399 protein-coding genes, 5 tRNA genes, 3 pseudogenes and 1 riboswitch (2 of these 408 running past the window's edge) are annotated in these 461,373 nt (G+C 59.1%); of the genes and pseudogenes, 235 read left to right on the forward strand and 172 right to left on the reverse strand.

Going from position 1 to position 461,373, the window contains the following annotated elements; genetic code table 11:
* The 4 genes from cmk to aroA form a co-directional block, all read right to left on the reverse strand.
* On the reverse strand, positions 1-642 hold the 5' portion of the coding sequence (gene cmk, locus WNZ14_RS05010) for a (d)CMP kinase (RefSeq protein ID WP_342867491.1). 6 nt of this gene lie to the left of the window's left edge; the window shows 642 of its 648 coding nt (coding positions 1-642); the start codon lies at positions 640-642; its stop codon lies off the left edge, out of view.
* 9 nt (positions 643-651) lie between these two features.
* A complete protein-coding gene (locus tag WNZ14_RS05015; RefSeq protein ID WP_342867492.1) occupies positions 652-1,287 on the reverse strand; it encodes an FMN-binding negative transcriptional regulator in 636 nt (211 codons plus the stop codon).
* 82 nt (positions 1,288-1,369) lie between these two features.
* Positions 1,370-2,011 (reverse strand): 2-hydroxychromene-2-carboxylate isomerase, encoded by a 642-nt coding sequence (locus WNZ14_RS05020; RefSeq protein ID WP_342867493.1) that lies wholly within the window; start codon positions 2,009-2,011, stop codon positions 1,370-1,372.
* Positions 2,008-3,363, reverse strand: coding sequence for a 3-phosphoshikimate 1-carboxyvinyltransferase (aroA, locus tag WNZ14_RS05025; protein ID WP_342867494.1), 1,356 nt, complete (start codon positions 3,361-3,363; stop codon positions 2,008-2,010). Before aroA ends, WNZ14_RS05020 begins: the two co-directional genes overlap by 4 nt.
* 220 nt (positions 3,364-3,583) lie before the next feature.
* Between aroA and WNZ14_RS05030 the strand changes: the two genes are divergently transcribed.
* The 7 genes from WNZ14_RS05030 to WNZ14_RS05060 all read left to right on the forward strand — a co-directional run bounded on the left by WNZ14_RS05030 (position 3,584) and on the right by WNZ14_RS05060 (position 12,246).
* A complete protein-coding gene (locus tag WNZ14_RS05030) occupies positions 3,584-3,982 on the forward strand; it encodes a TIGR02300 family protein (protein WP_342867495.1) in 399 nt (132 codons plus the stop codon).
* Positions 3,983-4,155: 173 nt separating this feature from the next.
* Positions 4,156-4,231: transfer RNA gene (locus WNZ14_RS05035), tRNA-Ala, on the forward strand.
* A 229-nt stretch (positions 4,232-4,460) separates the two neighbouring features.
* Positions 4,461-5,900, forward strand: a complete 1,440-nt coding sequence (locus WNZ14_RS05040; protein ID WP_342867496.1) for a UbiA family prenyltransferase — start codon at positions 4,461-4,463, stop codon at positions 5,898-5,900.
* Between the two features lie 5 nt (positions 5,901-5,905).
* Positions 5,906-7,243, forward strand: coding sequence for an FAD-binding oxidoreductase (locus tag WNZ14_RS05045; RefSeq protein ID WP_342867497.1), 1,338 nt, complete (start codon positions 5,906-5,908; stop codon positions 7,241-7,243).
* A 105-nt stretch (positions 7,244-7,348) separates the two neighbouring features.
* Positions 7,349-8,341 (forward strand): NAD(P)H-dependent glycerol-3-phosphate dehydrogenase, encoded by a 993-nt coding sequence (locus WNZ14_RS05050; protein ID WP_342867498.1) that lies wholly within the window; start codon positions 7,349-7,351, stop codon positions 8,339-8,341.
* A gap of 150 nt (positions 8,342-8,491) precedes the next feature.
* A complete protein-coding gene (locus tag WNZ14_RS05055) occupies positions 8,492-10,747 on the forward strand; it encodes an AGE family epimerase/isomerase (RefSeq protein WP_342867499.1) in 2,256 nt (751 codons plus the stop codon).
* Between the two features lie 80 nt (positions 10,748-10,827).
* Entirely contained in the window at positions 10,828-12,246 is a 1,419-nt protein-coding gene (locus tag WNZ14_RS05060; protein WP_342867500.1) for a phosphomannomutase, read from the forward strand.
* 47 nt (positions 12,247-12,293) lie between these two features.
* Here WNZ14_RS05060 and WNZ14_RS05065 read toward each other — a convergent pair whose 3' ends face one another.
* The 4 genes from WNZ14_RS05065 to WNZ14_RS05080 form a co-directional block, all read right to left on the reverse strand.
* Positions 12,294-13,589 carry a TRAP transporter large permease gene (locus WNZ14_RS05065; RefSeq protein WP_342867501.1) on the reverse strand — a complete coding sequence of 432 codons (1,296 nt, stop codon included), beginning with the start codon at positions 13,587-13,589 and terminating at the stop codon, positions 12,294-12,296.
* Positions 13,586-14,149 carry a TRAP transporter small permease subunit gene (locus WNZ14_RS05070; protein WP_342867502.1) on the reverse strand — a complete coding sequence of 188 codons (564 nt, stop codon included), beginning with the start codon at positions 14,147-14,149 and terminating at the stop codon, positions 13,586-13,588. The genes WNZ14_RS05065 and WNZ14_RS05070 overlap by 4 nt, the downstream gene beginning before the upstream one ends.
* Before the next feature lie 36 nt (positions 14,150-14,185).
* Positions 14,186-15,190, reverse strand: coding sequence for a TRAP transporter substrate-binding protein DctP (gene dctP, locus WNZ14_RS05075; protein ID WP_342867503.1), 1,005 nt, complete (start codon positions 15,188-15,190; stop codon positions 14,186-14,188).
* A gap of 141 nt (positions 15,191-15,331) precedes the next feature.
* Positions 15,332-16,000, reverse strand: a complete 669-nt coding sequence (locus tag WNZ14_RS05080; RefSeq protein WP_342867504.1) for an FCD domain-containing protein — start codon at positions 15,998-16,000, stop codon at positions 15,332-15,334.
* A 238-nt stretch (positions 16,001-16,238) separates the two neighbouring features.
* On the opposite strand from WNZ14_RS05080, the gene WNZ14_RS05085 reads away from it, so the two are divergent.
* Positions 16,239-17,276 carry a Gfo/Idh/MocA family oxidoreductase gene (locus tag WNZ14_RS05085; RefSeq protein ID WP_342867505.1) on the forward strand — a complete coding sequence of 346 codons (1,038 nt, stop codon included), beginning with the start codon at positions 16,239-16,241 and terminating at the stop codon, positions 17,274-17,276.
* Positions 17,277-17,333: 57 nt separating this feature from the next.
* Entirely contained in the window at positions 17,334-18,173 is an 840-nt protein-coding gene (locus WNZ14_RS05090; protein WP_342867506.1) for a shikimate dehydrogenase, read from the forward strand.
* Positions 18,174-18,204: 31 nt separating this feature from the next.
* Here the strand turns inward: WNZ14_RS05090 and WNZ14_RS05095 are convergent, their stop codons facing one another.
* The gene (locus WNZ14_RS05095; protein ID WP_342867507.1) at positions 18,205-19,407 is read right to left on the reverse strand and encodes an O-antigen ligase family protein; all 1,203 of its coding nucleotides are present in this window, start codon (positions 19,405-19,407) and stop codon (positions 18,205-18,207) included.
* A 556-nt stretch (positions 19,408-19,963) separates the two neighbouring features.
* On the opposite strand from WNZ14_RS05095, the gene WNZ14_RS05100 reads away from it, so the two are divergent.
* The 7 genes from WNZ14_RS05100 (at position 19,964) to WNZ14_RS05130 (ending at position 35,289) form a co-directional block, all read left to right on the forward strand.
* A complete protein-coding gene (locus WNZ14_RS05100; RefSeq protein ID WP_342867508.1) occupies positions 19,964-20,887 on the forward strand; it encodes a hypothetical protein in 924 nt (307 codons plus the stop codon).
* A gap of 173 nt (positions 20,888-21,060) precedes the next feature.
* Positions 21,061-24,420, forward strand: a complete 3,360-nt coding sequence (locus WNZ14_RS05105; protein ID WP_342867509.1) for a hypothetical protein — start codon at positions 21,061-21,063, stop codon at positions 24,418-24,420.
* A gap of 10 nt (positions 24,421-24,430) precedes the next feature.
* A complete protein-coding gene (locus WNZ14_RS05110; RefSeq protein WP_342867510.1) occupies positions 24,431-25,249 on the forward strand; it encodes a hypothetical protein in 819 nt (272 codons plus the stop codon).
* 15 nt (positions 25,250-25,264) lie between these two features.
* Complete coding sequence (locus WNZ14_RS05115; RefSeq protein WP_342867511.1) at positions 25,265-26,776, forward strand: hypothetical protein; 1,512 nt, start codon at positions 25,265-25,267, stop codon at positions 26,774-26,776.
* Between the two features lie 5 nt (positions 26,777-26,781).
* Entirely contained in the window at positions 26,782-29,622 is a 2,841-nt protein-coding gene (locus WNZ14_RS05120) for a penicillin-binding transpeptidase domain-containing protein (RefSeq protein WP_342867512.1), read from the forward strand.
* A complete protein-coding gene (locus WNZ14_RS05125) occupies positions 29,619-33,014 on the forward strand; it encodes an FtsW/RodA/SpoVE family cell cycle protein (RefSeq protein ID WP_342867513.1) in 3,396 nt (1,131 codons plus the stop codon). Before WNZ14_RS05120 ends, WNZ14_RS05125 begins: the two co-directional genes overlap by 4 nt.
* A gap of 37 nt (positions 33,015-33,051) precedes the next feature.
* Positions 33,052-35,289: a hypothetical protein gene (locus WNZ14_RS05130; RefSeq protein ID WP_342867514.1), complete on the forward strand. Its 2,238-nt coding sequence runs from the start codon at positions 33,052-33,054 to the stop codon at positions 35,287-35,289.
* A gap of 150 nt (positions 35,290-35,439) precedes the next feature.
* Here the strand turns inward: WNZ14_RS05130 and WNZ14_RS05135 are convergent, their stop codons facing one another.
* The gene (locus WNZ14_RS05135) at positions 35,440-36,468 is read right to left on the reverse strand and encodes a hypothetical protein (RefSeq protein ID WP_342867515.1); all 1,029 of its coding nucleotides are present in this window, start codon (positions 36,466-36,468) and stop codon (positions 35,440-35,442) included.
* 79 nt (positions 36,469-36,547) lie between these two features.
* Here WNZ14_RS05135 and WNZ14_RS05140 point away from each other — a divergent pair, with 79 nt between their 5' ends.
* Positions 36,548-39,097, forward strand: a complete 2,550-nt coding sequence (locus tag WNZ14_RS05140; protein ID WP_342867516.1) for a hypothetical protein — start codon at positions 36,548-36,550, stop codon at positions 39,095-39,097.
* 213 nt (positions 39,098-39,310) lie between these two features.
* A complete protein-coding gene (locus WNZ14_RS05145; protein ID WP_342867517.1) occupies positions 39,311-39,616 on the forward strand; it encodes a hypothetical protein in 306 nt (101 codons plus the stop codon).
* A gap of 264 nt (positions 39,617-39,880) precedes the next feature.
* Here WNZ14_RS05145 and WNZ14_RS05150 read toward each other — a convergent pair whose 3' ends face one another.
* Positions 39,881-40,381 (reverse strand): isoprenylcysteine carboxylmethyltransferase family protein, encoded by a 501-nt coding sequence (locus tag WNZ14_RS05150; RefSeq protein ID WP_342867518.1) that lies wholly within the window; start codon positions 40,379-40,381, stop codon positions 39,881-39,883.
* 747 nt (positions 40,382-41,128) lie between these two features.
* Between WNZ14_RS05150 and WNZ14_RS05155 the strand changes: the two genes are divergently transcribed.
* Genes WNZ14_RS05155 through WNZ14_RS05170 form a run of 4 tightly spaced genes read left to right on the forward strand, consistent with a single transcriptional unit; the run spans position 41,129 to position 44,578 of the window.
* Positions 41,129-41,887 carry a glycosyltransferase family 25 protein gene (locus WNZ14_RS05155; RefSeq protein WP_342867519.1) on the forward strand — a complete coding sequence of 253 codons (759 nt, stop codon included), beginning with the start codon at positions 41,129-41,131 and terminating at the stop codon, positions 41,885-41,887.
* A 60-nt stretch (positions 41,888-41,947) separates the two neighbouring features.
* Positions 41,948-42,739 (forward strand): FkbM family methyltransferase, encoded by a 792-nt coding sequence (locus WNZ14_RS05160; protein ID WP_342867520.1) that lies wholly within the window; start codon positions 41,948-41,950, stop codon positions 42,737-42,739.
* A complete protein-coding gene (locus tag WNZ14_RS05165; RefSeq protein ID WP_342867521.1) occupies positions 42,740-43,609 on the forward strand; it encodes an alpha-1,2-fucosyltransferase in 870 nt (289 codons plus the stop codon).
* A 51-nt stretch (positions 43,610-43,660) separates the two neighbouring features.
* Positions 43,661-44,578 carry a hypothetical protein gene (locus WNZ14_RS05170; RefSeq protein WP_342867522.1) on the forward strand — a complete coding sequence of 306 codons (918 nt, stop codon included), beginning with the start codon at positions 43,661-43,663 and terminating at the stop codon, positions 44,576-44,578.
* Positions 44,579-44,632: 54 nt separating this feature from the next.
* Here WNZ14_RS05170 and WNZ14_RS05175 read toward each other — a convergent pair whose 3' ends face one another.
* The 6 genes from WNZ14_RS05175 to WNZ14_RS05200 all read right to left on the reverse strand — a co-directional run bounded on the left by WNZ14_RS05175 (position 44,633) and on the right by WNZ14_RS05200 (position 51,571).
* The gene (locus tag WNZ14_RS05175) at positions 44,633-45,817 is read right to left on the reverse strand and encodes a DegT/DnrJ/EryC1/StrS family aminotransferase (protein ID WP_342867523.1); all 1,185 of its coding nucleotides are present in this window, start codon (positions 45,815-45,817) and stop codon (positions 44,633-44,635) included.
* Positions 45,814-46,755: a GDP-L-fucose synthase gene (locus WNZ14_RS05180; protein WP_342867524.1), complete on the reverse strand. Its 942-nt coding sequence runs from the start codon at positions 46,753-46,755 to the stop codon at positions 45,814-45,816. Before WNZ14_RS05180 ends, WNZ14_RS05175 begins: the two co-directional genes overlap by 4 nt.
* Positions 46,756-46,788: 33 nt before the next feature.
* Positions 46,789-47,847 (reverse strand): GDP-mannose 4,6-dehydratase, encoded by a 1,059-nt coding sequence (gmd, locus tag WNZ14_RS05185; protein WP_342867525.1) that lies wholly within the window; start codon positions 47,845-47,847, stop codon positions 46,789-46,791.
* On the reverse strand, positions 47,844-48,746 hold the full coding sequence (locus WNZ14_RS05190; protein WP_342867526.1) for a glycosyltransferase family 10: 903 nt from the start codon (positions 48,744-48,746) through the stop codon (positions 47,844-47,846). The genes gmd and WNZ14_RS05190 overlap by 4 nt, the downstream gene beginning before the upstream one ends.
* 648 nt (positions 48,747-49,394) lie before the next feature.
* Positions 49,395-51,395, reverse strand: a complete 2,001-nt coding sequence (locus WNZ14_RS05195; RefSeq protein WP_342867527.1) for a serine protease — start codon at positions 51,393-51,395, stop codon at positions 49,395-49,397.
* 89 nt (positions 51,396-51,484) lie between these two features.
* Positions 51,485-51,571: transfer RNA gene (locus WNZ14_RS05200), tRNA-Leu, on the reverse strand.
* A gap of 251 nt (positions 51,572-51,822) precedes the next feature.
* On the opposite strand from WNZ14_RS05200, the gene WNZ14_RS05205 reads away from it, so the two are divergent.
* The gene (locus WNZ14_RS05205; protein WP_342867528.1) at positions 51,823-52,764 is read left to right on the forward strand and encodes a DMT family transporter; all 942 of its coding nucleotides are present in this window, start codon (positions 51,823-51,825) and stop codon (positions 52,762-52,764) included.
* Positions 52,765-52,869: 105 nt separating this feature from the next.
* On the opposite strand, the gene lepA is transcribed toward WNZ14_RS05205, so the two are convergent.
* Positions 52,870-54,678, reverse strand: a complete 1,809-nt coding sequence (gene lepA / locus WNZ14_RS05210) for a translation elongation factor 4 (RefSeq protein ID WP_342867529.1) — start codon at positions 54,676-54,678, stop codon at positions 52,870-52,872.
* Positions 54,679-55,085: 407 nt separating this feature from the next.
* Here lepA and WNZ14_RS05215 point away from each other — a divergent pair, with 407 nt between their 5' ends.
* From WNZ14_RS05215 to WNZ14_RS05260, 10 genes are all read left to right on the forward strand, one after another.
* Positions 55,086-56,639, forward strand: coding sequence for a Gfo/Idh/MocA family oxidoreductase (locus tag WNZ14_RS05215; RefSeq protein ID WP_342867530.1), 1,554 nt, complete (start codon positions 55,086-55,088; stop codon positions 56,637-56,639).
* Positions 56,636-57,685, forward strand: a complete 1,050-nt coding sequence (locus WNZ14_RS05220) for a glycosyltransferase family 2 protein (protein ID WP_342867531.1) — start codon at positions 56,636-56,638, stop codon at positions 57,683-57,685. The genes WNZ14_RS05215 and WNZ14_RS05220 overlap by 4 nt, the downstream gene beginning before the upstream one ends.
* A complete protein-coding gene (gene asnB, locus WNZ14_RS05225; RefSeq protein WP_342867532.1) occupies positions 57,685-59,586 on the forward strand; it encodes an asparagine synthase (glutamine-hydrolyzing) in 1,902 nt (633 codons plus the stop codon). The genes WNZ14_RS05220 and asnB overlap by 1 nt, the downstream gene beginning before the upstream one ends.
* On the forward strand, positions 59,586-61,148 hold the full coding sequence (locus WNZ14_RS05230) for a hypothetical protein (protein ID WP_342867533.1): 1,563 nt from the start codon (positions 59,586-59,588) through the stop codon (positions 61,146-61,148). Before asnB ends, WNZ14_RS05230 begins: the two co-directional genes overlap by 1 nt.
* Positions 61,145-62,329 (forward strand): DegT/DnrJ/EryC1/StrS family aminotransferase, encoded by a 1,185-nt coding sequence (locus WNZ14_RS05235; protein ID WP_342867534.1) that lies wholly within the window; start codon positions 61,145-61,147, stop codon positions 62,327-62,329. The genes WNZ14_RS05230 and WNZ14_RS05235 overlap by 4 nt, the downstream gene beginning before the upstream one ends.
* Before the next feature lie 106 nt (positions 62,330-62,435).
* Complete coding sequence (locus WNZ14_RS05240; RefSeq protein ID WP_342867535.1) at positions 62,436-63,212, forward strand: class I SAM-dependent methyltransferase; 777 nt, start codon at positions 62,436-62,438, stop codon at positions 63,210-63,212.
* Positions 63,209-63,787 carry a formyltransferase family protein gene (locus WNZ14_RS05245; RefSeq protein ID WP_342867536.1) on the forward strand — a complete coding sequence of 193 codons (579 nt, stop codon included), beginning with the start codon at positions 63,209-63,211 and terminating at the stop codon, positions 63,785-63,787. Before WNZ14_RS05240 ends, WNZ14_RS05245 begins: the two co-directional genes overlap by 4 nt.
* A gap of 20 nt (positions 63,788-63,807) precedes the next feature.
* Positions 63,808-64,824 carry a lysylphosphatidylglycerol synthase transmembrane domain-containing protein gene (locus WNZ14_RS05250; protein WP_342867537.1) on the forward strand — a complete coding sequence of 339 codons (1,017 nt, stop codon included), beginning with the start codon at positions 63,808-63,810 and terminating at the stop codon, positions 64,822-64,824.
* Positions 64,808-66,121 (forward strand): hypothetical protein, encoded by a 1,314-nt coding sequence (locus tag WNZ14_RS05255; RefSeq protein ID WP_342867538.1) that lies wholly within the window; start codon positions 64,808-64,810, stop codon positions 66,119-66,121. Before WNZ14_RS05250 ends, WNZ14_RS05255 begins: the two co-directional genes overlap by 17 nt.
* 308 nt (positions 66,122-66,429) lie before the next feature.
* Positions 66,430-67,482, forward strand: a complete 1,053-nt coding sequence (locus WNZ14_RS05260) for a DUF2793 domain-containing protein (protein WP_342867539.1) — start codon at positions 66,430-66,432, stop codon at positions 67,480-67,482.
* A 130-nt stretch (positions 67,483-67,612) separates the two neighbouring features.
* Here WNZ14_RS05260 and WNZ14_RS05265 read toward each other — a convergent pair whose 3' ends face one another.
* The 7 genes from WNZ14_RS05265 to WNZ14_RS05295 all read right to left on the reverse strand — a co-directional run bounded on the left by WNZ14_RS05265 (position 67,613) and on the right by WNZ14_RS05295 (position 74,321).
* Positions 67,613-68,311, reverse strand: a complete 699-nt coding sequence (locus WNZ14_RS05265; RefSeq protein ID WP_342867540.1) for a sugar transferase — start codon at positions 68,309-68,311, stop codon at positions 67,613-67,615.
* A 14-nt stretch (positions 68,312-68,325) separates the two neighbouring features.
* The gene (locus tag WNZ14_RS05270) at positions 68,326-69,243 is read right to left on the reverse strand and encodes a transketolase C-terminal domain-containing protein (protein ID WP_342867541.1); all 918 of its coding nucleotides are present in this window, start codon (positions 69,241-69,243) and stop codon (positions 68,326-68,328) included.
* Complete coding sequence (locus tag WNZ14_RS05275) at positions 69,236-70,087, reverse strand: transketolase (RefSeq protein ID WP_342867542.1); 852 nt, start codon at positions 70,085-70,087, stop codon at positions 69,236-69,238. Before WNZ14_RS05275 ends, WNZ14_RS05270 begins: the two co-directional genes overlap by 8 nt.
* A complete protein-coding gene (locus tag WNZ14_RS05280; RefSeq protein ID WP_342867543.1) occupies positions 70,087-70,848 on the reverse strand; it encodes a class I SAM-dependent methyltransferase in 762 nt (253 codons plus the stop codon). The genes WNZ14_RS05275 and WNZ14_RS05280 overlap by 1 nt, the downstream gene beginning before the upstream one ends.
* Positions 70,845-71,990, reverse strand: a complete 1,146-nt coding sequence (locus WNZ14_RS05285) for a DegT/DnrJ/EryC1/StrS family aminotransferase (RefSeq protein ID WP_342867544.1) — start codon at positions 71,988-71,990, stop codon at positions 70,845-70,847. Before WNZ14_RS05285 ends, WNZ14_RS05280 begins: the two co-directional genes overlap by 4 nt.
* A gap of 189 nt (positions 71,991-72,179) precedes the next feature.
* Positions 72,180-72,974 carry a class I SAM-dependent methyltransferase gene (locus WNZ14_RS05290; protein ID WP_342867545.1) on the reverse strand — a complete coding sequence of 265 codons (795 nt, stop codon included), beginning with the start codon at positions 72,972-72,974 and terminating at the stop codon, positions 72,180-72,182.
* 84 nt (positions 72,975-73,058) lie between these two features.
* Entirely contained in the window at positions 73,059-74,321 is a 1,263-nt protein-coding gene (locus WNZ14_RS05295; protein WP_342867546.1) for a nucleotide sugar dehydrogenase, read from the reverse strand.
* Between the two features lie 287 nt (positions 74,322-74,608).
* On the opposite strand from WNZ14_RS05295, the gene WNZ14_RS05300 reads away from it, so the two are divergent.
* From WNZ14_RS05300 to WNZ14_RS05320, 5 genes are all read left to right on the forward strand, one after another.
* Complete coding sequence (locus WNZ14_RS05300) at positions 74,609-75,772, forward strand: glycosyltransferase (protein WP_342867547.1); 1,164 nt, start codon at positions 74,609-74,611, stop codon at positions 75,770-75,772.
* 160 nt (positions 75,773-75,932) lie between these two features.
* On the forward strand, positions 75,933-77,048 hold the full coding sequence (locus WNZ14_RS05305; RefSeq protein WP_342867548.1) for a DegT/DnrJ/EryC1/StrS family aminotransferase: 1,116 nt from the start codon (positions 75,933-75,935) through the stop codon (positions 77,046-77,048).
* A 433-nt stretch (positions 77,049-77,481) separates the two neighbouring features.
* Positions 77,482-78,936, forward strand: a complete 1,455-nt coding sequence (locus WNZ14_RS05310) for an O-antigen ligase family protein (RefSeq protein ID WP_342867549.1) — start codon at positions 77,482-77,484, stop codon at positions 78,934-78,936.
* Between the two features lie 183 nt (positions 78,937-79,119).
* Entirely contained in the window at positions 79,120-80,481 is a 1,362-nt protein-coding gene (locus WNZ14_RS05315) for a hypothetical protein (RefSeq protein WP_342867550.1), read from the forward strand.
* A 125-nt stretch (positions 80,482-80,606) separates the two neighbouring features.
* Positions 80,607-82,670: a hypothetical protein gene (locus tag WNZ14_RS05320; protein ID WP_342867551.1), complete on the forward strand. Its 2,064-nt coding sequence runs from the start codon at positions 80,607-80,609 to the stop codon at positions 82,668-82,670.
* Between the two features lie 185 nt (positions 82,671-82,855).
* Here WNZ14_RS05320 and WNZ14_RS05325 read toward each other — a convergent pair whose 3' ends face one another.
* Positions 82,856-84,127, reverse strand: coding sequence for a DCC1-like thiol-disulfide oxidoreductase family protein (locus WNZ14_RS05325; protein WP_342867552.1), 1,272 nt, complete (start codon positions 84,125-84,127; stop codon positions 82,856-82,858).
* 5 nt (positions 84,128-84,132) lie between these two features.
* Entirely contained in the window at positions 84,133-85,203 is a 1,071-nt protein-coding gene (locus WNZ14_RS05330) for a hypothetical protein (protein ID WP_342867553.1), read from the reverse strand.
* A 225-nt stretch (positions 85,204-85,428) separates the two neighbouring features.
* Between WNZ14_RS05330 and wecB the strand changes: the two genes are divergently transcribed.
* Complete coding sequence (wecB, locus tag WNZ14_RS05335) at positions 85,429-86,517, forward strand: UDP-N-acetylglucosamine 2-epimerase (non-hydrolyzing) (RefSeq protein ID WP_342867554.1); 1,089 nt, start codon at positions 85,429-85,431, stop codon at positions 86,515-86,517.
* A gap of 86 nt (positions 86,518-86,603) precedes the next feature.
* On the opposite strand, the gene WNZ14_RS05340 is transcribed toward wecB, so the two are convergent.
* Together WNZ14_RS05340 and WNZ14_RS05345 are read right to left on the reverse strand one after the other, a co-directional pair.
* Complete coding sequence (locus tag WNZ14_RS05340) at positions 86,604-87,923, reverse strand: SulP family inorganic anion transporter (protein ID WP_342867555.1); 1,320 nt, start codon at positions 87,921-87,923, stop codon at positions 86,604-86,606.
* Between the two features lie 47 nt (positions 87,924-87,970).
* Positions 87,971-88,807, reverse strand: coding sequence for a lipo-like protein (locus WNZ14_RS05345; RefSeq protein ID WP_342867556.1), 837 nt, complete (start codon positions 88,805-88,807; stop codon positions 87,971-87,973).
* A gap of 123 nt (positions 88,808-88,930) precedes the next feature.
* Here WNZ14_RS05345 and mbfA point away from each other — a divergent pair, with 123 nt between their 5' ends.
* The 3 genes from mbfA (at position 88,931) to WNZ14_RS05360 (ending at position 93,383) form a co-directional block, all read left to right on the forward strand.
* Complete coding sequence (gene mbfA, locus WNZ14_RS05350; protein ID WP_342867557.1) at positions 88,931-89,914, forward strand: iron exporter MbfA; 984 nt, start codon at positions 88,931-88,933, stop codon at positions 89,912-89,914.
* A 276-nt stretch (positions 89,915-90,190) separates the two neighbouring features.
* A complete protein-coding gene (locus WNZ14_RS05355) occupies positions 90,191-92,095 on the forward strand; it encodes a nucleoside-diphosphate sugar epimerase/dehydratase (protein WP_342867558.1) in 1,905 nt (634 codons plus the stop codon).
* A 55-nt stretch (positions 92,096-92,150) separates the two neighbouring features.
* Complete coding sequence (locus WNZ14_RS05360) at positions 92,151-93,383, forward strand: MFS transporter (RefSeq protein ID WP_342867559.1); 1,233 nt, start codon at positions 92,151-92,153, stop codon at positions 93,381-93,383.
* 31 nt (positions 93,384-93,414) lie between these two features.
* Here the strand turns inward: WNZ14_RS05360 and WNZ14_RS05365 are convergent, their stop codons facing one another.
* Positions 93,415-94,023: a transglutaminase-like cysteine peptidase gene (locus tag WNZ14_RS05365; protein ID WP_342867560.1), complete on the reverse strand. Its 609-nt coding sequence runs from the start codon at positions 94,021-94,023 to the stop codon at positions 93,415-93,417.
* A gap of 217 nt (positions 94,024-94,240) precedes the next feature.
* Entirely contained in the window at positions 94,241-95,038 is a 798-nt protein-coding gene (locus WNZ14_RS05370) for an alpha/beta hydrolase (protein ID WP_342867561.1), read from the reverse strand.
* A 192-nt stretch (positions 95,039-95,230) separates the two neighbouring features.
* Between WNZ14_RS05370 and infC the strand changes: the two genes are divergently transcribed.
* The 6 genes from infC (at position 95,231) to pheT (ending at position 100,900) form a co-directional block, all read left to right on the forward strand.
* Positions 95,231-95,767 (forward strand): translation initiation factor IF-3, encoded by a 537-nt coding sequence (infC, locus tag WNZ14_RS05375; RefSeq protein WP_342868515.1) that lies wholly within the window; start codon positions 95,231-95,233, stop codon positions 95,765-95,767.
* A 262-nt stretch (positions 95,768-96,029) separates the two neighbouring features.
* On the forward strand, positions 96,030-96,230 hold the full coding sequence (rpmI, locus tag WNZ14_RS05380; protein WP_267654905.1) for a 50S ribosomal protein L35: 201 nt from the start codon (positions 96,030-96,032) through the stop codon (positions 96,228-96,230).
* Positions 96,231-96,267: 37 nt separating this feature from the next.
* Entirely contained in the window at positions 96,268-96,669 is a 402-nt protein-coding gene (gene rplT, locus WNZ14_RS05385; RefSeq protein ID WP_342867562.1) for a 50S ribosomal protein L20, read from the forward strand.
* Between the two features lie 177 nt (positions 96,670-96,846).
* A complete protein-coding gene (gene pheS / locus WNZ14_RS05390; protein ID WP_342867563.1) occupies positions 96,847-97,929 on the forward strand; it encodes a phenylalanine--tRNA ligase subunit alpha in 1,083 nt (360 codons plus the stop codon).
* 28 nt (positions 97,930-97,957) lie between these two features.
* Positions 97,958-98,470 carry a hypothetical protein gene (locus tag WNZ14_RS05395; RefSeq protein WP_342867564.1) on the forward strand — a complete coding sequence of 171 codons (513 nt, stop codon included), beginning with the start codon at positions 97,958-97,960 and terminating at the stop codon, positions 98,468-98,470.
* 18 nt (positions 98,471-98,488) lie between these two features.
* The gene (gene pheT, locus WNZ14_RS05400) at positions 98,489-100,900 is read left to right on the forward strand and encodes a phenylalanine--tRNA ligase subunit beta (protein WP_342867565.1); all 2,412 of its coding nucleotides are present in this window, start codon (positions 98,489-98,491) and stop codon (positions 100,898-100,900) included.
* A 114-nt stretch (positions 100,901-101,014) separates the two neighbouring features.
* On the opposite strand, the gene WNZ14_RS05405 is transcribed toward pheT, so the two are convergent.
* Positions 101,015-101,638, reverse strand: coding sequence for a metal-binding protein ZinT (locus WNZ14_RS05405; RefSeq protein ID WP_342867566.1), 624 nt, complete (start codon positions 101,636-101,638; stop codon positions 101,015-101,017).
* 291 nt (positions 101,639-101,929) lie between these two features.
* Between WNZ14_RS05405 and WNZ14_RS05410 the strand changes: the two genes are divergently transcribed.
* Positions 101,930-103,315, forward strand: coding sequence for a nicotinate phosphoribosyltransferase (locus WNZ14_RS05410; protein ID WP_342867567.1), 1,386 nt, complete (start codon positions 101,930-101,932; stop codon positions 103,313-103,315).
* 38 nt (positions 103,316-103,353) lie between these two features.
* Here WNZ14_RS05410 and WNZ14_RS05415 read toward each other — a convergent pair whose 3' ends face one another.
* Complete coding sequence (locus WNZ14_RS05415; protein ID WP_342867568.1) at positions 103,354-103,740, reverse strand: GtrA family protein; 387 nt, start codon at positions 103,738-103,740, stop codon at positions 103,354-103,356.
* A 255-nt stretch (positions 103,741-103,995) separates the two neighbouring features.
* Here WNZ14_RS05415 and WNZ14_RS05420 point away from each other — a divergent pair, with 255 nt between their 5' ends.
* Together WNZ14_RS05420 and WNZ14_RS05425 are read left to right on the forward strand one after the other, a co-directional pair.
* Positions 103,996-104,982, forward strand: coding sequence for a Gfo/Idh/MocA family oxidoreductase (locus tag WNZ14_RS05420; RefSeq protein ID WP_342867569.1), 987 nt, complete (start codon positions 103,996-103,998; stop codon positions 104,980-104,982).
* 223 nt (positions 104,983-105,205) lie between these two features.
* Positions 105,206-106,597 (forward strand): hypothetical protein, encoded by a 1,392-nt coding sequence (locus WNZ14_RS05425; RefSeq protein WP_342867570.1) that lies wholly within the window; start codon positions 105,206-105,208, stop codon positions 106,595-106,597.
* A 170-nt stretch (positions 106,598-106,767) separates the two neighbouring features.
* Here WNZ14_RS05425 and WNZ14_RS05430 read toward each other — a convergent pair whose 3' ends face one another.
* Positions 106,768-107,799: a glycosyltransferase gene (locus WNZ14_RS05430; RefSeq protein ID WP_342867571.1), complete on the reverse strand. Its 1,032-nt coding sequence runs from the start codon at positions 107,797-107,799 to the stop codon at positions 106,768-106,770.
* A gap of 106 nt (positions 107,800-107,905) precedes the next feature.
* Here WNZ14_RS05430 and WNZ14_RS05435 point away from each other — a divergent pair, with 106 nt between their 5' ends.
* From WNZ14_RS05435 to WNZ14_RS05465, 7 genes are all read left to right on the forward strand, one after another.
* The gene (locus tag WNZ14_RS05435) at positions 107,906-109,759 is read left to right on the forward strand and encodes a hypothetical protein (RefSeq protein WP_342867572.1); all 1,854 of its coding nucleotides are present in this window, start codon (positions 107,906-107,908) and stop codon (positions 109,757-109,759) included.
* 203 nt (positions 109,760-109,962) lie between these two features.
* A complete protein-coding gene (mepA, locus tag WNZ14_RS05440) occupies positions 109,963-111,030 on the forward strand; it encodes a penicillin-insensitive murein endopeptidase (RefSeq protein WP_342867573.1) in 1,068 nt (355 codons plus the stop codon).
* A gap of 144 nt (positions 111,031-111,174) precedes the next feature.
* Entirely contained in the window at positions 111,175-111,552 is a 378-nt protein-coding gene (locus WNZ14_RS05445; RefSeq protein ID WP_342867574.1) for a methylglyoxal synthase, read from the forward strand.
* 71 nt (positions 111,553-111,623) lie between these two features.
* Positions 111,624-112,649: a glucokinase gene (locus WNZ14_RS05450; RefSeq protein WP_342867575.1), complete on the forward strand. Its 1,026-nt coding sequence runs from the start codon at positions 111,624-111,626 to the stop codon at positions 112,647-112,649.
* 149 nt (positions 112,650-112,798) lie between these two features.
* Complete coding sequence (locus WNZ14_RS05455) at positions 112,799-114,580, forward strand: ABC transporter ATP-binding protein (RefSeq protein ID WP_342868516.1); 1,782 nt, start codon at positions 112,799-112,801, stop codon at positions 114,578-114,580.
* Positions 114,577-115,407 carry a 4-hydroxy-tetrahydrodipicolinate reductase gene (gene dapB, locus WNZ14_RS05460; RefSeq protein ID WP_342867576.1) on the forward strand — a complete coding sequence of 277 codons (831 nt, stop codon included), beginning with the start codon at positions 114,577-114,579 and terminating at the stop codon, positions 115,405-115,407. The genes WNZ14_RS05455 and dapB overlap by 4 nt, the downstream gene beginning before the upstream one ends.
* Before the next feature lie 45 nt (positions 115,408-115,452).
* Positions 115,453-116,088, forward strand: coding sequence for a 2,3-bisphosphoglycerate-dependent phosphoglycerate mutase (locus WNZ14_RS05465; protein ID WP_342867577.1), 636 nt, complete (start codon positions 115,453-115,455; stop codon positions 116,086-116,088).
* Positions 116,089-116,105: 17 nt separating this feature from the next.
* On the opposite strand, the gene WNZ14_RS05470 is transcribed toward WNZ14_RS05465, so the two are convergent.
* Positions 116,106-116,990: a bifunctional helix-turn-helix domain-containing protein/methylated-DNA--[protein]-cysteine S-methyltransferase gene (locus WNZ14_RS05470; RefSeq protein ID WP_342867578.1), complete on the reverse strand. Its 885-nt coding sequence runs from the start codon at positions 116,988-116,990 to the stop codon at positions 116,106-116,108.
* A 78-nt stretch (positions 116,991-117,068) separates the two neighbouring features.
* A complete protein-coding gene (locus WNZ14_RS05475; RefSeq protein ID WP_342867579.1) occupies positions 117,069-117,560 on the reverse strand; it encodes a DUF2244 domain-containing protein in 492 nt (163 codons plus the stop codon).
* A 43-nt stretch (positions 117,561-117,603) separates the two neighbouring features.
* Here WNZ14_RS05475 and nth point away from each other — a divergent pair, with 43 nt between their 5' ends.
* The gene (gene nth / locus WNZ14_RS05480) at positions 117,604-118,416 is read left to right on the forward strand and encodes an endonuclease III (protein WP_342867580.1); all 813 of its coding nucleotides are present in this window, start codon (positions 117,604-117,606) and stop codon (positions 118,414-118,416) included.
* A 229-nt stretch (positions 118,417-118,645) separates the two neighbouring features.
* Here nth and WNZ14_RS05485 read toward each other — a convergent pair whose 3' ends face one another.
* The 5 genes from WNZ14_RS05485 to WNZ14_RS05505 form a co-directional block, all read right to left on the reverse strand.
* Complete coding sequence (locus WNZ14_RS05485) at positions 118,646-119,458, reverse strand: enoyl-CoA hydratase (protein ID WP_342867581.1); 813 nt, start codon at positions 119,456-119,458, stop codon at positions 118,646-118,648.
* Positions 119,459-119,480: 22 nt separating this feature from the next.
* On the reverse strand, positions 119,481-119,930 hold the full coding sequence (locus WNZ14_RS05490) for an OsmC family protein (RefSeq protein ID WP_342867582.1): 450 nt from the start codon (positions 119,928-119,930) through the stop codon (positions 119,481-119,483).
* 28 nt (positions 119,931-119,958) lie between these two features.
* Positions 119,959-121,122, reverse strand: a complete 1,164-nt coding sequence (locus WNZ14_RS05495) for a glycine cleavage T C-terminal barrel domain-containing protein (protein WP_342867583.1) — start codon at positions 121,120-121,122, stop codon at positions 119,959-119,961.
* A 163-nt stretch (positions 121,123-121,285) separates the two neighbouring features.
* Positions 121,286-121,942: an Lrp/AsnC family transcriptional regulator gene (locus WNZ14_RS05500; protein WP_342867584.1), complete on the reverse strand. Its 657-nt coding sequence runs from the start codon at positions 121,940-121,942 to the stop codon at positions 121,286-121,288.
* A gap of 160 nt (positions 121,943-122,102) precedes the next feature.
* The gene (locus WNZ14_RS05505) at positions 122,103-122,840 is read right to left on the reverse strand and encodes a sulfate transporter family protein (protein WP_342867585.1); all 738 of its coding nucleotides are present in this window, start codon (positions 122,838-122,840) and stop codon (positions 122,103-122,105) included.
* Positions 122,841-123,076: 236 nt separating this feature from the next.
* On the opposite strand from WNZ14_RS05505, the gene WNZ14_RS05510 reads away from it, so the two are divergent.
* From WNZ14_RS05510 to WNZ14_RS05660, 31 genes are all read left to right on the forward strand, one after another.
* Complete coding sequence (locus tag WNZ14_RS05510) at positions 123,077-124,189, forward strand: GNAT family N-acetyltransferase/peptidase C39 family protein (RefSeq protein WP_342867586.1); 1,113 nt, start codon at positions 123,077-123,079, stop codon at positions 124,187-124,189.
* Positions 124,182-125,639 carry a RimK family protein gene (locus WNZ14_RS05515; protein ID WP_342867587.1) on the forward strand — a complete coding sequence of 486 codons (1,458 nt, stop codon included), beginning with the start codon at positions 124,182-124,184 and terminating at the stop codon, positions 125,637-125,639. Before WNZ14_RS05510 ends, WNZ14_RS05515 begins: the two co-directional genes overlap by 8 nt.
* 129 nt (positions 125,640-125,768) lie before the next feature.
* Complete coding sequence (locus WNZ14_RS05520; protein WP_342867588.1) at positions 125,769-128,618, forward strand: [protein-PII] uridylyltransferase; 2,850 nt, start codon at positions 125,769-125,771, stop codon at positions 128,616-128,618.
* 7 nt (positions 128,619-128,625) lie between these two features.
* Positions 128,626-130,191, forward strand: coding sequence for a murein biosynthesis integral membrane protein MurJ (gene murJ / locus WNZ14_RS05525; protein WP_342867589.1), 1,566 nt, complete (start codon positions 128,626-128,628; stop codon positions 130,189-130,191).
* A 113-nt stretch (positions 130,192-130,304) separates the two neighbouring features.
* Complete coding sequence (gene trpS, locus WNZ14_RS05530) at positions 130,305-131,369, forward strand: tryptophan--tRNA ligase (RefSeq protein WP_342867590.1); 1,065 nt, start codon at positions 130,305-130,307, stop codon at positions 131,367-131,369.
* 116 nt (positions 131,370-131,485) lie between these two features.
* Complete coding sequence (locus tag WNZ14_RS05535) at positions 131,486-131,977, forward strand: universal stress protein (protein WP_342867591.1); 492 nt, start codon at positions 131,486-131,488, stop codon at positions 131,975-131,977.
* Between the two features lie 126 nt (positions 131,978-132,103).
* Positions 132,104-132,667 carry a NifU family protein gene (locus tag WNZ14_RS05540; RefSeq protein WP_342867592.1) on the forward strand — a complete coding sequence of 188 codons (564 nt, stop codon included), beginning with the start codon at positions 132,104-132,106 and terminating at the stop codon, positions 132,665-132,667.
* A 96-nt stretch (positions 132,668-132,763) separates the two neighbouring features.
* Positions 132,764-133,447 carry a tRNA (adenosine(37)-N6)-threonylcarbamoyltransferase complex dimerization subunit type 1 TsaB gene (gene tsaB, locus WNZ14_RS05545; RefSeq protein WP_342867593.1) on the forward strand — a complete coding sequence of 228 codons (684 nt, stop codon included), beginning with the start codon at positions 132,764-132,766 and terminating at the stop codon, positions 133,445-133,447.
* On the forward strand, positions 133,447-133,938 hold the full coding sequence (locus WNZ14_RS05550) for a GNAT family N-acetyltransferase (protein ID WP_342867594.1): 492 nt from the start codon (positions 133,447-133,449) through the stop codon (positions 133,936-133,938). Before tsaB ends, WNZ14_RS05550 begins: the two co-directional genes overlap by 1 nt.
* A 66-nt stretch (positions 133,939-134,004) precedes the next feature.
* Positions 134,005-134,430, forward strand: a complete 426-nt coding sequence (locus WNZ14_RS05555) for a Fur family transcriptional regulator (RefSeq protein ID WP_342867595.1) — start codon at positions 134,005-134,007, stop codon at positions 134,428-134,430.
* 48 nt (positions 134,431-134,478) lie between these two features.
* Entirely contained in the window at positions 134,479-135,276 is a 798-nt protein-coding gene (locus WNZ14_RS05560; RefSeq protein WP_342867596.1) for a lysophospholipid acyltransferase family protein, read from the forward strand.
* 42 nt (positions 135,277-135,318) lie between these two features.
* Entirely contained in the window at positions 135,319-136,728 is a 1,410-nt protein-coding gene (miaB, locus tag WNZ14_RS05565; RefSeq protein WP_342867597.1) for a tRNA (N6-isopentenyl adenosine(37)-C2)-methylthiotransferase MiaB, read from the forward strand.
* A gap of 15 nt (positions 136,729-136,743) precedes the next feature.
* Positions 136,744-137,805, forward strand: a complete 1,062-nt coding sequence (locus WNZ14_RS05570; RefSeq protein WP_342867598.1) for a PhoH family protein — start codon at positions 136,744-136,746, stop codon at positions 137,803-137,805.
* On the forward strand, positions 137,802-138,317 hold the full coding sequence (gene ybeY / locus WNZ14_RS05575) for an rRNA maturation RNase YbeY (protein ID WP_342867599.1): 516 nt from the start codon (positions 137,802-137,804) through the stop codon (positions 138,315-138,317). The genes WNZ14_RS05570 and ybeY overlap by 4 nt, the downstream gene beginning before the upstream one ends.
* Before the next feature lie 13 nt (positions 138,318-138,330).
* A complete protein-coding gene (locus tag WNZ14_RS05580) occupies positions 138,331-139,473 on the forward strand; it encodes a hemolysin family protein (protein ID WP_342867600.1) in 1,143 nt (380 codons plus the stop codon).
* 197 nt (positions 139,474-139,670) lie between these two features.
* A complete protein-coding gene (gene lnt, locus WNZ14_RS05585; protein ID WP_342867601.1) occupies positions 139,671-141,266 on the forward strand; it encodes an apolipoprotein N-acyltransferase in 1,596 nt (531 codons plus the stop codon).
* 151 nt (positions 141,267-141,417) lie between these two features.
* Positions 141,418-141,837: a helix-turn-helix domain-containing protein gene (locus WNZ14_RS05590; protein ID WP_342867602.1), complete on the forward strand. Its 420-nt coding sequence runs from the start codon at positions 141,418-141,420 to the stop codon at positions 141,835-141,837.
* 208 nt (positions 141,838-142,045) lie between these two features.
* A complete protein-coding gene (metK, locus tag WNZ14_RS05595) occupies positions 142,046-143,287 on the forward strand; it encodes a methionine adenosyltransferase (protein WP_342867603.1) in 1,242 nt (413 codons plus the stop codon).
* A 28-nt stretch (positions 143,288-143,315) separates the two neighbouring features.
* Positions 143,316-144,020 (forward strand): tRNA (guanosine(46)-N7)-methyltransferase TrmB, encoded by a 705-nt coding sequence (trmB, locus tag WNZ14_RS05600; protein WP_342867604.1) that lies wholly within the window; start codon positions 143,316-143,318, stop codon positions 144,018-144,020.
* Between the two features lie 288 nt (positions 144,021-144,308).
* Positions 144,309-144,938 carry a ribosome maturation factor RimP gene (gene rimP, locus WNZ14_RS05605; protein ID WP_342867605.1) on the forward strand — a complete coding sequence of 210 codons (630 nt, stop codon included), beginning with the start codon at positions 144,309-144,311 and terminating at the stop codon, positions 144,936-144,938.
* Between the two features lie 113 nt (positions 144,939-145,051).
* Positions 145,052-146,665, forward strand: coding sequence for a transcription termination factor NusA (gene nusA, locus WNZ14_RS05610; protein ID WP_342867606.1), 1,614 nt, complete (start codon positions 145,052-145,054; stop codon positions 146,663-146,665).
* A gap of 38 nt (positions 146,666-146,703) precedes the next feature.
* Positions 146,704-147,318, forward strand: coding sequence for an RNA-binding protein (locus WNZ14_RS05615; RefSeq protein WP_342868517.1), 615 nt, complete (start codon positions 146,704-146,706; stop codon positions 147,316-147,318).
* Positions 147,319-147,411: 93 nt separating this feature from the next.
* The gene (gene infB / locus WNZ14_RS05620) at positions 147,412-150,096 is read left to right on the forward strand and encodes a translation initiation factor IF-2 (protein ID WP_342867607.1); all 2,685 of its coding nucleotides are present in this window, start codon (positions 147,412-147,414) and stop codon (positions 150,094-150,096) included.
* 90 nt (positions 150,097-150,186) lie between these two features.
* Positions 150,187-150,633, forward strand: a complete 447-nt coding sequence (rbfA, locus tag WNZ14_RS05625; RefSeq protein ID WP_342867608.1) for a 30S ribosome-binding factor RbfA — start codon at positions 150,187-150,189, stop codon at positions 150,631-150,633.
* Between the two features lies 1 nt (position 150,634).
* Positions 150,635-151,570: a tRNA pseudouridine(55) synthase TruB gene (truB, locus tag WNZ14_RS05630; RefSeq protein ID WP_342867609.1), complete on the forward strand. Its 936-nt coding sequence runs from the start codon at positions 150,635-150,637 to the stop codon at positions 151,568-151,570.
* 98 nt (positions 151,571-151,668) lie between these two features.
* Positions 151,669-152,022, forward strand: coding sequence for a hypothetical protein (locus WNZ14_RS05635; protein WP_342867610.1), 354 nt, complete (start codon positions 151,669-151,671; stop codon positions 152,020-152,022).
* Between the two features lie 200 nt (positions 152,023-152,222).
* A complete protein-coding gene (gene rpsO / locus WNZ14_RS05640; RefSeq protein ID WP_290774628.1) occupies positions 152,223-152,492 on the forward strand; it encodes a 30S ribosomal protein S15 in 270 nt (89 codons plus the stop codon).
* Between the two features lie 336 nt (positions 152,493-152,828).
* Complete coding sequence (gene pnp, locus WNZ14_RS05645; protein WP_342867611.1) at positions 152,829-154,949, forward strand: polyribonucleotide nucleotidyltransferase; 2,121 nt, start codon at positions 152,829-152,831, stop codon at positions 154,947-154,949.
* A gap of 225 nt (positions 154,950-155,174) precedes the next feature.
* Entirely contained in the window at positions 155,175-155,978 is an 804-nt protein-coding gene (locus WNZ14_RS05650) for a helix-turn-helix transcriptional regulator (RefSeq protein ID WP_342867612.1), read from the forward strand.
* Between the two features lie 133 nt (positions 155,979-156,111).
* Positions 156,112-159,294, forward strand: coding sequence for an autotransporter domain-containing protein (locus WNZ14_RS05655; protein WP_342867613.1), 3,183 nt, complete (start codon positions 156,112-156,114; stop codon positions 159,292-159,294).
* A gap of 97 nt (positions 159,295-159,391) precedes the next feature.
* The gene (locus WNZ14_RS05660) at positions 159,392-160,057 is read left to right on the forward strand and encodes a flavodoxin reductase (RefSeq protein WP_342867614.1); all 666 of its coding nucleotides are present in this window, start codon (positions 159,392-159,394) and stop codon (positions 160,055-160,057) included.
* Positions 160,058-160,133: 76 nt separating this feature from the next.
* On the opposite strand, the gene fabI is transcribed toward WNZ14_RS05660, so the two are convergent.
* The 3 genes from fabI to fabA all read right to left on the reverse strand — a co-directional run bounded on the left by fabI (position 160,134) and on the right by fabA (position 162,760).
* The gene (fabI, locus tag WNZ14_RS05665; RefSeq protein ID WP_342867615.1) at positions 160,134-160,949 is read right to left on the reverse strand and encodes an enoyl-ACP reductase FabI; all 816 of its coding nucleotides are present in this window, start codon (positions 160,947-160,949) and stop codon (positions 160,134-160,136) included.
* Positions 160,950-160,954: 5 nt separating this feature from the next.
* Positions 160,955-162,175 carry a beta-ketoacyl-ACP synthase I gene (gene fabB / locus WNZ14_RS05670; RefSeq protein ID WP_342867616.1) on the reverse strand — a complete coding sequence of 407 codons (1,221 nt, stop codon included), beginning with the start codon at positions 162,173-162,175 and terminating at the stop codon, positions 160,955-160,957.
* 69 nt (positions 162,176-162,244) lie between these two features.
* A complete protein-coding gene (gene fabA / locus WNZ14_RS05675; protein WP_342867617.1) occupies positions 162,245-162,760 on the reverse strand; it encodes a 3-hydroxyacyl-[acyl-carrier-protein] dehydratase FabA in 516 nt (171 codons plus the stop codon).
* A 235-nt stretch (positions 162,761-162,995) separates the two neighbouring features.
* On the opposite strand from fabA, the gene irrA reads away from it, so the two are divergent.
* A complete protein-coding gene (gene irrA, locus WNZ14_RS05680) occupies positions 162,996-163,427 on the forward strand; it encodes an iron response transcriptional regulator IrrA (RefSeq protein ID WP_342868518.1) in 432 nt (143 codons plus the stop codon).
* Between the two features lie 191 nt (positions 163,428-163,618).
* On the forward strand, positions 163,619-165,451 hold the full coding sequence (gene ilvD / locus WNZ14_RS05685; protein ID WP_342867618.1) for a dihydroxy-acid dehydratase: 1,833 nt from the start codon (positions 163,619-163,621) through the stop codon (positions 165,449-165,451).
* Between the two features lie 143 nt (positions 165,452-165,594).
* Here the strand turns inward: ilvD and WNZ14_RS05690 are convergent, their stop codons facing one another.
* Positions 165,595-166,170 carry an SH3 domain-containing protein gene (locus WNZ14_RS05690; protein ID WP_342867619.1) on the reverse strand — a complete coding sequence of 192 codons (576 nt, stop codon included), beginning with the start codon at positions 166,168-166,170 and terminating at the stop codon, positions 165,595-165,597.
* Between the two features lie 278 nt (positions 166,171-166,448).
* On the opposite strand from WNZ14_RS05690, the gene WNZ14_RS05695 reads away from it, so the two are divergent.
* Positions 166,449-167,453, forward strand: a complete 1,005-nt coding sequence (locus tag WNZ14_RS05695; RefSeq protein ID WP_342867620.1) for a D-glycerate dehydrogenase — start codon at positions 166,449-166,451, stop codon at positions 167,451-167,453.
* 23 nt (positions 167,454-167,476) lie between these two features.
* On the opposite strand, the gene WNZ14_RS05700 is transcribed toward WNZ14_RS05695, so the two are convergent.
* The 7 genes from WNZ14_RS05700 to mutM all read right to left on the reverse strand — a co-directional run bounded on the left by WNZ14_RS05700 (position 167,477) and on the right by mutM (position 175,369).
* Positions 167,477-168,235 carry a molybdopterin-synthase adenylyltransferase MoeB gene (locus WNZ14_RS05700; protein ID WP_342867621.1) on the reverse strand — a complete coding sequence of 253 codons (759 nt, stop codon included), beginning with the start codon at positions 168,233-168,235 and terminating at the stop codon, positions 167,477-167,479.
* A gap of 46 nt (positions 168,236-168,281) precedes the next feature.
* Complete coding sequence (gene recF, locus WNZ14_RS05705; RefSeq protein ID WP_342867622.1) at positions 168,282-169,457, reverse strand: DNA replication/repair protein RecF; 1,176 nt, start codon at positions 169,455-169,457, stop codon at positions 168,282-168,284.
* A gap of 63 nt (positions 169,458-169,520) precedes the next feature.
* On the reverse strand, positions 169,521-170,639 hold the full coding sequence (gene dnaN / locus WNZ14_RS05710) for a DNA polymerase III subunit beta (protein ID WP_342867623.1): 1,119 nt from the start codon (positions 170,637-170,639) through the stop codon (positions 169,521-169,523).
* 219 nt (positions 170,640-170,858) lie between these two features.
* A complete protein-coding gene (gene dnaA, locus WNZ14_RS05715) occupies positions 170,859-172,316 on the reverse strand; it encodes a chromosomal replication initiator protein DnaA (RefSeq protein WP_342867624.1) in 1,458 nt (485 codons plus the stop codon).
* A gap of 888 nt (positions 172,317-173,204) precedes the next feature.
* Entirely contained in the window at positions 173,205-173,471 is a 267-nt protein-coding gene (rpsT, locus tag WNZ14_RS05720; protein WP_342867625.1) for a 30S ribosomal protein S20, read from the reverse strand.
* Positions 173,472-173,665: 194 nt separating this feature from the next.
* Positions 173,666-174,439 (reverse strand): enoyl-CoA hydratase, encoded by a 774-nt coding sequence (locus tag WNZ14_RS05725; protein ID WP_342867626.1) that lies wholly within the window; start codon positions 174,437-174,439, stop codon positions 173,666-173,668.
* Between the two features lie 33 nt (positions 174,440-174,472).
* The gene (mutM, locus tag WNZ14_RS05730; protein WP_342867627.1) at positions 174,473-175,369 is read right to left on the reverse strand and encodes a bifunctional DNA-formamidopyrimidine glycosylase/DNA-(apurinic or apyrimidinic site) lyase; all 897 of its coding nucleotides are present in this window, start codon (positions 175,367-175,369) and stop codon (positions 174,473-174,475) included.
* Between the two features lie 192 nt (positions 175,370-175,561).
* Here mutM and ubiE point away from each other — a divergent pair, with 192 nt between their 5' ends.
* From ubiE to WNZ14_RS05755, 5 genes are all read left to right on the forward strand, one after another.
* Positions 175,562-176,338 carry a bifunctional demethylmenaquinone methyltransferase/2-methoxy-6-polyprenyl-1,4-benzoquinol methylase UbiE gene (gene ubiE / locus WNZ14_RS05735; RefSeq protein ID WP_342867628.1) on the forward strand — a complete coding sequence of 259 codons (777 nt, stop codon included), beginning with the start codon at positions 175,562-175,564 and terminating at the stop codon, positions 176,336-176,338.
* Positions 176,339-176,343: 5 nt separating this feature from the next.
* Positions 176,344-177,927: a 2-polyprenylphenol 6-hydroxylase gene (gene ubiB, locus WNZ14_RS05740; RefSeq protein ID WP_342867629.1), complete on the forward strand. Its 1,584-nt coding sequence runs from the start codon at positions 176,344-176,346 to the stop codon at positions 177,925-177,927.
* Positions 177,928-177,929: 2 nt separating this feature from the next.
* Positions 177,930-178,361, forward strand: coding sequence for a GNAT family N-acetyltransferase (locus WNZ14_RS05745; protein ID WP_342867630.1), 432 nt, complete (start codon positions 177,930-177,932; stop codon positions 178,359-178,361).
* A gap of 236 nt (positions 178,362-178,597) precedes the next feature.
* The gene (locus WNZ14_RS05750) at positions 178,598-179,035 is read left to right on the forward strand and encodes a peptidylprolyl isomerase (RefSeq protein WP_342867631.1); all 438 of its coding nucleotides are present in this window, start codon (positions 178,598-178,600) and stop codon (positions 179,033-179,035) included.
* A gap of 184 nt (positions 179,036-179,219) precedes the next feature.
* Complete coding sequence (locus WNZ14_RS05755) at positions 179,220-179,501, forward strand: plasmid stabilization protein (protein ID WP_342867632.1); 282 nt, start codon at positions 179,220-179,222, stop codon at positions 179,499-179,501.
* Between the two features lie 3 nt (positions 179,502-179,504).
* Here WNZ14_RS05755 and WNZ14_RS05760 read toward each other — a convergent pair whose 3' ends face one another.
* A complete protein-coding gene (locus WNZ14_RS05760; protein ID WP_342867633.1) occupies positions 179,505-179,888 on the reverse strand; it encodes a hypothetical protein in 384 nt (127 codons plus the stop codon).
* Positions 179,889-180,036: 148 nt separating this feature from the next.
* Between WNZ14_RS05760 and coaBC the strand changes: the two genes are divergently transcribed.
* A complete protein-coding gene (gene coaBC, locus WNZ14_RS05765; protein WP_342867634.1) occupies positions 180,037-181,515 on the forward strand; it encodes a bifunctional phosphopantothenoylcysteine decarboxylase/phosphopantothenate--cysteine ligase CoaBC in 1,479 nt (492 codons plus the stop codon).
* A gap of 266 nt (positions 181,516-181,781) precedes the next feature.
* Here coaBC and WNZ14_RS05770 read toward each other — a convergent pair whose 3' ends face one another.
* The 6 genes and pseudogenes from WNZ14_RS05770 to WNZ14_RS05795 all read right to left on the reverse strand — a co-directional run bounded on the left by WNZ14_RS05770 (position 181,782) and on the right by WNZ14_RS05795 (position 186,358).
* A complete protein-coding gene (locus tag WNZ14_RS05770; protein WP_342867635.1) occupies positions 181,782-183,326 on the reverse strand; it encodes a hypothetical protein in 1,545 nt (514 codons plus the stop codon).
* 72 nt (positions 183,327-183,398) lie between these two features.
* Positions 183,399-183,512, reverse strand: a pseudogene (locus WNZ14_RS05775) (SEC-C metal-binding domain-containing protein); the annotation flags it as partial.
* 413 nt (positions 183,513-183,925) lie between these two features.
* Positions 183,926-184,303 (reverse strand): response regulator, encoded by a 378-nt coding sequence (locus WNZ14_RS05780; RefSeq protein WP_342867636.1) that lies wholly within the window; start codon positions 184,301-184,303, stop codon positions 183,926-183,928.
* Between the two features lie 320 nt (positions 184,304-184,623).
* Positions 184,624-184,878, reverse strand: coding sequence for a hypothetical protein (locus WNZ14_RS05785; protein ID WP_342867637.1), 255 nt, complete (start codon positions 184,876-184,878; stop codon positions 184,624-184,626).
* Positions 184,879-185,326: 448 nt separating this feature from the next.
* Positions 185,327-186,136, reverse strand: a complete 810-nt coding sequence (locus tag WNZ14_RS05790) for a class II glutamine amidotransferase (protein ID WP_342867638.1) — start codon at positions 186,134-186,136, stop codon at positions 185,327-185,329.
* A 6-nt stretch (positions 186,137-186,142) separates the two neighbouring features.
* Positions 186,143-186,358 (reverse strand): DUF6356 family protein, encoded by a 216-nt coding sequence (locus WNZ14_RS05795; protein WP_342867639.1) that lies wholly within the window; start codon positions 186,356-186,358, stop codon positions 186,143-186,145.
* A gap of 109 nt (positions 186,359-186,467) precedes the next feature.
* Here WNZ14_RS05795 and WNZ14_RS05800 point away from each other — a divergent pair, with 109 nt between their 5' ends.
* Positions 186,468-186,953 (forward strand): Lrp/AsnC family transcriptional regulator, encoded by a 486-nt coding sequence (locus WNZ14_RS05800; RefSeq protein ID WP_342867640.1) that lies wholly within the window; start codon positions 186,468-186,470, stop codon positions 186,951-186,953.
* 25 nt (positions 186,954-186,978) lie between these two features.
* Here the strand turns inward: WNZ14_RS05800 and WNZ14_RS05805 are convergent, their stop codons facing one another.
* Positions 186,979-187,194, reverse strand: a complete 216-nt coding sequence (locus tag WNZ14_RS05805; protein ID WP_342867641.1) for a hypothetical protein — start codon at positions 187,192-187,194, stop codon at positions 186,979-186,981.
* 264 nt (positions 187,195-187,458) lie between these two features.
* Here WNZ14_RS05805 and WNZ14_RS05810 point away from each other — a divergent pair, with 264 nt between their 5' ends.
* From WNZ14_RS05810 to WNZ14_RS05820, 3 genes are all read left to right on the forward strand, one after another.
* The gene (locus WNZ14_RS05810; RefSeq protein ID WP_342867642.1) at positions 187,459-188,370 is read left to right on the forward strand and encodes a pirin family protein; all 912 of its coding nucleotides are present in this window, start codon (positions 187,459-187,461) and stop codon (positions 188,368-188,370) included.
* A gap of 145 nt (positions 188,371-188,515) precedes the next feature.
* On the forward strand, positions 188,516-189,166 hold the full coding sequence (locus WNZ14_RS05815; protein ID WP_342867643.1) for a hypothetical protein: 651 nt from the start codon (positions 188,516-188,518) through the stop codon (positions 189,164-189,166).
* 332 nt (positions 189,167-189,498) lie between these two features.
* The gene (locus WNZ14_RS05820; protein WP_342867644.1) at positions 189,499-189,978 is read left to right on the forward strand and encodes a MarR family transcriptional regulator; all 480 of its coding nucleotides are present in this window, start codon (positions 189,499-189,501) and stop codon (positions 189,976-189,978) included.
* Here WNZ14_RS05820 and WNZ14_RS05825 read toward each other — a convergent pair.
* Entirely contained in the window at positions 189,959-190,168 is a 210-nt protein-coding gene (locus WNZ14_RS05825; RefSeq protein WP_342868560.1) for a hypothetical protein, read from the reverse strand. The genes WNZ14_RS05820 and WNZ14_RS05825 overlap by 20 nt on opposite strands.
* Here WNZ14_RS05825 and WNZ14_RS05830 point away from each other — a divergent pair.
* Together WNZ14_RS05830 and WNZ14_RS05835 are read left to right on the forward strand one after the other, a co-directional pair.
* Positions 190,124-190,489: a MarR family transcriptional regulator gene (locus tag WNZ14_RS05830; protein ID WP_342868519.1), complete on the forward strand. Its 366-nt coding sequence runs from the start codon at positions 190,124-190,126 to the stop codon at positions 190,487-190,489. The two genes, WNZ14_RS05825 and WNZ14_RS05830, sit on opposite strands and share 45 nt — an antisense overlap.
* A gap of 460 nt (positions 190,490-190,949) precedes the next feature.
* Complete coding sequence (locus tag WNZ14_RS05835; RefSeq protein ID WP_342867645.1) at positions 190,950-191,414, forward strand: MarR family transcriptional regulator; 465 nt, start codon at positions 190,950-190,952, stop codon at positions 191,412-191,414.
* Positions 191,415-191,533: 119 nt separating this feature from the next.
* On the opposite strand, the gene WNZ14_RS05840 is transcribed toward WNZ14_RS05835, so the two are convergent.
* Together WNZ14_RS05840 and WNZ14_RS05845 are read right to left on the reverse strand one after the other, a co-directional pair.
* A complete protein-coding gene (locus WNZ14_RS05840) occupies positions 191,534-192,061 on the reverse strand; it encodes a GNAT family N-acetyltransferase (protein WP_342867646.1) in 528 nt (175 codons plus the stop codon).
* Between the two features lie 6 nt (positions 192,062-192,067).
* Positions 192,068-192,616 (reverse strand): XRE family transcriptional regulator, encoded by a 549-nt coding sequence (locus WNZ14_RS05845; RefSeq protein WP_342867647.1) that lies wholly within the window; start codon positions 192,614-192,616, stop codon positions 192,068-192,070.
* Positions 192,617-192,771: 155 nt separating this feature from the next.
* Here WNZ14_RS05845 and WNZ14_RS05850 point away from each other — a divergent pair, with 155 nt between their 5' ends.
* Entirely contained in the window at positions 192,772-194,160 is a 1,389-nt protein-coding gene (locus WNZ14_RS05850; protein ID WP_342867648.1) for an HD domain-containing phosphohydrolase, read from the forward strand.
* 3 nt (positions 194,161-194,163) lie between these two features.
* Here WNZ14_RS05850 and WNZ14_RS05855 read toward each other — a convergent pair whose 3' ends face one another.
* Positions 194,164-194,931, reverse strand: a complete 768-nt coding sequence (locus tag WNZ14_RS05855; RefSeq protein WP_342867649.1) for a hypothetical protein — start codon at positions 194,929-194,931, stop codon at positions 194,164-194,166.
* A 155-nt stretch (positions 194,932-195,086) separates the two neighbouring features.
* Positions 195,087-196,127 carry a zinc-dependent alcohol dehydrogenase family protein gene (locus WNZ14_RS05860; protein WP_342867650.1) on the reverse strand — a complete coding sequence of 347 codons (1,041 nt, stop codon included), beginning with the start codon at positions 196,125-196,127 and terminating at the stop codon, positions 195,087-195,089.
* Positions 196,128-196,554: 427 nt separating this feature from the next.
* Here WNZ14_RS05860 and WNZ14_RS05865 point away from each other — a divergent pair, with 427 nt between their 5' ends.
* Complete coding sequence (locus tag WNZ14_RS05865; RefSeq protein WP_342867651.1) at positions 196,555-200,202, forward strand: hypothetical protein; 3,648 nt, start codon at positions 196,555-196,557, stop codon at positions 200,200-200,202.
* 773 nt (positions 200,203-200,975) lie between these two features.
* Here the strand turns inward: WNZ14_RS05865 and WNZ14_RS05870 are convergent.
* Entirely contained in the window at positions 200,976-202,565 is a 1,590-nt protein-coding gene (locus WNZ14_RS05870) for a peptide chain release factor 3 (protein WP_342867652.1), read from the reverse strand.
* 93 nt (positions 202,566-202,658) lie between these two features.
* On the opposite strand from WNZ14_RS05870, the gene dut reads away from it, so the two are divergent.
* The 3 genes from dut to cysK all read left to right on the forward strand — a co-directional run bounded on the left by dut (position 202,659) and on the right by cysK (position 205,276).
* Positions 202,659-203,153, forward strand: a complete 495-nt coding sequence (gene dut, locus WNZ14_RS05875; protein WP_342867653.1) for a dUTP diphosphatase — start codon at positions 202,659-202,661, stop codon at positions 203,151-203,153.
* Positions 203,150-204,154, forward strand: coding sequence for a proline racemase family protein (locus tag WNZ14_RS05880; RefSeq protein ID WP_342867654.1), 1,005 nt, complete (start codon positions 203,150-203,152; stop codon positions 204,152-204,154). Before dut ends, WNZ14_RS05880 begins: the two co-directional genes overlap by 4 nt.
* A 150-nt stretch (positions 204,155-204,304) precedes the next feature.
* On the forward strand, positions 204,305-205,276 hold the full coding sequence (cysK, locus tag WNZ14_RS05885) for a cysteine synthase A (RefSeq protein WP_342867655.1): 972 nt from the start codon (positions 204,305-204,307) through the stop codon (positions 205,274-205,276).
* Between the two features lie 127 nt (positions 205,277-205,403).
* On the opposite strand, the gene WNZ14_RS05890 is transcribed toward cysK, so the two are convergent.
* The gene (locus WNZ14_RS05890; protein WP_342868520.1) at positions 205,404-206,936 is read right to left on the reverse strand and encodes a YifB family Mg chelatase-like AAA ATPase; all 1,533 of its coding nucleotides are present in this window, start codon (positions 206,934-206,936) and stop codon (positions 205,404-205,406) included.
* Between the two features lie 317 nt (positions 206,937-207,253).
* Between WNZ14_RS05890 and WNZ14_RS05895 the strand changes: the two genes are divergently transcribed.
* Both WNZ14_RS05895 and WNZ14_RS05900 read left to right on the forward strand, forming a co-directional pair.
* Positions 207,254-207,976, forward strand: coding sequence for an outer membrane beta-barrel protein (locus tag WNZ14_RS05895; protein ID WP_342867656.1), 723 nt, complete (start codon positions 207,254-207,256; stop codon positions 207,974-207,976).
* 92 nt (positions 207,977-208,068) lie between these two features.
* Complete coding sequence (locus WNZ14_RS05900; RefSeq protein WP_342867657.1) at positions 208,069-208,371, forward strand: YciI family protein; 303 nt, start codon at positions 208,069-208,071, stop codon at positions 208,369-208,371.
* A 25-nt stretch (positions 208,372-208,396) separates the two neighbouring features.
* Here WNZ14_RS05900 and gshB read toward each other — a convergent pair whose 3' ends face one another.
* The 6 genes and pseudogenes from gshB to WNZ14_RS05930 all read right to left on the reverse strand — a co-directional run bounded on the left by gshB (position 208,397) and on the right by WNZ14_RS05930 (position 212,576).
* Positions 208,397-209,344 (reverse strand): glutathione synthase, encoded by a 948-nt coding sequence (gene gshB / locus WNZ14_RS05905; RefSeq protein WP_342867658.1) that lies wholly within the window; start codon positions 209,342-209,344, stop codon positions 208,397-208,399.
* Between the two features lie 421 nt (positions 209,345-209,765).
* Positions 209,766-210,065: a hypothetical protein gene (locus WNZ14_RS05910; protein ID WP_342867659.1), complete on the reverse strand. Its 300-nt coding sequence runs from the start codon at positions 210,063-210,065 to the stop codon at positions 209,766-209,768.
* A gap of 109 nt (positions 210,066-210,174) precedes the next feature.
* Positions 210,175-210,368: pseudogene (locus WNZ14_RS05915) on the reverse strand (transposase); the annotation flags it as partial.
* Between the two features lie 130 nt (positions 210,369-210,498).
* Positions 210,499-210,867 (reverse strand): YraN family protein, encoded by a 369-nt coding sequence (locus tag WNZ14_RS05920; protein ID WP_342867660.1) that lies wholly within the window; start codon positions 210,865-210,867, stop codon positions 210,499-210,501.
* On the reverse strand, positions 210,864-211,823 hold the full coding sequence (gene rsmI / locus WNZ14_RS05925) for a 16S rRNA (cytidine(1402)-2'-O)-methyltransferase (RefSeq protein ID WP_342867661.1): 960 nt from the start codon (positions 211,821-211,823) through the stop codon (positions 210,864-210,866). Before rsmI ends, WNZ14_RS05920 begins: the two co-directional genes overlap by 4 nt.
* 120 nt (positions 211,824-211,943) lie before the next feature.
* On the reverse strand, positions 211,944-212,576 hold the full coding sequence (locus WNZ14_RS05930; RefSeq protein WP_342867662.1) for a LysE family translocator: 633 nt from the start codon (positions 212,574-212,576) through the stop codon (positions 211,944-211,946).
* A 134-nt stretch (positions 212,577-212,710) separates the two neighbouring features.
* On the opposite strand from WNZ14_RS05930, the gene WNZ14_RS05935 reads away from it, so the two are divergent.
* Complete coding sequence (locus tag WNZ14_RS05935) at positions 212,711-212,929, forward strand: DUF6500 family protein (protein ID WP_342867663.1); 219 nt, start codon at positions 212,711-212,713, stop codon at positions 212,927-212,929.
* Positions 212,930-212,955: 26 nt separating this feature from the next.
* On the opposite strand, the gene WNZ14_RS05940 is transcribed toward WNZ14_RS05935, so the two are convergent.
* Entirely contained in the window at positions 212,956-213,765 is an 810-nt protein-coding gene (locus WNZ14_RS05940; protein WP_342867664.1) for a sulfite exporter TauE/SafE family protein, read from the reverse strand.
* 155 nt (positions 213,766-213,920) lie between these two features.
* Here WNZ14_RS05940 and WNZ14_RS05945 point away from each other — a divergent pair, with 155 nt between their 5' ends.
* Positions 213,921-215,861 (forward strand): EAL domain-containing protein, encoded by a 1,941-nt coding sequence (locus tag WNZ14_RS05945; RefSeq protein WP_342867665.1) that lies wholly within the window; start codon positions 213,921-213,923, stop codon positions 215,859-215,861.
* A gap of 180 nt (positions 215,862-216,041) precedes the next feature.
* On the opposite strand, the gene WNZ14_RS05950 is transcribed toward WNZ14_RS05945, so the two are convergent.
* The 4 genes from WNZ14_RS05950 to rph all read right to left on the reverse strand — a co-directional run bounded on the left by WNZ14_RS05950 (position 216,042) and on the right by rph (position 221,075).
* Positions 216,042-218,216, reverse strand: coding sequence for an EAL domain-containing protein (locus WNZ14_RS05950; RefSeq protein ID WP_342867666.1), 2,175 nt, complete (start codon positions 218,214-218,216; stop codon positions 216,042-216,044).
* A gap of 272 nt (positions 218,217-218,488) precedes the next feature.
* A complete protein-coding gene (gene hemW / locus WNZ14_RS05955) occupies positions 218,489-219,694 on the reverse strand; it encodes a radical SAM family heme chaperone HemW (protein ID WP_342867667.1) in 1,206 nt (401 codons plus the stop codon).
* Positions 219,691-220,344, reverse strand: coding sequence for a non-canonical purine NTP pyrophosphatase (locus WNZ14_RS05960; RefSeq protein WP_342867668.1), 654 nt, complete (start codon positions 220,342-220,344; stop codon positions 219,691-219,693). Before WNZ14_RS05960 ends, hemW begins: the two co-directional genes overlap by 4 nt.
* A gap of 5 nt (positions 220,345-220,349) precedes the next feature.
* Positions 220,350-221,075, reverse strand: a complete 726-nt coding sequence (gene rph / locus WNZ14_RS05965) for a ribonuclease PH (protein ID WP_342867669.1) — start codon at positions 221,073-221,075, stop codon at positions 220,350-220,352.
* A gap of 197 nt (positions 221,076-221,272) precedes the next feature.
* Between rph and hrcA the strand changes: the two genes are divergently transcribed.
* The 3 genes from hrcA to WNZ14_RS05980 all read left to right on the forward strand — a co-directional run bounded on the left by hrcA (position 221,273) and on the right by WNZ14_RS05980 (position 223,886).
* Positions 221,273-222,358, forward strand: coding sequence for a heat-inducible transcriptional repressor HrcA (gene hrcA, locus WNZ14_RS05970; protein ID WP_342867670.1), 1,086 nt, complete (start codon positions 221,273-221,275; stop codon positions 222,356-222,358).
* Between the two features lie 208 nt (positions 222,359-222,566).
* A complete protein-coding gene (grpE, locus tag WNZ14_RS05975) occupies positions 222,567-223,220 on the forward strand; it encodes a nucleotide exchange factor GrpE (RefSeq protein WP_342867671.1) in 654 nt (217 codons plus the stop codon).
* A 30-nt stretch (positions 223,221-223,250) separates the two neighbouring features.
* Positions 223,251-223,886, forward strand: coding sequence for a trimeric intracellular cation channel family protein (locus WNZ14_RS05980; protein ID WP_342867672.1), 636 nt, complete (start codon positions 223,251-223,253; stop codon positions 223,884-223,886).
* A 37-nt stretch (positions 223,887-223,923) separates the two neighbouring features.
* Here WNZ14_RS05980 and WNZ14_RS05985 read toward each other — a convergent pair whose 3' ends face one another.
* The 3 genes from WNZ14_RS05985 to mutS form a co-directional block, all read right to left on the reverse strand.
* On the reverse strand, positions 223,924-224,556 hold the full coding sequence (locus WNZ14_RS05985) for a LysE family translocator (RefSeq protein ID WP_342867673.1): 633 nt from the start codon (positions 224,554-224,556) through the stop codon (positions 223,924-223,926).
* A gap of 20 nt (positions 224,557-224,576) precedes the next feature.
* The gene (locus WNZ14_RS05990; RefSeq protein WP_342867674.1) at positions 224,577-225,569 is read right to left on the reverse strand and encodes an adenosine kinase; all 993 of its coding nucleotides are present in this window, start codon (positions 225,567-225,569) and stop codon (positions 224,577-224,579) included.
* 89 nt (positions 225,570-225,658) lie between these two features.
* The gene (gene mutS, locus WNZ14_RS05995) at positions 225,659-228,427 is read right to left on the reverse strand and encodes a DNA mismatch repair protein MutS (protein ID WP_342867675.1); all 2,769 of its coding nucleotides are present in this window, start codon (positions 228,425-228,427) and stop codon (positions 225,659-225,661) included.
* 909 nt (positions 228,428-229,336) lie between these two features.
* On the opposite strand from mutS, the gene WNZ14_RS06000 reads away from it, so the two are divergent.
* Positions 229,337-231,622: an NADP-dependent malic enzyme gene (locus WNZ14_RS06000; protein ID WP_342867676.1), complete on the forward strand. Its 2,286-nt coding sequence runs from the start codon at positions 229,337-229,339 to the stop codon at positions 231,620-231,622.
* A 32-nt stretch (positions 231,623-231,654) separates the two neighbouring features.
* On the opposite strand, the gene mntR is transcribed toward WNZ14_RS06000, so the two are convergent.
* Positions 231,655-232,089: a manganese-binding transcriptional regulator MntR gene (mntR, locus tag WNZ14_RS06005; protein ID WP_342867677.1), complete on the reverse strand. Its 435-nt coding sequence runs from the start codon at positions 232,087-232,089 to the stop codon at positions 231,655-231,657.
* Positions 232,090-232,299: 210 nt separating this feature from the next.
* Between mntR and WNZ14_RS06010 the strand changes: the two genes are divergently transcribed.
* Positions 232,300-233,595: an Nramp family divalent metal transporter gene (locus tag WNZ14_RS06010; RefSeq protein ID WP_342867678.1), complete on the forward strand. Its 1,296-nt coding sequence runs from the start codon at positions 232,300-232,302 to the stop codon at positions 233,593-233,595.
* 58 nt (positions 233,596-233,653) lie between these two features.
* Here WNZ14_RS06010 and WNZ14_RS06015 read toward each other — a convergent pair whose 3' ends face one another.
* The gene (locus WNZ14_RS06015) at positions 233,654-234,391 is read right to left on the reverse strand and encodes a TylF/MycF/NovP-related O-methyltransferase (RefSeq protein ID WP_342867679.1); all 738 of its coding nucleotides are present in this window, start codon (positions 234,389-234,391) and stop codon (positions 233,654-233,656) included.
* Positions 234,392-234,811: 420 nt separating this feature from the next.
* Between WNZ14_RS06015 and WNZ14_RS06020 the strand changes: the two genes are divergently transcribed.
* Complete coding sequence (locus WNZ14_RS06020) at positions 234,812-235,582, forward strand: glycosyltransferase family 25 protein (protein WP_342867680.1); 771 nt, start codon at positions 234,812-234,814, stop codon at positions 235,580-235,582.
* Positions 235,583-235,619: 37 nt separating this feature from the next.
* Here the strand turns inward: WNZ14_RS06020 and WNZ14_RS06025 are convergent, their stop codons facing one another.
* The 7 genes from WNZ14_RS06025 to WNZ14_RS06055 all read right to left on the reverse strand — a co-directional run bounded on the left by WNZ14_RS06025 (position 235,620) and on the right by WNZ14_RS06055 (position 243,783).
* Complete coding sequence (locus WNZ14_RS06025) at positions 235,620-236,543, reverse strand: class I SAM-dependent methyltransferase (RefSeq protein WP_342867681.1); 924 nt, start codon at positions 236,541-236,543, stop codon at positions 235,620-235,622.
* A 172-nt stretch (positions 236,544-236,715) separates the two neighbouring features.
* The gene (locus WNZ14_RS06030; protein ID WP_342868521.1) at positions 236,716-237,537 is read right to left on the reverse strand and encodes a GNAT family N-acetyltransferase; all 822 of its coding nucleotides are present in this window, start codon (positions 237,535-237,537) and stop codon (positions 236,716-236,718) included.
* A gap of 292 nt (positions 237,538-237,829) precedes the next feature.
* Entirely contained in the window at positions 237,830-240,055 is a 2,226-nt protein-coding gene (locus tag WNZ14_RS06035; RefSeq protein ID WP_342867682.1) for an ATP-binding protein, read from the reverse strand.
* Positions 240,056-240,210: 155 nt separating this feature from the next.
* A complete protein-coding gene (locus WNZ14_RS06040) occupies positions 240,211-241,215 on the reverse strand; it encodes an MDR family oxidoreductase (RefSeq protein ID WP_342867683.1) in 1,005 nt (334 codons plus the stop codon).
* 77 nt (positions 241,216-241,292) lie between these two features.
* Entirely contained in the window at positions 241,293-241,802 is a 510-nt protein-coding gene (gene lspA, locus WNZ14_RS06045) for a signal peptidase II (protein ID WP_342867684.1), read from the reverse strand.
* Positions 241,799-242,665 carry an RNA methyltransferase gene (locus WNZ14_RS06050; RefSeq protein WP_342867685.1) on the reverse strand — a complete coding sequence of 289 codons (867 nt, stop codon included), beginning with the start codon at positions 242,663-242,665 and terminating at the stop codon, positions 241,799-241,801. The genes lspA and WNZ14_RS06050 overlap by 4 nt, the downstream gene beginning before the upstream one ends.
* A complete protein-coding gene (locus tag WNZ14_RS06055; protein ID WP_342868522.1) occupies positions 242,662-243,783 on the reverse strand; it encodes a class I SAM-dependent methyltransferase in 1,122 nt (373 codons plus the stop codon). The genes WNZ14_RS06050 and WNZ14_RS06055 overlap by 4 nt, the downstream gene beginning before the upstream one ends.
* Positions 243,784-244,034: 251 nt before the next feature.
* On the opposite strand from WNZ14_RS06055, the gene WNZ14_RS06060 reads away from it, so the two are divergent.
* Positions 244,035-244,490 (forward strand): carbon monoxide dehydrogenase subunit G, encoded by a 456-nt coding sequence (locus WNZ14_RS06060; RefSeq protein ID WP_342867686.1) that lies wholly within the window; start codon positions 244,035-244,037, stop codon positions 244,488-244,490.
* Between the two features lie 115 nt (positions 244,491-244,605).
* On the opposite strand, the gene WNZ14_RS06065 is transcribed toward WNZ14_RS06060, so the two are convergent.
* Together WNZ14_RS06065 and WNZ14_RS06070 are read right to left on the reverse strand one after the other, a co-directional pair.
* On the reverse strand, positions 244,606-245,145 hold the full coding sequence (locus WNZ14_RS06065; protein ID WP_342867687.1) for a thermonuclease family protein: 540 nt from the start codon (positions 245,143-245,145) through the stop codon (positions 244,606-244,608).
* 210 nt (positions 245,146-245,355) lie between these two features.
* Positions 245,356-245,766 carry a helix-turn-helix domain-containing protein gene (locus tag WNZ14_RS06070; RefSeq protein ID WP_342867688.1) on the reverse strand — a complete coding sequence of 137 codons (411 nt, stop codon included), beginning with the start codon at positions 245,764-245,766 and terminating at the stop codon, positions 245,356-245,358.
* A gap of 195 nt (positions 245,767-245,961) precedes the next feature.
* Between WNZ14_RS06070 and WNZ14_RS06075 the strand changes: the two genes are divergently transcribed.
* Complete coding sequence (locus WNZ14_RS06075) at positions 245,962-247,608, forward strand: hypothetical protein (RefSeq protein ID WP_342867689.1); 1,647 nt, start codon at positions 245,962-245,964, stop codon at positions 247,606-247,608.
* A 46-nt stretch (positions 247,609-247,654) separates the two neighbouring features.
* Here WNZ14_RS06075 and WNZ14_RS06080 read toward each other — a convergent pair whose 3' ends face one another.
* The 6 genes from WNZ14_RS06080 to sppA all read right to left on the reverse strand — a co-directional run bounded on the left by WNZ14_RS06080 (position 247,655) and on the right by sppA (position 251,895).
* Complete coding sequence (locus WNZ14_RS06080; protein WP_342867690.1) at positions 247,655-248,770, reverse strand: PHB depolymerase family esterase; 1,116 nt, start codon at positions 248,768-248,770, stop codon at positions 247,655-247,657.
* 29 nt (positions 248,771-248,799) lie between these two features.
* Entirely contained in the window at positions 248,800-249,216 is a 417-nt protein-coding gene (locus WNZ14_RS06085) for a CopG family transcriptional regulator (protein WP_342867691.1), read from the reverse strand.
* A 198-nt stretch (positions 249,217-249,414) separates the two neighbouring features.
* Positions 249,415-250,056, reverse strand: a complete 642-nt coding sequence (locus WNZ14_RS06090) for a LysE family transporter (protein WP_342867692.1) — start codon at positions 250,054-250,056, stop codon at positions 249,415-249,417.
* Between the two features lie 124 nt (positions 250,057-250,180).
* The gene (locus tag WNZ14_RS06095; protein WP_342867693.1) at positions 250,181-250,531 is read right to left on the reverse strand and encodes a LapA family protein; all 351 of its coding nucleotides are present in this window, start codon (positions 250,529-250,531) and stop codon (positions 250,181-250,183) included.
* Between the two features lie 158 nt (positions 250,532-250,689).
* Entirely contained in the window at positions 250,690-250,980 is a 291-nt protein-coding gene (locus WNZ14_RS06100; RefSeq protein ID WP_342867694.1) for an integration host factor subunit beta, read from the reverse strand.
* A 12-nt stretch (positions 250,981-250,992) separates the two neighbouring features.
* Positions 250,993-251,895, reverse strand: coding sequence for a signal peptide peptidase SppA (gene sppA / locus WNZ14_RS06105; RefSeq protein ID WP_342868523.1), 903 nt, complete (start codon positions 251,893-251,895; stop codon positions 250,993-250,995).
* Positions 251,896-252,259: 364 nt separating this feature from the next.
* On the opposite strand from sppA, the gene lptC reads away from it, so the two are divergent.
* The 6 genes from lptC to ptsN all read left to right on the forward strand — a co-directional run bounded on the left by lptC (position 252,260) and on the right by ptsN (position 257,499).
* Positions 252,260-252,940, forward strand: coding sequence for an LPS export ABC transporter periplasmic protein LptC (lptC, locus tag WNZ14_RS06110; protein ID WP_342867695.1), 681 nt, complete (start codon positions 252,260-252,262; stop codon positions 252,938-252,940).
* 1 nt (position 252,941) lies between these two features.
* The gene (locus tag WNZ14_RS06115) at positions 252,942-253,496 is read left to right on the forward strand and encodes an LptA/OstA family protein (RefSeq protein ID WP_342867696.1); all 555 of its coding nucleotides are present in this window, start codon (positions 252,942-252,944) and stop codon (positions 253,494-253,496) included.
* A 20-nt stretch (positions 253,497-253,516) separates the two neighbouring features.
* Positions 253,517-254,299 carry an LPS export ABC transporter ATP-binding protein gene (lptB, locus tag WNZ14_RS06120; RefSeq protein WP_342868524.1) on the forward strand — a complete coding sequence of 261 codons (783 nt, stop codon included), beginning with the start codon at positions 253,517-253,519 and terminating at the stop codon, positions 254,297-254,299.
* Positions 254,300-254,537: 238 nt separating this feature from the next.
* Positions 254,538-256,091, forward strand: a complete 1,554-nt coding sequence (gene rpoN, locus WNZ14_RS06125; protein ID WP_342867697.1) for an RNA polymerase factor sigma-54 — start codon at positions 254,538-254,540, stop codon at positions 256,089-256,091.
* A 246-nt stretch (positions 256,092-256,337) separates the two neighbouring features.
* The gene (gene raiA / locus WNZ14_RS06130; RefSeq protein ID WP_342867698.1) at positions 256,338-256,910 is read left to right on the forward strand and encodes a ribosome-associated translation inhibitor RaiA; all 573 of its coding nucleotides are present in this window, start codon (positions 256,338-256,340) and stop codon (positions 256,908-256,910) included.
* 124 nt (positions 256,911-257,034) lie between these two features.
* Complete coding sequence (gene ptsN / locus WNZ14_RS06135) at positions 257,035-257,499, forward strand: PTS IIA-like nitrogen regulatory protein PtsN (protein WP_342867699.1); 465 nt, start codon at positions 257,035-257,037, stop codon at positions 257,497-257,499.
* 112 nt (positions 257,500-257,611) lie between these two features.
* On the opposite strand, the gene WNZ14_RS06140 is transcribed toward ptsN, so the two are convergent.
* Together WNZ14_RS06140 and WNZ14_RS06145 are read right to left on the reverse strand one after the other, a co-directional pair.
* Positions 257,612-257,869, reverse strand: a complete 258-nt coding sequence (locus WNZ14_RS06140) for a DUF1150 family protein (RefSeq protein WP_339764685.1) — start codon at positions 257,867-257,869, stop codon at positions 257,612-257,614.
* A 55-nt stretch (positions 257,870-257,924) separates the two neighbouring features.
* Positions 257,925-258,356, reverse strand: a complete 432-nt coding sequence (locus WNZ14_RS06145; RefSeq protein WP_342867700.1) for an Hsp20 family protein — start codon at positions 258,354-258,356, stop codon at positions 257,925-257,927.
* A 163-nt stretch (positions 258,357-258,519) separates the two neighbouring features.
* Here WNZ14_RS06145 and WNZ14_RS06150 point away from each other — a divergent pair, with 163 nt between their 5' ends.
* On the forward strand, positions 258,520-259,458 hold the full coding sequence (locus tag WNZ14_RS06150) for a nucleoside hydrolase (protein WP_342867701.1): 939 nt from the start codon (positions 258,520-258,522) through the stop codon (positions 259,456-259,458).
* A gap of 5 nt (positions 259,459-259,463) precedes the next feature.
* Here WNZ14_RS06150 and WNZ14_RS06155 read toward each other — a convergent pair whose 3' ends face one another.
* Together WNZ14_RS06155 and rmuC are read right to left on the reverse strand one after the other, a co-directional pair.
* Positions 259,464-260,363 carry a ribokinase gene (locus tag WNZ14_RS06155; RefSeq protein WP_342867702.1) on the reverse strand — a complete coding sequence of 300 codons (900 nt, stop codon included), beginning with the start codon at positions 260,361-260,363 and terminating at the stop codon, positions 259,464-259,466.
* Between the two features lie 100 nt (positions 260,364-260,463).
* On the reverse strand, positions 260,464-261,696 hold the full coding sequence (rmuC, locus tag WNZ14_RS06160) for a DNA recombination protein RmuC (RefSeq protein ID WP_342868525.1): 1,233 nt from the start codon (positions 261,694-261,696) through the stop codon (positions 260,464-260,466).
* Between the two features lie 166 nt (positions 261,697-261,862).
* Between rmuC and def the strand changes: the two genes are divergently transcribed.
* The 5 genes from def (at position 261,863) to WNZ14_RS06185 (ending at position 267,499) form a co-directional block, all read left to right on the forward strand.
* Positions 261,863-262,381, forward strand: a complete 519-nt coding sequence (gene def, locus WNZ14_RS06165; RefSeq protein WP_342868526.1) for a peptide deformylase — start codon at positions 261,863-261,865, stop codon at positions 262,379-262,381.
* 66 nt (positions 262,382-262,447) lie between these two features.
* Positions 262,448-263,386 carry a methionyl-tRNA formyltransferase gene (gene fmt, locus WNZ14_RS06170; protein WP_342867703.1) on the forward strand — a complete coding sequence of 313 codons (939 nt, stop codon included), beginning with the start codon at positions 262,448-262,450 and terminating at the stop codon, positions 263,384-263,386.
* Positions 263,386-264,144 carry a tRNA pseudouridine(38-40) synthase TruA gene (truA, locus tag WNZ14_RS06175; RefSeq protein WP_342867704.1) on the forward strand — a complete coding sequence of 253 codons (759 nt, stop codon included), beginning with the start codon at positions 263,386-263,388 and terminating at the stop codon, positions 264,142-264,144. Before fmt ends, truA begins: the two co-directional genes overlap by 1 nt.
* A gap of 395 nt (positions 264,145-264,539) precedes the next feature.
* Positions 264,540-267,023: a methyl-accepting chemotaxis protein gene (locus tag WNZ14_RS06180; protein ID WP_342867705.1), complete on the forward strand. Its 2,484-nt coding sequence runs from the start codon at positions 264,540-264,542 to the stop codon at positions 267,021-267,023.
* Entirely contained in the window at positions 267,023-267,499 is a 477-nt protein-coding gene (locus WNZ14_RS06185) for a chemotaxis protein CheW (RefSeq protein ID WP_342867706.1), read from the forward strand. Before WNZ14_RS06180 ends, WNZ14_RS06185 begins: the two co-directional genes overlap by 1 nt.
* A 121-nt stretch (positions 267,500-267,620) precedes the next feature.
* On the opposite strand, the gene WNZ14_RS06190 is transcribed toward WNZ14_RS06185, so the two are convergent.
* From WNZ14_RS06190 to dapD, 4 genes are all read right to left on the reverse strand, one after another.
* Complete coding sequence (locus WNZ14_RS06190) at positions 267,621-268,223, reverse strand: hypothetical protein (protein WP_342867707.1); 603 nt, start codon at positions 268,221-268,223, stop codon at positions 267,621-267,623.
* Positions 268,224-268,225: 2 nt separating this feature from the next.
* Positions 268,226-269,434: a succinyl-diaminopimelate desuccinylase gene (gene dapE / locus WNZ14_RS06195; protein ID WP_342867708.1), complete on the reverse strand. Its 1,209-nt coding sequence runs from the start codon at positions 269,432-269,434 to the stop codon at positions 268,226-268,228.
* Between the two features lie 62 nt (positions 269,435-269,496).
* Positions 269,497-269,877 (reverse strand): DUF805 domain-containing protein, encoded by a 381-nt coding sequence (locus WNZ14_RS06200; protein WP_342867709.1) that lies wholly within the window; start codon positions 269,875-269,877, stop codon positions 269,497-269,499.
* A gap of 6 nt (positions 269,878-269,883) precedes the next feature.
* On the reverse strand, positions 269,884-270,738 hold the full coding sequence (gene dapD / locus WNZ14_RS06205) for a 2,3,4,5-tetrahydropyridine-2,6-dicarboxylate N-succinyltransferase (RefSeq protein ID WP_342867710.1): 855 nt from the start codon (positions 270,736-270,738) through the stop codon (positions 269,884-269,886).
* Between the two features lie 147 nt (positions 270,739-270,885).
* Between dapD and WNZ14_RS06210 the strand changes: the two genes are divergently transcribed.
* Entirely contained in the window at positions 270,886-271,740 is an 855-nt protein-coding gene (locus WNZ14_RS06210) for an LOG family protein (RefSeq protein ID WP_342867711.1), read from the forward strand.
* A 58-nt stretch (positions 271,741-271,798) separates the two neighbouring features.
* Here the strand turns inward: WNZ14_RS06210 and WNZ14_RS06215 are convergent, their stop codons facing one another.
* Both WNZ14_RS06215 and WNZ14_RS06220 read right to left on the reverse strand, forming a co-directional pair.
* Entirely contained in the window at positions 271,799-272,401 is a 603-nt protein-coding gene (locus WNZ14_RS06215; protein WP_342867712.1) for a hypothetical protein, read from the reverse strand.
* Positions 272,402-272,565: 164 nt separating this feature from the next.
* Positions 272,566-273,273, reverse strand: a complete 708-nt coding sequence (locus tag WNZ14_RS06220; RefSeq protein ID WP_342867713.1) for a pyrimidine 5'-nucleotidase — start codon at positions 273,271-273,273, stop codon at positions 272,566-272,568.
* Between the two features lie 151 nt (positions 273,274-273,424).
* On the opposite strand from WNZ14_RS06220, the gene WNZ14_RS06225 reads away from it, so the two are divergent.
* The 3 genes from WNZ14_RS06225 (at position 273,425) to WNZ14_RS06235 (ending at position 276,707) form a co-directional block, all read left to right on the forward strand.
* Positions 273,425-274,240 (forward strand): GGDEF domain-containing protein, encoded by an 816-nt coding sequence (locus WNZ14_RS06225; RefSeq protein WP_342867714.1) that lies wholly within the window; start codon positions 273,425-273,427, stop codon positions 274,238-274,240.
* 160 nt (positions 274,241-274,400) lie between these two features.
* Positions 274,401-275,303 (forward strand): EamA family transporter, encoded by a 903-nt coding sequence (locus WNZ14_RS06230; RefSeq protein WP_342867715.1) that lies wholly within the window; start codon positions 274,401-274,403, stop codon positions 275,301-275,303.
* 87 nt (positions 275,304-275,390) lie between these two features.
* Positions 275,391-276,707, forward strand: a complete 1,317-nt coding sequence (locus WNZ14_RS06235; protein ID WP_342867716.1) for an alpha/beta hydrolase — start codon at positions 275,391-275,393, stop codon at positions 276,705-276,707.
* Between the two features lie 7 nt (positions 276,708-276,714).
* On the opposite strand, the gene WNZ14_RS06240 is transcribed toward WNZ14_RS06235, so the two are convergent.
* Positions 276,715-277,137: a carboxymuconolactone decarboxylase family protein gene (locus tag WNZ14_RS06240; protein ID WP_342867717.1), complete on the reverse strand. Its 423-nt coding sequence runs from the start codon at positions 277,135-277,137 to the stop codon at positions 276,715-276,717.
* Complete coding sequence (locus tag WNZ14_RS06245) at positions 277,134-277,520, reverse strand: MerR family transcriptional regulator (RefSeq protein ID WP_342867718.1); 387 nt, start codon at positions 277,518-277,520, stop codon at positions 277,134-277,136. Before WNZ14_RS06245 ends, WNZ14_RS06240 begins: the two co-directional genes overlap by 4 nt.
* Positions 277,521-277,831: 311 nt before the next feature.
* Between WNZ14_RS06245 and WNZ14_RS06250 the strand changes: the two are divergent.
* Positions 277,832-278,311, forward strand: a pseudogene (locus WNZ14_RS06250) (methylated-DNA--[protein]-cysteine S-methyltransferase); the annotation flags it as partial.
* Between the two features lie 28 nt (positions 278,312-278,339).
* On the opposite strand, the gene argB reads toward WNZ14_RS06250, so the two are convergent.
* Positions 278,340-279,236, reverse strand: coding sequence for an acetylglutamate kinase (argB, locus tag WNZ14_RS06255; RefSeq protein ID WP_342867719.1), 897 nt, complete (start codon positions 279,234-279,236; stop codon positions 278,340-278,342).
* 177 nt (positions 279,237-279,413) lie between these two features.
* Between argB and WNZ14_RS06260 the strand changes: the two genes are divergently transcribed.
* From WNZ14_RS06260 to msrB, 4 genes are all read left to right on the forward strand, one after another.
* Complete coding sequence (locus tag WNZ14_RS06260) at positions 279,414-279,953, forward strand: sigma-70 family RNA polymerase sigma factor (protein WP_342867720.1); 540 nt, start codon at positions 279,414-279,416, stop codon at positions 279,951-279,953.
* A complete protein-coding gene (locus WNZ14_RS06265) occupies positions 279,950-280,651 on the forward strand; it encodes an anti-sigma factor (RefSeq protein WP_342867721.1) in 702 nt (233 codons plus the stop codon). Before WNZ14_RS06260 ends, WNZ14_RS06265 begins: the two co-directional genes overlap by 4 nt.
* A gap of 122 nt (positions 280,652-280,773) precedes the next feature.
* Positions 280,774-281,340, forward strand: a complete 567-nt coding sequence (locus WNZ14_RS06270) for a fasciclin domain-containing protein (RefSeq protein WP_342867722.1) — start codon at positions 280,774-280,776, stop codon at positions 281,338-281,340.
* 201 nt (positions 281,341-281,541) lie between these two features.
* A complete protein-coding gene (msrB, locus tag WNZ14_RS06275; RefSeq protein WP_342867723.1) occupies positions 281,542-282,048 on the forward strand; it encodes a peptide-methionine (R)-S-oxide reductase MsrB in 507 nt (168 codons plus the stop codon).
* 55 nt (positions 282,049-282,103) lie between these two features.
* On the opposite strand, the gene yihA is transcribed toward msrB, so the two are convergent.
* From yihA to rpmH, 4 genes are read right to left on the reverse strand one after another with little or no spacing between them, the layout of a single operon-like run.
* Positions 282,104-282,781 carry a ribosome biogenesis GTP-binding protein YihA/YsxC gene (gene yihA, locus WNZ14_RS06280; protein WP_342867724.1) on the reverse strand — a complete coding sequence of 226 codons (678 nt, stop codon included), beginning with the start codon at positions 282,779-282,781 and terminating at the stop codon, positions 282,104-282,106.
* A gap of 22 nt (positions 282,782-282,803) precedes the next feature.
* On the reverse strand, positions 282,804-284,618 hold the full coding sequence (yidC, locus tag WNZ14_RS06285; protein WP_342867725.1) for a membrane protein insertase YidC: 1,815 nt from the start codon (positions 284,616-284,618) through the stop codon (positions 282,804-282,806).
* A 3-nt stretch (positions 284,619-284,621) separates the two neighbouring features.
* A complete protein-coding gene (gene rnpA / locus WNZ14_RS06290) occupies positions 284,622-285,065 on the reverse strand; it encodes a ribonuclease P protein component (protein ID WP_342867726.1) in 444 nt (147 codons plus the stop codon).
* A 35-nt stretch (positions 285,066-285,100) separates the two neighbouring features.
* Positions 285,101-285,238: a 50S ribosomal protein L34 gene (gene rpmH, locus WNZ14_RS06295; protein ID WP_007199880.1), complete on the reverse strand. Its 138-nt coding sequence runs from the start codon at positions 285,236-285,238 to the stop codon at positions 285,101-285,103.
* A 347-nt stretch (positions 285,239-285,585) separates the two neighbouring features.
* Here rpmH and WNZ14_RS06300 point away from each other — a divergent pair, with 347 nt between their 5' ends.
* The 6 genes from WNZ14_RS06300 (at position 285,586) to WNZ14_RS06325 (ending at position 299,441) form a co-directional block, all read left to right on the forward strand.
* Positions 285,586-286,401 carry a DUF547 domain-containing protein gene (locus tag WNZ14_RS06300; RefSeq protein ID WP_342867727.1) on the forward strand — a complete coding sequence of 272 codons (816 nt, stop codon included), beginning with the start codon at positions 285,586-285,588 and terminating at the stop codon, positions 286,399-286,401.
* A 162-nt stretch (positions 286,402-286,563) separates the two neighbouring features.
* Complete coding sequence (locus tag WNZ14_RS06305; RefSeq protein ID WP_342867728.1) at positions 286,564-287,331, forward strand: TVP38/TMEM64 family protein; 768 nt, start codon at positions 286,564-286,566, stop codon at positions 287,329-287,331.
* A 54-nt stretch (positions 287,332-287,385) separates the two neighbouring features.
* On the forward strand, positions 287,386-288,816 hold the full coding sequence (locus WNZ14_RS06310) for an FAD-dependent oxidoreductase (RefSeq protein WP_342867729.1): 1,431 nt from the start codon (positions 287,386-287,388) through the stop codon (positions 288,814-288,816).
* A 23-nt stretch (positions 288,817-288,839) separates the two neighbouring features.
* Positions 288,840-290,309 (forward strand): HAMP domain-containing sensor histidine kinase, encoded by a 1,470-nt coding sequence (locus tag WNZ14_RS06315; protein ID WP_342867730.1) that lies wholly within the window; start codon positions 288,840-288,842, stop codon positions 290,307-290,309.
* A gap of 210 nt (positions 290,310-290,519) precedes the next feature.
* Positions 290,520-290,596 (forward strand) — tRNA-Arg (locus WNZ14_RS06320).
* A 682-nt stretch (positions 290,597-291,278) separates the two neighbouring features.
* Complete coding sequence (locus WNZ14_RS06325) at positions 291,279-299,441, forward strand: hypothetical protein (protein WP_342867731.1); 8,163 nt, start codon at positions 291,279-291,281, stop codon at positions 299,439-299,441.
* A 175-nt stretch (positions 299,442-299,616) separates the two neighbouring features.
* Here the strand turns inward: WNZ14_RS06325 and WNZ14_RS06330 are convergent, their stop codons facing one another.
* Positions 299,617-300,285 (reverse strand): GntR family transcriptional regulator, encoded by a 669-nt coding sequence (locus WNZ14_RS06330; protein ID WP_342867732.1) that lies wholly within the window; start codon positions 300,283-300,285, stop codon positions 299,617-299,619.
* Between the two features lie 175 nt (positions 300,286-300,460).
* Between WNZ14_RS06330 and dctP (WNZ14_RS06335) the strand changes: the two genes are divergently transcribed.
* The 9 genes from dctP (WNZ14_RS06335) (at position 300,461) to WNZ14_RS06375 (ending at position 309,960) form a co-directional block, all read left to right on the forward strand.
* Positions 300,461-301,426 carry a TRAP transporter substrate-binding protein DctP gene (gene dctP / locus WNZ14_RS06335; protein ID WP_342868527.1) on the forward strand — a complete coding sequence of 322 codons (966 nt, stop codon included), beginning with the start codon at positions 300,461-300,463 and terminating at the stop codon, positions 301,424-301,426.
* Positions 301,427-301,505: 79 nt separating this feature from the next.
* Positions 301,506-302,003, forward strand: coding sequence for a TRAP transporter small permease (locus WNZ14_RS06340; protein ID WP_342867733.1), 498 nt, complete (start codon positions 301,506-301,508; stop codon positions 302,001-302,003).
* Complete coding sequence (locus WNZ14_RS06345; RefSeq protein ID WP_342867734.1) at positions 302,000-303,316, forward strand: TRAP transporter large permease; 1,317 nt, start codon at positions 302,000-302,002, stop codon at positions 303,314-303,316. Before WNZ14_RS06340 ends, WNZ14_RS06345 begins: the two co-directional genes overlap by 4 nt.
* Positions 303,313-304,635, forward strand: coding sequence for a malonyl-CoA decarboxylase (locus WNZ14_RS06350; RefSeq protein ID WP_342867735.1), 1,323 nt, complete (start codon positions 303,313-303,315; stop codon positions 304,633-304,635). Before WNZ14_RS06345 ends, WNZ14_RS06350 begins: the two co-directional genes overlap by 4 nt.
* A complete protein-coding gene (locus WNZ14_RS06355; protein WP_342867736.1) occupies positions 304,632-306,185 on the forward strand; it encodes a malonyl-CoA synthase in 1,554 nt (517 codons plus the stop codon). The genes WNZ14_RS06350 and WNZ14_RS06355 overlap by 4 nt, the downstream gene beginning before the upstream one ends.
* Positions 306,186-306,463: 278 nt before the next feature.
* A complete protein-coding gene (locus WNZ14_RS06360) occupies positions 306,464-306,844 on the forward strand; it encodes a GtrA family protein (protein WP_342868528.1) in 381 nt (126 codons plus the stop codon).
* Complete coding sequence (locus WNZ14_RS06365) at positions 306,841-307,818, forward strand: glycosyltransferase family 2 protein (RefSeq protein ID WP_342867737.1); 978 nt, start codon at positions 306,841-306,843, stop codon at positions 307,816-307,818. The genes WNZ14_RS06360 and WNZ14_RS06365 overlap by 4 nt, the downstream gene beginning before the upstream one ends.
* On the forward strand, positions 307,799-308,554 hold the full coding sequence (locus WNZ14_RS06370; RefSeq protein WP_342867738.1) for a ChbG/HpnK family deacetylase: 756 nt from the start codon (positions 307,799-307,801) through the stop codon (positions 308,552-308,554). Before WNZ14_RS06365 ends, WNZ14_RS06370 begins: the two co-directional genes overlap by 20 nt.
* A complete protein-coding gene (locus WNZ14_RS06375) occupies positions 308,551-309,960 on the forward strand; it encodes a glycosyltransferase family 39 protein (protein ID WP_342867739.1) in 1,410 nt (469 codons plus the stop codon). The genes WNZ14_RS06370 and WNZ14_RS06375 overlap by 4 nt, the downstream gene beginning before the upstream one ends.
* Before the next feature lie 38 nt (positions 309,961-309,998).
* Here WNZ14_RS06375 and WNZ14_RS06380 read toward each other — a convergent pair whose 3' ends face one another.
* A complete protein-coding gene (locus tag WNZ14_RS06380) occupies positions 309,999-310,451 on the reverse strand; it encodes an RbsD/FucU family protein (RefSeq protein ID WP_342867740.1) in 453 nt (150 codons plus the stop codon).
* A 204-nt stretch (positions 310,452-310,655) separates the two neighbouring features.
* On the opposite strand from WNZ14_RS06380, the gene WNZ14_RS06385 reads away from it, so the two are divergent.
* A complete protein-coding gene (locus tag WNZ14_RS06385) occupies positions 310,656-311,684 on the forward strand; it encodes an aldo/keto reductase (protein WP_342868529.1) in 1,029 nt (342 codons plus the stop codon).
* Positions 311,685-311,716: 32 nt separating this feature from the next.
* Here the strand turns inward: WNZ14_RS06385 and WNZ14_RS06390 are convergent, their stop codons facing one another.
* Entirely contained in the window at positions 311,717-312,451 is a 735-nt protein-coding gene (locus tag WNZ14_RS06390) for a GntR family transcriptional regulator (RefSeq protein WP_342867741.1), read from the reverse strand.
* Positions 312,452-312,524: 73 nt separating this feature from the next.
* Here WNZ14_RS06390 and WNZ14_RS06395 point away from each other — a divergent pair, with 73 nt between their 5' ends.
* Positions 312,525-314,051 carry an altronate dehydratase family protein gene (locus WNZ14_RS06395; RefSeq protein WP_342867742.1) on the forward strand — a complete coding sequence of 509 codons (1,527 nt, stop codon included), beginning with the start codon at positions 312,525-312,527 and terminating at the stop codon, positions 314,049-314,051.
* Positions 314,052-314,103: 52 nt separating this feature from the next.
* On the opposite strand, the gene WNZ14_RS06400 is transcribed toward WNZ14_RS06395, so the two are convergent.
* Complete coding sequence (locus WNZ14_RS06400; protein WP_342867743.1) at positions 314,104-314,748, reverse strand: hypothetical protein; 645 nt, start codon at positions 314,746-314,748, stop codon at positions 314,104-314,106.
* 196 nt (positions 314,749-314,944) lie between these two features.
* Between WNZ14_RS06400 and WNZ14_RS06405 the strand changes: the two genes are divergently transcribed.
* The 3 genes from WNZ14_RS06405 to WNZ14_RS06415 are packed head-to-tail and all read left to right on the forward strand — an operon-like array spanning position 314,945 to position 320,746.
* Positions 314,945-315,856, forward strand: a complete 912-nt coding sequence (locus tag WNZ14_RS06405; RefSeq protein ID WP_342867744.1) for a hypothetical protein — start codon at positions 314,945-314,947, stop codon at positions 315,854-315,856.
* A complete protein-coding gene (locus WNZ14_RS06410) occupies positions 315,840-317,366 on the forward strand; it encodes a DNA polymerase Y family protein (protein ID WP_342867745.1) in 1,527 nt (508 codons plus the stop codon). The genes WNZ14_RS06405 and WNZ14_RS06410 overlap by 17 nt, the downstream gene beginning before the upstream one ends.
* A complete protein-coding gene (locus WNZ14_RS06415; RefSeq protein ID WP_342867746.1) occupies positions 317,363-320,746 on the forward strand; it encodes an error-prone DNA polymerase in 3,384 nt (1,127 codons plus the stop codon). Before WNZ14_RS06410 ends, WNZ14_RS06415 begins: the two co-directional genes overlap by 4 nt.
* Before the next feature lie 22 nt (positions 320,747-320,768).
* On the opposite strand, the gene WNZ14_RS06420 is transcribed toward WNZ14_RS06415, so the two are convergent.
* Positions 320,769-321,797: a LacI family DNA-binding transcriptional regulator gene (locus WNZ14_RS06420; RefSeq protein WP_342867747.1), complete on the reverse strand. Its 1,029-nt coding sequence runs from the start codon at positions 321,795-321,797 to the stop codon at positions 320,769-320,771.
* 112 nt (positions 321,798-321,909) lie between these two features.
* On the opposite strand from WNZ14_RS06420, the gene WNZ14_RS06425 reads away from it, so the two are divergent.
* The 10 genes from WNZ14_RS06425 (at position 321,910) to WNZ14_RS06470 (ending at position 331,296) form a co-directional block, all read left to right on the forward strand.
* A complete protein-coding gene (locus WNZ14_RS06425) occupies positions 321,910-322,140 on the forward strand; it encodes a hypothetical protein (RefSeq protein WP_342867748.1) in 231 nt (76 codons plus the stop codon).
* The gene (locus WNZ14_RS06430) at positions 322,137-323,288 is read left to right on the forward strand and encodes a TRAP transporter substrate-binding protein (protein ID WP_342867749.1); all 1,152 of its coding nucleotides are present in this window, start codon (positions 322,137-322,139) and stop codon (positions 323,286-323,288) included. Before WNZ14_RS06425 ends, WNZ14_RS06430 begins: the two co-directional genes overlap by 4 nt.
* 112 nt (positions 323,289-323,400) lie before the next feature.
* Positions 323,401-323,916 carry a TRAP transporter small permease gene (locus WNZ14_RS06435; RefSeq protein WP_342867750.1) on the forward strand — a complete coding sequence of 172 codons (516 nt, stop codon included), beginning with the start codon at positions 323,401-323,403 and terminating at the stop codon, positions 323,914-323,916.
* A gap of 9 nt (positions 323,917-323,925) precedes the next feature.
* Complete coding sequence (locus WNZ14_RS06440; RefSeq protein WP_342867751.1) at positions 323,926-325,254, forward strand: TRAP transporter large permease; 1,329 nt, start codon at positions 323,926-323,928, stop codon at positions 325,252-325,254.
* Positions 325,255-325,267: 13 nt separating this feature from the next.
* Positions 325,268-326,584: a histidinol dehydrogenase gene (gene hisD / locus WNZ14_RS06445; RefSeq protein ID WP_342867752.1), complete on the forward strand. Its 1,317-nt coding sequence runs from the start codon at positions 325,268-325,270 to the stop codon at positions 326,582-326,584.
* 1 nt (position 326,585) lies between these two features.
* The gene (locus tag WNZ14_RS06450) at positions 326,586-327,344 is read left to right on the forward strand and encodes an SDR family oxidoreductase (RefSeq protein WP_342867753.1); all 759 of its coding nucleotides are present in this window, start codon (positions 326,586-326,588) and stop codon (positions 327,342-327,344) included.
* Entirely contained in the window at positions 327,341-328,336 is a 996-nt protein-coding gene (locus WNZ14_RS06455) for an alcohol dehydrogenase catalytic domain-containing protein (protein ID WP_342867754.1), read from the forward strand. The genes WNZ14_RS06450 and WNZ14_RS06455 overlap by 4 nt, the downstream gene beginning before the upstream one ends.
* A gap of 205 nt (positions 328,337-328,541) precedes the next feature.
* Positions 328,542-329,543, forward strand: coding sequence for a putative sulfate exporter family transporter (locus tag WNZ14_RS06460; RefSeq protein ID WP_342867755.1), 1,002 nt, complete (start codon positions 328,542-328,544; stop codon positions 329,541-329,543).
* Positions 329,544-329,724: 181 nt separating this feature from the next.
* Positions 329,725-330,804: a dipeptidase gene (locus WNZ14_RS06465; RefSeq protein ID WP_342867756.1), complete on the forward strand. Its 1,080-nt coding sequence runs from the start codon at positions 329,725-329,727 to the stop codon at positions 330,802-330,804.
* 75 nt (positions 330,805-330,879) lie between these two features.
* Positions 330,880-331,296 (forward strand): hypothetical protein, encoded by a 417-nt coding sequence (locus tag WNZ14_RS06470; protein WP_342867757.1) that lies wholly within the window; start codon positions 330,880-330,882, stop codon positions 331,294-331,296.
* A 38-nt stretch (positions 331,297-331,334) separates the two neighbouring features.
* Here WNZ14_RS06470 and scpA read toward each other — a convergent pair whose 3' ends face one another.
* From scpA to WNZ14_RS06505, 7 genes are all read right to left on the reverse strand, one after another.
* Complete coding sequence (gene scpA, locus WNZ14_RS06475; RefSeq protein ID WP_342867758.1) at positions 331,335-333,473, reverse strand: methylmalonyl-CoA mutase; 2,139 nt, start codon at positions 333,471-333,473, stop codon at positions 331,335-331,337.
* Positions 333,470-335,476 carry an acetyl/propionyl/methylcrotonyl-CoA carboxylase subunit alpha gene (locus tag WNZ14_RS06480; RefSeq protein WP_342867759.1) on the reverse strand — a complete coding sequence of 669 codons (2,007 nt, stop codon included), beginning with the start codon at positions 335,474-335,476 and terminating at the stop codon, positions 333,470-333,472. Before WNZ14_RS06480 ends, scpA begins: the two co-directional genes overlap by 4 nt.
* Before the next feature lie 147 nt (positions 335,477-335,623).
* A complete protein-coding gene (locus WNZ14_RS06485; protein ID WP_342867760.1) occupies positions 335,624-336,001 on the reverse strand; it encodes a hypothetical protein in 378 nt (125 codons plus the stop codon).
* Entirely contained in the window at positions 336,001-336,921 is a 921-nt protein-coding gene (yghU, locus tag WNZ14_RS06490; protein ID WP_342867761.1) for a glutathione-dependent disulfide-bond oxidoreductase, read from the reverse strand. The genes WNZ14_RS06485 and yghU overlap by 1 nt, the downstream gene beginning before the upstream one ends.
* A 125-nt stretch (positions 336,922-337,046) precedes the next feature.
* Positions 337,047-337,442, reverse strand: a complete 396-nt coding sequence (locus tag WNZ14_RS06495; RefSeq protein WP_342867762.1) for a cupin domain-containing protein — start codon at positions 337,440-337,442, stop codon at positions 337,047-337,049.
* Positions 337,443-337,470: 28 nt separating this feature from the next.
* Positions 337,471-339,003, reverse strand: a complete 1,533-nt coding sequence (locus WNZ14_RS06500; RefSeq protein ID WP_342867763.1) for an acyl-CoA carboxylase subunit beta — start codon at positions 339,001-339,003, stop codon at positions 337,471-337,473.
* The gene (locus WNZ14_RS06505) at positions 339,003-339,131 is read right to left on the reverse strand and encodes a hypothetical protein (protein WP_342867764.1); all 129 of its coding nucleotides are present in this window, start codon (positions 339,129-339,131) and stop codon (positions 339,003-339,005) included. Before WNZ14_RS06505 ends, WNZ14_RS06500 begins: the two co-directional genes overlap by 1 nt.
* Positions 339,132-339,264: 133 nt before the next feature.
* Here WNZ14_RS06505 and WNZ14_RS06510 point away from each other — a divergent pair, with 133 nt between their 5' ends.
* The 9 genes from WNZ14_RS06510 (at position 339,265) to WNZ14_RS06550 (ending at position 348,206) form a co-directional block, all read left to right on the forward strand.
* Positions 339,265-340,707 (forward strand): short-chain fatty acyl-CoA regulator family protein, encoded by a 1,443-nt coding sequence (locus WNZ14_RS06510; RefSeq protein ID WP_342867765.1) that lies wholly within the window; start codon positions 339,265-339,267, stop codon positions 340,705-340,707.
* A 126-nt stretch (positions 340,708-340,833) separates the two neighbouring features.
* On the forward strand, positions 340,834-341,280 hold the full coding sequence (gene aroQ, locus WNZ14_RS06515; RefSeq protein ID WP_342867766.1) for a type II 3-dehydroquinate dehydratase: 447 nt from the start codon (positions 340,834-340,836) through the stop codon (positions 341,278-341,280).
* 62 nt (positions 341,281-341,342) lie between these two features.
* Positions 341,343-342,488, forward strand: a complete 1,146-nt coding sequence (locus tag WNZ14_RS06520) for a benzoate/H(+) symporter BenE family transporter (RefSeq protein ID WP_342867767.1) — start codon at positions 341,343-341,345, stop codon at positions 342,486-342,488.
* A gap of 108 nt (positions 342,489-342,596) precedes the next feature.
* Positions 342,597-343,631, forward strand: coding sequence for a polyphosphate kinase 2 (gene ppk2 / locus WNZ14_RS06525; RefSeq protein ID WP_342867768.1), 1,035 nt, complete (start codon positions 342,597-342,599; stop codon positions 343,629-343,631).
* Between the two features lie 182 nt (positions 343,632-343,813).
* Positions 343,814-344,239, forward strand: coding sequence for a YeeE/YedE thiosulfate transporter family protein (locus WNZ14_RS06530; RefSeq protein WP_342867769.1), 426 nt, complete (start codon positions 343,814-343,816; stop codon positions 344,237-344,239).
* A 3-nt stretch (positions 344,240-344,242) separates the two neighbouring features.
* On the forward strand, positions 344,243-344,683 hold the full coding sequence (locus tag WNZ14_RS06535; RefSeq protein WP_342867770.1) for a DUF6691 family protein: 441 nt from the start codon (positions 344,243-344,245) through the stop codon (positions 344,681-344,683).
* 79 nt (positions 344,684-344,762) lie between these two features.
* Positions 344,763-345,647 carry an MBL fold metallo-hydrolase gene (locus tag WNZ14_RS06540; RefSeq protein ID WP_342867771.1) on the forward strand — a complete coding sequence of 295 codons (885 nt, stop codon included), beginning with the start codon at positions 344,763-344,765 and terminating at the stop codon, positions 345,645-345,647.
* A gap of 145 nt (positions 345,648-345,792) precedes the next feature.
* The gene (gene sulP / locus WNZ14_RS06545) at positions 345,793-347,580 is read left to right on the forward strand and encodes a sulfate permease (RefSeq protein WP_342867772.1); all 1,788 of its coding nucleotides are present in this window, start codon (positions 345,793-345,795) and stop codon (positions 347,578-347,580) included.
* Positions 347,577-348,206 (forward strand): peroxiredoxin, encoded by a 630-nt coding sequence (locus tag WNZ14_RS06550; RefSeq protein ID WP_342867773.1) that lies wholly within the window; start codon positions 347,577-347,579, stop codon positions 348,204-348,206. The genes sulP and WNZ14_RS06550 overlap by 4 nt, the downstream gene beginning before the upstream one ends.
* An 84-nt stretch (positions 348,207-348,290) precedes the next feature.
* On the opposite strand, the gene WNZ14_RS06555 is transcribed toward WNZ14_RS06550, so the two are convergent.
* Positions 348,291-349,610 (reverse strand): hypothetical protein, encoded by a 1,320-nt coding sequence (locus tag WNZ14_RS06555; protein ID WP_342867774.1) that lies wholly within the window; start codon positions 349,608-349,610, stop codon positions 348,291-348,293.
* Between the two features lie 294 nt (positions 349,611-349,904).
* On the opposite strand from WNZ14_RS06555, the gene WNZ14_RS06560 reads away from it, so the two are divergent.
* Both WNZ14_RS06560 and WNZ14_RS06565 read left to right on the forward strand, forming a co-directional pair.
* Positions 349,905-350,864: a nitronate monooxygenase family protein gene (locus WNZ14_RS06560; protein WP_342867775.1), complete on the forward strand. Its 960-nt coding sequence runs from the start codon at positions 349,905-349,907 to the stop codon at positions 350,862-350,864.
* 140 nt (positions 350,865-351,004) lie between these two features.
* Positions 351,005-351,080: transfer RNA gene (locus tag WNZ14_RS06565), tRNA-Thr, on the forward strand.
* A gap of 175 nt (positions 351,081-351,255) precedes the next feature.
* Here the strand turns inward: WNZ14_RS06565 and WNZ14_RS06570 are convergent.
* Genes WNZ14_RS06570 through WNZ14_RS06580 form a run of 3 tightly spaced genes read right to left on the reverse strand, consistent with a single transcriptional unit; the run spans position 351,256 to position 354,046 of the window.
* Positions 351,256-352,254, reverse strand: coding sequence for a LacI family DNA-binding transcriptional regulator (locus WNZ14_RS06570; RefSeq protein WP_342867776.1), 999 nt, complete (start codon positions 352,252-352,254; stop codon positions 351,256-351,258).
* Between the two features lie 47 nt (positions 352,255-352,301).
* Entirely contained in the window at positions 352,302-353,294 is a 993-nt protein-coding gene (locus WNZ14_RS06575; protein WP_342867777.1) for an ABC transporter permease, read from the reverse strand.
* Positions 353,295-353,305: 11 nt separating this feature from the next.
* A complete protein-coding gene (locus WNZ14_RS06580) occupies positions 353,306-354,046 on the reverse strand; it encodes an ATP-binding cassette domain-containing protein (RefSeq protein ID WP_342867778.1) in 741 nt (246 codons plus the stop codon).
* A 159-nt stretch (positions 354,047-354,205) separates the two neighbouring features.
* On the opposite strand from WNZ14_RS06580, the gene WNZ14_RS06585 reads away from it, so the two are divergent.
* The 7 genes from WNZ14_RS06585 to WNZ14_RS06615 all read left to right on the forward strand — a co-directional run bounded on the left by WNZ14_RS06585 (position 354,206) and on the right by WNZ14_RS06615 (position 362,323).
* Positions 354,206-355,186: an NAD(P)-dependent oxidoreductase gene (locus WNZ14_RS06585; RefSeq protein WP_342867779.1), complete on the forward strand. Its 981-nt coding sequence runs from the start codon at positions 354,206-354,208 to the stop codon at positions 355,184-355,186.
* Between the two features lie 37 nt (positions 355,187-355,223).
* Positions 355,224-356,219 (forward strand): substrate-binding domain-containing protein, encoded by a 996-nt coding sequence (locus tag WNZ14_RS06590; RefSeq protein ID WP_342868530.1) that lies wholly within the window; start codon positions 355,224-355,226, stop codon positions 356,217-356,219.
* A gap of 149 nt (positions 356,220-356,368) precedes the next feature.
* Positions 356,369-357,316 carry a sugar-binding protein gene (locus tag WNZ14_RS06595; RefSeq protein ID WP_342867780.1) on the forward strand — a complete coding sequence of 316 codons (948 nt, stop codon included), beginning with the start codon at positions 356,369-356,371 and terminating at the stop codon, positions 357,314-357,316.
* 90 nt (positions 357,317-357,406) lie between these two features.
* Positions 357,407-358,912, forward strand: coding sequence for a sugar ABC transporter ATP-binding protein (locus WNZ14_RS06600; protein WP_342867781.1), 1,506 nt, complete (start codon positions 357,407-357,409; stop codon positions 358,910-358,912).
* Between the two features lie 12 nt (positions 358,913-358,924).
* Positions 358,925-359,917 carry an ABC transporter permease gene (locus WNZ14_RS06605; protein WP_342867782.1) on the forward strand — a complete coding sequence of 331 codons (993 nt, stop codon included), beginning with the start codon at positions 358,925-358,927 and terminating at the stop codon, positions 359,915-359,917.
* Between the two features lie 111 nt (positions 359,918-360,028).
* Positions 360,029-361,015, forward strand: coding sequence for a Gfo/Idh/MocA family oxidoreductase (locus WNZ14_RS06610; protein ID WP_342867783.1), 987 nt, complete (start codon positions 360,029-360,031; stop codon positions 361,013-361,015).
* 246 nt (positions 361,016-361,261) lie between these two features.
* Positions 361,262-362,323 carry an aminopeptidase gene (locus tag WNZ14_RS06615; protein ID WP_342867784.1) on the forward strand — a complete coding sequence of 354 codons (1,062 nt, stop codon included), beginning with the start codon at positions 361,262-361,264 and terminating at the stop codon, positions 362,321-362,323.
* 53 nt (positions 362,324-362,376) lie between these two features.
* Here WNZ14_RS06615 and WNZ14_RS06620 read toward each other — a convergent pair whose 3' ends face one another.
* Positions 362,377-363,261 (reverse strand): DMT family transporter, encoded by an 885-nt coding sequence (locus tag WNZ14_RS06620; protein ID WP_342867785.1) that lies wholly within the window; start codon positions 363,259-363,261, stop codon positions 362,377-362,379.
* A 301-nt stretch (positions 363,262-363,562) separates the two neighbouring features.
* Here WNZ14_RS06620 and denD point away from each other — a divergent pair, with 301 nt between their 5' ends.
* Entirely contained in the window at positions 363,563-364,546 is a 984-nt protein-coding gene (gene denD / locus WNZ14_RS06625; RefSeq protein WP_342867786.1) for a D-erythronate dehydrogenase, read from the forward strand.
* 19 nt (positions 364,547-364,565) lie between these two features.
* Here denD and WNZ14_RS06630 read toward each other — a convergent pair whose 3' ends face one another.
* Both WNZ14_RS06630 and WNZ14_RS06635 read right to left on the reverse strand, forming a co-directional pair.
* Positions 364,566-364,949 carry a RidA family protein gene (locus WNZ14_RS06630; RefSeq protein ID WP_342867787.1) on the reverse strand — a complete coding sequence of 128 codons (384 nt, stop codon included), beginning with the start codon at positions 364,947-364,949 and terminating at the stop codon, positions 364,566-364,568.
* 29 nt (positions 364,950-364,978) lie between these two features.
* Positions 364,979-365,845 (reverse strand): branched-chain amino acid aminotransferase, encoded by an 867-nt coding sequence (locus WNZ14_RS06635; RefSeq protein ID WP_342867788.1) that lies wholly within the window; start codon positions 365,843-365,845, stop codon positions 364,979-364,981.
* A 241-nt stretch (positions 365,846-366,086) separates the two neighbouring features.
* On the opposite strand from WNZ14_RS06635, the gene WNZ14_RS06640 reads away from it, so the two are divergent.
* Both WNZ14_RS06640 and WNZ14_RS06645 read left to right on the forward strand, forming a co-directional pair.
* Positions 366,087-366,740, forward strand: coding sequence for a haloacid dehalogenase type II (locus WNZ14_RS06640; RefSeq protein ID WP_342867789.1), 654 nt, complete (start codon positions 366,087-366,089; stop codon positions 366,738-366,740).
* A gap of 202 nt (positions 366,741-366,942) precedes the next feature.
* Positions 366,943-367,713 (forward strand): L,D-transpeptidase, encoded by a 771-nt coding sequence (locus tag WNZ14_RS06645; RefSeq protein WP_342867790.1) that lies wholly within the window; start codon positions 366,943-366,945, stop codon positions 367,711-367,713.
* A gap of 55 nt (positions 367,714-367,768) precedes the next feature.
* Here WNZ14_RS06645 and WNZ14_RS06650 read toward each other — a convergent pair whose 3' ends face one another.
* Positions 367,769-369,361: a helicase HerA-like C-terminal domain-containing protein gene (locus tag WNZ14_RS06650; protein WP_342868531.1), complete on the reverse strand. Its 1,593-nt coding sequence runs from the start codon at positions 369,359-369,361 to the stop codon at positions 367,769-367,771.
* A gap of 345 nt (positions 369,362-369,706) precedes the next feature.
* Between WNZ14_RS06650 and rfbF the strand changes: the two genes are divergently transcribed.
* From rfbF to WNZ14_RS06675, 5 genes are all read left to right on the forward strand, one after another.
* Positions 369,707-370,477: a glucose-1-phosphate cytidylyltransferase gene (gene rfbF / locus WNZ14_RS06655; RefSeq protein WP_342867791.1), complete on the forward strand. Its 771-nt coding sequence runs from the start codon at positions 369,707-369,709 to the stop codon at positions 370,475-370,477.
* On the forward strand, positions 370,474-371,562 hold the full coding sequence (gene rfbG / locus WNZ14_RS06660; RefSeq protein ID WP_342867792.1) for a CDP-glucose 4,6-dehydratase: 1,089 nt from the start codon (positions 370,474-370,476) through the stop codon (positions 371,560-371,562). Before rfbF ends, rfbG begins: the two co-directional genes overlap by 4 nt.
* A 29-nt stretch (positions 371,563-371,591) precedes the next feature.
* The gene (gene rfbC, locus WNZ14_RS06665) at positions 371,592-372,128 is read left to right on the forward strand and encodes a dTDP-4-dehydrorhamnose 3,5-epimerase (protein WP_342867793.1); all 537 of its coding nucleotides are present in this window, start codon (positions 371,592-371,594) and stop codon (positions 372,126-372,128) included.
* The gene (locus WNZ14_RS06670) at positions 372,125-373,357 is read left to right on the forward strand and encodes a class I SAM-dependent methyltransferase (protein ID WP_342867794.1); all 1,233 of its coding nucleotides are present in this window, start codon (positions 372,125-372,127) and stop codon (positions 373,355-373,357) included. Before rfbC ends, WNZ14_RS06670 begins: the two co-directional genes overlap by 4 nt.
* Before the next feature lie 306 nt (positions 373,358-373,663).
* Positions 373,664-374,518 carry a D-amino-acid transaminase gene (locus WNZ14_RS06675; protein ID WP_342867795.1) on the forward strand — a complete coding sequence of 285 codons (855 nt, stop codon included), beginning with the start codon at positions 373,664-373,666 and terminating at the stop codon, positions 374,516-374,518.
* 37 nt (positions 374,519-374,555) lie between these two features.
* Here WNZ14_RS06675 and WNZ14_RS06680 read toward each other — a convergent pair whose 3' ends face one another.
* Positions 374,556-375,344, reverse strand: coding sequence for an SDR family oxidoreductase (locus tag WNZ14_RS06680; protein WP_342867796.1), 789 nt, complete (start codon positions 375,342-375,344; stop codon positions 374,556-374,558).
* Between the two features lie 124 nt (positions 375,345-375,468).
* Here WNZ14_RS06680 and pyrC point away from each other — a divergent pair, with 124 nt between their 5' ends.
* The 3 genes from pyrC (at position 375,469) to WNZ14_RS06695 (ending at position 378,260) form a co-directional block, all read left to right on the forward strand.
* On the forward strand, positions 375,469-376,506 hold the full coding sequence (gene pyrC / locus WNZ14_RS06685) for a dihydroorotase (protein ID WP_342867797.1): 1,038 nt from the start codon (positions 375,469-375,471) through the stop codon (positions 376,504-376,506).
* A 92-nt stretch (positions 376,507-376,598) separates the two neighbouring features.
* On the forward strand, positions 376,599-377,297 hold the full coding sequence (locus WNZ14_RS06690) for an orotate phosphoribosyltransferase (RefSeq protein WP_342867798.1): 699 nt from the start codon (positions 376,599-376,601) through the stop codon (positions 377,295-377,297).
* 39 nt (positions 377,298-377,336) lie between these two features.
* On the forward strand, positions 377,337-378,260 hold the full coding sequence (locus WNZ14_RS06695; protein ID WP_342867799.1) for a carbohydrate kinase: 924 nt from the start codon (positions 377,337-377,339) through the stop codon (positions 378,258-378,260).
* A 10-nt stretch (positions 378,261-378,270) separates the two neighbouring features.
* On the opposite strand, the gene pgi is transcribed toward WNZ14_RS06695, so the two are convergent.
* The 4 genes from pgi to fumC all read right to left on the reverse strand — a co-directional run bounded on the left by pgi (position 378,271) and on the right by fumC (position 384,244).
* Entirely contained in the window at positions 378,271-379,917 is a 1,647-nt protein-coding gene (gene pgi / locus WNZ14_RS06700; protein WP_342867800.1) for a glucose-6-phosphate isomerase, read from the reverse strand.
* A gap of 99 nt (positions 379,918-380,016) precedes the next feature.
* Positions 380,017-381,699 (reverse strand): long-chain fatty acid--CoA ligase, encoded by a 1,683-nt coding sequence (locus WNZ14_RS06705; protein ID WP_342867801.1) that lies wholly within the window; start codon positions 381,697-381,699, stop codon positions 380,017-380,019.
* Between the two features lie 212 nt (positions 381,700-381,911).
* Positions 381,912-382,796, reverse strand: coding sequence for a polyphosphate kinase 2 (gene ppk2 / locus WNZ14_RS06710; protein ID WP_342867802.1), 885 nt, complete (start codon positions 382,794-382,796; stop codon positions 381,912-381,914).
* A gap of 56 nt (positions 382,797-382,852) precedes the next feature.
* Positions 382,853-384,244 carry a class II fumarate hydratase gene (fumC, locus tag WNZ14_RS06715; protein WP_342867803.1) on the reverse strand — a complete coding sequence of 464 codons (1,392 nt, stop codon included), beginning with the start codon at positions 384,242-384,244 and terminating at the stop codon, positions 382,853-382,855.
* 142 nt (positions 384,245-384,386) lie between these two features.
* On the opposite strand from fumC, the gene phoR reads away from it, so the two are divergent.
* The 7 genes from phoR (at position 384,387) to phoB (ending at position 392,115) form a co-directional block, all read left to right on the forward strand.
* Positions 384,387-385,688, forward strand: coding sequence for a phosphate regulon sensor histidine kinase PhoR (phoR, locus tag WNZ14_RS06720; protein ID WP_342867804.1), 1,302 nt, complete (start codon positions 384,387-384,389; stop codon positions 385,686-385,688).
* A 148-nt stretch (positions 385,689-385,836) separates the two neighbouring features.
* Positions 385,837-386,865 (forward strand): substrate-binding domain-containing protein, encoded by a 1,029-nt coding sequence (locus WNZ14_RS06725; RefSeq protein ID WP_342867805.1) that lies wholly within the window; start codon positions 385,837-385,839, stop codon positions 386,863-386,865.
* Between the two features lie 69 nt (positions 386,866-386,934).
* Positions 386,935-388,395: a phosphate ABC transporter permease subunit PstC gene (gene pstC, locus WNZ14_RS06730; protein ID WP_342867806.1), complete on the forward strand. Its 1,461-nt coding sequence runs from the start codon at positions 386,935-386,937 to the stop codon at positions 388,393-388,395.
* Positions 388,392-389,750, forward strand: a complete 1,359-nt coding sequence (pstA, locus tag WNZ14_RS06735) for a phosphate ABC transporter permease PstA (protein ID WP_342867807.1) — start codon at positions 388,392-388,394, stop codon at positions 389,748-389,750. Before pstC ends, pstA begins: the two co-directional genes overlap by 4 nt.
* 67 nt (positions 389,751-389,817) lie before the next feature.
* Positions 389,818-390,633, forward strand: a complete 816-nt coding sequence (gene pstB / locus WNZ14_RS06740) for a phosphate ABC transporter ATP-binding protein PstB (protein WP_342867808.1) — start codon at positions 389,818-389,820, stop codon at positions 390,631-390,633.
* Positions 390,634-390,679: 46 nt separating this feature from the next.
* A complete protein-coding gene (gene phoU, locus WNZ14_RS06745; RefSeq protein ID WP_342867809.1) occupies positions 390,680-391,402 on the forward strand; it encodes a phosphate signaling complex protein PhoU in 723 nt (240 codons plus the stop codon).
* Positions 391,403-391,431: 29 nt separating this feature from the next.
* Positions 391,432-392,115 carry a phosphate regulon transcriptional regulator PhoB gene (phoB, locus tag WNZ14_RS06750; protein ID WP_342868532.1) on the forward strand — a complete coding sequence of 228 codons (684 nt, stop codon included), beginning with the start codon at positions 391,432-391,434 and terminating at the stop codon, positions 392,113-392,115.
* 128 nt (positions 392,116-392,243) lie between these two features.
* Here the strand turns inward: phoB and WNZ14_RS06755 are convergent, their stop codons facing one another.
* Positions 392,244-392,561, reverse strand: a complete 318-nt coding sequence (locus tag WNZ14_RS06755; protein ID WP_342867810.1) for a hypothetical protein — start codon at positions 392,559-392,561, stop codon at positions 392,244-392,246.
* 194 nt (positions 392,562-392,755) lie between these two features.
* Complete coding sequence (locus WNZ14_RS06760; RefSeq protein ID WP_342867811.1) at positions 392,756-393,280, reverse strand: GcrA family cell cycle regulator; 525 nt, start codon at positions 393,278-393,280, stop codon at positions 392,756-392,758.
* Positions 393,281-393,756: 476 nt separating this feature from the next.
* Between WNZ14_RS06760 and WNZ14_RS06765 the strand changes: the two genes are divergently transcribed.
* The 5 genes from WNZ14_RS06765 (at position 393,757) to WNZ14_RS06785 (ending at position 401,873) form a co-directional block, all read left to right on the forward strand.
* A complete protein-coding gene (locus WNZ14_RS06765) occupies positions 393,757-394,950 on the forward strand; it encodes an aspartate aminotransferase family protein (protein WP_342867812.1) in 1,194 nt (397 codons plus the stop codon).
* 14 nt (positions 394,951-394,964) lie between these two features.
* A complete protein-coding gene (argF, locus tag WNZ14_RS06770) occupies positions 394,965-395,888 on the forward strand; it encodes an ornithine carbamoyltransferase (RefSeq protein WP_342867813.1) in 924 nt (307 codons plus the stop codon).
* A gap of 111 nt (positions 395,889-395,999) precedes the next feature.
* Complete coding sequence (locus WNZ14_RS06775) at positions 396,000-396,992, forward strand: Hsp33 family molecular chaperone (protein WP_342867814.1); 993 nt, start codon at positions 396,000-396,002, stop codon at positions 396,990-396,992.
* A gap of 85 nt (positions 396,993-397,077) precedes the next feature.
* Positions 397,078-398,463 (forward strand): efflux RND transporter periplasmic adaptor subunit, encoded by a 1,386-nt coding sequence (locus WNZ14_RS06780; protein ID WP_342867815.1) that lies wholly within the window; start codon positions 397,078-397,080, stop codon positions 398,461-398,463.
* Positions 398,460-401,873 carry an efflux RND transporter permease subunit gene (locus WNZ14_RS06785; RefSeq protein WP_342867816.1) on the forward strand — a complete coding sequence of 1,138 codons (3,414 nt, stop codon included), beginning with the start codon at positions 398,460-398,462 and terminating at the stop codon, positions 401,871-401,873. The genes WNZ14_RS06780 and WNZ14_RS06785 overlap by 4 nt, the downstream gene beginning before the upstream one ends.
* 6 nt (positions 401,874-401,879) lie before the next feature.
* Here the strand turns inward: WNZ14_RS06785 and WNZ14_RS06790 are convergent, their stop codons facing one another.
* On the reverse strand, positions 401,880-403,337 hold the full coding sequence (locus WNZ14_RS06790; protein WP_342867817.1) for a TrkH family potassium uptake protein: 1,458 nt from the start codon (positions 403,335-403,337) through the stop codon (positions 401,880-401,882).
* Entirely contained in the window at positions 403,334-403,726 is a 393-nt protein-coding gene (gene apaG / locus WNZ14_RS06795) for a Co2+/Mg2+ efflux protein ApaG (protein WP_342867818.1), read from the reverse strand. Before apaG ends, WNZ14_RS06790 begins: the two co-directional genes overlap by 4 nt.
* 181 nt (positions 403,727-403,907) lie before the next feature.
* Here apaG and WNZ14_RS06800 point away from each other — a divergent pair, with 181 nt between their 5' ends.
* Positions 403,908-404,531, forward strand: a complete 624-nt coding sequence (locus tag WNZ14_RS06800) for a CDP-alcohol phosphatidyltransferase family protein (protein WP_342867819.1) — start codon at positions 403,908-403,910, stop codon at positions 404,529-404,531.
* On the opposite strand, the gene WNZ14_RS06805 is transcribed toward WNZ14_RS06800, so the two are convergent.
* The gene (locus tag WNZ14_RS06805) at positions 404,520-405,704 is read right to left on the reverse strand and encodes an O-succinylhomoserine sulfhydrylase (RefSeq protein ID WP_342867820.1); all 1,185 of its coding nucleotides are present in this window, start codon (positions 405,702-405,704) and stop codon (positions 404,520-404,522) included. The two genes, WNZ14_RS06800 and WNZ14_RS06805, sit on opposite strands and share 12 nt — an antisense overlap.
* 44 nt (positions 405,705-405,748) lie before the next feature.
* Positions 405,749-405,828, reverse strand: a riboswitch (SAM riboswitch).
* A 79-nt stretch (positions 405,829-405,907) separates the two neighbouring features.
* On the opposite strand from WNZ14_RS06805, the gene WNZ14_RS06810 reads away from it, so the two are divergent.
* Positions 405,908-406,996: a 2'-deoxycytidine 5'-triphosphate deaminase gene (locus tag WNZ14_RS06810; RefSeq protein WP_342867821.1), complete on the forward strand. Its 1,089-nt coding sequence runs from the start codon at positions 405,908-405,910 to the stop codon at positions 406,994-406,996.
* A gap of 30 nt (positions 406,997-407,026) precedes the next feature.
* Here WNZ14_RS06810 and WNZ14_RS06815 read toward each other — a convergent pair whose 3' ends face one another.
* Positions 407,027-407,830 (reverse strand): ion transporter, encoded by an 804-nt coding sequence (locus WNZ14_RS06815; RefSeq protein WP_342867822.1) that lies wholly within the window; start codon positions 407,828-407,830, stop codon positions 407,027-407,029.
* Between the two features lie 127 nt (positions 407,831-407,957).
* Here WNZ14_RS06815 and WNZ14_RS06820 point away from each other — a divergent pair.
* Positions 407,958-408,031, forward strand: a tRNA-Gly gene (locus WNZ14_RS06820).
* Here the strand turns inward: WNZ14_RS06820 and WNZ14_RS06825 are convergent.
* Positions 407,997-410,024 carry a glycosyltransferase family 2 protein gene (locus tag WNZ14_RS06825; RefSeq protein WP_342867823.1) on the reverse strand — a complete coding sequence of 676 codons (2,028 nt, stop codon included), beginning with the start codon at positions 410,022-410,024 and terminating at the stop codon, positions 407,997-407,999. The two genes, WNZ14_RS06820 and WNZ14_RS06825, sit on opposite strands and share 35 nt — an antisense overlap.
* Positions 410,025-410,199: 175 nt before the next feature.
* On the opposite strand from WNZ14_RS06825, the gene WNZ14_RS06830 reads away from it, so the two are divergent.
* The gene (locus tag WNZ14_RS06830) at positions 410,200-410,961 is read left to right on the forward strand and encodes a transporter substrate-binding domain-containing protein (protein WP_342867824.1); all 762 of its coding nucleotides are present in this window, start codon (positions 410,200-410,202) and stop codon (positions 410,959-410,961) included.
* Here the strand turns inward: WNZ14_RS06830 and WNZ14_RS06835 are convergent.
* The 4 genes from WNZ14_RS06835 to WNZ14_RS06850 all read right to left on the reverse strand — a co-directional run bounded on the left by WNZ14_RS06835 (position 410,955) and on the right by WNZ14_RS06850 (position 413,886).
* The gene (locus WNZ14_RS06835) at positions 410,955-411,803 is read right to left on the reverse strand and encodes a sterol desaturase family protein (protein ID WP_342867825.1); all 849 of its coding nucleotides are present in this window, start codon (positions 411,801-411,803) and stop codon (positions 410,955-410,957) included. The genes WNZ14_RS06830 and WNZ14_RS06835 overlap by 7 nt on opposite strands.
* A gap of 106 nt (positions 411,804-411,909) precedes the next feature.
* Positions 411,910-412,323 carry a tellurite resistance TerB family protein gene (locus WNZ14_RS06840; protein ID WP_342867826.1) on the reverse strand — a complete coding sequence of 138 codons (414 nt, stop codon included), beginning with the start codon at positions 412,321-412,323 and terminating at the stop codon, positions 411,910-411,912.
* Positions 412,324-412,448: 125 nt separating this feature from the next.
* Positions 412,449-413,120 (reverse strand): helix-turn-helix transcriptional regulator, encoded by a 672-nt coding sequence (locus WNZ14_RS06845; protein ID WP_342867827.1) that lies wholly within the window; start codon positions 413,118-413,120, stop codon positions 412,449-412,451.
* 148 nt (positions 413,121-413,268) lie between these two features.
* Positions 413,269-413,886, reverse strand: coding sequence for a 2-hydroxychromene-2-carboxylate isomerase (locus WNZ14_RS06850; RefSeq protein WP_342867828.1), 618 nt, complete (start codon positions 413,884-413,886; stop codon positions 413,269-413,271).
* A gap of 206 nt (positions 413,887-414,092) precedes the next feature.
* On the opposite strand from WNZ14_RS06850, the gene WNZ14_RS06855 reads away from it, so the two are divergent.
* Complete coding sequence (locus tag WNZ14_RS06855; protein WP_342867829.1) at positions 414,093-414,902, forward strand: class I SAM-dependent methyltransferase; 810 nt, start codon at positions 414,093-414,095, stop codon at positions 414,900-414,902.
* Between the two features lie 53 nt (positions 414,903-414,955).
* On the opposite strand, the gene WNZ14_RS06860 is transcribed toward WNZ14_RS06855, so the two are convergent.
* From WNZ14_RS06860 to WNZ14_RS06885, 6 genes are all read right to left on the reverse strand, one after another.
* Complete coding sequence (locus WNZ14_RS06860; RefSeq protein ID WP_342867830.1) at positions 414,956-417,169, reverse strand: 3-hydroxyacyl-CoA dehydrogenase NAD-binding domain-containing protein; 2,214 nt, start codon at positions 417,167-417,169, stop codon at positions 414,956-414,958.
* Positions 417,170-417,184: 15 nt separating this feature from the next.
* Complete coding sequence (locus WNZ14_RS06865; protein WP_342867831.1) at positions 417,185-418,393, reverse strand: acetyl-CoA C-acetyltransferase; 1,209 nt, start codon at positions 418,391-418,393, stop codon at positions 417,185-417,187.
* Positions 418,394-418,423: 30 nt separating this feature from the next.
* Entirely contained in the window at positions 418,424-419,080 is a 657-nt protein-coding gene (locus tag WNZ14_RS06870) for a glutathione S-transferase family protein (RefSeq protein ID WP_342867832.1), read from the reverse strand.
* A gap of 4 nt (positions 419,081-419,084) precedes the next feature.
* Positions 419,085-420,257 (reverse strand): acyl-CoA dehydrogenase family protein, encoded by a 1,173-nt coding sequence (locus WNZ14_RS06875; protein WP_342867833.1) that lies wholly within the window; start codon positions 420,255-420,257, stop codon positions 419,085-419,087.
* Between the two features lie 75 nt (positions 420,258-420,332).
* The gene (locus WNZ14_RS06880; RefSeq protein WP_342867834.1) at positions 420,333-422,129 is read right to left on the reverse strand and encodes an acyl-CoA dehydrogenase C-terminal domain-containing protein; all 1,797 of its coding nucleotides are present in this window, start codon (positions 422,127-422,129) and stop codon (positions 420,333-420,335) included.
* Positions 422,130-422,468: 339 nt separating this feature from the next.
* Positions 422,469-422,879, reverse strand: coding sequence for a MerR family DNA-binding transcriptional regulator (locus tag WNZ14_RS06885; protein ID WP_342867835.1), 411 nt, complete (start codon positions 422,877-422,879; stop codon positions 422,469-422,471).
* 374 nt (positions 422,880-423,253) lie between these two features.
* Here WNZ14_RS06885 and WNZ14_RS06890 point away from each other — a divergent pair, with 374 nt between their 5' ends.
* The 4 genes from WNZ14_RS06890 to WNZ14_RS06905 all read left to right on the forward strand — a co-directional run bounded on the left by WNZ14_RS06890 (position 423,254) and on the right by WNZ14_RS06905 (position 429,679).
* Positions 423,254-427,132 (forward strand): peptidoglycan-binding protein, encoded by a 3,879-nt coding sequence (locus tag WNZ14_RS06890; RefSeq protein WP_342867836.1) that lies wholly within the window; start codon positions 423,254-423,256, stop codon positions 427,130-427,132.
* 335 nt (positions 427,133-427,467) lie between these two features.
* On the forward strand, positions 427,468-428,394 hold the full coding sequence (locus tag WNZ14_RS06895; protein WP_342867837.1) for a sulfite exporter TauE/SafE family protein: 927 nt from the start codon (positions 427,468-427,470) through the stop codon (positions 428,392-428,394).
* On the forward strand, positions 428,394-429,200 hold the full coding sequence (locus tag WNZ14_RS06900) for a TIGR02186 family protein (protein ID WP_342867838.1): 807 nt from the start codon (positions 428,394-428,396) through the stop codon (positions 429,198-429,200). The genes WNZ14_RS06895 and WNZ14_RS06900 overlap by 1 nt, the downstream gene beginning before the upstream one ends.
* Positions 429,201-429,250: 50 nt before the next feature.
* Complete coding sequence (locus WNZ14_RS06905) at positions 429,251-429,679, forward strand: DUF3429 domain-containing protein (protein ID WP_342867839.1); 429 nt, start codon at positions 429,251-429,253, stop codon at positions 429,677-429,679.
* 18 nt (positions 429,680-429,697) lie between these two features.
* Here the strand turns inward: WNZ14_RS06905 and pdeM are convergent, their stop codons facing one another.
* The 3 genes from pdeM to WNZ14_RS06920 form a co-directional block, all read right to left on the reverse strand.
* On the reverse strand, positions 429,698-430,426 hold the full coding sequence (gene pdeM / locus WNZ14_RS06910; RefSeq protein WP_342867840.1) for a ligase-associated DNA damage response endonuclease PdeM: 729 nt from the start codon (positions 430,424-430,426) through the stop codon (positions 429,698-429,700).
* Between the two features lie 11 nt (positions 430,427-430,437).
* Entirely contained in the window at positions 430,438-432,969 is a 2,532-nt protein-coding gene (locus WNZ14_RS06915; protein WP_342867841.1) for a ligase-associated DNA damage response DEXH box helicase, read from the reverse strand.
* A 100-nt stretch (positions 432,970-433,069) separates the two neighbouring features.
* A complete protein-coding gene (locus WNZ14_RS06920; RefSeq protein WP_342867842.1) occupies positions 433,070-434,071 on the reverse strand; it encodes a methyltransferase in 1,002 nt (333 codons plus the stop codon).
* 103 nt (positions 434,072-434,174) lie between these two features.
* Here WNZ14_RS06920 and WNZ14_RS06925 point away from each other — a divergent pair, with 103 nt between their 5' ends.
* From WNZ14_RS06925 to WNZ14_RS06935, 3 genes are all read left to right on the forward strand, one after another.
* The gene (locus WNZ14_RS06925) at positions 434,175-435,185 is read left to right on the forward strand and encodes a ligase-associated DNA damage response exonuclease (RefSeq protein ID WP_342867843.1); all 1,011 of its coding nucleotides are present in this window, start codon (positions 434,175-434,177) and stop codon (positions 435,183-435,185) included.
* A gap of 3 nt (positions 435,186-435,188) precedes the next feature.
* Entirely contained in the window at positions 435,189-436,802 is a 1,614-nt protein-coding gene (locus WNZ14_RS06930; protein WP_342867844.1) for a cisplatin damage response ATP-dependent DNA ligase, read from the forward strand.
* Positions 436,803-436,865: 63 nt separating this feature from the next.
* Positions 436,866-437,132, forward strand: a complete 267-nt coding sequence (locus WNZ14_RS06935; RefSeq protein ID WP_342867845.1) for a DUF6460 domain-containing protein — start codon at positions 436,866-436,868, stop codon at positions 437,130-437,132.
* A 9-nt stretch (positions 437,133-437,141) separates the two neighbouring features.
* Here WNZ14_RS06935 and WNZ14_RS06940 read toward each other — a convergent pair whose 3' ends face one another.
* Positions 437,142-438,047 (reverse strand): histone deacetylase, encoded by a 906-nt coding sequence (locus WNZ14_RS06940; protein WP_342868533.1) that lies wholly within the window; start codon positions 438,045-438,047, stop codon positions 437,142-437,144.
* Positions 438,048-438,177: 130 nt separating this feature from the next.
* Between WNZ14_RS06940 and WNZ14_RS06945 the strand changes: the two genes are divergently transcribed.
* Complete coding sequence (locus tag WNZ14_RS06945) at positions 438,178-439,539, forward strand: MATE family efflux transporter (RefSeq protein ID WP_342867846.1); 1,362 nt, start codon at positions 438,178-438,180, stop codon at positions 439,537-439,539.
* 2 nt (positions 439,540-439,541) lie between these two features.
* Here WNZ14_RS06945 and WNZ14_RS06950 read toward each other — a convergent pair whose 3' ends face one another.
* Both WNZ14_RS06950 and WNZ14_RS06955 read right to left on the reverse strand, forming a co-directional pair.
* Positions 439,542-440,621 (reverse strand): quinone-dependent dihydroorotate dehydrogenase, encoded by a 1,080-nt coding sequence (locus WNZ14_RS06950; RefSeq protein WP_342867847.1) that lies wholly within the window; start codon positions 440,619-440,621, stop codon positions 439,542-439,544.
* The gene (locus tag WNZ14_RS06955; protein WP_342867848.1) at positions 440,621-440,968 is read right to left on the reverse strand and encodes a DUF952 domain-containing protein; all 348 of its coding nucleotides are present in this window, start codon (positions 440,966-440,968) and stop codon (positions 440,621-440,623) included. Before WNZ14_RS06955 ends, WNZ14_RS06950 begins: the two co-directional genes overlap by 1 nt.
* 124 nt (positions 440,969-441,092) lie before the next feature.
* Here WNZ14_RS06955 and WNZ14_RS06960 point away from each other — a divergent pair, with 124 nt between their 5' ends.
* Positions 441,093-441,536, forward strand: coding sequence for a hypothetical protein (locus tag WNZ14_RS06960; RefSeq protein WP_342867849.1), 444 nt, complete (start codon positions 441,093-441,095; stop codon positions 441,534-441,536).
* A 147-nt stretch (positions 441,537-441,683) separates the two neighbouring features.
* Positions 441,684-442,340, forward strand: coding sequence for a response regulator transcription factor (locus tag WNZ14_RS06965; protein WP_342867850.1), 657 nt, complete (start codon positions 441,684-441,686; stop codon positions 442,338-442,340).
* Between the two features lie 10 nt (positions 442,341-442,350).
* Here WNZ14_RS06965 and WNZ14_RS06970 read toward each other — a convergent pair whose 3' ends face one another.
* Positions 442,351-445,851: a hybrid sensor histidine kinase/response regulator gene (locus WNZ14_RS06970; RefSeq protein WP_342867851.1), complete on the reverse strand. Its 3,501-nt coding sequence runs from the start codon at positions 445,849-445,851 to the stop codon at positions 442,351-442,353.
* 231 nt (positions 445,852-446,082) lie between these two features.
* On the opposite strand from WNZ14_RS06970, the gene mscL reads away from it, so the two are divergent.
* From mscL to galE, 3 genes are all read left to right on the forward strand, one after another.
* Positions 446,083-446,496, forward strand: coding sequence for a large conductance mechanosensitive channel protein MscL (gene mscL, locus WNZ14_RS06975; RefSeq protein ID WP_342867852.1), 414 nt, complete (start codon positions 446,083-446,085; stop codon positions 446,494-446,496).
* Between the two features lie 190 nt (positions 446,497-446,686).
* Entirely contained in the window at positions 446,687-447,853 is a 1,167-nt protein-coding gene (locus WNZ14_RS06980; protein WP_342867853.1) for a pyridoxal phosphate-dependent aminotransferase, read from the forward strand.
* 96 nt (positions 447,854-447,949) lie between these two features.
* Positions 447,950-449,074 (forward strand): UDP-glucose 4-epimerase GalE, encoded by a 1,125-nt coding sequence (galE, locus tag WNZ14_RS06985; RefSeq protein ID WP_342867854.1) that lies wholly within the window; start codon positions 447,950-447,952, stop codon positions 449,072-449,074.
* 19 nt (positions 449,075-449,093) lie between these two features.
* Here the strand turns inward: galE and WNZ14_RS06990 are convergent, their stop codons facing one another.
* On the reverse strand, positions 449,094-449,924 hold the full coding sequence (locus WNZ14_RS06990) for a crotonase/enoyl-CoA hydratase family protein (RefSeq protein WP_342867855.1): 831 nt from the start codon (positions 449,922-449,924) through the stop codon (positions 449,094-449,096).
* Between the two features lie 224 nt (positions 449,925-450,148).
* Between WNZ14_RS06990 and WNZ14_RS06995 the strand changes: the two genes are divergently transcribed.
* The 3 genes from WNZ14_RS06995 to WNZ14_RS07005 all read left to right on the forward strand — a co-directional run bounded on the left by WNZ14_RS06995 (position 450,149) and on the right by WNZ14_RS07005 (position 453,717).
* Positions 450,149-451,276 carry an aminotransferase class V-fold PLP-dependent enzyme gene (locus WNZ14_RS06995; protein WP_342867856.1) on the forward strand — a complete coding sequence of 376 codons (1,128 nt, stop codon included), beginning with the start codon at positions 450,149-450,151 and terminating at the stop codon, positions 451,274-451,276.
* 68 nt (positions 451,277-451,344) lie between these two features.
* Complete coding sequence (locus tag WNZ14_RS07000; protein WP_342867857.1) at positions 451,345-452,097, forward strand: SDR family NAD(P)-dependent oxidoreductase; 753 nt, start codon at positions 451,345-451,347, stop codon at positions 452,095-452,097.
* A 192-nt stretch (positions 452,098-452,289) separates the two neighbouring features.
* Complete coding sequence (locus WNZ14_RS07005; RefSeq protein WP_342867858.1) at positions 452,290-453,717, forward strand: GNAT family N-acetyltransferase; 1,428 nt, start codon at positions 452,290-452,292, stop codon at positions 453,715-453,717.
* 420 nt (positions 453,718-454,137) lie between these two features.
* Here WNZ14_RS07005 and WNZ14_RS07010 read toward each other — a convergent pair whose 3' ends face one another.
* The 7 genes from WNZ14_RS07010 to WNZ14_RS07040 form a co-directional block, all read right to left on the reverse strand.
* Complete coding sequence (locus WNZ14_RS07010; RefSeq protein ID WP_342867859.1) at positions 454,138-454,521, reverse strand: hypothetical protein; 384 nt, start codon at positions 454,519-454,521, stop codon at positions 454,138-454,140.
* 221 nt (positions 454,522-454,742) lie between these two features.
* Positions 454,743-455,657: a ParB N-terminal domain-containing protein gene (locus tag WNZ14_RS07015; protein ID WP_342867860.1), complete on the reverse strand. Its 915-nt coding sequence runs from the start codon at positions 455,655-455,657 to the stop codon at positions 454,743-454,745.
* A 254-nt stretch (positions 455,658-455,911) separates the two neighbouring features.
* The gene (locus tag WNZ14_RS07020) at positions 455,912-456,532 is read right to left on the reverse strand and encodes a recombinase family protein (protein WP_342867861.1); all 621 of its coding nucleotides are present in this window, start codon (positions 456,530-456,532) and stop codon (positions 455,912-455,914) included.
* Positions 456,533-456,926: 394 nt separating this feature from the next.
* The gene (locus WNZ14_RS07025; RefSeq protein ID WP_342867862.1) at positions 456,927-457,670 is read right to left on the reverse strand and encodes an HIRAN domain-containing protein; all 744 of its coding nucleotides are present in this window, start codon (positions 457,668-457,670) and stop codon (positions 456,927-456,929) included.
* The gene (locus WNZ14_RS07030) at positions 457,663-458,616 is read right to left on the reverse strand and encodes a HipA domain-containing protein (RefSeq protein WP_342867863.1); all 954 of its coding nucleotides are present in this window, start codon (positions 458,614-458,616) and stop codon (positions 457,663-457,665) included. The genes WNZ14_RS07025 and WNZ14_RS07030 overlap by 8 nt, the downstream gene beginning before the upstream one ends.
* 24 nt (positions 458,617-458,640) lie before the next feature.
* Positions 458,641-460,116, reverse strand: coding sequence for a restriction endonuclease subunit S (locus WNZ14_RS07035; RefSeq protein ID WP_342867864.1), 1,476 nt, complete (start codon positions 460,114-460,116; stop codon positions 458,641-458,643).
* Positions 460,113-461,373 carry the 3' portion of an N-6 DNA methylase gene (locus WNZ14_RS07040; RefSeq protein WP_342867865.1) on the reverse strand. Its footprint extends 203 nt past the window's final position, so only the last 1,261 of its 1,464 coding nucleotides appear in the window; its start codon lies off the right edge, out of view — the gene reads right to left on this strand; it ends in the stop codon at positions 460,113-460,115. Before WNZ14_RS07040 ends, WNZ14_RS07035 begins: the two co-directional genes overlap by 4 nt.

A 461,373-nucleotide genomic window follows, 5' to 3' on the forward strand; every position in this document is an offset into this window, starting at 1 on the left:
TTCGAGCGCAGTATCCACAAGAAGACGAGCGGCTTCGAACGCGGTTTCTATACCCATTTCGGTTGTATCTAGCAAGTGCGCATCGGCGGCCGGTCTGAGCGGCGAGTCGGCGCGGTCGGTATCGCGTGCGTCGCGCTTTTCAATGTCAGCGAGAATGGACGCGAGATCAGCCTCTCCGCCATTGCCGATGATCTCGTCATGACGCCGCCTGGCGCGCACCGCCGGGCTTGCCGTCACGTAGAACTTGATCAGCGCGTCCGGGCAGACAACGGTGCCGATGTCGCGACCGTCAAGCACCGCGCCGGGCATGGTCCGGGCGAAGGCGCGTTGCGCCTCGACCAGCGCCCGCCGCACCTTCGGCATCACCGCGACCTTCGAGGCCGCTTCGCCGATCTCGTGAGCGGACAGAACCGAGCGGTCGAGGCCCGAAAGATCCAGCGCGTGCGCGGTCTTTGCTGCCACGTCCTCGTCATCGAGCGGCAGGCCGCGATCGATCAGCGCCTTGGCCGTGGCGCGATAGGTCAGGCCGGTGTCGAGATGGCTCAGGCCATAATGTTCGGCGAGCCGGCGCGACAGGGTGCCTTTTCCGGCAGCCGCCGGGCCATCCACGGCAATCACGATGTGGGGTTTTTCTGGTGTCATATCCGGACCTTATGTTTCCTTCAGCCCGCCATAGTGCGCGACCAGATCGGCCATGTCGCCATCATCCTGGCGGGTGAGGCCTTCATGAACCCCGCGCCGGTCCGCTTCGGGCCGGTTCTGGCTGACTTTCCATTTGCCTGTCAGCTGGGTGACGCTGATTTCGATGCCGACAATCCCGCGCAGTTGCGCCGCAACAAACGCCTCCGGTGCGTCATCGACTTTCCACGGCGCGGGGCGATCAGCTTCGTGCCGGTCGGTCAGCTCATTCACCTGCGGCCTCAGCCATTCGGATCCGTCATGAACGGTGGCTGTCCCTCGCGCCTGGACCATGGCGTAATTCCAGGTCGGCACGACCTTGCCGTGCTCGGTCTTGGAGGCATACCAGGAGGGCGTGACATAGCTGTCAGTCCCCTGAAAAACCACCAGAACGCTGGCGCCGTCCTGGATATGGCGCCATTGCGGGTTGGCTTTCGACACATGGGCGCGAAGCTTGGTGACGCCATCCTTGACCGAGACAAGGAAGGGAACCGGGTTGGCCAGCACATCGCTGCCCGATGCGGAGATCAACAGCCCCAGCGGATGCGCTTCAATCAGCGCCCGCAACACGGTCTCGTCTTTTTCTTCAAACTGCGGCGGCAGATACACGAGGTCTACTCCTGCGCAATCATGGCCTGGACAACACCATGCAAGGCTTGCCCGAATGAACCGGTAACGGCTCTTAAGCGGCTCATTTGCGCTCAATTCCGATGCTGACGTCATCGAGGTGCCGATAGGGATCGTTGTCGAAAAGGGTTTCATCACCAAGCCAGGCCAGCATCATGTCCAGGGAGTCGACGCCCCAGAACACTTCATGGCCTGAACCGGAAGTGCAGACAAAGCTCGGCACCCCGAAGACGCCGCGCGCGATTGCCTGCTCGGTGTTGGTGCGCAGCGTCGCCTTCGCGCTGTCGTCGCTGGCGAGATCCACCGGGATCCCTACGGCTTCGGCAAAGGCTGCAAGCTCCTCGTCCGTATCCGGCGCGCGACCATCGCGGAAAACAAAATCAAACGCCCGTTGTACCGTGGCCAGATCCGGCTCGGCTCCGGCCATCAGCCGCATTGCTTTGAGTGAATTGAACGGATGGCGCGGCGGAAACCGCACATCAACGCCGTACTGCTTTCCGGCAAACACCGACTGGCGATAGGTGTGGAGCCGTTTGGCAGAAATCTCCGCCGGACCCAGCTGGCCCCAATGCCTGAGAACGGCGCCGAGCAGAACAGGAACCGGCCGGACCGATATGTCCGCAGGCAACTCACCGAGCCGCGCAAGCGCCACATGAGCGAAGGGCGAGATGAGATCGTAGTGAAACTCGATTGTCCGAAGTGTCATGATACAGTGATCTCCCCACCCATGCCGCTCATAATAGTCATAAATTCCGGAAAGCTGGTGGCGATGATCGAGCAGTCATCGACATGCACCGGATTTTCGCTGGCAAGCCCCATGACAAGGAAGCTCATGGCGATGCGGTGGTCAAGGCAGGTGGCGACCACGGCGTCCTTTGAGAGTGCGCCGAGCCCCTTTCCATCCGGTCTGCCGCGAACCGAGAGCCAGTCCTCACCTTCGGTGCAATCGACACCGTTGATTTCGAGCCCGCGCGCCACGGCTGCCAGCCGGTCGCTTTCCTTGACCCGCAATTCTTCAAGTCCAAGCATCACGGTCTCGCCCTTGGCGAAACTCGCGGCGATGGAGAGCACGGGATATTCATCGATCATCGAAGGCGCGCGTTCAGCAGGAACGGTCACGCCTGTGAGTTCGGAGGCCCGGACCCGCAAATCGGCCACATCTTCGCCGCCTGCCTGCCGAGGATCGAGGATCTCGATATCAGCCCCCATCTCCTGAAGCGTCAGGATAAGGCCGGTGCGGGTCGGGTTCATCAGCACATTGCGAATGAGCACGTCCGATCCCGGCACGATCAATGCGGCAACAAGCGGAAACGCTGTCGAGGACGGATCGCCCGGAACATCTATGGTCTGTCCAACGAGCTGGCCGCGCCCTTCAAGCCGGATGGTCCGCACGCCATCTGCATCAGTTTCCACATCGAGCGCGGCTCCAAACCCTTTGAGCATTTTCTCCGTATGGTCGCGGGTCATCACCGGCTCGATCACGGTGGTGATGCCTGGAATGTTGAGACCGGCCAGCAGCACGGCTGATTTGACCTGCGCCGACGCCATCGGCACAAGGTAGCTGATCGGGGCAGGGGCCCTTGGCCCACGCAAAGTCACCGGCAGTCGGTTACCGTCCTCCGCCTTGACCTGAACGCCCATCAGCCGCAACGGATCAAGCACCCGCGCCATCGGCCGGCGCGACAGGGAGGCGTCGCCGGTGAATGTGGTTTCGAAATCATAAGGACCCACCAGCCCCATGGTCAGGCGGCAGCCGGTGCCGGCATTGCCGAAATCGAGCTCGGCAACGGGCGCCAGCAGGCAGCCATTGCCGACGCCGTTGATGATCCAGACTTGGCCCTCCTTGCGGATGGCCGCGCCCATGGCCTGCATCGCCTTGCCGGTGTTGATCACGTCCTCGCCCTCAAGCAGACCCGTGATCCGGGTTTCGCCTGCGGCAAGTCCGCCAAACATGAATGACCTGTGGGAAATCGATTTGTCGCCCGGAATCCGGATATCACCCTTAAGGGCGGGACTCTTCGAAGCTTTGGCGGGGCGAAGAGGTGCTGAAGGGCCCATTGCGTGCTTTCCGGCTGATTTGGTCGCGTGAAGCCAGCCTTGTGGCTGTTGTGCAGCGGTCACTATCACAGCCTCAGTGGAGGCGTCATCCGACTTGGTTCATTTTTTGATGAGAATGGCTTTGACAGCCGCGTTCAACATCATTATGGGGACCGGACCGCCGAAACGGGAAGGCAGGTAATTCACCTTCGCCCTCCTGCCAGTTCAAGAGGCTTCGACAGTGGCAAAACCGGAACTTGGAACAAAACGCGTTTGCCCCGAAACCGGGCGCAAATTCTATGATCTGAACAAAGATCCGATCGTCTCCCCCTATACGGGAAAGACGTATCCGATCTCATTCTTCGAAGAGACGGCCAAGATAGTCGTGGTCGAGAAGGAAGAAGAAGAAGAAGAAGTCGCGGAAGTCGAGGACGAATCGGCTGACGTGGAAATCGTGTCGCTTGAAGAGGCGGACGACGAAGGCAAGGCTAAGGGCAAGTCAGACGATCTGCCCGATATCGACGACGACGTTGAAATCGACGACGACGATGATGATGATACCTTCCTCGCAGATGACGACGATGATGATGATGACGATGTCAGCGACATCATCGGGGTCAATGACGACGACGACGACTGAGACGGCAAATTTGTCCTTTTGCTGAAAGCCGCATGGTTTTCAAAACAGCGAAAAGGATTGAATTTTCATCTTGATCTTGTGCGGCTGCAGAAGTATGAAGCCGCACCTGCCCGCCACTTTCGAGTGGTTGGCACCTCGCGGGAATTGACCAAGACATCAATTCCTTGCGTCCCGGGGCCATAGCTCAGCTGGGAGAGCGCCTGCATGGCATGCAGGAGGTCAGCGGTTCGATCCCGCTTGGCTCCACCATTTCTTCAGCTTTCCATAACGGTAGTCACAATGCGCTGCACCGCTGGTGTTGCGCCATCATTGCCAGATATCACAACCATAGCCTGAAGTGTCCCGGGCAAGGGTTTGATAACCACGCCGTGCAAAACCACGCGTCTGGACGGCATAAATCCCCGAAAACGGGCATCTTTTACCGGAAGTGAAGTGTTTTCCCTCAAAGGTCTGCTTGGACAGAAGTGGGGAAACAGACATGGATGCAGTGAGTGACAACCGGAATGTGCCACTTTGCATTGATCTCGATGGCACGCTGATCGCCACCGACACGCTTTGGGAAGGGCTGGTCTCGGTGTTGATCCGCAGGCCCTGGCTGATTTTTGCGGTCGTTTCATGGATCCTCGCAGGCAAGGCGGTTCTCAAGCGTGAGGTCGCCGCCCGCTACCAAAGCAAGGGCGGGGACTGGCCCTATCGTGCCGAGGTGATCGACCGGATCAAGCTGGCTCGTGAAGCGGGACAGCCTGTCTGGCTTGTCACCGGTGCTGCCGAGTCGACCGCCAAAGCCATTGCCGACCATCTTGGCCTGTTTGATCGCGTCCTGCATTCCTCCGATACCGAGAACCTCACGTCGCGCTGCAAGCGCGAGCGCCTGATTTCGCTGTGCGGCGATGGCGGCTTTGATTATGCGGGGAACAGTCACGACGATGTGGCCGTGTTTGATGCTGCGCGGCGCGCCATCATCGTTGCGCCTGACCGGGCAGCCACCCGCTGGGGTGCGCGCCATGGTGCCGAAGTGCTTCCGCTGGCCAGGATCTCGCCCCTGGCGATCCTCAAGTCCATTCGTGTGCACCAGTGGCTCAAGAACATCCTGATCGCGGTTCCGCTGGTTCTCAATCACGAATACGCCAATTTAAACCTTGTCGTCGCAGCAATGGCGGCATTTTTCTCCTTCAGTTTTCTGGCGTCTGCTGTCTACATCATCAATGACATTTCCGATCTGGCCAACGACCGCCAGCATCCGCGCAAACGCTTGCGGCCATTGGCCAGCGGAGCCGTATCGATCCCGGTGATCAGCGTCACTGCGGCCGCTCTGCTCTTGGCCTCGATCGGTCTCGCGAGCCTGCTGCCGCCGATGTTCTGGGCAGTTCTCGCGCTCTATTCGGTGATCACCACGGTCTATACCTTCGTGCTCAAACGCAAGCTTCTGGTCGATGTGTTCACCCTGGCTGGCCTCTATACGGTTCGCATTATCGCTGGTGCCGCTGCGACCGGGGTTGATCTCTCTTTCTGGCTGCTCGCATTCTCGATTTTCTTCTTTCTCAGCCTGGCCCTGGTCAAGCGTTATGTCGAACTTGACGAGCTCGCCGAGGATTCAGACACGCGCCTCAAGGGCCGCAGTTATGTCGGCAGTGACAAGGACATGATCGGTCAGGCCGGAATTGCTTCGGCGTTCTCGGCAGCGATGGTTCTGGCGCTCTATGTCGACAGCAAGGAAGTTGCTTCGATGTATTCGCAGCCGGCGCTTCTGTGGCCGCTGTGTCCGTTGATTCTCTACCTGCTGCTCAGGATCTGGATTCTTGCCCGCCGCTCCCAGATGCACGAAGATCCGGTGGTGTTCATCATGCGTGACTGGCGCAGCCAGGTGACCACTTTCGCTGGCGCCGGTCTGGTGATGCTTGCGTCGCTTCAGTTTTGACAATTATGGGCACCAATCATAACAGCTGGGGCAGGGTTCTGCGCCGTTCGCGCGCGACGGCGCAGCCTGCGGAATTCGGACGCAATGCCCCAGGCGGCTTCCTTCCCTATGGAAATGGCCGCTCCTATGGCGACAGCTGTCACAATGACCAGGGCCATCTGCTTCCCATGCGGCCAGGAGCCGCGATCAGCGCGTTCGATCCCGAAACAGGCATCCTGACGGCCGACTCAGGTGTGCTGTTATCTGAAATTCTCGCGGCAGTGATGCCGCACGGTTTCTTTCTCGAGGTCACCCCGGGCACGGCGCAGGTGACACTCGGCGGCGCCATTGCCAACGATGTTCACGGCAAGAACCACCATCGCCGCGGCACCTTTGGTCGGTCCGTCGTCAGGTTCACCCTGCTTGGCAGCGATGGTGTCGAGACAGTCTGTTCGCCCAGCGACAACAAGCATCTGTTCAATGCCACCATTGGCGGCATGGGGCTGACCGGTATCATCGAAGCGGCAACCATCCGGCTGATGCGGGTTCCGTCGGCCAATGTGCGTCAGACCGCATTCCGGTTTTCCTCGATTGATGAATACTTCGACGCGATTGACGATATCGATGCGGCCCATGAATACTCGGTCGCCTGGATTGATCAGCTTGCCCATGGTGCCAATCTTGGGCGCGGGGTGCTGATGGCGGGCGACCATGCGCAAGACGGCGGGCCGGCAAAGCCGCCATCAGCGCCAAGACTGGCGGTTCCGTTTTCGCCACCGGTAAACCTGCTCAACCGCCTGACGCTCAAGGCGTTCAATGAACTGTATTATGGCCGCGCCCCGAAACAGCCGCAGACCGGCATCGTTGCCTGGGCATCCTATTTTCATCCTCTCGATGCGATCACCGGCTGGAACCGGCTTTATGGCCCGCGTGGGCTGTTTCAGCATCAAAGTGTCTATCCGACACAGAATGCGCGCGAGACAACCATCGCCTTGATTGAATGCGCCCAGAAACACGGTGCGGCATCGTTTCTGACCGTGCTGAAACGCTTCGGCGACGTCCCCTCTCCGGGCTTGATGTCGTTTCCGCGTCCTGGCTTCACCCTGACGCTCGATTTCGCCAATTCCGGAGATCGCACGCTCCGGATGCTCAACGCGCTGGATGAAATTGTCATGAACGCCGGCGGCGCGCTCAATCCCTACAAGGATCAGCGCATGTCGCCACGGATGTTCGAAGCCTCATTCCCGCAATGGCGCGACATGGAAGCCATGCGTGATCCTGCCGTCATGTCCGATTTCTGGCGCCGCACCGCCATGATGCTGGACGCTGCGCAGCAACCGGGCAAACAATCCGCCAGCGGTTGACTGGCAGCATTCCGTTTGCCCCTGTATAGGCTCTTGAGCAATTGAATTGCTTGACGAGACCGGCGCAAGAGCTCGCCCGCCTCCAACCGCGAAGGATCGCAAACCATGTCCCGCATCTCCATTCTAGGCACAGGCGCCTGGGGAACAGCGCTGGCGTCAGCTTTCGTGAAGCAGGGCCACGATGTGCGCATGTGGGGCCGCAATTCCGCAACCTGTGACGAGATTTCGCGGGCACACACCAATCGGTCCTATCTGGGCGATGCCCGACTGCCCGCCCAGCTCCGCGCGACGCCTGATATGGCCGAGGCGTTGGAAAATGCGGAGATTGTCCTGTTCGTGGCCCCGGCCCAGTCGACGGGCGAAGTCGCCAGTCAAGCTGCGGCCCATCTGCCGGCAGCGGGGCTTCTGATTGCCTGTGCCAAGGGCATCAACAACCGCACCGGCCAAACCCAGAGCGAGGTGATCGCCGGGGAGCTGCCGGATCATGTCGTGGGGGTGCTTTCTGGGCCCAGTTTTGCCGCCGACGTTGTTCGCGGCCTGCCAACAGCACTGACACTCGCGATGCCTGAACAGGACATGGCGCAGACCCTGGCCGAAGCCCTGTCCGGTGATGCCATCCGGCTCTATGCGTCAGACGACCCGATTGGCGTGCAGATTGGCGGCTCGCTCAAGAATGTCATGGCGATCGCGGTCGGGATCTGCCGTGGCGGTGGAATGGGCGCAAGTGCGGAATCGGCCCTGATCACCAGAGGCTATGCCGAGCTGGTTCGGCTGGGTGTGGCGATGGGCGCCCGTGCCGAGACATTGATGGGACTGTCGGGTCTCGGCGATCTCGTCCTGACCTGCTCATCCGAATTGTCGCGCAATTTTTCCTATGGCATCGCCGTTGGCAGCGGTCGTGATGTGACCGGCCTCAAACTGGCCGAAGGGGTCTACACGGTCTCGATTGCCAATGACCTTGCAGCCAGACACAGCATTTCCTGCCCCGTCATGCACACCGCCGGGCTGGTTCTGTCCGGAGAGATGTCGGCGGACGAGGCCCGCACTGCGCTGATGTCGCGCCCGATCAAGGCGGAAAGCCCTGAACTCGAGGAGTGACATCGGATCCGGCGCCGCTCGTACACTTTTCAAAAGGGCATATGCAAACAATCGCATGAGCGGAATTTTCATTTTTTCCCGCTCTAATCACCCAGTTCAGTATAACGGCCGAGCTACACTGCCAGACGGTCGCGCGAATCGGAGCTTTTCATGGTCTCAAGCCATACCATTACGCCTGTTATCCTGTGCGGCGGCGCAGGATCCCGGCTTTGGCCGATGTCGCGCGATTCAAAGCCGAAACAGTTCCATCGCCTGGTCAATGACAAGACTTTGCTGACCAACACGCTTGAGCGGGTCGACCACAAGGGCGAGGGCCTGCGCTATCTGCCGACCCGGATTGTCGGCGGCATCGCATTCGAAGCCCTGCTGACCGAGCAGGGGGAAACCGGCAGCGTCGAGGTCGAGCGCTATGTGCTTGAGCCGCTGATCCGCGATACCGCCGCGGCGATTGCGGCCTCGATTGTCGATCTGGCCGAGAGTGATCCCGACCGGATGGTGCTGGTGCTGCCGTCTGACCACCAGATCTCCGATGTGGCAGCCTTCTTTGACGTGATCCGGACCGGGGCTGAGGCGCTTGCGGAACGCGGCGGCATCATGACCATCGGCATCGCGCCCACGCGACCCGAAACTCAATACGGCTATATCGAACGTGGAGAGGGCGACGGCCCGGTCTATGATGTGTCGCGGTTTCGCGAAAAGCCCGATCTCGAAACGGCTCAGACATTTCTCAGCTCCGGCCGTTTTTTCTGGAATGCCGGCATCTTCATGTTCCGCGCCGGCGAGATGGGCGCGGAGCTCGCGCGCCAGCAGCCTGAAGTCTGGGCGCAGGCCAAGCTCGCGGTCGAGCGCGCTGATGTCGAAGGCAAATGCTATCGCCTCGATCCGGAGGCTTTTGCTGCAAGCCCCAAGATATCGATTGATTATGCCGTGATGGAAAACGCGCCGAGCATCGGTGTGGTCGCTGCAAGCTTCGACTGGAACGATCTGGGTTCCTGGAATCAGCTGCATGACGGGTCGCCGCTTGATGAAAGCGGCAACGCACGCTTTGGCGATGTGCTGACCATCGACGTCAACAACAGCTATCTGCGTTCCGAGGACCGGCTTCTGGCCGTTGCCGGTCTCGACAACATCATCGTGGTGTCCCAGCCCGACGCGCTTCTGATCGTTCATCGCGACAAGTCGCATCTGGTCAAGGACATCGCAGGCCAGGTCAAGATGACCGCAGAGTGGCCACCGCTGGCCGTGGCCCATTCCGGCCGGCCAGTGCCCTCGCCACGCGTGATCCGCAAGTGGCTGTTCGATACTGCGCTGCCGCTTTGGGCGGGCGTCGGCGTCGACCGGGTGCATGGCGGCGTCCACGAAGCGCTCAATCATGACGGCAGCCCGGCCGATCTCGGCTACAAGCGGCTCCGGGTTCTGGCGCGCCAGATCTATTGCTTTGCCAACGCCGAATTGCTCGGATGGGAGGGCGATGCGCGCGAGGTGCTCAGCCATTGCTTCAATACCCTTACCACCACCGGCTGGCATCCCGATGGCGGCTGGATTCATCTCTGGAATGACGATGGAACTGTAAAAGACCCCCAGCGCGACACCTATGATCAGTGTTTTGTTTTGTTGGCGCTGGCCTGGCTCTGGAAGGCGACGAAATGGCCCGAGGCGCGGGTCTGGGCCGAGCGAACCATCGCCTATATGGACGATCATCTGGTTGATCGCGCCAATGGCGGGTTTTACGAATCAAGCCTGCGGCTCGATTACCGCCGCGCAAATCCGCACATGCATTATCTCGAGGCGATGCAGGCCTGGTACGAAGTGACCGGCGAGCGTGCGTTTCTCGACCGAGCCCAGACGGCGGTGGACCTGTTCACCTCGGTGTTCTTTGATCGGGAAAGCTGGAGCGTGACCGAGCATTTCGAGCGCGACTGGTCGGTGCGACAGGACAAACCGGCCCGTGTCGAGCCCGGTCATCACTATGAGTGGGTCTGGCTTCTGTTGCGTCAGGCGCGGTTTGCCGATCAGCCCGAGCTCAAGGAATATTGCCGTAAGCTCTATGCCACCAGCCATGCCTTCGGTCATGCCCGCGGTACAGATGCGGTGTGCGATTCGATGGCGCCGGACGGATCGGATATGCTGCGCACGGCTCGGCTCTGGTGCCAGACCGAGGCGCTGAAGGCCGGCCTGCTGGCGCGCGCAGAGGGATTGCCGGGCGACGAAACCCTGTTCATCCGCATGCTCGATGTCATCTTCAATCGCTATCTGACGACACCGGCACCGGGCGGCTGGTACGATCAGATCGACCCCAACGGGCGTGTTATCTCGAAGGATATGCCAACCAGCACCTTCTACCATGTGTTTTGCGCGCTGGTGGAGTATCTCAGGCACGAGGAAATGCTGCCCCTGTCCGGTTAAGATCGCAGCTTCAGACGGGATTGTGTGTCGACACCGCAGGGTGTGGACCGGGACTTGGGCAGGAAAGGGAGAAAGCGGACATGGCGGCGAAATTCGGCACGAGCGGGCTTCGCGGCCTTGTTGGCGACCTGACCGACGGGACGGCTGCCGCTCACGCCCGCGCCTTTGCCCGCCACCTCAGGCAGAGCGGAATGGCAGCCAGCGGCGCGCCGGTCTTCATCGGTCGCGACATGCGCGCCTCAAGCCCCGAGATCGCTGCCCAGTGCGCCGCCGCACTGTTTGATGAAGGCCTGGAGCCGGTGGACTGCGGCGTGCTTCCAACCCCGGCGCTGGCGCTCCATGCCATGGGTGAGCGTGGGGCAGCCCTTATGATCACCGGCTCGCACATCCCCGATGATCGCAACGGCGTCAAGTTCTACCGCCCCGATGGCGAGATCGACAAGAATGACGAGGCGGTCATTTCAACCCTCGCACCGGGCTGCAGGACGTCTGCCGTACCAAAGCCGCAACTCATGCGTGACCGGTCATTGCAAGCAAATGCGGGCTTTATCGAGCGCTATCGCGGCTTTGCCCCGGACGGTCTCCTGCGTGGCCTTCGCATTGGGCTCTATGAGCACAGTTCGGCGGCGAGCGACGATCTGGCTGTCATCTTGAAGGATGCTGGCGTTGAAATCGTCCGGCTCGGGAAATCCCGGGTCTTCATCCCGGTGGATACCGAGGCTGTATCAGAGGAAACAAGGACGCTGGCGGCTGGCTGGGTTCGCTCCGAAGCGCTGGATGGGCTGGTGTCGGCCGACGGCGATGGCGACCGTCCGCTGGTGGTCGATGAGACCGGCCAGGTGCTCAGGGGCGATGCGCTTGGCCTGATTGTCGCGCGCTATCTCGGTGCGGACGCCGTCGTCACGCCGGTGACCTCAAACTCCGGCATCGAGAGACAATGCCGTGCCGAAGTAAGCCGCACCAGGGTCGGCTCCCCCTTTGTGATTGCCGGCATGGCTGAAGCTCTGGCGAGTGGGCGGCAATGCGTGATCGGGTTTGAAGCCAATGGCGGCGTACTCACCGGCAATGCAATAACCGTGGGAACCGCGGATCTCGCCCCCTTGCCGACACGTGACAGCGTCCTGCCGATCCTGTGCGCATTTGCTGCTGCGCGCGCTGCCGGACAATCGCTGTCGGTGTATGTTGCCAGCCTCGGCCTGCCGGTCGCAGCCAGTGACCGGATCGAGAATTTTCCGACAGAGACCAGCAGGGCGCTGATCGCCGATCTGTCAGCGGACAAGGCCACACGTGACCGCTTCTTCGAGCCATTTGGTCACGCTCCTGCGTTCGACCTGACCGATGGTCTTCGCGTGACATTTGAAACGGGGGAGGTTATCCACCTGCGTCCCTCAGGCAACGCGCCGGAGATGCGGATCTACAGCGAGGCCGCGAGTGAAGGTGAGGCGCTTTCGGTGGTTGAGCGCACCCGGGAACGGGTCCGGCAGTTCACACACACATAGCATCAGCCGCTTCGATGCGCGCGACGTGCGGCTGCTGCTTTCAGGCTTCAGCCCGGGTAGCCGAACATGCGCGGCAGCCAAAGGACAATCCCCGGGAACAGGATCAGGCACGCCAGGGCCAGCACCAGAACGCCAAGAAACGCCCAGATCTCGCCGATGATCTCGCGCAGCGGGATCTGTGTCACCGCGTTGATGACAAACAGCAGGATGCCATAGGGCGGCGTGATCAGGCCGATCATGCAGTTGACCACAGCGACAACGCCAAAATGGACGAGATCGATCCCCAGTTCGTTGCAGGTTGGCAGGAACAGCGGAATGATCACCAGAATGATCGTCGTCGCGTCGAGCACGCAGCCCAGAAGCAGGAACAGGATATTGACGCCGATCAGGAAGGCGAGCGGAGATATATCAAGCCCGACAAGGGACTGCGCCACGATGTTGGGTATGTTCTCGGACGCAACCACATAATTCAGGATCAGTGCGCCACCGATCACAAGACCGACCGCAGCCGAGGACCGTGCGCTCTCTACAAGGATGCCATAGAGCGCGCGCAGCGACAGCGCCCGATAAAACAGGCCAGCCAGCAGCAGCGCATAGGCGGCGGCCACAGCGGCAGCCTCTGTCGGTGTGGTGACGCCGCCGTAGATTCCGTAGAGCAGGATGGCCGGCATCAAGAGCGCGGGAAAGGCGTTGGCGGTATGCTTTGGCAGGTCCCTGAGCGGAACCGGCTCCTCGACGGTGAAGTTCCTGCGCGTCGAGATGATGGTGTTCATCACCATCAACACCGCGCCCATGAACAGCCCCGGGACGATACCACCCAGAAACAGGAATCCGATCGATGTGTTTGACACAAGCGCGTAGAGCACCATCGGGATCGATGGCGGGATGATCGGACCGATGGTCGCTGATGCGGCCGTAATTGCGGCTGCATAGCCGCGCGTGTAATGCCCGCTCTTGGTCATCATGCCGATGATGATCTTGCCGATGCCGGCTGCGTCAGCGACGGCAGAGCCGGACATGCCGGAAAATATCAGGGAAGCAACGATGTTGACATGGCCGAGGCCGCCACGGAAGCGACCCACCGCCGCCACGCAGAACTGTAGCAGCCGCTCGGAAATCGTGCCGGCATTCATGATGTTGGCGGCGACGATGAACAGCGGCACGGCAAGCAGGATGAAGCTCTGGTAAAGCCCGTCCATCAGCACCTTGCCGGCAATGCCGACACCCTGGCCGTTGACGCCCAGATAGACAAAGGCTGAAATCAGGATCGAATAGGCGACCGGCAGACCAATGCCAGCCAGAAGGAACAGCGTCAGCAGGCAAAGAGCGAATTCGAGTGTCATTTCTCCGCCACTCCGTCATGTCCGGGTTGGTCGATATCGGCGCCATGGCGGAACGCGCTGATTGCCCGCCAGCCGTAGCGCGCGCCGACAACCACCAGAAACAGAATGTAGACCGAATAAATATCGCGCATCCTGACCCAGTCGCCGAGCAGATTGCTCAGCGTCGCGGTCGTCTTCAGTCGCAGGATGTAGAATTTTGACCAGGTCGGCTCCAGCGACCACAACAGCCCGGCGCAGACCACAGTGCCGCCGATAATGGCAAACCAGCGCCGGGTTTTCGGGCTCACTTGGCCGTATATGAGGTCGAAGGTCACGTGATCACGTTCGCGCACCACGAAGGCGGCTCCCCAGAACACGATCCAGACCCACAGCGCCAGGCAAAATTCCAGGGTCCAGCCGAAGCGGCTCGGCTCCAGCAGCGGAAAGGTCTTGGCAAGCCAGCTCAGTTTTGCCGAATACCGAACCGCGATCTGCAATATGAATGTCAAGAACATGGCGGCCATCATCATGGCCGCCACGAATTCCGCGCCACGCAGGAACCATTTGACGATTGTCTTCATGTCAGGTCCTCACGGCGTCAGGAGAGAGTTGGACGATCAGTTGCCCAGCGCGTTGATCTTGTCGAGGACACCTTCTGGCCAGCTGGCAGCGAACTCGGAGCCAACATACTGCGCCTGAACGTGGGTGCGGAAAGCGTTCAGGTCTGGCTCATAGATGTCCATGCCCTTTTCACGAAGGAACGAGACCAAGTCTTCCTCTTTCTTGAGCTGAGCCTGACGACCGCTCTCGGCTGCATCGTCCGCCGCCTTCTGCGTAGCAGCCTGCTGCTCTGGGCTCATCTTGTCCCAGACCGCCTTTGAGAAGGCGATGTAGTTCAGGTCGACAAGGTGCGACGTCAGCACGACCTGCTTTGTGACTTCGTAGAACTTCGCGTCAACGATCGTCGGCAGTGGATTGTCTTGGCCATCAACCGAACCGGTCGAAAGTGCGGTGTAAATCTCGGTGAACGACATCGGCGTCGGGTTTGCGCCCAGCGCCTTGCCGAGGAACTGCCACGCATCGGAACCTGGCATGCGCAGATTGACGCCTGCCAGATCTTCCGGCTTCATCACGGTCAGCTCTGCCTTGCTCTGGCGCAGATTGACGTTGCGGCGGCCGAGATACATGACCGAAAGCAACTTCACGCCGAGTTCGTCTTCAACCTTCTTCTTGAACGGATCCATCAGCGGATCATTGAAAACTGCAACCTGGTGGGCAGCGTTCTGGTGAACATAGCCGGTCGCAAAGATCGAGAACTCCGGGAAAAATGTTGCCAGCTCCTGCGCTGAAGCGATCGACATTTCCAGATCGCCCGAGGCAATGGCTTCGAGCTCGCTGCCCTGTGCGATCAGGGAGCCGTTGTAGTGGGGCTCATAGGTGGCGAATTCGGCCACTTCCGGTGCGAAAACAGTGGCAAGCGCCACGGAACGCTGATCGGAATCAGATGCGGGCGTGGACATCCGCAGCGTGATCTTGTCTTCAGCGAAGCCTGCCGAAGCAAATCCTGCAACGCCAACTGAAACTGCGCATGCGAGCAGCACGCGGCGGGTAATGGTATTCATGGTTTTCTCCTCCCAATGATGATCCGCGGGCTCCTGACCGTGGCGGATTTGACGAAAACCTGTCATAAACAACAGGCGATTTCAACATACATATTGTGTTTTGTAGGATATTTTAGTTTTTCAGGCGCTTCATCACGCTGATCACGCCTCCTTTCTCGCGTTGATGATGAATTCAACGCCGCCCAGAATGTGCTTGCTCAGGATTTCCTTGGCGCGTTTCACATCACGCTTGAACGCCGCTTCCAGCAGTTCTGCATGTTCATCGGCGCCAGGCTGCCCCCGAAAGGCAAGAGTAAGTATCTGATAGCGAAGATACTTGTCGAACAGCTGTCCATGCAGATCCATCAGCGTCTTGGAGCCGCATCCGGTGATCAGGGCCCGGTGAAATCCCCAGTCAGCCCGCTTCCAGCCGTCCCGTGCTGACATGTCGCCGGAGATCATCCGGTCTTCAAGGCGGTGCAGCTTGTGGTGCGCAGCAACCACCTGCGACTCCCATTCGAGGTCGCCGCCGTCAAAGGATCTGGCGATGGCATGACCTTCGACGAGCAGTCGCAGTTCTGCCACCTCCCAGAGATTGGCATCGGATACGCTGGCAACTTCAAAGCCCTTTTGTCCCTCTGCAACAACCAGGCCGTCGGATGTCAGGCGGTTCAGGATTTCCCGAAGCGTGGTCACGCTGACATTGTAGCGCTTGCGCAAGGGTTCAAGCCGCAGTTTCTCGCTCGGTCGCAGCTGGCCGAAAATGATGTCGTCCCTGATGTTGCGGTAGGCGCTGTCGCCTATCGTGTCGTGATCTGCCGCTTCAATCACGCTGTCACCTCCGGGTGTTCATCTTGACTGCAAGAGATAATGTAGGACATAAGGAATAATATAGGCAATTCACAATCAGAGGCAATCAAAACCTGATTGGAATTCAACCATTCCGCTCTGCAACGGGAAAAGTGACAGTGGTTCATCGCGTCAGCGTAGAGAGACAGGCCGGTCTTGCCGTGCCGCCGGCGCGCCGTGCGACAGGCCGCGCGGCGACTTTTGAACGTGGAGCCTCGCGATGACCGCGCCGGTCAGGATCGCTATCGCCGGTGCCGGTTTGATCGGCAAACGCCACGCCGAGGCAATTGCTGCAACGCCCGGTGTGGAGCTTCATTCGCTGATCGACCCTTCGGAGGCTGGCCGCAGCCATGCGGATCTGATCGGCGCCAGATGGCATGCGTCTCTCAACGAATGCTTTGAAACGGACAAGCCGGACGGGGTCATTCTCGCCACGCCAAATCAGCTCCACGTTGAAAACGGTCTTCAATGTGTCGCAGCCCGTGTCCCCGCATTGATCGAAAAACCGCTGGCGACCGATCTGCAGGCTGGGCATGATCTGGTCGTCGCGGGAGAGCAGGCCGGTGTAGCTCTGCTGGTGGGGCACCATCGCCGCCACAATCCATTGATTGCGGCTGCCAAAAAGCAGATTGTGGATGGCCTTCTGGGATCACTTGTTGCCGTGCACGGCATGTTCTGGCTGATGAAGCCGGATGACTATTTCGAGACTGACTGGCGGCGCCAGCCGGGCGGCGGGCCGGTCTTTCTCAACCTCATTCACGACATCGACCTGCTGCGTCACCTGATCGGCGAGATTGTGTCGGTGCAGGCGCTGACATCGAATGCGGTGCGTGGCCATGCTGTCGAGGAAACCGCAGCGCTTGTCATTCGTTTTGATAACGGCGTGCTCGGCACGTTCAGCCTTTCTGACACGATCGTATCCCCCTGGAGCTGGGAACTTACCGCATCTGAGAACCCCGCTTATCCGCCCACCGGCCAATCCTGCTATTTCATTGGCGGTACGCATGGCTCGATGGAATTGCCCAACTCCAAGGTATGGACCAACCCGGCAACAAGAAGCTGGTGGGAGCCGATTGCAGCCACCCGCTACCCGGTCAGCCACGAAGATCCGCTGATGCGGCAGATTACACAGTTCGCGCGTGTCATCCGCGGCGAGGAGCCGCCTCTTGTGTCGGCGCGCGAAGGCTTGAAAACGCTTCAGGTCATCGACGCCGTCCAGCGGTCGGCGATGTCCGGACAAACGGTGACGTTGCCGTGAAACCGGAACAGGGTGAAGCGCAATGCATGGAGCGGCAGCTTGGCAGATGAGACCATAATGATATCAGGTACAACCGAGCTGATCGCGCATCTGGGTGTTCCCACGGAATCGTTCCGTGCCCCGCTCATCTACAATCCCTGGTTCAAATCCAAGGGCATTGATGCCCGGGTTGTTCCGATGGGCTGTGAGATCGAGGACTATCCAGCCTTTTTGCCGCTTCTCTTCAGGCTCCGCAATATCCGCGGTGCTCTGGTGACGATGCCGCACAAGGTTGCGACCGTGGCTCTGCTCGATGTGGCAAATTCGGCGGTTTTGATCTCTGGCTCCTGCAATGCGGTCAAGCGTGATGCCGATGGCCGGCTTGTCGGCGACATGTTCGATGGTGAAGGCTTTGTCCGTGGGATGCTGCGCAAGGGGCGCAGCGTGACTGGCAGCCGAGCGCTTGTTGTCGGATCGGGTGGTGTCGGATCGGGCATCGCCGCCTCGCTTGCCAAGGCCGGTGTTGCGGCGATCGGACTTTTTGACACCAACACGCCCGCTGTCGATGGGCTTGCCGACAGATTGCGGCGTCATTGCCCGGAAATCGACATTCAGACGGGCTCCAACGATCCTGCCGGATGGGATGTGGTCGTCAACGCCACCCCGTTGGGTATGAACGCCGGAGATCCCATGCCGGTCGACGTGGACCGCATCGATTCGGCCGCGTTTGTTGGCGAGGTCGTGATGAAGCAGGCCGAAACCCCATTTCTGGCTGCAGCCCGCCAGCGCGGCTGCATGACCCAGATCGGTGCCGACATGCTGTTTGAGCAGATCCCTGCATATCTGGAATTCTTCGGCTTTCCCGCAGCCACATCGGATGAACTGCGCAGCATCTCGAGGCTGAACTACCAGGTTTAAGTCCCGAAAGGGATTTTCACCGCCCCATCAGTCAGGATGTCGAGGTACTTTGGCGATAGGGCGCTCGCCAGCCATGGTTTGCCGTGGTCAGCAACAGAAAATACAGCGCATAAAGAGCCACATGGCGATCTATCACCAGAAGGTAGTGCAACAGCCCGAACGAAAACGTCAGCGTCAGCAAGAGAAAGACGTTCTCCTTCATGCTGGCGTCACCGAGAGTGTAGATCCGGAAAAAGCAAAATCCGAAGAAACCGAAAGTAAGCGTCAGCCCGACCAGGCCACGTTGTATGGTTTCATCGAGAATGAAGTTGTGAACAAACGTATATTGGCTCAGGTCCTCCTTGTTGTTTCCGGGGCTGTATTTGGCGATTTCGGACGATATACCATGTCCGCCGCGACCCAGGAGAGGGTTCTCCCGGATCAATTGAACGGCGGCCTGCCATTGGACCAGTCGGGTCGAGATGCCTGAGGTCCCGGTCGATTCTGATTGGTCTAGCGCGATTGAGATTTCTTTGGCGGTCGTCTGAATGCGTATCAGCATAATGGGAGAGACCTGCCAGACAATCACTGCTCCGAGCATCAGCGTCGTGACCAAAGCGAGAGCGCTCTTGCGACCAGAAAGCCTCCGACCGGAAAGGTTGGCCCTGATCAAACTGAACAGATCCCATGCCAGACCAACCATGAACACCGGCAAGACGGCCCTGGTTGCTGAAATGAGCACGCAGATCAAACCAAAGTAGAAAAACAACCGTCGGCTCGCCAGCAACCGCGGTGCGGATTCCACCTGCAATCGGGAGACAACAGCGAGAAAGGTAATAGCAAAGGCAGCATTTGCGGCATTTGAGCCAAAACCGAAACGCCCCCCTTCAATCACCATCTCTGCCAGGCCCCAAAGTGCCAGCGCTGCCAGCCCGGCGCGCGTGCCCAGTACAAATTGGCGCAATGGATCACGAACCAGCACCACGCCGACAGCAAGTGGAATAACCAGCAGATAGTAAAGCGGGTAGGACGACCACCGCATATCTTCCGGGAGGCTGCCGTTGGCGAGGTTTGTAGCAAAGCACGCAGTCGAGAAAAACAACGTGGCGAGCAGGTATTCCTTGTCCAGATGGCGCAACGACTTCTTCGGTCTGAACACCAGAAGGTAAATGCCCATAACCACGAAAATACCGAATATGATTGCGCTGGCCTCAGTCGGCAGCAAAAACATGAACGCACCCAGGCCGAAAATCACTCCATCCAGCTTGCGCCGAAAGAGAAAAATCCTTTTCGACGTGAACTTGGGTGATAAAGGGAGCCGCATTCCGATGTTTCCTGAATAAAGACCGATTTGAAGGACTTCTGTTGGTACCAATAGGCCGGTTTGGAACTGCGCGCCGATACATCTCTCATCCCAGGAGATGTTTGATATAGACAGCTGTTCCCAAGTTGCCGAGCGCCGTGAAACCAGTTTGATGTATGGATTGGCGGTTTCCCGAGGTCAAGATTTTGATTGAACCAGGTAGATTGCCGCTTTGGGGTTTCGCCGCATTTCATCTTGTCAGGAGGCATTGACCGGTCAGCGCTGGCAGCAATCGAACTCGTCTTTTCAGTGTTGCACCCGGATTGCTGCGCATTCGATGCTCTGGCTTCCGGGCCTCGATAGGTCAAGACTTCGTTTGGCCCAATGCTGGAGTGGTGTTTCGGGGGAACCGTTGATTTCCGTATGCATGTCGATACAGTATTTCTGCAAAGCCAGGTTTGTGAATTCGTAGTTTGTTCATGGTGAAGATCTGCGAAAGGAGAATCTTGTGGAAACTATATCTGGGGAAGCAAGAGCGTTGAGGTTTGAGGAGGTGTGTTACGGCAAACCGGTGCGCACCTTGGGCGGCCCTCTGCACGAAAGCGCCTTGTATGGCGTAACCTCCGTGACGCCGGGTGTCGACAACCCGCTGCGCTATATTCCGGCCAATTTTCTCGGCAATGCAAGCCTCACATCGAGCATGATCGATCCCCAGTTTGCGGGGCGCGGCACCCTGGTTGTAAAGGCGGTCGATGACGGGTTGGCGATCATGCGGATGCGCTACCGCGCCGAAGCCGGTGAGGGCGAGGGCGGGCGGCAGTTTCTTCTGTCCCGCACGCTGCTGTTGCCGGATATCCATTATTGGCATGAGATCCCGCCCGGCTTGTTTTCGTGGTGTGAGCAGGCACTGGTTGCGCAGCCGTTCGTTTTCGACCAGCCCGGCTCTCCGGCGGCGCGGTTATTGGAGCTGCCGGCTTTTCAGGCGCGGGACGTAAACTGGTTCGACAATTTGAGCCAGCGCCGCCAGATCCAGCTGGGTTCCGCATTCCAGGCTATCACCAGAAGGGTTGGCTGGACGGTATCAAAGATGGTCGCGGAAGAGGAGAAGCAAAGGCCGGCATCTCTGATTGCTGCGGATCTTGATGTGATTTCATCGTTGCCTCGAAAATTTCCCCTTCGCCACGGCGACACCGATCAGTTTGTCCTGAATCTGGGTCTCGATCCTCAATTGACCCCAGGTGCAGTGAGCTATTTCCCAGGGCATCGCGGCAGTGCGATTGAAGCCCCGGACCTCCATGCGCTTAGAATTGCAATCAGCAACAGTGAAGAAAATCACTCACCGGAAACCGGCGTTAAGCATACTTCCGGAGCGTCAGACAGCCTTGACCGCAGGATCGGCAGCGAGCCCATCCCATTGAAGTGGCTTTCATAATAATTTCAATTAATTATGTTGCATTTTAATCATTTACTTTAGTGCAATTCAACGGAGCGCTAGCTGTTGCGCTAAGGATTTATAAACTATATCGTTCAAGCTCGTATCGGGGAAGTACTAGCGTTGGGTCTTTAATGTTGAATTGGGATCTAAGTAACCCAAAGAAAACGCAGATGCGTTTAGAGAATTGTTCCGTGATCTGTGATCTTGGGAAGTTCTCTCGCGTAGTTACGATTTCCCATTCCTCTCTGAATACTGACGAAACAATCAAGGTTTCCGTTGCTGGATACATTGAAGAGGCTCCGTGGCTCAATGCATCACTGCGTGATGCGGAGAGTGGAGAAGCGATACTTCAATTCGAATTGGGAAAATCAAGGAATATCGATCTGGTCCTTGAATGTGCGCGCGAGCCCTCAGAGGAAGAGATCGCTGAGGCGTCCCGTGACCAGTTTACGCTCTCGATCACGCTGCAAACCAAACGCGCCGATGGTCAGTCACAAAACCTCAAGGTCGAGCTTGCCAGCTTGCGCTTGCAGACGCTGAAATGGCAGCCGCCTTTGGTGCAGACGCGGCAGGTGTCGATTCCCGAGCTCAGCCGGGTCGAAAGACAAGAAAATCACGATGTCGATCTCTTCACCATTCATGTGAAGCAGCCGGTCACCCGTCTGGAATATGGTGGCGCGCCCACCGGCGCGCTGGTGTCGGGTCGCCTGAGTTGTCAGGTCGAAGGCGAGATCAAGGATGTTTCGGCGAACTTCACTCTGGAGCAAGCCAGCGCGAGATCCACTGTGGGCATCGCCTGTGAGCTTCGTGCAGGTGATGAGGTTTCAATACCCTGCATCGTCTCGATCAACGAGATTTTCGAAGCGGCCGAAGGTGCGGACAGTTTGCTGATGCAGTTCGATTGGAGCTGCGTCTTTAGTGACGAAACCCAGGCGCCTCTTTCCGGGACCTATGATTTTGACCTGCAGTTGAGGCAGGGAGAAATCCTGGCGCTCAAATACCGCGACGCGTCGGCGGTTCCCAACATGACACGCGGCGATGCACCCTTTGCGGAGCGGTTTCCGCTTGAGTTTTCGGTGCCGATCTCCGGTGGCGGGGTTCAATTTGAACTCGGCGACACCATCGAGTTCGATGTGGTCTGTCTCGACGACAGCTGGGATGTTGTGGCCCATGCGCACATCTTGCCGGAAGGCGAGAAGATGCTGCTCACCAGCCGCGACGACTTCAAGCTAATGCAGGATATTGCGGTCGACCAGAACAATGGCGGCAAGATCCAGATCCCGTTTCACAACACCACCCTGGACGACAGCGGTGACACCGACCGCTATCAGCTGTTTATCCGGTTTGAAGCCCGACGGCTGAAAATCAGGGCTGGCATGTCGCTGGTTGCCGAAGATGACCTGTTCGAGCACAAGTACGGCATGGTGGCGGTCGACATCGTGCTGCGCCAGCGCGACCCGAAATATCTGATCTGCCTCGACTACGGTGCTTCCGCGATTGCCGCATGGTTCGGACGGGTTGAAAGAAATCTCGCCCGGCAGCTGATCCCGCTCGGCTCGTATGCCTACAGCCTTGCCGGCGCCCATTCGGAATATGATCCCAACAAGAAGCGGTGGCAGAATGTTCTCATTCCATCCACCATAGGGTTGAACCCGGCCAAGCATGTGCGCTCGCGCAAGGCGCCGCTGTCCTATGGCAATCTCTCCTATGTCGGCACCAAATTGCAGGCGGCCGAAAAGAGAATGACATTGTTTGGCCGGACCTACGACATTTCGATCCCGGTTGACCGTGACTTTGTCACAGACGGCGAAAGCTCTGCCTATCTCGAGCTTCAAACGCTGGTTATCCCGGATCTCAAGCGGATGCTGATGAACTCGGAGCCAGGGTTCAAATACCGCATCAAGCAATCTGTCATCGAGCGAACAGCAAACGGACTGCAGGCGACCCGCGAGATCAATCTCGCAGCCTTGACCAGAGATGCGTTTCACGAACTCGGGTCTTACATGATCCCCAACTCGTTGTTTTATGCCCATGACCAGCTCGACGGCCCCATCGTCAGCGAAGTGGGTGACGAACGCTTTGATCAATGGCTTGAGTGTGCCGACAGCGATGTCCAGGTTGTCGTCACCCACCCAAGCGGCATCGCCCATCACAAGCGCGAATTGTACAAGAATGCAGCCAGGTCATTTGCGCAGGGTCTGACCGGAACCAAAGACACCCGCGCTGCGCGGGAACCAAAGCTCATTCCGGAAGCGCTTGCCGCCGCCTACTTTGGGATTTCCCGGTCGCAGGGACGGCGCGAGGAAACAGAGGTTTTCGCCTGCATCGACATTGGCGCCAGCACAGTCGACGCCAGCTTGATCGAAGTGAAGATGCGGCACGACAGTATCGAAAGCTGGAAGGTCTTTGCCCATTTCGGTGCAACGATCGGCGGAGCCAATCTGGATGAAGCGCTTCTGGCAATTCTGATCCAGAACCTGCGGGAGCTTTTCTCCTCGACCGAACCGGTTTTCGAAGATCTCGAACTCGACCACCGCTTCCTGCGCGACGACGCCCTGAAGACGGTTTTGCTGCCGCGTATTCAGGAGGCCAAGCGGGCGCTTTCGGAAACGCTGATGCGCAATGCCGGCGCCGATGGCCAGTATCGCTGGGCTGATGAGGGTGATGGCAGCGCTTTCACGGTCGAATTGAACGATATTCTGCGCAGTGCATCGCCCGGGCAGCCATTGAGCGAGCGCGACACCGCCATTCCCGATTCAAATGATAAGGTCCATCTGTGCGTCCGGACCATGTCGACGGGCGGACAGTCAATCTGGATCGAGATTTCGCCGGATCTGCTGGATGCCAACGCGCCAATTGCCAGCCCGTCACGCAGCAATCCGCAAACGGTCGCACGGACGCTTGGATATGCAGTGCCGGCCATGCTGATCAGGGAAGCGCGGCGGCTGGGTCTGCGTGATCCGCAGTGGGCCGTTACCGGTCGTGCCAGCCTCTGGCCTTCAATATTCTCAGGCATCGGGCGAACCACGCAATTGCTTGGTCAGGCGCGCGATGCCGCACCGCAGAGGCCGTTCAGCCCCGATGACATGAAGAATGCCACGGTCTATGGCGCGGCGCGTCTTGCAACGTCGGGTCTGGAAATCACCGACGGCGCCGATCATTCCTATGCTCTGGTTCTGCATGACGACGGACGTGGTGTTGTCTCGGAAATCGAGTATCTCGATACGCAATCACGCTCTGAAGGCAACAAGAGCGTGCGCTTCCTGCCCAATCGCTGGCTCAGCCGTGTCTTGCCCGGTCTTGATGACGTCGGCAGCGACAATGACATCACCCGCGACGAGATCGTCCGCCTGTTCGGTATTTTCGGCCAGAAGGTGGTTGTGGATCAGTCGCAGGTAAAGCCGGGCGGGCTCGCCGGCGGCCAGGACCAGCACGTCGAGATCTCCTGGAAGCGCAGGAACTCGGATGTCGAGTTCACGGTCGGCGATATCATCGTTCGCCAGCCACGAAGTCGGTTGGCGGGAACCTAGAGGACGCAAGATGGCGGTGATTGGTATTGAGTTCACATCCGGATTTGCGCAAGTGCTCTTCATCCTGCTGCTCGTCGGCGTGGTTGTGGCAGGGATCGTGTTGTTCCGACGGCTCCGCCAGAGTGAAGCGCAGCTGGCTTCCATCAGGCGGGAAAACGGGAAGCTGCGCAACGAAATCGCCAACATTACCGGTTGGACCACCAATGGTCGCCTTCCCGATGACTGGCAGGAGAAGTTGCGGAGTGACAAGACCGTTGTTGCTGGCGCAACGCAGCTCACTGGAGCCGAGGCGCCGCGCGAACCGGCTCTGATGGCTGCGCATCACGCCATGGTTTCCGTGGATCCGCCGCTTTTTGCCTCCAACGAAAGTGCCGAAGAAGTCAGCCGTTCCCATAAGCGGATCATTGACCTGATCGAGGGCCTGGCGGCAGAACGCATTGATCCGGTGCCAGCGCTCGCCAACGGGGACATGGACAAGCTGTTGTGTTCGTGGCGCCGCCTTGAGGCCTATTTCCCCGACCGCAGCGAAACCGATGCCTATGGGCTGGCCGCCTATGCCGTTCTTGATCTGTTGAAACGCAGAAATGTCCAGATTTTGGCGCCTCGGCCGCTTTCGATCGAAAGTGTCAAGAATTGCGTTTTCACCACTGATGACGCCGAAAAACTCAGGGACGTCCCGCGCATCCGCACTGCGGCATTCGCGGCAAGCTCCCGCTTTACCAATCCGCAGGCTGGGGAGGAGCTGGTGATTGATTGTGAACGTCCTGGATGGAGTGGTCCGAACGGCCGAAAGAGCCCTCGAATACTGATCCTCGATCGATCATGGTAAGGCGCGGGCGGACTCATGACACTCGGTAATCCAGTCAGGTTCAGCGACGAATCCGACCGTCCGGTCATCATGATCCCGGTCAAGCTGGATTTGCGTGACAATCAGGCGTTCTGGCGCCGCAATGTCTTTGCTATTCCGAAGACGGGTCTGATGGGGTGGCTCTTCAAGAGCCGCCGCAAGGGTGCACGGGATTTCCCGTGGGTCGTTGGCGGAAATCCGGATCCCGGCAAGCGAGCAGGTCTGTTTCAGGTCTCGCGCGGCTCCGTCGATGAGGTCCTCTACAACATTACCGACGAGCTGATCATTGGAACGGCCAATGGCAGTGAGGTGGTCGAGGTCGCCTTTCAGCATCTTACCTTCGTTTCAGGTCCGGGCGGGGTCTGTGACACGGCGTCCGAGAGAGGTCTTGAGGAGCGGATATCGGAAAGCCTGAGCTCCACCCTGAAGGGCTATTTCGACCCGACGATCGGCGTCAGGGTCGACTGCATGGTCAATCCGTCGCTGCCGGCCAATCAGCTCAACATGTATCTCGGCCAGGGTATCTTCGTGCCCCGGCGCGGCGAAAGGCCGATCGGCTTTATCCGCTATTACCCCGACCCTTCCAGGCGCGATGTCTACAATGAACCTGTCCTGCTCGATGGCCGCCCGGCCGGCCTCTACAAGGGGCAGGGCGGTCTTGTGATCGGGATCGGCGAAGGTCTTCTTCATGCAGAAATCGACCTGGGGTCCGACGAGGAAGTGCAATCGCCGTTCATGTTCATCAACAAGGACGCGGTCCTTGCGCCGGTCAATGAAGAGCCCCGGGCGCGCGGTGTCGATGCGCGGCTTTCCTTCTGTCGCGGTCATGGCAATGAACCGGTTCCGACGCGGGTGCCTTGCATCGAAGACCAATGTGATATCGCCTGGAAGATCGATTTCGTGGGAACAGCCCAGATTCCGGGACGAATGGAGATCTGTGTGGATTCGCGAAAGTCGCGGCTGCACTGGAAACCGACAAATGGCTGCAATGCCGCCATCAGCTCGCTGATGTTCGACCTGAGGGATTTTTCCCATCGTGGCGTCGATCGGGTCTGGATTGATCTTGATCGCGACAACATCCTGACGGCCTATGCACTTCAGGTCGCGCGGGTCTCTCTTGTCTGGGATTGCGAGAACGAAGAGCAATATGTCTACGAATGGGGCCAGACCGGTGCGCCGTTCAAGACGCCGGGAAGCGTCGGCCTGAAATGCCGGACCATCGAGAACAACATCATCGAGGTTGGACGCGCCGATGGCGAGCCATTTGGCTATCTGGAGCTGCCGGATACGCCGGAGAAAGTGATCTTTTCCGATACATTCCAGTCTTTCAGCGGTTACCACCTCGACTGGCTTGATCAATGCGGCCGCATCTCCTTCGGTGACACAGTGCTGTCACTGGGCGAGGCCTATGCTGAAAAAGGCTCGGGCATGCCAATCTCGCGGTTTGAACCCGGGGAAACGCGAAAAGTCGTCGGTCCCCTGGTGCTGACCCCCTACGAGGGAGGCTAAGGGCCATGAAAGCCAGAATTTTCAGCGCGCGCCACTTTCAGATTGTAGTGCTGTCCCTGCTGGCTGGCATTCTCTATCTGGGCGCTCACTTCTTCGTCGATACCTTCAGGATCAACCGTGTCTGGATGGACCGCGTCGAGATCCCAAGCGCCCTGGCGTTCGATGAAACCACGTTTGATTTTCTGGTGGACGGTGGTGCTATCTGGCCTGTCCGCGACGGGGTTTCCGTCGCTCTCGGGCACGCTGCCTGCAACACACTGGCGATGCGCTCGCCCGAAACCGTGACCCTTGTCTCAGGTGCTGCGGGCGAAGCGGGCCGCAAATATGTCCGCGAACTCTGTGAATCGGCGCAAGGCGAACGCATTCGCCAGGAAGTCGCCAATTTCAACCAGAGTTACAGGATCGTCTCGGTCTCGGATAACCGCGAAGCCGACAGCGCGATAAAATCTGACGAGGGTGTGGCCTGTGCCGATGGCGTGAGCACGGCCAAGCTGTTTGTGCCGGCGCGCTGCCTGCCCAACAAATGGGACGCGACCATCGCCGCCGATGGAAGGGCGATCCAGTCGATCACGACTGCAACGATTTCACAGTTCGACTATGCCTTCCTCGCCAGCGAAACCGACAGCTTCTTTGGCGACTGGAAAGTCATCACGCCGGTCATCGATACACAGACCGGTGAATCGGGCCAATACAAGTTCAGAACCACGATGGCCTTCGGCGACATGCCGGTGAGCATTCGCACCATCGGAGCTGTGCGCTCCATTTGGGTCAATGGGTCGCCCCTGAAAATAGACCCCGCTATCGGACCGGAAGACGTGCGCCGGATTGGCGGACAGAAGCAGCTTGCGTCGGTGGCAATCTACTGCGCCGATGATTCCCGGGGAACCGGTCATAGGGTGCGTTGCGAGGGAGAAAATCCGCGCGGCCGGCCGACGGGGTCGGTGATCCTTCTCTCCGAGCCAAAGGGGAAGGTGGTTGATCTGGAATTGGTCATCGAACCATCGATCAGGATTGATCGCGGGCTAAGGCGCTATCTTGCCAATCGCGACAAGGAGGCCGCCGAGGTCGCTGACCAGAAGATCTCACTTGGTTTCGGGCGTATCCGGGTCGCTTGCAACCTCTCGGGTTTCGAAGTCGGCCAGTCCGCGAAAGGCCGCACCGAGACAGGGTGTGACATGGACTGGAATGTTCCCGGCAACCAGAGGGTTGAGCGGCAGTCCGAGCCTTTGACCGGCCTGGCGTTGCGCGATCTTTCGGTTCTCGATTCTCAAGGGGCGCTCACGCAAAAAGCCTTTGAGATGGGTCTTGGCGCGCTTCTGGGGCTGGGCACCGGCGATTCCGGATCGGTGGCCGCTGCCCTGACCCAGACTGATGAGGGCGAAAATCCGTCGCTGACCCTTATCCCCGATTACCAGGAAAAGGCACTTGCAGCGCTCGCTCAAAATTACACCTGCCCGAAAGGCGAGGAACGGTGCGACAGGCGCGCCGATCTCGTCATTCTTGATGCCGATGGTGAGGATGCCGGCAATGTGCTTGCCGTTGCCAGCCTGCCGCAGCCACGCACAGGCATGTCCTCGTGGGACATTGAAACACTTGAGCTGACGGCATCATCCAAGAGCCCGCTGGCTGCCTATGCCTGGCGCAACTATGATCTTCGCGGCACTCCTGGCTCATCCTTCAAACTGATAACAGCGCTGGCGGCGAGCCAGTATGTCATCGACAGCGGTGACAAGGCGCTTGAGGACGTGCTGCTCGGCAAGGCAAGTCCGACGCAAATCGCCGATCTGTTCGGCATCGCCGCCACCCGCCCCTCCTTCAACGGGCGTTGCAAACCGGACTATGAGGAACACGACCCCAAGAAGCGCAATGCTCTGCCAATCCCGGGAGCAAGGGGCGGGATTGTCTTCTGCATGGGCAACTCGGCCTCTTCCGCCGGCGTGCGCAGCGGCATCAGCCATATTCTTGAGACCGGCATTGAGTCAGGCTGCGGTGACAGCGCTGAGCCCAGGTCGGGCATGTGTGAAGCGCTCAAGCGGTCTTCGAACCTGTATTTCGCCGGAATTGCGATGTATCTGGATGCGGACAAGCTTGTTGATCCGGAGACCGGTTTCGAACACACTAATCTTGTTCCCGATCTCTTGCTGGCCAGGGAAGCCGAGAGGTTTTTCCCGGCTGCCCGCAGTTCCGAGGCGATCGCACGCAAGAGCGCCCTCGACATTCTCGATGTGAATTATCCCGCAACCGGACGAGGCCGCGCCAGTCCGATGATCGTTGAGGCCGGGTTGCCGGTGCCGCCGGGAGAGCCGCGACGGTTGAGACTTGCGCGCGTTGGCATCGGCCTCAGCGTCAGTGCCAGCCCGCTTTCCATGGCGTCGGTCGCAGCGTCCGTTGCGACGGGCAAGATCGTCCGGCCGCATCTTGTGCCGCGGGCAGAGCGCGGCCCGTCGGATGATCCCGTGGAAGGTGAACCGCTTCTGGTCGCTCCGCCGGAAAAGCAGGCGTTGGTCGACGGTTTCATGCGTGAAATTCGTCAGGGCATGGCCGCGGTCGTGAGAAAACAGGGCGGCACCTCGCGCAGTGCCTTTGCAAAGATCCCGGTCGAACTGCGGAATTCCATTTACGCGAAAACAGGAACTGCCCCGGTATTCGGCCACTCGAATTCTCCCCCGGACGGGCGCTACGCGTCATGGCTTGTCGGTTTCGTCGAGCCGCAAGAGGGCCTCCCGGGCTTTGATCAGAGAATTGCCTTCGCGTGCCGTGTGGCGTTTTCTCCAAGTTACGGCGGATCGGTCTGTGGGCCGATCGTGCGCGATTTTCTCATGTCTCTCTATGAGGCCGGAAAATGAAGCTCGTCCGCTCCATCACCTCGATCTTTGGCGTTCTGATGCGGCTTGCCCTGGGGCTGGCGACAATGGTCGTGATTTTCTGGTGGATGTTTGCGCTTTATACTGCAGCGGAACACGCGCCGCATTTCAGCTCGCTCAAGGAGCTGAACCTGACGATACCTCAAGGCGAGGAGGTCGTGCTCGGACGCGCCGAATTGCTGCAGCCTGCAGGCGCGCGGTCGGCTGAGTTGCAGCATGTTCGCTTGCGCGCTGCCAGGGATGGCAAGCTGCTGATCAGCCGGGTGGCGGAGCTTCGCGATCTCAACGTCGAGTTTGGCGGCAAGACCGAAGAGGGCTCAAGCGAGCGCTACGAGATTTCCCGGCAAGAAGGTGCCTACACGCTGATTTCAGCGGGTTCGCAGTTTGTAAAGGTCGCCATGAAGGATGATGGCGGGATCGAGTTTGCTGTCGAAGACTGGGCCGGCAACACCTCGACTGCCGTGGTCTACCGCAATGGCGCCGAGATCCTGGTCAACGGAAAACCCGCCCAAGGCTGCTACGAGCAGGGCACGGCAAGCTGGGCTGTATCGCAGGCCAACAGGTTGAGCGACAGGGTCTCTGGCGCGGTCTCCGATCTTCTTGAACCTCTCGGCTTCAGCGACCTGTTGCGACGAAAGGGAAGGGCGACCATCGCGGTCCTCGGAGGCGAGGTGGACTGCACGATGCACAGTTACGCATTGGTGGCGATGCCCCGCGCCAATCCGGAACTTGAGTTCATTGTACGCAAGAACCTCTCCGACGACCGTTTGTTTGTGTCGATCTACCGCGAAGCCCAACTTGTTCCCGTCAGCTTCGAAACCTGGCTCAACGGCAAACGCATCCGCCAGAACTACGGCAGAACAGGCATTGAGGTTCCGGTGGCTTGGAACTGGCCGCTGGACTACCCACCGGTCACGCATTTCACTGCCGGAAAAACGCGATATGCCATAGAAGCGACCGCCAATTCCCAAGGCGGATGGGACGTCCACATTGAACCAAATCGCCGGATTGCACTGTTTGACGACAGTATCTGCGCCCAATCCTCAGACGTGGGGGTTGAAACCGCGTCAGCGGAAGACTGCCCTCCCCCCCTCGACAGCTCGCCCAACGTGCTGCCGAACGGGGCGAGCATCGAGGTTTCGAAACTGCAACTCCCCTCAACGCTGGACCGCTTGTTTGTCAGCAGCCCGGAGGGACTGGTCAGCGCCGAGATACTGGCAAGGAGCGCAGCGATCTGCCTGTCCCTGCTGATCGTGCTGGCAGTCCCGGGCGCCACGATCTGGCGTTCAAATGGCAGCATTGTGCGTGCGGCATTCCTGATTCTGGCGGGCGGTTTCGTGCTGGCCCTGGCCCTGGCTCCCGATCTGGTCGCGATCGCAAGGATGTTCACAGAGATTCCGGATGCATCCTTGTGGCTGTTTTATGGATTGGCAGCCATGTGGGTCTGCGCGACCATTGTTGTCGGGCTTGACCGTTCCGGCGGCACAAGCCTCTCGGCCCTCTGGCTCGTCCTGACCGCCATCATCGCGCTGAGCTCGATTTCGATGTTCAGCCTCAGCGCGGAAGGTCCGAACACCGATTGGGAGCGCTTCTTCATCAAGCACAAGCTTGTTGTGCTCGACATCCTGCCGCTGTTTGTGATGGCGCTCACCATCGTTTCGCCAACAGCGCTCAAGCTCCGGATTGGCAATGACTTCGCCGGACGCCCTTCCATCTTTTCGCCCACGCTTTGGCTTCTCACCATTGTTTTTGCCCTGTTTGCGGCCTGGTTCTTTCTCGGCAACCAGACCGGACTTGGCGGCTCCATCCAGCCGGTCGAGGCGGGAAAATTTGCCATTGTCGTGCTTCTGGGCGCGGCTCTGGCGCAATGGCTGATCCGCGCCCGACTGCTCGCCCAGTCGTGGTTTGGGATAACGCTGATCGCAGTCGTTCTCTCGACGCTGTTCATCACGGCCCTGCTCTTCGTTCCCGCTGTGAAGTCGGACTATTCGCCTCTCATCATCATCGCTTCGGCAACCGGGATTACCGCCGTTGTCGGGGTCATGGCGATTGGCTGGAGGATCAGGGAAGAAGAGTTTGATGACCTGAGGGACATCAGGCGAATCCCGCTGTCCTATGCTCCCTCAATTCAGGATTTCCGCCTGAGTTCAGGGCAGTTCCTTCTGCTCCTCCTGGTCTTCGCGGCCATCATACTGGCGCCGCTGCTTTCCGGTGATCGAGCCACCGAGATCATCGATGTTGCGATGGGCTCGATGGAATATCTGATCGCGGCAGGGGTGGCGCTGCTGCTGCTGGGTGTCATGCTTGCAAGGACGCTGGCCATTCCCCGCGCTGTGTTCATTCTGCTTCTGGGGCTGCCGTTGGCGCTGATGGGCACCTGGGCGCTCATGCGCAACGAAATGGTGATCCTGGGGATTGCCGTGGCCTGTCTCGCCGTAATTGCCTTCGCTGTCGCAATTCGAAATCGCGTGAACTGGACGCTGGCACGGGTGGCGATTGCGGCACCTCTCATTGCGCTGGTCATGGCTGTGGCGCTCAGGGACGTGCCGGCAAAGGCCGGACTTGGGGTGCAGGACTGGTCATGGTTCTACGGCCCCGACAAGCAGATTTCCGAACTGGAAAAGGTGCTCGGCGAAGGCCGCCGCTTGCCGGTCGAGAGGTTGATGAGCTGGGCTGATCTGCGCTTTGGCCGCTATGGCGGCTTTGAGGAGCCGCGCCAGCTTATCCTCAGGGACATGAACTTCCACGTGCTGCGGTCACGGGCGACGCTCGCCAATGCGCCATGCGGGTTGAGCAGCGAATTGACAGCCGCGCCCTACAACATCGGCTATGCCGTTCAATGGCTGGGCGATGGAATTTCAAAGGGGTTGGGGATTTCCTGCCCGGATGAAGCGCAACAGGCCGAAACGCTGCGCTGTACACCTTCGACCCTGAAAGGGCCCGTGAGACCCCACTGCGTGCCCGTGGTCCAGAGCGATTTTGCCGCGACCTACATCGCAACACGGCACGGCAATGCCGCTGCGACGCTGCTGATCGCGCTACAGGCCTGTTTCATCTTTCTGGTGATCGCGCTCTACATGAAACTTCAAGCCAAGCGGTCGCGCGATCCGGTCGAGACCGGGGCGGATCAGGCCCTGGCCTGCATCGCGCTTGGCGCGGGCATGCTGTTCCTGATGCAGTGGATACTGGCGTGGTCGAATGCGTTCGGGCTTTTGCCAGTCATGGGGCAGCCGATGACGTGGCTTTCGGCAGGAACAAGTCATCATCTTTTCATGGCAATACCGGCGTCGCTGGTGCTTCTCGTGGCAACTCGTCTTGCCGGGATGAAAGCACCCGTGTTAACAATTCGTATACCGCCACGCCGCCGGGGTTAGTCACCGTAGTGTTTGAGTTAAGGGAGCAGGCGTTGAGATGGACAAGAAACAGAACGACGGGAATGCGATCCTAAGTACGACGCGACTGAAGCAGGCTTTCATTATTGTCTTTGCTGCAGTTGCATTCTTCATGACCGCCTACGCCACCAGTGGTGGGGCGCGGATATTCATGACAGAGACCTATGCGTGGGTCGGTATTACAGCGCTTGCTGTCGGGTTTCTGGCTTTTACATCACTTGTGCTCGGTGATGGCATATCGTCCAGCAGGCTCTCCCAGGTAGCCCTGGTGATGCCGTTCTATCTTGTCGCGGTGGCGATCTGCTGGATCTCCTCATTCGCCTCCTACCATCAGCAGTTCCTGAGCGTTGGCGGATCCGATCTTGCCAATGCCGAGACCAATTTGCGGCAGATGGGTCTCTACACCCACGATATCAGCCAGGACATGAATGACGACTATCTGGCAAGGAAAACCGCCTTGCTCGGTGACGAGGCGCTGAAGGATTACTCGACCAAAATGGGCGCGCTGACCGATGAATTGCGTGACCGGGACCGGAAAAAGGAAATCGCGTCGGAACTTCAGAGCTTGATTGAAGCCAAGAAGATCGCCCTGAGAAACCGTCAGGGCCAGCTGAAGACCCAGCAGGGTGACGTCGAACGGGATTTGCTCAAACTCACGACCCAGATTGAGAGCCTTGAGAAGGATGTTGCCGCCAAACAGGCGCAGGTGGCAGCTTCTGCCGAGCGCGTCGGCAAGCTCGAAGTCGCCCTGAAGCAGGAGGAAGGCGAGCCGGGAGTTTCGCCTGAAAGCAAGGAAGTCCTTCTTGCCGACGGCCTGGCCGGCCAACTGGTCGATGATCCGGCTTGCAATCGCAGGCGTCGCGCCGGCACTGGAGGCGGTCTGGCCGGAACCTGTTTCAAGGCTCTCGGGTCACAGCTCGTACAAACACGCGCCGAGCTTGCGGATGCGAACAGGGCTCACAAATCAGCCCGTGATCAGTTGGTGAATGCAAACCAGAAACAGGCCTCGTTGCAATCCGACGTTGTCAGGATCGCAGCCGAACTCGATGAGGCAACGACGCAGATCACCGAAGACGTGGCATCAGGCTATACGCTCGATGCTGATGGCTTCCTTCAAAGCGTCAACGCGTTCGTCGATACGCCAAACCAGACCAGTTTCAGCCAGACCGCCAAATACTGCCAGGTGGTCACCGAGGTTTTGTCGGACCTCAAGTCCGTGTCCGATCTCCCCGCCTGCGAGCCGCAGGCGCTGATGGCCGTCTTCCGGCAGATCGACACGCTCGATGCCGATCAGATTGCTTTCAACCAGTCCTGTGACGAGACCGACAGCCGCAAGCAGATCATCGACAATCTGCGCACTGAAATGCTTGATGTGTCGGGGCCGGAGCGGCTGAAGCCCATCACGCGGGCCTATGACCAGATGCGCGCGGAAGTGCTGGAGACATGTCTTGTTGCAGCCGAGCAGCGAGGCCTCGAGGGTGGCCCTTATCGTGAGGATCTCGCAAGTCTCTACGATCGCATCAATCCCTCACAGGACGCGATCAGCAAGGCGATCGGCAAGGTCGAGGCGCTCTTCAACGGAACGGCCTCGGCGCGCGATTACTTTCCTGCCTTGCTGGCTTTGCTGCAGGAGCTGTCGCTGCTGCTCTCGAAGCTGTTCTGGGATGCCAATGCAACGGCGAAGGGCTCGCGGACGAAAGAGGAGCTGGATACCGCCGATCTGGATCTCGATGCCAAACCGGATGATCCCGACTCTGTCCTCGCTGCTAAGAATGTTATCCTCAATGCAGTCTTCGACAAGCAGGGCTATCTGCTGCCGCTGCTATATGACGAGGAGTATTCCCATGAAATGCGCAGCCAGATGCGGTTGATTGTCGACAACCTGTTCCGCAAGCAGCTGGCCAGGAAAACCAGCCGCGGCACCCTGATATCGGAGCAGGGCCTGGCTGAAGTCGGGCGCAGAATTCGCAGGCACAATGAAGCGGTGGAAAGCAGGAGCACCGCTCCCGCACCTGAATTGACTGCCCTTGAAGCGGCCGCGGTTTCCGAGAACCTTCACGCCGCAACTGAGCCACGCGAAATGACGGTCAGGACTGGGACGGAAGACAGGCCTGCTGGAAAGAGCACCGCTGCGCCGGCGGGAATAGTGGCTTCAGGCCCCGAAGACGCAGTTGATGATGTCACGGAGAACACGGCCCAGAGGCCACGCAGGCGCAGACCTGTGGTGGTCAGGCCGAATTTCCGCCGAGAGATCTAGGTCACCCGATCCAGACCATTGAATGATTAGGCCAGAACTGGCGGCGCTCGATTGTAATAGGTCGGGCGCCGTTTGCATTGAGGGGGTGGGGTGGCTGATCCCAAACGGGCTCGCGATCAGGCCGCAGCGACAGGAAAGATACCGACGGCTCTAGCCCTGGGTGCCGTCGGCGTTCTCTGCAACTGGGAGCGCGGTATTTGTCGCCGGCTGGCTTGGGGCCGAGGGATCTCGTTCCTTCAATATCCCGCTGAGGATTTCGTCGCGGGTGAACAGGAACGGACTGTCGAGCCCGAGCGCCGCAAAGATGAACGGGTCGGCGGTCATGTAGGGATAGCGAACATTGTCCGGCGTCAGTGGCACAGGAAACCGCGAATTGCCCGGATCGAGGATCTCGGCATTGGCGTCGATGTTGGCGCAGCCCAGTTGTGGATGGAATCCATAACTCGAAGTGGCGATGAAGCGCAGATCGATATCCCTTTCCTGCGACGGGAAAGGCCTGAAGTCCTTGATGATATCAAACGCGGGCCGCATGAGGGTATGCAGGATTGCAAGCACGGCTTCCGGCTCGGTTGCAATATCCCGGGAGCGATTGCCAAATCGCAGCAGCAGCAGATCAAACATGCTGATCGCGATGGCGACCCGTTCCAGATTCTGAAATTCCGGCTTTCCGGCGCGCTCGAAGAAATCCTCGACCTTGTCGATCAGCGTCTCGAACCCTTCGTCGCTGCCGGCATGAAGGGCAGAAATGACCAGAACGATCCCCTTTGCCTTGGAGAACCATTCGTCAAGCTCCTTGGCCTTTTCAGCATGCGGGTTCGCTTTCCCCGCAAGGTCACTGCTTGGAAAGGCTGCCTCGCCGGGCGCGTCGCGGACATGAATGGTGAACTGCTTGTTCTCGAGAGTGCCTGCCGGCTGAAGTCCGCCACTCGAAGGCATATCCAGTTCAAGGTCAAATCGAATATCGGTGACGCTCTCCGTCGCTTCCGGCAGGGTCCTATAGTAATTTCTAAGTAGTTTTCGGTTGGTTCTGTCGGTTTCGATCTTGATATTGTGGAGCTGACGGAATCCATGAAAGTTCAGTTCGACGCATTTTGCGAAGTCGACAAACAAGTTTGTCTTCCCTGATCTCACCGGGCCGGTCAGACCGACATGTATCTCGTTGTTATCATTAACAGCCAATTCAGCTTTCCCTTTTGCTGAATTTCATTATAACTCTTGGAGATCAATAAACCATTTGTATAGTACAGGAAAGAGTCGAATGGGTTATCGGGGTGGAGATTGCGAGAATGTCTGGCTGGCCTGGGACGGCGAGGACCAGGCGGTACTGGGGTATTTCGCGACAAAGGGCGAGGAACTGGTCAAGCACCGGAAAGGTGCGATCGTTCTGTGTCACCTCAAGCCCCATGCCTTTCGCGAGGGCAATCGCTCGGGGATCGTTGTTGACGTTTTCTCGATCGGACCGCGGGAAAGCTTTCTCCGCACGCTCCGGCTTCCGCGCGGTACCCACTCTGTTGAACTGCTGATTGACGACGCTCAGACCGCACGGCCGCTCAAGGCATTCGAGCTGGCAAGCGAGACCGACGGTCTCGCGCCCAACGCGCGTTACGGCAATGTTGTGATCGCACTGCCCGAAGATGCTGGTGACAATCCGGACGCAAGGTTCGTTTGGTCCGACAAGCGCATTCATCATGTCAAGAAACCGAAGGCCCACATCGGATGGGCGGGCTATTTCACCTCCTGGCCGGTCCACGAAGGCGAGGGCATGGGACATGTTGTTGCTGTCTCCAGTTTTCGCCTTGAGGTGCCGCATCTTGAAGACGCGCTGCAGATTTTCCCTGTCGGCTATGACATCACGGAAGCTGAACTCGTCGGAAAAGATGACAATGCGACCGCCATCACGCGGGCATCGGTCGAAAATGACCGGGTCCAGAATGCTGTTCTGACCATTGAAGGAAGCCGGCCGCTGCTGCAGGGGCTCTATTTCCTGCATGTCTCGGCCCATCGCCAGCGCGCCAATGAGTGGAGCGATATCATCGATATCGATCCGGGCGCGTTCCAGTCGATCAGTGACAACCTCGTGGAGGCCTACAGACAGTTGCTCACCAGCACTGACGGTTGGGATGACACCGAGGTGGCAGATGCAGGGCAGAATCTCATTGAGATCCTCACCCAAGAGCACCGCTGGTTCGAGCTGTCATCGCCTGATTACTTTGTCGATGTGTTTCCCGACGAGAGCGGCGAAAAGGTCAAGCTCTCGGTCTTTGAAATTTCGGCCGGCGACCATCTCGTTTTCTATGACACCATGGGCCGTAAACTGCGTGCCGGTCAGCATCTGAGCTCCGACAGCATCCTCGCTTTCAAAGCCAACACGACCGGCCTGCAATTGCTGCGTGGCGTCTACACCACAAGCCACAAAAAGATTGCGGAAATCGATGCGCACCGTCCGGCTAAGCGTTCGTCGCTGTCACACGCCAACGATTTTGAATCACTTCCTGCCGCGCTCAGTACAAAGCATGACTGGGTTGGAGCACCCTATTCGCCGTTCGACTTCACGCCCCTGAAGGTTCACTCTGCCATTCATTATGGAATGGGGGATGCGGAGGGCGCTTTTGCCTGGGATACATTCATAAGTGATGCGGCGCCATGGTTGCTGGCGGATGCGATCAATCCGAACTTCTGGACCAGGCACAACGATTTCAAGGGTGCGCGTGACGGCAATATTCTGGTCCGGGCTCTCAGTCTGCTCGGCCGCGACGAGGCCTTCGTCGCTTTGCCGCAGCTGGAAGACCAGATCGTTGCTGCTTTCCTGATCATGCGACTGGCCAAGACCCCGGTTCTTCGGACTTGCGTTTACAGGATCAACGGGCTCAGCCCAGCAGCCGATGACCTTCCGGCCCTTGCCGAGTTGGTCGACCTGATTGATGACCGCCTCAGCGATGTCGAGTTCAGGGAATGGCTGTCCTTCAGCGAGCCCAAGATATTTGAGGCGCTGTGTGAGCCCGGCGGCCAGTCCAGGCCGATTGAGCGTGGCACTCTCATGCAGTTGGCCGACGAACTGCAGCATGCCGGTGACATCTTCGATGCGTTCCACGGTGCGCTGGGTGAATCCGCCAAGCGACCGCCTGCGGGCGTCACCGATGGCGGGCGCTGGCAGCAGCAGGGCGCGAGCGAAGAGGCACTGCAAAACCTGATAGCGACATTGACGGAATCCGACCTCGCCAGAGACAAGGTGGCTGGCCAGCATTATGAATCGCTGCTCGCCCGGTTTGGCAGCAATGCCTATTACAGAAGCAGGATCGCCTCGGACATTTACAAGAAATATCCGGACCTGCTGCCCAACGACAGCAAGAAGCTGATGGAAATTCTGCGTGGGCTGTTGACCGAATCCGGCTGCAATTTCGACATGCGCAATTTTGATGAGAAGCTCGTCGGAAGCGTTGCCGAAAACATGCAGAACGTCGAAAACTGGCTTCTGCCCAATGCGGTCAACATGCGCAAGATGGCTCAGGTCGAACTCGATAACGCCTCGCTGAACACTCCGACAGACGAGAAAAAGAAGGCCGCTATCATCGAATTCGCCGCAGCCCATGAAATGCAGAAAACATGGGATGATATTTCCGATATCATCGTGCGTGCCGAGGATGCGGGCATCAGGGTTCCGACAAAATTGAGGCGCCTGCAACTGCTCTGGCCGCGCGAGAGCTCAACGACGCTCAGCGAGTTCCTGACATTTGAACACAAGCACAAGCACATTCTCGGCCAGAAGCTGAGTGAAGCCTATGGATATGATTCCGTGCTTTATGCGTGAAGCGACAGGCTGATCTTTGGCCATAGATCTGAGGGCTGGAAACGTACGGCCCGGACAGGCGAAAGCGCTGGTCCTGCTTCGCCTCGACCAATGCTTCATCCTATGTCGTCGACGGAAGAGATCAGGCATTCGCGAAAAAAGGCCCGATTTTTTTGGAACCATTTTCGGCTCGCAGAGTTCTCCTATCGTACGAATTAACGAAAGGGAAACACCATGAACAAGCTGATCACAGCAACCGCCATCGCCACATTGTTTGCAACCGGCGCATTCGCCGAAGGCGTTCAGACTTACAACCGCACAGCCATGGAAACTATGGCCGGTGGTGACAAAGCCGTCGTCGACATCATGATGGACGAAGATGGCATGGACCGCACAGATGCAGACTTTCAGGCTCGCTGGGACGCCGCAACGCCCGAGCAGCAGGCAACCCTGAAGGATACCTGTGCCAAGGGTATCGAAGACAAGGTCGAATTTTCCGAAACTGGCGCCACACGGTGCAAGATCGTGACGACCAACTAAGATAGGCGCAGGCTTTTATGCCTCTGTCTTCATCAGCCGGATGCTTTGCATCCGGCTGATTTTTTGTATGTGCACACCCTCAAACCTCCGGTCCAGGGCATAGCTTGCAAGCTTGGACGACCAGCGAAGCAGGTTACCGCGTTAAGCGCCAGTCGGCCAATCCGGATCAACTCGCGATCAAGATGCTCGTGTCGCGGTCTCCAAAGACTTCAACGACGAAACCGGTTTTCAACAAGAGACTGAAATTTTCCGCAATGGCTCCGATCAGGGAAGCCAGAAAATCACCGGAAGGTATCCCGAGGATTGCAGATATTCGACCGCGCCGACCAGCGGGATGACGGCAAGAAAGTAGAGAGAATCTCCAAAGGCCCGTTGGAGCACAGGAGGCGAAAACATCACTTCGGACGCAGTGGTGTAGAGACTGAAGTTAGGCCAGAATTGTGGGGTCCCGGCTTCGTAGGTGAGGTACTCAGGTCCAAATTGCGAGCGCAGGTAGGACGCCTCCCCATTTGCGGTGATGGAGAACACGATATAGCTCACCAAGCCCAGGCCAAAGGCAACCACTATCGAGCCGAACACCAGACCTGCTCCAAACGCCCCAATCGTCGAGAAAAGGTAGAGCGGGTTGCGGGTAATCGAATAGGGCCCCGTCATCACCACTTCGCTGTTCTTGCGCGTACCTATGTAAAGGGTGCTCCAAAGTCTGCCAAAGATACAGGCCAGAATGAGCAGCATGCCGACCGCTTTCAAACCTGTGTAAAGCATTGGCACGTCATGCCATGCTGACCGGGAGATAAACAGCGCAGCAATTCCAGCCGCGCTCAGGAGCAAAAGAATCGACCGCCGTCTTCTCTGGTTGTAGGGCTGGGGCTCACTTGACGCCGTCATATGTTCATCCTGGACCAGTTTTCGCGCTTTCGGCGATTGGTTTTCATCAGTCGCGTTTGCGCCAGCCACAATGTGTGGAGCGGCAGAAAGGTACAAAGCGCGTGTGCTAGGTATAAGTTGTCGTCCCATTTGTCACGTGTTTTGACTTTCCCCTGCGTTTCGAATGTCCCGTCCTGCCAGCAGGCCACGGTGCTCCGCAAGCCAAAGAGTGATCTGCCATAGGTTTCGCCGGGGTGTGTCAGGCAAGCCGCAATGTTCGCACATCAAGTTGGGCGACCAATTGGAATATCTGTCGAGCGAAATAATCGGCTTGCTCTCGCACTCTCCGCAAGCCGCGCGGGATACTGCCCCACCGCTTCTCTGGAATTCGATAAATGTGGCCAAGATTTCCATCTCCTGGTACATCCCAGGAAGAAATCCGCGACGGAAACAGCATGATTTGTATGCAAGGCGTGGGGCGCTGTCAGTTTGCCGGTCTACTATGAATTCACAATTGAATCTCATATAAGCGTGTGACATTTCAAGTCAGGTTTGCGCGACCGGCAGGCAAGTCTTGCCATCCGAATGAGACTGGAAGCACCGGGGAGTGCCTGGTCAAAGCAGTCAGTCACATATTGGTGCACTATGAGCGGTAAAAACGATATTCACGCCTTCATAATTCATCTGATGCGTGCTTCGGCCCGGAAACCACAAGTGGATCGCATTCTTGCCGCCTGCCCACTGCAAGCTCACGTGATCGAGGCGGTCGACGGGCGCGCCCTGTCGGGTGAGTACGTTGACGCAGTCTACTCCTCTGACAGTTTTCATGCGCCGCGATACCCCTTTAAGCTTGGCTTGGGCGAGGTCGGATGCTTTCTCAGCCACCGCAAGGCGTGGCAGGCTATTCTCGATAAGGGTCTCGAGGCAGGGCTGGTGATTGAGGACGACGTCGAGATGGATCGCGTGGTCTTCACTGAAGCACTCGAGCTGGCGCGCGCCAATATCGCTGAGCGTGGAGTGATACAATTTCAGGTGCGCCAGATCAAAGATCCAGGGCCTGTGATTGCGATGCACAATGATGTTCAATTGACCCGTCCAGCGGTGGTGCCGCTGAGGGCTTCGTGCACCCTCTATTCGCGGTCCGCGGTCAAGCAGTTGCTTGGTCAGACAGAGCGCTTCGATCGCCCGATTGATACCTATGTTCAAATGCATTGGGTGACGGGCATCCGCCCCGGTCTTGCCATTCCATCTGGGGTGCACGACAAGGGCCAGGAAATAGGCGGCACGACGATACAGGCCCGAAACAAACCCATGTCAGAACGCTTCGCTCGTGAAGTATTGCGACCTTTCTACCGCGCAAAGGTTCTGGCCTACTCTCGGCTCAATGACAGGCCAAAGATTTAGCAGTCGACTGGGCCCAGCCTCTGCTGGACCAGCCCTTGGGAATGGGGTATCCACCCACATATGTCCGCAATTGATACCTTGATCGCTGCCGTTCTGCCGTCCAGCCTGACCTTGTCGCTGGTTCGTCGTCTGATGAAGTCCACCGGCATTGGCCATGGTGGAATAGTCACCAAGTCTGGCGAAATGAAAGCCGCCGCGGCAGCTTTGACAAAAGCCGGTGTTGATAAACGTTCCTTGGTCTTGTTCGACGTGGGCGGCAATATTGGTCAGTGGACCTTGGCCGCAAAGCAAATGCATCCCTCAGCGCAGGTTCATGTGTTCGAACCCTCCGCCAGCCATCTTGTAAAACTCAGGTCATCACTTGATGGTCTGGATGGCGTCAAGATCAACCCGATGGCGCTGGCTGCTGGAGAAGGGGAGGCAACCCTCTACAAGGACGCGGACATCACCGGCCTTGCCTCGTTGACCAAGCGCAATCTCGCCCATGTCGGCCTGTCGATGGAACTGAGCGAGACGATCAAGCTTGGTACACTTGACGATTATTGCGCCAGCCACGGCATCACAGCGATCGATATGCTCAAGATCGATGTCGAGGGGCATGAGCTTGATGTGCTCAAGGGTGGGTCCACAATGCTTGATCAGCGCAAGGTCGCGGTTGTGCAGTTCGAGTTTGGTGGCTGCAATGTCGACACCCGTACCTTCTTTCGCGACTTTTATGATTTCTTCGAAGCTCGCAATTACGCGATCCACATCGCCGGTCCGGGAGGCCGTTTGACACCAGTCAGGCGCTACCGGGAATTTAACGAGCAGTTCTCGACAACCAATTATATTGCCATTCGGCGCGGAGGTTAGATGACAAAGGCTCGTGTGATATCGCGCCTGCATGGCGGGCTTGGCAACCAGCTGTTCCAGTATGCGGTCGGTCGGGCCGTCGCGCTCAGGAACGGGGCAGAATTGCTGCTTGATGCGCGTCATTTCAACGGCGACAACTCGTTTCAGTATGATCTCGGACATTTTGCCATTCAGGCGAGGGTTGCCGCTGAAGATGAATTGCCTCCGGCAAAGAACCGGCCTTTGGCTTATGCATGGTGGCGCAAGTTCGGGCGTTCGCCCCGGTTTGTTCGCGAGCAGAAGCTCGGTTTCAACGAGCGCATCGATGGCATCGGTGCTGATTGTTATCTGCACGGCTATTTTCAGTCCCAGCGCTATTTTGACGATATCGTGCCAACGCTTTGGAGCGATCTGAGCTTCAGGGAGCCCATCGGCGGCGAAAACGCCCGCATGGGAGAGCGCATCCGGACAGGACCGTCTGTCTCCATGCATGTCCGCAGGGGCGACTACATCACCAATTCAAAGGCGCAGGCCGCCCATGGCTCAACTGAGCTCGCCTATTATCAGCGGGCTCTCGAAGAAGTCAGAGCAAGGTCGGGGCAGGATCCGGTGGTCTATCTGTTTTCCAATGATCCCGCTTGGGTGCGTGACAACATCAAGCTTGATGCCGAGCTTGTTCCCGTGGCCATCAATGACGGCAGCACAGCGCACGAGGATCTGCGTCTGATGAGCCTGTGCGATCACAACATCATAGCCAACTCGACATTTTCCTGGTGGGGAGCATGGCTCAATCCATCGCACAGCAAGATTGTCACCGCTCCGCAGCAGTGGTTCGCCAGCCCGAAGCTGTCCAATCCGGACATTACCCCGCCGGGGTGGCTCAGGCTCTGACCGATGGTGCCGGACGGCCAATAAACGGAATTGCGCCTGTGGAGGGGTACAATGAAGTTGGGCTGGTCAGGGAAGACTTATAAGGGAGTGCCGGAAGTACCGTTTCGCAAAGCTGCGCGGAAACGCAAGCAGCTGGCGTCGGTCAGGCAGGATCTTCCGCTGGCATACTTCATTGGCGACAGCCATGTCTCTGTCTTCTCCGGTATCGATGCAATCGATCCGGGCTATCCGGCCATATCCGACAGCCTGTTTCCAAACGTCAGAATCTGTCGTTTGGGCGCCCCTTTGGCCGCGACGATGACCAGGGAAGACGCCACAGAGGGCGGGCGCGCAAAAGCCTTTTCGCTATTGTCGGTAATCGAACCAGGCGCCAGGGTTTTCTTGTCGTTCGGGGAAATAGACTGCCGGGTACATATTCCGCGGCGGGCAGGGTTCGAGGGCTCGGGCATTCCGATGGCCGTTGAATCCGCCATGGTCAACTATCTGCATTTTGCCGACGAGTATCGCAGTCAAGCCTCCGCTCGCGGCATCGATATCGGCCTCTTGTCGCCACCACCAACAGCAACCTTCGATAGCATGGATGATCCAGGCCATCTTTTCCGGATGCTGCGCAAGAGCCGAAACAATCACGTTGCACGCGCCGCCTACCGGGTTCTGAAGAACTTGATCCCTCGCAGCAAGCGAATGCATCTGAACAATGCGCACACTCCCGCCTATGCCGACGCCTGGGCGCTACGCAATCAGGCGCTCGGCTGCATGCGTGATCGGATGCGCGAGTATTGCCAACAACGCGATCTGCCTTTCATCGACATGTTCGGGCCATTTCTGGGGACGGACGGAAAATCCGCACGGCACTGGTTCATGGATGAAATTCATCTCGGCGTCATAGCCATACCCGAGGTCGCTGCGGATTTTGCAGCATGCGGAATCCCGAACTTCAGCCCCGATATTGCCGGCAGCACCGCATGACACGCCGTCGCGTGCAACCTTGGCCGGTTGATGCATCGCTCTCAGGAAAAAGCCCTACCCGAGGGCGGCTTCCAGCGCCACGGCAAGCTGGTCCATCGGCTTGTCGAGCGGGTAATGATGGTTGCCGATGAACAGCCCGTTGCTGTCGGCCAGTTCGGCATTCGGCAGCCCGCCATGGATCTCGTGATCCATGTAGCGCGTCACCACTTCGTTCTTGGCGAAATTGCCCGCCACGATCGGGCGTGCCTCTATCCCGTGCCGCTCAAAGCAGGCGACCAGCTCCTTGCGGCTCTTGCCGCATTCCGGGTCGATGATTATCGAGAAGCCGAACCAGCTGCTCTCACCAATCTCGCGCTGGGTGCGCAACTGCGGGAAATCGGCCATGACCTGCTTGAACAGAACCGCATTCTTGCGGCGGTTGTCTACGATCATCGGGAGTTTTGCCATCTGTTCGACGCCGATGGCGCCGCTCATCTCCAGTGGCCGCAGGTTGTAGCCCGGGAGCACAAAGCGGAAGGCTTCCTCGAATGGATCATCGCCCTTCATGCCGGTGACATGGTTCGGGCTGGGCAGGTTACGGGTCCAGCCGTGCGCCCGAAGGCTCAGCATGATGTGGAACAGCTCCTCGTCATGGGTGACGGTGACGCCGCCTTCCATGGTGGAAATATGATGCGAGAAAAACGCCGAGTAGCTTCCCGCCAGACCGAAGGTGCCTGCCTGCTGTCCGTTGAATGTCGCGCCGAGAGATTCGCAATTGTCTTCGAGCAGCACGATATTGCGGTCGCCGATGATCGATTTTATCCGGTCGAAATCATTGGGGTTGCCCAGAAGATTGACCGCCAGAATGGCGCGGGTCCGGTCACTGATCGCAGCTTCAAGCTGGTCGAGATCGAAGTTCAGCGTATCGAGGTCGATATCGACGAATTTCAGACGCAGGCCGTACTGGTAAAGCGGATAATAGGTGGTGCTCCACGACACCGCAGGCACGATCACTTCGTCGCCGGGCGCGAGCTTGAAGCGCGAATGATACCTGAGTGCCGCGACAAACAGCAGATTGGCCGACGAACCTGAATTCGACATCACCGCATAGGGCGCGCCCAACTGCTCGGCGAACAGCTTTTCGAAGGCTGCGACTTCCTTGCCCATGGAGAAGAAGCCGGATTTGACCACCCGGTCTATCGCCGCATATTCCTTTTCGTCCCAGGAGCTTGTGGCCAGCGGAAATGATTTCTCTGTCACGATCTAGTCTCCTGGTCCGCGGCCGGCAGCGCGCGGAAATGGGCATAGGTCCGGGCGATTGCGTCATCGAGCGGGGTCGACGGCAGCCAGCCGAACTTGCGTTGCATCGCCACCGAAACCAGCTTCTGTTTCATGCCGACGGGCTTGGTAAGGTCATGGGTGAAATCACCCTGCCAGCCGATCACTCGGGCCACGGCTGCATAGTAATCATTGATCGAATGATCATGGCCCACGCCCATGTTCATCATGCCGGGCAGGCTCTCAAACCGCGTCACCGCGTTCCAGATGCCGTCGGCGAGATCGGAGGCAAACATGAATTCGCGTCTTGCCTCACCGCTGCCCCAGATCTCGACACTGTCAGCACCCGTTCGTTTGGCCTCATCAACCTTGCGGATGATGGCGGGCAGCAGATGCGAGACGGCGGGGTCGAATTTGTCGTGGATGCCGAAGATGTTGCACGGGATGATCGTCTTGTAGGCCAGCTCCGGATCTGACCGGCGGACATAGTCACAAAGCCTTGCCGTCATTACCTTGGCCAACGCATAGCCTTCGTTGGTCGGCTCCAGTTCGCCCGCCAGCACCGAGCTTTCTTCCAGCGGATTGGATGCTGCGCGCGGATACATGCAGGAACTGCCGATATTGATGAGCTGCGGAACGGCAGCTTTCCGCGCGGCCATGATGATGTTGCGTCCCATGTCGAGATTCTCGACCAGAAACTCCACCGGGTGCGCCATATTGGCCTGAATCCCGCCAACGCGGCCCGCGGCATGGATGATCATGTCCGGCTTCACGCGGGCGACATAGGCCTCCGTCGCCTGGCCGTCGGTGAGGTCAAGCTCGCGGCTCGCCGGTGCGATCACTTCGTGCTGCGAGGCTTCCGCATGATCGCGGATGTTGCGGCCGACCATGCCGTTGCCGCCTGTCAGGACAATCTTCATTGGCGCGCGCTCTTTGCTGAAGGCCAGGCGGTGTCAGCCATTCCGTTCGGCCTCGGCCAGATCCGCTGCCGCCATCTCTGCGACCAGATCGGCGAAGGACGTCTGCGGAGTCCAGCCAAGCTTCTGCTTGGCCTTGGAGGCGTCGCCCAGAAGCGTTTCAACCTCGGTCGGGCGGAAATAGCGCGGATCGACTGAAACGATGACCTTGCCCGACCCATCGCGGCCGACTTCGTTGACGCCTTCGCCTTCGAAATGGATGGTCATACCGAGCGCGTCGGCGGCCGCCAGCACGAAATCGCGCACCGAATACTGCACCCCGGTGGCGATGACGAAATCTTCGGGTTGATCCTGCTGCAGCATCAGCCACTGCATCTCGACATAGTCGCGGGCATGGCCCCAGTCGCGCAGCGCGTCGAGATTGCCGAGCTTCAGCATTTCCTGCTGGCCGAGCTTGATCCGCGCCAGCGCGCGGGTGATCTTGCGGGTGACGAAGGTCTCGCCGCGCAACGGGCTTTCGTGGTTGAACAGGATGCCGTTGCAAGCAAAGAGCCCGTAGGCCTCGCGGTAGTTGATCGTGATCCAGTAGGCGTAAAGCTTTGCCACGCCATAGGGCGAGCGCGGGTAGAACGGAGTGCGTTCGGTCTGCGGGGTTTCCTGCACAAGGCCGTAGAGTTCCGAGGTCGAGGCCTGGTAGAACCGGCTCTTGTCCTTCAGTCCCAGGATACGGATGGCTTCCAGCAGTCGAAGTGTGCCCAGCGCATCGGAGTTGGCGGTATATTCCGGCTCTTCGAACGACACCGCGACATGGCTCTGGGCGGCGAGATTGTAGACCTCGTCGGGCTTGGTCTGCTGCAGGATATGGGTGAGCGACGAGGAGTCGGTCATGTCGCCGTGGTGCAGCACGAACTGGCCCGAACGCCCGTATTCGCCGTCGAAAAGATGATCGATGCGGGCAGTGTTGAACAGCGACGTCCGCCGCTTGATGCCATGCACCTGATAGCCCTTCTTGAGCAGGAATTCGGACAGATAGGCGCCATCCTGTCCGGTGACGCCGGTAATGAGGGCGGTTTTCTGCGATGTGGAATCAGTCATGGCTGGCGTTTGTCCCTCTGGGCCGCTTTTTCAACGATGCGGGCCGCCGCCAGTTCATGGTTGGCGTAGCGCGCCGCTTTTTCCTTGTTCTTGGCGATAAATTCAAGCCGTGACTGATAATCCTCTGGAGATATCGTCGCAATTGCGGCTTTGATTTCATCGAGCGACTGACAGATCAGCATGCCGCCCGGGTCGAAAGTCTCCGTGATGCGCTGTGCGCCCCAATAGATAGGCACGGTTTCGCACAGCAGGCAATCAATCAGCTTCTCGGTAAAATAATCGGGTTCCCGCACATTCTCGATGATCACCGAATAGCGGTATGGCGCAAGCCCGTCAGACTTTCGCTCAAACGGTGCATAGCCGCGGCCCAGAACGTCAGCGTCGATGGCTTTCGCCCGGATCCAGTCGATCACCTCATGCCTGAGACGGTGGCCTTCAAGGTCGGTCTTGGACGACGCGATCAGCGACAGCATGCGGCTCTTGCTGACGTCGACATCGCGCCAGTCCGGCACCCAGGTGGAGCCAAACAGATAGCGCTCTCCATTGGGTGCGGTGGCCAGCAGCGACGGATCGGCGCTCAGTACGCGGTAAAACCGCCGCCAGAGCAGCTTCAGCCAGGCAATCTTGCGGCCCTGAACCGCTTGCGGTTCGACAACCAGGATTGAGATTTTTGCCTTGATTCCCGGACGCGGCATATAGAGCAGCCGCGATGTGGCATAGGCCAGGAGATGATCGTCGCTGCTCATATCGGAGACGCAGCCGCTTCCCAGTCTTTCAGGGCGCCCGACAGGCCAGATAAGCTCATCAAGAGACAATCGGGACATGCGATGTGTCACCCGCTTGCCGTAGGGCAGCAGGGCCACGGCCGGCCCGGATTCATGTAGAAAACGCTCCGTCATGATCTATGTCTTCACGTCCTCCAAAAGCGGACACGAAACCGCAAAATCTTCCGAGCCGGTTCTTGAATTGTTTTTGATGTCTTTTCAAGTGGGGGCTTGGCACCACAGAAGTGAGGTACTCAAAAGCTGATGTCTGTGCAGTTTATTGGAGACCAGACGAATATTATAAGTGTTTGAAAGGGAATATCAGTTGACTGAAATTGCTAAACCGGAGATCGCAATGCTGATCGGCCTGAAATGTCAGAAATCAGCTCCTGACTTTAGTAGAGAAATCAGATCAACTGTCTGACATTCAGAACGAAATCACCGATCCGGTGAGACACTTTATGGTCGTTGCCCTTTGCTTGGGAGAGCCTGATCAAATGGCCGATTGATCGCAATCGCGGCCGGCCACAGGCCCAACTCAACTGGCAAACACCAAACGAGGTGGCCTCAACCTTCACCCCCCGCCGTGCGCTGGCGCTGCACAGCATGGAAAGCTCTGCGCCACAGCCTATCGTATCAACCGCATATCAAGGCAACATGAACGCCGGAAACGACCGCAACGCTGGATAAAACCTGGGGGGCAACGTCATCAAGGGTCATGAACTGGTCACATCAGAACCTGGAAATGTCCATTTCACCTTGATCAAGAGATCAGGCTTATAACTAACTGTCCAATAGTCTTGGCTTGGATGGGTTGGCTAAGATTTTGTGAATGACAAAGCCGGCGACGACAAACGATAGAAATGTGAGGCCGAGGATTACCGCCTGCTGAAGAACGGGGAAAAACGTTACAGTACTCCCCTTGTCAGCATCTGCCGGTCCAAAATGATAGGCATTGTCCCAATAACCACCTTCTTTACCGTTGATCGGCTCAACCAAGTCCATGAGCCCCTCACTAGGCGCGATGCACACCGGCTTGGCCTCGGCGGTGCAGCCCTCAAGCTGCCCGGCCTCATAACCGAATGTGTGCGCATAGATGTAGAGATGTCCCTCGCTCAGCACCTTCCTGATGAAATGCACCTGCGCGGCAAGCGGCAGCAGTATCAGCAGGGTAAGCGTGAGCACCGCAGTTCGGCGCATGCTTGAGGCGACCGGAATGGTGTGGAAGCTGCCGAAGGACGGAACGCGCTGCCACCATGGGTGAAGCTGCCGCGACCGCGCGAAGGCCAAGAACATGAAGAAGAGGATGGGCGCCAAGAACGCGAACAGATGCATGCCCCAGAATGCGTTGAGCAGCCCTGTCGATTGGCCCATGGAAATGGGCTGGAACATTTCGGTGCCGCGCTCGGCCTGGAAGTGCACCAGAAGCAACAGGAAGAACACGATCGAAAACGTCGTCCATCCACGCATGAATGAGGGTGACAGCGTTCGCCTCTCATGCGGCAGTTCCGGCCAGAAGGCAGCTATGTCGGCAACCGGGATCATGTAGGCGATGCGCTCTTTATCCGAGTTGTATTTGCGCACGATCATGCCCACCACGGCTTCGTGGACGTTGTCCCACACGGCGCCACCGCTGTAGCCGCCGTCGATGAAATCCTGCGCGCTTTCGCTGCTGGCTACCTGGATCCAGGCGTCAGTGTTCTGGCCCATGAAGCGCGCGTCGACATGGTTGCCGATGCTGCGGCCTGGTGCGATGCCGAAGACGCTGAGGCGGTCGCCGTCCAGCGAATGGCCGGAAACGTCCGCAAGCAGTGCCAGCCCAACTTCCTCGGGCGCATCCTGGTCGAGCTCGATCACTGCGATGTCGTCGAGTGGCGTCTCCCCGACGTCGCGCCAAGCGACGATCCTGCCGGTGCGCATCGTGTCGGTGCTGACCGGCAGCATCGGGAACCGGACTTCTACCTGTTGCTTCCGGAAATCGCCCTCGTTCGGTTCCTTTGCCTCTGCATCCCTGCCACGGGCAGCGTTGACGACGTGCGCGCAGGTCAGCACATGCCGACTACTGACGAGCATGCCCATGCCGGCATGCTCGTCTTTGTTCGTGACCAGGTTCGCGATCCCTGCTGCCTTGGCGTCCGCCACTAGTTTGTCTCGAATGGCACGGGCGTCTTGTCGCGTTATCTCACTCACCAACGGGTCCTTGCCTGCTACCGCCTCAAGCCGTCGCACAATCCTACCGATGCGTTGCCGGTTCTTTAGGGTGGCTTGGGCTGGTTGTTCAGTCAGATACAGCGCCACAGCTTCGCTCAGCTTCGGAGACGGTGCTGACCCCATACCACTATGCAGTGCCCGAACCCGCCTCTCGTCTGTAGGAGAGAGCTGAATAGTCCCGTCGTGCCCAACGGGGGAGGCGTCGATGATGGCTTCCGCTGCCGCCTCTCGCCCTGTTGTTAACGCCACTGAGGCTGGATCGGCTTCCTCTACGCCAACTTCCCACGGGTTCAACTTGACGCCCCTCAGGTAGCCGAGGGTATCGCTAAAGAGCGTCAATGGGGTAGCGGTAGTAGGGAGCTTCGACAGCGCCCTTCGAGCTTCCTTTACCAGCGTCTCAAAAGCGGCGTTGTTAGTGCTCCAGTTGCGAGCGGCTTCCGCTTCCGTCTTCCCTAGGGGGTGTGTGAAGGTGGAAAACCCAATGCCGGGCCGAAGCTCTTTAGGAACTTCACGGCGGTAGCCTATGCCACCTTTGGTTTTCCTGAGGTACTTCAACGCCACGGAAAGCCTCACGCTGTCCTCCGAACTGTACGGAAAACTGTACTCCGAGAGAGCGCAAGGCCTTGAATACATTGATTTCTTTGAGAGAAATCGTGGAATAATGGTGCCCAGAAGAGGACTCGAACCTCCACTCCCTTGCGAGAACTACGACCTGAACGTAGCGCGTCTACCAATTCCGCCATCTGGGCATTGGCGCGGATTTAGGGGGTCTGCGCTGCTGTGTCAACGGCAGAATGCATAGCCGTCTCAATTATCTTGTTTTTGCATCATGTTGTCCGCAACGCTGCCCCATTATTGATGCTTGACAGGCAGTTGCGGGGACGCGGGCCTCGATGTACGGCTGATGTCGGTCGCGTGCAGTGGCGCGACAGTTCGTTCGCGTCGAGAAATGTCGCGCTTGCCCGCTTCCAAGATATCGCGCCCGGATTTAGAGTTGGCAATGGCCCCTGTTTCCACCGACCCAACCCTGAAACCAGCTTCGACTCAATCAGATCGATCTGATGTCGGGCGTGGGGCGCTGTTGGTCTTTGGTGCGGCGCTGGCCTGGAGTTTTGGGGGCGCAATTGCCCGAGGACTCGAAATCGGCGATCCATGGACGATCATCGCCTGGCGATCCATTTTTGCGGCCCTGTTCCTGATTGTCTTCATGCTTTGGCGCGACGGTCCGGCAGGCACGCTCCGGCTGTTTGCCGGTATGGGTCTGCCAGGTATCGGCGTGGCGCTGTGCTTTGCCACCGCGTCGATCTCCTTCGTGGTGGCGCTTGGCTACACAAGTGTCGCCAACATCCTTCTGATGCAAGCGGGCGTGCCGCTGATCGCAGCACTTCTCGGCGTGGTGTTCCTGCGCGAAGCTGTGGACAGGGTCACGTGGGCGGCGATCCTCGTGGTGATTGCCGGCATCGCGGTGATGGTGTCCGATTCCTTCGCCGCAAACATGTCTTTCATCGGCGACGGGTTGGCGCTGCTGATTGCGGTGGTCTTTGCCGGCGCAACGGTGATCACCCGTCGGTTCTCCGGCGTGCGGATGACACCGGCGGTCTGCCTCGGTGTGGCGATTGCGACCGTGGTCGGAGTGATGATGTCGTCGGGATTGATGGTGAGCCCCCGCGATTTCGGCCTCTTGTTTCTGTTTGGCGCCTTCAATCTGGGTCTCGGCATGGCGATGTTTGCCACCGGCGCACGGCTGATCCCCTCGGCGCTGGCAGCACTCATTTCGACCATGGAGCCGGTGTTGGGGCCAATCTGGGTCTGGCTTATCCATGCGGAAGTTCCCGCGCCCCGAACCCTGATGGGGGGCGGGGTGGTGTTCCTGGCGCTGATCGGTCACATCCTGTGGCAATGGAGCCAGAGCCGCCGCACGGCGCTGCCGCTGCCGAACTGAACGGCTCCAGCGGTTGCCTTCGCCAGCCGCCCGAAATCGTGCATTTAATTCATAAATGTTCAGGAGTGCATCGTCCACCGATCAAACCGACCGGCGGACAATCGATTAATCGCCGATCTTCAGCGCCTCGATGAAGGCTTCCTGCGGGATGTCGACCTTGCCGAACTGGCGCATCCGCTTCTTGCCGGCCTTCTGCTTGTCGAGCAGCTTGCGCTTGCGGGTGGCGTCGCCGCCGTAGCACTTGGCGGTCACGTCCTTGCGCATGGCAGAGATGGTCTCGCGCGCCACCACCTTGCCGCCGATGGCAGCCTGGATCGGGATCTTGAACATGTGCCGCGGGATCAGGTCTTTCAGCTTTTCGCACATCACACGGCCGCGCTTTTCAGCAGCCGAGCGGTGCACCAGCATCGACAGCGCATCCACGGGCTCGTCATTGACCAGGATCGACATCCTGACCAGATCGCCTTCCTCATGGCCGGTGATATGGTAGTCGAAGCTGGCGTAGCCCTTGGAGATCGACTTCAGCCGGTCGTAGAAATCGAAAACCACTTCGTTGAGCGGCAGCGCATAGGTCACCATCGCCCGCTTGCCGACATAGGACAGGTCGGTCTGGATGCCGCGCCGGTCCTGGCAGAGTTTCAGGATCGCGCCGAGATATTCGTCAGGCGTCAGGATCGTGGCCTTGATCCACGGCTCTTCAATGCTCTTGATCTTGACCACATCCGGCATGTCGGCCGGGTTATGCAGCTCCATGACATCGCCATTGGTCATGTTCAGACGGTAGACAACCGACGGCGCCGTGGCGATCAGATCGAGATTGAATTCGCGTTCCAGCCGCTCCTGGATGATTTCCAGATGCAGCAGTCCGAGGAAGCCGCAGCGGAAACCGAAACCAAGTGCGGCGGAGGTTTCCATTTCAAACGAGAACGACGCATCATTGAGGCGTAGCTTGCCCATGGCCGCGCGCAGTTCTTCGAAATCTGCCGCATCGACCGGGAACAGACCGCAGAACACAACCGGCTGCGCCGGCTTGAAGCCTGGCAGGGCCTCGGCCGTCGGCCGTCGATCTTCGGTGATCGTGTCACCGACGCGTGTGTCGGCCACTTCCTTGATCGAGGCGGTGATGAAGCCGATTTCGCCGGGTCCCAGCGATTCCATGGCCACCAGCTTGGGTGTGATCACGCCGATCCGCTCGACTGTGTAGCGGGCATCGGTGCCCATGAGCCGGATCTGCTGGCCTTTTTTCATTTCGCCGTCGATGACCCGCACCAGCACGATGACGCCGAGATAGGTGTCATACCAGCTGTCGACCAGCATGGCCTTGAGCGGATCCTTGACGTTGCCACCTTTGGGGGGCGGCAATCTTTTGACAATGGCTTCCAGCACTTCAGGTATGCCTATGCCCGTCTTGGCGGAAATCATCACCGCGTCGGACGCGTCAAGCCCGATCACCTCTTCGATCTGTTCCTTGATCCGGTCGGGTTCCGCGGCCGGCAGGTCGATCTTGTTCAAGACCGGCACGATCTCGTGATCGGCATCGAGCGCTGCGTAGACATTGGCGAGCGTTTGCGCCTCGACGCCCTGAGACGCGTCGACCACCAGCAGCGAGCCTTCGCATGCCCGCAGTGACCGCGATACCTCATAGGCGAAGTCGACATGGCCCGGCGTGTCAATCAGGTTGAGCACATACATCTCGCCGTCCTTGGCGGTATAGTGCAGCCGGACTGTCTGGGCCTTGATGGTGATCCCGCGCTCTTTCTCGATATCCATCGAGTCGAGCACTTGCTTGCTCATCTCGCGCTCGGCAAGGCCTCCGCAGGTCTGGATCAACCGGTCGGCCAGCGTCGATTTGCCATGGTCGATGTGCGCGACGATCGAAAAATTGCGAATATGGGAAAGCGGCGTGTTTGTCATATGCCGCGATTTAGCAGGCCAGCAGAAAAAGGCAATCGCGTAAAGCGCCGAATCTGTGGCGTTTGGGCCCTTATCGCATCATATTGCCGGCCGCATTGCATTTATGGTCCGGTTGGCGCTGATCGTTCAGAATTTGCACCGGCATCTCGCCTCAGAGCGCTTGCAGCTTTCGGTCTTCAATCGAGCAGTTCTCTGGCTTAAACGGGCCGCTCATTGTGTCGTTCAGATTATCCGGCCATCCAGTTCGAACCCGCTCATTTGCCGCTTTTTCCGGGGGAGGCGCAATGGTCCCGGCCTTGCAGTCTTATCGCGCCTCCGTTATCGGTCATCCACAATTGCCATATGGGCCAGCAAAGTTCAGGCCCGGGCATCATTATCTGCCGTTTTCGGGTTCAGGGAGACATTGAATGAGCACCAGCGATATGCGCGTGGCTGTCATCGGTTGTGGTGGTTGGGGCAAGAACATAGTCAAGAATATTGCAGCACTCGGTGTCCTGCGTGCAATCAGCGACGCCAATCCCGCCACCGCTGCCCAGTTCAGTGCCGACTACGGCGTTCCCGCCCTGTCGCCAGATGAAATCGCCGGCAGCTCCGATATCGATGCCGTCTGCGTTGCGGTCCCAGCCGAGCTGCATCTGCCGGTCGCAGCCCAGATGCTTGAAGCCGGAAAGCACGTCTTCGTCGAGAAGCCGCTGGCGCTTTCGGTCGCCGATGGTGAAAAGCTCGCAACTGTTGCCAAAAAGGCCGGTCGCGTCCTGATGGTCGGCCACCTTCTGCAGTATCACCCTGTCTTCAAGGCGCTGCTTGCGCTGGTCAGGGCCGGCGATATCGGAACGCCGCGCTATGTCTATTCCAACCGCATGAGTCTGGGCAAAATCCGCCAGGAGGAGAACGTGCTGTGGAGTTTTGCCCCGCACGACATTTCCATGGTGCTGGCGCTCGCCGGCGAGGCGCCGAATTCGGTCATGGCGACCGGCACCGCTCATGTCACCCCGCATCTTGCCGATTTCGCCACCACCCATCTTGGCTTCCCCAGCGGTCTGGAAGCCCACATTCTGGTCTCCTGGCTGCATCCGTTCAAGGAACAGCGTCTTGTCGTGGTCGGCGACAAGGGCATGGCCGTGTTTGATGATGTGCGCACCTGGAACGAGAAGCTTGAAGTCTATGACAGCAAGGTCGAATGGGTCGATGGCCGGCCAGTGGCTTCCAAGGGGGAGGCCCGCTTCATTGAGGTTGCCCAGGCCGAACCGCTGCGCGAGGAATGTCGGCATTTCGTCGAAGCCGCCGCCGCCAACAGGCCGGCACTCACCGACGCTGCCGAAGGGCTTCGCGTGCTGGGCGTTCTCGAACAGGCCGAGACACAGCTGCGCGCCAAGCTCGGCACTGCGACAAAGCCCGAGTATTTCGTGCACGACACGGCGATCGTCGATGATGGCGTAACCATAGGCGCCAATTCCAAGATCTGGCATTTCAGCCACATCCTGTCGGGCAGCATCATCGGCGGCGACACCATTATTGGGCAAAATGTCGTCATCGGCCCGGCGGTCACCGTCGGCACCAATTGCAAGATCCAGAACAATGTCAGTCTCTACAACGGCGTCGAACTCGAGGATGACGTGTTTTGCGGCCCGTCCTGCGTTTTCACCAACGTCAAGACGCCGCGTGCCCATGTCAGCCGCAAGCATGAATTCCTCAAGACGCTGGTCAAGCGCGGCGCTACTATCGGCGCCAATGCCACCATCATCTGCGGCAACACGCTGGGCGAATATTGCATGATTGGATCCGGCTCCACAGTGACCAAGGATGTCCCGCCGCACGGGCTCTGGATCGGCTCGCCCGCCAAACCGTTCGGCTGGGTTTCGCGGCGCGGCGCGCGGCTTGGCGATGATCTGGTGTGCCCCGAATCTGGCGAGCGCTATGAGCAGGATCCCGCCACCGGCGGGTTGAGGCTGATCTCATGACCGAAATTTCCCTCATCATTCCGGCGTACAATGAAGCCGCTATCATCCAAGCGACCGTGAGCGAACTGGATATCTTCATGAAGAATGCAATGCCCGGCCGCTCGTTCGAGATCATCGTTGTCGATGATGGGTCCACGGATGGCATGAGCGACAAGCTTGAAGCACTCGACATGCCGAACTTGCGGGTCGAGCGGCATGCGCGCAACCGCGGCCGTGGTGCCGGTGTGCGCACCGGATTTGCTGCTGCTGTCGGCGACTATGTGGTCACGCTTGATTCCGATCTGTCCTATTCGCCTGATCACATCCCGCGCATGCTGGCGCCGCTCGAGGAAGGCAAGGCCGATATCGTGCTCGCCTCTGCCTATCACCCCGATGGCGTCGTCAGAAACGTGCCCTGGATGCGCGCCAAGCTGTCCCTCTACGGCAACAAGGTCTTGAGTGCCGGCGTGCGCGGTCAGTTGCACACGCTCACCTGCATTGTCCGTGCCTACCGCCGCGAGGTCGTCAAGAAACTCGAACTGGTCAGCGACGGCAAGGATTTGCACATCGAGATCATCCAGAAAGCCAATCTCTTTGGCTACCGGCTGGCCGAAATTCCGGCCACGCTCGACTGGCGCGACAAGTCCCGCGCCAAGCGGGTGGGCAAAGGCAGTTCCTTTCCGCTTTTCGCCCTGTCTGGAACCATCGCCTCGCATCTCGTCTACAATTACGTTCTGCGTCCGGGTGCGATGTTGTTCCTGCCGGTGGCGGCGTTGTCGATGATCATTTTCATCGGAGCCATGACACTCATCGGCGGCTGGCTTATCCGGACTGTCGGCTTCATGGAGCACGGCTTCTTTTACGCAGTGTATTACGGTCTTCGCGAAACGCTGTTGCAAGGCAGCCTGACCATGACCCTGACCGCCGGCAGTGCGGTCGTCCTGCTGGTATTCTTCGCGTTCTATTTCCAATCCCTGCAAAGCAAGAAGCAGTTTGAGGAGTTGTACCTTCTGATGGCGCGGATGAATGACCGGCTGAAGGACCTCGAGCGGGACAAGACAGACTGATGTGCGGCATCTGTGGCAGCCATGGACCGGACGCATCGGCTGAAGCCGTTGCAACCATGCTGCGGCAGATGGAGCACCGCGGACCTGACGGCGAGGGCAGCTGGCAGGCGCCGGGCATCGTGCTGGGCCATCGCCGCCTGGCGATTGTCGATCTTTCCGAACGCGGCCGCCAGCCGATGATTTCGGGCGATGGCCACATCGCGATTTCGGTCAATGGCGAGATCTACAACTACACCGAACTGCGCCGCGAACTGGAGCAGCACGGCCATGTGTTTGTCTCTGATTGCGACAGCGAGACGGTCATTCACGCCTGGCGGCAGTGGGGCGAAGACAGCTTCCGCCGCTTTAATGGCATGTTTGCCATTGCGCTCTGGGACGCAGACCAGAAGGCCCTTCACCTTGTCCGTGACAGGATGGGGATCAAGCCGATCTACTATTGGAACGACGGCGCCCAAACCCTGTTCGCCTCCGACATGCGCGCCATTGTCGCCGCCAGCGGTTGGCGCGAATGGTCGATTTCGGCGTCAGGCCTGTCGCAATATCTCACCTATGAGAACCGTTTTGGCGCCCAGACCATGCTTGAGGGCGTTTGTCTGGTCGAGCCTGGCCACCGGATTCGGATCGACGGCAACGGCATCGAGGATTTCTGCTTCGCCGATCCGGGCCTTTATGAGGCTGCCGACATGTCCTTTCCTGAGGCAGTGTCTGGCTTCAAGGCCACATTCGGCGAAGCAATCGATCGGCATCTCATGAGCGATGTGCCGCTGGCCTCCTATCTCAGCGCCGGTATCGACAGCGGAATGGTCACGCTCGCCGCCGCCGACCGTCTCAGCGCCGATGGTGGACCGACTGCCTTTACCGGCAGGTTCGATGCTGGCGGCTGGTATGATGAAGCATCCGGAGCCGCCATGGTTGCCGCATCGCGCGGTCTGCCGCATCGGCTGGCCTCCATCAACGCCGAAAGCTTCCGAACGCATTTCGATGATCTGGTTTTCGCGCTTGAAGAGCCACGCATGGGGACTGGCGCGCTGCCCCAGTATCTCGTCGCCATGGAGGTTGCCAAGACCCACAAGGTGGTGCTGACCGGGCATGGCGGCGATGAATTGTTTTCTGGCTATCCGGTGTTCAAGTTCGTGCTACTGGTCCAGGCGCTCAAACGCAGTCCAGCGGCCTTTTTCAAGGCTTTGAGGTCCCTGCGGATCTCTGAGCTGCCCCACATCGGCTATTTTGCGCTCGCCGCGCTCAGCGGGCGCGAGAAACCCTTCCTGCCGCGCCTGTTCTCGCCGGCATTGCGGCAGCGTCTGCTTTGCAATGGCGTGACGTCGGCGTTGAAAGCATCGCCGGGCACCGTGACCGAGCCTGTCGCGGGCACCGCCTTTGACCGTCTCATGCGGCAATATCTGCGCGATTACCTCCCCGGCCTGCTGGTCGTCGAGGACAAGGTGTCGATGGCCCATGCGCTCGAATCGCGCACACCGTTTCTCGACAACGAGCTTGTCGCCTTTGCCTTGTCTCTTCCCGCCGAGGTCAAGCTTGACGCTGGCGCACTCAAGGCGGTACCGCGGGCCGCTGCACGGGGCATCCTGCCTGAAGCCTTGTTCTCGATGCCAAAGCGCGGGTTTCCCAATCCGCTCGGCGCCTGGTTGCGTGGACCGCTGAGCGGCTGGATGCGCGAGCGCTTGTGTGGCGAGGCCAGCGCGCTTAACCGCCTTTTCGAACCAAAGGCGCTTGAAAGCCATGTTGAGAGATATCTCGGCTCCTGGCGCCGCCGGATCCGCCCGCTTGATGAAATCGCCACGCACCGGATCTGGATGCTGCTATGCCTCGAAAGCTGGATCCGCCAGTTTGACGACAAGCTGGGCGTCCAGCTTCAGCCGCCGGGCGTCAAGGAAGGACGCTGATGCTCAGGCTTCTGGATCAACGGTTTGAGTGCAATGCCTATGCGGTGGAGATCGACGCAGCGTTGCCGCGTATCCTCGCCCTGGCCGACCGGGACCCGCTGAGCCTGACGCGAGGCATCGGCGATCGCCGCTTCTGGGCCTGGAAGCTCACCGATTTCGTCAATGGCACGCTTCAGGGACCCGTCAACGGTCTGAGCTCGCTGGTGGCAATGGACGCCTTCGGACCGGCGGTCGATCCGGCCAGAATACAGGCTCTGGTCAATTCCATGCTGGCGGCAACACCGCGCTTGATGCGCGCTGATGGCAGCTTCGAGGAAGCCTTGCCCTATGAGCAGTCCTATTGTGTGACGGCTTTGGTGGTCTACGACCATCTTTGCGCCGTCGAACGGCTCGAAACAATGCAGGCCGGACATGCAATCGCGCAATCGTCAGCGCTTGCTCCGGCAGTCCGGTTTCTGATCACCCGTGATGAAACCCACGGCTTCATCTCCAACCACCTGGCAACAGCGGCGGCGGCCCTGTTGCGCTGGGACCGGCTGCATGGCGATGCCAAGGCCCGCGCCAAGGCCGAACAGCTGATTGACCGCATTCTCGACCGGCAATCGCCCGAAGGCTGGTTTGATGAGTACGGCGGCGCTGATCCCGGATATCAGACCCTGTGCATGACCCATCTCGCAGACGCGGCCGAAATCCTCAATTCGCCGCGGCTTTGGGACGCGCTGGATCGCGGCGCGAGCTTTCTTGCCAATTTCGCCCATCCCGACGGATCGTTCGGCGGCATCTATGGCAGCCGGGCAACGCGCATCTATTACCCCGCCGCCATGGAGCTGCTCCGCGATCGCTGTGTCCCCGCCGGCGCGCTTGCCGATTGGATGAGACCGTCGATCCGGAATCAGGCGCCGGTCACGCTGTCAGCAATCGACACGCCGAACCTGTCACCCGTCTTCAACAATTATTGCCAGGCGCTGGAAGCAGCATCGGGTGAGGACCCGTCAGAACCGGCTTCGCCCGCTTCGATCGGTCGGCACTGGCTGCCGGAGGCAGGGCTGTTGGCCGACATCGGCCCAACCCACCACACCGTCATTTCGGCCCGCAAGGCGGTGATCTGTCACTGGCATGAAGGCCGCATGGTTCTCAATGATACCGGGCTGGTGTTCGCTGCCGCTGGTGGCAAGCAGCTGACCAGCCAGGGTGATCCGGCGCCTCGGATCACTTTGGATGAGGGGACCCTCCTTGTCGAAGGTCAACTCACCGTGCGAAGCATGCCTCTGCCCAATCCCTACAATGTCCTTGTCCTGCGCTTGCTGTCGATCTCGGTGATGCGCATCCCGGCTGTCGGCGCATTGGTGAAACGGATGATCGCCGGACTGCTTGTCAGCGCCGGCGGTAAATCGGCGGGCCGGTTCCGGCGCGAAATCAGGCTTGGCCCTGATCTTTCGACAAACGACAGCTGGGAGCCGCGCGATCTCCAGCGCGTGCCGATCAAGGAGCCTTTTTCCGTCATCCATATGGCAAGCGCGGGCTATTGGCAGCGCGGCGACACCGGGGGCACGGACGCATGATCCCGCGTCTCAGGCCGGCGATCGGCCCCGCTGATATCATCGCCGCCGTTCGCGCCGAAAACTCCGTCGAGGATTTTGAGCGTGCTTTCGCTGCCACCATGGAGCAAGCCCACGCGGTTGCCTTTCCCTATGGCCGCACGGCGCAATTGCTGCTGATGGAGGCTCTTGACCTCTCCGGCCGCGAGATCATCCTGCCCGCCTACACCTGCGTCGTGGTGGCGCACGCCGTCGTGCTGTCGGAGGCAAAGCCGGTGTTCGTTGACAGTGAAGCAGGCGGCTTCAACATGGACCTCGACCAGGCCGAGGCCGCTATTACGGAAAACACCGGCGCGATCATCGCAACCTCGATCCACGGTTATCCGGTGGATCTCGACCGTCTCGACGCCATCGCAGCGCGGCATCCGCATGTGATCATCATTCAGGATTGCGCCCATTCTTTTGCTGCCGAATGGAAGGGCCGCCCGGTGCAGAAAAACGGCCGCGCCGCTATTTTCGGCCTCAATATCTCCAAACTGATGACCTCAATCTTCGGCGGCATGATCACCACCGATGACGCGGAGCTTGCGACAAAATTGCGCGATCTTCGCGATCATCGGCTCGAAGCGAATGGCGGCGGCGTTTTCAAGCGCGCGGTTTATCTTGCCGCGGCAACGACAGCCCTGGCCCCGCCCGTCTTCAGCATCGTCAAGCGGATCGCCGATCTCGGTCTGATTGATCGCTTTGTTCGCTACTACGACGAGACGCTGATCGACATGCCCGCCGACTACCTGGTCCAGATCGGCCGCGCCGAAGCCAGTGTCGGTGTTCGCCAATGCGCCGAGTACCGAAACATCATCGACCGGAGACGCCGCATCGCAGCCTTCTATGACGAGGCTCTGGCGGACGTGTGCCCGGAAGGGCGCCCGCCTCTTGTCGACGGCGCAACCTACTCCCATTATGTCGTGCGGGTGGATGATCCGGGTGACCTGGTCAAGGCTGCAGCAAAACGCGGCATTGAGCTTGGACGCCTGATCGACTATTGCGTACCTGACATGAAGGCCTATCGGGAACTCGCGTCAACCCAAGGACCCTTTGACGAAACAAGGCGCCTGAACGCCAGCGTCGTCAATCTTCCGATCTGGGTAGACCAGAGGCAGGCTGAACGGGTGGTGAAGGCTATCCGGCACATTAATGAGCTGTAGACCCATCTTGAACGATGCAAACTTGGCTGCATTCAATTCGACAGTCGAGGCAGAAAAATGTCAGCAGATTCAAAATGATTATGCTCACTGAGAATTGGGAATCGTAATGACCTATCACGCTTACGCGCATCGTCTCCCGGCTCCAATAAGCAAGATATTGTTCGGTGATCGAGAACGCTTCGGAAAAGTGCCGGACGTCAATGATCCAAGCTGGCAGGAGTGGTTGAAGCGAGATTACGATTTTTACATCGCCAACCAGCGCACGTCGGTCGGGATGACCGTCAACCGCGCAGGCTACAGGATTGTTGCATCCAGCAATATTGCGAACAAAGAGGTACTCGAAATAGGACCGGGCGCAATCGAACATATTGAGCATTGGCCCGGGAAACCGAATCACTGGACGAACTACGACATTCGGGCAGATCTTCTTGAAGTGGCGGGTAAGCGAATAGCTCCAACCGGCGTACCTCATGCGGAGGTTCTGGCCGAGCCTGGATCAAATAAACTCCCGTTTGCCGATGCCAGTTTCGATGCAGTATTTACGTTTTACGCTCTCGAGCACATTTACCCGCTTGATGACCATCTTTGTGAGATCGAGCGTATCTTAAGGCCAGGAGGTCAACTGGTTGGAAGTATTCCCTGCGAGGGTGGACTTGCATGGGGTGCTGGACGCATGCTGACATCGAGACGCTGGCTGCGAAAACACACAACCATCGATCCAGATAGGCTGATTTGTTGGGAGCATCCGAACTTCGCTGATTACATTCTCGATAGGCTCGACGCGAAGTTTGATCGTGAAACTGTGCGCTTCTGGCCTCTCGTCTTGCCATTGATAGATGCGAACCTTGTTTCCAGCTTTATTTTCCGGAAGCGCGGTTCATGAGAGAGCTTCTTGTCGTCAGCGACGACTATTGGGGGGCGCGCGCCGAGGCTAGCGTTCAGGAACGTGACGATGTCCTTATCGCCGTGGATCGATCAGGCGGTCTGATACGGGCTTTGAAGCTGGTGTTAAGAAGGTCTGTGCCGCTGCGCGCAGCAATATATATGTGGCTGGCGCAACGCAGCCTGCCTCAGGAGAAGCCGAATGCTAGACTGGCTTTTTCCGACAACGCCGAATTGCGGTCACTAGCGGAACGTGAACAAGTGACTGACATCGTTCTTTTTCGTGCCGGGCTTATCATTTCGGGCAAGACACTGGAAAATTGTCATGTCAGGAACATCCATTGTGCAGACATTGATGGGTTTGGGGGACTTGCGTCTATTTTCCGGGCCATTAGAGCAGGCGCATTCCATCAGACAGCAACCTTGCACACAGTCACCAATCGAATAGACGAGGGCGAGGTTCTGGATGTTGAACCTTTTGAGCTTGATCCGAAGGTCGGTTATGCGGCGAATGAAAATCGGGCATACGAAGCCGGAATTAGACTTCTTGTCCGCACACTGGGCGGCGGCGTCTAGCCTGAATGGTGTTCTAGATTATGTCTAAAAAGCTCGAGAATTCTGATCGGAAAGCTTTGGGTTCTTTGATTTCCCGGATAACTTTTTTTATCGTCATTGCAGGCAGTGCGGTTTTTGCCTTCTGGCCGGAAGGCCTTGATGGGTCGGTTTTCAAAGACGCTCTGAGTGTGATACTTGCCACCTTCCCGTTAATGCTTCTTGCTATCCTGTTGATTGGCTGGCGTTTGGCAATCCTTTCTGGAAGAGAGGTTAGTCTGCGGGACGGTATGGCAGTCAATGCGGTTGCCCAGCTTACAGCTTTGATAGTACCGAGCCGGCTTTCTGAAATCGCAAAACCTGTCGGTTTGAACCTGATCCGCAATGTTCCGCTTAGCCGTGGCGTTACCATCCTAGCAATAGAGCGAATTTTCGATGCCATTTTTCTGGCCGGATTAGCTCTTGCAGCGGTTGCAGTGCTATCTGGCGCTTATCGCCAGTCAATACAAACAAGCGGGTTAATTCTGGCTGCCTTAGCTGTAGCAGGACTTTTTATCATTGGCACAATCCTTATGCGCCCCCGACTTCTCGACGCTTTGGCGAACTGGTTACCTACGCAATGGCTGCGGAACCAAATCGAGCACGTCGCCGAGGCTATTTCACGTCTGGCTGATCCGCGCACTGCCCTTCTTGTGTTCGGACTTTCGGCGATCTCATGGCTGGCAGCGTATTTGATTTTTGCAGTGTTTTTTCTTGTCCTCGGGATCGGCGCTCTAAGTCAAGGCGAGGTGCTGGTTGTATTCGTTGCCAGCACGCTTGGGCTGATCGTTTCAGTGGCACCTGGGGGATTGGGCACATTTGAAGGCGCCATTGCCCTGTCGCTCACAGCATTCGATGTTCCAGTGGGTACAGCTGTAGCGATGGCGCTGCTTCTGAGACTCTGCCTCGTTATTCCGGTTGTGGCCGCGGCGAGTTGGTTTCTTGTATCAGGCGATTTAAGCCTTTCACATGTTCTCGGGCGGTTGCGCAACTGGAGGGGTACAGATGAGCGCAGCGCCTGACACGGACTTGCGCCGAGAGTGGACGCTTAACTGCGGCGGGCGCTATTGGCCCACCGGCTACCAAGCGATCGCTTCCTTGACGTTTCCGGTCATTGACAACAGCGAGCCCGGCGCCGATCCGGATCTGTGCCATGTCGTATTGCCGGCATGGGCGGCAGATCTGGGAATTGAGGGCCGGCTTCTTGCATTCGCCAGCGCCATTGCGCCCGGTGAGGATAGGCCCGAGTGGCAACGGTGCGACTGGTTAGCCACTGCCTTTCACATGTTGGCGGGTTCGGTAGAACGGGCGCATGAGCAACTCCACGGCCCGGCGTTGTCCTATTCTTTCCGGGTGCCGCGGGCACTCGCTCCACTCTACGGACACGCTTGGGTAAATCGTATCTTCCTGTTTCTTAGGCGCTGGGCAGCTCATGTCGCGAACCAGCCTGAGGTGGGGCTTTTTGGGCCATTGCCAGTTGCACGGATTGAGCTCACCCATGATGTCGATGCCATTCGCCTGACACCGGAAATCCGGTTGAAGCAAGCGGCCTTTCAAATTGCAAACGCGGCGCGATCTTTTGCGAGGGGAAATTTCTCTGGATCCGGAGCAAGGCTGCGCGATGCAGGGCGCTATGTGCTCTCAGCAGGAAACTTCCGGACCTTCGCTCGTGTGCGAGACATGGAACGTTCGGGAGGTCTCAGGAGCACTCTTCATTTTTATGGTGGACCGTCCGGCCTGAGCCGCGCCACCCCAAGGCGCATTCTCATCGATCCCGCCTATGAAATCACATCAGATGCCATGCGCGCCGAATTGCGGGCCTTCGCCGAAGGCGGCTGGACCGTAGGATTGCATCAGTCTTTTGATGCTTGGGACGAGGCAGGAAAGATGGCTCGGGAGAAAGCCCGTGTTGAAACGGCATTGGGCTCCCCGGTGAGCCATTGCAGGCAACATTGGCTCCACTTCTCCTGGAACAAGACCTGGGCCGCCCAGGCCGCCGCAGGCCTACGTCGTGATGCAACCCTCGGCTTTAATGATAGGCCTGGCTTCCGCGCAGGGCATGCGCTGACGGTAAGACCCTGGGATGGTGCAAATGGACGTCCGCTTCCGATTGACGCGGTCCCGATGGTTTTCATGGATTCTCATTTTTATGACTATTCCGATGACGGGGGGAACGATCCAGAGGCGGCGATGAAGCCATGGATCGACGAGGTTCGCGCCGTTGGCGGCGACGCGACTGTCAACTGGCACACCCATACAATCACAGAGGTATATGGTTGGGACGCGGGATTTGAATCCCTGTTGGGGCTTTTGTCCTGAGAGAGCGTCTTGAGCGTTCACAATGGCAGTTTGTCTACAGGCAGTATCCAGACGTGGACAAAAAAACGAGTCCCAGCCATTTGATCACCAACCCAGGCGCTGGCGATAGAGCTTTGCAAATTAGGGTCAATCTTGCTTTTGCCCGCGAGTTCAGTCTTGTTTTTCAAGGAATTAATGCAGAAGTTGTAGCTTCTGCAAAGCGCCGTGAGATTGATCTGCTCTAACTTGCGGCGCACGAAAAATGCTCAGGGAATTGTGCACAGGCCACCCAGGGTAGCTACTCTTGATACCTCAATCGTGAGGCTGTCATGGATATCACCCCAAATCTCTCCCTTCCACTCATAGCACCTGCGCAGGCGCAAAAGCACGTGACCCACAATGAGGCTTTGTCGGCGCTTGATGCGCTGGTCCAACTTTCCGTCGCGAACCGGACCCTCACGACAGCGCCGGCGAGTCCCAACGAGGGAGACCGGTATATAGTTGGTGTTTCGGCCTCCGAGGAGTGGACAGGATGGGACAATTCGATCGCCGTGTTTGCTGCGGGTGCGTGGTTTCGTATGCCTCCGAGCTCGGGCTGGATTGCCTGGATTGAAAACGAGGGGGTTATTGTCGTCTGGGATGGGGCCACTTGGCAATCCCAGGCCGCGATTGGATCGCCTTTGGTTTTGGGCGTGAATGCGGTTGCTGATTCTGAAAACCGACTGGCCGTCAAATCCGACAATATTCTGCTGTCACACGACGACGTTACACCGGGAAGCGGCAGTTTGCGTCTTGCGGCAAACAAGTCGGCGCCAGAGCAAACCGCCAGTATGATATTCAAGACCAACTGGTCTGGACGCGCAGAACTTGGTCTTGCCGGCAGTGATGGTTTCTCGATTAAGGTCAGTGCCGATGGATCAGTCTGGACCGAAGCATTAGTGATTGATCCGGCGACCGGCACTGTATCCCTGCCAGCGACGCCATCCCTGATTAAGGTGCTGACGGCCGAGGATACGTCAGGAACCTCCATGCCTGACGTGACCTATGTCGACCAGGTTTTTGTGGTGACCTCGCGCAATGATTTTGGCGCATCAGCCTGGAATGGCAGCATGTTTACCGTGCCTGAGGATGGCACCTATGATTTTGGTGCATCCTTGGCAGTGAATGGCGCGCCCAGCGCGACATCTCTCTACTTTTTCAAGAACGGGGCATCTCAAGTTGGGTTCAGTGAGATCTCCGGCGTTTCCGGGCAGAACACTATTGCATCGCGGGCCGTCTTGACCCTCGCCGCCGGAGAAACGATTTCTGTACGCATGCGTCACAACTCCGGCTCGTCACAATTGGGCCTGTCGACGGCTCTTTATAGTGTCATCAAGCTTTAACTGAGCGCGCTTTTTATCAATGTGGTTGTGAGATGGGATAGATCCGCGGCGAGCTTTTGAGGAAGCCCCCAAATGGTTCGTGCAATTGTGTTTTGGAACGTGCGTACAGCTTGGCGAGCGGCCTGGGAGATTACGGCGCGCTTGCCGGTTGTAGCGGGCGGTCTCGGCGGGCGACAGAGATTAGGGCCGGGTCGGCGCCCAGCCGGTTGAGAACCTTTTGCACACCGGATAGCGCTTTTGGCTTGTCCAGGATGGCCAGAACGGTCAGCCAGATGAGCCGGATGTCGAGGAGCACGTTGTTGTTTTCTGCATAGATTATGCCAAGGCGGCTTTTCCATGGACGGATCAGCTTGTCATAGGCGTCGTCTGGATCCTCGGCGTCCTTGATGATGTCGCCCTCGTCGGAAAAGACGATTGAAGCCATGTCGGTTATGCCTGGGCGCACGGAAAGCAGTTTGCGTTCGTTTTGCGTATAGCCGGCGACTGCCTTGACGGTGTTGGGCCGCGGACCAACCAGGCTCATATCACCCATCAGCACATTCCAGAGCTGGCTCAGTTCGTCGATCTTCCAGCGTCGGATAAAATGCCCCAGCGGGGTAATCCGCATGTCATTGGCGCCGGTCGATTCGACCCCCGTCTTGTCCGCGCCTGCTACCATCGAGCGGATCTTGATCATCTCGAAGCTTCCACCGCCCTTGGCCGCCCGAACACCCTTGTACAGCGGCGATTTTCCGTCCTGCCGCCAGACCAGGAAGAGAATGACAGCCAGAACAGGGCTCAGAACGATCAGTCCCAGTGCGGAGGCCAGGATATCGAAGAGGCGCTTCATCGCATGTAACTCCGTCAGAGGGCAGCGCGGGCAATAGCCGCGATCGAAGCTGCATCCATGCCATAGGCCTTGCGCAGGTAGTCCTGGTCGCCGACCACCGTCGGATACTGGTCTTTCAATCCAACCCGGCGGAAAAATCCAGGCTGCGCTCCGTTTTCGAGCAATGTTTCTGCAACCGTGCCGCCCAGTCCGCCAATGACCGAATGCTCTTCAACGGTAATGATGCCGCCAGTCTCCCGCGCAGCGTCCAGGACAGACTGTTCATCGAAGGGCTTGAGGCTGGAAATCGACAGGATGCGCGTCGAAATGCCGGATTTTTCCAGTTCCGCCGCAGCCCCGATGCATTCCTTCAGGATCGCGCCGATGGAGACCAAGGTTACATCGCTCCCCTCCCGCACCAGCCGTGCCTTGCCGAGCCGCGCCACTTCACCCTCACGACGCGCGATCCCGCCGCGCCCCTTGTCGAGGCGCAGATAGGCCGGGCCTGGGGTGGCCGCCAGTTCGGCCGCCAGATCCTGCGTTTCCCATTCCTCGGAAGGCGCCACGACCCGAATGTTCGGGATTGCACGCAGGATCGCCAGATCCTCCGTTGCAAAATGCGACATGCCGAGTTGGCCGTAGGAGAAGCCGCCGCCAACGGACACAACCGTCACGTCCGCATCATGATAGCAAACGTCATTGCGGATCTGTTCGAGGCAGCGCAGCGTGGTGAAGTTCGCAATCGAGTAAGTGTAGGTCTGCCATCCGCTCAGCGCCATTCCGGCCGCAATGGCCGTCATGTTCTGCTCGGCGACCCCGGCGTTGACGTATTGGCCGGGCAGTTCCTCGGCGTATTTTGTCAGAACGCCGAAACCAAGGTCACCGGTGATCAATGCAATGCGGGGATTCTTGCGGGCGTGCTCGGTCAGCGTGGCAATAAAGGCATCACGCATGGTCGATCTCCGGATCAATGGCCGCCAGTTCGGCGCGGGCAGCTTCCAATTCGTCGCCCTGGGCAGTGCGGTAGTGCCACAGGACCGCATCTTCCATGAAGGAGACGCCTTTGCCCTTGGTGGTGTGTGCGATGACCACGGTAGGCTTGCCATTGCTGTCGGGCGCGGTGCGAAGGGCCGCTTCCAGCGCCGCCACATCATGGCCGTCGGATTCTTGAACCGCCCAGCCAAACGCACGCCATTTGTCCGCGAATGGTTCCAGCGCCAGGGTTTCGGCAACCGGCGCCAGGCTCTGTATCTTGTTGTAGTCGATGATTGCGATCAGGTTGGACAATTTGTGGTGGCCAGCAAACATGGCGGCTTCCCAAACAGAGCCCTCATCACACTCGCCATCCGACATGACCACGAAGGCGCGCCAGGTCTCGTTCATACGCTTTGCGGCGAGCGCCATGCCGGTGCCGACCCCGAGGCCATGGCCAAGCGAGCCTGTCGACAAATCAACGCCGGGGACGCCTTTGTGGCTGACATGACCCGAAAAGATCGAGCCGTTCTGGTAGTGACCCTTGAGCAGTTCAGGGTCAAAAAAACCACGTTCTGCAAGCGCAGCGTAGATACCGGCTCCGCCGTGGCCCTTGGACAGGATCACGCGATCACGGAGTGGATCTTCTGGCCGGGATGGATCGACGTTGAGGACGCGCGCATACAGAACAGCCAGGATGTCGGCCATGGACATGACCGAACCTATATGGCTCGATTTGCCGCGGCTGGTCATCTCCAGCGCGTGTTTCCGGATCCGGTGCGCCATGATGGCCGGATCAGCGACCGGATCGTTCCGCAAAGTCATCAGTCGAGCACCGCGAAGCCGATATAAGGGTCGAAATCAAGCCGTTCGATCCGCAGGCGCCTCTTGGCATGTGTTTCAAGCATTGCCAGCGTTTCGCCCGGCCAGAGCGGATTGTCGAGTTCGTCGAAGGCAATAATCGCACCGGCAGGCATGCGCGGCAGGAAGGTTTCCAGAGCCACCTTGGTCGGCTCGTAGATGTCGAAGTCAAGAAACAGCAGGCTCACGACAACATGCGGGTTGTCCTTGACGAACTGCGGCATCGTCTTTGTCGCGTCGCCCTTGATCAGGTTGACCTTGTTGACGTGTCCCAGGAAGCGGGTTGAATCGAAAACCGAGATAAGTTCGTTGAGTTCCTCGAAGGAATCGGCGGCCAGGTCACCGGTCTTTACATGCGAGGAGGCGTCGGACATGTCGGCTTCTGAAAGGCCGGGAAATCCCTCGAATGTGTCAAAGCCGTAGACGCGACGCATCAGGTTCACAGGTTCCAGAATGGCGGAAAGCTTGGCCCAGGTCATTACCCCAAAACCATGGTTGACGCCGCACTCGATGACCGAACCCTTGACGTTGATGGTGCGCTTGAAGATTTCATACAACGCAAGAAACCGGGTCATGTTCTGACGCCGGACATATTTCGGGAAATTCTCCATCTTGGTTTCCCAAGAGGTTGGATTGCTGTCGAAGCATTTGTGATTGAGTGAGGCTTCCTCACGCTCAACGCCGGTGCGGAAACCGCCCGACACTCCGATTTTTTCTTGTGTCATGCCTGTCCCCGGTAAAATTCGGTAATGGAATCGCAGACGTGGTTCACGTCGTCGTCGCTCAGAAGATGGTGCATCGGCAGCATCATGTATTTTGAAGACATCGCTTCCGCATAAGGCGCATTGGCCTTCAGCGCCAGCTTGTCGAACTGATGGATCATGTGGCCGCCCCACTGCATGATCGTGCCAACGCCGCGCTGGGCCAGATGTTCGCGCAGGCCGTCACGCTTCTCGGCCTCGATCTCGTAATTCTGGAAGATGTCATAGCGCAGATTGTCGCTCTCAGGAGCCGGCGGCAGCAACAATGCGTCAACGTTGCCGAGCCGTTCCTGATAAGTCACCGCGATCGCGCGACGGCGCTCCAGATCCCGGTCATAGGTGCGCAGCTTGATCAGCATGATCGCGGCCTGAACGTTGTCGAGCCGGGCATTGTAGCCGAAGCGAACCACCTTGCCGGTGGTCTGGTCGCGGCCATGATCGCGATACTCGCGCAGGATCTCGGCCTTTTCATCGTCGTCCACAACGATGGCGCCGCCATCACCGAAGCAGCCAAGAACCTTGGCGGGGTAAAACGAGAAGCTGCCTGCAACGCCGAATGTTCCGGCCATCTTGCCGCGGAACCTAGCGCCCAGTGCCTGGCATGAGTCCTCGACAATCTTCAGCCCGTGCTTGTCGGCAAAGGCGGTAACCGCATCCATGTCGCAGGTCCGGCCGTTGAGCTGAACCGGCATGATGGCCTTGGTCTTTGCCGTCACCAGTTGCTCGGCGCTGGCAACGTCGATCATGTGGTCGGGACCGCAATCACACAAGACCGGGGTGGCTCCAACGTGATTGACTGCTGCAGCTGTCGCCACAAAGGTGTGTGATGGCAGGATGACTTCGTCGCCTGGCTCGACGCCTGCCAGCTTGAGTGCCAGCGTCAGGGCAACGGTGCCATCTGCAACGCCGAAGACATGCTTGACGCCGATGAACGATGCGAGTTTCTCTTCAAACTCGAAGAGATCCTTCTGCATGATGTAGGCGCCGCGCGAGAGAACGTCGCGGATCGTATCCATGAACTCTTGTTCATGCTCGGCAAAAAGCCCCGGGTAGTTGAAGAATGGCACTTTGCGTTCGGTCACTGCAGACGATGACTGGGAGGACATTTGGAACCTCAAATTTATGGTTTCGGCATCATGCCGGTATGTGGCGGAGCCCCTGACCGAAATGGCACGGCCCGGCACATCGTGCCGCACCGAGGATTTCTTGCAAAAGCATTGCGATGTCAAGCACCGCGCGCATGCCCTGATGAACAGCAGGAGTCGGCCCATGCAGGGTTATCGGGCAAAAGCCTATTATTCTTTGCGCTGCGCTGCGCAATAGATCACCTTGTGACGCCGGTCTGGGTTCTCGGTCGATATCGGTTCCGGCGGATTGTAGGGATGCGGCGTATCGAGGATGGAGCCGGGCATTTCCGTCATGGAGCCAAAGAAAAGCTTCTTGAGCCAGACCTTTCCGGCCATCGAGCCGGGGATCAGGTTTAGACGTGAGGCGATCAGCTTGACCGGACGCAGAATCCGCTGGCGCAGGGAGACCTTCGTTGTATCAAGATACCCCCAGAGCTGTGGCTCAAGACCGTGCTTCCCGCAGATCCCGGCAAGCTCTCGGGTCCCGAAATAGCGTGTCGAATAGGGAGATGGCGTGAAGTCATAAAGGTCCTTGTTGGCGGTGACGATCAGCAGATGGCCACCAGGCCTGAGTACCCGTCGAGCTTCGCTGACGAACGCGTCAGCATCTGGAAGATAGTAGATCGCTTCAAACAGAAGCACGGCGTCGAAAGAGCCGTCCGGCCAAGGAATCATGGTTGCATCGAAGATCTTGAGATCGATGGTATCGCCATAGGTTGCCTGAGCACGGCCCATCACCTCGGCAGAGATGTCACCGCCTGTGACAGAGCGCGCATGTTGTGCCAGATAGCCCAAGCCCTGGCCAGCACCGCAAGCGGCTTCGAGAACGTCGCCGTCTTTGACAAAATCGGTTGCCCAGTAATAGCGATTGCACGTCCGTTCCAGCTGCTCGGCCGAAATTTTCTGTCCGCCAAGTTCGGTCACGTCAGCGAAGTGGGCGTTTGTGGAGTCCGATGATGGCATTAAAGTTTGCCTCGCTGGGGCTCTTGCTCTTGGGGCCGGTGCATTATTGAATTGCCTTCCGGACGAAAATTATCAACGCACGCCTCAGGCAGACACGATGTTCGGAGCAGCCTTGCGGTAGCGACCGCGGGTGTCGACGATCAGCGGTGCGTGCTTGGCGATCATCTCATAGTCGAAGGCATCATGGTCGGTGGCGACCACCACGCAATCCACTCCCTCGAGAAACTCGGCGGTAAGGTCGATGCTCTTGAGATCGAGATGATGCTCGCGCATTTTCGGGAATGTCGGCAGGAAGGGATCGGAATAAGAGATCATACCGCCCTTGGCCTTGACCGCTTCCATCAGCCAGATCGACGGCGATTCGCGTGCATCGTCAATATTCTTCTTGTAGGCGATCCCGAGGAAATGAACGCGAGCACCGTTAAGCGCCTTTTTCTTCGCGTTCAGCGCATCCATGATCTGCCCCAGAACCCAGTTGCGGATGTCGTTGTCGACTTCGCCGGAAAGTTCGATAAACCGGGTATTGAGGCCGTACTCCCGGGCTTTCCAGGCGAGGTAGAACGGATCGATCGGAATGCAGTGACCGCCAAGGCCCGGGCCTGGGAAATAGGGGGTAAAGCCGAATGGTTTGGTCGCGGCTGCGTCGATGACTTCGAAAATGTCGACGCCCATCTTGTTGGCGACGATCTTCATCTCGTTGACGAGGCTGATATTGACCGAACGGTGGATGTTTTCCAGAAGCTTGGTCATTTCCGCGGCGCGGGTGGAGGATACATCGACCAGGCGCTCGACGATCAGCGAATATATTTCCTTGCCGCGTTCCAGACATGCCGGCGTAGTGCCGCCGATCACCTTCGGGATCGTCGCAGCGTTGAAATGGGCGTTGCCCGGATCTTCGCGCTCCGGCGAATAGACCACGTAGAAATCCTTACCGACTTCAAAGCCGAGCTTGCGAACGAAACCGCAAATGATCTCATCGGTGGTGCCGGGGTAGGTCGTGCTCTCCAGCGACATCATCTGACCTTTGCGCAGATGCGGGCCGATCAGGTCAAGCGTCGAAAGGATAAAGCTCATGTCCGGCTCGCGCTGATGTGTCAGCGGCGTGGGAACACAGATGATGATACCGTCAACTTCGCTCAGCCCCGCCGGATCGCTGCTGGCTGTCAGCTTGGCGTTCGCGGCTGCGATACGGGAATTGTCGATGTAACGGATTGGGCTCTGGCCACTGTTAATGGCTTCAACCTTCGAAGTGTCGATGTCGAAGCCGTAGACTTCGGTGCCAGATTCGGCAAAATGAAGGGCGAGAGGCAGGCCGACATAGCCCAGTCCGATGATACCGATTTTCATACTTTTTCTCTGACAATAAAGTGCTGGGACAGGAGTGCCGGTGCTTTATCCGACATACCGTTGAGTGTAAAGCCATCAGCGCCCGGCTTGAGCTTTCGGCTTCCATTGCGTATCTGCTGCGCATGTCGATTTTATTCGGGATACAGACTGTTGAACTGACAGCCTGGCAATGACGTTCTGCCTGTGGCTTTCGGTTGCGGCAAGACCACGGAGGGTAATTCTTAGTGAGGATTTGGCTTGCCACTGTAGGCGAACCCTTGCCGGTGGATGCTGGGGGGCAGCGGCTGTTGCGCACCGGGCAGTTCGCCCAATGGCTGGCTGATAGAGGGCACGAAGTTGTGTTTTTCACGGGCACGATGGACCATTATGCTCGTCGTCTCAGATCAGAGGATACAGTGATCTACGACGTCGCACCAAACTATCGCATCGTAGCGCTTGCCGGACGGCTCTACAAAAGATCGATATCCTTGGCGCGATTCAGAAATCATGCTGACGTGGCTAAATCGTTCATCTCGGCGGCGGATGGCATGCAGCCGCCTGATGTCGTGCTGGCTTCGTATCCAACAGAGGAACTCTGCCGCGCAATTTTGAATTATTGCGAGCCCCGCGGAGTTCCGGTGGTCATAGACACGCGTGATTTCTGGCCTGACATTTTCTCAGAGATGCTCCCCGGACCACTGCGAATGTTGGCGCCACTTGTATTCTCGCCGATTGAGCGTGCCGCCAGCAAGACACTTTCGCGTGCCACAGCCCTGTCGGGAATGACGGTTTCGGCGCTGCGCTGGGCACAGTCAAAAGCTCGGCGGTCTCAGAACGAAGCCGACTTCTGGTTTCCATTCAGCTATCCGAGCCAACGAGACGTGACGTCGGTGCCGCATTCAGGCGTGCGCCTCATTTTTCTAGGAACACTGTCGCATCGAAGTAACATCGAAACTGTTATCGATGCCATGAAAGTGCTCGAAGATCGAGGCGTAGACGCCACGTTTGACATTTGCGGTACGGGGCAGGCTGAAGCGTCGCTGGCTGCGCGGGCTGAAGGCCTGAATTCGGTCAAGTTTCATGGCTGGATAACCGCTTCCGAGCTGGCTGATATCATGGCGCGCTCCGATTTAGGTGTCCTGCCTTATGTCCGTCCGGATTTTCACATGTCCCTTCCCAACAAATTCGTTGAGTATCTCGCTGGAGGTCTTGGAGTTCTCTCATGCACCGAGGGTGAGGTTCGCCAGATGATAGGGAACCGCGATTGCGGTATTTGGGCTCCATCCGATCCTTTACAGATCGCGGATGCGATCGCCGGTTTGCAGCCCGGGCGGGTGCGGGAAATAAAGGACAATGCCGGATCGGTCTTTTCCGATACCTTTGGACAGGATGCAGTTTTCGGCAAGGCCTTGGGTTGCCTGGCGCATATCGCCCGAAAAGAATCGGGCGTCGCTGCAGAAAATCGACAGTAAGTGTGAATTGGACCGGCGTACTCCAAAAACCAGGCACGCAATGAACGGGAATGTCGTGTTGCGTTGGCTGGATGTGGCGTGCTAGTTGCGCCTGTGCGGGGAGATGCTCCCGCATTGTCTTGGGCCTCATGCAGAATTGCAAAACTCCGGAACGACAACAATGGCTATCAATTTCATTGACCTTGCTGCCCAGCAGGCTGGCATCCGCACTCGCCTCGACAGGGCGATTGCCAACGTCCTCGACCAGGGCAACTACATCATGGGTCCTCAGGTAAAGCAATTCGAGGCCGGGCTAGCGGAATTCTGCGGGGCGAGGCATGCGCTGTCCTGCGCCAACGGGACCGATGCCCTGTCACTGGCCCTTATGGCTCTCGACGTGAAAGCCGGCGACGCAGTCTTCGTCCCATCTTTCACATTTGCGGCAACCGCCGAAGTTGTTCCGTTCATTGGCGCCACGCCGATTTTTGTCGATGTTCTGCCCGACACGTTCAACTTGGATGTCGAAAGCCTCAAGCGCGGCATCCAGGAAGCGAAGAAGCTTGGCCTGACCCCGAAATGCGTCATCGCGGTAGATCTTTTCGGGCTTGCTGCCGATTTCGACCCGATCATCGCAATCGCCCGCGAAAATGGCATGTCGGTGATCGATGATGCCGCACAAGGCTTCGGCGCGCGCTATCACGGCCGCGTCACCGGATCGATTGCTGACATCACCACGACTTCCTTCTTCCCGGCCAAACCGCTGGGGTGCTACGGGGATGGCGGCGCGGTTTTCACCGAAGACGAGGCACTGGCCAAGCTGATCGATTCCTATCGGGTGCACGGCAAGGGATCGCACAAGTATGATAATGAGCGGATTGGCATGAACAGCCGCCTGGATACCTTGCAGGCCGCGATCCTGATCGAAAAACTGGCGCTCTTCCCGGAAGAAATCGAAAAACGCCAGGTCGTAGCCGCGCGCTATAGTGAAGCGCTGTCCGGCCTGTTTGAGACACCATATGTGCCTGAGGGACTTGTCAGTACTTGGGCGCAGTATACGGTGAAGACCGGATCCGAAGCTGCTCGCGCAACCATCCAGGAGAAGGCAAAAGCTGCCGGTGTGCCGACGGTGGTGTACTACCCGATTCCGCTTCACGCCCAGACCGCATTCCGCTCCTACCCGCGGGATCCGGAAGGTCTCGCCGTGAGCGAGGATCTGGCAAGCCGCGTGCTGAGCCTGCCGATGCACCCATATCTCGATGTTGAAACGCAGGACCTGATTATCCAGGCTCTTCGCTGATTCGCTAGACTCCATTCTCAATTTGGATGCGCGGCAGGAGATCGGCGGATCGTTGCCAGTGCAATGACCGAAGAGCGTGCCTCGCACAGTTGAGCGCGCTCAAAGTGCAGATCGCCAGTTCCGGATGCCGGATAGAGCGGCCCCGTTGGAATCCGAAAGCTTAGGAGTCGGCAAATTCACACAATCTGAAGTAATCCAAGTTTACGAATCTCTATCTTGGGTAATCAATTGATTGGTAACTCTGTCAGGTCCAGTCAGCCGGTGGTTCTGCGAAGCTAGTTTCCAGACTGTTGAGACGACCTGGAAAACAGAGTCACCGGATGACGCCCAGAATATCTATTGCTATTGTGTATCAGGGCGCGTTTACCGTGCAGAGTGCGACTTTGTGCTGGCGATCTGTTTGCAACAGGACTAATCGTAACGGTCCGGAGATATGAATCAAATTCTCGATGATGGCGACGAAATGCAATTGAAGAAAAATGAGCTCCTCAAAATCACGTTCTACGCGGTTTTGGCATTGGCAATATTCTCCGGGAATGCTGGTGTTCAGCGCTTTCTCCCATCTTTTGAATTCGATATTCAGCTGAAATACATATTTCTGGCAGCTTCGATATTTCTCTCCTTCTTTCTTGAAAGGTCGTCTGAGCGAAGCTACCCTGGCATATTCAAGTATTTTTTGGGGTTTTTGATCTCTCTGTGGCTATACGTATTGATCTCCGGGTTAATGCGACAGGATTACGCGACAGACGATATAATATTTGAAATATTATTTATAATAATTTCTGTGATGTTGGTTTATCTGCATGTTTCATCGAAAGATGAAATGGAGAGATTTGTATCAATTATCATAGGAGTTGGATTTGTTATATTATTAGTATCCCAGTTGCTGCGGATGGGGGCTGGCGTAAATATCCTTACAAATATAACGTCTTCAAGAATTCTGATTGTTTCGTTGGCGTGCGCCTTCTTCAAGTCGATGAATTTACGAGATAAGTACTATTTCTGGGCCTATTTCCCACTTCCTGTTCTTGGGTATGAATTCATTTCAAATTCATTGAAGATGAACCTAATATCAACTTCATTTGTCGTAGTGTTGTGTGCGCTATTTTATTTTATAATTGGCAGGTATTTTAGGGTTGTTTCGTTCCTGGCCCTATTTTTTGCAGGTGTGTTGTTTGGGGTTGCTTTGAATGCGGATTCAAATCTTAGGTCGAGAGTGGTAGCATTTCAGCAGGGGGCGACGATTGAAGGCCTGACCGCTTCTACGCCAGGTGCCGTGATTGTGGCTGCAAAGGAAAAGGGTCCGGCTTTCGACATCACCCAGTTAATCAAGGTCCCAGAAGTAAGATATCCGGATCTCGAATCGCTCGAATATTACCAATTGGCGAAGGAAAAATGTGACGAAGTCTCCATAAACATATATTGCCCAAGTAGAGTTTTGATACTTTTCGGAAAATACAAGGTTCTTGATGTTACTGAGAGGCTGAGATTCTGGGCTCATTCGATTGATTTATTTTTCAAAAACCCTGTTTTCGGAGTGGGTCGTGGCGGTTACAAAATACAATTATTCTACAATGGGGATGGAAATCCGAGAGTTATAGAATATCATTACCCTCATAACGTCATGTTCGAGTATCTTTCTATGTATGGATTCGTTGGATACTTTCTGATGATTGTTACGTTGATCGTAAGTGGTTTTATTTATCTAAAAGCTACGATAAGGGATAAATCCAAATTTGGGTTTATTGTCTTGTATCTGGCTTTATTGATGGCGTCGATGATGGGAGGGACCTTGTTTGACATTAGATATATTTATGTCTTCGCAGCAATGCTTACCCCTTCGCTCTCCCCACGTTGGGATCGTAATCAGGTCATTGGTGATCGATAGGCTCTCTAAAACGTTGGCATATGTCGATCATATCAAGTTGGGCGTGGAGCACGGATAATGCCGGTGCCGGTGGAGCTCTGTTTGACTTGGCGCGGGCCTAATTCAGCCCGCCGATAAGAAACTGGTCATTTCGCATGTGGTTCCGTTGACAACCTCATCATGTTGAGACCAAGGCTTTGAATATTGGTGATCGAAAATCACGCGCATCGGATGCGACTATCAGGAGATGTCTATGAGGAATCCAGCGCATTCTGGCGGCCGGTATTAAGCGTGGGGAAAAAGCAATCCGTCAGGTCAGGGCTTCTTAAGCTTGGCGTTGGGTCCGCGTCCGGCTATGTGATCACACTTGCGGTGTCACCGTTCTTGATGCGGCTATATTCCCCTGCCGAATTTGGGTTGTTTGGTGTGTTTGGCGCGATCGTCGCAATGTCGTCGATACTCGCGACAATGAGCTTTGAGCTCGGAATATTAGGTGCTCCAAACCGGCCAAGTTCGATGCAGTTTGCCATCACCGCAGTCTCTTTGGCTATGCTTGCAACGTTGTTTGCCACGCCCATCGGATTCTTGCTGGCTCTCTGGTTTCCTCAGGTTGGCTTGCCGGCCTGGGCAATGGCCGCAGCCTTTCCGGTTTGCCTTGTAGCAGTGCTGCAGATCGTCGCGATAAATTGGGCGATCAGAACCGATCAAACCGGGGTTGCTGCGCGCGCGACATTTGCCAGCTTGGCTGGGCGCAGCTTCTTCCACATTGTGTTTGGATATGTATTCGGTGGATTGGGAAGCCTGATTGCCGGTGAGTTTAGCGGACGCATCCTGGGCTGGTTGGCAGCAGAACGTGGCACGCTTCGCGTTGTTATTGCGCGGCTTGTGAGGGGGCCATCCACGCTATTCTCTCACATCAGCCGAAACCGGCAATATGCGGTTCACGTTACCCCGTCCACGGCCATTGAAGTGGCGCTTGTCTGGGTTCCGGCACCAGGGTTTGCCTTGGTATACGGGCCGGCAGCAGGTGGGTTTCTGGCACTTGTGCAGCGATTGGGTTCAGCCCCTTTGACCGTTTTGAACCAATCCATGGGACAGCTGGTGCACCGTCATGCTGGCGCCGTCCTCGGCGTGGACAACAACCGGGTGCTCCGTCTGATTGGGGCTGTTTTGGTGGGCACGCTGCCATTATTGGCTCTGCTGATGGGTTCGCTTTGGTTAAGAGGCGCTGAAGTCGCTGCCTTCGTATTCGGTGAGCAATGGCGGGCTGCCGGGATGGTCGCTCTTGCGTTCACACCGCTCTATTATGTTCAATTCCTGTCACTCATAACCAATAGGTTGATACTGGTCATGGGCTACATGCGCATGAAACTCGCTGGCTCTTTGTTGCATCTGGCAATCTTGTGCCTGTCCTTTCCAGCGGCGCGGCTGCTTGACCTGGATTGGCTGGGAGCGATGGCGTTGCAGGCGAGTGCGCTCACTGTTTCGCACCTGCTCATCTTCCTTGTCGTGCTTGTGGCCGTGGCCCGCTACAGACGCCCGGGGTCAGAGTTGCAAGCCGGTTGAACTCCCGATATATCGCGGAGTAACCGCACAGCAGAGTCGGGGGTTCCATTGCCTCCCAATCCACAGCCATCGGGACGCCGCACCCTCAGGCGTCTTGCCGCGCTAGAAACATGGAAGCGACCATTATGGTTGAATCTGAAACACGGACCCTTCCACGGAAAACCCAATTGGAAGCGGAAAATGGATCCGTGGAACAAGAATTGAAAATACTCAAAGCCGGGCGGGCAGCAGCAATTGTCTTCATTATTGCAGTCTTTTTTCTGGCGGCGCTGGGCCATGCCTATTTTTTCAATCTTACCTATGTGACTAGCCTTCGTGGTTTCTCTGTCGTCGAATACCTCGCGCACGCTTTGAACCCGGAAAACTTTAACCGTGACTATCCTGGTGGGAGTTATTTTACATCAGATAACTCAATAATTACAAATCTCTATGTGCCACTGAAACAGATTACAGGCTTGCCGAGCGTTACGTTGATGGCAGGTGGGATCTGGCTGGAAGTCCTGTCAGTCATGGCTGCTGGTACGGTATTGTGGCGGTCCCTTGTCTCCGCGAATTCGGAAAACGCAATTAGTCAGGATCGGCTGAAGAAGCTGTTTGTCGGGGGCTGGTTGATCACCGTTCTGGTGGCCGGCAACGTGGTCAGGCCCAATCTGTCCAATTTTGGGGCGCCGTTTTTTCATGGGCAGTTCTATGGGTATGCAGACGCCTTGGCCTTCTTGGCGATCGCTGCCTATTTGCGTGGAAAATGGGCTTGGGTAGCGCTCGCCCTGATGGCAGCATTTGCGGTTCACCCGATCAAGGCGACAATGCCGACTGTGTTCATCGGTGTTTCCGTGCTTGTCAACGCGCGCATCGATTTGCATGTCAGATCGTTGATAAGTGGTGTTTGTGTCGCTCTGTTTGCGGCCTATTGGGCCTATTTTCACCTCCAGCTCGGCGGTGTTGAGGGGGTACCCAATATACCGGATGACCTCTTTATCGCCTATACGAGGATCCAGCAGTACCACTGGTACCCTGCCGATACCGGCTTGATTTCCTTTGGGCAGGACAGGGGGCTGGTGCCATTCTTCGGGTTGATGACCATGGCGCTTGTTGCCGCGCTGAAGGCTGACCTCAATCAGCGAACAAGACGCGCCTTCCTGGCGGGCTATCTGGCACTTGCGTCTCTCACCGCGCTGGGGATCTATTTTTCGATAGACCTCAATTCTGCATTCTTGGTCAAACTCAGCCTGGTTCGCGCCAGTGAGTTCATGGTTGAACTCTCGCCGTTCCTGATCGGTTTTGCGATATTCAGGACGTGGCAGCGGAAGGAATGGCTTTGGGCCGGCCTTTTTGCCGGTTTCCTGATAACTGCTATGTTCCCGAACACCTTGCCGTCGCCTTTTCTCGCCTATGCCGCGGCAGCGTTGTATGTCCTTCAATCACTCTGGTCACGCAGCGGAAAAAGCGAGATACTTCTGGTCTCGGCAATTGCATCAACCATGCTGCTGATAACGCTGATCAACTCATGGAATTATCCCGGAAGCTCGGATCCATTGTCCGTATCTCGCAAGGCGCTGCTCCTGGTTACATGCTGCTATCTCGCATTTAAAATACCGTTTCCACGGCGATTCGTTGCTTTCAAATCCCTGGCGACCGCAATCGTGTTCAGTCTGTTTTTCTCCTACGGTGCCTATGCCTGGTTGAGGAACAACAGCGCAAATCAGGGTGACATGGAGCTCGGGCGTGCGTTTCTTGAGGCGCAGCTTTGGGCAAAGGAGTCGACAGACAAGGAGGCGCTGTTCATGGTGGATCCCTGTCAGAACTACGGTTGGAGGGATTTTTCCGAACGGAGTTCCATTGGCACGCCGCGGGAATGGTTCATGACCGGTTGGATTTACGTGTCTGATCTGCGAGCCTTTCGCTGGGGGCAGGAAATTGCGCAAACATTCGGGCTGGATATTACGGCCAGATTGCCCAAACGCGATGAACGTGCGGAAATTCAGATCACCGAAATATGCGAAGATGCCAAGCCATTGTTCTACGATTTGTCGAGAGAGCCCCTGCGAAGGATGCATGAGAAATACGCCGTCAACTATTTCGTAATGGAAAACGGTCCGTCTGATGAGCTGGTCTCGAAATACTCCCTGAAGCCAGCGTTTTCCAACCAGAGTTACCGGATTTTTTCGGCCGCAGAATTATTGAAATAGAGTTTCGTCAATTGGCCTTGACGATGGTTTTGTGTGCAGCTCTGTTGTCTTGTTCAGCGAGTGGATGTTTCAAGACGCGGCTTTAATGGTGTCCTTAAGCGCGCCAAAGAAACAAGCGTGCTGGGCCCGGCGGAGCATTTATTTTGGCGTTGCTGTTCTGACCAAACGAAGGTGCCAAACTATTACTAGGGAGCCGGAAACAGCTCGCCGCCTTTTGTCTCGATGAGCTCCCCGGCGCGTGAGTATTGCTCAAGTACGTAGCGGATACCGGCAATTCGGTCGGGTGCAAACTTGCCGACATAGTCGAGAGCATTGCTGTCGGAAAGATTGTGAGACGGATAGGCAAGCCGCCCCAGGGCCCATTCATGCGGCATCCGACCGCGTTCAAGCATCGGGTAAATACGCTTGTAATTGTCTAACATGAATTTCTGCAGCAATTCATGGTCCGGGTCGACCACTTCGAAAGCTCTCTGAAATCTGCCGTCCATGGTTACCGGCTGAAAGAAGGCGTGGTTGTACCAGATTTCTTCGCCCTGCTTGTTGACCAGTTTGTAGCCTCCGACAAGTACAGGACGCGACCAGTCGACCGAGAGGGTCCATCCAGCGATTCCTCCATAAAATGGCGCCAGGAAAAGACCCGGAAAAAAGGCAAATACCAGCAATGCGAGAGGGGCCCAAGAAGGGATCTTGCCTGCATCGCTTCTCTTGTAATTGCTACGCCCGAGCTCAACTGCAATTCCAACCAGAGGCATCAAGGCTATGGCGCCGATAATCCGTCTCAAGGCAATGAGGTCCATGGAGTTTACCAGAAGGAACCAAAGGATGATGTAACTGCAGACAATGAGCCAATCGGCGTGACGCATTCTCCCATATATCTGCTGAGCGTAACGTGCCCTGAAAAACAGGGCACACCAGACCAGCAGCGATGCAATCGTTAGAACTTTGACATTGAACTGGAATAGATCTGTAAGCGGATAGCGCCCAGACGCCAGCCAGATGCGGAATGAACCCACAATTATAAGCAGAAGAGACGCGATTCTAACCAGCCGTGGTCCCAGACCTTCTTTGACCTCTTCTTGCCATGGTCGGCGGCGTTGATCGATCAGTGCTCCCCCTTGAAGAATGAGGACAAAGTAGCGACCGAGGACCATCAGAGGGTAGAGAACCCTTGCCAGCCACTCATGATTGCTGACGTAGAATAACACCCGGCTGAGGATATTTTTCGGATCTGATAGCGTGTTTAGATAATGAAACGCTTGGGCTCCATGGAGGAGCTTTCCTTCGTGCTCGACGACAAACCCCGAATTGACATTAAGGCCGCTTGCAAGAATGCGACGGACGTCATCATTATCCTCACGAAGGGAAATGAGATGAACATCGCCCACCGCTTGCCGAAGCTTCAGGAGCTTGACGAAGTTGGTACAGAAATAACAATCGCCGTCATAGTAGATATTCATGAACCTCACCTAGCCGCTGTGGGTTTTCGCCGTTTTGCGCGGAGCCAATCGATAATTTCATGCCACGAAAATAGTGCAGTCCAAACAAATATATATCCGCTAAAGCTGATGCCAACTCCAAATGTCATAAGATGAAACAAAAAATAGAACAAAAAGAACTTAGGTATTAAATTTTTCCGAAAAAATACGATGGGAACCGTAAGGTGAGATATGTATACAGCTGGAGGGCCGATGTAATTAAAAAGTGTAAATCCATCGAAAAGCCGGAAAAAACCAAGTGAATCAAGAGTGCTGTGCGCGGCTACAATCGAATGAACTTCGATCGCGTCCACGAGATCGTATTGAAACCACTCTAGAATAGACAGGTCGGTTAGTTTGTTGACGCCGGAAGCAAAATAATAAAAAACAAATACCAATATAAGATTTGAGAAGGCGCGACCGCCAGCAGCCGACCTATGTTCGTGATACAATTTAGTCATTTTCCAAATTGGAACGTCTGAATAGCTGCTAATTCCGAGCGCCAGTATGATGGCAAAGTAGAGATCGATGGAGTCAATTTCCTGCCCCAAAAGGAAAAGGTACCCCCACAAATAGATCATCAAGCTGTACGTAATGACAATTATTACTGATTTTGGGCCCTTTCCGAAGATCGCGAGAGATGCGAGCGACAGTATTGTAAGTCCTTGAATGAAACGCAGTACGCCGACGGAAGGGTGGGGCAGGAACCAATGAATCCAGTGAAAAGTCAGCAGTTCCTGTATAACAGGTAAGCCTGTCCACAAGATCCATTTATCCATCGGATAGAGGTGATAGGGATAGAAGTAGAAAATCTCTTCAGGCACTGTTCCAAAAAAACCGAAGTCCCTGCTGAACAGCTTCCAGATCAGGAAAGCGCAAACGAACAGGCGTGCCACGTTGAGGTTGAAGTCGTAGGCGGGCGTGTTGTAGGCGGCCAGAAATCTATCAAATCCGCGATCTATCAAGGGTTTTTCAGGCAAGATCCATGGCTCCGCGAAAGCATTTCGAACTGTTTGAACCGCACGCACCGGCAAGTCAAGAAAACCGGAGTTCCCCATTGAAGGTTTTCAAGCCCACCTCAATTCACTGCTGCGGTTCCGGAACTGGCACCTCGGTTTTAAGGGAGCGGTCGCAGGCTCGATGATTGCACCGTATCGCTCATGGACCTGCAATCCGTCCGCGCGGGCTCCTTGGTCGTCACGCGGGGGGGACGGCCCGTTGTAATCGTTAACTCAGCCGGGTATGGCAGTGAGCAATTTGCAGCGTCCGGAAAGTCCCTCATCATGCAGAGCATCCAATCCGTATCCACCGGCAAAAGGCCGATTGTCGTGACAATCCTGGGTGCCAGACCCCAATTTATCAAGGCTGCGCCGGTCAGCAAGGCCCTTGCAGCCGCAGACATAGATGAGGTCATGATCCATACTGGGCAGCATTTCGATGACAACATGTCCGAATTGTTCTTCCGTGAGCTGGATATCCGCAAGCCAAAATACAATCTTGAAATCAATGGCTTGAGCCATGGTGCCATGACTGGCCGTATGCTCGAGGAGATCGAGAAAATCCTGGTCGAGGAAAAGCCGGATCTGGTCGTTGTGTATGGAGACACGAACTCGACCCTGGCCGGCGGACTTGCGGCCTCGAAACTCCATATTCCGATTGCGCATGTCGAAGCGGGTCTGCGGTCGTTCAATCGCGCCATGCCCGAAGAGATAAATCGTATTGTTGTCGATCACATCAGCACGCTTCTGTTTTGCCCGACAGCAACAGCTGTGGACCATCTCAATTCCGAGAACATCCATGTGGGCGTCATGCATGTCGGGGACGTCATGATGGACACCACGCTTGCAGCCATTGAACGGGCGAGCGCCACTTCGGACATCCTGGCCAGGTTCGATCTGCAGTCGAAGCACTATGCGGTTGCCACATTGCACCGCGCTGAAAACACCAATGATGCTGCGCGGTTTCAAGAGCTTATCAATTGGCTGGATGACCAGCCGGTCGACAAGATACTGATGCCGGTTCATCCACGCACCCGCCAACGCCTTTCGGAACTGAAATCTCCGGCACGGAAACTCGTGCTGGTCGAGCCGCTCGGATATATCGACATGGCTTGGCTCGTCCACAATGCAAGTGCCGTGTTTACAGATTCAGGCGGGTTGCAGAAGGAGGCTTATTTCCACGGCGTCCCGTGTGTAACCCTTCGCGATGAAACCGAGTGGGTTGAGACCATTGATGCAGGTTGGAACCGTCTGTGGAACGGGCCGGAGTACAAGAGCCGTCGGTCGATATCGGATTACGGCACCGGAGAGGCGAGTTCCCAGATTGCTGCAGCAATCAAGGAATTCATCATTCGTCGTGAAAAAACTTCATAGAAAGCGGATTCTCATACCCGTTCGCCGCAATGAATTTTTCCGGTCCTGGGCGTTCAAGTGGTCGACAATGCCGATCACACCTCATCTCACCGATCCGGTTTTTGCCACTCGGCTTCCGGTGCGCCGCGCCGTTTCAGCCGCAGCAAGAGGCCGACGACAACACCCGCGCCGATCGCCACTGTCAGATCGGCAAGCACGGTAAGCAGCAGCGTCATCATCAGCAGCAGTTGATCGCCTCTGCGCGTTCGCATCCGCTCCATAAAATGCTGCGGCTCGGCCATGTTCCAGGCTGTCAGGACAAGTACCGCTGCCAGCGCCGGCAGTGCCAGCAGTCCGGCCAGCGGGGCTGCCAGCATCATGAAAGCCAGCAGGAAGAGGGAGTGGAGGATCCCCGCAACCGGGGTCTTTGCGCCGGCGCGGATATTGGTGGCTGTGCGCGCGATGGCGCCTGTTGCCGGCAAACCGCCGAAGAGCGCGGAAACGCAGTTGGCGACCCCCTGGGCCACGACCTCGGTGTTGGAGCGGTGCGCAGTGCCCGCCATACGGTCAGCGACCATTGCCGACAGCAGTGATTCAACGCCTGCCAGAAAGGCGATGATGATCGCCGATGGCAAAAGCTCGATCACCCGTTCAAGGTTTAGATCCGGCAGCGCCGGCATCGGCAGATGCGACTGGATCGCGCCAAACCGGCTGGCAATGGTTTCAACATCAAGACCGAACACGGCGACCGCGGCAGATGTCAGCCCAACGGCAACCACCAGCCCTGGCAGTTTTGGTGCGGCACGCCTGAACGCCACGATCATCACCAGCGTGAAGAGGGCGATCAGCGCGCTCATCAGAGAGAAGCTGTCGGAAATGTTCCAGAGCGCTTCAAGTTTGGGCAGGAAATCGGCAGGCATCTTGCCTTCGACGCTGAGGCCGAAAAAATCCGCGATCTGGCTGGAGGCGATAATCACCGCGATCCCGATGGTAAAACCGTTGATCACCGGTTCCGGGACATGGCGGATCAGGCTGCCTGCACGCAAGAAACCGGCAATCAACAGGATCAGGCCCGCCATGAAGGTCGCGATCACCAGTCCGTCATAGCCGTGATCGACGATGACGGAGTAGACAACGACGATGAAAGCGCCGGTGGGGCCGCCGATCTGCACGCGGCTGCCACCGAGAGCGGATATCACGAAGCCTGCAACAATTGCCGTGACAAGCCCCGCACCGGGGTTGGCGCCCGACGCAATGGCGATCGCCATCGCCAGCGGCAGCGCAACCATAGCCACGGTCAGCCCCGCGCCCAGATCCGCCAGAAAGCTCGGGATATCGTAATTGCGCAAGGTCGTCAGGATTTTCGGATGGAAAACCCAAGCGTGTTTCTTCTGAACGGCACCGTCAGTATCCGTCGACTCAGTCATGATGTTCCCCTGATCTCAGGGTACTTCCCGCCTTGGAAGTGCGGTTGTCAATCGGCTGGGGTCGAAATCTCCGTCTCCCCGACCGTCTCATTGGCCTTTCTTGGCCCCCACTCGAGCTGTTTGTAATCAAAGCCGTATTCAAGCGTGGGTTTGATCACCTTGAAATAGGGCGAGAGGTCAAAATCCCTTGGGGCAAACAGCGAGTGGTGCCTGATATGCAGGATTTCCCGGCGGGAATAGTCCGAATCGGCCCGTTGCCTGCCGGGCGCACGTGTGACCTCCGGAAGGATAGGATATCGCACCGATTGGAAGGCCTGGGCGATCATTGAAGAACAGATGGCGCGGGTTGGGTCGCCTGATCCGAACGCGATCATCCGTCTGCGCCATCGCACCGGAACGGGTGGCGTCGGAAAGAAATAGCGCAGCATGTCGAAAATGTTCTTCATGTCATACCGGACGCCAAGCCTTTCCACCATGTAGGAGACCACAGCTGTTCGATCATCAGGGGTTAGTCCTACCGGCCGGCAGATCCGTGTGTTGAAGCGGGTGTATTTGGACAGCGGCACGGCAACGCAGCCCTCGCCAAGATTGACCTCAACCAGTTGCGGATAGTCGTCACCGCTCTCGTCGTCCGGTTTGAGGGCAGCACCGACAAACAGCGCTGAATGCGACCAGGTGGACTGGGTCAGATATTTGATGGCCGCAGATACTTTCTGGTTTCCCTCCACCAGCAGGATATCACCCGGCTGCAGGGTCCGTGAAAGTGTTTCAGGATCGGATGGCGTGTAGGGCTCGTATCCCGGATTGGCTGAATGCAGCCGTCGCGCCAGAAACCGGCCCAGGCGGTCGAGCAGGCTGTCTGACATGTCGCGTGCTTCGGTCATGCTGACCAATTGGCCCGGGCCGCCGCCGGGATCAAGTCGGAAGACTTCAAGTTTCCGTTTTCCTCACTTGATAACTTCGCGCGAACGCCGTAATTTAGAATCATTCTAATCTGTGAGGCTTCCATGCTCAATCGTATTATCGGTTTCAACCGGCGGTCCTTCGATTCCCTGAGCGAGCAGGAAATCCTCGCTCTGGCGATTTCGTCCGAAGAGGATGATGCGCGCATATACCTGGCCTATGCTGATCACTTGAGAGATGATTATCCGCAATCATCCAAGGTGTTTGAGGAAATGGCAGCCGAGGAGAGCGTGCACCGCGCGCGGCTGATCGAACGACACAAGGCGCGCTTTGGTGATCGCATTCCGTTGATCCGCCGCGAACACGTCCGCGGTTTTTATGAACGCAAGCCTGATTGGCTGGTGCAGAACCAGTCCGTCGACAAGATCAGGCTGATTGCCGAGGAGATGGAAGCCCAGGCCCACAACTTCTATCTCTCGGCGGCGGGCCGCACCTCGGACGCGGATACCCGCAAGTTGCTCGGCGATCTGGCGCTGGCGGAAAAAGGTCATGAATCTCTGGCGCGTCGGCTTGGCCTTGAGCATACGCCGGAGGATGTGAAGGCCGAAGAGGCGGAGACGGACCGCCGCAAGTTCATCCTGACTTATGTTCAGCCCGGTCTGGCGGGCCTGATGGATGGGTCTGTTTCCACCCTTGCGCCCATCTTCGCCACAGCCTTTGCCACCGGCGACACCTGGACGACCTTTCTGGTCGGATTGTCAGCATCTGTTGGCGCCGGCATTTCAATGGGCTTTACCGAAGCTGCGCATGATGACGGGGTTATTTCCGGAAGAGGCTCGCCGCTCAAGCGCGGGCTGGCCTCCGGCATCATGACGGCGATTGGCGGGCTCGGTCATGCGCTTCCATACCTCATTCCCGATTTCACCATCGCCACCTCGGTTGCCATCGCAGTGGTGTTCGTCGAGCTATGGGCCATCGCCTGGATCCAGAACCACTGGATGGACACGCCCTGGAGCCGGGCGATCTTCCAGGTGGTCCTGGGCGGCGCGCTGGTGTTCACGGCAGGTCTTCTCATTGGGAATGCCTGAGGTGGCTCGACGGGCGCGCTAACCATCGCAGATAAACGCCGTTGCCGAACGGCAGATTGGAAATAACCAGCGAAGACGGTATGTTAGCGCAGACCTTCATGGTGGTTGGCGCTGTTGCAGCTGCATGGCAAGACAAAAAACACGCTGTTTGTTGCGGTTGCACAACCGCGAAACCACCGATGACTGAGTTGCCAAGCGCCGGGGGCTGTGCCATTGAGCGGCCTGTCGGTCTTCGAATTTTGACAGCGAATTGAACATCAAGAAGAGACTTCGAATATGATTCGTAAGATGATCCACTGGCTTGCTGCTATAAGCCGGCGTTCCAAGCAGCTCATCCTGGTCATTATCGATTTTGTTCTGTTTTCCAGCGCGGTGTGGCTGGCTTATTCGCTTCGTTTCAACGTGCTCTACGATCCAGATATGAACCAGGTGCTTCTCATGCTGGCGGCACCGTTGATTGGAATCCCCATCATGTATGCGTTCGGGCTTTATACCTCGATTACGCGGTATGTTGGCGAGCATGCGCTTTGGACCATTTTCAAGGCCGTCGGGCTGACCGCCATCTTCTGGGCCGTCGTGGCCTATGTGGCGCGGCTGGAAGGGTCCACCCTGGTGCCGCGGACCGTTCTGGTGATCTTCTGGCTCCTGTCTCTGCTGCTGATCTCCGGCTTCCGCTACATCTCGCGATGGTTGATTCTCGAATTCACCGAGGAGCAGACGCAGCGAAGAAACATTCTGGTCTATGGTGCAGGCGATGCCGGCCGTCAGATTGCAGCAACCCTGAAACAGAGCAGCAACAGGATCACGATCTTCCAGGTCGATGACGATCCCACCATGTGGGGCGCCACGATTGGCGGCATCAGGATCAGCAATCCCGCAAATCTTGAGCGTTTGATAGAACGCCGCGGTATCAGCGAAGGTATCGTTACGATGCGGAGTGCCAATTCCGCGCGCCGCGCCGAGGTTGTCGAGCATCTGAGCAACCTTGGTTTGCGGGTTCGCATCCTCCCCGCCTTTGTCGATATCGCCGATGGCAAGCATACGGTTGATCTGATCCGCGATGTCGAGATCGGGGACCTTCTGGGCCGCGATGCCGTGCCTCCTGAGCACGGCCTCATGGAAGCCAACACCCGCGGCAAGGTCGTGCTGGTGACAGGCGCCGGCGGCTCGATCGGCTCCGAACTGTGCAGGCAGCTGAGCACCGTTGGCGTGTCCAGGCTGATCATGCTCGATTCAAGCGAGTTCGCGCTCTACCAGATTGACCGGGAACTGGCCAAACAGACAGGGTTTGAGAAGGTCGCAGTGCTTGGATCGGTTGATGATCCGGCGCTCATGCGCAGGGTGATGCGCGAACAGGCCGTCCAGACGGTGTTCCATGCGGCGGCCTACAAGCATGTACCGCTGGTCGAGGCAAACCCGTTTGAAGGCATAAAGAACAATGCATTGGGAACCTTGGCGGTTGCTTCCGCTGCTTATGACAGCGATGTCGAGGTTTTTGTGCTCATATCCACGGACAAGGCCGTCAGGCCATCGAGTGTGATGGGTGCGTCCAAGCGTGTAGCGGAGCTGATCGTTCAGGATTTTGCGGAGAAGGCGACGCAGAACAAGAACGGCAAGGTTTTTTGCGCGGTCCGCTTCGGAAACGTGATTGGGTCCAGTGGCTCGGTCATTCCGCTTTTCAAGGAGCAGATCCGCAACGGCGGACCAATCACGCTGACCCATGCGGAAACCACGCGCTATTTCATGTCAATCGAGGAAGCGGCGCAGCTGGTCATTCAGGCTGGAAGTCTTGCGCGCCGTAACGACGAGAGCGGGAAGTTCCCGGGACGTATCTTCCTGCTCGATATGGGCAATGCGATCCGTATCCGGGATCTGGCGGTCAAGATGGTGCAATTGTCCAATTTGACGCTTTGCGATGAACTCACTCCAGGTGGCGACATTGCCATTCAGGAAGTCGGTTTGCGTCCCGGCGAAAAGCTGCATGAAGAGCTGTATTTTTCCGTCGAGGCGGCAAACCCGACATCGCATCAGAAGATCTCTGTTGCTGCTGAATCCGCTCCTGACGGATTGGACATCATGGAGATGTACAAGGAACTCCAGCAGTTGATCGCCAGCGAAGATCATGCCGCACTGGCGGAGTTCCTGTGTCGCGTGACGGGAATGGGCGCGCAGGCCGAATGAATTTCCGGGCCTCATTCGAGATGACAGAGACGGGGCTCCTTATCTGGCGAATGTTGTGATCCGTTCTGTCCGCCGCGTCGAGCCGCTGACACTGCTCATCGGTGTATCGATGACGATTGGCTATGGGACGCTCTACTACCCCTTTGCAATCCTGGGACCGGAAATCGCACGCACGCAGGGCTGGAGTACCGGTTTTGTGTTTGGAGTCTTTTCCGCAGCGCTGCTGACCAGCGCGGTTACGGCTTCGCTGGTGGGACGGGCCATGGACCGCTTCGGTGCGCGCCCTGTGATGGTCGCAGGCTCTTGTCTGGCGGCACTTGCCCTCGTCAACCTCTCGCTGGTCCAGTCCATGACAGGTTTCGTTGTTGCCATGCTGGTGATCGAATTCGCCTCACGCATGGTGCAGTACGAAACAGGCTTTGCGGCCTTGACCGCCATTCATGGCCGAAACGCCCGGCGTCCGATCGCGCATGTCACGCTGGTCGCCGGATTTGCCTCGACCGTATTCTGGCCACTCATTCACTGGCTGCTCGGATACATGGACTGGCGCGGTGTCTGTCTGGTGCTCGCCGCAGTCAACTTCCTGATCGCCCTGCCGATTCACGCCTCGCTTCCGGGCCGCGCCAAAAATCGTCACGATCCTCAACCGGTGCCTGTTGTGAACCGGGATCCAGGCTTACTGAGACCGGGAAACCGCATGCCGGCATTTGTGTTCATGGCCATCGCGTTTGCCGGCGGCAGTTTCCTCATGTCTGCTGTGCACACATCCTTCTTCCTGATCCTGAACGAGATGGGTCGCAGCGCCGCCCTGGCGGCCTTGGCAGGCGCGATAATCGGCCCGATGCAGGTCGCGGCCAGACTTATCGAGATGCTGACCGGTGAGCGGGTTTCGTCTTCGATTGTCGGAGTGATCTCAAGCACGGCCCTTCTGCTGGGACTGGCATGCCTGGTCGCGGCTCTCTGGCTGGGCGGAGATTGGATCGTCATCGTGTTTGCCATAAGCTTCGGCATTGGTCAGGGGCTGAACTTCATCGCCCGCGCCATTCTTCCAGCGCGCCTGTTCGGGACCGATGGTTATGGCGCCATGACCGGCAATCTTGCCACGCTTCGGCTGTTCGCGATGGCCGGTGCGCCGGTTTGTACAGCGCTTGCCATCAGCCATGCCGGAGTAGGCATGACCTTCGCTCTGCTCATGCTGGTGTCCGCGGTCGGTGTATCTGCGTCGTGGGCTCTGGTGGTGATAGAAAAGCGAGCTGCCAGAACAGAAGCGGTCGCATCAATCGCGTGACTTCGCTGCAGTCAGGCGCAGCGCTCAAGTCCTACTTGACGGCGCCAACCAGAACGTCGGAACCGTTTTCGATAGTCACCCAGCGGCCTGAATTGTTTGTGGCCTGACGCTTGAGGTAGCTGTAGGGCGTCTTCCGCCAGTTCTTGACATCGTCGACCAGGTTGTCGAGCACAAAATCGCCGTCAGATGTCCGTACTGTCAGCACAGCATGGCCTTCGCCATCGGGCTTGCGAACAACCGTAATCAGCACATCAGCTGGTGAAAAACCGCGCTCGATCAGCATATGCCGCTTGAGTAGAACATAGTCTTCGCAATCGCCGGCCACGTCCGGATAGGTCCAGACTTCTTCCTTGCCGAACATTTCCATGTCGGTTTTCGGCATCACTGAAAAATTGACCGCGCGATTGATCTCCCGGATCACGTCCCAGCCGTAATCGGTAACCTTGGGCGCTGCGCCCGAGCCTTTGACAGGTGTGCATTCGGAAGAGAATTTCTTGCAGAACTCGTAGTGCCCGATCGGTTGCGAGGTCACCCGCCCAACTTGCATCGACAGCCCGGACGCCATCGCCCCTGCTGGCAGTACAATCGACGCTAACAGGGCAATCATTGCCAGTTTCGCTCGTCCCGGTCTGCATAACATTGCAGGTGCACTCCACGCCGTCCCATTACGTTAATAAAGAGTTAAGATCGTATGGGCGGAAGAGTCAATTGCAGCGGCCGGTCCATGTACAGACATGGTTACCGGCCGCGGCTTTTGCATCACACCTTTGAGGAGGTCCGGAGACCAGGGCTCTTGGCTGGAGAGCTGGCCTGCCGGAGAACATGCCGCTGTCGCCGGGGGATGCGCAGGTGCGCAATCAGGCGGATGCCGCGATCCCGTTCACGGCCGCCAGAATGCGGGCAATATCCTCATCCCGCGACAGCCGGTGATCGCCATCGCGGATCAGGGTCACAGTGACATTTTCTGATGGCAGATGTTCGACCAGACGAAGCGCGTGGCGCCAGGGGACATCAGGATCGGCCATGCCCTGTATGATGTGGACGGGAGCGCCGGTATCGATCAGGCCGTCCAGCACGCGGTTCTTGCGTCCGTCATCAAACAGGGCCCGGGTAAAGACGTTTGGGTCGGGGCCGTAAGGTGTTGGCTCTTCATAGAACCCGTCCCGCTCAAGCGCCTGGCGCTGTTCATCGGTCAGCTCCGGCTCCATCAGTTCAAGCGTGAAATCGGGCGCCGGCGCGATCAGCACCAGCCCCGCCACCCGGTCACCCTGACCGCGCGCTTTCAGCTCCTGAACCAGCCGCAGCGCAATCCAGCCACCCATGGACGAGCCAACCAGGATTTGCGGACCTGACGTGTAGTGCTCAAATGCCGCCAGGCTTTCGTCGAGCCATCTCGATATCGTGCCGTCGCGAAAGCTGCCGCCCGACGCGCCATGCCCTGAATAGTCAAATCGCAGGCAAGCCTGGCCCTTGAGAGCAGCCTCCTGGCACAGCGCTTCGGCCTTTGAACCCGTCATGTCCGAACGATAGCCACCGAGCCAGACCACGCCGGGCAATCCAGCACCCGTTTCTGTTGCCTTGCGGGTCAGTGCTGCAATCGAACGCACGTCTGTGCCCGTGCCCACGTCGAGTTTGCTGGCGACCGGTTCCGTCATGTTCAATCACTCCCGTTCTGTCGTTTTCGCGTCTTTTACAAGATTCGCGGGCCCATTACCGGCCCTATGGTGATTTTTTCGCAAAGCCATGCTATTGACAGCGGCCAGCCGATGACGACATTGCGCTCGAGACATACACACTCGCGCGCCGCAACCGGCGGTATTGGACGAGTTAATCAGGAGACCAAAGCCATTCGCAGACCATTTAGAGCGCCGCCAACAGTCAACGAAGGCCCCCGCGCAAACCAGAATATCAGGACCGCGACGGTCCAGCTCATTGACGCTGAAGGCCAGAACCACGGCGTCGTGCCGACGGAACAGGCACTGGCCATGGCCGAAGAAGCCGGCCTTGACCTTGTTGAGATCAATTCCGCGGGCGACGTGCCGGTTTGCAAGATCGTTGATCTTGGCAAACTGAAATACGCTTCGCAGAAGAAAGCCTCCGAGGCGCGCAAGAAGCAGAAGACCGTTGAGGTCAAGGAAATCAAGATGCGCCCAAACATCGACACCCACGATTATGAGGTGAAGATGCGCGCCATGAACCGGTTCTTTGATGAAGGCGACAAGGTCAAGGTGACCTTGCGGTTCCGTGGCCGTGAAATGGCCCATATGGAACTGGGCATGAAGCTGCTCCAGAAGGTCAAGGATGACACGATCGAGATCGCCAAGGTCGAGGCCGAGCCGAAGCTTGAAGGCCGTCAGATGATGATGGTGCTGGCTCCGAAGTGACGCGTTTGTTCATCTGATGCAAACCGGTCCGGCGCATGCCAGGGCCGGTTTTTGCTTTTAAAAGAATGAATCATTCGAACGCCCGTTGCGCTTTTGTCAGGCTAGAGCTATAAGGCGCGCGTTCAAACCGGCCGGCAGGGCATGCCGAGGCGGTTTCCAACGCTTGATGAAAAAGGGGTCTTCGCTCTTTTCCATCTCACCCAACAAGAAATGGCTGTGTGGTGTCAGAACGACACCCTTAGGCCTGATAAGGAGTAGCGAAATGCCCAAGATGAAGACGAAGTCGTCTGCCAAGAAGCGGTTCAAGATCACTGCAAGCGGCAAGGTTATGGCTGCAGCAGCAGGCAAGCGCCATGGCATGATCAAGCGGTCCAACAAGTTCATTCGCGATGCACGCGGCACCATGGTCCTTTCGGATCCTGACGCCAAGATCGTCAAGAAGTTCCTTCCCAACGGCCTCTGAGAAGAGCCGGGACCAGCGTTTTTAAGGAGATCATGATATGGCACGCGTAAAACGGGGCGTTACCGCCCACGCAAAACACAAGAAGGTTCTGAAGAAAGCCAAGGGCTTTTACGGACGCCGCAAGAATACCATCCGCGCCGCGAAGGCTGCCGTCGACAAGTCGATGCAGTACGCTTACCGCGACCGCAAGGTCCGTAAGCGGAATTTCCGCGCGCTCTGGATCCAGCGTATCAACGCTGCTGTCCGCGAGCACGGCCTGACATACGGCCGCTTCATCGACGGCCTGACGAAGTCGGGCATCGAGGTTGACCGCAAGGTTCTTTCCGACATGGCGATCCATGATGCGGAAGCCTTTGGCGTACTCGTTGCGGCTTCGAAGAAGGCGCTCGACTACCTCAAGGATGCAACGCCGAACGAATTTGAAAGCGCTGTCGCCTAAGCCAGCGTTTTCCCGAACACAGAGTTTGAATTTTGGGATCCCGCGCTGGCACGGCTGGCGCGGGGTTTTTCGTTTCAGGACCAGGCAATCCCCTGTTTCGTGGATGTGCCACTTCGTTTAAGCACGGGCCAGCAGGCCTGCCAGATACGGCCAGAATAATACAGGTAGTCAAAGATCATGAGCCAGTACCAGACGCTTGAAACCTCCATCATGGCCGAGATCGCCGAAAGTGCGGACGAGGCTGCCATCGAGGTCGTGCGGGTTTCAGCCCTCGGCAAGAAGGGCTCGGTCTCCGAACTGCTCAAGGGGCTTGGCAAGATGTCGGCGGAGGAACGCCAGGAGGCGGGGCCTGCGATCAATGGATTGAAGACCCGTGTCGCTGACGCCATCGCCGCCCGAAAGGCAGAGCTTCGTGATGCGGCCATCACCGAGCGGCTGGCGCGCGAAAGCGTCGATGTCAGCCTGCCGGTGCGGACGTCGCCTGCCGAGCGCGGCCGCATCCATCCGATCAGCCAGGTGGTTGACGAGATTACCGCCATTTTTGCCGACATGGGCTTTTCCATCGCGGAAGGTCCCGACATCGAGACCGATTACTACAATTTCACCGCACTGAATTTTCCCGACGGCCATCCTGCCCGGGAAATGCACGACACCTTTTTCCTGGAGCCCGACGAAAACGGTGACAGCAAGGTTTTGCGCACACACACGTCACCGGTGCAGATCCGCACCATGGAAACGCAGAAGCCTCCGATCCGTATTGTCATTCCCGGCAAGACATACCGGCAGGACAGCGATGCCACGCACTCGCCGATGTTTCATCAGCTCGAAGGCCTCGTCATCGACAAGACAATTCACGTCGGGCACCTGCGCTGGGCCCTGGAAGAGTTCTGCAAGGCCTTCTTCGAAGTCGACAGCGTCACCATGCGCTTCCGCCCGTCGTTCTTCCCGTTCACCGAGCCTTCGTTCGAAGTTGATATCCAGTGCGACCGTTCCGGCCCGACCGTCAAGTTCGGCGAGGGAAGCGACTGGATGGAGATCCTTGGCTGCGGCATGGTGCATCCGAACGTTCTGCGCTTTGGAGGCATCGATCCTGATGAGTACCAGGGGTTCGCCTGGGGTATCGGAATCGACCGTCTGGCAACGCTGAAATATGGTATGCCCGACCTGCGCGACTACTTTAGCGCTGATGTTCGCTGGATGAGCCACTACGGTTTCCGTCCGCTCGACCTGCCGACCTTGTTCGGCGGCCTGAGCACTTAATTCACCAACACAAAGATCGGCAATCCGAATGGCAAACCTGGAAACAAAGACTGACGCCGACATCGATCAGTGGATCGCGAACCATGAGCGCGCCGGCAAGACCCGTGCCGCCTTGTATCAGGACCTGATTGTCGAGCGAAACCGCCGCCATGGAAAGGGCCTCGACATAACGACGTCCATCGCCGCGATGACCAAATCCGCCAAGGAAAGCCACTATATCAGCTATGGCGATCTGGCGGCCTCCAATGGAATGACCTGGACCAAGGCCCGGCCATTGATGACTGGCAAACACAGTCACCTGGACGATCTTCTCGCTTACTGCCATTCCCATGAAATGCCTCTGCTCACATCCATAGTGGTTGGACGCGATCATCTCGAAACCGGTGAGATGGATGAGGAAACCATCAACGGTTTCGTGGCCGGTATCCGTCGACTGGGTGTGTCCGTTGATGAGCCAGTTGCGTTCCTGAAACAATGCCAAAGCGAGTGTTTCGAATGGGCGGCCAAACAGCCTGATGAAATCGATACCGTCGAAGAATAAAGGTCTGAGGAAAACAGAATGAAATTCACCCTCTCCTGGCTCAAGGATCACCTTGAAACCGACGCCACTCTGGATGTCATTGTCGAGCGCCTGACGGCGATCGGCCTTGAGGTCGAGGACGTTGACGACAAGGCGGCCTACAAGCCCTTCACCATCGCCAAGGTCGTCTCCGCCGAACAGCACCCGAATGCCGACAAGCTGCGCGTGCTGATGGTCGACAAGGGCGACGGCAAGCCGGTGCAGATCGTCTGCGGCGCCCCCAACGCTCGCGCCGGCCTCGTTGGCGCTCTTGCCGAGCCGGGCACCTATGTTCCGGGCATCGATGTGACGCTTGCCGTCGGCAATATCCGCGGCGTCGAAAGCCACGGCATGATGTGCTCGGAAAAAGAGCTCGACATGTCCGACAGCCATGACGGCATCATCGATCTGCCCGAGGATGCGCCGGTCGGCACGTCGTTCGCATCTTACGCCGGTCTTGATGATCCTGTTATCGAGATCAACCTGACGCCGAACCGTCCCGATTGCACCTCGATCTACGGCATCGCCCGTGATCTGGCTGCCTCCGGCCTCGGCACGCTGAAGACGCCTGAGACGCCAAGCTTCAAGGTTGACGGCGAGACAACGCAGGACGTCCGTATTGTCCTCGACGACGAAAGCCTCTGCCCAGGTTTCGCCTGGCGCCTGGTGCGCGGCGTCAGGAACGGACCGAGCCCGAAATGGATGCAGAAGCGCCTGCTCGCCATTGGACTTCGCCCGATCTCGGCGCTGGTCGATGTCACCAACTACATGACCTTCGATCAAGGTCGGCCGATGCACGTCTTCGATGCCGACAAGGTCAAAGGCGAGCTGGTGGTGCGCCGTGCGCTCGAAGGCGAGGAAATCCTCGCGCTCGACACCCGCACCTACAAGCTCAATCCTGCCAATGTGGTGATTGCCGATGACAATGGGCCTGAATCGATCGGCGGCATCATGGGCGGCGAGCATTCCGGTTGTGACGAGAACACCACCAATGTGCTGATTGAATCCGCGCTTTGGGACCCGATCAACATCGCCAAGACCGGTCGCGGCCACGGCATCATCACCGATGCCCGCTACCGCTTCGAACGCGGTGTCGATCCCGACTACATGATGCCTGGCCTTGAGCGCACCACCGAACTGGTGCTCGACATGTGCGGTGGCACGGCTGCGGAAGCCAGGGTGACCGGCTACAAGCAGCACGAACGCAAGATCGTTGATTTCCCGTTCTCGGAAGTCAAGCGCCTGACCGGACTGACTGTGTCCAATGATGAATCTCGCAAGATTCTGACCGGTCTCGGCTTCGAGGTGTCCGGCGAGGGGGAAACGGTCAAGGTCGCCGTTCCATCCTGGCGGCCCGATGTCGACGGCAAGGCCGATCTGGTCGAGGAAGTCATGCGCATTTTCGGCGTTGACAAGATTGCGCCAGAACCGCTTGCCCCGTCAGGCAGCGTCAACAGCCGGATCCTGACCACGATCCAGATCCGCACCCGCTCCGCCAAACGTGCGCTCGCCTCGCGTGGCATGATGGAAGCGGTCACCTGGTCGTTCATTGCGGCCGGCCACGCCAAGCTGTTTGGCGGTGGAAGCCGTGCTCTCAAGCTGGTCAATCCGATCGCAGCCGACATGTCGGACATGCGTCCCTCCCTGTTGCCGGGCCTGATTCTTGCCGCGCAGCGCAACGCCGATCGCGGTTTTGGCGACGTGGCGCTGTTCGAGGTCTCGGGCACCTATGAGAACGATACACCTGAAGGTCAGCGCCGCGTTGCCGGCGGCATCCGCCGCGGCACAGCCGGGATGAACGGCTCTGGCCGCCATTGGGATGGCGCCGCCAAACCAGTCGGCGTGTTCGACGCCAAGGCCGATGCCATCGCCGTGCTCGAAGCCTGCGGTGCGCCTGCCGATCGGTTGACCTTCGAACGCGGCGCGCCGGACTGGTATCATCCGGGTCGTTCCGGCCTGATCAAGCTCGGCCCGAAAACCGTGCTCGGCCATTTTGGCGAGTTCCACCCCAACACGCTTGATTCACTCGATGTCAGTGGTGCTCTTTGCGGGTTCGAAGTGTTCATCGATTCGATCCCCGAAGCCAAGCGCAAGGCCACCCGCACCAAGCCGAGCCTCGGTCTGTCGGCGTTCCAGGCCGTGCGTCGCGACTTTGCCTTCGTGGTAGATGCCGATGTGCCCGCAGCAACCCTCGTGCGGGCTGCCCAGGGTGCCGACAAGGTGCTGATTGCAGGCGTGAATGTCTTCGATCTGTTCGCAGGCCCTTCTCTCGGCGAAGGCAAGAAGTCGGTCGCCATCGAGATCACCATACAGCCGCGCGATCGCACGCTGACCGATGAGGACCTCGACAAGCTGGCGAAATCGATCATCGCCAATGTCGAAAAATCCTCGGGCGGCGTGCTCAGAGGATAGCCAGCCCCGAACTCCGTTTCGGCGGTTGGATATATCCGCAAGATAATCAGGCGGCGCTCTTTGCAACAAGCAGCGCCGCCGTTTTGTAGAGGGTCACTCGATTGCTTGGAGCAATCAGTGAGCCAGCATTTCCTCCACGATCTCGCTTGCTGTCAGGCTGGATGGATAATATGTCGGCCAGTTGGTGAGTTCTTCCAGCAAGCCAGCACGATCGCTGCCTGAGTAGAGGTGATAGTGACCTGCCTTTGCGGGCGCGATACCATGGTCGCTGAACTGAATGAACATCGGTGCTGCGTCATCGCCAGCGGTCTTCTTGAAGATGTAGCGGACGCCGCGGTTGCCCTTCTTGTAGGTTAAAACCTCATGCCCGTCAGGCGCATAATGCGCCTTGGCAGGCTTTCCTTCGCGATAGAAAGTAAGGCTATCGCCATCGATGACGATGCGTTCGACATCGGTCTTGTAGCCGGCTTGGTAATAAGCGCGATATTCCTCGAGACTCTTCTCGCCGTGCTCAGCCTTGTGGGCCAGAACCGGGTCGAGTGTTTCGTCAAGCAGATGGGGATAGAGAGATTGCCAATCTCCTTGCCAATCTGAAAGCGTGCGCGCCTTGATCTGACTGTCTTCAAAGTATCCATGAGCGATGTCGTTGCTCTGGTGGGAAACATCGGTGTGGCTATGCGCCTTTTCTGACGCCGCCTCTGCTGTCTGGTTTGCCAGCGCCATTGTTGCCAACAGCATTGCGCATCCGATTCCGAGAGCTCTGCTGAAACTGACGTTGAATTTGTATTGCATGCTTGAAACCTTGTTTTTGGTAAGAACTCACTCTGAATGTGACGTCATGTAATAACGTAACATGGCTCGGATAACGCCGTTCCCGATCTTTTGCAAGACCGCTGGTCAAAATTTTAAGCGCGGTTGGACGGTCTCTTCCAGCGGGCGGGACGCTCCACGGAAATTTCCGTCCGCGAGGTAGGCGAACGGTTGCCGGGCGGTCTATAAGCGAACCGAACTTTCGTGAGAAATGGGCCCATGAACCTGATCCTGAATTCAGACAGCTACAAATACTCGCATTTCGCGCAGTATCCGCCCGAAACCGCGGCGATTTCGGCCTATATCGAGGCGCGGCCCGGCGGGGCGCATGACCATGTGCTGTTCTTTGGGCTGCAGATGTTCCTGAAGGATTATCTCTCGCGCAAGATCACCATGGCCGATGTCGACGAGGCCGAGGAGATGATCACCGCTCACGGTCTGCCGTTTCACCGCGAAGGCTTCGAGAAGATCGTCACCCGCCATGACGGCCATTTCCCGCTGCTGATCGAGGCTCTGCCCGAGGGCATGATTGCTCCGACAGGCACGCCGCTGGTGCAGGTCAGGAATACCGATCCGGATTTCTTCTGGCTGCCAACCTTCCTCGAGACGGCGCTGCTGCGAGCCGTCTGGTATCCATCGACCGTCGCCACGGTCTCGCATGGCGCGCGGGCCATTATTTCAGCCTCTCTGGAGCGCACCTGCGATACGCCTGATGAAGTGCTGCCGTTCCGCCTGCATGATTTCGGCGCCCGCGGCACCACATCGCTGGAACAGGCCGGCATCGGCGGCGTCGCCCATCTGGTCAATTTCCTCGGCACCGACACGGTGAGCGCGCTGGTCTATGCGCGCCGGTTCTATCACGAACAGATGGCGGGCTTCTCCATTCCCGCCGCTGAACACTCGACCATGACCAGCTGGGGCGAGGACCGCGAGACCGAAGCCTACCGCAACATGCTTACCCAGTTCGCCGGCCCTGGAAAACTGGTGGCCGTCGTCTCCGATTCCTACGATCTCTACCGCGCGGTGAAGAATATCTGGGGTGAGGAACTCAAAGCCGAAGTCGAGGCCTCCGGCGGTACGCTTGTGGTGCGTCCCGATTCCGGCGATGCCACCCGGGTGCCGGTCGACACCGTCCAGATGCTGGGAGAGATCTTCGGCTTCTCGATGAATGGCAAGGGCTACAAGGTGCTCAACCCGGCGGTGCGCGTGATCCAGGGCGACGGCGTTACCCCGGAGACGATCCGCATCATCCTAGGCCGTCTTGAGGACAAGGGCTGGTCAGCTGAAAACATCGCCTTCGGCATGGGCGCAGGCCTGTTGCAGAAGGTCAATCGCGACACGCTGCGCTTTGCCATGAAGGCCAATGCCCGTCAGGACGACGACGGCGTCTGGCACGGCATCAACAAGAACCCGAAGACCGACCCCGGCAAGGCGTCAAAACGCTATCGCCAGGCAGTGGTGCGGGACAATGACGGCCTGCTTGCGATGCCGCTCAAGGATATCGGCGACCGCGAGAACCTGCTGCAGCCGGTCTGGCAGGATGGCGAACTGCTGGTCGACTGGACCTTCTCCCAGATCCGCGAGCGGGCGGCTTCAGGCGCGTAGCGCATCGAATCAATCCGGCTTAGCGGTGGGAAGGCTGTTTACAGATCCGGCCCCGGACCGAAGACAAAGCGGGAATAGCCCAGATAGGCGAATGAGGTGGCTGATCCTGATCCGAAGATCAGTGCCACATAGGGCGAGATGCCCGGCAGGATCAGCAGCAAACCCGAATAGACCGAATAATTGATCAGCGTGGAAATGAGGCCGACGCTGCCATAGCGGATGCCTTCTGCCGCCACCTTCCGGCCTGAGGCGCCAAAGGTGAAAGTTCGGTTGATGATATAGCTGCACACCAGCGCCGCCCCGATCGCTGGCGCCCGGGCGGTGAATGGGTCAAGCAGCTTGAAGTCCAAGAGCAGCCAGAGCACGCCCATATCCACCACGAAACCTATGGCGCCCGCAAACAGGAAGAATGTGAGTTTTCTCATGAAGCGGGTTTTCGGCTCTCAGGTTTGGCAGCCAGAGCCTCGGCCTGACCGGATATCGGCAAGTCCTCGCTTACAATGCTGCCCAGGTCAACCCGCGCATGGTCTTGCTCTCGACAAATCATGCGTCCATATCCGTCCAATCGGGGTTGAATGCAACCCGGGTGTTGATACACCATGCATCAAGCGGCATGAATGCCCCTCGGTCAGGGCCTCTTCACATGGCTGCCGCGAATTTCACGAATGGAGGAGACCAGCATGTTCCGATGGGGAATTTTGTCCACTGCCAAGATCGGCCGCGATCACGTCATCCCGCAACTGCAGGATTCGGAAAACGGCGTCGTGACCGCCATCGCCAGCCGCGATCATGCCCGCGCCCGTGCAGTGGCTGACCGTTTCGGAGTGCCGCTGGCGTTTTCCGCTTACGAGGAACTGCTGGCCTCATCTGATGTCGATGGCATCTACATCCCGCTGCCCACCTCGCAGCACATCGAATGGGCGATCAAGGCGGCTCAAGCAGGAAAGCATGTGCTGTGCGAAAAGCCGATCTCGCTCAATGCCGCTGAGATCGCCCCCCTGATCGCCGCCCGCGACGCCAACAATGTGCTGGTCTGCGAAGCTTTCATGGTCACCTACCACCCGCAATGGCTCAAGGTCCGCTCGCTGATTGCCGAGGGCGCCATCGGCCGCCTGCGCCATGTCCAGGGTGCCTTCAGCTATTTCAATACCGATCCATCCAACATGCGCAACGATGCGTCGCTCGGTGGCGGTGGCCTGCCCGATATCGGCGTCTACCCGACAGTCGCAACCCGGTTCTCGACCGGCAAGGAGCCGCTGCGCGTCCAGTCGACGGTGGAGATGGACCCGAATTTTGGCACCGACCGCTACGCCAGCGTCAAGGCGGATTTCGGCGCGTTCGAGATGAGCTTCTATTGCTCCACGCAGATGGCGGCGCGCCAGCTCATGGTCTTCCATGGCGAAGACGGCTTCATCGAGCTCACCACGCCATTCAATTCCGGCGAATACGGCCACCCGACCGTGGTGCTCGAAAGCCGCGGTCACGACGAGGCCACAACCTTCCGCTTCGGCGGCGTGCGCCAGTACCGGCTTCAGGCCGAAGCCTTTGTTCGCAAGGTGAACGGCGGCGATGACGAGGTGTTTACGCTGGAAAACTCGGTGCTCAACCAGAAATTCATCGATGCTGTATATCGAGCAGCCAAGCATGATGGCTGGGAGCCGGTGTGACCATAGGTTCTGCTGGCCGGCCTCAGCGGCGTTCGGATCCGAAAGCTGGATGTGGTTGTCTAATGTACTTCCCTGCTGTGCATGTATTTCAAGTGAAAATCTGCGTCTGCAGTATCAGATATGATGTGCAATAAGTAATAAATACGCCTTTTGGTTGATTTTATCGGAAATTATATGTAGGTTAATTTATATGTCCGTGGTGCCATAATAACATGGGGTTGACATGGCAGGCGATAAACCGATCGAGGGTAACGGCTCTTCATCAGGAAATTTGCGAAATAATCCCAGGCCAATATCTGATTTGATTATCGGGTTGTGGCTATTTTTTCTCTATGTGGTGACGATATTTATTTCAATATTGATGTTAAGTAGCTACCAGATACAGTCACGTATGCAGTATGTGCAGATAAGCGATGCAAAGTTGTCAATCTGGCGCATGATAGAGCTGTCGAATGTCTACTCTGTTGATAAGAATGCACTTGAACACAAGCAATATCTGGTTCTCCAGGAAAAAAACAAATTAAGTGGAATTACCGCACGCCGCAATGAACTTGATCAGCAGTATGCGACCATTTTCGATGACTATTATCGTGATATCCGGCGTTTCAAGAACGATATGGAGAGAGCGGGAAAATTCCGGTTCAAGCCTCTCCCCAAGCACAACAACAGCGTCAAAATCTTGTTTGAAGATGTTTCCGGTCAATTGGGCAGTGCGGAAATTGGGGATGACCTTGCCAATCGGTTCCGTGAACTGGAGGCTCGCGCAAAAGAGGGCGATGATGTCTGGCGCAATCTTAATTCCACCAAGGCCAATGAAGCGAGGACAAAGCGCGAAATAGATGGAACGATCGAGAATCTGCTTGTCCTGTCCTCCAGCGTGAAGACAGGGGTTTATGGTATCATCCGCCAAACTCCGCCGTTTGATAAGTTGGAGGATGCCGATCTTGTTAAACTTCAGGATGCAGTTTCCGAATTTTCGTCTCTCAAAGAGATTTTATGGAGACTGCCATATCGCATGGCGATCATGCCGGCAGAGGTGCTTGTGCTGTTTCTGGTGCTGGCCATGGGGGTGTTGGGCAGCACGATCTTCATTACTCAGCTGTTCTTCCGCCGCGATAAGTATCAGGGCCGGTATGCCGAGGACCTGAACATGGTGTTCTTCTTCTCTCGCCCCTGGTTCGGTGCGATCACGGCAATGAGCATCTATGTGCTGGCGAAATCCGGTGTGCTTTTCCTGACGGACCCGTCCACACAATCGGGCAACGCTACCCTGAGTCCGTTCTTCATATCCTTTATCGCAATCATCTCAGGCCTGTTTTCGGAGCAGGCGATCCAGGCGATCAAAGGTGCTGCGGATGAGTGGTTCAAGAGCCAAAGCGTTGTCTCCGATCGTTGGGGCGTTGGTCTGAAGGCTGCGATAGCGGCCGAGACGCGTGACGCAGCGCAATTTGCCGAAGTCAGTGGTGTTCCCGTCAATGTAGTCAATGCATGGATCGCAGAAGACAAACCGGTGCCAGCGGACATGCAGAACATTCTGAGTGTTTGGCTCGGGACACCGAAACGGATCCTGTTCACTGATCTGGCTCCGCCCAACAGGGAAGCGGATCCGGCGTAACGGGTGCCGCCCCTTTATCAGGTTACAAAAGCTCTCGCCGGAGCAAATCCAGCGGTATCGGTTCAACGTTTGCTTCTCAAGCAGGAAACAGTGGGCGGAAAAGAAACAGAGGCCAGAAAAATCCGCAACAGTTTCCGGTACGAGGATCAGCCTGGATCAGGCCAATCTTCTCACGAGGCAAGTTTGCGGCTTTCGGTCTTGAGTGCCGGAGTTTCGGACCTAGCGGCTGCTCTGAGTCCTTGGCCAGCGCCCTGGCTCAGATCAACACGCGTCGCTGCGATCGACATGTAGTGAAAGCGCTTTTGCTCGGCCCGGCCACGCGCCACGGAATCGAGGATCACTCCGGCCGAGAAGATCATCAGCGCCATCATCATCAGCGCCATCGCCAGCACCCATGTTGGCATCCGTGTTACCAGGCCGGTGAGGAAATACTCATTCAGCACAGGCGCCATGAACATCATCGATATGACGAATGTCATACCGCTGAGATAGGAAAAAAACGTGAAAGGCCGGGTTTCCTTCATCAGCATGGCGAACATCCAGAGGATCTTCGCTCCGTCCTTGAATGTTGACAGCTTGGAGTGCGAGCCTTCCGGGCGGCGACCGTAGTCAAGCGCCAGTTCTGTCACCGGCAGTTTGAGCACCGAGGCATGCACGCTCATCTCGGTCTCGATTTCAAACCCGCCGGAAACCGCCGGGAAACTTTTCGCAAAGCGGCGCGAGAAGGCCCGGTAGCCCGAAAAGATGTCTGTGAAATCCTTGCCGAAAATCGTCTTGTAAAGCGTGTTGAAAATCGAGTTGCCAAATGCGTGCCCGCGACGGCCTGCATCATCGGTAACGCCGCGGCGAGTGCCCACCACCATGTCGCAACGTTCGGTCAGCAGCGTGCGGATCAGCTCCGGACCGTCTTCCGGCGCATAGGTGCCATCGCCATCCGCCATCAGGTAGATATCGGCATCGATGTCGGAAAACATCCTGCGCACCACATGGCCTTTGCCCTGGCGCGGCTCACGCACCACGATGGCACCGGCAAGTGCCGCGCGAAGCGCAGTCTGGTCTTTTGAATTGTTGTCGTAGACGTAGATCCGGGCGCTTGGAATGGCCGCGCGAAAACCCGCGACGACATCACCGATGGTCGCGGCTTCATTGTAGCAGGGCAGCAGCACCGCGATGTCGAGGCCTTCAAGCAAACCGTCCGTCATGGGAAATCCCCGTTAGCTGCGGGCCAGCTCCGCCCGTGGCTTTACTATTTCTTGAGAAGGTTAAGGCTAGGTTGAATGTCTCGGAAAAAATGTGTCGGAGTTGCCAGTGTCCAATACCAGCCCTGCCACCGGGGAACCCGGTCTTGCATTCGCCGGTCGGGGCGAACGGCAAGCCCACATCAGCCCTTTAGCGCCGCTGCATCGACCAGTTCTGCTGACATTCATGATCCTGGTTGCGGTAACTGCGGTGATGCATTTTGCCAACTATTTGGACTATGTCGGCGCAGACAATGACGATGTGATGCGTCTGGTCGAGGTGCGGGATCTGCTTGCCGGCCAAGGCTGGTTTGATCTCATGCAATACCGGTTGGGCCTTGAAGGCGGCACATTGATGCACTGGTCGCGATTGATCGATCTTCCGATCGCCAATCTGATCATGCTGTTTTCGCTGTTCATGACCCCGGTCATGGCCGAAGCTTCCGCTCTGTTTGTCTGGCCGCTGCTGACCGCGTTGCCGGTGTTTTATGCCATTGGGCTGGGCGGCGACACTCTAGCAGGAAAGCCGGGACGCCTCATCGCTCTCGCCCTGGCTTTCCTGTTTGTGCTCGGGGTCAACCGGTTTCAGCCGGGATCGATTGACCACCACAATATCCAGCTTGGACTGATCAGCGCCATCGCAGCCTGCCTGATCCTGCCCGGACGTCCGCCGATTGCCCATGCGATTGCAGGCATGGCTGCAGCAATTGCCATTGCCATAGGTGCCGAAACCACGCCGCATATCCTCGTCGCCGCCCTCATTGTCGCCGCCCAGTGGCTCTGGCTTGGCAAGGATATGAAGGCCGCCGCTTCAGCTTTCGCGCTTGCCATGGCGTCAGCCCTTACCGTGGTGTTCTTTCTCACTGTTCCACCGTCCCGCTATGGCCTGGTGGCGTGCGATGCCCTGTCGACAGGGTTCTACTCTTTGGGCGTGGTCGGAGCAGGCAGCTTTTTCCTGGCGGTATCGGTGACTTCTGGACGTGGGTTTGCCTCTCGCCTCACGGCTCTCGGGCTTGCGGGGGCTGCCACAATTGGCGCCACGCTGATGATTGCGCCGCAATGTCTTGGCAATCCGCTGGGAAATCTTGATCCACTGCTGGTCAGCATGTGGCTCAACAGTGTCTCCGAAGCACAACCGGTATGGGCGCAAGTCAGCCAGGAGCCTTGGACAGCCGCCGGCTTTTACCTCGTGCCGGTGCTGGCAATGGTCCTATGCGCGCGCCGCATCTATCAGGGTCGCAACGCCCACGCCTATGGCGTTTTGCTGGCATTGCTCGCTGTGTCGTGGGCCATCGCCCTGGTGCAGGTTCGTGGCGCTGTGTTTTCCAACCTCTTGTCTGCAATCCCGATGGCGGCGCTCGTGGCCGACATGCGGTCCCGCGCCAATGCCGATCAGCAGGACCTGCGCAAGGGGCTGGCCTTCGCGGGCTCGGCGCTGGTAGCAGTCCCCTTTGTCTGGGCCTTGTCCGGCGCACTTCTTTCAATGGCGATCAACAAGGTGTCCGGCGAAGAGGTGGGCAGTCTCCCCATGCAGGAGGAGAATATCTGCACCGATGCTGCTGCAATGGAAGCCTTGGCGCGCGAGCCGGCCGGCGTGGTCGCAGGGCCTTCAAATCTCGGATCTCATATTCTGCGCTTCACCCCCCATCGCGTCCTGGCAGCTCCCTATCACCGCAATCAGGGCGGCATGCTCACCGAGCTGCATGCGGCGATCGCGACCCCGAAGGATGCGGTCAAGTTTCTGCGTGGCGCTGGCGTGACTGTCGTTGCGTTCTGCAAGAGCGATCCGCAGGTCAGAAGCATCAGCAAGAAGTCCCCCGATGGCTTCTATGCGCAACTGGGCAAGGGCATTGTGCCGGTCTGGCTTGAGCCGGTACCGGGAACGCAAGGCCAACCGTTGGAGCTTTTTCGCGTCAAGCCATGAGGCGAGACACGCAACTGGCTTTCTTGAACACATTCAAGGCAAGAGCACCCGTCCTGCTCATTTGGGTGCAAGCGGGCGGTTGTTTTTTTGATTGTGACGCCTGTTACCCGCGTAAGGCGATTCCGCCGGAGGGCAGGATGTTCTAGTCTTGCCGCAGGTGATTTGCAGATGTGCGTCGCCCGTGAACATGGAGGCCAGGGCCCATGAACCTTGTCAGCAGCATTGTGACCGTTGCCAGAAAGGCTGCGCTGGTTGCCTTGATAGCGGTAATGGCAGGTACCAGTGGCGCGCAGCCTGCGGCGGCCGATCAGCCTGCCAAGCAGATATTCGGCGCGGCAAAACTCCCGGCTGTTCTGCCCTCCCGTGCCATAGGCTTCTATTCCAAGGGCTGTCTGGCCGGTGGCGTCGCCATTCCCACTGACGGGCCGACCTGGCAGGCGATGCGGCTGTCGCGCAATCGTCGATGGGGTCATCCCGATCTGATCTCGCTGGTTGAACAGCTGTCGCGCGAAGCAGCCGCTCAGGACGGCTGGCCTGGCCTTCTGGTCGGCGATATCGCGCAGCCTCGCGGCGGCCCGATGCTATCGGGTCACGCCTCGCACCAGGTAGGCCTCGATGCCGATGTCTGGCTGACGCCGATGCCCGATCGCACCCTGTCCGCTGCAGAGCGCGAAAACATCTCGGCGACATCGATGCTCAAGAAGAATTCGCTTTATGTCGATGACAGAATCTGGACCCCTGCCCATGCCCGGCTTTTGATGCGGGCGGCAAGCTATCCCGAGGTCGAGCGGATTTTTGTCCACCCCGGCATCAAGAAGAAGCTTTGCGACAGCTGGACCGGCAACCGCGCCGCGATGGGCAAGATAAGGCCCTATTACGGGCATCATTATCACTTCCACATTCGCATCAAATGCCCGCCCGGTGTCAGCGGATGCAAGGCCCAGAACCCGCCCCCGTCAGGATCGGGCTGCGACCAGTCTCTCGCCTGGTGGTTCACTGATGAGCCCTGGGCGCCTGCAAAACCCAAGAAGAACGATAACAAGCCCAAGCCCAAGAAGCGGGAAATCCAGTTGTCGGATCTTCCATCGTCCTGCGCAGCAGTGGTGGCAGCGCCCGGTCCCGCATCGGAGGCCGAAGTGACGCTGGGCGCCGACCCGATTGCCCGCATAGCCAAGGCAAATGCCAATGCCGCTGGCGTGGCGGCTTCCGCCTTTGCGCAACTTCCCTTGCCGGGGCGTATTCCACTGCCGGTGCCGCGACCGGTCAACTGAGCCCTTCGCAACGGCGTATCATCGAAATTTCGTCATCCAGACGGCTTTTGTTTGTTTGGGGGACAAGCTATAGAATTGCGTATCAAATCGATTGAAAGAGTTGAATCCGCCACATGGCTGTGGTTCATCTGATGACGGAGCGCCATGACCGTTCACAAAGCCGTTGCACTGATCGCGCATGACCAGAAGAAGGATGATCTGGCGGACTTTGCCAGATCCCACCAGAATGCGTTGTCACGGTTTCCGATCGTTGCCACCGGCACCACCGGCGGACGCATATCAGATGCCTGTCCCGATCTTGATGTCAGGCGGCTCAAGAGCGGACCACTGGGCGGTGACCAGCAGATTGGCGCCTTGATCGCCACCGGCGATGTGGGGCTGCTTATCTTTTTTGTCGATCCGCTGACGGCAATGCCGCATGATGTTGATGTCAAGGCGCTTATGCGGCTTGCCATCGTCTACGATATTCCGATGGCGCTCAATCGCGCCACGGCTGATGTCCTGCTCAAGGCGCTTGGATAACCAGCTGAACTTCTCTGGTGCAGTCTCAAGAGTTGCACCGCAACCAGATCAGGCCTTACGGGGACCAGAGCATGCCCACTCCCATTGAATCCGACCATTCCCTCGCATTCCCGATCCTGATCGGCGATATAGGCGGCACCAATGCCCGCTTCGCCATCCTGATGGACGCCAACGCCGCGCCGAAGGAATTCCCGATACTGGCCACGGCCGACTTTCCGACCATTGACGAGGCGATCCAGACGGGCGTGCTCGACAAGACGTCGCTACAGCCGCGATCTGCCATTCTCGCGGTAGCTGGTCCGATCAAGGGCGACGAGATCGACCTGACCAATTGCGCCTGGGTGATACAGCCAAAAGTGATGATCCGCGATCTCGGCTTCGAGAACGTCGTGGTGATCAACGATTTCGAGGCGCAGGGGCTGGCAGCGGCTTCGCTCGGGACCGAGTATCTGGAAAAAATCGGCGGCGGCGAAATCCGGCCGTCGACCTCGCGCGTTGTGGTCGGCCCCGGCACCGGTCTCGGCGTTTCGGGTCTGGTGCATGCCCGCCACACCTGGTTTCCGGTGCCGGGCGAGGGAGGCCATATAGATATGGGTCCGCGTTCGAAGCGGGATTATGAGCTGTTTCCGCTTTACGATCCGATCGAAGGCCGGATTTCTGCCGAGCAATTGCTTTCCGGACGCGGTATGATGAACATCTACCGCGCCATTTGCCAGGCAGATGGCGTCAAGCCTGCTGCCGCCACGCCTTCCGAGGTGACAGCGCACTGGGCGGCCGGATCAGACGCGGCTGCTGTTGAGACGATCGAGTTGTTTGTCACCTATCTTGGCCGCATTGCAGGTGACCTCGCGATGATTTTCATGGCGCGCGGGGGCGTTTTCCTTGCCGGCGGGATTGTGCAGAAAATTCTGCCAGCGCTCAATCAGCCGCGTTTCCGTGAGGCTTTTGAGGACAAGGCGCCGCATAGCGCCATCCTCAGGACGATTCCGACATTCGTCATCACCCATCCGCTTGCAGCGTTGTCGGGCCTTGCGGCCTATGCTCGCACCCCGGTGCGTTTCGGTGTTGCGACCGAAGGCCGGCGCTGGAAAGCATAGGCAAAAGGAATTCAACCCGCTATAGAGCCGCCATGAACAGCGCGGGGAAACTCCCGCCTGATTTAGACGGCGCTTCTCACTGGGCGCTGACAGGGTGACAAGACGTGAAGAGCGGCAGGACCATCAAGCTGGATGTGCAATCACTGACAATGATGATCCGCCGGATCATCCGTGAGAATGGCCGCGATTACGTCAAGACCTACATATTCGCTGCCATTTGCCTGGTTCTGGTTGCCGCTTCCACGGCCTTCATGGCGTGGATCATGGAATCCGTCATCAATGAGGCCTTCGCCAAGGGGAACGCCAGTGCGATCTGGGCGATCTGCGGATCGGTGCTGGCGGCATTCATCATCCGCGGCGCGGCCTCCTATGGACAGGCCGTGGCGCTGGCGCAAGTCGGAAACAACCTCGTCGCCCGCTATCAGCAGCGCCTGATCGACCACCTGATGAGCCTCGGGATGAGCTATTTTGGCGACACCCGTTCTGCCCAGATAGCTGCCCAGATCTCCCAGAATGTCGCCGGTATCCGCGACGTCATGAATCTCACGATCACCTCCTTTGCGCGTGACCTGCTGACCTTGATCGCGCTTCTGGTCGTCATGCTGACCAAGGACCCGGTCCTCAGTGTGATCGTGTTCTTCGGCGCGCCGCCGGTGCTCATCGGGTTGCGCTATATTTCCAAACGGCTCAGGAATGCGACGCGCGAATCGATCGACCTCAACAGTCGCGTCCTCAGCGCGATGCAGGAGACGGTGCAAGGCATCACCATCGTCAAGGCTTTCACGATGGAAGAGCAGATCAGCGCCCGTACGGCCGAGCTGATCAAGGCCGCCGAGAGCCGCGCCAACCGCATTGCACGTTTGACCGAGCGGACAGCACCCCTTGTCGAAACCATCGCCGGGCTGGCGATATCCGGTGTCATCGCTTACGCGGCCTTCCGCTCGATCTACGGCAGCGTGCTGCCCGGAGCGTTCTTTTCCTTCATCACGGCAATGTTGCTTGCCTACGATCCGGCCCGGCGGCTGGCACGGCTCCAGATCAATCTCGAGCGCGCTGTCGTCAATGCGCGAATGATCTACGAGATCCTCGACGAGGAACCGACGCAGGGCGACCGGACCGGGGCCGCGCCGATTTCGGTCAAGGGCGGCGAGATCGAGTTCCGCAACATCGGCTTTGGCTATGGCCAAGATGATGTCGTTCTCAATGACGTGAGTTTCATCGCCGAAGCGGGAAAAACCACGGCAATTGTCGGCCCGTCTGGCGCCGGCAAGTCGACGGTCATTTCGCTTGTGCCGCGCTTTCACGATCCTGCCTCGGGCCAGGTGCTGATCGATGGCGTCGACATCGCCTCCGTGGCCAAGAAATCGCTGCGGCATCAGATCGCTTATGTCTCTCAGCAGCCGTGGCTGTTTGAAGGCTCGATCCGCGACAACCTGCGCTATGCCCGCCCGCTTGCGACCGATGCCGAGATCGAGGACGCGGCAAGGCTCGCCAATGCGCACGAATTCATTCTCGCCCAACCGCTTGGCTATGACACGCTGCTTGGTGAAAACGGCGTCAACCTGTCGGGTGGGCAGCGCCAGCGGATCTCGATTGCCCGTGCGCTTGTCCGAAATGCGCCTATCCTGCTTCTCGATGAGGCGACCTCGGCGCTCGACAACGAATCCGAAGCTGCGGTGCAAGAGGCTCTGGAGAGTGTCATGCAGGATCGCACGGTGCTGGTTATCGCACACCGGCTTTCGACAATCGCTCGCGCCGACCGTATTGTGGTCATGCAGGCGGGCCGGGTGGTGGAAGTTGGCACTCATGCCGATCTGATCGCCAACAGGGACGGGCTTTATGCGCGTCTTCAGGCCTACAGCGAGACCGGCGCCGACGCAGGCCAAAACCGCGTCGCCGCCGGGACGGAGACAAACGGAGACAAGGCATGACAGCACCAACCGGAAGCATGGGCCTGATTGTTGTCGGCGCCGCCGGCCGTATGGGCCAGGCCCTGATCCGCACAATTGCCGAGATTGACGGCGTTCATCTCGCGGGCGCCATCGAGCGACCCGGATCGGATGCGCTTGGCAAGGATGCCGGTGAGCTGGCAGGGCTGGGCCCGAACGAGATCCTGATCACCGACGATGCGCTGCCGGTCTTTGCCAAGGCCGAAGGTGTGCTCGATTTCACAGCGCCTGCTGCGACCCTCGAGTTTGCCGATCTCGCCGCCCAGGCGCGCATCGTCCATGTCATCGGCACCACCGGCATGGATGAGAGCCACGAAGCAAGGCTAAATGCCGCCTCGCGCCACTGCCGCATCGTCAAGTCCGGCAACATGAGCCTCGGCGTCAATCTGCTCTCCGTGCTGGTGCGCCAGGCAGCCAAAGCGCTCGATGCAGCCGACTGGGATATCGAAGTTCTCGAAATGCATCATCGCCACAAGGTCGATGCGCCATCAGGCACAGCCTTGTTGCTGGGAGAGGCCGCAGCCGAGGGCCGCGCGATTGCCCTCAACGAGAATGCGGTCAAAGTCCGTGACGGCCATACCGGACCGCGCGAGCAGGGCACCATCGGCTTTGCCACCCTGCGCGGCGGCTCGGTGATAGGAGAGCACTCGGTCATCCTCGCCGGCGAAGGCGAAACAGTTGAACTGACCCACCGCGCCACCGACCGTTCGGTATTTGCCCGTGGCGCTGTCCGCGCCGCCCTCTGGGCACGCCACCAAAAGCCGGGTTACTATTCCATGCTCGATGTGCTTGGTCTTAGCGACCACTGATCCAAACCGCCTGAACCCCAAATTGTCTGAGAGAGGGAAATCACCATGTCCGGAACGCTCGTCCTTGTCCGCCACGGCCAAAGCGAATGGAACCTGAAAAACCTGTTCACGGGCTGGAAGGATCCTGACCTTACCGAACTCGGCGTTGAAGAAGCCAAGACCGGGGCTCAGGCGCTGAAAGAAACCGGCCTCAAGTTTGATGTCGCCTTCACCTCGGTTCTGATCCGCGCCCAGCACACGCTCGACCTGATCATGGACGGCATCGGCCAGACCGATCTGCCGGTGATCCGTGACGAGGCGCTCAATGAGCGCGACTACGGCGATCTGGCTGGTCTCAACAAGGACGACGCCCGCAAGAAATGGGGCGAGGAGCAGGTCCATATCTGGCGCCGCTCTTATGACGTGCCGCCACCTGGTGGCGAAAGCCTGAAAGACACCGGCGCCCGCGTCTGGCCCTATTACATGACCGAGATCCTGCCCCGCGTGCTGCGCGGCGAGACAGTTCTGGTCGCAGCCCATGGGAATTCCCTGCGCTCGCTCCTGATGATCCTCGACCGTCTAGACCGCGAGCAGATCCTCTCGGTCAATCTCGCGACCGGCGTGCCCATGGTCTACAAGCTCTACGCCGATTCCACCGTCGCCTCGAAAGAGGTGCTGGGCGATATGTCCAAGGCGCACTGACGGGCTTAGAGCCGCCCTCATGCTCCCGACTGCACGCAGCCGGTCTCCCAGCCGAGCATGGCCCGCTTGCGGGTGATCCCCCAGTGATAGCCGGTCAGTGCGCCGGATTTGCCGAGCGCCCGGTGACACGGCACGACGAAGGAGATCGGGTTGCGCCCGACTGCCGCGCCCACCGCGCGCGAAGCTGACGGCTTGCCGATGGCGCGGGCGACATCCTGATAGGTCGAGGCGGTCCCTAGCGGAATCCGCAAGAGCGCCTCCCAGACCCGAACCTGAAAATCCGTGCCGATCATGACGATCCTGAGCGGCTGGTCGGCGCTCCACTGCTCCGGTGAGAAGATCCGCCTGACATAGGAAGCGGTGGCCTCCTGATCCGACGCAAACCGCGCGCCCGGCCAGCGCTTGGTCATGTCCTCCAGCGCCGCCTGCTCTCCGCCGGGATCGGCAAAAGCGAGGCCGCAGAGCCCGCGGTCGGTGGCCAGCACCACCGCCGTGCCGAACGGGGAGGGGTGGAACCCGTAGCTGATCTGCAGCCCCGCGCCGCCGGTCTTGAAATCGCCCGGGCTCATCGCCTCATGGGTGACGAAGAGATCATGCAGCCGCCCCGGTCCCGACAGCCCCAGCTCGTAGCTCGCATCCAACAGCGGCAAGCCGTCATGGCCGAGCAGGCGCCTTGCGTGATCCAGCGTCACAGCCTGCAAGAAGGCTTTCGGTGTCAGTCCGGCCCAGCGGCTGAACGTCTTCTGCAGTTTTCCGGGCGCAACCCCGAGGTCAGACGCGATGTCCTCCAGCGAAGGCTGGGCGCGATAGTCGAGCGAAATCCGCTCGATTGTCTTGCGGACAAGATCGTAATCAGCGCCTTGCGGGGTGATGTCGCGGTCAAGCTGTGCGGTAATGGTCATGGTCTGGCTCCTTACGCACACTCAACCATGAGCCGAAGCCACTAGCCACCCGAAACACGCCGGGCTTGGAAAATCCTCTCAGCGCTTCTTGATCGTCGCCAGCGCCCGCTGAAAAGCGGTGGCGAAGCTTTCCTTGTCGTCGGGATTGAGGAAAGAGCCCACATCTGTCTGCTGACCCTGGCCGCTGATCTGCATGTCGGTGATGCCGATCTCGTCGTGGCGGGCGATGTTGAACCGCGTCCAGAATGGATTGAATGTGTGGTTGATCGCCCGCCCGGAGGGAAACACCTTGCGCACCTCAAGGTCGGTGCGGGACATGCGGATGAATTCGCGCATCCGCCCGGAACGGTAGCTGAGCCAGAACGCGCCGAACAGAAGCGCCAGGTCGAGCCCGAAAAAGGCGAACACCGGCCAGGCCCCGATCCTTGCGAATATGACCATATGCACAGCTGCGATGACGGTTGCGATCGTCATCAGCAGCACGAATCCAAGCCGCCCGAGCGAACGGTGCGGACTCAGAACCGCTTCAAAAAGGGGTTCCTCGTTCATCAGATGACCGGTCTCCATCATGTCAGGTTTGCCATTGGCCCTGCACCTTGATTATAGGGAAGGAATGGAAAAGCCCAAGAGCCCAAAATCAGCCAAAATGTCGCTTGCTTCTTCCGTGGCGGCAAAGAAGCCGGCCCCCGCCAAATCCCGGGCCAAATCTAGCGCCGCCCGAAAGCCGGCCACGCGCCGCCCCAGGATCCCCTATAGCTCTGAAGAGATCCGCGAGATATTCCGCCGGTTCTCGATCCAGCGGCCCGAACCCAAGGGCGAACTGGAGCACGTCAACCCGTTCACGCTTGTCGTTGCCGTGGCGTTGTCAGCGCAGGCCACCGACGCCGGCGTCAACAAGGCCACACGGGGACTGTTCGCCCTCGCCGATACGCCTGAAAAGATGCTGGCGCTTGGCGAAGACCGGGTGCGCGACCTGATCAAGACCATCGGGCTTTACCGCAACAAGGCCAAGAACGTGATCGCGCTCAGCCAGAGGCTGGTCGATGAATTCGGTGGCGAGGTGCCCCGCACGGAGAAGGAACTGGTGACGCTCCCAGGCGTCGGCCGCAAGACCGCCAATGTGGTCATGTCGATGGCCTTCGGCATTCCGACGCTTGCCGTCGACACCCATGTCCTGCGCATCGGCAACCGGCTCAGGATCGCGCCGGGCAAGACCCCCGATGAGGTTGAGGCGGCGTTCCTGAAGATCATCCCGGATGATTACCTCTTCCACGCTCACCACTGGCTGATCCTGCACGGCCGCTACTGCTGCAAGGCGCGCAAGCCCGAATGCGAACGCTGCGTCATCGCCGACATCTGCAAGTCGCTGGAAAAGACCAATGACGTGCCCGCGTTGCTGGTGGAGCTGCCGGCGCAGATTGTGTGAGGGAAGGGAACCATTGATGCGCCGGGTTACGGTGGTCGGTGCCACCCGTTTGGCACATTGGCACACCGCTGTGGCACTCCGGCATGGCGGGGGTCTTCACCTTTAGAGCAGATACCGTACCCCGGCCTCTATGCCCATCTACGCAAGGGTCGAAGCGAGTTTCCGCAAGCGTGCATAGCTCAGCCGAAGCGGTCCATATCGGTGTCATGGGCGGGCGGTTCCGCAGGCTTCAGGCATCCCGCCACGCGGGCGCGCGTTTCTGGATGAAGGCTCCAATGCCTTCCTCCGCGTCACGGGCCAGCATGTTATCGACCATCACACCGGAGGCGAAGGCATAGGCGTCGGACAGACCCATTTCGCGCTGCGCATAGTAGGCGCCTTTGCCGGTGGCCAGTGTCATGCTGGATTTGGAGGCGATCTTGCAGGCCATTTCCATTGTCGCCTGCCGCAGCTCCTCGATGACAACCGTGCGATTGACCAGTCCGATTTCTGCTGCGCGGGAGGCGGAGATCATGTCACCAGTTAAGAGCATTTCCATCGCATGTTTGTCCGCCACGTTGCGTGACAGCGCCACCATCGGGGTGGAGCAGAACAGGCCGATGTGCACTCCCGGCGTGCTGAACTGCGCGGAGTCGGCGGCAATCGCAAGATCGCAGCTGGCCACCAGCTGACATCCCGCAGCGGTCGCAACTCCGGTAACTTCGGCAATCACGGGCTTGGGGCAATTCACGATGGCCTGCATGACGCCCGAGCACATCGCCATCACCTTGGTGAAGTAGGCCCTGCCGCGATCAGCATCTGCCCGACCCGCCGTCATTTCCTTCAGATCGTGGCCTGCGCAGAAGGCGGGCCCGTTCGCAGCCAGAATGATCACCCGCACCGCAGGATTGACTCCAGCCTCGGCGAACGCCGCGGCCAAGGCCATCAGCATCGCCTCGGACAGGGCATTGCGTCGACCCGCATCATTCATGGTCAGGCGCAAAACGCCTAAATCATCCAACTCGCGCAGCAGGATGTCACTGCTTTGCACAGATTCTTGCATGAGTCAGGTCCCTTTCCGGGATTTACAGAATGTTGACTTCAACGCTGTCCGCCAAAGTGTTGGCGATGAAGCAATAGCGGTGCGCCCGATGCTGCATTTGCTCCAACTCTTTGGCGTCGACGTCGAAACCGGTGTCAAAACGCACCATCGGGTGCAGATCGATGCGCGTAACCGACATCTGGCCCTTGGCGTTCTTGCCAAGATGCGCCTCGGCATGATCATGATAGCTGGCAACCGGCCAGCCTGCTTTGGCGGACAGCGCGAGAAATGTCATCCTGTGGCAGCTGGAAAGGGCCGAAGCGAGGGCCTGCTCGGGGTTGGTGTTCTCTGGCTTGCCGCCCCAATCCGGGGCGGCGTCGACCTGAACCTCGTGGCTGTTGTTATAGCGCACAATATGCTCGGCTGAATATTTACCGGGCTCCAGAACGGCGTCTGAGCGATGCCAGTGCAGTTCGATTGCGAGGTCGGACATGGTTCAGGTCTCTGTTTTGGCGATTCGCTCAGGCGGCGGCGGCGAGCTTCTTCTGCGGATCGTAGAACGGCCGCTCCACGATGGTGGCACGTTCCGTTCCGGCCTCGTTGACAAGCCCGGTCCTGTTAACAACATCGAACTGGGCGCCCAGAATGGCATGTTCTGTCGAGACCATCGCCAGTGCGATGTTCTGGTTCAGGCGCGGCGAGTAGACCGCGGACGTTACCTTGCCGATGATCACACCATCCTTCTTGATCGGCCAATACGAGGTATTCGGGCCATTCAGGGGGCTGCCTTCGATGATCAGGCCCACCTGTTTGCGGGTCAAACCCTGCTCCTTGATACGGCGAAGCGCCGCTTTGCCGATGAAATCCGCCTCGATGTCCAGGTTCACCAGCCGGTCCAGTCCCAGCTCAAACGGGTTGGTCTTGTTGTCCGCATCCGCGTGGTAGGACAGCATTCCGCCCTCGATCCGGCGAATGGAGGAAGTGTGCCCCGGTTTCAGACCGAAGGGTGCGCCCGCAGCCATGATCCGCTCCCACAGCGCGTCACCATGCCTGCTGTCACGAAGGTAGATCTCGTAGCCCAGCTCGCTGGACCAGCCGGTGCGCGATATCAGCAACGGGATGCCATCAAGTTCGACCTCTCGCAGCCAGTAGTACTTCAGGTCCATGATGCTGTCGCCAAACAGCGCCTGCATGATCTGGCCCGACTTTGGTCCCTGCAATTGCAACGGCGACACATCGGGTTCGTCGATCGTGACATCCATCCCGGCATGCACCGCTACGCCCTGCGCCCAGAGCAGGATGTCACTGTCTGCCAGTGAGATCCAGAAGTGGTTCTCGCCCAGCCGCAGCAGGATGGGGTCATTCAGCAGGCCGCCATCGGCGTTGCAGATAAGGATGTATTTGCACTGACCCACAGCCATCTTGGACAGATCGCGCGATGTCAGCGTCTGGACGAATTTCGCCGCATCCGGGCCGGTGATTTCCACCTGACGCTCGACTGCCACGTCACACAGGATCGCATCGTTCACCAGGTTCCAGAAGTTCTGTTCCGGATCGCCAAAGTCACGCGGGATATACATGTGATTGTAGACCGAAAACCCCTTGGCGCCCCACCGCACGGTGGCTTCAAAATAGGGGGACTTGCGGATCTGCGTTCCGAACCCGAAATCGTCTGCTTGCGTCATTGTCATCGCCCTTGTTTCTCGATGGCCGGATTGGCCGCGTGATGCCCGAAACCTGACGACGATTTAGTCCCAGTCTCAGCAAAAAAGTGGACTGAAAACTGGCAACGCAAAGACTGAACAGACCGTTTTGCTGGCACGGAATGGGCCGGTTGGACGGGTAGCGTCAGCCGCGACGCTTTGCGGCCAGTTTAGCAAGGTTCGGCTTGCTTGATTTGATCCGCCGGGTGGCGATGTAAATCATATAGCGGTCAATCCCGAGATCGGCCGCCAGCAGGGTCTCCATCAAGGCTTGGAACGAGACGAGATCAGAGGTGATCACTTCCATCACATAGTCCATGCCACCGCCCGTGGAGACGCAATCGGTGATCTCGTCGAGGCCCCGGATAAAGGTCTCGAACCGATCAAAATCCGCCTTTCGGTGATGCGTCAGCGAGATTGTCACGACAACCTGGGTGAAATCGGCAATCTGGTCCAGCGCGATATCCGCATGGTATCCGCGAATGAACCCCGCCGCCTTCAGCCGATCCAGACGGGCCCAAACGGGCGTGGCGGAAATATTGGCGATCTCGGCAAGTTTGGTTTTGCTCAATTGTCCATGCTGCTGGACCGCGCTGAGAATACGAATATCCGTGCTATCAAGACCAAACTTTTTCATGAGCCAAAACTTTCGCCGCACCCTCCCGTGCGATGGAAACAGCAAGCTGCAGCCTGCTGTGTAGAAGTATTCATAGGTCATGAGTGTTGAGCTTGCGACCGGTTTTGCGACACCAACTGGAACAACCGCGTCGGGAACCGTCTCTTGTGATTGTTTTTGGAGCATTGGTCATACGGCTCGCGGCTTTTACTCAACCACCCAGCCACCCAGCCGCGATCTATTGATTTCCTGAAAGGCCGCTGTCACCCCAATCCGATGATGACAGAGCATCTGAAGTGAAGATCAGGTTCCCGCCAAAGGCAGGCAAACGATAGATTGCGCTTATTCAGTCCCGATCTTGGCGCATGTCGCTGAGCGGCGATGCACCCGCTTTCATCGCAATCATCTTGTGCAGATGCACCATCATGCCTGCCGCAAACATCGGCGTCAGCAGGTTGAGCAGCGGTACTGAGAGGAAGGCGGCGATGATGAGGCCGGCGAAGAAAATCGTCGTCGAGTTGCGTGATCTCAGCCGCTTGGCGTCCGCCGGCGACATGAAGCGCATGGCGGCGAATTCGAAATATTCCCGGCCCAGGAGATAGCCGTTGACGAGAAAGAACGCAGCCAGATTGATCCCCGGAACGAGCAGCAGTACAAGCGCGAACAGGTTTCCGAGGCCCACCACCAGCAGGAACCCGAGGGATTGCCGGATCGACTGGGCGAGAGGCATCGGGCGACCCGGCGTCTCGTCGGGGTAGTCCCGGATCTCGATCACGTCGGCGATGTCATCGAGAAACAGGCCCGCCATCGCAGCCGTGACGGGTGCAACGAACAGCGCCAGCACCAGGGCCAGCCCGACGCCTGCGATGATGGCGGCAATAGTGCCGGCCCATCCGGCCCAGTCAGGCAGTCCGGGCAGCAGGTTTTCAAGCCATGGCATGGCAAACGACGAAAACGCCTCGCCAAGCCCGAACCATAGGCCGACCAGAAGCAGCATCGTCAGGCCGAGCGACTTGAACAGCACGGAGCGGGAAGCCGGTGAGAACAGGTTGGATCCAGCCAGTCTGGCGGCTTCGATGATCATCGCGGGCTTTTCCTCGTTAGATAGTCGCAGGGCCGCACGATCTGGCTTCCCGGCTGGAGCGGATATCATGTGGGGATTGCGCGCATCCGGGTCAACGGTTTGGGCCGATTGCAGGCCCGGACCGTCCGGTGAAATCTTGTCGGTGCCGGGTGACAGATCGACACAAATCAGCCATGATTCGAGCGCCTCAGAGGCACGCCGCCAATGGCTGTAATCACTTGTTTCCGGGAACGCCCATGTCCGCACCGCGGATACGCCCTGCCACCATTTCTGACATTGCTGCTCTGGATGCGATCGAGAAGGCCGTGTTTCCGGCTGACCGGATTTCACGCCGGTCTTTCCGCACGTTGATCGATCGTCCAACGGCCGAAACGCTCGTTATCGAGGCCGATGGGCAGATCTGCGGTTATGCTATGATCCTGTTTCGCGCAGGTGCGGCGCTGGCCCGGCTCTATTCGCTTGCAGTGGCCACGGGGCACGCCGGCAAGGGCTATGGCAGGGCGCTTCTTGCCGCGGCGGAAAAGGCCGCGATGGATCATGACCGCATTCTGCTGCGGCTTGAGGTTCGCGAGGACAACACGCCCGCAATCACGCTCTACAAGAATTCGGGCTACCACCGCATCGGTCGCGTTACCGAGTATTATGCCGACGGCATGGCAGCGCTGCGGTTCGAAAAACTGCTGCGCGGACCCGAAGCCCCTGATGTGCTGACCCCGTTCTATGAGCAGACAGCCGATTTTACCTGCGGTTCGGCCTGCCTGCTGATGGCACTGGCGCGCTTTCGCTCGCCCGAGTTTCTCGATCCGATCTGGGAAATCAGGCTGTGGCGTGAAGCCACGACGGTCTTCATGCTGTCCGGCCCCGGTGGGTGCGAACCGTTCGGCCTTGCCATGGTGGCGCGCGAGCATGGGCTCGATCCCGAGGTCTGGTGCTCGACCGAGGATCTGCTGTTTCTCGAGACGGTGCGTGATCCGGAGAAACGCCGGGTCATGGAGCTGGCCCAGACCGATTTCCGCAACCGTGTCGCAGAAGCCGGCACACCTGTGCATTATCAGGCTTTCGATCTCGACTGGCTCTGCGCCCGGCTGGCCGAGGGGCACGTCGCCATCATTCTGGTCAGCGGTTACCTGATGATGGGCAAGAAGGTGCCACATTGGGTGCTTGCCCACGGGGATGACGGTCGGCACATCTTCGTCCATGATCCCTGGGTCGAGGACGAGGTCGGCGAAACCATGGCCGACGCCGCCAATATTCCTGTTCCCTATGCGGTGTTTGACCGCATAGCCCGTTTCGGCCGCACGGGCTTACGCGCCGCTGTTCTTATCAAGGGAAGCTCTGCCCATGTCTGACTGGATCATTCTATCCACCGCGCTGGCTGGATTTGATCATGCCGCCACCAAGCACAAGGTGCTCGCCACCCGCGATTATCTGGCCCGGCCGGAACTGTTTCGCGGGGCGCGGCCCAACATTATCAACCTGTCGCGCTCCTACGCCTACCAGAGCCGCGGATATTATGCCTCCTTGCTCGCCGCCGCGCGTGGCCAGCGGGTGATCCCGTCGGTCGAAACCATCATCGATCTGTCGGCACGCAAGCTCTATGAGAATGCCATTCCCGAGCTTGAAGATTCGCTCAACAAAAGCCTGCGCGAGCACGAAGGTGCAGCACTGCCATCGCGTTTGCGGATCTTCTTTGGAACCTGCACCGATGCTCGGCTCGAGCGCTTTGGCCGGCTGCTGTTCGACTGGTTCCGCGCACCTATTCTGGAACTCACCCTGAAGCAGGGCGACTGGATCTCGATCACCAAGATCGGCCTCCTGCCGGTCAGTAAACTGGACGACGAGGGCCGTGAATCATTTTTCCAAGCCATGGCGCGGTACACGGCGCGCCAATGGAAGGATGCCAAGTCACGGGCGCCGGCGCGCTATTCCTTCGCCACCTTGGTCGACGCGAACGAAGCCATGCCGCCGTCCTCGATCGACAGCCTCAAGCACTGGTCGCGGATTGCCGCGCGCATGGGCGTTTCTGTCGAGCCGATCGGCCGCAAGGATCTGCCGCGGCTTGCCAATTTCGATGCGCTGTTCATCCGCGAAACCACCTCGATTTCCAATCACACCTACCGGTTTGCCCGCCGTGCGCAGCAGGAAGGCATGCCGGTGATCGACGATCCGGTGTCGATGATCCGCTGCACCAACAAGGTCTATCTCGATGAACTGATGGCATCCAACGGCATCCGTGTTCCCGATACGGTGATGTTGATCGGGCCGGAGGATTTCCAGCGCGCCGCCGATCAGCTCGGCTTCCCGATGGTGCTGAAAGTGCCTGATTCATCGTTCTCCCGCGGCGTCTCGAAAGTGGCCTCGATGGCCGAACTCAAGACACTGGCCGGCGCCTGGCTGCATGATTCTGAAGTGCTGATCGCGCAGAAATTCATGCCGACCAGCTTTGACTGGCGCATCGGTGTGCTTGGCGGCAAGCCGCTGTTTGCCGTGCAATACCTGATGGCCAAGAAGCACTGGCAGATCGTCAAGCACGATACCGGTGGCAAACCGCTGGAAGGCGGGTTCAAGTCGTTCTCGCTGGCGCAGGTGCCGCCACTGGTGCTCGATACCGGCCTGCGCGCCGCCTGTTCGGTCGGTGACGGGCTCTACGGCGTCGATCTCAAGGAAACCGATGACGGCGTCTTTGTCATCGAGGTCAACGACAATCCCAATCTTGAGCACGGTGTCGAGGATGCTGCGGAAAAGGACGAGGTCTGGACCCGCCTGACCAACTGGTTCATCGAGCGGATAGCCACCTGATCCGGCCGGAAGCTGGTGCAGGGCTTGCCGCGGGGCGCGCTCGGACTGTCGTTTCCACGCGAAACAGGGTATAGCAGCCGCGGCTTGGCGAGTTGAGCCAGAACACCGACCACGACCAGGATTCTATTCATGCTGAAAGCTGCCGAAGACAACCTCGATCTCAATCAGATTGTCGATCCGGCAGAACTTCGCAAGGCACTCAACGCCATTGCCGCAAAACATGGTGGCGCCAGCACGGAAGCCCGCATGGCGGTGCTCGCTGAGGTCAAGCGTGTCAATGCCGAAGGCCGCGAGACAGCGCGCACAATGCTGTTCGAGGATGGTGGCGGCACAGCTTGTGCCCGGCGGATCTGCCATTTGCAGGATGTCATCACCTCGGCGCTCTATGACTATGCCAGCGTGCATGTCTACCGGGTCGAGAACCCGTCGAAATCCGAACGCATGACCGTGACAGCGGTCGGCGGATATGGCCGAGGCACCCTGGCGCCGGGCTCCGACATCGATCTGTTGTTCGTTCTGCCCTACAAGAACACGCCCTGGACCGAGCAGGTCGTCGAGTGGATCCTCTATATCCTCTGGGACATGGGCCTGAAGGTTGGCCATGCCACCCGGAATGTCGACGAATGCATCCGCCTGTCACGCTCGGACATGACCATCCGTACCGCTATTCTCGAGGCCCGCTTTCTGTGCGGCGAACGCGAACTTTTCAAGGATCTGGGCCACCGTTTTGACAATGAAGTGGTCGAAGGCACGGGACCTGAATTCATTGCCGCCAAACTCGCCGAGCGCGACGAACGTCACCGCAAGGCCGGCGATACGCGCTATCTGGTCGAACCCAATGTCAAGGAAGGCAAGGGGGGGTTGCGTGACCTCAACACGTTGTTCTGGATCTCTAAGTATTTCTACCACATCCGCGACACAGATGAGCTGGTAGGCTTGGGAGTCCTGTCGCGCCGGGAGTTCAATCTTTTCGTCAAGGCTGAGGATTTTCTCTGGGCAGTGCGCTGTCACATGCATTTTCTCACCGGCAAATCGGAAGAGCGGCTGTCCTTCGATATCCAGCGCGACATCGCCTCGGGTCTGGGCTACCAGGATCACCCCGGTCTCTCTGCGGTCGAGCGCTTCATGAAGCACTATTTTCTTGTCGCCAAGGATGTCGGCGACCTGACCCGTATCTTCTGCGCCGGCCTTGAGGACCAGCAGGCCAAGCAGGCGCCCGGGCTCACCGGGGTCATCACCCGCTTTGCCAGCCGCCCCCGAAAGATTCCCGGCACACTCGACTTCATCGAAGACAAGGGCCGCATCAACCTGGCCGATGCGGACGTCTTCAAGCGCGATCCGGTCAACATCATACGCCTGTTCTATATCGCCGATATCCGCGGGCTGGAATTTCATCCCGATGCGCTCAAGCGCGTCACCCGTTCATTGCGACTGATCAATGCCGAGCTGCGCGAGAACGAGGAAGCCAACCGGCTGTTCCTGTCGATCCTGACCCTGAAGCGGCAGACGGCGATCATTCTCAGGCGCATGAACGAATCTGGCGTCCTGGGCCGGTTCATTCCCGAGTTCGGCAAGATTGTCGCGATGATGCAGTTCAACATGTACCATCACTACACAGTCGACGAGCATCTGATCCGCACCGTCTCGGTACTGTCGGGCATCGACAATGGTGAGGAAACGCGCGAGCATCCGCTGGCCTGCAAGCTCATGCCCAGCATTGAGGAGCGCGAGGCGTTGTATGTCGCCGTGTTCCTGCACGACATCGCCAAGGGCCGGCCGGAAGATCATTCGACAGCTGGTGCCAAGGTGGCGCGCAAGCTCTGTCCGCGCCTTGGTCTGTCGCCCAAGCAGACCGAGCTTGTGGCCTGGTTGATCGAGGAACACCTGACCATGTCACTGGTGTCTCAGACCCGCGATCTCAATGACCGCAAGACGATCATCGATTTCGCCGAAAAGGTTCGCACACTGGAACGCTTGAAAATGCTGTTGATCCTGTCGGTGTGCGACATCCGCGCCGTAGGGCCGGGGGTCTGGAATGGCTGGAAGGGCCAGCTGCTGCGCACGCTCTATTACGAGACCGAACTGATGCTCTCGGGCGGGTTCTCGGAAGTGTCGCGCAAGGAGCGGACGGCGCATGCACGCCTCGCCCTTGGCGAAGCCCTGTCAGACTGGAGCCAGAAGGACCGCAAGGCCTATGTCAAGCTGCACTACGAGCCCTATCTGCTGGCGGTGCCGATCGAAGAGCAGATAAGGCACGCCGAATTTATCCGCGAGACCGACAAGGCCAAGAAGCCGCTTGCCACCATGGTCCGCACCCATGCGTTTCACGCCATCACCGAAATCACGCTGCTGTCACCGGACCATCCGCGCCTGCTCTCGATCGTCACGGGCGCCTGTGCAGCTGCCGGCGCCAACATCGCCGATGCCCAGGTTTTCACCACTTCCGACGGGCGCGCGCTCGATACCATCCTGATCAACCGCGAACTGCCCGATGATGCAGATGAAATCAGGCGCGGTGTTTCCATCGGCCGGATGATCGAGGATGTGCTGGCAGGCAAGGCCGACATTCCCGAAGTCATCGCCCGCAAGACCCGCGGCAAGTCCAAGAAGCGTCCCTTCGTTGTCAAACCGCAGGTGACAATCTCGAATACATTGTCCAACAAGTTCACGGTGATCGAGGTCGAGTGCCTTGATCGCACCGGTCTCTTGTCGGAGATCGCCTCTGTGCTTTCGGATCTGTCGCTCGATATCGGTTCAGCCCACATCACCACATTTGGCGAAAAAGTCGTCGATACCTTCTACGTTCGCGATCTGGTTGGAATGAAGATCACCAATGAGAACCGCCAGATGAACATTGCGTCGCGGCTCAAGGCAGTGCTGGCCAAGGAAGAGGACGAGGTGCGAGACAAGATGCCTCCGGGAATGATCGCGCCGCATGGCACGACCCGGCGTTCCAAGACCCCGGCATCACAGGGCTGACCCCGGCATGAGCCTGATCGGAAAATTTGCAAGCGTCGGCGGCGCCACCATGGCAAGCCGCGTTCTCGGTTTCGTCCGCGAAGCGATGATCGCCGCGTTTCTTGGCGCCGGGCCCGTGGCCGATGCGTTCTATGCAGCCTTCCGCTTTCCCAACCTGTTTCGCAGGCTGTTTGCCGAAGGCGCATTCAATGCGGCTTTCGTGCCGCTGTTTGCCAAGGAGATCGAAGGCGGCGGGCAGGTGGCGGCGAAGAAATTCGCCGAGCAGGTTCTCTCGGTCCTGATCCTGTCGCTGTTCGCGCTCAGTGCCCTGGCGATGATCTTCATGCCCTTTCTGGTCGGCACCATCATCGCGCCCAAGTTTGCGTCCGATCCGGAGAAGTTTGATCTGACCGTGCTGCTCGCACGCATCATGTTTCCCTATCTCGCCGCCATGAGCCTGGTGGCGATGATGGCGGGCATCCTCAATTCGCTGAGGCGCTATTTCCTTGCAGCCCTTGCGCCCATCCTGCTCAACGTGGTTCTGGTTGCAGGCCTTGTCGCGGCTGGCTATCTCAGCCTGTCAGCGCCCGAAGTCGGCAAGGTTCTGGGCTGGTCAGTTACCATATCGGGCATATTGCAGCTGGGTCTGCTTGTCTGGGCGCTGAAGCGCGAGGGGTTTGGCCTTGGTTTCGTGCGGCCCAGACTGACGCCCGCCGTCAAGCGCTTGCTGTGGCTCGCCTTGCCTGCAGCAGTGACCGGCGGCATCACCCAGATCAACCTGCTGGTCGGCCAGATCATCGCCTCGGCCCAGGACGGCGCAATTGCCATCATCAACTACGCCGACCGCCTCAACCAGCTGCCGCTCGGGGTGATCGGGATTGCTATCGGCGTCGTGCTGCTGCCCGAACTGTCCCGCGCGCTGAAGGCCGGCGACATGAAGGAAGCGCAGCACCTGCAGAACCGCAGCCTCGAATTCGGCATGGCGATCACCGTGCCTGCGGCTTTCGGGCTGGCGCTGCTGCCGGAACCGATCATTGCCCTGGTGTTTGAACGCGGCGCGTTCACCCGTGAAACGACGATTGTCACATCCCAGGTTCTGGCGGCTTTCTCGATTGGCCTGCCGGCATTCGTGCTCACCAAGATCTTCACCCCGGTGTTCTATGCCCGCGAAGACATGCGCACCCCGTTGCTGGCCTCGGCGGTATCGGTTGTGGTCAATATCGGCGGAAGCCTCATTCTGTTCCCGCGGATGGGCGTGATGGGGCTTGCGATCGCCACCAGTCTGGCGGGCTGGCTTTCGGCGCTCTATCTCGGTCAGCGGCTTCTGGCGCGCGAACTGTTCCGGCCGGCAGCCATCACGGTGAGGCGAATCCTGCTCGTTGTTGCTGGCGCGGCTCTGATGGGCGCGCTGCTGTGGTGGGTTGAGGCAACCTTCCCGCATCTTCTGCTCGACGCTTCGCTGCTCGTCCGTCTTGGATCAGTGCTCCTGACGGTGGCCGCGGGTGCAGTTGTCTATTTCGGCTTCGCATTTACGACCGGAGCGCTCGACAAGCGTGAATTTGCCCGACTGCTCAAGCGCCGCAAAAAGGTCTGAGGTCACGCCACCCTGCTTGATAGGCCCTTGACCTCAAACCGCTGCAGCCGCATAACCCCGCCCGATTTCAACGAGGTATCCGGGCCCTCCACAAGCCCGGCGGGGAGTACACCATGTCCGCCACTTTCAAGCCGCTCGTCTTCTCCGGCGTCCAGCCGACCGGCAATCTGCATCTGGGCAACTATCTTGGCGCGATCCGCAAGTTTGTTGCGCTTCAGGAGCAGCATGACTGCATCTTCTGCGTGGTCGACATGCACTCGATTACCGCCCAGCTCGTCCATGAGGACCTGAAGGGCCAGACCCGGTCGATTGCCGCAGCCTTCATCGCTTCGGGCATTGATCCGGTCAAACACATCGTCTTCAACCAGTCCGCCGTTTCCGGTCATGCCGAGCTTGCCTGGATCTTCAACTGTGTCGCGCGCATCGGCTGGATGAACCGCATGACCCAGTTCAAGGACAAGGCCGGCAAGGACCGCGAGAACGCATCGCTGGGACTGCTCGCCTATCCGAGCCTGATGGCCGCAGACATTCTGCTCTACCGCGCCACCCATGTGCCGGTCGGCGACGACCAGAAGCAGCATCTCGAACTCGCCCGTGATATCGCCCAGAAATTCAACATCGATTTTTCCGATCGCATCCGCGCGGCCGGTCTCGGCATCGAAATGATGGTTGGCGAGGAAAAGGTCTCCGGCTTCTTCCCGATGACAGAACCCCTTATCGAGGGCCCGGCGCCGCGCGTCATGAGCCTGCGTGACGGCTCGAAGAAGATGTCGAAATCAGACCCGTCCGATCTCTCCCGCATCAATCTCGATGACGATGCCGACACCATCGCCAAGAAGATCCGCAAGGCCAAGACAGATCCGGCCCCCTTGCCCGAAACACTTGAGGAGCTTGAAGGCCGTCCCGAAGCGCAAAACCTGCTCGGCATCTATGCCGCGCTCAGCGACCGTACCCGCAAGGATGTGCTTGAAGAATATGCCGGCCAGCAGTTCTCGGTGTTCAAGCCGGCGCTGGTCGATCTGGCAGTCACCGTGCTGGCGCCCATCACCACCGAGATGAAGCGTCTGATGGCTGATCCCGCGCATATCGACGCGATCCTCAAGGATGGCAGCACACGCGCCAATGTGATTGCTGAAAAGACCATGAAGGATGTTCGCGAGATCATCGGCTTCGTCTAGGAACTGACCGCAGGCCAGGACGTGCCTCGGTGTGAAACCGCCTGGGCATGAAGCGCCTGCGCGAGTCTCAAAAACGCACTTGCGGGACAGCCCGCTCTGATGGCATTGTCCCGCCCATGGTATCAAGAAGACGTTCACGTGAGGCTGGCCACCGGCGCAAGTTCCTCGCAGTCATCGACGACACGCCCGAGTGCGAGCGCGCCATGCGTTACGCAGGCATGCGTGCCTACAATTCCGGCGGCGGTCTGGTGCTGGTCTATGTGATCGAGCCGGGCGACTTCCAGCACTGGCTCGGCGTCGAGGAAATCATGCGCGCCGAAGCGATGGAAGAAGCCGAATCGACGCTGGCCAAGGCCAGTGAGAAAATGCGGCAGATCATCGGAATCGATCCCGAAGTGGTGATCCGCCAGGGCAAAACCACCGATGAGATCCACGCCGTCATCGAGGAAGATCAGGATATCGCCATTCTGGTTCTCGCTGCAGGCTCCGCCAAGGATGGCCCCGGACCGCTGGTGGCATCCATCGCCGGACGAGGCGCCGCCTTCCCGATTCCGGTCACGGTCATCCCCGACGCCTTGTCCGATGACGAGATCGATGCACTGAGCTGAGCCAAATCCGAGCCACATGCGCCCTTGATTGCCCACAAGCGCCCTTGATTGAGAAGCCCGCGAGGCTTATCTTGTTTTGAAGAATTCTAAACTGGCCGGTCAACGCACCAGGCAGGGAGACCGAAGATGTTTATCCAGACCGAATCAACCCCCAATCCCGCGACCCTGAAATTCCTTCCCGGCAAAGTCGTGATGAACCAGGGCACCGCCGATTACCGCACCGTAGAGGAAGCAGGCCCGGCTTCGCCGCTCGCTGCCAAGCTGTTCGGCATTCCAGGCGTCACCGGTGTGTTTTTCGGCTATGACTTCATCACCATCACCAAGGATGGCCCGGAATGGCAGCATCTCAAGCCAGCCGTGCTCGGCACCATCATGGAGCATTTCATGTCCGGCGCGCCGATCATGGCCATGGGAAGTGACAGCGTTCCCGCGTCCGATGAAGAGTTTTTTGAAGAGGGCGACGAAACCATTGTCGCCACCATCAAGGAACTGCTCGAAAGCCGGGTTCGTCCTGCCGTTGCCCAGGATGGCGGCGACATCACCTTCCGCGGTTTTCGCGACGGCAAGGTGTTCCTGCACATGAAGGGCGCCTGCGCAGGTTGCCCGTCTTCGACAGCGACGCTCAAGCACGGCATTCAGAACCTGCTCAAGCATTTCGTGCCGGAAGTGCGTGAAGTCGAAGCCGTCTGACGCGATCAGCCTTTACCGCGCCAGCCCCTGTGCCTATTAACATCGGTAAAACGATGCCATGCGCTGTTGCATGGCCTGTTCCAACGGATGTGCCCGGTGCTGACGCTCGCGATTGATTGTTCCGCAAGGTTTTGTTCTGCAGCCCTCTTCAACGAGAGTGAGGGCCGCATCCTTGCCGCCGCCAGTCCGGACATCGGACGCGGCCATGCCGAACAGTTGCCGGCAGTTCTGCAATCGGTCCTTACAGAAGCGGGCGTGGACCTGTCCCAGGTCACGCGCATCGCTATAACCATCGGGCCAGGCTCTTTTGCCGGCATCCGCGTCGGTGTCGCCTTTGCCCGTGGTCTGGCACTTTCGCTGGGTGTACCTGTCGTCGGGGTCGGTTCGCTCGAAGCAATCGCCATTCCCGCTGCGCGCCAGAACGGAAAAGCCACCATGGCGGTGCTCGACGCCAAGCGCGATCACGTCTGGGCGATCCTTGTCGATGCCGACGGCGCGCTCATCGAGCCTGCCTGCGAACTGTCGCCAGAGGCAGCCGCTGCATTGGCCATGGACAGCGGCTGCGCCATCACCGGCAGCGGTGCGGCACTCTTGGCAGGCATCAATCCGGCCTTGGCATCCTCTGTTCTGGACGATCTTGTCGCCCCAAAGATCGAGGACGTTGCCCGCCTTGCCACAACTCTTGATCCTGTCTCAAACCCTGCAGAGCCGCGTTACCTTCGCGATGCAGACGCCAAGCCGCAGGCTGGCTTTGTGCTCCCGCACGAGGTCGTGACCTGATGGTTTTCAACCTGTTTTCGCGGCAGCCCGAGTGCCTGGTTCTCGCAATCGAGATGGCAGATGCACGGACCGCGTCCCGCATTCATGGCGAGGCCTTTGCCCGCGCCTGGGGCGATGGCGAGTTTGAAAGCCTGATTTCCCAGCAATCCGTGTTTGGCTATCTGGCCTGCCCGGAAGGCCGCGCACGTGACGCTGCGGCTGGCTTTGTGCTGTGTCGGGAAGCCGCAGGGGAAGCCGAAATCCTCTCGATCGGCATTTCGCCAAAGCAGCGCCGCACCGGATTGGGTTGGCGACTGATGCGGACCGCTATTCTTGAAGCCAGGCGCCGCGGTGCCGAGGAAATGTTTCTCGAAGTCGACGAGACCAATGCCGCAGCCGTCCAGATGTACCGTAAACTCAACTTTGTTCAGGTCGGAGAACGGCGCGCCTATTATGTCCGGGACGGGGCTCCAAGCACGACGGCGCTTGTCATGCGCCGCGATCTTCGCTAGTCCGCAATGGACCGTCGGCTACGGTGTCGTCGGCATATCCTCTCCACATAACCGGCGTGGCAGGCGATGGACGAGCAGAAATCCCTTGAAGACAGGTGCGCCGAGCGTGGCATGCGCATGACCGAGCAACGCCGGATCATTGCCCGTGTGCTTGATGGCGCCCATGATCATCCCGATGTCGAGGAACTGCACCGCCGCGCCGTGGTGGTTGATCCGCGCATTTCCATGTCCACCGTCTACCGCACGGTCAAACTGTTCGAGGATATCGGCATCATCGAGCGCCATGATTTTCGCGATGGCCGCTCGCGCTATGAGACGGTGCCCGAAGAGCATCATGATCACCTCATCGATCTGCGCACCGGCCAGGTGATCGAATTTCATTCGCCCGAGATCGAGGCGCTGCAGGAGCGCATTGCCCGCGAACATGGTTTCAGGCTGGTCGATCACCGGCTGGAACTCTACGGAATTCCGATCAAGACCGACAAGAAATAGAGGTCTGATGCAGGTCTTTGCCCGCCGTTCAGCCCTGCCGGCTCTGTCATGATCGCAGCCCTGCGTATCGTTTTCGTTTTTGCGGGCTTTCTTCTGCTGACACTGGCGCTGCTGCCGGTGCAGCTGATCGCGCTTGGCCTCGGGCATTCGGTGATGCAGCGGTTGCCGCGTTGGTGGCACCAAATGATGTGCCGGATCATAGGGCTCAGAGTGCGTGTCAACGGGCGGATCTCATCAGAGCGGCCACTGCTGCTGGTCGCCAATCACGTTTCCTGGAAGGATATTCTGGTTCTCGGATCGGTTGCCGATGTCGTTTTCATTGCCAAATCCGAAGTTCGCGGCTGGCCGGTGCTTGGCTGGCTGGCGCGGTTGCAGCGAACGATCTTTGTCGAGCGCGAAGAGCGCCGCAAGACCGGTATGCAGGCCTCCGAAGTGTCGAGCAGGCTTCTGTCAGGCGAAGTGGTGGTGCTTTTCGCCGAAGGCACCACATCGGATGGCAACCGGGTGATGCCGTTCAATTCATCGCTGTTCGGGGCTGCCAGCGCGGCCTTGCCGCTGGCGCCGGAAGGAAAGGTCCATATCCAGCCGCTCTCGATCGCCTATACTGGCATTCACGGCATGCCGATGGGGCGCTATCACCGGCCGGTTGCCGGCTGGCCCGGAGACGTGGCGCTGGGGCCGCATCTGTTGCGCGTCATCCGCGACGGCGCGCTCGATGTCGACGTGGTTTTCAGCGATGCTATCCCGTTTGATGCAAGCTCCGACCGCAAGAAGACGGCCCGTCTTGTCGAGGTCCGTGTGCGGGAGGGATTGAATGCCGCGCTTCGTGGCAAACTCAATCGCTGAGCAGCCATTTTCAAGCCGTGTTTTTACCGCTAAAAGCCCCCCATGACACAAGCGATCCTTACACCTGAAGCTGGCCTCGAGCCCACGACTGGCGCGCAAACCGGCGGCCAATCCAAAAAGGTCTTCGTCAAGACCTACGGTTGCCAGATGAACGTCTACGATAGCGAACGCATGGGCGATGCGCTGGCGCGCGATGGCTATGAGACGGTCGATACCGTCGAAGCTGCCGACCTGATCCTCATCAACACCTGCCATATCCGCGAGAAGGCCGCCGAAAAGGTCTATTCGCAGCTTGGACGTCTGGCCAAGCTCAAGAAGCAGCGCAATGCCGATGGCGGCGATCTGATGGTCGCAGTCGCCGGCTGTGTCGCCCAGGCCGAGGGCAAGGAAATTATCCGCCGCGCTCCGGTGGTCAATGTCGTCATCGGGCCGCAGACCTATCACCGTCTGCCCGAGGCTCTGGCCAGAGCCCGTCAGGGTGAAAGCGTCGTGGAGACCGAATTCCCCACTGAAGACAAGTTTGACGGTTTGCCGAACGCACCGGAAAAGGCGATCCGTGGTCGCGGTGTCGCGGCCTTTCTCACTGTTCAGGAAGGCTGCGACAAGTTCTGTACCTTCTGCGTGGTGCCCTATACGCGTGGCGCAGAGGTCTCCCGCCCGGTGGACCGGATCATCAGCGAGGCCGAACGGCTGGCCAGCGCCGGCGTACGCGAAGTCACGCTTCTGGGTCAGAACGTCAATGCCTGGCACGGCAAGGGCGCCGACGACCGCGAATGGGGACTGGGCGAACTTGTGCGTCGGTTGGCGACGATCGAGGGCATCGACCGCATTCGCTACACCACCAGCCATCCGCGCGACATGGATGATGCGCTGATTGACGCCCATCGCGATTTGCCCGAACTCATGCCCTATCTGCATCTTCCGGTTCAGTCGGGCTCAGATCGGATCCTCAAGGCGATGAACCGCCGGCATACGGCTGCGGATTACGTCAAGCTTGTGGAGCGCATCCGTGCCGCGCGTCCCGATATTGCGCTGTCGGGCGACTTCATCGTCGGCTTCCCCGGAGAGACCGATCAGGATTTCGAAGACACCATGCAGTTGATCCGCGAGGTCAATTACGCCGCTGCGTTTTCCTTCAAATACTCGATCCGTCCGGGCACGCCAGGCGCTGACATGGACGATCAGGTCGACGAAGCGGTCAAGACCGAGCGGCTCTTGCGTCTGCAGGATCTCATCAGTCAGCAGACCCGGGCTTTCGGCCGGGAATGTGTCGGAAAGACCGTGGATTTGCTGTTGGAGAAGCAGGGGCGCAACACTGACCAACTGATTGGCCGGTCTCCCTGGCTGCAGCCGGTAATAGTTGATGCAAAGCTGGGGGAAATCGGTGACATTATCAGGGTGCGAATCACGCAACCCGGCACGACCGGTCTTTTCGCGGAACTTGCGGAGTGACAGTCCTGTGCAACTATGGAGCCAGATCGTTTGACAGTTGAGCACCTGTCCCAGACAGAAGCTGCGACGCCCGCATCGGGCGCGTCTGACGCGACCCACCTCGCGCTGACCTTTGAAAACAACCGTCTCGCCAGTGAGCTTTTTGGCCAATTCGACCAGAATCTGGCGCTTCTAGAGAAAAAATTGAACATTGACGCCCGGGCTCGTGGCAACACGGTCACGCTGCGTGGCGAGGAAATCGCCACCAATCAGGCGCGCCGGGCGCTGGATTATCTCTATGACCGCTTGCTCAAGGGCGCCAGCGTCGAGAGTTCCGATGTCGAGGGCGCGATCCGCATGGCCTTGGCCGCGGACGATCAGCTCGTGCTGCCAACACTTGAACGCAAGGGCAAGATGACGCTCGCGCAAATCTCGACCCGCAAGAAAACCGTCATCGCCCGGACCCCGACCCAGGACGCCTATATGCGCGCCATGGAACGCTCCGAGATGGTGTTCGGCGTCGGTCCTGCGGGGACCGGCAAGACCTATCTGGCGGTTGCCCACGCGGCTCAGCTGCTCGAACGCGGTTCGGTCGAACGCATCATCCTGTCGCGCCCTGCGGTGGAAGCGGGCGAACGACTGGGCTTCCTGCCTGGCGATATGAAGGAAAAGGTCGATCCTTATCTGCGGCCTCTTTACGATGCGCTTTATGACATGATGCCGGGCGAAAAGGTCGAACGTGCCATCACGGCTGGCGTCATCGAGATCGCGCCGCTGGCCTTCATGCGCGGCCGAACTCTGGCCAATGCCGCCGTGATCCTTGATGAAGCTCAAAACACCACGCAGATGCAGATGAAGATGTTTCTCACCCGTCTTGGCGAGAACTCACGCATGATCATCACTGGTGACCCGAGCCAGGTCGACCTGCCGCGCGGCGTTACCTCCGGCCTTGTCGAGGCCCTTTCAATTCTTGAGGGTGTTGATGGGGTCGTCACCTGTCGCTTCCGCAGCGCCGACGTGGTGCGCCATCCATTGGTGCAGCGCATTGTCGAAGCCTATGAAAAGCGAATTTACCCCAAGGCCGACGGAGACGCATGAGCAGCCATCCGGCGATCAGCCTGGCGCTAGCCGTCGAAGCCGGAGAATGGGGCGATGTCGAGGCAACCGAGGCTTTGGCAGAGACCGCACTCGATGCTGCCGTGCGCGATCTGTCGGAGCTGGAGGCCCAGCCCTTTCCTGAAGAACCGCCGGAAGTGTCTCTTGTTCTGGCCGATGATTCGATGATGGCAGATATCAACAGCCAATGGCGCAATCAGCCCAAGCCGACCAATGTCTTGTCATTTCCGGCCTTCCCGCTGGTGCCGGGCGGGCGGCCGGGGCCCATGCTCGGTGACATCATTCTGGCCCGCGAGACAATCGAGCGCGAAGCTGTTGAGCTGGGCAAGCCGGTTGATGAGCACATCAGCCACCTGATCGTGCATGGATTTTTGCATCTTTTCGGCTACGATCACATTGAAAACAACGATGCCGAGAAAATGGAAGCGATCGAGACTCGCATTTTGACCTCGCTTGGCCTATCTGACCCTTACGGCGATACAGAGCCGGTTTGACATTGAAGAGACGATGACAGAGAGCAATGCCCCGGCAACGACCGGAGACGCGCAAAGCGCTTCGAGCGCTACGACTACCGAAGAAGCCCCCAGTTACCTTCCCGTGCCTGTGCGCGGGGCAGATGCGGACGTGCATCAGGACGAACGCGGGGGAATGGGCCTGTGGCAGCGCCTCGTGCGTGCCTTGTTCCCGCCCTCGGACCGTGAATCCATCCGTGAGGATCTCAACGATGCCTTGCAGTCCGGCGGTGACCTGCATGAAGCGTTCTCCGCGGATGAGCGCGCCATGCTGCATAATATCCTTCGCCTGCGCGAGGTTCGGGTCGAAGATCTGATGATACCGCGCGCCGATGTCGAGGCCGTGGACCAGACAACGTCGCTTGGCCGCCTGCTCGAGATATTCGAGGAATCGGGCCGCTCGCGCATGCCGGTCTATTCGGAAAATCTCGATGACCCGCGCGGAATGATCCATATCCGGGATCTTCTGGCATGGATCACCAAGCAGGCGCGGACCAAGCGCAAATCTACAGCCAAAAGCGCGGCATCCCTTCAAAAGCTCAATTCGCTCAACGCGTTGGAGCTTTCCCGGGTTGATCTGAGCAAGACGCTTCTGGAATCGGGCATCACCCGCAAGGTGCTGTTTGTCCCGGCCTCCATGCTGGCGTCAGATCTGATGCAGCGCATGCAGGCAAACCGTATCCAGATGGCCCTGGTCATCGATGAATATGGCGGCACGGACGGCCTAGTCTCGCTGGAAGATATTGTCGAAATGGTGGTCGGCGACATTGCCGACGAGCATGACGACGAAGAAGAAACGCTCATCAGCAAGGTCGGTGAAGACGTCTGGGTTGTCGACGCCAAGGCCGAGCTGGAAGATCTGGCCGATGAAATCGGCGCCGATTTTGATATTCGCGAACAAAGCGAGGAAGTCGACACCATCGGCGGGCTGATCTTCTCCGAACTCGGCCGTGTGCCGGCTCGTGGTGAAGTGGTTCAGGCTTTGCCCGGTTTCGAGTTTCATGTGATGGATGCCGACCCGCGCCGCGTCAAGCGTGTCCGAATCATCAGAAAGCGCCAGGTTCCGCGCCGTCGTCTGACCCGTGGCGAAGCGGCCCCCAAGAAAAACACTGATCCCGGTGACGCAAGCGCCGCATGAGGCCTTGCGGTTTCCCTTCCGCTAAATTCTCCGTTTCCGCCAGACCGGCGACTGCTCGCACGAGTGGCAGTCGCCCTAAAAAAGCAGAGGGCAACGACGGACATTGCCGCGGTTTTTTGAAAGTATACGGCAACTGATTCGCTCGACCGAAATGTATCGGACGAGACGGGTCGTTTTTTGCTGGGAGTAAACCGGATTTGGAACGGATCGCTGAATCCATCATGCTGAGCTGGGGCGTCAAGCGCATCCTTCTGGCTTTTGCTGCCGGCGCACTGTCTGTTCTGGCCTTGCCACCATTCAATTTCTTTGCCGTTCTTTTTGTCTCCTTTCCGATTCTGGTCTGGCTTCTTGATGGCGCCAGCGGATCTGCTGAGCGGGGCTTGCTCGGACGTATGCGACCGGCATTTACAACCGGCTGGTGGTTTGGCTTTGGCTACTTCGTGGCAGGCCTCTGGTGGTTGGGCAATGCGCTGCTGGTCGATGCCAATGGCTTTGCCTGGGCGCTGCCGCTTGCGGTGCTCGGTCTGCCTGCGGTGCTTGCCCTGTTTTACGGTGTCGCCACGTCTGTCGCCTGGCTGTTGTGGTCTGACGGAATCGGGCGCATCGCAGCCCTTGGTGCGGCATTCGGGCTGGTCGAGTGGGTGCGCAGTTTCGTTCTGACCGGATTTCCCTGGAACGCCATCGGCTATGCGGCCATGCCCGCGCCGCTGATGATGCAGTCCGCCGAAGTTGTCGGCATATTCGGCATGTCGGCCTTGACAGTCTTCGTGTTTTCGGCTCCGGCCCTGGTCGGCACAAAGCGTGGCGCGGTCGCTGGCATCCTCGCTGCGCTAGTGCTTTTTTCCGCCCATGTTGGTTATGGCTGGTTTGTGCTGCACCGTCTTGATACCACCGATCAAGTCTCGTCCGGGGCGACCGTGCGGATTGTGCAGCCTGCTGTCGATCAATCTGCCAAGTGGGATATGGCCGAGCGCGAGCGAATATTCTCACGACTGCTTGAGTTCAGCGCCTTGCCGCCACGCGAAGGCGAATCGCGCCCCACTTATGTCGTCTGGCCGGAGACCGCGCTGCCGTTTCTGTTGACCGAAAATCCCGGCGCACTGTCACGCATCGCCGACATGCTGCAGGTCGGGCAGACCTTGATCACCGGTGCAGTTCGGTTCGAGGACGGAGTTGGAGGTGTGCCACAGCGCTACTACAACACCATCTATGTCATTGACGATGAAGGGCAGATCATTGGCTCCGCCGACAAGTCGCATCTGGTTCCCTTCGGCGAATATCTTCCGTTCGAGGCCTTGTTGCGACGGTTTGGTCTGACGCCGGTAGCCGAAACATTTGGCGGTTTCTCTGCTGCCGATCGCCGCGGAATGCTGACTTTGCCCGGCGGCCTGGATGCCATTCCGCTGATTTGCTACGAGGCTATTTTCCCGGACCTGTCGAGCGTGCCAGAGGGCAGGGGAGCCCTGCTGCTCAATCTTACCAATGATGCATGGTATGGTATCACCCCTGGCCCTTACCAGCATTTGCGCCAGGCTCAGTTGCGGGCCGTTGAGACGCGCCTGCCTCTTGTCCGCGCAGCCAACAGTGGCATATCAGCAGTCGTTGATGCTGGCGGTCGGATAGTCGCCAGCCTGCCGCTTGGCGAAGCGGGCGTCTTTGATGTTGAATTGCCCCGGCGGTCCGACCAGTTTTTGCTTATAAGAATTCGGCAATTTAACTTTGGATTGATAATCGTCATAATGGTGGTGATGGCGCTGGTTGCTCGTAAAAGTAAAAATCAACGGTTTGATTGACGCAAAACCCCCAAAATAGCATAGTTGTTTTCGTCAACCCATTTCCCGTTTTGGTCACGGACTAGCTGACCGAGTGCTTTCGGTTTTTCTGAGCTGCAATCAAGACGGGATAAATCAACCATAGAGCCGAGGCTCTTGTCAGGACGAAAGCATGATTGAAAACAAGAAAAAGCCCAATCCGATCGACATCCATGTCGGCAGCCGGATCCGTCTTCGGCGGACCATGCTGGGTATGAGCCAGGAGAAGCTCGGCGAAGCGTTAGGCATCACCTTCCAGCAGATCCAGAAATACGAAAAGGGCACGAACCGCGTTGGTGCCAGCCGCCTTCAGAACATCTCGACCATTCTGAACGTGCCGGTCAGCTTCTTTTTCGAAGATGCACCGGGTGATCCAGCGACGGCCCAGCCGGGCATGGCTGAGGCCAACAGCTCCAACTACGTGGTCGACTTCCTGTCCTCGTCAGAAGGTCTGCAGCTCAACCGCGCCTTTATCAAGATCCCTGACCCCAAGGTCCGGCGCAAGCTGGTGGATTTGGTCAAGTCGCTCGCATCCGAGCCGGAATCAGACTGACCGCTTATCAAGTGCGACAGCGCCGCGTTCTGTACTCGTCGAGTGCGGACGCGGCGCTTTCGTGTCGGCTGGTCCGTGGGGCAATGCCGGATGCAGGGTGGGGTTTGCCATCTAATCATATCAAGATATATTTATGTCATTCTGACCTTGTCAGAGTTGTGTGTTGCTACTAAACAGTCTGCAACACTTCAATCTGATGGAGCCCGCTATGGAGCGCTCGACTTTCCTTTTTACCAGTGAATCCGTGTCCGAAGGCCACCCTGACAAGGTGTGCGACCGAATTTCGGATGAAATCGTCGATCTGGTCTATCGCGAGGCGAAGAAAACCGGTGTCGATCCGTGGAGCGTGCGCGTTGCTTGCGAAACGCTCGCGACCACCAACCGTGTCGTGATTGCCGGTGAGGTCCGAGTGCCCCCGTCACTGATCAAGAAAGACAAGGCGGGTAACGACGTCATCAATCCTGCCAAGTTCAAGTCCGCCGCCCGCAAGGCGATTCGCGAGATCGGCTACGAGCAGAACGGCTTTCACTGGAAGACCGCCAAGATTGACGTCCTGCTGCATTTCCAGTCGGCCCATATCGCGCAGGGCGTTGATAACGCGTCCGACCAGCAGGGCTCGGAAGGCGCAGGCGACCAGGGCATCATGTTTGGTTACGCCTGCAACGAGACGCCGGAACTGATGCCGGCGCCGATCTACTACAGCCACAAGATCCTCGAACTGCTCGCCGTTGCCCGCCACAAGGGCGAAGGCGAACCCGGCAAGCTCGGTCCTGATGCAAAAAGCCAGGTCACTGTGCGCTATGTCGATGGCAAGCCATCTGAAGTAGCCTCCATCGTGCTGTCCACCCAGCATCTCGACGGAAGCTGGGATTCGGCCAAGGTTCGCAAGGTCGTTGAACCCTACATCCGCGAAGCGCTCGAAGGTCTGCCGATTGCCGCTGATTGCAAATGGTACATCAACCCGACCGGCAAATTCGAAATCGGCGGTCCCGATGGTGATGCCGGTCTGACCGGCCGCAAGATCATCGTTGACACCTATGGCGGCGCAGCGCCCCATGGCGGCGGCGCGTTCTCCGGCAAGGACACCACCAAGGTCGACCGTTCTGCAGCCTATGCTGCGCGCTATCTTGCCAAGAACGCGGTTGCAGCCGGTTTCGCCGATCGCTGCACCATTCAGCTGGCCTACGCCATTGGCGTGGCGCAGCCGCTGTCGATCAACGTCAATTTCCATGACACCGGCAAGATCTCGGAAGCGGCCCTTGAAGAAGCGCTGCCAAAGGTGATGGATCTGACGCCGCGCGGTATCCGCACCCATCTCGATCTCAACAAGCCGATCTATGCTCGCACTGCAGCCTATGGCCATTTTGGCCGCAAGGCTGGCCGCGATGGATCGTTCTCCTGGGAGAAGCTTGATCTGGTCAAGCCGCTCAAGGAAGCTCTCAAGGGCTGAAGCATACCGTCAGGTTGGGGCGCAAGAAATGACCAGCCCGCAAAGGCGAAGCCGGGCGACCGAAGCATTTTACGGTCGCCGCAGGGGCAAGACACTCAAGGCTCCGCAGGCGGAGGCGCTCTCAGCGCTTCTGCCTGTTCTAAAGCTTGACTTGTCTTCGCCTCCGCCCAGCCTGTTCTCTGAGCTTTGGCCCAATCCGGTTTCGGCAACGCGACTGGAAATCGGGTTCGGCGGAGGCGAACATTTGCTCCACAGGGCCCAGGAGAATCCCGGGACCGGCTTCATTGGGGTCGAACCCTTCGTCAATTCCATGGCCAAGATGCTTGCGGGCCTGGAAAGCGAAGGGCTCGAGAACATCCGTCTCTATGACGACGATGCGACGCGCGTGCTTGATTGGTTGCCGGATGCCAGCCTCGACCGCATTGATCTGCTCTATCCAGATCCGTGGCCCAAGAAAAAGCACTGGAAGCGCCGATTCGTCTCCCGGCTCAATCTTGACCGCTTTGCCCGTGTGCTAAAGCCTGGCGGCCGGTTTGGTTTTGCCTCTGACATCGACACCTACATCAACTGGACGCTCGCCCACATCGCGGCGCATCCGGAGTTCGAGTGGACCGCACGCACCGCCAGTGACTGGCGCGAGCCTTGGGAAGGCTGGCCCGGCACCCGTTATGAGGCCAAGGCGATACGTGAAGGTCGCACCCCCTGCTATCTGGAATTTGAGCGCCTGGGCTAAGTGTATGCCGCACGCGACGGTGGTTCGCGGGACTGAATGCGGGAATACCCTTGCCGAAACTGTATTATGGGTTTATATACCTTTCAAATTCTTGATCGTTATGAACAAGGGTGGGCCCGCGAGGACCCGCTCTTTTTTGTTGCCAGACGATCAGCTGAACCATTGCAGCGCGCGTCATGTCGGAGATGATGCTCAAAGGGCGCTGTAGCACTTTCAATGTGCTGCATGATCTGGTCCCTGAATCGATTTGGATTTATGGGCGCATGCAGTAGCCAGGACACGGTCCCGATGACAGATGATGCCGCAATGCCCATTGAAGAGAGGCTGGTCACCGAGACTGGCGTTGACGCGCGCGTTGCTGAAATTATCGAGCCGGTCATCCAGTCTCTGGATATGCGTCTGGTTCGGGTTCGCTCGTCAGGCCAGAACGGTTTGACAGTGCAGATCATGGCCGAGCGCAATGATGGCACCATGAGCGTCGAGGATTGCGAAGCAATATCCCGCGCTATCTCGCCGGTGCTTGATGTCGAAGATCCGGTAGAAAAGGCCTACCATCTGGAAATCTCGTCACCGGGTATTGATCGTCCTCTGGTGCGCAAGTCCGACTTCGTGCGCTGGGAAGGCCATCTCGCCCGTTGCGACGCCTCGGTTCTGATCAACAACCGCAAGCGGTTTCGCGGCTACATCCGCGATGTCACCGAGACCGGTTTCTCGGTAGAGCGCGACCAGCCTGCCTACGGCGAAGAGAATATCGCGGTGATCCCGTTTTCAGCGCTTGCTGAAGCCAAGCTGGTGCTGACCGATGAGCTGATCCGCGAATCACTGCGCGCCGACAAGGCCGCAAAGTCTGCCGAGGCGGAAAATGAGAACGCGACCGGTGATATCCCGGAAGCCCCGGAAGCAGGCGATCCTGCCTGAGAGCCTTTGAGACGAATTTGAGAACACCCTCCGGGGTGCCTTTGATCCGGTCCGTTTGATGGACCCAAACCAGAGCAGGGCCGCAAGCCGCGGCCCGACATATGGAGACAGACATGGCAGTCAGTGCAAACAGGCTTGAGCTTCTTCAGATCGCCGATGCGGTCGCTCGCGAGAAGTCCATTGACCGCGAGATCGTTATCGCCGCCATGGCGGACGCGATCCAGAAAGCCGCACGCTCGCGCTACGGGTCGGAATCCAACATCCGCGCCGACATCAACGCCAAAACCGGCGAAATCCGCCTCCAGCGTCTGCTGGAAGTCGTAGATCACGCCGAAGACTATTCATTGCAGATCCCGCTGGCCCTGGCCCGCGATCGCAACCCCGATGCCCAGCTTGGTGATTTTATTGCCGATCCGCTGCCGCCGATGGATTTTGGCCGCATCGCCGCCCAGTCTGCCAAGCAGGTGATCGTGCAGAAGGTTCGCGAAGCCGAACGCGACCGCCAGTTCGACGAATTCAAGGATCGCATCGGTGAGATCGTCAACGGCACCGTCAAGCGTGTTGAATACGGCAATGTCATCGTCGATCTTGGCCGTGGTGAAGGCATCATCCGCCGCGACGAGACCATCCCGCGCGAAGCTTTCCGTTACGGTGACCGCGTCCGCGCCTATGTTTACGATGTGCGCCGCGAGCAACGTGGCCCGCAGATTTTCCTTTCGCGCACCCATCCGCAGTTCATGGTCAAGCTGTTCACGATGGAAGTGCCGGAAATCTACGACGGCATCATCGAGATCCGCTCGGTTGCGCGTGATCCGGGCAGCCGCGCCAAGATCGCCGTGATTTCCAATGACTCCTCGATCGACCCTGTCGGCGCTTGCGTTGGTATGCGCGGTAGCCGTGTGCAGGCTGTTGTTGGCGAATTGCAGGGTGAGAAGATCGACATCATCCCGTGGTCGCCGTCGCCGGCAAGCTTCATCGTCAATGCGTTGCAGCCGGCCGAAGTGTCCAAGGTTGTGCTTGATGAAGACGCAGAGCGTATCGAGGTCGTCGTGCCTGACGAGCAGCTCTCACTGGCAATTGGCCGTCGTGGCCAGAACGTCCGCCTGGCTTCACAGCTGACCGGATGGGATATCGACATCCTCACCGAGGAAGAAGAAAGCCAGCGTCGTCAGAAGGAATTCAACGAACGCACCGCGCTGTTCATGGAAGCCCTTGATGTTGACGAAATGGTCGGCCAGGTGCTTGCCTCGGAAGGCTTCAGCCAGGTCGAGGAAGTGGCTTACGTCGAGATCGGTGAAATCACTGCAATCGAGGGCTTTGACGAAGAAACAGCCAACGAGCTTCAGACCCGCGCCCGCGAATATCTCGACAAGCTCGAAGCCGAGCTTGACGCCAAGCGCAAGGAGCTGGGTGTTGAAGACGAGTTGCGTTCCATTCCCGGCATCACCACATCAATGATGGTTGCGCTCGGTGGCGACGGCATCAAGACCATCGAAGACTTCGCCGGTTGCGCCGTTGACGATCTGACCGGCTGGTCCGAGCGTAAGGATGGCGAAACCAAGCGGTTTGACGGCCTGTTCACAGGCATCGAGATCACCCGCGTCGAAGCCGAACAGATGATCCTGCAGGCGCGCCTCGCTGTCGGCTGGATCACCGAAGACGAACTGGTCGTCGAGGAAGACGAAGAAGGTGACGTTGAAGTGGAAGCGGGCGGCGAGGAGGCCTGAGGCCTGCCGGACCCGGAGGCTCTGCGGTGAAGGTCAGGATCGAACCCGTGAACGACCGGATGTGCATAGTGACCAGGGAGCGTGGCCAGCCGGATGACTTGATCCGGTTTGTTGCCGGACCTGATGGGGCCGTTGTGCCGGACTTGCGTCACGCCCTTCCGGGGCGTGGCTGCTGGGTCACAGCGGAGCGGTCGGTGGTTGATCTGGCGGTCAAGCGAAAGCTTTTCGGCCGGGCGCTGAAAATGGAGGTAACGGCAGACCCCGATTTGGGGGCTGTTGTCGACAGGCTGCTTTGCGACAGCTTCTTTGGTATGATGAACATGGCGCGAAAATCGGGCCAGTTTATCACCGGATCTGGTAAGGTGGATGATGGCATCCGCTCAGGCGCCGCAGTGGCGCTGATGCATGCGACGGATGCTGCTGACGATGGCGTACGCAAGTTGCGCCAGGCAAATACGGCGCGAGCCATGGGAGTTACAGAGGCGGAGATACCCGTCTTTCGGCTGTTTTCAGCCGATGAATTAGCGCTTGCCATGGGCGATGGCGCTTTTATCCATGCCGCCGCGCTTGCAGGGCAGGCCGGTGAGGGTGTAGTGAAGCGCGCAAAGATGCTTGCGCGCTACAGGAACGGTCCCGATGCGGGGCCGGGCTGAAAACGGGCTAAGGGGTTCGAAACCCCTGATGCGATCGATCAAGAAGCCGGCGCGCACAGGCGCGATGCGGTTTCCCGCGGAAACGGATACGGAATGAGCGACAGCAACGACGACAAGACAATCAGTGTACCCGGCAAGAAGACCTTCTCGCTGAAGCGTCCCTCTGTTGAGCAGGGGATGGTTCGCCAGGAGATGGGCCGAGGCCGTACCAAGGCGGTGGTGGTGGAGACGCGCAAGCGCCGCATCAACCGTCCGGAAGACGAAAAGCCGGTTCCCCCGGTAACCCTCAAGCCACGTCCGGCACCGGTAGCTGAAAAGCCTGCCGAGCCAACTCCGGCGCCGGCAGCTCCAAAGGCTGCGCCAAGTGCGCCGGCGCCAGCCGCGGTTTCAAAACCGGCTCCGGCAGCCCCGGCGGCGCCGCAACGCGCGCCTGCACCGAAGCCTGCGCCACGTGGTGCGGTCCTCAATCAGCTTTCCGCAAGCGAAGTCGAGGCACGTCGCCGCGCCTTGCAGGACAGTCGTGTCCGCGATGAGGAAGATCGCAAGCGCGCCGAGGAAGAAGCTGTCGTCAAGGCCGAGGAAGATGCCCGCCGCGCAGTCGAGGAGGCCGAGGCCGCCCGCCTGCAGGTGATTGAAGACGCCCGTCTTGCAAAGGAAGCCGAAGCTGAAGCGCTCGTAGCCCAGGAAGCGGCTGCCAACGCACCGGCTGAAGCCGTGCCGCCTACACCCGAGGAAGCTCCTCGCGGACGCCGCCGCGACAATGTGGAAGAAGAAGCGCCTTCCCGCACGGGTGCCGTGGCTCGTCCCGGTGGTCCGGCACGTCCAGGTGCGAAGGTTGTTCGCCCTGAAACACCCAAGCCGACCCGTCCGAAGGCTGAGGAAGATCGCCGTCGTGGCAAGCTGACCCTGACTGCCGCTCTCAATGACGACGGAAACTCGCGTGGTCGCTCGTTGTCGGCCATGCGTCGCCGTCAGGAAAAGATGCGCCGCTCGATGACGCAGGAACCACGCGAAAAGGTTATGCGCGAAGTGCAGCTGCCCGAGACCATCACAATTCAGGAACTTTCACAGCGTATGGCCGAACGGTCGGTCGATGTGATCAAGTACCTGATGAAGGAAGGCCAGATGATGAAGCCTGGCGACATCATCGATGCCGACTTGGCCGAAATCATCGCCGGCGAATTCGGACACACTGTCCGCCGCGTATCGGAATCCGATGTCGAGCTGGGCATTTTCAATGTCGAGGATCAGGGCGGCGATACAGTATCGCGACCTCCGGTGGTCACCATCATGGGCCACGTCGACCACGGCAAGACCTCGCTGCTTGACGCCATTCGCGACGCAAACGTCGTCTCGGGTGAAGCCGGTGGTATCACCCAGCACATCGGGGCCTACCAGGTCGAGAAGAATGGTCAGCTGATCACCTTCATCGATACCCCGGGTCACGCCGCCTTTACCGCGATGCGTGCCCGTGGCGCACAGGCAACCGATATCGCCATTCTGGTGGTCGCAGCTGATGACGCCGTCATGCCGCAGACGATTGAATCGATCAATCACGCCAAGGCGGCCGGTGTTCCGATCATTGTTGCGATCAACAAGATCGACAAGCCCTCTGCCGATGCGCAGAAGGTCCGGACCGACCTGCTGCAGCATGAAGTGTTCGTTGAAAGCATGGGCGGTGAGGTTCTCGACGTCGAGGTCTCGGCGACCAAGAAGCTCAATCTCGACAAGCTGCTCGATGCCATTCTGCTGCAGGCCGAATTGCTCGATCTCAAGGCCAATCCTGATCGCACCGCCGAAGGCGTGGTGATCGAAGCCAAGCTTGATCGCGGTCGCGGTTCGGTTGCAACCGTGCTGGTTCAGACCGGTACCCTCAAGCCAGGCGAGATCCTCGTGGCAGGCGATCAGTGGGGCCGTGTACGCGCCCTGGTCAATGACCGTGGCGAACAGGTCAAGGAAGCCGGTCCGGCATTCCCGGTCGAAATCCTCGGCCTTCAGGGCACGCCTCAGGCGGGTGACCGCTTTGCTGTGGTGGAGAATGAAGCCAGGGCTCGCGAAATCGCCGAATATCGTCAGCGGCTTTCGCGCGACAAGGCGGCTGCTCGTCAGAGCGGCTCGCGTGGTTCGCTCGAGCAGATGATGACCCAGCTTCAGGACACCGGCAGCAAGGAATTCCCGCTGCTCGTCAAGGGCGACGTGCAGGGCTCCATCGAAGCCATCGCCGGTGCCATCGAAAAGCTTGGGACCGACGAAGTCCGGGCCCGGGTCATCCACTCGGGTGCAGGCGCCATTACAGAATCCGATATCTCGCTGGCCGAAGCTTCGGGCGCCGCGATCATTGGCTTCAACGTCCGCGCCAACAAGCAGGCGCGCGATGCGGCTGAACGCGATGGCGTCGAGATCCGCTACTACAACATCATCTACGATCTGGTGGATGACGTTAAGGCAGCGATGTCGGGCATGCTGTCGCCGGAACGTCGCGAGACCTTCATCGGTAATGCCGAGATCCTCGAGGTGTTCAACATCACCAAGGTCGGCAAGGTCGCCGGTTGCCGCGTCACCGAAGGCAAGGTCGAACGTGGTTCGGGCGTCCGCCTGATCCGCGACAACGTTGTCATCCATGAAGGCAAGCTCAAGACATTGAAGCGCTTCAAGGACGAAGTCTCCGAGGTCAATGGCGGCCAGGAATGTGGCATGGCCTTCGAGAACTACGAAGACATGCGCGCAGGCGACGTTATCGAGTGCTTCCGCGTCGAGCACGTCACACGCACGCTCTGATTGGATAAAGACCCGGCGCTTAAGGCGCCGGGCTGCCATCCATCTTGCGCTGCCTCGGGCTGTTGAGCCCGCAATTTCGGTTGGAACTCCATGCCCAAGTCATCTTCCTCGGCCCCTTCCCAGCGCATGCTGCGCGTAGGCGAACAGGTCCGGGCAGCCATCACACAGGTCTTGCAACGCGGCGATATCCGCGACCCGATCCTGTCCAACACCCTGATTTCGGTGACTGAAGTGCGCATGTCGCCGGATCTCACGGTGGCAACCGCCTATGTTACGCCACTGGGTGTCGAGGATCACACGGAAACAATCGCGGCGCTGAACAAGAACGCCCGCTTCATTCGCGGCCGGATTTCGCCGGATCTGCGCCAGATGCGCAACATCCCGGAACTTCGCTTCCGCGATGATACCAGCTTCGAGAATTACTCCAAGATTGATGCGCTCCTGCGCTCGCCCGAAGTCGCCCGCGATCTCGACCATGCTGATGACGCGGACGAGCCGGTCGAAAGCCCTGATTCCGAAGGCGAAGGGAAAGCCTGAGATGGGTCGTCGTGGCAAGAATAAGGGCCGCCCGATTTCGGGCTGGCTGGTTCTCGACAAGCCGTGGGATTTTGGCTCCACCGAGGCTGTTTCCAAGATCAAATGGTTGTTCAAGGCCGAGAAGGCCGGCCACGCAGGCACCCTAGATCCGCTGGCGTCGGGCATCCTGCCAATCGCGCTTGGCGATGCCACCAAGACAGTTCCCTATGTCATGGACGGCCGCAAGATCTATGAATTTACCGTCGCCTGGGGCCAAGAGCGCAACACCGACGATCTCGAGGGCGAAGTCACGTCGAGCTCCGACACGCGTCCCGACAAGGCCGCAATCGAGGCCATTCTTCCTCAATACACCGGCGTGATCGAACAGGTGCCGCCTGCGTTTTCGGCCGTCAAGATCGCCGGCGAACGGGCCTACGACATGGCGCGCGATGGCGAGGTGGTGGAAATTCCGGCTCGCGAAGTCGAGATCCACCGGATCACGCTGGCAGGCTGCCCGGATGCCGACCATGCGGTGTTTGAAGTCGAATGCGGCAAGGGCACCTATGTCCGGGCGCTCGCGCGTGATTTCGGTCGGCAGCTCGGATGTTACGGCCATATCTCTCAACTGCGCCGTACCATGGTCGCACCGTTCCCCGAAGATGCCATGGTGCCGCTTGCCGAGCTGATTGCGCTTGAAGAGATCGAGGACGACGCCGAACGCCTGGCGCAGCTCGATGCCTTCCTGATGCCTGCGGGCGAAGCTCTTGGCATGCTCCCGCGTATTGATGTCAGTGAAGATCAGGCCCACCGTATCCGCATGGGAAATCCGATCATCCTCAGGGGCCGTGATGCCCCTGTCGCCACCGATGATGCCTGCGCCTTCGTCCGCGGCGCGCTGCTGTCTATCGGCGAAGTCGCAGACGGCGAGTTCCGCCCACGCCGGGTGTTCAAGGCCTGATCTGCGGCTTGTGCCGAACCATTCCCCGTTGCACACTGATGTTTGATGGTTCCCGCCGCTGGTTCTGAGGCGAGGTATCAAGCTCGGGGGATGGGTCCATGAACAGAGGTTTGCTTGTTGCTGCGATCGCAGGCTTCACTGCGGCCATGCTGGGCGCTGTAACGCAGCCGGGAATGGCTCAATCACCCGGCTTCGATGCCGAGGGCTGTGGCTGGTACATCATTCTGGGGTGCACGAAAAGTCGCGCGGACGCCAAGCGCCAGCTGATCGAGCTCGGTGGCCCGATCGTCGGAGGCGGCGCCGGCTCGCGGGTGGTCAACACCACCGATATGGACGGTTTCAAAGACGGCTTCTACTGCGTCGCCGACGGACCTTACGGCTCGAAAGATGACGCCGGCTCGGTGGCCTGGATCGAGGCCATACCCGATGCCTACGTCAAGCGTGGCTGCTGAAACACGCAATCCCGCCCGATCCCGACACCGCCTCGCCGCGAGCGCAGCCGGGCTTCGCCACATTTCCCTTTCATTTCGGCGCTAATTGGCCTATAGCCCAGCCGTTATTGCAGGTTTTGCCTGCATGGCGCTTCGAGGCCCCTGCTGGACGACATCCCGGCAGAGGGCGCCAGATCCATCCAGAATGAAAGGATTTTACGATGTCGATTACTGCTGAGCGCAAGGCTGCGCTGATCGAAGAATACGCCACCAAGCCAGGCGACACCGGCTCACCGGAAGTCCAGGTTGCTATCCTGACCGAACGGATCAACAATCTGACCGGTCACTTCAAGGACAACAAGAAGGACAACCACTCACGCCGCGGGCTGTTGAAGATGGTGTCCACGCGTCGCTCCCTGCTTGATTATGTCAAGCGGAAGGAAGAAGCGCGTTACACTGCGCTGATCGCCCGTCTGGGCATCCGTCGCTAAACTGCTTTTCGGCGGGCGGGGCGCTCTGCTCCGCCCGCCGAAACCATTCTCCGGTCCCGTCGATCGAACTGCCGGGACCATGGCGCCGCGGTGCGCGCCATCAGGCCAAACCGGTCGGAACACAGCACCGAAACCGTTCTGATGCCCGGGCATTCCGGTTCAGGACACTCAAAATAGCCTGTCATGGGGCAGGATTGCCGGATGCTTTCGCCGCTCGTTACTGCGGCCCCTCAAAGCCTCCCGCTGTCTTGCCCGAGATGCGCTCAACAAACGGGATAGTGAAGTGCGCGGCCGAAAAGCGGCCGGGCCCACATGCCCGCATACGAAGGACAAGACATGTTCGATACCCACAAGGTCGAGATTGAATGGGGCGGTCGTCCGCTCACTCTGGAAACAGGCAAGGTTGCACGTCAGGCTGATGGCGCCGTCATCGCCAGCTACGGCGAAACCACCGTGCTCGCCACAGTCGTTTCCGCCAAGTCGCCGAAGCCCGGCCAGGATTTCTTTCCGCTGACCGTCAACTACCAGGAAAAGACCTACGCAGCCGGCAAGATCCCCGGTGGCTATTTCAAGCGCGAAGGCCGCCCGAGCGAGAACGAGACGCTGACGTCGCGTCTCATTGACCGCCCGCTGCGCCCGCTGTTTCCTGAAGGCTACAAGAACGACACCCAGATCATCATCACCGTTCTGCAGCATGATCTGGAAAACAACCCCGACATCCTGGCGCTCGTTGCAGCGTCAGCAGCGCTCACCATCTCGGGCATCCCGTTCATGGGCCCGATCGCTGGCGCCCGCGTCGGTTACATCAACGGCGAGTACATGCTCAACCCGCATGTTGACGAAATGCCGGAATCCTCGCTCGACCTCATCGTCGCAGGCACCTCGGACGCCGTCCTGATGGTCGAATCCGAAGCCAAGGAACTGGGCGAAGAAGTCATGCTCGGCGCCGTGATGTTCGGCCACAAGTCCATGCAGCCGGTCATCGACGCGATCATCAAGCTCGCTGAAGCTGCTGCGAAAGAGCCGCGCGATTTCACCGCTCCCGACAATTCGGGCCTCGAAGGCGAAATGCTCGCCATGTGCGAAGCCGGTCTCCGCGACGCATACAAGAACACCGACAAGGCTGCCCGCTACGCGGCAATCGACGCGGTCAAGGCAACGGTCAAGGCACACTTTGCTCCGGCTGAGGGCGAAGAGCCCCGCTTCACCAGTGAAGTCATCGGCGCAGTCTTCAAGTCGCTGCAGGCCAAGGTCGTCCGCGGCGCCATCCTCGACACCAAGAGCCGCATCGATGGCCGCGATCTGTCGACCGTGCGTCCGATCGTCTCCGAAGTGGGCCTGCTGCCGCGCACCCACGGCTCGGCCCTGTTCACCCGTGGCGAGACCCAGGCGATCGTTGTCGCCACGCTCGGCACCGGCGAAGACGAGCAGTATGTCGACAGCCTGACGGGGACCTACAAGGCCACCTTCATGCTGCACTACAACTTCCCGCCCTACTCGGTCGGTGAGACAGGCCGCACCGGGTCGCCCGGTCGCCGCGAAATCGGCCACGGCAAGCTCGCATGGCGCGCCATCCACCCGATGATGCCGTCTGCTGACCAGTTCCCCTACACGCTGCGTGTGGTCTCGGAAATCACCGAATCCAACGGCTCCTCGTCGATGGCAACCGTCTGCGGCACCTCGCTCGCGCTGATGGATGCCGGCGTGCCGCTGGCAAAGCCTGTTGCGGGTATCGCCATGGGCCTGATCAAGGAAGGCGAAAATTTCGCAGTCCTGTCCGACATCCTGGGTGACGAAGATCACTTGGGCGACATGGACTTCAAGGTCGCGGGCACTTCCGACGGCATCACCGCTTTGCAGATGGACATCAAGATCGATGGCATCACCGAGGAAATCATGCAGATCGCGCTTGGCCAGGCCAAGGACGGTCGCTTGCACATCCTGGGTGAAATGGGCAACGCTCTCACCGAGAGCCGTGGCCAGTTGGGCGAATTCGCTCCGCGCATCGAAGTCATGAACATCCCGGTCGACAAGATCCGTGACGTCATCGGCACCGGTGGCAAGATCATCCGCGAAATCGTCGAGAAGACCGGCGCCAAGATCAACATCGACGACGACGGCACCATCAAGATCGCCTCGTCCTCGGGCAAGGAAATCGAGGCCGCCAAGAAGTGGATCCACTCGATCGTCGCCGAGCCTGAAGTTGGCGTGATCTATGAAGGCACCGTCGTCAAGGTCGCCGATTTCGGCGCCTTCGTGAACTTCTTCGGTCCCAAGGACGGTCTTGTTCACATCTCGCAGCTGGCAGCCGAACGCGTCGCCAAGACCGCGGATGTGGTCAAGGAAGGCCAGAAGGTCTGGGTCAAGCTCTTGGGCTTTGATGAACGCGGCAAGGTCCGCCTGTCGATGAAGGTCGTCGACCAGGAAACCGGCAAGGAAGTCGAAGGCGGCGAATAAGTCCCACGACTTGATGGCTTGGGCGTTTGACCGCCTGAGGCTGACGAATTGAAAAAGCCCCCGGATTGAAAGATCCGGGGGCTTTTGTTTGAACCGTTGTCTGATGATCTGAAGCCAAATTGCGGTTTACGGTGCGGGCCATACACCATGCAAAACTCCGGAATTTCTCTGTCTGAGGCAAGATCGGGATTGTGCTCCGCGCAGTCTTTGAACTACGTAGTTTGCATGCTTTCCGACCTGCCGAATGCCGACGAAATTTACGCTCTCTGGAATGAGCTGGCAGATTTTGATGCCGGCGACATCTGGGCGTCCCGCTCTTATCTTCTCAAAACAGTCTGCGATTTGATCGACGCCCAGAATGCGGACTGGATCGGCTGCGTCCGGCTCGGGTCGAGCGATAGCCGTGACCCGATGAAAGGCTGGCGTCCACTCACGCGTTTCACTTTGATACCGTCCAGGAATACCAGCCAGGCCATTGATGAGGCCTTCGCCGAAATGGAGAAGGGGGAACCGGATATCACCACCGCTCGCAATGTTGAGTTGGCGGGCACGTTCCGGGTTTTGCTCCTGAGCGAGTTGGCGACCCCGGGCTGGTTCGATGGACCTTCCTACCAGCGCTTCTATCGGGCGCTTGACCGTAAGGATTCCATTTGGGCCGGAATTCCGATCAATGAGGACGCGGAAATCCAGATCGGCTTTCACCGTGGCTTCGACAAACCGGCCTTCTCCGAGAAAGACAAGGCTTTCGTCGTTCACGCCCTGCGGGGGCTCCGCTGGTTCTTCAAGCATCAAATGCTCGGGGAAGGCGCAGGTGTTGCATCGTCTCCCCTGACCACGACCGAGCAAGTGGTGCTTCAGGGCCTGTTGCTGGGCCTGACGGAAAGGCAGATCGCGGAACAAAACAGCCAGAGCCCGCATACCACCCACGATCACGTCAAGCGGATATTCCGTAAATACGGCGTGTCCAGCCGCTCTGCGCTGATGGCGCTTTGGTTGGGTAAGGGATTGATTTCAAAAAAGAACCCCTGAACAGGGGATACACAAGACGACCTTCAGGCGGCACAAGCTTGTTCCGGAACATGACTTGCACCCGAAGCGACGCCTGCTCGGCACCGCTCTTCGACAAGAGCGTTCCATAGTTAAATTCTGATGGAGCGCTTCCGTGCGTAAAGGCCAAGTAACAAAAGCAGCAGTTGAGAGTTCAGCGCTTACCCAACCCGGTGAAAGGGAGCGCAGCAAGCGTGCTACCCATGTTGCGCAAACTTTCCGCGCCCGTCTGCTGCTCACAACTGCGCTGACGGCAAATCTTGCCCTTCTTCTGCTTGCGATTGAGCCGGCTCTGGCGGCGGATATCGTCGGCGACCAGACTGTGATCGGCCCTGATGCGCCCGGAAGCGGTACCCTCGGCAATCCATACAGCTACGGCGGTGAACTGAATATCGGCGGGACAGCCGGCAACGGCAGCGTGACAGTCACTGCGGGTGGTATCGTGTCGTCGGCGGGTAGGTTAAGCACTTACATTGGACGTTTTTCCGGCAATGAGGGGGCTGTTACCGTCTCTGGAGCCAACAGCAGCTGGACCACATCGGGTGATATATATCTCGGACTTAACTCAGCCACGGGGACGCTCACCGTCTCGAACGGCGGAGCAGTAACTGCCGATTATGTCAGTATCGGCGGACTTTCCGGTACAGGTCACGTCTATCTGGACGGTGGCTCTCTCTCTACGACCAGCAGAGTGGCAATCGGCGTAAACGGCACTGGCTTTTTGACGCTTTCCGGCGGTTCCACTTTGACTGTTGTATCCGGCACTGGAACCATCAGGGTCGCAGAAAATATTGGTGACAATGGAACGCTGAATATCGGAGCGGCGGCGGGCGACACCGCTGTGGCGGCAGGTACCATCAATGCCGCAAATATTCGGCTCAGAGGCAGCTCCAGCAAGATAGTTTTCAATCATACCGGAACGGATTATGTGCTCGATGAAGACATCTTTGGCGATGGCACCATTGAACATTACGCCGGCACCACGATCCTGACCGGTGCCAACACCAACTCCGGCAGCACGACGATTTTTGGCGGCACCCTGCAAATTGGCAACGGCGGCACCACTGGAAGCTTTGGCGGCAATATCACCAACAATGCCGCTCTGATTTTCAATCGCAGCGATGCCCTGGCGTATGCTGGCGATATGTCTGGCACTGGCTCGCTGACCAAATCGGGTGCGGGCACGCTGACGTTGACCGGGACGAACACCCATACCGGCGGCACCACGATTTCCGCCGGAACGCTGCAGATCGGCGACGGCGGTACATCAGGAAGCATCAGCGGCGACATTACCAACAACGCCGCGCTCGCCTTCAACCGCTCCGATGCCCTGGCCTATGCTGGCGACATATCCGGCACCGGGTCGCTGGCCAAGTCCGGTGCGGGCACGTTGACGCTCAGCGGCACCAATACCTATACTGGCGGAACGACGGTTGAGGTCGGTACATTGCGGGCTGGCTCGGCTGGCGCATTCGCAGCGAATACGGCCTTTACGGTCAATGGCGGCACGCTCGATCTCAACGGGCATGATCTCACGATGTCGGCGCTTTCCGGCACCGGCGGAACCGTTGCGCTGGGCACTGCGGGGCTCACGGTGAACCAGTCGGGCACCACCAGCTATGGCGGCGCCATCTCCGGCGCGGGGTCGCTGACCAAGTCAGGCGCAGGCACGTTGACCCTGACCGGGGCGAACACCCATACCGGTGGCACAACAGTTTCTGGCGGCAGGCTTGTGGTCAACGGCAGCATCGGCGCCTTTACCTTGAATGGTGGCACCTTGGGCGGATCAGGCACGGTCGGCAGCTTTACCGCGAATTCCGGCAGCACGATTGCGCCGGGCAATTCCATCGGCACGCTCAATGTCGCCGGCAATACCAGCTTCGCCTCCGGCTCCACCTATGCCGTCGAGGTCGACAGCGCCGGGAATTCTGACATGATCGCCGCCACCGGCTCGGTCACCATCGATAATGGCGCAACAGTCAGCGTTTCGGCGGAAAACGGCACCGACAATGGTTCCACCTATGCCGCTTCCACCACCTACACGATCATAACCGCAGGCACGGGTGTCACCGGCACCTTTGGCTCGGTAAGCGAGAATTTTGCCTTTCTCGATGCTGCCCTCGGCTACAGCGCCAGCGCTGTGACCCTGACATTGACCCGCAATGCATCGAGCTTCGCTTCAGCGGGCAACACGCCAAATCAACGGGCGGTCGCCAACGGCGTGAGCAGCCTGACCGCCGGCAATGCGGTTTACGACGCAGTCGTCGGGCTCAGCGAGGCCAGCGCCCGCGCCGCCTTCGACAGTTTGTCGGGAGAAATTTACGCGTCCACCACGGGCAGGTTCATCCAGGACAGCCACTTTGCCCGCGACGCTGCCAGCAACCGCATTCGCAGCGCGTTCGAAGGTCTTGCCACAGGCGAAGTGCCGATGATCGCTGACAACGGCACCGGTCAAGCGCGGAATTTCGGCGGCGGAGCCGTCGTTTGGGGGCAGGCCTATGGCAGCTGGGGCAACACCAAGGGCAACGGCAACGCCGCCACTATAGGGCACAGCACCGGTGGCCTTTTCTTCGGGGCCGACGCGGAACTCTTCGACGGCTGGCGCGGCGGGCTGATGGCCGGATACGGCAACGCCGGCTTCAGCGTCGATCCCCGGTCATCCTCGGGCAATGCCGACAGCTACACGTTTGGCGCCTATGCAGGCGGAAAGGTCGGCGCGCTCGGTGTGCGGCTGGGGGCCACCTACGCGCTGCACGATGTCTCGACCAGCCGCAATGTGACAGTCGGCACGCTCAGCAACGCATTAAGCGCAGACTATACTGCGTCCACCTCGCAGGTCTTCGGCGAGGCAGGGTATTCATTCAATACGCCGCTTGCCCGGTTTGAGCCCTTCGCCGGCTTCGCCCTGGTCCATCAGCGCAGTGGCGCTTTTACCGAGAGCGGCGGCGCGGCAGCACTCTCCGTCGCCTCGGCAATGCAGACCCTCGGGTTCACCACCCTAGGCCTGCGCGGCGAGCGACAGGTGGCTGCTGGCGAGAGTTACACCGCCTCGATTAGAGGCTCCCTCGGCTGGTCCCATCTGATTGGCGATTCCGACCCGTCCTCGACAATGTGGTTGGCCGACGGAAAAGCGTTCCGGGTTTCCGGCCTCCCTCTTGAGCGCGACACCGCGCAGATCGAGGCCGGATTGAAGCTTGACTTCGACAATGGTGCAAGCTTCAACATCAATTATCAAGGCGGCCTCGGTGCCAAGTCGCAAAGCCACACAGTCGCTGCCAGGTTTTCAAAGTCCTTCTGAGCCAGCGGCGACAGTACTTGGCTGATATCCGCTTTCCCCGGAACAATTCTCCTGCCCAATGCATTGGCCCTGCAACACCAATGTAGGAGCACAGTCCATGAGCCATACGCTAGCCATCACAAAGATCGTCGACGTCACCCACGATGTCCGCCAGTTCACCTTCGAAAAGCCCGACGGCTTTGAGTTCACGCCAGGGCAGGCGGCGGAGGTGGGTATCGACAAGGACGGCTACCGCGATGCGGACAATCCCTTTACCTTCACAGCCCTGCCCGAATGGGACGAGCTGCAGTTCACCATCAAGATTTACCCTGAGCATGATGGGCTTACCCAGCAGATCGGCAAGATGAGCGTCGGCGACAGCTTCATCGTTGGTGATCCCTGGGGCACGATTGAGTACAAGGGCAAGGGCACCTTCATCGCTGGCGGCGCCGGCGTCACCCCCTTCATCGCCATTCTGCGCATGCTCAAGGAGCGCGGCGAACTCTCGGGCCACCGGCTGATCTTCGCCAACAAGACCGAGGCCGACATCATTCTCAAGGACGAGTTTGACGCGATGGACGGGCTTGAGGTGATCTATGTGCTGAGCGCTGAGGACAAGGGCGGGTACGAACGTGGCCGCGTCGACAAGGCGATGCTCCAACGCCTGGTCGGCAACACCTCGCAGCACTTTTATGTCTGTGGCCCCGATCCGATGATCGAAAGCGTGAATGCTGCCCTCAAGGAGCTCGGCGCCGAGCCCGATGCTCTGGTGTTTGAGGAGTAGCCACTTGCACGCCCCCAACAAAAAGCCCCGGATTTCGAAATCCGGGGCTTTTTGATTTTCGACCTGGCCTGAGGCTCTAGGCTTGTTCGGTATCCGTCCGCTTCAGCTCCTCGCCAATCGGCATCGAGGTGATGTTGAAGCCTGAATCCACGTAGTGGATTTCGCCGGTTACGCCCGACGAGAGGTCCGAGAGCAGATAGAGTGCCGATTTGCCGACATCGTCGATGTCGACGGTGCGGCGCAGCGGCGCGTTCTTTTTCTGGTAGTTGAACATGGCGCGTGCGTCGCCAATGCCCGCGCCAGCAAGCGTCCGCACCGGGCCTGCCGAGATGGCATTGACGCGGATGCCATCCTGGCCGTAGTCGGCCGCCAGATAGCGAACCATGGCTTCAAGCGCCGCCTTTGCGACGCCCATCACGTTGTAGTTCGGCATAACCCGCATCGAGCCGCCATAGGTCAGCGTCAGGATAGAGCCGCCTTCGCTCATCAGCGGAGCCGCGCGCTGCGCCACTTCCGTGAACGAATAGGCCGAGATCACCATGGTGCGGGAGAAATTGGCCCGCGTGGTGACATCCGCATAGCGGCCCTTGAGCTCGCTCTTGTCGGAAAAGCCGATGGCGTGGACGACGAAATCGATCGTGCCCCATTCCGCTTTCAGCGTCTCGAACACCGCGTCCACCGTGGCCACGTCCTCGACATCGCAAGGCAGTACCAGCTTGGAGCCAACGCTTTCCGCCAATGGCTTTACCCGCCGGCCGAAGCCTTCGCCCTGATAAGTGAACGCCAGTTCCGCACCGGCCTCTGCCAGCTGCTTGGCGATGCCCCAGGCAATCGAGTGATCATTGGCGACGCCCATAATGAGGCCGCGCTTGCCCTTCATAATACCAGTCATGCCCATCACCCGTTGTGACGCTGGAAGACGAGCGTCGCGTTTGTGCCGCCAAAGCCGAACGAGTTCGACAGAACCGTATCGATCTTGGCGTTGTCGATGCGCGAGCGCACGATCGGCACGCCATCGAATTCCGGGTCAATCTCGGTGATGTGTGCGCTCTCGCCGATGAAGTTCTCCTTCATCATCAGAAGCGAGTAGATCGCCTCTTGAACACCAGTGGCACCGAGCGAATGACCGGTCAGTGACTTGGTCGACTGCACATGCGGCATGTCGTTGCCAAACACTTCGCGGATCGCGCCGATTTCCTTGGAATCGCCTACCGGCGTCGAGGTGCCGTGGGTGTTGATGTAGTCGACCCGGCCCTTGACCGTGGAAAGCGCCTGCCGCATGCAGCGAATGGCGCCTTCGCCTGACGGCGCTACCATGTCGTAGCCGTCAGATGTCGCGCCATACCCTGTCAGTTCGCCATAGATCTTGGCGCCGCGGGCTTTTGCGTGCTCGAGTTCTTCCAACACCAGCACGCCTGCGCCACCGGCAATGACGAAGCCGTCGCGAGTGACGTCATAGGCGCGGGATGCGGTCGAGGCCTGGTCGTTGAATTTGGACGACATCGCGCCCATCGCATCGAACAGGTTGGACATGGTCCAGTCGAGATCTTCGTGGCCGCCGGCAAACATCATGTCCTGCTTGCCCCACTGGATCATTTCCGCCGCGTTGCCGATGCAGTGCGCCGAAGTCGAGCAAGCCGACGAAATCGAATAGTTGACGCCGTGGATCTTGAACCAGGTCGCAAGCGTGGCCGAGGCGGTCGAGGACATTGCCTTGGGCACCGCGAACGGGCCGATGCGCTTCGGGCTGCCATTCTTGCGGGTAATGTCGGCGGCGTCGATCAGGGTCCGTGTCGACGGTCCGCCCGAGCCCATAACGATACCAGTGCGCTCGTGGCTGATCTCAGCCTCTTCAAGGCCTGCATCCTCGATCGCCTGCTTCATGGCGACATGGTTCCAGGCGCCGCCGCGCGACAGAAAGCGCATGGCGCGGCGATCGACCATATCGGTCGGGTCCAGCGTCGGCGCGCCCCAGACCTGGCTTCTGAAGCCATGCTCGGCGAAGTCTTCGCTGAAGCTGATGCCTGATTTGGCCTGGCGAAGCGATTCGGTCACTTCATCCGCGGTGTTGCCGATAGAGGATACGATCCCCATGCCTGTCACGACGACTCGTCTCATGTGCTGCCCTTTCTTGTAGAGGGTCCTGAAATTTCCGGGCGCGTCATTCACGCGCCATAAACGGGAGTGTCAGGCGGTTTTGTCCTTAGCAAGGCCGACCTTCAGATCCGAGGCGTTGTAGATCGTTTCGCCATCGGCCTTGAGCCAGCCATCGGCGATGCCCAGCACCAGCCGTCCGCGCATCACCCGCTTGAAGTCGATGCCGTACTCAAGCTTCTTGACCTCAGGCGTCACCATGCCCTTGAACTTCACTTCGCCGGTCGACAGCGCCATGCCGCGACCCTGTTCGCCGAGCCAGCCGAGATAGAAGCCGGTCAACTGCCACATGCCGTCAAGTCCGAGACAGCCGGGCATCACCGGGTTGCCCTTGAAGTGGCAGGGGAAGAACCACAGATCCGGGGTGATGTCGAATTCGGCGCGAAGGTAGCCCTTGTCGAATGCGCCGCCGGTTTCCGAAATGTCTGTGATCCTGTGCACCATCAGCATCGGCGGCAGAGGCAGCTGTGCATTTCCGGGTCCGAAAAGCTCACCTTCCGCACATTTCAGGATCTCTTCGTATGTGTAGCTCGATTGCCTGTCGACCATGAAAAAAGCGTCTCCTCGTTCGCCGTCTTTCCGCGCGGCGTAAATTAGTGATGTGCAAACTAGCACACGCCCACGCCTTGGCGAAGCCAACCCGCGCGGCACCCCCGAATACCGGATGAGGCATTCAAGTGAAAGGGGTGACGTCGCGGAAAGTGGATTTCACAGCTCTATTGAAAGCAATGCCCACAAAAGATATATGAAACAAATGAAATCCAACGATCGGACGCCGTCGAACATGCCTGGTGCGCACAGATCCAAATCAGCCGACCGCGAATCGGCCTTGCGCCTGCGCGGAGCAGGGCTTCGCCCGACGCGTCAACGTGTGGCGCTCGCGGATCTGTTGTTTGCCAAGGGCGACCGCCATCTGACCGCAGAGGAACTGCACGAGGAGGCCGTCGTCGTCGGCGTGCCCTGTTCGCTGGCGACCGTCTACAACACGCTTCACCAGTTCACCGAAGCCGGCCTGCTGCGTGTGCTGTCGCTTGAAACCGCCAAGACCTATTTCGACACCAATGTTTCTGACCACCATCATTTCGTGGTGGAGGGATCAAACAGCGTGCTCGATATCCCGATCGGCAACATTTCGGTCAGCGATCTGCCCGAAGCGCCCGAAGGCATGGAAATTACCCATGTCGACGTGGTCATCCGCGTCCGCCCCAAGCGCTGACACCACAACAGCCGGCAACAACCGAATGCAGGCTTCCCCGACAATGGGAATGCTTCGCTTACGGACCAGACGTCTGTTTTGATCTGATCGCTCTGGAAATGTCGCCGATTTCCCATTACTAGCATCCCTGCACTGTGAGGCGCCCTGGCGCGCGGAGCAGATAGTGTTTCGGGAGCCCAGGAGGAAGCCACATGCCGTCCTATCGTTCGAGAACATCCACCCATGGCCGCAACATGGCAGGTGCCCGCGGCCTCTGGCGCGCCACCGGCATGAGAGACGGCGATTTCGGCAAGCCGATCATTGCGGTGGTCAACTCCTTCACCCAGTTCGTGCCTGGCCACGTCCACCTCAAGGATCTGGGCCAGCTTGTTGCCGGCGAAATCGAAAAGGCCGGCGGCGTTGCCAAGGAATTCAACACCATCGCCGTCGATGACGGTATAGCCATGGGTCATGACGGCATGCTCTACTCGCTGCCATCGCGTGAGCTGATCGCCGATTCCGTTGAATACATGGTCAATGCACACTGTGCCGATGCGATGGTCTGCATCTCCAATTGCGACAAGATCACGCCTGGCATGCTGATGGCGGCAATGCGGCTCAACATTCCCGTAGTCTTCGTCTCCGGCGGCCCGATGGAAGCCGGCAAGGTCATTCTGGAAGATGGCACCGAGAAGGCGCTCGATCTGGTCGATGCCATGGTCGCAGCTGCCGATGACAGTATCAGCGATGCAGATGTTGCCTCGATCGAACGCTCGGCCTGCCCGACCTGCGGCTCCTGCTCGGGCATGTTCACCGCCAATTCGATGAACTGCCTGGCCGAGGCCATGGGGCTGGCACTGCCGGGCAATGGCTCGACACTCGCCACCCATTCCGACCGCGAACGCCTGTTCCGTGAAGCCGGACGCACCATCGTTGGCCTCGCCAGGCAGCATTACGAGGGCGATGACGCAAGCGTGCTGCCGCGCTCCATTGCCTCGTTTGAAGCCTTTGAAAACGCCATGACGCTCGATATCGCCATGGGCGGCTCCACCAACACCGTGCTGCATCTGCTCGCCATCGCCCATGAGGGCGAGGTCGATTTCACCATGGCCGACATTGATCGCCTTTCGCGCAAGGTGCCGGTCCTGTGCAAGGTCGCGCCCGCGAAAAGCGACGTGCACATGGAAGATGTCCACCGCGCCGGCGGCATCATGGCGATCCTGGGCGAATTGGACCGGGCCGGGCTGCTGACCACATCCGTTGGAAGCATCCATGAAAAGACATTGAAGGATGCGCTCAAGAAGTGGGATGTGGTCCAGTCAACCGACGAAGCCGTGCATGATTTTTACCGCGCGGCACCAGGCGGCGTCCCCACCCAGACAGCGTTTTCGCAGTCCCGCCGCTATGAAAGTGTCGATCTCGACCGCACCAGTGGCGTCATCCGCAATGCCGAGAATGCATTTTCGAAAGATGGTGGCCTTGCCGTTCTGTTCGGCAATCTGGCCGAGGACGGCTGCATCGTCAAAACCGCAGGCGTCGACGAATCGATCCTGAAATTCTCAGGCCCAGCGAAAATCTTTGAAAGCCAGGATGACGCCGTCTCGGACATCCTGACCGGCAAGGTCAAGCCCGGCGAGGTAGTTCTGATCCGCTACGAGGGACCGCGCGGCGGCCCCGGCATGCAGGAAATGCTCTATCCGACCAGCTATCTCAAATCCAAGGGATTGGGCAAAGCCTGTGCGCTTGTCACCGACGGCCGCTTTTCGGGCGGATCTTCGGGCCTCTCGATCGGCCACGTCTCTCCGGAAGCTGCTGAAGGCGGCACCATCGGTCTGGTCGAAACCGGCGATCTCATCGAGATCGATATTCCTGGCCGCAGCATCCATCTGGCCGTTGACGAGGCAACGCTTGCGGAACGTCGCGCCAAGCGCGAGGCGGAAGGCTGGCAGCCTTCCAAGCCACGCAAACGCGCCATCTCGACCGCGCTCAAGGCCTATGCCTCGATGACAAGCAGTGCCTCAAAGGGTGCTGTGCGCATTCTTTAAAGTCGAGGCACGCTGATCGCTGCATGCGCCCTGAGCGCAGCGGCGGGATGGATGGCAAACTCGGTTATGATTTGGATTCAGGCGCGGGCAGACTGCGCCTGAATGGCAATGCGCCCTCTATCCGATGAAACTGCGCGAAAAGATTACTTGAAGGCTTCGCCAGGGTAGGCGCCCCAGATTTCGTTCTGCTGCACCCATCCGCTGGTGCCTGCGGTCTGGGCTTCGCACCAGTCGCCGTTGCAGGCGTTGACCACAACCACCACGCCGGGCTCGAGCCGCGCGACGACGTCTGCGTTGCTGCGGGCTTCGCGATGCATGTCGATGAAATCATCTTTTGCTTCGCCCATTTTCCAGGGAGCGGTGATCGCCGTGCGTTCTCCCGACAGAAGCGACTGATAGACCCAGCCCTCTGTGCCCTCGGCGTCACGCACCCGGCGCCAGTTGTCATATTCCTGGATCACTTCCATCGGGACACCGGACTTGGTGTAAAGCCAGGCCACCGCATAATCCTGGCCCGGGCCGACGCGAAGATTGACCCGCTTGGCCTTGAGGCTGACAAACCGGGGCAGGGGCAAACCGCTTGGGCCTTTTGTCGCGGCCTGTGCATGGGCAACGAGGCCGGCATCTGGCCCGATGCCCAGCCCTGTGCCAAGCAAGGGACTTGCCGTCAGCCCGGCAAGGGCCAGGCAGGTTGCGGAGAAAAGGGAAAGGCGACGCATGACTTACACCTTTTGGGTTGGGGCGCCAGGAGGTCGGCGCCGCTCTAATTCTGGTTCCAGGCCCGTGTTTCTGGCGACTCCGGCGGGCCTTTGTGTGGCCACAGGCGTCAAGCGCAGGAAGCGACACCGGGTGCCGAGTGCGGGCTTGCAGCGCTTTTTAAACAGCAATCCCGGCGCTTTTGATTGTCATCGCGTGAGGGTCTGTTAGAAAAAGCGTTACGCATATGCCACTGTCGCCGAGTTTGGTTAAAGAGCTCTCAACGCTGGACCTCAATAAGATGCAAAACAGAAAAAAAACCAAGGTCTACATCACCCGCCGCTTGCCGGACGCGGTAGAAACCCGCATGCGCGAGCTTTTTGATGCCGAGCTCAATATCACGGATGAGCCACGCACCCAGCCAGAACTCGTCGCCGCCATGCGCTCGGCCGATGTGCTGGTGCCGACCGTCACCGACAAGATCGATTCGGCGCTGATCGAGCAGGCCGGTCAGCAGATGAAGCTGATCGCCAATTTCGGCAATGGCGTCGACAATATCGATGTCGAGGCTGCGCAGAAAAAGGGCATCACCGTCACCAACACGCCCAATGTTCTGTCCGATGATACCGCCGACATGACCATGGCGCTGATGCTCGCCGTGCCACGGCGGCTAACCGAGGGTGCCAATGTCATCGTTGGCAGTGGTGGTGCCTGGAAAGGCTGGTCGCCAACCTGGATGCTCGGTCACCGCATCGGCGGCAAGCGGCTCGGCATCATCGGCATGGGCCGCATCGGCACAGCCGTCGCCCGCCGGGCCAAGGCTTTCGGTCTGTCGATCCACTACCACAACCGCCGCCGTGTCGATCCGGCCACCGAAGATCAGCTTGAGGCGACCTATTGGGACAGTCTCGACCAGATGCTGGCGCGGGTCGATATTGTCTCGGTGCACTGCCCGTCAACACCGGCAACCTTTCATCTGTTGTCGGCCAGGCGGCTCGAGCTGATGAAACCTGGCGCTTACATTGTCAATTCCGCCCGCGGAGGCATCATCGACGAGGATGCGCTGATCAAGGCATTGCGCGATGGCAGTCTGTCCGGCGCAGGCCTTGATGTGTTCGAACACGAACCCGCCGTCGACAAACGGCTGGTCAAGCTCGCCGCCGAAGGCAAGGTGGTGCTTTTGCCGCACATGGGCTCGGCCACCATCGAAGGCCGCATCGACATGGGCGACAAGGTGATCATCAACATCAGAACCTATTTCGACGGCCACCGCCCACCCGATCGCGTGCTGCCGCACAGGAACTGAGCCAGGCCTTCATTCGAGGAAGCTCAGCCCTTCCGCTTGTAGCGGACGGTCTGGAAACTGGCAGCGAGCCCGTCATAGAGCAGCAGCCGCCCGACCAATGGTTCGCCCGCGCCGGTGATCAGCTTGATCACCTCCATCGCTTCCAGGGTGCCGATCACTCCGGTCAGGGCGCCGATGACGCCGGCTTCGGCGCAGCTCGGCACCAGTCCCTCCGGAGGCGCTTCGGGAAACAGGTCCCGGTAACCGGGGTACAGCTTCCCGTTGGCGTCACTGTCATAAGGGGTAAGCACTGTCACCGAGCCATCAAAGCGACCGACGGCTGCCGTCACCAGAGGAATTTTCAGCGCCTCGCAGGTGTCGGCCAGCAGGTGTCGGGTTTCGAAATTGTCCGATCCATCCACCACCATGTCGTAGCCGGTCAGGACATCGATGGCATTGTCTTTGGTCAGGCGCATTTCATGGGGCACCACCCGCGTGTGCGGGTTGAGCCGTTTGAGCGCCCGAGCGGCACTTTCGGTCTTGGCCATCCCGACATTTGCCGTGTCGTGCAGGATCTGCCGCTGCAGATTGGACAGCGACACCTCATCGTCATCGATCACGCCAAGGAGCCCGACGCCGGCTGCAGCGAGATAGCTCAGCACCGGGGACCCGAGGCCGCCAGCACCGATCACAAGCACGCGGGCTGCCTTGAGCCGTTGCTGACCGGCGCCGCCGATTTCTGCAAGCACGATGTGACGGGCGTAGCGCGCCACTTCGTCGGGGTTCAGGTGTGAATTATCCATCCGCAGTCTCCAGACTCGCATCCGCGCGCCAGCTTGTATTCAAGGTTCAACTGACCGAACCATCCCTGTGCGCCGTCACCTGACCGTCCGCCACAGTGAAGATCTGTCCGCGCTTCCCCAGGCTCGCAAACATGGAAACGTCGGTTCCGGTCATGAAGGCCTGGCATTCAAGCGCTTCGATCAGATCAAACAACGCCGCCCGGCGGCCTTCGTCAAGATGGGCTGCAATCTCGTCAAGCAGCAGGATCGGCGCGTGACCGGTCATCGCCCGCACCAGTTGCGCGTGACCCAGCACGATCCCGATCAGCAGCGCCTTCTGCTCGCCGGTCGAGGACAGGGCCGCAGGCATCGCCTTGGCCCGGTGATGCACGATCAGGTCGGAGCGGTGCGGGCCTGACAGTGTTCGCCCAGCCGCCGCATCCCTTCGCCGGCCAGTCTCCAGCATGTTGGCAAAGGCTGCCTCCATGTCGCTCGCCGATGCCAGCGCCTCATCTTCGAGAAATCCTTCGAGCCGCACCGTAGCCGCCGGGAACACACTTAGCGTGGTGTTGTTTTCGATCAGGTCTGACAGCAGGCTCACCACCTCGTTGCGCGCGATCGCCATCGCCACCCCGAGTTCAGCCATCTGCGCTTCCAGCCCATCGAGCCAGGTGGGGTCAAAGCGACCTTCAGACAACAGTCGATTGCGGCTGCGCATGGCGCGCTCGTAATTCAGCGCCCGGCTGCCATGGGCCGGATCCACCGAGAGCACCAGCCGGTCTAGAAACCGCCGCCGGTCGCCGGCTGATCCGGTAAACAGCCCGTCCATCGCCGGTGTCAGCCACAACAGCCGCAAATGCTCGAGAAGATCATCGGTTGCGCGCGCAGGTGCACCATTGATCCGCACCCGGCGCGATCCGCTTTCCTCTCCGCCGTCCACCCCTGTGCCGATATCGACCGGGCCGGCCATGCCTTCAAGGCTCGAAAAGATGCTGAAGCCCTTAGCGGGCTGCAAACCGGCCCCGGCCCCGGCCCCCGATCCGGCCTTAATCAGGTCACTGTATGGCGCGCGCCGCATGCCCCGACCGGGGGTCAGCAGCGATACGGCTTCCATCAGATTTGTCTTGCCCGCGCCATTGTCCCCCGCCAGCACCACATGGCGCTGGTCAAGTTCAAGCGACAGGCTCGCATAATTGCGAAACCCGTTAAGCTTGAGTTTCTGGATGTGCACCTTGGCGGCCATGCAATTCTCCGCTCAGCCGCATCGCGGCCGGCGACCCGTTCTGGTGCAAGAGGGCAAGAGCCTCTAAACTCGCATCGGCATCAGCACATAGAGCGCGTCGTCGCCGGCGGTGTCGCGCACCAGAGTGGGCGATCCGGGATCGGCCAGCATGAACACGGCATCCGTGCCGGACAACTGATTGGTGATGTCGAGCAGGTATTTGGCGTTAAAGCCGATTTCCAGCGGATCGCGATCATAGCCGACAGCCAGTTCCTCGGTGGCGCTGCCCGAATCCGGGTTGTTCACCGTCAGCGTCAATTGTCCGTCTGCGATTGCCAGCTTCACCGCACGGCCACGCTCCGACGATATCGTCGACACGCGGTCGACGGCCTGCGCAAAGGTCTGACAATCGACGGTCAGTTCCTTGTCGTTGCCGGTCGGGATCACGCGCTGGTAATCCGGGAATGTGCCGTCGATCAGTTTGGACGTCAGCACCACCGAGCCGATGGTGAAACGGATCTTGGCGTCCGACACTTCCGCAGTCACGGTGACGTCCGGGTTGTCGACCAGCTTCTGCAATTCGCCCACGGTCTTGCGCGGTATGATGATGCCGGGCATGCCTTCGGACCCCGATGGCGCGTCCACATCGGCGCGCGCCAGGCGGTGACCGTCGGTCGCAACCGCGCGCAGCTTCAGCTTGCCTTCGCTCTCGATCGAATGCACGAAGATACCGTTGAGGTAATAGCGGGTCTCTTCAGTCGAGATCGCAAACTGGGTCCGGTCGATCAGCATCTTGAGCTGGGTCGCGGGCAGGCGGAAGGTGTGGCTGAACGCACCGGCGGTAAGGTCCGGGAAGTCCGATTCCGGCAGGCACTGCAGCGAGAACTTCGACCGTCCGGATGCAACGGTCATTGTCGCTCCGTCGGCATCGGTCGACAGCAGCACTTCCGAGCCATCGGACAGCTTGCGCACGATGTCATAGAGCAGATGCGCAGGCACCGTGGTGGAACCCGCCTGTTCAACCATGGCCGGCGTCGCCTCGGTGATTTCGAGATCAAGGTCGGTCGCCTTCATGTCGAGCGTCGCACCCTCTGCCTTCAGCAGCACATTCGACAGGATCGGTATGGTGTTGCGGCGCTCGACCACGCGATGCACATGGTTCAGCGACTTGAGGAGATTGGAACGCTCGAGGGTGACACGCATGATCTGACTACCGCTTGGCTGGGGGCCTGCGCTTGGCTGCGCCGGCCTTTCAAATTCTGTCTTGTCCGGCTTTGGTCCGGTCTGGGCCGTGAGGTGGCGCATGGTGCGCTTGGCCCGGGCGAGCAAAATGGCAGATTATACCCCTGAATTGCAACAAAAACCGGCCCGGACCTTTCGGCCCGGACCGGGATTCTGGGGATAAGCGCGTCGAACTGCGGTCTATTCGATGATCAGCCGCTTGAGCAGTTCGATCTCATGGCCGAGCTTGCTGTCCGAATTGATCAGCTCTTCGATCTTGCGCACCGCATGCAGCACAGTTGTGTGGTCGCGTCCGCCGAATCTGCGGCCGATTTCGGGAAATGAGCGCGGCGTCATGGTCTTGGCCAAGTACATGGCAATTTGCCGCGGCTTGACGATGACACGGGTACGGCGATCCGAGACCAGTTCCTGCCGTGTGACATTGTAGTGCCGTGAAACAACCCGCTGGATGTCTTCGATACGCACTCGCTTGGGTTCGCCCGCATTGACCAGGTGGCCCAGAAGCTGGTCCACGCGTTCGAGCGTCAAGTTGGGTTCGAAGCTGCGGCGGAACAGGAGCTGATTGAAAGCGCCTTCCAGTTCCCGGCCGCTCGAGGTGATGTTCTGGGCGACGTGGGCAAGAATGTCCTCGCCGATATCAAGCGAGCCATCCTCGATCTGGGCGATGGCGAGCCGCTGACGCAGCATTTCCAGGCGCATATCGAAGTCGGGTGCCTCGATCTCGATGGCAACGCCACCCTGCAGCCGTGACCGGACGCGGGGATCAAGCGATTCCAGCTCCCATGGCGCGCGGTCAGCTGCGACAACCACCTGGCGGGCAGAATCGAGCAGCATGTTCAGCAGATGGCAGAATTCGTGCTGAATCGACTTGCCCTGGAGGAACTGCATGTCGTCGATGACCAGAAGGTCGATATTGCGCAGCGATTCCTTGAACGAAAGAGCGTCATTGTCGCGGATCGCGGTGGCGAAGCGCCACATGAAATATTCGGCCGTCAGATAGACCACCCGCGGATTGCGCGCATGGCGGCTGGCCGCCGAAGCGATTGCCTGCAGCAGGTGGGTCTTTCCCAGGCCGACATTGGAATGGATGAACAGCGGATTGAAGCGAACGGCTCCGGTGCCGGCTTCCGCAATGGTCTTGGCAGCTGCCAGTGCCACCCGGTTGGACGAGCCTTCAACATAGCTCTCGAATGTGTAGCGCGGGTCGAGCGGCGATCCGATCACCGCGTTGGCAGCCTGCTGGCCCTTCGAAAAAGCCGGCAGATGAGCGCTTACGCCCTTTACCGAAAGATGCATGTCCTTGCGTCCGGAAACCGGCGCCGGTTGCGCGGTTGAGGCGTTGGCCGCAGTATTGATTTCTTCTTCAGCAGCGGGACGGATGGCGCGGGTCGCCGATCGCACGACAATCTCGACCTTCAGGATGTCGGCGTCTTCTTCGCTGAACAGAGCGCTGATCTGATCAAGGTACTTGTTGTTGATCCAGGATTTGAGGAATGCCGTCGGAACCGACAGCCGTACGACGCTTTTCGATGCAGATTGAAGCTTGAGCCGCCCGAACCAGCTCGTGAAGACCTCTTGTCCGACCTGCGCCTTCAATCGCGCCATGACCCGATCGAAGGTCTTGGTATTCTTGTTCATGTCCGCCCCTTTGTCAGTCGTCGGGCAAACATCGCCACCAAGCGGTTGGGCGCTTTTTTCTTTTGCGCTCCATTGTGCCGCTTTACCGGCTGTCGTCATCTGTGTTTGCATCGCCGCTGTATTCCCTGTTTGCCACATTTAGGTAAGTCGTACCGACCATCATGGTCGGCGTGCGGACATGGTCCACGGTGTCATGTCCGTTCTGCTGCGGGTCCCCCGCTCTGGCTTTTCCTTTTTCTGGTCCCGTCCCGCGACCTCGTATCGCTGGATTGGACAAAACTTCATCGTTCCGTCGAAACCGTTGTTTCGAAAGAGTTAAGTCCTCACTGCATGGCTAAATGCGCAGCCATCGCAACCGAAGGTTTTATCTGGGTTTGCCCGGCAGACTCACCGAGCGACAAGGAACAGGTTGGAAAAAATCACTTGAAATACATCAAACTATCCGTGGAGCCGCCCGGCTCCGTGCCCCTTGTCTGGGTGTATTTAGGCAGGATGGGGGGGGCAGATCAAGCAGGTTATTTACGCTTCATTCACACTTTAGGGATTGACTCGCAAAGGTTGAAAAAAGGCTCCGGGCGGGGCTTTTGAGCAGGCGATTGGATTCATTGCCTTTTCGCCGCCGAAGGTGGTTTTGGGGTGCCGAGTAAGCCTTGGATACAAAATTTCGGGCCTTGACAGGATATCTGCTGAATCCGGATTGATTCTCCCCGCGAGATTCCGCCACCTCGCGTAAGTCTTTGTAAATCAAGCAAAATTAATGTCACAGTGACAGCGGCGTGACGGTGCCGATTTGGCCGCGAGAACCGACATTACGCAAGTCGTTTGGCCCAAAACAAAAAAAGGCCCGGACAAGCCGGGCCTTTAGTCGTCTAATGAATTTTCAGGTGATTATGCGCTCAGCGCCTTCACCCGGTTCGACAGCCGGGAAATCTTCCTGGAAGCCGTGTTGGCGTGAACCACGCCCTTGCTGGTTGCGCGCATCAGTTCAGGCTGTGCTGCCTTGAGCGCTGCGGCTGCAGCAGCCTGGTCGCCGGAGCTGATTGCTTCCTCGACGAGACGGATGAAACCGCGGACACGCGAACGGCGTGCTTTGTTAACGTCAGTGCGGCGAGCAATCTTGCGGGTCGCTTTTTTCGCCGAAGTTGTATTGGCCATGAATGCCTCTCAAAGTGTCACATGCTCTACTCCGACAGGAAAGCGCCCCTTGTAAGGATTGTCGCTTCGACATGCGGAATGCGAGAAAACCACGGCGAGCCTTAAAGCTGCCATTCGATGGCGGGCCTATACCGGGTATCACGGCGTTCGTCAACGCGAAAAACCGTTTTCCGGGTGCTCACCGCTGTATTTGCTCACCGGTGTTTGAACTGCGCCTTGCGCTTGTCGATGAACGCCGCCATGCCTTCCTTCTGGTCTTCGGTGGCAAACAGCGAGTGAAACAGCCGACGTTCGAAGCGCAGACCCTCTGCCAGTGTCACCTCGTCAGCGCGATTGACCGATTCCTTCACCATCATTGCCACAGGCAGCGAGAAGCCGGCTATCTTTTCCGCAGCCTTTGTTGCCGTTGCCAACAGTTCGTCCGCCGGCACCACCCGCGCCACCAGTCCGGAGCGTTCAGCTTCTTCGGCATCCATCATCCTGCCGGTCAGACACAGATCCATCGCCTTGGCCTTGCCGACTGCGCGGGTCAGTCGCTGGGTGCCGCCCATGCCCGGGATCACGCCAAGGGTGATTTCCGGCTGGCCGAACTTGGCCGTGTCGGCGGCGATGATAAAGTCGCACATCATCGCGAGCTCGCAGCCGCCGCCAAGTGCATAGCCTGCCACCGCAGCAATCACCGGCTTGCGGGTTTCAGACACAGCGCTCCAGCCTTCAAAGAAGTCTTCCATATAGGCGCCGACATAATCCTTGGGCTGCATTTCCTTGATGTCGGCGCCGGCAGCAAAGGCCTTTTCCGAACCGGTCAGCACGATTGCGCCGATCTTGTCATCGGCGCCATACTTTGCCATCGTGGTGCGAAGCTCGCCCAGAAGCTCCGAATTCAGTGCATTGAGCGCATCGGGTCGATTGAGCGTGATGATAGCCACCCGGCCGCGTGTCTCGGTTTTCAGCGTCTTAAGCGCCATCGATCTCTCTCCTCTTTCGGCACAATGGCCGGATCAGCGTGTCTGGCAGCGCGGGCAGTAAAATGTCGAGCGCCCGCTTTGCACGATGCGGCGGACCGTATCGCCACAGCCGGGCCGGGGGCAAGCCTTTCCCTCACGGTCGTAAACGGAAAAACCGTGCTGGAAATAGCCGAGCGTTCCATCGGTGCGGATGTGATCCCTCAGCGACGACCCGCCAGCGGCGATCGCCTCTTCGATCACAGTGCGGATCGCCTGGGTCAGCACCTCCAGCTCCTTGCGCGGGCGTCCGGTCTTGGTCACCAGCGCTCCTGCCTGCTTGATCGGCGAAAGACGGGCGCGCCACATCGCCTCGCAGACATATATATTGCCCAGTCCCGCAATGATCCGCTGATCGAGCAGCGCGGCCTTCAAGGGCGTCTTCTTTCCTGCAAGCCGTCGGGCCAGCTCATCAGCATCAAGGCTGTTGCCGGTCGGCTCCACTCCAAGGCTCTTGAACCAGGGGTGATCAGCCAGTGCTGTTCGTGCCATCAGGTCCATGTATCCAAATCGGCGCGGGTCATTATAAATCACCCGCGCTTGACCCGCAGGTCCGTCAACATGAAACACCACATGGTCGTGCTTGTCGTCTTTCGAGCGGGCGTGATGAAACACACCGGGCTTCAGGCTGCCGTCCCCATCAGCCTCGATCCGGAACGAGCCCGACATGCCCAGATGGCTGACCAGCACCATGCCGTCATCGAGATCACCCATCAGGTATTTTGCCCTCCGCCCAAGTGAGGTAATCCGGCGTCCCGTGAGCCGGGAGGCGAAATCGTCCGGGAAGGCAAACCTGAGATCGGCGCGGCGTTGCTCGACGCGGATGATGCTGGCGCCCTCCATCACCGGCTGCAGGCCGCGACGGACTGTTTCGACTTCTGGCAATTCGGGCAACAGGGCCTCCTGAGGCTGGTGGCAATATGATGTTGGCTGGCATATAAGGCGGAGCGCTATGCCGCAGGCAGGGTTTCCAAGCCTAGATAGCGTGGAGCGGAGCGATCCGCTATGGTCGCGACAGATTTGGCCGGGTTCCTGACGGGATGCCGGTTGATCTGACGCTCGGTCGAAGAAATACGGGAATTGAAGATGTCAGAACAGCGCGTTTCAACAGATGGCGGGATGCAGACCAGCTACGGCTTCCGCACCGTTTCGGATGGCGAAAAGCAGGATCTGGTCAACGACGTCTTTCACAAGGTCGCCAAGCGCTACGACATCATGAATGATGTCATGTCGGGTGGGCTGCACCGCGTCTGGAAGGATGCCATGGTGGCAAGCCTCAATCCGCCGCACCGCCCGGGCTTCCGCTTTCTCGACGTTGCCGGTGGCACAGGCGACATTGCCTTTCGCATTGTCGCAGCGTCGGATCGCCAGGGCGAGGGCACTGTGCTCGACATCAACGGCTCCATGCTTGGTGTCGGTGCGGAACGCGCCGCCAAGAAGGGCTACGGCGAAAATCTCGAATTCGTCGAGGCCAATGCAGAAGAGCTGCCGTTCGACGACAACAGCTTCGATGCCTACACGATCGCCTTCGGCATCCGCAACGTCCCCGACATCGACAAGGCGCTCAGAGAAGCCTACCGCGTGCTCCGCCGCGGCGGCCGCTTCCTCTGCCTTGAGTTCTCCGAGGTCGAGATTCCGATCCTTGATCGCGTGTATGACGCCTGGTCGTTCAACGGCATTCCCGCGATGGGCAAGGCCATCGCCGGCGAGGCCGAACCCTATCGTTATCTGGTCGAGTCGATCCGCAAGTTTCCGCGCCAGGCCGATTTCGCCAGCATGATCGAGCGCGCAGGCTTTTCCCGCGTTGGCTACACCAACTACACCGGCGGCATCGCGGCCCTTCATTCGGCCTGGAAGATCTAAGCGACATGGCGAGCCTCGGCACCTATCTGCGCCTGATGCGGGCGGGCTTCATCCTTGTGCGCGAGGGTGTGGTCTCTTCTCTGCCTGCTGAAGAGCTGCCCGCTCCGTTGCAATTCGGCCATCGGGTCGCAGGCCTATTGGCAAAACGCCAGGCCCGGAGCGCAGAGCGGTCCGACCGGCTTGCTCGCGCGGTTGAGCGGCTCGGTCCGTCCTGGGTCAAGCTCGGCCAGTTCCTGGCTACAAGGCCTGATGTGGTCGGCGCCGAAATCGCAGACGATCTCGCCGGTCTTCAGGACCGCATGGCGACCTTCCCCGAAGCCCTTGCGCGCGCGGAAATCGAAGCCTCGCTTGGCCGCCCCATATCCGAGCTCTATTCCCGCTTCGATCCACCGGTTGCCGCCGCTTCCATCGCCCAGGTGCATCCGGCCGAAATCACCGATGAGACCGGCACTCGCAAGGTCGCCGTCAAGGTCATCCGTCCCGGCGTGCGCCAGCGCTTCAGACGCGATCTCGAGGCCTTCTATCTGGTCTCGGAGCTGCAGGAGCGCTTCGTCCCGTCGTCGCGCCGTCTTCGCCCTGTGGAAATCACCAAGACGCTCGAGCAGACAACACGCATTGAGATGGATCTCAGGCTCGAGGCTGCGGCCCTGTCAGAAATGGCCGACAACACGAAGGACGATCCGGGCTTCCGGGTGCCTGCGGTCGACTGGGAGCGCACCGGCCGCGATTGCGTCACCATGGAATGGATCGACGGCACCAAGATGGGCAATGTCGCAGGGCTGCGCGCTGCAGGCCACGATCTTGATGCGCTGGCCGACACGCTGATCCAGTCGTTCCTGCGCCACACCCTGCGCGACGGCTTTTTCCATGCCGACATGCACCAGGGAAATCTCTTCGTCGACCCGGCAGGCATGATTGTCGCCGTCGACATGGGCATTGTCAGCAGGCTCGGCAAAAAGGAACGCCGCTTCCTCGCTGAAATCCTTTACGGCTTCATCACCCGCGATTACCAGCGTGTCGCCGATGTGCATTTCGAAGCGGGTTACGTGCCGGCCAGGCATGACCCTGCGAGCTTCGCCCAGGCCATCCGCGCGATTGGCGAACCGATCCACGGCCAGCCGGCCGAAACCATCTCCATGGCCCGGCTGCTGACCTTGTTGTTCGAGGTCACCGAGTTGTTCGACATGGAGACACGGCCCGAACTGGTCATGCTGCAGAAGACCATGGTCGTGGTCGAGGGCGTCTCCCGCACGCTTAACCCGAAATTCAACATGTGGAAGGCCGCCGAGCCGGTGGTGGGCGACTGGATCCGCGACAATCTCGGCCCCAAGCGCGTTGCCGTCGACATCAAGGCCGGCGCCATCGCAGCACTCAAGCTCGCCGAACAGCTCCCTGATCTCGCCGCGCGCACCGAGCGCTTCGCAAAGGAAGTTGGCGATATGGCCGAGCACGGCCTGCGGTTCGATGCCGCCACATCGGAAGCCATCGGCAAGGCCGAAGCCCGCCACACCCGCTCGGGTCGCGTGGCGCTCTGGGTGATTGCTGCGGCAGCGGTCTGGATGGCGCTCGCCTTCCACCCTATATGGTGAGCGTGACCGTTTACCGACCCATTTCCCTTGATGACATAGACGTGGAGCCTCTGGCTGATGAAGCCTGGGCCGACGGATATCCCTTTGTCGAGCGGATGCGGCAGGACTGGAAGTTGGGCGAAAACCGCTTTGATGGCCCCGGCGAACGCTTGGTCGGCGCCTTTGACGACGAAAGGCTGATCGGCTTCTGCGGCCTCAATCGCGACCCGTATATCAGCGAGAACGCCGGCCGCATCCGCCATCTCTATGTCAGCCTCGATCATCGCCATGTGGGCATCGCCCGAGCGCTGGTCGCCCAGGCCCTCGACGGCGCATCGATCTGGTTCCCGCGCATCCGCCTGCGCTCGACGCCTGCCTCGAGAACCTTCTACGAAATGCTCGGATTCGAGGAGGTCGAAGAGACCGAGGCCACCCATGCCAAGCGGATCAGGTAAGGTCCACCATCCCGCGCACGCAAGCCGTTTGATGCCGGAGTGAGCCGCCAGATTTGCAATTCGGGCCGATTTCACGCAAAATGGTGCTCTGGATCGGCGCATAAAGCACCGGGCCAACATTCGCCGACGGCAAAATATGCGCCGTCAGGGCAGGAAACCCGGCAGCGGTGTGCTGCGCGCACGACATCCGTACAAACACGGACGCGCCGGGACAAAAACAAGCATAGGATAAACATATGAGCGAGGCCAAATCCGGCGATACAGTGCGGATAAACTATACCGGCAGCCTGACAGACGGAACCAAATTCGATAGCTCCGAGGGACGCGAGCCGCTTCAGTTCCAGTTAGGATCGGGTCAGATCATCAGCGGTCTTGACCGCGAAGTCGAGGGTATGAAGGTCGGCGACAAGCAGACCGTCACCGTTCCTGCCGAAGAGGCTTACGGTGCCCATGACGCCGCGAAGGTTCAGAAAATTCCCCGCGATGCCCTGCCGCCTGAACTCGAGCCGCAGCAAGGCATGCAGTTGCAGGCACAGACGCAGCAGGGAGGGCAGGTGGCGCTCCTCGTGACGGCTGTTGATGAACAGGAACTCACCGTCGACGCCAACCATCCGCTGGCTGGCCAGGACCTGGTTTTCGAAATCGAGGTCGTCGAAATCGTCAAGGCGGCCTGACCGCACAAGACTGCGACAACTCGGCCCGGTGCCGGGTTGTCGTCTCCCTGCGCGCGGACGCCCCTCTTTTGGGTCAAGCCGTCCAGACTGACACTTGTCTGCGCCCGCCACAGCCATGTTTGACTGCAATGCATGCAATGCCTACATTGCAGTCACAGGACGATCTCTGGCCGGGAGGTTCATCATGGCAACACTGACCATTCGCAATCTCGATGACTCTGTGAAGCAGGCGCTACGCGAACGTGCCGCCCGCCATGGCGTGTCCATGGAGGAAGAGGCGCTCGTGCTTTTGAGGAAATCTGTGAACGAAGGTGACGGGAAAGCTTCGGCAAAGCCCGATGGCGAAACTTTCTATGATCGGGTCATGGCCTTGCGCGAGAAATACGGTGCCTTTGATCTTGAGACGCCTCCACGCACCATGGTTGCGGGTGAGAGTCCGGTTTTTGACTGGTTGGACGACGAATAGGAGCTATTCGATGTACCCATTTAGGAACAACGTGGATACTACGTCCATTTGCGAGTTGTGGACTTTTCTCTGATTGCCAATGGCTATCAGCCATAGAGCTTTCTCATCGTCTGCAAGTGATGAATCCGAGCGGATCGCCGCCAAAGCGCGCTCGACGTAAACTCTGTTTTTGATCGAGCGAGTGTAGGGTCCCGCTGTAACGTTTCGAACCGCACCAAGTCCGCAGAGCGCGAGAAAAGCGTCCCGGGGACATCCTTTCAATTGTGATGATTGACTGCTTGGAAAAATATCCCGGACTGCGGTCGCCCAAGCCAATCGTGGAGGCATCGCTTCATTCCTTGCGAGAAGATGCACGGCGCTGATCGCGGCTTCGCCATATTTTCCCATTGCTCGATCCTCTTACCATTTCTCTTGGAGTAGCAGCGATGCTGGCGAAATCACAGGGTCTCGCCTGAACGCGATAAAAAGATTGCATGGACGGCAGATAATCATAAATATGATTGCAATGAAATCATTCTCTCTCTGCGAGTAGCCCATGGCAAGCCTCACGATCCGAAATCTTGACGAAACGACCAAGCAGCGACTCCGTGAGCGTGCGGCGAAAAACGGGCGCTCCATGGAAGAGGAGATGCGGGTCATACTGACCGATCTCGAAGGCGGAGATGAACCCACTGTAACTGACGAAGACGAAGCGGACAGTGGATCGCTCTATAAACGCGTCCGTGCCTTGGTCGAGCCGCTTGGCGGTATCGAGCTTGATGTGGCGCCGCGTGGAGACATGGCGCCGTCGCCTCTCTCCACGGTCGGAAAGACCCTGTCCGACAAACGCATCCTCCTGATCATCTCGGGTGGCATCGCCGCCTACAAATCGCTCGATCTGATCCGCCGGCTGCGCGAGCGCGGCGCGTCAGTCAGGCCCATCATGACATCCGGTGCGCAGGCGTTCATCACCCCGCTGGCCGTCGGCGCGCTTGCGGCTGATCATGTCTATACTGACCTGTTCTCGCGCGAGGATGAGCAGGATGTCGGCCATATCCGGCTGGCGCGCGATTGCGATCTGATCTGCGTTGCGCCTGCCACCGCAGACCTGATGGCAAAGATGGCGGGTGGCCTGGCGGGTGATCTGGCCTCCACTGTGCTTCTCGCCACCAACAAGCCTGTGCTGATTGCGCCCGCCATGAACCCCGCCATGTGGGCCCATCCCGCCACTGGCCGCAATGTCGAAACGCTGAAACGCGACGGCATCCGTTTCATCGGCCCGATGGCTGGTGAAATGGCCGAATCCGGTGAGGCCGGGCAGGGCCGCATGGCCGAACCCTTGCAGATTGTTGCTGCTATCGAAGCGTTGCTTGATGACAGCCCAAAGCCGCTCGCCGGCAAAAAGGCCATCGTCACCTCCGGCCCGACCCATGAGCCGATCGACCCGGTGCGCTACATCGCCAACCGCTCGTCCGGCAAGCAGGGCCACGCCATCGCCTCGCACCTCGCCCGCCTTGGCGCAGACGTGACGCTGGTCTCCGGCCCGGTGACGATCCCCGATCCGGCCGGCGTGCATGTCGTCCATGTCGAGAGTGCGGCCAACATGCTGGAAGCCGTGACATCGGCCTTGCCTGCCGACATCGCCGTCTTCGTCGCAGCCGTCGCCGACTGGCGCGTTGCCTCTGCAGCCGAAAACAAGATCAAGAAGAAGGAAGGCGAAGGCCCTGCACCGCTTCAGCTGACCGAAAACCCCGACATCCTCAAGACGATCGGCCACCATGCCAGCCGCCCGCAACTGGTCGTGGGCTTTGCTGCCGAAACCGCCGATGTGGTCTCCAACGCCCAGGCCAAGCTTGCCCGCAAGGGCGCCGATTTCATCGTCGCCAACGACGTCTCCCCCGCCACCGGCATCATGGGCGGCGACCGCAATCGCGTCCGCATCGTGTCAAAAGATGGCGTCGAAGACTGGCCGGATCTGAGCAAGGACGAAGTCGCAGAACGGCTGGCGGCGAGGATAGCCGAGAGGATGGCCTGAAAGCGTGAGCGAAGGACTTCAACTAGAGGAACGACGACCATCCAAGTCGCTGACAAAGCCACAGTGGCTTTGAATTACAACAATGCCTGGAACGGGCGGAGAGCGGACTCTTTTTTACTTCTTCGAGAACGGCTGAAATGGGGCCGTCTGCTGACAGTCCGGTTCTGGCGGAAAAACTCTGTAAGCCGCCGTTCTGCAGCCGACCCAATTGCGGCCATCCACGCGAATAATTTTGCTACCTGCAAGCGGATCATTACTGAGGAGCACTACCTAGGACGAAGCTTCCTTGTATAGCGGAAAGGGTCGTCACCAGGTTGGTTGAGCTTTTCGGGCGCATGGGAAGACAAGAAATTGAAGACCATCCGTTCGCAATAAATCAATGCAAGGTCCTCCTGCGTCATCAGCTTTAGGCGATCAATATCACTAGACCCCACCATAAATTCCAGAAGGCGCTCCTTCGGAGTCTTCGAATAACTCTTGAGCATCCACTCAAACAGTAAGTACGGGTCATCGATGTTGCCGCCGTTTCGGCTTTCTTCCCCGAAGAACAGGTCTGGGTGTCTCTTGTAATCAGCTATCTGGTCGGCTGACATCGGCTGGGCGATGATCAGGTTTTTTCCGTCGGGCGTTGAGATCGCCACCATTGCCTTAGCCTCTGCTTCATTGACTACAGCAGTGGTCACCGTACCGACCGTTCCAGGCGGCTCCCCGAGGTCAGTAAACAGGTAGGTCTCGCCTATCTTGATGTTTCGGTTCGAAGCATCTGAACGGAGCCCGCCTTCGAACGTATCGGGGAAGACTGGATAGCTTTGAAGGCCGTCCATGACCTCGTGCGCATCAATATGCTTCTGCTTGAGCTTGTAAGTCTCGATCAACGTTCGGCGCGCTGGTTTGCTGAAGTCGGGCATCCCCAAGCCATATGCTAGTGCCTGACGGTTAAAGGCAGTGCTCGATATGTATCTGTGAAAGGGAAGATTGGTGACGAAAACGTATGCTGTTTGGCCTTCCTGCAGGTCACGCTCCTTTGCTTCCAGGCGCCTGACGGCCATAGGCCCCCAATCGGGAACGCCGTCGACGTCGTGTACTTCGGCGTTGAGGTCAACGAAGATCAGTCGCTCATCCTCTGCTGGCTTAAGCAGTGCAGCCTTGATATGGGCCGTCATGTTGCCCGTAGCATCGCGCTCAGTGCCCCTAACGCCGTCTTGAGCGGTCTTACCAAACAGGCCCTCGACCGCCCGCATTTTGGCCTCTACCCAGTATTTTTTGCCCGTGGTTCTGGACACTGCGGAGAACTCACAATGCTTGCTGTTGAGATCGGCCTCGTCTTCGAGGACCAAAGTGAACCCTGCTCTAATCAGAATACTCGCTACGATCAGCTCGTAGTATGCGCCTTGAAAATTCTTGGGGTCTCGAACGCGCGATAGAAAGCGTTCCTGCAGCTCACTATTGTGGTCTAGTATGTAGAGATTGTAGGCTAGTCCAAGGTAGCAAATGACTCCGCCCGTGGCTGGTGTTGCGGTGATTTCACCAGGGAGGGCGATGCAGTCCAGTTGCAGCCGAGCGACTTCGTCATACCACTGCAGGATGGTGTGACGCTCAGCGAGGGGCTTCGCAAGTTCGGCATTGCCCCACTCTGTGCCCAACTTCATTTTGAGATAGGTAAATAGAAAGTCTTCAAACGTCTTCCATTTTTCCGAATGCAATATGGTGTTGCCGACCGCCACAATTCGGCGCTCACCAACAGCGGCTGTAATGATTGGCTTGCCCTGGCCTTGCTGCCTTTCTCGCAGCTTTTCCTGTTCGCCCTTCATCCGAAATAGTCGCTCTATTTCTTCGATAGATATCCGAGGACGCGAAGGCCCCTTATTGTTAGGCGTGAGCGTTCCGTGGCACCGCTTGTACTTCAGGCCACTCCCGCATGGACAGGGTTCGTTTCTTCCCGTTTTTGCCAGTTGCGCTTCTCCAATACGATAATTTGCAAGTGAGTAAGCGGCTATACTACAATCAGGTCAATCGAAGACGCGAAGATTCATCTTTCATCGCACCGTCAAGAATATGTAAGCGGGTCCAAAAGCCGACGGTCCGCAAACAAACCCATTCAAGATGATACAAACGATCGGCTGACCGGCAGCCTAAAGGACAAAGTGGTGGGTTCCGAAATGGCAGGAATGGGGGCGCAAAGCAGTCGCGTGATATGAACGACCCGAAGGGCAGCTCTGGACCGTGAGCGCCTGTGCGGTAGAATCCAGCAGACGTCTCAAGCGGGCGGAGCAGCCGTTCCCCATATCTCGCCAAGCCTCACTGAAGCGGCAATTGCCATAGTTTAAAAAACTTCAGAGACACGACATACTGGTCTGATCGTCATGCGTCTATTTGAGACTGATTTTCTTTCGTCTGATGGCGCAAAGGCTCAATTCTGATCGGGGTTGTTCATCAATGTGGCTAGGGCCGTTATTATCTGCGCATGCACGAAGGGTTTAGGCACCATAATACTGTTTGGTACGCCCTGAGCTTCCCACTCTTGCGAGCTGTCGCCACTCATATAAACCAATGGCATATTCGGCACCGCTTCGCGAACATGATGACCAATGTCCCAACCGTTGGGGCCTGAGCCAAGCCTGATATCGGTCACAATTGCGTCGATGCGGGAAGCTTCAGCGTCGAAGGTTTCTATAGCGAGCGTCCCGCTCTCGGCAGTGATGATCTCGAAACCTTCGTCAATGAGTGTCGCTTCGACATCCATAAGTATCAGCGGGTCGTCTTCTATCAAAAGTACTGTTTTTTTCATAATGCTCCCCTTGGCCTATTTGCGCACACTTCAACGGCGTTCCGGACATATCGTTCCAGAGCGACGAAAAGTAGACGGTTTGCAGAAGGAGTCTTTGTTAGAAATATCAAGCGCTCCCGAATCTGTTCGTCCCCGACGGTTCCAACGTCGGCAGTGGCCGAGAGCTTCATTTTTTTAGTATTCATCGACCGTCTCGATTGACAGTCCACGACGCTTGAGCAAGCCCCACAATCGGCGTCGTTGCAAGACGAAGGCTGTAGCTGAGAGTTAGAAGGACCGCAGGCAGAGCGAGTTTCTGTCTTGATCGCGATTTCCATGCTCTACGCCCTGTCGCCGTCGGTCTCGTCCTTGATCTTGCGCTGGTTGTGGTCTCCGGGGTCGAACTCGTTGGGGTCGTATCCTGCCTCGTCTTCCGCGATCCCGGTCACATGGGTCGTACCGGTCTCTTCATCGTAGACAAGCCCGTATTTCGCTCGTCCCTCAGTCTTGTAGCGCTGGTATTCCTGCATGCCCAAATAGATGAACAACAGGGCGAAGGGTGCCAGCAACATGATCGCTATCAGTCGGGCTTCCATGGGAGATGCTCCTTTGCGAGGCAAGTATTGTAAGCCCGGGTAGTCGGGGCCAGCGGGTCAAGCTCGCCGTTGGGCTTGTCGATCTTACCGGTGGTGAAAGCCGTCGGGCTCTGCTGTTGCGCCAGATGCTTCGAGTGTTCGCACGGCTTGAAAAACAGGTTGCCGACACGAGAGTCTCGATAAAGCGCTTTACGCTGGGAGGTTCGGCTCGAGTCGGCCGACACCCTCAATTGTGCGCAGGGCTATCATCTAAGAAGAAGCGCAGTCGTTTCAACCTGCAACAATGGCTAAGGTCGCCTCGGTGGGCCGTTCGCTGGGTGATCCATGAATATCCGGTTCGGGCCAAAAACGGCCACGGTAACTGCAGCATGTAAGTCTGAGCAAGGTTCTAAACCGCCGCGGTGGTTTGCGTGGCACCCTTTAGTCCGTCTTCAGGCTGTTTTTGCCTTCAAGCGACCTCAGCCACCTTCACCGCGTCCGCCTGCATCGGTGAAAACCGCGCCGAGGACATGCCGCCGGCTTTCAGCGTGACTATACTGCCTGCCGGGATCTCGTGCCATTTGGTGTCGGTGTCCTTGAACGGTTCTGACACCAGGCAATGGCCCTGATTGTTGCAGGTCGGTGCGGAATAAAGCGTCGGTGCGTATTCGTCGTTGGAATAGCGGATCGCGTGCAGCGCCTCGCCGTCGGAAAAGGCGGCAGTAAAGCGCACCAGTTCCCGCACACCGGCCCGTGCCGCTTCCGCAAGCGCAAACCGGATGGCTTCACCGAAGGCGCCGGCTGGATCAGTTTCAAGGCCGAATTCGATCGCCAGCAGGAACAGCAGTTCGGAATCCGTGGTGCCGTGCCGGGCGGAATAGAGCCTGTCCGAGAGGGCTGCTTCCATCGGTCGGCGAATTTTCTCGAAACCAGCGATCTGGCCATTGTGCATGAACGACCATGTACCGTGCACAAAGGGATGACAATTGTCGCGGCTGGTCGCACCGCCGGTGGAGGCGCGCACATGGGCCAGGAACAAAGGCGAGCGGATCTGCCGGGCGAGAGACTTAAGATTGCAGTCAGACCAGGCCGGCAGAACGTCCCGGTAAAGACCGGGTTCCTTGTGCTCGCCATACCAGGCAACGCCGAACCCGTCGCCATTGGTCGCTGTCTTGGCTTGAATGGCGTGATGCGATTGCTCGATCAGCGAATGGCCAGGGGCTGAAACAATCTGCTCCAGCGGAATTGGCATACCACGGTAGGCGGCCCATCGGCACATGCGCTTCTATTTGCTCCGGTTGTGCATCCGGTGATGCATCTCGTTGATCATACGGCTTGCAGTTTTCTCAAAGGTAAACGGCAACACTGCATGGCAAAGCGCGCAGAAGCCGGCGGCAAACAGTTTGCCGGAGAATTTACCGGCGAACACAAGATGCTCGAAATAGGTCTCGTCGACCGATTGCGGGTGGCTGGTGAACAGGCGGGCGATCTGATTGGACATGGCGTGCTTCCCTCACTTGAATTCGATTGTGAGAGGATAGCCCGATTAACCGGGAGAAATGTCCCAAGTATCCTTTATATGAACAAAAAATTGAGATATATGTCCCGTCATGCACCAGATAGACGATATGGATGTCCGAATACTGAGCCAGCTGCAGCGCGATGGCACCCTGTCGGTTGATGCGCTGTCCGAGCGGGTCAACCTGTCACGCAACGCCTGCTGGCGCCGCGTCAAGCTTCTGGAAGAGAGAGGGCTGATCAAGGATCGCGTCGCCATCCTCGATGCGGAGGCCGCCGGGTGCGGCCTCTCGGTGTTCATTTTTGTCCGCGCCGCCAGCCATGATGCGGAGTGGCTGAAAAAATTCCGCGAGGCGGTGGGCGCGTTTCCCGAGATCGTCGGCGTCTACCGCACCTCAGGCGACCTCGATTATGTGCTGCGAGCCCGCGTCTTCGACGTCAAGGCCTATGATCGCCTCTATCAGCGTCTGATCGCCAAGGTTCAGCTTGCCGATGTCTCCGCCTCCTTTGTCATGGAGGAAATCAAGGAGACCACTGCAATTCCGCTTTCGGCTTTGACGCGGCGGACAACAGTTTAAACCGCCAAGGGCAGCCGGAGGCCAATTAGCGGTTCTTGGCCCGCGAGATCGCGAGATTGATCGACGCCATGCGCGCCTCGACCTGATCGAGATCGGCGGTGCCGCGGCCACTCTGGCGCTCCAGATCAAACTTCATGTTGCTGAGCTGGTTGAGCTTTTCTTCCCTCGTCAAGGTTTCATGGTCCGAAACCTCTTCCGGGCTCAGTTCCGTTTCAAGTTTTGAATCAATACTGATCGACATCTCAATCTCCTTTGTGGTGATGACAGGTCAACGCAGAGCGTGGCTCAGAGTTCCGGAAGATCACGGGGCCGGACAATCAAGGGGCCAGACAATCAAGGGGCCAGACAAGCGTTTGCCCAAAAGGGCGTTGGGCAGGCAAGCGCGCGAAGTTGAACAATCCGTTTCCACAGAGCCCCTTATATGATGCCGCCCGGGCCGCTACATTCCAGCCAACGTAAACCTTTGCCGGCGTCTGGTGCCGGTATCGATATCGAGGAGACTGCCATGTCCATCAGACCAGTCCGTCACCAGTCCACCGCCGTGCCGCATCTTGAGGGCGCCGGCGTTCATCTCAAGCGCGCATTTGGCTTCGACGATCCGTCGTTGACCGATCCGTTTCTGCTGTTTGACGATTTCCGCAACTCGCAACCCGAGAACTATATCAAGGGCTTTCCCTGGCATCCGCATCGCGGCATCGAAACCATCACTTATGTGCTGGCAGGTACTGTCGAACATGGCGACAGCCTCGGCAACACCGGCACGCTCGGCGCAGGCGACGTGCAGTGGATGACCGCAGGCAGCGGCATCATGCACCAGGAAATGCCCAAGGGTGATTTCGCCGGCAAGATGCACGGCTTCCAGCTCTGGGCCAACCTGCCGTCTTCGATGAAGATGACGGCACCGCGCTACCAGGACGTCACCTCCGCTGACATCCCGGTCGAGATCGATGACGACGGTACCGCCGCGCGCATCATCTGTGGCGAGTTCTGGGGCAAGCGCGGTCCGGTCGATGGCATCGCCGCCGAACCGTCCTATGTCGACATCTCTGTGCCGCCGGGCAAGAAGAAGACCTTCAAGGTCGACGCCTACCGCTCGGCCTTTGCCTATATCTTTGCCGGCTCCGGCAGCTTCCGCGATGCCTCCAAGCCGTTTGGTGTGCTGGTCGAAAAGGAAGTCGAGGGCGAGGAAATCCAGATCCGCGACATGTCGGGCGACCGCACGCTTGTGGTCTTCGACACCGGCGACGAGATCACCGTTCAGGCAGGCGACCAGGGCATCCGCTTTCTTCTGGTCTCCGGCAAGCCGATCAAGGAGCCGGTGGCCTGGCACGGCCCGATCGTCATGAACAACCGCGCAGAACTGATCCAGGCCGTGACAGAACTGCAGAACGGCACCTTCATCCGGCCTGCGCACTAAGCGCAGATGCTCAATCAAAGCTGAACGAAAAAATGCCGGGTCTCGTCCCGGCATTTTTTGTTCGCTGAACCTGACACCCGTTGTCGCGTCAAGCAGGCTTCGGGTCTTGTTACGTATCGGCAGGCCGGCAACGGTGCTAGGCTCCATGGCAAGTGACCAGAAAGACCGCGCCATGGAAAAATCTCTGCTCGAAGACATTCAGGATCGCCTGCACGCAGCACGTGAGGAACTGGAACAGGAACTCGACCGGCAGCTTGAAGACCGCCGGTCGGAATTCCGCTACCGGATGCACCGCGGCAAGGTTCGCTTTGATCACGAGATGCAGGTTCTACAGAAGACCTATCGTCGCGGTCTGTGGCGTTACGTCACCGGCGCCCGAATAGCCACCGTTCTCACAGCCCCGGTCATCTATTCTCTTGCAATCCCGCTGGCCCTGCTTGATCTCTGGGTGACCGTCTACCAACACATCTGCTTTCGCGTGTACGGTATCGATCTGGTGCGGCGTTCTGAACATGTCGTCATCGACCGCCAGCACCTCGGCTATCTCAACTTCATCGAGAAGATCAACTGCGTCTATTGCGGCTACGGCAATGGCGTGATCGCCTATGCGCGCGAGATTGCCGGCCGCACTGAAGCCTATTGGTGTCCGATCAAGCACGCCAGCCGTACGCCGGATCCGCACGGTTCTTTCGCCGGCTTCATGGAGTTCGGCGATGCCGAGGCCTATCGCGACTGGCTGGCCAACGGCCGCAAAGCCATTTCTGCTGCCCCCTCAAATGCGAAATCTGATCTCTGAAACACTTCAGTTCCAACGGTGCAAGTGCTCCGAGTAAGTTAGACATCGAACGACATGTAGTATGATATCGAACTAATTAACGTGACGTGTCGCCGAGGAAGGCCTCGAAAGATCCGGGTCCGCGGGCCGGATCATGCCTGGCCAATCGGGCGGGAACCGCTCAGGGGTTGCTTTCTAGTCCTTCCAGTGATGGGTATGTTTTGCCCAAGGTTGAATGGTAACTTGCAACCGGCGGGGGTACAGTGCAAATGCTATCCGGACTTGATTTTGGTCTGGAATTTCGGTCAGCCCGCGCTGGCCAGTGGGGGCGATACGGACAGGGGGTGAACGCGATGAATGTCGAACGCCTGAGAAACACCAACTATGGCCCGGCGGAGGCTTTCGCCTATTTCACGGAAGCCTGCGAAACGGTGCAGCTGTCCGAAGCGATGCTGGACAGGTGTATTCCCGGCGAATTGCATCGGTCGCATTTCTACATCGTCAATCATCTCGTCAGGAAAGGGGATGGCCAGACGCCGCTTCAGATTACCAGCGCCATGCATGTGACCAAGGCAACCGTCAGCAATTCTCTGGCAGTGCTTGAGAAGCGCGGTTTCATAGAGACTAGACCCAGCGCAACGGATGCGCGTTCCAAACAGGTTTTTCTGACAGAGTCCGGGCGCGAGTTCCAGAAACAGGCAATAGGCACCCTGACCAGACTGTTTGGCTCCTTTCTCCGGGAAGAAGATTACCGGATCATGGGCGAAGCGCTTCCAAGCCTTGTGACTATTCGCAAGCTGCTCCATAGAAACTCTAACGCCACGCCCGATTGACGCTCGGCACACGCTGATCGTTTGAGGATAAAAGGAAGGGAGCCTGAACGGAATGAACCCCGGGAACCAGCCAGGTCAGGTTTTTGCCTTCTTCAATGAAGTCGCAATTATTGATCAGCTTGGCACATCGCTGCTGGGCAAGGTATTGCCCGACGGTGTCCATCCATCCCATTTTGCCATTGTCGTTCATCTGGCGCGCCTGGGTGACGGAAAAACGCCAAGGAGCCTCGCCAGCGCCATGCAGGTGACCAAGGCGACCATGAGCCACTCGCTCAAAGTGCTGGAAAGTCGCGGCTTTATTGAAACCAGGGTTTGCGAAGAGGATGCCCGTTCCAAGCAGGTCTTCCTCACGGGCGCCGGTCGAGCTTTTCAGGTGGAAGCGATCACCGCTGCGGCACAAACCTTCAGCCGTTTTGTACGCATGGAGCATATCCAGATCATGGAGGAAGCCTTGCCCGGCCTCGTCGCGATCCGCAAATTGCTTGATGAAAACCGTGAGCCTTTTCCATGAGGCTTATGCCTGTCGCACTCAAGATGTCGTCATGTTCGCGACACGGTGGATGCAGTAACTCGAGCTTGTAAAGTGATCATAGCGCCCCCATTTAGAGGCGTGGCGTTTCGATCCTGGGCTCAAATGCCAGAAGCTCGATCGGATCTCGCTATTTATAAATCCCAAATGGTTTCGTCTTCATAATCAAAAGCGAAGCCTTTCTTTCGAAGATTGCCCTGAAGAGCAGATGTATCAACCGGGTTACCGGCGCCCGACGTCAGAGCATCACAACCGCTTCGGCGATTGCCATGCCGCTGTGCTTGCAGAAGTGTGCTGAACGGGAGACAATCGGGCAATCTCCATGCTTAAATTGGATCTGAAGGTGATAAGGTCGAAGAATTGAGTGACTTGGTTGCAAGATCCGGGTGCTCCGCGGGGCTCTACAGAGCGCGGAGATCAAAACAAAGGAAAATTGAACGGAATGAACCCGGCAAACAAGCCAAGCGAAGTCTTCTCCTTTTTTAGAGAAGTCAGCATCATCGATCAGCTTTGCAACACGCTGATTGCGAGAATATTGCCTGATGGCGTCCATCCCTCCCATTTTGCCATCATTCTGCACTTGGCGCGGTCGGGGGATGAGAAAACACCTCAGGCACTCACTGAGGCCATGCAGGTCACCAAGGCCACCATGAGCCATTCGCTGAAAGTGCTTGAACAGCGTGGTTTCATTCAAATCAGGCCATGCGCAATGGATGCACGCTCGAAGCTTGTGTACCTCACCCCGGCTGGCCGGACATTCTATGATGAGGCCATGGATGTTTCCTCCAGGACATTCCGGAGTTTTCTGCGTGAGGATCACCGCCAGAGCATGATCCGTGCCTTGCCGGACCTCATTGCAATTCGCCAGCTTCTCGAAGAGAACCGGGTTCCTGTCTCCGAAAGCTGAGCACCAATTTTGGCATTCCTGCACCGTCTGAAAAGACTGTAATACTCTGAAAAACGGGCAGATAAATCCTGGCGAATGAAGGATGACCGGTTCCGTCTTTCAGACCGGCGCAGCTGGCCTCACAGCATCTTGTACATATAGGTCGTGGCGTGGTGCGCCTTGCCGTCGGGGTCAAGCGCAAAGCCGGGGATCACGCCAGCCGTCCTGAACCCTGACGCCTTGTAAAGCGGTTCGGCCTTGTCGCCTGTGCGCGTATCAAGGGTTACAAGCGTCTTGCCCGCCGCCCGCGCCTCTCCGTCCAGTGCCTGCATCAACGCCCTGCCGATGCCTTTGCGGCGCGCTGCGGGATGCACCATCATCTTGGCTACCTCGCAGCGATGCGGCTGGTTCGGCGGCAGCGCCACAATCAGTTGCACCGTTCCCACCGCCTCACTATTCAGCTTTGCAACCAGGAGCCGGCGATTGCCTGCCCGGACTTCTGGAAAAACCTGTCCGGTAAAGAACGCATGCGCGTCAGCCTGTGAAAACGGTTGCATGTAGCCGATCGCCGCCCCGTCATTGACAGTCAGCGCCATGATCCCGGCCAGCACATCTGCATGGGCGTCCAGTTCATCGGCTGCGAGGGTATGAATGCTGATCGTGGTCATATCGCCTCACATAAGAACGAGAAGGTAGGATGCCGGGTCTACGCCGGTTTGAAACTTCGAGGGTCCGAACAGCTGGTAGCGAAGGCAGTCGCCGGCCTCGAGCAGGTGTTCATCGTTGCCAACAGTCACGGTGAGCGTGCCAGACAGCATCACCAGATGATGCTCATGCCCCGGCACCGAGGGCGCTGCATAGGAAATCATCTGGTAGGCCGAAAGCTCACATTGCAGCACTTCCGCTGACAATCCCGCGCTCGGTGGCGACACCACCCTGCGGGTAAATCCGTTGTCGGGATCGCGCCACAGGCTTTGCTCGTTCTTCCGGACAAGCGGCGCATATGGTGCCTCGATCGGTGCCAGCAATTGCGATATCGTCATCTGGTAGGCGGACGAAAGACTGCCCAGCGTTTCCGCCGTTGGGCTGACTTCGGCATTCTCGACGCGCGACAGCGTCGAGCGGCTGACCGCACTGGCGTCAGCCAGTTCCTGCAGCGACCAGCCGCGCGCCAGGCGTATCTGCTTGAGCCGCTCCGCCAGTCTTTCATTCAGGTCTTGCATTTGAAATCCCGAATACGAGATAAAATCCCGAATAAGGAATATGAACTTCTGAAGCCGCAGTCAAGCGCCGGATGTGAACGCTCCCGGTTCGCACTGTTGATTAGAATATTGTTAAGTGGCGAATGCTAAGAAAGGGCGCCAATCGAGAGTGAACCATGAGCAAAAGCCTTTACTTGACCCAAGCGGAAGGCAATCGCCCGCAATCCTTCAAGCTGGCCGAATTGCTCGGTGCGCTGAGTTATGCACTGGATCTGACCGAGGGACAGCCCGCCGGCCATTGCATCCGCTGCTGCTGGATCGGCACGCGCATCGGTGAGGCGCTGAACCTGCCCGATGATGTGCTCAAGGATCTCTTCTACACCCTGCTGCTCAAGGATCTCGGCTGCTCCAGCAATGCTGCCCGGATCTGCGAGCTTTACCTCGCCGACGATATTGCCTTCAAGCGCGACTTCAAGACCATTGACGGCAGCCTCTCCTCTGCGCTGCGGTTTGTTTTCGCCAAGACCGGGCTTGAATCCGGCTTGAGCGAACGCATTCGCGCCATCGTCAACATCCTGCAGAACGGCGGCGAGATTTCCCGCAACCTAATTGAAACCCGCTGTCATCGCGGTGCCGATATTGCGGCCCGGATGCGGTTCTCGCAGGCCGTCCAGGACGGTATCCTCTCGCTTGACGAGCACTGGGATGGATCGGGCAAGCCCGAGGGCCTGAAGGCGGGCGAGATCCCGATGATCTCGGGCATCGCGCTGCTGGCCCAGGTGATCGACATCTTCCACAACGAGAGTGGTGTCGCGGCCGCCCTGCGCGAAGCCGAAGCCCGCGCAGGTGACTGGTTCGACCCGGCGCTGGTCGAGGCTTTCGTCGCAGCCCAGGCCGCGCCTGATTTCTGGCCGTCGCTCGCAGAGCCAGATCTCGAGGCAAAGGTCTTCGCCATGCAGCCCGCGCGCGCTTCCGAGCCGGTGGATGAGGATTATCTCGACGACATCGCCGCAGCCTTTGCCGAGGTGGTCGACGCCAAGAGCCCGTTTACCGCCGACCACTCCAACCGCGTCACGCTTTACACCGACATGATCGCCGAGGAGCTCGGCCTTGATGAGGCGCACCGCCGCTGGCTTCGCCGCGCCGCGCTTCTGCATGATCTGGGCAAGCTCGGCGTCTCCAACCAGGTGCTCGACAAGCCTGGCAAGCCCGATGAAGAGGAGTGGCAGTCGATCCGCCGCCACCCGGTCCTGAGCGAGGCCATCCTTGCCCGCGTCGAGGCCTTCAACGACATCGCCCCGATTGCTGCCGCCCATCACGAGCGGCTTGACGGCAAGGGCTACCCCTATGGTCTGGCGGGCGATGAGATCTGTCTCGAGGCCCGCATCCTGACTGTTGCCGACGTCTTTGATGCACTGTCGGCCGACCGGCCCTACCGCGCAGCCATGCCGATTTCAAAAGCGCTCTCCATCCTCGATGAGGACGCAGGCCATGCCTTCGATCCGGCCTGCATTGAAGCGCTCAAGGCAGGCCTCGCCAGGCTCAATGCATCGGTCGCGGCCTGAGCCTCACTGAAACGCCACGCTCTCCAGAATATCCGCACTCACGGTGTCTTCGAGCGCGGCATCATTTCCCACCTCGACCATGCTGGTGGCGATATTGATGGTGGCGATCAAGCCGTGCGGGCTGTCGTCCTGCATCAGCGCCACCACGCGCGCCAGCACTGTGCCGTTGGAGCTGTCCTTGACATCGACATAGCGGCCGATCAGCTCGACGGCATCAAACCGCCCCAGTCTTCTGGTGCGCACGGCGTCGAGCTTGCGATCGCCCTGGCCATTGGTGATCTGCGCCCACACGACGTTTTCCATAAATTCGGCCAGTTTCTGCTGACGTTGTGGCAGCGGCCCGGGATCGAGCTTGAACGGGTTGAACTGGATGCTCTCGATGAACTGCTCCTCCGGGGTGCCGTAGAGGATCTTGATATAGGCCTTGCCGAGTTGCTCGGGAAACAGCGCCGCGCGCAAAACGCCCTCGATCCGCGGAACTCTGAATTCGAACGGCGCCGGAACCTCGATCGAATGCTTTGCCTGAAATTCCGGACCCACGACGACCTGGTCGCGGATCACCAGCCCCTGCACGGAAAGCGGCTTGAAGCTGAATTTTGCCGATGCGGAGTTTTCTGCGGACACGGTGTTGAAGCCTCCGAGGCAAAGGGTCATGGCCGCGGCAACGATGACAGGTTTCAACATCGGCGATCTCCTCGTCCAGCGCCCGGGATCCAGTCTAGCAAGGGCCGCGCCCCGGTCAACTCCGTCGCCGGGCAAGCACCAGTTCATGCCGCGCCCGCCTTTGCCGGCCCGAGGGCGGACAGCGGCCCGTGACGCGAGCCTGAAAGTTGGCCAGGGACCTTGGTTGGCCAAGGACCTTGATTGGGAAGAGACCTTGTTTGGCCAGAGCCCCTGGTTGCGAAGCGACCCTGACAAAATCCCGCTTAAAACTCCGTCACCACCGTCACGCCCACGCCCTCGAACCGGTCCATCCCCATCAGCGCCTCGATGGATTGCTCCAGCGAGATCTGCCGTCCCACCAGCTTTTCCGGGCTCAGACGCCCCGCCAGAATCATCTCCAGCATCGCGCCATAGCGGTGCGCTTGCATGCCGTGGCTGCCGTAGATTTCCAGCTCGTGGCTGATCACCCGCCCCATAGGCACCGGCGGAAAGCTGTGATCGCCGGCCATCAGCCCGACCTGGATATGCCGCCCGCGCTTGCGCAAGGAATTGATCGAGTTCACGCACGTGCTCACAGCGCCAAGCGCATCAAGCGACACATGCGCCCCGCCGCCGGTGATCTCGCGCACAGCGCCCGCCACATCCTCCACTTCGCCAGCATTGATCACCGCCTCGGCCCCCAGCTCGCGCGCCAGCCCCAGCGCGGCTTCGGAAATATCCACCGCCACCACCCGCGCGCCGGATGCCACCGCAATCATGATCGCCGAAAGCCCCACCCCGCCGCAGCCATGCACCGCCAGCCATTGCCCGGCCGACACCCGGCCCTGGTCCACCACCGCGCGAAACGAGGTGACGAACCGGCAGCCAAGGCTGGCCGCCGTGGCAAAATCAAGCGTCTCGGGCAGCGCCACAAGGTTCAAATCAGCACGATGGATCGACACGAACTGGGCAAACGACCCCCAATGGGTAAATCCCGGCTGAAACTGGTTGTCGCACACCTGCTGATGCCCGGCATGGCACTCCGGGCAGTGCCCGCAGCCACCGACAAACGGCACCGTCACCCGGTCGCCCACCCGCCACCGCGTCACATCACGGCCCACCGCGGCAATCACGCCCGCAAGCTCGTGCCCGGGCACATGCGGCAACTCGATATCCGTGTCATGCCCCACCCAGCCATGCCAGTCCGACCTGCAAACCCCCGTCGCCCGCACCTCAACCACCACCCCATGAGGCTCAGGCGTCGGGTCCGGGAGGCTGACCAGCTTGGGCGGCGCGGAAAAGGCTTCGTAGAGAATGGCTTTCATGACGAGGGTTCCGGGGTTGTGAAGGGAGGGCAGGGGGAGAGGTTTACACTGGGGCTTGGGGATTGGGGAGTGGAGGAATTGATTTGAATTATGTGAGAACCGCTACGCGCTCGGGCATAATCTGCCAGCTGGTCAACAATCGGTACGAAGCGGCTTGTCTGAAGTTCAACGCAAAAGGGCCACAAAACCTCAATGTAGATATTACATTGAGGCAGATCAGAAACAGAAACTGCGGTCGGTTGACACTTCACGAAATACAATTCCAACTAGTAAACTATTTTGAGATTCGACCAAAATTTGGAGCTTTGACTTGTTGGTATCGGCTAATGATATAGCGCAATGGGCGGCAACTCGTGATGCTCAAGGTCAGCTGCCTACATTGATCCGACGACTAATTGGGAGGTCAGCTACCCTTACTGCCATTTCCATGCCTGCAGGTAGTTCAGTGAGTGTTGGGGGATTCGATGGAGAACTCAACGCCCTTGAGGGCAATGCATTCGTGCCAAAAGACAAGTCTGTATGGGAGCTTAGTGTCGAAGGTAATCCCAAAATTAAGGCGGAAAGAGACTACAATAAAAGAACTAAAAGAATATCTGAAGAGATTCGAACGAATACGACATATGTAGCCGTCACCGGACGAAAGTGGGCAAAGCGTGGTGACTGGGTGACGGACAAAAAGTCTTCCGGCGATTGGAAAGACATTAGGGTCATTGACGCCGATGATATCGAGTTGTGGCTGGAGCAAGAGACTGCGACCCAGATATGGTTCGCTGAGCTCCTTGGTTTGCCTACTGGATCGCTGAAATCGCCCGAAAGATACTGGAGTGATTGGAACCGTGATGTTGTTCCCGCAATTAGCGCTGAAGCAATCTTAGCTAGCCGCGAGAAAGAATGTGAGAGGCTTGTGAAATTACTGCATGAACGCAAGGATGGCGGCATCATCGTGATTCATGCGGACAGCGTTGAGGAAGCTGTCGCATTTTCTTGTGCCGCGATCATCAGGAGCGCGACACAACTTTCCCCTAAGTCTGTTGTTGTTGGTGACGCTTTGGCTTGGACCGCCGTTGCCAGCAGCTCAAATATAAGTCTTGCGATTGCTTCCGAAACCGTCATATCCGCTGCCGCTCCCAATCGAGATGGCCTAATCTTGCTAGTTCCGGTAGCCACTGGAGATAGTGAAGCTCATTTCCCCGGTCATCGGGGATTGGACATTGATCCCGACCTCTGTTTGCAGCGAACTCTCCCTGAGAACTTTAGAGACGCATTGATCGATATGGGTGTGGATCGAGGTGATGCAAAGAGACTCGCTCTTCAATGCGGCCGTTCGTGGTCAGTTTACCGAAGAGTGAAGAACAATAATCCCGCTCAGAAACAACCCATATGGGGTGATGGAAAGTATGCGCCCGTCTTAACAACTCTCGCTCTGGTGGGGGCCTATGCCGAGGGAAAGGAAGCCGATCAGAAGGCAATCGAGCAGATCGCAGAAATCCCATTCGATGATTTTGCAGGTCAAGCGGAAAAGCTTATTCGAACCAACGATGCGCCGATTGTGCGCATCGGCAGCGTGGTAAAAGCGAAATCGCCGCTAGAGCTCTTCAAGATGAACGAGGCAGGCATATCAGCCAAGATGCTCGGTCGCTTTCTTCGCGTGTGTGAAAAGGTCATTGGCCAGCAAGATCCGGCTTTTGATATGGCGCGTGAGGACCGTTGGCTTGCAAATGTTGAGGGGAAAACTCGACCTGAATCTGGTGCGCTTTTTCGAGCTTTGGCGGATGCGCTTCCTCGCATTGCTTATTTGAGTGCCAACGATGATTGCCGATACCAAATTGGTCAGCTTGTGAGACGTCTAACTCGCGAGGTGGAAGGAAAGAGATGGCTTGCGATTTCAGGTGTCCTGCGGCAACTCGCAGAAGCTGCGCCAGATGATTTTCTTCATTCTCTAGAAGTGGATTTAGGCAGTAAGAATCCACAGGTCTTCGCCTTGTTTGAGGAGACTACTTCGGGCGGAATTGGCGGGGACTGCGTATACGCTGACTTATTGTGGGCGCTAGAAACGCTAGCCTGGGCACCAAACCGCTTGTTGCGAGTTTCGAAAATTTTGGCCGAACTGACTAATGCACCTAAGGGGGGTAGCTGGGTTAACAGTCCATCATCTTCGCTTCTGAATATTTTTCGCGGGTGGCGGCCGCAAACATCGGCAACTATTGATATGCGAAACCGCGCAATTTCAGCTCTGAGCAAGAGCCATCCGAAGGAAACGTTCAGTTTAGCTATGGGTATGCTGCACAAAGGCTACGATACGGCCTCACCTTCTTCACGACCTAATTGGCGTGAAGATGACGCAGGAAGCAAGGAATACGTAACAAGTACGGAATATGCTGAATCGCTCAAGTATGCGTCTCAAATAAGTTTTGAACTTTCCGGAAATTCGGCCGATAATGCTACAGATCTTTTTGAGCGATATAATATTTTCGACGAAGCCGACCGAAAACGAGTTTTGGAAACGCTGAAGGTTGCTCTGGAACATGAGTCTGTCGACGGCTCACGCAAGATCCGCAAAGCTTTGCGAAATAAGCTTCATTGGGAACTCAACTATGGGGGAGAAAAAAGGGAAGGGCTGCTAAAGGAAGACATTTCGAAGATACAAAAGATCTATGATGAGAGCCAACCTATTGATCTAATCGAAAAGCACCAGTGGCTTTTTGAAAATTATTATTGCGAGCTACCAGAAAAAGAAGGGCACCAATCCCACAAGGAGGCTCAGGAGAAAATCAAGGCGCTCCGAGTACGAGCATTGCAAGAAGTATTTGATGTGCAGGGCTTTAGCGGAATAGAAGCGTTGGGCGATGCGTCAGGTCCGCATTGCTGTGTCGGCGGAATACTGCAGGACCTAGAGGCTCAAGAGGACGCCGTGATCGAATGGGCGGCAGAAAAGTTTGGGGGAAGCGGAGTTCCTACATTTATTGGCGAATGGCTCCAGTCTTTCAAAGATGATTATCTGGAATCTGTCCTACGCAAATTTCTTCGCCTAGGAAGCTCGAAGTTGGGTTGGACTGATGCGGAAGTGCTCGAATTTCTAAGTACTGCCCGTTGTGAGCCAACGACATGGACGATTGTTGGGGAGCATTCTTCCGACGTTCAGCGCCGTTATTGGAAAGGCCTTTCATGCCTACCGCTTTGGCATAAACCGGAAGCGAAGAAGCAGGGTATCGAGATGCTACTCCAAAATGACAATCCGGGGGCCGCCCTACGTAGTTTAAGGCATGGCGAAGAGGAATTTGACGGCTCGGAGATAGCACACATTCTCGAAAAGAATTTCGCATCCTCTAACAATGCGCTTGGTGACCTCCAACACCACAATATTCGCGTTCTTGTTGAGGTCATGGAAAAGAGTGCCACTCTGGATCGACAGAGGCTCTTGGGGCTGGAATTCCAGATGATTGCAGCATTTGGTCAGTTCGTCGCAGAGCTGATGACTGAATTGCAGCGTGAGATCATCCAGAATCCAAAGGAGATGTTGTTCACAATATCTAAGGCCTACAAGGCGGACTATGGGCCAGAAGGCGAATTAGGAGAACAAGAGACAAACTGGGCAAGGGCCTGTAGCCATCTTCTCTTGTACACAAAACTAACGCCAGGCCTTCAGCGAGATGGTACTTTTTCGGAAGTCGAGTTCCGTAAATATGTGGAAGAACTTATGAAATTGGCGCGAGCAGAAGGATATGTCAAAGGAGCCCAAATAGTGCTCGGGGAGCTTCTGGCCCATTCACCTGAGGCGGACAATGGAGATTGGCCACACCAGTGCGTTTGTGAAATTCTGGATGTGCCAGACCATGATGCAATACGGGACACATTTCGAACTGGTGTTTACAACAAACGAGGGGTTAGCAGTCGGTTATCCTATGATGGGGGCGAACAAGAGCGTGAATTGGCGACTAAATATCAAGGCCATGCGGACGGATGCCAAATTGAGTTTCCATTGGCTTCAAAAACCCTTGCTGATATCGCCGATTCCTACCGGCGAGACGCTTTACGCCACGATCGCGATGCTGAGTTCTCTAAAGAACGCTTTTAGTAAATGTACGATCTCCGGAATTCCGTCGATTTCTCCAAGGTGCCCTAAAATAGCCCCAACTTTTTCCACACCCTTTCCGCCCATGCGATACTCCTGCCACCTTCCGTCGCAACGGATGGCCGGAGCCCACGGAGCTTTGGCCGGCGGAAGGCGGTGAGGTTTGGCGCGCGGGGCCGTATCGCGGGTCAGACGCTTGCGTGAGTATCATCCCGGCCAGCAGGAACGCCCGTCAGCCAGAAGTGGGGCTGACAGATAAGGTGGTCGTGCGAAGGCCGTAACCGGAGGCACGGCCTGGCCGGCCCCGGCGGCGTTTTCTCGTGTGAGCCACACTGCCCGGCGGGCTGGCCGGTCTGCGCGGTTTGCATCCCCACTTGGAACGCCGGCCTGACAAGTCCCTTTGCGCATCTGGCGGGTTCCCCCGCCGTGTTGCCTGGGGGAGAGGGCGGGTTCGGCCCCAACAAGCCGAACAGAACGAAACCGCGCCAGGGCTTGAGGTGATCAGATCGCAGGAGGAGTTGCCCGCCCGTGCCCGGAAGGCATGGGCATCTCTCACCGGCGGGGCGCAGGTGCATGTCGCGTCCGATTGTTCGCAATCGGACGTAACGTACACGCACCACTTGGGTGACTGCGCCAATGCCACTTCTTCCACCACCACGGGCCAGTCGCCCGCGCGCCCCGCACTCCGGTCATCGGACTGGAACTCGAAACTGCCCCATCCCGTCGGCGAATTTTTCGCGCGCGGTGTTTTGGTGTGTCCGACGGCGGCGCGCCGCTCAGGCGGCTTTCGCCACCTGGTATTCCTTGATCGCCACCATATCGATCGTCTTCCAGCGCTCTGCCTCGTAATTGAGCGAGAACTGATCGGATGCCAGAAACACCGGATCGCCATCAAGATCGCGGGCAATGTCGCCGCGATGGCTGGTGACAAAGCGCTCGAGATCGTTCTTGTCGGCCGAGGATATGAAGCGGCAGATCGAAAACCGCGCCATCTCAAAGCTCACCGGCAAGCCATATTCTGCCGAAAGCCGTTCCTTAAGCACGTCAAGCTGCAGCGCGCCGACCACGCCGACAATCGCCGGCGATCCGTCCTCGGGCGAAAACAGCTGCACCACGCCTTCCTCGGCCATCTGCTGCAGTGCTTCCTTGAGTTTCTTGGCCTTCATCGCATCCTCGAGCCGCACCCGGCGCAGGATTTCCGGCGCAAAGTTCGGCACGCCCTGAAACACCAATGCCTCGCCCTCGGTCAGCGTGTCGCCGATCCGCAAGGTTCCGTGGTTGGGAATGCCGACCACGTCACCGGCATAGGCCGTGTCGGCAATCTGGCGCTGCGAGGCGAAGAAGAACTGCGGCGCCGACAGGCTCATCGGCTTGCCGGTCCGCGCCAGCCGCACTTTCATGCCGCGCTCGAGTGTGCCCGAGCACACCCGCACAAAGGCAATCCGGTCGCGGTGGTTGGGGTCCATATTGGCCTGGATCTTGAACACGAAGGCCGTCATCTTCGGGTCGGTCGCTTCCACCGTGCGCGTATCCGCCACCTGCGCGCGCGGCTGCGGTGCGAATTCACCGAGCGCATTGATAAGGTCGCGCACACCGAAAGCCTTGAGCGCCGAGCCGAAATAAACCGGCGTCAGATGGCCTTCGCGGAATGCCTCCAGATCGAACGGCCTGCAGGCTTCAACCGCAAGGCTTGCCTCCTCGATGAAGGTGGCGCGTTCGTTTTCCGGCAACAGCCCGGCAACCTTGTCCGATTCCGGTCCGTTGACCGGCGTCAGCTCGGTTTCTCTGTCTGATCCGCGCATGGCGGATTTGGAAAGGTGGTAGGTGCCCGAGAAAGAGCGGCCCTGTCCGATCGGCCAGGTCATCGGCGCGGTATCGAGCGCCAGCTTCTGTTCAACTTCATCAAGGATCTCGAACGGATTTCGCGCCTCGCGGTCCATCTTGTTGACGAACGTGATGATCGGAATATCGCGCAACCGGCACACTTCAAACAGCTTCAGCGTCCGCGGCTCGATGCCCTTGGCCGCGTCGATCACCATCACTGCCGCGTCCACCGCCGTCAGCGTCCGGTAGGTATCATCGGCAAAGTCTTCATGGCCCGGCGTGTCGAGCAGGTTGAACACGTGCCCGCCATACTCGAACGTCATCACCGATGTTACCACCGAAATGCCGCGCTCGCGCTCGATCTTCATCCAGTCAGACCGGGTCTGGATCCGGTCCTTCTTGGCCTTCACCTCACCCGCCAGCTGGATCGCACCGCCAAACAGCAGCAGCTTCTCGGTCAGCGTGGTCTTGCCGGCGTCCGGGTGCGAGATGATGGCGAAGGTGCGGCGGCGGCCGACTTCTTCGATGAGTGTATCGGGCATCAGTGGCGGATTCCTGTTGATTGCCTTGCCTTCTAGCTTCTTGCGGCCCGCCATGCAATTGACCTCGACCCGTCAAGGGTGAAAGCTTGGCTCATGACCCAACATGAAGTGCCTTCCGGGTTGACCCCGGACCTGCGGCCCGAGCTGCGTATCGTCCGCCTGCCGCACGGTGAAGGCCTTGAGTTGCCGTCTTATGAGACGCAGGGTTCCGCCGGCATGGATCTGCGCGCTGCAGTCGAGGAAGGCAGTCCGCTTGAAATCGCCCCAGGCGGTCGTTTCGCGGTTCCCACCGGGCTGATGATGGAAATCCCGGAAGGCTTCGAAGGCCAGGTTCGTCCGCGCTCCGGTCTGGCGCTCAAATCTGGTGTCACCTGCCTCAACACGCCGGGCACCATCGACAGCGACTATCGCGGCGAGGTCAAGGTGATCCTCGCCAATCTCGGCTCAGAGCCATTCACGGTCACCCGCGGCATGCGGATCGCGCAGATGGTCATTGCGCCTGTGGTGCAAGCGCGGGTCCGCCTCGAGCAAAGTCTCAGCGAAACCGTGCGTGGCACCGGCGGCTTTGGCTCGACTGGCACCCAATGAGTGGCCCGCTCACTGTTATTGACATGCACACGGGTGGCGAACCACTCCGGATTGTGACTGGCGGCTATCCGGAACTGCCGAAAGGCACGATCCTCGAAAAGCGCAGCTATGTTCGCGACAATCTCGATCACCTCCGCAAGATCCTGATGTTCGAGCCGCGCGGTCACGCGGACATGTATGGCGCGCTGCTGGTCGAGCCTGATCTGCCAGGCGCTGATCTCGCAGTCCTGTTCATGCACAATGAGGGATACTCCACCATGTGCGGCCACGCCATCGTGGCGCTGGGGCGCTACGCCGTGGATCAGGGGCTGGTGCAGCCCGGAGAGCATGTAACGATCGTCAACATCGAATGCCCCTGCGGTCTGGTGCGCGCCGAAGTCACCATGCGCGATGGCACGCCAGGAGATGTAAGCTTCGAGAGCGTGCCGTCGTTCCTGTTCGCCCGCGACAAGGGGCTCACCTTGGGCAACTGGGGCAAGGTCAGCTTTGACATCGCCTATGGCGGCGCATTCTACGCACTGGCCGACGCGCGCCAGTTCGGCCTCAAATTCGGCCGTGATCCTGTTTCGGCGTTTGTCGATGCCGCGGATCAACTGACAAAGGCGGTTCAGGCCGCTCATCCGCTCAGCCACCCCGACGCTGATGATCTGGCGTTTCTCTACGGCTCGATCCTGACCGATGGCCGCGATGCCTATTCGGATCAACCGACGCGAAATGTCTGCGTTTTTGCGGATCGCCAGGTCGACCGCTCACCCACCGGTTCCGGCGTCACCGCCCGGCTCGCGGCGATGCATGCCCGTGGCCAGATCGCTGCCGGGCAGGAGCGGATTTTTCAAAGCATCATCGGCAGCCGTTTTTCGGGCAGCGTCGCGTCGGTGACGACATCCGGCCCGCACCAGGCGATTACCGCGAACGTCTCGGGTCGCGCCTACTATTCCGGCAGGTCCGAATTCATAGTTGAGGAAAACGATCCGCTGGCGGCAGGTTTTCTTGTGCGTTGATCATTTTGAGCGAAATCGGGGTATGCAATTCCAGTTTTCTCGCGAATTTTGGAACGAAATTGCATCGTGGCTTATTCGTGTTTTGACGAAGTGGCTGGCCTCAAGGGCTCTCTCCGGCTAGAATCCGCCCAGAGGAAAAGGAGCCATGCCATGTCCGATTATTCATCTGAAACGCCCGGTCGCGGCCGCATATACAATTCCATCATCGACACCGTCGGCAACACGCCCATCGTCCGGCTTGGCAAACTCGCCGTGGCTGATGGTGTGAAGGCCGATCTCCTCGCCAAGCTCGAGTTTTTCAATCCGATCTCGTCGGTGAAGGATCGCATCGGCGTCGCCATGATCGAGGCGCTGGAAGCCGATGGCAAGATCACGCCCGGCAAGTCGACGCTTGTCGAGCCGACATCGGGCAACACCGGCATTGGTTTGGCCTTCGCAGCTGCCGCCAAGGGCTACCGGCTGGTGCTGACCATGCCGGAAACCATGTCGGTCGAGCGCCGCAAGATGCTTGCGCTGCTCGGCGCCGAGCTCGTTCTGACCGAGGGCCCCAAGGGTATGAAGGGCGCCATCGCCCGAGCCGAGGAATTGCTGAATGAAATCCCCGATTCGGTGATGCCGCAGCAGTTCGAAAACCCGGCCAATCCCGAAATTCACCGCCGCACCACGGCGGAAGAAATCTGGAACGACACCAAGGGTGGTATTGATTTTCTGGTTTCAGGTATCGGCACCGGCGGCACCATCACCGGCGTTGGCCAGGTGCTCAAGGCCAAAAAGCCGGGTGTCCAGATTGTTGCGGTCGAACCGGCGGATTCACCTGTCCTGTCGGGTGGAAACCCCGGCCCGCACAAGATCCAGGGAATTGGCGCCGGCTTCGCGCCCGGCGTGCTCGACACCGGCGTCTATGACGAGATTGCCAAGGTTACCAACGACGAAGCCTTCGAAATGGCGCGCCGGGTCGCAAGGCTTGAAGGCCTGCCGGTCGGCATCTCCTCGGGCGCAGCCCTCACCGCTGCGGTCCGTGTCGGCCAGCGTCCGGAAAATGCCGGCAAGCAGATCGTCGTCATCATCCCGTCCTTTGCCGAACGCTATCTCTCGACCGCGCTGTTCGACGGCCTCGGCTGAGGGCTGTTACGCCTGACGTAAGATCGAGCATACCCGGGGTATGGTCGAGCCGCAGAGCGTCAACACGTTAACCCGGCTCGTGCCAGCCCCTGGCCGATCTCGGCGGCACCGAGACCGTCGGCCAATCTCATGCTGCCGCAGATACCCGTTCGGACCCGATACGGTAGGAAATCGCCTCGGCCAGGTGAATCCGACCGACGGTTTCTGCGCCGCCGAGATCGGCCAGGGTCCGCGCCACCTTGAGAATGCGGTGATAGGCCCGCGCTGAAAATCGCATCTTTTCCGCCGCATCGCTGAGCAGCGCCTGGCCGCCCGCGTCGGGCTTCGCCACCTGTTCGACCAGCGAGGTCGTGCATTGTGAATTGGTGCGGATATCCGGACGTCCGAGATCGCGGTAGCGGGCCTGCTGCATGATGCGCGCTGCCGCCACGCGCGCTGCGACATCGGCGCTGCCTTCCGACGGCTGCGGTTTGATCAAGTCCTGCGCGGTGACGGCGGGAACATCGATGCGAATGTCGATCCTGTCCATCAACGGTCCCGAAATCCGGCCCTGGTAATCGGCTTGGCAACGCGGCCCGCGCGAACACGTATGCCCCGGTTCACCCGCCATGCCGCAGCGACACGGGTTCATCGCCGCGATCAGCTGGATATTTGCCGGATAGCTGACCCGATGATTGGCCCGCGCAATGACGCTCTCGCCATTCTCCAGCGGCTGGCGCAGTGAATCGAGTACCTGTGGCGTGAATTCAGGGAACTCGTCGAGAAACAGGATGCCGTTGTGCGCCAGTGACACCTCGCCGGGACGGGCACGCAGGCCGCCGCCAACCATAGCCGCCATCGAGGCCGAGTGATGCGGCGCCCGGAACGGCCGCCGATCCGACAGTTTGCCGCCTGCCAGTTGGCCCGCAATCGAGTGGATCATCGACACTTCCAGCAGCTCCGGCGCCGACAGCGGCGGCAGGATTGAGGGAAGCCTCGCCGCCAGCATGGATTTGCCGGATCCCGGAGGCCCAACCATGATCAGATTGTGCCCTCCAGCCGCCGCCACCTCAAGCGCCCGCTTGGCGGTCTCCTGACCCTTGATGTCCGACAGGTCAGGCAAGTTCGCAGGTGCTGCACGCATCGCCGGCACCGGACGCGCAAGCACCTGGGTGCCGCGGAAATGATTGGCAATGGCGATCAGCGAGCGCGGCGCGATGATGTCGATCTCTTTGCCGGCCCAGGCCGCCTCGGGTCCGCTGCCTGCGGGGCAGATCAGCCCCTTGCCGAGTGCATTGGCGCCGATTGCCGCGGGCAGGGCGCCCGCAACCGTGGCGATGGTGCCGTCGAGCGAGAGTTCGCCCAGCACCACATAGCCATCCAGTGCATCGCCCGGAATTGCGCCGAGTGCTGCCATCAGCCCGAGCGCGATCGGCAGGTCGAAATGGCTGCCTTCCTTGGGCAGGTCGGCGGGTGCAAGATTGACGGTCACTTTCTTGGCTGGCAGCGACAGCCCCGAGGCGTGCAGCGCCGCCTGCACTCGCTCCCGGCTCTCGGCCACCGCCTTGTCGGGCAGCCCGACGATATGCATGTTGACCTTGCCCGGTGCAATCATCACCTGGACGTCGACTGGCACCGCCTCGATGCCCTGGAAAGAAACCGTGCTGACCCGCGCGACCATGTGCTTCTGCCCCTTCATGTTGCCTGCCCACCCGCGCCGGTCAACCGAAGTTTCCCGTTATGCGCGATCTCGATTTACTTAAACACGGCATGCGGACTAAAACAAGAACAATACGGCAACAATTGCACCATTAAAGGGAATGCGGTTGTGTTGGGTTGTAGTCTGAGAACGTCGTCACGATTGTCATATGGGAGAATGCACAGAGATTGGCTGCTGTGTTTGCTAATGTTCGACAATGGGTATCTACCAAGGCCGATGCGACGGGGGGGCACCATCCCGCAAAGGCGGGTTCTCTACCTGAGCAGGGAGAGCCAGCCATGTATCGTTCATTGATGACTGCGGTTGCCGTTGTACTTTCAGTTTCAACGCAAGCTGCCGTCGCAGCCGATGGCGCGCCCCATGACTGGAGCGGCTATTACATAGGTGTCGACCTCGGTGGCGCACGGAGCAAGACAAACCTGACCAACACGGTCAGCGATCCGGCGCTGAACTGGACTGACTTCGGGGTCGGAGATAGCCTTGGCTACACTCGGTCCGGCCTGCTGGGTGGCGCCCATGTCGGGTTGAATTTCCAGCAAGACCGTTTTCTCTATGGTGCGGAACTCTCTGCCTTTGGAGCCGGTATCAGCGGCGGCGGCACTCTGCCGCCCAATCTGACGGGCAGCGCGGGTGACGATGTTTTCGTATCGAAAATCCTGATGCTGCTGCTGGCGACTGCACGGGTTGGCTACACCTTTGACCAGACGCTGCTTTACGCGAAAGCCGGCTATGCCGGTGCGAAAGTCAGCACCAGCGTGGCAGATAGTGTTGGTTCGTTGGGCGCTGGAAGCAATTCGGCCTGGCGCTCCGGCTTTGCGCTTGGAGCAGGTGTGGAACACGCGGTTGCCAGTAACTGGACCCTTGGTCTCGAATATGATTATGCCCGTCTCGGCAGCGCCAGCATCAATCTCGGCAATACGGCACCTTACGTCTTCAACGACAAATCTCGCAATGTGCACATGATTGTTGCCCGGTTGGGGTACAAATTTAGCGGAAACTGAACTACGTGAAAGGCCGTATTCCGGGCGGTGTCCGGGGGATTCGGCTCTAGACCGGATTTTGTTTTGCATTCAGTCCGGGACGGAGCAGCAGAATGGCCTTTCTCAAGGATGGCGAGCATCTTTTCGTCATCGATATCACCTACATCACCGCGCTTGAAACCATTGATCCGCTGGTGGCGCCGCATATGACTTTCATCGAGCGCAACTATGCCTCGGGCCTGTTCCTGGCCTCGGGCGCAAAGGTTCCGCGCACCGGCGGTGTCATCATCGCCCGCGGCCGGTCGGTGGCCGATATCGAGGCGCTGATCACCGGCGATCCGTTTCACATGGCCGGCGTGGCGAAATACCGGATCACCGAATTTGATCCCGGCAATGTCGCCGCCGCGCTGAGATAGGGCGCGGTCCCGCACGTCTCCGGTTTTAGTGCCGCTTGGATTCGACCGCGTCCCAGAACAGCGAGGCCACATCCGGGCCGCCGAAATTGCGGATTTCGCGCAGGCCTGTCGGCGAGGTCACGTTGATCTCTGTCATCAGGTCGCCGATGATGTCGATACCGACCAGGATGAAGCCGCGGGCTTTCAGCGACGGGCCGATGCGAGCGCAGATTTCCTGCTCGCGGGCCGTCAGCTCGCTGTGCTCGGCGCGGCCGCCGACATGCATGTTCGAGCGGGAATCGTGCTCGGCCGGCACCCGGTTGATCGCGCCCACCGGCTCGCCGTCGATCAGGATGATGCGCTTGTCGCCGGCCCGGACCTTGGGCAGATATTCCTGCGCGATGAACGGCTCGCGGTACATCTGCGCAAACATTTCCAGAAGCGACGTCATGTTGCGGTCATCCGGCTTGATATGGAACACGCCTGCGCCACCATTGCCGTAGAGCGGCTTCAGGATCATGTCGCCGACTTCGGCGCGGAAGGCGTTGATCGTCGCCGGATCGCGGCTGATCAGGGTCTTGGGCATCAGGTCGGGAAATTCGGTGACGAAGATCTTCTCCGGCGAATTGCGCACCCAGGCCGGATCATTGACCACCAGCGTCTTCGGGTGAACCCGTTCCAGAAGGTGCGTCGAGGTGATGTAGGACATGTCGAACGGCGGGTCCTGACGAAGCAGCACCACATCCATGTCGGCGAGCCTGATCCTTTCGGGCGCCCCGAGCTCGAAATGGTCGCCCTCGACATCGCGCAGGATCATCGGCTCGGCCACCGCCTCGATCTCGCCGTTGCGCATCGACAGCTGGTCCGGCGTGTAGTGAAACAGCTTGTAGCCGCGTGCCTGCGCCTCAAGCGACATGGCGAAGGTCGAATCTCCGGCAATCTTGATGGAGCTCACATGGTCCATCTGGACCGCGACATTCTTGATCTTGCTCATGGGTAGGAAGTCTCCGCCGATTTGATGATCTCACATAGGGCGTGGGTGGGGGGAATTGCAACGGGGGAGGGGTGGAATTGGGGGAATGGGCTTTGACTGCAAAGGGCGGGAAGCGGGATTTCGCCGCAACTGCGAAACAGCCCAGCAACTCTACAGCGAGTGGACATTCAGACGATTGCGAAGGCAGAATGTTTTCTGCCCGCCACATGGTAGCTTCGAGCCCATATTAACTTCGTAAGCGTATTGTAACGATCGAACTCGCGACATGATCGGCACCTGACATGCGATTGCTCACAGTTAGTCTGGAGGTATCGTAAATTGAGTGTCTAACTGGGATGATTTAGCGCAACTGGAGCAGACCAGATCGCAAACCGAAACCGAACGCCATCAAGACCAAAGTGATGATGGCGTTCGGTTCAACTTATTTTTTGATTTCTGGTGCCAACTTTAGTTTATTGGCTGGCTTTGCAAAATCTCTTGTCTCTTTCTTTGAGAACTGTTTTGGTGCCCGGATCAGTACATGATCTTTCGGAGCCATAATTGAACAGGTAGTACCGCGTTTGTCTAGTACGGCTTGGCTAGGACACACGTCAACATCCCAACATTTTCCAACATGTCTGCCACCGCATTCGGATGCTGCAACTGCCGTCTGCATGGTTATAATTGGAGTTGTAGGTGCGATGATGGCGAGGGCGACAAGTGTTTTTGCAAGTTTTTTCATTTCTAAAATTCTCCATATTTTCAATAATATTGTTCTAGCCAACTCATCCTGAACACCAAATGAACGATAGTGAGCTTTGCGGCCCCACTTGAGTGGTCCATTATAAAAGTTAGTGCATGATCGGCCTTTGGTCCATCGGGACGACGGCCTCTGGCGTAGGAGGGCGGTAGCCCAGAGCGCACTGTGGGGTCGTTTGGCGTTGTAGTGTTTCCTCCAGCTTTCGATAATGATCTGGGTTTCTCGAAGCGAGAAGAAAATTTCACCGTTCAGTAATTCATCCCGCATCCTCCCATTGAAGGTCTCAAGAGCCCGCTGTCCCGACATTGATCCATCGGAAATGCTGTGTGGTTGACGAATGGCGGCAATCGGGCAGCCGCGGTGCAGCATTTGACAAGGTGACGAAGGGCCGCTTCGGGCCGAAAGTGTTCACCCCCTAAAACGCATCCTCAAGATGCTTCGGCCACCGCCACGGGCTCACCACCATGATATCATGCCGCCACGACAATCGTGGCCCATCCCGCTGCCGGCTGATGAACAGTTCGCCCGCGGCCGCAATCCGCCGTTGCGCCGGATAGCTCACCGCGTCGACGCCGGAGGCCAGGTCGCGGCGGGCCTTGACCTCGACGAAGGCGATGAGGTCGCCTTTGCGCGCGACGATGTCGATTTCGCCCACCGGGGTGCGGTAGCGCAAGGTGACGATGCGGTAGCCCTTCAGCATCAGGGCGAGGGCGGCGAGCAACTCGGCGCGGCGGCCCTTGCGCTCGGAGCGCCGTTTTCGGTCGAGCTTGTCGCCCGCGCTCACGCCTCACCTTTCGGGGTGGTGCCTTTCATGGCAAGCAGCTGGGAATAGAGATCCTTGCGGTTGAACCCGGTGAGCCTGGCCGCTTCCGTCGCGGCCTTGCCTGCGGGCAGCTCGGAGGCGAGCCTCGCCAGCAGCGCATCGACATCATCTTCCGATGGTGCGGGCGTGGAGCCGGGGCCGATCACCAGCACGATCTCGCCGCGCACGTTCTCGTCCTCATACTGGGTGGCAAGCTCGCCCAGCGTGCCGCGCCGGATCTCCTCATAGGCTTTGGTGAGCTCGCGGCAGACCGCAGCCGGGCGCTCCGGGCCCAGCACCTCGGCAGCGGATTTCAGGCAGGCTGCCAGCCGGTTCGGGCTTTCAAAGAACATCAGGGTGGCTTCTGTTGTGGCGAAGCTCGCCAGCCGGTCGCGCCGAGCCTTGTCTTTGGAAGGCAGGAAGCCCGCAAACAGGAACGTGTCGCTCGGCAGGCCCGAGGCCACCAGTGCCGCCATCGGTGCGGAGGCGCCGGGGATCGGGATCACCGGCACTCCGGCCTCGATCGCGGTCTGCGACAGCCGGTAGCCGGGGTCAGAGATCAGTGGCGTGCCCGCGTCGGAAATCAGCGCCACACTCTTGCCCGCTTCCAGCGCTTCCATCAGCTTCGGTCCGACACGCTCGGCGTTGTGCTCGTGATAGGCGTAAGGCCGTGTGGTGATGCCGAAGCGGTCGAGCAGCACCCGGCTGACGCGGGTGTCCTCGCAGGCGATGATGTCGGCGCCTGAGAGCGTTTCCAGCCCGCGAATGGTCATGTCGCCAAGATTGCCGATCGGGGTGGAGACCAGATAGAGCCCAGGCTCGAGCGGCCGTGCGGTGATCTCGTGCCCGCTGACACGGAAAGACCGGACCGGCGGTTCGGTCACGGCACCGCCTTTACCGCCGCTGTCAGTCGAACTTGGTGTGGTCTTGCGCGCCATCTTTGCCCCGCAGCCCGCTCGCGGGTGTCACGCGTTGGGGCCATGTTTCAATCTGAGCCGGGTGTAGCAGACTTTTTCCAAGGGGTGTGAGAGGCAGCGGCTTGGAAAGTCAGTCGCTCGCTAGACCTTAAGGCTCGCGAGCTTCGCCCCGAAGCCGATGAACACGATGCCGGTCACGCCCTTGAGCCAGCGTTGAAACGAGGGGCCTCGCGCCGCGCCCGAAAGACGAGCAAACAGAATGATCATGGCCGAGAACCAGACCAGATTGAGCATCGAGTGGATGAACACAAGCGCAAACGATGCACCGAGCGCCCCGTGCGTTTGCGTTATGAATTGCGGGAAGGCTGCGAGGTAGAACATCGAAACCTTGGGGTTGAGCGCGTTGGTGAGGAACCCTTCGACAAAGGCCTTCGCCAACGTCCGCTGCCGTTTTGCCGGCTTGATGTCGCTGGCGGGCGGCAACCCGTTCCAGGCGTCCCGCAACGCCTTGAAGCCGATCCAGCACAGATAGGCAGCGCCCAGCATCTTGACGATGAAGAAGGCCTCCGCCGAGCGCACCAGGATCAGCGAAATGCCGAGAATGGAGAGTGTGCCATGCACGTAGAACGCGGCGACAAAGCCTGCCACATTGGCAAATCCGGCGGCCTTGCCCGAGGTCGGAACCGTCTTCGCGATCAGCACCCCGTTGGGGCCGGGCGACATCACCAGAAGCGAGGCGATAAAGCTGAAGCTCAGGAGGGTGGCGATATCCATCGGTTTGCCTTTCAGGTTGTGTGAATTCTGACTAAGGCAAAGACCTGCGATCTTGCAACACCTGTAAACCACCGCTTCTGACAGTTTTGGGCTGGCCAACAAGCCAGCAGGAAGCACTCGAAACGGAGGCGCATATGAGAGCATCATTGAGACAGAAGGCCATCGCAGTCTGCGACGCCAAAATCGCACAAAAAGGAGAGGGTGTCGGACTATCGTTCTACGCTTTCTTCGCCAACAGGAACGAGGATCCGGACCTGCTCATGGAAGCCGCGACCTGGTGGATCAAGACACACGAGCTCGATCATTTCGAAAAGGCTGTAAAGATTCGAGCCATGCTGGTCGATCTGCAGTGAGCAGCTAACAAGAAGTGCCTCTTTCCTCAGAACAGCTGCAGGGTCAGGCCTGTGGCTGCCAGCAGCATAAGCAGCAGCAGGCAGGCCTTCTTGTAGAACCGCTCATGGGCCGGACGAAACAGCAGGCTGCCAAGCCCGACGCCAAGCAGCACCAGCGGCGACATCAGTGCCCCGCGCCAGATTGCCTCTCGGGTCAGCATGCCATAGGCAAACAGATAGAACAGCGATGTGAACATGCCGATCGCCAGGTACATCACCAGCGATGCCCGCATCTGCTTCGGCTCGCTTCCGCTGGCCAGAATATAGAGCGCGATGACCATTCCGCCGACGGAAGCGAGGCCTGTCGCAAGCCCGGCCACCAGACCGCTGAGATAGAGCCCGCCTCGTGTTGCCAGGAATTCGGGCGCGAATTTGAGGATTTGCGCCACCGTCAGACACAGGATGAGGCACAGAGCCACCAGTTTGGAGTGATCGGTGCTGATGCTGGTGGTGGCGAGCAAACCCAGCGGCAAACCTATTGCCGAGGTGATCACCAGCACCCAGACCATCTTCATGTCGGCATTGCGCATGCCGCCCCTGAACATCGCCAGGCTAGCAGTACCCTCGAGCACAAAACAGATCGGTATCAATTCGACGGGAGGAATCAGAAAGGCGACGGAGGCCATCACGATTGCCGAAAGTCCGAACCCGGCAAAACCGCGCACTATGCCGGCAATGGAAACCGCTGCCATGACGACTATAAGGTCATTGAGGGGAAGGTCGGTAAGTTGCGTCAGTTCGGTGATCAAGAGGTAGCCTGTTTCAGTGAGAATGTTGCCGGGACAATGAACAATCACCGCCAGGTCTTAACTGTCCATTTCTGTCTGCCATGCAGTCCAGTAGCGTTCAGGGCGGCGAGCATCACAGAAACCTAAAGTTAATCAACACCATGTATTCCTTGTGGAATGTCCAGGGCATGTATTGGGTCTTTCCATGATAACGGCGTCGTGAAATGTTGAAAAAAGCATACTCCCGTTTACGAGACCTGATCTCCGTGCCTTCCGCCGACGAAGCCCTGCTCAAGGCGCAATTTGAGGTGTTCTCAAACCAGGTGCCGTTGATGTACGGTATCGTGCTGATCAATGCATGGGCGCTAGCCATTACATTCATGTCTTCAGCTCCTGTCTGGCTCTCGACATGGATACCCGTCGGACTTTCCGCAATTTGTGTTGCCCGTCTCGTGCGCTGGTTGCGGTCACGGCATCTGGTTCCTTCAGCTCAAGCCGCCCACAAGGCGTTGACGCAGACAAACCGGTTTGCCTTCATTCTTACGGCCGCTTTGACCTTGTGGGCTTTGTCGCTTTACCCCTATGGCGACCCCTATATGCGCGGCAACGTCGCCTTCTTCGTTGCCATCACCGGCGTTGGCGTCATTATCTGCCTTCAGCAACTGCCTTCTGCAGCTTCCATCGTCGCGATTATCATCAACATCATGTTCGTCAGCTACTTCAGCATGGTGGGCATCACGTCTTTCGCTGTGATGTCAGCCAATCTGGTGCTCGTCTCGATAGCCTTGCTACTGGTCGTGAAAGTGCAGTTCCGCCATTTTGCAAGCGCTGTGAGCGCACGGACCAAGCTTGAGGCAGCAAACCGGGAAAACGCCCGGCTAGCCAATGTCGACAGCCTGACAGATTTGCCCAACCGGCGGCAGTTCTTTGCGCACCTCGAGGCAGCATTTTCTGAATCGGAAGGAAAGCGCCTTGCTGTTGGTGTCATCGATCTGGATGGGTTCAAACCCGTCAACGACCTCTATGGCCACGCGGTTGGCGACAGTCTGCTGTTCGAGGTCGGAAAGCGTCTTTCCGCCCTCGTAGACAGCAACACCTATATCTCACGGCTTGGTGGAGACGAATTTGCTCTCACCGTCACCGATTGCCCCGATGATCCAACATTGCTCTTGCTGGGTGAGCAGATCTGCACCGCGCTGAGAACGCCGTTCGTGCTGACGGAGGCAACGGTACAGATCTCTGGTTCAATCGGCTTTTCGGTGTATCCGCAACTGGCAGGCGATGTGCACCAGCTCTATGAGAGGGCTGACTATGCCCTCTATCAAGGCAAACGCAACAACCGTGGCCACGCCGTGTTGTTCACCAACGAACATGTCAGCGCCATTGAAGAGAGCCAGCAGCTTGAACAGGTGCTGAGCAAGGCCGATCTCGAAGCAGAGCTTTCAGTCGTCTTTCAGCCCATCATCGATATTCGATGCGAGGACAACGTTTCATTCGAGGCGCTGGCAAGATGGAACAGTCCGGTGCTGGGCAACGTGTCGCCGGACCGCTTCATTCCTGTTGCCGAGCGTCTTGGCCTGATCAGCGACCTGACCTGTGCGGTGCTCAAAAAGGCACTTGCTGCCGCTTGCCGCTGGCCGGACGGGGTCCGTCTTTCATTCAACCTGTCGACCCATGACATCAGTTCCTCCGACGGTGTGGCAAACATTTTTGGTATCATTCTGTCGAGCGGCATCGATCCAAGCCGCGTGGATCTCGAAATCACCGAAACGGCGATGATGTATGATTTCAGCCAGGCCAAGGCGTCGATTGAAATTTTCAAGATGCTTGGCTGTGGCATCGCGCTTGATGACTTCGGTACCGGCTATTCCAGTCTGAGCCAGTTGCATGCCCTGCCGCTTACCAAGATCAAGATCGATCGCAGCTTTGTCTCCGGCCTGGACAAGAATCCTGCCAGCTACAAGATCGTCAAGTCGCTGCTTGCACTCAGCTCCGATATGGGTCTGGGATGTGTCATCGAAGGGGTCGAAACCAGGGAAGAGCTCGACGCGGTGAGAAAGCTCGGCGGTGTGTTGGTCCAGGGCTATTATTACTCCCGCCCTGTGGCCGAAACGGAAATAGCCAGGTTTCTGCCCAAGGCCGTTGCCGCCAGCAAGGCGAGCTAGAACGCCCTATCAATCTTACGATGCTTTAGGCTTCAATTCTCCGGTACAGTGGGCAAACGTCAACCTGCTTTGCTTGCCAGCCGGACGGTCCGGGTCGGGGGCTCAAGTAATATCTGTCAACGGTCGACGGATGGTGTCTTTGGCACCCGGATGCTGATGGAGCATTTGCCAGGGACATGCTCAGGCTGTGAGTGCCTCTGAGGCTGGTTGGGAACGGGCTATCTTGTTGACAACCCCGGGTATCAGCAGGGCAGGAGCGGGTCTGGCGAAATAGAAGCCCTGAATGGCATCGCATCCCATGTTGTTGATCACCGCGACCTCTTCGCTGGTCTCTGCGCCTTCAACCACGATATTGAAACCGAGGCCGCGGCCAAGCTCGAGAATGCCACGCAAGACCTTCTGTTTACGCAGGTCCGTGTCGATGTCGTAGACAAAGCTCCTGTCGACTTTCAACTGGTCAAACGGCAGACGGTTGAGATAGCCCAGCGATGAATAGCCGGAGCCGAAATCATCAAGCGACAGCAAAACCCCAAGCTCTCGAATTGCCGAGAGAACTTTCTGTATCCGCTGCTCGCTCTGATCGACAAACACCCCTTCGGTGATTTCGATGCAGATATCCTGGCCCGACAGGTTATGGCGGGTCAGGGCATCTTTCACAATCGCGACAAAATTGGGCTGCCAAAGCTGGATTGGCGACACATTCACCGAGATGTGCTTGAAATCAAAGCTCTGCGCATGCCATTTGGCCGCCTGCTCACAAGCCAGATCGAGTACCAGTGTCCCCAGATCGATAATCTGGCCGCCGGCCTCGGCAATGGGAATGAAGAGACCCGGCGAAATCGGTCCGTCTGCGGGATGTATCCAGCGAGCAAGTGCCTCGACACCGGTCAACTCGTTGTTGGATGGATTGATCTGCGGCTGGAAATGAATCTCGATCTCGCGTTCGGCAATGGCAACGCGAAGCATGCGCTCCATCCGGATATTGTTCTCGAATTCATCATGCAATTCCGAGGAGAAGAATATGGCCCGGTCCCCGGTTTCCTTGGCCTTGCGCAGTGCCAGTCCGGCATTGCGGTGGGCTTCGTCGGCGTCGTTGGCATCGTGCTGCAGCAGCACAATCCCGATGGATGCCGTCACACGAACTTCACCCACGTTCATCTGCATCGGCTGATGAAGAGCGGTGAGGAGTTTTTCTGCAAGTCTGGACACCTGTTCAGCAGAGCTTCCGTCCCCTATCAGGAGCGTGAAATGATCAGCGGAGAGATGTGCAACGCGTGATCCATCTCCTGCGATCTCCGTAATTTTCCAGGCCACCATCTTGAGCACGCTGTCTCCGGCCAATTGTCCGTAGGCGTCATTGATCTGCTTGAACTTGTCCAGGTCGAGATGCAGCAATGTCCACTTGCGTTTGCCCGACAGGCTTTCGCGCAAGGCGATGTCGAGATCATTTAGGTAACGGCCCCGGTTATGCAGTCCGGTCAGATCGTCGGTATAGGCCAGGTTGGCAAGTTTTCCCTGGAGCGCCACGACCCTTTGAAGTCCTTGCGACAGGGCGCCAATTTCGTCCTGCCTGTTCTCGTAGGGCACCGCACCTGGCGGCGTCTCGGCGGCCAGATCTTCGGCATATTTAGCAAGCACCCTGAGTGGCTTCAGTTCTGCAGCCATGCTGAAAGCGCTGAACGCGGCAGCCAGCAAGACGATGATGATGGCGGCAATGATGATCTGCGTCCGCAATTCCGTCTTGGCGGCAACCAGATCATCGACCCAGCCGACATCGACTGCAAGTGCGCCTGCAACGGCGCCGGTGGTGGCCTGGATCGGTGTCAGATATGCGAGCCGCATGCGCCCCATGACGGGCACTTCGCCCAGGTGCGGGCGGTTGTTGATGAGGTTATCATAGGCGGGATGGCCACTGCCGATCGACATTGGCGGCGGCATGGACCCGTCGGGTTTGCGGAACGTTGTGGCGAAGCGATCAAACGCCCTTGTCTCGGGATTGAGCCTGAACAGATTGGCGGCACCCTGATTGACCGAGCCAATCTCTTTCAGAAGCGCATCGTGTTCGTCGCGGAAAGTGAGAGAACCTTCAGTCGAGGCGACCGTGAGGCGAATGGCTTCCGGCCTGCCATCCTGATCCCGGACCGCAACATACTCGGACGCAAGCTGTTCGGTAAACAGTGCGACGGCTGCGCGTGCTGCGCGGTCGATGCGGATTGAGGAATTGGTCGCGGTGACTTCGTAGAGTTTGACGTAGCCAAGGGTGGCTGTGATCAAAATCGACACAGAAACGATAAGAACCAGGCGCGTCGTGATTCTACTGGTGATCCCTGTAAGCAATGCAATTAATCTGGGCATGCGTTGGTTCCCCAGTCAAAAGTCTAATGAGATGAGTAGGAGTAACAAACAAAACTTGCGTGAAAATGTAGATAATATACTCAATTTTTAGCAATTACTGTGTCTTTCTGCGCCCGCTATTAAAGGCTCGTCAATTCTTTTGGGGCGCTATATAGCTTAGCTAACCCCTGCGTGTGCCATGGTTTGAAGCCGCAATCTTTACGACTGCGCCACCGGTATCATCAGATTGAAATGCAAACCTTGTCGCCGGCAAGGTCCAGGTACGGCGGCGTTCAGAACGCCAGATCGGCCACAACCGCGTCAAGCACAAGCATGCCTGCCGGCGTGCAGCGGATCCGCTCGGACCCCATCTGCTCGATCATGCCATGATGGATCAGGAAATCTGTGCGGTCCGGATCAAGGCCACGGCCGGAAAGGGCTCCCCAGCGTTTGAGATTGATGCCCTCGCGCAGTCTCAGTCCCATCAGCAGCAACTCGTCGGCCTGTTCCGAAGCGGTGAGTTCGGTGGTTTCAACCATGCCATGGCCATTTTCTGCCACCAGCTTCAGCCAGGTCTCCGGCGTGCGCTCGGTCGCGGTGGCGATCTTGCCGGCCTTTGTTGAAAGACGGCCATGGGCGCCGGGTCCGATGCCGACATAGTCGCCATAGCGCCAGTAGGTTAGGTTATGACGGCTCTCGGCACCCGGACGGGCGTGGTTCGATACTTCGTAGGCTGGCAGTCCGTGGCTTTCGCAGACCTGCCGGGTCAGCTCATAAAGTTCGGCCGAGAGATCGCCATCAGGCACGATCAGCTTACCGGCCTTGTGCAGCCCGTAAAACGGCGTCCCTTCCTCGATTGTCAGCTGATAGAGCGACAGATGATCGGCGGCGAGTGAGATCGCCTCTTCCAGCTCGGACGCCCAGGCCTGAGCCGTCTGGTCCGGACGGGCGTAGATCAGGTCGAACGACATGCGCGGGAAGATGTCACGCGCCAGCCCGATCGCCTTGAGCGCATCGGCGCGGTCATGCAAGCGTCCGAGACGCTTGAGATCTGGATCGTTGAGCGCCTGCACGCCCATCGACACGCGGTTGACGCCGGCCTGGCGATAGCCGCGAAACCGGCCAGCCTCGACACTCGAGGGATTGGCCTCAAGCGTGATCTCGATCCCGTCGGGCACGACCCAGGCTTCGCGCACTGAGTCCAGAATGGCGCCGACCGTATCGGGCGACATCAGCGACGGTGTGCCGCCGCCAAAGAAGATGCTGGTGACAACCCGAGGGCCCGATATAGCCCGCATGGCAGCGATTTCCTTGCGGAAGGCTGCGACATAGGCCTGCTGGTCGATGCCGGCGTGCCGGACATGGCTGTTGAAATCGCAATAGGGGCATTTGGCGGCACAGAACGGCCAATGCAGATAGACGCCGAAACCGGGTTTGCCGGTGTCTGGCGCAATGGCGTCGGGCCCGGTTCCGTCAGTGGAGAGGGGTGGTGTGCTCACGTGGGGCTCACACCGAGCCGTTGCTCGGCAAACAGCTTGAAGGCCCGCGCCCGGTGCGACAGCGCTGTTGCCTGACCCGGCTTCCAGCCGTGCTTTTCCTCAGCCGGCATCTCGCCAAAGGTGCGGCTGTGGCCGTCCGGTCGGAACACCGGATCATAGCCGAAGCCAAGCGATCCGCGCGGCGGCCAGACCAGAACGCCCGGCGCTTCGCCGCGATAGAAACTGACCTCACCCTCGGGCGTCGCTAGGCACAGCACGCTGACAAACCGGCCGGTGCGTTCTGCATCGCTTTTTGCATGCCGCGCGCGAAGCGCATCCTCGACCTTCTGCATGGCGATCATGAAATCGCGACTGCCGTCTTCAAGCGTCGCCCAATCAGCGGTGTAAACCCCCGGCGCGCCGCCGAGCGCATCCACCACAAGACCGGAATCATCCGAAAGTGCTAGGAGCCCCGAAGCTCTTGCCGAAGCAAGAGCCTTGGTCGCGGCATTGGCCTCGAACGTATCACCGGTCTCTTCAGGCTCCGGCAGACCCAGTTCGGCAGCCGAGGTAACCTCGACGCCGAGCGGTCCGCAAAGATCGCGGATTTCCGAGATCTTGCCGGCATTGTGGCTGGCGACCAGGAGCTTGGTGAGGGGCGCGTTCGACATGGTTGTTACAGAGGTCTTGCGACCACTTCCTTTTGCATGGCGACCAGATCGGCGATGCCGTTCTTGGCCAGTTCCAGAAGCTCGAGAAGCTGCTCCTGTGTGAACGGTTCGGCTTCGGCTGTGCCCTGGATTTCGACGATGCCGCCAGAGCCTGTCATCACGAAATTGGCGTCAGTCTCGGCTGCCGAATCCTCGAGATAATCGAGATCGATCACAGGCTGGGAGGCGAAGATACCGCAAGAGACAGCAGCGACATGATCCTTGAGCACCCGTTCGGTGCGCACCATGGCGCGCGCTTCCATCCATTTCAGGCAGTCATGCAGAGCGATCCATGCGCCGGTGATCGCAGCCGTGCGGGTTCCGCCATCTGCCTGAATAACATCGCAATCGACCGTGATCTGGCGTTCGCCGAGTTCCTGCAAATTGACCACTGCACGCAACGAACGGCCGATCAGACGCTGGATTTCAAGCGTCCGGCCACCCTGCTTGCCCGACGTCGCCTCGCGGCGCATGCGGTCACCGGTTGACCGTGGCAGCATGCCGTATTCGGCAGTTACCCAGCCCTTGCCGCCATTGCGCAACCAAGGCGGAACCCGTTCTTCAAGGCTCGCGGTGCACAGCACATGGGTGTCGCCGAACTTGACCAGGCAGGAGCCTTCGGCATGCTTGGATACGTTACGTTCAAAGCTGACCGCCCGCATTTTGTCTGTCTTCCGTCCCGATGGGCGCATCGTGTCTCTCTCCTGATTTCAATATTGCCGCCTTCTATCGGCGCACGCTGCACGATGCAAAGAAAAAGCGTTTTTGCCTCGTCTATTGCATAATAGTACGTCAATGCGGCTCATCGCCTGTTGCCTCTTCCGTGTTGATGCGCAAATCCCTATATTCCAGCTAGGCAGTGCCGCAGGCGGCCTGTAGGAAAAAGCGCATGACCATGAACACGCCATCGATATCGGCTGATCTTGTCGGAGCACTTGATGAGCGCTCGCGGGAGATTTTCCGTGCGCTTGTGGAAAGCTATATGGAATCCGGCGACCCGCTCGGCTCGCGCAGCCTGTCGCGGATGCTGCCGATGTCGTTGTCCCCGGCTTCGATCCGCAATGTGATGAGCGACCTCGAGGATCTGGGGCTGATCTATGCGCCCCATATCAGCGCAGGCCGGTTGCCCACGCAGAAGGGCCTGCGGTTCTTTGTCGACGCCTTCATGCAGGTTGGTGATCTGCAGCCCGAGATGCGCCAGACCATCGAGCGCCAGGTGCATTCGGAAGACACCAGCCGTCCGGTGGAAGCGCTGCTGACCGAGGCCAGCCAGATGCTGTCGGGCATGACCCGCGGGGCAGGGCTCGTCATCGCCGCCAAACAGGATTCCACCATTCGCCATATCGAGTTCATCCGGCTTGACCCGAAGCGCGCACTGGTGGTGCTGGTCGGCGGCAATGACCAGGTTGAGAACCGGGTGATGGAATTGCCGGACGGTGTCACCGCCGGGCAATTGACCGAGGCCGCCAATTTTCTCAATGCCCACCTGGCCGGGCGGACGATGAGCGAAGTTCGCAGCGAGCTCGAACGCATTACAGCAGAGGTCCGCTCAGAGCTTGATGTTCTCTCGCAAGATCTGGTTGAGCGCGGCCTGGCGGTCTGGGCTGGCAGCCGCGAGGGCGCGAACGCTGCGCGGTTGATCGTGCGCGGTCGCGGCAATCTGCTTTCAGGGCTTTCGGCGGGCGAGGAGCTTGATCGCCTCAAGCTGCTGTTTGACGAACTTGAGCGCAAGGAAAGCCTGATCGAGCTGATGACTTTGGCCGAAGAGGGATCCGGTGTTCGCATCTTCATCGGTTCGGAGAACAAGCTGTTCTCCCTGTCGGGCTCGTCGCTGATCGTGGCGCCCTGGCGCGATGGCGAGGACCGTGTGGTCGGCGCTGTCGGCATTATCGGCCCGACCCGGCTCAATTACGCGCGTATCGTCCCGATGGTCGATTACACCGCGCAACTGGTATCGAGGCTGGTGCGCAAGTAGAGCCCGGCCTGTCAGGACAAGGGCTCAGGCCGATTTTCCGTTTGGACGTGCGAATATAGCGATTTTTGCGGCGTTCATTGGCCCCCAGATCTATCGTCGGGCGTCGTGGGGCCTTGATTTTTGCGGCCCGAACGTCGATATGCGAGGCATATCTCCGGGTCACAACTCTGATCAGTGGCCCTACGACATTTATCAGAACAGTCAGGACATGCACACCATGAGCGATGAAAGCCAGAGCCGCGAAAATGAAAACCCGCAGGCAGGCGCCGCACACAAGGCTGATGAGGCTGCAAAACCCGCGCAGGACCAGGAGCTGGATCCGGTGCAGGTGCTGATGGCCGAGATTTCCGATCTCAAGGATCAGCGGCTGCGCATGGCGGCCGAGATGGAAAACCTGCGCCGTCGCACGGCGCGCGAGATCAAGGACGCCAAGACCTTTGCAGTTTCGGGCTTCGCCCGTGACATGCTGCAGGTTTCCGACAATCTCCAGCGCGCGCTTGCAGCGGTTCCCGAGCAGGCCGAGAGCGATGCCGACAACGGGCTCAAGACGCTTGTTGAAGGCGTCGAGCTGACCGAACGCGCCATGCTGTCGACACTGGAGCGCCACGGCGTCCGCAAGATCGAGCCTATGGGCCAGAAGTTCGACCCGAACTTCCACCAGGCAATGTATGAAGTCCCCAACACGGACGTGCCGAACAACACGGTCGTTGACATTGTTCAGCCCGGTTATGTGATCGGCGATCGCATGCTGCGTCCGGCCATGGTTGGCGTCTCCAAGGGCGGCCCCAAGGAAACGGCGCAGCCTGGCTCCGCCAAGACCGACTCGGACGGACCGAACCCTTCGGCCGGTTACGACGTGTAACACCATCCCCGGCGGGGAAAGGAAACACCCATGACCCCGCTGGAAGGACTTGATTACGCCGGTGTCGCGGTTTTTGCCGCCACCGGTGCACTCGCCGCCTCGCGCAAGCAGCTCGACATGATCGGGTTTTTCTTTCTCGCAGCCGTCACCGGCATCGGCGGCGGTACTTTCCGTGACATCGTTCTGGGCGCCACACCTGTCTTCTGGGTGGACAAGCCTGCCTATCTGGTCGTCTGTGTCATCGTCGCCGTGATCGTCTATTTCACCGCCCACCTGGTGGAATCACGCTACCGCCTGTTGCTCTGGCTCGACGCGATCGGCCTCTCCGCCTACGCGGTGATGGGGGCGGCCAAGGGACTTGCGCTCAGCGGCTCGCCGATTGTTGCGCTTGTCACCGGCATGATGACGGCAACGCTCGGCGGCATATTGCGAGATCTTCTTTCTGGCGAACCTTCAGTGCTGATGCGGCCCGAAATCTATGTCTCCGCTGCCCTCGTCGGCGCTGGCGGATTTGTCGCCGCAAGCCTGATCGGCGCGCCCCTGATCGCGGCATCAGCCGTTGGTGTCATCGCAGCCTTTGCGGTGCGTGGCGGGGCCATCAGATACGGCTGGGCCTTTTCACCCTACCGCTCACGCGCAGGCCGCCCGCCCGAAGATGTGATGTGATTGTTGCGGTTTGGCCCGCCGGTTACGGCCTGGCCTGCTAGCTGCGCTGCAGGGCCAGATGGGCGCCGAGGCCGACCAGCACCGTTCCGCCAAGCCGCCGCATCAGCCTCTGCGCCGAATTGGACTGCCTGAGCCTGGCCATGATCGCCCCGGCCAGCATGACGCAGACGATGTCAGCCGATGAAAAGATCAAGTTGACGACCGTCCCCAGGATGAGGAACTGCAGCCAGACCGGAAAGCTTGCTGCCGCATCGACGAATTGCGGCAGAAACGCCATGAAGAAAATAGCGGTCTTCGGGTTGAGGATCTCGACCGTCATGCTCTCGACAAAGGCGCGGCGCCCGGATTTTGGCATCAGACCGGGAGCAGAAGCCGCATCCGGCGCAGGTGCGCGGAACAGCGATATGCCGAGCCACACCAGATAGACAGCGCCCGAGAGCTTCACCGCCATGTAAAGCCACGGCACAGCATGAAACAGGATCGACAAACCCGCAGCGGCCGCGGCCACGTGCACGTAGCAACCCAGATGAATGCCGAGGGAAGCCATGATCCCGGCCTTTCGGCCGCGCGCCGGTGTTTGCGCTGCCGCATACAGCATCGCGGGACCGGGGATGTAGGCGAAGATCACCGTCGTGACGAGAAAAGTGATCAGCAGTTCGACTGATGGCATGGCTTTCCCCAGAGATGGCTTCAGATGAATCCTGCGTCCCGGGCGGCATCCTTGAGCGATAGCTGCGGCCGCGGTCCGATCTGCTGTATCACCAGGCCGGCTGCGAGGCTGCCGAGTTTGCCGCAGACATCAAGCGGCTTGCCATTGGCATAGCCATGCAGAAAGCCTGCTGCGTAGAGATCGCCGGCGCCGGTGGTGTCGACCACCTCATTGATGGCGATGGCTTCAATGTCATGACGTTCATCGCCGCGGACAATCACCGACCCGTGCTCGGAGCGGGTGATGGCTGCGAGCTTGCAGTCCTTGCTTATGAGCGATACCGCGTGTTCGAGATCATCCGTCTCGTAAAGCGCTTTGGCTTCGTCCGCATTGGCAAACACGATGTCGATGGTGCCCGAGCGCATCAGCTCGAGAAACTCTTCGCGGTAGCGCCCGACGCAGAACGGGTCGGACAGCGTCATCGACATTTCCCGGCCGTGCTTGTGACCGATCTCGGCGCACTGGCGGATGGCGTCCTTGGCCCGTGGCGGGTCCCACAGATAACCTTCGAAATAGGTAATCTTCGCATCGGCGACCACATCGGCCTCGATGTCCTCGGGCCCAAGCTCGACGCAGGCTCCCAGATAGGTGTTCATCGAGCGCTCGCCATCAGGCGTCACGAAAATCATCGACCTGGCGGTTGGCGGCGTGCCATCAAGCGGCTTGGTATCGAAATGCACGCCGAGCGCGCGGATGTCATGGCTGAAGATCGTGCCGAGCTGGTCGGACGAGACCTTGCCGAAATAGGCCGAACGGCTGCCAAAGCTCGCAAGTCCCGCCGCTGTGTTGCCTGCACTGCCGCCCGAGGCTTCGATCGCCGGCCCCATGCGCGAATACAGCAGTTCGGCGCGGTCGGCGTCGATAAGGTTCATCGCGCCCTTGATGATGTTGTTGTCGACGAGAAAACCCTCGTCGCAGCGGGCGATGATATCGACAATCGCATTGCCGATGCACAGGACATCAAAACGGCTCATTCGTAATCCTCGTTTTCGACTGCGGTCTCAGTGCGCAGCCGTGTCTCTCTTATCGGTTTTTGCGCAGGATGGAACCCCGCCAAAGGTTCTTACCGTGTCGGAGGTATGCCTTTACCAGGTTCAGCCAGCCGCCTTTTGAGTTCGTATAGCGCCTCAAGCGCATCGCGCGGTGTCATATCGTCGGGGTTCAGATCTGTCAGATAAGCATCGGATTCCGACGGCCCCTTGGCGGCAGCCTTCACAGGTTCCTTGTTCACCGGCATGGCAAATAGCGGCAGGTCATCGACCAGCCGGGCCGCAGGGTTCTCCCGCTCACTGGTTTCAAGCAGCTGAAGCACCTCCTTGGCGCGCGCAACCACCGCGTCGGGAAGCCCTGCCAGCCGCGCCACCTGAATGCCGTAGGACCGGTCGGCGGCGCCTGCGCCGACTTCATGCAGGAACACAACATCGCCCTGCCATTCCTTGACCTTCATGGTGGCGTTGGAAAGCCTTGGCAGTTTTTCCGACAGCGCCGTCAGTTCATGGAAATGCGTGGCGAACAGGCCCCGGCAGCGGTTTTCGGCATGCAGATGCTCCACCGCCGCCCAGGCGATCGACAGCCCGTCGAAGGTCGCGGTGCCGCGGCCGATTTCATCGAGGATCACCAGCGAATGCGGGCTGGACTGATTGAGAATGGCCGCCGTCTCGACCATTTCGACCATGAAGGTCGAGCGCCCACGCGCCAGATCATCCGATGCCCCGACCCGCGAAAACAGCCGGTCGACCACGCCGATATGCGCCGCTCCCGCAGGCACGAAGGAGCCCATTTGCGCCAGGATCGCAATCAGCGCATTCTGCCGCAGGAAAGTCGATTTACCGCCCATGTTGGGGCCGGTCAGCAGCCAGATCGCGCCGCCCTCATCCCTTTCGGAAGGTGGAGAGAGATCACAATCATTGGCAACGAATGGCTGCGCGGCCTGCTTTCTGAGCGCCTGCTCGACAACCGGATGGCGTCCGGCAACGATCTCGAAGGCCAGGCTGTTGTCTACTCTCGGACGGGAATAGCCCTGTTCCTGTGCCAGTTCGCCAAGTGCTGCCGTCACGTCGATCACTGATAGCGCATCTGCCGCCGCCTTGATCGCATCGGCATGGGCAACAGCCATCAGCACCAGCTGGTCGAAAGCCGCAAGCTCGATCGTCAGCGCCTCACCGGCGGCATTGGCGATACGGGTTTCGAGATCGGAGAGTTCTGTGGTGGTAAAGCGCATGGCGTTTGCCATTGACTGCCGATGAATGAACCGCGCCTTGGCCTCGTCGCCCTCCGTCAAGGGCCCGGCGTTGAGCGCTGTGACCTCGATAAAATAGCCCAGCACGTTGTTGTGCTTGATCTTGAGCGAGCGAACACCGGTTTCCTCGGCATAGGAGAGCTGCAGCCCGGCAATCACCCGTCGCGACTGGTCCCGCAGCGCCCGGAGCTCGTCGAGTTCAGCTGAGTATCCCGCGCGAACAAAGCCGCCGTCGCGCTTCATCAGCGGCAATTCGTCATCAAGCGTTGCTGCCAGTCGCGCGCCGATCTCACCCGGAACAGCCCTCAGCGAGGTCACTGCTTTTTCCAGATGCGCAGGCATCTCGTCAGTGCCAAACATTGCGGCGATGTCGTTGGCAGCTGTCAGGCCGGCCTGGATCGCGCCGAGGTCGCGCGGACCGCCCCGATTGAGCGCCAGTCTCGACAGCGCCCGCGGCATGTCGGAAACACCCTTGAGCGCACGGCGCAACCTGTCACTGAGCGTCGGATTGGCAATCAGATGCGAAACGCCGTCAAGCCGTGCATTGATGGCGTCCGGATCGGTCAGCGGCGCCATCAGCCATTCGGCAAGCTTGCGCCCGCCGCCGCCGGTCACGGTCCGGTCGACGGCCTTGATCAGGCTGCCCTGCCGGTCACCGGACAGCGTGCGCACCAGCTCAAGGCTGGCCCGTGTCGCGGGATCGATGAACATCCGCGCGCCATCGCTTTCGCGCTCTGGCCTTCCAAGCGGTGGCCGTTCGGAAAACTGGGTCTTTTCAACATAGGCGATCACAGCCGCCGCTGCGGCCAGCTCGGCGCGGGAAAAACTGCCGAAGCCATCCAGCGAGCCGACCTCGAAGAACCGCGCAAGCCGGCCTTCGGCAGATGCGCTATCAAACAGCACCGCCGGCTGGGGGGCGGCCACCCGGCCGATCTGGTCGATCAGCGGCCTGATTTCCGGATCGTGAAACAAGTTGTCGGCCAGGATCAACTCGCGCGGCTCGACCCGGGCGATGTCGGCCATCAGCCTTGCCAGCCGACTTTCGCCGACGTGGAATGCGCCTGTGGAAATGTCGATCCAGGCAAGTCCGTATTGCGCTTCGCCCGATCCCTTGACCCGCGCCAGCGCCATCAGGAAATTCGATTGCGACGGATCGAGCAGTTTTTCCTCGGTCAGCGTTCCGGGCGTCACCAGCCGCGTCACGTCGCGCCGCACCACCGATTTGGAGCCACGCTTCTTGGCTTCCGCCGGGTCCTCGGTCTGCTCGCAGACAGCGACCCGGAACCCGAGCGAGATCAGCTTCTGCAGATAGTCGTCCGCCGCATGCACCGGCACGCCACACATCGGAATGTCCTGTCCCAGATGCTGACCTCGCTTGGTCAGCGTGATGCCGAGCGCCCGCGACGCATCGACCGCGTCCTCGAAGAACAGCTCGTAGAAATCCCCCATCCGGTAGAACAGAAGCGAATCCGGATTGTTCGCCTTGATCTCGATGAACTGCTCCATCATCGGCGTCGCCGTCGCCCGGCTTTCCGGCGAGGCAAGCTGGGCGGTCGTCAGGATGGCAGGGCTAAATGGGGATTCGGCGTTCAAGAGGTAATGCCTGTCTTGGGTTTTCAAATGTTTGCGATGTAAGCTTCACCGGCCGCGCGGCTTTACAGCCCGTGCCAACCACCCTAACGGTGGGATGAGGACAAAGACAACAGGGTTGAGGCGCCATACACAGGCTCGCCCACGCCCGGGTGGAGAACGATGCCGTCGAGGTGCAATTTGCTTCGATGTTGAGGGGCCGAGTTTCTGAGGCAGATGCGGCTTCATTTGACAAAATTGTCTTTTTGGACAGATACGCCGTTCTTTCTCTGTACACATTAGATCCGACAGGTCGAACGTAACTATTCAGCAGGCTTCAAACCCTGAAGATGCAACCCATAATATAATTAGTAACATATAAATAAGAAACAGGGCCTTGCTTGAGATTCGCAGAAGCCAATAATAATCCATATTGTAGTAATGGTGATCTTTTTTTAAAAATGGAATTCTGAGTGAATCAAATATAAAAAAAGATTCGAACCAGCTTCCGTAATTTATAAGTGACAATGCGACTGAAAATGAATAGATAATTACAAAATAGAGGAGAAATAAATAAATAATGTAATTTGAAAGAACTTCATTAATATTACAAAATAGATTCATATAAGAAGCCTCGATCATGCCGATTGATATTATTTAAAACCGGATTTGTATTTGCTTAAAATCTACTCGAATATCTTCCCCTATGCATCCGAATTCTACCTCCCTCCAGCGAACGGCGCAAGCGAGGACTGAACGAATTTCCGGCGTTCAAGAGGTAATGCCTGTCTTGGGTTTTCAAATGTTTGCGATGTGAGCTTCACCGGCTGCGCGGCTTTACAGTGCGTGCCAACCACCCTAACGGTGGGATGAGGACAAAGACAACAGTTACGAGGCGCCGTACACAAGGTCGCCCACAAGGGATGGAGAACTATGCCAGGGATGGACAAGTCAGATCGCTCGATTTCCGCTGTAACCGATCAGGAGGCGCTGGATTTCCACTCCCGCGGCCGGCCCGGCAAGCTCGAAATCACCCCCACCAAGCCGATGTCGACACAGCGCGATCTGTCGCTGGCCTATTCGCCGGGCGTAGCCGTTCCGGTCAAGGCCATTGCCGAAGATCCGTCGCGCGCCTTCGACTACACTGCCAAGGGCAACCTCGTGGCTGTTATCTCCAACGGCACTGCGATTCTGGGTCTCGGCAATCTCGGCGCGCTCGCCTCCAAGCCGGTGATGGAAGGCAAGGCGGTGCTGTTCAAGCGCTTCGCTGATGTCGATTCCATCGACCTTGAGGTCGACACCGAGAATGTGGAGGAATTCATCAACTCAGTGCGGTTTCTCGGACCGAGCTTCGGCGGCATCAATCTCGAGGATATCAAGGCGCCCGACTGCTTCATTATCGAGCAGCGGCTGCGCGAACTCATGGACATTCCGGTGTTCCATGACGACCAGCATGGCACAGCCATCATCGCCGTCGCCGGGCTGATCAATGCGCTGCATCTGACCGGTCGTGATCTCAAGACCACCAAGCTTGTCTGCAATGGCGCGGGCGCCGCAGCCATCGCCTGCGTCGAACTGGTCAAGGCAATGGGCTTTGCGCCGCAGAACATCACCCTGTGCGACACCAAGGGCGTGATCTACAAGGGCCGCACCGAAGGCATGAACCAGTGGAAATCGGGCCATTCCATAGAGACAAAGGCGCGCTCACTGGCTGACGCCATGGAAGGCGCCGATGTCGTTTTCGGCCTCTCCGCAAAGGGTGCCCTGACATCGGAGATGGTCGCCTCGATGGCGAAAAACCCGATCATTTTCGCCATGGCCAATCCGGATCCTGAAATCACGCCCGAGGAAGTCGCCGCGATCCGCACCGACGCCATCATGGCGACAGGCCGGTCGGACTATCCCAACCAGGTCAACAATGTGCTTGGCTTTCCTTACATCTTCCGAGGCGCGCTTGATGTGCGGGCGTCGACCATCAACGAGGAGATGAAGATTGCCGCCGCCAATGCGCTGGCAGCGCTTGCGCGCGAGGATGTGCCCGACGATGTCGCCGCCGCCTATCAGGGCGTGCGGCCGCGCTTCGGCCCGCAATATATCATTCCCGTCCCGTTCGATCCGCGACTGATCTCGGCCATTCCGGTAGCTGTCGCCAAGGCTGCGATGGAATCAGGCGTGGCGCAGAAGCCGATCCTCAACATGGATGCCTATGCGCAGGAACTCTCTGCAAGGCGCGATCCGATCGCCTCTACCCTGCAGCGGCTCTACGAGCGGGTGCGCCGTCATCCGCGCCGCGTCGTCTTCGCCGAGGGTGAGGAAGAACAGGTCATGCGCGCCGCGGTCTCCTATGTGAACCAGAGGCTGGGCACCGCCTTCCTTCTGGGCCGGGAGGAGCAGATGCGCGAAACCGCCAAGCTCGCAGGCATCGATCTCGACCGTCCGGGCATCGAACTGGTCAACGCCCGCGTCTCGCGCCGGGTCGAGGCCTACACCGATTATCTCTACGCAAGGCTGCAGCGCAAAGGCTACCTGCATCGCGATTGCCAGCGGTTGATCAACACGGATCGAAACCATTTCGGCGCCTGCATGGTGGCGCTCGGCGATGCCGACGCCATGGTGACGGGCACCACCCGCAACTACTCGACTGCACTCGAGGACATCCGCCGCTGCGTCGACGTCAAGCCAGGCCACCGGATGATCGGCGTGTCGCTGGCACTGTGCCGCGGCCGTACGGTGATTGTCGCCGACACTGCCGTCATCGACATGCCCAATTCCGAGGAACTGGCGGACATCGCCGAGGAAGCCGCAGGCATGGCCCGCAGGCTCGGCTATGAGCCGCGGGTGGCGATGCTTGCCTATTCCACTTTCGGACATCCTACCGGCGAACGCTCTGAGCGGGTGCGCGATGCGGTCAAGATTCTGGACAAGCGCCGGGTCGATTTCGAGTATGATGGCGAGATGGCTGCCGACGTGGCGCTCAATGCAAAGGTACTCGAGCAATACCCGTTCTGCCGCCTGTCGGGCACCGCCAATGTGCTGGTGATGCCGGCGTTCCACTCGGCCTCGATCTCGACCAAGATGCTGCAGGAACTCGGCGGCTCCACCGTCATCGGCCCACTGCTCGTTGGTCTCGACAAGTCGATCCAGATCGTCTCCATGGGCGCCAAGGATTCCGACATCGTCAACATGGCGGCTATTGCTGCGTATAATGCGTCGAGTTGATTGGACGGGACGCTAAGGTCGTCGCGACAGGTTCACTTCGCCGCCGCGTCGAGATAACGCTCAAAAGCCTTGAGCGTTATCTCCGAGACATGATGCTCAAGCCCTTCTGCGTCCATTTCCGCCGTTTCCGGCGGCACGCCGACAGCGACAAGCAGATCGACAACGGTGCGATGGCGTGCACGGACACGTTCGGCGAGCTCAGCGCCTTCATCGGTCAGGAAGACGCCGCGATAGGGGCGCGAGACCGCCAGGCCTTCGCGCTTCAGCCGGGCCACGGCCTTGGTGGCGGTCGGGTGGGTTACGCCCATGCGGCTGGCGATATCGGTGATCCTAGCCTCGCCCATTTCTTGGATCAGGTCGCTGATCATCTCGGCGTAGTCTTCCAGGATCGCCATGGCTTGCGCGGCGCGGGCCTGCTGGAAGCGCTCGGATTGCGCTGTCGGCTGCGCACCATCGTCTGCTGTCATCGTGTCTGCTCCGCCCCGGCGCTTTTGGTTGAAACTCAAATTACAGAATACAGCCATGGCTACATTTTGTAAAATGCACGCAACATTTGTCCCTGGATTTTGAGATCACGGCCTTCGGGTGAACCTAGTTGACAGAAATGTAGCCAAGGCTTTAAATGTATGGCGCGTCACCATATTTTATATTGGTGAACGACCTTCAGGATTGCATTCATGGGTTTAACGGCATCGGAACGGACACGGGCGGCATTTGCGGATGTGCTCGCCGGCAAAAGTCGGCGTGGCGGCGGTGCATTGCTGTTTGCCGGACCGGCGATTGTCGCGTCGGTCGCCTATATGGACCCAGGCAACTACGCCACCAACATTCAGGCCGGAGCCGGCTATGGCTATGGATTGCTGTGGGTGGTGCTGGTTGCCAACCTGATCGCAATGCTGTTTCAGGCACTCTCGGCCCGATTGGGCATTGTCACCGGCAAGAACCTTGCCGAATTGTGCCGCGAGCACTTCCCCGCGCCGGTTGTCTGGGTGATGTGGGTGATAAGTGAGATTGCCGCCATGGCCACCGATCTCGCCGAGTTTCTCGGTGGCGCGATAGGTCTGTCGCTCCTGTTCGGAATGCCGCTGATGGCCGGCATGGTGGTCACCGCAATCGTCACCTACGGGATCCTGCTGTTCGAGGCCCGCGGCTTCAGAACCATGGAGCTGATCATCGGCACCCTCGTGTCGATCATCGGCCTGAGCTATGTCATCGAGATATTCATTGCGCCGATCACCTGGGGGGATGCTGCCTATGGCATGGTGACGCCGCAACTGGCCGATATCAACGCGCTGACCATTGCTGTGGGCATCATCGGGGCAACCGTGATGCCGCATGCGATCTATCTGCATTCCGGGCTGACGCAAAGACGTGTGGTGATCCCTGATGAGGCCGCGCGCCGCAAGGTTGTGCGGTTTTCAAATATCGAAGTTGTGGTGGCGCTTGCGATTGCCGGCCTGGTCAACATGGCAATGGTGATGATGGCGGCGAGCGCGTTTCACTCCGGTTACAGCGAGGTGGCCGAAATCGAGACCGCCTATCACCTGCTCACCCCCTTGCTTGGGGGGGCTGCTGCCAGCGTTTTCCTCGTCTCGTTGATTGCTTCGGGCGTGTCGAGTTCTGTGGTCGGCACCATGGCGGGACAGATGATCATGCAGGGATTCACCACTTGGCGCCTGCCGGTTTGGTTTCGTCGGCTGGTGACGATGATCCCCGCCTTCGTCGTGGTGGCGCTTGGCGTCAATGCGACCAGTGCGCTGGTGATGAGCCAGGTTGTGCTCAGCATTGCGCTACCGGTGCCGATGGTGGCCCTGATCCTGTTTGTCGGACGCAAGGAGGTCATGGGAGAATTTGCCACCGGTCGCCTGCTGCAGACGCTGGCAATTGTCGGCGCCACGATTGTGCTGCTGCTGAATTTCGTTCTGCTGGCACAGGTTTTCGGCGTTGCCCTGCCTGGATTTGGCAGCGCATAGCAAAGGTTCCGGGCAGCGAACCGAGCGCCCCGCAAACTGAAACTTGGTTCAGTCTGTATCAGCCGTAGCGGCGTACCCGCTCGGGCATCGGCGCAGCCTCTTCCGTGGCAAGCGGCTTGCGCACGAACCAGAGCGCCTTCCGTCCACTGGCAAGTCTCTCGAGTTTCACCGGTTGATCGGCAAAAAACTCGTCGACCGCGCGCGAGGCGCCGGGCCATTTGGGTTCGGCATAGTCGTCAAACACCACAATGCCGCCGGGCACGAGCTGCTCGTACAGTGCATTGAGGCAATCAAGATGCGATTCATAGATGTCGCAATCAATGAACATGAAACAGTATCTACGGGGCTTCAGCTTCGGGAGTGTGTCGGAGAAGAACCCCTTCACCACATAGCCATTGACGCGGTATGTGTCGAAGAACTGAAACAGCCGCTGCGGCACATCGGATGCGTGCCTGAACTTGCGTTGGATCTTGAAGCGGAAACGGAACGGGCCGAGGTCGGCGTCAAGAATTCGGTCCTGTGGAAACCCCTCGAAACTGTCGCAGGCGAAAAGCTTCTTGGAAGGCGCGCGTTGCCGCAGGCTGCGGCCCATCAGGCGCGTGGTGCTGCCGCGATAAACACCGCACTCGATGACGTCGCCCTCCAGTCTGAGGCTCTGTTCCAGCAGTTCGATCAGCGGGCTCTGGTTGCATTGTTCATCGAGCCTGCGCCAGTATTCGGCCTGGCCGGTTTCTGTCGTCATCAATCTGGCGATTTCGTCATCCTGGCGAATGCGCAGCTGGTCAACCCGCTTCATGGTCGACCTGCCAGTCGCGTATGCCTGTCGACAGGCTGCCGGATTTCTTGCAAGTGCTGCACTCAATCAAACCTTCACATTGCATTTCTTGACCTGCAGCAGACACAGCAGGTGGTTTTGGGCTGGTGCGCATACAGTATGATGCCCCAGAGTGCAGGATCATGGTTAATTATCCTTTAAATTCAAACAGTCAGCTTGCGAGATTCGACCTTGAGCACGGGCAAGGCGGAGCCGCCGAGGGGGTCCGTTCCGCACAATCCCTCGATAACAGGGCTTCCGCTCTAGCCCCGGTTGCCTGATTTTGATAATTCACCCCTTGGCTCAGGGTGGTCTGGATTGAAGGTGACGTCGGAAAAATGGCGTGATGACAAACAGGAAGCTGCCTGAATGAGATCAGCGGCTCCGAGACAAGGCTTGGCAATGCACAGTGAGAAGCCATTCAAGACCTACCTGATCAACCTCGATCGTGCGGTTGACCGGTGTAAATTCATGGATTCGCAGCTTCGTGACCTGGGCTTGGACTATGAACGCATTGCTGCGGTCGACCGTTTGAAGATTGACGCATCGGTTGCTGAATTTGATGCGAGGGGCTACCGGCTGTTGCATGGCCGCGGCTTTCACGATGGCGAAATTGCCTGCTACCTGAGCCATATTTCCTGTCTTCGGGCCTTCCTCGAAAGCTCTGCCGACCACGCATTGATTCTCGAAGATGATTGCCGCCTGCCGGTTGATCTCCCCGCAATTATCAATGCTGCGATCGCCAATGGCGCTGAATGGGATATTCTCAGGCTCTCGACGGTGAACTCCGGTATCCGTATCCCTTACCGCAAGATCGATGACAGCCATTCGCTGGCCATTGCCCTGACCCGCGAAAAGGGTGCCGGCGGATATGTGGTCAACCGTCGCTGCGCCGAGGTTTTTCTCGAAAAACTCCTGCCGATACGCGTCGCCTGGGATATCGCATTCGATATCGAATATCTGATGGGTCTGAGATCGGTCTTCGTCGAGCCGGTACCCATAGATCAGAACACCGGGCTGGAAACGCAAATCCAGTTCACGGCGAAGCGGGTCAAGCTGTCGTCGGCTCGCTACCTGACGGTTTTCCCCTACCGGGCCTATCTGGAAGGCAGTCGCTTTGTCCGCCGCGGCTTGCGCTTGCTCTGGAAAAAAATCGGTTCCGGCAGGGCCTGAGAAGAGCCGTCATCCCTGATTTTCGGGCAGGTCGGAATTACCCTCTTGCGCGGCGTGAGCCGGTGATCTTGCCGATCTGATAGCGCAGATAACTCGAAACCATGCGTCCGTCGCCATAGAGCTGCTCTGCAAGCTCACGCCCCTGGCGCGCCTCGCTCTCGATGGCTGCCGCATCCATGTCAGCTCGCCGGAAGATGACACCGGTCGGGCTGACTGTCCGTTCGGGTTTCAATCCCGCGCGTGCTGCTGCAACCACCAGATTGTGCTGGTTGAAACCTGTCAGGTGGGCGAAATGCAGTGCGCCAAATCCCTTGTTGGGTTGGCTGGTCCCCAGATCTGGGACTTCCACATAGACGAGCCCCCCGGGAACCGTCCACTCTGCCATCTGCTGCATGGCCGCAACCGGATCGCGCAGGTGTTCGACCACATGAAAACACGTGACAAGATCAAAAGGTGCCTGAAATTTTACGTCCTGCCACCCGGCCACGGTTATCCGCTCGCCATAGAGTGAGCTGGCGAAGTTGCCATAGGTCTCGCCGGGCTCGAAGCCATGCGAATCGTAACCCTTTTCCAGCATCGCTCCAACGAACTCGCCGGAGCCGCAGCCGAAATCCAGCGTCCGCGCACCGGGCGCGAGCAGGCCTTCAAGCTGGGTGCTGCGATTGGCGGCCTCAAGACGGCGCTTGCGAAGGTGCCGTTCCTTGGGCTCGGTCGTGGCCGCCTGATAATCAAACCGGTAGTAATCCTGGTAGTAGGTGGCCAGCTCCACGTCCGTGGGCATCGGGTTCGTATAGAGCAACCCGCAATGTCCGCACATCGAGGTTGGTAGCCGCTTGAGACGGCGGTCGATCGAAACCACTGGCTTGCTGTGGTCGTGTCCGCAGGCACGGCAGGGTACTGCCTCGCCCTTGTAAGGGTACGATGTAAACGGCAGGAAAAACTGCAGAATATTGTAGGCCATCATAACTCCAGTCACGGCACACCGGGGTTGGAGCGACCCAAACCCTGCCGACATGCGCTGACCTAGCCTTTACAGGCGCATCAAGGCAAATGGAATTTTCAGGAAGGCATGCGGCTGATTTGAGCCGTCCAGCATCAAATCAGCCGGTTCTGTCGGGAAATAGCAGTCTCGCTCAGGCCGCAAACCGTGAGGCGTCGGCACCGTAGTGGTTGATATAGCGGCCATTGATCTGCTTGACCGGCAGGATCACCAGGACATCAGTTGTTCCGAAGGCTGCATCAACCACGGCCTCTTCCGAAACCAGGGCGCCCACCCTGAGATAGCCCTTGACCAGCGGCGGCATGGCAGCCAGCGCTGCCCGGGGATTGATCGCCTCGACCGGCATCATGTCGATCGAGAGCCCGCGCCCGGCAATCGCACTGACTTTCCAGTCGGCATTGGCTGATGCGGTCTGATTGAGGAACGAGAGCGCCAGCGCATGGGCGTACGGCTTGTCGCCCGGAAACGAGGCGCACCCGAACATCACGTCAATACCGTGGCTGAGCGCATAGGCCCAATTGCCCTGCCACAGCGCTTCCAGAGTGCGGCGGGTGCGGTAGGTGCTGAGTACGCATGAGCGACCGAGCTCCAGAAAACGTTTGTCGGGATTTCGCCCCGTGAGATCCATGACATCGAATTCGCTTTGCGAGTAGAAGCCGTCATGGCGCGCCGCGACTTCCTGCCTGAGCAGCCGGTAGGTCCCGACAATCTGCTCCTCGACGTCGCCCGTCAGTGCGGTGTCGAGCACCAGAAGATGATCGCAATAGCGATCGATGCTGTCGAAATCCCGCTTCTGCTGCATCGCATCTTCGGGAAGCCGTGCGCCCATTTCCTCGACAAACACGCGGTAACGCAGCGCCTGAGCCGCCTCGACTTCGCTGCGTGTGGCGGCGAGCCGGACGTCCAGTGACCCGATGCGGCCCAGAATCTGGCTTGCCGGCTTGTAGCCTCCCATCGGAGCGAGGAATGGCGTAGACAAAGGCCGATGCACTTGCGTTTCCATGGGTAATCTCCCGCTTGGTGATGTCGGGGTTCAACCATGATTCTGCGACATCCGAGTGACATTTGCCATCCCGGATGCGGTCTTTTCGAGTTCATAGTATGATTTGCGTGCAGTTATTCTGCAGGCAAAGCCAGGATCAGCGGCCGTTGCTCCGAATTCCGGTGCTGCACACAAGTGCAATCATGTAATCGTGGCCGTCGCATGCCGCCAACCAAACAGCGCGATTTGAGCGCGGCGGGGTCTATCAAGCAGCGCGAGCTCGCTTGCCGGCGGTCATTGTCACCAGTTGCAGCAGCCACTCCGGGTCGACCGGCTTTTCCGCATGCCCGTCAGCGCCTGCCGCCAGCAGGTCGTCTCGTGTGGAAGCCTGGCCGTCAGCCGTCAGCACGATGATGGGCAGACGCGCAAGCTGGCCCGCAGCTTCCTCGGCACGAATTTGCTCAATCGCGCTGCGTCCATCAAGTTCTGGCATGGAAAGATCAGTGATGACCAGATCGAAGCTCGCCAAACCTCCGGGGCGCTCCATTGCCTGGGTCACGAGCGCGCGCCCATTCTCGACAACGGTCACGCGATGCCCCTGACGCGCAAGGTTGGTGCGGACCACCAGTGCGTTGACCGGGTCGTCTTCGGCCAGCAGGATATCGAGCGTCGGGTTGTCGGAAGACCGCTCAAGCATCACTGGCCGCGGCTTGCCGCACAAGCGGTCACGATCCTCACGGTCATCACGCCGGGTCAGGACATTGACCAGCGATGCCCGACGCACCGGACGTACCAGCCACGCATTGGCGCCATGGCCTGAATGGCTTTCGAGATCGCGGCTGTCTTCCGGTGCGATCACCAGAGTGCGTGCAATACCGGCCGGCAATTCCGTCGGAGCCGAAGCCAGAAGGCTCTCTGCGCGGTCCGCGAGCCTGCGGTCGACAACAATGTCGCTGAGCGCCGCGCCGGAGCGATAGAGACGGGTCAGCGCAGCAATTATGCTGTCCGCATCATCTGCCGTCTCTGCGATTCCGCCGAGATCACGGATCGTCCAAAGCAGCGCCGTTGAAACCGGGCCCCGCGGAGCGATCACCAGCACCGCACGCTCTGCAAGCGGGCCACGGACCGGTGCGCCGGTTTCCGGAACGGCCAATTCCTTGACTGGAACGGTGAACCGGAAGGTGCTGCCCTGTCCGGCGGTTGACGTCACGCCGATTTCACCGCCAAGCGCCTCGATAATGCGCGCTGAAATGGAGAGACCCAGTCCAGCTCCGCCATGCTTGCGCGTCGGGCCGTTGTTGGCACGTTCGAACTCGCCAAAAATCCGCGACTGGTCTGCTTCTTTCAGTCCCGGACCCGTGTCCGCTACGATGAAAGCCAACTGCTTGTCTTCGCGCGTTACTTCGATGAGCACGCCGCCGGTCTCGGTGAACTTGATGGCGTTTCCGACCAGATTGAACAGCACTTGCCGCAATCTGCCAATATCGGACGTGATCTGGCGCGGTGCTTCCGGTGCGATATGGACCGCAATTTCGATGCCTTTTTCATGGGCGCGCGAGGCCATCAGTTCGGAGACACCGTTGACCAGATCTTCGAGATTTCCCTCTTCGTGCCTGAGATGCAGGCGGCCCGCTTCGATCGAGGTTACGTCCAGCAGATCCTCGATCAGGGACAGCAGCGCCATGCCGGATTCGCCGGCGGTCTTGAGATAGCTTGCCTGTTCCGGTGTTGTCTGGGTCTGCTCGAGCAAGTGCGTCATGCCGAGAATGCCGTTCAGCGGTGTGCGGATTTCATGGCTGACTGTTGCCAGAAAACGGGTTTTGGCATGGTTGGCGGCCTCGGCCTTTTGTCGTGCGTCAACCAGTTCCGCTTCGGTGCTGCGCGCTTCGGTGATGTTGCGGCCAATGCACTGCCGGGTAAGCTGGCCAGAGACGGGATCTCGGGCAGTGGTCTCGTGCCAGGCCCAGATTGTCTGGGTTTCGCCTTCGCCAAGCACCAGTTCAAGATCCCCGTTGCCGGAGGCGTCCACAGGTTCGATGCCGGCCATGGCAAGCGTCAGGCCGACCGGATTGTCAAACCCCGTCGTAGAGCGGAATGTTTCATTGGCATAGATGATCTGGCCGTTGAGGCCGCAGACCGTGACCATGTCGCCGAGCGCATCAAAGATGCTTGCGAGCTGGTTCGAATACTCGCCAAGTTCCCATTTGCGGTCGAAGTCGTGTTCTGACAGACCGTTTGCTTCCGCATTCGGGCGTGTGGGCACGGCCTTTGCTGCGACGTTGACCGAGCGTCGTAACAGTGGCACCGCCGCATAGATGGCTATGCCGGCGACCGATGCCATCAAAATAGCCGGTGCGTTGAAGGCAACGGAAACAGCTGTTGCCGTCAGCGCGGCAGCGACTGCAAACAACGGCCGCGAAGCAGATTGCCCGGGGGCCTGCTGCGGCCGTTCCCTGTCGACGAAAACGTCAGGAACCGGCTGACTGTGCATCGGTCCCACCTGGGGCGCGCTCAATTGCGCGCTCGCCTGTTCGCTCAGGGCTCGCTGGAGGGTTTCTTGAAGTCGCAAGGGTTCTGTCATCATGGACCCGTGATACCACGGGCCCCATGAGCAAAGACTTCAGCGAAACCGTCAAATTTTAGCGATTACGCATTCGGCCGCTTCATGTCGACAACGACGCGACCGCGGATCTGGCCGTCCATGATCGAATGCGCTGCATCGATGATGCCGTCAAAGCCGATTTCAGTCGACAGCGCTTCGATCTTGTCGAGATCGAGATCCGTGACCAGGCGTGACCAGGCCTCCTGCCTCAGCGCCAGAGGCGCCATCACGGAATCGATGCCGAGCAGCGATACGCCGCGCAGGATGAATGGTGCCACCGATGTCGGCAGGTCCATGCCCTGCGCCAGGCCACAGGCCGTCACTGCACCACCATAGGAGGTCATTGACAGCACATTGGCGAGCGTATGGCTGCCTACGGCGTCAACGGCACCTGCCCAGCGTTCCTTGGCAAGTGGCTTGGCCGGACCCGAGAGCTCATCGCGGTGAATGACTTCAGAAGCGCCGAGGCTCTTGAGAAAATCGGCTTCCTCGGTGCGCCCGGTCGAGGCGATGACCTCGTAGCCGAGCTTGCCCAGAACCGCGATCGCCACGGTGCCGACGCCGCCATTAGCGCCGGTGACAACCACCGGGCCACGGCCAGGCGTGATGCCGTGGCGTTCGAGCGCCATCACTGACAGCATGGCGGTGTAGCCGGCAGTGCCGATCGCCATCGCCGAGCGGGCATTCATGCCTTCAGGCATCGGGATCAGCCAGTCGCCTTTCAGGCGGGCGTAAGCGGCATAGGCGCCCGTGTGCACCTCGCCAACGCCGAACCCGTTGAGGATCACCTTGTCGCCGGCCTTGAAGCGTTCGTTCTGAGAGCTCACCACCGTCCCGGCGCAGTCAATGCCCGGAACCATCGGCCAGCGCCGCACCACCGGACCCTTGCCGGTAACGGCGAGGCCATCCTTGTAGTTGACTGTGGTCCACTCGACTTCGACAACCACGTCGCCTTCCATCAGATCATCGAGGCCCAGTTCGGTCACATTGACCGACATCACCTTGTTTTCGTCGCGGGTGAGCAGAATGCCCTTGAAACGGTCTTGCATGGAAGCTCCTCTGGTATGTTGAGCCAGACTGGCCCGCCCGGACCTGAAGATCAAGGGCGGCGGGGTCCGGTTGATTTTCAGGTTCGTCTTTTGCGTTCGCTCAGGATCAAGATCAGTTCGTCGAGAACGATCAGTGCAGCACCAATGCTGATGAAGCTGTCGGCTAGGTTGAAGACAGCAAAGGACCAGCTTTCGGTGTGAAACAGGATGTAGTCGACGACGTGGCCATACACCGCGCGATCAATCAGGTTGCCGAGCGCCCCGCCGATGATCAGCGCATAGCCGAGATGCGCAATGCGGCGGTCAGAAGGCGTCCGCCACCAGAGATAGAGCACGAAAACAATCACCAGCGCGGTCAGAGCAAGCAGTCCGGAATCGGGCATGCCCTTGAGCAGCGAAAACGCGATCCCCTCGTTCCAGGTGCGATAGAGTGCAAACATCGGGATCACCGGCACCAGTTCATGAAACGGCAGCCGTGTCTCGACCAGCCATTTGATGATCTGGTCGAGCGCAACAGCGCCTCCGACAAGCAGGATCATTGGCACGATCCGGCTCAGTGCGGACTGTTTGCTGCGGGATTCTGTCATTCGCCGGGCTCGCCAAGCGCGAGCAGGTGCCGACGCGCCTCAAACAGCATGACGCCCGTGGCAATCGCAAGATTGAGCGAATCCGCCCGACCGGTCTGTGGAATGCGGGCAAGCTTGCCGCAGGCATTGGCCAGCGTATCCGGCAGGCCCTGCTGTTCATTGCCCATCAGCAAGACCACAGGCTGGCCCTTGTAGCCGATAGTGCGGTAATCGACGCTGCCCTTGAGGTGGCTGCCAACAACAAGTGCTGACGATTTTTTGGACCAGCTCAGGAATTCCGTCTCGCTTGCCCGGACCAGCGGAACGGCAAACATCGAGCCCATGGTGGCGCGCACGGTTTCCATCGAGAACGGGTCGACCGTTTCGCCGATCAGGATCACGCCCGATGCGCCGGCAGCGTCGGCGGTGCGGATGATGGTGCCGAGATTGCCCGGATCGCGAACCCTGTCGAGCGCGATCCAGGTTTCGTCCTTTGCCGGGGAGATTGAACCGAGCGGCGACAGTTTCTGATCGAAGACGGCAATCACGCCTTGCGGATTGTCGCGCCGGGTGATCGCGGTCAGCACCTTCTCGCTGACCTCCAGCACCAGCCCACCACGCGCCACCGTCAGCGCGGCGATTTTTTCGACCTGAGGCTTGCCCCGTTGCGTCTTTGCGTAGATCAGCGTGCGGATCGACCAGCCGAGATCAATCGCGTCGATGACCAGCTTCAGGCCCTCGGCAAGGAAGGTGCCGGTCTCGTCGCGGTGCTTCTTCATCGACAGCGCGCGGATGTCCTTGATGATCGGATTGGAGAGACTGGTGATATCCTTCACCTGTCCGACCCGAGCCGCCCCGCTTCGGGGGCTTTCTTGATCACTCATACGGGCAGCCACCTTGAATAAAGCGATGTCGACAGTGCCCGGCACTCTTCAGGTTCGGGCTTGCCGCTCTCGCGGATGATCAGTTCGCCCGATTCCACCCGGCCGCCGGCACCGCGCATGGTTTCGCGCATCAGCTCGTGCGTGGCGTAGAACGAGGCGCGGATCGAATAGGCGGTCAGCACCAGGCCGACCGGCTTGTCGCTCATCAACTCGCGGCAGATATCAAGCATCAGCGGCAGGTGCTCGAACAGATGCCAGACTTCGCCATTTGGTCCACGGCCGAATTTCGGCGGATCGGTGAGAATGATGTCGTAGCGGCTGCCGCGGCGCTCTTCCCGCGCGATGAACTTCATCGCATCTTCGCAGATCCAGCGGATCGGCCTGTCTTCAAGCCGCGCCAGCGCCTGGTTTTCCCGCGCCCATCCGATCGCCTTCTTGGAGGCGTCGACATGGGTGACTTCGGCTCCGGCCTTTGCCGCAACCAGCGAGGCAACGCCTGTATAGCCAAACAGGTTGAGCACCTTCAGCGGCCGTTTGGCTTCCGTGATGCGGTCCGCCATCCAGCGCCAGTGGGCAATCTGTTCGGGAAACACGCCGACATGGCGGAACGAGGTTAGTCGGCCGTGAAAATCGACATCCAGAAGTTTCATCGGCCAGGTTTCGCCGAGCGGAATACTTGGAAACGCCCAGCGGCCGATCCCGTCCTCGTCGGTGTCGCCGGTAAACACCGCGTCCGCCTTGTTCCATTCGGAATCCGTCAGTCCACGGCCCCACAGCGCCTGCGCTTCAGGCCGCACGATCCGCAGGCTGCCATATTGTTCCAGCTTTTCGCCCTGGCCGGCTTCGTTCAGGCCCATGTCGAGAAGCTGGTAGCCGTCTTCATTGCCGGTTTCCAAAATCAGCGGCGCGGTCTGCTTTGGCAGCGCGCCGCTGCGCTTGTTCAGCGGTCGGAGCGGCGCTTGCGGTTGCGCATCCGCACGCTTGTCGGAACTTTGCCTGTCCGCGGGCTTCCGGTCAGATCGCGAGCGCTTCTCCGGATGCGGTCTGGCCTGGTGTGCGGTCCCGTGGTCGGCGCCTCGGCCGGCATGCGCAGGCTTTGCCCCCGGCTTGCCACCCAGGGGCTTTCCGCCGGTTGGCCTGCCGCCTTTCGGCTTGGCATCGCCCGGCTGGGCGGGGCCGCCGCGTCGTGGCTTCTGGGTGCGCTTGTCCGCCAAAGTCCGAAATGTCCAGTTTGTGTCTGTGGTCAGGCCTTTGAGTGCAACATGACCTTCGTTTTCATGAGAGACTGCACATAGCAATCCGATATGGTCTTGGCAAAGCCGTTTTCGCTTTGCATAGATAGGGCAGCAATCAGGGAGGAACGTATCCGATGGAAATGAATGGCGAAGAACGCATTGCTGCCCCGCGTCAGCTCGTCTGGGAAGCGCTCAATGATCCCGATGTGCTGCGCGAATGTATTCCGGGCTGTGAAAGCCTGGAAAAGAGCTCCGACACCGAGATGTCAGCTACTGTGAAGGTCAAGATCGGACCGGTGTCAGCCAAGTTCTCAGGTGACGTGACGCTCGAAAACATCAACGCACCCGAGAGCTACACCATCTCCGGCGAAGGCAAGGGCGGCATCGCCGGCTTCGCCAAGGGCGGCGCGGATGTGAAGCTTGTCGAGGACGGTGCCGAAACCGTGCTCAGCTATGCGGTCAATGCTCAAGTCGGCGGCAAGATCGCCCAGCTCGGCTCCCGCCTGATCGATTCAAGCTCGAAAAAACTCGCCGGGCAGTTCTTCACCAAGTTCAACGAGGTTGTAAGCGCCAAGGCTGCCGGGGTGTGAGGGGAAGTGATGGCAAAGCGTCAGGCAGATAGCGTTGCTGGTTGGGTTCTCGTCGTTCCAGATACAGCGTTTTAAGTGGTTTGCATGTCTGATTGGCGCGCGGATTTCCGTTCCTTCAAGAGCTGGGAAAATTCATTCGACCTTGGTGTTTCGCTGTGACTCGCCAAAGTTTCTTTCGAATTCCCTCGGGCTCAAGGTGCCGGTACGCACCTCCCGAGAATTTCGCCCAGTCTAAAGCCAGCCCTTGTTTCACAAGAGCCGCCGAAAGGTCGGTGCCGTCTGGAAGGAAGCATTTGGCAACGACACGGTCGTAGCTCTCTCCCTCCAGCACCTCGGCGGTGATTACTTTACCTCTGCATAAGCCAATCATCGCAAATTTCGCACTCTTCCCCCAAGGTTGATCAAGCTCGGGAGCGTCAATTCCTGCTAAACGGATACGGGTTTCGCGGATTACAATAGTGTCGCCGTCAATGACGTAGCATTTGCCACTCAATGTTTTTACGCGGCAGAGATTGCTCTGCGTCTTCTCTACGCCAATAGACCAAGGGACACCGGATTGCGATTCGTATCTTGCTTTATCTTGTCTACGGTTGGAGTAGCCTGATTGCTTTCGAGGTGAGAACAAAGAGCGAAAAATTATTCTGAAAAGTCGCAATACTCGATATCCTGAAATCATAGATTGAAGTTAAAGATCCTGCGCGAATAGGGCAGGGGTTTACTATTCATATTTACTGAAAAAATACTTCACGACAACGCCAAAGCAGGTGGCCATACGGATTATGCGTTAACATTAAACGCGACCACCGCAGGGATGCGGGTCAAAAGACCGAAGAAACCTTGAAAAACCGAGTATGCGATCTTCCGCTCAGTGGTCCGCCTCGCACAGGCTGTGGTCCGCGAGCGTTTCGATCACGGCGCAGTCGGCGATTGTATCCGCATCACAGCCTGAAATCCGTTTCAGTTCACGTTCCAGCCCTCGGAGTTTTGCGATCCTTGCGCGGACATCACCAAGATGACGGGTGGCGATATTGTGGGCATTGTTGCACGGTTTCTCCGGATGCTGGCTCAGTTCCAGTAATCCCTTGATGTCTTCGATGGAAAAGCCCAGCTCGCGGGAATGGCGTATAAAGGAGAGGCGTTTCATTCCGTCTTTCGAGTATCTGCGTTGATTGCCTTCAGAGCGTTCGGGGGCATCAATCAAGCCCATCTGCTCATAGTAGCGAATGGTTGGAATTTTCACGCCGGTGCGTTTGGAAAGTTCCCCGATGGAAAACACAGTGATTATCTCCTGAACCTATAGCTTCTAGAGGGATTATATATGCTGTTGCCGGTTCGACAAGGAAAGTGAATTGCCGGGGCTTCCCTCTTGGGCGCTATTCTCACGGTGAGCGGTGGTGGAAGATTTCAAAGGCTTTTCGCCACGACGAATTCTGATCTATTGTCCGTCAGATCGGACAAGGAGAAATCAGCGATGGCTTACTATGATCTCGGCACCTACTCCCGAACGGTTTCCACCGCTTCCCCGGAAGCCCAGCAATGGTTCGACCGCGGACTGGTCTGGACCTACGGATACAACCACGAAGAAGCCATTGCCTGTTTTCGAAAAGCCCTGGTCGCAGACCCGAAATGTGCGATGGCGCATTGGGGCATCGCCTATTGCATAGGCCCCAATTACAACAAGCCGTGGGTGGCTTTCGAGGCTGACGAAAAACCGGATTGCATCGAAACAGCCCGAGCCTCGATCAATGCAGCGAAAGCTCTTCTGGGTGAGCTCACGCCAGTGGAGCAGGCGCTGGTCGAGGCGCTGCCTGCGCGTTATCCGGCCACGTCGGAGATCGAGGACTTCAGTCCCTGGAATGATGCTTTTGCCGATGCGATGCGCAAGGTGTATGCCGAATTTGGCAATGATCTGGACGTTTGCGCCCTGTTTGCGGAATCGATCATGAACCGCACGCCGTGGCAGTTGTGGGACTTGCCGAGCGGCAAACCGGCCGAGGGGGCGGCTACTCTTGAAGCCATTTCAGTGCTGGAAAAGGCGTTCCAGTCGCATCCCGAAGCCTGGCAGCATGCCGGTCTCCTGCACATGTACATACACCTGATGGAAATGTCGCCGCATCCGGAGAAGGCGCTCCGCCACGGCGACGCCCTCAGCACGCTTGTGCCCGACGCCGGACACCTGCTCCACATGCCGACCCACATCGACGTGCTGTGCGGTGACTACATCAATGTGATTCTGCGCAATGAAACGGCGATCGCGGCTGACCGCAAGTTCCTGCAACGCGAAGGCGCGGACAACTTCTACTCGGTCTATCGCTGCCACAATTATCATTTCAAGATTTACGGCGCCATGTTCCTGGGTCAGCCGTCTGTGGCGCTGGAGGCCGCCGACGCGCTGATTGCCACCTTGCCATCAGATATCCTGAGGCCCATGGCCGACTGGTTCGAAGGCTTCATTCCGATGAAGCAGCATGTGCTGATCCGGTTCGGGCGCTGGCGCGACATTCTGGATCAGGAGCTGCCGAAAGACGAAGACCTCTATTGCGTCACTCTTGCCATGATGCGCTACGCCAGGACCGTCGCCCTTGCAAATCTGCACCGCCTCGAAGACGCTGAGGCAGAGAGAGACAAGTTCTTTGGTGCCGTGGCAAAGGTTCCCGACAGCCGCATGCTGTTCAACAACACCTGCAGAGATATTCTCAAGGTGGCGGAACAGATGATGCTGGGCGAGTTGGCCTATCACAGCGGCAACAACGACGCGGCCTTTGAGCACCTTCGCCAATCGGTCGTGGTTGATGACACCATGCCCTACGACGAACCCTGGGGCTGGATGCAGCCGACACGCCATGCGCTTGGTGCGCTGCTCCTGGAGCAGGGCCAGATCGGGGAAGCCGAAGCGGTCTATCGCGCCGATCTGGGACTGGACGCAACCTTGAGCCGGGCCTGCCAGCATCCGGGAAATGTCTGGAGCCTGCATGGCCTGCACGAATGCCTTGTCCGGCGCGGTGAAACCACCGAGGCAAGACATATCAAGCTGCAGCTCGACAAGGCCGCAGCGCGCGCCGAAGTGCCAATCAAGGCGTCATGCTACTGCCGCCAGCAGCGGATGGCTGCAGAGTAAAGCATCGACCTGGGAGCCGCCGCGGGCATCACTCACCGGCCACGCCTCAAGTGGCAGGCTCGGGCGCGTCGAAGAAGAAGCGGATCATTTCATGGCTGGCATCCGGGCCGCGTGGATCGGTGAAGGTCCCTTCCGCACGACCACCCGACCATGCGTGTCCAAGGCCGTCGACAATCCAGTGCTCCAGCTTGGCGAACCCGTTCACCGTTGTGGTGATCCTGCGGGCGAATGATCGTCCACCCGCCGACCCTTGTTCAACGGTTTCAATTGTTGGCTCCGCGCAGCGTGAAACACTGTGCTCGGCAATCTGCTCGCCATTGGCGGGGTGGACGGTCGAATCGGTCGATCCGTGGAAAATGATGGTTCTCAAAGAGGTGTTCGGGCCCGAAGGCACCGCATCGGCGAGGTTGCGCCCGGCCATGGCGGAAAAGGCGGAAGACACGTCATTGGCCGCGCCGAACGGAAGGCCGGAATGCACGCCGATGGCGGAAAACACGTCCGGATAGGTTTCGCCGAGAATGACAGCCATCGCTGCGCCGGCGGAAAGTCCCGCCACAAACACACGGTCGCTGGGGACGCCAAACTCGCGCATGACCTGCGATGTCATCCCCGCAAGGATCGCAGGTTCGCCCCGGTCGCGCTGCTGGTCTCCCCGGCTGAACCAGTTCCAGCACGACTGCGCATTGCTGCCGCGCGATTGCTGCGGATAGATCACCACGAATCCATGCCGTTCGGCCTGTGCATTCATATCCGTACCCAGGGCGAAATCCTCGGCCGTCTGGGTGCAGCCGTGCAGCATGAGAACAATTCCGGTTACACCGCTCTCGGCAGAGGATGGCACGTAAGTGCGAAAACTGCGGCTGCCTGCGGCGCAGTCATAGTGCTCTTGCCTGAATTCGGCTGCTCCGGTTTTCGCGCTGCCGGCTTTCACGGCACCAGTCTTCACGCCTGCAGTCTTTGCGTGGCTGCCAAGGTTCGCCTGCAATCCGGCAAGCATGTTCAGCGCTTGCGGCATCGCCGCAGTCAGGCCGGAAGCCTGTCCACCGACGGCGTCTGGCAAAAGCCCATGTTGGGCGAGTGTGCGCCGGACCAGGTCATTGGCGGAGGAAAGGCGCGCGGCATCGAGAGCCGGGCGCAGTGCGCCGGTGTTAAATTTCTTCAAGATCATCGTCCTTGTGATGTGGGTGTGGCTTACCTGATGCGGTCAGCAAGAGCTTTTTTGACTTCCCGGCTCGCTTGCAGAGCCCCCAGCACCGTGATGGAGCCAATTGTTTCAAGTGCGAGTTCAGGCGTGACGTCAGGGTCGATCCGGGCGAGCCCGACGACTTTGACATGCAGCATTTCGCCAGCACTGCGCAGCGCCTCAAGGTCAGCGCGGGTGTAATCCCGCAAGCCAAGCTCCATTGTGTGCCGTTCGATCGATTTGGTGACCGCATCCCCGTGGATGTCCAGCTGATTGCGGATGGCGGTGCGAATGAAGTCGCTGCGATTAGAGTAAAACCCCTCCTGCACCAGAAGATCGATGCGACCCAGGTCCACATAGCCGAGATTGATCGTGATCTTCTCGTTGTCTGGCACCTTGTCGCGCAGGCGATGTATATTGTTCACGGTAATTCTCCATCTGTATGGATGGTATATGGATGATATTTGGCGGAACGCAAGTGGGGAAATGAAAATGGCACGTTTCAGCCAGCGCTTTGCCAGGCAAAGCGTGGCCAATTTTGGTGTTTCATTTTGAAGAGATGTGGCGGCCTGGCTGGCCGGGTTCAGGGCAACGCCGGCTCGCTAAAGCCGGTGCCGATGCTGTCATCTATCCAGAACGAGCTTCCCGCCAAAGAAAATGAGCGCAGAGCCGATTGTCCGTTCGATCCAGTTTGAAAACCGCTTGTATGCAGCCTGTGCAGCGGATCTCGAAAGCAGGGAAACGACTATATTGTACCAGCCAAGTTCCAGAGCCGCGCCGCCCAGCAGAACAGTCAGTCGTGTTGCCATGCTGGCATCGAATGGAACGGCTACCGCATAGAGACTGACAAAGAAGGCGATGCCTTTTGGATTGGACAGATTGACCAGAATACCAAGCTTGAGACCGCCTAGAAATTCTCTGTCCCCTTCAACAGAATGACCGTTCGAACTGGTCTCCGGTTGCTTGCTGAAGGAGGAAACCCAGGCCTGCAGCCCGAGATAGATCAGATAAGCACCGCCTCCAATCTGGACCGCACGTGCGAGCCAGCCGATTTCGCTCAACAAGGCTGATAGCCCGGCCATGGCGAGGATTGCGTAAAATGTCGCTGCACTCGCCAGACCCAGAATAGCCCCAGTCGATTTTCGCTTTCGACCTTGCAGCGCCAGCCGCGATACCAGTGCAAAGTTCGGACCCGGACTCATGACAATCGCCGCATAGATGCTCAGCGTGTAAACGACGACGGAATAATCAAAACCTGATGTCACACTATCTCCTCAAGCGCATGAAGGGCCTCAGCAAAGGCCGCTTCCGCTTTACAGAACTCGGCTGGTTACCGGGTTGTCGATGCCAGGTTGTTGCGCCTTGTCTCAGTATCGCGCAGCCAGACCCTCAGGCAGCGTTGCGCTTGTCCGGCGCGGGCAGGGCGGCGGCGATCTGCTGCGCCTTGGCCTTTTCGCGGTCGGCTTCGGCGTGCCATTTGACCGCTTCATTGGTCTTGGCGCGCACCTGCTTCCGGTGCTTGCCCTGTTTGAACCACGTCGCAACCGATCCGATGATCATACCGACGATGAGCGCTGCGAACAGAAACACGAAGAAGGGCAGGGTTAGCGACAACACCGTGTCCGCCGGATCAAACGGATTGAGCGCCAGCGTGACAGCAGTGCGGTTGGCAACCGACAGCATGATGAGAATGATGCCCAGGGGCACGAAAATTGCCAGTGCGATAATGCGCTTGATCATGTCTCGATCCAGTCTTTCCAGAGCCCGGGGGTGCGGAAACTTGCCCGGTACTTGTCGTCGTTGATGCAATTCGTCACGGCAAAAATGACAGCTGCGCCATCCCTGAAGCCGCCCGGTTGTTTCGCATCAGATAGGGCGGCACACCGGTTGGTGCAAGCTCACTCCACGTCGTCAGGGTTGAGCCGCTCGCGCAGCTCCTTGCCCGTCTTGAAGAACGGCACCCATTTTTCCTCGACGAACACCGGATCCCCGGTACGCGGATTGCGACCGGAGCGCGGCGGACGGTTTTTTACTGAAAATGCGCCGAACCCGCGCAATTCGACGCGATTGCCTTGCGACAGCGCGTCTGTGATCTCATCCAGCACCGCATTGACGATGTTCTCTACATCCCGGTGATAGAGGTGCGGGTTTCGCGCCGCAACCGCTTGAACCAACTCCGATTTGATCATTTTTCCTCGCCCCTACTCTAAACCGTCCGATTGCCCGCCAACCTGCCAAACAGACACTAGGCCGTCAAGGAACAACTTGCCGCCCGACAACCTGTCAATTTCACTGGACAGCGACACTGGCATGCCGAGGAACTGCTGCATCAGGCTTGCCATGCGTGCGCCGAAGAACATGTCGGAGGACTTGTCATTGGGTTTCCAGTCAACGAAGTCCAGCGCGTCATCGATCTCGCGGCTTTTCAGGTAGGCGCGAATTTCCGCCTCGCCGCCAACCGCGTCGATCAGGCCGTTCTTGAGCGCCTGGCGTCCGGTGAAGATCGAGCCGTCAGCCAGCGCGAGCACATCGGCGCGTTCCATTTTGCGGCCCGCCACGACAAGATCGACAAACCAGTCATAGCTGTCGAGCACCATCGAGCGGATCATTGTCTTGGCTTCGTCGCTGGTCTCATGGAAGGGTGAGGGCTCCGCCTTCATCGGCGAGGATTTGATTTCCTCGAGCCGAACGCCGATCTTGTCGAGCAGTTCGCCGGCTTGCGCATACTGGAAAAGCACGCCGATCGAGCCGACGATCGAACTTTCGCCCGCGACGATATGATCGGTCGATACTGCAATCATGTAACCCGCCGAGGCTGCGAGCGTGTGAATGTCGGCGACCACCGGTTTCGATTTGGCGGCCTCAACCAGCGCCTTGTGCACGCGCTCGCCGCCATAGGTGGTGCCGCCTGGCGATGAGATCGACACCACAAGCGCCTTGGCTGACTCGCTCTCGGCGGCATCCTTGATCAGGTCGAGCAACGGCTGGTCATCGGTGATCACGCCGCTGATGTCGATGCGGGCGATATGGTCGCTGTTTCGGCTTGAACCTTGAAAGCGCATGAACAGTCCGGCCACCAGTGCAATGGCGACGACCACCGTCATGACACGCCAGAAACTGAGCTTGCGCCGGATGCGGCGGCGATCGGCAAGAATTTCCGGGTCGGTCACGCGGTGTCCTCCAATTGTGGGTTGGGTCACGAATATATTGCGGATTGGCCGCTCTGACAGCTGTGTTGGCACTGTTTTGTCCAGATCCAACTGCACAGTGCCAGATCAGCTTTGCATGTGCCCAAATCTGCTTTGCTTTTGCCATTGTCAGCGAGGCATGGCAATCTGCGCCAACTGCTTCGTATTATCACCATATTGGCATGCGAAGTCGACCGCAACAGACACTTGGCCCAACAGCCAGGCCATGCTGGTTTCGGGCCCGATCTGGCGCTGACAGCCATCAAGACTGCAGGAACGAATGACCACATCGACAGTATCAGAAATTCCGGTTGGCGGCAGTTATGCCGGGCGGTCGCACGCCGAGTACCAGCGCGCACGCACGCACTCACGGCTGGTCAGGGTTCTCAAGATCCTGCTGCCGCTATCGGCTGCATTTGTTGTCGTGGCGTTCATTGTCGTTTCCTGGCTCGACAGCCTTGTGCCCGAAGGTGTCGGGATTGAATCCGTGGTGATCCGGGACGGCAAACTTGTCATGCAGAACCCGGTGATGAGCGGCGAGGGCCCTGGTGCGCGCCCCTACACGATGCGCGCTGCCCGGGCGATTCAGGATCTGACCTCTCCCGAGGTCATCATGCTTGAGAACATCCAGGCTGACCTGCCTGTTTCCAATGGCGACCAGGCCGTGCTCAATGCAACAAGCGGCACCTACAACCGGACCGCTCAGACCGTTGTGTTCGACAAACCCTTTACCGTGACCAGTGAGAAAGGCATGTCGGCCGAAATGCAGTCTGCCAGCGTCAATCTGGCTACTGGCAGCCTGACCTCGGACCAGCCGGTTTCGATCAGTTCCGGCGACGCCTCGGTAGTTGCGCAATCCGTACAGATGACGGATAAGGGCCGCGTCATCATCTTTCAGGACAAGGTCCGCATGACGATCAACCCCTCGGCGCTGAAGTCGAAGGATGGAGCGACGAACTGACATGACAAAATCGAGTTTGCATTTCATCAGGTTTGCAGCGGTCATCATCGCGTCGGGACTGCTCGCCTCCGTTTCAGGAGCCTGGGCTCAGGAAACCGAGAGCCGGATGTCCGGTCTTGCCTTGTCCAACGACGAGCCGATCCAGATTGAAAGCGACCTGCTCAAGATCAACGAGGAAACCAGCCAGGCCACCTTCACAGGTAACGTCAAGGTGGTGCAGGGCGACACCGTGCTGCAGGCAGGAGAGATGATCGTCAATTACACCAAGGGCGGCGGCTCTGTGTCCTCGGGATCTGCTGATATCAGCGAGATCGAACTCTACAAGAAGGTGCTGATCCGGTCGGGCACCCAGACCGCCACCGCCGACACCGGAAACTTCAACATGGCTGAAGAGTTACTCGTGCTCTCCGGTGAAAAAGTGGTGCTGACGGATGCGGACAATGTGTTTATCGGCTGCAAGCTCACAGTTCAGATGAAAAACGGCCAGGCCAAGCTCGACAGCTGCGGTCGTCGCGTCATGATCCAGCTTGACCCCAAATCGCGACCCAAGCAGTGATCCGGGCTCTCTTTTCATCACTGGGTGACAACAATGGTGACGGCGATGTCGCGCAGGCACCAGAGGGTGCGGCGCGCTATGACGGAACCCTGATCGCGCGCAATCTGACCAAATCCTACAAGTCACGACGGGTGGTGGACGGCGTCTCGCTTGGTGTTCGCCGCGGCGAGGCCGTCGGCCTTCTCGGGCCGAACGGCGCCGGAAAGACCACCTGCTTCTACATGATCACCGGCCTGGTGCCGGTCGATGCCGGATCGATCGAGATCGACGGGCATGATGTTTCCAGCCTGCCGATGTACCGCCGAGCTCGCCTCGGCGTTGGCTACCTTCCGCAGGAGGCCTCGATTTTCCGCGGGCTGAGCGTCGAAGCCAATATTCGAGCTGTTCTCGAAGTCGTGGAAAAGGATCGCGCCAAGCGCGAGGAAAAGCTCGACAGCCTGCTTGAGGAATTCCACATCTCGCATCTGCGCAAGTCTCCTTCCATCGCCCTGTCCGGCGGAGAGCGGCGCAGGCTGGAAATTGCCCGCGCGCTTGCGTCTGACCCGACCTTCATGCTGCTGGATGAGCCCTTTGCCGGTGTGGACCCGATCGCGGTTTCCGACATTCAGGACCTTGTTCGCCACCTCACTCGCCGTGGCATCGGTGTTCTGATCACCGATCACAATGTGCGCGAGACCCTGGGCCTGATTGACCGCGCCTATATCATGAATGCCGGCGTCCTGCTGACCCATGGCCGGCCGGATGATATCGTTGCCAATCCCGACGTGCGCCGGCTTTACCTCGGTGAGCAGTTCTCGCTATAATCTCCTGCGGGAGGGGTGTATGTGCAGACTTGCCTGCTCAAAGGGCAAGCGAGGGCAGGATGGAGGCATTTTTACCCTGTCCATAGGTCGCACTTGACCCGAAGAGATAAAAAAGCAATTTTCGGGCCAGATGGGTTGATCGGGTGGCGATGTAGTCGTCCCGGATCCGGACAGCACTGAAGCGGGATACCCCGTATTTCATGCTCAAGGCGGCCCAAGCGGGGAGTAGTGCGTCGCCATGGCCTTATCAGCCGGTCTACAATTGCGTCAAAGCCAGTCACTGGTCATGACGCCACAACTGATGCAGTCGATCCGTCTTCTGCAATTCAGTCATATCGAGTTGACCCGGTTCATCGAGCAGGAGGTGGAACGCAATCCGCTGCTTGAATTGGTCAACGCGGAGAGCGAACAGGCTGATGCCGGTTCTGAAGCTTCCGTGGAGACACAAGCGGCGCAACCAGCGGTCAGCGACCCGGGAGAAGACTCTGTCTGGAGCGGATCGGCTGACAATCAGGCCGAGCGCATGACATCCGAGATCGATTCTCGCTATGAAAATGTGTTTCCCGACGACCACGGCACCGAGCGCGTGGATCAACCCGAATTCATCGACAACTGGAAGTCCATGCCGGGCAGCGAGGGTGGCCATTCCGGCGAGGGCTACGATCTCGACGATTTTGCTGCCCGTGCGCCGACCCTTCGTGATCATGTGGCCGAACAGATCGCATTCGCCTTTTCCGAACCCGCCGAGCGGTTGATCGCCACCGAGCTTGCCGACCAGCTCGACGCAGCGGGCTATATTGTTGGCCCTCTGGCTGAAACCATCGAACGGCTTGGCGCCGATCCGGACCAGGTCGATGCAGTGCTCCACCGGCTGCAGGAATTCGAGCCTGCGGGTCTGTTCGCGAGGTCGCTGTCGGAATGCTTGGCCCTGCAGTTGGCGCGCAAGGACCGGCTTGATCCGGCGATGGCGGCGCTGGTCGACAATCTTGAGTTGCTTGCCCGGCGCGATTTCGGCGCGCTGACACGCCTTTGCGGCGTCGATGAAGAAGATCTGCTCGATATGATGGGGGAAATCCGCGCTCTGGATCCAAAGCCCGGAACGCGGTTTGAAACCGGTTCGAGCGAGATGATCGTCCCTGATGTCTCCGTCCGACCTTCATCTGATGGCGGATGGAATGTCGAACTCAATCCGGAAACCTTGCCCAGGGTGCTGGTCAATCAGACCTACTTTACCACCGTGACCGGCAAGATGCCGAAAAATGGCGCCGGGCAGGAATTTCTCAGCGAATGTCTGCAGACGGCCAACTGGTTGGCCCGCTCTCTCGACCAGCGGGCACGGACAATCATGAAGGTGTCGAGCGAAATCGTCCGCCAGCAGGACGCATTTCTGTTGCACGGTGTTGATCATTTGCGACCGCTCAACCTCAAGGCCGTGGCCGAGGCCATCGGCATGCATGAATCCACCGTCAGCCGGGTGACCTCGAACAAATACATGATCACGCCGCGCGGCGTCTTCGAGTTGAAGTACTTTTTCACGGTATCCATTGCGTCAGCACAAGCCGGCGGCGACGCGCATTCAGCCGAATCGGTGCGTCACCGCATTCGTGTTCTGGTCGACCAGGAGGCCCCCGAGGCAGTGCTTTCCGATGATGACCTCGTCGATTTGCTCAAGAAATCGGGGGTCGAGATTGCACGCCGGACGGTCGCCAAATACCGAGAAGCCATGGCCATCCCGTCCTCGGTTCAGCGGCGGCGCGAAAAACGTGCCCGGGCTCGAGCGGCGGCAGTCTGATCAGCCTCGAACAATCGGTTGAAATTGTTCTTTATTTAAGCAAAAGGCGGCTAAACTTGACAGGTTGGGTTCATCGGCGTAGAAGCCGCTCCGCATTGGGTGCCGCAAATCGGCGACCTTCTCTAGCCCGTTTCTGTCAAGTGAAAAATTGCTTGGACCGGGTCAATTGACCACAGCCGGACGCTTGGATGAGCGCGGCGCTTGGCTTAGACTAAATCCCCAAGTCATAACAAGAAGGGATGACCCATGAGCGTGCGAGTGTCGGGTAAGCATATGGAAATCGGCGAGTCTTTCATGACCCGCATTGAGGACCATGTTACAGGTGCGGTTCGGAAATATTACGATGGCGGCTTTTCAAGCCATGTAATCGTGGAGAAGTCTGGATCGCGTTTTACAGCTGACTGCAAGATCCACCTGGACACAGGTGTGGTGCTGCACGCAACCGGAGAAGCCCAGGAGCCGCAGCCTGCTTTCGATGCAGCCGCAGAACGTGTCGAGAAGCGCCTGCGCCGCTACAAGCGCCGCCTCAAGGATCACCACGCCAATAGCCAGCAGGTTCAGGCCGAGCTGGCTTACGCTGTGGTGGATTCAGTCGGCGACGATGCGGCTGAAGTGGCTGACGATTATGCCCCGGCGATTATCGCCGAGAGCACCAAGCAGCTGGTTACCATGAGCGTGGCAAACGCGGTGATGGCGCTTGATATGACGGACGAGCGGATCCTGATGTTCCGCAATGCGGGCAATGATGCCCTCAATGTTGTCTATCGCCGTGATGATGGAAACATTGGCTGGATTGATGCCGGCGGGAACAAGTCCTGACGGCGTTGGCTGATATGAAATAGGGCTGCAGGCCAATTACGGCCAGGGCTGGATATGGCCTGCAGCCTTTCACATGACGCGAACAATGAGGTCCGGAACGCGGATCCAGAACAAGGAATGTAACATGGCGCTTGCTGATCTGATTGGGCAGAACTCTGTTCTGCCTGCGCTCAAGGCAAACTCCAAGAAGCAGTTGTTGCAGGAACTGGCGGCCAAGGCCTCGGAAGTCACCGGACTTGCCGAGCGCGAAGTGTTTGACGTCATCCTGCAGCGTGAACGGCTCGGCTCAACCGGTGTTGGCAATGGCATTGCCATTCCGCATGGCAAGCTGCCGTCGCTGGACAAGATTGTTGGCGTTTTTGCGCGCCTGGATCAGCCTGTCGATTTTGAAGCTTTGGACGATCAGCCGGTCGACCTGGTGTTCCTGCTGCTGGCGCCTGAAGGCGCAGGCGCCGATCACCTCAAGGCGCTGTCGCGGATCGCCCGTGTCATGCGCGACAGCGAGATGGTCGCCAAACTGCGCGCCACCGACAATGCGGCCTCGCTGTATGCATTCCTCACCGAAGAGCCCGAATCCAACGCAGCCTGAAACCGGCGAGTGGGTTGGAGCAAACGGTCTGCCAGGTCATCAAAAAGGCCCGTAACCGGCTTGCCGGTCGCGGGCCTTGTTCATTCGTTCGCCGAGCTTGCGTTGCCGTGGCCTAATGCAGGGCTACGGTCTTGAGTTCGTCTTCGGCAGCGCGGTAGAATGTGCTGGAGCGGTTGTCGGTCAGCAGGATCGGCGTGCCGTCGGCGCCAAACAACGCCCAGAGCTCAAGACCGGGATCAAGAACAGGCGCTTCGGGAAAGCGTGCGCTTACATCTTCAGACCGCATCTTGCGGATATAGCCGACCTTTCCTGCTCCAAGCAGGGCCAGGTCATTGGCGGAGAGTTGGGTTTTTCCCGATTTGGCAATCATGTCGATTTCCTCCTGAAGGTGGCAGGAAACATCCTGTTGGCTCGAACTGTAATCTTCAGTCTCGAACGGAAATGTTAATTTTTCGCACCATGCGCTCGGGTTCCGGGCGATTTAGATCGACGGACAGCAATCCGTTCTTCAATTCGGCACCGATAACCTCCATCCCGTCTGCAAGGACGAACATGCGCTGGAACTGTCTGGCGGCGATGCCGCGGTGCAGATACTCGCGTCCGTCATTGTCAGATTGGCGTCCGCGGATCACCAGCTGGTTTTCTTCCGTCGTGACCTCAAGATCTTCATCACAGAAGCCGGCAACTGCCAGCGTGATCCGTAGCCGTTCGGAATTGCGTCCATCGGCGGATGCCCGGATACGTTCGATATTGTATGGGGGGTAGCCTTCGGACCCCTTGGCGATCCGCTCCAGGGTCTTTTCCATTGTATCAAAGCCCAGCAACAGCGGGCTCGAGAAAGGCGTCATGCGCGACATGGCTTGTCCTCGGTTTCAAGCGACAGGCGCCGGACCCTGAAATCGGCATCCGGCATGGGCGTAATATGGGAACTTGATTGCGGCTCCGCAAGAACCTTGCTCCATCACCGCTGCCACTCTTAATGTCGCCTCGACCGAATCGCATTTTTTCAAAGGACGAGCCATGACGCCGCGCAAGATCATCATCGACACGGACCCCGGCCAGGACGACGCCGCCGCAATCATGCTGGCCTTGGCCAGCCCGGAGCTGGAAGTGCTGGGCGTGGCCGCGGTCGCGGGCAACGTGCCGCTTCCTCTGACCGAGCGAAACGCCCGCATCGTCACCGAAATCTGTGGCCGCGGGGACATCGCGGTCTATGCGGGCGCAGAAAAGCCGATTGCGCGGAAGCTGGTCACGGCCGAGCACGTGCACGGCAAGACCGGTCTCGACGGCGTCGATCTGTTTGAGCCCGCGCGGCCGCTGGAAAAGATGCACGCTGTGGATTTCATCATCGAGACGTTGCGCAAGGAACCTGCCGGCACCGTCACACTGTGTCCTCTCGGGCCGTTGACAAATATCGCCACGGTGATCGAGCGTGCGCCTGATGTCGTTGCGCGGATCAACGAGATCGTGCTGATGGGCGGCGGTTTCTTCGAAGGCGGCAACATCACGCCGTCTGCCGAATTCAACATCTTCGTCGACCCCGAAGCGGCAAAAATCGTGTTTGGGGCAGGGGTGCCGATCACCATGATGCCGCTGGATGTCACCCACAAGGTGCTGACCACCAAGGTGCGGGTCGAGCGTCTGCGCGCCAACGGCAACCGGCCATCGGTGGTGATGGCCGACATGCTGGAGTTTTACGAACGTTTTGACGAAGAGAAATACGGCACCGATGGTGGCCCGTTGCACGACCCCACGGTGATCGCCTGGTTGCTCGACCCAGGCATGTTCGGTGGCCGCAAGTGCAATGTCGAAATCGAAACCGGCTCGGAACTTACCCTCGGCGCCACGGTGGTTGACTGGTGGAAGGTCACAGGCCGCCCAGAGAACGTCTATGTTGTCAGGGATGTGGACGCTGACCGCTTCTTCGATCTGTTCATCGAGCGCGTCGGTCGTCTGTGATCCTGTCAGAGATGGGCATCAACTTCGGCTGACATTGGAATGGAGGGTTGGGCGCCGGGCTTGAGACAGGCCAGCGCGCCTGCCACCGCTGCGCGGTGGACGGCTTTTGCAAAATCCATTCCGGCGTCGAGGCCCTGGGCCAGATAGCCGCAGAAGGTGTCACCGGCACCGACGGTGTCGACTGGCGTGATGCTGAGGGAGTGGACGTGCTCGGTCTTGCCGTCCCTTGCCCATAGAACCCCGTCGCCGCCAAACGTGACAATCAGGCACTGACCGGATTTGCCGTGCAAGGCATCGAGCTCCGCTCTCGCAGCCTCAAGTGTTGCCGTCGGACGGCCCGACAGTCGGGCAAATTCGGTCTCGTTGGCGATCACGATGTCTGCGAGCGGTGCCAGCCGCTCGACAGCGTCTGTCAGGGGCGCGATATTGAGAACGCTTCGGATGCCTTTTGCCCGTGCCGCCTTCAGTGCAGCCTCGATTGCTGCGTCCGGGATCTCCATCTGCAGCACCAGCGTGTCGCCTTCAGACATGGCTGCAATTGCCTGTTCGGCGTCGCTTTGCGACACGTGTGCGTTGGCCGCGGGAATGACGGCGATCATGTTCTCGCCGTCGCCGCCCACCAGAATCAGCGCGGTGCCGGTCGGCCCCTCAATGTGACGCACGAGGCCAAGATTTGCGCCGGCTTCATCCAGCAGTGACAGTGCCTCGCCCGCAAAGGCGTCATTGCCGACAGCACCGCACATCTTGACGTCGGCGCCAGCGCGTTGTGCCGCCAGGGCCTGGTTGGCGCCCTTGCCACCCTGCGCAGTGGCGAAATCCGTGCCCGTCACGGTTTCACCAGGTTCCGGCAGTCGGGGGGTGGTGGCGATCAGGTCCATGTTGACTGATCCGATAACGGTAATCATGGCGGTCTCCCTTGGCTTCCCATTCGCCATGTGGCGGCCGGGCTACGATCGCAATCGCATCAGCAGCTTTCTGTCAGCTTATCGGAGCGGAGAAAAGGGGTCAGTCGTCTTCGTCGACAACTCTGAGCTTCAGTGTGGAGGAACGGGGTTCGAACTTGGGCGCCGAATCGGGGATCGCGGGCCGGTCCGGCGTCTGCGCCTTGGGCGCGACCGGCTTGGCTTCATCCGCTACCTGGGCAAATTCCAGCGCCTCGATCTTGGCGCCGCGCTTGGTCAGCTTGTCCGATGAGGTCAGGATCAGGTCGACATCCTTTTGGGCCATTGAAAAATGCGCCTGCAGTTTCCGTGTCCGGTCATCCAGCCGCGAGACGTCTTCCATCAGCCTGAGCACTTCGCCCTGGATCAGATGCGCCTGCTCGCGCATCCGCGCATCCTTGAGCAGCGCCTGGATAACCTGGATTGAAAGCATCAGCAGCGATGGCGAAACGATGACCACCCGAGATTTTTGTGCCTTGTGCACGATCACCTCGAATTTCTCGTGGATCTCGGCGAAGATCGATTCCGACGGCACGAACAGAAACGCCGTGTCCTGGGTTTCGCCCGCAATCAGATATTTGTCGGAAATGTCGCGGATATGGACTTCGATATCGCGCCGAAACCGCTGCTGCGCATGTTGGGCAGCCTGCTCGCCGGTGCCTTCGGCTTCCGCTTCGCGCATGGCGTTCCAGGCTTCCAGAGGGAACTTGGCGTCGATGACCAGATCCGGCGCGCCGTTGGGCATGGTGATCGTGCAATCGGGCCGCATGCCGTTCGACAAGGTTGGCTGAAAGCTGAACGCGCCAAACGGTAGCCCGTCCTGGATGATCGTTTCCATGCGCGATTGTCCGAAGGCACCGCGGGTCTGCTTGTTCGAAAGGATCGCCTGCAGCCCGACCACGTCACGTGCGAGTGACTGGATGTTGTTCTGTGCGGTATCAATCACCGCCAGCCGCTCCTGCAGTTTTGACAGGTTCTCGTGGGTCGATTTGGTCTGCTCGGTGATCGACGACCCCAACCGCTGGGTCATGCCGTCGATGCGCTGTCCGATGGATTGATTGAGTTCTGCCTGCCGTGCGCCGAACAGTTCAGTCATCGCGCCCATGCGGCCCTGCATTTCGGATTGCGCCTTGAGGATCTCGGCAAGCCGCGCCTCGGCCTGGGCCGCACGCGTAGCGGCATCAGCTTCTGCTGCAGCCCGTCTGCGGCTGGCCCGCGCCAGAGTAAGGCTGAGCCAGATGACAATCAGCGCCAGCGCCGCAAGCGCGGCAAACAGGCTCTCACCCAACGTGACCATGTGGCCATTGAGCTCAAGAAGCGGGATCGAAAACAGCGCGGAACCGGTTTGCATGGTCATGAACTAGCTGATTCTCCTAGTTATGTCAGATCAAAACGGGAACATCCTGCACGAGCTTCGTGCAGGAATGATTGACGCCGCGCTGATCAACGATTATTTCACGGCCATGAGCATCAAGCCGATCATCTATTTGCCCGACCCGATCCTTCGCCAGCAAAGCGCGGCGGTGGAGCGTGTCGATTCTGAAATGAAGAGCTTTATCGATGATATGCTCGAAACCATGTATGACGCGCCGGGCATTGGCCTGGCGGCGATCCAGATCGGTGTGCCGCGCCGCCTGTTGGTGATTGACATCGCCGGCAAGGACGAGGACCCCAATCCGCAGGTCTTCATCAACCCGGAGCTGGTGGCGTCCGGTGATGACACCAGCATATATGAAGAGGGCTGCCTCTCTATCCCGGATTACTATGCCGAAGTCGAGCGGCCTGCGACCATCACCATCAAGCATCTTGACCGGGACGGCAAGGAACTGGTGACCGAGGCCGACGGCCTGCTCGCCACGTGCCTTCAACACGAGATGGACCACCTCAACGGCGTCCTTTTCATCGACCATATTTCCAAGCTCAAACGTGACATGGTGGTGCGCAAGTTCACCAAGCTCGCCAAATCACGCGTGACCGCCTGAGGCCAGGCTTTAAATTTGCCCATTGGCGGTCCTTCGCCTGCCGCGAATGTGTATCGAGGAACCGCTATGCGTATCATATTCATGGGAACGCCGGATTACGCGGTGCCGACGCTTCAGGCGCTGCATGCGGCCGGTCATGAGCTTGTAGCGGTCTATTCCCAGCCGCCGCGTCCGGCAGGCCGCCGCGGTCTCGAAGTGCTGCCGTCACCGGTTCACCGCACGGCCGAGCAATTGGGGATCCCGGTATTTACGCCCAAAAGCCTGAAGAGCCAAGAAGAGCAGGCGGCTTTCCGGGCGCTTGAGGCAGACGCGGCGGTCGTTGTCGCCTACGGCCTGATCCTGCCCAAGGCCATTCTTGTCGCCCCCCGTCTTGGCGCATGGAACGGCCACGCCTCGTTGCTGCCGCGCTGGCGTGGTGCGGCGCCGATCCAGCGCGCCATCATGGAAGGTGATGCCGAGACCGGCGTCATGATCATGCAAATGGATGTGGGCCTCGACACAGGCGCGGTGGCGCTGAGCGGTACTGTGGAGATATCCCGTGACATGACCACGGGCGCGCTGCACGACATTCTGGCTGCGAAGACTGCGCAACTGATGGTCGAGGCAATGGCTACGCTGGAGCAGGGCGACCTGCCGGTCACGCCGCAACCAGCTGACGGCGTCACCTATGCAGCCAAGATCAGCAAAGGCGAAACCCGGGTCGACTTCAGCCAGACAGCAGAGCAGGTGCACAACCATGTGCGCGGGCTGGCGCCATCGCCAGGCGCCTGGTTCGAGCTGGAGACTGCAGGCCGCGCCGAGCGCATCAAGCTGCTTGCCACACAAGTGGTCGAGGCCGTTACCGAAGCCTCAGCGCCGGGAACCGCGCTTGATGGCGACCTGACGATTGCCTGCGGTGAGGGCGCCATCCGGCTCTTGACCTTGCAGAAGGCAGGCGGCAAGCCGCTTGCCGCGCAGGACTTTCTGCGTGGAACGCAAGTCCCGGCAGGCACGGTGATCGGCTGATGCCACGCTACCGGCTGGATATCGAATATGACGGCACCGGCTATGCCGGATGGCAGCGCCAGGATAATCATCCCTCGATCCAGCAAGCGATAGAAACCGCGATTCTGGGGTTTTCCGGTGAGACCGTCAGCATTCGCGGCGCCGGACGAACCGATGCCGGCGTTCACGCCCTTGGTCAGGTGGCCCATGCCGACTTTGAGAAGACCTGGCCGGCCGACACCGTGCGCGATGCGATCAACGCACATCTGCAGATGGCCCGTGAGCGGGTGGTCATCCTCGCCGCCCGTCAGGTCGATGATGCGTTTGATGCCCGCTTCTCCGCGTTGAAGCGGCACTACGTCTACCGCATCATCTGCCGCCGCGCATGTCTGGTGCTTGAGAGAAACCGGGCCCTTTGGTCAGCCAAGCCGCTTGATGTTGCCGCCATGCATGCCGCCGCGCAACGGCTTGTCGGACGGCATGACTTTACCACCTTCCGTTCGATGCAGTGCCAGGCCAATTCGCCAGTGCGCAGTCTCGACCGTCTGGATGTGGTCAAGGGCGATGCGGAGGGTCTCATCGAGATCCACGCATCCGCGCGCAGTTTCCTGCATAATCAGATTCGCTCCTTCACCGGAACGCTGCGGCTGGTGGGCGAGGGCAAGTGGTCGGCCGATGATGTCGAAGCAGCCCTTCTCGCCCGCTCCCGCAGGGCCTGCGGACCGGTGGCCGCGCCCGAGGGATTGTATTTCCGCGCCGTCGAGTATCCCGACACCTGATCATCAACGACGTTGGTTGACAATGATGGTCCCCCATGTTGCCGTTAGTGTCCGTGATCAGTTTTCAACAGGGTCCGAATTGCGATCTCCACTAGGCTGACTATTCGACAATGACCGATAATCAGTAGTAAGTGCCGAATATTGCAGGTCCGATTGCGCTCAGGTCGGAAAAATTGTCTGAACCTGGCCCATCTGCGCGCTCAGGGGGTGCAGGTTGCTTCCCAAGCCTTGGACAAATCGACAATTTGTTGTCGCTTCTTAACCAAAAGGTAACGCAAAACGCGGAAAGGTTCTCTGGCCAGTATCCACAATTGCGTGGACCGCATGATGCCGTTCTGGTCGTCTTGGATTGAGCGAGACATGTCAACGAATCTGTTCGAAATCCGGGATTCCTGATGCTTATTTCGCGTAAATTGCCACTTGCTGCCGCGTTGCTCACAGTCGTGTCCATCGGGGTCGCGAGCGTTGTAAGCCTCCAGATTGGCTCCAGTGCGGTCAATGAAAAGATCACCGAGAAGCTTGAAGCAGTTGTTGACGGTCGTCGCAACCAGCTCGAAACCTTTCTTGCCAACCTTCAGCAGGACCTGACGGCGACGTCGCAAAACAACCTGATGCGTATTGCTCTGGAAGGCTTCAAGTATGATTGGGGCTTTCTCGGCGCCGACGTCACCCCGGAGCTGAAAAGACGCTACATCACCGAGAACCCGTTTCCCGAGGGTGAGCGCCAGAAATATGATACTGCGCAGAAGCCTGACGACGCAAAGATAAGCTCCTACGACCAGAGCCACGAGCGCTATCACCCGCAGCTCCGCGAGATGGCAGAGAGCCGCGGCTGGGAAGATTTCTTTCTTGTCGACATGAATGGCAACGTCATCTACTCGGTCAACAAACACGATGACTATGCCGGTAATCTCAGATCCGATGCCTTGAAGAACACCGGAATTGGAAAGGTGTTCGAAGGCATTCTCGGCAACGAGGTGACCGACAGGACCGTGTTTGCCGATTATGCGGCCTATCCGGCAGACAATGGTAAGCCGGCGGCTTTCATGGGCCATGCCCTGAATTCGCAGATGGGCATGGTCGGTGTCATCATCATCCGCGTGCCGAGCGGAAAGATCGCCGATATCATGTCCAATACAGCCGGCCTCGGTGAAACCGGCGAAACCATTCTTCTCAATTCAGACGGCTATCTGATCAGCGATTCCATCCGTACGGCAGATAACGACATGCTGACCGTCAAGATCGACAGCGATCTGCAGGAAAATGCCGCGGGCAGCGCAGTCGTCGTCGGCGACCTTGCTGGCTATCGCAACATGGACGCGAGTGCTGCCATGACCGGCGTCAAGTTCGACGGCGCCGACTGGACCGTTGCAGCGCTGATCGACAAGAGCGAAGCCGGCGCCAGCATGGTCATGATGCGCAATGCCATCCTCGGTCTCTCGCTCCTGCTCCTGCTTGGCGCCATTGCGGTCAGCACCTGGTTCTCGCGCTCGATGACCAAGCCGATTGAAGCGCTGGTGGAAAACATGCGCCGCCTTGCAGAAGGCGATACATCGATCGAACTGGCCGGTGAAAAGCGCAAGGATGAAATTGGTGAGATGGTGCGTTCGGTTGCGGTGTTCCGCAATGCCGCCATCGAGAAAGTAGCGCTCGAACGCGAAGCAGACGAGACCCGTTCCCAGACCGAAAAGAGACGCCACGACCGTGAAGCGGCCAAGGCGGAGGAAACTGCGCTCATGCAACAGGCCGTCGATTCCCTGGCGGATGGTCTTCACAAGCTTTCGGAAGGCGACCTGACGATCCGGCTTGAGCGGCCTTTCATCGAAAGTCTCGACAGATTGCGGGTCGATTTCAACGCCTCGGTCGAAAAGCTCAATGCCACGCTGAGCGATGTCAGCGAAAACATCATGGGCATCAACGGCGACACCGGCGAGCTGCGCGCGGCCGCTGACGACCTTTCACGCCGCACAGAGCAGCAGGCCGCCTCTCTCGAAGAGACATCCGCAGCGCTCGACGAGATCACCGCCACGGTCAAGAGTTCCTCCCAGCGGGCTGACGAAGCAACCACCCGGGTTGCCGAGGCCAAGCAGTCGACCGACAGCTCGAGCAAGGTGGTCGCAGAAGCGATCAGCGCCATGGGACGGATCGAAGACGCCTCCATGGAAATTTCGAAGATCATCAATGTGATCGATGAAATCGCTTTCCAGACCAACCTTCTGGCGCTCAATGCCGGTGTTGAGGCGGCGCGCGCAGGCGAGGCCGGAAAAGGCTTTGCTGTGGTTGCCCAGGAAGTCCGCGAACTGGCGCAGCGCTCGGCTACTGCTGCAAAGGACATCAAGGGCCTCATCAACAAGTCCGGCGAAGAGGTAAAGTCTGGCGTGACACTGGTGCGTGAGACCGGCGATGCGCTCGGCATGATCGCAAACCATGTCAACGCGATCAACGATCAGATCAACTCGATCGCAACAGCAGCACGCGAGCAGGCGGGTGGGCTGACGGAGATCAACTCCGCGGTCAACCAGATGGATCAGGTGACCCAGCAGAACGCCGCCATGGTTGAAGAAACCACCGCAGTCACCCACAGGCTCACCAGCGGCGCGGCCTCGCTTGAAAGCCTAGTGCGCCAGTTTAACCTTACAGGCAGCCGTCATGTCTCGGTTCCGGTGCAGGCGGCAATGCCTGGACCGGCCCACAAGACCGCTGCGTCAAATCCGGTCGGACGTTCCAAAGGTCCGACAGGCGTCAGCGCCTCCACCGCCGGGTCGCGTCCCGTTCAGTCACCGGCCAGAAACATGCTGAACACTGTCGCCCGCGCCTTTGGCGCTGGCAAGTCCAACAACCCAACCGCAGCGTCACAAGACGACTGGGAGGAATTTTGATGCAAGAGACCGCAAACAACAACGTGGCCAACAGCGGCTATCTTGAAATTATCTCGTTCCACCTGGGCAAGCAGGTGTTCTGCGTGAACATCATGTCGGTACGTGAAATCCGCGGCTGGGCGCCGTCGACCACCCTGCCGCACTCGCCGCCGCATGTTCTGGGCGTGATCAACCTGCGCGGATCGGTGATCCCGGTCATCGACATGGCGATCCGTCTTGGTCTGCCGGCCATCAAGCCGACCGAGCGCTCGGCAATCATCGTCACCAACATCGCCGGCAAGCTGGTTGGCCTGCTGGTCGAGAATGTGTCCGACATGATCACCGTCAACAACGCTGACCTGCAGCCTGCGCCAGACGTGTTGCCGGCAGCCGAACGCGCTTTGACCAAGGCGATCATCCCGGTTGACCAGCAGATGATCTGCTATCTCGATCTTGATGCGCTGTTCTCGACAGCCGATGATGATCTCGCCGCCTGATAACCAGCGGCGATTTTGAATTCTTCAGCCATCCCCTGTGCGTTCGGTCGAACGGGCAGGGGATGGCTGCTGCATTTCAGGATGCAGGTTTCGGCGGCGTTCCATGTGAAGCTGACCGGCTTTAGCCAGCGAGCGCACTGAAAGCGAGTTCAGAAATTGTAAGGCCGGTCATCACCATCATCAGGGTGATGAAGATTGTGATCATCAGGTCGCCTTCAACGCATATCCGGACCACCCTGTAGTAGAGCCAGATCACCGCGGCATAGACCGCCAGCGAAATGAAGGCATTGGCCGTATCGGACACCGGCGCCAGATAGCGCAGGGTTGCGGGAAAAAAACCGACATAGGCTGACAACAGGCCAAACCAGTTATTGACGACCACCAGTCGCGAGAACTTGCCGGAGAGGCCAAAGAGTTGGCAAACCGCCAGCAGCAGCACCGCCGGCAACACCCATGCGGCCACGTCGAAACTGCTTGAAGCGACAAAGAAGCGGAAAAACTCGGCCGCTGTTTCAGGTCGGGTTTCGGGTGCCGCGCGCCAGATGCCGGTCCAGAGAAAGCACTGCACCGGCCAGGTCCAGAAAAACGCTCCGAAGGACCGCCAGAAGCCATCCGGAGAAGTGTCGAACAAGCGCAGACCGTCGCGGTTTCCCAAAATCAGGTAAAACAGCCCCGCCAGAGACCTGCCGGCTTCCAGCCGCGTTGGAATGACGCCACCCGCCAAGATCAGCGTGCCTCGGCAGAGGAAGCGTACCGCTCGAACCAGCGCTCGATGAACAGCTCGTAGATGCCGGTCAGGCTTTCGAGGTCGCTGAGCGCCACCCGTTCATCCACCATGTGCATGGTCTTGCCGACAAGTCCGAATTCGACCACGGGGCAATAATCCTTGATGAAGCGGGCGTCCGAGGTGCCGCCGGTCGTCGACAGCGCCGGTGTCCGCCCGGTAGCCTCCGCAACGGCTTCCGACAGCGCCTCAATCAGTGCGTTGTCGCGCGTCAGGAACGAAGGCGAAGACCGCGCGTCGAATTCGACGCTGTAGCGCACGGGGTCTCGCCCGGGCCGCAGAGCGGTGTTCTTTGAAGCCTGTTCCAGCCGTCTGCGCAGTTCTTGAGCCAAGGTTTCGGCAGTCCAGATATCGTTGAAGCGGATGTTGAACCGGGCAGTCGTACGCGCCGGGATCACATTGGTGGCCGTGTTGCCGGTATCGATGCTGGTGACTTCCAGATTGGAAGGCGGAAACCGCTCGTTGCCGGCATCAAGCAGCGGATCAAGCAGTGCGTCCACAAGCGAGACCATGCCGCGCAGCGGGTTGTCGGCCAGATGCGGATAGGCGACATGACCCTGCACGCCGTCCACTCTGAGCGTGCCAGACAGCGAGCCGCGCCGGCCGATCTTGATCATGTCTCCCATCTGGTCCGGGTTGGTCGGTTCGCCGACCACAGCGGCGTCCCAGTGTTCGCCCTTTGCCTTGGCATAGGCGAGCAGTTTCTCGGTCCCGTTGACCGAGGGCCCTTCCTCGTCGCCCGTGATCAGCAGCGACACCGAGCCTTCCGGCACGCCCTTGCGCTCGATCAGCCGTGCGAGAGCAGAGACGAAACAGGCAATGCCGCCCTTCATGTCGACCGCGCCGCGGCCATACATCTCGCCATCGACAATCTCGGCGCCAAACGGCCCTTGCGTCCACGCGCCCTCGTCGCCCACCGGCACCACGTCGGTATGGCCGGCGAACATCAGATGCGGACCGTTTGCCCCAAGCCGTGAATAGAGGTTGTCCACATCCGGTGTGCCCTCGTCGGAGAAGGTCACCCGATCGTTGGAAAAGCCGAGTTGGCTCAGCATGGCGGCGAGGGTCGTCAGCGCTCCGCCCTCCTCTGGAGTGACCGAGGGGCAGCGGATCAGCGCGGCGAGTGTCTGTGCAGGATCAGTAAGTTTCATGCTTCGTGATTAGACGATTGGCCCGATACTGTCGACTGTTGCTGACGAGCCAAAACGTCCGATCAGTATCCCGGCCTATCCGGCGCCGGTCCGTGTTTGTTCGGACCTTTGGCCGATGGCCAAAGCGTGATGATCAGTAGCATGAACAATGAGGCTGCCGGGATAACCAGAACGGCCACCAGAATGGCTGGCAGGCCAGCATCGTGCAGGCGCTTGATGCTCATGACGGCAATAGACCATGCAGCCGGTAGAAAGCTGAAGATGATGCCGAAGCCTGCCATGGTCATTGCCTGGCTGTCGGCTTCGGCACGAACCGCGGCCGAAATTGGAATCGCCAGCACCGCCATCCAGAACAGCAGGGCCCAGGCATAGGCGCGACGCGATAGCCGTCCGGAAACGCTGAACAGAAGCCAGCGCATGCGGGAGCCGGGTCGCCGCGCCATGAGGGCCTAGTCCCTGAGCAGTTCGTTGATGCCGGTCTTCGACCGGGTCTGCGCGTCGACTGTCTTGACGATCACTGCGCAATAAAGGTTCGGCGCGGCCTCGCCGTTGCCCATGGTGCGCGAGGTTGGCATCGAGCCTGCGACGACCACCGAATAGGGGGGCACCTCGCCGTAGCTGACCTCGCCGGTCATCCGGTTGACGATCTTGGTCGACTTGCCGATGTAGACACCCATGCCGAGCACCGAGCCCTCGCGGATGATGCAGCCTTCCACGACTTCAGACCGCGCGCCGATGAAGCAATTGTCCTCGATGATCGTGGGGCCGGCCTGGAGCGGCTCGAGTACGCCGCCGATACCAACGCCGCCGGACAGGTGCACATTCTTGCCGATCTGCGCGCAGGAGCCGACCGTTGCCCAGCCATCGACCATCGAGCCTTCATCGACATAGGCGCCGAGATTGACGAAGGACGGCATCAGCACAACATTCTTGCCGACGAACGAGCCGCGACGGACGATTGAGCCTGGAACAGCACGGAAACCTGCGCGTTCGAACTCGTTGGCGGTCCAGCCCTCGAATTTCGACGGCACCTTGTCCCACCACACGGCATCGCCAGGTCCGCCCTTGATCACTTCCATCGGGTTCAGCCGGAACGACAGCAGCACCGCTTTCTTGAGCCACTGATTGACGGTCCATGTACCGTCATCACCGCGTTCGGCGACACGGGCCTGGCCAAGATCAAGCAGGTTGAGCGCAGTCTCGACCGCATCGCGAACCTCTCCGCGGGTAGATGTGGAAACAGCGTCGCGGTTGTCAAATGCGGTTTCGATCGTACTGGCGAGGGCGGCCAAATCATGTTTCATCGTGGCGATTCCTTAAGGTTCAACGTCTAGTGTGGGCGGACCTGGCAATACGAAGCCGGACCGTCAGCGCCGTTGCACATCTCCTAAGCGAGGCAGGGCGCGGGGTCAATTCCGGTCCGTCCGCCAACGCCAAACGGGAATGCTCTGATGAATGCCAATCGCACAAATGAAGTATGGGATCCGCTGGCCGACAGCCGGCAGGACAAGTTGCGCGCCGACCGCCAGCCCAAGACCCCCCAAAGCATGTCACCGGCCTACCGGCTGGCCTATGCTGACGAGGATTTTCTGTGCCGCGAGGAACTCAGGCCGGTTCGGCTGCAGCTGGAACTGCTCAAGCCGGAAATGATTCTCACGGAAGCCGGTATCCGGTCGACCGTTGTGATGTTCGGTGGCGCACGAATCCCCGAACCCGGCAAGGATCCATGGGCCGCCAAGAACGAGACCCAGGCAAAAAACCTGACCGCCGCATCCCGCTACTACGATGAGGCCCGTGCCTTCGCGCGGATCTGTTCGACCCATTCGCTTGCCACAAAAGGTCAGGAATTCGTCGTCTGCACCGGTGGCGGGCCCGGCGTGATGGAGGCAGGAAACCGCGGTGCGCATGATGTCGGCGCAGCCTCGATCGGACTCAACGTGGTGTTGCCGCATGAACAGGCGCCCAATGAATATGTGACGCCGGAGTTCAGCCTGAACTTTCACTATTTTGCCATCCGCAAGATGCATTTCCTGATGCGGGCCAAGGCGGTCACGATTTTTCCCGGTGGCTTCGGAACCCTGGATGAATTGTTCGAATCGCTGACCCTGATCCAGACCGGTCGCATGGAACATGTACCGCTGATCCTGTTCGGATCAGAGTTCTGGAATTCGATCGTTGATTTTCAGGCGCTGGCCGATTTCGGCACGATTTCGCCTGACGATCTCGACCTGCTCAATTTCGTCGATACCGCCGATGAGGCCTGGTCGATCATCGCCAAGCACTACGACATCACAAAGTCTTCATGAAAAGAGCCAGGCCGGATGCTAATCCGGCCTGGCTCTTGTTCTTGCTGATCAATCAGGATCAGTTATTGTCGGCACGCTCGCGGTAGAAGTCGGTGATGTCGATCTTCTTGTCGCCATTGCGGTCGAAACGGTCGAACATCTTGGCGTCGAGTGCTGTGAATTCCTCGAGGCTGATTTCACCGTTCTTGTCGGCATCAAGGCGCTCCATGCGTGGGCCGCCATGATGATCGCCCCGGCCTTCACCTCTGCCTTCACCCTTGTGCTTGCGGTCATGATTGTCAGCCATCCGGCCATCACGGTCGCCGTGCTTGCCCATCTTCTCGCCATCCTTCATCGCGGCGCGCTCGGCGCGGCGTTCCTCGCGTTTCTGGTCACGCATTTCCTTGCGCATGTCGCCAAAAGCCTTGAGTTCGTCCTTGCTCAGCGAGCCGGACTTGTCCGTGTCCACGCTTTGGAACATTGCAAGGCGATTTGCCGAGACTTCATCAAGCATGACGGCACCGTCGCGGTTGGCGTCAAACCGTTCCATCAGGCGCTCGATGCGCGGGCCATGTCCCTGTCCATGGCGAGGTCCGTCGCCCTTGTTCTGTGCAGCAAAGGCCGGTGCGGCGGTTGAGGCGATCAGGGCCGCGGCGAGGGTGGCAAGAATTGTTTTCTTCATGAGTGAGATCCTTGATTGAGATGTTGTGTTCTGCCCACTCAATCTGGTGGCTGCGACCGGAAACCACCACTTAAACCCCTGTAATGTAGATTAAATGTTGGAAAGGTTTGAGCGCGCGGCTGCCCAGGCAATCATGCGCAGGCCCTGCGTTCAGGCCCCGATATTCAGGAAAGCGCCGCGTTCAGGAAGACCGCAAGATCGTCCGTGATATGGTCGATATGCTCGCCGTCCTTGCCCTCATGTTCCCATACATCGTCGAGCATCACGTCCAGATTGTTGGGAACGATCAGGACAGTGCGCATACCCAGCGAATGTGGCGCCAGAAGATTGCGAGGCAGGTCCTCGAACATCGCCGCCTTCTCCTTGTGAACGCCATGCCTCGTCAAGAACCGGTCATAGGTTTCGGGCGCGGGCTTGGGCAGAAGGTCGGCCGCGACAATATCGAAAATTTCGTCGAAATGGTCGAGAATCCCAAGCGCTCTGGCTGTCCGCTCGGCGTGCGGCGTGTCACCATTGGTGAAAATGAACTTGCGGCCCGGCAGCGCCTTGATCGCCTCTGCGAGCGCCGGGTCCGGTTTCACCCACGAGTAATCGATGTCGTGAACCTTCTCGAGGAAATCGTTCGCATCGATCCCGTGATGCAGCATAAGCCCTTTCAGCGTCGTGCCGTGCTCCCGGTAATACTTCTTCTGAATGCCGCGTGCGGCGTCGTGATCGAGGCCAAGCAGGTTGCGGACATACTCGGTCATTTTCTTGTCGATCTGCGAGAACAGGTCGGTGTGACGCGGGTAAAGCGTGTTGTCGAGATCAAACACCCATTCTGTGACGTGGGCGAAGGCTGCGGGATCGGGCAGGGCCGATTTGTTGGGCATGAAAACCTCAATGTTGTCTGGTAAACTGTCGGTGTGGTTCAACCTGGTACACCGGCGTGAAATGTAAACGACAGATTTACCTACTCTGTACACCCGCTGTCAAAACTATCCTGCGATTCAACTGGTGATGGAACATCAGGATGCGCCAGCCATGCAGAATACCGGCAGATTGCCGAACATTTCCCGTGTCATGATCAGAAGGATTGTCATCCTGACCACGGGATCGGTTGCGATGTCATTGCTGATTACAGCGTCAATCATGTACCTGATCGGCGAGACTGGAGCGATGGTTCTGGCCTTGACGATCGCCGGATTCTGTCCACTGCTGGTGACGCCGCCGGCGGCCTATTTGTTTTACCGGCAAACCAGCGAACTTGAGGCTGCGCTCGACGCTCTCTGCCAGGCGCACCAGAACCTGTTTGAGGTTCATGCCAAGCTGAAGGTTGCTCACAAGGACCTTGAGCACAAGGCAAACCACGACAGCATGACCGGCCTTGCCAACCGTGACTCTTTTCTTGATCGCCTCTCCGAGGTCAAGAGCTCTATCGAACAGGGCTATCTGTTGATGATCGATGCTGACAGGTTCAAGCAGATCAATGATATTTACGGACACGATGCCGGAGACCGCGCCTTGCTCGCCGTTGCAAGTGCGATATCCGATTCGATCCGAGCCACAGACTTCGGTGCGCGAATCGGCGGCGAGGAGTTCGCTATCATTTTGGGTGGAGCCAACAGAGAAAGCGCACTCAAGATAGCCGAGCGCGTTCGCGTCAATGTTGAACAGATGTGCGTCACGACCGCTGACCGAAAGCAGCTGAGGGTGACGGTCAGCATCGGTGGAGCTGCGTTCGGTCCCCTGTCGTGTTCCATGGAGATCATGCGTGCGGCTGACACGCAGCTCTATCAGGCAAAGCGCAGCGGCCGAAATATGGTCTGCATCGGCAACGAGTTCACCCGCGCGGCCTGATGTCTCGCCTAAGCTGCGATTCAATCCGCCTTGATCAGACTTGTCGCGGAGCGCATCAGCCTGATAGACCGCAGCTGTCATCCTTTTTGGCCCGGCTTCGATCGTTGTGAAGGCGGGCCATATCACGTCTACGTCTTCAGACAGGAAATATCACCCCAAGATGGAAACCTGGGTTCTCATCACGATAACCGCGGCGTTCCTGCAGAACATCCGCTCGGTCTTGCAAAAGCACCTCAAGGGGGTGATGGGCACCACTGGCGCGACCTTCGTCCGTTTCGGCTTTGGTGTGCCGTTTGCATTGGTCTTTGTGGCCCTTTTGGCCTTTGGCCTCGATTATCCGCTGCCACGACCAAATGCGAGCTTTTTCGGCTGGGTGATGCTGGCAGCGCTGGCTCAGATCGCGGCACAGGCCTTGTTGATCCAGATGTTCAGCCATCGCAACTTTACCGTAGGCACTGCCTATTCGCGCACCGAACCAGCGCAGGCGGCCCTGTTTGGATTGATCTTCCTCGGCGACAGGGTGGGGGCCGGAACGCTCGTTGCCATCGCCATCAGCCTGGTCGGCGTCGTGCTGATCTCGGTCGCCCGCTCAGCCGCGGGTGCTCAGGCATTGCTGCGTTCGGTCTTTTCCCGCACAGCGGCGCTGGGACTGGCGTCAGGAACAATGTTCGGAATTGCCGCTGTCGGTTACCGGGCCGCTTCGCTGTCGCTGGGCGGGCCGAATTTCATGATGCAGGCTGCAGTCACGCTGCTCGCAGCCATCGTGCTGCAGACCATCGTCATGCTGATATGGATGTCGTTCAAGGCGCCCGGCGAACTGGGTCGCGTCCGAGCGGCGTGGAAAATATCGGCGATGGTAGGACTGGTTGGCGCCACAGCATCGTTTGGCTGGTTCATGGCCATGACGCTGCAGACCGCAGCCGTGGTGAAGGCTTTGGCGCAGGTCGAAATGATTTTCACATTCGCCTCGTCGGTGTTAGTCTTTCGTGAACATGTCAACAAAATCGAAATTGCAGGCTGCATCCTGATTGTGGCAGGCATACTTGTGCTTCTGCTGGTCTGATCGGCAGTATGGCGACAGTTGGTCGATTTCGGCTTGGCCAATCTATCTGACGGAAACGGAACTTCTATGCCTGCGTGGCGCCTGACAATGATGAAGCTATCATCGGTACCGGTTCGGAAATCGGCCCGTGCGGGTTTGCTCTTGCTTGCGCCGTTGCTGTTGAGTTGCGCGAGCCCGCCCGAAGGCGTGCTGTCTCCGGTGGCTCAGACTTCGCCGGATGCGACAGAGGTGTCGATCATGGTCGCCACCACACGTGCGCCGTCCGAAAATCCGGGCCTGCTATACTCCGGCGAGCGTGGCGATGCGATCGATTTCAATGAACTGGTGATATCGATCCCGCCCGAAGCCAACCGCAAGGTCGGCGAGGTGCAGTGGCCGAAGAAACTGCCGGCCAATCCAGCGCGCGAGTTTGCCACGCTGTCGGCAAAACCGTTTACCACCGTCGACGGGGTCGAGGCCTGGTACCAGCGCAACAAATCACCAACCGGACGTCTGCTGATCTTCGTGCACGGGTTCAACACCCGCTATGAAAGTGCGGTCTACCGATTTGCCCAGATCGCCCATGACAGCAACACCGACGCCACGCCGGTAATGTTCACCTGGCCCTCTCGTGGCTCTGTGTTCGATTATGGCTATGACAAGGAAAGCACCAACTATTCCCGCTCTGCGCTGGAGGCCCTCCTGGCCAGCGCTGCCGAATCGCCCGAAATCAAGGACATCACCATTCTGGCCCACTCCATGGGCACCTGGCTGACTATGGAATCGCTGCGCCAGATGGCGATCCGCAACGACGGGGTGCCATCCAAGATCAGCAATGTCATCCTCGCGTCTCCTGACCTTGATGTGGATGTCTTCCGTCAGCAATTGGCCGACATGGGGCGGAAGCGACCAAAATTCACGGTCTTTGTCTCGAAGGATGACCGTGCCTTGACGCTGTCGCGGCGGATTTCCGGCAATGTCGACCGGCTTGGCCAGATCGACATCAGCAATCAGGTCTATCGCGATGAGTTCGAACGTGGAGGCATCACCATCCTAGATCTATCTGCATTGCAGGTAGGCGATCGCCTCAACCATTCAAAATTCGCCGAAAGCCCGGAAGTGGTCAAACTGCTGGGTCAGCGGCTGATCGATGGCCAGGCGGTCACCGACCAGGATCTCGGCCTTGGCGCAGAACTGGGCGCCACGGCCATGTCCGTGTCCAATACGGTAGGCTCGGCCGCGGGCATGGCAATTTCCGCCCCAATCGCGATTCTTGATCCGAAAGCACGCGATACCTTCGACGCCCAATCCCGGCGCTTCGGCAAGGGCCTCGGCGACAGCATTCTGGGTGTGACGACGGGGTTGAGTGCTGGATCAATTGGTGCGCGGCGCCAGTGCGGACGGACGGGTGAAACCTGTCAGTAAGACAAAGTCAGGATGCCAGCGCATCCTGCTCCTCGAACAATTGCATTGCCACATTCATGCCGTTGATGGCCGCCGGCATGCCGCCGTAAACCGACATCTGCAGGATGACCTCGAGCAATTCGCGCCGGTTTGCACCCGCCGCCAGCGCGTGCTCGAGATTGACGCGCAGTTGTGGTCCTGTCTGTCCACCGAGCGCCGTCAGTGCCGCGACCGTGGCGATCTGACGGGTCTTCAGATCCAGCCCTTCGCGGGCATAGAGCCGGCCATAGGCGAATTCGACCAGGGTTTCGGCGAAATCGGGAAACTGCTCGTCGTAGCGTTGCGAGAGCACCTCTTCGAGGCCGGGATTGAGTTGGGCGACAATCGCACGGCCGCGCTCAAGCGCGGTCTGGGGGGAACCCTGGGTGTCGGCGGTCGTGTTCGATGTCATCTCAAATACCTCTTCTTGTCGGCAAGCTCATGCCTGGCTTCGATCTCGTGATAATTGGCAATCTTGTATTCGAGCAGCACGGCGCAGGCGTTGAGTTCCTCGATCCGCTCAAGAACTAGCGCATGCTGGGTTTCCAGCATGACGCGGCGATTGGCAGAGGTGGCATTGCCCTTGGCCCGCATCAGCGCGTAGCGCTTCATGTCATCCAGGCTCATGCCGGTGGCTTTGAGCGCCTTGAGAAAGTCGATCCAACGCACCGCGTCTGGATCATAAAGCCGTTGTCCGCCCTTGCGGAACGGCGGGTCGATCAGACCGATCTTTTCATAGTACCGCAGTGTATCGATGCTCAGCCCGGTCAGCTCAGACAGCTTTCCGATCTTCATACCGTCGCGCCGTTTTGTATCTCGGTTGCAGCTTCAGACATCACCATCTCCTGTTCTCCAATTGCCAGTGTGGACAAAGTCTACGAGCTGGAGTGTGGTTCAGGTCAAGCGCCTTTCGGCATTTTTTCAGGCAACGAGCAGATTTCCGGCGGCATGGGCCGGGCCTGCAGGACAATTTGCGTGTTTTCGACAGGTCAGAACCGCCGGGCCGGATTGAGCGCCATGGCGGATGCGGCTAGCGTGGTTCTCTGATTCAGTGTGGCTTCAGGAGAGACGCCATGGCCGAACATCACCCGAAACATTTTGTGCTCTGGATTGATACGCCGATCGGCCCGCTGCGGGCGGTTGCCGATGAGACCCATCTGCTTGGGCTTGAATTTCACGATGATGGCTCAGATCTCGAAACGCGGGTTGCGCCAGTCCGGAGCGCGCCGCTTGTCCAGATCGAAGCGGAGCTCAAGGCCTATTTTGCCGGGGAAAGCGCCGAGTTTCGCACGCCGCTGAAAACCGGCGGCAATGAACTCGAGCGCAAGGTCTGGGACAGGCTGCTTCAGGTGCCTCTGGGTGAAACCTGCTCTTATGGCGATATTGCCCGCGACACTGCCACCATCGAGACGGTACGCGTCGTGGCCAGATATTGCGGGACCAATCCCATTCCGGTGGTCATCCCCTGTCACCGCTGCATCGGATCGGACGGATCGCTGACCGGTTTCGGCGGCGGGCTGTGGCGCAAGAAATGGTTGTTGCGGCACGAAGGCCGGATGCGGCCTGTCGGGCTGTTTGCTCTCTGAACTGAAAACAGGCCCAGACCGGCACGCCTTACGGAACCAGCAGGGTTCCCGCACCGTGGGCGGTGAAGAGCTCCAGAAGCACCGCATGCGGCGTCTTGCCATTGAGAATGACCACGCCCTTTACTCCGCGCTCGATCGCTTCGATGCAGGTTTCCACCTTGGGGATCATACCGCCCGAAATCGTACCGTCGGCAATCAACGCCTTGGCTTCGCTGACGGTCAATTCGTCGATCAGCTTCTTGTCCTGGTCGAGAACGCCAGGCACGTCGGTCAGGAACAGCAGCCGCGAAGCCTCGCAAGCGCCGGCGATGGCCCCTGCAAAAGTATCGGCGTTGATATTGTAGGTGTGGCCGTCGCGTCCCGGAGCCACTGGCGCCAGCACGGGGATCATTTCGGATTTGGCCAGCAGATCGAGCAAGGTGCGGTCGACTTCCACTGGTTCGCCGACAAAACCAAGATCAAGCACCCGCTCGATGTTTGAATCGGGGTCGACAAAGGTCTTCTGCGCCTTTTCGGCATAGACCATGTTGCCATCCTTGCCGCAAAGCCCGATGGCCCATTCGCCCTCGGCATTGATCAGTGCAACGATTTCCTTGTTGATCGAGCCGGCCAGAACCATCTCGACGATCTCGACAGTTTTCTCGTCTGTGACCCGCAATCCGCCTTCAAACTTTGATTCAATACCCATCTTGGCCAGCATCGCCCCGATCTGCGGGCCGCCGCCATGAACCACGATCGGATTGACGCCCGACTGTTTCAAGAGCGCTATGTCCTGGGCAAAGGCCTTGCCGAGTGCCGCATTGCCCATGGCATGGCCGCCATATTTGACCACGACGGTCTTGTTTTCGTAGCGCTGCATGTAGGGCAGCGCCTCTGCAAGAAGGCGCGCTTGGGTTGCGGCATCGCTGTTTGAGGTCTCAGACATTGGCGTGGCATCCCGATTTGGCGTGAGCCCAAGAGGCAAAAGGTCCGGCGCTGTTTAGCGGCATTCCGTTCCGGCTTCAATGATTGAGGCATCCAAATTTAGGATTTTGCAGTAATGGCATCAGCAGGGTATGAAACTATCACCAAAGACCGGATGAGCGGAGAATCCGATTCCAACATGAGCCAAGATGAACTCTCTGGACTGATAGCACGCACCGCGTTGGGCGACCGCGTGGCATTTTCGTCACTTTATTCGCAGACAAGCGCGAAACTATTTGGCGTCGCCCTCCGTATTCTCAAGGACAGGGCACAGGCCGAAGACGCCATTCAGGAGGTCTACGTCCGTGTCTGGCGTCGCGCCGGCAGTTTCCGGTCGGACCAGGCGTCTGCCATGGCGTGGCTTGTCACCATAGCGCGCAATCAGGCGATCGACCTGATCCGCGCCCGCCAGCCAGCAACGCTGGAGTATGACGACGCGCCTGATGTTGCAGATTCGGCGCCGGATCCCGAGGCCAAGGCGATGCTGAGTGGCGAAGGTCGTCGTATCGAAGGCTGCCTTGGGGAGTTGGAAGCAGACAAGGCTGCCGCAGTGGTGGCTGCCTATGTGGAGGGGCTGAGTTATCAGGAGCTGGCAGAGCACAATGCTGTGCCGCTTAATACAATGAGAACCTGGCTGCGACGCAGCCTGTTGAAACTGAGAGAGTGCCTGAACCGATGAGCACCGGTGCACAAATACCCGATGACAACGCCTTGGCAGGTGAGTACGTGCTTGGCGTGCTGCCGCTTGCCGAGCGCCGCATGGTCGAGGAGCGTATCGCCCGCGACAGCGAATTTGCGACGCTTGTTACCTCCTGGCAGGCGGACCTCTCAAATCTCGATGAGTCCTATCAGCCTCAAACCCCTCCCCAGGGTGTGAAGGCACGGATCGACGCACGCCTGTTTGCAGAAACTGCAAAACCGGCTGGCGGCCTTTGGGGTTCGCTGGTCTTCTGGCGTGGCCTTGCACTGGCATCGGTCACAGCAGCTGCAGCCTTCGGCATCTACAATGGCAATTTTGATGTAAATGGTGGACCTGATGCCGGGCCGGCGCTGGTCGCCGAGCTCGGCGCGCCGGGCAGCGCGGTCGGCCTTGTTGCTGCGCTGGATCCGGCCAATGGCGCCTTCACCATCACGCCGGCTGCGTTTTCGCCCGATGACGGCAAGTCGCTTGAATTGTGGCTGGTGCAGGGTGACGGCGTCCCGGTCTCGCTAGGGCTGGTGCCTGCGGATGGTGGCCGTCTGGTGCTCGATCAGTCGCTGGTCCAGAAGATTTCCGACGGCAACCTGCTGGCGGTCAGCGTTGAGCCCCTCGGCGGATCGCCCACTGGCGTTGCAACCGGCCCCGTTGTGCTGTCGGGCGCTCTTTCAAAAAAATAATTAGGGTTTCTGAAACTTTTTCCCAATTGCTCCCGTCTTCCTCTTTAACCGCCGCAAAATAATGCGGCGGGTGACCAAAGGCCCGGATGATCCGGCCTGGAAACATTACAAAGAGGCTGACTATGAAAAACACTCTTCGCTCCATCGCCGCTGCCGCTGTTCTCTTCTCCGGTGTAAGCCTTGCCGCTGCTGCAAGCCATGGTGGAAACCCGATGGTCGGCGGCGCTGAAATGTTCCCCGACAAGAACATCGTTGAAAATGCCGTCAACTCTGCTGACCACACCACACTCGTCGCCGCCGTCAAGGCTGCTGGCCTGGTCGATACGCTGATGGGCGCAGGCCCGTTCACCGTTTTTGCACCAACCAACGAAGCCTTCGCTGCCCTGCCGGAAGGCACCGTCGACACCCTGCTGAAGCCTGAAAACAAGGACCAGCTCACCAAGATCCTGACCTGCCACGTCGTCGCCGCTGACGCGATGTCCGCAGCAATCAAGAAGATGGTTGATGATGACGGCGGCGTACACCCGGTCAAGACCGTTGGCGGCTGCATGCTCAACATCAGCTATGAAGGCGACAAGGTCATGGTCACGGACGAAAACGGCGGCGTGGCCAATGTCACCATCGCCGATGTCGATCAGTCCAATGGCGTCATCCACGTCATCGACAAGGTTCTTCTGCCAAAGAGCTGAACCTGATCGCAAGCCTCCCAAGGCCTGACAAGAATGTCCGGGCACACCGCGTAGCCCTTGCATCGAAAATCTCGGTGTGCCGCATCGGACAGCCTCCCGCCCTTTCGTTGGGCGGGAGGTAATTCACGGGCAAGTGAAGACATGTGCTTGGCGCTTCTTCCGCAAATGACCTAAATTCAAATCACCAGATGGAGACACACGATGACAAGGAAGACAGAAATGAGCCGACGCGCGCTTTTGACTGCCGGTGTTGCCGGAGTGGCCCTGTCGATTTTTGGTCGCCGGACCCCAGCGACTGCTTCGGAAGGCACGTTCGAGGTCACGATGACCGAAGAACAGTGGCGCTCGAAATTGTCCAAGCAGGAGTTTGCGGTTCTGCGTGAGGAAGCCACCGAGCGTGCCTTCACCAGCCCTCTCAACGACGAAAAGCGCAAGGGCATGTACCATTGCGCGGGCTGCGACCTGCAGGCCTATTCGTCGGAAACAAAGTTCGATAGCGGCACTGGCTGGCCGAGTTTCTGGCAGGCAGAGGAAGATGCTGTCCGGACAAAGGAAGACCGGTCGCTGTTTTCCACACGTACGGAAGTCCACTGTCGCCGCTGCGGCGGTCACTTCGGTCACATTTTTGATGATGGCCCGCAACCAACCGGAATGCGCCACTGCCTCAACGGTGTCGCGCTGAATTTCAAGCCGGCTGAAAACGCCTGAGCCAGACACCTTTGTGAACGAGACCGGCTGAATAAGCCGGTCTCGATGCCCATTTCTAAAGCGTAATCGCCAGTGCAATCGCGACCCGGAGCTCGGCGAGGCCTTCGTTCTTCTCTGAAGACGTGGCAAGCACCTCGGGATAAGCTGCCGGGCGACGCTTGATGACAGCCAGCGTTTCGCTGATCAGGCGAGGTACACCTGCCGCCTTTATCTTGTCGGTCTTGGTCAGCACCAGCTGATAGGACATCGCCGCCTTGTCGAGCAGATCCATCACGCCTTCGTCGTTCTTTTTCACGCCATGGCGACTGTCAATCAGCAGATAGACCCGCTTCAGCGTCGAGCGGCCGCGCATGTAATCAAACACCAGCTTGGTCCACAGATCGACCTGATCCTTGGGAGCCTTGGCGTAGCCGTAGCCCGGCATGTCGACCAGCGCCATCGGGGGGAGGTCGTCTTCTTGGCCCGAATAGCCTTCCGGCACGAAATAGTTCAGTTCCTGGGTGCGGCCTGGCGTGTTGGACGTCCGGGCAAGCCCATTGACGCCCACAAGCGCGTTGATCAGCGACGACTTGCCGACATTGGAACGGCCGGCAAAGGCAATCTCCGGCGGGCCTTCCGGCGGCAGGAACTTGAGCGAGGGCACGCCACGGATAAACACAAACGGCTTTGTGAAAATCTTCGCCGAAAGCTCTCTTGCGGCCTGCATTGCCGGGTCTGCGGACAGTGTGCTCATAGCTCCGGCCTCCGCGCGCCGCTCAGGTTGTTTTGTTCTTGGGTCTGAACAAGGCCATGAGATTGTCCCACAGCTCGATCTTGGCGCCCTGGCGCTTCATGATCACGCCCTGCTGGATCACGGAGAGCGTGTTGTTCCAGGCCCAGTAGATCACCAGACCGGCAGGGAAAGTCGCCAGCATGAAGGTGAAGACCACCGGCATCCAGGTGAAGATCATCGCCTGGGTTGGATCCGGAGGCGTCGGGTTCATGCGCATCTGGATGAACATGGTGATGCCCATGATCAGAGGCCAGACGCCGATCATCAGGAAGGATGGAACGTCATAGGGCAGCAGGCCGAACAGGTTGAACAGAGACGTCGGGTCAGGCGCCGAAAGATCCTGAATCCATCCAAAGAACGGCGCATGCCGCATCTCGATGGTGATGTAGAGCACCTTGTAGAGCGAGAAGAACACCGGAATTTGCAACAGCACCGGCCAACAACCGGCCACTGGGTTGATCTTCTCTTTCTTGTAGAGCTCCATCATGCCCTGCTGCAACGCCATCTTGTCATCGCCGTGCTTGGCCTTGAGCTCTTCAAGCTTGGGCTGAACCTTCTTCATGTTGGCCATCGACACATAGGACTTGTTGGCCAGCGGGAAGAAGATGAGCTTGACGATAACGGTGGTCAGCAGGATCGAAATGCCGAAATTGCCGAACATTTTGTAGAGATAATCGATCAGCCAGAACATCGGCTTGGTCAGGAAATAGAACCATCCCCAGTCGATCATCAGGTCGAAATTGAGAATGTTGTACTGGTCCTTGTAGCCGGCAATGACCGGCACCTCCTTGGCCCCGGCGAACACCAGCGTCTTCGATGTCACGCTGCCGCCCGGTGCGACCGACTGAGCATCGGTCTTGAAATCCGCCTGGTAGCGCGCGCGGCCATCGGTGAAGTGCGCGAAGCGGGTTTCGAAGCCGGCGCCCTGCGGAGGAACCAGCGCGGCCGCCCAGTACTTGTCAGTGATTCCCATCCATCCGGCTGTCGCCTTGGCGGGTGAAATCACCGGAGTGTCTTCGACGTCGGCGTAATCGATTTCCTGCAGGCCCTCTTCGCCGATGACGCCGATCAGGCCTTCATGCAGCACGTAGATTCCCGCTGTCTTCGGCTTGAAGAAGCGGGTGACCCGGCCGTAGCCGGCGATCGAAGCGGCACTTTCGCCGGAGTTGGCGATCGTGTCCTCGAAGCTGAACAAATAGTTTTCATCGACTGAAATGATGCGGGTAAAAACGAGCCCGGCGCCATTGTCATAAGTCAGCGTCACCGGGGTCGACGGCGTGAGCGTCTGTCCCTCCGCGGCACTCCACACGGTGTCGGGGCCTGGGGCAGGGCCAGACGCCGCATCTGCGATGAAGCCGACTTCAGCGAAATAGCCGCTGTTGAGCGCCGCCGGGCTCAGCAGGGTGATCCTCGGGCTCGTATCGTCGACGGTCTCATGATATTCCTTGAGCAGGATGTCGTCGATGCGCGCGCCTGCGAGATTGATCGAGCCGGACAGGGCCGGCGTGTCGATGGCGATGCGCTGAGTCTGGGCGAGCACCTGTTCGCGCGAGAGGCCGGCGGCGGCTGCCGACCCGGGAGCCGCGACCTCGCCGCCCGGCGCGCTTCCGCTGACAGCGCCTGGAAGGGTTGCATCACCGGTGCCGGCGGCCGGCGTCTGCGCCGCCTGTTGGGCCTGCTGCGCTTCTGCGGCCACGCGTTCGCGTTCGATCTTTGGGCTGACATAGAGGAATTGCCAGGCGACAAGCACAAGCACCGACAAGAGAATTGCGACGAAATAATTGCGATTGTTTTCCATCACTCAATCCTGATGTTCAGGCTTCGACAGCCTGCTGTTCTGGTGTTGTCCGGTGCGCCGATCAGTCTCGACGCGCGCTTGTTGGGGCCGTTTCTGTCTGTCGGCTTCATTCACCCGCTCGGTGAGCGCAGTGATCAAACCGCCAAACGGCGCGCTCAGCGTATCCCTGCGCGCGACCACCACATAGTCATGTCCGGGCTTGAATGGAACCCCTGCCATTTGACGCACGACTTCTCTGAGACGTCTGCGCATTCTATTGCGCTCCACCGAATTGCCCTGTTTTTTCGTCACCGTAAAGCCGATGCGCGGGGCCTGGTCGGGGTCGCCCCGGTCGAGGGTTTCCAGCAGAAAATAGCGGCCGCGCAGGCGTTTGCCCTTCTGCACGGCGAGAAAATCCGGCCGGTTTTTAAGCCGCCCGGGTTTCTTGATGGTATCGTCCTGTGCCACGCGATCGTATTCCTTCGCGGGCCCGTCGTCCGCTATTAAGCCGACAAACGATTGCGCCCGCGGGCGCGGCGAGCCTGGATGACCTTGCGGCCGCCCTTGGTAGCCATACGTGCACGGAAACCGTGACGCCGCTTGCGAACAAGCTTGGATGGTTGGTAAGTACGCTTTGGCATTTATTTTAATACCGCGGTGTGCGGCCCTTCTTGGAACAACTTGGTTTGGGTGTTCAGTCCGTCAAAACACGCTCCCGGAAACCGGAAGCATCCACGGACGAGCGGCTTATAAGCGCGATGGCTGTCAAAAGTCAATGAGCCAGCCCTTTTTCAACGAATGCCAGATCATCAATCGGCACGAGGCCTGAGCGCATCTTTGCTGAGAACCTGGGCCACGGAGCAGTTCTTCCGGTCACGTCCGTTCACAAGCCAGTGACATTGCCGGTCCGCTGGTTGCCCTGGTTGCGCAGTGCGCCAGTTGGTTTCTCAACAGCCGATTTCGAATTGAGCCGAGGATTTTGAAAGCCATGAACCTTACCCGCCGAGCCCTTTTCGCCGGATCCGCCAGTATTGTCGCGGTAAATGCCTTCGGGCTCCTGTCAGCGAAGGCTGCCCTGACCGGCTTCAGGCCCCAAGGCAAATCTGGGCTGGACCACTCGGCCTTTGACGCGCTGGTCAAATCCAGTGTCAAACCTGATGCGCAGGGCTACAACAGGGTCGATTACCGCGGGGTAAAATCAAATCTGGCTGCGCTGCGCAGCTATATAGCGTCGCTGGAAGCGGCCAATCCGGTTTCCTTGTCGCGCAATGAGGCCCACGCTTACTGGATCAATCTCTACAACGCCAAAACACTCGAGGTCGTTGCGGACGCTTACCCCGTGACCTCGATCAAGAAGATCAACCTTGGTGGCTCATTCCTGTTCGGAGCCGGCCCCTGGAAGGCCAAGATCCTGAGGGTTAACGGCACTGATCTGTCGCTCGATGATGTCGAGCACGAGATCGTCCGTGCCATTTTCAAGGATCCGATGTCCCATTATGGGCTCAACTGCGCCTCATACTCCTGCCCCAATCTCGCAACCCGTGCCTTTACCGGAGCCAATGTCGATGCGCTTCTGCGCCAGAATGCGGAAGAGTACATCAACCACCCCCGCGGCGTGACGGTCGACAACGGCCGCATAACCGCCTCGAAGATCTATTCCTGGTATGCGGGCGATTTTGGCGGCAAGAGCAGGCTCAAGGACCACTGGATGTCCTTTGCAAATCCGCAGAAGGCAGCGCTGATCGAGCCTGCCTCGATTTCCGGTTATGAGTATGACTGGAGCATCAACGCTCTGAAGCTTTGATGACGCAAACCTCACGCTGCCGTGAGGTTTGCGTGCTCCGGGGTCACGCTAGTTTGGGAAATAGCGAGGGATTGTCATTGGCGGTGGATGCCGGATTCCTCTAGTCTCTGTGTTGACTTCGATGGCTTCCCCGACCCGCAGTAACGAACCTGGAGATCGTGCATGACTTCACATTCCCGAACAGGGCAGGCGGAAAAGGCCGTGGCATGCACACCAGAGACCGGCAAGAAGCCGACCTGGCGCCGGTATCTGCCGTTGGCGATCATCGTCATCGGTCTGGGAGCCGCCTATGCGGCCGGTCTTCAGGATTATCTTTCCCTCACTGTGCTTGCCGAGCAGCGTGACGTGATAAAGGACTTTGTTGCTGATCATCGCATCGCCTCGGCAATCGGCTATTTCGTGCTTTACACGCTGGCGATTGCATTCGCCTTTCCCGCAGCCTCGATCCTGACGATCTTCGCAGGCTTCGTTTTCGGATGGTTTGTCGCCGGCACCTTGACTGTCTTTGCCGCCACCACCGGTGCTGCCATCATCTTCCTCGCGGCGCGATCCGCCTTTTGCGATGTGTTGCGCAAGCGTGCAGGTCCCTTCATCGGCAAACTGGCTGACGGGTTCGCCAAGGACGCTTTCGGCTATCTGCTGGTGCTGCGTCTGGCACCGGTGTTTCCATTCTTCATCATCAATATCGCGCCGGCCTTTTTTGACATCAAGCTGCGCACCTATGTGGCCGCCACGTTTATCGGCATCATTCCCGGCACTTTCGCCTATTGCTGGCTCGGCCAGGGTCTGGACAGCGTTATTGTTGCCGCCGCCGGACGCGAGATCTCGATAGCTGACCTGGTGACGCCCGAGATCACCATCGCATTTCTTGGACTTGCAATCGTCGCGGCGATCCCCACCATAGTGGGCAAGTTTCGCGCGCGGTCCTGATCCGAACCGATTTCAGCGCATGCTTGCGACTCAATATTACGGAAAGACACCATTATGAGCAGCCCTTTGACTCCTGACATCTGCATCATCGGGGCTGGCTCTGGCGGCCTCTCGGTTGCAGCCGCCGCCGCCGCTTTCGGCGTTGATGTGGTGCTGATCGAAAAGGGCAAGATGGGCGGTGATTGCCTCAACTACGGCTGCGTTCCCTCCAAGGCTATGATTGCGGCGGCAAAACACGCCCACGCCATTGCCGAAGCACCGGACTTTGGCGTGACGGCAGGCGAGGTGAAAGTCAACTTCCGCAAGGTTCATGACCACATCCATTCTGTCATAGGTGCCATAGCCCCCAATGATTCCGTCGAACGCTTCCGCGCCATGGGCGTCAACGTGATCGAGGACGAAGCCCGCTTCATCGACAAGTCCACAGTCAAGGCCGGCGAAATTGAAATCCGCGCCCGCCGCTATGTCATTGCGACCGGATCGTCGGCCTTCGTGCCGCCGATCCCGGGGCTCGACACAGTTGACTACCTGACCAACGAGACCTTGTTCGAACGCACCCGCGCCCCCAAGCACCTGATCATTATCGGCGGCGGCCCGATCGGCATGGAAATGGCCCAGGCCCACCGCAGGCTTGGTGCCGAAGTCACCGTCGTTGAGGGCGCCAGGGCGCTCGGCAAGGACGATCCGGAGCTGGCGGCGATCGTGCTTGAGAACATTCGCGCCGAAGGCGTCACCATCCACGAGGGTTCCAAGGTTACTTCGGTGGAGAAGCGCGGCAAGACGGGTGTCAGGGTGAATTTCGAAACGGAGGCCGGCGAAGGCTTCGTTGACGGATCCGATCTGCTGGTCGCTGTTGGCCGCCTCGCCAATGTAGAGGGCCTGGGTCTTGATGCGGCGGGCATTGACCATGACCGGCGTGGCATAAAGGTCGGCGCCAATCTGAGATCGTCCAACAGCCGTGTCTATGCCATTGGGGATGTCGCAGGCGGGCTGCAGTTCACCCATGTAGCAGGCTACCATGCCGGTCTGGTTGTGCAGCAGATCCTGTTCCGCGCGCCGGCCAAGGAAAACCGCGACATCATTCCCTGGGCAACCTACACCGACCCCGAACTCGCCCATGTCGGGCTGAGCGAGGAAGAGGCTGCCAAGCGTCATGGTGGCCGGATCTCGATCCTGCGCTGGCCCTATGCCGAAAACGACCGTGCCCATGCCGAGCGCAAGACAACCGGGTTGATCAAGATGGTGGTTGATCGCAAGGCGCGCATTCTCGGCGTCTCCATTGCCGGCGCCGGAGCCGGCGAAATGATCAACATGTGGGCCTTGGCCGTGACCAACTCGATGACGCTCAAGGATGTGCGCGGCTATGTCCCGCCCTATCCGACAATGGCGGAGATTGGAAAACGCGCTGCGGTTTCGTATTATACGCCCTTGACCCGCAAGCCGCTGGTGCGCTGGCTCGTGCGCTTCCTGAGGCGCTTCGGGTAATGATCGGGCAGGGGGTGCTGAGCATGGCGGACACACATTCTGAAACGACAATCCCGTGGTGGAAGCCGCGGGCTAGAAGCCTTACCTCCAAGCTTTTGTGGTTGACGATCCTGTTCGTGATGATCGCCGAAGTGCTGATCTTTGTGCCCTCTATCGCCAACACCCGGCTGCGCCTGCTCGAAAACCGTCTTAACACGGCCGCTGCAGCCGCTATCGTGATCGATGGCGTCAATGCCATGGAGCTTCCGCAGTCGATCCAGAATGACACACTGATGGCAACCGGCACCAAGGCCATCGTTCTGCGCAAGGACGGAACATCGCGCATGATTGCAAGCGCCGACATGCCGCCCTTCGTCACCCATCAGTACAATCTGGCGGCCGTCACGCCGGTCGGCGCCATCGTCGATGCATTCGATACCATCCTGTTTGGTGGTGACCGGGTGATTCGCGTCTACGGCCCGATTGGCGACGACCCCGACATGCAGATTGATATGGTCTTCGAGGACAGCCAGCTGCGCCATGACATGCTTATCTATGGCCGCAATGTTTTCCTGTTGTCGGTGCTGATCTCGGTCATCACAGCGGGTTTGTTGTTCTTCTCACTCAACCGATTGCTGCTGCAGCCGGTGCAGAGGGTGACTGATAACATGCAGGCCTTCTCGGAGGATCCGGAAAACCCCAACAACATCATCGTCCCCGGCCCTGCAGTCGATGAGCTGTCTTCTGCTGAAGGCCATCTCGCAGCGATGCAGACGCGGTTGCAGCAGACACTCAAAGAGCAGCGACATCTGGCTGATCTCGGTCTTGCGGTCTCCAAGATCAACCACGACATGCGCAACATTCTCACCTCTGCGCAATTGATGTCAGACCGTCTGGCGATGATCGATGATCCGATGGTCAAGCGATTTGCGCCCAAGTTGCTGCGCACCATTGACCGTGCCGTCGGCTACTCCAGCGAAGTCCTCGCCTATGGCAAGGCCCGCGAGGCCGCGCCGCGCCGCCGGTTCATCAACCTCGCAGCCCTTGCCGGCGAAGTCCGGGATGTCATCATCGAGGAGACCAGCACAGAAATTAGTTTTGTGCTGGACATGGATGAGGACATCGAGATCGAGGCCGACAACGAGCAGATGTTCCGGGTGATCTACAATCTGGTGCGCAATGCCGTGCAGGCCATCGAATCCGAACCCGGTGACGATGACGCCATCGTCCGGCGGGTGACATTCTCGGCCCGGCGCTCCGGCCTGGTGGTCGAGATCCGTGTTGCCGATACCGGACCGGGACTGCCGGCCAAGGCCCGTGAGAACCTGTTCCAGCCGTTCCGCGGATCGGCTCGGTCCGGCGGCACGGGGTTGGGGCTGGCGATTGCCCGCGAGCTGGTCATTGCCCACGGCGGATCGATGTCGCTCGACGAATCGGTGACACAGGGCACCGCCTTCCGCATCGAGCTCCCGGACCAGCCGGTCCCGCTCGACAAATTCCGCGCCCGCGCCTGACCTCGTTCCGGTCAGGCAAGGTGGCGAAAGCCAGCGATTGTGCGCCTGCTGGAGCCTGCATGCGGCCGCTGCGAAAGCCACCGGTTCCGGTCGCTGTTTGATCAACCATGCGACAATTGAACGACAATCGCTTTTTTCACCAAATCCGCTTGCAATCCCCCTCAGTCCGTTTTAGGAGAACGCCTCGCAGGCGAAAGACACCTGCAGCGCGCGCCCGTAGCTCAGCTGGATAGAGCACCAGACTACGAATCTGGGGGTCAGAGGTTCGAATCCTTTCGGGCGCGCCATTTTACCTAAAACTTCCGGGTTGCTAGAATGCGTGCCTTGCGCGTGGTGCCTTCTCTGTGGTTGCCCACCACCACCTTGTCATTGCGGAGTTTTAGGTAGGTCCTGGGACTTTCCGTTTTCAGAGCCGGCTTGAAATGGGTGGCCGGCACGAAGGCCGGCATCAATCAGGAAGGTCGAGAAGAATGATCATCCTGACCCGGAAAGTTACGACCGCAGATGAGATATGCGCATTGCGCCATTTTTAATAAAAATTTAAGAAGATACGGATATCCGTTAAGCAAGGCGGAAATCCGAATTTCCTTTCGAGTTGACACAATCTGAAATTCCACACGTCAACGATTAAACAGCGCGGTACCTTTGGCCCATTTCGGCTTGGGAAGCATGAAGCACCTGCGCTGAGGCTCAAGAGAGCTATGTCCCAAGTAGCATTTGTCGCTTTCGACCCTTCAGTTTGATGTTGGGCATTGCGTCTTGTGGTTGGTGGATCTGACTAGACCATCTCCAGCCGCTTCCGACGCTTTGATCCAGTAGGGAAGGTCGAACAGAGTTGAAGCTATCAATGTCTGTTAACACAATAGGCTTAGTTCAATGACCTCGATCGTCTCTTCCTTCACCGTCAATCAAATCCAGTCTCTTTCGACAACAGCGATTAAATCATTATCGACGGAGGATGTGCAGTCGTTGAGCACTTCTCAGGTAAAGGCGCTCACTTCAAAGCAGATAACAGCACTTGATGCTGTGGATGTTGCAGGCATGTCGGGTGACCAGATCTCTGCCATCTCGACGAAGTCCATCCTCGGTCTAACGATTGAACAGATTGATGCCATTCAGGCCTCCGCGATTGCAGGCATGAGCGCGCCTCAGGTGGGTGCGATGAGCAGTGTTCAGTTGAACAGCCTTGATAGCGATCAGTTGGCAGCCCTCACCGAAGCGCAGATTGGCTCCCTGACTGCCGGTCAGATAGCTGGCTTGGAGACAAGTCAGGTCGCCGCGCTGAGCACGGATCAGGTCTCGGCATTGAGCGCCAAGGCAATTGCCGGTCTGACGGTCGATCAGATTGCGGGCATGTCGGACGATCAGGTTACCGCACTTAGCGCAACCCAGATCGCGGCCCTGAGTGCCAAGCAGATGGCTGCGTTTGACGCGGATGCGATCGCCCTGTTTTCGACTGACGAAATCACAGCCATTTCCACCAAGGCCATCAGCGGTCTGACGACGGATGCGGTTGCCGCTTTGACTGAAGATCAGGTTGACGCGCTGAGCACCAAACAGATTGCAGCTCTTTCGACCACCCAGGTCAAGGCACTGACGACGGATCAGATTGGCTACCTTTCGACGGATCAGGTTGGCGCAATGACGGCGGCCCAGGTCGGCGCTTTCACCGATGATCAGATCGCTGCATTGAGCACGGATCAGGTGACGGCGTTGAGCAACAAGGCCGTTGCTGGCCTTAGCGCAGCTCAGCTGGCTCTGTTTTCAGACGATCAGGTGACTGCCCTTGGCACCACCCAGATTGCGGCCCTGAGCGCCAGGCAGATGTCCGCTTTTGATGCGGATGCCATCGCCCTTTTCTCGACCGATGAAATCACAGCCATTTCCTCCAAATCAATCAGCGGCCTGACAACGGATGCCGTTGCTGCCCTGAGCGAAGATCAGGTTGGTGCGCTCACCACCAGACAGATTACGGCTCTTTCGACCACTCAGGTCAAGGCTCTGACCACTGATCAGGTCGGCTACCTTTCGACCGATCAGGTTGGCGCAATGACGGCCGCCCAGGTCGGCGCTCTCACCGATGATCAGGTTGTTGCGCTCACCACTGATCAGGTGACCGCAATCAGTAAAAAGGCTGTCTCCGGACTCTCCGCAGCGCAGCTGGCTCTGTTCTCAGACGATCAGGTGACTGCGCTCGGCACCACCCAGATTGCGGCGCTCAGCGCCAAGCAGATGTCCGCTTTTGATGCGGATGCCATCGCTCTCTTCTCAACCGATGAAATCACCGCCATTTCCACCAAGGCCATCAGCGGTCTGACGACCGATGCTGTTGCCGCCCTGAGTGAAGATCAGGTTGGTGCTCTGAGCACGAAACAGATTGCCTCTCTTTCGACCACACAGGTCAAGGCACTGACGACGGACCAGATCGGCTACCTTTCGACGGATCAGGTTGGCGCGATGACGGCGGCCCAGGTCGGCGCTCTCACCGATGATCAGATCGGCACGTTGAGCACGGATCAGGTGACTGCGCTGAGCAAGAAGGCCGTGGCCGGTTTGAGTGCGGCGCAGTTGGCCCTGTTCTCAGACGATCAGGTGACTGCGCTCGGCACCACCCAGATTGCGGCGCTCAGCGCCAAGCAGATGTCCGCATTTGATGCGGACGCCATCGCGCTATTCTCGACCGATGAAATCGCGGCCATTTCCACCAAATCCATCAGCGGTCTGACAACCGATGCCGTTGCCGCCCTGAGTGAAGATCAGGTTGGCGCGCTCACCACGAGACAGGTGACCGCGCTCTCGACGGCCCAGGTAAAGGCGCTGACAACAGACCAGATCGGCTATCTTTCGACCGATCAGGTTGGCGCAATGACCGCCACCCAGGTCGGCGCTCTAACTGATGGTCAGATCGGTACCCTGACCGCGGATCAGGTGACGGCGTTGAGCAACAAGGCCGTTGCTGGCCTTGGCGCAGCGCAGCTGGCCCTGTTCTCAGACGATCAGGTTACGGCACTTAGCACAAGCCAGATTGCGGCCCTGAGCGCCAGGCAGATGTCTGCGTTTGATGCGGATGCCATCGCGCTGTTCTCGACCGATGAAGTCGCGGCCATTTCCAGCAAGTCCATCAGCGGCCTGACCACCGATGCCGTTGCAGCACTGAGTGAAGATCAGGTCGGCGCTCTCAAGACCAGCCAGGTTTCTGCTCTTTCGACAGCCCAGGTAAAGGCGCTGACGACAGACCAGATCGGCTATCTCTCGACCGATCAGGTTGGCGCAATGACTGCAGCCCAGATTGGCGCTCTTACCAGTGACCAGATCGATACGCTCACTACAGATCAGGTGACGGCGATCAGCACCAAGGCTGTCACCGGACTGACGGCAGCACAAATTGACCAGATGAGTTCCGAGCAACTCGGAGCCATGTCGGAAACCCAGGCAGCTTCCTTTAGCGACAGACAGATCGCAGCGCTTACAGCTGACGATATCGCCGAGTTCACCACTGCTGAAATCACCGCGATCAGCGCCAAGGCAATCTCCGGCATGGCTGCAGATACCGTTGCCGCGCTGAGCGAAGACCAGATCGGTGCTCTCAGCACGAAACAGGTTGCTGCGCTTTCTGCCACTCAGGTCAAGGCGCTGACCACGGATCAGGTCGGTTATCTCAGCGATACACAGTTTGGTGCGTTGACTGCGACCCAGGTTGGCGCTCTCACCGATGATCAGGTTGGTGTGCTGAGCGTAAATCAGGTGACAGCCATCAACACCAAGGCTGTCGCTGGACTGACCACCGGGCAGCTGGCTCTGTTCTCCGATGATCAGGTTACAGCGCTCGGAACCACTCAGGTTGCGGCCTTGAGCGCCAGGCAGTTGTCTGCCTTTGATGCGGCTGCCATCGTCCTGTTCTCGACCGACGAAGTCACGGCCATTTCCAACAAATCCATCAGCGGTCTGACCACGGATGCTGTTGCCGCCCTGACTGAAGATCAGGTTGGCGCGCTGAGCACCAAACAGATTACGGCTCTTTCGACCACCCAGGTCAAGGCACTGACGACGGACCAGATCGGCTACCTTTCGACGGACCAGGTTGGTGCAATGACGGCCGCTCAGGTCGGCGCACTCACCGATGACCAGATTGGAACGCTGAGCACGGATCAGGTGACTGCCATCGGCACCAAGGCTGTGGCAGGCTTGACCACCGCGCAGTTGGCTCTGTTCTCCGATGATCAGGTTACAGCGCTCGGTACCACACAGATTGCAGCTATGAGCGCCAGACAGCTTTCCGCTTTCGACGCCGATGCAATCGCCCTGCTTTCGACAGATGAAGTCGCAGCGATTTCAACCAAATCCATCAGCGGTCTGACGGCAGGTGCCGTTGCGGCGCTGAGTGAAGACCAGGTGGGGGCACTCAGCACGAGACAGGTCGCCGCTCTTGCGACCAATCAGGTCAAGGCACTGACGACAGATCAAATCGGCTATCTGAGCGATGAACAGGTCGGCGCTCTCACGTCTACACAGGTCGGCGCTCTGACCGATGATCAGATTGGTACGCTGACCACGGATCAGGTAACTGCCCTTAGCAGCAAGGCGATCACCGGATTGAGTGGGGCGCAGCTCGCACTGTTCTCCGACGATCAGATCTCTGCGCTCGGTACCACCAAGATCGCAGCCCTGACCGACAAGCAGGTGGCCGGCCTTGACGCAGATGCCATCGCGCTTTTCTCAACCGATGAAATCGCTGCAATTTCCAGCAAGGCCATCAGCGGTCTGACGACGGATGCCGTTGCCGCCCTGAGTGAAGATCAAATCGGTGCTCTTGGCACCAGCCAGATCGCTGCTCTCTCCGCTACCCAGATCAAGGCGCTGACGACAGACCAGATCGGTTATCTCTCGACGGACCAGGTCGGTGCGTTGACGGCAACCCAGACCGGGGCTCTCACCAGCGACCAGATCGGTGCTTTGAGTGAAACACAGATCCCGGCAATCAGCACCAAGGCCATCGGCGGCTTGAACACAACGCAGCTGGCTCTGCTCACCAACGATCAGGCCACCGCACTTACGGCCACCCAGATTGCAGCATTCAGTGACAGACAGCTTTCCAGCTTCAGTGCTGATGCCATTGCCCTGTTTGCCAACGACGAAATCAGCGCTATCAGCTCCAAGGCCGTCACCGGTCTGACGGTTGACCAGATTGCGGGCATGACGGACGATCAGGTTACAGCACTCGGTGCCACACAGATCGCGGCCTTGAGCGCCAAGCAGATGGCTGCGTTTGATGCAGATGCCATCGCCCTGTTTTCGACCGATGAAATCACGGCAATCTCCACCAAATCCATCGGCGGTCTGACGACCGATGTGGTTGCCGCCTTGAGTGAAGATAACGTTGGCGCTCTGAGCACCAAGCAGATTGCGGCTCTTTCGACCACGCAGGTCAAGGCCCTGACGACGGACCAGATTGGCTATCTTTCAACGGACCAGGTTGGTGCGATGACGTCGGCCCAGGTCGGCGCTCTCACTGATGATCAGGTTGGTGCGCTCACTACGGATCAGGTGACCGCAATCAGCAAGAAGGCTGTCCTCGGACTTTCCGCCGCGCAGCTGGCGCTGTTCTCTGACGATCAGGTTGGAGCCCTCAGTGCCACCCAGATCTCTGCACTGAGCACCAGGCAGGTCGCAGCGTTTGATGCCGATGCGATCGCCCTGTTCTCGACCGATCAAGTCACAGCCATTTCCACCAAGGCCATCGGCGGTCTGACAACGGATGCGGTTGCTGCCTTGAGTGAAGATCAGGTTGGCGCGCTCAGCACCAAACAGATTGCGGCTTTTTCCACCGCTCAGGTCAAGGCCCTGACCACGGATCAGGTCGGTTATCTTTCGAATGATCAGGTTGGCGCAATGACGGCAGCTCAGGTCGGTGCCCTCACGGATGATCAGGTTGGCGCGCTGACCGCGGATCAGGTGACGGCACTCAGCAGAAAAACTGTTGCTGGCTTGAGCGCAGCGCAGCTGGCCCTGTTCTCCGACGATCAGGTCACCGCACTCGGCACCACCCAGATCGCGGCGCTCAGCGCCAAGCAGATGTCTGCTTTTGACGCCGATGCCATCGCTCTTTTCTCGACCGATGAAATCGCGGCCATCTCTAGCAAATCGATCAGCGGTCTGACGACGGATGCCGTCGCCGCCCTGAGTGAAGATCAGGTTGATGCACTCACCACAAGACAGGTTGCCGCCCTCTCGACCACTCAGGTCAAGGCCCTGACCACGGATCAGGTCGGCTATCTTTCGACGGATCAGGTTGGCGCAATGACGGCGACCCAGGTCGGTGCTCTCACCGATGGCCAGATCGGCGTGCTTACCGCGGATCAGGTGACGGCAATGAGCAACAAGGCTGTTGCCGGTCTTAGCGCAGCGCAACTGGCGCTGTTCTCCGACGATCAGGTTACAGCGCTCGGCGCCACTCAGATCGCGGCTTTGAGCGCAACTCAGATGTCTGCATTTGATGCGGATGCCATCGCCCTGTTCTCGACCGATGAAATCACCGCGATTTCAACCAAGTCCATCAGCGGTATGACAACCGATGCAGTTGCAGCCCTGAGTGAAGATCAGGTTGGCGCCCTCACCACACGACAGGTTACGGCTCTCTCGACCACTCAGGTCAAGGCGCTGACGACGGACCAGGTCGGCTATCTCTCGACCGATCAGGCTGGCGCACTGACGGCGGCCCAGGTCGGCGCGCTCACCGATGCCCAGATTGGTGCGCTGAGCACCGATCAGGTGACTGCACTGAGCAACAAGGCGGTCGGCGGCTTGAGCGCAGCGCAACTGGCCCTGTTCTCCGACGATCAGGTCACTGCACTTAGCACCACCCAGGTCGCATCCCTGAGCGACAGGCAACTCGCTGGCTTTGATGCGGCTGCCATCGTCCTGTTCTCGACAGATGAAGTGGCTGCCATTTCCACCAAGTCAATCGGCGGCCTGACCACCGATGCCGTTGCCGCTCTGACTGAAGATCAGGTTGGCGCTCTGAAGACGAGCCAGGTTGCTGCTCTTTCGACCACTCAGGTCAAGGCACTTACAACAGACCAGATCGGCTATCTCTCGACCGATCAGGTTGGCGCAATGACAGCCGCCCAGATAGGCGCTCTGACCAGTGACCAGATCGATACGCTCACCACAGATCAGGTGACGGCGATCAGCACCAAGGCTGTCACCGGACTGACGGCAGCACAAATTGGCCAGATGAGTTCCGAGCAACTCGGAGCCATGTCGGAAACCCAGGCGGCTGTCTTTACCGACACACAGGTTGCTGCACTTACGGCAGACGATATCGCCGAGTTCACCACTGCTGAAATCACAGCGATCAACGCCAAGGCAATCCCTGGTATGGCTGCGGATACCGTTGCAGCGCTGAGCGAAGACCAGATCGGTGCTCTCAGCACCAACCAGGTCGCCGCTCTCTCGGCCACTCAGGTAAAGGCGCTGACCACGGATCAGGTCGGTTACCTCAGCGATACACAGTTTGGTGCATTGACAGCGACCCAGGTTGGCGCTCTCACCGATGGCCAGATCGGTGCGCTGAGTGTGACACAAGTCGCTTCCATCAACACAAGCGCTGTCACCGGTCTCACTGCAGCGCAGCTGGCTCTGTTCTCCGATGACCAGGTTACATCGCTCGGCACCACTCAGGTTGCAGCCATGAGCGGAAATCAGATGGCGGGCTTCGATGCGGCTGCCATCGTTCTGTTCTCGACAGACGAAGTTGCGGCCATTTCATCCAAATCCATCAGCGGTCTGACCACGGATGCGGTTGCCGCCTTGACCGAAGATCAGGTTGGTGCGCTCACCACAAACCAGGTTGCCGCTCTTTCGACCAATCAGGTCAAGGCGCTGACGACAGACCAGATCGGCTATCTCTCGACGGATCAGGTTGCTGCAATGACGGCGGCCCAGGTCGGTGCTCTCACCGATGACCAGATCGGCGAGCTGAGCGCGGGTCAGGTGACGGCCATCAGCACCAAGGGTGTCGCTGGACTGACAGAGGCACAGTTGGCTCTGTTCTCCGACGATCAGGTCACAGCGCTCGACACCACCCAGATTGCGGCAATGAGCGCAAGGCAGATGTCTGCTTTTGATACAGATGCCATCGCACTGCTCTCCACCGATGAAGTCACAGCGATTTCAACGAGTGCAATAACTGGTTTGACGACAGATGCAGTGGCTAGCTTGAGCCAAGGACAGATTGGAGCCCTCACCACCACACAGGTTGCCGCGCTTTCGGCAACCCAGGTTGGAGCATTGACGGCAGACCAGATCAATTTTCTTTCGACCGATCAGGTCGGTGCGATGACGGCGACCCAGGTCGGCGCTCTCACCGATGAACAGATCGGTGCGCTAAGCACGGGTCAGGTCACGGCGATCAGCGACAAGGCTGTGACCGGCTTGAAAGCCGAGCAGCTCGCTCTTTTCTCCGACGCTCAGGTTGGGGCGCTTTCGACCACCCAGATCGCGGCCATGAGTGACAATCAGGTGGCTGGCTTCGATGCCGATGCGATTGGCCTTGTCTCGACCGATGAAATCGCTGCGATTTCCACCAAGGCTATCAGTGGTCTGACGACCGGTGCCGTTGCCGCCCTGAGTGAAGCGCAAATCGATGTGCTGACGACGGGCCAGATTGGCGCAATGTCGGCGACACAGGTGGCGGCGCTGACGACCGATCAAATTGGTTATCTCAGCGATGAACAGGTCGGGGCACTGAAATCAAGCCAGGTAGCGGGGATGACCACCGACCAGATCGCGGCACTGACCGAAGCTCAGGTAACGGCTCTCAGCCTGGACGCTGTCACCGGCCTCTCCGCTGCACAGGTCGATGCCATGAGTGCCACTCAGGTGGGCGCATTCAGCGCAGAACAGACCGCGGCCATGAGCGCAGCGCAGATCGACGCGATGACAACCGAAGATCTTGCTGCCTTCGCCGACGAGGACATTGCCGCCATCAGCACGGCAGCAATTTCCGGCCTTTCGGCAGAAGACATCGGAGAACTGAGCGAAACCCAGTTGCAGGCCCTGACAACTGACCAGTTGCAGGCCATGCAGACCGCTCAGGTTGAAGCCGTCATTGCGGCCTATCAGACAGTCTGATCTTGACATCCAACGGCAGGGCTTCGGCCCTGCCGTATCCCTCTTCAAAAAGTTCACTGCAAAACAATTAAGGACGACGCTGTTGCGTCGTTTTTGTTGTTTGATTGTCGAATGATCGTTTCGATCTCTTTTTCCCGGATGGCCGCAGCGTTCGTCGTTGGTCGAAACCAGTCGCTCACCCGGTCTTCAACGACGCCATCTGTCGGTAGCTGGCCATCAGGTCGTTGAAGCGTTCGCCCTGAATGGCGACATGCAGACGAAGCGTGGCTGCAGCGTCCTTCGAATCGGAGCATTCCAGCGCGGCGTAGATGGCCCGGTGTTCGCGCATTGACTGCGGCATACGTCCGTGGGCGCGCAACTGCATGCGCCGGTAGGGTTTCAGCCGTTTGTGAAGCCGCGCCGCTTCGCGGGCGAGGAAACGATTGCCACTTGCCTCATAGAGCAGGTGATGAAAGGTCTCGTTCTCCCGGTAATACTCATCAAAATCGCCCTGTGCGATTGCCGCTTCACAGGCGTCTATGGTCAGGGCGATGTCGGTCATTTGCTGCTCGGTCACGCGCCGCGCCGCCCGGAAGCCGCACATGGCTTCGAGTTCGGCCATGACTTCGAACATCTCGACGAGTTCGACGAAATCCGGATGCCGGATGAAGGCGCCGCGACGGGCTTCAAGCGTGACAAGTCCTGACGCAGCCAGCGCCTGAAAGGCTTCGCGTAATGGCGTCCGCGACACGCCGAATTGCTCGGCGAGCTTGACCTCGTCAAGCCGCTCTCCATCGGTGAACTCGCCGGTGACAATCATCTGTTCGATGCGTTCACGAATAGTGTCTGCAATGCGTGTGCCCATCTGCTTATCATGGACAATCAGCGTAAAAATGCAAATTCATTCTTCTTGTATACAAGAGATTTGACATTGCATTCAGAAAGTGGTCCCATTGAGCGGCGCAAGGGCCGGAGGAGGTTCTGCGAACAAAATCTTCTGGGAGGTAGACATGAAACTAGGATTATCAGCTTTTGCGGGGATGCTTGCTGCATCCGTCGCCATAACCGGTCTCGCGCAGGCCGAAACATTGAAAGCATCGCACCAGTTTCCGGGCGGCAAGGGCGACGCACGCGACGAAATGGTTCAGCTTTTTGCCAAGGAACTGGGCGCCGCCAATGTCGGTCTTGATGTTCAGGTCTATCCGGGCCAGTCGCTTTACAAGGCAAAGGAGCAATGGGGTGCGCTGACCAAGGGCCAGCTCGACATCACCTCCTTCCCGCTCGATTACGCTTCGGGCCGCGTGCCGCAGTTCTCGGCGACCCTGATGCCGGGCCTCGTGCGCAACCATGATCGCGCCAAGCGGCTCAACTCTTCGCCCTTCATGACCGAGATCAAGAAGCTGATCGAGGACAATGGTGCCATCGTCATTGCTGACGCCTGGCTCGGCGGCGCCTTCGCGTCGAAAAAGGGCTGCATCACCTCGCCCGAATCGATCAAGGGGCAGGTCACCCGCGCTGCTGGTCCTGCGTTTGAACAGATGCTGGTTGGCGCCGGTGCTTCGATTTCCTCGATGGCGTCATCTGAAATCTACACCGGCATGCAGACCGGCGTGCTCGATGCGACCAACACCTCGTCGGGGTCGTTCGTCTCCTACCGCATCTATGAGCAGGTCAAGTGTCTGACCGAGCCGGGCGAGAACTCGCTCTGGTTCATGTATGAGCCAATGCTGATTTCGAAGGAAACCTATGACCGCCTGACGCCTGAGCAGCAGGCTGCTGTCATGGCCGCCGGCAAGAAGGCCGAGGAATATTTCGACAAGGAAGCAGCAGGCCTCGACGACAAGATGGTCGAGACCTTCAAGAAGGCCGGCGTCGAAATCGTGTCGATGTCGAAGGACGATTATGACGCCTGGCTCGCGATCGCCAAGGAGACTGCCTACAAGGAATTCGCTGAAAAGGTGGATGGTGGCCAGAAACTGATCGACGAAGCTCTCGCGGTCGAGTGATCAAAGGGTGAGGGGAGGTTCGCCTCCCCTTTTTCCCCGTCAGACCTGCCCCTTGTTACGATCTGAGGACTTCTGAGAGATGAAACGCTTTGTTTCGACCGTTGAGATGTTGTCGCGGTTATGCGGACTGGCATCCATGCTGCTGATTGCCGCTTCCACCCTCGTTGTCTCCCAGATGGTGTTCATGCGCTATTTCCTCGGTGCCTCCACCATCTGGCAGACCGAGTTCGTCGTCTATGCCATGATCGCATCCACCTTCATCGGCGCACCCTATGTGCTGATGCTCAAGGGGCATGTCTCGGTCGATCTTTTGCCAACCCTGCTGGGAGGCAGTGGCAAGCGTCTGCTTGATGTTCTCGCAGCCACATTGAGCTTGGCTTTCTGCGGTTTGCTCGGCTGGTCGGGCTGGCACTATTTCTATGAAGCGCTGTCCAAGGGCTGGACCACAGACACGGTCTGGGCGCTGCCGCTCTGGATACCGCTGCTGCCGTTGCCGCTCGGCGTCGGCATCCTCTGCCTTCAATACGTCGCCGAAATATACAAGAACTGGACTGGAACAGGGGAGGTCCCCGCATGAGCCCGCTGGAAATCGGCCTACTCATCCTTGTTGTCCTGATCGCCATGTTCGCCATCGGCATGCCCATCGCCTTTGCCCTTGGCGCAGTATCGATCGGAACCCTGCTTCTCATAGACGGTTTTCGCTCGCTTGATGTACTTGGCGAGACATTTTTCTCAGGCCTCAACTCGTTCACGCTGGTGTCGATCCCGATGTTCATCCTGATGGGATCGGCGGTCTCCAACTCTCCTGCCGGCAAGGACCTCTATGAGGCGCTGGATCGCTGGCTCAACCGCGTGCCCGGCGGTCTGGTCCTGTCCAATCTCGGCGCCTGCTCGATTTTTTCGGCGCTGTCGGGCTCTTCGCCGGCCACATGCGCCGCCATCGGCAAGATGGGCATTCCGGAAATGCGCAAACGCGGCTACCCGGACGAAATCTCAGCCGGATCGATCGCGGCCGGTGGCACCCTTGGCATCCTCATCCCGCCATCTATCACCATGATCGTCTATGGCATCTCGACAGAGACCTCGATCGGGCGGCTGTTTCTGGCGGGCGTCATTCCGGGTCTGATGCTGACGGCGATCTTCATGGCCTGGACGCTGTTTTCCTGCTGGCGCAGTGGGCTGAAACTGTCTGATGTGACACAGCACTACTCGCTCAAGCAGAAACTCGAGATCCTGCCGCGGGTGCTGCCATTCCTGGCCATCGTCGCAGGTATCCTGTTCGTGCTCTATGGCGGGGTTGCCACACCGTCGGAAGCAGCAGGCGTCGGCGCGCTGTTCTGCCTGGTGCTGGTGGTCGTGGTCTACAGGATGTTCTCGGCCAAGCCGTTCATCTCGATGTTCAGGGATTCGACCCGGGAATCGGTGATGATCATGATGATCATCGCAGCTTCCGAACTCTTCGCCTTCACCCTGTCGTCGACCTTCGTCACCCAGAGCATTGCCGGCTGGATCTCTGATCTCGAGGTCAATCGCTGGGTGCTGATGGCAATCATCAACGTCTTTCTGCTGATCGCGGGCTTCTTCTTGCCGCCGGTGGCCGTCATCCTGATGACCGCGCCTATCCTCTTGCCGATCATCACCAGTGCCGGATTTGACCCTTATTGGTTCGCGGTCATCCTGACGATCAATATGGAAATCGGCCTGATCACACCGCCGGTCGGCCTCAATCTCTACGTCATCAACTCGATCGCACCGGACATCTCGCTCGGCACCATCCTGCGCGGCTCGCTGCCTTATGTGATGTGCATGATCCTTGCCATCGTTCTTCTGTGCATCTTCCCGTCGATCGCAACCTTCCTGCCTACGTTCGTCATGGGGGGCGCGCTTTGAACCGGTCAGGGTTTTTCTACGACCTGCTGTCGACGCTGTTCGAGCGGCCGAACATCGCCCGCGTCAAGGGCGACGGTCGCGCCATAGCGGCGCTTTGCAAGGATCTGATTGCCAGCGAAAGCGAGAGCTCGGGCCATAATATGGGTCAGCAGATCCTGTCGCTGTTCAGTGACCTGACGCCGGAGGCGGAGGTCGAGTTCTTCCGCTATCTCACCGAGCATATGGACATTGATACCGAACGGCTGCAGGCACTGACCACAGCCTATGAGAACGACAGATCGCCGGAGAATTTCGCCGAGCTGCTGGAGGCAGCCGAACCGAAACGGCAGGAACTGCTGCGGCGCATAAACCGGGTGCCCGGCGCTACCGGCGAACTGGTCAAGATGCGCGCACGCCTGCTCAAGTTGCTCAAGGACAATCCGTCTTTCGGGCGGGCCGATGTGGATTTCCAGCACCTTTTCGGATCGTGGTTCAACCGCGGCTTCCTGGTGCCGCGGCGGATCAACTGGCAGAGCCCGGCCAACATTCTCGAGAAGATCATCAGGTATGAAGCGGTTCACGCAATTGATGACTGGGATGACCTGCGCCGCCGGGTCGAGCCGTCAGACCGGCGCTGCTACGCTTTCTTCCATCCCGCCATGCCGGATGATCCGCTGATCTTCGTCGAAGTGGCACTGGTCAAGGGAGTGCCGAACTCGGTTCAGGCCATTCTGGCGGAAAACCGCGAGATACTCGAACCAGCAAACGCCAATACTGCGGTGTTCTACTCCATTTCCAACTGCCAGGCCGGTTTGCGCGGCGTGTCGTTCGGCAATTCCCTGATCAAGCAGGTGGTCGAGGATCTGCAGGCCGAGGTGAAATCGATCACCACCTTTGTTACTCTGTCGCCCATTCCGGGCTTTGGCCGCTGGCTCAGCCAGTCCATCACAGAACAGTCCAACGCGAGTGCTTTCGCCAAAGACATCGAAACCGCCATGGAATCGGGCGACATCGGCGGTCTCAAGGACCAGTCGCAATGGCTGCGCCGACAGGCAGCGCATTACCTGATCAACCAGAAGGACCGCAACGGCATGCCGCTGGACCCGGTGGCGCGCTTCCATCTCAACAATGGCGCGATGGTGCATGACATCCATGCGAGCGCCGACATGTCGCCAAACGGGGTGCGGCAATCCTGCGGGTTGATGGTCAATTATCTCTATGATCTCAAGAAGATCGGTCAGTTCCACGAGGGCTTCGCCGAGAACCACACGGTCTTCGCGTCCAAGGAAGTCAGGACGCTGGCCGATGCGGCGGTCACAAACAGCAACGGCAGGAAATGAAAATGGCTGACAACTATCTCTTTGACGGACTGCTCGCCGACAAACTGGCCACCCCTGATGGACGAGGCGCGTTGTTCGCGACGCTGCCCGAGGATGGTCGCCACTATTCCTATGGGGATGTCGAGGATGTTTCGGGCCGTTTTGCAAATGTGCTGGTTGACCTTGGCGTGAAGCCCGGCGACCGGGTCGCCGTGCAGGTTCCCAAATCCATCGAAGCCATCATGCTCTATCTCGCCGTGGTCCGCGCGGGCGGAATTTTTCTGCCGCTCAACACTGGCTACACCCCTTCGGAGATCGAGTATTTTCTCGGCAACGCCACGCCACATATCTTCGTCTGCGACCCGAAGAAGCGTGCAGATTACGAGGGACTCACCGGCAAGCTCGGTATTGGGCTTGAGACCATGGGCGTGTGGAAAGATGCGCAGACCAGCGCCGGATCGCTCAATGACGCCGGGCTTGCTGCACCAACCGCGTTCGACACTGTTGCCCGGTCTGCCGATGACCTTGCCGCCATTCTCTACACTTCTGGCACCACGGGCCGTTCGAAAGGTGCGATGCTGAGTCACGCCAATCTGCTGTCCAATGCTCAAACGCTTGTCGATGTCTGGCGCTTCACCAAGGATGATGTGCTGCTGCACGCGCTGCCGATCTTTCATACTCACGGCCTGTTCGTCGCCACCAATGTGACATTGAGCGCAGGCGCGTCGCTGATCTTCCTGTCCGGTTTCAGCGCCGACGCAATCATTGGCAACATCCCGGAGGCCACTGCGCTGATGGGTGTGCCGACCTTCTACACGCGGCTTCTCGATGAGCCTGCGTTCACCGGTGATCTGGTCAAGCATATGCGCCTGTTTGTGTCCGGCAGCGCGCCACTTCTGGCTGAGACCCATGTCCTGTTCGAACAGCGCACCGGCCACCGGATTCTGGAACGCTATGGCATGACCGAGACCAACATGAACACCTCCAACCCCTATGAGGGCGAGCGGCGTGCCGGCACGGTCGGTTTTCCGCTGCCTGGTGTAGAGCTCCGTATCGTCGATGCCGAGAGCGCCAAGGAACTGCCGCAAGGCGAGATCGGCATCATCGAGGTCAAGGGCCCCAACGTGTTTTCCGGCTACTGGCAGATGCCGGAAAAAACCAAGGAGGAACTTCGCGACGACGGTTTCTTCATCACCGGCGATGTCGGCGTCATCGATGCCGATGGCTATGTGCAGATCGTCGGCCGCTCCAAGGACCTGATCATCTCTGGTGGCTACAACATCTATCCCAAGGAACTCGAGCTCCTGCTCGACGAGGAGGATGGCGTGCTGGAATCGGCCGTCATCGGCGTGCCGCATGCCGATTTCGGCGAAGGCGTGGTGGCAGTCCTTGTGCCGAGGCCGGGTGCGAAGCTGGATGAAACCGTGATCATGGAAAGTATCAAGCCGAAGATCGCCCGCTTCAAACAGCCAAAGCGCATCGTTGTGCTCAATGAGCTGCCCCGCAACACCATGGGCAAGGTGCAGAAGAACGTGCTGCGCGACGCCTACAAGACGCTGCTGGACGCCTGAAGCAACGACTGCCAAGAGCGCTCCGTGCAGGGATGACGGGCCTTTGGTTCCGCGTTGGTGCGGAGGCCCGGGGATTATCCCCGCCAGCGGCCTCGGTAATCCTGTTTGACCATGCGACGGCTGCTTTTAATCCGCGTATTGCCGTCAATGACTCCAGCCAATATACCGGCACTCAAACAGCTTTAAAGCCATGCCTTGCGCTTCATTGCTGGCGTGGCTGTGCGCCGGACGATTGGATCACACCAATCGTGGCCCGGACACCAACCGGAAGAGTGATGATGCTCAAGAGACTTTCTCTTTTTGCCAGCGGCTCCGTCATCGGTGCGGTCATCGACTATGTGGTGACGCTTGCGCTGAGCCGCTGGGCGAACCTGGATCCTGCCGTTGCGCTTGGGTTGTCGATGATCATCAGCGCCTCGGTGGTTTTCCGGTTTCACAGCCGCATCACCTTTGATGAAGCCAATGACGACCTGCTCCGGCGATACGTTCTGTTCATGGGCTGGAGCACGCTGGTTTTCTTTCTCAGGGCCTTGCTGCTAAAAGCCTCTCTCTATGTCGGGCTGCCTTTGGCACTAGCGCTTCTTGTCGCGATCGGGGTGGCCTCGATCATCAATTTCACTGTGTCGTCAGCAGTCATTTTTGCAAAGAAACAGTCATGAGCGGCAAAACCCTGTCCATCGTCGTTCCCGTTTACAACGAGGTCGAAGTCTTGGCTGAACTGCTGGAACGGCTGGAGGCGATCGCTGTCAGTCTGGCGGGCGAATTCCAGCTCGCTGTTGATTTCATTTTCGTCGATGATGGCAGCAGTGATGACAGTTTCGCGGTTCTGAACGCCCATGATTTTGGTCCGCGCTCGGTTCACCTGCTGCAGTTTTCCCGCAATTTCGGCAAGGAGGCTGCCCTTTCAGCCGGGATAGACGCTGCCCGGTCAGCCGATGCAGCTGTGCTGATGGATGCCGATCTGCAGCATCCACCCGAAATGATCAGCGACTTCGTCCGGATCTGGCTCACTGAGGGCGCCGACAGCGTCTATGCCTACAAGGCCAGTCGTCGTTCTTCGGAAGGATATTTCAAGGCTGCCGCTTCAAGACTGTTCTTCTGGGTCATCAACCGCAATATCCGTTACCAGATCCCGCCCGGTGCGGGTGATTTTCGCCTGATAAACCAGCGTTTCATGAAGGCGCTGCGCTCTCTTCCGGAGAGCGACCGTTTCATGAAAGGGCTTTATGGCTGGGTTGGCTTTCGTCAAACCGGCTTGCCGCTTGAGCCACCCAAACGCGAGCATGGCAAGAGCAGTTTCAGTCCGTTCCGTCTGTTTTCGATGACGATGGACGCCGTCACCAGCTTCACCACCACACCGCTGCGGCTGATGGCCATGGCCGGTATCGTCATTGCCATGTTCAGTGCGGTTTACGGCTTGTATGTCGTCATCGAGACCCTGTTCTTCACCGGAGTATCAAACGGAATTGCGTCGGTGCTGACACTGATCGCGTTTTTTGGTGGCGTTCAGATGATCTTTCTGGGACTTCTCGGCGAGTATATCGGCAAATCCGTCCTCGAAGCCAAGAAGCGGCCCCCCTACATCCTGGCGGAAGACATCAGCCGCAAAGGGGATGGCGTTGCGGATCGCTGATGATTTTGGTCTTGGACGCAAGCATGACCGGGTCATCCTTTCGCTGATCGAGGCCGGGCGGCTCGATGGAACCTCCGTCATGGTCAACCATGCGATCGACGCCGGTGACATTGCACGGTTGCGCAGCTTGAGGGCTGCGGGCGCTGAGGTCGGATTGCATCTCAACCTGACCCAGGCGCTCCCCGGTCACGAACAGGTCTGGCCTCTTTCGATGTTGCTTCGCCCGGTGCTGAATTCTCGTTTGCTTGAAGCTGTGGGCGTTTCGTTTGATCGGCAGACGCATGAGTTCGTGACCCTTTTTGGCAGCCTGCCTGACTATTACGATGGCCACCAGCATTGTCATTGCTTCCCTCGCGTAGCGCCGCTGGCAGCGCGATTGCAATTCGGACCGAAGACCTGGATCAGGGTGCCGCTGCCGGCGACCTGGTCGGGGCGGTGGCGCAACCTTCGTGCCGGCGGCGTCAAGGGTGTCCTGATCATGGCGCTGGCCGCACAGGCAAGATCCGCTTTTCGCCGTGCGGAACGTGAGATGAATACAGATTTTTCCGGCTTTCTTCGCCTTGACGATCCGGCCAATGTCCGGCAGTGGCTACCGCAGCTGTTGTCGAAGGCAAGTCCTGACTGCCTGATGATGGTTCATCCCGGTGATGCCAGCGATGAAATGCAATGCGAAGGTCATGCCCCTCAAAGCCGTGACTGCGAGACGAATATCCTTTTTCAAGGGGCCGTGAATTGACCAAAAGCCGTGCCATCATCTGGGGTTTGTTACTGCTGTTGGCCGTGCGCTTGGCCGCGATGATCTGGGTACCTCTGACCGACCCGACCGAAGCGCGCTATGCCGAAATCGCCCGCAAGATGGTCGAGACTGGCAACTGGATCACACCGCAATTTGATTATGGCGTCCCTTTCTGGGCCAAGCCGCCGCTGCACACCTGGATGTCGGCAATCGGCATCGCCGCCTTCGGCGCGACAGCATTCGCCGCAAGGCTCGGTATCTTGCTGTCGGCCTTGGCCACTCTGGCGATCCTCTATCTTTGGGCCCGCACGCTCACCAACCGCATAAACGCTGGCGCCGCAGTGCTGATGACCGCCAGTTCCGGCCTGTTTTTCGTCGCATTGGGTTTTGTCCAGACCGACATGGCGCTCACCCTTGGCGTCACCGCCTGCATGGCTGGCTTCTATAATGGGCTGCAGGGAGACCGCCGCTGGGGCTGGCTGTTCTTTCTGGGCCTTGCCATAGGGCTTCTGGGCAAGGGGCCGGTTGCTACGGTTCTGTCGATGATGCCGATTACCGCCTTCATGATCTGGCGCGGCAACTGGAAGGACCTGCTTCAACTGCCTTTGGTTGGCGGCGCGGTCCTGGTCGCGGTCCTTGTCCTACCTTGGTACGTGGCCGCGGAAATCGCGACCCCCGGTTATCTGCATTATTTTATCATCGGCGAGCATATACAGCGCTTTCTGCAGCCCGGCTGGTCGGGCGACCTCTATGGTGCGGGCCGCGCCCACGCAAAGGGCATGATCTGGCTGTTCTGGATTCTGGCCACTCTGCCCTGGAGCCCGCTGCTGCCAATTCTGCTCTGGCGCTTGAAAAAGGGCATGTCCGAGGCGGGGCCAGAGGAGGCATCCCAGGGCCGCGGCCTCTACATCTACCTGTTCATGTTCGCGCTTGCGCCACTTGTCCTGTTCACGCCCGCCGCAAACATTCTCGTCACCTACGTTCTGCCGGGTGTGCCGGCGGCGGCACTTCTAGGTGTGATGTTGTGGAACCGGTCCGGTCCCACCCGCACGAAGTGGTTGCATCTTGGTGTAGCTGAAGTGCTTGTGGCTGCCACTGCAATCACCATTATCGCTTTTTTCGGCCTCGCCCGGTCCGCGGTGCCGTCTGAAGAAAGCCTGGTCGAGGCCTTTGAGGGCCCCGGTCGACTTGGTATCTTCGATGCCCGCAGCTTCTCGTCCGAATTCTATACCCAAGGCAAGATCACGCGGCTCAGGACAATGGATGATGTCAGTTCCTGGCTCGCTCCCGGTGATGCAGTTCTGGTGCCAAAATACCGGCGGGACGAGTTCGCTTCCCGCTTTGGTGACTCGGTCAAATCCATTGCGGAAAACCGCAAATATCTGCTTTACGTTCCGTCTCCCTGAGGCAGGCCATGACGGCAATGCCGCAGGTTCCTCTTGTCCTATTCGTCTGGCGGGATGACGCCCTTGCGCAGCATGATGCATCCGTAAAAGCGCCGTTCGCCGGTCTGGATCACGGCATAGGCTTGCTTGGCTACTTCGTAGAAGGCGAAGCGCTCGATGCCGATCATCGGCCTTGACTTGCCTTCTGCCTTATCGATCACCGACTGGACCTCCGCCTGAACCGGGGCGATTTCGTCGGGGTTGCCGACGATTTCCATCCGGCCGGCGAAATCATCGACGAATGTGTCGAGCGGCAGCACTGACAGGACGGCCTCAGCGGTCTGGGCGGAGGTCAGATTATCCATCCGCAGCAACTCCCCGAGCACGGTTTGCCGCGCGATTGTGTCCGATGGAAAATTGGTGTCTGCGATAATCAACGTGTCGCCGTGCCCCATTGCACGAAGCGCGTAAAGCACTTCCGCATTCAACCGCGGATCAATTCCCTTGAGCATGATGCCCTCCCAATAATTCCTTGGGCGTCACTTTCGGCGCCCGCCTGTTGGCGCGATCCTGCAGTCGGATGCGCGACGGTTCAAGCCTTTTAGCCCATGGACCAGTTTATCCCACTGGAAAATTCTGGCCAGGTGATGGCGAGGGGATGCGATCACGGAAAGGATCGGCTAGGTTGCGGCCCGCACAGGGAGGAACGCATGCAGATGAAAACACGGCACTGGGATCGGATCGGAAATGGCGGGCTGACATTCACCGAACTTGGCTTCGGAACCGCGCCCTTGGGCAACCTCTATCGCGCGATCAGCGACGACGAGGCGCATGCTGTGCTCAGCCGGGCATGGGACCTCGGCGTCCGCTATTTCGACACCGCCCCGCTCTATGGATTGGGTCTCGCAGAAACCCGGGTCAACAGGTTTCTGCGGGGCAAGCCGCGCGGCGACTATGTCCTCTCGACCAAGATCGGCAGGCTCTTGCGCCTGTGTGAAGCCGGAGAGGAACGCACAGGCGAGGGCAAGTTCTTCGATGTGCCGACCCGCAAGGAAGTCTACGATTACAGCTATGACGGCGTCATGCGCTCGCTCGAGGTCTCGCTTGAGCGGCTTGGCGTCGACAGTATCGATATCCTCTATGCCCACGATCTTGACCAGTTTACCCATGGCAGCGCGGCGGCGCGCGACGCCAAACTCGAGGAACTGATGGCGGGCGGATACAAGGCGCTTGTCTCCTTGCGCGATCAGGGCGTCATCAAGGCCTTTGGTGCAGGCGTCAATGAATGGCAATCCTGCCAATGGCTCACCGAGCGCGGTGATTTCGATCTGTTCCTGCTGGCGGGCCGTTACACGCTGCTGGAGCAGGAAGCGCTTGAGACATTCCTTCCGCTGGCAGAACAGCGTGGCATCGGCATCATCATTGGCGGACCTTACAATTCGGGCATTCTTGCCACCGGACCAAGGCCGGGAGCGTTCTACAATTATGACCTCGCGCCGCAGCATATTCTCGAAAAGGTGGCCAGGATTGAAGCCGTCTGCAAGCGCCATACCGTGCGTATGGTGGATGCGGCCTTCCAGTTTCCGCTTCGGCATCCGGTCGTTGTCTCGGTCATTCCGGGCGGGCAGGGGGTAGCCGAGATGGACGCCAATGCCGTCGCCGCGACAGCGGAAATGCCGACCGAGCTGTGGGCAGACTTGAAGGCCGAAGGGCTGATGCGCGAGGGTGCGCCGGTCGGAGCCTGATCCCGTAAGGTCCAGACTTCGCGTATGAGCCTCTATTTGTTGCTGAACAGCTCGGGTCGTTCGGCAACCAGCGGCTCGAGCAGCCGGATCAACTGGCCAAGATGACGCTGCGTGGCCTGGCGTGCTGCTTCCGGGTCATGCGCTTCCAATGCTGAAACGATGGCCTTGTGCTCGGCCAGTGTCGCCTTCTTCCGCCCCGGCAGCGGCAGGTTGAGATGGCGGGCCCGGTTGACGTGGATCCAGGATGTCTCCGCCAGCGCCGCCAGCCGGCGGTAGCCGGTGAACGACAGGATCAGCTCGTGCATCTCGGCGTCCATCTGGTAAAATCCCGCCGTGTCGCCGTCTTGCATCAGCGCTTCCTGAATGCGCAGGTTTCGCCGCAGCAACACCAGTTGCTCCTCGGTGATCCTGGCGGCGACCAGTTCTACTGCGGCCAGTTCCAGCGCCTCGCGCAGAAAGGCGCCCTCGCGGATCTCCGCCATTGAAAACCGGGTCACATAGCTACCAGCTTGCGGAACGATGTCAGCAAGTCCCTCGCTCGCCAGCCGCGCCATGGCTTCGGTAACCGGTGAGCGCGAGACGCCGAGCTCCTTGCAGATTTCGGATTTCTGCATCAGCTCGCCTGGGCGGAACGTCAGCGTCATGATTGCCTGCTTGAGCGACAGGTAGACTTTCTGGGAGAGTGAACCGGTGAAATCGTTGAGTGGCTTAAGCGCGGGCCGGGAGTTTTTTACGTCTCGCAGTGGACTACCCTCGCTGACTGGCATACTAACATGTTAGATAGAGTTCCCCGCCTGTCAAGCCGCACTCCGGCTTTCCAACCATGAAGTGCTCTAGCCGATGACAAATGATCTCCCCCAGACAATCCGCCTCAATTCGAGTGACAACGTGATCATTGCGCTCAAGGACCTGGCAACGGGTTCGACCGTTCCCGATCTTGATGTCCCGCTTGCGGAATCAGTGGCCCGTGGACACAAGATCGCAACACGCCCGATTGCCGAGGGCGAAAAGGTCATTCGCTATGGCCAGACCATCGGTATCGCGACCCGCGCCATTGCAGCTGGCGAGCATGTCCATGTCCATAATCTTGGCATGGGTGGCCACGCCGAGGCGCAGGAATTCTCGACCGAGGTCCGGCCGCTTCCCGTCCCCTCGGAACAGCGCCACTTCATGGGCTATCACCGGGCCGACGGATCTGTCGGCACCCGCAATTATCTCGGCATTCTGACATCCGTGAACTGTTCTGGGTCAGTCGCCCGCTTCATTGCCGAGGCATCGGAGAAGCAGGGCTGGCTTGATGAGTTCGAGAATGTCGATGGCATCGTGCCGATCGTGCATGGCACCGGTTGCGGCATGTCAGGCAATGACGAGGGCTACGACACCTTGTTCCGGACTTTGCAGGGCTATGCCCGCAACCCGAACTTCGCCGGCATCCTGCTGCTGGGCCTTGGCTGCGAAGTCATGCAGGTGCCTGATCTGATCGGTCGTGGCCGCATGCGCGCCGACGGCAATTTCCGCTACATGACGATCCAGCAGTCGGGCGGCACCCGCAAGACAATCGAGCGCGGTATCGAGCAGCTCAAGGAAATGGCAGCCGTTGCCAACAAGATCACCCGCGCCCCTGCGGGGCTCGAGCATCTGATGATCGGCATGCAGTGTGGCGGCTCGGACGGCTATTCGGGCATCACCGCCAATCCGGCGCTCGGCGCTGCATCGGATCTGCTGGTTGCCCATGGTGGCACCACCATCCTGTCGGAAACCTCGGAAATCTATGGCGCAGAACATCTGCTGACCCGCCGTGCCGTGACGCCCGAGGTCGGCGCCAAGATCGTCGAGCGTATCCACTGGTGGGAAGATTACGCCGCGCGCAATGGTGGCGAGATGGACAACAATCCATCGCCCGGCAACAAGAAGGGCGGCCTGACCACCATCCTTGAGAAATCTTTGGGAGCTGTCGCCAAGGGCGGCACTGCGCCGCTGACCCAGGTCTACAAATTCGCCGAGCCGATCACCGAGCGCGGCTTCGTGTTCATGGATTCACCGGGTTACGATCCCTGTTCAGTAACCGGGCAGATTGCCTCGGGCGCCAATCTGATTGCCTTTACCACCGGCCGCGGCTCGGTGTCAGGCTACAAGCCGACGCCCTGCATCAAGCTCGCCACCAACTCGGAAATGTATGGCCGCATGTCCGAAGACATGGACATCAATTGCGGCGACATCATCACTGACGCTGTCAGCCTTGAAGCCAAGGGCCGCGAGATTTTCGAGCTGTTCCTGCGCGTGGCGTCCGGCGAGGAAACCAAGAGCGAGGAACTGGGCTTCGGCGGCGCCGAATTTGTGCCCTGGCAAATGGGCGCGGTGATGTGATCATCGCGCTTAATGCGCATCAGTCCGGATATGTCGGCTCGCTGACAGCTTCTTATTCAGGAACGCCGCAGAGTTTTCTCAAGCCTTCTGATTGATCGGCGTAGGCGAGAATTGAAGGCGCCTTTGCGTCAAACTTGATTGCTTCTTCATTTACGATGCCCTTGCCGGTCAACAGGTTCAAATCACATGAGCCACCGCCATCGGGATCCAGCGTGTCGTAAGAACTGTAGGAAAATCCGGCGACAATGAACCGGTTTTGACGATAGACAATGGTCAGGTTTTCTTCCCAGCGGTCGCGGCCAATTGCGGAGTTCTGAGAGGTGATCATGAGTGAGCCATTTTCTCTTGTGGAGACAAATGGTTCCTGTCCGTACATGGTGGTGGCGCCCCAAACCATGCTCTTGACGTAATCATGCAGTTTCAGGCGATGGTTCTCGTCGGTGAGATAAATCAGCACATCGAATTCCTGGTTGCTGGTTTCGATCATGACCACCGCATCCTGCGCGTTGTCCTTGTTCCAGTCGCCCGTTGCGACCGAGAAGATCTGGTCGAGTGAGAGTGTCATGTCCTTGGTGTCTTCTGCGGATGCAGCCTTGATACAGGCAGGCGTCAGCAGGCTGATAGCTGCAAGAATTCCGGCGAGAGCGTGGCAGGTGAAGCGAGATGTGGCTGGTTTCATTTCGGTGAAGCAGATCATGTCCTGGCTTCTTTCATGATGTTGACTTGCGCAAAACTAGCAGCTTTTTCATGCTCCATACGGAGCAATTTGCAGCCTCTCACTTGATTTTGGCGGATCGCAATTTTCATCGAAAACATATCTGAGGAAATGCTCATTGACTCTCGTCTCGACTCTGGCGTTAAATAGAACATAACAGGAACATAATGGATCAAGCATGAGTCTCTCGAGGCTGCAGACCGCGACCGATATCTTGAAGCAACGCACCCGCGCGTATGAGGCCCAGGCGTATCAGGCGCACCGGGGGATGGCGCTTGGCGACGCCGGAGCGTCTCAACCATTGGCACTCGGCGCCAGCGCGGTTGATCACTGTCTTGAGGGCGGGCTTGTCTGTGGCGGCTTGCATGAGGTGCGCAGCGCCCTGGCGCGCGACATCGGCGCGGCAGCGGGATTTGCGCTCGGGCTCGCGGCCCGCGCCCTTGAGGCTGACCGCAGTGGGCGCAGCGGCGTTGTCTGGGTCAGCGATCCCGCCACCCGGGTCGATGGCGGTGGGCTTTTCCCGGCAGGGCTTACCCAGTACGGGCTGGATCCGTCATCGATGACGATCGTCGAGCCGGGCGATCTGCAGGGCGCCATGTGGGCGGCTGACGAGGCGGCGGGCTGCAACGGGCTGGCGGCGCTGATCTTTCAGATCAAGGGCAATCCGGCGCGCTTTGACATCACCGCGACGCGGCGGCTGATGATGCGTGCACGGGGTAGCGGTGTACTGGCGCTGATCCTGCGCCAGAGCGGGGAGGAGGAGGCCAGCGCTGCAGCGACGCGCTGGCGGGTGAACACTGAAATGTCCGGGGCGGACGACAGTCTTGAACGTGGCGTGGGGGCAATGCGGCTGTCGCTCACGCTGGAACGCAACCGCGCCGGACGGACCGGCCAATGGCTTTTAGCCTGGAACCCCAAAGTAAGAAGTTTCAACCATGCCGCTCCCCATCCAGCCTCAAACCGCGTCTCTGGCGCCAACCCGCCAGCGCATTCTCTCGATCGCCTTCCCGCGCCTGCCAACAGACGCGATTCATCGGGCCAAATGGGGCAAGTCCTGGATCGCAGACAAGATTTTGGACGCGTATCCTGAGACGCCGCCTGTCGTCGTCACCGATACGGTCAAGAATGCCATCCGTATCGTTGCGTTGGATGAACGTGCCCGCGCCCGTGGCATACGGCTGAACCAGACGCTCAGCGATGCGCGTGCGCTGGTGCCTGATCTGGATTGCCATGCTGCAGATGACGAGTCTAACCGGGCGTTGCTCCTGAAAATTGCCGGCTGGTGCGAACGCTATACGCCGCTCGTGGCGCTGGATGCCGCCCCGGAGGCTGAGCGCGATCATGGCCTGTTCATGGACATCACTGGCTGCGCCCATCTGCTGGGCGGCGAGGCGGCGATGATTGCCGATCTCGAGGCAAGGCTGCGCGCGCAGGGCTTTCATGTTCGGCTCTGTCTCGCCGATACGCCGGGCGCTGCCTGGGCCATGGCGCGCTACGGGCAGGACCGGATCATTGCAGAGGGTGCTCACGCCGAGGCGGTGCTGCCGCTGAGCCTGAGCGGCCTGCGTCTGCCGCCCGCCATGGTCGCCTCGCTTGGCCGTGTCGGCCTCAAGACCATCGGCTGCATCGCCGGCATGCCGCGCGCCCCCCTGGCCGCCCGCTTTGGTGCCCGGTTGATGCAGCGGCTTGATCAGGCATTGGGCCGTGAGGAGGAAGCGATTTCGCCGATCATGCCGGTGGCGGAGCTCTCCACCGAGCGCCGGTTTGCCGAGCCGGTGACCCATCAGGAGGAAATCAGCCATGTCATCGCGGCACTCGCCGCAGGCATCATCGAACCGCTGGAACGGCGCGGCCTCGGCCTCCGCCGCTGCCGGCTGCGACTGTTCCGGGTTGATGGCCATGTCAGCCACCTCGATGTGCAGACTGCCCGCCCCCTGCGCGACGCAAAGATGATCCGCCGCCTGTTCGAGGAACGCATCGCCGGCCTGCATGATGATCTCGACGCCGGCTTCGGCTTCGACCTGATCCGGCTCGATGTGGTCCATGCCGATCCGTTCGAAGGTGCCCAGACCGAGATGATGGCCGAGATGATGGCGCATCACGCCGCCGAGCAGGGCCATGATGCCCTGGTTGACCGGCTCGGCGCGCGGCTTGGTCTCGATCGTGTCCAGCGCTTCGTGCTCGCCGACACCCATATCCCCGAGCGCAGCTTTGGCCGTCAGCCGATCGCCCATCTTGGCGCGCGCAGCAGGTCAGGCTCGGGCAATGCCGCGCTGGCGCTCATACCGGAAGCTCCCGGCGAGATCATCACCCGGCCGCTGATCCTGTTCGACAGGCCTGAACTGATGCAAACCATCGCCGAGGTGCCCGACGGGCCGCCGCTCAAGTTCCGCTGGCGCGGTGTCTCCTACGAGGTTGCTCGCTCGGAAGGTCCAGAGCGTATTGCCTGCGAATGGTGGCGCGATGGCCGCGGCGCCCGCACGCGGGATTATTTCCGCGTCGAGGATCGCCAGGGCTACCGCTTCTGGATGTTCCGCCATGGGCTTTACGGGCGCGAGACCAGTGATCCTGCCTGGTACATGCACGGGCTGTTCGCATGAATGGGGGAGCTCCACCCGGACCGGCCTATGTCGAACTGGCCGCCGCCAGCAATTTCTCCTTCCTGCGCGGCGCATCGCAGGCCGAGGAACTGGTGGTGCAGGCTTCAAGACTTGGTCTTGGCGGCATCGCCATCACCGACCGCAATTCATTGGCCGGCGTTGTTCGCGGCCATATGGCGGCGAAGGAGGCTGGCCTTGCCTACGCGCCCGGCTGCCGGCTGGTGTTCATGGACGGGACGCCGGACATTCTGGTCTGGCCCGAGGACCGCACGGCTTACGCCCATCTGTGCGAGTTGCTCACCACCGGCAAGCGCCGCGCCCCCAAGGGCGAATGCCATCTGACGCTTGATGATCTATTGACCCATGGCGAAGGCCTGCTGATGGCTGTCGTCGCGCCTGCTGGCGCAGCCGGGGTGGGATTGAGTTCCGCACTGGAGCGGTTGCGCGACGCGTTCCCCGATCATCTCCATCTTGCCGTCTCGCGGACCTATGGCAGCGCAGACCAGCGCCACATGGCAATGCTTGCCCGGCTGGCGCACAAGCACGGACTGCCGCTGGTGGCGATTGGCGACGTTCTCTACCACGCGCCCGAGCGCCGCCCGCTGCAGGATGTGCTGACCTGCATCCGCGAAGGCAGGACGCTGGCCACCATAGGCGCCCGGCTTCAAGCCAATGCCGAACGCTATCTGAGATCGCACGCCGACATGCTGCATCTGTTCAAAGGCTACGAGGCGGCAGTTGCGCAAGCGGCCACGCTGTTCAGGCGGATCCGGTTTTCGCTCGATGAACTGCGCTATCAATATCCCGACGCGCCGATGTTCGAGGAACTCGGGCAGGACGCGTTACCCGCGCAGGAGGCGCTGGAAAAGCTCACCGCCATAGGCCTCACGAAACGTTACCCCGATGGCGCGCCTGAGAAGGTGCTGAAAGCCATCGCGCATGAGACGAGGCTCATCAAGAAACTCGATTACGCGCCCTATTTTCTCACCGTCTATGACATCGTCCGCTTCGCCCGCTCGCAAAAGATTCTCTGCCAGGGACGCGGCTCGGCCGCAAATTCCGCCGTCTGCTATTGCCTAGAGATCACCGAGGTCGATCCTGGCAAGGTCGACCTTCTGTTCGAGCGCTTTATCTCCGAAGAGCGCAACGAGCCGCCCGACATTGATGTCGATTTCGAGCATGAGCGGCGCGAGGAGGTGATCCAGTACATATACTCGAAGTATGGGCGCGAGCGGGCAGGACTGGCCGCCACCGTGATCACCTATCGCGCCCGCTCGGCCATCCGCGAGGTCGGCAAGGTGTTCGGCATGTCAGACGATGCGATCAGCGCCATTTCCGGCACCAAATGGGGCGGCTGGTCGCGCGAGGTTGACGTTGAGGATGCGCGCCGCGCCGGGCTTGATCCATCCGACAAGCACCTGGCGCAAATGTTGGATCTCGCGAGCCAGATCATAGGCTTTCCGCGCCATCTCTCCCAGCATGTCGGCGGCTTCGTCATCACCCGCGACAAGCTCTCCTCGCTGATCCCGATCGAGAATGCGGCGATGGAGGACCGCACCATTGTCGAATGGGACAAGGATGATCTCGAAAGCCTCGGCATGCTCAAGATCGACGTGCTGGCGCTCGGCATGCTGACCTGCATTCGCAAGGCCCTCACCCTGCTCGCGACCCATTACGACCGTCCGGAAACCCTGGCCTCGCTGCCCGACGCGGATGTGTCCACCTATGACATGATCTGCCGCGCCGACACCATCGGCGTTTTCCAGATCGAAAGCAGGGCACAGATGTCGATGCTGCCGCGGCTGAAGCCGCGCTGCTATTACGATCTGGTTATCGAGGTGGCGATTGTGCGCCCCGGGCCGATCCAGGGCGACATGGTGCACCCCTATCTGCGACGCCGGCAGGGCAAGGAACCGGTCTCCTTCCCCAAGAAGGAGCTTGAGAAGGTGCTTGGCAAGACGCTGGGCGTGCCGCTGTTTCAGGAGCAGGCGATGAACATCGCCATTGTTGCGGGCGGTTTCTCGCCCGGCGAGGCCGACAAGTTGCGCCGCGCCATGGCGACCTTCCGCCGTGTCGGCACCATCGGCTCGTTTCAGACCAAGATGGTCGAGGGCATGCTCAAGAATGGCTATGAGCGCGAGTTTGCCGAGCATTGTTTCCGCCAGATCGAGGGCTTTGGCGAATATGGCTTCCCCGAAAGCCATGCGGCGAGTTTTGCGCTTCTTGTCTATGTCTCCTGCTGGCTCAAATGCCACTATCCGGATGTCTTCTGCGCCGCCATCCTCAACTCCCAGCCGATGGGGTTCTATGCCCCCGCCCAGCTTGTCCGCGATGCCCGCGAGCATGGCGTCGAGATCCGCGCCGTCGATATCAACTGCTCGGACTGGAACGCCACGCTGGAGCCGGACGCCGCGCCGCAGCCGCTCTCAGGCAGGCATCGCGAGATGAAAGGCGTGATGAAGCACAGCCACGCAGTGCGGCTGGGGCTGCAGCACGTCAAGGGCTTCGGTGCGGCGGAGGCTGAGCAACTCATGCAAAGGCGAGGGCGCGGTTATGACAGTGTCCGCGATCTGTGGATGCGCTCCGGCCTGCCGCGCCGCGCAATCGAACAGCTGGCCGAGGCGGATTGCTTCCGCTCCATCGGGCTGGATCGCCGCGACGCACTGTGGGCCGTCAAGGCGCTCGATCCGCTCTCGAGCGCCGAACGGCTGCCGTTGTTTGCCCTTGCCGACAGCCACGATCTGCAGAAGGAACCCGATGTCGATCTGCCACCCATGCCGCTCGGCGAGCAGGTGATCAACGATTACCAGTCGCTGTCATTGTCGCTGAAGGCGCATCCTATGGCCTTCCTGCGCGAGAGGCTCAGCCGCTCCGGCTGCCGGCCCAATTCGGACCTTGAGCAGATCCGCAGCGGACAGGTGGTCAAGGTCTCGGGCCTTGTGCTGGTCAGGCAGCGGCCGGGGTCGGCCAAGGGTGTGGTGTTCGAAACGATCGAGGACGAGACCGGCGTCGCCAACATCATCGTCTGGCCCAAGGTATTCGAGAAGTTCCGCGCCATCGTGCTCGGCAGCCGCTGCGTCGGCGTACGCGGCAAGCTGCAGAACGAGGACGGCGTCATCCATGTCGTGGCCGAGTATCTCGAGGATCTCACCCCGATGATGGCGCAGATTTCCGACATGGCGACCGAGATGGGCGGTCTCGCCAATGCCGACGAGGTCCGCCGCCCGGTGGCCGAGGACTCGCGCCTCCGCGAGCGAAGGCCTTCCGCCAATATCGTCAGGCTGATCCGCGATGCGCCGGAACTGCGCCGCGACCTTGAGGACCTGGTGACCGCACGGGCTGCGCGCCGCGCCTTGCCGAAAGGCAGGAACTTTCATTGATGCCGAGATCAGTCCGGTTCGATTACGCGACCGGATCGGCTGGCGGCGGGCCAAGTGTTCCGCGTTCGACGATGGCAGTCGGAATCTCGACCCGCCGCTCGACCGGTTCCTTGTTGATGAGCTTGATCAGCATCTCGGCCGCAGCCTCGCCCATGCGCAGGTGCGGAACCCGCACGGTGGTCAGTTTCGGATCGACGACGCCGGCGAGATCAATGTCGTCGAAGCCGGTGATCGAAACGTCTTCCGGCACCCGCAAGTCAAGTTCCCGCGCCTTTTGCATGGCGCCCACCGCAAGCACATCATTGCCGCACAGCACCGCTGTCGGGCGTGGTGAAAGCGCCATCAGTTCTCCAAAGGCCCGCGCACCATCTTCAAACGTATAGGCGGCCTCGATCACCGGCAGTTGATCCCTTCTGATTCCAGCCAGTTCGGCAGCGGCTCGCACGCCTTCCATCCGGTCGGCGGCGCGGTCATTCATATGCGAGATACCGCCAATCATCGCCAGGCGGCGGTGGCCCTGGTCGAGAACCATCCTGGTCAGCCCTGCGGCCGCGGCGTGATTGTCGAAGCCGACGAAATAGCCGTCCTCGCCGCCAAGGTTCCAGGCACCCAAAAACGGAATGCCGCGGCGGCGCAGGAATTCGACGCTGCTCTCGGGCCGCGCCGAACCGATCAGCAACACCCCGTCGACACCACGGCCTGCCATCACCTCGATCTGTTCGCGCTCGCGCGCAGGCGAATAGCCCGAGCTTGCCACCAGCAGGGTCTTGCCGAATCTCGAAAGCGCCTCCTGGAACGATTGCAGTCCGCGCGCGAAGATCGCGTTGTCCATGGTGGGAATGATGGCGCCAACCGTGTTGGTCCGCCGCGAGGCCAGCGCACGGCCACCAAAATCCGGCGTGTATCCCAGCGCTTCAACCGCCAGCATCACGCGCTCGCGCGTTGGCGCGATCACCCGGTCCGGCGCGTTCAGGCAGCGGGACACGGTTGCCGTCGACACACCGGCCGCGCGCGCTACATCATCCAGTGTTGGTTTTGTGAATTCGTTCATTGCCCCTCTTCGCCCATACTATAGCGTGAAAAACTAAAATGCACGATGTATACGCTTGCATAGGTCGATGTAAGCGCTTACACTTGTAATTGTTGGAACCTTGGGAGGGGTCATGACGCAAGCGGGAAAACCGGCATTCTGGATGGCAGCCCTGTTTATGGCGTTGTTCGTCGCCGATGTGGTTGCTGGCGCATTCTTTCGCGCAGCGTTCATGTCCGATGTGATCGAAGCGCTGGTGCTTGCAATCTCCTGCAGTTTCTTTGTCGCTGGCATTCTTCTGCTCGAAGGGCAGACGAAGGGCCACGAATCCACAGCAATGCATAGGGAGGAGGAAACCCGATGACAGACAAGATCCTTAGAGACGAACTGGCCTCCGCCGAAAGGCGCAATTTTCTCAAGCTGACCGGCAAGGGTGCGTTTACCGCAGCGCTTGTCGCCGGCGCTGCAGGCACCTTGTGGTCCGAAGAGGCTGTCGCCCAGACCGCCAAGGAAGAAAAGGACCGCCAGGCTGCTGCCGAGCACACCATGACCATTGCCACCGCCTATGTTCTGGGTGCGTCGCGCAGCTATCCGATCATGCAGCTTGACCTCAAGGAAAACATTCAGAACGCCACCAACGGCAAGGTTTACGTCAAACTTGCCCCTGGTGGCCAGCTCGGTGCCGGCGGTGCATTGGTTCAGAAGGTGCAGAGCGGCACCATTCAGGCGGCACAGCATTCGCTGTCCAATTTCGCGCCGTTCGCGCCAGCAGCTGACCTGATCAACCTTCCCTATTTCTGTGGCGCCAACCAGAAGTTCGTCAATCTGGTGACGTCTGACGCCTGGAAGTCCGAGGTTCATCCGAAGATCGAGGCGGCAGGCTTCAAGCCGCTGTTTTATGTTGTCATCGATCCGCGCGTTGTCGCTGTTCGCCAGGGTGGCAACGCGGTCATGACCCCCGCCGATATGGCTGGCGTCAAGTTCCGCGTGCCGGGTTCTGCCATGCTGCAGCAATATTACCGCCTGGTCGGCGCCAACCCGACGCCGGTGGCCTGGGGTGAAACCCCATCGGCGATCAAGCAGGGCGTTGCAGATGCGCTTGACCCGTCCGTCGGCGCTCTCTACGTCTTCGGCTTCAAGGATATCCTGAGCCACGTGACCTTCACCCAGGCGGTGCCTGACAGCCAGGTCTTCTCGATGAACCTTGAATGGTTCAACGGTCTGCCTGCCGACGTGCAGCAGGGCATCGAGTTTGCCGGTGAGATTACCGCCCAGCAGAACCTCGCAAAGGTTCCTGCCGCACGTGCTTACGCCATGTCGGAGCTCAGCAAGTCCGGCGTCGAATTCCATTCGCTGAGCCAGGATCAGCTTGCCATGTGGCAGGATGCAGGTGGTTATCAGAAGTCCGAATGGGACACGTTCAAGGTCGAGCTCGCCGGATCCATGGATGTCTTCGCCAAGCTCGACGAAGCGGCCAGCACCATGGGCCGCTACTACGTCCACGACGCCTGAACCATGCGCTTGCCGGCGCTCCAACAGGGGCGCCGGCTTCCGCAACAGGTCTTTCATGCCAGCTTGAACAGTCGCGGTTTTGCCGGACGGCATCACGCAGGAGGGGATAGACGTGCCCGGATTTCTTAAAGCACTGGACAGAAACGCTGAACGTTGGGCCTTGCTGGTCTTTTACGTTCTGCTTGTTGTGACAATGGCGGTGGAAGTCATCCGCCGTGAGGTCTTTGCCTACTCGTCCATCTGGGGTGAGGAGGTGGTGCGCTATTCATTTATCTATCTCGCATGGATCGGGGCCGCATCCGCGGTCCGCGAACGCGCCCACATCCGCATCGACGTGATCGTTCATTACCTCGGCCCGCGCGGCAAGGCCTTCATCTACATTCTCGGCGATGTCGTCATGTTGGCGGTTTCGCTTGTGGCGCTCTACTGGTCGTTTGAAACGGTCATGGTCTCCTGGAAATTTGGCTCCGTCAGCCATGGCCTTCGTGTGTCCATGGTCTGGTTTCTGATGGCTGTGCCGGTCGGCTTTACGTTGCTGATCGCGAGGCTGATCCAGTCCTTCGTCCATGACGTCATTGCGCTTCGAACCGGCAAGCCCGTCTTCGAAGGCAACCAGCTATTTGATTGAGGCAAGACCATGTTGTGGAACCAGCAATTAGCCACTGTCGAACTGGGATGGGATTTTTACGCTCCCGTCCTGATTTTTGCGCTTCTGTGCGCACTCGCCATTCCGGTCTGGGCCGCTATCGGCTCGGCCGCGATCATCATGCTGCTCATGTCCGGCGCATTGCCTCTGTCGCTGGTTGGCGAATCCCTGTTTGACGGCATCGATGCCTTTGCCCTTACCGCCATACCGCTATTTGTGCTGACCGGCGATGTGCTGGTGCGCACCGGACTGAGCCGAAAGTTCCTGGATGTCGCCGAAGCACTGACCTGTTGGACCAAGGGTGGTTTCGGCTCGGCCACGGTGCTGGTCTGCGGCATGTTTTCCGCGATCTCCGGTTCAGACGCCGCAGGCGCGGCCGCCGTCGGCCGCATGACCATCGACCGGCTGGTTGAGAGTGGCTACCCGCGCCCCTATGCTTGCGCCCTCGTGGCAGCAGGCGCCTGCACCGGCATTCTGATCCCGCCTTCGATTGCCTACATCATCATCGGTCTGGTGCTCGGCATTTCCGCGTCGACCCTGTTCCTGGCTGCCCTCATTCCGGGATTGTGCATTCTGACCTCGATCCTGATCACCAATCTGGTCGTGAACCGGATTTACAAATACGAGGGTGGCGAACCGATGACGTTCGCCGAATGGAGCAGCAATCTCGGCAAGACCCTGGCATCGGGCTGGTACGCCTTCCTGGTTCCCGGCATCATTTTTTATGGCATTTTCTCCGGACGCCTGACGCCGACGGAAGCCGGCGCCACAGCCGTCATCGTCACCGTCATCATGGGCTTCCTGCTCAAGACGCTCAAGCTGTCGGACTTCCCCTCGATGTTGCTCAGTTCGGCCAAGGTCGTCGGCGTGATCCTGCCGATCATCGCCTTCTCGCTGCCACTGGCACAGGCACTGGCGATCATGGGTGTGCCGCAGGGATTTGTTGGCGCTGTAACATCACTCAGCGATGACCCCACAGTTATCATCCTGATGATGATCTTCATCCTGATCGCTGCCGGCTGCGTCATGGAGACCACGCCCAACATCGTCATCCTGGCGCCGATCCTAAAGCCGCTCGCCGACAACATCGGCATGAACGAGATCCAGTTCTGCATCATGATGATCACCGCGCTCGGTGTCGGGTTCATCACCCCGCCGCTTGGTCTCAATCTGTTCGTCGTGTCTGGCATTACCGGGGAATCAATCCTGAGAATTGCCTGGCAGGCGATTCCCTTCGTATTCTTCATGCTACTCGTGGTGCTGGTGATCGCCTTTGTGCCGGCATTGTCCACCACCTTGCTTCCCGCAATCTATCAATAGGAGGACCGGGGAAATGTCCCGTACCTATCTCAAGAAAGCCGCCAAAACCTCGACCTCCGATTCCGGGTCCGTTCGTGACACCGTCCAGGCCATCCTCGACGAGATCGAAACTGGCGGTGAGGCGGCTGCGCGCAGCTACGCCGAAAAGTTCGACCGCTACACCGGCAACATCGTCGTCACCCGCGAGGAAATCGAGGCTGCCGCAGCTAAACTGCCGCAGAAGATCAAGGACGACATCCGCTTCGCCCATGACAATGTGCGCAAGTTTGCCGAAGCGCAGAAAAGCACCCTCAGCGACATCGAAATCGAGATCGTGCCCGGCTTGGTTGCCGGTCAGAAGACCATCCCCATCGACGCCGCGGGCTGCTACGTGCCGGGCGGCCGCTACAGCCATGTTGCCTCTGCTATCATGACTGTGACCACTGCAAAGGTGGCCGGTTGCAAGCACATCACCGTCTGCTCGCCTCCACGCCCCGATGTCGGCGTCCATCCGGCCATCCTCTACACAGCCGATATATGTGGTGCCGACAGCATTCTCGCCATGGGCGGTGTGCAGGGCGTTGCCTCGATGGCTTTTGGACTTTTCGATGTGCCCGCCTCGGGCATTCTCGTCGGGCCCGGCAATCAGTTTGTCGCCGAAGCCAAGCGCATCCTGTTTGGCCGCGTCGGCATCGACATGTTCGCAGGTCCCACTGACAGCCTGATTCTGGCTGACAAGGACGCAGATCCGGAAATCGTTGCCGCCGATCTCGTCGGTCAGGCCGAGCATGGCTACAATTCGCCGGTCTGGCTTGTCACTGATGATCGCGCGCTCGCTGAAACCGTAATGACGCTGGTGCCGAAACTGATATCCACCCTGCCTGAGGTCAACCGCGACAACGCTGCCGCCGCCTGGCGCGATTTTGCGGAGGTCATTCTCTGCGACAACCGCGAGGAAATGGCCGCGACCTCCGATGAGTACGCACCAGAACATCTCACCGTCCAGGCTGCCGACACCGATTGGTGGCTGAACCGCCTTGGCTGTTATGGCTCGCTGTTCCTCGGCGAGGAAACCACGGTGGCATTCGGCGACAAGGCCTCGGGCACCAACCACGTGTTGCCGACCTCTGGGGCTGCGCGCTACACTGGCGGGCTCTCGGTGCACAAGTTCATGAAGATCGTTACCTGGCAGCGCGCCACCCGCGAAGGCGCCAAGCCGATCGCCGAGGCAACCGCTCGGATCTCGCGGCTTGAAGGCATGGAAGGTCATGCCCGCACCGCTGATATCCGCCTCAGGAAATACTTCCCCGGCGAGAATTTTGATCTCGTGGGGACAGATCAGGATATCTGACATGGGTCACGATGCTTTGTTCGGTCTCAAGGGCCGTGTCGCTCTTGTGACCGGGGCTAGTTCCGGTCTTGGCCGCGCGGCCGCGACCTTCCTGGCCAACGCGGGCGCCCAGGTTGTGGGGCTCGCGCGCCGTGCCGAGTCACTTGATCAGTGGCGCGCTGAAACCGATGGCGAAACGGCTGCCCTTGCCGCCGACCTGGCTCCCGGCGCGGATATCGCTGGCATAGTGGCCAAGGCTTCCGAGCCGTTCGGCGCGCCCGATATTCTGGTCAATGCCGCAGGGCTCAATTTGCGCCAGTCGGCGGATCAGGTCACGCCGGAAGGATGGGAAAACACTCTCGCGCTCAACCTCACGGTTCCGTTCTTCCTGGCCCAGGCACTTGTTCCCGCAATGCGTGAGAAGCGCTGGGGCCGGATCATCAATTTTGCCTCGCTGCAATCGCGCCGCGCCTTCACCAACGGCATTGCCTATGGCGCCTCCAAGGGCGGGGTGGAGCAGATGACCCGCGCCATGGCTGAGGCCTGGTCACGCGACGGCATCAACGCCAATGCGCTGGCGCCAGGGTTTTTCAACACCGAGCTGACCGGACCGGTGTTTGCCGACCCGGAAGTCTCTGCCAGGCATGCGGCTTCGACCTGCATTGGCCGCAATGGCGAGATGGCCGACATCGAGGGGCCGCTGCTGTTTCTGGCGTCTGACGCCTCGGTCTATGTGACCGGCCAGCTCCTCTTTGTCGACGGAGGCTACACCGCCAAATGAAAGCCCTTGTCTATACCGCGCGCGAAAGCCTTGCCTATCGTGACGAGCCTGATCCCGCAGTCCCCTTGGGAGAATGCATGGTCCGCGTTGAGGCTGTCGGCATCTGCGGCTCCGACATGCATGCCTATCTCGGTCATGACGAGCGCAGGCCGGCACCCCTGATCCTCGGGCACGAGGCAGCCGGCGTCGTTGTCGAAGGCCCCGGCACCGGTCGGCGGGTTACGGTCAACCCGCTCGCCACCTGCGGCCAATGCCGGGCCTGCAAGAGCGGGCGCAACAATTTGTGCCCGCAGCGGCAGATCCTGTCGATGGTGCCGCGTCAGGGCGCCTTTGCCGAGTACATTGCCATTCCGGCGGACAACCTGGTCGAGATGCCGGACAACGTGTCCTTTGAAAAAGCCTGTCTCGCCGAACCTTTGGCCTGTGGCTGGCATGCGGTGCGGCTAGGTGCGCAAACGCTTGACCTTCCTCTAACCGAAGCCCGATGCCTTGTCATTGGCGGCGGTGCAATCGGCCTCGGTGCCGCTTTGGCGCTGAGCGCCAACGGTGCGGGCGATATCACCATCAGCGAAGCCAATCAGCGCCGGGTTCCTGCCTTGAAATCGGCCGGGAATTTCACGATCGCAACGCCCGACGATGTCATGGCGGAGGCGGTCGGTGGATACGATCTGGTGATCGACGGCGTCGGGTTTGCCGCGACCCGGGCAACAGCGAGCCGCGCCGCACGTCCGGGTGGCGTGATTGTGCACATTGGCCTGGGAGACGCGTCCGCAGGCCTCGATATCCGCCGTCTGACGCTGCAGGAAATCACCTTCATCGGAGCCTACACCTATACGCCGGAGGACTTTCGCGAAACGGCAGAGGCCATCTTCGACGGACGTCTCGGGCAACTTGAGTGGGCCGAGGTTCGCGCGCTGGAGGATGGAGCTGAAGCCTTTGCCGATATTCTCGCCGGGCGGGCTGCAGCACCCAAGATCATTCTCAAGCCCTGATCGGGAGACCGGCGGGAAACCAGCCCAGGACCGATGTTTCTTGGATCTATTGCCACCTGCAGCCTGGGCATAGCGATCCGTTAGCCCGTCGACGACAAGACCCGGCAAGCCCGCATGAAACGCGGAACGATTGAAGTCTTCTGCCCGGGCGCCGATGTCCGGGCGTCAATTCTTATGAGCATACCCTTCTGACGGAGCTGAATTCATGGCCATTTCCGATTTACCGGCGCGCACGAGAAGCCTTTTCCCCGGCCTCCTGCTGGCTCTGACAATCGCTGCGGCGGCGAAGTTCCTCTCCGAACACTACGCCGCACCGGTGATGTTGTTCGCGCTGTTGATCGGCATGGCCTTCAATTTCATGGCGGATCAGGAGCGCACGGCAGAAGGCGTCGTCTTTGCCTCGAAAACGCTGCTGCGCCTCGGCATCGTGCTGCTTGGAGCGCGCATTACGCTGGGCGATATTGCCGGGATAGGAACCTCCGGACTTGTGACGGTGGCGAGCCTTATGGCGCTGACCATCGGCTTCGGCTTCATCTGCGCAAAGCTGTTTTCGCGTGGCTGGCGCTTCGCCATCCTCACCGGTGGCGCGGTGGCGATCTGCGGCGCTTCGGCGGCACTTGCCCTGGCTGCGGTGATTCCCGGCAACGACAAGACCGAGCGCAACGTGCTTTTCACGGTCGTGGCGGTCACCACGCTGTCGACCATCGCCATGATCATTTATCCAGTGCTGTTCGGCCTTGCCGGGCTGAGCGACGCGCAAAGCGGCTTTCTCATTGGCGCAACGGTCCACGACGTGGCGCAGGTGGTCGGTGCCGGCTACTCGATCTCGACCGAAGCCGGCGACACGGCGACCATCGTCAAATTGCTGCGCGTGACGCTTTTGCCGGTGGTCTTGATCATCGTCGCACTATCGACGGCCCGTGGTGGAAGCGGATTTTCACAGGTTCGCCTTCCACTGTTCGTTGTAGGCTTCGCTGCGGTGACCATCGCCAACAGCACCGGACTGATCCCGGCCCAGATCGCAGCCCTGCTGGTCGACGCATCCTCCTGGCTGCTGGTGATCGCAATTTCCGCCCTTGGCGTGCGCACCAACATGAAAGCCATGTTGGATCTGGGATGGCGCCATGTGGCGGTTGTCGTCGCGGAAACGGTTTTCCTGCTGGGGCTCGCCTGGGCGGCAGTTGCCACGGGACTTGCCGGGGTCTGATGCTGAGCGTGATCCGGAGCCTGGCCTGTTGACCGGACAGGCTCTTGCGGACAAAGATGCCGCGATAGATCCTGTCGACTTTTCATCAACGGCCAGTCTGGGCACCCCGGTCCCTGGCCATGCAATCGCGGCACATGACTTTTCCGCCGCTGTAAAGCCGCGAAATTAGACCGAGCAAGATATGAAAGAGCAAACCATGGCCGCCATTCCATTCTTCGACGGCCATAATGATTTTCTGCTTCGCCTCCTCAACGCGCCAATGCAACGCGATGAAATCTGGCTCGAGGGCGATGGCGCCGGCCATCTCGACCTGCCGCGCATGCAGAAGGCCGGTTTCGCAGGTGGTTTTTTCGCCATCTACCTTCCCTCGCCACATGAAGAGAACGCGCCGGACTATCAGGCGATGATGGACGCGCCGCCCTATGATCTGCCGCTACCGGACCTGATGACAGCGGACCAGACCCAGGTCACCGCGCTCACGATGGCCGGGCACCTGATGTGGATGGAGCGGGCCTCCAAAGGTGCGCTCAAGATCTGTCGCAGTTCAGCCGATCTCCGCGCCTGCATGGAAACCGGAACCATCGCCGCGATCATGCACATGGAAGGGGCCGAGGCTATCGGCCCGGATCTCGATGCGCTTTTTGCCTTCCACGCCATGGGCCTGCGCTCGATCGGTCCTGTCTGGAGCCGCCCGACCGTCTTCGGCCACGGCGTCCCGTTCCGCTTCCCCGGCGACCCCGACACCGGACCGGGCCTGACCGACGCCGGCAAGGATCTGGTCAGGGCCTGCAACGAGCTCAGGATCATTATCGACCTCTCGCATCTCAACGAGAGAGGCTTCAATGATGTCGCCAGCCTCTCGGATGCGCCGCTTGTCGCGACCCATTCCAACGCTCACGCTGTCACCCAATCGACCCGCAACCTGACCGACCGGCAGCTGGCCATGATCCGCGAAAGCGGCGGCATGGTCGGCCTCAACTACGCCACCGTGTTCCTGCGCGAGGATGGCCGCAAGGCAACCGATTGCGGCTGGGACCCGGTGATGCGTCATCTCGATTATCTCGTCGTTAAGCTCGGCGAGGACCATGTCGGTTTCGGCTCAGATTTCGACGGTGCCGAATTGCCCGACGTCATCGGCGACGTCACCGGCGTTCAGGCGTTGATCGGGCAGATGCGCGAGCATCAATATGGCGAAGAGCTGATCGAAAAGATCGCCCGCAAGAACTGGATTGCATTGCTGGAGAGGACGTGGGGGGCGTGAGCGCGACGCCACCACTATCGGAGATACCAGCATAAGAATTTATATAGTGGTAAAGAATGGATTTGGGAGGTGCAGATGAATGTTGAACGCAACGAGCGAGTAAGTCGGCTTGAAAGCGCATCAGTCGATGCCGCATCGCAGGGAATCAAAGCTTTGCTTATCCTTAACGGTGGCGCCAGTGTTGCCTTGCTTGGATTCATCGCAAACGTTTTCTCGTTGGATATGGATCCAGAACGAACTCGGCTATTCGACGCCGCAGTTTCTTCTCTCGTGTTTTTTGCCGTCGGTGCTGGTATCTCAGTAGTTATTCATTTGGTATCCTACTTAGCCAACCGATCGTACGTAGGCGCTCTCTATCAAAAGAATGAGGATGCGTATGATTCAGACTGGAAACGAGCCGGACGCTGGAATTCTGTTGCTATCATATTGGCGTTAATCTCTTTAGCTTCATTTGGAGCAGGAGTTTATGCAATATGGTTGGCGACAACGTGATCCATGCTAACAACGTGCTCGATTAATAATCATTCTCCTCACACGTTCCGCTTCAGCCCAGAAATCCGTGCCAGTACGGCGTTCGCCGCATCGAGCACATTCGAGCCCGGGCCAAAAATCTCGGCAACACCCGCTTCCCGCAAAAACGCGTAATCCTGTTCCGGGATGACGCCGCCGACCACGACCTGGATGTCGGCGCGGTCCTTGTCTTTCAGACGTGTGATCAGTTCCGGCACCAGCGATTTGTGCCCGGCAGCCAGCGATGAGACGCCGACCACGTCGACGCCGAGCGCGATGGCCTTTTCGGTGACTTCCGCAGGTGTTTCGAACATGTCGGTGAGATCGACCCTGAAGCCCATGTCGGCGAAGGCCGTGGCGATCACCTTGGCGCCGCGGTCGTGGCCGTCCTGGCCCATCTTGGCCACCAGCACGTGCGGCGCGCGGCCCTTGTCGGCTGTGTAGTCGGCAATGCGCGACCGAATTGCCTGATACTCCGGATCATCATGATACACGTTTTCATAGACGCCGCCGATCACCTTGGTAATGGCGTGGTGACGGCCGCCGAAGCCGCGCTCCATGGCGTCGGAGATTTCGCCGAGCGAGGCCCGTGCCCGGGCCGCATCGACGGCGGCCGAGAGCAGATTGCCTTTGCCAGTGGTGGCGACTTTTTCCAGTTCTGCAATCGCTGCCGCGTGGGCTTTGGTGTCGCGGCTGTCGCGCATTTTCTTGAGCCGCGCCACCTGGCCTGCGCGCACCTTGTCGGTGTCGATGTTGAGAATGTCGACCTGCGGCTCGTCGGCAAGCCGGAAGCGGTTGACGCCGACGATGACGTCTTCGCCACGGTCGACCCGCGCCTGCCGCCGGGCGGCGGCTTCCTCGATGCGCATCTTCGGCAGGCCCTGTTCGACGGCTTTGGTCATGCCGCCGAGTGCTTCGACCTCGGCGATCAGCTCCCATGCTTTCTCGGCGAGATCCGCAGTCAGCTTCTCGACATAGTACGAGCCGCCGAGCGGATCGACGACATTGGTGATGCCGGTCTCGTGAGCCAGAATGAGCTGGGTGTTCCGCGCAATGCGGGCGGAGAATTCCGTCGGCAGCGCGATTGCCTCATCAAATGAATTGGTGTGCAGCGACTGGGTGCCGCCAAGCACCGCAGCCATTGCCTCGAATGCCGTGCGGACCACATTGTTGTAGGGATCCTGCTCGGTCAGCGACACGCCGGAGGTCTGGCAGTGGGTTCGGAGCATCTTCGAGCGGTCCGATTTTGCGCCGAAGTCGGTCATGATCTTCGACCACATCTGGCGCGCGGCGCGCAGCTTGGCTGCTTCCATGAACACATTCATGCCGATGCAGAAGAAGAACGACAGCCGGCCCGCGAAGGCATCGACGCTAAGACCCTTGGCCTGGGCGGCGCGGACATATTCCATGCCGTCGGCGAGCGTGTAGGCGAGCTCCTGCGCCAGCGTCGCGCCGGCCTCCTGCATGTGGTAGCCGGAAATCGAGATCGAGTTGAATTTGGGCATCTCGGCTGCGGTGAACTCGATGATGTCGGCGACGATACGCATCGAGGGTTCGGGCGAATAGATATAGGTGTTGCGGACCATGAACTCCTTGAGAATGTCATTCTGCACCGTGCCGGTCAGATCGGCGCGGGCCACGCCCTGTTCTTCGCCCGCAACAATGAACATTGCCAGCACCGGTATGATGGCGCCGTTCATGGTCATCGACACGCTCATCTCGCCAAGCGGAATGCCGTCGAACAGGATCTTCATGTCCTCGACCGAATCGATTGCCACGCCGGCCTTGCCGACATCTCCGGTGACCCGCGGATGATCGGAATCATAGCCCCGGTGGGTGGCGAGATCGAAGGCCACCGACAGGCCCTTTTGCCCGGCAGCAAGGTTCTTGCGGTAGAATGCGTTTGAATCTTCCGCTGTCGAGAAACCGGCATATTGGCGGATGGTCCAGGGCTGGCCCGCATACATGGTCGAGCGGACACCGCGCGTGAACGGGGCGAAGCCGGGCAACTCGGTGGCAGCACTCTCGGGCAGATCTTCTGCCGTGTAGAGCGGCTTCAGCGTGATGCCTTCGGGCGTCGCCGTGTTGAGGCTTTCGATCGGCTTGCCCTTGAGATCCTTGGTGGCAAGCTCGAGCCAGTCGCGGGTGGTCTTGGTCATTTCGCGAACTCCATGATGATCTCGTCGACGGCCAGGCTGTCACCGGCTTTCACCGGGATGCGCGAGACGATGCCCTTGCGCTCGGCCTTGAGCACGTTCTCCATTTTCATCGCTTCAACCACGGCCAGCGTCTGGCCTTCCTGCACTTCGTCGCCCTCGTTGACCGCAATCGAGACGATCAATCCTGGCATCGGGCAGAGCAGCAGGCTGGAGGTATCAGGCGCGACCTTCTCCTTCATCAGCCGGGCCAGTTCCGCCACCCGCGGGCTGAACACCTGCACCCGGACATCGACGCCCAGTTGCCTCAGTCGCCAGCCGGCATCGGCGGGCTCGACCTTGATTGCATGGGTTTCGCCATCGATGTCGAAAATTGCGAGCCTTGCGCCCGGCGTCCAGTCTGTGGTGCCCGATAGAGGCTCGCGGCCTGGCAGGTGCACCAGACAGACGTCGTCGGTATCGTCGATATGCCCGGTGATCTCCTGGCCTGCGATCCGCACCACCTTGTCCTCATGGGTGCGTTTTTCCGCCTGACTGAAGCGGGCGCCCGAAATCTTCGCGTTTCGTTTGCCGTGAATGTGACTGAGCAGCAACGCCGCGATAGCGAAACGTTTGACGGTGGCGTCAGTTGGCGGCACTGGGCCGAAACCTTCGGGATATTCTTCTGCGATGAAGCCGGTCGACAGCCGCCCCTCGCGCCAGCGCGGGTGCTGCATCAACGCCGACAGGAATGGCAGATTGTGGCCGATCCCCTCGACTTCGAACCGGTCCAGCGCCTCCGCCATTGCGTCGACGGCTTCCATCCGCGTCGGCGCATGGGTGCACAATTTGGCGACCATCGGATCGTAGAACATCGAGATTTCCGAACCCTCGGTTACGCCGGTGTCGTTGCGGATGGTGATGCCGTCTTTCGTGCCCTCCTGCGGCGGGCGGTAGCGCGTCAGCCGGCCGATCGAGGGCAGGAAGTTCCTGTAGGGATCTTCGGCATAAAGCCGGCTTTCAACTGCCCAGCCGGTGAGTTTCACGTCGGCTTGCGTGAACGGAAGCTTCTCGCCCGCAGCAACGCGGATCATCTGCTCGACCAGATCGACGCCGGTGATCAGTTCGGTCACCGGGTGCTCGACCTGCAGCCTTGTGTTCATTTCAAGAAAATAGAACTTGCGGTTCTTGTCGACGATGAATTCGACCGTGCCCGCTGACTGGTAATCCACCGCTTTCGCCAGCGCCACCGATTGCTCGCCCATTGCCTTGCGGGTTGCGGCATCAAGGAAAGGCGAGGGGGCTTCCTCCACCACCTTCTGGTTCCGCCGCTGGATCGAGCATTCACGTTCGCCGAGGTAGACAGTGTTTCCATGGCTGTCGGCGATCAGCTGGATTTCGATATGGCGCGGCTCTTCGATGAATTTCTCGATGAAGATCCGGTCGTCGCCAAACGAGCTCGCAGCTTCCGATTTCGAGCGGGCAAAGCCTTCGCGCGCCTCGGCGTCGTTCCAGGCAATCCGCATGCCCTTGCCGCCGCCGCCGGCGGACGCCTTGATCATAACCGGATAGCCGATCTCGGCGGCAATCTTGGCCGCGTGCGCCTCGTCATCGATGAGCCCCATATGGCCGGGAACCGTGGACACGCCGGCTTCCGCCGCAATCTTCTTCGAGGTGATCTTGTCGCCCATCGCCTCGATGGCCTTCACCTTAGGGCCTATGAAAACGATGCCTTCTTTTTCCAACGCCTCGCAGAACGAAGCCCGTTCGGACAGGAAGCCATAGCCCGGATGCACGGCCTCGGCGCCGGTCTGTTTGCACGCGGCGATGATCTTGTCGGCGATCAGATAGGACTGATTGGCTGGCGGCGGGCCGATATGCACCGCCTCATCAGCCATTTCGACATGCACCGCATTGCGGTCGGCATCCGAATAGACGGCAACCGTCTTGATGCCCATTGCCCGTGCTGACTTGATCACCCGGCAGGCAATTTCACCGCGATTGGCGATCAGGATCTTGAAAAACATGCACTTCTTCCCCCGCTGATGGGCCGTCGGCCCATGGCTTTCAGTCGTCTTTACCGGGCTATGCCCGAAATCCTGCCGTCCGGTCTCCCGTTTCCGGCTTTCACCTCTCCCCCGTTCGAGGGGAGAGGTCTTTACGCACGCACCGCGTCAGACCTCGAGCACATCCTCGAAGGCTTCCGGGTAGCTTGCCCGCGCCACGCGCTCTTCAATGCGAAGCATTGCCGTGTAGGACTGCGTGTCAAAAGGTTCCTCGGCCGGCACAATCTCGCGTCCGAACAACCAGCTGATACGGCCCGCGTCGAGATTGCCGCGTTCGAATGGCTCGTCTCCGAAACGGTGCCAGAGCGCGTGCAGGAACGCCAGGTCGGCGAGCTTTTCCGTTGGCGTCCGGTCAGCCATCCTGCGGCGGTTGATGATCGCCGTCACGCCGCGCGGATTCGCGCGGCGGATGGTGAACTGGAACCCCGTGCCGGGCAGGCCGGACGGAATTCCGCGATGCTTGGTCATTTCAGGCAGTTTTGCCATTACGCCTTGCCTTGCTTCTGCGCGTCCAGCTTGTCCTGGGTCCGCAAGTCGAAATCGCTTGCATCATGGCGCTCGTGCAGCTGCTCGGACGGCTCGCCAAAGGCGCGGTTGACCATGCGGCCGCGCTTGACTGCGGGGCGGGCGGCGATCTGGTCGGTCCAGCGCTTCAGATTGGTGTAGCCGTCAGTTTCAAGATAGGCCGCAGCGTCGTTGTAGACCTTGCCCTGCATCAGCGTGCCGTACCAGGGCCAGATCGCCATATCGGCGATGGAGTAGTCCGAGCCGGCCATGAATTCATTCTTGGCCAGATGCTTGTCGAGCACGTCAAGCTGGCGCTTGACCTCCATGGCGAAGCGGTCGATCGCGTACTCGATCTTCATTGGCGCATAGGCATAGAAATGCCCAAAGCCGCCGCCGAGGAACGGGCCGGAACCCATCTGCCAGAACAGCCAGTTGAGCGCTTCGGTGCGCGCGTGGTGCTCTTTTGGCAGAAATGCGCCGAATTTCTCGGCGAGATAAAGCAGGATCGAGCCGCTTTCGAACAGGCGTGTCGGTTCTGGTGTCGAATGGTCGACCATCGCCGGGATCTTCGAGTTCGGATTGACGTCGACAAAGCCCGAGCCGAACTGGTTGCCTTCACCGATATTGATCAGCCAGGCGTCATATTCCGCGCCCGAATGGCCGGCCGCCAGCAGCTCCTCGAGCATCACCGTCACCTTCACGCCATTCGGCGTTGCCAGCGAGTAAAGCTGCAGCGGATGCTTGCCGATCTGCAGTTCCTTGTCGTGGGTCGGGCCGGAGACAGGACGGTTGATATTGGCGAACTGGCCGCCATTGCCCTTTTTCCATTCCCAGACCTTGGAAGGCTGATAGCCGGCGGGCAGGTTGTTCTCAGGTGGGAACTTGTTTTCGTCAGTCATGAAATAGGGTCCTTTTTGATGAGAAATGTCTCACCGAAGCATATAGGCCGAACGCCGTGAAATTGCAGCCGCTGTTGGCCCCGGAAGTCCGGTCAACAAGCCGTGAGCGCCAATCGGTTGAAGCATCATCCCAGGTAATCCGCATCTTCCACCTTCTCGAGCCAGTCCACTGCCACGCCATCAAGTGCCTCCTGAATGGCGATATGGGTCATCGCCACGTCGGGTGCTGCCCCATGCCAGTGCTTCTCCTGCGCCGCGAACCAGACCACATCGCCCGGCCGGATTTCCTCCACCGGCCCGCCCTCACGCTGCGCCCGGCCGAGGCCTGACGTCACGATGATCGTCTGCCCCAGCGGATGCGTGTGCCACGCGGTCCTCGCCCCCGGCTCAAACGTCACCGACGCGCCCTGAACCCGCCCCGGCTCATCGGCTGCGAACAGCTTGTCAAGGCGCACCGTGCCGGAGAACCAGTCTGCAGGCCCCTTTGCCGATGGCGTTGCTCCGGCGCGTGTGATTTTCATGGTGTGGTCCTTTGGGTGGAGTGACAGCTCACAACGGAATGTTGTCGTGCTTGCGCAGCGGTTGCGTCACTTTCTTGGTCTTCAGCATTTCGAAAGCCCGGACCACGCGACGGCGGGTCGAGTGCGGCATGATCACCTCGTCGATGAAGCCACGCTGGGCGGCGACGAAGGGGTTGGCGAAGCGATCTTCGTAATCGGCAGTGCGTTGCGCGATCTTCTCAGGGTCGCCCAACTCGGAGCGGTAGAGGATCTCGGTCGCGCCCTTGGCGCCCATCACCGCGATCTGTGCCGTCGGCCAGGCGTAGTTGACGTCGGCGCGGATGTGCTTGGAGGCCATCACGTCATAGGCGCCGCCATAGGCCTTGCGGGTGATCACGGTTACCTTTGGCACCGTTGCCTCGGCATAGGCAAACAGCAGTTTCGCGCCATGCTTGATGATGCCACCCAGTTCCTGGCTGACACCTGGCAGGAAGCCCGGCACGTCGACCAGCGTCAGGATCGGAATGTTGAAGGCGTCGCAGAAGCGCACGAAGCGAGCGGCCTTTTTCGACGAATCGATGTCGAGGCAACCCGCCAGCACCATCGGCTGGTTGGCGACAACGCCGACCGTCGAGCCATTGAGCCGGATGAAGCCGCAGAGAATGTTCTTGGCGTGATTGGCCTGGATCTCGAAGAAATCGCCCTCGTCTCCGACCCGGGCGATGACTTCGCGCATGTCGTAGGGCTTGTTCGGATTGTCGGGTATCAGCGTATCGAGCGCATGCTCGATCCGGTCCGGCGCATCCGCAGTAGGCATCACCGGTGGGCTCTCGCGGCTCGACAGCGGCAGGAAATCAAACATCCGGCGAATTTCGACCAGTGCCTCGATGTCGTTGTCGTAAGCGCCGTCGGCGACTGACGATTTCTTGGTGTGGGTCGACGCGCCGCCAAGCTCTTCGGCTGTGACGATCTCGTTGGTCACGGTCTTGACCACGTCCGGGCCGGTCACGAACATGTAGCTCGTGTCCTTCACCATGAAGATGAAGTCGGTCATCGCCGGTGAGTAGACCGCGCCACCCGCACACGGTCCCATGATCACGGAGATTTGCGGGATCACGCCTGAGGCCTGCACGTTGCGCCAGAACACCTCGGCATAGCCACCGAGCGAGGCAACGCCTTCCTGGATGCGCGCACCACCTGAATCGTTCAAGCCGATCAGCGGTGCGCCGTTCTGCACGGCCAGATCCATCACCTTGCAGATCTTCTCCGCGTGGGTTTCCGACAGCGAGCCGCCGAAGACGGTGAAATCCTGGGAGAACACATAGACCGGGCGGCCATTGATGGTGCCCCAGCCGGTGATCACGCCATCGCCGGGGAACACCTGTTGCTCCATGCCGAAATCGGTGCAGCGGTGGGTCTTGTACATGTCGTATTCCTCGAACGATCCCTCGTCGAGAAGCACGTCCAGCCGTTCGCGCGCCGTCAGCTTGCCCTTGGCGTGCTGCGCATCAATACGTTTCTGGCCGCCACCGAGCCGCGCCTCGGCGCGTTTGTCCTCAAGTTCTTCAATAATGTCGCGCATCAGAAGCCTCCCTTTCTGGCAATCATCGCCCATGTTGCCGGAAACACCAATGCTGCCAAGGCTGCTTTGGTCGCATCCCCCAAAATGAAAGGGGAAAGGGTGGCGGTGAGGGTGGCATAAAGGGTCAAGGCGGGCGCTCCATCAAACCGGGAATTGAACACTACTGGTAGCCTGAATGCCGAGCCGGCAACAGGGTTGAAAAGGTAAGCATGTTGCACTAGCAATGTTTGCAACTACGATTTTGCAAAGTTGCGAACATTCATGCGAGCCCGCAAACTCTTCATCGGTGGAAAAATCCGCGCCATTCGTGGCGAGCACGGCCTGACCCAGGCCGGCTTTGCCCAGAAGCTCGGCATTTCCAACAGCTATCTCAACCAGATCGAGAACAACCAGCGCCATGTCAGCGCCTCTGTGCTGCTGGCGCTGGCCGAGGCTTTTGCGGTCGATATCACCACGCTGTCCGATCAGGACACCGACCGGCTTCTCGCAGATGTCTCCGAGGCGCTTGCCGATCCGGTATCGGGCGGGGCGCAGCCATCGCTGACCGACGTCAAGCTGGTGGTGCAGAACGCCCCGTCCTTCGCACGCGCCTTTCTGTCTCTGCATCAGGCGATGCGGCGCTCCGGCGATCAACTGGCCGAGCTTGATGAAACACTCGAGCGCTCCGGCGCGCTCAATGAGCCGACGCCCTATGAAGAGGTCCGCGACTTCTTCCATTATGTCGACAACTACATCCACGAGCTGGATCTGGCCGGCGAGGCGCTGAGCAAGGATCTGGCCAAAACCCGCGGCATAAGCCTCAAGGCGCTGGCCGACCACATCGAGCGCCGCCATCGCGTGCGGGTGGCGATCGGCTCCGGTGCTGAGCCCGGCGCAGCGCAAACCGACGCCGATGCCGGCAGCCTGCGCCGTTTTGATCCGGTCAGCCGTGTGCTCTGGCTCAATCCGCGCACACCTGCCTCGACGCAAGCCTTCCAGGTTGCCTGCCAGATCGCGCTGATCGAGCACGATGCAGCAATGACCGGGATCATAGAGGAAGCGCGCTTCCGCTCTGCCGACGCTGCCGGCATCTGCCGCATCGGTCTCGCCAATTACTTCGCCGGCGCCGCGATCCTGCCCTATGGCGACTTCAGCGCCGCAGCCCGCGAACTGCGCCACGATCTGGTGCTGCTTGCCGACCGGTTTTCCACCAGCCTCGAGCAGGTCTCGCACCGGCTTTCCACGCTGCAGCGGCCGGGTCAGAAGGGCGTGCCGTTCTTTTTCGCTCGCGTCGACAAGGCCGGCAACATCACCAAGCGCCACTCGGCCACCAAGCTGCAATTCGCCCGTTTCGGGTCCGCGTGTCCGTTGTGGAATGCGCACAGCGCCTTCGAGACCCCCAACCGCATCATCCGGCAACTGGCCGAAACGCCCGATGGTGTGCGCTATCTCTGTTTGGCCACTGCCGTGAGCAAGCCGTCCGGCGGCTGGCGCGATCCGGTGCAGTCCTACGCGCTGGCACTCGGCTGCGAGGTCGCCCATGCAGGCGAACTGGTCTACGCCGATGATCTTGATGTCGCCCGCGCTGAGGCCTTCGAACCGATCGGTGTCTCCTGCCGGATCTGTGAACGCCGCAATTGCCACCAGCGCGCGGTGCCGCCGCTCAAGCGCCGTCTGGTTGTCGATCCCAACATCCGCAAGGCGGTGCCGTACGGTTTAGAGTGAATAGTCCCCCGATCGTGGAGGGATCATCACCAAGGCTTGCGGCAAGTCATGCTGTCAGGTTAGGAAAATGTGTCGCCCCAGCCGTCAGGGGCAGACAGCCCTGATTTTCAGCGAAAGGCAGACCCGGTGACCGGAACGATTTATGTCCTCAATGGACCGAACCTCAACCTTCTGGGGAAACGCCAGCCGGAAATCTACGGCAAGGAAACCCTGGCCGATGTCGAAGCCGCAGCAGTGAGCCATGCCGAAAGCCATGGCCTGAGCGTGCGTTTCCTGCAATCCAATGCCGAGCATCAGCTGATCGACTGGATTCATGAAGCTCGCGAAGATGCGGTGGCAGTTGTCATCAATCCCGGTGCCTACACCCACACCTCGGTTGCGATCCTTGATGCACTTAACACCTTCGAAGGCCCGGTGATGGAAGTGCATATTTCCAACGTGCACAAGCGCGAGGAATTCCGCCGCCACTCCTATGTCTCGCTCCGTGCCGACGGCGTCATCGCCGGGTGCGGTACGCAGGGCTATCTGCTGGCCATTGAACGGGTTGCCCGTCTGGTGAACCCGGCCGCCTGATCCAGCCGCCAGAAACCATCGGGCCCAAGAGGCCCAGGCCCTGTCCATTTCGGAGTTCCAAGTTGCCGGTTTCGATGATCTCTGCAGCACTTGTTGCCGCCCTGGTTGGCTATGGCTCGACCATTGCACTGGTACTCGCAGCAGCAGCAGCGGTCGGCGCGGATGCCGGTCAGACCGCCTCCTGGGTGGCGGCGATCTGCTTTTCCAAGGCCATCGGTTCGGCGCTGCTGAGCAGCTGGAAAAAGGTGCCGATGGTGCTTGCCTGGTCGACGCCGGGTGCGGCTCTGATTGCTGCCTCCACCGGGGTCGATATCCATCAGGCGGTGGGCGCGTTCATCTTCGCAGGCCTGCTGATTGCCCTGACTGCAGCCATCCGTCCACTCAACCGTGCCGTCAACGCCATCCCCACCGGTGTCGCCTCCGGCATGCTGGCAGGCGTGCTGCTGCCTTTCACCATGGCAGTGGCGCTCCATGCTGCAAACCAGGCGGCGCTGGTGTTGCCTTTGATTGCGGTGTTTCTGCTTGTGCGCATGTTCAACCCGCTGATGGCGGTTCTGGCGGCGCTGATCGCTGGACTGGTGATCGCCTTTACCATCGGTGGTGCACCGCTTCCCTCCACTGATGTCGACTGGACGTCGCTGACTTTCATCCGGCCGGAGTTCGATCCCGCCGTGTTGCTTGGTCTTGGCATGCCGCTCTATCTTGTCACCATGGCCTCGCAGAACCTGCCCGGCTTTGCCGTGCTGCGCGCCAATGGCTATGAGCCGCCGGTGACCGAGGCGCTGGGCGTCACCGGGCTTCTCTCCTCGTTCTTTGCGCTCTTTGGCGCCCATACCATCAACATGGCGGCGATCACGGCTGCCATCTGCCTTGGCGATGATGTCCACCCCGACAGGGCCAAGCGCTGGAAGGTGGGGCTTTTCTATGCGCTGGTCTGGGCCACACTCGGGCTGTTCGGACCGGTCATTGTGCCGACCATTCTGGCGATGCCGCCGGAAATCATCGCCGTGGTTGCAGGCCTGGCCCTGATCCCGCCTCTGATTGGCGCGCTGGTCTCGGCCTTCGAGGTGCCGACGACACGGTTCGCGGCTGCAGCCACCTTTACGGTCACCGCCTCAGGCGTTGCAGCCTTTGGCATTGGTGCGGCGTTCTGGGGCCTGCTTGCGGGCCTCGCGGTGCATCTGATGGATCATCTCAAACATCGCTGACCTTGGCCGCTGCAGGTTCAGGGACCTTGTTTGAAGCGGCTTGACGCGTGTCAAAGCCAGACCGGCGATCTGGAGTCATACTGACTTTTTGATCGGGAAGGGGCTAGCATGACAGACATCAAGAACGAACTGGACACGAAACCCAATGGCGTGGTCCCAGAGGCCGAAACCGCTGTTGAAAAGCCTGCTCAGGACGTCGGTGCTGATGTTGCTGTCACCGACGATCAGGGCCTTGCCGCGGTAAAACCCGCGCGGTTGAACACGGCGGAAATCCGCAAGGATGAGGCCGCGATCGCGCAACTGTTCGAGCAGGGCGTCTATCCCTACAAGACCAGAATGCGCCGTGCTGCCTATGAGCACGAGAAGGCGCTGTTGCAGGTCGAACTTCTCAAGGCCCAGCGCTGGATCGAGGACACCGGGCAGAAAGTGGTGATGCTTTTTGAAGGTCGCGATGCGGCAGGCAAGGGCGGCACCATCAAGCGGTTCATGGAGCATCTCAATCCGCGCATGGCGCGCGTCGTGGCACTCTCCAAGCCAACCGATCGCGAGAGGTCGCAATGGTATTTCCAGCGCTACGTCGAGCATCTGCCTGCGGCTGGTGAAATAGTGCTGTTTGACCGCTCCTGGTACAATCGCGCCGGTGTCGAGCGGGTCATGGGGTTCTGCTCCCCCACCGAGTATCTCGAATTCATGCGCGAGGCACCCGAGATCGAGCGCATGCTCTCCCGCTCTGGTATCCTGTTGTTCAAATACTGGTTCTCGGTCACGCAGGGCGAGCAGCTCAGACGCTTCGGCGAGCGCGAGAAGGATCCGCTCAAGCAGTGGAAGCTGTCGCCCATCGACAAGGCGTCGCTCGACAAATGGGACGACTACACCGAGGCCAAGGAGGCGATGTTCTTCTACACCGACACCGCGGATGCGCCCTGGACCATCGTCAAATCCGATTGCAAGAAGCGCGCCCGGCTCAATTGCATGAAGCATTTCCTATCGAGCCTTCCCTATCCCAACAAGGATCATCTGATTGTACATCATCCGGACCGGCTGATCGTCGGAGCAAGCAGCAATGTCATCGGAACCAGTGACCATATTCTGGGCAAGACCATGCATCCTGATATCCGCAAGCCGAAGATGCCTGCCGACTGAAGGGCGCGCACCCGGCTTGATCCGGTTCTCAGCAAGCGCCGCCATCGATGCGCTTTCGTAGCTTTCTTCTGATCGGCTGAATATATACGGCCTCTTGAATATAGAGAATCGCTTATATATATGTAGCCGAGGTGCAACGTCACCGTGGCCGGAAATCGGCTTGACCAAGGAGGGAAACAACGATGGAAACAGAATTCACGCCATGGATGTCGCTGGCCGGTGGTGTCCTGATTGGCCTTTCGGCGATTTTGCTGATGCTGTTCAATGGCCGCATTGCGGGCATGACCGGCATCCTCACGGGCATCATTCCTCCGGTTTCTTCTGATTGGGCCTGGCGCATTGCCTTTCTGGCCGGCGCCGTCATCGGCCCGATGGTATTTCTGGCTGCAGGTGGTGCGATTGCCTACTCGGTTCCAGTGTCTCTGCCCTTGCTGGCGCTTGGCGGCCTGATCGTGGGTGTTGGCGTCTATTACGGCGCCGGTTGCACCTCCGGCCATGGCGTCTGCGGCATGGCGCGGCTGTCGCCACGGTCAATTGCAGCAACCATCACCTTCATGATTTTCACCGGGCTGACAGTCTATGTCATCCGCCACGTCGCGGAGATCTGAGCCATGCAGAAACTTTTACTATCTGGCATCACAGGCGCGATCTTCGGTCTTGGCATCGCCATTTCCGGCATGGCCAATCCTGCAAAGGTGCTCAACTTCTTTGACGTCGCTGGCAGCTGGGATCCGAGCCTGATCTTCGTCATGGGCGGCGCGCTTGTGACCACGGCGATTGGCTACATGCTGGTTTTCGGTGCCCGCGGAAAACCGGTGTTTGACGCCGAGTTTCACCTGCCGATCAACAAGACCATCGATGCGCGGCTTCTGGCCGGGTCTGCAACCTTCGGAATTGGCTGGGGCATCGCCGGCTTTTGTCCCGGTGGCGCCATCCCGGCACTTGGTTTCGGCGGCTTGCATGTGATTGCCTTCATTGGCGCCATGATTATCGGGATCGTACTTGCCCGCTCTCTCGACGGGCTGCGCCACAAGCCGGCAAAGGCATTCTGAACCGAACTCCGGTAGTCCCGAAACAGCCTGATACGAACGCGCCGCATGCTGCGGCAAGACGAACAGAGGAGATGATGCCATGTCGAATTATCCAGTGAACATGTCGGTCACGCCTGAGGTGAAAGGCTTTTTTGATGCCGACACCAACACCATCAGCTATGTGGTCAAGGATCCTGCCTCCAGCTCCTGCGCGGTGGTCGATTCCGTCATGGACATCGATTATGCGGCTGGACGGATCACCTATGGCCATGCCGATACAATGATCGCCTGGATCAAGGAAAACGGGCTGACGCTCGAATGGATCATCGAGACCCACGTGCATGCCGACCATCTCTCCGCGGCCCCGTACATTCAGAAACAGCTCGGCGGCAAGATCGGCATCGGCGACAAGATCATGATCGTGCAGGACACCTTCGGCAAGGTCTTCAACGAAGGCACCGAGTTCCAGCGCGACGGGTCGCAGTTTGATGCGCTGTTCAAGGATGGCGATACCTACCAGATCGGCACAATGCAGGTTTTTGCCATGTACACGCCGGGCCACACCCCGGCCTGCATGGTGCATGTCATGGGCAATGCCGCCTTTGTCGGTGATACGCTTTTCATGCCAGATGGCGGTTCTGCCCGAGCAGATTTCCCCGGCGGGGATGCGGGCGTGCTTTACGATTCGATCCAGAAGGTGCTGGCGCTGCCCGCTGATATGCGGCTGTTCATGTGTCATGATTACGGCCCCAATGGCCGTGACATCCAGTGGGAAACCACTGTCGGAGAAGAGAAGGCCAACAACATCCATGTCGGCGGCGGCAAGAGCCGCGAGGACTTCATCAAGTTCCGCACCGAGCGCGACGCCCAGCTGGCCATGCCAAGGCTGATCATTCCGTCGCTGCAGATCAACATGCGTGCAGGCGATATCCCGACCGACAAGGACGGGCGCGCAATGCTGAAGGTGCCCGTCAACGGGCTTTGACTGCGGCCTTCGGCGTCAAGACGACACGGCGTCCGTGGTGGCGCAAGCAGATAGGCAACAAGGAAGGGTCGGTGGTCTTCAGGGGCCGCTGGCAGAAAACCGCTTTTCAAATATCTCCAGCTGAGTGCGCAGCAAGGACATCGACATGCTGAAAGATCCCGCCATCACAAGGCGACTTGCGCGCTTTATCCCGGTCTTCGACTGGGGCCGTCGCTATGATCGCGATGCGCTTGGCAACGACCTTGTCGCCGCTGTGATCGTTACCATCATGCTGATCCCGCAATCACTGGCCTATGCGCTTCTGGCCGGACTGCCTGCCGAAACCGGGATCTACGCCTCCATCGCACCGATCGTGCTCTATGCAATCTTCGGCACCAGCCGGGCGCTGGCCGTAGGTCCTGTCGCGGTGGTGTCGCTGATGACGGCTGCTGCGATCGGTAATCTTGCGGCACCCGGATCGCCCGAACTGCTGCTTGCAGCCATCACGCTGGCCTTCCTGTCGGGCGTGTTCCTGATTTTGCTCGGGGTCCTGCGGCTGGGCTTTCTCGCCAACTTCCTCTCTCATCCGGTGGTCGCGGGTTTCATCACTGCATCCGGTATCCTTATCGCCATGAGCCAGCTGAGCCATATCCTTGGCGTTTCAGCCGGCGGCGCTACCTTGACCGAACAGGTCAGCTCGCTGTTTGAACATCTGGGCGAGACCAACTGGATCACGCTTGCAATCGGCGTCAGCGCTACCGCCTTCCTGTTCTGGGTCCGCAAGGGCCTGATGCCGCTGTTGCTGTCGACCGGGATGAAACCGAAACTGGCTGGAGTGCTGGCCAAGGCCGGACCTGTAGCTGCGGTTTTCGTGACCACATTCCTGGCCTGGGCCTTCAACCTGTCGGCCAACTATGGCCTCAAGGTTGTCGGCGACGTGCCGCAGGGCCTGCCGCCGCTGACCATGCCGTCTTTCTCGCCTGATCTCTGGGGCACGCTTATCGGCTCCGCCGTGCTGATCTCTATCATCGGTTTTGTTGAATCGGTGTCCGTCGCCCAGACGCTGGCCGCGCGCAAGCGTCAGCGGATCGTGCCCGACCAGGAACTCATCGGCCTCGGCGCCGCCAATGTAGGAGCGGCTTTCACCGGCGGCTTCCCGGTTACCGGCGGCTTCTCCCGTTCGGTGGTCAATTTCGACGCGGGCGCTGAAACCCCGGCCGCTGGCGCCTACACCGCTGTCGGCCTGTTGCTGACGGCGATGCTGCTGACGCCGCTGATCTACCATCTACCCAAGGCAACGCTTGCCGCAACCATCATCGTCGCGGTCCTGTCACTGGTGGATTTCTCGATTCTGAGGAAGACCTGGACCTATTCCCGCGCCGACTTCGCTGCCGTCAGCGCGACAATCGTCCTGACCCTGGTCTTCGGCGTCGAGATCGGTGTCACCGTTGGTGTTGCGCTTTCGATCCTCATTCACCTCTACAAGTCCTCGCGGCCGCATATGGCCGTGGTCGGCAGGGTTCCGGGCACCGAGCATTTCCGCAACGTCAAACGCCACAAGGTGGAAATCGACAGCACCGTGCTGACCGTGCGGGTCGACGAAAGCCTGTATTTCGCCAATGCGCGTTATCTCGAGGACAGTGTCTACGACATGGTGGCCTCACGTCCCGGTTTGAAGCACGTGGTGCTGATGTGCCCGGCGGTCAACGAGATCGACATGAGTGCGCTGGAATCGCTCGAGGCGATCAACGAGCGCCTTGAAGCGCTGGGCGTCAAGTTCCATCTAAGTGAGGTAAAGGGCCCGGTGATGGACAGGCTCCGCACCTGCGATTTTCTCAATCACCTTAGCGGCAAGGTTTTCCTGAGCCAGCATCAGGCAGCGCTCGAACTTGCCGCCAAGCCTTCACACAGCGACGTTACAACGTCCCAACTTCAACAAAGGACAACACCATGAACATTCGAATCGGCGATACCGCACCGAACTTCAAGGCCGACACCACCAACGGCCCGATTGATTTCCACGAATGGATCGGCTCGTCCTGGGCTTTCTTCTTCAGCCACCCTGCTGATTTCACGCCGGTCTGCACCACCGAAATGGGCCGCACCTCGCAGCTCTCCGATCAGTTCGCGGCCCGCAACGTCAAGCCAATCGGCCTGTCGACGGACGGTGTCGAGGAGCACATGGCCTGGATCAAAGATGTCAACGACACGCAAGCCACCACGTTGACCTTCCCGATCGTCGCCGACAAGGACCTCAAGGTGGCCGAGCTCTACGGCATGATCCATCCCAATGAGAGCACCACCGCAGCCGTGCGCTCGGTCTTCATCATTGATCCCAACAAGAAGGTCCGCCTGATGTTGACCTATCCGATGAATGTCGGACGCAATTTCGACGAGATCCTGCGCGTCATCGACGCGTTGCAACTGGCCGATGCCAAGAAGATTGCCACTCCGGCTGACTGGCGCCCAGGCGGCAAGGTCATCATTCCACCGTCGATTTCCAATGAAGACGCCAAGGGCATTTTCCCGCAAGGCTGGGAAGAAATCCGTCCCTATCTGCGCGTCACCGACGTCAACTGAGATCTCAGGCAGTCGACAAAACGCCCGCTTCATAGCGGGCGTTTTTTATGCGGAGATGGCAGCAACATGCCCCAGGCTCTGGGATCAGCTCAACGGACGGATACGAACCGCAATCAGATCAATACCCTTGCCACTGCCGGAAATGTCGCTGTTGATCACCAGATAGCCCTGTTCATTCGGCGCCAGTGCGCGCTCATAATCAAGGCCGAACAGAATGTCGTTGGTGTCATAGTTCACGTCGAACCGGTGCCGGCCACAATCGCCGAGAACCGAAAATTCGCATTTGACGTAGATCTGGGTGGCATCAGGCGTGGCCGAGCGCACTGTCAAGGCAAGCATTGAGTTGCGACCGGCAAGTGCCTGCATGACTTCGGCTCCGAGCGGAACCAGCACCTCACCATCAGCGCCACCCGAACCGGACATGATCCTGAGCACGGTCCCATCGGCTTCGTTGATCAGCTCCGCGCTGGCGTCGCCGCGAACCTGGGGTTCGCCATCGCGTCCGGGTGTGAAGACATTGGACCATTCGCCCGAAAAACCCGCGCCCGGATTGAGCTGTTGCGGTCCGCCGGCGAAGTCGTCACGGCTGAGCGAAGGTGGCGGGTTGGGCACGCCGGTATCGCGTTCCGCAGCACTCATCAGCGCGCCGCTTTCAATCAGCCACCAGACCCCGATACCGAGAAACGACAGCATCACGGCAGCAGAAAAAATCGAGGCGAAAACCGGTCGCCTGCGCTTCTCCTTGTGCTCTTTGGGAGGCTTGACCTTCTTGGGGCGCTTGGGCGGTTTTGCCGCTGCGGGCGCTTGAATGTGAGGTGGGCGTTCTGCCGACAAATCGGGGGCAGCTGCCGCAGCGCGCCGGTGATCACCGGCATCGGGAGCGAAATCGAGATCGGCACCCCCGCCAGATACCGATGTCGGGGCGCCGTCGCTTTGCGAGACCGCAGCTACAGTCGGGGCCGGTTGCTGCGGACTACCTGCGGAACGCTCTGTGTGATCGAATAATGGGGGCTGCCGATCTGAGCCGGGAACCACAGGTGCGTCATGTTCAGGGCCGTCATGCTCGGGGCCGAGTGCCTGCTGTACATCGTAGACCGGGCGGGAAGGCGCGGGCTGTTCTGCCTGCACTGGCGCCGGATCGCGAAGCGCGACGGCAGGAGCGGGTTCAACAATAGGTGCGGGTTGGGTCTCGCTCGGCGGGGCCCATTCGGCCTCGATGTCGCCGATCAGCACATCCAGCTTATGCCTGTGATCATCCACCCGTTCCGGATCGGTGATGCCTTGGCGCTCAAGGCTGCGGTCGAGTGCTGCCCGTGCGGAATCATAGATGCGGCGGCGGGCCTGCGCACCCGGAATCCCAGCCTTGTCCAAAGCCCCGCGAATTGCCGCTTCCATGCCGGTCAATGGTCTGTCTCCGTGCCGCGCGGTATGGGGTGTCACCAGTCCGCGTCAATCAGTTCTGGCACTCTCGGGCCAATCTGGCCGGGATCAGGCAGGATGCTGTTGATAAACCGCCATCCGCCGAGCCGTGCCGTTATGCTGTGCGTATCCGCTAACCCGGCAAAACTCAAGCGTGCTCCGGCTGCGAGGCTTATCTGGCTGTGGAATTGGAGGGCCAAGTCAAGCCTTTTCAGCGCTCAATGGCTCTGCTATGAAAATTGACGTTTGCGTAAACGTCATTGTGATTTGCGAGGCCCTATGACCCTTCCTGCCATTCTCAAGACCAATTTCCGGCTCCCGGTGGTTGCCGCACCCTTGTTTATCATTTCTCACCCGCCGCTGGTCATGGCCCAGTGCAAGGCGGGGATCATGGGGTCGTTTCCTGCGCTCAATGCCCGTCCGGAAGCCCAGCTCGACGAATGGCTGGCCGAAATCACCGAAGGTCTCGCCGACCACACCGCCAAGAACCCGGACCGCCCGGCGGCACCCTTTGCCGTCAACCAGATCGTTCACCGCTCCAACAAGCGGCTTGAGCATGATCTGACAATGTGCGTCAAATACAAGGTGCCTGTGGTGATCTCCTCGCTCGGTGCTGTGCCCGAGGTCAACGCCGCGATCCATTCCTATGGCGGCATCGTGCTGCATGATATCATCAACAACCGCCATGCCCATTCGGCCATCAACAAGGGCGCCGATGGTCTGATCGCGGTTGCTGCCGGCGCCGGCGGCCATGCCGGTCCGCTCTCGCCCTTCGCGCTTATCCAGGAAATCCGCGAATGGTTCGATGGGCCGTTGCTGCTCTCGGGCTCGATCTCGACCGGCGGTGCAATTCTCGCAGCCCAGGCCATCGGCGCCGACATGGCCTATATCGGCTCGCCCTTTATTGCCACCGACGAAGCCCGTGCCGAAGACCGGTACAAGCAGATGATCGTTGATTCGACGGCCAAGGACATTGTCTACTCGAACTACTTTACCGGCATCCCGGGCAATTACCTCAAGCCCTCGGTTACCGCCTCCGGGCTTGATCCGGACAATCTGCCCGAGGCCGATCCGACCAAGATGGACTTCGATAAATCGACCTCCGGACCAAAGGCCTGGAAAGAAATCTGGGGCTCAGGACAGGGCATCGGCGCAGTCAAGCAGATTGGCCCGGTGTCCGATCTCGTCAGCCGGCTCGAGAGCGAATACAAGGCCACCCGCGAGCGTCTGACGCTTTAGACAACGCCGGTCGGAGAGGCGCTATCGCCAAAAAATCCGCCGAGCCACGGAAGACCGCTTGAATTTGGGGGGCAATCACGGTATTTGCCCTCCATTCCGCAGGACGGGCCGAAATGGCAAACCTGCGCATGAACTGGCATGCCGCTTTAGCTCAGTTGGTAGAGCACGTCATTCGTAATGACGGGGTCACGTGTTCGAGTCACGTAAGCGGCACCATTTTCCATTTGAAATTCAAATGCTTGATAGCGTTCGATTGCAAGGACTTGGGGTGCAAGAGAAGCTGGTAATCAGTCTCGCTGAAACTCCAGGAAACTTGTTCCTGATGCGTTTCGGGCCACTTTGCCGGTAAATGCCCCATCTCGGCCAAGGCGACCTGCAAGTTTCTTGTACCCTAGACAGACTCCCGTTCGACAATCGGGCATTCGACTTTCAACTGATCGTGGCTGCTCTTCAATCCACCTGCGATGTCGTGGATCATTTCCACGGCCATCGCACCCATTTCGAAAAGCGGCAGGTGAAACGTTGTCAGCGGGGGGCGGAGGAACTGGGCGATGTCACGATTGTCAAAGCCGATCACCGAAACATCTCCGGGAATGGATTTGCCTCGCTCCTTCAGCGCTTCGATACATCCCAGCGCCATCAAATCGTTGGCGCAGAAGATGGCGTCTGGCGGATTTGCGAGATCCATCAGCGCATGGGTTTCCGAATAGCCTGACGATGGTTCCCAGTTTCCGTACCGCACCAGCTCCGCATCGAATGTGAAGTCGTTGCTCGCCAGCGCCTGTTTGTAGCCACGCAACCGTTCGCGCGGATTGTCGAGGCCGTCTTGGCCATTGATCAGGCCGATCCTGCGCCGGCCAGCCTGGATCAGGCGTTCGGTCGCCGCGCGGCCGCCAGCCACATCTCCTGGGATTATCGATGGCAGGCGACGGTTCTGGTCGTAGCAATTGACAAGTACGGACGGCATTTTGAAGAGGGCTGCTGGCGGGTCGATCTTGCGGGTCAGGATGGTGCCGAAAATGTACCCGAGCAGCGGCTGCCGCTGACACAGCGAAAACACATCCTCGTTCGGGTCCTCGCCGGACCGGAAAATACCGAGCGTGACGATGACGCCCAGTTCCAGCGCTTTCTCGCGGGCGCCTTCAAACGCCAGCGCCATCCATGGATCGGTTGTCAGCTCGTCTGTGAGGAATGCAATGACGCTGCTTTCGGTCGGCTCGGCGGCTATCGATCTGTTGGGGAGCCGATAGCCAAGCTCATTGACCGCATCCATCACCTTCTTGCGGGTTGCCTCGCTGAAACGGGCTCCCGAACTTCCATTGAGGATCAGGGATACCGTCGCCTGCGACACGCCCGCCCGGGCGGCAACATCCATCATTGTCGATTTCAAGGCATTCTCCATGATGCGTGCCATGGCGCCCGCAATTTCGTATCAACCTAGGATCGGAAATTCCGGAATCGGTCGAATGCCACAGCAACGATGATGAAGGTACCTATGAACATTCCCTGCCAAAAAGTCGAGATGCCGAGCAAGATGAGGGAGTTGCGAATGACCTCTATCAACAGGGCACCGACAACCGCGCCAAACGCCGTCCCCTCGCCACCGGCAAGATTGGCGCCTCCGATCACGGCAGCCGCAATGACGGTAAGTTCCATCGCCTGACCGAGATTGGTGGTCACACTGCCGAGCCAGCCGGCCATCAGAATGCCCGCCAACCCTGCAGTGAAGGCTGAGAACATGTAGATACTGACCTTGAGCCGCTTGACCGGAATACCAGTCAGCACGGCCGCGTTCTCGTTGCTGCCGATGGCAAACAGATGCTGCCCCCACCGGGTCCACTTGAATACCAGCGACATGACAATTGTCAGCGCTGTCAGAACAAAAAGCGGATGGGGAAAACCCAATGTAGAACCGCCACCAACCCAGAGCAGGATGTCGTGGTCGGGCCCGAACTGCCAGATCATCTTGTTGTCCGACAGCACCATGGCGAGCGACCGCGCCGCCGACAAAGTCCCTAGCGTGACGACGAAGGCCGGCATGCCCGCATAGGCGATGAGAATGCCATTGAGCATCCCGACCATGAGTGCTGCGCCTAGCGCTAGAACTGCGGAGATCCAGAACGGCAGGCCGCTGGACATTGCGACGCTGATCACCATCGCGCTCAGCACCACAGATGAGCCGACCGAAAGATCAATGCCGCCCGATGCGATCACCGCAGTCATGCCAATTGCAATGATCGCGACAAAGGCGAAGTTGCGGGCGACGTTGAAAAGGTTGCGTTCACTGGCGAAGGTGTCGGTCATGATGCTGAGCGCCAGGCATGCAAGCACGGCTGCAGTGAAAACCCAGAAGATCTGAAGCCCCTTGATGCGGGAAAAAAGGCTGTCGTGCTGGCTCTTGCCGATGATGTCATCGAGTGTGGTCGTCATTGTCTTTTCCTTTAGGCAGCTTCGATGGCGCCGGTGATAAGGCCGGTTACTTCTTCGGGCGATGAATGGGATGCCGATTTGCTGCAGACCAATTCACCACGGCGCAAAACGGCAATCCTGTCCGATACGCTGAAGACATCCGGCATTCTGTGGCTGATGAGGATGACGCTGATGCCGCGATCGCGCAGCCGGCGGATCAGGTCGAGCACTTCGGCGACCTGGCGCACCGAAATCGCGGCGGTCGGCTCATCCATCATGACGATCTTGGGTTCAGATAGCAGCGTGCGTGCGATTGCGACTGCCTGACGCTGCCCACCGGACATTTTCCTCACTTGATCGCGTGGTCTGGTTTCCGATTTGAGCTGCTTGAACAGTTCGGCTGAAACCGTGTTCATCTGCTTGTAATCGATATATTTGAATGGACCGAGGCTGCGCATCGGCTCTCTTCCGAGAAAAACATTGGATGCGGCAGTCAGATTGTCAGCCAGAGCCAGGTCCTGGTAGACCATTGCTATGCCGGCGCGCTGGGCGTCGATCGGCTTGTGGAAATCCACCTTTTCCCCATCGATCCGGATGTCACCAGCCGATGGCCGAAAGTTGCCGGCTATGATCTTGACGAGGGTGGACTTTCCAGCCCCGTTGTCGCCCATCAGACCGAGAACCTCTCCCGGTTCAATGGACAGCGACACGCCTGACAGCGCCTGAATCGCCCCGAAGTTCTTTGATAGTCCTGTAATAACAAGCCGCGACATTATTCCTCCTCGTCGGGTTCGCCTTATGGGTGTGCCGCTAATGAGCGGTTTCCCATACTCCTCCTCAGCGCATTCTAGCACATGTCATCACTAATAGCTTGACTTAATATTATTAGTAAACAATGCTTGAGCAAGTTTTGATCTGGGTGGAGGAAATTGATGAGACTGCTGGTGACAGGCGCTGCAGGAAAGGTGGGGCAGGTTTTCATTCCTGCGTTTCTCGCCGATTCCCGTTTTGCCGATTGGGAAGTTGTCGCACTGTGCCACAACAGGTTTGTTGAGACGGGCGAGCGCGTTTCCATTGTTTCCGGTTCACTCTCGGACGAGACTGTTGTCGAAGAGGCTATGGCGGGGGTCACGCATGTTGTGCATCTGGCGGCAGTCAAGGAATCGCCTGATCTGGTCTTCGATGTAGCGCTGAAGGGGCTGTTTCATCTGCTTGAGGAGTTTCGCAGATCTGCAGAGGCCCGCCAGTTCATCCTGCTCAGTGGCGACTGTGTGGTTGGTCACATCTTTCAGCAATATGACGAGCCCATCACCGAGGCCTCGGAGCGCAAGGCCTATCCAGGCTGCTATGCCCTGACCAAGGTGCTGGAAGAGACGATGCTGGAGCAATATGGCAACCAGTATGGTGTCAACTGGTCGACGTTGCGGGCACCATGGATCATGGAAAAAGATGATTTCCGCTTCGCGCTTGATTTTGGCGACGAGCAATTCGGAGGGCCGCCGTGGACTGATTTCGTTGACGAGGTCTCGCTGCAGCGTTACCGCAAGGGGCGCCATGTGCCGGTCTTGCGAGATGTCAGTGGCGACTATCTGAAGCGGAATTTCGTCCATGTCGACGATCTGGTTTCAGCCATCCTGGCCACGATTGGCAATCCTCGTGCGCAGGGTCAGCTTTTCAATATCTCGATGGATCAGCCCGTTGATTACGGGGCGGTCGGCAAGGTGCTCAAGGCCAGCAATGGCCTTGAGCCGATCGAGATAGACACCCCTTTTCACAGCAATTGGCTGGACAATTCAAAGGCGCGGATGGTGCTTGGATGGGCCCCGGAGGTCGGGCTTGAAGAGCTTGCTGATCGCGCATGGAGATATGAACGCGAGGAGAATGATCCACGCGTGATTTGGTATCCCGGCTAAGGCAGGAGGCCTGGTCGGTTTTAGTGGAGGAGAAAGCATTATGAAAACGAAATTATTGGCCCTTACGGCCCTATCCGTGATGATGCTGGCGGCCGGTTCGGCCGCTGCGCAGGACAAGAAGATCTTGGCGATCGTCGTCAAGGGATTGGACAACCCTTTCTTCGAGCAGATCAATCTGGGTTGCAAGAAGTGGATGTCCGAGAATGCGGACAGCGAGTATGAGTGCCTCTATACCGGTCCCGCATCGTCGGCCGACGAGGCAGGCGAAGTGCAGATCGTTGATGACTTGCTAACCCGCGGCGTCGCCGCAATTGCCATCTCGCCGTCGAACGCGCCTGCCATGGCAAACCGCATCCGTTCGATTGCGCCGTCTATTCCGGTCATGACTGTGGATGCGGATTTCCTCGAGGCCGACCGCGATCTGCGCAAGACCTATCTCGGCACCGACAACTATCTGATGGGCGTGAAAATGGCTGAACAGGCCAGCATGCTCAAGGCTGATGGCGGCACGGTTTGCCTTCAGCTCGGCAATGTCGCAGCAGACAACATCAATGCCCGCGCACAGGGTTTCCGTGACACTGCGGGTGGCGAGAAGGGCATCGACCGGCTGACCGGCCAGGGCGGCTGGACGGAGATCGAGGGATGCCCGGTCTTCACCAATGACCAGGCCGACCTTGCCAACCAGCAGATGTCGGACGTCTTCACTGCAAATCCGGATCTCGATGCTTTCATTCTGATCGGTGGCTGGGCTCAGTTTGCGCCGCAAGCCTACGCTCAGGTCACCGATCAGGTGATGGACAAGCTCAAGAGCAAGGATCTGATCATCATTGCGGGCGACACCTTGCCGCCACAGACACAAGCCTTCCGCGATGGTCGCAGCCATTCTCAGGTCGGGCAGCGTCCATTCGAGATGGGCTACAAGGCGCCTGATGTCATGATCCAGCTCATCAACGGCGAGACCGTGGATGATCCGCTGTTCACAGGCCTTGATGTTTGCAATCTGGAAGACGCGGGCTTCTGCAAAGACAACTAGAGCTTCCCGAGGGCGATGGGGTTGGCTCTAAAGGCCGCCCCGTCGTTTCTTTTTACCTCCGCATGCTGTTAATATTATTAATAAAATGCGGTCTGACAAACTGATTTCAATTGCGGCCTTGGAGGACAAAGGCTGCTGGGAGGAAGACGATGTACAATCTGAAGTCGATTATCCTGACTGCGGGTGTAGTGTTGGCCGCGAGCGCTGCCGTCGCACAGGAAAAGCCTGCGCTCGCATTTGTGGTCAATGCCGCGTCCGATTTCTGGAAACTCTCGGAAGCCGGTGTGAAAGCGGCTCAGGCGGAACTTCCGGGCTATGAGTTGCAGTTCCGCTACCCGGCCCAGGGCACGGCTGCACTCCAGAACGCCCTGATGGACGATCTTGTTGCTGCCGGTACTGATGCAATCATGATCTCGTCGGCTGATCCGAAGAACTCGATCGATGCGTTCAACCGCATCGCTGCCCAGGTTCCGCTGTTTACCACCGACAGCGACGCCCCTGACAGCAACCGCATCGCCTATCTGGGCTCGTCCAACACCGCAGCTGGCGTGCAGGCCGGCGAGATTGCGGTGGAGTCCATGCCAGATGGTGGCAAATGCATGGGCTTTGTCGGCTTTCTCGGAGCCGACAACGCGGTCGAGCGCATTGCCGGTTTCCGCCAGGCAGTCGAAGGCTCGGGCATCGAACTGGTTGATGTGCGTGGCGACGATGTAGACTTCGCCCGTGCGCGCTCCAACGTCGATGACGTGCTGGCCGCCAATCCGGACATCACCTGCATGGTCGGGTTCTATTCCTACAACCCGCCCAAGATCTATGAAGCCCTGCAGGCTGCCGGAAAGCTCGGTGACATCACCGTGGTCGGCTTTGATGAGGACCCGATCACGCTCGGCGCGGTTCGCGAAGGCAGCTTCGCCGGCACCGTGGTGCAGGATCCCTATCAGTGGGGCTATCAGGGCATGAAACTGATGGCTGCCTATCTCGAGGGAGACAAGTCAGGCGTTCCGGCCGATGGTTTGATCATCGTGCCCACGAAAAAGATCAACAAGGCCAATGTTGATGCTTTCGAGGCGGAGCTGAAAGCCCGCGTCGGCGGATAAGGCGGGTCATCCGATCGTTTCATCCAAGGCTGCACGAGCCCTTGCGGTTCGTGCAGCTTTCTCATGTGACAGTCTCATGCGGGGAAACCCATGCCTGAAGTCAGAGACAATCTGATATCGCTTGAACTTTCCGGAATCACGAAAGTCTACCCCGGCGCGATCGCACTCAACAATGTCTCACTGAGCATCTCCGGCGGCGAAGTGGTTGGCCTGATCGGCGAGAACGGGGCGGGGAAATCGACCCTGATGAAGGTTCTCGGCGGCGCAATCGCGCCAGATGAGGGGAGGATCGTCATTGACGGCGACGCGGTAAAATCGCTGACGCCAGCGCGCGCCACCAGGCTCGGGATCGCCTTTGTTCACCAGGAACTCAACCCGTTCTCCAACCTTGATGTAACGGCAAATGTCCTTCTCGGGCGCGAGATGCGCAGCGGCGTTTTGGGCTTTCTCGACCGCCCTGCGATGGAACGAAAGGTTGCGCCAATCCTTGACCTTCTGGGCACCCGTTTCGGGCCGAAAGATCCCGTTTCCGAACTCTCGCTGGCCGATCAGCAATTACTTGAGATCGCACGCGCCCTCTCCATCAACGTTCGCCTGCTGATACTCGATGAGCCTACTTCGAGCCTTACGATCTCGGAAACCAACAGGCTGCTGGAGGTAATTCGCAAACTGCGGGCAGATGGTGTGGCGGTACTTTTCATCACCCACAGGCTGGCCGAAATCGTCGATGTGGCAGACCGCGTGGTGGCGCTGCGTGACGGCTGCAACGCCGGTGAATTGTCACGCGAGGAGATCAGCAAGGATACGATGGTCCGGATGATGATCGGCCGGGATGTCAGCCAGTTCTACGAGAAAACAGACCATGCTCCCGGCAATCCGGTGCTGGAAATCAAGGCGCTGCGGACCAGGGCCTATCCGCATCAGAGCATGGATCTTTGTCTGCGGGCAGGGGAAATAAGCTGCCTGGCGGGACTTGTCGGCGCTGGCCGGACCGAGCTCGCAAGAGCCATATTCGGTATTGATCCGGCTGAGGGCGGCAGCATCGAAATGGACGGCAAGGTGCTGCGGGGAAATTCCGTTCCAGACGCGATTGCAGCCGGCATCTGCCTAGTGCCGGAAGATCGGAAGGCGGAGGGCCTGTTTCTCGATTTTGCAATCATCGAAAACATTGCGATGCCAAGCCACGTGGCGCTGTCGACACATGGGTTTGTCGATGTCGAAGCGGAGACCAGGCTGGCGGACGCATCAAAGACAAAACTTCAGATCAAGGCATCAAGCCTTGGTCGAGCCGTCGCCGAGCTGTCGGGGGGCAACCAGCAGAAGGTGGTTCTCGCCAAGTGGCTGGCGATGAATCCCAGGCTGATCATCCTGGATGAGCCGACGCGCGGCATCGATGTCGGCGCCAAGGCGGAAGTCTATCACCTGATGCAGGAGCTTGCGGCGCAAGGCGTGGCGATCCTGATGATCTCGTCAGACATGGAAGAGGTCATCGGTATTTCGGACCGGGTTGCGGTGATGTGCCGGGGCAAGATCAACGGGATCCTGAACCGTGGCGAACTGACCGAGGAAAACATTTTGCGGCTTGCCGTGGAATAGAAAGAGTACACGATGCAAAAAAAAGACATTGGCCTTGCCACCCTTGTTGTCACCGTCGGCGCGATCGTTGCAATGGTCAATCCGCGCTTTCTGTCGCCGATCAATCTTGCCAACACTGCAAACCTGATCGGCCTGTTTGGGCTTTTCTCAATCGCTGAGGCTTTCGTCATCGTCACCGCCGGTATCGAGCTGTCGATCGGGTCCGTGATCGCATTGATTGGCGTCATTTTCGTCGATCTGATCGCTGGCTACGGCGTGCCGTGGCCGATCGCGCTGGCGATCGTCATGGTGCTTTCTGTCTTTATCGGGCTGTTGCATGGCTGGCTGATCACGCGCCTCAAGCTGCAGCCTTTCGTTGTCACGCTGTGCGGACTGCTGATCTATCGCGGCGTTGCCCGGTTCTACACCAAGGACGGCACCGCCGGCTTCACCTTCGGATCCAATTTTCCGACGCTGGAGTTTCTGGTCTCGGGCCGTACCGCCGGCGTGCCGCACTCGGTGGTCGCCTTTGGCCTGGTGGCGATTGTGGCCTGGTTTTTGTTGCACCGGACGGTTTTTGGCCGGCACCTGTTCGCGGTTGGCAAGAATGTCGAGGCGGCGCGCTATTCCGGCATCAACACCGATCGCGTCATCATTCAGGCCTATGTGCTTTGTGCGTTTCTCACCGGCATTTCGGCTGTGTTCTTTGCCATGTACACCCGTTCGGTACAGCCATCCTCGCACGGCAATTTCTACGAACTCTACGCCATCGCCGCAGCTGTGCTCGGCGGCTTTTCCTTGCGCGGCGGTGAAGGCTCGATTGTTGGCGTGGTGCTCGGCGTGATCCTGCTGCAGATTCTGCAGAATCTGGTCAACCTTCTGGGCATACCGTCTTCGCTCAATTTTGCTGTCATGGGCAGCGTCATTCTCGCTGGTGTTATTGCTGACACTCAATTTTCCCGTTACCGCGAGATCCGCCGTCAGCAGATTGCGATGTCGGCGCTCGAAGAGAGCGCAAAGCAATGACTGTCATCCATAAGAAGACGAGCGTGAGTGTTGGCAGCGGGCGAGCCTGAGAGGCGACAGTCGGTCGTGCTGCGCCTGGTTTGACGCACATAAGCATAAGGAGAAAACGATATGTTCAGATGGGGAATATTGTCCACCGCCACAATCGGACGCGAACAAGTGATCCCGCAATTGCAGGACTCCGAGAACGGCGTGGTGACGGCAATCGCCAGCCGCGACCATGGTCGCGCCCGCGCGCTCGCACATCGCTTCGGCGCACCACTGGCGTTTTCTTCCTATGAAGAGTTGCTGGCCTCCGATCAGGTAGATGGTGTTTATATCCCGTTGCCGACGTCACAGCACGTTGAATGGGCGATCAAGGCGGCACAAGCAGGAAAGCATGTGCTGTGCGAAAAGCCGATTGCTCTTCATGCCGATCAGATTGCGCCGGTAATCAAGGAACGTGATGCGAACCATGTGCTGGTCTGCGAAGCCTTCATGGTCACCTATCACCCGCAATGGCGAAAGGTCCGTGATTTGATCGGCAACGGCGCCATCGGCCGTTTGCGCCATGTCCAAGGCGCCTTTTCCTATTTCAACACCGATCCGGACAACATGCGCAACCAGCCCGAGCTAGGCGGCGGTGGCCTGCCGGACATTGGTGTTTACCCTACAGTCTCGACACGGTTTTCAACCGGCCTCGAACCCCTCCGCGTGCAGGCTGTCATTGAACGAGACCGAAATTTCGGCACCGACATCTACGCCAGCGTCAAGGCCGATTTCGGCGATTTCGAGATGAGCTTCTATTGCTCCACCCAGATGGCGCTGCGCCAACTGATGGTGTTCCATGGCGAGCAAGGCTTCATCGAAGTGACAGCGCCTTTCAATGCCGGCGACTACGGGCATGCGGCGATCACCCTGCACAACCGCGATCACGAGGAGGCGCAGACCTTCCGCTTTCCTGGAGTGCGGCAATACCGGCTTCAGGCCGAAGCCTTTGTCCGCAAAGTGCGCGGCAGCGATGATGAGGTGTTCACCCTGGAGCAGTCGGTTCTCAATCAGTCATTCATCGACGCAGTCTACCGCGCCTCGTCTCACGATGGATGGGAGACGGTCTAGGGTTTGGCCAAAGCCCCAGTGTGTTCCGGCACGCTGCGCTGTCGGGCATCTGGAAACGGCGCTTTTGCCCACGCGCCCGTCCGATCAAGCGGGATAACCATGAAGGGTTGCAGACTTCAGGTCTTTGCCATGCGCTCATGACTCATGCTTGATCAAATCGGTGCGCCGCTTTAACAATCAACGATCTTTTTGTGAGCAATAGCATCATGTGCTCGTGGGACATGTGAGCAATCCTGTGGGCAAACCGTGAAGCACATCTTCTTTCGAGTGATTTCAGTTATGTGTCTGGCGGCGGGCCTCACCGGCTGCACCGGCGTGTCCTATTACGCACAGTCACTCAAGGGCCATGTCGACATCATGACGGCGCGCCAGAATGTCGCCAGACTGATCGCCGATCCATCGACGCCGGAGACGCTGCGCGTCCAAATGGCATCGGCGAGCGCCATAAGGCAGTTTGCCACCGACGAACTCGCGCTGCCCGACAATCCGAGCTACCGCAGCTACGTCGACATCGGCCGTGATTACGTCACACTGGCCGTTTTTGCGGCGCCGGAATTCTCGCTCACGCCGGTGGTGAAGTGTTTTCCTGTTTTTGGCTGCGTGCCTTACCGGGCTTTCTTCTCAAGGGATTCTGCGCGGAAAACGGCTGCCGAACTTCAGCAACAGGGCCTCGATGTCTATGTCTCTGGCGTCACAGCCTATTCGACACTGGGCTGGTCGAGCGATCCGCTGCTCTCGACGATGTTCAGTCGCGACGAAACCCATCTTGCCGGGCTGGTTTTTCATGAACTGGCACACCAGCGCATTTATGTGGATGACGATTCAGCATTCAACGAGGCTTTCGCCGTTGCGGTTGAAAGGACCGGCGTGCGGAAATGGCTGCGCGCGGCTGGCGATGCGGCAGGGTTGCGCCGCTACGAGACTGATTTGACGCGCAGCGCCGAACTGGCTGCCCAGCTGTCGCAAACCCGGGACGAGCTGAGCAAGATCTATGGTGAGCTCGGAACCGTTGCGCAGAAGCGGGCCGGAAAAGCAGCAGCGATCGAACGGTTGCGCAGGCGCTACCAGCAGATGCGGAACAAGCGCTGGGGTGGATACCGGGGATACGATGCATGGTTCGAGGCCCCGATCAACAACGCAAAGCTCGCAGCAAGCTCCGTCTACAACGAACGGGTTCCGGCGTTCCTCCGCTTGTTCGATCTCTGTTCGGGCGACTATCCACGTTTCTACGCTGCGGTCGGGCGGATTGGTGCGTTGAACAAGGCGGATCGCGGCGAGGCGCTTGAGACAGCTAGGTCGTGTGAGTGAATCAGGCCGTGGCTTAAGATCCAAACGCTCGGAATCTGGCGATTCGCCTGGCTCTAGCCTGCTACTTGGCGCGCCTGGCGGTTTCCTCCACGGATGTTGATCCAGTTGGCCAGGATGATGATGCCGCCGCCTAGCAGGATAAAAACATCGGCCTTTTCGCCAAACAGCACCGCGCCAACGATGACAATCAGCGGCAGCCTGGCAAAGTCGATCGGCATGACAAAGCTTGCCGGCGCCAGCGATAGGGCTGTTGTCAGGCAGTAATGCGCCAGCAGGCCAGACACGCCGATCACCAGAAGCCAGGGAAGTGTCGCCAGCGTTGGCCAGACGACTGCCCCCTGCACCACCAGCGCCATGACGCCAAAGCAAAGCTGAAACCCGGCCAGCCAGAACATGATCGAAATGATGCTTTCATGGCGGGTCAGAGCCTTGGTCATGATGATGGTGGCAGCAAAGAAGACTGCCGACAGGGCTGCCGTGATAAGGCCCGGTTCCAGCGCGCGGAAGTCGGGTCGTGCGACCACGAGAATGCCCAGGAACCCTAGGCCCGCCGCGATGATCCGCGAACCCGTCAGACGCTCTCCCAGAAACGCGAAACTCAGCACGATCACCCAGACCGGAGTGGTGAATTCAAGCGCGAACACTTGCGCGAGCGGGATTGATGCCAGCGCAAAGAACCAGAGATTTTGGCCGGTAAAATGGAACAGGTTTCTGAAAAAATGTTGTTTCACCCGCTCGCGGCGGATCTCGCCAAGTCGGCGGCTGACCCTGCCGAGCCCCAGCACGATGACAAGGCCGACAAGCGAACGGAAGGTCATGATCTCGAAGGTGGAGTGAACCTGAGACACGTAGCGGCCCGCGACGGCCATCGTGGAAAATGATGTGATAGACCCGCACATCCACAGTGCCGCCTGTATCGGCCGGTAGGTTTGAGGCATAGGCGGAGCACTCCATTGTTTCCGTCAGCTGCAAACCTGTGCGGAACCCCGTTTGATGGCGATAGGGATGTAGGCCAACATGGCGACGACGACAATTGCCTCGAAACCCACTCAACGGGATTCGTTGTGGCAAATCAACTGATGTGTGAAGCCGTAATCGGGTCCGGTACATCGCCGAGTTGCCCGATGGTCACTTCCGCAGCCGGGCCAACAGCCTTGCTGCCATCCTATCTCTGCAATTGCGCTACGCCGCTTCTGGCCCTACCGTCACGCTTGCAGTGAGGTGTAGGAGAGCAGTCGAATGCATGTCTTGATTATCGGTGCGGCAGGGATGATTGGCCGCAAGTTTACAAATTCCATTGTCCGATCAGGTGTGCTTGGTAAGCGCGCAGTGACAAGCTTGACGCTTGCCGACACCATCTCACCTGAAACTCCGACCGGATTTTCAGGCGAGGTCGCAAGCCTGGCAATCGACATTTCCGATCCTCTTTCAGCGCCGCAGCTGATTTCGGGACGGCCTGACGTGATCATTCATCTGGCGGCCATCGTCTCGGGCGAAGCAGAGCAGGATTTCGACAAAGGCTACCGGATCAATCTGGATGGAACCCGCTACCTGTTCGATGCTGTACGGCATCTTTCCCAGGCGGATGGCTACTGCCCCCGTATGGTGTTCGCTTCCTCGGTCGCAGCCTTCGGCGCGCCGGTGCCCGACGAGATTGATGATACCTTTCTCGCAGCACCTTTGACGAGCTACGGCACGCAGAAGGCCATCGGCGAACTTTTGTTGCAGGACTACACCCGTCGTGGGTTTTTCGACGGCATGGCGATCCGGCTACCGACCATCTGCATTCGTCCCGGACTGCCCAATGCGGCCGCGTCCGGTTTCTTCTCCGGCATTATGCGCGAACCGTTGGCTGGCAAGCAGGCCATCCTGCCAGTCCCGGATACTGTGCGCCACTGGCACGCCAGTCCACGGGCGGCGGTGGCGTTTCTCACCCACGCCGCGACCATGGACACAGGCCCGGTCGGGCATCGCCGAGCGCTCAACATGCCGGGAGTATCGGCGACCGTCGCCGAGCAGATCGAGGCGTTGCGCAGGATTGCCGGCGACAAGGCTGTGGCGCTGATACGCGAGGAACCCAATCCTGATATCATGCGCATCGTTGCAAACTGGCCCCGCGGATTTGCGGCAGACCGTGCAATAGCGCTTGGATTTCGGGCCGAAAGCTCGTTTGATGAGATCATCCGCATTCACATCGAAGACGAAATGGGTGGCTCGCTTTGAGGGTGACCGTGATCGGCGGTTATGCCACCTGAGCAGTGACCTCTATCTCGATCAGCATTTCAGGGCGTATCAGCTGGCAGATGATCATGGTCGCTGCCGGGTCGATGCCGCCCAGATGCTCGGCCAGCACCGGTGCCACCGCGTCGAAATATTCGGGCTTGGTGACGTAATACCTCACCCGCACGATGTCGCTCAGGCTGGCATCCAAAGCCGCCAGCGAGGCGGCGATGGTGGTGAAACAGTTGCGCGCCTGATCGGCGACATTGGCCGGCATTTCCATTGAGGCGTAGTCGTAGCCTGTGGTGCCCGAGACATGCACGAATGGCCCTTGCCGCACGGCGCGGCAATAGGCCGCCGCCTTTTCGAACGGTGAGCCGGTGGAGTGTTTGCGTCTTTCGCTCATCGCGATCTTACCTCGGTGGCGACTAGGTCTCAGCCGTGCGCCCAGTCCATGTAAAGTTCGCGGGTCTTGCGGCCGACCGGTCCGGCCTGCAATTCGCGGCCCTCGATGCGGATCACCGGAACCACCTTGGAATGATTGCCGGTCGAGAAGATCTCGTCGGCATCCATGAAATCGGCGACGGAGAGCGACTTCTCGACCACTTCGGTGCCCGCCTCGCGCATGAGCTTGATTGCGCGCGACCGGGTGATGCCTGTCAGGAAAGTCCCGTTGGGCGCAGGCGTGAACACCACGCCGTCCTTGACCATGAAGATGTTCGAGGTGCCGGTCTCGGCGACGTTGCCAAGCATGTCGAGAACCAGAGCATTGTCGAAGCCGCGTGACTTGGCTTCCATCACGGCCCGGCCATTGTTGGGGTACAGGCAGCCGGCCTTGGCATTGGTTGGCGCGGTTTCATAGGTCGGGCGCCGGAATGGTGACACTGTGACCGAGAAACCCGAAGAGGCGATCATCGGGCTTTCAAACAGGCACAGGCAGAAGCGGGTTGAGTCCGGATCGGCCGGCACCGACATGTAGCCGCCATGCTCTGCCCAGTACATCGGCTTGATGTAGACAGCGGTCTTGCCATCAAATTTCTTCAAGCCCTCACGCGCCAGGCCTTCGATGGTCTCGGCCTCCATGGTCGCCCGCATCCCGAGGGCATCCGCCGAGCGGTTGACCCGCGCGCAATGCAGATCGAGATCGGGGGCAACCCCATCAAACCATCGCGCGCCGTCAAACACGGTCGAGCCCAGCCACATTGCGTGGCTGACGGGGCCGATCAGCGGCGGATTGCCTTCGAGCCATTCACCATCGACATAGGTCCAGGTCTTGGTGCGGGCTTGGGTGTTGACGGTCATGATTTTCTCCTGCCGATGCTAACTTCTATACGCTGACATTCGTCTGCCGCTGCCACTGTCGTCAAGTCATGGCTCCACCACAAAGAGGTAGTCGCTTCTCAATCGCACGATCCTTGCGCGTTGTTGCCCGACCGGGAAACAATTGGACCCTCATGATTGTAAGCGAAACGAGGTGTGCTTGACGCTTGACTGTTGCACTGCAACACGGGCATCGTAAGCGCCTTGGAAGAGGAACGCTGAAATGGCCTTTGCTGCCTACGTCTTTGATGCCTATGGAACCTTGTTTGATGTCCACTCCGCGGTACGCCGCCATGCTGAAGCCGTAGGGCCGGACGGACAGCTGCTCTCTGAGATCTGGCGGGCCAAACAACTCGAGTATTCTTGGACAAGGGCGCTCATGGGGCAATGGCGCGATTTCTGGGCACTGACCGAGGAAGCGCTCGATCATGCTTTCGAACGGGTCCCCAGCGCAGACAAGAACCTCAGACCACAATTGCTCGACGCCTATTTCAAGCTTGATTGTTATCCGGAAGTCCCCGCGGTGCTGAAGGCGCTGAAAGCCACAGGCGCGCGTGTAGCGATCCTGTCCAACGGTTCCGTGAAGATGCTGGAATCAGCAGTCAAGAATGCTGCGCTCGACACCGTCATCGACGATGTCTTCTCGGTCGACGTGCTTCAGACATTCAAGACCGATCCGGCAGTCTATGACATGGTCACCACCGACTACCGGCTCTATCCCGGCGCGGTTTCCTTCCAGTCGTCCAATCGCTGGGATGTCGCTGGCGCCACCAAGTTCGGCTTTCGCACGGTCTGGATCAACCGCGCCAGGATGCCGGATGAATATCGCGACCTTTCGCCGTCACTGATCCTGCCTGATCTCAACGGCATCGAGTAGATCTCGCCCATAATGCCGGTCACGTAGGCGTTACGATGATTTCATTGTGAAGAGCATCACTGTGGCAAGTTAGCCACAAGCCAGGCGTGGGAAAGTCACAATCGGAACTCAAATGTGTTCTGCGCGTTGAGTCGTGCCGGCAAGACTCCGGGCGGCTAGTGACGACTATCTGTATCTCTTAGACTTGAGGACTTTCCGCGACATGGCCGGACCAAACCAAAAAGACATGAACTCTGCCGGCAGTGCTGGAGGCGATCGCACCTCGACCACACTCTCGAGACGCCGTTTTCTGGCTCTCGGATCTGCAGCGACAGCCACGCTTGCCGGCTGCGCTGGTCCGCAGACCACACAGCAATTCATGAACCAGACGCAGCCAGTCTTCCGTGCCACCGACAACCGGGGCGCTGGTCTGACTGCGGCTTCCTCCTATTACGACACCATGTACGGACCCAAGCTCGACGAGCCTTTCCCGTTGCCCGCCATTCCCTATCAGGAAATCGACCCGGCATTCCTGCGCCAGGAGGTTGCTGACCCGACAGGCGAGCGCCCCGGAACCCTGGTCGTCGACACGTCGCAGCGCTTTCTCTATCTGGTACGCGAAAATGGTCGGGCCATGCGCTACGGCGTCGGTATCGGGCGTGCCGGTTTCTCCTGGTCAGGCCGCGCCATTGTGCAGTGGAAGCAGAAATGGCCCAAATGGACGCCGCCTGAAGAGATGATCGCCCGCCAGCCGGAACTCGAGCGCTATTCGGCGGCTAATGGTGGCATGCCGCCCGGCCTCGACAACCCGCTCGGTGCCCGCGCGCTCTACATCTTCCAGAATGGCGAGGACACGCTTTACCGTCTGCACGGTAGCCCGGAATACCAATCAATCGGCAAGGCCGTCTCGTCGGGCTGCGTCAGGCTGCTCAACCAGGACATCTGTGACCTCTATGACCGGGTTCCTACACGCACCCCGATCGTGGTGATTTGATCATCGCTCCGGGGTTCGGCCTGAAGCCGATCCCCAGACTTATACTCATGCCTGATCAGAACCCCTTTTTCAACGATCCCAGAATGCCCCGCACCAGTGCGCGTCCAAGCGACGTGGCGGCCGATCGTGCCACGGATTTGATGACCGTTTCTGTCACCGTCTGACGTTGATAGCCCGGGCGCGAGCGGCTCGTACTCTTGCGACGGCGAGACGATGTGCTGCGGCCACGATCGTCCTCTTCATCTTCGTCACCATAGCCGGGAAGGGTCCAGCGCCGGCTTTCTGGCCGTTCCTGTTCCTTCTCCTCCTCATGGAGACGCTTTTCTTCTTCCGCCTTGGCAGCTTCCGCAGCGCGGCGCTGCAGCATCTCGAAGGCGCTGTCACGGTCGAGATCGGTATCGTATTGCCCGGCAACGGGGCTAACCGCCATCACCTTTTGCCGCTCGGGCTCGGTGATCGGACCAAGCCGCGAAGCGGGCGGCCGAATGAGCGTCCGTTCGACCATCGAAGGCACGCCCTTCGCCCCGAGTGTCGAAACCAGCGCCTCGCCCACACCCAGTTGCGTGATAGCCTCGAAGCAATCAAAGGCCGGGTTGGGCCGGAATGTCTCGGCCGCCACTTTCACGGCCTTCTGCTCGCGCGGCGTATAGGCCCGAAGCGCATGCTGGATCCGGTTGCCGAGCTGGGAGAGCACTGTCTCGGGCACATCAAGCGGGTTTTGCGTGACAAAGTAGACACCGACTCCCTTGGAGCGGATCAGCCGGACCACCTGCTCGACACGGTCGATCAGGATCTTTGGCGCCTCGTCAAACAGCAGGTGCGCCTCGTCGAAAAAGAAGACCAGTCGCGGCTTGTCGGAATCGCCGACCTCCGGCAGTTCCTCAAACAGCTCCGACAGCAGCCAGAGCAGGAAAGTCCCGTAAAGCCGCGGGTTCATCATCAGCTTGTCGGCTGCCAGCACCGAAATCGCGCCGCGGCCGTCATTGGTCGTGCGCATGATGTCGGCGATCTTCAGCGCCGGCTCGCCGAAGAAGTTTTCTGCGCCCTGCTGTTCGAGCACCAGCAATCCACGCTGGATCGTGGCAAGCGACTGCTTGGTAATATTGCCATAGGTGGCGGAGAGCTTTTCGGTCTCGCCGGCCATGTAGGTGAGCAGTGACCGAAGATCTTTCATATCCAGAAGCGGCAATCCGTTCTCGTCAGCCAGCTTGAAGGCGATGTTGAGGACGCCTTCCTGGGCGTCCGACATGTCCATCAGGCGAGCCAGCAGCAGCGGCCCCATATCCGAAATGGTGGTGCGGACACGGTGTCCCTTCTCGCCGAACAGATCCCAGAAAATGACAGGGAATTCTTGGAAGTCGTAAGGGTCAAGGCCAATCGTCTTGGCGCGCTTTTCGAGGAAATCCTTGTACTCGCCGATCGCGGCGATGCCCGAAAGGTCACCTTTGACATCGGCGCAAAATACCGGAACGCCGGCATTGGAAAAACTCTCCGCCAGAATCTGAAGCGTCACGGTCTTGCCGGTGCCGGTGGCGCCGGTGATCAAGCCGTGGCGATTGGCATATTTGAGATCGAGATACTCGCCCTTGTTGATGCTGTCGTCGGGATTGCGGCTGGTGCCGACGTAAAGCTTGCCTTCTTCGAGCATGTCGTCCTCGTACTGCGCCATTCGTGGCGGTTGGCTTTTGCATGCGCCCGGCGCACCATCACTGATTACTTATAGGCAAGCCACGTCCCCGGAACAATGCTTCTCGTCAGCGTTCATGGGCAAGTTCGGAAGTGCAAGATCTTCCGCGAACTTGCCGCCCGTTCTTTCCTTTTTGGCTCCCGCCAGCCTCGGGAAAGCTTGTTCTTCTAGGGGTCAGAGACTGATTGTCAGGAGAACATCGGGCACCATGAGACATGGGGCAACAACGAGGCCTGAAAAAATCTACCGGCCAAAGCGGCTGGCGGATGGTCGGAACTGTGCCCGGATGAGCCCCGGAGTTGCGCCATGAAGGTTGTGATTCTGGCGGGCGGTCTGGGGTCGCGGCTCTCGGAAGAAACCCATCTGCGGCCAAAGCCGATGGTTGAAATCGGCGGCCGGCCGATCCTCTGGCACATCATGAAGCTCTATCACACCCATGGCTTGCGCGACTTCATCATCTGCTGCGGCTTTCGCGGCTACGTGATCAAGGAATATTTCGCCAACTACGCGCTCCACATGTCGGACCTCTCATTCGACATGTCGGACAACACGGTTCACTTCCACCGCCAGAGCGCCGAGGACTGGCGTGTGACGCTCGTCGACACCGGCGAAAACACCATGACAGGAGGCCGGTTGAAACGCGTGACGCCCTATCTCGAAGGCGAAGAGAGCTTCTGCTTTACCTATGGTGACGGGCTTTCCGATGTTGATATTGGCGCCACCATCGATTTTCACAAATCCCATGGCCGGCTTGCCACTGTCACCGCAGTGAGGCCGCCCGCGCGCTTTGGTGCGCTCAAGCTCGATGGCGACAAGGTCCAGGGTTTCATCGAAAAACCGGAAGGCGAGGGTGGCTTTATCAATGGCGGGTTTTTCGTGCTCTCCAACCCTGTGCTTGACCATATCGAGGATGATCAGACCAGTTTCGAGGGTGAGCCCCTGACGGAACTCGCCGAGGCGGACCAACTGCGCGCGTTCTTTCATCGGGGTTTCTGGCGGCCAATGGATACCTTGCGCGACAAGACCATGCTCGAGGCGCTCTGGATGGAAGGGAACGCGCCTTGGAAAAGCTGGTGATCCAGGGTCTCCCCAATCGCGATTTCTGGCGCGGACGCAGGGTGCTTCTCACCGGTCACACCGGTTTCAAGGGCGCATGGATGCTGTTCTGGCTCGAAGCCATGGGGGCTCGGGTCACAGGGTGTTCGCTGGCGCCGGAGCAGCCGCAGGCGCTCTTTTCTCATCTGCATTCGCCGGATCGGCTGGCGAGCGAAATTGTCGATATCCGAAATCCGCAGGAATTGGCCACCCTGGTCGCCCGCGCCCGGCCTGAAGTCGTCTTTCACCTTGCTGCCCAGTCGCTGGTCCGTCGCGGCTACAGCGACCCGCATGGCACCTTCGCCACCAACGTGCAGGGCACCAACAATCTCATGCAGGCCCTGGCGCAGGTGAACACCGCGCTTGCCATTGTCGTGACCACCACTGACAAGGTCTATCGGAACGCGAACGACGGCAGGGCCTTCGTCGAGACCGATCCGCTCGGCGGCCATGATCCCTATTCCGCCAGCAAGGCGGCTTGCGAAATGGTGGTTGATGGATGGCGTAGCCGATTTGCGGCCGAGGGATGCGGCATTGCAACCGCGCGTGCCGGCAATGTGATCGGCGGCGGAGATTGGGCGGAAGACCGGCTGGTGCCTGACGCGGTCAGGGCCTGGTCATCGGGTCAGGTGCTCCAGGTCCGGCGGCCCGAAGCTGCACGGCCCTGGCAACATGTGCTTGAGCCATTGCGCGGATATCTGGTTCTGGCAGAAAAGCTTTCGTCCGGTGCAGACATGGCGCCGGCCTACAATTTTGGTCCACGCGCGGAGAGTGCGAGTGTACGCAATGTGTTGTCACTGGCGGCTGCCGAATTTGGCGACGTGCGAACCGAATTTGCCGACACACCGGAAGGACCGGTCGAGGCGCAGACGTTGGACCTCGACCCGTCGCTCGCAGAAGTGGATCTCGGAATTCAGGGCCTCTGGGGACTGGACCGAACCGTGACGCTGACCGCGCAGTGGTATCGCAATTTCCTGTCTGGCCGGCAAGCACGTGAATTGTGCGAGGCCGATTGCTGCGCCTATCTCGACAGCGTCAGGCGCGCGTCCATGGCATGCATCCAGTGAGTGCTTCCCCGTTCCGATTGACCCCACTGATGCCTGACCAGAAGGACGGACCCGTGCTGGTGCAGCGCAAACCCTTCGTCGACGAGCGCGGCGCCTTCGCCCGTATCTTCTGCGCCGATACTCTCTCGCAAATCGGCTGGCCCGGCCCGGTGGCCCAGATCAATCACAGCCGCACGGAAAAAGCCGGAACCCTGCGCGGAATGCACTATCAGCGCCCGCCCCACGCCGAAGCCAAACTGGTCGTCTGCATTCGCGGTGCTGTCCATGATGTCGCCGTCGACATCCGCGAGGAAAGCCCGGACCGGCACACGCATGTCGGCGTTGAGCTGTCTGCGGTAGCAGGCACTGCCATCTATATTCCCGAAGGCTTCGCGCATGGGTTCCAGGCGCTCACCGACGATGTGGAACTCATCTACATTCATTCCGTCGCCTACAATCAGGAGCATGAGACCGGTCTGCGTCATGATGATCCGGCGCTCGGCATTGCCTGGCCCTTGCCGGTCAGCGGTCTCTCCGCGCGCGATGCCAGCCATCCAATGATTGACGCAGCGGGACAGTCGTCATGATGGAATGCAGACACTGCGGTGGCGCCGACTTCATTCCGTTTCTGGATCTTGGCGAGGCACCGCCATCCAATTCCTATCTCGATGCGGCTGACCTTTCCCTGCCAGAAAAGCGCTACCCGCTGGTCATTCGCACCTGTACCGAATGCTGGCTGACCCAGACCGAGGATTTTGCCGACCGGGAAGAGTTCTTTTCCGGCGACTATGCCTATTTCTCATCGTTTTCGAAAACCTGGCTTGATCATGCCAGGACCTATGTCGGCGCGATGCGCGACAGGTTTGGCCTCGGTACCGACAGCTTGATCGTCGAAGTAGCCGCCAATGACGGTTACCTGCTGCAATACGCGCGAGAACTTGGCATTCCCTGCTACGGCATTGAACCCACCCGCAGCACTGCCGAAGCGGCCCGTGCCAAGGGTATCGAGATCGTCGAGGAATTCTTCGGTCGCGAACTGGCAGAAGGACTGGCGGCAGACGCACGGCAGGCGGATCATATCGCTGCGAACAATGTGCTTGCCCACGTCCCCGATATCAATGATTTCGTTGGCGGTTTCGCCACCCTTTTGAAACCCTCGGGCGTCGCCACGTTCGAGTTCCCGCATCTCTACGAGATGGTTCGGGGCAACCAGTTCGACACCGCCTATCACGAGCACTACTCCTACCTCTCGCTGCTCGCGGTCGACCGCATTTTCAGGGTCACTGGTCTGACGGTTTTCGATGTCGAAACCACGCCTCACCATGGTGGAAGTCTCAGGGTCTTTGCCTGTCGCAGCGATCACGCCGCGCATGAGGTAACGCCTTCGGTTGAGGCCATGCTTGAGACCGAGCGCAATGCTGGAATGAACAGCGAGACCTTCTACAGCGGGTTCCAGTCCGCCGCCGAGGCGGCCCGCGACGGTTTCCGCGCGTTCTTGAGTGATGCACGTTCGGCGGGTCTGACAGTGGCCGCCTATGGCGCCGCCGCCAAGGGCAACACGCTTCTCAATTTCGCTGGTGCGGACGCCGGCGATATCGCCTTCGTTGTTGATCTGAACCCGGCCAAGCAGGGACGCTACATGCCCGGCTCTCACATTCCGATTGTCGGTGAGGACCGGCTTATCTTCGACCAACCACACAGGGTGGTAATACTGCCATGGAACATCGAGACAGAAATCAGGACCCAGCTTGCCTTTATCAGCGATTGGGGTGGACAGTTCGTCACAGCGATCCCGACACTGGTGATCAGAAGCTAGTCGAGAAGATCAAAATAGAGATCAACGAGACCGAGACCCAATCGGCATCCATCAAGCCCGACGAGCCTAACGCCTGACGACAATTGCTCTTGGTAGTCACGTTCTCGCCATGACAGCTGGCGAAGGCAAGGGCGGAGCTGACAATTCAGTGACGTCCGCACGATGTCGGTAGCGGTTGCAGCAAGCAATTTGGATTGCGGTCAAAACGCCACAACCCGGGCGGTTATCGCCTAGAGTTCAAAAACCCATTGGCGGCACCCCCAATAATCTGGCATGAGAAAAACAGTCACTAACAAGGGGATCGTCATGCGTACTGTCTATGTCAACGGAAGCTATGTGCCGGAAAACGAGGCCAAGATCTCGGTGTTTGACCGCGGTTTCCTGTTCGGCGACGGCATTTACGAGGTTGCCTCGGTGCTTGGCGGCAAGTTGATCGATTTCCCCGCCCACATTGCCCGGCTGCACCGCTCGGCGGGCGAGCTTGGCATGCGCTTTAACGTCAGCGATGACGATCTGCTGGCGATCCACCGCGAGCTGGTCAGCCGCAACGCCGTTGAAGAAGGCGTGGTCTATCTGCAGATGACCCGCGGCGCCACCGACCGGGATTTCACGTTCGACACCGAAAAACTGACGCCAACATTGGTACTTTTCACCCAGAGCCGCGCACTGATCGACACGGCTGTCGCAAGAAACGGGATGAAGATCGTCTCAATCCCGGATCTGCGCTGGGGCCGTTGCGATATCAAGACAGTGCAGCTTCTCTATCCGTCGTTGGGCAAGATGGAAGCCAAGGCGCGCGGCGCCGATGATGCCTGGATGGTGCGGGACGGCGTAGTCACGGAAGGCACATCGAACAATGCCTTTATCGTCACCAAAGAGGGTGCAATCGTCACCCGTCCCTTGTCGCATTCGATCCTGCCGGGCATCACCCGCGCAGCCCTGATGGCCTATTCCGCAGCCAATGGAACGCTGATTGAAGAACGCGAATTCACCATTGAGGAAGCCAGGAATGCCGCCGAGGCCTTTATCTCGTCGGCGTCGGTCTTTGTTGGCCCGGTGATCTCGATTGACGGCGCTGAACTCTCGGGCGGCAAGCCCGGACCGGTGACGCTGGGTCTGAGAAAGACCTATCTCGAGGAAAGCCTCAAGCGCGCGATCTGAGCGTAAGCCGGGCCCACGGGACCCGGCTTACCAATTTTCAGACAGATTTGATGGCGCCGCCGTCACAGCGGATCATCGATCCGTTGATGTAGCTGGCCCGCGCGCTGACGAGGAAAGCTGCCGTGTTGGCAAACTCTTCGACCGCGCCATAACGTCCGACCGGGATTTGCGCCTGCGCGGCCTTGGCCACCTCGGCCAGATCCTTGCCGGAGCGTTTTGCATTGGCAGCGTCGAGTTCCTTCAGCCGGTCCGTGTCGATCCGACCGGGCAGCAGCATGTTGAAGGTGACGCCATCGCCAGCGGTCTCATTGGCCATGGATTTCGACCACCCGACGAGGGTAGCCCGAAGCGCGTTGGACAGGCCTAGATTAGGGATCGGCTGGATAACCCCCGACGAAGCGACCGTCAGAACCCGGCCCCAGCCCTGTGCGCGCATGCCGGGCAGAAAGCGTGCGGTGATGTCCATCACGCTCATGACCATGATTTCGAACTGCCGGTGGACAACTGAAAGATCGGCTTCGCTCATCAGGCCCGGAGGCGGTCCGCCAGTGTTGTTGACCAAGATGTCCAGCCCGCCGAATTCGCTCTTCACGGTCTGCTCGAGCAACGCGGGGGTACCTTTGTCCGAGAGGTCTGAAACCACGAACCGCGCCTTGCCGGCACCGCGTGCATTGATGGCATTGACGGCTGTTTCGAGCCGGGCGCCGTCGCGCCCGGTGATCAGCACGTCTGCTCCCTCTGCCGCGATCGCTTCCGCGATGCCGAGCCCCAGTCCGCGCGATGACGCCAGCACCAAAGCCCGTTTTCCTGTCAATCCAAGATCCATGAGGTCTTTCCCTGTTTGCCTGTTGCCTGCTAAAGGCTTGGCGTATCAGTTGCCGCCCGAGGCCTAAAAGGTCAACCCCCGCAGCCGGGCGGAGAGGGCATCATAATCCAGGGAGAAAACCAGCGTGGTCGAGATTACCATACCGAAGCCTGATGATTGGCATCTGCATCTGCGCGATGGCGCCATGCTTGAAGGTATCCTGCCTTACAGCGCCCGGCATTTCGCCCGCGCCATCATCATGCCCAATCTGGTTCCGCCGGTGGTGACAGCCAAGGATGCTGAAGCCTATCGCGACCGCATCATGGCTGCCTTGCCGAAAGGTTCGGATTTCAAACCCTTGATGACGCTCTATCTCACCGAGGGCACAGATGCTGCGGATGTAGCAAGTGCCCATACCTCGGGTCTGGTGACGGCAGTCAAGCTCTATCCTGCCGGTGCAACCACCAATTCCCATTCGGGCGTGCGTGATCTTTCCAATGTCATGCCGGTACTGGAAAAGATGGCTGAAATCGGCATGCCGCTTTGCATCCACGGCGAAGTCACCGATCCGGCGGTTGATATTTTCGACCGGGAAGCGGTGTTCATCGAAACTGTGCTGGATCCGCTGCGCAACAGGCTTCCTGAACTCAAGATCACGCTTGAGCATGTCACCACATCGAACGGCATTGGTTACGTCATGGGCTCGGACGCCAATCTGGCTGCCAGCATTACAACCCATCACCTGATGATCAACCGCAACGCCATTCTCGCAGGCGGCATCAAGCCGCATTACTACTGCTTGCCGGTCGCCAAGCGAGAAAGCCATCGGCTGGCGCTTCGCAAGGCCGCGACGTCGGGAGACAAGCGCTTTTTCCTCGGCACCGATTCCGCCCCGCATGTAGACCCGCTGAAGGAATGCGCCTGCGGCTGCGCCGGTATTTTCACCTCGATCAACACATTGTCCTGCCTTGCCCATGTCTTCGAGGAAGACAAGGCACTCGACAAGTTGGCCGGTTTTGCGAGCCTGAACGGCCCCGCGTGGTACGGATTGCCGGTCAACAGCGAGACCGTGACGCTGGTGCGGCGCGATGCACCCGTATCGTGGCCTGAACGGATCGAGACCGGCGACGGGCCGGTCACCGTGTTTGATCCACTGGTGCCCATCCACTGGGAAGTTGCCTGAACGCTCTTTAATCCGCTGGTCCGAACTGGTATTCGGATCGCCGAAACCCTTGCTGGACCGGATAACCGGGCCTGACCCTGGAGGCGACGCCGATGTTTTCCAACACGTTCCCCGACAAGGCGAAGATCGCCGAAATTGTCGCCAATCAACTTCTGGAAATCAAGGCGGTGCATTTCAATGCCACCGAGCCCTACAAGTTCGCGTCCGGGATGATGAGCCCGGTCTATATCGATTGCCGCAAGCTGATTTCCTATCCGCGCATCCGCTCCGCCGTGATGGATTTCGCTGCCGCCACGATCATGTCTGAAGCGGGTTTCGAGCAGTTCGATTGCATTGCCGGTGGCGAGACAGCGGGCATTCCTTTCGCGGCCTTCCTCGCCGAACGCCTCGGCCTGCCGATGATCTATGTGCGCAAGAAGCCAAAGGGCCATGGCCGCAACGCCCAGATCGAGGGTGAGCTGCGGGAAGGTTCGCGCGTTCTCGTAATTGAGGACCTGACCACCGCTGGTGGATCGATGTTCACCTTCATCGAAGCCATCCGTGCGGCGGGATGTACCGTCGATCACGGTATCGCGCTGTTCTACTATGGCATTTTCAGCGACGCCGAAAAGCGTTTCGCTAATGGAAAGGTCGAGCTGCATTATCTTGCCACCTGGCATGATGTGCTGGCTGCAGCGACGAAAAAGCAGTCTTTCGATGAGGCGACGCTGGCGTCCGTGAAAGCATTTCTCGATGCGCCGCTGGAATGGTCGGGCAAACATGGTGGTGTTTCCGAACTTCCGGGACAGTGACACCAACAGGCTGAATGGGACGGTCAGGGGAGTGAATCGATGATCATCTGTTGTGGCGAAGCGCTCATCGACATGCTGCCGCGAACAACGACCGCGGGAGAAGGTGCCTTCTCGCCCTATGCCGGCGGTTCGGTCTTCAATACCGCCCTGGCGCTGGGTCGACTTGGGGTGGAAACAGGCTTCTTTACAGGAATGTCGAGCGACATGTTCGGCGATATTCTCCGCGATGCCCTGACCGCAAGCGGCGTTGATCACAGCTATTGTGCGACGCTTGATCTGCAAACGACGCTTGCCTTTGTGCGGCTGGTCAACGGGCAGGCGAGTTACGCGTTCTTTGATGAAAACACTGCCGGCCGCATGATAACAGAAGCGCATTTGCCTGAGCTTGGTGATGAGGTTGAAGCACTGCATTTTGGTGCCATCAGCCTGATTCCGGATCCGTGCGGCGCGACTTACGAAAGCCTGATGCGGCGTGAATGTGGATCGCGGGTGATCTCGCTTGATCCCAACATTCGGCCAGGATTCATCACCGATACAGCCAAACACCGCGCCCGGATCGACCGGATGATCGCCATGAGCGACATCGTCAAAATGTCGGACGAGGATCTCGAATGGTTCGGCATGGCCGACATGCAAAGTGCTGCAAATATGTGGCTCAAGCAGGGACCCAGCCTGGTGGTCTTCACCCGCGGCGCAAAGGGCGCCATCGGCTTTTCCAGCCAGCACATAGTCGAGGTTGATGGCCAATCCGTCACCGTCGCCGATACAGTGGGGGCTGGGGATACGTTTAACGCCGGAATTCTGGCGTCATTGAAGCGGGATAATATGCTGACCAAAACAGCGATGAAGACGCTGTCGGCGGACGCGATCGCCAATGCGCTTCAGCTTGGCGCCAAGGCCGCGGCTGTTACGGTCTCGCGCCCGGGAGCCAACCCTCCCTGGGCCAACGAAATTGGCTTTTAAGCCGCGCTGGTCAGCCTTGTCCGCGCATCTTGCGAATTGTCTGTGCCAGCATCAGCGTTGAGCTGTCATGGCCTTTTTCGCCGTTGCTTTCTCCCTTGACCACAGGCAACAGCGCTGTCGCCAGTTCCTTGCCAAGCTCCACACCCCACTGGTCAAACGCATTGATGCCGAAGATCTGAGCCTCGACAAACACCCGGTGCTCGTAAAGTGCGATCAAGCGGCCAAGCGCAAACGGGGTCAATTTGTCATAGACAAAGGTAATCGAGGGCCGGTTTCCGGGAAACGTCTTGTGCGGCGCCAGTCGGTCAGCTTCAGCCTCTGAAGCTCCGCTGGAAAGCAGCTGGTTACGGGCTTCGTCGGTCGTGCGCCCGCGCATCAGCGCCTCCGACTGCGCCAGGCAATTGGCGATCAGCAACTGGTGCTGATGAGCGAGCTGTGGCTCATGGCCGTTGGCAGCGATCATGAACTCGACCGGAATGACGTCTGTTCCCTGGTGAAGCAATTGGAAGAACGCATGCTGGCCATTGGTTCCGGGTTCGCCCCAGACAATTGGACCTGACGCAGTATCCACCGGCTTGCCGTCAAGATCGACGGACTTGCCGTTTGATTCCATGTCGAGCTGCTGCAGATAGGCAGGAAACCGTGACAGTCTCTGCTCATAGGGGATGATCGCACGGCTGGGGTAGAGGCACACAAGCCTGTGCCAGGTCCCGAGGAGCCCCAGCAGCATCGGCAGGTTCTCGGCCACTGGGGCGCTCTTGAAATGCGTGTCCATTGCCCGCGCGCCGGCTAGAAAGTCGGCAAAGTTCTTCTTTCCGATGGCGATCATCAAGGGCAGCCCGATCGCCGACCAGAGTGAATAGCGGCCGCCGACCCAGTCCCAGAAGCCGAAGACGCGGCTCTCGTCGAGACCGAACTTCGCCACCTTGTCGAGCGCCGTCGAAAGCGCCGCGAAATGCTGCGCGACAGCGCTTTCACCGAGCTTAGAGACGATGAACTCGCGAGCCGTTGCTGCGTTGGTCATGGTCTCGATGGTGGTGAAAGTCTTCGACGCGACGATGATCAGCGTCGTTTCCGGATCAAGGCCGGAAAGCGTATCCGCGATGTGCGCACCGTCGACATTGGAGACAAAGTGCACGCGCGGGCCGTCATGGTAGGGCGCAAGCGCCAGTGTCGCCATTACCGGCCCCAGATCAGAGCCGCCGATGCCGATATTGACCACGTCGGTGAAAGCCTTGCCGGTCGCGCCGCGAATTGTCCCGTCGCGCAGGCCATCTGAAAACGCGCCCATTGCGTCAAGCACCGCGTGGACCTGTGGCACCACGTTCTCGCCATCGACGCGGATGTCTGAATCGGGAGATGCCCTGAGCGCGGTGTGCAGCACCGCACGATTCTCGGTGGTATTGATTGCCTCGCCGTCAAACATCATGTCGCGCAGGGGCTCGACATTTGCGGCCTTTGCCAGTTCGGCAAGCAGCACAAGCGTCTCGTCGTTCACGGCGCATTTGGAGAAATCCATCCGCAAATCGTCAAGCCCCACGCTATATTGGCGGGCACGGTCGGAATCGGCGGCGAAAGCTGCCCGAAGGTTACTTACAGCGCCGCTGTTTCGATGGGATTTGAGATCGGACAAAGCCTGATGGACGGTCTTCGACAAAGCATGGGCCTCCATGTTGGGATGACCACCTATGCGGCGAGGCCCGCGGGAAATCAAGTTTCTCGCGGGCCTCGCTGGTTCAAATCGGCTATCAAATGTCTAGTCGCGCAGCTCGCGGCGCAGGATCTTGCCGACATTGGTCTTCGGCAGTTCGTCCTTGAACACGACGATTTTGGGCCGCTTGTAGTTTGTCAGTCCCGTTGCGCAATGGGCTTTGACATCGGCCTCGGTGAGATTTGGGTCCGTCCGGACGACGAACAGCTTCACCGCCTCGCCGGAATGCTCATCCGGGACCGCGACCGCCGCGGCTTCGAGGATACCAGGATGCGACACAGCAAATTCCTCGACCTCGTTCGGATAGACGTTGAAGCCCGATACCAGGATCATATCCTTCTTGCGGTCGACAATCTTGGTGTATCCCGCCTCATCCATGAAGCCCATGTCGCCTGACCGGAAGTAGCCGTCGCTGGTCATCACCTTTTCGGTCTCGTCATCACGGTTCCAGTAGCCCGCCATCACCTGCGGCCCCTTGATGCAGATCTCGCCAACCTCACCAATCGGCATCGATGTGCCGTCCTCGTCGCGGATATCGATAAAGGTCGAGGGCAGAGGCAAACCGATCGTGCCGGAGAATTCATCGGCATCAAACCGGTTGGCCGTCGCCACCGGCGATGTTTCAGACAGGCCGTAGCCTTCCGAAATCACGCAACCGGTCAGTTCCTTCCAGCGCTCCGCCACCGGACGCTGCACTGCCATGCCGCCGCCAAGCGACAGCAGAAGCGGCTTGAAATTGAGTTTCTGGAAGTCTTCATTGTTCAGCAGCGCATTGAACAGCGTGTTGAGCCCCGGGAAGACATGGAACTCGTGCTTGCTGATATCCTTCACGAAGCTCGGGATGTCGCGCGGGTTGGGGATAAGGATGTTGTGCGCGCCTTGCGCCATGCCCATCAGCGCATTCACCGTCAATGCAAAGATGTGATAGAGCGGCAGTGCGCAGATATAGACCAGAACCTCGGGCTTCTGCTTCTTGATGAAAGCAGCCGGAAGCCAGAGATCGTTTTGCGCCGCGTTCGCAAGCACGTTCGAGTTAAGGAGCGTCGCGCCTTTCGATACTCCTGTTGTTCCGCCGGTGTATTGCAGGAACGCCACGTCATCAGGTTTCACGTTGGCTGGCTTAAGTGTTTTGCCCTGACCGGCCGACAGCGCTGACTTGAAGCTGACGTGGCCTGGCAGCGACCATGCGGGTACCAGTTTCTTGACCTTGCGGACAACGAAGTTGACCAGATGTCCCTTCAGCCCCATCAGGTCGCCCATGCTAGCGACGCAGATATGCTTGACGGCGGTTCTGGCGACAACCTGCTGCAAGGTGATGGCGAAGTTCTCGAGAATGATGATCGCCTTGGCGCCGGAATCCTTGAGCTGGTGTTCAAGTTCGCGCGGCGTGTAGAGCGGATTGACGTTGACGACGGTATAGCCGGCGCGCAGCACCGCTGCCATAGCCACCGGCATCTGCAGGATGTTCGGCATCATCACCGCGACCCGGTCGCCCTTCGCAAGTCCCAGCGATTGCAGCCATGCGCCGATTGCCGACGACATGCGCTCCATGTCCGAATAGGTGATGGTCTTGCCCATGCAGGTGTAGGCCGGACGGTCCGCGTACCGCTTGAAGGAATCCTCGATCAGGCCTGCAACGGAAGAATGTTCCAGCGGTCCGATTTCTGCGGCGGTGTTTGGCGGGTAAGATGCCAGCCAGATACGGTCTGTGGCAGCAGTCGTGTTCATGATGTCTCACTCCCTTTTATGTCCGGATACGGGCGCATGCCGTGGACTGGCTGCAGCTCCTCTTCCCTCATTCCGGTCTGTACAAGATTTAGAATGCCAAGATGCGGGTTGCAATGCCTTCCCTTGACGTAAACGTCAAAATCGGGTGCTTTTTTTGTGGCTGCCTACCGATCTTGGCATTTTGACGAAGTGCGGCATCAATGAAGGGAAGGTCAGGAGCGAAGCGCTTCAACCCCCATGCCGACGATGTCGTCGTCAATGTCGCCGATCGCGCCCTTGTCCTTGCCGGCATAGGGAAGTTCGTTCAGGATAGTGCGGATGACATTGATCCGGGCGCGGCGCTTGTCGTTGGCGCGCACGACTGTCCATGGTGCGTGCTCGGTATGGGTCTCTTTGAGCATCAGATCGCGCATCTGGGTGTAGTCATCCCATTTGTTCAGACTGGCGATGTCCATTGGGGAGAGTTTCCAGGCCTTGAGCTTGCTGTGTCTGCGATCGTGGAACCGTTCGAGCTGCATTTCGCGGCCGATATTGAGCCAGAACTTGAACAGGTGAATGCCAGCCTTCACCGGCATCCGCTCGAAATTCGGGGTCTCTTCCAGAAATTGCGCATGCTGTTCCGGCGTACAGAATCCCATCACCGGCTCGACACCGGCGCGATTGTACCAGGATCTGTCAAACATCACGAACTCGCCCGATGTCGGAAAGTGATCCACATAACGCTGATAGTACCACTGCCCACGCTCGGTCTCGGTCGGCTTCGGCAAAGCCACGATGCGGGCCGAACGTGGGTTCATGTAAGCGCGCGTCGCGCCAATTGAGCCCCCCTTGCCGGCAGCGTCGCGGCCTTCAAATACCGAAATGACACGTTTGCCGGTCTCGCCAAGCCAGGTCTGGACTTTCACCAGTTCAATCTGCAGCGCCTCGAGCGTGTCTTTGTACTCGTGCTTGTTGAGTTTTTTCTTGTATGGGTAGTCCCCGGAAGTGAACGCATGGTCATCGACCCAGTCGGGCAGTTTCGGGTCGTCAATGTCGAAGACCCGTTTCTTGCCGTCGATTTCAAGCTCGACAGCCCGGCTGGTTTCATCGGTGTCCATCATCTGTTCCTCTGGATCCTGTGTTCATGCACAAAACGTCCCATGATCGGGATGGTTCAACCGGGATGGGTCATATCTTCCGGACGAACAATACGGTCGTAATCAGCGGCTGTCACGAGGCCGGTTTTCAAGGCCTCTTCGCGAAGTGTCGTGCCGTTGATGTGGGCGGCCTTGGCAATCTTTGCGGCGTTGTCGTAGCCGATTGTCGGCGCGAGCGCGGTGACGAGCATAAGGGAACGGTCGAGCGCCGCCTTGATGTTGTCCTCGCGTGCCTTGATGCCGGAGACGCAATTGTCTGTAAACGAGACCGATGCATCTGCCAGCAACTGCACCGACTGAAGAAAATTGTAGGCCATCACCGGATTGTAGACATTGAGCTCGAAATGGCCCTGGCTGCCGGCGAAGGTCAATGCCGCATTGTTGCCAAACACCTGCACGCAGACCTGTGTCATCGCTTCGCATTGTGTCGGGTTGACCTTGCCCGGCATGATCGAGGATCCAGGTTCGTTCTCCGGTAGTGCCAGTTCGCCGAGACCGGACCTTGGGCCCGAGCCGAGGAAGCGTATGTCATTGGCAATCTTGAACAGCGCCGCAGCGGCAGCATTGATCGCTCCGTGGGAAAACACCATCGCGTCATGCGCCGCAAGCGCCTCGAACTTATTGGGAGCGGTGACAAACGGCAGCTTGGTGATCTTGGCCACGCGCTTTGCCACCTTCTCGGCAAAGCCGACCGGCGCATTCAGACCGGTGCCGACTGCCGTGCCGCCTTGCGCCAGTTCATACAGGCCCGGCAGCGTCATTTCGATCCGCGTGATCGAGGACGCGACCTGTGCGGCGTATCCACCGAACTCCTGGCCGAGCGTCAGCGGCGTGGCGTCCTGTGTATGGGTGCGTCCGATCTTGATGATCTTGGAGAACTGTTTTGCCTTCTTGTCGAGCGCCTTGTGCAAGTGTTTCAACGCCGGCAGCAGCTCGTGAACGATCTGCTCGGCACAGGCGATGTGCATCGCTGTCGGATAGGTGTCGTTGGATGACTGGCTCATATTGACGTGGTCGTTGGGATGGACCGGTTTCTTTGATCCCATCTCGCCACCCATCATCTCGATGGCCCGGTTGGAGACAACCTCGTTGGCGTTCATGTTAGACTGGGTTCCGGATCCTGTCTGCCAGACCACAAGCGGAAAATGCTCGTTGAGCTTGCCGTCTATCACTTCCTGCGCGGCGGCTACGATGGCAGCGCCTGTCTTCGGGTCGAGCCGCTTCAAGTCCATATTGGTTTCCGCTGCGGCGCGCTTGACGATGCCGAGTGCCCGAACGATGGAAAGCGGCTGAGTTTCCCAACCGATCTTAAAATTGCCGAGCGAGCGCTGAGCTTGCGCGCCCCAGTATTTGTCTGCAGGCACGTCAATGGCGCCGAAGCTGTCCGTTTCGGTTCGAAATTTCGACATCAGTGTGACCCTTGTTCACTCAATTGCGCGCCGGACCAGCCAGCTTCATGCATGAAAGGCCACATCGTCATTGTGATTTCAAGTTGCGCAGGTAAACAAGTATCAGGATCTGAAATCGAGAACTGTCGGGGCGGACAAGCACATGGCCGAAAACACGCAGGATACGCCAGATAGCGAGGACTCTGGAACCGGGCTGGCATCGCGGCTCGGGTCACATGTGCCTGCCCTTGCTGTCGGCTCCGTGATCGCGCTCGCCTCGATACCAGCGGGTTTGCAGCCCTGGCAGGCGATCCTGGGCTATGGTGTTCTCGCGTCAGGCTTGATGGTGTGGCCGACCGGAAAGGCCGCTGCCCGGTCGAGGGCCGAGAAAAAGGCTCAGAAAACGCCGCCGCTTGATTTCGCCATTGTTGAAGCTCTCGACATGCCTACGATCATTTTTGACCAGGAAACGTTGGTCGTGCGCCAGAACGCTGCAGCAAAAGTGCTGGTCGGGGACTACCCCGAGCGCGCATCATTGTCGGCGCGCATAAGGTCCCCCGCGATTCTCGATCTTGTGGCGCGGGTTGTCGCGCGCGGTCTGCCCGAAAGCGTGGAGCATAGCGAGCGGGTGCCGTCTGAACGCTGGCACGAGGTTCGTGTTGCCCCGGTGAAGACGAGGTCCGAACCCGGCAAGCGGCTTTACGTACTGACTTTCCGTGATCTGACCGAGGCGCGGCGCATGGACCGGATGCGGACCGATTTCGTCGCCAATGCCAGCCACGAACTCAGAACCCCGCTTGCCTCGCTCATGGGATTCATTGAAACCATGCAGGGACCAGCACGAAATGATGAGGCCGCCCGCACGCGGTTTTTCAGCATCATGCTCGAACAGGCGCAGCGCATGGCCCGCCTGATCGATGATCTTCTGTCCCTGTCGCGGCTTGAGATGAGGGCTCATGTCGCGCCAGAAGGCGAGGTCAACCTCGGCCGCACCATCATGCATGTGGTCGACACTCTGAAACCGATGGCAAACGACCTCGGCGTCGAGATTGAGGTGGCCCTGCCGGAAGAGGCGGTTGTCGTGGCCGGAGACGTAGATGAATTGATCCAGGTCTTCTCGAACCTGATCGAGAATGCCTGCAAATACGGTCAGGCAGGCAAGCGCGTGCAGATCACGGTCACCAATCCGGTTGCGGAAGGCGCAGATGTCACTGTGCAGGATTTCGGTCCCGGGATAGCCAAGGAACATGTACCCCGTCTCACCGAGCGATTCTATCGGGTCGATGTTGAGACCAGCAGGGCCAAAAAGGGCACAGGACTGGGGTTGGCGATCGTCAAGCATATCCTTGCACGGCACAGGGCCCGGCTGGTTGTGCGCTCCACGCCAGGCGAAGGATCTGCCTTCACTGTCAAATTCAGCCGCGCCGAGTCTGCAAAAAAGACGATTATCAAAGAATTATACTAATAAAAACAGCTAGATAAGATGTCATAAAAGAGTGATGTAACTGTCATAAAACGGAATCCCGAAAGGCCTAGAAAGGGCCAGCCTTAGATGGCTGACAAGCGGCTCTGCAAAAGAGCCACGCCACCCTGACCCACGATGGGAGATTCTTATGAACGCACTCAAATTCGCCGCTGCCGCACTTGTGGCCTCCACGGCCTTCGCTGGCACCGCTGTTGCTCGCGACCAGATCCAGATGGCCGGTTCCTCCACTGTTCTGCCTTACGCCTCAATCGTTGCCGAAGCCTTCGGCGAGAACTTCAGCTTCCCGACACCTGTTGTTGAATCGGGTGGTTCGGGTGCAGGTCGCAAGAAGCTCTGTGAAGGTGTTGGCGAAAACACAATCGACATTGCCAACTCGTCTTCGCGCATCAAGCAGTCCGACATCGACCTTTGCGCAACGAACGGCGTGACTGAAATCCAGGAAGTCCGCATCGGTTACGACGGCATCGTCTTCGCATCAGACATCAATGGCGCGAAGTTCGCTTTCACACCGGCTGACTGGTACGGCGCTCTCGCCGCACAGGTTGTCAAGGACGGCAAGCTTGTCGCCAACACCGCCAAGACATGGGCCGACGTGAATCCTGATCTGCCTGCTCAGGACATCCTCGCGTTCATTCCGGGCACCAAGCACGGCACCCGCGAAGTGTTCGACGTAAAGGTTCTTGAAGCTGGCTGCGAAGCAACTGGCGCAGAAGAAGCCTTCAAGGCTGCTGGCGATGAAAAGGCCAAGGGCTGCACCGCGCTGCGCACCGATGGCGTTTCGGTCGACATTGATGGCGACTACACAGAAACTCTGGCTCGCATCGACGCCAACAAGAATGCCATCGGTGTCTTCGGTCTTTCGTTCTACGAAAACAACACCGACAAGCTCCAGGTTGGCACCATGTCGGGCATCGTTCCGTCGACGGCTGCGATTGCTTCGGGTGAATATCCGGTCTCGCGTCCGCTCTACTTCTACGTCAAGAACGCCCACCTTGGTGTTGTTCCTGGCCTGCAGGAATACATCGAGTTCTTCGTCTCTGATGAAATCGCTGGCCCTGACGGCCCGCTGGCTGCCTATGGTCTCGTCTCTGACCCTGAGTTGGCCAAGACCCAGGAAATGGTCAAGAACCATACTCCTATGGCTCCGCTTAACTGATCCGTCAGACGCCAAGAAAGGGGCGGCGCGCTCAGCGCCGCCCTCACTCGCAATCAGGGCGAATGTGACATGACTCCCAGTGTTATCGTACTCATCGTGCTCGGGCTGGCTGCCGTCGGCTATTTTCTAGGCCGGCAGCGCGCATTGAAGACATCCGAGCGGGATGGTGTGAAACTCCATTCCCTGCCGGTCTATTATGGCCAGTCGGTTGCCTTGTTTGCTGCTGTGCCTGCGCTTCTCCTGCTGGGCGCATGGCTTTTTTTGCAGCCGGTGCTGCTCGAGAACAACATCACCGGAAAGATTCCTGACAGCGCAATCCCGGACGGAGGGGCCAGGAACCTCGTCATGGTTGATGTGCGCAGGATTGCCGAGGGGTTGAACCAGCTCATTGCCCAGGGTGATGTGTCAGAGAATGGTCTTGTCGACATGCAAGCCGACGTGACCGATGTCCGAGCGCGGCTCGCCGAGGTTGGTGTGGCTCTCGGGTCTGATGTATCGCCCGTCGTTTTCCAGGCTGCGAAAGAGTATCGCAGCATCGGACTCACTGCTTCATTCTTCCGCAACATCGCGGTACTCGCGGTTTCGTTCGGCTTCGCATTCTGGGCTTGGGCGCGAATTCAGCCCCAATTGCGTGCGCGCAATATCAGTGAGACCTTCGTAACCGCGCTTTTGATGGGGTCTTCTCTGGTTGCCATTCTGACCACGGTTGGCATCGTCGGTTCGCTACTGTTCGAATCCGTCTCGTTCTTCAAGATGTATCCGGCCGCTGATTTCTTCCTGTCGACCACCTGGAACCCGCAGTTCCGTGGTGGATCTGATCTTGGCTTCCTGCCGCTGCTCTGGGGTACGCTGTACGTTTCGGTCGTCGCATTGGCGCTGGCTGTGCCGCTCGGTCTGATGATCGCGATCTACCTTGCCGAATATGCCGGCAGCACGCTGCGCAGTTTCGCCAAGCCTGCCATCGAGGTTCTCGCCGGTATCCCGACCATCGTTTACGGCCTTTTTGCCCTGATTACCGTTGGCCCGTTCCTGCGCGACTGGATAGCTCAGCCGCTTGGCTTGGGGAGCTCTTCCTCCTCGGTGATGACGGCAGGCCTGGTCATGGGCATCATGCTGATCCCGTTTATCTCATCGCTTTCGGATGACATCATCAATGCCGTGCCGCAGGCCCTGCGCGACGGCTCCTATGGTCTGGGGGCGACAAAATCGGAAACCATCAAGCAGGTGATCCTGCCTGCGGCCCTGCCGGGAATTGTCGGCGCCTTCCTTCTCGCAGCCAGCCGCGCCATTGGCGAAACCATGATCGTTGTTATGGGTGCCGGCGCTGCCGCGCGCCTTGATCTCAACCCGTTCGAAGCCATGACCACGATCACCGTGAAAATCGTCAGCCAGTTGACCGGGGATACTGAGTTTGCCAGCCCGGAAACCCTGGTGGCATTTGCTCTTGGTTTGACGCTCTTTGTTTTCACCCTCTGCCTGAACATTCTGGCGCTCTATGTCGTGCGCAAATATCGGGAGCAGTACGAATGACCGAAATCACCGCCGATACCGCCACTGCAACCGAACAGTTGAAAGGCAGATCGCTCTTTGAAGTCGGTGAGCGCACCCGCAAGCGTCACGCATCCGAGCGGCGTTTCCGTCTGATGGGCCTTGCAGCCGTTGTCTTCAGTATCCTTGCATTGGCCGGTCTGATGACCTCCATACTTTCAAATGGCCTGTCGTCGTTTCACCAGACCTTCATCACGCTCGACGTAAATCTCGATGCCGCGAAGCTGGACAAGAACGGCAACCGGGATCCAGAGGATGTTGCGAAGATCACAACCTTCACATTGCAGCCGCTCATCAAGGCCGCGATGCAAACCAAGATGACCGAAAACGGCATTGCCGTGGAAGGCGTAAACGCCAATGCCGCGTTCGAGCTGATATCGAAGGAAGCACCGGGGGAACTGCGTCGTTTCATTCTGGCAAACCCGGACCAGATCGGAAAGACGGTCTCGTTTGATCTTCTCGCTGGCGGTCGCATTGACGGATATTACAAGGGCCGCGTGACGATGGCGTCTGCCGAGCTGGACAGCAACGTCACGCCCGGACAACTGGTGCTTGCCGACAAGCTCAAGCAGGCCGGTATCCTCGAACAGAGGTTCAACTGGGGCTTCTTTACGGCTCCCGATGCCTCTGACACGCGTCCGGAAGCTGCCGGTCTCGGCGTTGCCATCTTGGGCTCGGCCTACATGATGCTGATCGTGCTCGTGCTGGCGTTGCCGATCGGCGTCGCAGCATCGATTTACCTCGAAGAGTTCGCGCCGCAAAACCGCTGGACCGACCTTATCGAGGTCAACATCGCCAACCTCGCCGCAGTTCCATCCATCGTGTTTGGTATCCTTGGTCTGGCAATTTTCATCAATTTCGTCGGTCTGCCGCAGTCTGCGCCTGTTGTTGGTGGGCTTGTACTGACGCTGATGACATTGCCGACAATTATCATCGCGACACGTGCGGCGCTGAAGGCGGTTCCGCCATCAATCAACGATGCGGCGCTCGGTATAGGTGCTTCCAAGATGCAGGCGATTTTCCATCATATCCTGCCGCTCGCAGCACCCGGAATTCTCACTGGCACGATTATCGGCCTGGCCCAGGCGCTGGGTGAAACAGCACCTCTGCTGCTGATCGGCATGGTTGCCTTCGTTCGCGAATATCCCGGCGCGCCGCCGGAAGGGTTCTTTGATCCTGCCTCCGCTCTGCCGGTTCAGGTTTACAACTGGACCCAGCGTGGCGATCCGGCCTTTGTCGAGCGTGCATCGGGTGCGATTATCGTGCTGCTGATCTTTCTGGTCATCATGAACGCCATTGCCATCCTGCTGCGCCGCCGCTTCGAGCGCCGCTGGTAGAACACGACTGTTGCATTTGAAACAATCAAGCCCTGAGTATACTGACATTGTTGAAGGGAAGACGGAGATGAACATCATGACTGAAGCGGCTACTGAAAAAGCGGTCGACGCAGCGATCGAGGAGTCCGCAATCAAGATGCGCGGTACCGATGTCAGCGTATTCTACGGCGAAAAGCAGGCGCTGTTTGATGTCAATCTGGATGTCCGCAAGAACAGCGTGACGGCGCTGATCGGTCCGTCAGGCTGCGGCAAGTCGACGTTCCTGCGCTGCCTCAACCGGATGAACGACACCATCGATGTCTGCCGGGTCAAGGGCGAGATCACGCTCGAGGGCGAGAACATCTACGCGCCGATGATCGATGTCGTGGAGCTGCGCGCGCGGGTCGGCATGGTGTTTCAGAAGCCAAATCCGTTTCCCAAATCGATCTATGAAAATGTCGTTTACGGCCCCCGCATTCACGGTCAGGTTTCAACGCGCGCAGAGATGGATGAAGTTGTCGAACGCTCCCTGATCAAGGCCGGCCTGTTCAACGAGGTCAAGGATCGCCTGCAAGAGCCGGGAACAGGTCTTTCCGGGGGACAGCAGCAGCGGCTTTGCATTGCTCGCGCCATCGCGGTCAGCCCTGAAGTCATCTTGATGGATGAACCGTGCTCGGCACTTGACCCGATTGCGACAGCGAAGGTCGAGGAACTGATCGACGAACTCCGCGTCAACTACACCATCGTCATCGTCACCCACTCGATGCAGCAGGCTGCCCGTGTCTCGCAACGTACGGCCATGTTCCATTTGGGCAATCTCGTGGAGGTCGGTGCAACAGACAAGATGTTCACCAATCCGGATACCAAGCTGACCCAGGACTACATCACCGGCCGCTTCGGCTAATGCGACCGCCTTTCGCATAATGATTACAGGATTGAAGGATCAAACCATGCCCGAAGCACACACAGTCACCTCTTATGATGATGAGCTCCGTTTCCTGACGCGCCGCCTGTCGGAAATGGGTGGCATAGCCGAGCGCATGGTCGCCGATGCCGTTGCTGCCCTGGTCAACGCCGACACGGCCTCTGCCCAACGTGTTATCTCCGAGGACCTGCTGCTCGACAACGGCGAGCGCGAGATCTACGACAAGGCGGTTCTGGTGATCGCCAAGCGCCAGCCGATGGCGTCGGATCTGCGTGAGATCATCGGTTCGATCCGAATTGCTTCCGATCTCGAGCGCGTCGGCGACCTGGGAAAGAACATCGCCAAGCGGGTGATCGCAGTTCACACCATGGCGCAGCCCCGCAAGCTGGTTCGTGGGCTGGAGCATCTGGCTGAACTGGCCCTGACCCAGCTCAAGGAAGTTCTGGATGCATTCGCCACCCGCTCGCCGGGCCTCGCCAATTCGATCCGCGAACGCGATGAGGAGATCGATGCGATCTACACCTCGCTGTTCCGCGAATTGCTGACCTACATGATGGAAGATCCACGCAACATCACTGCCTGCACGCACCTGCTGTTCTGCGCAAAGAACATCGAGCGCATTGGTGATCACGCCACCAATATCGCCGAGACCGTCTATTACGTCGCCACCGGAGAACAGCTGGCAGCGGATCGTCCCAAGGACGACGAGACAGCCAGCATGGTCGCGCCCGCCCCGGGCGCAGACTGACCGCATCACGGAGTGCATGCACAATGGCAATGAGCCCCCGTATTACTGTGGTTGAAGACGAAGAGGCACTCTCGGTGTTGCTTCGCTACAACCTGGAAGCTGAAGGCTACGATGTTGACACCGTTCTTCGCGGTGACGAGGCCGAGATCCGGCTGCAGGAGCGCGTCCCGGATCTTCTGATCCTCGACTGGATGCTGCCGGGCATTTCAGGAATCGAATTGTGCCGCCGCTTGCGCGCTCGGCCTGAAACCGAGCGCCTGCCTATCATCATGCTGACGGCGCGTGGCGAGGAGAGCGAACGGGTTCGCGGACTGGCAACCGGCGCGGATGATTTCGTCGTCAAGCCGTTCTCCACGCCCGAACTGCTGGCGCGTGTAAGGGCCATGCTGCGCCGCGCGCGGCCGGAAACGATTTCCAGCCTGCTCAAGGTTGGCGATATCGAGCTCGACCGTGAAACCCATCGCGTGAAGCGTCGGGGCCGCGACATCAAGCTTGGACCGACGGAATTCCGACTGCTCGAATATCTGATGAGCTCGCCGGGCAGGGTCTATTCCCGCGCGCAACTGCTCGATGGCGTCTGGGGCCACGACGTCTATGTCGACGAGCGCACGGTCGATGTACATGTCGGCAGGTTGCGCAAGGCGGTCAATCTTTCCGGCATGCGTGACACCATCCGCACAGTGCGCGGTGCCGGCTATTCGATCGAAAGCTGACGCCTGCCAATACCACTTTCTGCGGCGTCGCGCCTCCAGACGAAGGTGCGGCGCTATGCAGTCGTGAGCCGGCGCTCCTGCCTCGCCGGTTTCAAGCCACACGGCTGGTGCACCTGCTTTTTGCAGACTTAGGGTATGGTGACTTTCAAGACATCCGACGTCAATTCACTGCCAAGCTCGACGATGCCAGTCTGCTTGTCCATGATGCAGATGTAGCTGACCGTGGCATCGGCACCCTTGGCTTTGCCGCTCAACACTGCAAGACCAAAGCTCTCGGATCCGAATGGATCAACCACAGCCGCCGCAGCCTCCAGCATCGGCTCAGCGGCTTTGAGACACTCTGTGCGAACGGTCTCGGCGAATTCGGCCCATGCGTCATCCGAAGATGCTGCAGCAGACAGGGTGGCCGCGAGTAAGGCAGCAAGAGCAATGACAAGGTGGCGCATCGGTTGGTCCTTTCGCTGCAGGGACTGCTGGCAAGCAAGAGCTATGGAAAGCCCGGCGGCGCTCCCAATGTGCGCTCTGATTTCGTTTCATGAGAGAATATATCAGAAAAACGCACGCTGACATCTGCGACCATCACAAAAACAAGGAGCCCGGGCGATCAACCCGGGCTCTGGCAGTCTTTACAAGATGGTATTCAGCGGGCGCGCTTGCGCTCGCTTGATGGCTGGAAAGCCATCTTGGCGTGATAGCCGCAATATGGCGAGGCATCGCCTGAATCATTGCCGCAGAAGTGGAATCCCTCCTGCAACGGATCGCCGACCGGCCATTTGCAGGTCCGTTCCGAAAGCTCAATCAGAGAAAGCCTGCGCGAAATCGGCACGACCACGTCGTCCATCGGACGGACGTCAATTTCTTCAGTCGCGACAAAGTCCAGGTCTTCCTTGAGCTGGGCTCCACCGCTTGAGCGGCTAACAGTGCGGGTTGCCTGCGTTGCGGTCCGGCCTGCGTAATTTGGAGCGCGGGGCGCCGCAGTTGTACGCTTGGTGCGCACAGATGCCTGTCCGCCGCTCTTGGCGCGGCCAGGAAGATTGAGCCGGTGCACCTTGCCGATCACAGCGTTGCGGCTCACGCCGCCCAGTTGTGCTGCGATCTGGCTAGCGCTGAGCCCGTCCGCCCAGAGTTTCTTGAGTCTTTCGACCCGTTCATCAGTCCAGTTCATGCAATGCTCTCCCTGTATCCCGTCTTTCGGGATGTCAGAATCCCTCAACGTCGCCCCGGACGACCGGAGCTTGAACACTCGGTTACAATGAGGTGAATAGTGTCCGCCGCGAACCTCTACTTCATGGGCTCAACTTAGTGGTCGGCGGACTCCGTGACAAGAGTCAGCCGAATCATGCTGATTCCTTTTTGCGGTTTTCCCCAACTTACGCGGCCAATATGAAATCTCACCCTTAAGTGGGTCCGTGTCGCCGATCGCATCGAAAAACCGCCCTCTGGAAGTGTTCGAAATCCGCTTGGGGCGTGTGGGCGCTGTGTCTCATTGACACGCAAGACCTAAATGTAAATAGTGACCGGGCCGCCCCGGAATGGGCGGCATTTTGGTTTTTCGGCATGTCCTGTCGTGCGGGTCGCTGCGGCGTTCGCAAGGCAAGGGCAATGTACTGTTGTCCGTTCTCAAGTGGGGAGAAAAGCGCCATGGCCGATGCCAAGCCGCTTTATGATACATATAACCGTGTTCCGATCGTGTTCGAACGTGGAAATGGTGTGTGGCTGGAAACCCCTGAGGGCGAGCGCTATCTCGATTTTGCTGCCGGCATCGCGGTCAATTCTCTTGGCCACGCCCACCCGCATCTGGTCGAGGCGCTCAAAGCCCAGGCCGACCGCGTGTGGCATCTCTCGAACCTTTTTGAAATTCCGGACCAGTCCCGCATGGCGCGGCGCCTCACTGAGGTGACATTTGCCGACAAGGTGTTTTTCACCAATTCCGGTGCTGAAGCGCTTGAATGCGCCATCAAGACGGCGCGGCGTCATTTCTATGTCAACGGCCAGCCGGAGCGGTACGGTATCATTACCGTTGAAGGCGCTTTTCACGGACGGACCCTCGCGACCATCGCCGCTGGCGGCCAGGCAAAATACCTTGAGGGCTTTGGTCCGAAGACTGCGGGCTTTGACCAGGTGCCTTTTGGCGACCATGAAGCCTTGAAAGCGGCGATCAATGAAAACACCGCGGCAATTCTGGTAGAGCCCATCCAGGGTGAAGGCGGTATTCGCCCTCTGCCGGTCGAATGCATGCGCGGTCTACGTGACTTGTGCGATGAGCACGGGCTGCTGTTGATCCTGGATGAGGTCCAAACCGGTGTTGGCCGTACTGGCAGACTGTTTGCCCATGAGTGGGCCGGTATCGAGCCTGACATCATGGCTGTTGCAAAGGGAATAGGCGGCGGCTTCCCCTTTGGCGCTTGCCTGGCGACCGCCAATGCCGCTGACGGCATGACTGCGGGCACCCACGGCACCACTTATGGGGGAAACCCGCTTGCAATGGCTGTCGGCAATGCCGTGCTTGATGTCATTCTCGAAGAGGGGTTCCTTACCCACGTCAACGATGTGGCGCTGGTGATGCGCCAGGGCCTGGCATCGCTTAAGGACCGCTATCCGGATCTGATTGCCGATGTCCGTGGCTCTGGCCTGATGCTCGGCATCAAATGCGCAAAATCCAATACCGATCTGGTGATGGCGATGCGCAACGAGCATATCCTGGCGGTTCCGGCTGGTGACAATGTCGTGCGGCTGCTGCCGCCCCTGACCGTGACTGCCGAAGAAGCCCGCGAAGCGCTATCGAAAATCGAGGGCGCGCTCGATATGCTGTCCCGCAGCAGCTCAGCCAACTAAACGGACTGGAATCCATGACAAAGACCAAATCCGTCGGAACGAGCCATTTTCTCGACCTGTCCGCTGTCGGGGCGGACGACTTGCGCAAGATCATCGATGGCGCGCGATCGGCCAAGACAGCGATCGACGCCGACCGACCGCTCGCAGGCAAGATGCTGGCGATGATATTCGAAAAACCCTCGACCCGTACGCGCGTGTCCTTTGACGTTGGCATGCGACAGCTTGGTGGCGAGACCCTGTTCCTGTCGGGCACCGAAATGCAGCTGGGCCGTGCCGAAACCATTGCCGATACGGCAAAGGTTCTGTCGCGCTATGTCGACATGATCATGATCCGGACTCTGGATCATACCCGCATGCTTGAGCTCGCCGAGCATGCGACTGTGCCAGTCATCAACGCCCTTACAGATGACACACATCCCTGTCAGATCATGGCCGATATCCTCACGTTTGAGGAACATCGCGGGCCGATCAAGGGCAAGACGCTGGCCTGGACCGGTGATGGCAACAATGTTCTGCACTCGCTCATCGAAGGTGCGGGCCAATTCGGCTACCGCATGCAGATCGCAACGCCTTCAGGCTCGGAGCCCGACGCGAAATTCGTCGAATGGGCGCGCAAGCAGGGAGCCGAGATCGACATCAGCGCCGATCCGGATCAGGCCATCAAGGGCGCGGACTGTGTGATTACCGACACTTGGGTCTCAATGAACCAGGAGCACAAGGCCCGCGGTCACAATGTCTTCGTGCCTTATCAGGTCAATGAAGCACTGATGGCGAAAGCCAACCCGGATGCCCTCTTCATGCACTGCCTTCCCGCGCACCGCGGCGAGGAAGTCACCGACGGCGTGATGGACGGGCCGCAATCGGTGGTGTTTGACGAAGCCGAGAACCGCCTGCATGCACAAAAGGCGATCATGCGCTGGTGCATGGGCGTTTTGTAACACCTCTGGCGTTCGCCACTATCAGTACCTATATGCCCGTTTGAAATGTGAACCCGGACCAGCCCTCATCGATTGGCCAGGTTCTGTCACGAAGAACAATCGGAATTGATGATGGAAACCGAAATCCAGACCCACGGTGAACCTGTTTTCGCCGGAGATGACCGCGTTCTGCCGTTTGAGGTGGATGGCCTCGACGTGCGTGGCCGCACCGTACAGCTCGGTCCGATGATCGATGCGATCCTTGCCCGGCATTCCTATCCGGAGCCGGTCGCGCGCCTGCTGGCCGAAGCCATAGCGCTGACAGTGCTGCTTGGCACCTCGCTCAAGTTTGAAGGCAAGCTGATCGTCCAGACAAAGGGCGACGGTCCGGTTGATCTGGTTGTCGCGGATTTCACCACGCCTGGGAACCTGCGCGCCTATGCCCGTTTCGACGAGGAGCGCCTTGCCGCAGCCGAGGCTGCTGGCGCGACGAAGCCCGCCGAACTGCTGGGCAACGGCATCCTGGCTTTTACCATTGATCAGGGCGCCTACATGCAGCGCTATCAGGGCATCGTCGAGATGAAGGGCGAGACGCTTGAGGAGATGGCCGAAACCTATTTCCGCCAGTCCGAGCAGATCCCGACCATCGTTCGCCTGGCCGTAGCAGAACTCATCGACCGCGACGACGAAGGCAAGCCGCGCCATAGCTGGCGTGCGGGCGGGATTGTTGTCCAGTTTCTGCCTCAGGCGCTGGACCGGATGCGCGTCCCGGACCTTCCGGGCGGCGATGTGCCGGAAGGTGTTGAAGGCATTGTCCATGATGAGGATGACAGCTGGGCGGAGGCCAAGATACTGGTCAGCACGGTTCAGCCCGGCGAACTGACCGATCCCGAAGTCGGCGCCGAGCGCCTTCTCTACCGGCTGTTTCATGAACGTGGAGCGAAGGTTTACCCACCCGTGCCGGTGTTCGACAAGTGCAGCTGTTCGCGGGAACGGCTGGGCGAGGTTCTGGGCGGCTTCTCGGAAGAAGAGCTCAACGAAAGCGTCGAAGACGGCGTGATCACCGTGCAGTGCGAGTTCTGTTCGACCGCCTATCGTTTCGATCCCGCTGAAATCCGCGGCTGACAGGCAGTCGGCAGGAACATGACCAAACTTTAATTTGCCATGCGCCGTCATTGCGTTACCTGTTTATCTTCAACGGAGTAACTTGATGCTCGACAAGGCCGATAATCGCTTGGACCTGCCGACGGACCTCAATGGCGCAGCAGCTGCGCCGAAGCGCCGGGGTTTTGTGCGGCCATTGGTGCAGATCGCACTGATGGCACTGGTGCTTGCTGGTGCCTGGGTGGCGATGGAGCGCTTGGCGGCCTCAAAGAAGGAACGTTCGCCAAGGCCATTTACACCATTGGTCTACACCGTCGAGACGACCAAGGCTGAACGCGCTGATAACCGGCCCGATATCCGGCTCTACGGTCAGGTCGACACCGGCCGCAATGTCGATTTGCGCGCGGCGGTGAGCGGCGACGTTGTCGAAATCCATCCCGACCTTGTCGCCGGTCGGCGTGTGGCCCAAGGCACGGTACTGCTGCGTGTCGATCCTTTTGCCTATGAAGGAGCGCTGGTCGAAGCCCGCGCCAACCTCGCCTCAACCCGTGCGGCGATTGCCGAGATCGATGCGCGGCTTGCCTCCGAGCGCGAGCAGCTTGAAGCAGCGGATTCCCAGCTTGAACTCGGCCGATCCGACCTGGAACGAGCCCTGTCGCTCGTTGAAACCGGTGCACTGACCGACAAGGAGGTCGATGCAAGGCGACTGATCCTGTCCCAGCGCGAGCAGGCATCAAGCCAGCGCCGCAACAACATTCTGATCGCCGAAGCCCAGCGCACTCAGCAGGAGGCGAACGCCGAACGGCTGGAATGGAAAGTCCGTGAGGCGCAGCGCACACTTGAAGACACAGCGCTCGTCGCTCCGTTTGACGGGATCATTTCCGACGAAACAGTGGAGACCGGCCGCTCGGTCAACGCCAACGAGGTGGTGGCTTCGATCTATGACGACACTGCGCTTGACGTGAAATTCACCCTGACCAATGCCCAGTATGGCCGGATGGCGACGGACTCCGACCCTCTGGTTGGCCGCAAGGTTGAGTTGAACTGGACGGTTGGCGGCACTGCCTACACCTGGCCTGCGATCATCGACCGGATTGGTGCGCGTGTCACCGCCGAGCGCGGCGGCGTCGAAGTGTTCGCCCGCATCGGCGAGGCTGACAATCCGGTGCAATTGCGCCCCGGCGCCTTTGTCTCGCTCACCGTGCCGGACCGCATCTGGCCGCGAACCTTCCGGCTGCCGGAGACTGCGGTGCGCAATTCCGATCACGTCTTCCTGGTGATTGATGGCAAACTCGAGCGGCGCGACGTACGCCTGATTGCCTGGGACGGCGAGGATGCCATTCTGGAGGGTGATCTGACGGACGGCGAAACCGTGCTTGTCACACGCCTGACCGAGGCTTCCGAGGGCGTCAGTGTCCGTGAACCGTCTGGCGAAGCGACACCGTCTGAAACCTCTCCGGCACCCAACCCAAAACCGGATGCCGGTGAATGAGCGGCGGTGACGCGCAGGGACAAGGCATGTTTGCAAACCGCGGCCTGGTCAGCACATTCATTCGACACCCCAACGCCGCCAATCTTCTGATGGTGCTGATGATCTTGTTCGGCGCCTTTTCGATTGCCCGGATCAACACTCAGTTCTTTCCAACCATCGACCGACCTACCATCAGCATAGGTGTTGCCTGGTCCGGGGCGAGCGCAGAGGACGTGGAAACCAACGTACTGGCACTGATAGAGCCTGAAGTCCGCTACATCTCGGGCGTCGACCGCATGTCATCTACGGCAGCCGAGGGCTCGGCCACAGTGCGGCTCGAGTTTGTTGACGGCACCGACATGAGCCAGGCCATGACCGATGTCGAAACCGCGGTCAAAGCGGTTGGTAACCTGCCTGAGGATACCGAAGAGCCGACCATATCCAGATCGGTCTTTTTCGATACCGTTGCCAAGCTCGCAGTGTTTGGCAGTGCCGATGAAGTGGTCAAACGCGCCTGGGCCAAGCGCATGCGCGACGATCTCATCGACCGCGGTATCGACAAGATCAACTTTACAGGTCTGCGCGGCGCGGAAACCCGTGTCGAGGTTCCCGAGATCGAACTCCGCCGCCTCGGGATGAAGATTTCCGACGTCTCCACGGTGATTGCCGCTAATAGCCGCGACCTGCCGTCAGGAACGGTTGAGGGAGCAGTTGATCGTCAGTTGCGAACCCTGGCCGACGCGCAAGGCGCGCGGAAACTTGCTGATGTTGAGGTGAAATCCTTCACCGGGGGCGAAAAGGTGCTGCTCGGTGATATTGCAAAGATCACCGACGGCTTCGATCCGGATGACACGCGAGGCCTCGCCAGCGGTTCGCCCGCCATTGAACTCGATGTCCGGCGAGCCCCCACCGCCGACACCCTCAAGACCGCTTCGATCCTGTCGGCCTATGTCGACGAGATCACGCCCAAACTGCCCCCCGGCATCCAGATAGCCACCTATGAAGTCGCCTCCGATGCCCTGTCGGCACGGATCTGGCTGTTGGTGAAGAACGGTTTGGGCGGTCTCCTGGTAGTCGTGGCTATCCTGTTTCTGTTCCTCAATGCCCGCATTGCCTTCTGGGTCGCGGCCGGCATTCCGGTGGCGATGCTCGCCACCATCGGGATCATGTACGCCTCCGGCCAGACCATCAACATGATGTCGCTGTTCTCGCTGATCATGATGCTCGGTATTATCGTCGACGACGCCATTGTCGTCGGCGAGCACACAGCCACACGGCTTCAAATGGGTGACGATCCGCAAACGGCTGCGGAAAACGGCGTCGGCATGATGTTCACGCCCGTGATGGCGGCAATGACGACGACTCTCGCAGCCTTCGCGCCTATCCTGCTGATCGGTGATACCATCGGCCAGATGATGGCTGTCCTGCCGATGGTGGTGATCGCGGTGCTGGTCGCAAGCCTGCTTGAATGTTTCCTGATCCTGCCCGGGCATCTGGCCAACTCGCTGGCCGGGCGCAAGGCACCTGGCTGGTCATGGTGGCGCCAGTTCCTGATAGCACTCGTGGTGATGGTGCTCCTCACCGGCCTGTCAGGACGTTTGGCTGTCGATCTGGCACTCGGCGCTGATGACAGCGGCGTGCGCGCCGCCGCCCGAGCGTTTGCAGACCTGCCGCAGCTTGGCAGAATGGCCATCGTGGTGACGCTGTCGCTGGCTCTGGCAACGTTGATGGAATGGGTTTTGCTGGTGTTGCGCCGGCGAAAAAGCCGTTCCGGCGACCGCGCTGAGGACGCTGGAGAAAGTCGTTTTCGCCGCGCATTCGACAGTGGTTTTGACTGGTTCCGGGATGGCCCGTTCAACAGGCTGGTGCAACTGGCCTGGGACTGGCGTTATGTGACGCTGTCAATTGCCATTGCGATGGTTCTGGTGCTGGCGATCGGTCTGGCCCGATCCGGTCGTGTCGAATTCGTGTTCTTTCCCTCGCCAGAAGCCGAAAACATCTCCGGTACCGTCATTTTCAATGCTGGTCTGCCTGAAGACACGGCCCTCAAGGCAATTGCCGCTTATGAAGAGGCCCTGCGTGAAGCCGACGGTGCTCTCTCTGGCAGTGATCCTTCTTCCATCAAGGCGGTTTTCACGACCTTCGGAGCATCGAGCCGCAGCGGCAGCGCCACGGCCCGGATCAAGGTGCAGCTCACGACGTCAGAGGAGCGCGATGTCCGCACGACAGATATTGTCAATGCCTGGCGCAAGGCTGCCCCTGATATCGCTGGCGTTACCCGCTTTACCGTTGAACAATCGCGCGGTGGCCCACCGGGACGCGACATCGAAGTGCGGTTGCAGGGCGAACGTGTGTCGGCGCTGAAGACTGCTGCCGCCGATGTTGTGGCGCTGTTGTCAGGCGTCAACGGCATTACCGGACTGGATGACAATCTGCCCTGGGGCAAGCCGGAACTGGTGATGCAATTGACGCCGCATGGCGCAGCGCTCGGTTTCTCGATTGAGGATGTCGGCCGGCAGATCCGCAATGCGTTTGACGGATCGGTTCCGTTCCGCTTTCCGCGTGGCGATGACGAGGTGACGGTTCGCCTGGTTCAGAAGCCGGCTTCACCCGGTTCTCAGGCGCTGCGGGATTTTGAACTCAGAAGCCCTGGCGGCACCTTTGTGCCGTTGTCGGAAGTGGTCGACATGACCGAGCGCCAGGGTTTTTCAGCCATCCAGCGCCGCGACGGAAAAAGCACGATCTCTGTCACCGGTGACATCGACACAGGGCTCACGACCACCGGTGCTGTGGTCGAGCAACTGACAAACAGTGGCGACCTGGATCTTATCGCAGCCCGCCACGGTGTGAGTTACTCCTTTGGCGGACGTTCCGAGGAGCAGGAAAACGCCTTTGCAGATCTGCAGCTTGGTGTCGCCGTGGCGCTGAGCGTTATCTACATCATTCTTGCCTGGGTGTTTGCCAGCTACTGGCGGCCGATCGCGGTGCTGCTGATCATTCCGTTCGGCATTGTCGGCGCGATCTTCGGCCACTGGGTGCTTGGCTATCAGCTGACGATCCTGTCCTTCATCGGCCTGCTTGGTCTGGCCGGCATCCTCGTCAATGATTCCATCATTCTGGTGGCCCGGCTGGAGGAGCGCCGTACCGAAGGCGACAGCCTTGCCGAGGCCGCCGTCGGCGCAAGCCGCGACCGCTTGCGTGCCGTGCTGCTGACCTCGCTGACGACAATCGGCGGACTGTTGCCCTTGCTCTACGAGACCAGCCTGCAGGCACAGTTCCTGCTGCCGATGGCGATCACGATTGTCTTCGGTCTCGCCATGACCACGCTGTTGGTGCTCTTCCTCGTGCCGGCGCTCGTCGGGATCGGCGATGACATCGCGCGGGCCTTCTCCTACCTCTACGGCAGACGACCAGTCACGCAGCGCGCATGAGTTGTCTCAAGACCGCCAGAAGCGCGGCAGGAACAGCACCAGAACGGTGAACAGCTCGAGCCGCCCAAGCAGCATCCCGGCGGCCAGAAGCCATTTCTGAATATCGTCAAGCGACTGGAAATTTCCCGATGGGCCGATGATGTCGCCCAGTCCCGGACCGACATTGGAAAGTGCGGTTCCCGCCCCCGAAAGCGCTGTAATCGTGTCGAGGCCGCTCAGCCTGAGCAGGATTGCAAGCACTACGAATGAAGCCATGAACAGGAAGAAGAAGCTCATCACCGAGGCGATGACGCGATCCTGTATCGGCTTTCCATTGAAGTGAGCGCGGAACACGCCGTTCGGATACATGACCTGCGAAATGTGCTGTCGCACGGCCTCCAGCAGAACCTGAAACCGGAAGATCTTGATACCGCATGAAGTGGAGCCAGCGCAGCCGCCAACGAACATGATGATGAAGAAAAACGCCACAGCATGGGGGCCCCACAGGCCGTAGTCGGTCGAGGCATAGCCGGTTCCGGTAACAATCGAGACCACATTGAAGGCCGAGTGTCGCAGTCCTTCGAGTCCGATATGGTTTTCGCTGAAATGCGCCATCGTCCAGCCGGCAAGAATTGCCACGGCAAGAAAGCCCGTAAATGCCTTTACCTGCTGGTCGGCGATGATCGGCCGGAAACGCCCTTGCAGCATCTGCACATAGAGCAGGAACGGGATCGAGCCCAGAAACATGAAGACAATCGCGATCCATTCTACACCGGGATTGTTGAAGTACCCAATCGAAGCGTCTTTGGTCGAGAACCCGCCAGTTGCCACTGTCGTCATGGCATGAATCACCGCGTCATCCGCCGCCATGCCGACTGCCATGTAGGCAATGGCGCAGATCCCGGTCATGGCGATGAAGACCAACGTGATCGACATTGAAATCTGAGTCGCCCGTGGCAGGATCTTCTCGGCCGTGTCGAAGGCTTCTGCCTTGAACAGCTGCATTCCGCCGATCTGCAGCATCGGCAGCACGGCAATGGCCATGACGATGATCCCGAGACCGCCAAGCCATTGCAGCAGACCGCGCCAGAACAGAATTCCGGGCGGTGCGGTATCAAGCCCTGTAATCACGGTCGCGCCGGTGGTGGTCAGGCCTGACATCGATTCAAAGAATGCATCGGTGTAGCTCGGCACGATCCCCGACCAGTGAAACGGCAGGGCGCCGAAGGCGACCAGCGCTACCCACGACACCACCGTCATCAGCATGGCCTGCCGGGTCGACAATCCCTTTGGGATGCCGCGGTTGGCGGCAAACAGTCCGAGCCCGACCAGCATCGTCATCGTGCCCGCACTGAGAAAGATCATCCAGTCGTTATTGTCCGCCGCCAGATCAACCAGCGCAGGCAAAAGCATGGCGAAGCCGAGCGTGGCCACCAGCAAACCGGTCACCAGCATGACCGGCCGGAATTCGGAAAAAGCGGTCAATTCAGTGTTCTTGCCATGCCCGGCAGGTCCAGCGAAAATGCCGGGATTTCGACGTCGAACAGCTCGCCGGCGGCGGATTGCATCTGGTAGGAACCAACCATGACGCCCGATGGCGTATCGAGCGGACAGCCCGAGGAGTATTCATAGGTGTCTCCCGGACCGAGCACAGGCTGCTCGCCGACAACGCCGGGGCCACGGACCTCGTCGATGAGGCCGTTCTCATCCGTGATTCTCCAGTGCCGACTTTGCAGCTGAACAATCTGGTCGGAGTGATTGACGATGACAATCCGGTAACCCCAGACATAGCGTCCGTCCTCGGGGTCCGATTGGTCCTCGAGATAATAGGGTTCCACAGTCACTTCGATCTCACGTGTTAGCGCGCGGTACATCTGCCACTCCTTGCCACACTCATTCTACAGTGAAGTGCTTGCGTCAAGAGTTCCAGCGCTTCCAAAGCGGTCGTTCAAGCGCTTTGCGCTGACTTGATTGTGATGATCGGTGGCCAGCACAGGGCGTGACGGCGCCGACAGGCCACGCTATCACATGGGTCAGACAGGGAGTGGCCACGCCATGATGGACGGAACCGCACGAAAGATGATCCAGCCGGGGCTCGATCAGGTTGGAACCTGGTTGTCCGCGCGCGGCGTAAAAGCTGACCATGTGACGGTCTTCGCCTGCTTCGTGGGGCTTGCTGCAGCGGGTCTGATCGCACTGGATTACATGATCCTGGCGCTGATGCTGATCATCATCAGTCGCATCTGCGACGGGCTGGATGGGTCGGTGGCGCGGGCGTCCAGAAGCACTGATTTCGGCGGCTATCTCGATATCACGCTGGATTTTGTGTTCTACGGAGCCGTTCCTCTGGCTTTTGTCATCCACGATCCCGCAGCCAATGCGATTGCCGGCGCCGCGCTGATCTTCTCGTTTTACGTCAATGGCGCAAGTTTTCTGGCCTACGCCATTGTCGCCGAGAAACGCAAGCTGAGCACCACGGCGCGCGGGAGCAAGTCGATCTACTTCACCACCGGTCTCGCCGAAGCCAGCGAGACCTACATCGTGTTCGGCATTTTCTGCCTTTGGCCGGAATGGTTTGCACCGGTGGCCTGCCTGTTTGCCGCAATCTGCCTCTATACCGCGCTCTCGCGGATCATGCAGGCGCGGGCCGAGTTTCCAAACAAGACCTCAGAGGCCTGAGAGTGCACGATCGAAGTCCTCGATCAGATCATCGATATCCTCGATGCCTGCCGAAAACCGGAGAACACCCGGGCCGATGCCCAGTTCGTCGCGCGCCTCTTCCGACAGATTTTTGTGCGTGGTCGTTGCCGGATGCGTGATCAGGCTCTTGGTGTCGCCGAGATTGTTCGAGATCTTGACCACTTCTAACCCGTTCTGAAGCGAGAACGCAGCCTCTTTTCCGCCCTTGAGCTCGATCGCCACAAGCGTTGACCCGCCCTTCATCTGCCGTGCGCAGATGTCTGCCTGCGGGTGGTCGGCGCGTCCGGGATAGATCACCCGGGCAACGGCGGGGTGATTGGCCAGGAAATCGGCGATACGACCGGCATTCTCCATCTGCTGGCGAACCCTGAGTGGCAGCGTTTCCAGGCCTTTGAGCAGGGTCCAGGCATTGAACGGCGACATCGAAGGGCCGGTGTGGCGGTAAAAATCCTGCAGATGTTCGTCGATCCAGTCCTTGTCCGACAGGATCACGCCGCCGAGACAGCGGCCCTGACCGTCAATGTGCTTGGTCGCCGAATAAGCCACCACATGAGCGCCCAGCTCAAGCGGCTTCTGCAACAGCGGCGTGGCAAAGACATTGTCCACCACCAGCTTGGCGCCGATCTGGTTGGCGAGCTTGGCCACGCCGGCAATATCGGTCACTTCAAGCGTTGGATTGGTCGGGCTTTCGAGAAAGAACACCTTTGTATTGGGCCTGATCGCAGCTTCGAAATTGGCGAGATCGCGACCATCGACAAGCGTGGATTCAATGCCGTATTTCGGCAGCAGTGTTTCAACGATCCAGCGGCAGGACCCAAACAGCGCGCGTGCCGAAACAACGTGATCGCCTGCGCGAAGCTGGCACAGAAGTGCTGCCGAGATTGCCGCCATGCCGGATGCTGTTGCGCGGGCCTCTTCCGCACCTTCCATCAGGCACATGCGCTTTTCGAACATGTCAACGGTCGGATTGGCATAGCGGGAGTAGATGAAACCTGGCTCTTCACCCTTGAAACGAGCCTCAGCCGCTTCGGCGCTGTCATAGACAAAGCCCTGCGTCAGGTAGAGCGCTTCGGATGTTTCGCCAAACCCGGAGCGGGTGGTGCCGCCATGTACGAGCTGGGTGGCGGGGCGGAATTGTCGGCTGTTCTTCATCATCTTCGTCCAACACACAAAAAACCGGCTGCGAAGTCGCAAGCCGGTTTCACAACCCGACCATTTTTAGCGACTTATTTTACGTGGCTGCAAGCCGGCCGGCCAAATCACCACGGGATAACCCCGCTTTTAGGGGGTTCCCGCGCTTGCGTCAATCGCCTCGTCTTGCCATCAAGATGTTGGACAACTGGAGCAGGTGGACATTGGCAGCAGGCATTCTCTCGGATCGCGCAATTCAGGCGCTCTTTGATGCTGGAAAGCTTGCCTCCGGCCGGGATCTCGATGCCGACCAGATCCAGCCGGCCAGCCTTGATTTGAGACTGGGCGCACGCGCTTACCGGGTGCGCGCCAGTTTCCTGCCGGGGCCATCCGCCAGGGTTGAAGATAAGCTCGCACGGCTCAGCATGCACGAGATCGATCTCTCGGATGGTGCAGTGCTTGAGACCGGCTGTGTCTACATGGTGCAACTTCTCGAAAGTCTGGCGCTGCCGCCGGAAATTTCCGCTTCCGCCAATCCCAAGAGTTCCACCGGACGGCTCGACATTTTTACCCGTGTGATGACCGACTACGGTCAGGAATTTGACAAGATCGCGCCGGGCTACAACGGGCCGCTGTGGCTTGAGGTCAGCCCGCGCACATTTCCGATCGTTGCACGCACCGGATCGCGCCTGTCGCAGATCCGCTTCCGCCAAGGCCATGCCGTGCTGAGCGAGGACGAGCTGTCCGACCTTCACCGTGCCGAAACTCTGGTCGCTTCGGAAACACCAAACGTCTCGGGCGGTGGCATTGCCCTGTCGATCGATCTGATGGGGCAGGGCGAGGACGCGCTCATTGGCTATCGTGGCAAGCACCACACGGCTGTGGTCGATGTGGACAAGCGCGCCGCACAGGACGTCTATGATTTCTGGGAGCCGCTCTACAATCGCGGTTCTGCCGATCTGATCCTTGATCCGGATGAGTTCTACATTCTGGTCAGCCGCGAGTCGGTGCATGTGCCGCCGCTCTATGCTGCCGAGATGACGCCATTCGATCCGCTGGTGGGCGAATTCCGGGTACATTATGCGGGTTTCTTCGACCCGGGATTTGGCCACACGGACGCCGGTGGCGCCGGCAGTCGTGCCGTACTCGAGGTACGAAGCCACGAGGTGCCGTTCATTCTAGAGCATGGCCAGATCGTTGGTCGGCTGATCTATGAACGGATGCTTGAGCGGCCAGCGGCGCTCTACGGGACCGAGCTTGGATCAAACTATCAGGCCCAGGGTCTCAAACTCTCCAAGCATTTTCGCACCTGACCCAGGTTCCAGGCTTTTCTGTCGTCCTCATCAGGACGAACGGGAACTTTCAGTCTGTGCAGCCCGCAACTCGGCAAGGTCCTTGCGGATCGACTTGAGCTCTTCCAGCATGAGGCTCTGGTCCGATGCCATCGCGACGCGGTCTGCGGTGGCCTCGGTTTCATGCTCTTCCTGCATTGCCGAGACGATGATGCCGATAAACAGGTTGAGCACGGTAAAGGTGGTACAGGCGATGAACGGAATGAAGAACGCCCACGCCATCGGGTGGACTTCCATCACCGGACGGACGATGCCCATCGACCAGCTTTCCAGCGTCATGATCTGAAACAGCGAATAGGCAGAAGCCGGGATCGAGCCAAACCAGTCAGGAAAGCTGTCGCCGTAGAGCTTGGTCGCCATCACCGAGAAAACATAAAACACAAGCGTCAGAAGCAGCATGATCGAGCCCATGCCGGGAAGCGCACTGACAAGCCCGCCGACAACCCGTTTGAGCGACGGCACCATGCCGATGATGCGGAGAACCCTCAGGATGCGAAGCGCCCTGAGCACCGAGAGGCTGCCGGTGGCGGGGATCAGCGCCACCCCAACCACAAAAAGATCAAAGATCCGCCAGGGGTCGCGGAAGAAATCAAGCCTCCAGGCGATAAGCCGGGCGGTTACTTCCAGCACAAAGACGCCGAGAATGACCCTGTCGAGCAGCAGCAAAAGCCCGCCGAACCGCTGCACGGCTTCAGGCACGGTTTCGAGCCCAAGCGTGATGGCGTTGATGACAATCAGGACGGTGATGACGCTTTCGAAGCGGCGGGAAGAAAGGAAAGTTTTCAGCTGATCCATCGGGACTATCTATGTTGAAGCAAAGCGTCCCTGATATGATGTCGAGCCAGCTGCCCGTCAACCCGGTGGGCGTCGTCCGTGTGACTTGACACCGCAGCTGAACATCGCCAAGGATCGTCCGGCATTCGCGGGTGTAGCTCAATGGTAGAGCAGAAGCTTCCCAAGCTTAAGACGAGGGTTCGATTCCCTTCACCCGCTCCATACCTTGCGTATTTGCTAGTGCATCGGCTGGGTTGGTACACGCAGCCCATTCGGGAGCGGCAGGGTGAGGGGTCTTCTCCCACAGATGCGCGTTTGAAACCAGCTGTCCCATCGCCCGCCATCCGGCAATCGACATCAACAGCCAATAGGCCGGTGTAAGCAGCACCCAGTGGCCTTTCAGTTTGGCGCGCTCATGATCCGAGAAACCGCGCCACCCCATTGCGATAAAGGTCAGGTAGCTGCCGCCGATATTGGCCAGGTCGATCCACATCAGGGTGCTGTGCAAAGACGAGACTGTTGAAACCGAACCACTGGCAAGCCAGGTCAGCGTCAGTCCGATAAACACAAACATCAGCGGATGGGCCAAGGCGGAGATCAGCATGCCTGCAATCATCAACTGAAAGACCGTAAACCCGCCCAGGCCCAGCGCCCGAACCGTGTGCCCGGGCCGACGCATCGCCACCAGCCAGGTCTGCGCCCACCCCTTGAGCCACCGCGTCCTCTGTCTCGTCCATACTTCAAGTGTGTCTGGCGCGGTTTCGACCGTGGCGCTCTTGAGCGTGCCGGTGTGATAGCCGTGGGCATAAAGCCTGAGACCGAGATCCGCGTCTTCGGTCACATTGTGCGGATCCCAACCTCCGGCTGCCTCAAGGGCTGCGCGCTGGAAATGATTGGATGTTCCGCCGAGCGGGATCGGCATCCGGGTTCGCGCCAGAAATGGAATGAGAACACGGAACAATCCGCTGTACTCAAGTGCGAACAGCCCCGAGATCCAGCTTTTTCTCAGATTTGCGATCGCAAGTGGCGCCTGCACGCAGCCAAGGCTTGCGTCGCCATCACGAAATGCAGCCCAGGCTTCAAGCAACTGTCCTGGAGCTGGTTTGTCTTCGGCATCATAGACCGCAACCAGCGTCCCGCGTGCGCCTTGCAAGGCGTATTGCAGCGCCTTGGGCTTTGTGCGCGGTCCAAAATCTGGCGTGAGAATGATCTCGCATTCCGGTCCGAGCTTTTGCGCCTGCAGCGCCGAAATGGTTGCCGTATCATCTGCTTCGCAGACATATTTGATGTCCAGCAGGCTCTTGGGCCAGTGTAGCGCCGAAATTCTCGAGACGATGGCAGGTATCATGTCAGCCTCGTCATGCAGGGCAATCAGCACGGTATAGATCGGTAGTCTGCTCTCTCCTGGCTGATCTGCCGCAAGCAGACGTTTGGGTGGCTTGAATCCGGATGCCACCAGTGCGCTGAGGCGCAGCAGAATGCCGCCGGAGAAGAACAGTGTCAGAACCACGTGCAATACGCTGAAGGCCGCAAATGGCCACAAGGCGAAACCGGTCGCCGCGAGGTAAACACACAGTCCCAGAACAAACCCCTGCGGGCCGGTCAAAACCCGCCGTGCGCTGGCGTCCCGCCGGTCCTGGTCAAGTTCGAAGGTGATTTTCCTGACCCTGTCGTCCGCTCCGCACTGCCAGACGGCTTTGCGGATCGTGGCTGGTGAGGCCACAACCAGGCTGGCACGTAGGGAAGGCATTTGGGTAAGGCGGGCCTTGTGATCCTCGAGATGGCGGGCTTCCGGGACGATCGCTGTCACTTGCCCGCTGGCGCGCGACAGGCGGACCGGTCCATCCCGGAGCAACAACACATCTGTTGAAGGCAACCGGACCACCTCGTCCGGATCGATGTCGCTCACATGATTAAGGCCGAGTTCACCGGCCATCCAGCGGTAATAGAGTTCGGGATCGATCAGGCCCTCCGCCATGAGTTCCTTTTCGATCGTGGTGCCGTTTGCCTGTGCGGCTTCGGTTGCAGCTTTGACATGCGGTTTGCCTATGCCGCAGCCGAGAAAGAACCGCGCCTCGGAGCTCGTTTTGCTGACGAGTTTGTCCGGTCGGATTGGCGTGTCTGAGGTGTGTTCATCGCTCGAAGGGCCGATTGCAGTCAAATGCTGGGAGATGCGGCCGGAAAAGGGATGATCAGTACTTTTGCTTGGAGCCATGACTCTGATACACACATGACGGTTGCAGCAGGATGTTAAATCTATGGTAGTGAAAGCGCGCAAGAATACACCCCTAATATTAAAGGGCGTTTCGCGTAAAACGTGCGTTTTAGTTGTTTTTTTTACCGTCTTTCTTACCGTCTTTCCACCTGCTGCAAACGCCGATGGGTTGATCGTGCCCAATTACATGGACCCGCGCGAACGCATTCCTGTGCCCGATCTGCTGCCTTACAGCCGCATCCGTTTCGTCACGACGGTCGATTTTCCGCCTTTCAGTTTTCTTGACCAGACCGGTCATCTCGCCGGATTTCACATCGATCTGGCGCGGGCGATTTGTGACGAACTTGATATTCTGCCCCGTTGCCAGATCCAGGCACTGCCATGGGATGAGCTCACCGGAGCATTGGAAAAGGGACAGGCCGAGGCGCTGATATCCGGTCTTGCGATCACCGCGGAAAGCCGCAACACTTTCCGCTTCACGCGTCCTTACCTGGCCTTGCCGGCGCGGTTCGCTGTCAAGAAAGATGCAAGCCTGGAAGGCGACAGCGCAAAGGCGTTGGCCGGGCAGCGTGTCGGTGTGCTTGGCGGCACCGCGCATGAAGCCATGTTGCGCGATTGGTTTGCCGAGATAAGGCCGGTCACCTTTTCCAAATCTGAGTGGATGTTTGACGCGCTCAAGTCAGGCACCATCGACGCCGTGTTCGGCGACGGGCTGCAATTGTCATTCTGGCTCTCCAGCCAGTCGGCCGAAGACTGCTGCCGCTTCTTTGACGGCCCGTATTTCTCCCAGGCTCATCTTGGTGAAGGGCTGGCCATTGCGGTGCGCCCGGACAATGCACCATTGAGCCAGGCTTTCGACCACGCCATTTCCGCACTCAACAGAAATGGCCGCTTTACTGAACTTTATTTGCGCTGGTTCCCGAACGGGCTTTATTGATCGGCGCTCAGCTTGGGCCTCGACTTTTGCGCAAACCTGAAGGGCAGGGCCAGCGCCCAGCCAAGACCGGCGGTGCTGCGGCCGTCACGCCACTCCGACAACCCGATCTCGATGCCGGTGTCGCCGCGACGAGGAAAGTGGGTGTAGGTTGAAAACATCCGGTCCCATATCGCCAGGTTGAAACCGTAGTTCGAGTCTGTTTCGCGCGGATCGGTAGAGTGATGAATCCGGTGCATGTCAGGTGTCACGATAAGGAGCCGCAGCACGGCATCCACCGGCTTGGGTAGCTTGATGTTCGCGTGGTTGAACATGGCAGCGCCATTGAGCACGATTTCAAAGACCAGCACGGCCACCGGCGGCGCCCCGAGCGCAATGATGACGGCAGCCTTCCAGACCATCGAAAGCACGATTTCAAGCGGATGGAATCTAAGCGCCGTCGTCAGATCAAACCCGGTATCGGCATGGTGCATGCGGTGGATACGCCACAGCCATGGCCATTTGTGGCTGACCACATGCTCGAGCCAGACTGCGAAGTCGAGAAGAATGAAGGCAAGGATACCAATGGCCCACAGGGGTAGTCCAAGCTGCGGAAAAAGTCCGATTCCATTTGACTGAGCCCATAGCGCAGTTCCGACCGCGGCCAGCGGAAACACGATCCTCAGCGCGACCGATGACAGCACCACCATCGCCAGATTGGTCACCCAACGGCGCGATTTGAGCGCACCGCGCATCTCGTCCCGCTCAAGCCTGGGCGCAAGCAGTTCAATGGCTGCGAGTGTGATGAAAATCGATGAAAAGGCCAGAAGCCGGATTACCGGCTCGGACAATCCGAACAGCGTCATTCTGCGCCTCCGTATCGTGACAGGGATATCCCATGCCACAGTTTGCCTTCACTGACGAAACACGATCCGGTGAAAGGCTGCGACAGGTGGGCGCGGGGCTTGAGGATCAGGCGCTTCTGAAACGTGCAATGGCGCCGCGTTCGATTGCAGCACAGGTGAGCTTGTCGAGCCCCAGACGATCGCGCAACATCTGCAGCAGCCTGATTTCCTCCTGCTGGATGTTGTAGTCCGCCGAAGCGACCTCCACAGCCAGGGCATAGGCCGTATCGTAGAACTTGGGCGGCACTGCATCGCGAACGACCTCAAGCACGATGTCGAGGCCTTCAGGCCCCTTGAGCAGTTCCGCCGCATTTCGGGTGACACCGATAAGCCGCTCTGCATCAAATCCGTCAAACACCGGAAGGAAGGTGACCAGACGGCCAATGCGCGCCAGTTCCGCGTCGTTCATGGCTTTGTCCACGGCGGACATGGTGACCATAAGGTAGATCAGAGCATCATGGGCGGTAACACGTTCGGTCATGGGTAAGTTTCTCTCCTGATTGTTCACAATAGATAAGAAACGAGGCTCGGTCGCACAAGCGGCAAGGTCGCAAAACGCAAAATGGCTGCTTAAAAGCTCATCGCCCTGCGCTGGCCAGTTTTATTCTACTGGCTGGCCCAAATGATGCGGGCAATCCAGTCGACCTCGCTCACGTCGAAGCTGCGGTTGGGATGGTCGGGATTAAGCGAGATCAGCTCGACAGATTTCGGCGTTTGCCGATTGAGTACCTTTGCCATCACTTCGCCTTCACGAGAGCGCACCACCACCCGGTCGCCGCGGCGGATCTGCGCTCCGGGCTCGACAATCAGAATGTCACCATCCCGGTAAAGCGGCATCATGCTGTCGCCTTGCACTTCCAGCGCATAAACCCCGGGTCTGTCAGAGGGCTGGGCGGGGAAATCCACCACATCCCAACCCTGACCGGCAGGAAAGCCGCCATCATCAAAAAAACCGCCGGAACCGGCTTGGGCGAAGCCGAGCAACGGGATGGAGCCTGCCTGTGGCGGGAACGAGCCTTCGGGAAAGGCGGTTTCAGCTGCCATGCTGCCACCGCGCACAAGGCTCATGAAGTCCTCCAGCGAGGAGCCGGTGGCATCGAGAACCTTGGCAAGCGATTCCGTTGAGGGCCAGCGGTCGCGACCGTCAGCGCCACAGCGTTTGGATTTGTTGAACGAAGTCGGGTCAAGACCGGCGCGCCGGGCAAGTCCCGACGCCGTCAATCCATGGCGTTCGGCAAGCGCATCAAGCGCTGTCCAGATGCGTTCATGCGAGAGCATGGTCCGGTTCCCGCTGTTCAGAACAAAGCCAGACCTTTCATTCAAGGCCCGAATAGAGCTTTTCTACATGATCAGCGCCGGTCGAGTAAAGCCACTTAGGAAAAATATCCTCACTTGTCGCGGTGCCCGTAGAACCTGTCCGCCTCGCTCAGTGCGGGCGGATAGGGCTCCGACCGGTTGTCAGGGCCTGGTCGAGCAGTTCGATCCGGTCCTGTCCCCAGAAAGGCTCCCCATTGAGCACATAGGTGGGCACCCCAACCGCATCGGCTGCGACGGCATCCTGGGAATTGCGCTCGCGTATGGCTGAGATTTCCTCGGTCTTGGCATCTATGATCGCCGGCCGCGCATCAAGTCCGACTTGCGAAAGGTAGGACGTCAGGACAGCTTCATCGGCAATGTTGTCATCATTGGCCCAGACGCCGGAGAGGACCTTGCTCATGAAATACCGGGGATCATGACCCATCTCGACCAGAGCGATGATCACCTTGTCGGCAAGTGCCGCATCAACCGGCCAGTGCAGGGGCGAGGTCTTGATCGGCAGTCCGCGCCAGGCGGCAAGGCGCTGCAGTTCGATCAGCCGCAGTCGCTGCCGCACAGGTGGTCGCTGGCCAGGGGGAACCGCGCCGGAGACGCTCCACAGGGCGGCCAGATTGACCGGTTTGTAAACGAGTGTGGCCTTGTGCCGTTCAGCGACCTCGCAGACCAGGTTGTGGCCGAGATAGGTGAAAGGAGATGCGCAATGAAAGTAGTAGTCGATGACGGGCATTGGATAGACCTCCCTTTTTGCCGACAGTGCCGAAAGCACCGCTCCTCGGCAAGGCTCCCCTGGCAACTTGATCATGTATCATGCTTTTCTGCGGTTAATTTTCTGGCTATCTGGGGAACGGGAATTCAAAACGTGCCACGATGCTGGGTTGCGCCATGCAATTCGGGTATGAGTTTGATAGTCTTCTTGATCAGGAATTTCTGCCGATGACACGAGATACAGACACCGCGACCGAGGCCAACAGGCTGGCCTGGAATGCGTCAGCCCAACGTCACCGCGAAAGCGAGGAATGGCAGCGGCAACTCTCGGGCTTCGGCGATCCGTCATTTTCCACGTTTGATGAGACCATTGCGAGCGCTCTCGCGGATAACGGTCTCAAGGGCGCGAGGACTGTACAGATCTGCTGTAACAATGGGCGGGAAACCCTGTCGATGCTGGCTCTTGGTGCCGCGCATGCCACAGGCATCGACCAGTCCGACGCCTTCATCGCGCAGGCAGAGGAATTGCGTCGCGTGTCCCCGCATGGCGACAATGCCCGCTTCATCTGTGCCAATGTCTATGCCTTGCCCGATGAACTCAAAGGCCAGTTCGACCTGGCGCTGATCACCATCGGGGTGCTCAACTGGATGCCGGATCTGCCGCGGTTTCTTTCGGTCGTCTCCTCATTGCTGTCTTCCGGTGGGAGGCTGCTGATTTACGAGACCCACCCCGTGCTCGACATGTTCGAACCGCATGGCGAGGACACCCATACGCCGAAATATTCCTACTTCCGGGCGGAGCCGTTCATTACCGAGGACGAGATTGTCTATGACGGGTCGGCAGCTGGGAAGGCGCCGCCATCCTGGTGGCATTTTCACACCATGGGTGACATCGTCACCGGATGTGTCAAATCAGGGCTGCAGATTGCCGAGCTGAGCGAATTTCCCCACTCCAACCGGGAAGTCGATTACGACATCTATCTCGGCAATGAGGCGCAGCTGCCGCTTTGCTACACGCTGGTGGCGTCGAAATCCTGACAACAAAAACGGGCCCGAAGGCCCGTTTGAAATTTAGGTAAAAGCTGCAGCAATCATGCTGCGGCCTTGTCCTCGCGGTACGGGTTGAACCGGCCATAGAAGGTTTCGCCCTTCTCGGCCATTTCGACCAGCAACTTCGGTGCGCGGAACTGCTTGCCATACTTGCGGGCCAGCACCTTGCACATGTCAACGAACGCCTTGGCGCCCATGGTGTCGATGTAGCTGAGCGCTCCACCTGTATAAGGTGCGAAGCCGAAGCCCAGGATAGTGCCCAGATCTGCCTCGCGCGGATCGGTGACAATGCCTTCTTCCACCGTGCGGGCGGCTTCGAGTGCAATGGCCGCCAGATAGCGGTTCTGCAGTTCCTTGACATCGACCTTGGCCGGGTCCTGCTGCGGATACAGCGTTTTCAGCTCAGGCCACAGATGCTTCTTGGCAGGCTTGGCTGGATAGTCATAGAAGCCCTTGCCGTTCTTGCGGCCAAGCCGGCCTTCCTTCTCGACCATGCGCTCAACCAGCGCCAGATGACGCGGATCGACGGCGCTTGCTCCAAGATCGGCAATCGTCGCGCGCACGATCTTGAGCGACAGATCGATGGCGACCTCGTCATTGAGCGACAGCGGCCCAACCGGCATGCCGGCCATTTTTGCGGCATTCTCGATCATTGCCGGCGGCACGCCTTCTGCCAGCATGTTGTAGCTCTCGTTCATGTAACGAAGCACGCAGCGGTTGACGAAGAAGCCGCGTGTGTCGTTGACCACGATCGGGGTCTTCTTGATCGCGGCGACATAGTCGAGTGCCACGGCCAGCGCCTTGTCCGAGGTCTTGCGGCCAAGAATGATCTCGACCAGCAGCATCTTGTCGACCGGCGAGAAGAAGTGGATGCCGATGAAGTTCTTCGGACGTTTCGAGTTCTTGGCAAGCCCGGTGATCGGCAGCGTCGAGGTGTTGGACGCATAGACGGTTGTCGGGCGGATCTGTGCCTCAATCGATTCCGTCACTGCCTTCTTGACGTCCCGGTCTTCGAACACGGCCTCGATCACCAGATCCGCATCAGCCAGATCAGCGTGGTCTGCCGACAAAGTGATCAGCGACAACAGCTTCTCGCCGTCTTCCTTGGTGGTCTTGCCCTTCTGGACACCCTTCTTGACCAGATCCTCGGAATAGGCCTTGCCCTTGGCCGCAGCTTCCAGATCGCGGTCGATAAGCACCACCGGAATGCCGGCCTTGGCCGTCACATAGGCAATGCCTGCGCCCATGAAGCCGGCGCCGACAACGCCGATCTTGCGGAACTTGGTTGGCTTGATGCCTTCGGGACGACGTGCGCCCTTGTTGATCTCCTGCAGCGAGACGAACAGCGAGCGGATCATCGACTGGGCTTCCGGCGTCTGCAGGATGTAGCTGAAATAGCGCTGCTCGATCTTGAGACCCGTGTCGATCGGAACCTGCAGGCCTTCAAACACGCACTGCAGGATCGCCTTGGCGGCGGGGTAATTGTCCTGCGTTTCGCGGCGCAGGATGGCAGACGCTGCTGGCCAGAGCTGCGCGCCCTGAGCCGACCAGACCTGGCCGCCGGGCAGCTTGAAGCCCTTCACGTCCCACGGAGCGACCGGGGAAAGCCCGGCCTTGATCATCGCCTTGGCGGCGGAAATCAGTTTCTTCGGTTCGACAACTTCGTGGATCAGACCCATCGCCTTGGCGCGTGCCGGTGTCAGCGACTGCCCTGTGGTCATCATCTGAAGCGCGTCCTGTGCATTGGTCAGGCGCGGAACGCGCTGGGTGCCGCCGGCGCCCGGGAAAATACCGACCTTGACCTCGGGCAGCGCCATCTTGACCGATGGCGAGTCCGCGGCAACTCGGCCATGGCAGGCGAGTGACAATTCGAACGCGCCACCCATGCACACGCCGTTGATTGCCGAAACCCACGGTTTGCCGCAGGTTTCGATCTTGCGGTACAGCTGGCTCATCCGGCCGACCTGATCGAACAGCATCTGCTGGGCTTTTTCCGGATTCTTGCGTTTTTCTTCCGCCATGCCGGCCAGCATGGTTTTCATCATGGTCAGGTCCGCGCCGCCTGAAAAGGTCGACTTGCCGGATGTGAACACGACGCCCTTGACGGCCTCATCGGCGACAAAGCGGTCAACCAACGCGTCAAGCTGCTCTAGCGCTGCCTGGGTGAACACGTTCATCGACCGGTCTGTCATGTCCCAGGTGACGAGCGCGATGCCGTCGCTGTCGACGTCTACGGTGTAAATCTCATTGCTCATTGTGGTTCTCCGGTATCAGACGCGTTCGATGATCGTCGCGGTGCCCATGCCCGCGCCGATGCACAGCGTGACAAGGGCGGTGTTGAGATCACGGCGCTCGAGTTCGTCAAGCACGGTGCCAAGGATCATGGCGCCGGTAGCGCCCAGCGGGTGCCCCATTGCAATCGCGCCGCCATTGACATTGATCTTGTCGGACGGAATGTCGAAGGCCTGCTGGAAGCGCAGGACCACGGACGCGAAGGCCTCATTGAGTTCGAACAGATCGATGTCCGAAATCTTCATCTTGGCGCGCTTCAGGAGCTTCTCGGTGACATCAACCGGGCCGGTCAGCATCAGCGCCGGATCGGAGCCGATATTGGCGAAGGCACGGATCTTGGCGCGGGGTTCGAGACCCATCGTCTTGCCGCCCCTCTTGGAGCCAAGCAGCACCAGACCAGCACCATCGACGATGCCCGACGAGTTGCCGGCATGGTGGATGTGGTTGATGGTTTCGATTTCCGGATGCGCCTGGATGGCGACGGACGAGAAGCCGCCCATCTCGGCCATCATGCCGAAGGAGGCGTTGAGGCTTGCCAGCGTCTGCATGTCCGTGCCGGGCCGCATGTGCTCGTCACGATCGAGAATAGTCAGGCCGTTGATGTCCTTGACCGGGACAACCGACTTGTCGAAGTAGCCGCTCTTCCAGGCATGCGCTGCGCGCTTCTGGCTCTCCACCGCATAGGCATCAACGTCGTCGCGGGAGAAACCGTACTTGGTGGCGATCAGGTCGGCCGAAATGCCCTGCGGCATGAAATAGGCCGGGATGTTGACCGAAGGGTCCATGAACCATGCGCCGCCCTGCGCGCCGATGCCGATGCGCGACATCGATTCCACGCCGCCGGCAATGACGATGTCATCCGCGCCATAGGCAATCTTGCCAGAAGCGAGATTGATTGCGTCGAGGCCGGAGGCACAGAAGCGGTTGAGCTGGATCCCCGGCGCCTCGGTGGCATAGCCGGCTTCAAAGGTTGCAGCCCGGGCGACGTCGCCGCCGGCTTCGCCAATCGCGTCAACGCAGCCCATGACGATGTCGTCGACCTTCTTGGTGTCAAGCCCGTTGCGGTCACGCAGGGCTTTAAGCATATGCGAGGCAAGCCGCACCGACGGCACTTCGTGCAGGCTTCCGTCTTTCTTGCCGCGGCCCCGCGGGGTGCGGACGTGATCATAGACAAATACATCAACCATTGCGGTGATCTCCAGGTTTTCGTGTTCGGGTCAGGCGGTTGCGGTTGCAGGATCCATCCCGCTCGGCATCAGGTCTTCAGCTCTCTTGTAGCCGGGCAGGGCGGCAATGCGACCGAGCCAGGCAGTGATGTTTGGATAGGCGCCGGGGTCCAGACCGATCTGATCGGGCCAGAACAGATATCCGCACAGCGAGAGGTCGGCGATTGTCGGGTGCCCGGATGCGACAAAGTCACGTCCTTCGAGATGCGCCTCCAGCACTTTCCAGGCGTTGACAGCACGGGCATGGAAAAACTGTGTGACCGGATCCTCGTCCGTCTTCTTCTGGAAGCGGCTCATGAACCTGTAGGTTGCCACGTAGCTTGTCAGCTTGTGGTTGTCCCAAAACAGCCAGCGCAGGATTTCCCTGCGTTCATCCTCGTTCGCAGGGCCAAAACGATCAAATTCCCGCGAGAGGTAGTCGAGAATGGCGCCGGACTGGCTCATCACCACGTCGCCGTCCATCTTGTGATGGGTCAGCACCGGAACCTCGCCCATGAGGTTCATGGCCTTGAACTCCGGCGACCGGGTCTGTCCGGTGAAGAAGGCAACGCGGCGCGGCGCCCAGTCAGCGCTGCACAGTTCAAGCATCAGCGCCACCTTGTAGGCGTTGCCGCTCTCCAGAAAGCAATCAAGTGTGAAATCGGTCATAGCCTTAAAGACTCCGTGCAATCAGCAGTTTCATGATCTCGTTGGTGCCGCCGTAAATCCGCTGCACCCTGGCATCGCGGAACATCCGCGCCACCGGATATTCATTCATGTATCCGTAGCCGCCGTGCAGCTGGACGCATTCATCCGCCACCTTGCACTGCAGATCCGTCGTCAGGTACTTGGCCATCGAGGCGGTGGTCGAGGTCAAGTTCCCCTTCAGATGCTCGCCGACGCAATGATTGACGAACACCCGGGCCATCACGGCTTCCGATTTCAGCTCCGCCAGCTTGAACTGGGTGTTCTGGAATTCGATCACCGCCTTGCCAAATGCCTTGCGTTCCTTGACGTAGTCGACGGTGATCGCCAGCGCGCGTTCGATCATCGAGATCGCCTGGTTGGCAATCAACAGCCGCTCCTGCGGCAGTTCGGTCATCAGCTGGGCAAAGCCCTGACCTTCTTCGGTGCCAAGCATGTTGGCGGTCGGGATCCGCACATCGTCAAAGAACAGCTCCGACGTGTCGTTAGATTTAAGCCCGACCTTGTCGAGGTTGCGGCCGCGGCGAAAACCCTCGACTTCCTCGGTTTCGACCACCATCAGCGAAATGCCCTTGGCGCCCTTGGTCGGATCGGTCTTGGAGACCACGATGATCAGGTTGGCATGCTGGCCATTGGTGATGAACGTCTTCGAGCCATTGATGACATAATGATTGCCGTCTTTTCTGGCCGTTGTCTTGATGCCCTGCAGGTCTGAACCCGCGCCGGGCTCGGTCATGGCGATGGCGCCGATCATCTCGCCGGATGCCATCTTCGGCAGCCACTTCTGTTTCTGCTCTTCCGAGCCGAAATGCAAAATGTAGGGCGCAACGATGGCGTTATGCAGTGCAATGCCGAAGCCGTCGGTGCCAGTGCGGCCCAGCGCTTCAATGATCGCCGCCTCATGGGCATAGGTGCCGCCCGAACCGCCATATTCTTCCGGCACCGAGGCGCAAAGCAGGCCAGCGGCGCCTGCGCCTTCCCAAGCGCTACGGTCGACCATTTCCTGTTTTTCATAACGGTCGTAATGCGGGACAACCTCGGCCGTCAGCCAGCGGCTGGCCATGTCCTCGAGCATGGCTACATCGTCCTCCATCCAGTCCGGACGGGGTACGCCGAGCACTTCTGATGGCAATGTCGCCAAGTCTTCCTCCCGAAGCTCAAGGCGGGCGAATGAACGCGCCCGCCGGCAGTCTCAATTCAAGCAGCTGAACGCGGCTTAAAAGGCCTCGGCGGCAAGCTCCATCATGGTCTCGCAGCCGGTCTCGATGCGGGTCTTGCGCATCGAAGTTTCCGGCATGATGCGCTCCATATAGAACTTACCAACCAGCAGTTTGGAGGCGAGGAATTCTTCCTTGCCGTCAGCGCCATTGGCGCGTTTTTCCACTGCGGCCTTGGCCATCAGCGCCCACATATAGCCCAGCGATACAAGGCCGAAGAGGTGCATGTAATCAGTCGAGGCAGCACCGGCATTGTCCGGTTTTGCCATCGCGTTCTGCATCAGCCACATGGTCGAGGCCTGCAGGTCGTTTAGCCCCTTCTTAAGGCTCTTGGTGTAAAGCGCCAGCTCTTCATTGCCGCGGTTTTCTTCGCAGAAATCGCCAACTTCCTTGAAGAATGCCATGATCGCGCGGCCACCATTCTGGCCGAGCTTGCGTCCGACCAGATCAAGCGCCTGGATGCCGTTGGCACCCTCATAGATCATGGCAATGCGGGCATCGCGGACATACTGACTCATGCCCCATTCTTCGATGTATCCATGGCCGCCGAACATCTGCTGCGCCATCACAGCGTGATCAAAACCCTTGTCGGTGAGCACGCCCTTGACCACAGGCGTCACCAGGTTCAGCAGGTCGTCCGCTTCCTGGACATCGCTCTCGACTTCGGACTTGTGGGCAACATCGGATTTCAGCGCTGTCCACAGCATGAAGGCGCGTCCGGCTTCGTTGAAAGCACGGATGGTCATCAGCGTCCGGCGCACGTCAGGGTGCACGATGATCGGGTCGGCCTTCTTGTCCGGTGCCTTGGCGCCCGACAACGACCGGCCCTGCAGACGCTCACGCGCATAGGCAACGGCGTTCTGATAGGCGATTTCGCCCATTGCCTGGCCCTGCAGGCCAACGCCGAGGCGGGCTTCGTTCATCATCACGAACATGGCCTTGAGGCCTGCGTTTTCCGTGCCGATCAGATAGCCGGTGGCTTCATCATAGTTCATCACGCAAGTTGCGTTGCCGTGGATGCCCATTTTCTCTTCGAGAGAGCCGCACGACACCGGGTTGCGATCGCCGATCGAGCCGTCATCGCCCACCATGAACTTAGGAACGATGAACAGCGATATACCCTTCACCCCTTCCGGAGCGCCTTCGATGCGCGCCAGAACCAGATGGATGATGTTGTCGGACATGTCGTGTTCGCCGGCCGAGATAAAGATCTTCTGGCCGGAAATCTTGTAGCTGCCATCTCCCTGCGGAACCGCCTTGGTGCGCAACAGACCCAGATCAGTGCCGCAATGCGGCTCGGTCAGGTTCATGGTTCCGGTCCAGATACCTTCAATCATATTGGGAAGGTACTTGGCCTTCTGCTCGTCGCTGCCGTGCTCGTTGATTGCGGCAACCGCACCCTGGGTCAGGCCGGGGTACATCATCAGCGAAAGGTTGGCCGAGATCATGTATTCGGACACGGCTGTGTGAAGTGCGTAGGGTAGACCCTGGCCACCATATTCGGGAGATGCAGCCAAGCCGAGCCAGCCGCCTTCGCAATACTGCTTGTAGGCCTGCTTGAACCCATTCGGCGTCGACACTGTCGCGTCGTCATGCCGGGTGCAGCCTTCCTGATCGCCGATCTGATTGAGCGGAAACAGCACTTCTTCGGATATGCGGGCGCCTTCCTGAAGGATGGCCTCGACAATATCCAGACTTGCATCCGCAAACCCCGGCAAATTCATGTAGCGCTCGTATCCGAGCACATCGTTGAGAATGAAAAGCGTGTCGTCGACAGGCGCCTTGAAGACTGGCATGGATCCTCATCCCTTGTAGTTTGGTCGCCTCGGGCACAATAGCCCGGCGATCCTCGTGTCGATGTCTACTAAACTTTGACGTTCGCGTAAACGTCAAAAATGGAGCCTATCGCGTCATCGGCTGCATCCTGAACCCAAAACATTGCCAAAACCAGCGTTTCATTGCCAAGCCAGTGGCAAAAAGTTGGAAAAAATCAAACGCAGGTAAATAAAAATGTAATAGTTAGGTGCCCTGAAACAAGAGGGCAGCGCCTGAAAACCTGACGCTGAATCTGCTGTGAAACAAAAAACCCGCCTTTTGAGCGGGTTAGTGAGAATGCGATGCCTTCGTGCTGGCGGCTATTCTGATTCGGTCAGCATCTCGCGAACCGCTGTCACAGTCCGTTCAAGCTCTTCGATGGCGGTGTTGATGGTGGAACGTTGCTCCTCCAGCACCCGCATCTGCGCCTCGCCCTTGGACAGGGCCACCTTGAGCTGGGTGACATTCTTGCCGCGCGGATCGTAAAGATCGATCATCCGCTTGACCTCGGTCAGGGAGAAACCGACCCGCTTGCCCAGAAGGATAAGCTTGAGACGGGCGCGATCGCGCTTTGAGAACAGCCGTGTCACGCCCACCCGTTTCGGCTTGAGCAGGCCTTTGTCCTCGTAAAAGCGCAATGTGCGAAGCGTGACGCCAAATTCCTCGGCCAGATCGCCAATTTTGTAGACCGCTTTGTCGTGGTCCGCGTTGGTGTCTGTGATGTCATTCATGGTCGGGCAAAGCCACCATTTCTCAAAGTTGCCGGATCGATGAATTTCCGTTTGGCATTAAACCTTCCCATACGTCAAGTGGTCGCATTTTACCGACCTTGCGAAGAAGAAAAGTAACCTTGATTAACGGGTTGTTTACTACGTTTCGAGGATTGTGAGCGCGAAGAGCAGTAAGCCCGGATTCGTTGTATCTTGTTTTTGCCGGTTTGAAGTCTGGCTTTTCGGTGTTCGGGTTTTTCCCGTGATCCGGAGAGCGGTATGGATGTGCTGCGGACGGGGGTGGGGCGTGAAGCTCTGGTCAACAACGCGAAGCGGAAACAAATATGAACGGATCGCGATCTCAATCAAGCAGGCCCGGTGCAAGCGGATCCTCAATGGAATCGCTTAATCGCACAATAGAGAGCCTGGAAGCGCGAATTGAAAACATGCTTGGCCGGGGCGGCAATCCCTCCGCTGATCGATATTCGGTAAGTACACCGCAGACCTCGGCACCCAAACCTCAGTCTGCAGGCATGGGTGCCAATCTGCTGGACGATATCCGCGCCCGCCAGCGCGCGCTTGAAGAAACCCAGCGTGGCGGCATGTCGCGTCAATCTCAGGTGCAGTCTCATGCCGCAGCGGTTCCATCTGCGCGTGAGCCTCATAGCCGCCAGTCCTCCCGCAAGGCTCCAGCCCTCGACCCTTTTGCAATCACGCACCAGGACCCGAGGCCCGACCTGAGTCAGCAGCTGATCAATGAAATGACGGCGCTGCGCAACGAAATGGGCGAACTGCGCAGGGAAGCTCGCGACCAGTCGCTGCCAAAGGAACTGCGTCGGGATCTCGCCGGAATATCCGCCTCCATTGATGCGCTCGGCGCACATGATGGAGGCGCTGATGCGCTGAGGCATGAGCTTGATTCCATGCGCGGCATGGTCGACCAGCTGGCCCGTGAGGACAGTGTCCGTTCGCTTGGGGACCGCTGGCAGTCAATGGAAGAACAGGTCTCCGGACTGGATATGGCTGCGCTGCGCGAAGAGCTGGTCAACCTGGCTTACCGCGTTGACGAGATCCGCGAATTTCTGGCGGCGATGCCCGCATCCGGACAGGGACAGGCAATCGAGGACAAGATTGTTGACCTTTCGCACACGATCGAGGCGATGACCCGGCAGTCCGCTTCCGCCAACCCTGATTTTCCCGAACAGTTCGATCTGCTCGGTGCGCGTCTTGATGAAATCACCCGCGCCATCGCGGCAATGCCAGTCCCGGCGTCGCCTGCGGTCAACAACGCACCGTTTGAGCGCCTTGAAGCTCGTCTGGCGTCAGTCGCCCAGAAAATCGATGAACTCGAGCCATCCACCGTCGAAACCGAAATTGGCAGCCGCATCGAGCATCTTGCAGCCCGTGTTGCGCAACTGGCCGACGAGGAAGCCATCGCGCGACTGGATGCACGAATTGAAAACCTCCAGTCCTATCTCGAGAATGGCGCACGCGAAGACCGCATGCCTGAGCTCGCAGACTATCTGAGCGACATTACCGGCAAGATCGAAGCCCTTGATGCTCGCGGTGTGGATGAATCCCTGATCATCCGGCTTGATCAGCTTGCCCATCAGATCGAGAGCCTTTCGATACCGGCACCGCAATCAGGCACCGTACCGGAGGCTGTCATAGGCCGTCTGGAAGCGCTGATCGGACGTGCCGAAGCAACTGTGTCGCGCAGCATTGATCCACTGCCTGGACTTGAAACGCTCGATGCCAGGTTGGCCGATATCGCAACAAAGCTCCAGCAGGCTGAAGTCTCTGCCGCCGGTCACGCCATGCAGCCGGTGAACGGACTTGAGAACGTCGAAGCCCAGCTTGCCGAAATTTCGGCCCGGCTCGACAGGCCCTATATCGAGCAAGCCCCGGTGATGATGCCAGGGATCGAGAACCTGGAAGCAAGGCTGGCTGATATCGCTGATCGGCTGGATATGTCGAGCAACGGCAGCTCTGGTCCCAGCGACCAGGCGATGCGCGGGCTTGAGGATCAGATCGCCAACCTCTCCCGCCTGATCAGCTCGGCGCCTGCCAGTGCAGGGAGCGAGGCATTTGACGAGCGTCTGGCCTCCATCGAGGAGCATCTGGCAACCAGCGATGAATTTGTGGTTGAAGCAGCCCGTCAGGCTGCGGAGGCCGCACTGTCGGCCTATTCAGGTCAGATGGGCAGTGCTCCATCACCGCAATCGCTTGCAAACATGGAAGTCATTACCGCTCTGGCTGACGACCTCAGGGCGCTGGAAGGTCTGAGCCGCAAGACCGAGGATCGGACCACGCGCGCATTCGAGGCCGTTCAGGAAACCATGCTGAAGATCGCCGGACGTCTGGAACGCCTCGATGCGCCAGCGCCGGCATTTCATGAGGACGGTTCTAACACCGCTCGTGCCGCGGGCGGCGGTTCGCAAGGCCCCATCGAAGCCACCATGCCGCAAGCCTCGACGCAACCTATCGACAACGAGATGCGGTCGGCGGGTGAGAATGATGAAGGGTTTGCCGAGATGGGCCGCGCGCGTGCGCAGCAGGCAGTTCAACCTGCAAGGTCGCCATCGGAAGCTGCCGCGATGGCTGCAGCCTTTGCGGCAAGCCAGGAGACAGATGCAGAGGACGACGATAGGTCATCACGCTCGAACAGCACAGGCGACAAGTCGTTCCTCTCGGGTCTGGCAGCGCGGATCAGGCCCGGCAAGGACACTTCCAAGTCGCAAGCCGAACCGCACTTTGCTGTAGACGATTCACCACCACTTGATCCATCAATGGAGATGGATGCCGAAACCGCCAACATGCCGCTCGAACCCGGATCGGGCGCGCCGGATATAAATCGCATCCTGCAAAAGGTGCGCGAGGCCCAGGCGGCGGAACGCCAGCGCGGTGGAAGCCCTGCTGACAACGGTTCGGAAAAGTCGGAATTCCTGGCTTCTGCCCGTCGCGCCGCCATGGCTGCAGCCGCTGAAGTCGACACCATCGGCAAAAGCAACAAGAGCGGCGGCGGTGGCATGCTGGAGGTTCTGAAGTCGCGGCGGCGTCCGATTTTGATGGCTGCCGGCGCGGTTCTGCTGGCGATCATGTCTTACCCACTGGTGTCCGGACTCCTCTCTGGAGACAACGAAAACATTGCTGCGGTCGAACCGGCAATCGTTGAACCTGCCGATTCTCTCGAGCAAACCGATATGCCTGTCGATGCGCAGAATCTGGTGGCCGACACACAGAACGAGCAGCCTGTCACGCAAACACGTTTGCCTGAGGTCCGGGTGATAGAGCCTGGCGCGGATACAGAGTCCGAGATGACCGAAGTCGGGCCGGTTTCGACATCGCCGGAAGCAACAGCGGCCATCACGCCGATCGAAGATGTGGCACCGTCAGCTGACAACGTTCTCACCGCTGCACTCGATGCGCTTCCCGCCGATGCTGCAACCGGGGCGCTCAAGGCAGCTGCGGCTGCGGGAAATCCACTGGCATTCTACGAGATCGGTGCACGCTTTACCGAGGGACGCGGCGTTCCTGTCGATCTCAAGTCAGCCGGGACCTGGTATCAGCGCGCCGCTGATCTCGGGCACGCACCTTCCCAGTACCGGATCGCCAATTTCTACGAAAAAGGCAGTGGCCTCGAGCGCAATCTCGATGCTGCCAAGAAATGGTACCAATTGGCGGCAGAGCAGGGCAACATAAGCGCAATGCACAATCTCGCAGTCCTCTATGCAACTGCTGGAGCCGTGCCTGATTACGAAAACGCCGCTGAATGGTTTACCCGTGCCGCTGAAGTTGGCGTGCGCGACAGCCAGGTCAATCTCGCGATCCTCTATGCTCGTGGCGACGGAGTGCCTCGGGATCTGGAGAAATCCTACAAATGGTTTGCCATCGCAGCCAATGATGGCGACAAGGATGCAGCGGTCAAGCGTGACGAGGTGTTCAATGCGCTTCGCCCTGAGCAGGCCGAGGCAGCCCGCGCATCGGTCGCCAACTGGACCGCACAGCCCATCGAGGCTGATGCCAATGAGGTTGAGGTGCCAGCTTCCTGGCAAGGAGCGTCCACCGAAACCGCTTCAGTGGACATGAGCAAGGCGATCCGCAACATTCAGGCCATTCTCAACAACAATGGTTTTGATGCCGGCCCACCCGATGGTGTCATGGGCAAAAAGACCGTCGCGGCGCTCAAGCAGTTCCAGACTTCAATCGGCATGGAAGCCACTGGTGAAATCGACGACAAGCTGGTCAAGGAATTGCTCGCGCGCAACGGATAGGCTGGTTCCAACTGGTGTCACTCCGATGCGTGCAACCGGCCAGAAACAGTCGAGCCATTCGACAGCATTGCCAATGGCACGGTTGGCTGGAGCGAGCTATTCGAGTGATTGCTAATTTCCGTCATTTCAAGGCGTTAGTTCGGATTGCCGCGGTTCCATCGGCACGCGGCATGCTATCATGTCACGGTCGGCGCGAAAAAGTTCGACGACACCGGCAAAACCGCGCCGGAATAGCTCAACTGATTTGACTCGCACCGTCTAAACGCGCAAAACCGTTTTGTCGGGCAATACCCGGCGTAACCCTTTTTCCCGTCATGGACGCCCGGGGGCGCTAGGTGACTATTTACCTGCCGATCGCAGAATTGTCGGTCAATATCTTCGTCATCCTCGGGATGGGCGCGGCAGTGGGTTTCCTGTCCGGTATGTTTGGCGTCGGCGGCGGGTTTCTGATCACGCCGCTTCTGATTTTCTACAACATTCCACCGGCCGTTGCCGTTGCCACCGGCGCCAACCAGGTCGTCGCGTCCTCGGTTTCAGGTGCCCTTGCGCATTTCCGGCGTGGCACTCTCGATATCAAGCTTGGGCTCGTGCTGCTGGTGGGAGGTCTGGCCGGCGCCACGGTCGGCATTCAGATATTCTCGATGTTGCGTCGACTTGGTCAGCTCGATTTGATCATCTCATTGCTTTACGTCGTTTTCCTCGGGTCAGTCGGCGGGCTGATGCTCTGGGAGAGCGTGATTTCCCTGCGCCGCGCCGCCCAGAACAAGCCGTCTTCGCTGCGCAAGCCCGGCCAGCACAATTGGGTGCACCGTCTTCCGTTCAAGATGCGGTTCAAGCGGTCCAAGCTTTACCTCAGCGTGATCCCGATCATCATGCTGGGCTTCGCGATTGGTATCCTGACATCTGTGATGGGTGTGGGCGGCGGCTTCATCATGGTCCCGGCGATGATTTATCTGTTGCGCATACCGACCAGCGTTGTGATCGGTACGTCGCTGTTCCAGATCATTTTCGTCACGGCCTTCACCACGGTCGTTCAGGCGGCGACAAACTATTCGGTCGATATCGTGCTGGCCTGGCTGTTGATGGTCGCTGGCGTTATCGGCGCACAATATGGTGTCCGCGTCGGCCAGAAAATGCGTGGCGAGCAATTGCGCGCTGGCCTTGCGCTACTGGTTCTCGCCGTTGGAATCAGACTTGGTTTCGGACTGGTGTTGCCGCCCGATGAAGTCTACTCGGTGGTCAGCGGGAGCTTCGGATTCTGATGCGCGCCGCAATTTGCATGCTTTGTCTCTCCGTGTTTGCGAGTTTTCCTGCCGCAGCCCAACTCGCCGAGCCGGTGGTGACGATCAACGACAAGTTTTCAGAGCGGATCGATATCGGTATATCGACCAATGAAATCGCCATCACCTCCGATTTTTCTGGCGCGGATATCACTGTCTTCGGTGCGATCGAGGCCGCGGACGAATTGTTGCTGGCAACTTTCGCCTACGACATTGTCGTGGCCCTGGAAGGCCCGCGCAAATCCTCCACTGTCCGGCGCAAGGAGCGCGTTGCAGGCATCTGGATCAACCGGCATTCGATCCGGTTTGAGCCGATCCCGGCGTCCTACTCGATGTCGAGCACCCGTCCACTGGCCGATATCGGCAACATGATGGAGCTCGCCTCGCGCGATATCGGCATTAACAATATTCGTCTTGTGCCCACCGGCGGCGTTGGCGACGGCTCAAGGCTGACGGAGTTTCGCGAAGCACTGCGGCGGATCAAGCAGGCGAGCGGATTGTACCAGCGCTACCCGACCGGCGTGCAGTTCATTTCCAAGGCGCTGTTTCGCGCTACAGTCCGGCTTCCGGCCAATATCCCTGTCGGCCAGCACACGGTCCGCGCTGTTCTTTACAAGAACAACCAGTTCGTGATGGAACGGGAGATCCCGCTGCGCGTGGTAAAGACCGGCCTTGAGCAGTTCATTTTCAATTTCGCCCATGCATACGGGCTGGCCTACGGTATCATCGCGGTGCTTCTTGCCACGCTGACCGGATGGCTCGGCAGCGTCATTTTCCGCAAGGATTGATCAGTGCCGGCAATGAGGCAAGCAGAGCTGTGACAAGAGACCAATCCCGCATGATCGCAACAGCCTGGTTCCTGGCGGGTCTTGGCGCGGTCCCGTTTGTCGCGATGGCATTGGCCAGCATTGTCTCGCCGGAATTCGCCGCCGCTCGGCTTGGCGGCGACGCAGCCTTTCTTGGCTATGGCGCAGTTATCCTGTCCTTCATGGGCGGCGTGAGGTGGGGCCGCGCACTGTCGCTCGAAGACCCGGCCCGCGCTGCCGAGCAAATTATCCTGAGTGTCGCCCCATCGCTGGCTGCCTGGCTGGCATTGCTGATTGACCGGCCCTTGTCGCTGCTTCTGCTCATGGCAGGTTTCGCGCTGCAGGCTGCTTGGGATGCGCAAAGTGCCCGAAATGGCCTTCTGCCGCGCTGGTTTGGCCGGGTGCGTCTGACCATCAGTGCCATTGTCGTCGCGTCGATCATCCTCGTCATGCTGGCATAAAAATCGGGAGTGTCGTGATCAGCCGTTCATCCGGTTGAAAGCCACGGAATAGATCCGCTCCCGGCCAATCAGATGCGCCACAAGCTGGTTGCGATCGAACAGCCCGCGCATCGCCGGATGACGCAGTTCCAGTCCACCAGTGGTCGAACCGAAGGCCGGCATCAACAGCCGCTTGCCGTCACTGGCAAAACACGGCCGCCGCACGCCCTTGCCCCGTCGGACCACGCGGGCTGTCGGATGCAGATGCCCGGCAATTTCGCCGTCCGCCATGCCGGATTTCGGCTCATGTCGGAACACCAGCGTTTCCACGTGCAATTCGCTGCAGAAATGGCCTTCTAATCCTACTGGCCTGTCGGGATCGTGATTGCCTTCGATCCAGGTCCAGTCGCGGCCCCGCTGCAAGGCTTTAAGCTGGTCCCGGTAGCATTCGGGCAAATGCGCCGACCCGCTCCGGTCATGAAAACTGTCGCCAAGACTAATGACCAGACGTGGATTGTACCGCGTCACCACTTCGCCGAGCCGCGCCAGCGTGGCTGCAGTGTCATAGGGTGGCAAAAGCATGCCACGGCGCGCAAACGCCGCCCCCTTTTCGAGATGCAGGTCGGACACCACCAGCGCGCCGCTATCGGGAAGCCACATCACGCCTGCGCGGTCGCATGTCACCGCCGTGCCGTTGACGATCACATCGACGGTCAGCGGACCGGGGGCCGGAATGTCTGTTCTGAGCGCCGCAGCTCCGCCGTGCATGCCTGTTCCGTTCAAGTCTGGTTCTGCGCCTCGGCAAGCAGGTCGTCCGCTGCCTCGGCCAAAATACTCTCATGCGCCTCGCCGGCAACAGATTCGCGTCCGATTTCCAGCATGATCGGAACCGCCAGCGGCGATATGCGCTCAAGCGCCCGGTGCCGTATATGGCCCTTGATTCGCTTGAGCATAGCGCCGAGCCGCTGAATATCCAAAAGCCCCTGAGCCGCATCAGCCCGCGTCGCGCGCATCAGAATGTGGTCCGGCTCATGGCTTCGAAGCACGTCATAAATCAGGTCTGCAGATACCGTGACCTGGCGGCCGGACTTCTCCTTGCCGGGGTGTCGTCGCTCGATCAGGCCCGAGATTACGGCGCAGGCCCGGAAGGTACGCTTGAGCATCCAGGATTCGTTCAGCCAGGCATCGAGATCGTCGCCGAGCATGTCCTCGTCAAACAATTCGCCAAGGTCAAGGCGCCCGTCTGAAATCATCGCGCCCATGTCCTCAAGCCCCCAAACCGCCAGGGAGTAATCGGTGGCCACGAAGCCGAGCGGCTGCGCCCGCAGGCGTTCTAGCCTCCGGGTCAGGAGCATACCCAGAGTCTGGTGCGCGACGCGGCCTTCGAAAGGATAGAACACCATGAAAAAGCGCTCAGCCCGCGGAAACGTCTCGATCAGCAGGCTGTCCCGGGCCGGCAACTGCGAGACCTGCTGCTGCATCTTGAGCCAGTCCGTCACCTGATCGGGCAGCGCTCCCCATTTCGCGGGATCGGCAATCATCGCGCGGACGCCCTCGGCCAGATAGGTCGACAGCGGAAACTTGCCGCCGGCATAGGCCGGAACTTTCGGGTCCTGATCCCAGGCCTTGGAGACCAGGCACTCGTTCTCGCGGATGCCCTCGAACCGCAGGATCTTGCCTGAAAAGAGAAACGTGTCTCCAGGCGCCAGCGTTTCGAGAAAATACTCCTCGACCTTGCCCAGCGGTGGCCCGCCGCGCCCGGACAGTGTTCCGTTCTTGCGGCTGGTCATCCGCACATTGAGCATCGGCGCCTCGATGATGGTGCCGATATTGAGCCGGTATTGCTGCGCCACCTGCGGGTTCGAGATCCGCCACAGACCATCGGCGCGCTTGCGGATACGGGCATAGCGCTCATAGCTTTTCAGTGCATAGCCGCCGGTTGCGACGAACTCGATCACCTTGTCGAAAGTCTCGCGGTCGAGGCTCGCATAGGGCGAGGCGCTGGTCACCTCTGCGTAAAGATCATCCGCATCGAAGGGTGCGGCCGCCGCCATCCCCAGCACGTGCTGGGCCAGCACATCGAGCCCGCCATCGCCGCCCGAAGGCGTATCCTGCGCGCCGACATAATTGGCGTCGATCGCCGCCTGGCACTCGAGAACTTCAAACCGGTTGGCTGGCGTCAGGATCGCCCGGCTTGGCTCGTCCATGCGGTGATTGGAGCGGCCGATGCGCTGCGCCAGCCGACTTGCACCCTTGGGCGCGCCGACATGGACGACCAGATCGACATCGCCCCAGTCGATCCCCAGATCGAGCGTCGAGGTGGCGACCACGGCTCGGAGTTCATTGCGCCCCATCGCCGCTTCGACACGGCGGCGCTGCGCCGCATCCAGCGATCCGTGATGCAGCGCTATCGGCAGATTGTCGTCGTTGACCCGCCACAGCTCCTGAAAAAGCAGTTCCGCCTGGCTGCGGGTGTTGACAAAGATCAGCGTGGTGCGGTGGTCCTTGATGGTCTGGTAGACGTCGGGGATGGCATAGCGCGCCGAATGCCCGGACCAGGGAATCCGCTCGGCGCTCTCAAGAATGGTGATCACCGGGCTGGCCCCGCCGGCAACCGTGATCCTCCCGGCCAGTTCATCGCTGTCAGGGCGCTGCGGCACCAGCCAGCGCTGCAGTTCTTCCGGATCAGCCACCGTGGCCGAAAGCCCGATGGTGCGCAGGCCGGGCGCAAGCTGGCGCAGTCTGGCCAGCGCCAGCGACAGCAGATGGCCGCGTTTGGAGGCAATCAGCGAATGCAGTTCGTCGAAGATCACATAGCGCAGGCCGGCAAACAGCCGCTCGGCATGGCCGTTGGCGATCAGCAGCGACACCTGCTCCGGCGTGGTCAGCAGGATGTCGGGCGGATCGGTGCGCTGTCGGGCCCGTTTGGATTGCGGCGTATCACCGGTCCGGGTTTCGATCCGCACCGGCAGACCCATTTCCTCGACCGGGCGGGCCAGATTGCGTTCGATGTCGACAGCCAGTGCTTTCAAGGGCGAGATATAAAGCGTGTGCAGCGATCTGAAACCGGCGGCGCCGGGTTTGGGTTTGCCGCGCGTTGCAAGCTCGGTCAGGCTCGGCAGAAAACCGGCCAGCGTCTTGCCTGCGCCGGTTGGCGCAATCAGCAGCATTGAACGACCCGATGCAGTCTCTGCCAGAAGTTTCAGCTGATGCGCGCGCGGATGCCAGCCGCGGCTGGCGAACCAGCCGAGGAAGGGCTCGGGCAGAACAAAGCCCGGACTATCAGGATGAGATAAGGATTCGGCTTTCACAGAGGGCAATCTAGTGCAGCCCAGGCTCCGCTCCAAGCGGATCCGCACAGATGAATTCAGGTGGTCGTCTGCGCACGGGCAGAGATCCCCGGGACAATTCTCAAGAGAAGTCGGTGGACTCTGTCCTCTTGGCGGCCGCTGGCGGCAAGATAACCGGACGAAGAGAGGCTTCCGGTTGTTTGCGGGCGATCACCAGGAACCCCATGATGGGCTTTCCGCCATCAGAGCGTATTGCTTCACGCGCCAACCGCTCGATGAGGAGGCCATGCTTTTCAAGAACCGACCGGATATAGGGAGCGCCATGACAATAGCGCAACGAGGTCTGCAACAACCAGCAGGTCTCGTCGTCCCCTGCCTCACAAGAGAAGGCAAGCAGCCCACCGGGTGTGGCGAGTGCCGATGCAACACCGATGACGCCGTCCAGATCGCCGAAATAGGCAAACACATCGGACGCCGCGACCAGTTCAGCCGCTTCGGCACCAGTGAGGCGCGCAGCCGGGATGCCATGCAGAATATCGGCCTGGCCCAGGCGGTCATAGACGCTTTTCTCCCCGGCTTTCGCCAGCATTCCCTGCGAAAGGTCATACCCTTCAAGCCAGGAGGTTTTGCGCCGGATCCGTTCGCCAAACAGGCCGGTGCCGCAACCGAGATCAATGACCTTGGCAAACTGCGCGTCCAGACCGGCAACCTCGCCCAGCAGCGCAGTCAGACGTTCCGGCACGCAATAGCCAAGATCTTCCACCAAGGCCGTATCAAACCGGTCTGAATAACCGTCGAACAAGGCTTCGACATATTCGGATGGCGGCGTTGATGGCATTTCGGCTTGTCCGGTCAGGGACAATTTCAGGCTCGCGCCGAAGATATCGACCGGTGAGAGCGCCAGCACCTTGCGCCAGGCGTCAGCAGCGCCCGCCAGATCTCCTGCCTTTTCGCGATAGCCGCCGAGCCCGTGCCAGCCTGCGGCCCACTGCGGCGCCAATTCGAGCGCCTGCATCTGCAAATCCACGGCAGCGCCCAAATCGCCACCCTCGGCGTATTGCCGAGCGTAATTGGCGCGGCGATCGGCAGTCAGATCGCCAGAGGAAAGCTGATGAGATGTCATAGGTTGACCAAGAAGGAACAGAGGCCGAGCCTATGCTGCCGCTGAGAGTAAAACGCAAGCCCTTTCGCAGGGAGCGAAGTCGCCCTACCTATGCAAGATGGCTATGAAACCTGAAGACCTGCTGATCCCCCGCCGCGAAGGGCTTTACTGTCCACCGGGAGACTTCTTTATCGATCCGGTGCGCGGCGTAGACCGAGCACTGATCACCCATGGTCATGCAGATCATGCCCGCGCCGGCCATGGTCATGTGCTGGCGACGGCAGAGACGCTCGACATCATGGCGATCCGCTACGGTGCCGACCATGCCGGCGCCACCCAGGCAGCCGCTCTCGGCGAGGTAATCCGCGTCAGGGATGTGACCGTTACATTCCATCCAGCCGGCCATGTGCTCGGATCGGCCCAGATTGCCGTCGAGAAGGACGGTATGCGCATCGTCGCCTCCGGTGACTACAAGCCAAGACCGGACCCGACCTGCGCCACGTTCGAGCCGGTCGCCTGCGATGTTTTCATCACCGAAGCAACCTTTGCCCTGCCGGTGTTCCGCCATCCCGATGCAGGTGACGAGATCAACCGGCTGCTGCGCTCGGTCAAACGCAATACGGACCGGGCGCACCTGGTCGGCGTCTATTCGCTCGGCAAGGCGCAGCGGGTGATCCGGCTGATCCGCGATGCGGGATACGAAAAGCCATTGTTCATTCACGGTGCCCTTCAGAAGCTTTGCGATTATTACGAAAGCCGAGGGATCGCTCTTGGTGATCTGCGCCCGGCCACGGTTGATGCCGGCGCCAAGGGCGATTTCGCCGGCGCCATCGTGCTCGGGCCGCCCTCCGCCTTTGGCGACAAATGGGCCCGCCGGTTTCCCGATCCGCTTGTCAGCTTCGCTTCCGGCTGGATGCAGGTGAGGGCCCGTGCCCGCCAGCGCGGCGTTGAGCTGCCGCTGGTCATCTCCGATCATGCCGATTGGGACGAACTGGCGCAGACCATTGAGGCCGTCGCCCCGGGCGAGGTCTGGGTCACCCATGGTCGTGAAGAAGCCCTGGTGCGCTGGTGCGCAATGCAGGGCATTCCCGCCAAGCCGTTGCATCTTGTCGGTTACGAAGACGAGGGGGACTGAGCCGTGAACCGCTTCGCCGACCTCCTCGACATGCTGGCCTTTACGCCCTCACGCAATGCCAAGCTCTCGCTGCTGCAGGACTATTTCCGCACGGTGCCGGATCCCGAGCGCGGTTATGCGCTCGCAGCCATCGCCCGCGATCTGGATATCCCGGCAGTCAAACCGGCGCAATTGCGAGAACTGATGTCCACCCGCATGGATCCCGAACTGTTCGGCTATTCCTATGATTATGTTGGCGATCTCGCAGAGACCATCGCGCTGGCCTGGCCTGCCAACGGCGAAGCTCTCGCCGGGCGGAACGATGCTCCGGGACTGGCAGAAGTGGTCGAGACCTTGCAGGCGTCCTCGCGCCGGGAGGGGCCGGCACTGGTCGAGGCGTGGCTTGATCGTCTTGATCCGCCGGGCCGCTATGCGCTGCTCAAACTTGTAACGGGCGGGTTTCGGATGGGCCTGTCGAGCCGCTTGATCAAGCAGGCGCTGGCAGCCTTCGGCAATGTCGAAGTCAATGAGATCGAGGAACTCTGGCATGGACTGACCCCGCCCTATGCCGACTTGTTTGCCTGGCTGGAAGGTTCTGGCCTAAAGCCGGTCAATGCGGCGGCAGCGCCGTTCCGACCGGTGATGTTGTCCCATGCCATCGACACAAAGGACTTCGAGAAACTCGACCCCGAAGAATTCGCCGCCGAATGGAAATGGGACGGCATCCGGGTGCAGGCAACATCCGAGCGCGGGATCAGCCGGCTCTACAGCCGCACCGGCGACGACATCTCCGCGGCCTTTCCAGATCTGGTCGATGCGATCGCCTTTGATGGCGCGCTTGATGGCGAGTTGCTGGTCGCCCGGCCGAATGGCGACGGAATTGAAACCGGCAGTTTTTCCGATCTGCAGCAGCGTCTCAACCGAAAGACCGTGACCGCCAAACAGCTTCGCGACCACCCGGCGTTCTTCCGCGCCTATGACCTCCTTCAGGATGGGGCGGACGATCTTCGCACCATGCCCTTCATCGAGCGCCGGGGCCGGCTAGAAGCCTTTGTCTCGAAACTCGAACCAACGCGCTTTGATTGCTCTGAAATGCTGGCATTCGAAAGCTGGGACCAACTTGCCGCTCTTCGCGCCGAACCGCCTCTGCTTGTAATCGAAGGGGTCATGATCAAGCGCAAGGCCGCGCCCTATATTCCGGGCCGGCCGAAAGGTGAATGGTTCAAGTGGAAACGCGATCCGTTCCTGATCGACGCAGTGCTGATGTACGCCCAGCGTGGCCATGGCAAGCGCTCGGGTTTTTACTCCGACTACACCTTCGGCGTCTGGCGCGAGCCGGGCGAACTGGTGCCGGTGGGAAAGGCCTATTTTGGCTTCACCGACGAGGAACTTCTGCAGATCGACAAATATGTCCGCGACAACACCATCGAGCGCTTTGGACCAGTCCGATCCGTGCGTGCAGGGATGGAAAAGGGATTGGTGTTCGAGGTCGCATTCGAAGGCATCAACCGATCCAGTCGGCACAAATCCGGCGTTGCGATGCGCTTTCCCCGCATCAGCCGGTTGCGCTGGGACAAGCCGCCAGGCGAGGCCGACAACCTTGAAACCCTTGAGCGGATGATCGACGGCGTCGAATGATGCACTTGCCCGCTGCGTACGCTATGACTATGTGAAAGCTGACGCAACACGGGAACCGCCTGCATGAGCAATGGTCTGACACGCTTTCTGGGCGATACGCCCGGCCGCACCGCACTCAAGCTGCTGGTCGCGTCTTTCGTGGTCGGCGTGATCATGGCCGCGTTCAACTGGTACCCGGTCGACGTGTATTACTGGTTCCGCGATTTCGTGGTCAATCTCTGGGAAACCGGCTTTGCCGCATTGGGTCGCTTCGGCGGTTACCTGGTGCTGGGCGCATGTGTGGTCATCCCGCTGTTCATCATCATGCGGCTTTTCAGCATCCGCAGATAAAATCAGCGCTCAGACGAATTGCGCAGCGGCCTCGAATGTCAGCATGTGTCGCCTGGCGACTGCGTCGATGTCGCGGCTGTAGCCGCCGCCTAGAACCGATGCGACCGGAATGCCGCGCTGCCTGAAGAACGAGAACACCCGCGTGTCGCGGTCCTTCAGGCCCTGATCTGTGAGTGACAGGCGCCCCAGCCTGTCGTTCTCATGCGGATCGACACCCGCATTGTAGAAAACCAGGTCCGGCGCGAAATCCTCAATGCTGCGCGGCAGAAGCCAATCCAGCGTTTCAAGATAGGCCTCGTCGCGCACCCCGTCGGGCAGCGCCACATCGATTGACGAGGTCTGCTTGCGCGTCGGATAGTTCTTTTCGCCATGCACCGAAACTGTTCGGATGGCCTTTACCCCACCGCAGATTTCGGCAGTGCCATCACCCTGATGCACATCGAGATCGATCACCAGAACCCTGTCAACTTCGCCGTCGGCAAGCAGCAGGTGCGATGCCACCGCCACATCGTTGAAGGTGCAGAACCCGGCGCCTTGCGCACGCCGTGCATGGTGGCTGCCGCCGGCTGTGTTGCAGGCGATGCCTTCGGAAAGCGCCAGTCGCGCCGCCATTACTGTTCCGGAGGTGGCGAGCCGCGCCCTCATGCTCACCCGCTCGCTGACCGGAAACCCGATCTCGCGCTCGATGGCGGCAGGAACGTTGCAGGCAAGCACCTGATCCACATAGACCCGGTCATGGGCGAGTGTCAGCCATTCGGCAGAGGCCGGTGCAGGCATATGAAAGATCGCACGCGATCCGAGGTCGGCGTCCCGTATAAGTTCCATAAGCCGCGTGTACTTGCCCATCGGAAACCGGTGATCCGGGGAAAAGTTGGCGTCATAGTCTGGTGCGTGAACAATCGGCAGCATTGGCATTCGTTCCATATGGGGCGCTCCGCTGTACGCGTCCATCAAAAGCTTTGATCGGGGTATCGGCGATCGCCCCTTTACAGCGGCAGCGAACTCGAACAGGAAAGAGACTTCACTTCCCGCCGGACCTCCCCGCTTGACCGATCTCCTGCTCAAAACCGACCCATTGCCGCCCGAAGGCCGTCCCTTCGACGTCAGCAACCGCCTGGTGCTTGCCATCGCCGTGCCGATGACGCTGGCCTTTCTGACCACGCCGCTGCTGGGCCTGGTCGACACCGCTGTCGTTGGCCGGTTGGGCAACGCGGCGCTATTGGGCGGACTGGCGATTGCGGCGATCCTGTTTGATCTGGTGTTCGCCACCTTCAATTTCCTGCGCTCCTCGACCACCGGTCTGGTCGCCCAGGCCATGGGCCGGGATGATCCGACCGAAGAACAGGCAATTTTCTGGCGCTCGCTGATGATTTCGGTCGTTGCCGGTGTCGCCATCATAGCCGCGACGCCATTGCTGCTGGCCGGAGGATTGGCTTTCATGGGAGCTGAAGGCGAGGTAGCCGCTGCAGCTTCGACCTATCTGGTGATCCGGGCGATGTCAGCCCCTGCTGCCTTGGCCAATTACGCCATCCTCGGCTACGTGCTCGGCCGCGGCATGGGCGGAACCGGACTTCTGTTGCAAACCGTCATCAATGGCACCAATATCGTCCTGTCGATCTGGTTCGGGCTTGGACTAGATTATGGCCTTCAGGGGGTAGCGCTCGCCACGGTGATTGCAGAAATCACCGGCTGCGCGATCGGCTTTTTGATCATCCGCAACAGGTTTGATCGTGCCCATAGGCCGTCATGGAAGCAGATCATCTACCGCCCGTCCTTGATGCGGTTGTTGGCGCTCAACGGCGACATCATGATCCGCTCCTTTGCGCTCATAGCCGCCTTCGCCTGGTTTACGCGGCTCGGCACCGGATTTGGCGAGAACACCCTGGCCGCCAACGCCATCCTGATGAACTTCTTCATGGTCGCGGGCTACTATCTTGATGGCTTTGCCACGGCTGCCGAGCAACTTGCAGGGCGCGCGATTGGCGCCCGCTACCGGCCGGCCTTTGACAAGGCGGTCCGCTTGACGGTCATCTGGGGCTTTGCGCTCGCAGGCTTCACCACCTGCTTCTTCCTGATCTTCGGAAATTCAGTCATCGGCGTGATGACGACGCTCGAATCGGTGCGCATAGAAGCCGGGTCGTATCTGTTCTGGGCGGCATTGACCGCGGTGTCCGGCGTCCTCGCCTTCGAGATGGACGGTGTCTATATCGGCGCCACCTGGTCGCGCGACATGCGCAACATGATGCTGTTGTCGCTCGCCCTGTTCATTGGCCTGTCCGTTGCACTCACCGAAATCTGGGGCAATCTCGGGCTCTGGATCTCTCTGAACATATTCCTGGGCGCGCGCGGCTTCACCTTGCTCGCACTTCTGCCACGCCGTCGAGACGCAGCCTTCGGTCGGACTTGAGCCTACTCGGGAATGGTGAGTGCCGCGTAATGTTCGGTTCTGCTGTCGCGCAGATCGGAAATCTTCGTGAGGCCTTCACGATCGCAGATGCGCGACAGGTCCCGCAATATCCGACCCGGAAGCAGCGGTCCGCCATAGATGAACCCGGTGTAGAGCTGAATGATGTCAGCGCCCGCCCGTATTTTCTCCGCAGCCGTTTCGCCACTGTCGATCCCGCCAACGCCGATCAGCGGCATGTCAGGCCCCAGCTTCTGCCGCATCTTGGCGAGCACGATTGTCGATCGGGCATAGACAGGCCGTCCTGATAATCCACCCGATTCGGCGCTCTTCACGTCATCGGCGAGGCCGGTGCGCGACAGCGTCGTGTTCGAGATGATCAAACCGTCGAGCTTGTGCGCCAGGCATTCGGCCGCGATATCATCAAGGTCCGGCTCGGTAAGGTCGGGCGCGATCTTGAGAAACAGCGCGATCCGTTTGGCCTTTGCATCGCGTTCGGCAACAACCCGGCCCAACAGCTCCGAGAGGGCTTGACGGGTTTGCATGTTGCGCAGGCCAGGCGTGTTCGGCGAGGAAACATTGACGGCGAAATAATCGGCCACATCGGTAAAAACCGAAATCCCGGTGACATAATCACCGACGCGGTCTTCGCTGTCCTTGTTGGCGCCGATGTTGATGCCGAGAATGCCCTCCTTGCGGCGGACCGCAATCCGGGCATGTGCCTCGGCATGGCCCTTGTTATTGAACCCCAGCCGGTTGATCACGGCATGGTCCTTGACCAGGCGGAAGATCCGCGGCCGCGGATTGCCGGTCTGCGGCTTGGGCGTCACCGTCCCAACCTCGACAAACCCGAACCCGAGCCGCGTCAGTTCGGAAGGAACCTCGGCGTTCTTGTCGAACCCGGCCGCCATGCCCAGTGGATTGGGAAACGCCAGTCCCGCGACATTGACCGCAAGGCGCGGATCGCGGTCAGCCCGGCAACCGGGCACCAGCCCGCTCTTGAGTGCCTTGAGTGAAAGGCCGTGCGCTGTTTCCGGATCGATGGTGAAAAGCGCGCTTCGGCCAAGTCCGTCAAACAGGCTCATCACGACTCCATGTCCGGAAACACGTGCGCACCGTCGGGGCCGAGCGGCAGCGGTTTGACCCATTTGACCGCCGACAGGGGCATTTCTGCATAGAGATGCGGAAACAGCGCGCCGCCGCGCGACGGTTCGAAGATCAGCTTTTCGCCAAGCGCGCTCGCATCAACAGCCACCAGCAACAGGTCTTCCTGCCCGACAAAGTGCCGTTGCGCTGTCTCGATGGCCTGCTCGCGGGTCGAGAAGTGAATGAACCCGTCTGCCAGATCTATGGGCGCGCCGGTAAATTTGCCCTCGGCTTCAGCCGTGCGCCAGAGCGCGTCCGGTGTGATCTTGTAGATTGTCGCATGCATGCCTGATCGTCTCGCTTTTCTGAGGCCGGGTCCGTCCAGGCCGTTACGCGACAGCTTTCAGGGACCCATTCTCGATTTTGTCTTGATTGCGTGTCATCACATACAGAAACAGGAGTGTGCCGTCATGACCCGTTTTACAATTCTCTCCGTTTCCGTGTTGGCGTTGATCGCACCAGCGCAAGCCTTTTCCCAGGAAACGGTTGCAAGCCGCTATACCATGGAGAAGACAGACAACGGTTTTGTCCGTCTCGATACTGAGACTGGCGAGATGTCCATTTGCACGCAGAAAGCCGATCAGCTTGTGTGCAGGCTTGCCGCTGATGAACGCCGCGCATTCGAGGAAACCCTTTCCGATCTCTCCGCACGTGTGGAGACACTTGAGAGCCGTCTTGATGCCTTGGCCCCGGCAGGCGACGGAGCCGATATGCCCGACGAAGCGGAACTCGACCGCGCCATCGGGGCCATGGAAAAGATGATGCGCCGTTTCTTCGGCATGGTCGATGACTTGCGCAAGGATTTCGACGAGAACCCCAGAGTCCCGCCCGAGCCGATACCGGACCGGACCTGATGCGTGTTTAGGCCAGAAGCTGGCTTGCGTTTTGGGGGGCAACCTGTGCATGCACTTGCGCGAAGCCTTGGCGCGCCGCTAAGGTGATGTCCGCAAACCGGGTTGTGACCCGGTTTGTCGCGGCAGCGCGATCAGGGGGGAGAGTGCATGGCGCAATTGACATTCATTATTGCGGACGACCATCCATTGTTTCGGGGAGCCATGCGGCAAGCCCTGGAGGGGATAGGCGCCACTATTGATATTCTGGAAGCAGGCGATCTCGAAAGCGCCCGCAAGATTGCTGGCGATCATCCCGAAGCGGATCTTATTCTTCTGGATCTGACCATGCCGGGTGTCTCCGGGCTGTCTGGCCTGATTGCCTTTAGAGCAGAATTTTCCAGCCTGCCGGTCGTTGTCGTGTCTGCCACCGACGATGTTTCCACCATGCGCCGGGCACTGGAGCTGGGCGCGTCCGGATTTATCTCGAAGTCCGCCAGCATCGATGAAATCCGCCAGGGTGTGCGCATTGTGCTCGATGGTGGCATCTGGACGCCGCCCGACGTCGATCTGGGATCAGAGCACGATCAGGAAATTGCCGGCCTGATTGCCCGCATTCAGACCTTGACGCCGCAGCAGGGACGCGTGCTCGGAATGCTCGCAGAAGGCTTGCTGAACAAGCAGATTGCCTATGAGCTCAGTGTTTCAGAAGCCACGATCAAGGCACACGTTTCCGCGGTCCTGCAGAAGCTCGGTGTCGACAGCCGCACACAGGCCGTCATCCAGCTCTCCAAGATTGGCGCGGAGGTTTTGAGCCAGAGCGACTGAGCAGATCATTCTATTCTGCTGCGGTTCGCCTGGTGAATGTTACCTGATTGAGAAAGGCCCGGAGTGCCGCGGGCTTGATCGGCTTGTTCTGAACGGCAATCCGTTCTGCCTCGGCCATGGTACGCACCTCCGGTGTTCGGTCAGCGGTGACCAGCAGGGCAGGGATGTCCATCTTCCACAGTTTTCGCAGCGCGATGATGGTCTCTATGCCGGTGCCATCATCAAGATGGAAATCCGCGAAGATCACATCTGGAGCATCTTCCGTCTCTCCGAGCTTCAGGCTCTCGCTCAGTGAGTCGGAAGCCAGAACCGTGCATCCCCATCCGCTCAGCAGTAGCGTCATGCCCTCCAGGATCTTGGGTTCATTGTCGATGCAAAGAACCCGAAGCCCCTTGAGGTTGGTGTTTGCCGCATCTGCAGCCGTGCGCCGCGGCTGGGATTGAATACGCGAGATATTGGTCTCGATCGGCAACTCCACCCGGAATTCGGTGCCTTTGCCGGATTGCGAGGCGATGTCGACTGAATGCTTGAGAACCCGGGCGATGCGATCGACAATCGAGAGCCCAAGTCCCAGCCCCGATGCCGTCCGCGCGCCTTCCTCAAGCCGGGCGAATTCACGGAAAACGGTGCGGAACTTGGTTGAGGGAATGCCGATGCCGGTATCGATGACCTGGATCAGAACCTTGTCACCGCGCCTGCGGACGCCAACCAGAACCCGGCCTTCGCGGGTGTATTTGATGGCGTTCGAGACCAGGTTCTGGATCAGCCGCCGCAACAGATTGGGATCCGAGCGCACATGGACGCTGGTCGGCATCACCGTGAACTTTAGGTTCTTCTCGCGCGCCACGGGGGCAAAGTCAGTGACCACCCGTTGCAACAGATCATTGAGCGGGAAGCTTGCCAGCTGAGGCTTCATCGCCCCGGTGTCGAGCCGCGAGATATCCAGCACTGCCCCAAGAATGGCTTCCACCGATTCAAGCGAGGAGTCGATGTTCTGCACCAGCTTCTGGTCTGGCGAATTGCCAAGCCGCTCCACAAGCGTTGAGGAATAGAGCCGGGCGGCATTCAGCGGTTGCAGGATGTCATGGCCGGCTGCAGCGAGGAACCGCGTCTTGCCGATATTGGCCTCTTCGGCGGTCAGCTGCGCTTTCTCGAGTTCGCGGTTCACGCGCGTGAGTTCGGCAGTTCGTTTCGTCACCCGCTGCTCGAGCGTCTCATTGGCCTGTTTGAGTGCCATGTCGGCCGCCACCCGCTCGGTGATATCGGCATAGGTGGTGACGATCCCGCTGTCGGGCATCGGGTTCGAGCGGATCTCGATGATCCGTTTTTCAGGCCCGATGGTCAGCGAGAAGGCCTTGTCCATGATCAGGAAGCGATCCAGCGCCTCCTGCTCCTCGCCCGCCTTGAGGTCGCCGCGATCGACAAGGATGGAAATGATGTTCTCCAGCGGAAATCCAACCTGGCCGACCTGTTCCGGCAATTCCAATAGCGAGCGGAAGCGTTTGTTCCACACCGTCAGTCGGTTGGAATTATCAAACACGGTGATACCCTGGTTCATCTGCCCGAGTGCTGTCTGCAGCAGATCGCGATTGTATTGCAGTGCTTCGGACGCTTCATCGAGCAGCCGCGCCGTATCGCCCGGAATGTCGTCTGCCCGTTCGAACAAAAGCGACAGAACCAACCGGGCCGAAGCCGAGCCGATGGCGCTGCCGAGCAATTGCTCTGCAAACCGCAACAGACCCATATCGGCGGGGTCCTGTTCATTGATCCAGCGGCCGATTGCTAACTCGTGCGAATGAAAAGACCGCTCCGTCCGTTCCTGACCGAGATAGCGGCCGATGGTCTGTTTCAGGTCGCCGACCGTGACCTTGGTTTTCCAGCTGCGCCCCGACGTTGTCAGCCGCTGGCTTTCCGGAATGAACATCGCCGATTGGATCCGTTCGATGGACTTGGGTCGCCGCGACAGGGAACCGACCACATAGAACAGGCAATTGACGAGCAGGCTCAGAACCACCGCATTGAACAGCGGGTCGGAGCCCGGTCCGGAAAATCCGCTTGTGCCCGGGATGATGAAATCCAGTATGGCCGCAGCCACCTGGCTGTTGTCCGGCCCGCCCAGGCTCGGCACCATCAAAATATAGGCCCAGATGGCTATTCCGCTGGAAAGCCCGGCGATGGCGCCACGGGCATTGGCCTGCCGCCAGAACAAGCCGCCGAAGAATGCCGGCGCAAGCTGGGCGATCGCTGCAAACGACAAAAGTCCGATGGATGCCAGACCCGCATTGATGTCCGCGGCACGATAATAGGCAAACCCGAGCAGCAGGATCCCGATGATCGCCGTTCTCCGGATGGTCAGGATCAGGCCGGAAAAATCGCCGCTCTGGCCGCGGCGGTTGCGCCGTCTGAGCACCACAGGAACAATGATATCGTTTGAGACCATGATGGCCACAGCCACCGACGCCACGATGACCATCGCGGTCGCCGCCGAAAAGCCCCCGATAAAGGTGATCAGGGTGATGACCGGCATGTCGTTTGCCATGGGCAGAGCAAGCACGAAAAGGTCGCTGCCACCGCCGGACCCGAATTGCAGCACACCGGCGATGGCGACAGGCAGAACAAAAATATTGATCGCGACGAGGTAAAGCGGCAGCAGCCAGCCCGCGAGCTTCAGCTCGCCAGCCGTCCGGTTTTCCACCACCGCCACGTGGAACTGGCGCGGCAGCAGGATGATGGCGAAAGCAGACAGCACGATCAGCAATGCCCATCGCAACGGAGGCGTCTTGTAAGCCATCGCCGTCATCACGTCGGTATGGGTGGTGGCTGCTTGCAGCAGATCCCAGGGGCCATCGTACATCACGTAGAGGACGGACAGACCGATCAGCGAGAACGCCAGAAGTTTGACCAGCGATTCCATAGCGATGGCGAGGATCAGACCGTCCTGGTGTTCGGTCGCATCGGTATGGCGCGTGCCAAAAATCGCGGCAAAGGCCGCCAATACAAGAGTGACGAAAAACGAGATGTCAGACAGGAAAAAGGTCTCTGTCACCCGGTTCAATTGCTCGACATCCACCATCACCGCGACCGATGAGGAGACCGCCTTGAGCTGCAAGGCGATGTAGGGGATGGTGCCGATCACGGCAATCAGCGCGACAAGCGCTGCCACCAGAGGGCTTTTGCCGTAGCGAGCTGCCATGAAGTCGGCGATCGATGTCAGCTTTTCGGCCTTCGCCAGCGTAACGATACGTTTCAGGATAGGCATCCCGAGGGTAAACATCAGGATTGGACCGATATAGATCGCGGTGAATTCCAGTCCGCGCGAGGCTGCCAGACCAACGCCGCCAAAATAGGTCCAGGAGGTGCAATAGATCGCCAGACTGAGCGAATAGATGATCGGGCGCCCTGCCGTTCGCCGCCGTCGCTGACGCGCAGATCGGTCGCCATAGGTGGCGATGGCGAACAGCATCAGCAGATAGAAAAGAGCTGATCCGAAAACCAGCCAGCCGGGCATCATGGTCTCACTCCTCGCCACGCCTCCACAACGCAGCATAAGGCCAAAACAACACCAAACAAGGCAGCCTTTGGTTGGGCAGGCTTTGCCACCGATTCAGTTGTGTCCAACAGTATTTTTCAGATTAAAATGGTGCGGCGATCGTGTTAGATGTCGCTAAAATCGGGCAGGCGAGGCGCGCGCCAAAGCGGTTTTTCAAAGAGGGACATCGCGCGTCATACGGAGCAACTGAACATGTTGAATGAGTTCAAGGCATTTATTGCCAGGGGCAATGTTATGGATCTCGCTGTCGGCGTCATTATTGGCGGCGCGTTCGGCAAGATCGTTTCATCCTTGGTGGATGACATGATCATGCCGATTGTCGGCGCCATTTTTGGCGGGATCGATTTTTCGAATTTCTTTATCCCGCTCGCGGGCGGAGTGACGGCGCAAACGCTTGATGCTGCCAAGGAGCAGGGCGCCGTTCTCGCCTACGGCAATTTTCTGACCGTGGCGATCAATTTCGTGATCCTGGCATGGATCATTTTCCTGATGGTCAAGGCGGTGAATTCGCTGCGCAAGGAAGAAGAAGTTGCCCCAACCAAACCTGTGGCACCCCCTGCAGACATTGCGCTGCTCAGCGAGATCCGGGATCTCCTGAAGAAGTAAGATCCTGCCCCGCGCTGGTTGCTGCTGCACCAGCCGTTTGGAGGCGAAGCTTGAAATCAAGCCCTGGCATCCGAGCCGGGGCTTTTCAGTTTCAGGAGCCCGCTTGCATCAGAAAAATCGATGGATCGATCATGTCAGGACAGATGCGTGCAATCGCGGGAACAGGTAAGAGAAGCAAACGGAGTTTGCCATGAACCAGTTCGAAAGCCTTAGCCGCCGCGCCATGAACGCCCCTGAAAGCGGTATTGTTGCCGTCGTCAACCACGGACGTCTCAAGCCGGGCCTGATCCCGCTCTGGGCCGGCGAGGGCGACGAGAAAACGCCTGATTTCATCGCCCGGCCTGCCACCGAGGCGCTGCTTGCAGGTGAAACATTCTACACCTGGCAGCGCGGCATACCGCAGCTCAGGCAGGCTCTGGCTGATTATCATGCACGCCTGTTCGGAAAACAACTGCCGCTCGACGCCTTCTGCGTCACGGGTTCTGGCATGCAGGCCATCAAGATTGCTATTGAAGCGGTGGTTGATCCCGGCGATGAAGTCATTCAGATCACCCCTGCCTGGCCGAATTTTGCCGCAGCATTGGGTATGTCAGGCGGCGTTTCTGTGGCCGCGACACTGGATTACGCCAATGGTCGCTGGAGCATTGATCCGGACCGTATCTCGAGCGTCATCACGCCCAAAACCCGCGCGCTCTTCATCAACACGCCGTCCAATCCAACGGGCTGGACCGCGACCCGGGATGATCTGGTGGCAATCCTCGATCTGGCGCGCAAGCATGGTCTGTGGATCATCGCAGACGAGATCTACACCCGTTTCTACTACGCTGGCGGCCGCGCGCCGTCGTTCATGGACATCATGGACGATGATGACCGGATCATCTTCGTCAACACGTTTTCAAAGAACTGGTCGATGACCGGCTGGCGCGTCGGCTGGATCGTGGCGCCGCCCTCGATCATCCAGGTGCTTGAAAACAGCGTCCAGTACCAGACCTCAGGCGTGGCCCAGTTCATGCAGAAGGGCGCACTCGCGGCTCTCGAACATGGGGAAGACTTTGTCGAGGCCCAGATCGCCAAGGCAACCGCTGCAAGGGATCTGTTTTGCGATGCCCTGACGGGGACCAACCGTGTTGTCACGCAGAAACCCGACGGAGCGTTCTACGCGTTTTTCAGGATCGACGGCGTCACTGACACCAGGGCAACAGCAATCGATATCGTCGATCGCGCAGGCGTCGGCCTGGCGCCGGGGACCGCCTTTGCGGAGGGTGGCGCCACGTTCCTGCGCGCCTGTTTCCTGCGTCGTCTTGATCATGTCGAGGAAGCGGCAGGCCGGCTGGCGGAGTACATCTCTTCTCTCTGACGCAGACCGCTGCCCCGGAGAGGCACACATGCGATTCACGGTTTCTTGAAACTTGAGGTCCATCCTGCGCTGGTAAATTACCATCGAGGGTTTGGCATGACGGTTCTGGTGACCGGCGGAGCAGGATATATCGGCAGCCACATGGTCTGGGCGCTGCTCGACGCTGGCGAGCAGGTCGTCGTCGTCGACCGCCTGTCGACGGGCTTCGATTGGGCCGTTGCGCCTGAGGCAAAACTGATCCGAGCCGATGTTTCCGATACTGCCGCCATAGTCGACATCATCCGGTCCCATGACATCGAGGCGATAGTTCATTTCGCAGGCTCGATCTCTGTGCCTGAATCGATGGCCGATCCGCTCGCCTATTACCAGAACAACACCGCCAACTCGCTGGCCCTGATCCGCACCGCGGTTGCAACCGGGGTGAAGAAGTTCGTTTTCTCGTCCACGGCTGCGGTCTATGGCAGCCCGGAGGGCGATCACGCGATCGCGGAGACCACGCCGACAGTGCCGCAGTCGCCCTATGGTGTGTCCAAGCTGATGACCGAGACGATGCTGGCCGATGCCGCAGCAGCCCATGATTTCCGTTATGCCGCGCTGCGCTATTTCAATGTGTCTGGAGCCGATCCGCTGGGCCGGACCGGACAATCCACTCGCGGCGCTGCGAACCTGATCAAGGTGGCGACGGAAGCCGCCATGGGCAAACGCGACGGTATTGAGGTTTTCGGCACCGACTATCCCACCCGCGACGGCACCTGCGTGCGCGATTTCATTCATGTAAGCGATCTTGTCGCAGCCCACATCGACGCGCTGTCCTACCTGCGCGCAGGTGGCGACAGTCTGGTCGCCAATTGTGGCTACGGCCGCGGTTACACGGTTCGCGAAGTGCTTGATTCGGTCAGACGCCTCAGCGGGCGCGATTTTGAAATCCGCCTTGGCGCGCGTCGGGAAGGAGACATCGTCACCTCGGTTGCCGATTCAACCCGCGCCCGGACCGTTCTGGGCTGGAAGCCGCGCCATGACGATATCGACAAGATCGTCGGCAGCGCGCTCGCCTGGGAGGCTGCGTTGCAGAAAAGCAATCACGTCACCGCCGACCCTGACGCGAAGCCTGCCGCCCGCATCGTCCTCGACTGGACCCCGCCCCATGATGACATGGAGGAGGTTGTCGGCAACGCGCTGGCTTTCGCCCCCGTCCTGGCGCGCCGCAAGCATCGCCGCTAGAACTGGTTCTGCCGGAAGCTTATCCGGATACCGGTTTGAGATTGTCAAACACGGGAGAGCGCTTTTCGCCCTTGGCGATATAGGCTTCCTTGATGTCGTCCGGACGCAGCATCGCCGCATTCCAGACCGAAATGTAGTCAAGCGCATCGGCGGTCGAATGATCGCGGGAATAGTTGGCCATCGCCTTGCAGCCCGAAACGGCGAGCGGTGAATGTGCGGCAATCTTGCGCGCGATCGCCATGACGCCTTCAAGCAAATCTTCATGGCTGTCAAACACCTCGTTGACCAGGCCGATCTGCAGCGCTTTTGCCGCCGGAAGCCGCTCCGCCGTGTAGGCCATCTGCCGCGCCCACCCTTCCGGGATCAGCTTCACCAGGCGCGGGAACGTTCCGACATCGGCGGTCATGCCGATCGCGGTTTCCTGCACGGCAAAAAATGCGTCCGCCGATGCATAGCGGCAATCGCACGCGGTCGCGAGGTCAACACCGGCACCGATTGCCCCGCCCTGAATCGCGGCCAGCACTGGCTGGCGGGCGCGTTCGAGCGCGGAGAATGTCTCCTGCAGAGCCTTGATCTTGTAGCGGAAGGCCTCCGCAGAAACATGCGCATTGGCGGCATCGCCATCGAGACTGCCGCTCATGAAGACCGAGATATCCATGCCGGCGGTAAAATGCTTGCCCTCCGATGAAATCACGATGACCCGCGCCTCGGCATGACCCGAAATCTTGTCGACCGCTTCGGGCAGTTCCTTCCAGAAATCCGGCGTCATCGAATTGGCCTTGTCCGGCCGGTTGAAACGGATATGGGCGATATGGTCGGCAATCTCGACGGTGAAGCAGGCATAGGTCATTTCGGTCTCTCCCTTTTTCCCTTTGTAGCTTCCGACCAAGGATTGAGAAACCGGCAGATCGAGCGATTTGCAACGAATGAACCGCAGGGTCTGCGCTTGCGTCAATTTGGCCGCGGAAGACTTATTGAGCGGCCACGCCTTCAAACTTTCAGGAAACAGGCCTATAGCGGTTTTGAGGCCTGTGCCTGAGCGGGCATTGCGAAAGAGGAGTTGAGGACATGAACATGACAGCGTCACCCGTGGATCCCGATGGTCTTATGGAATTTTCGGTGGTCTTTACCGATCGCTCGCTCAATCACATGTCGAGGACGTTTCAAGGCGTCATGAACGATCTCCACGCCATGCTCTGTGATGTCTATCAGGCGGACGCGGCTGTCATCGTGCCGGGTGGCGGAACCTTTGGCATGGAGGCCGTGGCCCGCCAGTTTGCCACCGACCAGAAGGTGATGGTCATCCGCAATGGCTGGTTTTCCTATCGCTGGACCCAGATCTTCGAGGCAGGCGAGATTCCATCCGAAACGACCGTTCTCAAAGCCTCGCAAGTCGGCAATGAAAGCACCTCGGCCTTTGCGCCGCAATCGATTGACGTGATCACCGCCAAGATCCGTGAAGAGCGCCCGAGCATTGTCTTTGCCCCTCATGTGGAAACGTCGTCGGGCGTCATCCTTCCCGATGATTATCTCAAGGCTATCGCCGAAGCGGCCCATGATGTCGGTGCGCTGTTCGCGCTCGATTGCATCGCCTCTGGATGTATCTGGGTCGACATGAAGGCAACTGGCGTTGATGTCCTGATCTCCGCCCCGCAAAAGGGCTGGAGCGCTTCGCCCTCAGCCGGACTTGTGATGCTGAGCGCCCGCGCACTTGAGCGGTTGGCTGACACCAAGAGTTCAAGTTTCGCCGTGGACTTGCGCAAATGGCACGACATCATGCAGGCCTATGTCGGTGGCGGCCACGCCTACCACTCGACCATGCCGACCGACGCCCTGGTGGTGTTTCGCGACAGGATGATCGAAACCCGTGACTTTGGCTTCGAGCTGGCTCGCGAACGTCAATGGGAGCTTGGCCGCAAGGTCCGTGCTTTGCTGGCCGAAAACGGATTTAAGTCTGTTGCAGCTCCGGGCTTCGAGGCGCCTGGCGTTGTTGTGAGCTACACCAAGGATCCCGAGTTCCAGAACGGCAAGAAATTCATGGCCGAGGGCATGCAGATTGCAGCCGGCGTGCCGCTGATGTGCGACGAACCCGCTGATTTCCGCACCTTCCGCATCGGCCTGTTCGGCCTCGACAAGCTTGGCGATGTCGACGGCACCGTGGCCAAGCTCGACACCGTCCTCGACAAGCTCGCCGACAGCTGACGCCAAACCGCCTCTAAAAGGTGGGCGGGGCAGGCTGACTGAAAACATCGAAGTGAGACAGGGAAGACATGTCGGAAAAAGTGGCTTTGGTGACGGGTGCTGCACGCGGCATCGGCTTGGCGACCACGCAGCTGTTCAATGAACAGGGCTGGCGCGTGGCGATGGTTGATCGCGATGGCGACGAGTTGCACAAGGTGGCCGCCGGTCTCAACGAGGCCAGCGCCTTCGTCCACGATGTCTCCATCCCCAATCAAGTCGACGACATGGTGCAATCGGTTATCAGCAGCTTTGGCCGCATTGATGCCGTCGTGAACAATGCCGGTGTCGCCGATTTCGGCCCAATCGAAGCCACAGATTTCGCCCGCTGGCGCGCAGTGATGGCGACCAATCTCGACGGCGTCTTTCTCGTCTCCCAAGCGACCATTCCGGCCTTGCGGGAAACCCGTGGAGCCCTGGTCAACATCGCGTCGATCTCGGGCCTGCGCGCTTCAACCTTGCGGGTTGCCTACGGCACCTCCAAGGCAGCCGTGATCCATCTGACCAAGCAGCAGGCCGCAGAGCTCGGCGAATACGGCATCCGGGCCAACTGCGTCTGCCCCGGCCCGGTCCGCACCAAGCTCGCCATGGCCGTGCACACGCCCGAGATCATCGCCGCCTACCACGATGCCATCCCGCTCAACCGCTACGGATCCGAGCGCGAAATCGCCGAAGTGATCACCTTCCTCTGCTCGGACAAAGCCAGCTATGTCACAGGCCAGGTGATTGCGTCTGACGGAGGCTTCGAAAGCACCGGAGTCGGCCTACCGGCGCTTCGGACTTAGGAATACTTCGGATGCATACGCCGCGATCGGTGTTGGTACATTGTCTAATGGTCTTAGCTATCGGTGATCTTCTAGATCTAAAGCCGCACAGAGCGCCTCGTGTCGTTCAGCATTCTCGTGTCTGACCCTGAAACCCGTTGGAGCATCATATATATTTGGAATTACACCTAAAAATTGTGTAGTACATATTTCATGATCAATAGCAGACGATCAAAAGCAATATCGCAGATAGTAACGGCATTTTTGACCGACGGCGAAAGCGATAGAGTCGATTTTAAGCGAACACCAGACGGTGTGGCTGTGGACGACTTTGTTGCGTTTGCAAACACCAGTGCGGGCGGTACAATCCTAGTTGGGATTGATGAAAAGCAGGGACCAGACGGTACACAGGTTGGTGTTATTGTGGGTTGCGATGTCAGCGATGAGGCGATTCTAAAAATTACCAACAAAGCTTTGAGCTGCATCCCGCCCGTTGCCATCGAGGTGAGAACTGAAAATCTCGCCAAGAGACCGTTTCTTAGGGTAGATGTGCCGCCCAGCGCGACCAGGCCTCATTGTACACCGAGAGGTCTATACTGCAAACGTGACGGGAGTAGGAATCGACCCCTACAACCACCCGAACTGCTGCGAATTTTTCTTGAGACAGAGGCGAGCACATTTGCTGAGCGGTTCGAGTCCGCTGCCGGGCGAATTGCTACAGATCTCAAAAATCTGGAGATTTCCCTAGATGCCAGCATAGAAAGAATGGCGGATCAGTTGGGCTGGACCGATATGCAGCTTGGCGAAACGGAAAGCACTCTCAATACAATACAATCACTTGTGTTGCGCGTTTCCAACGAGACTAACGACATTTCCGCGAGGCTGAGGGCGTTGTTCAGGCAGGATAAACGTGAAGATCCGATCCGAGAACGCGAGCGAAAGAAACTACTGCTGGAGCTGGTTGAGCAGGTCTTGAAAGATGACGAACTTCTTAGGCATGTGGTCGCCGGTGGTCGCTTGACTGCCAACGCTTCAGGCAAAGCCGCACTTGAATTGACGGAGAAGGAAGCTGGTGAGGTGCTCAAGGACGCCTTAGAGCGAATTCGTGCACAAGCTGATCTGAACAAGTATTCAGTCGTCATCACGGCTCCTAATAAATGCTCGGGATCCGAGCTCGATCAGTTCGCGGCTCTCGTCATAGTGGGCGGTGAAGTCACTGAGGGTATACAAGCGCGGCTGAAAAGCGCGTATCGACTGGGCTTTGTTGTCTATGAAGGTGAGGTTGTGGGAACAGCGGCGATCAAAAAGCCGCTCGTTTCTTACCGGCGTAAGGTCTTCGCTAATGCGCAGAGCAATCTTGACCCTTCAGATTTTCCGTACGAGTTGGGATGGATTTATCTCCACGAACAGCATCGAAGAAAAGGCCAAATTAGCCGATTGCTTGAAGAGATGATGCCACTGACAAAAAACAAGGCGGTGTTCTCAACAACTCGAAGCGACAATGCGATAATGCAGGAGCTTTTGAAGCAGTTGGAATTCAGAAAAGAGGGAGTCTCGTATAAGTCGGCGCAACAGCTCGGTAAAACAATTGATCTGTTCGTAAGGCCGGATGGGAGTAAAGATGGGCCGGATAAGAGATAGTGCATTGCCTTGGCGCAGGGCTATCAGTTTAATCAAAAAAGCAATTGAACAAATGGATTTAAAGCGGCAATTCTTACTATTCCATTCAACTTCCCAGCCAGCTTAGAGTGAAGTGTAATAAACTGGTGCTGCCGGAGAGATTCGAAAACTCTCGTCAACAGAGCTAAAGCCTTTAAAACCAATGACTTGTGGTCGCTGTCCCGTCGCTCAATGTAGCAGTTCGCTGTAACAGTTTCAACGCAATGCATGATGGAAAATGTGGGCTGACAGAAGTGGGTAGTTAGGCTGACAAATATCTGTTCGTGCAGGAGAGTTAGACAGGCCACCCAGCTGATCCGGTGAGCCGGGGCAGTCCAAGCAGACAACATTAGCGTCGTTTGCTGAAGTGCCCCGGCTCACCACTGAGCGGGGTTACGGCTTTCAGGTAGGGTGGGGGCCCTTCAGTCGTTCGTGCGCATTTTTGGCGTCTACCGCAACAGAATGCGGGCGGTGCCTAACGGTGTGGGGCAATCGCAAATCGCTTTCCGCCACGTCGATTACAGCCCATGCCGCCAGCGTTCTGTCCTGCATAAAAGCTGAGATCATGCCGGGTTGGTCGAGGGCTTTGCGGATCACATGCGCGGCCTCCTGAGGATCGTGGCCCTGCTTGATAAGTTCTCGGCAGATAACCGGAATGGCGCTGTTGGTCCTTTTGCGGTTCTTTCTGTTTGTGCGGTCGATGGTCGTGCCGCTTTCCAAATGTGTGACGATATGAGAGCCGATCAACTCGAGTGTGTTGATGGCGGTAATAAGGGTGGGAATCATGATTTCCTTGGGTAGCTCGGAAAAGGTCGGGCGTCGCCCGTTGGGAGATGGCGCATCTGTTGAGTAGACACGCGGAGACGCCCGGGGCGGTGACCCCGGGACGTGATGGTATTGAGGAAGGGAATGGCGGGAGGTTCGTTGTCAGCCCGAACGCGACTTAGCAGCTAGGGACTGTCGAATGCGCCAAGAACCGTCCATAATGGACATGTAGGCGTGGACAGTTAATAGTCGCTCTCGGCGGCTTCTTGGATATCCCAGTGCTGGCGGAGAGTTGCTGCCTCCGCAAATTCAGAGGACAGACTGGTAACCGTTGCCCGAAAGGAATCGTCCCATGCATCGGACTGCATCAGGCAACCCGGGAGACGATCATCCAGCTGCGATAGCGCAAGTGCGAAGGCGTCAGTATCGGTAAAAGCCTTGTGACCAACTGCCTTTATGATGCCTCGGCGGTAACGTTCCGCACGTTTTCGCATTGCGTCATCCGGATCGAAATCCATATCTCTTTCCTTGCCTGCTGCCTCCATCTGCGCGTCAAGCCAACTGAGTTCACTTAGGGTGCCCATTGTGTTCTCGGGGCTCAATTGGAGTTTTGCCTTTGCGCTTCGCATATTTCCCAAGGTCCCGTTCGAAACAGCACAGGCCTTTGCGATGCGGGCTTTCGAGAGGGAGGAGACAATGACCAGCCTCCACGCGTAATTGAGCTTGTCTTCCGTGCGCATCACAAGACGGTCTTTGGAATTCGAAGCGGCACTGTGCGCCATCGCTTCATCTAGGGTTCCCTCGAAGACGGTTACGGGCAGTCCCTGGGTAACCCGGACTTTCTTGTATGCTTTCAGGCGATGGTGGCCGTCGATTACGTACCAGCGGTCTCCGGCCCACCAGACAGTGATAGGATCGAGGTGGGTGGGGCGTTGTGGTGTTCCCACTGCCACGGCAAGGGTTTTGAGATGGGCTACGTCTTCGGCAATCCGTCCTTCCAGTTGCCTTGGTTGGAATACTGCAGCTTCTACCGAAATCTCGGGGTAATCTAATGTGGTCGGCGTCTCCCCGGGGTACGTGGTGCCGTGGGTTCGGAGGTTGCCGCTGATGGCAGCAAGCTTTTCGATAAGGGAGTTATCTTGGTCGAAATTGGACATGGTTATTCCTTGCCGCGCTGTGCGGCTGATAGGGCAACCTTAATGGCTGCCGCTTGTTGGCGGGAAGTAAGGGGCGCACAAAGCCCGGCCCGGCACGAGGAGCCGTAGCCAATATGGTATGTGCTTTACTAGGCTCTATCGCAGCTTTGGAATTGAGCGGCGTTGGATCCGCCAACCCTCTTACCTCGGGCTCGAGCCTTGTAGCGGTGTGCTGTACTGGGCCCAATCATCAGCTCTCCCAATTCTGCATCCCGTCAGCCGTCCTCGGTCACCCTCTTGGACAGCCGGGATAGGGTCGAGCGACTGCATCCGGTGGCGGCGATGATGCTGCTCCACGTCTGTCCAGCCCTGAGCATCCCAAGGATCGCCGTGTTGCGTTTGGTGTCCTCAGGTCTCCCCCGGTAGACCCCGGCTTCCTTGGCCTTGGCAATGCCCTGTGCCTGTCGGCGGCGGCGGTCGGTGAAGTCCTTACGGGCGAAGGCGGCAAGCATGTCCAGCATCATACCGTTGACGGCCTCAACCATCCTGGAGGCAATGTCGTCGCGGTCTGCCGTCGCCATCATCCAGCTTGTGGGGAGGTCCAGAGCCACAACACGGACACGCTTGGAAGCGATGAGGGTCTTGAGGGTCTCCCAGTCTTCAGAGTTCAAGCGGGATAGCCGGTCCACCTGCTCCACCAGCAACACATCCCCCGGTTGGCAATCCTCAAGAAGCCGGAACAACTCGGGACGCTTGAGGGAAGCCCCGCTTTCGTTCTCCGTATAGGTGGCAGCGATGGTCAGGCCACGTTCTGCGGCGAAGGCGAAGAGGTCATCCTTGGCGCGGCTTGCGTCTTGATCTTTTGTCGAGGCTCTCAGGTAAGCGCGAATGAACATGTGGAACCCTCCAGTTCGATTTAGGTGGTTCTTTTATGTATGGTTCGTTATGGGTTGTCAAATTGAGTTATGGAACCGGCGTCGCCGTGGTTCTCTTGGGGTATACCCTAATGAGCGCCCTGTCGGTTGATGAGAATGCCTGCCATTACTAGGGCTGGACCAGATACTCGGAGACCCCCACGGGGGGAACTGGGAGATGTGGGTCTATCAATATGCCTTTACAAATTTTTCGCCTAAAATGTTCCGGCTTACCCCGCTATGGCTAATCTTCCGAGAAGGAGTCTTAATCCTGCCGCTGGGCCTGAATGGGTGCAGTGTGGGCGGGTATCGCCGCCTCTGTCCACCTTGGCAACGCCGCAATCTCCTGAACTATCTAATCTGGGTGGCGGGGCGCTCAGGCTGCGACTGTTTCTTCCTTGGCGGCAACCCTCACGAAGAGATAGACACGCGGATATCCGGGCTTGCCATTCAAGCGTTCAATTGTTGCGAGCACTCGATTTTCCCGTACCCAGACAAGAAAGGACTTGGCCTGAAAGCGATTGATGTATCCAATCTTTTGGTCAAGCTGCATCACAGCGACCGCATTTGCATCGTTCGGATTAAGCGGTTCAGCACATAGCTGGACCTGACTACCGAGGCCGTCGCTCAAGTCGCATTCGGCAGAGTAGTAACGATGTCCAACGACCTCGATCAAGAGCTCACGGGGCGACCAAGTCTGATCCAGCGGATCAACCAGAGAAAAGCCGTCGCTCGGCAGCTTGGCTTCCGTCATTGCAAGCAATGCGAAATCCGATATCTGCAAACCGGGCGCGAGGTGAAAATGTTGTCGATATTGTTCAAAATCCTTGCGGCTCCGGGGCGGCAATCTGCGCAGGAAAGCGTCTAGTACGCCGTCGGTATGTACTGTTCGCGTCGGGTCGAACGCAGGGTACTGCCTGAAACCTATAGCGCGAATCGAAGCGAGCGACGTGCCGTTCAGAGCTTCAAACTCGTCCGCGTCGAAGTAACGAAACAGCGGATAACTTTCGTTCCTCAATTCACCCACCGCGAAACGTGTGCGTGTCGCATTGTCGTCGAGAGATTGCCAAGTCAGGAGCAATCGCTTTGGTTCGACGATATTTTGGATCACGTTAGTCATGTGGTTCACATAGGGCGGTTAGAAGGTCGCGTCGACGTATCAATAGCGAACGAAGGAAGCTGGCACGCGGTTCCGAAAACGGAATTGAACAACTGAAGCTGCTACACCAAAGCAGGACATCTGAAATCGCTTCGTCTGTGAATCGAATCATAAATTCATCGAGAAGGCCAGTAGGATTGTAGGAATTTATGAACATTTCACAGAGTTCAAGATGTCGGCTGCCTTTTGCATCTGTTCCACCCCAGCCACAGTGATGCCGGCCACGACGAATATAGGCATCAAAATCACTCAGGCGGGACAAATGCTCGTCTGTTTCACCGTAGCTTAGGCTTGAGCCGTTATCAAACAGCGGTGCCATTTGAAATAGGAAGTTGTCTCCAGCCACTGGCCTGCCCAGAAACCCCCAATTATCCGGATGACGGTCAACATTGCCAAGAAGAGCGTCGAACAAGAAAGCCCGCGCCCACCACTCTTTAGGACTGTCGATTCCCATAGCCCGCGCCAGGGTCAAGTTCTGACGCACGGAATGGGGGCGTCCGCGCTTGCGGTCGTAGTCACCCTTCAGCCATGCATGAGTGGGGTCGCTTCCTGGTATAAAGCGCCTGGGCTTATCTTCAGCATATCCGTAGAAAAACTCTACCAGTACACCGATCTCTTCCGTCTTGTGGTCGACCGCCAGAAAGCAAGGCGGCACATCAAGCCCCACAACTCGGGAGAGCTCGTAGGCGATCAACTCAGACCAGACTTGCCGCTCCTGCCAACCCGACGGGATTTTGAAGAGATATTTGTGATGAGGCAACAAGAAAGGGAACTGACATTCGTCAGGTGAAATTAATAGCCGCTTCGGTTGCTTGCCTTCCGGATAATAGGGGTTCTCCGGGTCGACCAGCCAGTCAGAAACATCTACGATCTGAGCGGGCAGCTGCCTGTTCCTATGCCTTGCCATTCGCAGCTTGCCTTTGTTTCGGAATCACATTCCCCGTCCCCGTTTGCCCTTCGGTGCAGCCGCCCGTTCGGCCTTGATGTGCTCCAGCAGTATGCTGGCGGGTTCATCATTGGGGTCCTGGGGCACAAGTTGGCCCTTGAAGGCCTTGGCGAGGATTGCCTCGTCCAGCTTGCGCACCAGCTCCAGCGCCCGTTTGGCGTCAGCTGCCAGCCGGTCGATTTTCTGGAAGGCACTCTCGATGCAGCGGACGATTTCGTGCTGCTCATCCAAGGGTGCTAGGCAAATGTGCATGGCACGAACTTCGGGAAAATATATGGTTGTATGCGTGGTCCCTTTGCCGAAGTCCCGTATGTCGTCGCCTTCCGCCATCAGCGCATACATGAGGAACTTGGGAGAAAGGGCTTCAGTGCATGTCCAAGTCACGAAATCCTGACTTGTCGCCATCGGCTTGCCCAACATCGTCACATACCCAACGGACGCGGTTCGGGATAAGCAAACCGTGCCTTCAGGAAGCAATCTCGCTGCCGAGTTGGCAAGTCCATCCTCATTGGTTGTCTGGAAAGTTTCGAAGATCGTCTGACCATGATGTGCGCCAGCGTCTTTGATCCCAATCCACGGAACATCGCCATCCCACCACTCGGGATGTGATCGGCTAGGCGTATGGCCAGTCTCTTGCCGTGCAACGCGATTCAAATTCACCCAAGACCAGTAAGGTGGCGCTGGAACATTCGGTGGATTTACCGACAAGGCCGCTTTGCCTTGTATGACGGTCTCAGTCGCTATTCGGCCACCTCTTGGTTGTTTCGGTTCGGGAGTTCGGTCGATCAGCTGGGCCGCAGATTCGAGTTGCACTCTTTCTGATCGCCAGTCTGAAGTCAGTTTTCCTTTGTATGCAGACCGGAGCACCGCCTGTTTGTAGCGGGTGACGAGGGTGTCGATGCGGGCGAGATCGGTGCGGGCGCGGGCGGATTTCGTGGCCAGTGCGTCCAGCTTGGCGACAATGCGCTTCTGCTCGGCAAGGGGTGGGAGGGGAAAACTAGCTTCAGCTAGTTTGCTTCCGGATAGCTCCAGAAACGTTGTGCCGCTAGCTAGGCTTTCCAAATACGGCTTCGACCAGATCAGATACTTTCTGGTGTACTCGGGTGAAATCCCGCAAGATAACGTGAGGCTTTTGAAGCCTTGATTTGTTGCAATCTCGGAAGATGCGATTGCGCAATAACCAATAGGCGCTCGAGACGTAAAAAGCACAGCTTTTTTAGGTAGAATTTTCGCTGATGACGATTTGTATCCCTTCTCTGAAAGGTTTCGGCGACCATGACTGATATAGGCGCTCTCGTAGCCGGTCAGATCAGCTGGCGTTATCCAAGGGATGCCCCCTTCTGCAGAGAAATTCTTCTCGTCTTTTGCCGACGGCGTCCCGCCTCCTGTGATGATGGCAACGTCACCAAACACGCTCCAATCCCAATTGTTGGGTAGGCTCCAAAGACCCGAGGCACTCATTCTGCTGCCTCCGGGGCGTCGACCGGCACCGTCTCTTCCAGCTCCGCACTTAGCGCTTCGATCTCCAGTATGGCCGCCTGAAGGTGCCCTAAAATCGCCGCCGCGATGTCGTCAGGTTCGATCAAGCCTTCCTCGGCTTCTTCTTCCAGTTCACGCAGCCAGGAGATGTCGAGATTGTCACCCCGAGCAGCAATCTCTTCGCGGGTGAAGCAGCGCCAGCGGCCCTCTTCGCCCTGATCCTCTCCGCGCTCAGCGCCATTCGCATCAGTCCCGAAGACCTTTTCGAAGTCCTCGAAGTGTGCGTCCGTCAGCTGGTTGGTCTTGCCGAATTTCGGCATTTGGGCGCGAAGATCGTAGATCCAGACATCATCAGTGTTGCCGTTCTCGGTCTTGCCACGAGTCAGGAAAATCACGTTTGTCTTAACGCCCTGCGCATAGAAAATGCCGGTGGGCAGCCTGAGGATGGTGTGCAGGTCGCACCAATCCATCATCATCCGCCGCAGTTCCTTGCCGCGTCCGTCCTCGAACAGCACATTGTCAGGCACCACAATCGCCGCCCGACCACCGGGCTTCAGCGCCCTGGTGCAATGCTCGACAAATGGCAGCTGATAAGAGGAGACAGTGGCCGTCACCGACAGGTCATCCCGCGTCGGCGCACCACCCGCCGGACCGAAGGGCGGGTTGGTCAGGATCAGGTCAGCCTTGCCCAAGCCCTTGCCCTTGTCTGACAGGGTGTCGCCCAGATCCACATGGTCGCTGTCGAGATCATGCAGGTACAGGTTCATCAGGAGAAGCCGTAGGGTGCCAGGCACATTCTCCATGCCGTGGATGGCCTGATGCTTCTGGAATTCCTGCTCTTTTGGAGCAAGATCGAAATATCCGTCAGTTGCCTTGCGCATCTGCTTGTCGGCGGCAATTAGGAAGCCCCCGGTTCCCGCTGCCGGGTCCTGGATCACTTCACCGGGCTTCGGCTTCATCAGCCGCACCAACAGTTCGATCAGGACACGTGGAGTAAAATACTGACCAGCTCCACGCTTGGTTTCCTCGGCGTTCTTCTGCAGCAGTCCTTCATAGAGATCGCCAAACTGGTCGCGCTCCTCGGAGAACCAGTCGAGCTCGTCAATGGCGGTCACCAGCGTCGTCAGGTTCTGCGGTTCGCGGATGAAGGTGGAGGCATTGTCGAAGATCGCTTGCACCATGCGCGGCAGGCCGCCTTCCGGATCACCCAGCGCGGTGAGCGCATTGCGATAGAGCTTG

The sequence above is a fragment of the Hoeflea sp. AS60 genome (assembly GCF_038900115.1).
In the GTDB taxonomy this organism is placed as follows: Bacteria; Pseudomonadota; Alphaproteobacteria; order Rhizobiales; family Rhizobiaceae; genus Hoeflea.

Excerpts from the sequence above, each read along its gene's own strand:
- def (WP_342868526.1), top strand. The coding sequence starts at position 261,863 with ATGAGCATCAAGCCGATCATCTATTTGCCCGACCCGATCCTTCGCCAG.
- WNZ14_RS06695 (WP_342867799.1), top strand. The coding sequence starts at position 377,337 with ATGATCATCTGTTGTGGCGAAGCGCTCATCGACATGCTGCCGCGAACA.
- rph (WP_342867669.1), bottom strand. The coding sequence starts at position 221,075 with ATGCGCCCATCGGGACGGAAGACAGACAAAATGCGGGCGGTCAGCTTT.
- WNZ14_RS06340 (WP_342867733.1), top strand. The coding sequence starts at position 301,506 with ATGAAACGCTTTGTTTCGACCGTTGAGATGTTGTCGCGGTTATGCGGA.
- WNZ14_RS06220 (WP_342867713.1), bottom strand. The coding sequence starts at position 273,273 with ATGCCCAACAAATCGGCCCTGCCCGATCCCGCAGCCTTCGCCCACGTC.
- WNZ14_RS05815 (WP_342867643.1), top strand. The coding sequence starts at position 188,516 with ATGGCAAGTGACCAGAAAGACCGCGCCATGGAAAAATCTCTGCTCGAA.
- fabI (WP_342867615.1), bottom strand. The coding sequence starts at position 160,949 with ATGACTGGTATTATGAAGGGCAAGCGCGGCCTCATTATGGGCGTCGCC.
- WNZ14_RS06235 (WP_342867716.1), top strand. The coding sequence starts at position 275,391 with ATGATGAAGCTATCATCGGTACCGGTTCGGAAATCGGCCCGTGCGGGT.
- WNZ14_RS06035 (WP_342867682.1), bottom strand. The coding sequence starts at position 240,055 with ATGCACAGTCAGCCGGTTCCTGACGTTTTCGTCGACAGGGAACGGCCG.
- WNZ14_RS05320 (WP_342867551.1), top strand. The coding sequence starts at position 80,607 with ATGGTTGAATCTGAAACACGGACCCTTCCACGGAAAACCCAATTGGAA.
- WNZ14_RS05045 (WP_342867497.1), top strand. The coding sequence starts at position 5,906 with ATGGGCACCAATCATAACAGCTGGGGCAGGGTTCTGCGCCGTTCGCGC.
- WNZ14_RS06265 (WP_342867721.1), top strand. The coding sequence starts at position 279,950 with ATGAGCACCGGTGCACAAATACCCGATGACAACGCCTTGGCAGGTGAG.
- WNZ14_RS05420 (WP_342867569.1), top strand. The coding sequence starts at position 103,996 with ATGTTCCGATGGGGAATTTTGTCCACTGCCAAGATCGGCCGCGATCAC.
- WNZ14_RS06940 (WP_342868533.1), bottom strand. The coding sequence starts at position 438,047 with ATGCCAATGCTGCCGATTGTTCACGCACCAGACTATGACGCCAACTTT.
- pnp (WP_342867611.1), top strand. The coding sequence starts at position 152,829 with ATGTTCGATACCCACAAGGTCGAGATTGAATGGGGCGGTCGTCCGCTC.
- wecB (WP_342867554.1), top strand. The coding sequence starts at position 85,429 with ATGCAGAGCATCCAATCCGTATCCACCGGCAAAAGGCCGATTGTCGTG.
- WNZ14_RS05405 (WP_342867566.1), bottom strand. The coding sequence starts at position 101,638 with ATGCTGTTGGCAACAATGGCGCTGGCAAACCAGACAGCAGAGGCGGCG.
- WNZ14_RS05220 (WP_342867531.1), top strand. The coding sequence starts at position 56,636 with ATGACCGAAATTTCCCTCATCATTCCGGCGTACAATGAAGCCGCTATC.
- WNZ14_RS05850 (WP_342867648.1), top strand. The coding sequence starts at position 192,772 with ATGAGCAAAAGCCTTTACTTGACCCAAGCGGAAGGCAATCGCCCGCAA.
- WNZ14_RS06095 (WP_342867693.1), bottom strand. The coding sequence starts at position 250,531 with ATGATCAAGCGCATTATCGCACTGGCAATTTTCGTGCCCCTGGGCATC.
- WNZ14_RS05700 (WP_342867621.1), bottom strand. The coding sequence starts at position 168,235 with ATGGATAATTCACACCTGAACCCCGACGAAGTGGCGCGCTACGCCCGT.
- WNZ14_RS05570 (WP_342867598.1), top strand. The coding sequence starts at position 136,744 with ATGGAGCCAGATCGTTTGACAGTTGAGCACCTGTCCCAGACAGAAGCT.
- WNZ14_RS06890 (WP_342867836.1), top strand. The coding sequence starts at position 423,254 with ATGGAATCGCTTAATCGCACAATAGAGAGCCTGGAAGCGCGAATTGAA.
- WNZ14_RS06180 (WP_342867705.1), top strand. The coding sequence starts at position 264,540 with ATGCTTATTTCGCGTAAATTGCCACTTGCTGCCGCGTTGCTCACAGTC.
- WNZ14_RS06850 (WP_342867828.1), bottom strand. The coding sequence starts at position 413,886 with ATGCCCGTCATCGACTACTACTTTCATTGCGCATCTCCTTTCACCTAT.
- WNZ14_RS06605 (WP_342867782.1), top strand. The coding sequence starts at position 358,925 with ATGCAAAAAAAAGACATTGGCCTTGCCACCCTTGTTGTCACCGTCGGC.
- WNZ14_RS07035 (WP_342867864.1), bottom strand. The coding sequence starts at position 460,116 with ATGAGTGCCTCGGGTCTTTGGAGCCTACCCAACAATTGGGATTGGAGC.
- dut (WP_342867653.1), top strand. The coding sequence starts at position 202,659 with ATGACCCAACATGAAGTGCCTTCCGGGTTGACCCCGGACCTGCGGCCC.
- WNZ14_RS05760 (WP_342867633.1), bottom strand. The coding sequence starts at position 179,888 with ATGGGAAAATATGGCGAAGCCGCGATCAGCGCCGTGCATCTTCTCGCA.
- WNZ14_RS05660 (WP_342867614.1), top strand. The coding sequence starts at position 159,392 with ATGAGCCATACGCTAGCCATCACAAAGATCGTCGACGTCACCCACGAT.
- WNZ14_RS06075 (WP_342867689.1), top strand. The coding sequence starts at position 245,962 with ATGGCTTACTATGATCTCGGCACCTACTCCCGAACGGTTTCCACCGCT.
- WNZ14_RS05230 (WP_342867533.1), top strand. The coding sequence starts at position 59,586 with ATGCTCAGGCTTCTGGATCAACGGTTTGAGTGCAATGCCTATGCGGTG.
- ptsN (WP_342867699.1), top strand. The coding sequence starts at position 257,035 with ATGGCGCTTGCTGATCTGATTGGGCAGAACTCTGTTCTGCCTGCGCTC.
- WNZ14_RS05170 (WP_342867522.1), top strand. The coding sequence starts at position 43,661 with ATGAAGTTGGGCTGGTCAGGGAAGACTTATAAGGGAGTGCCGGAAGTA.
- irrA (WP_342868518.1), top strand. The coding sequence starts at position 162,996 with ATGCCTGGTGCGCACAGATCCAAATCAGCCGACCGCGAATCGGCCTTG.
- WNZ14_RS06835 (WP_342867825.1), bottom strand. The coding sequence starts at position 411,803 with ATGACGCTGTTCGGATTGTCCGAGCCGGTAATCCGGCTTCTGGCCTTT.
- WNZ14_RS06040 (WP_342867683.1), bottom strand. The coding sequence starts at position 241,215 with ATGCAAGACCGTTTCAAGGGCATTCTGCTCACCCGCGACGAAAACAAG.
- WNZ14_RS05505 (WP_342867585.1), bottom strand. The coding sequence starts at position 122,840 with ATGATCATCGAAGCCGCCAGACTGGCTGGATCCAACCTGTTCTCACCG.
- WNZ14_RS05055 (WP_342867499.1), top strand. The coding sequence starts at position 8,492 with ATGGTCTCAAGCCATACCATTACGCCTGTTATCCTGTGCGGCGGCGCA.
- ppk2 (WP_342867768.1), top strand. The coding sequence starts at position 342,597 with ATGACAGACATCAAGAACGAACTGGACACGAAACCCAATGGCGTGGTC.
- WNZ14_RS05785 (WP_342867637.1), bottom strand. The coding sequence starts at position 184,878 with ATGGAAGCCCGACTGATAGCGATCATGTTGCTGGCACCCTTCGCCCTG.
- rpsT (WP_342867625.1), bottom strand. The coding sequence starts at position 173,471 with ATGGCCAATACAACTTCGGCGAAAAAAGCGACCCGCAAGATTGCTCGC.
- WNZ14_RS06905 (WP_342867839.1), top strand. The coding sequence starts at position 429,251 with ATGATCGCAACAGCCTGGTTCCTGGCGGGTCTTGGCGCGGTCCCGTTT.
- WNZ14_RS06885 (WP_342867835.1), bottom strand. The coding sequence starts at position 422,879 with ATGAATGACATCACAGACACCAACGCGGACCACGACAAAGCGGTCTAC.
- WNZ14_RS06305 (WP_342867728.1), top strand. The coding sequence starts at position 286,564 with ATGACTTCACATTCCCGAACAGGGCAGGCGGAAAAGGCCGTGGCATGC.
- WNZ14_RS06860 (WP_342867830.1), bottom strand. The coding sequence starts at position 417,169 with ATGAGCAATGAGATTTACACCGTAGACGTCGACAGCGACGGCATCGCG.
- WNZ14_RS06540 (WP_342867771.1), top strand. The coding sequence starts at position 344,763 with ATGTCGAATTATCCAGTGAACATGTCGGTCACGCCTGAGGTGAAAGGC.
- WNZ14_RS05280 (WP_342867543.1), bottom strand. The coding sequence starts at position 70,848 with ATGACACAAGAAAAAATCGGAGTGTCGGGCGGTTTCCGCACCGGCGTT.
- WNZ14_RS05475 (WP_342867579.1), bottom strand. The coding sequence starts at position 117,560 with ATGATGGAGACCGGTCATCTGATGAACGAGGAACCCCTTTTTGAAGCG.
- pstA (WP_342867807.1), top strand. The coding sequence starts at position 388,392 with ATGACCGAAATCACCGCCGATACCGCCACTGCAACCGAACAGTTGAAA.
- WNZ14_RS06385 (WP_342868529.1), top strand. The coding sequence starts at position 310,656 with ATGAAAACACGGCACTGGGATCGGATCGGAAATGGCGGGCTGACATTC.
- WNZ14_RS05140 (WP_342867516.1), top strand. The coding sequence starts at position 36,548 with ATGGGTTATCGGGGTGGAGATTGCGAGAATGTCTGGCTGGCCTGGGAC.
- phoB (WP_342868532.1), top strand. The coding sequence starts at position 391,432 with ATGAGCCCCCGTATTACTGTGGTTGAAGACGAAGAGGCACTCTCGGTG.
- WNZ14_RS06755 (WP_342867810.1), bottom strand. The coding sequence starts at position 392,561 with ATGCGCCACCTTGTCATTGCTCTTGCTGCCTTACTCGCGGCCACCCTG.
- miaB (WP_342867597.1), top strand. The coding sequence starts at position 135,319 with ATGACACAAGCGATCCTTACACCTGAAGCTGGCCTCGAGCCCACGACT.
- WNZ14_RS05410 (WP_342867567.1), top strand. The coding sequence starts at position 101,930 with ATGAACCTGATCCTGAATTCAGACAGCTACAAATACTCGCATTTCGCG.
- WNZ14_RS06855 (WP_342867829.1), top strand. The coding sequence starts at position 414,093 with ATGACACGAGATACAGACACCGCGACCGAGGCCAACAGGCTGGCCTGG.
- rplT (WP_342867562.1), top strand. The coding sequence starts at position 96,268 with ATGGCACGCGTAAAACGGGGCGTTACCGCCCACGCAAAACACAAGAAG.
- WNZ14_RS07010 (WP_342867859.1), bottom strand. The coding sequence starts at position 454,521 with ATGATTCCCACCCTTATTACCGCCATCAACACACTCGAGTTGATCGGC.
- WNZ14_RS06535 (WP_342867770.1), top strand. The coding sequence starts at position 344,243 with ATGCAGAAACTTTTACTATCTGGCATCACAGGCGCGATCTTCGGTCTT.
- pstB (WP_342867808.1), top strand. The coding sequence starts at position 389,818 with ATGAACATCATGACTGAAGCGGCTACTGAAAAAGCGGTCGACGCAGCG.
- WNZ14_RS06390 (WP_342867741.1), bottom strand. The coding sequence starts at position 312,451 with ATGCCAGTCAGCGAGGGTAGTCCACTGCGAGACGTAAAAAACTCCCGG.
- WNZ14_RS05520 (WP_342867588.1), top strand. The coding sequence starts at position 125,769 with ATGCTGAAAGCTGCCGAAGACAACCTCGATCTCAATCAGATTGTCGAT.
- WNZ14_RS06640 (WP_342867789.1), top strand. The coding sequence starts at position 366,087 with ATGGCCTTTGCTGCCTACGTCTTTGATGCCTATGGAACCTTGTTTGAT.
- WNZ14_RS06955 (WP_342867848.1), bottom strand. The coding sequence starts at position 440,968 with ATGCATGCGACAATCTACAAGATCACACCGGACGCGCTCTGGCGCACG.
- metK (WP_342867603.1), top strand. The coding sequence starts at position 142,046 with ATGGAGCGCTCGACTTTCCTTTTTACCAGTGAATCCGTGTCCGAAGGC.
- ilvD (WP_342867618.1), top strand. The coding sequence starts at position 163,619 with ATGCCGTCCTATCGTTCGAGAACATCCACCCATGGCCGCAACATGGCA.
- WNZ14_RS07005 (WP_342867858.1), top strand. The coding sequence starts at position 452,290 with ATGATCAATAGCAGACGATCAAAAGCAATATCGCAGATAGTAACGGCA.
- WNZ14_RS05235 (WP_342867534.1), top strand. The coding sequence starts at position 61,145 with ATGATCCCGCGTCTCAGGCCGGCGATCGGCCCCGCTGATATCATCGCC.
- dctP (WP_342867503.1), bottom strand. The coding sequence starts at position 15,190 with ATGAATACCATTACCCGCCGCGTGCTGCTCGCATGCGCAGTTTCAGTT.
- WNZ14_RS05725 (WP_342867626.1), bottom strand. The coding sequence starts at position 174,439 with ATGGCGCTTAAGACGCTGAAAACCGAGACACGCGGCCGGGTGGCTATC.
- WNZ14_RS05695 (WP_342867620.1), top strand. The coding sequence starts at position 166,449 with ATGCAAAACAGAAAAAAAACCAAGGTCTACATCACCCGCCGCTTGCCG.
- nth (WP_342867580.1), top strand. The coding sequence starts at position 117,604 with ATGGAAAAGCCCAAGAGCCCAAAATCAGCCAAAATGTCGCTTGCTTCT.
- WNZ14_RS06920 (WP_342867842.1), bottom strand. The coding sequence starts at position 434,071 with ATGACATCTCATCAGCTTTCCTCTGGCGATCTGACTGCCGATCGCCGC.
- WNZ14_RS06580 (WP_342867778.1), bottom strand. The coding sequence starts at position 354,046 with ATGTCGCGGCTTGTTATTACAGGACTATCAAAGAACTTCGGGGCGATT.
- WNZ14_RS05180 (WP_342867524.1), bottom strand. The coding sequence starts at position 46,755 with ATGAAGATTGTCCTGACAGGCGGCAACGGCATGGTCGGCCGCAACATC.
- murJ (WP_342867589.1), top strand. The coding sequence starts at position 128,626 with ATGAGCCTGATCGGAAAATTTGCAAGCGTCGGCGGCGCCACCATGGCA.
- WNZ14_RS05935 (WP_342867663.1), top strand. The coding sequence starts at position 212,711 with ATGAGAGCATCATTGAGACAGAAGGCCATCGCAGTCTGCGACGCCAAA.
- WNZ14_RS05820 (WP_342867644.1), top strand. The coding sequence starts at position 189,499 with ATGAATGTCGAACGCCTGAGAAACACCAACTATGGCCCGGCGGAGGCT.
- WNZ14_RS06980 (WP_342867853.1), top strand. The coding sequence starts at position 446,687 with ATGAACCAGTTCGAAAGCCTTAGCCGCCGCGCCATGAACGCCCCTGAA.
- WNZ14_RS05125 (WP_342867513.1), top strand. The coding sequence starts at position 29,619 with ATGAAGCTCGTCCGCTCCATCACCTCGATCTTTGGCGTTCTGATGCGG.
- WNZ14_RS05050 (WP_342867498.1), top strand. The coding sequence starts at position 7,349 with ATGTCCCGCATCTCCATTCTAGGCACAGGCGCCTGGGGAACAGCGCTG.
- WNZ14_RS07000 (WP_342867857.1), top strand. The coding sequence starts at position 451,345 with ATGTCGGAAAAAGTGGCTTTGGTGACGGGTGCTGCACGCGGCATCGGC.
- WNZ14_RS06115 (WP_342867696.1), top strand. The coding sequence starts at position 252,942 with ATGACAAAATCGAGTTTGCATTTCATCAGGTTTGCAGCGGTCATCATC.
- WNZ14_RS06470 (WP_342867757.1), top strand. The coding sequence starts at position 330,880 with ATGAATGTTGAACGCAACGAGCGAGTAAGTCGGCTTGAAAGCGCATCA.
- WNZ14_RS05110 (WP_342867510.1), top strand. The coding sequence starts at position 24,431 with ATGGCGGTGATTGGTATTGAGTTCACATCCGGATTTGCGCAAGTGCTC.
- WNZ14_RS06550 (WP_342867773.1), top strand. The coding sequence starts at position 347,577 with ATGAACATTCGAATCGGCGATACCGCACCGAACTTCAAGGCCGACACC.
- WNZ14_RS06060 (WP_342867686.1), top strand. The coding sequence starts at position 244,035 with ATGGAAATGAATGGCGAAGAACGCATTGCTGCCCCGCGTCAGCTCGTC.
- argF (WP_342867813.1), top strand. The coding sequence starts at position 394,965 with ATGACAAAGACCAAATCCGTCGGAACGAGCCATTTTCTCGACCTGTCC.
- WNZ14_RS05020 (WP_342867493.1), bottom strand. The coding sequence starts at position 2,011 with ATGACACTTCGGACAATCGAGTTTCACTACGATCTCATCTCGCCCTTC.
- WNZ14_RS05835 (WP_342867645.1), top strand. The coding sequence starts at position 190,950 with ATGAACCCGGCAAACAAGCCAAGCGAAGTCTTCTCCTTTTTTAGAGAA.
- sppA (WP_342868523.1), bottom strand. The coding sequence starts at position 251,895 with ATGACGGTGGTCGTCGCCATTGCACTGGTGGCCGGACTGTTCATGCGC.
- WNZ14_RS05190 (WP_342867526.1), bottom strand. The coding sequence starts at position 48,746 with ATGACGGAGCGTTTTCTACATGAATCCGGGCCGGCCGTGGCCCTGCTG.
- WNZ14_RS06970 (WP_342867851.1), bottom strand. The coding sequence starts at position 445,851 with ATGATGCCCGGCTGGCTGGTTTTCGGATCAGCTCTTTTCTATCTGCTG.
- WNZ14_RS06420 (WP_342867747.1), bottom strand. The coding sequence starts at position 321,797 with ATGAACGAATTCACAAAACCAACACTGGATGATGTAGCGCGCGCGGCC.
- rsmI (WP_342867661.1), bottom strand. The coding sequence starts at position 211,823 with ATGGCGCGCAAGACCACACCAAGTTCGACTGACAGCGGCGGTAAAGGC.
- WNZ14_RS07015 (WP_342867860.1), bottom strand. The coding sequence starts at position 455,657 with ATGTCCAATTTCGACCAAGATAACTCCCTTATCGAAAAGCTTGCTGCC.
- WNZ14_RS06240 (WP_342867717.1), bottom strand. The coding sequence starts at position 277,137 with ATGACATCGAACACGACCGCCGACACCCAGGGTTCCCCCCAGACCGCG.
- WNZ14_RS06585 (WP_342867779.1), top strand. The coding sequence starts at position 354,206 with ATGAGACTGCTGGTGACAGGCGCTGCAGGAAAGGTGGGGCAGGTTTTC.
- WNZ14_RS05040 (WP_342867496.1), top strand. The coding sequence starts at position 4,461 with ATGGATGCAGTGAGTGACAACCGGAATGTGCCACTTTGCATTGATCTC.
- WNZ14_RS05495 (WP_342867583.1), bottom strand. The coding sequence starts at position 121,122 with ATGACGCAAGCAGACGATTTCGGGTTCGGAACGCAGATCCGCAAGTCC.
- rfbF (WP_342867791.1), top strand. The coding sequence starts at position 369,707 with ATGAAGGTTGTGATTCTGGCGGGCGGTCTGGGGTCGCGGCTCTCGGAA.
- dapB (WP_342867576.1), top strand. The coding sequence starts at position 114,577 with ATGACAGCACCAACCGGAAGCATGGGCCTGATTGTTGTCGGCGCCGCC.
- mbfA (WP_342867557.1), top strand. The coding sequence starts at position 88,931 with ATGCTCAATCGTATTATCGGTTTCAACCGGCGGTCCTTCGATTCCCTG.
- WNZ14_RS05165 (WP_342867521.1), top strand. The coding sequence starts at position 42,740 with ATGACAAAGGCTCGTGTGATATCGCGCCTGCATGGCGGGCTTGGCAAC.
- infB (WP_342867607.1), top strand. The coding sequence starts at position 147,412 with ATGAGCGACAGCAACGACGACAAGACAATCAGTGTACCCGGCAAGAAG.
- WNZ14_RS06785 (WP_342867816.1), top strand. The coding sequence starts at position 398,460 with ATGAGCGGCGGTGACGCGCAGGGACAAGGCATGTTTGCAAACCGCGGC.
- WNZ14_RS05780 (WP_342867636.1), bottom strand. The coding sequence starts at position 184,303 with ATGAAAAAAACAGTACTTTTGATAGAAGACGACCCGCTGATACTTATG.
- yihA (WP_342867724.1), bottom strand. The coding sequence starts at position 282,781 with ATGAGCACACTGTCCGCAGACCCGGCAATGCAGGCCGCAAGAGAGCTT.
- WNZ14_RS06430 (WP_342867749.1), top strand. The coding sequence starts at position 322,137 with ATGACAGACAAGATCCTTAGAGACGAACTGGCCTCCGCCGAAAGGCGC.
- WNZ14_RS05650 (WP_342867612.1), top strand. The coding sequence starts at position 155,175 with ATGCTTTCCGACCTGCCGAATGCCGACGAAATTTACGCTCTCTGGAAT.
- WNZ14_RS06155 (WP_342867702.1), bottom strand. The coding sequence starts at position 260,363 with ATGATTACCGTTATCGGATCAGTCAACATGGACCTGATCGCCACCACC.
- WNZ14_RS06245 (WP_342867718.1), bottom strand. The coding sequence starts at position 277,520 with ATGAAGATCGGAAAGCTGTCTGAGCTGACCGGGCTGAGCATCGATACA.
- scpA (WP_342867758.1), bottom strand. The coding sequence starts at position 333,473 with ATGACCAAGACCACCCGCGACTGGCTCGAGCTTGCCACCAAGGATCTC.
- WNZ14_RS05085 (WP_342867505.1), top strand. The coding sequence starts at position 16,239 with ATGACCGCGCCGGTCAGGATCGCTATCGCCGGTGCCGGTTTGATCGGC.
- WNZ14_RS06675 (WP_342867795.1), top strand. The coding sequence starts at position 373,664 with ATGCGTACTGTCTATGTCAACGGAAGCTATGTGCCGGAAAACGAGGCC.
- rpoN (WP_342867697.1), top strand. The coding sequence starts at position 254,538 with ATGGCCTTATCAGCCGGTCTACAATTGCGTCAAAGCCAGTCACTGGTC.
- WNZ14_RS05355 (WP_342867558.1), top strand. The coding sequence starts at position 90,191 with ATGATTCGTAAGATGATCCACTGGCTTGCTGCTATAAGCCGGCGTTCC.
- WNZ14_RS06510 (WP_342867765.1), top strand. The coding sequence starts at position 339,265 with ATGCGAGCCCGCAAACTCTTCATCGGTGGAAAAATCCGCGCCATTCGT.
- mntR (WP_342867677.1), bottom strand. The coding sequence starts at position 232,089 with ATGACAGCAGACGATGGTGCGCAGCCGACAGCGCAATCCGAGCGCTTC.
- denD (WP_342867786.1), top strand. The coding sequence starts at position 363,563 with ATGCATGTCTTGATTATCGGTGCGGCAGGGATGATTGGCCGCAAGTTT.
- WNZ14_RS06000 (WP_342867676.1), top strand. The coding sequence starts at position 229,337 with ATGCCAGGGATGGACAAGTCAGATCGCTCGATTTCCGCTGTAACCGAT.
- WNZ14_RS05485 (WP_342867581.1), bottom strand. The coding sequence starts at position 119,458 with ATGCAAGAATCTGTGCAAAGCAGTGACATCCTGCTGCGCGAGTTGGAT.
- WNZ14_RS06400 (WP_342867743.1), bottom strand. The coding sequence starts at position 314,748 with ATGATCTGCTTCACCGAAATGAAACCAGCCACATCTCGCTTCACCTGC.
- WNZ14_RS05560 (WP_342867596.1), top strand. The coding sequence starts at position 134,479 with ATGATCGCAGCCCTGCGTATCGTTTTCGTTTTTGCGGGCTTTCTTCTG.
- argB (WP_342867719.1), bottom strand. The coding sequence starts at position 279,236 with ATGTCTGAGACCTCAAACAGCGATGCCGCAACCCAAGCGCGCCTTCTT.
- fmt (WP_342867703.1), top strand. The coding sequence starts at position 262,448 with ATGCGTATCATATTCATGGGAACGCCGGATTACGCGGTGCCGACGCTT.
- WNZ14_RS06760 (WP_342867811.1), bottom strand. The coding sequence starts at position 393,280 with ATGAACTGGACTGATGAACGGGTCGAAAGACTCAAGAAACTCTGGGCG.
- WNZ14_RS05395 (WP_342867564.1), top strand. The coding sequence starts at position 97,958 with ATGGCAAACCTGGAAACAAAGACTGACGCCGACATCGATCAGTGGATC.
- WNZ14_RS05070 (WP_342867502.1), bottom strand. The coding sequence starts at position 14,149 with ATGAAGACAATCGTCAAATGGTTCCTGCGTGGCGCGGAATTCGTGGCG.
- WNZ14_RS06365 (WP_342867737.1), top strand. The coding sequence starts at position 306,841 with ATGAGCGGCAAAACCCTGTCCATCGTCGTTCCCGTTTACAACGAGGTC.
- WNZ14_RS06495 (WP_342867762.1), bottom strand. The coding sequence starts at position 337,442 with ATGAAAATCACACGCGCCGGAGCAACGCCATCGGCAAAGGGGCCTGCA.
- WNZ14_RS05285 (WP_342867544.1), bottom strand. The coding sequence starts at position 71,990 with ATGTCCTCCCAGTCATCGTCTGCAGTGACCGAACGCAAAGTGCCATTC.
- WNZ14_RS05790 (WP_342867638.1), bottom strand. The coding sequence starts at position 186,136 with ATGTGCCGATGGGCCGCCTACCGTGGTATGCCAATTCCGCTGGAGCAG.
- WNZ14_RS05120 (WP_342867512.1), top strand. The coding sequence starts at position 26,782 with ATGAAAGCCAGAATTTTCAGCGCGCGCCACTTTCAGATTGTAGTGCTG.
- WNZ14_RS06925 (WP_342867843.1), top strand. The coding sequence starts at position 434,175 with ATGAAACCTGAAGACCTGCTGATCCCCCGCCGCGAAGGGCTTTACTGT.
- WNZ14_RS05060 (WP_342867500.1), top strand. The coding sequence starts at position 10,828 with ATGGCGGCGAAATTCGGCACGAGCGGGCTTCGCGGCCTTGTTGGCGAC.
- WNZ14_RS05425 (WP_342867570.1), top strand. The coding sequence starts at position 105,206 with ATGGCAGGCGATAAACCGATCGAGGGTAACGGCTCTTCATCAGGAAAT.
- WNZ14_RS06020 (WP_342867680.1), top strand. The coding sequence starts at position 234,812 with ATGCACAGTGAGAAGCCATTCAAGACCTACCTGATCAACCTCGATCGT.
- WNZ14_RS05930 (WP_342867662.1), bottom strand. The coding sequence starts at position 212,576 with ATGGATATCGCCACCCTCCTGAGCTTCAGCTTTATCGCCTCGCTTCTG.
- WNZ14_RS05205 (WP_342867528.1), top strand. The coding sequence starts at position 51,823 with ATGGCCCCTGTTTCCACCGACCCAACCCTGAAACCAGCTTCGACTCAA.
- phoU (WP_342867809.1), top strand. The coding sequence starts at position 390,680 with ATGCCCGAAGCACACACAGTCACCTCTTATGATGATGAGCTCCGTTTC.
- WNZ14_RS05130 (WP_342867514.1), top strand. The coding sequence starts at position 33,052 with ATGGACAAGAAACAGAACGACGGGAATGCGATCCTAAGTACGACGCGA.
- WNZ14_RS05270 (WP_342867541.1), bottom strand. The coding sequence starts at position 69,243 with ATGCGTGATGCCTTTATTGCCACGCTGACCGAGCACGCCCGCAAGAAT.
- dapE (WP_342867708.1), bottom strand. The coding sequence starts at position 269,434 with ATGAAACTTACTGATCCTGCACAGACACTCGCCGCGCTGATCCGCTGC.
- WNZ14_RS07020 (WP_342867861.1), bottom strand. The coding sequence starts at position 456,532 with ATGTTCATTCGCGCTTACCTGAGAGCCTCGACAAAAGATCAAGACGCA.
- WNZ14_RS05445 (WP_342867574.1), top strand. The coding sequence starts at position 111,175 with ATGACCGTTCACAAAGCCGTTGCACTGATCGCGCATGACCAGAAGAAG.
- WNZ14_RS06100 (WP_342867694.1), bottom strand. The coding sequence starts at position 250,980 with ATGATCAAATCGGAGTTGGTTCAAGCGGTTGCGGCGCGAAACCCGCAC.
- asnB (WP_342867532.1), top strand. The coding sequence starts at position 57,685 with ATGTGCGGCATCTGTGGCAGCCATGGACCGGACGCATCGGCTGAAGCC.
- mepA (WP_342867573.1), top strand. The coding sequence starts at position 109,963 with ATGAACCTTGTCAGCAGCATTGTGACCGTTGCCAGAAAGGCTGCGCTG.
- pheT (WP_342867565.1), top strand. The coding sequence starts at position 98,489 with ATGAAATTCACCCTCTCCTGGCTCAAGGATCACCTTGAAACCGACGCC.
- WNZ14_RS05590 (WP_342867602.1), top strand. The coding sequence starts at position 141,418 with ATGATTGAAAACAAGAAAAAGCCCAATCCGATCGACATCCATGTCGGC.
- dnaA (WP_342867624.1), bottom strand. The coding sequence starts at position 172,316 with ATGAACAAGAATACCAAGACCTTCGATCGGGTCATGGCGCGATTGAAG.
- WNZ14_RS05635 (WP_342867610.1), top strand. The coding sequence starts at position 151,669 with ATGAACAGAGGTTTGCTTGTTGCTGCGATCGCAGGCTTCACTGCGGCC.
- WNZ14_RS06500 (WP_342867763.1), bottom strand. The coding sequence starts at position 339,003 with ATGCGCGACATTATTGAAGAACTTGAGGACAAACGCGCCGAGGCGCGG.
- yidC (WP_342867725.1), bottom strand. The coding sequence starts at position 284,618 with ATGGAAAACAATCGCAATTATTTCGTCGCAATTCTCTTGTCGGTGCTT.
- WNZ14_RS06230 (WP_342867715.1), top strand. The coding sequence starts at position 274,401 with ATGGAAACCTGGGTTCTCATCACGATAACCGCGGCGTTCCTGCAGAAC.
- WNZ14_RS05690 (WP_342867619.1), bottom strand. The coding sequence starts at position 166,170 with ATGCGTCGCCTTTCCCTTTTCTCCGCAACCTGCCTGGCCCTTGCCGGG.
- WNZ14_RS05265 (WP_342867540.1), bottom strand. The coding sequence starts at position 68,311 with ATGAAGCGCCTCTTCGATATCCTGGCCTCCGCACTGGGACTGATCGTT.
- WNZ14_RS05945 (WP_342867665.1), top strand. The coding sequence starts at position 213,921 with ATGTTGAAAAAAGCATACTCCCGTTTACGAGACCTGATCTCCGTGCCT.
- WNZ14_RS06360 (WP_342868528.1), top strand. The coding sequence starts at position 306,464 with ATGCTCAAGAGACTTTCTCTTTTTGCCAGCGGCTCCGTCATCGGTGCG.
- WNZ14_RS06630 (WP_342867787.1), bottom strand. The coding sequence starts at position 364,949 with ATGAGCGAAAGACGCAAACACTCCACCGGCTCACCGTTCGAAAAGGCG.
- WNZ14_RS05540 (WP_342867592.1), top strand. The coding sequence starts at position 132,104 with ATGTTTATCCAGACCGAATCAACCCCCAATCCCGCGACCCTGAAATTC.
- WNZ14_RS06050 (WP_342867685.1), bottom strand. The coding sequence starts at position 242,665 with ATGAGTGATCAAGAAAGCCCCCGAAGCGGGGCGGCTCGGGTCGGACAG.
- WNZ14_RS06480 (WP_342867759.1), bottom strand. The coding sequence starts at position 335,476 with ATGTTTTTCAAGATCCTGATCGCCAATCGCGGTGAAATTGCCTGCCGG.
- WNZ14_RS05515 (WP_342867587.1), top strand. The coding sequence starts at position 124,182 with ATGTCTGACTGGATCATTCTATCCACCGCGCTGGCTGGATTTGATCAT.
- WNZ14_RS05260 (WP_342867539.1), top strand. The coding sequence starts at position 66,430 with ATGGATATCACCCCAAATCTCTCCCTTCCACTCATAGCACCTGCGCAG.
- WNZ14_RS05890 (WP_342868520.1), bottom strand. The coding sequence starts at position 206,936 with ATGGTCGCGCGGGTCAGCACGGTTTCTTTCCAGGGCATCGAGGCGGTG.
- WNZ14_RS06270 (WP_342867722.1), top strand. The coding sequence starts at position 280,774 with ATGAAAAACACTCTTCGCTCCATCGCCGCTGCCGCTGTTCTCTTCTCC.
- WNZ14_RS05800 (WP_342867640.1), top strand. The coding sequence starts at position 186,468 with ATGCACCAGATAGACGATATGGATGTCCGAATACTGAGCCAGCTGCAG.
- WNZ14_RS06645 (WP_342867790.1), top strand. The coding sequence starts at position 366,943 with ATGGCCGGACCAAACCAAAAAGACATGAACTCTGCCGGCAGTGCTGGA.
- rpsO (WP_290774628.1), top strand. The coding sequence starts at position 152,223 with ATGTCGATTACTGCTGAGCGCAAGGCTGCGCTGATCGAAGAATACGCC.
- WNZ14_RS05145 (WP_342867517.1), top strand. The coding sequence starts at position 39,311 with ATGAACAAGCTGATCACAGCAACCGCCATCGCCACATTGTTTGCAACC.
- WNZ14_RS06200 (WP_342867709.1), bottom strand. The coding sequence starts at position 269,877 with ATGGCGCGGCGACCCGGCTCCCGCATGCGCTGGCTTCTGTTCAGCGTT.
- WNZ14_RS06780 (WP_342867815.1), top strand. The coding sequence starts at position 397,078 with ATGCTCGACAAGGCCGATAATCGCTTGGACCTGCCGACGGACCTCAAT.
- WNZ14_RS05550 (WP_342867594.1), top strand. The coding sequence starts at position 133,447 with ATGGTTTTCAACCTGTTTTCGCGGCAGCCCGAGTGCCTGGTTCTCGCA.
- nusA (WP_342867606.1), top strand. The coding sequence starts at position 145,052 with ATGGCAGTCAGTGCAAACAGGCTTGAGCTTCTTCAGATCGCCGATGCG.
- WNZ14_RS06330 (WP_342867732.1), bottom strand. The coding sequence starts at position 300,285 with ATGGGCACACGCATTGCAGACACTATTCGTGAACGCATCGAACAGATG.
- WNZ14_RS06415 (WP_342867746.1), top strand. The coding sequence starts at position 317,363 with ATGAATGGGGGAGCTCCACCCGGACCGGCCTATGTCGAACTGGCCGCC.
- WNZ14_RS05455 (WP_342868516.1), top strand. The coding sequence starts at position 112,799 with ATGATGATCCGCCGGATCATCCGTGAGAATGGCCGCGATTACGTCAAG.
- WNZ14_RS06995 (WP_342867856.1), top strand. The coding sequence starts at position 450,149 with ATGACAGCGTCACCCGTGGATCCCGATGGTCTTATGGAATTTTCGGTG.
- WNZ14_RS05255 (WP_342867538.1), top strand. The coding sequence starts at position 64,808 with ATGAGCGCAGCGCCTGACACGGACTTGCGCCGAGAGTGGACGCTTAAC.
- WNZ14_RS06680 (WP_342867796.1), bottom strand. The coding sequence starts at position 375,344 with ATGGATCTTGGATTGACAGGAAAACGGGCTTTGGTGCTGGCGTCATCG.
- WNZ14_RS06765 (WP_342867812.1), top strand. The coding sequence starts at position 393,757 with ATGGCCGATGCCAAGCCGCTTTATGATACATATAACCGTGTTCCGATC.
- trmB (WP_342867604.1), top strand. The coding sequence starts at position 143,316 with ATGACCAGCCCGCAAAGGCGAAGCCGGGCGACCGAAGCATTTTACGGT.
- WNZ14_RS06425 (WP_342867748.1), top strand. The coding sequence starts at position 321,910 with ATGACGCAAGCGGGAAAACCGGCATTCTGGATGGCAGCCCTGTTTATG.
- dnaN (WP_342867623.1), bottom strand. The coding sequence starts at position 170,639 with ATGCGTGTCACCCTCGAGCGTTCCAATCTCCTCAAGTCGCTGAACCAT.
- ubiE (WP_342867628.1), top strand. The coding sequence starts at position 175,562 with ATGTCAGAACAGCGCGTTTCAACAGATGGCGGGATGCAGACCAGCTAC.
- rmuC (WP_342868525.1), bottom strand. The coding sequence starts at position 261,696 with ATGGTCACGTTGGGTGAGAGCCTGTTTGCCGCGCTTGCGGCGCTGGCG.
- WNZ14_RS05115 (WP_342867511.1), top strand. The coding sequence starts at position 25,265 with ATGACACTCGGTAATCCAGTCAGGTTCAGCGACGAATCCGACCGTCCG.
- WNZ14_RS05845 (WP_342867647.1), bottom strand. The coding sequence starts at position 192,616 with ATGCAAGACCTGAATGAAAGACTGGCGGAGCGGCTCAAGCAGATACGC.
- WNZ14_RS06935 (WP_342867845.1), top strand. The coding sequence starts at position 436,866 with ATGAGCAATGGTCTGACACGCTTTCTGGGCGATACGCCCGGCCGCACC.
- WNZ14_RS05345 (WP_342867556.1), bottom strand. The coding sequence starts at position 88,807 with ATGACCGAAGCACGCGACATGTCAGACAGCCTGCTCGACCGCCTGGGC.
- yghU (WP_342867761.1), bottom strand. The coding sequence starts at position 336,921 with ATGACTGACGAAAACAAGTTCCCACCTGAGAACAACCTGCCCGCCGGC.
- rpmH (WP_007199880.1), bottom strand. The coding sequence starts at position 285,238 with ATGCCAAAGCGTACTTACCAACCATCCAAGCTTGTTCGCAAGCGGCGT.
- WNZ14_RS06670 (WP_342867794.1), top strand. The coding sequence starts at position 372,125 with ATGATGGAATGCAGACACTGCGGTGGCGCCGACTTCATTCCGTTTCTG.
- WNZ14_RS05240 (WP_342867535.1), top strand. The coding sequence starts at position 62,436 with ATGACCTATCACGCTTACGCGCATCGTCTCCCGGCTCCAATAAGCAAG.
- WNZ14_RS06145 (WP_342867700.1), bottom strand. The coding sequence starts at position 258,356 with ATGTCGCGCATGACGCCTTTCTCGAGCCCGCTGTTGCTGGGCTTTGAT.
- WNZ14_RS06210 (WP_342867711.1), top strand. The coding sequence starts at position 270,886 with ATGAATGCCAATCGCACAAATGAAGTATGGGATCCGCTGGCCGACAGC.
- WNZ14_RS06610 (WP_342867783.1), top strand. The coding sequence starts at position 360,029 with ATGTTCAGATGGGGAATATTGTCCACCGCCACAATCGGACGCGAACAA.
- msrB (WP_342867723.1), top strand. The coding sequence starts at position 281,542 with ATGACAAGGAAGACAGAAATGAGCCGACGCGCGCTTTTGACTGCCGGT.
- WNZ14_RS05990 (WP_342867674.1), bottom strand. The coding sequence starts at position 225,569 with ATGAGCCGTTTTGATGTCCTGTGCATCGGCAATGCGATTGTCGATATC.
- WNZ14_RS07030 (WP_342867863.1), bottom strand. The coding sequence starts at position 458,616 with ATGGCAAGGCATAGGAACAGGCAGCTGCCCGCTCAGATCGTAGATGTT.
- WNZ14_RS05795 (WP_342867639.1), bottom strand. The coding sequence starts at position 186,358 with ATGTCCAATCAGATCGCCCGCCTGTTCACCAGCCACCCGCAATCGGTC.
- WNZ14_RS05865 (WP_342867651.1), top strand. The coding sequence starts at position 196,555 with ATGCCTGCAGGTAGTTCAGTGAGTGTTGGGGGATTCGATGGAGAACTC.
- gmd (WP_342867525.1), bottom strand. The coding sequence starts at position 47,847 with ATGACTGATTCCACATCGCAGAAAACCGCCCTCATTACCGGCGTCACC.
- WNZ14_RS06185 (WP_342867706.1), top strand. The coding sequence starts at position 267,023 with ATGCAAGAGACCGCAAACAACAACGTGGCCAACAGCGGCTATCTTGAA.
- lepA (WP_342867529.1), bottom strand. The coding sequence starts at position 54,678 with ATGACAAACACGCCGCTTTCCCATATTCGCAATTTTTCGATCGTCGCG.
- WNZ14_RS06595 (WP_342867780.1), top strand. The coding sequence starts at position 356,369 with ATGTACAATCTGAAGTCGATTATCCTGACTGCGGGTGTAGTGTTGGCC.
- WNZ14_RS05840 (WP_342867646.1), bottom strand. The coding sequence starts at position 192,061 with ATGACCACGATCAGCATTCATACCCTCGCAGCCGATGAACTGGACGCC.
- WNZ14_RS07025 (WP_342867862.1), bottom strand. The coding sequence starts at position 457,670 with ATGACTAACGTGATCCAAAATATCGTCGAACCAAAGCGATTGCTCCTG.
- truA (WP_342867704.1), top strand. The coding sequence starts at position 263,386 with ATGCCACGCTACCGGCTGGATATCGAATATGACGGCACCGGCTATGCC.
- WNZ14_RS06840 (WP_342867826.1), bottom strand. The coding sequence starts at position 412,323 with ATGACCGAACGTGTTACCGCCCATGATGCTCTGATCTACCTTATGGTC.
- WNZ14_RS05980 (WP_342867672.1), top strand. The coding sequence starts at position 223,251 with ATGACCCCGCTGGAAGGACTTGATTACGCCGGTGTCGCGGTTTTTGCC.
- ubiB (WP_342867629.1), top strand. The coding sequence starts at position 176,344 with ATGGCGAGCCTCGGCACCTATCTGCGCCTGATGCGGGCGGGCTTCATC.
- lptC (WP_342867695.1), top strand. The coding sequence starts at position 252,260 with ATGACCACATCGACAGTATCAGAAATTCCGGTTGGCGGCAGTTATGCC.
- WNZ14_RS06225 (WP_342867714.1), top strand. The coding sequence starts at position 273,425 with ATGCAGAATACCGGCAGATTGCCGAACATTTCCCGTGTCATGATCAGA.
- WNZ14_RS06315 (WP_342867730.1), top strand. The coding sequence starts at position 288,840 with ATGGCGGACACACATTCTGAAACGACAATCCCGTGGTGGAAGCCGCGG.
- WNZ14_RS05415 (WP_342867568.1), bottom strand. The coding sequence starts at position 103,740 with ATGAGAAAACTCACATTCTTCCTGTTTGCGGGCGCCATAGGTTTCGTG.
- WNZ14_RS06345 (WP_342867734.1), top strand. The coding sequence starts at position 302,000 with ATGAGCCCGCTGGAAATCGGCCTACTCATCCTTGTTGTCCTGATCGCC.
- WNZ14_RS05805 (WP_342867641.1), bottom strand. The coding sequence starts at position 187,194 with ATGTCGATCAGTATTGATTCAAAACTTGAAACGGAACTGAGCCCGGAA.
- WNZ14_RS05305 (WP_342867548.1), top strand. The coding sequence starts at position 75,933 with ATGGCTATCAATTTCATTGACCTTGCTGCCCAGCAGGCTGGCATCCGC.
- WNZ14_RS06805 (WP_342867820.1), bottom strand. The coding sequence starts at position 405,704 with ATGAAGAACAGCCGACAATTCCGCCCCGCCACCCAGCTCGTACATGGC.
- WNZ14_RS05155 (WP_342867519.1), top strand. The coding sequence starts at position 41,129 with ATGAGCGGTAAAAACGATATTCACGCCTTCATAATTCATCTGATGCGT.
- WNZ14_RS05105 (WP_342867509.1), top strand. The coding sequence starts at position 21,061 with ATGCGTTTAGAGAATTGTTCCGTGATCTGTGATCTTGGGAAGTTCTCT.
- WNZ14_RS06030 (WP_342868521.1), bottom strand. The coding sequence starts at position 237,537 with ATGGGAGGCTACAAGCCGGCAAGCCAGATTCTGGGCCGCATCGGGTCA.
- sulP (WP_342867772.1), top strand. The coding sequence starts at position 345,793 with ATGCTGAAAGATCCCGCCATCACAAGGCGACTTGCGCGCTTTATCCCG.
- WNZ14_RS06530 (WP_342867769.1), top strand. The coding sequence starts at position 343,814 with ATGGAAACAGAATTCACGCCATGGATGTCGCTGGCCGGTGGTGTCCTG.
- trpS (WP_342867590.1), top strand. The coding sequence starts at position 130,305 with ATGTCCGCCACTTTCAAGCCGCTCGTCTTCTCCGGCGTCCAGCCGACC.
- WNZ14_RS06650 (WP_342868531.1), bottom strand. The coding sequence starts at position 369,361 with ATGCTCGAAGAAGGCAAGCTTTACGTCGGCACCAGCCGCAATCCCGAC.
- WNZ14_RS06380 (WP_342867740.1), bottom strand. The coding sequence starts at position 310,451 with ATGCTCAAGGGAATTGATCCGCGGTTGAATGCGGAAGTGCTTTACGCG.
- WNZ14_RS06950 (WP_342867847.1), bottom strand. The coding sequence starts at position 440,621 with ATGAGCCTGTTTGACGGACTTGGCCGAAGCGCGCTTTTCACCATCGAT.
- WNZ14_RS06300 (WP_342867727.1), top strand. The coding sequence starts at position 285,586 with ATGAACCTTACCCGCCGAGCCCTTTTCGCCGGATCCGCCAGTATTGTC.
- recF (WP_342867622.1), bottom strand. The coding sequence starts at position 169,457 with ATGGCCGCCAAGGTGCACATCCAGAAACTCAAGCTTAACGGGTTTCGC.
- WNZ14_RS06150 (WP_342867701.1), top strand. The coding sequence starts at position 258,520 with ATGACGCCGCGCAAGATCATCATCGACACGGACCCCGGCCAGGACGAC.
- WNZ14_RS05340 (WP_342867555.1), bottom strand. The coding sequence starts at position 87,923 with ATGACTGAGTCGACGGATACTGACGGTGCCGTTCAGAAGAAACACGCT.
- WNZ14_RS05510 (WP_342867586.1), top strand. The coding sequence starts at position 123,077 with ATGTCCGCACCGCGGATACGCCCTGCCACCATTTCTGACATTGCTGCT.
- WNZ14_RS06620 (WP_342867785.1), bottom strand. The coding sequence starts at position 363,261 with ATGCCTCAAACCTACCGGCCGATACAGGCGGCACTGTGGATGTGCGGG.
- WNZ14_RS06485 (WP_342867760.1), bottom strand. The coding sequence starts at position 336,001 with ATGGCAAAACTGCCTGAAATGACCAAGCATCGCGGAATTCCGTCCGGC.
- WNZ14_RS05450 (WP_342867575.1), top strand. The coding sequence starts at position 111,624 with ATGCCCACTCCCATTGAATCCGACCATTCCCTCGCATTCCCGATCCTG.
- ppk2 (WP_342867802.1), bottom strand. The coding sequence starts at position 382,796 with ATGGACACCGATGAAACCAGCCGGGCTGTCGAGCTTGAAATCGACGGC.
- WNZ14_RS05430 (WP_342867571.1), bottom strand. The coding sequence starts at position 107,799 with ATGACGGACGGTTTGCTTGAAGGCCTCGACATCGCGGTGCTGCTGCCC.
- WNZ14_RS06825 (WP_342867823.1), bottom strand. The coding sequence starts at position 410,024 with ATGGCTCCAAGCAAAAGTACTGATCATCCCTTTTCCGGCCGCATCTCC.
- dapD (WP_342867710.1), bottom strand. The coding sequence starts at position 270,738 with ATGAAACATGATTTGGCCGCCCTCGCCAGTACGATCGAAACCGCATTT.
- mscL (WP_342867852.1), top strand. The coding sequence starts at position 446,083 with ATGTTGAATGAGTTCAAGGCATTTATTGCCAGGGGCAATGTTATGGAT.
- WNZ14_RS05750 (WP_342867631.1), top strand. The coding sequence starts at position 178,598 with ATGAGCGAGGCCAAATCCGGCGATACAGTGCGGATAAACTATACCGGC.
- WNZ14_RS06990 (WP_342867855.1), bottom strand. The coding sequence starts at position 449,924 with ATGACCTATGCCTGCTTCACCGTCGAGATTGCCGACCATATCGCCCAT.
- phoR (WP_342867804.1), top strand. The coding sequence starts at position 384,387 with ATGGCCGAAAACACGCAGGATACGCCAGATAGCGAGGACTCTGGAACC.
- WNZ14_RS05960 (WP_342867668.1), bottom strand. The coding sequence starts at position 220,344 with ATGTCGAACGCGCCCCTCACCAAGCTCCTGGTCGCCAGCCACAATGCC.
- WNZ14_RS06355 (WP_342867736.1), top strand. The coding sequence starts at position 304,632 with ATGAAAATGGCTGACAACTATCTCTTTGACGGACTGCTCGCCGACAAA.
- WNZ14_RS05290 (WP_342867545.1), bottom strand. The coding sequence starts at position 72,974 with ATGCCATCATCGGACTCCACAAACGCCCACTTCGCTGACGTGACCGAA.
- WNZ14_RS05985 (WP_342867673.1), bottom strand. The coding sequence starts at position 224,556 with ATGCCATCAGTCGAACTGCTGATCACTTTTCTCGTCACGACGGTGATC.
- WNZ14_RS06815 (WP_342867822.1), bottom strand. The coding sequence starts at position 407,830 with ATGGATCAGCTGAAAACTTTCCTTTCTTCCCGCCGCTTCGAAAGCGTC.
- WNZ14_RS06725 (WP_342867805.1), top strand. The coding sequence starts at position 385,837 with ATGAACGCACTCAAATTCGCCGCTGCCGCACTTGTGGCCTCCACGGCC.
- WNZ14_RS06260 (WP_342867720.1), top strand. The coding sequence starts at position 279,414 with ATGAGCCAAGATGAACTCTCTGGACTGATAGCACGCACCGCGTTGGGC.
- truB (WP_342867609.1), top strand. The coding sequence starts at position 150,635 with ATGGGTCGTCGTGGCAAGAATAAGGGCCGCCCGATTTCGGGCTGGCTG.
- WNZ14_RS05810 (WP_342867642.1), top strand. The coding sequence starts at position 187,459 with ATGTCCATCAGACCAGTCCGTCACCAGTCCACCGCCGTGCCGCATCTT.
- WNZ14_RS05825 (WP_342868560.1), bottom strand. The coding sequence starts at position 190,168 with ATGAACGACAATGGCAAAATGGGATGGATGGACACCGTCGGGCAATAC.
- WNZ14_RS05910 (WP_342867659.1), bottom strand. The coding sequence starts at position 210,065 with ATGAAAAAACTTGCAAAAACACTTGTCGCCCTCGCCATCATCGCACCT.
- WNZ14_RS06845 (WP_342867827.1), bottom strand. The coding sequence starts at position 413,120 with ATGCTCTCGCATGAACGCATCTGGACAGCGCTTGATGCGCTTGCCGAA.
- WNZ14_RS06460 (WP_342867755.1), top strand. The coding sequence starts at position 328,542 with ATGGCCATTTCCGATTTACCGGCGCGCACGAGAAGCCTTTTCCCCGGC.
- WNZ14_RS06310 (WP_342867729.1), top strand. The coding sequence starts at position 287,386 with ATGAGCAGCCCTTTGACTCCTGACATCTGCATCATCGGGGCTGGCTCT.
- WNZ14_RS05215 (WP_342867530.1), top strand. The coding sequence starts at position 55,086 with ATGAGCACCAGCGATATGCGCGTGGCTGTCATCGGTTGTGGTGGTTGG.
- WNZ14_RS06450 (WP_342867753.1), top strand. The coding sequence starts at position 326,586 with ATGGGTCACGATGCTTTGTTCGGTCTCAAGGGCCGTGTCGCTCTTGTG.
- WNZ14_RS06800 (WP_342867819.1), top strand. The coding sequence starts at position 403,908 with ATGATGGACGGAACCGCACGAAAGATGATCCAGCCGGGGCTCGATCAG.
- galE (WP_342867854.1), top strand. The coding sequence starts at position 447,950 with ATGACGGTTCTGGTGACCGGCGGAGCAGGATATATCGGCAGCCACATG.
- WNZ14_RS05490 (WP_342867582.1), bottom strand. The coding sequence starts at position 119,930 with ATGTCCGACCTCGCAATCGAACTGCACTGGCATCGCTCAGACGCCGTT.
- rfbC (WP_342867793.1), top strand. The coding sequence starts at position 371,592 with ATGCCTGACCAGAAGGACGGACCCGTGCTGGTGCAGCGCAAACCCTTC.
- WNZ14_RS06395 (WP_342867742.1), top strand. The coding sequence starts at position 312,525 with ATGACAAATGATCTCCCCCAGACAATCCGCCTCAATTCGAGTGACAAC.
- pheS (WP_342867563.1), top strand. The coding sequence starts at position 96,847 with ATGAGCCAGTACCAGACGCTTGAAACCTCCATCATGGCCGAGATCGCC.
- rbfA (WP_342867608.1), top strand. The coding sequence starts at position 150,187 with ATGCCCAAGTCATCTTCCTCGGCCCCTTCCCAGCGCATGCTGCGCGTA.
- WNZ14_RS06705 (WP_342867801.1), bottom strand. The coding sequence starts at position 381,699 with ATGAACACGACTGCTGCCACAGACCGTATCTGGCTGGCATCTTACCCG.
- WNZ14_RS06900 (WP_342867838.1), top strand. The coding sequence starts at position 428,394 with ATGCGCGCCGCAATTTGCATGCTTTGTCTCTCCGTGTTTGCGAGTTTT.
- pstC (WP_342867806.1), top strand. The coding sequence starts at position 386,935 with ATGACTCCCAGTGTTATCGTACTCATCGTGCTCGGGCTGGCTGCCGTC.
- WNZ14_RS06455 (WP_342867754.1), top strand. The coding sequence starts at position 327,341 with ATGAAAGCCCTTGTCTATACCGCGCGCGAAAGCCTTGCCTATCGTGAC.
- WNZ14_RS05295 (WP_342867546.1), bottom strand. The coding sequence starts at position 74,321 with ATGAAAATCGGTATCATCGGACTGGGCTATGTCGGCCTGCCTCTCGCC.
- lspA (WP_342867684.1), bottom strand. The coding sequence starts at position 241,802 with ATGACAGAATCCCGCAGCAAACAGTCCGCACTGAGCCGGATCGTGCCA.
- fumC (WP_342867803.1), bottom strand. The coding sequence starts at position 384,244 with ATGTCGAAATTTCGAACCGAAACGGACAGCTTCGGCGCCATTGACGTG.
- WNZ14_RS05470 (WP_342867578.1), bottom strand. The coding sequence starts at position 116,990 with ATGACCATTACCGCACAGCTTGACCGCGACATCACCCCGCAAGGCGCT.
- WNZ14_RS06965 (WP_342867850.1), top strand. The coding sequence starts at position 441,684 with ATGGCGCAATTGACATTCATTATTGCGGACGACCATCCATTGTTTCGG.
- WNZ14_RS05310 (WP_342867549.1), top strand. The coding sequence starts at position 77,482 with ATGAATCAAATTCTCGATGATGGCGACGAAATGCAATTGAAGAAAAAT.
- WNZ14_RS05275 (WP_342867542.1), bottom strand. The coding sequence starts at position 70,087 with ATGACTTTGCGGAACGATCCGGTCGCTGATCCGGCCATCATGGCGCAC.
- WNZ14_RS06870 (WP_342867832.1), bottom strand. The coding sequence starts at position 419,080 with ATGACCGATTTCACACTTGATTGCTTTCTGGAGAGCGGCAACGCCTAC.
- dctP (WP_342868527.1), top strand. The coding sequence starts at position 300,461 with ATGCTTGCTGCATCCGTCGCCATAACCGGTCTCGCGCAGGCCGAAACA.
- WNZ14_RS05580 (WP_342867600.1), top strand. The coding sequence starts at position 138,331 with ATGACAGAGAGCAATGCCCCGGCAACGACCGGAGACGCGCAAAGCGCT.
- WNZ14_RS05250 (WP_342867537.1), top strand. The coding sequence starts at position 63,808 with ATGTCTAAAAAGCTCGAGAATTCTGATCGGAAAGCTTTGGGTTCTTTG.
- WNZ14_RS05900 (WP_342867657.1), top strand. The coding sequence starts at position 208,069 with ATGGCCTTTCTCAAGGATGGCGAGCATCTTTTCGTCATCGATATCACC.
- WNZ14_RS05330 (WP_342867553.1), bottom strand. The coding sequence starts at position 85,203 with ATGGGGAACTCCGGTTTTCTTGACTTGCCGGTGCGTGCGGTTCAAACA.
- WNZ14_RS05325 (WP_342867552.1), bottom strand. The coding sequence starts at position 84,127 with ATGAATATCTACTATGACGGCGATTGTTATTTCTGTACCAACTTCGTC.
- WNZ14_RS05870 (WP_342867652.1), bottom strand. The coding sequence starts at position 202,565 with ATGCCCGATACACTCATCGAAGAAGTCGGCCGCCGCCGCACCTTCGCC.
- WNZ14_RS06600 (WP_342867781.1), top strand. The coding sequence starts at position 357,407 with ATGCCTGAAGTCAGAGACAATCTGATATCGCTTGAACTTTCCGGAATC.
- WNZ14_RS06690 (WP_342867798.1), top strand. The coding sequence starts at position 376,599 with ATGTTTTCCAACACGTTCCCCGACAAGGCGAAGATCGCCGAAATTGTC.
- WNZ14_RS05365 (WP_342867560.1), bottom strand. The coding sequence starts at position 94,023 with ATGTTATGCAGACCGGGACGAGCGAAACTGGCAATGATTGCCCTGTTA.
- WNZ14_RS06370 (WP_342867738.1), top strand. The coding sequence starts at position 307,799 with ATGGCGTTGCGGATCGCTGATGATTTTGGTCTTGGACGCAAGCATGAC.
- WNZ14_RS05950 (WP_342867666.1), bottom strand. The coding sequence starts at position 218,216 with ATGCCCAGATTAATTGCATTGCTTACAGGGATCACCAGTAGAATCACG.
- WNZ14_RS05065 (WP_342867501.1), bottom strand. The coding sequence starts at position 13,589 with ATGACACTCGAATTCGCTCTTTGCCTGCTGACGCTGTTCCTTCTGGCT.
- WNZ14_RS05500 (WP_342867584.1), bottom strand. The coding sequence starts at position 121,942 with ATGCTCCAAAAACAATCACAAGAGACGGTTCCCGACGCGGTTGTTCCA.
- apaG (WP_342867818.1), bottom strand. The coding sequence starts at position 403,726 with ATGTACCGCGCGCTAACACGTGAGATCGAAGTGACTGTGGAACCCTAT.
- WNZ14_RS06635 (WP_342867788.1), bottom strand. The coding sequence starts at position 365,845 with ATGACCGTCAACACCCAAGCCCGCACCAAGACCTGGACCTATGTCGAT.
- gshB (WP_342867658.1), bottom strand. The coding sequence starts at position 209,344 with ATGAGCAAGATCAAGAATGTCGCGGTCCAGATGGACCATGTGAGCTCC.
- hisD (WP_342867752.1), top strand. The coding sequence starts at position 325,268 with ATGTCCCGTACCTATCTCAAGAAAGCCGCCAAAACCTCGACCTCCGAT.
- WNZ14_RS06010 (WP_342867678.1), top strand. The coding sequence starts at position 232,300 with ATGGGTTTAACGGCATCGGAACGGACACGGGCGGCATTTGCGGATGTG.
- rimP (WP_342867605.1), top strand. The coding sequence starts at position 144,309 with ATGACAGATGATGCCGCAATGCCCATTGAAGAGAGGCTGGTCACCGAG.
- WNZ14_RS06775 (WP_342867814.1), top strand. The coding sequence starts at position 396,000 with ATGGAAACCGAAATCCAGACCCACGGTGAACCTGTTTTCGCCGGAGAT.
- fabB (WP_342867616.1), bottom strand. The coding sequence starts at position 162,175 with ATGAGACGAGTCGTCGTGACAGGCATGGGGATCGTATCCTCTATCGGC.
- WNZ14_RS06025 (WP_342867681.1), bottom strand. The coding sequence starts at position 236,543 with ATGGCCTACAATATTCTGCAGTTTTTCCTGCCGTTTACATCGTACCCT.
- pdeM (WP_342867840.1), bottom strand. The coding sequence starts at position 430,426 with ATGCACGGCGGAGCTGCGGCGCTCAGAACAGACATTCCGGCCCCCGGT.
- WNZ14_RS05555 (WP_342867595.1), top strand. The coding sequence starts at position 134,005 with ATGGACGAGCAGAAATCCCTTGAAGACAGGTGCGCCGAGCGTGGCATG.
- aroA (WP_342867494.1), bottom strand. The coding sequence starts at position 3,363 with ATGGGCCCTTCAGCACCTCTTCGCCCCGCCAAAGCTTCGAAGAGTCCC.
- WNZ14_RS06440 (WP_342867751.1), top strand. The coding sequence starts at position 323,926 with ATGTTGTGGAACCAGCAATTAGCCACTGTCGAACTGGGATGGGATTTT.
- WNZ14_RS06560 (WP_342867775.1), top strand. The coding sequence starts at position 349,905 with ATGACCCTTCCTGCCATTCTCAAGACCAATTTCCGGCTCCCGGTGGTT.
- WNZ14_RS06865 (WP_342867831.1), bottom strand. The coding sequence starts at position 418,393 with ATGGTTGATGTATTTGTCTATGATCACGTCCGCACCCCGCGGGGCCGC.
- WNZ14_RS06465 (WP_342867756.1), top strand. The coding sequence starts at position 329,725 with ATGAAAGAGCAAACCATGGCCGCCATTCCATTCTTCGACGGCCATAAT.
- rpmI (WP_267654905.1), top strand. The coding sequence starts at position 96,030 with ATGCCCAAGATGAAGACGAAGTCGTCTGCCAAGAAGCGGTTCAAGATC.
- WNZ14_RS05090 (WP_342867506.1), top strand. The coding sequence starts at position 17,334 with ATGATATCAGGTACAACCGAGCTGATCGCGCATCTGGGTGTTCCCACG.
- WNZ14_RS05370 (WP_342867561.1), bottom strand. The coding sequence starts at position 95,038 with ATGACGGAACCGGTCGCCAGCAAACTCGACGTGGGCACGGGCACAGAC.
- raiA (WP_342867698.1), top strand. The coding sequence starts at position 256,338 with ATGAGCGTGCGAGTGTCGGGTAAGCATATGGAAATCGGCGAGTCTTTC.
- WNZ14_RS05755 (WP_342867632.1), top strand. The coding sequence starts at position 179,220 with ATGGCAACACTGACCATTCGCAATCTCGATGACTCTGTGAAGCAGGCG.
- hrcA (WP_342867670.1), top strand. The coding sequence starts at position 221,273 with ATGACCATGAACACGCCATCGATATCGGCTGATCTTGTCGGAGCACTT.
- WNZ14_RS05465 (WP_342867577.1), top strand. The coding sequence starts at position 115,453 with ATGTCCGGAACGCTCGTCCTTGTCCGCCACGGCCAAAGCGAATGGAAC.
- WNZ14_RS05150 (WP_342867518.1), bottom strand. The coding sequence starts at position 40,381 with ATGCTTTACACAGGTTTGAAAGCGGTCGGCATGCTGCTCATTCTGGCC.
- WNZ14_RS05895 (WP_342867656.1), top strand. The coding sequence starts at position 207,254 with ATGTATCGTTCATTGATGACTGCGGTTGCCGTTGTACTTTCAGTTTCA.
- WNZ14_RS05245 (WP_342867536.1), top strand. The coding sequence starts at position 63,209 with ATGAGAGAGCTTCTTGTCGTCAGCGACGACTATTGGGGGGCGCGCGCC.
- WNZ14_RS06960 (WP_342867849.1), top strand. The coding sequence starts at position 441,093 with ATGACCCGTTTTACAATTCTCTCCGTTTCCGTGTTGGCGTTGATCGCA.
- WNZ14_RS06015 (WP_342867679.1), bottom strand. The coding sequence starts at position 234,391 with ATGAAGCGGGTTGACCAGCTGCGCATTCGCCAGGATGACGAAATCGCC.
- WNZ14_RS06140 (WP_339764685.1), bottom strand. The coding sequence starts at position 257,869 with ATGATTGCCAAATCGGGAAAAACCCAACTCTCCGCCAATGACCTGGCC.
- WNZ14_RS05855 (WP_342867649.1), bottom strand. The coding sequence starts at position 194,931 with ATGAACTGGTGCTTGCCCGGCGACGGAGTTGACCGGGGCGCGGCCCTT.
- fabA (WP_342867617.1), bottom strand. The coding sequence starts at position 162,760 with ATGGTCGACAGGCAATCGAGCTACACATACGAAGAGATCCTGAAATGT.
- WNZ14_RS05860 (WP_342867650.1), bottom strand. The coding sequence starts at position 196,127 with ATGAAAGCCATTCTCTACGAAGCCTTTTCCGCGCCGCCCAAGCTGGTC.
- cysK (WP_342867655.1), top strand. The coding sequence starts at position 204,305 with ATGTCCGATTATTCATCTGAAACGCCCGGTCGCGGCCGCATATACAAT.
- WNZ14_RS05160 (WP_342867520.1), top strand. The coding sequence starts at position 41,948 with ATGTCCGCAATTGATACCTTGATCGCTGCCGTTCTGCCGTCCAGCCTG.
- WNZ14_RS05535 (WP_342867591.1), top strand. The coding sequence starts at position 131,486 with ATGGTATCAAGAAGACGTTCACGTGAGGCTGGCCACCGGCGCAAGTTC.
- WNZ14_RS06405 (WP_342867744.1), top strand. The coding sequence starts at position 314,945 with ATGAGTCTCTCGAGGCTGCAGACCGCGACCGATATCTTGAAGCAACGC.
- ybeY (WP_342867599.1), top strand. The coding sequence starts at position 137,802 with ATGAGCAGCCATCCGGCGATCAGCCTGGCGCTAGCCGTCGAAGCCGGA.
- WNZ14_RS05880 (WP_342867654.1), top strand. The coding sequence starts at position 203,150 with ATGAGTGGCCCGCTCACTGTTATTGACATGCACACGGGTGGCGAACCA.
- WNZ14_RS06575 (WP_342867777.1), bottom strand. The coding sequence starts at position 353,294 with ATGACGACCACACTCGATGACATCATCGGCAAGAGCCAGCACGACAGC.
- WNZ14_RS06215 (WP_342867712.1), bottom strand. The coding sequence starts at position 272,401 with ATGAAGAAAACAATTCTTGCCACCCTCGCCGCGGCCCTGATCGCCTCA.
- WNZ14_RS05770 (WP_342867635.1), bottom strand. The coding sequence starts at position 183,326 with ATGAAGGGCGAACAGGAAAAGCTGCGAGAAAGGCAGCAAGGCCAGGGC.
- coaBC (WP_342867634.1), top strand. The coding sequence starts at position 180,037 with ATGGCAAGCCTCACGATCCGAAATCTTGACGAAACGACCAAGCAGCGA.
- grpE (WP_342867671.1), top strand. The coding sequence starts at position 222,567 with ATGCACACCATGAGCGATGAAAGCCAGAGCCGCGAAAATGAAAACCCG.
- WNZ14_RS06880 (WP_342867834.1), bottom strand. The coding sequence starts at position 422,129 with ATGCCAGTCTTCAAGGCGCCTGTCGACGACACGCTTTTCATTCTCAAC.